This window comes from Klebsiella sp. RC2 (assembly GCF_014192815.1).
In the GTDB taxonomy this organism is placed as follows: domain Bacteria; phylum Pseudomonadota; class Gammaproteobacteria; order Enterobacterales; family Enterobacteriaceae; genus Klebsiella; species Klebsiella variicola.
Genome location: NZ_JACHYL010000002.1, coordinates 115,344 through 576,716 on the forward strand (window position 1 = coordinate 115,344; position 461,373 = coordinate 576,716).

Below are 461,373 nucleotides of genomic sequence, written 5' to 3' on the forward strand. Positions count from 1 at the left end.
CTGCGGCTATGAGCCTGGCTCTTAAGCGCGGTGACATGAATATAACGGCCCAGGCTGAGATACGGCTCCTGACGACAGTAGCGCGTTTCCAGCTCCAGCAGCGCCGCATAGCTGTCATGCTGTTGGCGTTTTTCACGCAGATAATCATGAAACACCCGCACGCCGGTTTTGCTGACAATCTGCCAGCCAATCTCTTCCAGCCAGTGATAAACCTGCTGCGGCTCACGCGGATAATCCGGCGACAGCGTGCGTTTTTTCTTTTTTGGCATGCCCAATTGTACGTAATCGAAATTACCAGCCACCATATTGTGCATCAGCAGGCCGTTAGCATTGTAGAACATCAACGACAGCCCACCGCCAGGACGCAGTGTCGACCACAGCGTACGCAGCACCTCCTGGGGCTCCGCCACCCACTCCAGCACCGCATGAAACAGTACCAGATCAACCGGGCTTTCCAAATGCTGCGCAATATCCTGAGCCGCGCATTGTACAAAATGCATGTTGTCGATCACACCTTTATCGACGGCCGCCTGGCGGGCGCGCGCCACCATTTCAGCGGAGAGATCGCACAGCGTCACGTGATGGCCCAGTTGCGCCACTTTAATGGCTGTTTGCCCTTCGCCGCCGCCGGCATCCAGCACCCTCAGCGGTCCCGGCCCCAGCTGCGCCAGCAGCGGTTCCAGATCCTGCCAGAGGATCGCCTGGCGCAGCTGACCTTTTGTGGTGCCGTAAATATTGCGCGAAAACTTTTCAGCAATGTCATCGAAATTGCGATCCTGCACGGGCGACTCCACAAGCCAACACAAAACCGCTATTTTGTCATACCCACGCCGAGAATGAAGCGATCTGTTATAAGATCCGAACATAACTTTGGTTATATGGTTAAAAAAGGAACCATCTGGCATGCTTTTCACGCTAAAAAAGATCGTCGGCGGTCTGCTGTTGCCGCTTCCCGCCCTGCTGTTGCTGATCGGGATCGGGATCGCGCTGTTATGGTTCAGCCGCTTTCAACGTACCGGCAAGCTATGCGTGAGCCTCGGCTGGCTGCTGCTGGCGCTGCTGAGCCTGCAACCGGTGGCCGACAGCCTGTTGAAACCGATTGAAGATAGCTACCCCACCTGGCGCGGCGAGCAGCCGGTGAGCTACGTGGTGGTGTTGGGCGGCGGCTATACCTGGAATCCGGAGTGGGCGCCAAGCTCTAATCTTATCAATAACAGCCTGCCGCGCCTGACGGAGGGCATTCGCCTGTGGCAGGCGAATCCCGGGTCGAAAATGATCTTCACCGGCGCGGCAGCGAAAACGAATCCCGTCAGCACGGCAGAAGCTGGGGCGAGAGTCGCGGAGAGCCTCGGCGTACCACGCAGCGATATCATCGTGCTCGATCGGCCGAAAGATACAGAAGAGGAAGCGCAGGCGGTGAAGCGCGCCATCGGCGATGCGCCCTTCCTGCTGGTCACTTCGGCGTCACACCTGCCACGGGCGATGATTTTCTTTCGTCATGCCGGTCTGGATCCCCTGCCCGCGCCGGCAAATCAGTTAGCGGTGACCTCGCCGCTTAATCCGTGGGAGCGAGCCATCCCCTCCCCGGTATGGCTGATGCACAGCGACCGGGTCGGCTATGAAACCCTCGGTCGCGTCTGGCAATGGCTGAAAGGTGGCTCAGGCGAGCCAGGGCAGGAGTGATTTTGTCGCGAGGTCGAAACGGGCGCGGTCAAAGCGCCCGGTATTGACCAGATTATCCACCTCATCCCACAGCAGATAGAGCCAGCGCCGCCAGACAAAGGCCTCGGAAACTGGCGCCTGCTGCAGGTAGCGCCACAGCAACTGTTCCGCCTGGCCGCCTTCTGCAAGGCGGAACAGTTCATACTCGCGTGGCGCCCACAGCATCATCCCCGGGCCCACCATCGCCAGCAGCTGATCGCTGCGTGGGTCTTTCAGCATACTGCGCAAGGTGAAATTACCGTGTACCAGCACGGCATTGTCATTGAAATCGCGAAACAGCTCCGGAAGGCACTCGCGGGAGCGGAACAAAATACGCTTATCCTGCATCGTCAGGCCGGTATCCTGATACAGGTTCAGGGTGCTCCACAGCATCTCTACCCGCTGGCGGTACCAGTTCGACCACAGATTGTCCTGGGTATTGTCGACCATTCCTACGCAGCCGCCGCTGTCCTGACGATGCCAGGCGAGCAGCGCCTCGACGATTTGCTCCTGCAGTTGCTCCCAGCGCGCTGGTGTGCGCGTGGGGGCCTCCACCGGAACGCCGCGCAAGCGCTCAAGCAGCAGCACATCCGGCCCGGGATGCTCTTCATGCGTCATCACGCCGTAAACCACCGGCATGCGCACTGTACCACTGCGCGCGAGGGTGGAGATCTTCCATGCCAGTTGCCGCGCCACACCGGGCGTGGTGAAACTGCGCGCCAGCAGCGGCATCGGGTTTCCCTGCGCGTCGTACAGGGACCACAGCGCCGTAGCGGGTTTTTCACTGACACACTCCACCCGGCTCAGCTTTTCGCCAAGCAGGTGACTGAGTTCGGTTCGCAACTGTTCCATTGTCGATTACCCCTATGAACACTACTGGTTTCATAATGAGCGCCCGCACCTGGGTTGTCATCGAATAAGATCAAAAAGGGACAAAAAAAGCGAAAAACCGGCGGGGATATCCCCCCCTGCAAGGAGGGGACAGGGGATTAACGCAGTTCAGCGCGGACGCGCTCCAGATCTTCCGGGGTATCCACACCGGTGCCGGGCACTTCTGCCGCCACGGCAACATGGATTTTCTCGCCATACCACAGCACCCGCAGCTGCTCGAGCATTTCAATCTGCTCCAGCGGGCTCGGCGCCCAGCTAACATAGCGGCGAATAAAGCCAGCGCGGTAGCCATAAATGCCGATGTGACGCAGCAGGGAATCACCGATGGTCTCGCGGGAGTGGGCAAAGCGATCGCGATCCCAGGGTATGGTGGCACGGGAGAAATAAAGCGCATAACCTTGCGCATCCATCACCACTTTCACCGCATTTGGATTAAACGCCTCTTCCGCATCGTGGATCGGTACCGCCAGCGTCGCCATTCCACTGCTGCTGGACGCCAGATTCTCCGCCACCTGGCGGACGATCGCCGGGGGGATCATCGGCTCATCGCCCTGAATATTGACGATGATAGTGTCATCGCTGAATGCGCACTTCTCCACCACTTCCGCCAGCCGTTCAGTGCCGGACTGGTGATCGGCGCGGGTCATGCACACTTCACCACCCGCCGCTTCAACGGCGCTGGCCACGTCCGGATGATCGGTGGCGACAATAATGCGATCCGCGCCGGATTCGCGCGCGCGCTCCAGCACGTGGACAATCATCGGTTTGCCGTTAATGTCCTGCAGTGGTTTTCCCGGCAGGCGCGTAGAGGCGAAACGCGCAGGAATAATAACCACGAAACTCATGAGTGACTCTCTTCAACCGTCAGCGCTCGGGCCTCTGTCTCCAGCAGCACAGGAATACCATCGCGCAGCGGAAACGCCAGACTATCAAGTTTGCAAATAAGTTCTTGCTTATCCTGACTGTAATACAGCTTACCGTTACAGACCGGGCAGGCGATGATTTCAAGTAAACGGTGATCCATGTTTCCTCCTGATGGACCGGATAGATTTCACAGCAGCATATCACAGGAAGGTCGGCGCCGGGATCAATCGGCGTTGATTTCCCACCCCTGCTCCTGGCCGACAAACAGCCCTTCCGGCAAGCCTCGGCACAGGATCCGCTCCGCCGATTGCCAGCGCGCGAAGTCGTTAATCGCCCGGCGCAGCCCCTGCTCAAGGCCACGGGTGATCTTCACCCCCTCCTCCAGCCACAGAGAGAAGATCTCCAGCTCCTGGCTTTTGCGATGTATTTTACTGTCCATCCGCCCAACCAGTTTTCCCTGGTGCAGCAGGGGCAGTACGAAGTAGCCATACTGCCGCTTCGGCGCTGGGGTATAGCACTCCAGGCGATAGCTGAAGTTGAAGAGTTGCTCCGCGCGTTTCCGATCCCAGACCACCGGGTCAAAAGGAGAGAGCACGGCGCTATGGCTGGCGATCAGCTTACCACCAGGCGCTGACTCAAGCTGCGCCAGCGCGTCGCGATGCAACCACATCTCGCCGAGTGCTTCCACGTTAACCGGCACCACCAGGCCCTCTTCCTGCCAGGCAGCCAGCAGACCCGGTAGCGACGGCTGGCGCAAGCGATAGTAATCGGCCAGCCACTGGGGACGAAAGATACCGAGGCTGCGGGCGCTGTTGCGCAGCATGATGGCCTCTGCGTCTTCGCGGGACAGCGCGTCGCGTTCGTCATCCCAGTCCGGCATCACCCGCTGGGTTAAATCATACACGCGGTGAAAATTGCGTCGTTCCACCACCATCACTTCGCCGGCGGTAAACAGCCCTTCCAGATGGCGCTTATGCGGTTTCCACTCCCACCAGCCGCTGGCGCCTTTGCGCGGGTGGATAAAATCCGCCGAGCGAACCGGGCCGTTTTGCCCGATATGCGCCAGCAGCTCTGCAATACTCCCGGCATGCTCCTCCATCCACGCGCGATGGTATTTCCAGCCCATATTGTCGGGATTCAACATGCGATGGCGCACCAGGGCGAAATCGCTGCGCGGTAGAAAGCAGGCTTCATGCGCCCAGTATTCCATTAGCTCGCCGCTGCGCAACGACTCATCCAGCCAGTGCTGCGGATAGCTGCCGAGGCGGCTGAACAGCACCAGATAGGGGCTGCGGGCCACCACGTTGATGGTATCGATTTGCAGCAGCGACATCTGCTGGATGGTGGAAAGAATGTCTTTCGGGCGAGCGCGACGTCGGGGCTTCTTTAACAACCCCTGCGCCGCGAGATGGAGGTGGCGCGCCTCGTTAAGCGATAATTGCAATACCGACATGCAGGTTCTCCGTCAGGAATTCCAGCACAGCGGCGAGCAAAGCCGGCGCGTCAGTTAACGTTGCGCCAACGTCGCTAAGTCCGCAAGCAACCGCTGTGCGCGTTCATCGGCCATTATGGCGTCGACCGGTAAATACCACCAGTTTGCGGCGGCGAAATCGCGACATTTCACCGCGTCTTTCTCGGTCATTAGCAGCGTCTGCCCGGTGGTTACCAGGGCGGCGACATCGGCCTGGCTCAGCGCCTGATGGTCTGCCAGCGCCACGGTTTTGACCGGCTGGACGCCACAGCTTTCAAGGGTGGCGAAAAAGCGCGGCGGATGGCCGATGCCGGCCATCGCCACTACGTTCGTGAAAGTCGAGACATCGCGACGTTCGCCGGTAAGCAGGTTAACCGCCATCCCTGGACGCAGTTGCATCGGGATCTCCCCCGGACGCGCCACGCCGCCGTTAACGATAACCGCATCAACGCTTTGCAAGCGCGACGCCCGCTCGCGCATCGGCCCGGCAGGCAGCCACCAGCCGTTGCCAAAGCGGCGCACGCCGTCGATAACGACAATTTCTCTGTCCCGCGCCAGCTTATAGTGCTGCAACCCGTCGTCGGTCACGATAATCTGCAGATCGTGCGCGCTGAGCAGCGCTTTCACCGCGTCGCTGCGCAGCGGAGAAACCGCCACCGGCGCGCCGGTACGCTGATGAATTAACACCGGCTCATCACCCGCCTGCGCCGTACTGGTCCGGTCAGTTAATACCAGTGGGTAGCGGTCGGCTTTACCGCCGTAGCCGCGAGAGACCACCCCCACGCGAATACCGCGCTGCTGCAGCTGCTCCACCAGCCAGATCACCACCGGCGTTTTACCATTGCCGCCGGCGGTCAGGTTACCGACCACCACCACCGGCACCGGCGCGCGCCAGGCTTTTTGCCACCCCAGCTGATAGCTGAGGCGAATCACCGCGCTCACCAGGCCATACAGCCAGGAGAGCGGCAGCAGCAGGCGCCACAGCGGCGATTCCCCGGACCAAATGCGCGCGATCATTCGCCGAATTGCATCTTATGCAGCTGGGCGTACACGCCCTTATGTTCCAGCAGATCGTGGTGCGTTCCGCGTTCCACGATCCGCCCATCTTCAACCACCACAATTTCATCAGCCTGCTCAATGGTCGACAGACGGTGGGCGATAACCAGCGAGGTGCGGTTTTTCTGCAGCTCATCCAGCGCTGCCTGAATGGCTCGCTCGGACTCGGTATCCAGCGCCGAGGTGGCTTCATCAAGGATCAGGATCGGGCTGTTACGCAGCAGCGCACGGGCGATAGCAATACGCTGGCGCTGGCCACCGGACAGCATCACGCCATTTTCGCCGATGATCGTATCCAGACCATTGTCCATCTTGTTGATGAAGTCCATGGCATAGGCCATCCGCGCGGCCTCTTCAATCTGCTCGCGGCTGTACTCTTCGGTACGGGCATAGGCGATGTTGTTGGCGACAGTATCGTTGAACAGATGCACGTTCTGTGAAACGAGTGCCACCTGGTCGCGCAGCGAGCTCAGCTTGTACTCGCGCAGGTCGTGACCATCCAGCAGGATCTGCCCGTCGTCAACATCGTAGAAGCGGGTGATCAGGCTGGCAATGGTCGATTTACCCGACCCTGAGCGCCCCACCAGCGCGACGGTTTTCCCTTCCGGGATATCGAGATTGATATTGCGCAGCGCGGCCACTTCGCGCCCCGGATAGGTGAACGTGACGTTCTCAAACTTGAGATTGCCTTTGGCCCGCTCAATGACCCGCGTACCTTCGTCTTTTTCCTGCTCGGAATCGAGGATCGCAAACAGCGTCTGGCACGCCGCCATCCCACGCTGGAACTGGGCATTGACGTTGGTCAGCGACTTCAGCGGGCGCATCAGCGCAATCATTGAGGAGAAGACCACGGTAATGGTCCCGGCGGTCAGGGTGTCCATTACGCTCGGGAAGCTGGCGGCATACAGGACAAAGGCCAGCGCCAGCGACGCGATAAGCTGAATGATCGGGTCGGAGATAGACGAGGCAGAAACCATCTTCATCCCCTGCAGACGCATTTTATTGCTGACCTTATCAAAACGTTTGGTTTCCACCTCCTGGCCACCAAACATCAGCACCTCTTTGTGCCCTTTCAGCATCTGCTCAGCGCTGGTGGTGACCTGCCCCATCGTGTTCTGCATATTCTTACTGATATTACGAAAACGCTTGGAGACCACGCGGATTGCTACCGACACGATCGGCGCCAGTACGATCAGGATCAGCGACAGCTGCCAGCTGTAATAGAACATCATCACGAACAGGCCGATAATCGATGCCCCTTCGCGGACCACGGTGATCAGCGCGCTGGAGGAAGATGAGGCGACCTGCTCAGAATCATAGGTAATGCGTGACAGCAGCGTCCCGGTAGACTGCTTGTCAAAGAAGGCCACCGGCATGCCCATCATGTGGCCGAACAGGCGACGACGCATGGTCATCACGACTTTGCCGGAAACCCAGGAGATACAATAGCTCGAGATGTAGCTGGTGATCCCACGCAGCACCATCAGCCCGATAACCACCAGCGGCATCCATAGCAGCACTGAGCGATCCGTTTTACCAAAACCATCATCCAATAACGGTTTAAGAAGCGATAACATGAAGGTGTCACTGCCCGCGTTAAGCACTAACGCCACCGCCGCGACGATTAGCCCGGCTTTAAACGGTGCAATAATCGGCCAAAGTCGGCGGAAGGTCTGCCACGTGGAGAGATCTTTATCGTTCTGCATTCAATAAACCAGCTTGTGTTGAAATAGCCGCATATTCTACCCGTTATCGGCGGGCGCGCCAAACCACTGATGATACCAACGTGGTAAAACTTGATCCCGTAAGCTATGGATTTGCCACCCTTCTGCGGAAAAAACCACCGTTATCTGTCCCTGCTGCGGCGTGGCGAACCAGCGATACCCCCGCTGGCGATAGCGCTGAACCACCTTGTACGAGGGCATCCGCCACGCATTGTAGCGCGAAGCGGATGCCAGCGCGGCCGCACCCTCTACCCGGCGGACCAGCAATTCGCTGGAGGAGGTGTTGCTACCGTGGTGGGGAACCTGGATAAGTGTAGACGTCAGATGCTGCCAGTAACGGCTGATCATCGCCTGCTCCGCCTGACGTTCTATATCGCCGGTGAGCAGGATGCTGGAGCGACCATCATCGATGCGCACCACGCAGGAGTGATTATTACCCTTTGCCGTGCTGCCCGGCAGCGGCCACAGGGCCTGGAAGTTGAGTCCCTGCCATTGCCAGCGCTCACCGCGATGGCACGGCAGATGACGCGTCCAGCCTAAAGGGCTGCGCACCCACGCCTGCGGCCATGCCTGCCGCACTGAATTAAGGCCGCCGCGATGATCCAGATGCTCGTGGCTTAGCACAATGCCCTGCAGCTGCAGATGATGCCAGCGCAGCCACGGGATAATCACCTGCTGACCGCTGTCGCCCTGCGGCCATGCTGGCCCGGTATCATAGAGGAGCGCCTTGCCGTGACGTTCGATAACCATCGCCAGCCCCTGCCCGACATCCAGCATCGTCACCCGCCATTCGTCCGCGGGAAACGGCCTCCAGAAGGGCCGCATCAGCAGGAGCAGTACGCTCAGACACAGGGCCGGGAAATGCCGCCAGCTCTGAAAACGCCAGCCCATCACCAGCAGCCACGGCAGGCTACTGATCCAGAGCCAGCGGGCGTCCAGCGGTAGCCAGCCGTCCGGTAAATGTCGTAATCCCCAGAACAGCAGCGCCAGCACGCGATCGGCCGCCAGCCAGAGCAGCGACTCTACCATCCCCGGTCCCGTGAGATGCAGCAGCATCGCGCCGAGAATAAGCGGCACCGCCAGCAGGGTCACCAGAGGTACCGCCAGCAAATTGGCGGCCATGGACGTCAGGCTGACGCCATGGAAGAGCAGGAGCTGGAGCGGCATCAGCAGCAGCGTCACGCCAGCCTGCAAATGAACGAGGGCGAACAGTGCCTTCCATGGCCAACGCCTGTGGCCAACAGGAAACGGTACCCACTGAAACCAGAAGATCAGCCCCGCCACGGCGAAAGCGGATAGCCACAGGCTTTGCGACAGCACCGCCAGCGGGTCGGTAACGAGTATCGCCCCCAGACAGCAGAGCCACACCTGCCACGCCGTCCAGCGCTGGCCCGACAAGCGTAAGGCACAGCACACGCCCAACCCTACGCAGGTGCGCAGCGCCGGCGGCTGCATGCCGGTCAGCCAGGCATAGCCGACGGCGCCGGCCAGCCCGGCCAGCAGCGGCAACCGCCAGCCGATCCAGCGGCCCGGTAGAATATACTGCACGCCGCGCAGCAGGAGCACGATAAGGGAAGCCGCGAGGGCGATATGGAGACCAGAGATGGCCATCAGATGGGAGGTGCCCGTGTTCTGCATCAGGACCTTAATCGCCGTCGGCAGGGTCAGTCGCTCCCCCATCCCTAATCCCAGCATCACCGCACGCCAGGGATAAGGCTCCAGACGCCGGGTCAACGACGCCAGGTAGCGGGCGCGCAGGCTGCAGCGGGGATCCAGCGCGGAAGCTGCAACAATCCCCCCGCTCAGCGGCCGGTGCTGCGCCAGCGCATAACGCTGGCTGTCGAAGCCCCCGTGGTTGAGCTGCCCGTGCACCGGGCGCAGGCGCAGCGTCATCAACCAGTGCTGACCCGCACAGGCGGGCGCAGGTGTAAGTTCCCCGTACAGCGTCACGCCCACCGGGGGAAACAGGTAGCGGCCCGCCAGGCGCACAATCTGACCACGGTGCAGGGCCTGGCCATCCGTCTCGCTGAGGATCACTTCCGCCTGCCGGATGGCGCCGGTAAGGTGCCGCGTCGGCCACAGCGCCTGATGCGCGCTCAATACTCCCCAGATCATCAGCAGAAGCGTCATCGCCACACAAGCCATGGCCGTTCCGCGCAGGCGGGTCAGCAACAGCGCCGCAAGGCACGCGCTCGCCAGAACGTGCGGGCCCGGCAAGACGGGTAGCCAGAGTAGCGGCAGCATCGCGATGCTGGCGCATCCGGCAAGCCATGGTAGACGCATAAACACCTCCCTGTGAGCAGGCAGTGTTACGCAAAGCGACGGTGGCGTCCCGCCGCTGAATTCAGGCGTGCGTAGCGCCTTCCAGACAATCGTATCTGTTGCAGTCAGGCACGGTTTTTTTGCGAAGCTGGAGGTAAATCGCGGACACAAAAAAAGCACCCGCAGGTGCTTTTTTTATCATCAGGCAGGTTGCACGTCGTGCAACTTACTCTTCATAAATATTGGCGCGGTCACGTAATTCTTTCCCGGGCTTAAAGTGCGGAACGTACTTACCTTCCAGTTCGACTTTATCACCAGTTTTCGGGTTACGTCCGGTGCGAGGTGCTCGATAGTGCAGAGAGAAGCTGCCGAAACCGCGGATTTCAATGCGCTCACCTTGAGCAAGCGTTGAGGCCATATGTTCCAGCATTTCTTTAACAGCATCTTCCACCGCTTTCGCCGGAATGTGAGATTGCTGGCTGGCAAGTCTTTCAATCAATTCTGACTTGGTCATTATTCCTCCGGTTTCCTTCAAGGCAAAAATTAGCTAACAGCTTAAACAAGGGCGGCCGTAGCCGCCCTTTGTGCTTGATTACAGGACGAATCCTGCAATCTGTCAAGTAAACTCGTCACTATTCAGGTTGTTATTACCTGAATGACAAAGATTACTCGCCTTTCGCTGCTTTGAACGCTTCAGCCATAGCGTTGTTGGAGAAGTTCGCGTCTTCCTGCTTGTTCACGGTAGCGATAGCGTCTTTTTCTTCCGCTTCGTCTTTCGCACGTACAGACAGGCTCACTACGCGGTTCTTACGATCCACGCCGGTGAATTTCGCTTCAACTTCGTCGCCAACGCTCAGAACCAGAGTTGCGTCTTCAACGCGGTCACGGGATGCTTCAGAAGCACGCAGGTAACCTTCTACGCCGTCAGCCAGTTCTACGGTTGCGCCTTTAGCGTCAACTGCAGTGACTTTACCAACAACGATAGCGCCTTTCTTGTTCAGAGCAACGTAGTTGTTGAACGGATCTTCCGCGAGCTGTTTAACGCCCAGGGAGATACGCTCACGCTCTGCGTCAACCTGCAGAACAACTGCTGCGATTTCGTCGCCTTTTTTGTATTCACGAACTGCTTCTTCGCCTGCAACGTTCCAGGAGATGTCAGACAGGTGAACCAGGCCGTCGATGCCGCCGTCCAGGCCGATGAAGATACCGAAGTCAGTGATAGACTTGATTTTACCTTCAACACGGTCGCCCTTGTTGTGGGTTTCCGCGAACTGCTGCCATGGGTTAGATTTGCACTGCTTCAGACCCAGGGAGATACGACGACGCTCTTCGTCGATATCCAGAACCATCACTTCCACGACGTCGCCAACGTTAACAACTTTGGACGGGTGGATGTTTTTGTTGGTCCAATCCATTTCGGAAACGTGAACCAGGCCTTCAACGCCTTCTTCGATTTCAACGAAGCAGCCGTAGTCGGTCAGGTTGGTCACGCGACCGGTCAGTTTGGTACCTTCCGGATAACGTTTAGCGATAGCTACCCACGGATCTTCGCCCAGCTGTTTCAGGCCCAGGGATACACGGGTACGCTCGCGGTCGAACTTCAGCACTTTAACAGTGATTTCGTCGCCAACGTTTACGATTTCGCTCGGATGCTTAACGCGTTTCCAGGCCATATCGGTGATGTGCAGCAGGCCGTCAACGCCGCCCAGATCAACGAATGCACCGTAGTCAGTGAGGTTCTTAACGATACCTTTGACTTCCATGCCTTCCTGCAGGTTTTCCAGCAGCTGATCGCGCTCTGCGCTGTTTTCGGATTCGATAACGGCACGACGAGAAACAACAACGTTGTTACGCTTCTGGTCCAGCTTGATGACTTTGAACTCAAGCTCTTTGCCTTCCAGGTGCAGCGTGTCGCGCACCGGACGAACGTCTACCAGGGAACCCGGCAGGAACGCACGAATACCGTTCAGCTCAACAGTGAAGCCACCTTTAACTTTGCCGTTGATAACACCGGTAACAGTTTCAGCGTCTTCGTAAGCTTTTTCCAGCGTGATCCAAGCTTCGTGACGTTTAGCTTTCTCACGGGACAGCAGAGTTTCACCGAAGCCGTCTTCTACTGCATCCAGAGCAACGTCAACTTCGTCACCAACCTGGATTTCCAGCTCGCCCTGGGCGTTTTTGAACTGCTCAGCCGGGATGGCGGACTCAGATTTCAGACCGGCGTCAACCAGTACTACGTCTTTGTCGATAGCAACAACAACACCACGAACGATGGAACCCGGGCGGGTTTCGATTTCTTTTAAGGATTCTTCAAACAGTTGAGCAAAAGATTCAGTCATGTTTAATCTTCAGGTTAATATTAACGTCCACCTGGCTCCGTGCCGGATGGGGTTGTTTCACATACCCGCTGACCATCCATTGCCGCGGGGTACTGCTATAATTCGGAGGCTTCGGCGCGCTACCGGTTAAGGCTCACGCAACGGCCAATTTTTCGCGCGCATATTGTAGCGCTTTTTCAATCACTTGCTCAATGTTTAGTTCTGTTGAATCGAGAACTAATGCATCGGCAGCCGGGACAAGCGGCGCCACGGCGCGATTTCGGTCGCGATCGTCACGCTCTTTTATCTCGGACAAAAGACGTTCAAAGTTAACATCAAAGCCCTTTTCCTGCAACTGCCGCATGCGGCGATGCGCCCGCTCATCGGCCGAGGCATCGAGGAAAATTTTCACCGGCGCGTCCGGGAAAACCACCGTGCCCATATCGCGCCCGTCGGCGATGAGCCCCGGCAGTTCACGGAAAGCACGCTGGCGGCGCAGCAGCGCTTCGCGAACGCGTGGGAAAGCGGCCACTTTCGAGGCGGCATTGGCGACCTCCTGAGTGCGAATTTCTCCGCTGACATCTTCCCCTTCCAGCACCACTTCCAGGGTGCCGTCAGTAGAAATAAAGCGCACGTCAAGATGGGCCGCCAGGGGCACCAGCGCCTCTTCGGACTCTACGTCAACATGATGATGCAGCGCCGCCAGCGCCAGAACGCGGTAGATCGCGCCTGAATCTAACAGATGCCAGCCCAGCGCTTCCGCCATTGCCTTGCACAACGTACCTTTACCCGCACCGCCAGGCCCATCAATGGTGATTACCGGAATATTCGCCGTCATCTTTTTCTCCTTCAGCAAGGCGCATGGAATATAAACGCCGCGCATTATACGCATCAATACGCCGGAAAGTGAGCATTGCTTGTAAATTACGGACTACAGGAAATGAAAAGCAGAAGTTTTGCGCAATTATAGCGGGCTGACAGGACATCAGCCCGCGGGATGACAAAGTTTTACTCAGGCGAGGGTACTGATCCGCGCCAGTTGCTCAAAATAGTCCGGGAACGTTTTGGCCGTACATTTGGGATCAAGGATGGTCACCGGCGTATCAGACAGCGCCACCAGCGAGAAGCACATCGCCATCCGGTGGTCGTTATAGGTGCCGATTTCAGCATATTTCAACTTTGCCGGCGGGGTGATGCGAATATAATCTTCACCCTCTTCCACCTCGGCGCCCACTTTACGCAACTCGGTCGCCATGGCGAACAGACGGTCCGTCTCTTTGACCCGCCAGTTGTAGATATTGCGCAGCGTAGTGGTCCCTTGCGCGAACAGCGCGGCGGTAGCGATGGTCATCGCCGCGTCCGGGATATGGTTCATATCCATATCGATAGCCTTGAGCTCGCCGCGGGTGCAGGCGATAAAATCGTCGCCCCAGGTCACGGTAGCGCCCATTTTCTCCAGGACGTCGGCGAAACGGATATCGCCCTGTACACTGCCGCGGCCGATACCGGTGACTTTTACCGTGCCGCCCTTAATGGCGCCAGCGGCGAGGAAATACGAGGCCGAGGAAGCATCGCCTTCCACCAGGTAATCCCCTGGCGACTGATACTGCTGCTTGCCGCGCACCACAAAACGCTGATAAGACTGATTGTCCACCTCAACGCCGAAGGTTTTCATCAGGTGCAGCGTAATGTCGATATAGGGTTTCGACACCAGATCGCCCTTAATGGCGATCACGGTATCCTGCGGCGCCAGCGGCGCGGTCATCAGCAGCGCGGTCAGGAACTGACTGGAGACGCTGCCGTCAACCTCGACGTTCCCGCCCTGAAAACCGCCGCGCAGGCGCAGCGGTGGATAATTTTCCTGCTCAAGATAGTCGATCTGAGCGCCGCCCTGACGCAGGGCATCCACCAGATGGCCGATCGGGCGCTCTTTCATCCGCGGTTCGCCGGTCAGCACAATATCGTTGCTGCCAAGGCACAGGGCCGCCGCCAGCGGACGCATCGCGGTTCCGGCGTTGCCGAGGAACAGCTCCAGCGCCGCAGCAGCGCGCAGCGGGCCGCCGTTGCCGGTCACTTCGCAGCGGGTGCGGTCGGCAGATAGGGTATATTGAACCCCCAGCGCACTCAGGGCATTCAGCATATGGCGCACATCGTCGCTGTCCAGCAGGTTGGTCAGCACCGTCGTGCCGCGGGCCAGAGCGGCCAGCAGCAGCGCGCGGTTGGAGACGCTTTTCGAACCTGGCAGGTTCACGGTGCCCTCTACGCGTGCGATGGGTTGTAACGTCAGGGATTCCATCAAACTTCACTCTCAAACAAACAGAATAAAAACCCCGCAGACAGGCCGCGGGGAGGAAGAAAGAAACAGGCGATTAACCGTGGCGGCGTTCGAAGTCCAGCATAAAGTCGGTTAACGCCTTCACGCCGTCCAGCGGCATCGCATTGTAGATGGAGGCGCGCATGCCGCCCACCACGCGGTGGCCCTTCAGCGCGTGCAGCCCGGCGGCAAACGACTCTTCGAGGAACAGTTTGTCCAGTGCGCTGTCCGCCAGCTGGAACGGCACGTTCATGCGTGAGCGGTTGGCTTGCGCCACATCGTTACGGTAGAACCCGCTGTTATCGATAACGCCATAAAGCAGTTCGGCTTTCTGCTGGTTGATTTTATCCATCGCAGCGACGCCGCCCTGCTGTTTCAGCCACTTAAACACCAGACCAGCCAGATACCAGGCGAACGTCGGCGGCGTGTTAAACATCGAGTCGTTCTCGCTTAACACGGTATAGTCGAGGATCGACGGACAGGCCACGCTGGCTTTGCCCAGCAGATCTTCACGCACGATGACCAGCGTCAGCCCTGCCGGGCCAATATTTTTCTGCGCGCCGGCGTAGATTACACCGAAGCGGTTGACGTCAATTTCGCGGGACAGAATGGTGGAGGAGAAATCAGCAGCGACGATGACGTCGTCGCCGAAATTCGGCGTATCATCAATCGCGATACCGTCAATGGTTTCGTTCGGGCAGTAATGCAGATAGGCCGCGCCCGGCGTCAGCTGCCACTCGCTCATCGGCGTAACAGCTCGCTTGCCATCGACAGTGATTTTCGCGTCGATGACGTTAGGCGCGCAGTATTTCTTCGCCTCTTTGACCGCGCTGGCGGCCCAGTAGCCGGCGTCCACATAGTCAGCGACGTTTTTATCGCCGAGGATGTTCAGCGGGATCCCCGCGAACTGGCCGCGGCCGCCGCCGTGGCAGAACAAAACTTTATAGTTGGAAGGGATATTCAGCAGAGAGCGGAAGTCCTGTTCTGCCTCTTCTGCCACCTGGATAAACTCCTTACCACGGTGACTGATCTCCATGACCGACGTACCCAGACCGTGCCAGTCGCACAGTTCTTGCTGAGCCAGTTTGAGTACTTCCGCCGGCAGCATTGCCGGGCCCGAACTGAAGTTATAGACCTGAGCCATTTCCCCTCACCACGTTGCTATGTTGTTTTGCCCGCGAACCGCCGCGGGCATAAGTTATTCCTGTGGCTATCGGTTTTATCATTCAGTGACACGGTCCGCAATGGCTAAAACTCGCCGACGGTAAAACGCGGCCACCGTCACACAACAGAATCTATCGGCTTGACGTAATAAAACCGACATATTTGCTGTCAGGTGAGTCGTTTCGCTCGGCTGGCCTTCGACCATTCTGCATTTGCGCAGCGGGAACATATTCGCTTTTCTCCCGCCTGCATCGCCATCACGATGCTGCAGCGTACGCAGGCATAGATCCCCTCCTGCGGAATCGTGGTGTAACGCGCAGTACAGTGGGTAGGCAGGATAGACAACCCCGCTCTGACCTCTTCATCCGGATAATAAAACACGCTGATCTGCCCGTTGGTTTCAAGGATCGCCAGCCGGACCTGGCCAAGCTGCTCGACGCTGTTGACCCGCAGCTCCATAAAGAATTCGAATTCGGTCATGTTTTCCGCATGCAGCTTCTCCCACGCCAACTGCCCCTCCTCGACCACCACGATAGGTTTACCTTCCAGGAGATCCTCCAGCTTTTCGCTGTGCCCCATCAGCCACATGATGCCGCGATACAGCAGCGCCAGCGTGATGAAGACCACCAGCACCGGCAGTAGCGGTACATCGTCATAAAACGCCACGTCCCCTGCCGCCGAACCGAGGGTCAGAATAATCAACACCTCGAACAGCGACATCTGCCGCACGCCGCGCCGTCCGGTAATCTTGAGGAAAATAAAGACCAGAACGAAGGTATAGAGGCTGCGCAACGCCACCTCGGCAAGAAACTCCACCGGCACTTTATCGAGCGCCATCCGCTGCCAGTCAAAGGCTTTCATCTATCATCTCCCTGTGGGTCATAAGTTGCCTCTAAGCATAGCCAGATGATGGAGATAGCACCTGTCAGATAAAAGCCGTATCATTGCGCGCTTTCCGTACGACAAAAGTGATCGCCATGACCCAAACGTTTATTCCCGGCAAAGATGCCGCCCTGGAAGATTCCATCGCTCGCTTCCAGCAGAAATTGCTCGACCTCGGATTTGATATCGAAGAGGCCTCGTGGCTGAACCCGGTGCCGCACGTGTGGTCCGTTCACATTCGCGATAAAGAATGCGCGCTGTGCTTTACCAATGGTAAAGGCGCCACCAAAAAGGCAGCCCTGGCCTCCGCGCTGGGCGAATATTTCGAGCGCCTGTCCACCAACTATTTCTTCGCCGACTTCTGGTTAGGCGACACTATCGCTAATGGCCCGTTTGTTCACTACCCGAACGAAAAGTGGTTCCCGCTGACCGAAAACGACGATGTCCCGGAAGGTCTGCTGGATGCCCGTCTGCTCGCGTTCTACGATCCGGACGATCAGCTGACCGCCAGCATGCTGGTGGATCTGCAGTCAGGGAACGATGAGCGCGGCGTATGCGGCCTGCCCTTTACCCGCCAGTCCGACGGCGAAACCGTCTATATTCCGATGAATATCGTTGGCAACTTGTACGTATCCAACGGTATGTCTGCAGGGAATACCCCGAATGAAGCACGCGTGCAGGGCCTGTCAGAGGTCTTTGAACGTCACATAAAAAACCGCATCATCGCAGAGAGCATCAGCCTGCCGGAGATCCCGGCGGAAGTCATGGCGCGCTATCCTGGCGTCGTGGAGTCGATCGCAAAACTTGAAGCCGAAGGCTTCCCGATTTTCGCCTACGATGGTTCGCTGGGCGGCAAATACCCGGTTATCTGCGTCGTGCTGTTTAACCCGACTAACGGCACCTGCTTCGCTTCCTTTGGCGCCCACCCGGACTTCGGCGTGGCGCTGGAGCGTACGGTCACAGAACTGCTGCAGGGTCGCAGCCTGAAAGACCTTGATGTCTTTACGCCGCCGACCTTTGATGACGAAGAAGTCGCCGAGCACGCGAACCTCGAAACCCACTTCATCGACTCCAGCGGCCTGATCTCCTGGGATATGTTCAAGCAGGATGCCGACTATCCGTTCGTTGACTGGAGTTTCTCCGGCACCACCGAAGAAGAGTTCGCCACCCTGATGGCCATCTTCAAGGCCGAAGATAAAGAAGTGTACATTGCCGACTACGAGCATCTGGGCGTTTACGCCTGCCGTATCATCGTTCCGGGCATGTCGGATATTTATCCGGCAGAAGACCTGTGGCTGGCAAACAACAGCATGGGCGCCCATCTGCGGGACACCATTCTGTCTCTGCCGGGCAGCGAGTGGGAAAAAGAAGATTATCTGGCGCTCATCGAACAAATGGATGACGAAGGCCTGGATGATTTCACCCGCGTTCGCGAACTGCTGGGCCTTGCCACCGGGAAAGACAACGGCTGGTATACCCTGCGCGTCGGCGAGCTGAAAGCGATGCTGGCCCTGGCTGGCGGCGATCTGGAACAGGCGCTGATCTGGACCGAATGGACCATGGAATTCAATGCCTCTGTCTTCAGCCCTGAGCGCGCAAACTACTATCGCTGCCTGCAGACCCTGCTGCTGCTGAGCCAGGAAGAGGAGCGTCAGCCGCTGCAGTATCTGAACGCCTTCATCCGTATGTATGGCGCCGATGCGGTCGAAGCCGCCAGCGCTGCGCTGAGCGGCGAAGCCCCGTTCTATGGCCTTCAGGCTGTCGACAGCGATCTGCAAGCCTTCCCGGCTCATCAGTCGCTGCTGAAAGCGTATGAAAAGCTGCAGCGGGCGAAAGCGGCGTTCTGGGCAAAATAAGCCCCCATTACGCCAACATGCTTGCCAACAACGGAGCCCGATGCGGCTCCGTTATTTTAACCTGGCGAGGGAGCCACTATAGTTTGTAGTTGTAAAGTTAATTAATAGTAAATATCGCACTTATATCATTTACCAATTGTTAATTTAAAATAAAATACTCCATTTTAATTAACTCAAATACTGGGGCAAAAACGAAAAAATTCAACATAACTTATAAATTTTAAAATTTATTTTCCATAAAAAATTCAAATAGTTAAGCATCAAACAAGCAAAAACCACACACTAAAAAGGCATATAGTCCCGGTGAGATATGATCTATATCAATTTCCCTTCTATAATGCTTTGTTAGTATCTCACCGCCAACTTATATAAAGAGAGAGTTAGTGTGAAAGCTGACAACCCTTTTGATCTTTTGCTCCCTGCCGCGATGGCGAAAGTCGCCGAAGAAGCAGGTGTCTATAAAGCAACGAAGCATCCGATGAAGACCTTTTATCTGGCGATCACCGCTGGCGTTTTCATCTCCATCGCTTTCGTATTCTATATCACCGCGACCACCGGCACTGCCGCGATGCCTTTTGGGATTGCCAAGCTTATCGGTGGGGTCTGTTTTTCCCTGGGTCTGATTCTGTGCGTTATCTGCGGCGCTGACCTCTTTACCTCTACTGTGCTGATCGTGGTGGCGAAAGCCAGCGGTCGAATCACCTGGGGGCAACTGGCAAAAAACTGGCTCAACGTCTATTTTGGTAACCTGGTGGGCGCACTGCTGTTTGTGCTGCTGATGTGGTTATCAGGCGAATATATGACTGCCAACGGCGGTTGGGGGCTAAACGTCCTGCAGACCGCTGACCACAAATTGCACCATACTTTTGTGGAGGCCGTGAGCCTGGGTATCCTCGCTAACCTGATGGTTTGTCTCGCCGTATGGATGAGCTATTCCGGTCGTAGCCTGATGGATAAAGCGATGATCATGGTCCTGCCGGTAGCGATGTTTGTTGCCAGCGGCTTTGAGCACAGCATCGCCAACATGTTTATGATCCCGATGGGTATCGTAATCCGCAATTTTGCGAGCCCGGAATTCTGGACCGCTATCGGTTCAACTCCGGAAAGTTTCTCACACTTGACCGTTATGAACTTCATCACTGATAACCTGATTCCGGTGACTATCGGGAACATTATCGGCGGAGGTTTGCTGGTCGGGTTGACATACTGGGTCATTTACCTGCGTGGCAACGACCATCACTAAGGGTTGTTTCAGGCAGTAAATAAAAAATCCACTTAAGAAGGTAGGTGTTACATGTCCGAGCTTAATGAAAAGTTAGCCACAGCCTGGGAAGGTTTTGCGAAAGGTGACTGGCAGAATGAAGTCAACGTCCGTGACTTTATTCAGAAAAACTACACCCCATATGAAGGCGACGAATCCTTCCTGGCTGGCGCAACTGAAGCGACCACCAAGCTGTGGGACACCGTAATGGAAGGTGTAAAACAGGAAAACCGCACTCACGCGCCTGTTGATTTTGACACTGCCCTGGCTTCCACCATCACCTCTCACGACGCTGGCTATATCGAGAAAGGTCTGGAAAAAATCGTTGGTCTGCAGACCGAAGCGCCGCTGAAACGTGCGATCATCCCGTTCGGTGGTATTAAAATGGTTGAAGGTTCCTGCAAAGCGTACAATCGCGAGCTGGATCCGATGCTGAAAAAAATCTTTACCGAGTACCGTAAAACCCACAACCAGGGCGTATTTGATGTTTACACCAAAGACATCCTGAACTGCCGTAAATCCGGCGTGCTGACCGGTCTGCCGGATGCTTACGGCCGTGGTCGTATCATCGGTGACTACCGTCGCGTTGCGCTGTACGGTATCGACTTCCTGATGAAAGACAAATACGCTCAGTTCCAGTCTCTGCAAGAAAAACTGGAAAGCGGCGAAGATCTGGAAGCGACCATCCGTCTGCGTGAAGAGATCTCTGAACAACACCGTGCACTGGGTCAGATCAAAGAGATGGCGGCTAAATATGGCTACGACATCTCCGGTCCGGCAACGACTGCTCAGGAAGCTATCCAGTGGACCTACTTCGGTTACCTGGCTGCCGTGAAATCTCAGAACGGCGCAGCAATGTCCTTCGGTCGTACCTCCAGCTTCCTGGATATCTACATCGAACGTGACCTGCAGGCCGGTAAAATCACCGAGCAAGACGCGCAGGAAATGGTTGACCACCTGGTCATGAAACTGCGTATGGTTCGCTTCCTGCGTACCCCGGAATATGATGAACTGTTCTCCGGCGACCCGATTTGGGCAACAGAATCCATCGGCGGTATGGGTGTTGACGGCCGTACTCTGGTCACCAAAAACAGCTTCCGCTTCCTGAACACCCTGTACACCATGGGGCCGTCTCCGGAGCCGAACATTACTATCCTGTGGTCTGAAAAACTGCCACTGAGCTTCAAGAAATTCGCGGCTAAAGTGTCCATCGATACCTCTTCTCTGCAGTATGAGAACGATGACCTGATGCGTCCGGACTTCAACAACGACGACTACGCTATCGCATGCTGCGTAAGCCCGATGGTTGTTGGTAAGCAAATGCAGTTCTTCGGTGCTCGTGCTAACCTCGCGAAAACCATGCTGTACGCTATCAACGGCGGCGTGGATGAAAAACTGAAAATGCAGGTAGGTCCGAAATCTGAACCGATCAAAGGCGACGTCCTGAACTTCGACGAAGTCATGGATCGCATGGATCACTTCATGGACTGGCTGGCGAAACAGTATGTCACCGCGCTGAACATCATCCACTACATGCACGACAAGTACAGCTACGAAGCCTCTCTGATGGCGCTGCACGACCGTGACGTTATCCGCACCATGGCGTGTGGTATCGCTGGTCTGTCCGTTGCTGCTGACTCCCTGTCTGCTATCAAATATGCGAAAGTTAAACCGATTCGTGACGAAGACGGTCTGGCTATCGACTTCGAAATCGAAGGCGAATACCCGCAGTTTGGTAACAACGATGCTCGCGTCGATGACATGGCCGTTGACCTGGTTGAACGTTTCATGAAGAAAATTCAGAAACTGCACACCTACCGCAACGCTATCCCGACTCAGTCTGTTCTGACCATCACCTCTAACGTGGTATATGGTAAGAAAACCGGTAACACCCCAGACGGTCGTCGCGCTGGCGCGCCGTTCGGACCAGGTGCTAACCCGATGCACGGTCGTGACCAGAAAGGTGCTGTTGCCTCACTGACTTCCGTTGCTAAACTGCCGTTTGCTTACGCGAAAGATGGTATCTCTTACACCTTCTCTATCGTGCCGAACGCGCTGGGTAAAGATGACGAAGTTCGTAAGACCAACCTGGCCGGTCTGATGGATGGTTACTTCCACCACGAAGCGTCCATCGAAGGTGGCCAGCACCTGAACGTGAACGTCATGAACCGCGAAATGCTGCTCGACGCGATGGAAAACCCGGAAAAATATCCGCAGCTGACCATCCGCGTATCTGGCTACGCCGTACGTTTTAACTCCCTGACCAAAGAACAGCAGCAGGACGTTATTACCCGTACCTTCACTCAGACCATGTAATTCCCAGTCTGACTGAAAAAGCGTACAATAAAGGCCCCACATCAGTGGGGCCTTTTTAACAAGTGATCCCCGCCCCAGCCTGCTTTGCCAGTTATCTATACTTTGGGTACCTGTCAAAACAGACTCGACGCAGCCGCTGAGCTGTGCACCAACACGGCCCCGGATGGGCCACATCTGGAGAAAACACCGCAATGTCAGTTATTGGTCGCATTCACTCCTTTGAATCCTGTGGCACCGTTGATGGCCCGGGCATCCGCTTTATTACCTTTTTCCAGGGCTGCCTGATGCGCTGCCTGTACTGCCATAACCGTGACACCTGGGATACCCACGGCGGCAAAGAAATCACCGTTGAAGAGTTAATGAAAGAGGTAGTGACCTATCGTCACTTTATGAATGCCTCCGGCGGCGGCGTCACGGCATCAGGCGGCGAAGCGATCCTGCAGGCGGAGTTTGTTCGCGACTGGTTCCGCGCCTGTAAAAAGGAAGGCATTCATACCTGTCTCGATACCAACGGCTTTGTCCGTCGCTACGATCCGGTTATCGACGAACTGCTGGAGGTGACTGACCTGGTCATGCTGGATCTTAAGCAGATGAACGATGAGATCCACCAGAACCTGGTCGGCGTTTCCAACCACCGCACCCTCGAGTTTGCCCAGTATCTGGCGAAAAAGAATATCAATGTCTGGATCCGCTACGTCGTGGTTCCGGGCTGGTCAGACGATGATGACTCCGCGCACCGCCTGGGCGAATTTACCCGCGATATGGGCAACGTCGAGAAAATTGAACTGCTGCCCTACCATGAGCTGGGCAAACACAAATGGGTAGCGATGGGCGAAGAGTACAAGCTGGACGGCGTTCATCCGCCGAAAAAAGAGACCATGGAGCGGGTGAAAGGCATTCTTGAGCAGTATGGTCACAAGGTGATGTACTAAGAGCCTCATCAGGGTCGGTGGTGCGCTTACGCCGGCCCGAAGCGACACTGGAAATCATTCCAGCCCCGCCGTTGATCCTCATGAAAAGCGCAATGCCGTCTCTCTGCAGTGGAAAACATGCGATAGAAACAGATGACGTGCAGCCTTCGCTGCACGTCAGAATGGTTATGCGTGCGCCACCGGCGTCGGATGATGCCCGGCTTTACGCAGCAGGGTCAGCAGATAGATAAACGACACGCTGGCGATCATGATAAACAGCAGATTGTCTGAGAAATTCTGCATCAGCATTGCTGTCAGGGTCGGGCCCAGCAGACTGCCGATGGTATAACTCATCAGCAGCGCCTGATTCATCGCCACCAGTTGGTGATGTTCGACTTTTTCGCAGGCCCAGGCCATCGCCACCGGATACAGCGTGAAACCGGATGCCCCAAGCACAAACAGCGCCGGGGCCATTGCCGCCTGACTCAGCATCGCCATACAGCCCAGAATGACCACAAAGACTTGCACCCGCAGCACCAGCAGACGGCCATAGCGGTCAGCCAGGCGCCCTACCGGCCACTGGCCGAGGATCCCCGCGCTCACCATCACCGCCATCCAGAAGCCAATGCCGGAGTCGCTCACACCCTGATGGTTCAGCCACAGCGGCATCAGGCCATACAGCGAACCGAGGACAATCCCCGAGATAATACAGCCATTGACCCCGTGGCGCGCCTGGCGCAGCTTCAGCATTGGCCAGATACGAACTGTTTCGTGCGGCTCTTCAGCCTGTCCCATAATACGGGTGAACAGCAGCGGCAGGATCGCCGCCAGCGCCAGGCCAGTCACCCACGGCAGGACGCTCATTAAATCGGTAGGTAACTTACTGACCATCAGCTGGCCCAGTACGGTACCGACATAATAGACCATCATGTACGCCGCCAGCAGACGGCCGCGGCTGCGGGAAGTCCCGCTACAGACCAGCGCGCTTTCCACCACCACCCAAATCATCGCGCAGCCTACGCCAGCGATAAACCGCCAGCTCAGCCACGTCCAGAAGCCAACGGTGATCCCCAGCCCTACGCAGCCGACGGCGAAAATTAACGACGCGAGATAATAGCTGCGGTTAAACCCAAGGCGCTTAATCACCCAACCAGCCAGCAACGTACCGGCCAGGTTGCCGGTAAAATAGGATGACCCCACCATGCCGACCTGCCAGGTTGGCATATTTTCATGGGCGAGCCAGAGCGGGACGAGCGTATTCAGCACCGCTATCGCCAGGGTCAATAAAAGCAGGCCACAGAGCAGCATTTGCACTGGCCGGGTGTAGATGGTCATGGGTAAAAAACCGTGAGGAATGTTCAGATCGCGAGCGCATCATGCCACCGCTAAAAACATTGTCAATCCACCTGAAATCAGGCGTGATGCGGTTTTGCAGGCTACGATAGAAGTTTTTTATCCACAGAATGGGTAAAGGTGAGGCAACAGATAATACACTGTTGTTTTTCTTAATTTATTAATAAATGTCGACGTTGATTTCAGTTGAAAAATTTCATCTATCGACAGCACGTTTTCATCATGCCGGCGTATGACCGCCGGCATGATGACGCCGATTAACTGGCGATAGCCATCCCCACGGTCATATGCAGACCATAGAATACGCCGCGGCCAATCATCTCTCCCGCCAGCACCAGAACAAACGCCAGGCTAAGCAGCGAGACCGCCGGCTTGCGGCCGCGGATCTGCGGCACGCACCAGCAGGCCAGGGCCAGCGCCAGCAGCACCATACGCCAGGCCATAAGCAACCCGTAATCCGGCACCAGAGCGGAGGCCTGCTGGATTGAACTGTGAATAGTAGCGAGTTCACTCCCCTGCATCAGGACCACGACAATACTCGCCAGCAGCGCCAACAAAGTGACCACCGGCAGCAAGCGCAGCGCCCAGCCGTCAACGCCTGCCACGCGCAGCAGCAGGTAGCCCAGCAGCGGACCGCCGATAAACAGCGTCAGGAAGAAGCTCAGCGGCGTCCAGACGGTGTACCAGGTCGGCACCGTGTCGATGGTGTTGTATACCCGCACCATCATCCAGACGAAGATCACGCCCAGCACCATGGTGACTATCAGCCACAGGCTACGCAGGCCGGCAGGCAGTTTTTTACACACGGCCAGTAGCCAGCCAATCCCGCCGACGGCGAAGAAGATCGCCCCGCTGGCTATCTCATTACTCAGCGACGAGGCTCCCACGCGATTCAGCGAGTTAAAGGCCCGTAGCGGCGAACCGAGGTGCATTGTCGAGGCGATAAACCCGATCCCCATCAATACCCACAGGCCAAACATACTCCCAACCACGCGCTGCTCCTGCTCGCGAGAAAGATTGCCCGTCATCAGCGCCAGGGCCATGACGATAAACCCGCCCGCGACGCACTGGCCGAAGACAGTAAAGATCATCAGCGGCCATTCATGCCATCCGTTTCCCATCTCACACCTCCTTCGGATTCGCCAGGTAACCGGTGGTATCGCCACACGACCGGGCATTGGCGTTAGGTTTAATAACGATACTCGGCCTGGTAAAGTGCGCCGACGGCAGCGGGGCTACCGCGGCCAGCTGGCCATGCTTAGCACGCAGCTCGGCAATCGGCCCGAAATCAAGCGCCCGCAGCGGGCAGGACTCGACGCAGATCGGCTTTTTCCCCTCGGCGACGCGCTCATGGCAACCGTCGCACTTGGTCATGTGGCCCTTGTCGGCGTTGTACTGCGGGGCGCCGTACGGGCAGGCCATATGGCAGTAACGGCAGCCAATGCACACCTCTTCGTTGACCACGACAAAACCATCTTCACGCTTGTGCATTGCCCCGCTCGGACAGACCTTGGTGCAGGCCGGATCTTCGCAGTGGTTACAGGCGATGGAGAGGTAATAAGCAAAAACGTTCTGATTCCAGACACCGTTATCCTCCTGCCAGTCGCCACCGGCATACTCATAGATGCGGCGGAAGCTGACCTCCGGGGTCAGGTTCTTGTAATCCTTACAGGCCAGTTCGCAGGTCTTGCAACCGGTGCAACGGGCGGAATCAATAAAAAATCCATACTGAGTTGTCATCGGTTACTCCTTACAGCTTCTCAACCTGGACGAGGTTGGTATGCGACGGGTTCCCCTTCGCCAGCGGCGACGGACGCTGGGTGGTCAGCACGTTAATGCTGCCCGCCTGATCCACCCGTGAAGCGTCCGGGTTATACCAGGCCCCTTCCCCCAGCGCGACAACGCCCGGCATCATGCGCGGCGTCACCTTCGCTTCAATATGCACTTCTCCGCGGTCGTTGAAGATGCGAATGCGATCGCCGTTGGCAATGCCGCGTTGCTTCGCGTCGATCGGGTTAATCCACATCTCCTGCCGACAGGCGGCCTTCAGTACATCGACGTTGCCGTAAGTTGAGTGAACGCGCGATTTATAGTGGAAGCCGGTCAGCTGTAGCGGGTATTTCGCCGTCAATGGATCGTTGTAGTTTTCGAAGCCCGGGGTGTAGATCGGCAGTGGATCGATAACATCCCCTTCCGGCAGCTCCCAGGTGGCCGCGATTTTCGCCAGCGCCTGCGAGTAGATTTCGATCTTGCCCGACGGCGTGGTCAGCGGATTGGCCTGCGGATCCTCGCGGAAGGCTTTGTAGGCCACATGGTGTCCTTGCGGATCGCGCTGCTTATAAATGCCCTGCTGGCGGAAGGTGTCGAAATCTGGTAGGTCAGGAATCGCTTTCTGCGACTGTTCATACAGATGGCGCATCCAGCCTTCCTGGGTACGGCCTTCGGTAAACTGCTGCTCCACACCGAGGCGTTTTGCCAGCTCGGTGGTCATCTCATAGATAGTTTTGCATTCGAAACGCGGCTTGATGGCCTGATCGGCAAAGATGATGTAGGACATGTTGCCGCAGGAGGCATCCAGCGCGAAATCCATCTGCTCGGAGGCGGTGCAGTCCGGCAGCAGAATATCGGCGTATTTCGCGGACGAGGTCATATGGCAATCGATGACTACGATCATCTCGCACTTCTTGTCGTCCTGCAGGATCTCGTGGGTACGGTTGATCTCTGAGTGCTGGTTAATCAGGCAATTGCCCGCATAGTTCCAGATCATTTTGATCGGCACATCGAGCTTATCTTTGCCACGAACGCCGTCGCGCAGCGCGGTCATTTCCGGACCACGCTCGATAGCGTCGGTCCACATAAACATCGAGATACTGGTCTGAACCGGATTCTCCAGCGTCGGCATGCGCTCAAAGGGCAGGCTGTAAGAGCCCTCGCGCGCGCCGCTGTTGCCGCCGTTGATCCCGACGTTACCCGTCAGGATAGCGAGCATCGAGATAGCCCGGGTGGCGATTTCGCCGTTGGCGTGACGCTGCGGCCCCCAACCCTGGCTGATATAGGCCGGTTTGGCGGTGGCAATTTCGCGCGCCAGTTTAACAATGCGTTCGCGCGGAATACCGGTAATCGTCGAGGCCCACTCCGGCGTTTTGGCGATACCGTCCGTGCCCTGGCCAAGAATGTAAGCTTTGTAGTGACCATTGGCTGGCGCACCGGCGGGCAGCGTTTTCTCGTCGTATCCCACGCAGTATTTATCGAGGAACGGCTGATCGACCAGATTCTCGGTGATCATCACCCACGCCAGACCCGATACCAGCGCCGCATCGGTGCCGGGGCGAATCGGGATCCATTCATCTTCGCGTCCGGCGCCGGTGTCGGTATAGCGCGGATCGATGATGATCATCCGGGCATTGGATTTCTGCCGCGCCTGTTCAAGGTAGTATGTCACCCCGCCGCCGCTCATCCGCGTTTCGCCGGGGTTATTGCCGAACAGCACCACCAGCTGGCTGTTTTCAATATCCGATGGACTATTGCCGTCGGCCCAGCCGCCGTAGGTATAATTGAGGCCCTCGGCAATCTGCGCCGAAGAGTAATCGCCATAGTGGTTCAGATAACCGCCGCAGCAGTTCATCAGACGGGCAATCAGCGTTTTTCCTGGCGGCCAGGAACTAGTCAGCGTGCCGCCGAGCGTACCGGTGCCGTAGTTCAGATAGATGGATTCGTTGCCGTATTCTTTAATCAGCCGCTGCATATTGCTGGCGATAGTATCGAACGCCTCTTCCCAGCTGATTTGCTCGAATTTCCCTTCCCCGCGTTTGCCAACGCGCTTCATCGGGTACTTCAGGCGATCCGGGTTATAGACGCGGCGGCGCATCGAACGCCCGCGCAGGCAGGCGCGGACCTGGTGCAAACCGTCATAGTTATCGTCACCGGTATTATCGGTTTCGACGTATTTAATCGCGCCGTCCACCACGTGCATGCGCAGCGGGCAGCGGCTGCCGCAGTTGACGGTACAGGCACTCCAGACCACCTTCTCGTTGGCGGGTGCCGGCGTATCGGCGGCATGCGCCAGTCGGGTAAAGGGTAATGTTAGTGCGTTGCTGGCCAGCGCCAGGCCGCCTATTGCCGTGGTTTTCATCAGACCACGGCGGCTTACCTCAGCAGCCAGTAAAGCATCGGGGGCTTTAATTTTCATGGATACTCGCTTTGGTTGCTCACAATAAACTGAAAAGCGCTATATAGTCATATATATATTGCTTTGAAATATTATTGGTTTTTTATGCTGATTTAATCCAAAGGGAGTATCACTGCATTCGTAGAATGGATTATTGCCCGGTATCAATAAGGGCGTAAAAAAAGCGCCCGCAGGCGCTTTTAAAAGAGAGGAAGAAAAAATTACCCGATATATTCGAGGCCACGCATATACGGGCGCAGAATTTCCGGGATCTCAATACGGCCATCGGCCTGCTGATAGTTTTCCATCAGCGCCACCAGGGTACGACCTACCGCCAGACCAGAACCATTCAGAGTATGAACGAGGCGAGTCTTCTTGTCGGACTTGCTGCGGCAGCGGGCCTGCATACGACGCGCCTGGAAATCCCAGACGTTAGAGCAGGAAGAGATTTCACGGTAGGTGTTCTGCGCCGGAACCCACACTTCCAGGTCGTAGGTTTTGCAGGCGCTGAAGCCCATATCGCCGGTGCACAGCGCGACCTTACGGTACGGCAGACCCAGCAGCTGCAGCACTTTCTCGGCGTGACCGGTCATCTCTTCCAGCGCGGCCATGGAGTCTTCCGGACGCACGATCTGCACCATTTCAACTTTGTCGAACTGGTGCATGCGGATCAGACCGCGGGTGTCGCGACCATAGGAACCGGCTTCAGAGCGGAAGCACGGCGTATGGGCGGTCATTTTGATCGGCAGGTCGTCTTCGTCGATGATTTCATCGCGTACCAGGTTGGTCAGCGGCACTTCCGCCGTCGGGATCAGCGCGTAGTTGCTGCTGTCGGCTTCTTCTTCCAGCGGACGAGTATGGAACAGGTCGCCAGCGAATTTCGGCAACTGGCCGGTGCCATACAGCGTGTCCTGGTTCACCAGGTACGGGACATAGTTTTCGCTATAGCCATGCTGTTCGGTGTGCAGATCCAGCATGAACTGCGCCAGGGCGCGGTGCAGACGGGCCAGCTGGCCTTTCATCACCACAAAACGCGAACCAGTCAGCTTAACGGCGGCGGCAAAATCCAGCCCCCCGTGCATTTCCCCCAGCGTCACGTGATCGCGCACTTCAAAATCGAACTGGCGCGGCGTGCCCCAGCGGCTGACTTCAACGTTGTCGTTTTCGTCACGGCCAACCGGCACATCATCATGAGGAATATTCGGGATCGCCAGCGCGATATCGCGAATTTCCGCCAGCAGCGTTTCCAGCTCGGACTTTGCAGCATCCAACTGTTCGCCGAGTTTGTTCACTTCCAGGCGTAATGGCTCGATGTCTTCCCCGCGCGCTTTCGCCTGGCCAATGGATTTCGATCGGGAGTTACGCTCCGCCTGCAGGTTTTCCGTTTGCACCTGCAGAACTTTACGACGCTCTTCAAGCGCGCGAAGTTTATCTACATCCAGCTTAAAGCCCCGGCGTGCCAGTTTTTCTGCGACTGCGTCTGGCTCGGTACGCAGCAGATTGGGATCGAGCATGCTTATCCTGTGCTTATCGAATTAAATAAAGAAAAGTGGCCGCAGACTACGACCACGGAAATAGAGTAATAACCTTACCGCAACGCCTCAATTAGCGGTAGCGTTTTATCGGGCTATTTTGATCCTGTTCAGCGAGCCAGGCGAGCTTTTCGCCAATTTTGCCCTCAAGCCCCCGGTTTGTCGGGTGATAATAGCGCGTTTGCGCCATTTCCTGCGGGAAGTACTGCTCGCCGGCGGCGTAGGCGTTGGGTTCGTCATGAGCGTAACGATACTCCTGTCCGTAACCCATCTCTTTCATCAGCTTCGTCGGCGCATTGCGCAGATGCACCGGAACGTCGTAGTCAGGACGCTCCCGCGCGTCGGACAGCGCCGCTTTAAAGGCGGTGTAGACGGCGTTGCTTTTCGGCGCGCAGGCCAGATAGACAATGGCCTGGGCAATCGCCCGTTCGCCTTCCGCCGGCCCGACGCGGGTAAAGCAATCCCACGCCGAAATGGCGACCTGCATCGCCCGTGGGTCGGCGTTGCCGACATCTTCCGAGGCTATCGCCAGACAGCGGCGGGCAACGTACAGCGGATCGCCGCCGGCGGTGATGATCCGCGCATACCAGTAAAGTGCCGCATCCGGCGCGCTACCGCGCACCGACTTATGCAGAGCAGAAATCAAATCGTAGAACCGGTCGCCTTTGTTATCAAAGCGCGCGCTGCGCTCGCCAGCGATCTCGGTCAGCAGTTCCGCCTTCAGCACCCGCTTGCCCGAGTCATCGCTCTCGGCCATATCAGCCATCATTTCCAGGGTATTCAGCGCCCGCCTCGCGTCGCCGTTCACCAGTTCGGCGATGGCCTTGCGGGTCTCTTCCGGCAGAATAATATCCTGCCCGCCGTAGCCGCGGGACTTATCGTTCATCGCCTGGTCAAGCACCCGCTCGATATCGTCGGTGGTCAGCGATTTCAGTAAGTAGACGCGGGCGCGGGAGAGCAGCGCCGAGTTAAGCTCAAAGGAGGGGTTTTCGGTGGTCGCGCCAATAAAAGTGATGGTGCCGTCTTCAATATGGGGCAGAAAGGCATCCTGCTGGCTTTTATTAAAGCGATGCACTTCGTCAACAAACAGGATGGTCCGCCGGCCGGCGTTGCGATTTTGCCTCGCGCGCTCAATAGCCTCGCGAATCTCTTTCACCCCTGAGGTCACCGCCGAGATCCGTTCGACATCGGCGCTGGCGTAGCGGGCAATCACTTCCGCGAGGGTGGTCTTGCCGGTGCCCGGCGGCCCCCAGAGGATCATTGAATGCAGATGCCCGGCTTCAATCGCCCGCGGCAGGGGTTTACCCGGCGCCAGCAGATGCTGCTGGCCAATATACTGCGCTAAATTTTCTGGCCGCATGCGAGCGGCCAGAGGTTGAAACGCGTTGTCGGAAAAATCGAGCGACAGATTGCTCACTTTCGCCTCTACTTACGTTGATCGTCCACCGTCACCCCTTTCGGCGGCGTAAAGGTGAACTTAGATGCGTCGACGGCGCCGTTCTGCTGCGACTTCAGCTGATAGCTGCTGCGCTGGTCATCCTGCTCGACGGCGCTGAACTGATGGATGGTGCCGTCCCGACCGACGTTGATCGTGAACTGCTTCAGGTTACCGCTGCCGCTTTTCGGCGTCAGCACAAAATCATCGCCGTTTTGTTTGATATTGTACTGCTGCCAGTCACTGGACTGGTTGCGGGCAATCAGCATAAACGGCGTGTTGCTGGTAGCATCTTTCAGCCAGGTCGCCGTAGCCTGCTCAACGAACGGGTTGTAGAACCACAGCGTTTTGCCATCCGAGACAAGAACGCTTTCATCTGGCTGGGTCATATGCCAGTTAAACAGGTTCGGACGTTTTACCCACAGGTCGCCCTGTCCGTCCTGGACGGCGTTACCGCTGCCGTCGGTGACTTTCTGCGTGAAGCTGGCATGGAAACTGCTCACTTTATCAAGACGGCTTTTTAAGTCACTGGCCGCATCTGCCCAGACCTGGCTGACGACCATACCAGACAGTAATGCACAGGTGATTGCGAGTTTTTTCATTGTTATTCCTTAATGTGCGTCACTCCCGACGCGGGAGCCTCTTCTGTCCCTAATGTAGGACCGCCGACGGCGGCGGAACAGAAGAATTGGCTGATTTTGCGCTTATTTACCCAACTTTGCACTCATTCAAAGGGCGGCGGCGCCAGCACTTCGCGGTTACCGTTATGGCCCTGTTCGCTGACGATCCCCTGCGCTTCCATCTGTTCGATAATGCGTGCTGCACGGTTATAGCCAATGCGGAACTGACGCTGGACCCCGGAAATCGACGCTTTGCGCTTCTCAGTCACAAAACTGACCGCTTGATCGAACAGCGGGTCCAGCTCTTCACCACCGTCGAAACCACCGCCGCCGCCTTCGCTTTCGCTGTCGGAGGTAATACCATCGACGTACTGCGGACGGCCGCGGGCTTTCCAGTCCTGAACCACAGCGTGGACTTCCTGGTCGCGTACAAATGCCCCGTGGACGCGCACCGGCGTGGTAGAGTTCGGTCCGGAGTAAAGCATATCCCCCATACCCAGCAGCGATTCCGCGCCGCCCTGATCGAGAATGGTACGCGAGTCAATTTTACTCGACACGGTAAAGGCGATGCGCGTCGGAATGTTGGCCTTAATCAGGCCGGTAATAACATCTACCGACGGACGCTGCGTCGCCAGCACCAGGTGGATCCCCGCCGCACGCGCTTTTTGCGCCAGACGGGCAATCAGCTCTTCCACCTTCTTGCCGACGGTCATCATCAGGTCGGCGAACTCGTCCACCAGCACCACGATATACGGCAGTTTTTCCAGCACCGGATGTACGGCATCCATGCTGTCGCCCGGCTTCCAGTACGGATCCGGAATCGGACGCCCCATGCGCGCGGCCTCGGCGATCTTCTCGTTATAGCCCGCCAGGTTACGCACGCCCAGCGCTGACATCAGCTTGTAGCGGCGCTCCATCTCGTTGACGCTCCAGCGCAGCGCATTGGCGGCGTCTTTCATGTCGGTGACCACTTCCGTCAGCAGATGCGGAATACCTTCGTAGACCGACAGCTCGAGCATTTTCGGGTCGATCATGATGAAACGCACATCTTCCGGCTGCGCTTTGTAGAGCATGCTGAGGATCATGGCGTTCACACCGACTGACTTACCGGAACCGGTAGTACCAGCAACCAGCAGGTGCGGCATTTTCGCCAGGTCAGCTACCACCGGGTCGCCAGCGATATCTTTACCCAGCACCACGGTCAGCGGCGATGGGTTATCGCGGAACTTGGCGTTGTCGAGCACTTCACGCAGATAGACGGTCTGACGCTTTTTATTCGGCAGCTCAAGACCGACATACGGTTTACCCGGGATCACTTCCACCACGCGCACGGCAACCGTCGACAGCGAACGCGCCAGATCGCGTGACAGGTTAGAGATTCGAGCCGCTTTGACGCCAGGCGCCAGATTCAGTTCGAAGCGGGTGATCACCGGCCCCGGCGAGTAGTTCACCACATCCGCTTTAATGCGGAAATCGGCCAGACGTGCTTCCACCAGTCGCGCCATCTGCTCGAGAGCAAAGGTATCCACCGGCTCGACTTCACTGGGTGGTGGGGTTAACAGATCCAGCGACGGCAACGGCGTGGTCGGTCTTTGCAGCGGACGGCTATCGCCATTGCGCATCAGCAGCGGGTGGATCAGGCTCTCCTGCGGCGCGGGCGCGGCAGGCTGATGCCCCTGCGGGACAACCGGCTGTTGCTGCTGCACGGGCTGCGGTGCAGTCTGGTAAGGCTGCGGCGGCACTGGCTGAGGGTGTACCGGCTGGTGCTGCGCAGGTTGATAACCCTGCTGCGGAGCGGCGGCCGGTTGTTGATAGTGCGGGGCCGGTTGTTGCGGCTGGACTTCCGGCGTCGGCGTAAACAGCGGCTCGCTCGGCCCCTCATTGACAAGCGTTTTCATCGGCGAGAATTCATAATCCGCCGGCGAGAACGGATTAGCGCCCGGCGGCTGCTCAGCGGAGTAGCGCTGCTGCTGGGTGGCGGCAAACTGGCGCGCCAGCTCCGCTTCCGCCGCAGTGTCGGCGTCATCGTCATCAGTCGCGTTATCGTCTTCCCAGCGATGGCCATAGCGCTGCTGCTGGGTGGCGGCGAACTGGCGAGCCAGTTCATCCTGCTCCATAGCATCCGCTTCCTCATCCGAGAGCAGCTCATCGTCATAATGGGGGTCGCGCTCCGCCTGCCGCGCACGCTGTTCCGCCTCCCGTTGCGACGGTAGCTTGATGCCGTAAGAGGCCAGCTCCCGACGCGTCGGGACACGAACGCGGTTTGGTCGCGGTAGTTTTGGACCAATACCTTCTTTCACCTGGACCCGCGGTCCGCTGGATGCCGGGCTGAACAATGGCGCAGCCGCAGCGGATGCGGCCGTCGCCGAGGTTGCCGCCGCCGCGCCGCCGCTGGCGGCCGTTGCCTGATGCACCCCTGCCGCGACCGCAGAGACCACGGTTGTCTCCACTGGCGGTTTGGACGAGGAGGCTGGCGGCGTCAGCGGTTTAGTGGCAATCGGACTTTCCGGCTCCGGAATTGGCTGATACCAGGAGGCCAGCAGCTCGCGTTCACGTGCCCGCTTCTCTTCGACTTCTTCGAAGTAATAGAGCGGTGGACGTTTCACCTCTTCCGGCGCAACCTCTGGTTCTGGCTCCGGTGACGGCACTGGCGCGCTTTGCGGCTGATACGCCTGCGGCGCAGGCTGAGCGGCATGCGGATCGTAAGTCGGCTGCTGATACGGCGCCGGCTCTGGCTGATACCCTTGCGGCGCAGGCTGAGCGGCATACGGATCGTAAGTCGGCTGCTGATACGGCGCCGGCTCTGGCTGATACGCCTGCGGCGCCGGCTGACCGGCATGCGGAGCATAAGCCGGCTGCTGATACGGCGCCGACTCTGGCTGGTACGCCTGCGGCGCAGGCTGAGCGGCATACGGATCGTAAGTCGGCTGCTGATACGGCGCCGGCTCTGGCTGATACGCCTGCGGCGCAGGCTGAGCAGCATGCGAAGCATAAGCCGGCTGCTGATACGGCGCCGGCTCTGGCTGGTACGCCTGCGGCGCCGGCTGACCAGCATGCGGATCGTAAACCGGCTGCTGATACGGCGCCGGCTCAGGCTGGTACGCCTGCGGCGGGTAACCCGCTTCCGGCTGATAAGCAGGCGCAGCGCCCTGATGGCCAGCCGCGGATTCAGCCCACGCCTGTGGCGCGGCAGTGGCCGCCGCCGCTGCGCCCACGGGCTCAGCAATACTATGACCATTCAGCAACGGATCGTAAGGGTCGAAATCTCCAGGGCGCGCGGCGCTGGCGCCGGAGAACAGCACATCATCCTCTGTGGGACGTGCCGCGCTGGCGCCGGAAAACAGGACATCGTCGGCGGCGACAGGCGCACCGCTGGCGCTGTATTGCACCGCCTCTTCACCGTCATCCATCCGTTTGCCGGAGAAAAGCGCCGCGTCGGTTTTACGCCCCATGGGGTTGGTAAACTTCTCGGCCAGACGCTTACGTCGCGCCAGCGCGCTGCGTAAAATACGGGCACGACGCGACTCCTGAGGGGTTGCCGCCTCTTCGTCGTCGTACTCTTCATCGTCATCTTCGTATTCGCCTTCATCGACCCAGGTATCATCGCGACGGGTACGGTTGCTGGCAAAGGTGAGTACCGACAGGATCCCGCCGCCCAATTTTTCCGCAATGCTGACCCACGACCAACCGGTGAACAGCGTCAGGCCGGCCGCCCAGATGCATAACAGGGCGATGGTGCCGCCGCTGCTGTGCAGCAGCGGTTGCAGCGTGGTGCTCAGCAGGCTGCCGATCACTCCGCCCGAGGCAAAGTACCAGATATCATCGGCGTTAATGGCTGCCAGACCACAGGAGGTCAGGATCAGGGCTAACGCGCCAATGAGGCGCAGGGAAACGGCGAAATAATCAATGTATTCGTCGTTTTCCTGATGCCGCCAGGCAAACCAGCATCCGCCAATAATGATGACCGGGATGGTGTAGGCCATGACGCCAAAAATGAAAAAGAGGGTATCGGCAAGCCAGGCTCCAGGGGCGCCGCCTAAATTATGAATAGGCTCATGCCACGCCGTCTGCGACCAGCTTGGATCCGAGGGGTTAAAGCTCAGTAGTGCCGCCATCAGCCAGATGGCGAAGAGGGAGCAAAGGATGAGCATCGCCTCAAGGAGTCGGCGCCCGCTGCTGAGTTTGGTTAGTTTGACTTCTTTGTCTTCGGTGTATTCCTGGCTCAAGAAAGGCTCTCCAGGTATCAGGCTGTTTCCTGCCTGCTGCTAAAACGGACAACAGCGCCGGGTCTCCCCGGCACTGTTGCTGTATGGATTAACAGGAGTGTAATCAAACTACGTCGATTTTGCACCTGTTCCGTGTTAGCGCGTCTTAATAACCAGACGATTACTTTGCTTGACTTCTTCCATCACCACGTAGGTACGGGTGTCGTTTACGCCCGGCAGGCGCAGCAAGGTCTCGCCCAGTAATTTACGATACGCTGACATATCCGGTACGCGGGTTTTCAACAGGTAGTCGAAATCACCGGAAACCAGATGACACTCTTGAATTTCTTCAAGTTTTTGCACTGCGGCGTTAAATTGCTCAAACACATCCGGTGCGCCACGATTCAGAGTAATCTCAACAAATACCAGAAGTGATGCATCCAGATAATGCGGGTTGAGCAGCGCCGTATAGCCCTGAATAAAACCCTGTCTTTCAAGACGACGCACGCGCTCAAGGCAAGGCGTCGGAGAAAGTCCCACCCGTTTAGAAAGCTCGACGTTAGAAATTCGCCCATCTTTTTGCAATTCATTCAGGATGTTACGATCAATGCGGTCGAGATCTTTGCCAGGGCGCTTCTTGCTATCTACCATTATTATTGTCTCTCTGTATTCCTTCCCTACTCCTGTTCCGGCTCTGTGCCTTCACTGCCAGAGCCCATCCTGTTATTACCCGTACGACAATGGGTAACCCAGGGGTACGTGAGAAGCCCGTTGCCTGACGGCAGTCACCGACATCACGCATGGCGTCTGTCCACACCATGCGTAGATTTCGTTAACCCGGATAAAAATGGCATTTGCGTGCATGAAAATTCGCCGCACGCTAAATACTGCTTTTCTTCTTCCATGAATGTTTTCGCAAAAGCACAGGGGATTGTCAAAGCAAAACATCGATTTTTAGTACAAGATGCCAGATATTCATCATCCCCCCTGGTTGATTCTCATTTTTTCGTCTTATAATTGTCCCGCTGACAGTAGAAATAGTTATATTCTTTGCCGGTAAAATCGCCAATTCATCGGTCGCTTCTATTGCACACATCGTTAACAAAATCGCTGCGCTCTTTTTTTACGACAACAAATTCCCTACAATCTCTGCCCAATGTATGCCAATTATTATGGGGATCTCATGGGCACAGCCAAACACAGTAAACTGCTTATCCTTGGTTCTGGACCTGCGGGATACACCGCGGCGGTCTATGCCGCACGCGCCAACCTGCAGCCGGTGCTGATCACCGGGATGGAAAAAGGCGGTCAGCTGACCACCACGACGGAAGTGGAAAACTGGCCGGGCGATCCTAACGATCTCACCGGCCCGCTGCTGATGGAGCGCATGCACGAACATGCCGCGAAATTTGAAACGGAAATTATTTTCGACCACATCAGCCGCGTCGATCTGCAAAACCGTCCGTTCCGTCTGACAGGCGATAGCGGTGAGTACACCTGTGATGCGCTGATCATTGCCACCGGCGCATCGGCGCGCTACCTCGGTCTGCCATCGGAAGAGGCGTTTAAAGGCCGTGGCGTTTCAGCTTGCGCCACCTGTGACGGATTCTTCTATCGCAATCAGAAAGTGGCGGTGATCGGCGGCGGTAACACCGCGGTTGAAGAGGCTCTGTATCTGTCCAATATTGCCTCTGAGGTGCATCTGATCCACCGCCGCGACGCCTTCCGCGCGGAAAAAATCCTCATCAAACGTCTGATGGATAAAGTGGCGAGCGGCAACATCGTGCTGCATACCGACCGCACCCTCGAAGAGGTGACCGGCGACCAGATGGGCGTCAGCGGCCTGCGCCTGCGCGATACCAAAAACAGCGACAACGTCGAGTCTCTGGAAGTGGCAGGCTTGTTCGTTGCCATTGGCCACAGCCCGAACACCGCCATCTTTGAAGGTCAGCTGGAACTGGAAAACGGCTATATCAAAGTGCAGTCCGGGATCCACGGCAACGCCACGCAAACCAGTATCCCGGGCGTATTTGCCGCTGGCGATGTCATGGACCATATCTATCGTCAGGCGATCACCTCCGCTGGCACCGGCTGCATGGCGGCGCTGGACGCCGAGCGTTACCTGGACGGTTTGGCCGACGCTTGCAAATAATCTTTACAAGTCAGTAACAAAGGTAAAGAAGGCGACGAAAAGTCGCCTTTATTTTTGCCGCGATGTAACATTGCCGTGCCCAATATTCCCATAACGATACCTGCAAATCGCGCAATGAATAAAACCCGTCAACAAGAGTTAACCCGCTGGTTAAAACAGCAAAGTATTATCTCCCGTCGCTGGTTGATGATTTCCCGCCTGCTTGGCGTGGCAAGCGGTCTGCTGATCGTCGCGCAGGCCTGGTTCCTGGCGCGGATCCTGCACCGGATGGTGATGGAAAATATTCCGGCAACCGCCCTGCTGCTGCCGCTGACGCTGCTGGTACTGGTCTTTGTGCTGCGCGCCTGGGTGGTCTGGCTGCGTGAGCGGGTTGGTTTTCAGGCCGGGCAGCATATCCGCTATGAAATTCGCCGTCAGGTTCTCGACCGCCTCCAGCAGGCGGGCCCCGCCTGGATCCAGGGCAAACCGGCCGGCAGTTGGGCAACGCTTATCCTTGAGCAGATCGATGATATGCACGATTATTATGCGCGCTACCTGCCCCAGATGACGCTGGCGGCCTGCGTGCCGCTGCTGATCGTTATCACTATTTTCCCGATTAACTGGGCCGCCGCATTGATCCTCCTCGGCACCGCCCCGCTGATCCCGCTTTTCATGGCGCTGGTCGGGATGGGTGCCGCCGATGCCAACCGGCGTAACTTCCAGGCGCTGGCCCGCCTGAGCGGCCATTTCCTCGATCGCCTGCGCGGCATGGAAACCCTGCGTATTTTTCACCGCGGTCAGGCAGAAATCGATAATATTCGCGACGCCTCGCAGGATTTTCGCCAACGCACCATGGAAGTCCTGCGTCTGGCCTTCCTCTCCTCCGGGGTGCTGGAGTTTTTCACCTCCCTCTCCATTGCGCTGGTGGCGGTCTATTTTGGCTTCTCTTACCTTGGCGAGCTGAACTTCGGCCACTATGGCGCGGGCGTCACGCTGATGGCAGGCTTCCTGACGCTGATCCTCGCGCCGGAATTTTTCCAGCCGTTACGTGACCTGGGCACTTTCTACCATGCCAAAGCCCAGGCCGTGGGCGCCGCAGACAGCCTGAAAACGTTTATGGAAACCCCATTGACCCAGCTGGAGCGCGGCGAAAAAACCTTAAATGATAACGATCTGATTGGCGTGGAAGCGCGCGATCTGGTGATCAAATCTCCGGAAGGTAAAGTCCTGGCCGGGCCGCTTAACTTTTCACTGCCTGCTGGCGCACGCGTTGTGCTGGTGGGTCAGAGCGGCTCCGGGAAAAGTTCGCTGCTGAACACACTGCTCGGCTTTTTGCCCTACGAGGGCTCGCTGAAGGTGAACGGCGCAGAGCTGCGCGAACTGGACGCCGATCGCTGGCGCCGCCTGTTAAGCTGGGTGGGACAGAATCCTCAACTACCTGCCGCCACGCTGCGGGAAAATGTGCTGCTGGCATGGCCCGAAGCCAGCGATGCCCAGCTTCGACTGGCGCTGGACAAGGCCTGGGTCAGTGAGTTTATCGCCCTGTTGCCGGACGGGATCCATACCGCCGTGGGCGATCAGGCGGGTCGTCTGTCGGTAGGTCAGGCGCAGCGTATCGCGGTTGCTCGCGCGCTGTTGGTGCCCTGCCGCCTGCTGTTGCTGGATGAACCCGCCGCCAGCCTCGACGCCCATAGCGAACAACGGGTGATGCAGGCCCTGACCCATGCCTCCACCGAGCAAACCACGCTGCTGGTCACCCACCAGCTCGAGGGACTGGCTGACTGGGATGCCGTCTGGGTCATGCAGGACGGACAGATTATCGAACAAGGCGACTACGCCACGCTGGCCCGTGCCGGTGGGGTCTTCTCGGCGCTGCTGGCCCATCGTCAGGAGGAGATTTAAATGCGCGCACTTTTACCCTATCTGGCGCTCTATAAACGCCATAAATGGATGCTGCTGCTCGGCGTCGTGCTGGCCATCGTGACTCTGCTGGCCAGCATCGGCCTGCTGACGCTCTCCGGCTGGTTCCTCTCCGCCTCAGCGGTGGTGGGTGTCGCCGGGATCTACAGTTTTAACTATATGCTGCCTGCCGCGGGCGTCCGCGGCGCGGCGATTATCCGTACCGCCGGGCGCTACTTCGAGCGTCTGGTCAGTCATGACGCGACCTTCCGCGTGCTGCAGCACCTGCGCGTCTTCACCTTCAGCAAACTACTCCCCCTCTCTCCCGCGGGGCTGGCGCGCTTTCGCCAGGGTGAACTGCTCAACCGGGTGGTGGCCGATGTCGATACCCTGGATCATCTCTACCTGCGGGTGATTTCACCGCTGGTCGGCGCGCTGGTGGTGATTGTAGTGGTCACCTGCGGATTAAGCCTGCTCGACGTTACCCTTGCGCTGACGCTCGGCGGCATCATGCTGGTCACCCTGTTGGTTATGCCGCCGCTGTTCTATCGCGCAGGTAAACCAGCCGGCGAAAGTATGACGCAGTTGCGCGGCCAGTATCGCCAACAGCTCACTGCCTGGCTGCAGGGCCAGGCAGAGCTGATGGTGTTTAACGCCAGCGACCGCTACCGCGCGCAAATGGAAAAGACCGAGCTCAGCTGGCAGGACGCACAGCGCCGTCAGGCCGAGCTGACCGCGCTTTCGCAGGCAGTAATGCTATTAATCGGCGGCATCGCCGTGGTGGCCATGCTCTGGCTGGCGTCCGCCGGCATCGGGGGTAACAGCCAGCCAGGGGCGCTGATCGCGCTGTTTGTTTTCTGCGCCCTGGCGGCCTTCGAAGCCCTGGCGCCAGTCACTGGCGCTTTCCAGCATTTAGGTCAGGTGATCGCCTCCGCACGGCGGATCTCGCAGATCACCGACCAGCAGCCGGAGGTCACTTTCGTCGAGGGTGAAGCCAGCGTGCCTGCGCAGGTGGCCTTAACCTTCACCCAGGTTACCTTCCGCTACCCGCACCAACCCTCCCCCGCCCTGGAGAATATCTCCCTGCAGATTGCCGCCGGAGAGCACATCGCCATTCTTGGCCGGACCGGCTGCGGAAAGTCGACGCTGTTGCAACTCCTCACCCGGGCCTGGGATCCAACGCAGGGAGAGATTTTGCTCAACGACCAGCCGCTGTCCCAGCCCAGCGAAGCCACCCTGCGTCAGGCGATGAGCGTGGTGCCGCAGCGCGTGCACCTGTTCAGCGCTACGCTGCGCGACAACCTGCTGCTGGCGGCGCCAGACGCTGACGATACCGCGCTCTGCGCGACCCTCGAGAAAGTGGGGCTGGAAAAACTGCTGGAAGATGGCGGACTGAACAGCTGGCTGGGGGAAGGCGGGCGCCAGCTATCCGGCGGCGAACTGCGCCGGCTGGCGATTGCCCGCGCACTGCTCCACGATGCGCCGCTGATGCTGCTCGATGAGCCGACAGAAGGCCTGGATGCGGCCACCGAAAGCCAGATCCTGCATCTTCTGGCGGAAGTGATGCGCGAGAAAACCGTGCTGATGGTGACTCACCGCCTGCGGGGCCTGGCGCGTTTTAATCAGATAATAGTCATGGACAACGGCCAGATAATTGAGCAAGGTAGTCACGCGGATCTGCTCGCTAAACAGGGCCGGTACTTCCAGTTTAAACAGCGTCTGTAGGCTATTATCTAATTTTTGCTGATGCGTATTGAGGTTAAAATGCGTCTGGTTCAGCTCTCCCGGCATTCTATCGCCTTCCCTTCCCCGGAAGGCGCCCTGCGTGAACCTAACGGCCTGCTGGCGCTCGGCGGCGATCTGAGCCCGGCACGTCTGCTGATGGCCTATCAGCGCGGTATCTTTCCATGGTTTTCTCCTGGCGACCCGATCCTCTGGTGGTCGCCCGATCCCCGGGCGGTGCTCTGGCCGGAACAGTTTCATCTCAGCCGCAGCATGAAGCGTTTTCATCAGCGTTCGCCTTATCGCGTCACGCTGAATCATGCCTTTGGTGAGGTCATTGAAGGCTGCGCCAGCGATCGTGACGAAGGCACCTGGATAACCAGCAGTATCGTTCGCGCCTATCACCAACTCCATGAGCTGGGCCATGCCCATTCCATTGAAGTCTGGCAAGAGAATACGCTGGTAGGTGGAATGTACGGCGTGGCGCAGGGGGCGCTGTTTTGCGGCGAATCGATGTTCAGCCGGGCAGAAAATGCCTCCAAAACCGCGCTGCTGGTATTCTGTCAGGCTTTTACGCAGAGTGGTGGTAAATTAATCGACTGCCAGGTACTGAACAACCATACCGCCTCATTAGGCGCGGTGGATATTCCCCGCCGCGATTATCTTGACTACCTGTCAGTATTACGCGGCTACCGCCTGCCCGAGCTATTTTGGGTGCCGCGGGTGCTATTTCCGGGCGCGCAATAAAAATGTTTTCAGCACATTTTGCGTCAGGATGGTATAATTGCGCGGTAGAGTAGCTTCTGCCTGTTGCCCCGCCGCCGTTTGGGAATAATAAGAGTCAGATAACGCCCATCGTTCTGTCACTCCCCTTTACGTTTGCGCCTGTCACGCGGCATAGCCGTGTGTGTTCCGGGCAATGCGCCAAAACTACTTCGGCGATTCATACCCGTCATATATCCGTTGCCGGTGTGCTGACTGCGCACCTTGCGGCAAGGCGAATGATTCAGGGTAGATACGTAAAACTTTACTTACATGATGAACTTCGGCATTATCTTGCCGGTTCAAAACTACGGTAGTGATACCCCAGAGGACTAGATGGCCAAAGAAGACAATATTGAAATGCAGGGCACCGTACTTGAAACGTTGCCTAACACTATGTTCCGCGTAGAACTGGAAAACGGTCACGTGGTAACTGCGCATATTTCCGGTAAAATGCGTAAAAACTACATCCGCATTCTGACGGGCGACAAAGTGACTGTTGAGCTGACCCCGTACGACCTGAGCAAAGGCCGCATTGTCTTCCGTAGTCGCTGATTGTTTTCGCCCTTAAGGCGTCAGATGCTGAAGGCCGGGATAATTCCCGGTCTTTTCATATCTGCCGCCGGCAAAAAAAAACCGGCCCAGGGCCGGTTTTTACGTTGAAGACATCGCTTTAGTGGGCGGCTTCCGGTTTGTGCTTCTGCGCGCTCTGGAAATCGTAGGTCAGCGCATTCTTCGCGCTGTCCAGAGACACTGTCACCTGGCCACCATCGACCAGCGAGCCGAACAGCAGCTCGTTCGCCAGCGGCTTTTTCAGGTTGTCCTGAATGACGCGTCCCATTGGACGTGCACCCATCGCCCGGTCGTAACCTTTCTCCGCCAGCCAGTCGCGCGCTTCCTGACTGACTTCCAGGGAGACGCCTTTCTGGTCCAGCTGGACCTGCAGCTCGACGATAAACTTGTCGACAACCTGATGGATCACCGTGGTAGAGAGATGATCGAACCAGATAATGTTGTCGAGGCGGTTACGGAACTCCGGCGTAAAGATCTTCTTGATCTCATCCATTGCATCCGGACTGTTGTCCTGCTGAATAAGGCCAATCGATTTACGCTCAGTTTCCCGCACCCCGGCGTTAGTGGTCATCACCAGCACCACGTTGCGGAAGTCCGCTTTACGCCCGTTGTTATCGGTCAGCGTACCGTTATCCATCACCTGCAGCAGCAGGTTAAACACATCCGGATGCGCTTTTTCGATCTCATCAAGCAGCAGCACTGCGTGCGGATGTTTAATCACCGCATCGGTCAGCAGCCCGCCCTGATCGAAGCCAACGTAGCCCGGAGGCGCCCCGATTAAACGGCTGACGGTATGACGTTCCATATATTCGGACATGTCAAAACGCAGCAGCTCAATACCCAGCGCCTTCGCCAGTTGCACGGTCACTTCGGTTTTCCCGACCCCGGTAGGCCCGGCGAACAGGAATGACCCAACCGGCTTGTGCTCATGGCCCAGCCCGGCGCGCGCCATTTTGATGGCTTCGGTCAGCGCCTCAATGGCTTTATCCTGACCGAAGACCAGCATTTTCAGACGGTCGCCAAGGTTTTTCAGCGTATCGCGATCGCTCTGGGAGACACTCTTCTCAGGGATCCGCGCAATGCGCGCCACCACTGACTCGATATCCGCCACATTGACCGTTTTCTTACGCTTGCTGACCGGCATTAAGCGCGCCCGCGCGCCCGCTTCGTCAATGACGTCAATTGCCTTATCCGGCAGATGACGATCGTTAATGTATTTTACCGCCAGCTCAACCGCCGCACGCACCGCCTTAGCGGTATAACGCACGTCATGGTGCGCTTCGTACTTCGGCTTCAGGCCGTTGATAATCTGCACCGTCTCTTCCACCGACGGTTCGGTGATATCGATCTTCTGGAAACGACGGGCCAGCGCACGATCTTTCTCAAAGATGTTGCTGAACTCCTGGTAGGTGGTAGAGCCGATCACCCGGATCTTGCCGCTGGAAAGCAGCGGTTTAATCAGGTTAGCCGCATCGACCTGGCCGCCAGAAGCCGCCCCCGCACCGATAATGGTGTGGATTTCATCAATAAACAGGATGCTGTTGGTATCCTGCTCCAGCTGTTTGAGCAATGCTTTGAAGCGTTTTTCAAAATCGCCACGATATTTGGTCCCTGCCAGCAAAGAGCCAATGTCGAGCGAGTAGATGGTGCAGTCGGCCATCACTTCCGGCACATCGCCCTGCACAATGCGCCAGGCAAGGCCTTCGGCGATCGCAGTTTTACCGACGCCGGATTCACCCACCAGCAATGGGTTATTTTTACGGCGACGGCACAGGACCTGAATCGCACGCTCCAGCTCTTTTTCACGGCCGATCAGGGGATCAATGCCGCCGACGCGAGCAAGCTGATTGAGGTTGGTGGTGAAGTTTTCCATACGTTCCTCCCCGCCGGCTTGCTCTTCATTGCCAGGCTGGCTTCCGCTGTTATCGGAAGACTGGCTCGGCTCGTCTTTGCGTGTACCATGAGAAATGAAGTTCACCACATCGAGTCGGCTGACTTCATGTTTACGCAGCAGGTAAGCGGCCTGCGACTCCTGCTCGCTGAAAATGGCCACCAGTACGTTGGCGCCGGTCACTTCGCTGCGGCCAGAAGATTGCACGTGGAAGACGGCGCGCTGCAGCACACGCTGGAAGCTCAGCGTCGGCTGGGTGTCGCGCTCTTCTTCCGTGGCTGGCAGGACGGGTGTGGTTTGTTCGATGAAGGCTTCAAGTTCCTGACGCAATGCCACCAGGTCCACTGAACACGCTTCCAGGGCCTCACGGGCCGAGGGGTTGCTTAGCAGAGCCAGCAGCAAGTGCTCGACGGTCATAAACTCATGACGGTGCTCGCGCGCTCTGGCGAAAGCCATATTTAAACTGAGTTCCAGTTCTTGATTGAGCATAGGCACCTCCCCCAATTTTCATGCCTGTATTCAGGCTTTTTCCAGCGTACACAGCAATGGATGCTCGTTCTCCCTCGCGTACTGATTCACCATAGCGACTTTGGTCTCCGCCACTTCCGCGGTAAACACGCCACAAATCGCCTTACCTTCATAGTGAACCGTGAGCATCAGTTGCGTTGCACGTTCAACATCATAAGAAAAGAATTTTTGTAACACGTCAATAACAAACTCCATTGGAGTGTAGTCATCATTGACCAATATCACTTTATACATAGATGGCGGTTTAATCGCATCACGAACTTCGTCGTCAACCAGGTGCTCGAAGTCCAGCCAATCTCTCTTACTCATCGTCAGTGTTCATCATCGGTTGCTGTTGCCAACAGGCGGAGGCCTGTCGATGACCAGAGGTTATGCTCATCACAAATCTACAACAGATCATAGATAACTATCATCTATCGCTTCTATCCGCGACGGCTGTCACATTCCCCGGCAATAGCGTTAACTGCTTCAAATTTTGACGCATTTTTCGCCGTTCCCCCTCCTCAATCGCTTGACGCGTTTTCGTATTTCTCTAAATTGTAGTGGCGAGAGTTGGCGAGCAATTGAACAACTCGTCACTCCACCACCGGTTCATTCCATCTTACTTATAAAGATTTACGAAGGATGTCGAAGTATGGAAATGGGTACTGTTAAGTGGTTCAACAATGCCAAAGGGTTCGGTTTTATCTGCCCTGAGGGCGGCGGCGAAGACATTTTCGCCCATTACTCCACCATCCAGATGGATGGTTACAGAACGCTAAAAGCCGGACAAGCCGTTCGGTTTGATGTTCACCAGGGGCCAAAAGGCAACCACGCCAGCGTGATCGTCCCTGTGGAAGCGGAAACGGCTGCATAACTCTTTTGCTTCATTGTGTACATCCTGCTAATAAAATGCCAGTCCTTCTGACTGGCATTTTTATTTCTATTCGCGTGCCAGCGCATCCACCGGATCGAGCCGTGCCGCGTTGCGCGCTGGCAGCCAACCAAACAGCACCCCGGTCAACGTCGAACAGAGAAAAGCCGTTAGCAGAGCCAGCGGGGAAAAACCGATCTCCCAGCCGGGCAGAAACAGCTGCAGAATAAATGCGATCATCAGCGATAACGTGACCCCCAGCGCGCCACCGACCAGGCAAACCAGCACCGCTTCGATGAGAAACTGCTGCAGTACATCGCTGGCCCGCGCGCCAACCGCCATGCGGATGCCGATTTCGCGCGTCCGTTCGGTCACCGACACCAGCATAATATTCATTACACCAATACCGCCAACCACCAGGGCAATCACCGCCACCAATGTCAGGAACAGCTGTAAGGTATGTGTGGTCCTTTCTGCGGTTTTCAAGATGCTGTCCATATTCCAGGTGAATACATCTTTTTTACCATGCCGCAGCTCCAGTAGACGCAGCAGCTGTTTCTCCGCGGTTTCACTGTCATAACCTTCATGAACGCGTACCGTAATGGAGTTCAGCCACGACTGGCCCATCACTCTTCCCGCCATGGTGGTGTAAGGCAACCAGACGCGGAGAATTTTACTGCTGCCAAACATTGACTGTTTTTCATCCGCGACGCCGATCACCGTGGCCGGCATATTGCCCACCAGAATCACCTCGCCCACCACTTTCGCTTTATTGGGAAACAGCTGGCGACGGGTATTGCTGTCGAGCACCACCACCTGCGCCCGACTGTTGAGCTGCAGTTCATTAAAGGTATTGCCTTCGCTGAAGGTCATGCCGTAAACATTAAAGTACTGCGGCCCGACCCCCTCCGCGCTGGCGGCAACGTCAATATTATTGGCGCGCAGGCGCAGGCTTTTCGATACCGCCGGCGTGACGGAACGCACCCATGGCTGTTTCTGGATCGCCAGCAAATCGTCATACTTCAGCGCCTGTTGATAACGCGGGTCGTCATCGCCAAAATCCTTTCCGGGATAGACATCGATGGTATTGGTGCCGATAGCGCGAATATCCGCCAGCACCATCTGCTTGGCGGCATCACCGACCACCACGATCGATACCACCGACGCAATACCGATAATAATGCCGAGCATAGTCAGCAGGGTACGCATTTTATTCGCCGCCATCGCCCGCCACGCCATCACCAGCGCTTCGCGAAAGCCACTGGTAAACTGACGCCACGCCGAGGGTTCCGCCTGCTGACGGGCGCGCAGCCCACCGCCCTGGCGGCTGCCGGGCGGATTGCGGACGATCTCGCCATCGCGGATCTCAATGATCCGTTCCGCCTGGGCCGCGACCTGCGGATCGTGGGTGACAATGATGACCGTATGGCCCTGAGCTTTGAGCTGATGCAGGATCGCCATCACCTCTTCGCCGGAATGGCTGTCCAGCGCGCCGGTCGGTTCATCCGCCAGAATCACTTCCCCGCCGTTCATCAGCGCACGGGCGATACTCACCCGCTGCTGCTGGCCGCCGGACAGTTGCGACGGCTGATAGTCAGCCCGATCGCCAAGCCCCAGACGCACCAGCAGATCATGGGCGCGCGCCAGGCGTGCCCGTCGCTCGCTGCCAGCATACACCGCAGGCACTTCAACGTTCTGCGCGGCGGTAAGATGTGACAGCAAGTGGTAGCGTTGAAAGATAAAACCAAAGTGTTCCCGCCGCAGCCGAGCCAGCGCATCGCCATTCAACTGCGCGATATCGGTTCCCGCCACCCGGTAGGTGCCGCTGGTCGGTTTGTCGAGACAGCCGAGAATATTCATCAGCGTCGATTTGCCCGAGCCGGAGGCACCCACGATCGCCACCATCTCCCCCGCATTGATGCTGAGGGTGATCCCCTTCAGTACCTCAACGCTGCCGTCGCCGGAAGGGTAGCTGCGACGAATATCACGCAGCTCAAGCAGCGCCGTCATTTTGCCGCCCCGCTCGCGCTCTCGCCGACGATCACTTCATCTCCCTCATCCAGCCCCTGCACCACCGCGACGTCGGTATCGTTGCGGGCGCCAATGGCAACCTCACGCTCTTTTACCTCGCCGGTGCGCAACAACCGGACGTGATAGCGGTTATCACCCACCGCGTCACCCAGGGCGCTCAGCGGGATGGTAATCACGTTTTTCACCTCGGCCAGCTGGATATGCACCTGCGCGGTCATGTCGAGACGCAGGATGCCCTGCGGATTCGGCACCTCGAAGCGGGCATAGTAGAAGATGGCGTCATTGACTTTTTCCGGCGTCGGCAAAATGTCTTTCAGCGTGCCTTCATAGCGAGTCAGCGGATCCCCCAGCACGGTAAACCACGCCTTTTGCCCCGGTCTGAGGTGGATGACATCCGCTTCAGAGACCTGCGCTTTGACCAGCATGGTGCTGAGATCCGCCAGCGTCAGAATGTTCGGCGCCTGCTGGGCGGCGATCACCGTCTGTCCCTGCAGGGTGGTAATTTGCGTCACTTCGCCAGCCATCGGCGCCAGGATCCGCGTGTAGTCGAGGTTGGTCTTCGCGGTGTCGAGCGTCGCCTGGTTACGCTTGATTTGCGCTTCAATAGTGCCGATCTGCGCTTGTTTCACCGCCAGATCGGTGGCCGCGGTATCAAGGTCCTGTCGCGAGACCAGCTGGTGCTGCGCCAGCTGCTGCTGACGGGCCAGAGTCACCTGCGCCAGTTTGCTCTCCGCGCGCGCCTGATTGAGCTGGGCACGCAGTTCCATCAGCGTCGCTTCAACCTCTTTAATTTGGTTTTGCGCCTGCTCCGGATCGATAACCCCCAGCAACTGGTCCTTTTTGACCTTATCGCCGATATTGACGTGCAGCGTTTTCAGCTGTCCGCTGACCTGGGCGCCGACGTCAACTTTCCGCAGGGCATCCAGCTTACCGGTGGCCAGCACGCTCTGCTGGAGGTCACCTTTGCGCACCACCAGCGTCTGGTAGTTCGGCAGCGGCGCATTCAGGATCCGCCATCCCCAGACGGCCAGACCCAGCACAACGATCGCTAACAACCACCAGATTGTCCTGCGTTTTCCCTTCACTTTCATTATCCGATTCCTGCTGTTTCCCTGCCGCTCCAGACGGTGATTCTATCCAAACCCGTCGACAACAGAACACCCATTTTTAACGTTGCTTACGTTTTGTTTAGCTACCGGAGAGCTTTGCGCCAGCCCTACGGCGCAGGTTAATCTGCACGACCACGAGCCAGCCACAGTACCCGCGAGAACATTTTCTTTAACAGCGTCGGCACCGCGTCCACCCCGCGTCGGCCGGCCTCCATCGCCACCTCAATCGCCAGGTCGGGCTTGGATGAACGATGGATGGCCTTGGTGATCACCCGCCGCATATTCATAGGGACATTATCCGGGATCTGCGCCACCCGGTGATAAACGTCATCAAATCCCTGGCGATACATAAAGTGCTCCATATCCATCGCTGGCAGGCTCGTCAAATGGTCACGCTCCAGCTCGCGATCGTTATTCAGCAGGCCGAGCACGGTGGCGGCATATTTTTTCCCCGCCTCATCGCCATCCACCAGCACGTGCCACTGGATCCCCATCCGGCGGGCAAATTTGATCAGGGGTTTAAGGCCTGACTGGGCGAACTCGATCACCTTCACGCCCTCGGCATCAAAATGATGGCCACACTGGCGGGCCAGTTCGTTGATAACCCAGGTCTCCGTCTCCCCTTCCACCAGCAGCCAACAGCGGGCGAAGAGCGATGAGGCGCGATTGAAGCGAATATGGAAGGCGATACGCCGGCTGTCTTCGGCATTCATTCCGCCGGGTCCCAGCCGCCATGCCGACACCCTCGACGACTCACGAACCAGTCGACAGACCTGCTCCACCGGCGTCAGGGACAACAGCTCCCCGGAGTTGGTGGTGGTCACGCGCTGCAGCGGCAATAAATTCAGCAGGTGCCAGGCGACAGAGAGCATAATCGGATGCAAACGCGTCTCCGGATCTTCAATCAGCAACAGCGGCCGCGCGTCGCGATCGAGGCGCACCGTCCCTTTTGCCTGCAGGAGGGTGGAAAACAGCCCCAGCAGAATCACCCGATGGCTGCGCCCGCCGGGTTTATCGATCATCCGGTTGATAATATCCAGATAGCGCCAGCTGCGCTGTTCATCATGGGAACGCCGCCGCATCAGACGATGCCGCGTCTGGGCGCTGCTTTGCTCGGCAAAGTAATGCTCCAGCAGCTGCACCATGGCCGACAACCCCTCGCGGATCTGACCGTCCGATAAATTTTGCGGATGGCTGACCAGCTCCCGGGAGAGAAAATCGAGCTGGCGGGCGGTGATCTCTATCTGCGGCGAATGCGGTACCGTCCCGTTATGGATACGCCGCATAAAGCGCGCGTCGCGCAGGCGCAGCACCGGCATCAGACGCACCAGGTGTCTGGCCAGATCATCAATATCCTCAACCGCCAGCGCTTCGCCTTCGCCATCGATAAAGCTCCGCAGGGTCATCACGCTGTCGTCATCGGCGAGCTCGCCTTCCAGACGATAGAACACCCGATGATAACCATCGTCACAAGGTACCCAGCAGCGCTGAAGCGGACGAAAACGCCGGACCCGATGGCGCCCCGGTTCGGTTTCACGGAAGGTCAGGATAATATGCAAATGGTGCTCGCGCCCCTGGATGTCGCCCGGGGGAAACCAGAAGTCATCGCGTACAAAGTGATAAAGATCGAACTCAGGGGACAAAAGCAGGGTCAGCGCATCAAGCAGACTGGACTTCCCCCACGCGTTCTCCCCGATCAGGACGTTATTTTGCTCCAGCATCAACGACAAACGATTGATACCGCGAAAACCGACGATTTCTACGCGCTCAAGAAGCATATCCCCTCCGCTAAACCACCACTCTCCTTCAGTAATCAACAGTATAGCGAGGGCGACGGCAAGATGACACTCTGCTTAATCGCATCCGTGGCTCATATTCAGCGGATTAAATATATTCATAAAATTACTCACTTATCGCCTATTACCGGCTGTTGATTATTCATCAAACAAAATAGTTTTATTTCAGGCGTTATGATCTACACTATTGATAATCTTCCACGGATAAAGGAAAGACTACACTGGCAAACGGAATCCCTTCACCTTGCCCTAAATCAAATAATATCAATATATTTAACTGGCTCTGGGATGGCGATTATCTCTAGAATAACGCCGCTTTATTTTTATCGTCATCCCTTATCACGATAAATAAAGACCGGCACGGTCCGCTCGTGCGCGTATACAATTTAATTGAGGTGGTTATGTTCAGAAAATTAGCAGCAGAATGCTTCGGCACTTTCTGGCTTGTATTTGGTGGCTGCGGTAGCGCTGTGCTTGCCGCAGCCTTCCCTGAGCTCGGTATTGGTTTTGCCGGCGTCGCGCTGGCATTTGGCTTAACGGTATTAACCATGGCATTTGCGGTCGGCCATATTTCCGGGGGGCATTTCAACCCGGCGGTGACCCTGGGCCTGTGGGCCGGCGGCCGTTTCCCGGCGAAAGAAGTCATTGGCTATATTATCGCTCAGGTGGTCGGCGGCATTATTGCCGCGGCGGTGCTTTACGTGGTGGCCAGCGGTAAAGCCGGCTTTGATGCCGCCGCCAGCGGATTTGCCTCCAATGGCTATGGCGAACACTCCCCGGGCGGCTTCTCCATGCTGTCGGCTATCGTCATTGAAATTGTCCTGACCTGTGGCTTCCTGCTGGTTATCCATGGCGCGACCGATAAACATGCCCCGGCGGGCTTTGCCCCCATCGCTATCGGCCTGGCGCTGACCCTCATCCATTTGATCAGCATTCCGGTTACCAACACCTCGGTCAACCCGGCGCGCAGCACCGCGGTAGCGATTTTCCAGGGCGGCTGGGCTCTGCAGCAGCTGTGGCTGTTCTGGGTCATGCCGATCGTCGGCGGGATCCTCGGCGGCGTGCTGTATCGCACCCTGCTGGAAAAACGTGATTAATCCTTTGTAAAGCCCGGGTTTCCGGGCTTTTTCTTTCTGGTGGCAGCTTTACTCGGCCCGGTGATTTGGGTAGTGTCATGGGCGCTATTCTCATTATGCAAGGGCTGCATCGTTCATGTTATCGGGACTCTTCATCATTCTGTTGCCGCTGGTTGTCGGCTATCTGGTGCCACTTCGTCAACCCTCCGCGCTAAAACTGATTAACCGGATGCTCAGCTGGATTGTCTATGTCATCCTTTTCTTTATGGGGATCAGCCTGGCATTCCTCGACAATCTGGCAAGCAACCTGCTGGCCATATTGCATTACGCTGCAGTGAGCGTGGTCATCATTTTACTGTGTAATATTGCCGCCCTGTTGTGGCTGGAAAGTAAAATGCCATGGCGCAGTCAGCATCGGCAGGAGAAATTACCTTCGCGCCTGGCCATGGCCCTGGAATCGCTGCAGCTGTGCGGCGTGGTCGTGCTCGGTTTTCTGCTCGGCCTGACCGGCCTGTCTTTTTTACAGCACGCGACCGAAGCCAGCGAATATACGCTGATCTTTCTCCTGTTCCTCGTCGGTATTCAATTACGCAATAATGGAATGAGTCTGCGACAAATAGTCCTTAACCGTCGGGGAATGATCGTCGCCATGGTGGTTATGGCCAGTTCATTACTTGGCGGGATACTTAACGCCTTTATTCTCGGTCTGCCGTTAAAGACCGGTCTGGCGATGGCGAGCGGTTTCGGCTGGTATTCGCTCTCCGGTATTTTACTCACTGAATCCTTTGGCCCGGTGATCGGCAGTGCGGCGTTCTTTAACGATCTGTGTCGCGAGCTGCTGGCTATCATGTTAATTCCGGGCCTTGTTCGCCGCAGCCGCTCCACAGCGCTGGGGCTGTGCGGCGCCACTTCGATGGACTTCACCTTACCGGTACTCCAGCGTTCCGGCGGCGTCGAGATTGTTCCTGCCGCCATCGTGCACGGTTTTCTGCTTAGCCTGCTGGTCCCGATCCTGATCGCCTTTTTTACCGCCTGAATACCCGCTGGCGGCAGACTCCCTGCCGCCAAATTTGCGCTAAATCAATCTCCCTTTAAGTTGTATCAGAAATGCCTTTTCACCTTGTGCCATGCGGCATAACCTTAAACATGTATATTAAATATAACTTTAAAGGTGTGACCATGTTTTGTGTGCAATGTGAACAAACCATTCGTACCCCAGCCGGCAACGGCTGCTCTTACGCGCAGGGGATGTGCGGTAAAACAGCGGAAACCTCCGATCTGCAGGATCTGCTGATTGCGTCACTGCAAGGCCTGTCCGCCTGGGCGCTCAAGGCCCGCGAATATGGCATTATCGATCATGAGGTCGACAGTTTCGCCCCCCGCGCCTTCTTCTCCACCCTGACCAACGTCAACTTCGATTCTCCGCGTATCGTCGGCTACGCCCGCCAGGCGATTGCCCTGCGTGAGGCGCTGAAAGCGCAGTGCCAGAACCTCGACGCCAGCGCCGCGGTTGATAACCCGGTAGCCGATTTACACCTGGTCAGCGACGATCTGGGTGACCTGCAGCGTCAGGCGGCAGACTATGCCCCAAATAAAGATAAAGCCGCCATCGGCGAGAATATTCTCGGTCTGCGTCTGCTGTGCCTGTACGGCCTGAAAGGCGCGGCGGCCTATATGGAGCACGCCCACGTACTCGGCCAGTACGACAACGCGATTTATGCCCAGTACCATAAAATCATGGCATGGCTGGGAACCTGGCCGGCGGATATGAACGCGCTGCTGGAATGTTCGATGGAAATCGGCCAGATGAACTTCCAGGTGATGAGTATCCTTGACGCCGGTGAAACCACTAAATATGGCCACCCGACGCCGACTCAGGTGAACGTTAAAGCCACCGAAGGGAAGTGCCTCCTGATCTCCGGCCATGATCTGAAAGATCTGTATAACCTGCTTGAGCAGACGGAAGGCACCGGTGTTAACGTCTATACCCACGGCGAAATGCTGCCGGCGCACGGCTATCCGGAGCTGCGTAAATTCAAACATCTGATCGGCAACTACGGCAGCGGCTGGCAAAACCAGCAAGTGGAATTCGCCCGCTTCCCGGGCCCTATCGTGATGACCTCGAACTGCATCATCGACCCCACCGTCGGCGCCTACGACGACCGCATCTGGACCCGCAGCATCGTCGGCTGGCCGGGCGTGAACCATCTGGAAGGTGAAGACTTCGCCCCGGTTATCACCCAGGCACAGCAGATGGCGGGCTTCCCGTACAGCGAAATCCCGCATCTGATCACCGTCGGCTTTGGCCGTCAGACCCTGCTTGGCGCGGCGGATACGCTGATCGATCTGGTCAGCCGTGAAAAACTGCGCCATATCTTCCTCGTCGGCGGCTGCGACGGCGCCCGCGGGGAGCGTAACTACTTCACCGATTTCGCCACCAGCGTGCCGGATGACTGCCTGATCCTGACCCTGGCCTGCGGTAAATACCGCTTTAACAAGCTGGACTTCGGCGATATCGAAGGTCTGCCGCGTCTGGTCGACGCCGGGCAGTGCAACGATGCCTACTCGGCAATTATTCTCGCGGTTACGCTGGCGGAAAAACTGGGCTGCGGTGTTAACGACCTACCGCTGTCGCTGGTGCTCTCCTGGTTCGAACAGAAAGCGATCGTCATCCTGCTGACGCTGCTGTCGCTGGGGGTGAAAAACATCGTCACCGGCCCGACGGCGCCTGGCTTCTTCACCCCGGATCTGCTGGCGATCCTCAATGAGAAGTTTGGACTGCGTTCCGTGACCACCGTGGAACAAGATATGCAGCAGTTGCTGAGCGCTTAAGGAGTCCCTGATGACCATGCCAACCTCCCAGTGCCCGTGGCGGATGCAGGTTCACCACATTCACCAGGAAACCCCGGACGTGTGGACCCTTTCGCTGCTGTGCCACGATTACTATCCGTACCGCGCCGGCCAGTATGCCCTGGTCAGCGTGTGTCACTCGGCGGAAACGCTGCGCGCCTATACCCTTTCCTCCACGCCGGGGGTCAGCGAGTACATTACGCTGACCGTTCGCCGTATTGACGAGGGCGCGGGTTCGCAGTGGTTGACCCGCGAGGTCAAACGCGGCGATTACCTTTGGCTGTCCGATGCGATGGGCGAGTTTACCTGCGACGATAAAGCGGAAGATAAATTCCTGCTGCTGGCCGCCGGCTGCGGCGTAACGCCGATAATGTCGATGCGTCGCTGGCTGGCGAAGTATCGACCGCAGGCCGACGTGCAGGTGATCTATTGCGTGCGTTCGCCGGAGGATGTGATCTTTGCCGAGGAGTGGCGCCAGTATCCGGTCACCCTGGTGGCAGAGCACCATGCCACTCATGGCTTTGTCGCCGGCCGTCTGACCCGGGAGCTGCTGCAGAGCGTGCCGGATTTAGCCAGCCGCACCGTGATGACCTGCGGCCCGGCGCCTTATATGGAGAAGGTCGAGCAGGATGTTGCCGCCCTGGGCGTCACCCGCTTCTTTAAGGAGAAGTTCTTCACCCCGGTGGCGGAAGCCGCGACCAGTGGACTGAAATTTACCAAACTGCAGCCGGCGCGCGAGTTTTACGCGCCGGTGGGCACCACACTGCTTGATGCGCTAGAGAGCAATAAAGTGCCGGTGACCGTCGCCTGCCGCGCCGGCGTCTGCGGCTGCTGTAAAACCAAAGTGGTTTCCGGGAAGTACAGCGTCACCAGCACCATGACGTTAACCGACGCCGAAATCGCCGACGGCTATGTGCTGGCCTGCTCCTGCCATCCGCAGAGCGATCTGGTTCTCGCCTGAGGTCAAAATCCCCGGTGGCGCTACCGCTTACCGGGGCTACAGCGCTGTGCGATTGGGTAGCCCGGAGAAGGCGCAATGCGCCGACTCCGGGAAAATCCCGGGCGACAATAAACGCTCAGGCGACATGAGATAAACATTTTCTCAGACTGAAAAAGTTGCAAACCGGCAACAGTATCGACTTTACGCCCCAGGACAAATGAGGCATTTTTACCGCCAGGCCGACTGGCCGGCCAGCGAATAACGCCCTGCGCCGAGTAGCGCAATCGCCAGCGCGCCAACAAAGAAATAGACCAGGTTCTCAATGGCCCACGCCCCCACTGCATCAAGCGCAAACGTCTTGCCGAGACCGACCATCAGCCACGCCACCACCATGGTGAACGCCAGCACCAGCGCCGCCGGACGTGTCAGGACGCCGAGAATTAACAAGCAGGGAGCGACCACTTCCCCCACCAGCACACCGTAGGCGATGAACCCCGGCAACCCCTTCGCCACCAGCATGCCGCTGATCCCGCCCACGCCGTCCAGCAGCTTGTGCAGACCGTGAAACAGCATTAACCCGCCGACGGCGAGTCGTAACAAGAGTTTACCGGCGTCGTCATGCGACAGCGTTTTATTTACTGCGTTTAACATTCCCTTAACCATCTGATGTGCTTCCTGTTTTACAACCTGTGAGGTCCCTGAGTATGCACAATTTTTCAGCAATAAAACCAGCAAAAAATAAGGGACAATCAGCAACGTAACCTGCAGTTTCATCTAAGCTTGAAGGCGTTATCACAAAAAGGAGATGGAGATCATGAAACAAACCGTGGCCGCATACATTGCCAAAACGCTGGAACAGGCCGGCGTGAAACGTATCTGGGGCGTCACCGGAGATTCCCTCAATGGATTGAGCGATAGTCTGAACCGCATGGGCACCATCGACTGGATGCCCACCCGGCACGAAGAGGTGGCTGCTTTCGCCGCTGGCGCCGAGGCGCAGCTGACCGGCGAACTGGCGGTCTGCGCCGGCTCCTGCGGGCCGGGCAACCTGCATCTGATTAACGGTCTGTTTGACTGTCATCGTAACCATGTGCCGGTGCTGGCCATTGCCGCCCACATCCCCTCCAGCGAAATCGGCAGCGGCTATTTTCAGGAGACCCATCCTCAGGAGCTGTTCCGCGAATGCAGCCACTACTGCGAGCTGGTCTCCACCCCGGAACAAATTCCGCAGGTGCTGGCCATCGCCATGCGTAAAGCGGTGATTAACCGCGGCGTCTCGGTGGTGGTGCTGCCCGGCGACGTGGCGCTGAAGGCCGCCCCGGAGAGCGCCAGCAGCCACTGGTATCATGCGCCGTTGCCGACGGTCACTCCGGCGGAAGAAGAACTGCGCAAGCTGGCGCAGCTTATTCGCTACTCCAGCAATATCGCGCTCATGTGCGGCAGCGGCTGCGCCGGCGCTCATCAGGAGCTGGTGGAGTTCGCGGCCAAAATTAAAGCCCCCATCGTCCACGCCCTGCGCGGCAAAGAGCACGTGGAGTACGACAATCCGTACGATGTCGGCATGACCGGGCTGATTGGCTTCTCTTCTGGCTTCCACACCATGATGAACGCCGATACCCTGATCCTGCTGGGCACCCAGTTCCCCTATCGCGCCTTCTATCCAACCGACGCCAAAATTATTCAGATCGACATTAACCCCGGCAGCATTGGCGCCCACAGTAAGGTCGATATGGCGCTGGTGGGCGATATTAAATCGACGCTAAAAGCGCTGCTGCCGCTGCTGGAAGAGAAAACCGATCGCCACTTCCTGGATAAAGCGCTGGAGCACTATCGCGACGCGCGAAAAGGACTCGACGACCTGGCGAAGCCCAGCGATAAAGCCATTCACCCGCAGTATCTGGCGCAGCAGATCAGTCATTTTGCCGATGAAGACGCCATTTTCACCTGCGATGTCGGCACCCCCACCGTCTGGGCGGCACGCTATCTCAAAATGAACGGCAAACGCCGCCTGCTGGGCTCGTTCAACCACGGCTCAATGGCCAACGCCATGCCGCAGGCCATCGGCGCCCAGGCCACCGCTCCGGAACGGCAGGTAGTGGCCATGTGCGGCGACGGCGGCTTCAGCATGCTGATGGGCGATTTTCTGTCGCTGGCGCAGATGAAGCTGCCGGTGAAAATTGTCATCTTTAACAACAGCGTGCTGGGCTTCGTGGCGATGGAGATGAAGGCCGGGGGCTATCTCACCGACGGTACGGAGCTCCACGATACCAACTTCGCCCGCATCGCCGAGGCCTGCGGTATCAAAGGTATACGCGTTGAAAAAGCCTCCGAGGTGGATGAAGCGCTGCAGACCGCCTTCCGCACCGACGGTCCGGTGCTGGTCGACGTCGTCGTCGCCAAAGAGGAGCTGGCTATCCCGCCGCAGATCAAGCTGGAGCAGGCCAAAGGCTTTAGCCTGTATATGCTGCGGGCGATCATCAGCGGGCGCGGCGATGAGGTCATCGAACTGGCGAAAACCAACTGGCTCAGGTAAAACAGAAGCAATACGTTGAACCAGACCAAGGAAAAGCCGTGATCGATTTACGCAGTGATACCGTTACCCGTCCCGGGCGCGCCATGCTGGAGGCCATGATGGCCGCCCCGGTCGGGGACGATGTGTATGGCGACGACCCTACCGTCAATGAACTGCAGCGCTATGCCGCCGACCTCGCCGGCAAAGAGGCGGCGCTTTTTCTGCCCACCGGCACCCAGGCCAACCTCGTTGGCCTGCTCAGCCACTGCCAGCGCGGCGAAGAGTATATCGTCGGCCAGGGGGCGCATAACTATCTGTACGAAGCCGGCGGTGCGGCAGTACTCGGCAGTATTCAGCCACAGCCGATTGACGCCGCAGCCGATGGTTCGCTGCCGCTGGATAAAGTGGCGGCGAAAATCAAACCCGACGATATCCATTTTGCCCCCACCCGCCTGCTGAGCCTGGAAAACACCCACAACGGTAAGGTGCTGCCGCGCGACTATCTGCAGGAAGCCTGGGCGTTTACCCGCCAGCGCGACCTGGCGCTGCACGTCGACGGCGCGCGTATCTTTAACGCCGTCGTGGCCTACGGCTGCGAACTGCGTGATATCGCTCAGTACTGCGACTCCTTCACCATCTGCCTGTCAAAGGGGCTTGGCACCCCGGTAGGCTCGCTATTGCTGGGCAGCGAGGCATACATTCGCCGTGCTATCCGCTGGCGGAAAATGGTTGGCGGCGGCATGCGCCAGGCGGGCATACTGGCCGCTGCCGGGCTGTACGCGCTGAAAAATAACGTACAGCGCCTGCAGGAGGATCATGACAACGCCGCGTGGATGGCGGAGCAGCTTCGCGCCATCGGCGCCGACGTCACCCGCCATGATACCAACATGCTGTTTGTGCGCGTTGGCGAAGCGCAGGCCCCGGCGCTCGGCGAGTTTATGCAGGCGCGCGGCGTGTTGATTAACGCCTCGCCTGTTGTCCGTCTGGTCACTCACCTGGATGTCAACCGTCAGCAGCTGAGCGAGGTGGTCGCTCACTGGCAGGCTTTTTTACAGCGCTAAGGAGTCAGGCGTGTCGCAATCGGTTCTGGTGCTCGGCGCCAGCGGCTATATTGGCCAGCATTTGGTGCGCGAGTTAAGCGCGCGGGGTTATCCAGTGCTGGCGGCGGCACGCCACATCGACCGACTGCAAAAACTCGATTTGCCCGGCGTCACCTGTCGGTCAGTCGATCTTAATCAGCCGCAGGCTCTGCCTGCACTGCTCGCCGGCATCGATACCCTTTATTATCTGGTACACGGTATGGGCGAAGGCGGCGATTTTATCGCCCATGAACGCCGGGTGGCCACGCATGTGCGCGATGCCCTGCGTCAGTCGTCAGTGCGCCAGGTGATATTTCTCAGTTCGCTGCAGGCCCCGGCGCAGGAACAATCTGACCATCTGCGCGCCCGCCAGGTGACCGGTGAGGTCCTGCGTGAGTCGGGCGTGCCGGTGACCGAACTGCGGGCCGGGATTATCGTCGGCGCCGGCTCTGCCGCCTTCGAGGTGATGCGCGATATGGTTTATAACCTGCCAGTGCTCACTCCCCCGCGCTGGGTACGCTCGCGTACCACCCCTGTCGCCCTGGAAAATCTGCTTGTTGACCTGGTTGAGCTGCTGAATCATCCGTCCAACGCGCATCGCGTCTTCGAAGCCGCCGGTCCGGAGGTGTTAAGCTATCAGCAGCAGTTTATCCACTTTATGGCCGTCAGCGGTAAACATCGCCCGCTCATTCCCATTCCCCTGCCGACGCGCTGGATCTCAGTGTGGTTTCTTAACGTTATCACCTCGGTGCCGCCTACCATCGCCAGGGCGCTGATTCAGGGGCTGAAGCACGATCTGATCGCCGACGACCGGACGCTGCGAGCGCTGATCCCGCAAACGCTGATCCCCTTCGATCAGGCGGTTCGCCGCACGCTGAAAGAAGAAGAGCAGCTGGTAAACTCCAGCGACTGGGGCTACGACGCCCAGGCTTTCGCCCGCTGGCGACCGGAGTACGGCTACTTTCCGAAACAGGCTGGCTGCACCGTCACCACCCAGGCGAGCCGCCAGGCCTTGTGGCAGGTCGTTAACCAAATCGGTGGTAAAGAGGGGTATTTTTTCGGCAATCTGCTGTGGAAAACCCGTGGTGCGATGGACCTGCTGGTCGGCCATCGGTTAGCCAAAGGACGGCCGCAGCGCGACTATCTGCAAACCGGCGATACGGTCGACAGCTGGAAGGTAATTATCGTGGAGGAAGAAAAACAGCTCACCCTGCTGTTCGGTATGAAAGCGCCGGGGCTGGGCCGGTTAAGCTTTACGATAAACGATAAAGGCGACCATCGCGAACTGGACGTGCGCGCCTGGTGGCACCCGCACGGTATGCCCGGACTGATCTACTGGCTGCTGATGATCCCGGCGCACCTGTTTATTTTCCGCGGTATGGCGCAACGCATCGCCCGGCTGGCCGAACAAATCTCAGGCAGAGACCAAGGATAAGCATTATTCTTTCATGATTCTCATTGCATAGTCGGGAGAATCACGGAAAAATGCGCACGAAATTCTTTTCTGGGACAGTAGAGTGATATGAAGGTACTGGTTACCGGTGCGACCAGCGGATTAGGCCGCAACGCAGTGGAATATCTGCGCAATAAGGGCATCAGCGTGAGAGCCACCGGGCGCAACGAAGCGATGGGTAAGCTTCTGAGCAAAATGGGGGCAGAATTCATCCCGGCCGATTTAACCGAGCTGGTCTCTTCGCAGGCTAAAGTGATGCTCGCCGGTATCGATACCCTGTGGCACTGCTCCAGCTTTACCTCGCCCTGGGGCACCCAGCAGGCTTTCGATCTCGCTAACGTCCGCGCCACCCGCCGTCTGGGCGAATGGTCTGTGGCATGGGGGGTGCGCAATTTCGTCCATATCTCTTCGCCATCGCTCTATTTCGATTATCACCACCATCGCGATATCCAGGAAGATTTCCGCCCGCATCGCTTCGCCAACGAGTTTGCCCGCAGCAAGGCGGCCAGCGAGGAGGTGATCAACCTGCTGGCGCAGGCCAACCCGCACACCCGTTTTACCATTCTGCGTCCGCAGAGCTTGTTCGGGCCGCACGATAAAGTCTTTATTCCCCGGCTGGCGCAAATGATGCAGCATTATGGCAGCGTCCTGTTGCCGCGGGGCGGCAGCGCGCTGGTCGACATGACCTATTATGAAAACGCCGTGCATGCGATGTGGCTGGCGAGCCAGTCGGCCTGCGATCATCTTCCTTCCGCCCGCGCGTGGAATATCAGCAACGGCGAACCGCGCACCTTGCGAAGCATCGTGCAGAAACTGATCGACGAGCTGGGCATCAAGTGCCGGATCCGCTCAGTTCCCTACCCGATGCTGGATATTATTGCCCGCAGCATGGAACGTTTTGGCGATAAAACAGCCAAAGAGCCCGCCTTTACCCACTACGGCGTTTCCAAACTTAACTTTGATTTTACGCTCGACATCACCCGCGCGCAGGATGAACTGGGCTATCAGCCGGTGGTGACGCTTGACGACGGCATTGTGCGTACCGCCGCCTGGCTACGCGACCACGGTAAACTTCACCGCTAACCCTGGCCATATTTTTCTAACAGCGCCTCGGCTATCGCTTCAGTTTGCGCATCCGCTACGCCATCCCAGCGCTGCGGACGGAAGTGCATCTGGAAGGCGATAATCACCCGCTTCTTCTGCGCGGGGGTCATCTCCGGCGTCACCTGATAGCCGTAGCGCGCCAGCAAATCCAGCACCACCTCTGGGTCAACGGGATCGCTGGCCGGCCGTCCGTTCAGATAAAAGGCCACTCGCTGCTCGTCTGGCCAGGCGCCGATCCCCTGCTGCGCCAGCTGCTGCCAGGGAAACAGCGGCCCCGGATCGTCTTTACGCTGCGGCGCGATATCGGCATGGGCCACCACGTTCTGCGGCGCGATGTGGTAGCGGGTGATAATATCGCGCGCCAGCGGGATCAGGGCCGCTATCTGTTCCGGGTGGAAGGGGGTAAAGCTTTTGACGCCCGCCGTCTTCTGCCAGCCACGGTTCTCCAGCTCAATGCCGATGGACGTATCATTGATACGCGTACTGCCGCGCCAGTAGCTCACCCCGGCATGCCAGGCTAAATCCTCTTCCGGCACCAGCTGCCAGATCCGCGGTTTATGCTGATAACGCGGCGGCTGCTCGGGGATTAAATAGTGGGAGCTGACCTCTTTATCGGTCAACGTCGCCAGAGAAACATCAAAATTGTCTGCCGTATAGTGGATCACCAGCACTTTTATTCGCGGATAGGCCGCCTGCGCCGGATGGCGAGTGTCCAGCTGGTATCCATCGCGATCGATAATTCCCTTTTCCCCGGCACAGCCGGTTAACAGCAGCGCCAGCAGGGCGACCTGCGCAATCCGTTTCATCCCCTTTCCCTCGCCCGGCAGTGGAGCCGGGTTAATAAGACCATTGATTACGTCCTTTATTTTTAGCCTGGTACAACGCACTGTCCGCCCGGGCGATCAGCGTCTCCATCGGGACCGTGCCGTCGGAAGCCACCACGCCCATGCTGACGGTCACTACCGCCGCCACTGCAGAGGCTTCATGCGGCAAGGCCGCGTCGTGGATTTTCTGCTGAATGCGCTCGGCAATGACGGTGGCGTGCGCTAAGGAAACCCCCGGCAGCGACACGACAAACTCCTCGCCGCCGTAGCGGGCCACCAAATCGTCCTCAGCCCGCACCGCCATTTTAAGCACCTGCGCGACAGACGATAAGCAGTCATCGCCGGCCTGATGGCCGTAATGGTCGTTATAACGCTTAAAGTAATCGACATCGATCATGATCAGCGCTAACGGCGCTTTTTGCTCCCAGAGCTGCGCCAGAAAAGCATTCAGTGCCCGGCGATTGGCCGTTCCGGTTAAGGCATCCCGGTTAGCGATACTTTCCAGCCGCTGGATAAGCTGCATATTTTCCTGATGCGTATCCCAGGCTTCATCATACCAGCGCTGCAGAATACGCCGTCCATAAAGCAAAATCGCGGTGAAAATAGCCCATAAGGTCAAAAAACGAAATTCACCGTCATAGTGAATCTGCACCCCTGCCAGCAAGGCGGTCACCCACATTGGGAGCATAAAGGCGATAATGCCGGGCCAGTGGTGATAGAGCGCGGTGAGGCCGGTGGTCATTAAAATCACCAGCAGCGGCCAGGCGAAGGGCAAGGTCCAGAAAAAGATAAAACAGTAATTACTCAGGGACCAGCACAGGCTGAGCGCCAGCAGCAGCCCGGTGATGATATTCAGCGTATATCGCCCCTGCGCCAGCCGCGGCGTGACGGCAATAATCACTAAAACGGCCGAAATAATAATAACCGCGATCAGCGCCACTTCGATATAAGGAATAACCGCCCGGTGCGTCAGTAACTTCTTATCAAAATAGGTAAAGATAAAATTGCGGAAGAAAATCATTAACGCAAAAGCGATATTGACAAAGGCCAGCCAGGGCATACTCATGGACAGCGCATGGCGCTGAACATTATCTTTGGTGGCCCACAACGCGGCTCGCTGCTGCCGGGCCTGCTCTCGCTTATTTGTTAACATCTTATCTCCCTGGTGACCTGCATGACCATGGGTGCAGCCCCTGCTGTTCTATATGATAAACCATGTTACCGGGAATGTCTGTCAGCGTCCCGGCCCCTTCTCCTGCGTGCGCCTCAGCTAATTTTCAGCTAACCACAGTAAAAAAAGGTCTTGCGTCGCCTCAATGTTCATTCCGCAAAAAAAAGCAAGCATTATCAATGAGAACCTCGTCATCTTTTCTTTAAAAAAGCGTTAACTAATCGTCATAAAATTGCAGTATTTTGCTTGAAAAAAAAGCGGCGTTAGTACAATCTGAAATCGCTCATTGGTGAGTTAAAACAAGAGCATGATGATAGCAAAATAAACAATGGAGTCTAAAAATATGAAATATGCAGCTTTAGTGGCAGGTGCAGCATTGTTTTTAACGGCGAACGCCTTCTCCGCTGAGATTTTAACGAAAGAAGCCTTTAATAAGGTCCATACGCAATATACCAAAATCGGCACCATTTCCTCTACCGGCCAGACTGCGCCGAGCGATGCCCGTGAAGAGCTGATTAAAAAGGCCGATGAAAAAGGCGCGGACGTTATCGTGCTCTCTTCCGGTAATACCGATAAAAAACTGCACGTCTCCGCTAACATCTATAAGAAGAAGTAATTAATCTTATATCTCAAGAAACATTATCCTATTGTCCGGGTAATGTTTCTTGTTTGCCCAAAAAGTCTGTTTATTTTTAAACGGCGCCTGGTTTTTCCTGCCTGAATATCATTCGGTGATGCGCATTGTCGACTTCCTGCCTTAAGGCCGTTGTCACATCAAGGTCTTAGCTCTTTGCGTCAAGTACAATCCGCACGCTATACGCTATGCTTTAACGGAAACTGAAAACGTAGTTCGCTTATAAGGAAATCATCATGCGCTACAAACTTCTTGCTGTACTTCTCCCTTGCGCGCTGGCGCTCAGCGCCTGTACGACCGTCACCCCGGCCTATAAAGATAATGGTACCCGCAGCGGCCCCTGTGTCGAAGGCGGCCCTGACGACGTAGCGCAAAAATTCTATGACACTCAGATCCAGAACCGCACTCAGGATCCGGCGGCGCTGCGCCCCTATCTGAGCGACGGACTGGCGCAGTTACTCAATGACGCCCGCCAGGATCCGGCCAACAGCAAACTGCTGCAGGCTAACCCGTTCTCCAGCAGCAGCACCCCAGCAGACAGCGCCGTGGTCGCCAGCGCCTCCACCATCCCGAACCGTGATGCGCGCAATATTCCGCTGCGCGTCGAACTAAAACAGGGCACCCAGAGCTGGAAAGATGAAGTGCTGATGATCCAGGAAGGCCAGTGCTGGGCTGTCGATGACGTCCGCTATCTCGGCAACAACAGCCATGCGCCAGCCGGGACGCTGCGACAGAGTCTGGAGAAACGCTGATTCCGGAGTTGAAGCCACCCCGCTGAAACGATAACCCCGGTAAAATGTCGGTATTCGCCCCAGGAATGCCGACATTTGCGCCCCCCTCACCCACCAGGCCATATTTTGTGCTAACTTTAAAGCTAAACGTGGTTTAGATTTAACTTTTAACGCATAAATATTGCATAACTATTCTGCCAAAGGTAGTATTTGCGGCCTCAATAGCTATTCGTATCAGACTGCCCAGATGAGTATTAAACTAAACGGCATTAATTGCTTCTACGGCGCACACCAGGCGCTGTTCGACATCACGCTGGATTGCCCGCAGGGGGAAACGCTGGTGCTGCTCGGCCCCAGCGGTGCCGGGAAGAGCTCGCTGCTGCGCGTACTCAACCTGCTGGAGATGCCGCGGTCCGGTTCGTTATCCATCGCCGGCAACCAATTCGACTTCACCAAAGCGCCATCCGATAAAGCGATTCGCGAGCTGCGTCAGAACGTCGGCATGGTCTTCCAGCAATACAACCTGTGGCCGCACCTGACGGTACAGCAGAACCTGATCGAAGCCCCCTGCCGCGTACTGGGGTTAAGCAAGGATCAGGCGCTGGCTCGCGCAGAGAAACTGCTGGAGCGTCTGCGTCTGAAGCCTTACAGCGATCGCTACCCGCTGCATTTATCCGGCGGCCAGCAGCAGCGTGTGGCTATCGCCCGCGCGCTAATGATGGAGCCCCAGGTCCTGCTGTTCGATGAGCCTACCGCGGCGCTTGACCCGGAAATCACGGCTCAGATCGTCAGCATCATTCGCGAGCTGGCTGAAACCGGCATCACCCAGGTTATCGTCACCCACGAAGTTGAAGTGGCGCGCAAGACGGCCAGCCGGGTGGTGTATATGGAAAATGGCCATATCGTCGAGCAAGGGGATGCCTCCTGCTTCACGCATCCGCAAACTGACGCGTTTAAAAACTATCTTTCACATTGATGTTTTTCGGGGAAATGACGATGAAAAAAGTACTGATTGCCGCCCTGCTCGCAGGCATGAGCCTCTCCGCTTCCGCCGCGCAGACCATTCGTTTCGCCACCGAGGCCTCCTACCCTCCGTTTGAGCTGGTGGACGCCAACAACCAGATCGTCGGTTTCGATGTCGATCTGGCGAACGCGCTGTGTAAAGAGATCGATGCCACTTGTACCTTTACCAACCAGGCCTTTGACAGCCTGATCCCGGGACTGAAATTCCGCCGTTTCGACGCGGTCATGGCCGGGATGGACATCACGCCGGAGCGTGAAAAGCAGGTGCTGTTCTCTACCCCGTATTATGACAACTCGGCGCTGTTCGTCGGTCAGCAGGGTAAGTTCACCAGCATTGACCAGCTGAAGGGCAAAAAAGTGGGCGTGCAGAACGGCACCACCCACCAGAAATTCATCACCGATAAACATCCGGAAATTACTACCGTTCCTTACGACAGCTACCAGAATGCGAAGCTGGACCTGCAGAACGGTCGTATTGACGCGGTCTTTGGCGATACCGCCGTGGTCACCGAATGGCTGAAGAGCAATCCGAAGCTGGCGGCCGTGGGCGACAAAGTGACCGACAAAGCCTATTTCGGCACCGGGCTGGGCATTGCCGTGCGTCAGGGCAACACCGACCTGCAGCAGAAATTTAACGCTGCGCTGGAAAAAGTGAAGAAAGACGGCACTTACCAGACCATCTATAACAAATGGTTCCAGAAGTAAGACTGAATGAACGAAATTTTTCCATTAGCAAGCGCCGCCGGGATGACCGTCGGCCTTGCCGTTTGCGCGCTCGTCATCGGCCTGGTCCTGGCGATGCTCTTTGCGGTACTGGAGTCAGTGAAATGGCGCCCGGTAGCCTGGCTTGCAACCGGCATTGTGACCATCCTGCGCGGACTACCGGAAATTCTGGTAGTGCTGTTTATCTATTTCGGCTCTTCCCAGCTGCTGCTGACGCTCTCTGACGGTTTCACCATCCCGCTCGGGTTCACGCAGATCCCGGTGCAGATGCAGATTGAGAACTTTGACGTCAGTCCGTTCCTCTGCGGGGCGATCGCCCTGTCGCTGCTGTATGCCGCCTACGCCTCGCAAACGCTGCGCGGCGCGCTGAAAGCCGTTCCGCAGGGTCAGTGGGAGTCCGGCCAGGCGCTGGGGCTGTCGAAAGCGGCTATATTCTTCCGTCTGGTGATGCCGCAGATGTGGCGCCATGCTCTGCCTGGCCTCGGTAACCAGTGGCTGGTGCTGCTGAAGGACACCGCGCTGGTGAGCCTGATCAGCGTCAACGATCTGATGCTGCAGACCAAAAGCATCGCCACCCGCACTCAGGAACCCTTTAACTGGTATATCATTGCGGCGGCAATCTATCTCGTCATCACCCTGTTGAGTCAATACATCCTTAAGCGGATTGACCAGCGTGCGACGCGCTTCGAACGGAGACCAGGCTGATGCTCGACTACTTACCCGAACTGCTGAAAGGGCTTCATACCAGCCTGACGCTGACCGTGGCGTCGATTATCGTGGCGCTGATCCTGTCGCTGATTTTCACCATTATCCTGACGCTGAAGACGCCGGGGCTGGTGTGGATAGTCCGCGGCTATATCACCCTGTTTACCGGTACGCCGCTGCTGGTGCAGATCTTCCTGATTTACTACGGCCCCGGACAGTTTCCTTCGCTGCAGGATTATCCGTGGCTGTGGCATCTTATCTCTGAACCGTGGCTGTGCGCTCTGATCGCCCTGTCGCTCAACAGCGCCGCCTACACCACTCAGTTGTTTTATGGCGCCATCCGGGCGATCCCCGACGGGCAATGGCAGTCGTGCAGCGCGCTGGGGATGAGTAAAAAGGATACCCTGGCGATCCTGCTGCCGTATGCCTTTAAGCGTGCGCTGTCGTCCTATTCCAACGAAGTGGTGCTGGTTTTCAAGAGTACCTCTCTGGCCTACACCATCACCCTGATGGAAGTAATGGGCCACGGCCAGCTGCTGTACGGACGCACCTACGACGTGATGGTGTTCGGCGCCGCCGGGATTATCTATCTCATCGTCAACGGACTGCTGACGCTGCTGATGCGCCTGGTGGAACGTAAAGCGCTGGCCTTCGAGCGACGTAACTAGCGCCTGAGCCTTATTGCATAAAAAGCAGACAACAAGACGGACAAGTCTAACACCTGTCCGTCTTTTTTTATGGCATTAAAAATATTTAATCATATTTATTGCATATAAATTCATTTAATGGCATTGTCACTCTATGCCGCAGACACGGCGAATAATCATAAGATTGACAGACGGGAGTTCCACGATGAAAAAGTTAGTTCTGGCTGCACTGCTCACCACGTTCACCTTCGGCGCTGCCGCCGCAGAGAAAATCAGCTTCGGCGTGTCCGCAACCTATCCGCCGTTTGAATCGATGGATGCCAATAATCAGATTGTTGGTTTCGATCTCGACCTGGCCAAAGCGCTGTGCAAACAAATGCAGGCAGAATGTACCTTTACCAACCACGCTTTTGACAGCCTGATCCCGGCACTGAAGTTCAAGAAATATGATGCGGTGATTTCCGGAATGGATATTACGCCGGAACGCAGCAAGCAGGTGGCCTTCACCGACCCGTACTACGCCAACTCGGCGCTGGTGATCGCCAAAAAAGACGCGTTCCATTCCTTCGATGACCTGAAAGGCAAACGGATCGGCATGGAAAACGGCACCACCCATCAGAAATATCTGCAGGATAAACATCCTGAGGTGAAGACCGTCGCCTATGACAGCTACCAGAATGCGATTATCGATCTGAAAAATGGCCGTATCGACGGCGTGTTCGGCGATACCGCAGTGGTCAACGAGTGGCTGAAAACCAACCCGCAGTTGGGCGCAGCCACGCCGAAAGTGACGGATCCGCAATACTTCGGCACCGGACTCGGCATTGCCGTGCGCCCGGATAACAAGGCGCTGCTGGAGAAACTGAACGCCGCGCTGAAAGCGATTAAGGCCGACGGTACCTACCAGAAAATCAGCAACCAATGGTTCCCGGAGTAAATTTTTTGCCGGGTGGCACTGCGCTTACCCGGCCTACTCTTCCCCCGTAGCCGGGTAAGGCGTATCCGCCATCCGGCAATGTCTTAAAGTGGCACGAAGAACCTGAACCGCGCCCCACTTACCGACTCCACCAGTCTGATACCGCCCCCGTGCAACTCCAGCATTCGTTTCACAATCAGTAGCCCTAACCCGCCGCGATCCTCCCGCGATGCCTGGGTAGACAACGCCGACGGCCGCTGGAACAGATCGTCGCGCAGCGCGGCATCGACGCCCGTTCCGTTGTCGGCCACTTCCACCTGGAGCTGTTGATCCTCCTGCCAGACCGCCAGACGGATCTCCCCGCCGACGGGCGTATGCCGCATCGCGTTATCGAGCAGGTTGGTCACCACCCTCTCAATCATCGACACATCGGCGTTAATCAGCGGCAGCGGTCCCGGCACATCAATACGCAGGTTCACCTCGCGCGTGCGGGCAGTTAATTCAAACTTCTGCGCGACATCGGAGATCAGCTCCCCCATCGCAAAACGCTCGCGCTGCGGCTTAATGCTCCCGTGCTCCAGTCGCGCCAGCTCAAACAGCTGCTGCGAGAGATGGCGCACTTTGTTGCCCTGACGCAGGGCGATGGTGAGATATTGCCTGCGCTCCTCGGCGGTCAGCCGTTCATCCTTCAGCGTCAGCGTTTCCAGATACCCCAGCAGCGAGGTGAGCGGCGTACGCAAATCATGGGAGATATTGGCCACAAATTCGCGGCGCTGGCGGTCGCTGTCGGCCAGCCGATCCCACTGGCCGGCTATCTGCTGCGCAAGGTCAATAAAGCGATTCTCGAGCACCGCCACCTCGTTACCAGGCAGGGGCTCCGGCGTGCGGGCCGCCAGAGTTTTGATGGCGCTGATGCTGTCCTGGCCGCTCGCCGCGACCTGGGCGGTGAGCTGGCGGACCGGCCGGGTGACCCAGAACCATGCCAGCCCCCCTGTCAGAAGGCCAAACAGGGCCACCAGCAGCAGCGTCCACAGAACAATGCTCCACAGCGTTTTTTGCCAGGCGTCGGCCGCCAGCTGATTAAAGGTCTCTCCCTGCAAAATGATATACAGGTAGCCGCGCAGCTGCCCGTCGACGCGCAGCGGAGCGGCGCTGAAGACTTTTCGTCCGTCGAGACTACGTGGATCGTCGCCATACACCGGCGACGCACTGCCGGTGAGAAAAGCCTGCACTGGCGCCATATCGATACGCTGGCGCTGGATATGTCCCGGCGGCGCCGCATCGGCCAGCAGGTCGCCATCCGGCGACAGCAGATAGAGCTCCACGCTGGGGTTAAAGGTCATCAGGCGGTCGAACAACGACTTCAGGGTTTGCCGGTTGACCCCGCCGTGGGCGTCCAGCAGCGGCTCGCGGGCGACAATCTGCTGAGCCAGCCCGGCGGAGAGGCGCTGCACCATGGCGTTGCCATACTGCGCGCTGCTGTGTAACTGAACGGCGCATACCGCCGCCGCGCACAGCATCAGCAGGGAGACCACCACCAGCGCCAACCGCTGGCTGAGGCTCAGGCGGCGGATCACGGGGCGACCTCTTGCGACATCGGGGCGAATTTATAGCCTTTACCCCAGACGGTAAGAATAATGTCCGGCTCCGCCGGGTCACGTTCGATTTTGCTGCGCAGGCGGTTGATATGGGTATTAACCGTGTGCTCATAGCCCTCGTGCTGATATCCCCAGACCTGCTCCAGCAGCGCCAGCCGCGAAAACACCTCACCGGGATGGCGGGCGAAGTAATAGAGCAGATCGAATTCGCGCGGCGTCAGGTCCACCACCTCGCCGCGCAGCTTCACTTCGCGCGACAGCGGATCGATGCTCAGGCCATGGCAGGACAGGCGCCCAGCGTCCATCAGCAGGTTCTGCCCCATCGCCTCCTGGCGACGAAACAGCGCTTTGACGCGGGCGATAAGCTCCAGCAGTGAAAAGGGCTTCGCCAGATAATCATCGGCGCCCATCTCCAGGCCCAGCACGCGGTGCATTTCGCTGGTGCGAGCGCTGATGATAATTACTGGCAGGTAACGGGTCATCTGACGGATACGCCGGCAGATCTCCAGGCCATCGACGCCAGGCAGCATCAAATCAAGGATCACCGCATCCCAGACCTGCTTTTCCAGCTGGACAAGGGCCTGGTCGCCGTCGGCTTCATGCACAATCTGATAGCCCTCATCCTGAAGATTGAGCCGCAGCAGCGTGGCAATATCCTCGTCATCTTCCACCAGCAGAATGGTTTTGGCCATTAGATTCCCCCCACCAATAACAAAACATGCAGCGCCAAGCTTACCTGATTTCAGCGGCGCAAAGCCTTCACATTTTGTTTAAACTTCGCGGACCAGCAGGGTCAGCACTTCGTAGTGCGCGGTGTGAGGGAACATATCAAACAGCTGGACCCGCTCGACGCGATAGCCGCGAAGACGGGCAATATCGGTCGCCATGGTGCGAGCGTTACAGCTGGAATAGATGATATAGGGCGGTGCCATGCGGCTTAAATAGTCGCACAGTTCGGCGCCAATGCCGCGGCGCGGCGGGTTGACCAACACCAGCTGCGGGATATCCGCTTCATGAGTGGCGAACTGCGTCGAGTCCAGCGCCTTAAAATGCAGATTGCTGAGCCCCAGCTGCGCGGCTGACTGTCTGGCGCAGGCGATCGCTTCCGGGGCAATCTCGATACCGGTCAGGCGCATCGCCGGCGTCGCGCAGTGCAGGCCAAATCCCCCGACGCCGCAAAACAGATCCCACATATGCTGGACCGGCAGCGCGCGCACCCAGTCGCGGGCGGTGGCATACAGCCGACTGGCTACCGCCGGGTTGGTCTGAAAGAAACTTTGCGGGCGGATCCACAGCGGCACCTCATTAAAGACCTCCCCCAGCGCCTGCTGTTCGGTGAAGAAGATCTCCTGCTCGCCTTCCATGATTGCCATATGCACCGGCTGGATATTCGCCGTGATCACCTTGAGCTGCGGGAGCTGCGCCTGCAGCCACGGCAGCGCGGCGCGCAGCTGAGCCAGCTTGGCCTCTGAGCGCAGTACGAAGCGCAGCATCATCTCCCCCTGCTGGCTGGCGGTTAGCAGCAGATATTTCAGCTCCCCGCGCTTGCGCGCGACGTTATAGGGGGTTAACCCGGCGCGGGCGATAAAGGGCTTCAGGACGGCAAACACCGGCGCAAACGATGAAGGATAGAGCGGGCAGTCGGTGAGATCCACCGGGGTGCCATCGCGATGCAGCATCCCCAGCAGCGGACGCTCAACGCTGCCGCTGACCACCATCTTGGCCTTGTTACGAAAGGCCGTCTCTGGCCCGCTGACCGGCTCGCCCCAGGCAGCGACCGGGATCGCCGCCAGCAGCGTGCGCAGATCGGCCATTTTATCGGCGAGCTGTTGCGGGACCGGCCGCTCCAGCCATTGACAGGAGCGGCAGCGGCCGGCGTCGTAGAGTGCGCAATGCATAATTGACCTTCAAAAATCCAGGGGCGGGGATTGTATCACCGTTATTGCAGGCGGAAAAACCGACGGCAGTTCGCCGGCACAAACAGCAGCGTCAGAACCAGCAGATCCGGCAGTTTTTGCATCACCAGCGAGTGGAAGATCTCCCGTTTGGATTCGCCGGGAATGCTGAACAGTTCCGGATACCCGTAGCCCAGCGACGCCGCCCACAGGTAGCCGGCGGCGATAATCTGCGTCAGCAGATAGACCCAGCGCGCCCAGTTGCGCCCTTTCACCAGCGAGAAGGCGCACCAGATTTCGACAAATACCAGCGCCAGGCTGCCGAGGAAGACCAGCGTCAGGTTCCAGGTCTGGACGCTGCGGTGTATGAATTCGTTCAGCCCCTGCAGACCCAACAGATTGAGGATCATCAGCAGGTCCAGAGCGCGGATCAAAATAATAGCAAAGGCCGCCACCTGCACCAGCGCAGGGACGTTAAGGCGGGCATGCGATGAGCGAGTTTTCGTAAACAATCCCAACGTAATGTCTTCCATGAAAACGGCGCCACAGGGTGGCGCCGACCGGAGGCTGCTGTACCGATTTTAGGTGGTTCAGCCTTGTCTTGCACGCTGGATATCGCGCACTCGCTGCTTTTCTGCGCGGGCCATCAAATACCAGGCGATAAAACCAACAATACCGACCACGCCAAGGATGAGCGTCGCCAGGGCGTTAATCTCCGGGTTGACCCCCATGCGCACGCTGGAGAAGACCAGCATCGGTAACGTCGTGGCCCCGGGACCGGAGACAAAGCTGGCGATCACCAGGTCATCCAGCGACAGCGTGAACGCCAGCAGCCAGCCGGAGATCACCGCTGGCATAATCATCGGCAGCGTGATGACGAAAAAGACCTTCAGCGGCGCGGCGCCCAGATCCATCGCCGCCTCTTCGATCGAGTGGTCCAGTTCACGCAGCCGCGAGGAGATCACCACCGCCACATAGGCGGTACAGAAGGTGACGTGCGCCAGCCAGATGGTCAACATCCCGCGATCCGACGGCCAGCCAATGGCATGTCCCAGCGCCACGAAAAGCAGCAGCAGCGAGAGACCGGTGATCACGTCCGGCATAACCAGCGGCGCGGTGATCATAAATGCGAAGCCATTAGACCCGCGAAAGCGTCCAAAGCGCACCATCACCACCGCGGCGATGGTACCGAGGATCGCCGCCGCCGTCGCCGCGCAGGCGGCGATGGTCAGGCTCAACCCTACCGCGCTCATCATCGCATCATCGTGGAACAGTTCGCTATACCAGCGCGTCGACCACCCGGCCCAGACCGTTACCAGCTTCGAGCTGTTGAACGAGTAGATCACCAGCATCAGCATCGGGGCATAGAGGAAGGTGAACCCAAGCACGAGGATCAGAATGCGCCACGGCGAGCGTACTACCGGCAAGTCGTTCATCCCTGCTCTCCCATCTGTTTTTGCTGGTGCTTGTGGAACCACATGATCGGCACGATCAGCAGCAGCAGCATGACAATCGCCACTGCCGAGGCGACCGGCCAGTCGCGGTTGTTAAAGAACTCCTGCCACAGCACGCGGCCAATCATGATGCTGTCCGGCCCGCCCAGCAGTTCCGGGATCACGAACTCCCCCACCGCCGGGATAAACACCAGCATCGAACCGGCAATAATGCCGCCTTTGGTGAGCGGGACGATCACCTGGAAGAAGGTCTTCAGCGGCCGGGCGCCGAGATCCAGCGAGGCCTCCACCAGCGAATAGTCGATGCGGGTCAGCGCGGTGTAGATCGGCAGCACCATAAACGGCAGATAGGCATACACAATACCGATATACACCGCCAGGTTGGTGTGCAGGATCTCCAGCGGTTGATCGATAACCCCTAACCACAGCAGGAAGTTATTCAACACGCCGTTGCTTTTCAGCAGCCCCATCCAGGCATAAACGCGGATTAAGAATGACGTCCACGACGGCAGGATCACCAGCAGCAGAAGAATATTGCGCGTCGACGGCTTGCTGTGCGCCACCGCCCAGGCCAGCGGATAGCCCAGCAGCAGGCAGCAGATCGTCGATATGCCCGCCACCTGCAGCGACTGGAGATAAGCTTCGAAATAGAGCGGATCGTCAGTCAACTGCAGGAAGTTGGCAAAGTTGAGGGTCAGCGTCAGCTGGCCATCCGCCCACTCCATCAGCTCGGTGTAGGGAGGGATCGCCCGCGCCATCTCGGCAAGACTTATCTTGAACACGATCAGGAACGGCAGCATGAACAACAGGATCAGCCACAGATAGGGCAGCGCAATCACCAGCTTGCGGCCATGCGCCATCTGCAGGCGCGCCGCCCACAGCCCGAAGCCGCCCGGTTTTTTCGCCCCTGACGGGGATTCAACGGTACTCATCGCCCTCTCCTTACACCGTCAGCACTACGCAGCTATCCGCATCCCAGCATAAACGCACCTCGTCACCCCAGGTGGGCGTTCCTTTCCGATGGCGGTGTTCATTCTGCAACTGGGCGCTGATCATCTGCCCGCTTTGCAGGCGCACATGATAGATAGAGAGATCCCCGAGATAGGCGATATGAATCACCTCGCCGACGGCAAAATTGTAGCCGTCCGCCGGTGGTTCATCGCACAGCATGATCTTCTCCGGGCGCAGCGCCACCCAGACCGGCACGTTGTCCACCACCGACGCGTCGGGGTCGACCTTCAGCGGGTGCACCAGTCCTGGCGAACTCAACACCAGGCCATCCTCCAGACGCTCCTTCACCAGCCCTTCAAAGACGTTCACCGAGCCGATGAACTCGGCGCTATAGCGGGTGGTCGGGTGCTCGTAAATCTCTTCCGGTTCGCCAATCTGCACAAACTTGCCGCGGTTCATGATGGCGATACGGCCCGCCATCGTCATCGCCTCTTCCTGGTCGTGAGTCACCATCACGCAGGTCACGCCAACGCGTTCGAGAATATCCACTACCTCCAGCTGCATGCGATCGCGCAGCTTTTTGTCCAGCGCGCCCATCGGCTCATCGAGTAGCAGCAGCTTCGGCCGTTTCGCCAGGCTACGCGCCAGCGCGACGCGCTGGCGCTGGCCGCCAGAGAGCTGGTGCGGCTTGCGTTTGGCATATTCCTGCATATGCACCAGAGCCAGCATCTCCTGCACCCGGGCGGTGATTTCCGCCTTAGGCAGACGATCCTGCTTCAGACCGAAGGCGATATTCTGCTCAACGGTCATATGGGGAAACAGGGCGTAGGACTGGAACATCATATTGATAGGCCGCTGATAGGGCGGCACGCGCGCCAGATCTACGCCGTCGAGCATAATCTGCCCGGCGGTCGGTTGTTCAAAGCCCGCCAGCATACGCAGCAGGGTCGATTTCCCGCAGCCTGATGCGCCCAGCAGAGCAAAAATTTCGCCTTTATAGATAGTGAGACTGACGTCGTCGACCGCGTGCTGGCCATCGAACGACTTGGTTAAGTTACGGATTTCCAGTAGCGGGGTCAGCGCTTTGGGGGCTTTCGCCTGTGGGCGGGGCATTACGTCGTTCAATCGGGTGCTCTCCGGCAAAAAAACGATCACCATATGGTCCGGTGCCATACTTCGTGCTTAACAGTGCAATTGCACCATCCTGGTGCTTCTGCTCGCCGGGCGCGCTGCCATTTCCCGGCGAGTGCAGATCTGATTCGGCCCGTGTTCGACGGGCCGTCAGAGATTATTTGCCGCTCTTCACTTTGGTCCACGCGCGAGTGCGCACGCGGTCAATCTTCGGATCCTGCACCTTCAGCGTGAACAGTTTGGCGAACACATCCGCTGGCGGATAAATCGCCGGGTTGTTACGGATCGTCTCGCTGACCAGCGGTGTGGAGGCCTTGTTGCCGTTGGCGTAGAACACCTGGTCGCTGATTTTAGCGATCACATCCGGGCGCATCAGATAGTTAAGGAACTGATAGGCTTCATCTTTATTCTTGGCGTCGGCCGGCATGGCAAAGACATCAAAGAACGCCAGCGCGCCTTCCTTCGGAATAAAGTAGGAGACGTTGACGCCATTTTTCGCCTCTTTCGCGCGGTTGGCCGCCTGCCAGACATCCCCTGCCCAGCCGATCGCCACGCAGATGTCGCCGTTGGCAAGGTCATTAATATATTGCGAAGAGTGGAAGTAGCGAATGTTCGGCCGCAGCTTCAGCAGCAGATCGGTCGCCGGGCCGGTATAATCATCCGCTTTGCTGCTGTTCGGATCCTTGCCGAGGTAGTTCAGCACGGTGGCGAAAATCTCTTCCGGCGCGTCGAGGAAGGAGACGCCGCAGCTTTTCAGTTTTTCAAGGTTCTCCGGCTTCAGCACCAGATCCCAGCTGTCCACCGGCGCATCTTTACCGAGGACGGCTTTCACCTTATCCACGTTGTAGCCAATGCCCGTCGTCGCCCACAGGTAAGGCATGGCGTATTTATTCTCAGGGTCATGCTTGGCGACCAGCTTCAACACTTCGGGATCAAGGTTCTTCCAGTTGGGCAGCTTGCTCTTGTCCAGCGGCTGGAACACGCCCGCCGCCAGCTGGCGCTCAAGGAAGCTTGCCGACGGTACCACCAGGTCGAAACCGGTGCTGCCGGCCATTAATTTGCCTTCCAGTACTTCGTTGGAATCAAAAACGTCATACACGACTTTAATCCCGGTCTCTTTTTCAAAATTCGCTACCGTGTCCGGCGCAATATAATCAGACCAGTTATAAACATGCAGGGTTTTTTGTTCGGCGGCGAGCGAACCGGCAGAGACGGCCATCAGCGCACCCGTAACCAGACCTGTTAACCATTTTTTACCAAAGGCGGTCATATCTCTTATCCTTCTCAACGCCCGTTAATTTACGGGCTCAAATATACGCATTTCAACGCATGCAAGAATCATGCATATTTTTTCATTGCCTGAGAAAAGGAGAGCGGATCTCTCCCGGAGTGGTTGCTCGCAACTGGAAGCATCGCCAGAATAACTGTAGCCAGAATAAGAGGCTATAGCCCAGGTAAAAAAACGCCTTTTATCAAATTTTTATGCAATAACGGTCTACGTGATAAGCCAAAACGGCCTGAATGGCGGTGAATAATGCTTTAAGAGAAGGGTAAACGCAGAATAAAAGCGGGTAATACGCAGCCGCTGCGGTAGTGGCTGCGCTAATTTTAGGCAGGTTTAGTGAAGAAAATGGTATTGCACGTTTTCCGCCGCGGGCTCTTCTTCTTCGCCTTTGTACAGCAGCTGGTTGGCGCCGGCTTCGAGGATCACCATTGAGATCTGCTCTTCGCTTTGGCGGAAGAACCAGGCGAACTGCTCCATGGTCACCCCCGGGCCGATAGACAACGACTGACAGACCACCAGCTTGGGCAAGTTATCGTCCTGAATATCGATAAACGCCTTCACAGTTAACGAACTGGCGTTGATAGCCGAGAGATCCGCCGACAGCGCCAGCAGAGCGGACGGCTTCACCTCCGCGAGGGCGGAAAAGAGCACCACGTTGTCTACCAGGTCAATTTTGGCATCAAAAATACCGTCGAAATTCTGCATATGCGGCAGATGCAATGCCTGGCAGGAATCGCACTCAAAAAAGCTGATGCCGATCTCATCCAGCCAGCGGCGTAGCGTATCCAGACCTGGAACGACCAGTGAATCCATAGTGCCTGTGACCCCTTACAATGAAAAAACGACGCCATAGCTTACGCAAAAAAAGCGCCGCATACCATGACAGACTTGCATCCAGCGGCTAGCCGCCTATTTTCAAACAGAATTCCGGCGTCGCCTGGCGCTCGATCCAGGCGATCATCCGGCTGGCGATGTCCACGCCGGTGGTGGTTTCCACCCCTTCCAGCCCCGGCGAGGCATTCACCTCCATCACCAGCGGCCCGCGGGTGGCGCGTAAAATATCGACACCGGCGACATCGAGCCCAAGGGTTTGCGTCGCCTTGATGGCAATCGCCCGCTCCTCGTCGCTAATCTGCGCCACCGTGGCCATGCCGCCGCGGTGCAGGTTAGAACGAAAGTCGCCCTCTTTAGCCCGCCGTTCGATCGCCGCCACCACCTCATTGCCGACCACCAGGCAGCGAATATCGCAGCCTTTCGCCTCGGCAATATATTCCTGCACCAGAATATGCGCATTCAGCCCGCGAAAGGCGTCGATCACGCTCTCCGCCGCCTGACGGGTCTCCGCCAGCACCACGCCGATCCCCTGGGTGCCTTCCACCAGCTTCACCACCAGCGGTGCCCCGCCCACCATGGCGATCAGGTCGCTGGTGTCATCGGGGGAGTGAGCGATGCCGGTCAGCGGCAAATCGATGCCCTGGCGCGCCAGCAGCTGCAGCGAGCGCAGCTTATCGCGAGCGCGGGTGATGGCGACCGACTCATTCAGCGGATAGCTTCCCAATAGTTCAAACTGACGCAAAGCCGCGGTGCCATAGTAGGTGATCGCCGAGCCAATCCGCGGGATCACCGCATCAAAATGCGGTAGCTGACGCCCTTTGTAGTGGATGGACGATGCCACCGGACTGACATTCATATAACAGGAAAGCGGATCGAGGATCTCGACCTGATGCCCGCGCTGTTGCGCCGCTTCGCGCAGGCGTCGACATGAATAAAGCGTTCCATCCCGGGATAATATGGCAATTTTCATCCTGCACCTCTGCAAAAAGACCCGCTCTGGCGGGCCTCAGCTATCGAACACACTTTCACCTTTCCTGCGGCCGGCGGCGGAGATCACCTGGCCGGAGCAGCAGTGTACACGTAATCAGCGTGTTGCCCACCCCTGCTTATGCAGATAGTCGAGAATAAACGGACGACTCTCTTTCACGATAGTGCGACGGATATGATCGCTCCAGGTATCGCGGCGGGCGTTGCTGCCGCGCGACAGATAATAGTGCGCCAGCTGGTCGTCATAGTCCGCCAGCAGCGCGTTATCCAGCGGCTGATAGTGGTTCTCATGCACCAGCATGGCGGCCGGCATCCGCGGCTTGATGTCCGGGTTATCCGCCGGCCAGCCAAGGCAAAGACCGAACAGCGGCAGGACGTGCTGCGGCAGCGCCAGCAGCTCGGTCACCGCCTCGATGCTATTACGCAACCCGCCGATATAGACGCCGCCCAGCCCGAGGGACTCGGCGGCAATCAGCGCGTTTTGCGCCAGCAGCGCCGTATCGACGACGCCGATCAGCAGCTGTTCAGCCAGCCCCAGCTGCGCCTGTGGGCAAATCTGCAGGTGGCGGTTAAAGTCGGCGCAGAAGACCCAAAACTCCGCCGCCTGGGCGACGTGCTGCTGGCCGCCGGTCAGCGGGACCAGTTGCTCACGCAGCGCCGGGTCGGTAATACGGATGATGGAGGTGCATTGTAAAAAACTCGAGGTAGATGCCGCTTGCGCGCTGGCGATAATTTCTGCGCGCTGTTCGTCGCTCACGGGGGCATCGGTGAAGTGGCGGATGGAACGGTGGCTGCGCAGCAGCTCAATGGTCGGCGTCATTACGTTTTTCTCTGTCAGACAAGGATTCAGGCTTTGGAGAGTGCGTTAACTGCGGGGCCACGATCTGCGCCATCCGCCACATAACGACGATGGCGGCGGGGATCATCAGCACGATCCCGGCAAAGAGCATCACCAGCGCCGCGGTCGGGCTGGCAATGGGCGCAGGCAGCTGGACATACTGGTTAAGCGAGAGCCAGGCGAGGGTTAACAGCCCCATCCCGAGGATCTCAACCAGCAGAATGCTTTTCGGCAACGGGGCAAATTTTCGCATCACACCTCTCCGGTTGATAAGCGCGGCGCATCAGACAATCTCACTACGCCGCCGGGTCAGTATACGGGTTTTGATAGTACGACATTTATCAAACATAGCCGTAAACCATCGAAGCAAAAGGCAGAACCTTCTTTCCCTCACCGGTCAATGCAGGCATCATAAGCGCCATTCGCCATCCGGCTGAGGTTTAAGGAGAGAAGCAATGTTTACCGTTATTTTTGGTCGTCCAGGCTGCCCTTACTGCGTTCGCGCCAAAGAGCTGGCAGAAAAACTGACCAACGAGCGTGATGACTTTAACTACCGTTACGTGGATATTCACGCCGAAGGCATCAGCAAAGCTGACCTGGAAAAGACCGTCGGCAAACCGGTTGAAACCGTGCCGCAGATCTTCGTCGACCAGAAACACATCGGCGGTTGCACCGATTTCGAAGCCTGGGCGAAAGAGAACCTTGGCCTGTTTGCCTGAGTCAATTTATTTGCTCGATGAGTGACTGCGCCAGGTATCAAGCCAGGCGCAGATAAACAAAAAGCACAACGCCCCGAGTGCGCACCAGAACACCGCGCTCAGTACCCACGCCATCTCCTGCCAGAACGTTCTGTGCGTCACGAAGAACAGCCGCATCGTCACCATACAGACCGGCGCCGCCAGCATCGCACCCAGCAAAGGACGCAGTACCCGCTGTCCGGGAGAGAGGCAGCTCGCCGCCGCCCCTGGCAGCAAAAAGAAGAGCAGGCCCAGCTCCGGGTTGCCGCTGGCGCGAAAGGCCCCTTTCATATGTAATAGCAGCGATAAGCACACCACAATGAACAGAACGAAGCCGCAGATAATACCGGCCCAACTACGCTCAGACTTCACCGTATCCTCCTGATGTTGCCTCTAACTCACGTCCACGTCGCCCAGTCAGATAAAGCATTTCGGCAATCCATGCCAATAACTCCCCTACCAGCCTAAAAACGATTGTCACTAGCCGCCGCATCCAGGAAGGATTAAACTAGCGGGTATATTTTTGCTGGTTATAACAGGGTGCCAGAATAGGTTCGCCACAACGCGAACGCCTGAGCAACCTTAGACCAAATAACCATTTCCTTCAACAACTTACTAGTAAATGAGAAGTTGGCTTTCGTGAATATAAACGTCGCAGATTTGTTAAACGGGAATTACATCCTGTTATTATTCGTTGTACTTGCATTAGGACTATGCTTGGGAAAACTGCGTCTCGGCTCAGTACAACTTGGTAATTCCATTGGCGTTTTAGTCGTTTCTCTCTTATTAGGTCAACAGCATTTCGCGATTAACACTGATGCCCTTAATCTCGGCTTTATGCTGTTTATTTTTTGCGTCGGCGTGGAAGCCGGGCCCAACTTTTTTTCCATTTTTTTCCGCGACGGCAAAAACTACCTGATGCTGGCGCTGGTGATGGTCGGCAGCGCGATGCTGATCGCCACCGTGCTGGGCAAAGTGTTCGGCTGGGATATTGGTCTTACCGCCGGTATGCTGGCGGGCGCCATGACCTCCACCCCGGTGCTGGTGGGCGCGGGCGACACCCTGCGCCATTTCGGCCTGCCCAGCGATCAGCTGGCGCAGTCGCTTGACCATCTGAGCCTCGGCTATGCCCTGACCTACCTGGTCGGCCTGGTGAGTCTGATCGTCGGCGCCCGCTATATGCCCAAGCTGCAGCATCAGGATCTGCAGACCAGCGCCCAACAAATCGCCCGCGAGCGCGGCCTCGATACCGATTCAAAACGTAAAGTGTACCTGCCGGTGATCCGCGCCTACCGCGTTGGCCCGGAGCTGGTGGCCTGGGCGGATGGCAAAAATCTGCGCGAACTGGGGATTTATCGCCAGACCGGCTGCTATATCGAACGCATCCGCCGCAACGGCATTCTGGCCAACCCGGACGGCGACGCGGTGCTGCAGATGGGCGACGATATTGCGCTGGTGGGCTATCCGGACGCGCACGCCCGCCTCGACCCGAGCTTCCGTAACGGCAAAGAGGTATTCGACCGCGATCTGCTCGACATGCGCATCGTCACCGAAGAGATTGTGGTCAAAAATCACAACGCCGTCGGCCGCCGCCTGGCGCAGCTGAAACTCACCGACCACGGCTGCTTCTTAAACCGGGTGATCCGCAGCCAGATTGAAATGCCTATCGACGATAACGTGGTGCTGAACAAAGGCGACGTGCTGCAGGTCAGCGGCGACGCCCGCCGCGTAAAAACCGTGGCCGACCGCATCGGCTTCATCTCCATTCACAGCCAGGTGACCGACCTGCTGGCCTTCTGCGCCTTCTTTATCGTCGGCCTGATGATCGGCATGATCACCTTCCAGTTCAGCTCTTTTAGCTTCGGCATCGGCAACGCCGCCGGCCTGCTGTTCGCCGGCATTATGCTTGGCTTCCTGCGCGCCAACCACCCAACCTTCGGCTATATCCCGCAGGGAGCGCTGAACATGGTGAAAGAGTTTGGCCTGATGGTGTTTATGGCCGGGGTCGGACTCAGCGCCGGGGCCGGGATCAATAACGGTCTGGGCGCCGTCGGCGGTCAGATGCTGGCGGCAGGGCTTATTGTCAGCCTGTTGCCGGTGGTGATCTGCTTCCTGTTCGGCGCCTATGTGCTGCGCATGAACCGGGCGATGCTGTTTGGCGCCATGATGGGCGCCCGCACCTGCGCCCCGGCAATGGAGATCATCAGCGATACCGCGCGCAGCAACATTCCGGCGCTCGGCTACGCAGGCACCTACGCCATCGCCAACGTGCTGCTTACCCTTGCCGGGACGCTCATCGTGATCATCTGGCCAGGGCTACAATAAATTTTTGAGAAAAAAGCCGTCACAGGCAGAACTTTTTCTCAGGGCATCAGTCATAAGTAATGCCACTGCTTTTCTTTGATGTCCCCATTTTGTGGAGCCCATCAACCCCGCCACTTCGGTTCAAGGTTGATGGGTTTTTTGTTGCCTGAATTTATCCCTCACGCATGTCTCGCACCGCCTCAGCGCCCCTCTTCCTGCGCCCTCTCCCCCGCCAGCTGCCCAACCAGCAGCCGGATTGCCGCCTTCGACAGCGGCGCGCGGTCGGTGACAAAGTGCAAAGTCATTCCTTCAATAAAGGCGTCGAGGCCGCGGGCGGTATCGGGGGCGAACCATTGCTCCAGCGTCTGCTGGCTGCGCCGCATCCAGTTCTGCATCACCCCCTTCAGCGCCGGCTGGCTGCTGCAGAACGCGTACAGCTGATACATCAGCTCCATATTGCGCGCCGTGGTCACCTGGGCGCTGAAGATCAGCTCCGCGATGGCATCGCAGGCTTGTTCCCGGTTCGTTACCCCGGCAAAGCATTGCTGATACTGCGCCGACATCTCGGCGGTAAACAGGCTGAACGCCTCCTCAACCAGCGCCTCGATACCGCTGAAATAATAGGTCAACGACCCCAGCGGCACATTCGCGCAGAGGGCGATTTTGCGGTGCGTCACCGCCTGGACGCCGTGCGCCGCGATGGTGTCCAGCGTCGCCTGCAGGATGCGCTCACGGCGCTGCGGATCGTTCGGTCTACGGGCCATAATTTTCCTCTTCCGGTTTATGTACAAATGTACACATGCTTGCTACTGTTGTCTTCACTCTTCTCCTTTAAGGCGTTTACGGATGACGACGCAAACCTCGCGCAGAGCGCTCCAGCTTCGGCTGTGGGCGCTGTTTATGTTCTTTTTCATCCCCGGCTTATTAATGGCCTCCTGGGCTACCCGCACGCCGGCGATCCGCGATCAGCTGATGCTTTCTACGGCAGAAATGGGCGTAGTGCTGTTTGGTCTGTCGGTGGGGTCGATGAGCGGTATTCTCTGCTCGGCGTGGCTGGTGAAGCGCTTTGGTACCCGCAAGGTCATCCGCGCCACCATGTCCTTCGCCGTACTCGGCATGCTGGTGCTCAGCCTGGCCCTGTGGGTCTCTTCCGCCCCGCTGTTCGCCTTCGGCCTGGCCATCTTTGGCGCCAGCTTTGGCTCCGCCGAAGTCGCTATTAACGTCGAAGGCGCGGCCATCGAGCGAGAGATGAATAAAACGGTGCTGCCGATGATGCATGGCTTCTACAGCTTTGGCACCCTGTTCGGCGCCGGGGTGGGCATGGCAGTGACCGGATTCGGCCTGCCTGCCGCCCCGCATATCCTGGCGGCCGCGCTGGTGGCTATTCTGCCCATCGCCATTGCCATCCGCGCCATTCCCGATGGCACCGGTAAAAACGCCGCCGAAGCCGCCCACGGTGAGGCGAAAGGTCTGCCGGTATGGCGCGACGCGCAGCTACTGCTGATCGGGGTCATCGTCCTGGCGATGGCCTTTGCCGAAGGCTCGGCCAACGACTGGCTGCCGCTGCTGATGGTGGACGGCCACGGCTTTAGCCCCACCTCCGGCTCGCTGATCTATGCCGGCTTCACCCTCGGCATGACGCTGGGCCGCTTCACCGGCGGCTGGTTTATCGATCGCTACAGCCGGGTGACGGTGGTCCGCGGCAGCGCGGTGATGGGCGCCCTGGGTATTGGCCTGATCATCTTCGTCGATAACCCCTGGGTGGCGGGCATCTCGGTACTGCTGTGGGGCATCGGCGCCTCGCTCGGCTTCCCGCTGACCATCTCCGCCGCCAGCGATACCGGGCCGGACGCGCCCAAGCGCGTCAGCGTGGTGGCGATCACCGGTTATCTTGCTTTCCTCGTCGGGCCGCCGCTGCTGGGCTTCCTCGGCGAACACTTCGGCCTGCGCAGCGCCATGATGGTGGTGCTGGGTCTGGTGATGGTGGCGGCACTGGTCGCCCGCGCGGTGGCTAAGCCACAATCTGAACCCGTTATGGAGAACAGCTAATGAGCATCAAACTGATTGCGGTGGATATGGACGGCACCTTTTTAAGCGATGCCAAAACTTACAACCGGCCGCGCTTCCTCGCCCAGTACCAGCGAATGCGTGAACAGAATATTCGCTTCGTGGTCGCCAGCGGCAACCAGTATTATCAGTTGATCTCCTTTTTCCCGGAGATCGCCCATCAGATCGCCTTTGTGGCGGAAAACGGCGGCTGGGTGGTGAGCGGCAATGAAGACGTCTTCAACTGCCAGCTGCCGGTCCACCATTTCAACGCCGTGGTCGATCATCTGCAGACCCTGCCGAATATCGAAATCATCGCCTGCGGGAAGCGCAGCGCCTACACTCTCAACCGCTATAACGACGCGCTGAAGACGGTGGCGGCGAAGTATTATCACCGCCTCGAACTGGTGGATGATTTTAACCACCTTGATGATGCGATCCTCAAATTTGGTCTCAACGTACCGGACAGCCTGATCCCGGAAATTCAGCCGAAGCTGCACGCGGCGCTGGGGGATATGGTCACCGCGGTGGCCACCGGCTACGGCAGTATTGACTTAATTATGCCTGGGGTGCACAAAGCCAACGGCTTGCGCATTTTGCAGCAGCGCTGGGGCATTGAGGATCATGAGGTGGTGGCGTTCGGCGATAGCGGCAATGATATCGAGATGCTGCAGCACGCCGGATTTGGCTTTGCCATGGCCAACGCCCGGGAAGACGTCAAAGCCGTCGCCAGCCATCACGCGCCGCACAACAACGAAGAAGGCGTGCTGCAGATTATTGATAAGGTGTTAAATCGCGAAGCGCCGTTCGCCTGATTAGCCCCCCGGATGCTTTTGTGCATCCGGGTTTGCCACCGGTTACGCCTGCTGCGAATTGCCGACGCTTTTATCTTTCAGGAAGTAGATCATCAGCCCCAGCCACAGTACTCCGCCCAGCAGGTTAAACAGGCTGAACAAGCCGTTGCCCCCCAGCTCATAAGCATGTTTGCTGAGCTCAATGCCGACGGTGAAGATCAGCATCTGCAGCATTCCCATCGCCGCCGAGACCGTGCCTTTGCTCATCTCGCTGGCGAACAGCGTTAAGCGCACGAGCCCGGCATTCGCGAGGCCAATTCCGAAGGCGTAAAAGCTCAGGCCGGCGGTCATCCACAGATAAGCGTGGGAAGAGACCACGGTCGCCGCCGCGGAGAGGATCAGACCAAACATGATCGGCCAGCCGCCCATGATAATCAGCGAGCGCACGGTACGGCGCGAAGTCAGGCGCGCCAGCACCAGGTTACCGGCAATCAGCGCGCCGAAAATCGGCACCTGCAGCATGCCATACTCATAGCTGGTGGCCTGTTCGCCGCTGATAATAATCACCGGCGACTGGGCAATCCACGCCAGCAACGGCAGGCTGACGAAGCCTGTCGCCAGCGCGCCGGCGACGAAGCGCAGGTTTTTCAGCACCAGGCGATAATCGCGGCCCAGCTCTTTAACCGACAGCTTTTCGCCCAACCGCGTCGCGGTTTCCGGCATCGCCCGCTGCAGCCCGACGAATGAGATGGCCGCCAGCACGGCGAACAGGACGAACATCATCTCCCATGGCAGCACGTGCACCCAGGCGGCGCCCACCAGCGGCCCCAGCAGCGGGGCAATCAGCGCCACGTTGGCCATCAGGGCGGTGATTTTGATACACACCGCCTCCTCAAAGGACTCCTGAATCGCCGCATAGCCTACCGCGCCGATAAAGCACAGGCTGATCCCCTGCAGGAAGCGCAGCAGGGTAAACTGCTCAATGGTCTGCGCCAGCAGCGTCGCCAGACAGGTGACGATAAACCACACCACCCCGGTCAACATCACCGGGCGGCGGCCAATACGGTCCGACAGCGGCCCCAGCAGCCACTGTAAAAACATGCCGCCAGCCAGATAGGCGGTCATCGAGGTAGGTACCCATTCGTTGCCCACCTGAAACTCCTGAACCACGGCCAGCATACCCGGCTGGATCATATCGTTGCCGATATAGGTGGAAAACTCGTACAGCACCAGACATAGCGGGAACAGCAACGCCTGCCTTCCGAGGCGGCGGCCTGAAAGCGAATAATTTTGCATGAAATCTCTTATCTATCAAAAATCGCGCAAAGTTTAATGAAACTCCCGGCGCGGAGATAGTGAATTGTGGGTGACACCGCACAATATTGCGAATTGCGCGCCGCCGTCCGGACTCTCCCCCTGCTATTCAGCCTGCGTATATATTCCGTTTATGTTTCAGCAATGTGACAAACGATATACTGGCGCTTTTCAGGCGGTTAGCATTGAAATCCATTTGCAAGATTTCTTAACAACCTGATCTTTAAGACAATGCTGCTTTATCTCCACACCGCTTTTTTTTAGGGTAGGCGGCTTATTTGCTATCGGACCAACGAGCCTGGAAGTCTATGCTGGAAAATATTAACTACGCGCTGTTCGCCCTGATTAACGCGACGCCGGCCTCGCCGCAGTGGGCCATTGAGGTGGCGATCCTGATCGCCAAAGATCTGATTCTGATCGTGCCCTTGCTGGTAGTGACATTATGGCTGTGGGGGCCTGCCCAGCGGCAGATGGTGTTTAAGCTGATGCTGGCGCTGATGATTAGCCTGACCGTGTCGTGGGCGATCGGCCACCTCTATCCGCACGATCGGCCGTTTGTCGCCGGCGTAGGCTATAACTTCCTGCATCACGCGGCGGACGACTCCTTCCCCAGCGATCATGGCACCGTCAGCTTTACCTTTGCCCTGGCTTTTCTGTTCTGGCACCGCCTGTGGTCCGGCGCGCTGCTGATGGCCATCGCCGCCGCCATCGCCTGGTCCCGCGTCTATCTCGGCGTGCACTGGCCTCTGGATATGGTCGGCGGTCTGCTGGCCGGAATGTGCGGCTGCCTCGGTGCGGCGCTGATCTGGCATACGTTCGGACCGGCGCTGTATCGCCAGCTGCAGCGACTGTATCGTCTCTGCTTCTCCCTGCCGATCCGCAAAGGCTGGGTACGCGGCTAAACGCCAGCCGTCGCTGCGGCCACCGCGTGACTAACCCGTAAGCGACAGGTAAAATCCCGCTAACGCCCTGCCCCCGCAGGGCGATTTTAGCGCAGAGGGAATATGGAAACTCGCCGTGACGAACGTATCAGTCAGCTCATTCAGGCACTCAAACGCAGCGATAAGCTACATCTGAAAGAAGCCGCCTCCCTGCTTGGGGTGTCGGAAATGACCATTCGTCGCGACCTCAATGGCCACAGCGGCCCGGTTGTGCTGCTCGGCGGATACATTGTGCTGGAGCCGCGCAGCGCCACCCATTACCTGCTAAGCGATCAAAAAACCCGGCTGGTCGAGGAAAAGCGCCGCGCCGCTCGCCATGCGGCCGCGCTGCTAGAGGCCCATCAGATGGCTTTCTTCGACTGCGGGACCACCACGCCGTGGATCATTGACGCCATCGATGATGCCCTGCCCTTCACCGGCGTCTGTTACTCCCTGAATACCTTCCTGGCCCTGCAGGAGAAACCGCAGTGTCGCGCGGTCCTGTGCGGTGGGGAATTTCACGCCAGCAACGCGATTTTTATGCCGCTGAGCCTTGAGGACACCCTCAGCCATCTGAGCCCTGACATCGCCTTTTACTCGGCGGCAGGCATTGACTGCGAGCAGGGGGCGACCTGCTATAACCTGGAGGAGCTGCCGGTCAAGCACTGGGCGATGCGTCACGCGCGCTACCACGTGCTGGTGGTCGACCACAGCAAGTTTGGCAAAGTGCGTCCGGCGCGCATGGGGGCGTTAGCGAAATTTGACGTGATCGCCAGCGATATCTGCCCGGATGATGAGCTGGTCGCGCTGGCGAAGGCGCAGCAGATCTCCCTGCTGTATTGAGGCGTCACTGACCGCGCCCCGCCGGGCGCGGTCATGGCATCAGGAGAACCAGCTGCCGAACCAGCCGTGGAGTTTCATCAGTACGAAGTCGATCATCCGGCTGAAGAAACCGCCCTCTTTCACCGGCTCCATGACGATCAGCGGGCGCTGCTCGATGGTTTTATCATTCAGCTTAAAGTCGATAGTCCCGACCACCTGCCCCTTCTCCAGCGGCGCGGTAAGCTGCGGCTGATTTAAGGTGTAGCTGGCTTTCAGGTTTTTCAGCTGGCCCTTCGGCAGGGTGATAGAGCCCGCCTCGCCGGCTCCCAGTTTCGCTTCGCTGCTGTCGCCAAACCATACGCGCTGGGTAACGAAGGTGGCATCCGGTTTAATCGGCGTCACGGTTTCATAGAAGCGGAAGCCCCAGGTCAGCAGTTTTTCTGACTCGTTAAAGCGAATGCGGTCAGTTTTGGTCCCCAGTACCACGGCGATCAGACGCATATCACCCTGGGTGGCTGAGGAGACCAGGTTATAGCCGGCCCCGGCGGTGGTCCCGGTTTTCACACCATCGGCGTTGAGGTTGGTGCTCCACAGCAGACGGTTGCGGTTCGGCTGGCGAATTTTATTGAAGGTGAACTCTTTCTCTTTATGTACCGCGTACTCTTCCGGCACATCGTGGATCATCGCTTTGGTCAGCAGCGCCATATCGCGGGCGGTACTGAACTGACCCGGCGCATCAAGGCCGTGGACGGTCATAAAGGTGGTGTTGGTCAGCCCCATTTTTTTGGCATAGCCGTTCATCAGGCTGACGAATGCGTCCTGGCTGCCCGCCACGTAGTCGGCAATGGCAATGCTGGCGTCGTTACCGGACTGAATAATGACCCCTTTATTCAGATCTTCCACCGAGACCTGCATGCCGGGCTTGAGGAACATCACCGATGAGCCGCGCAGCGCCGGGTTGCCGGTCGCCCAGGCATCACGTCCGACGGTCACCATATCGGTGAGCTTGATTTTTCCCGCTTTTATCGCCTGCCCCACCACGTAGCTGGTCATGATCTTCGTCAGACTGGCCGGGTCGAGTTTTTCATCGGCATTGCCTTCGCTGAGCACCTTCCCGCTGGCGTAGTCCATCAGGATCCAGGCGCGAGCGTCAATCGAAGGGGCGTCGGGGAGTTGTTCTGCAGCCTGCACCGCAGGTGCGACAAGAAATAACAGCGCGCAACCTGCAGCGAGGCCGCGAAGGGAAAAAGCGTCATGCATCATAAGAGCCACCCAAGTATCCTTTCCAAACAAAATATGCCGCACCACTCTGACCGCGCCGCAGCAACCGGTGAGTAAAGCGTACAAATGACCTTAAAGAAACAGCGAGTTGGTAAAGTTTTTAAAGTTTACGCAATAACGTGCCGCTGTGCTTTAATCAGAACAACTTTTTTGATCGTGATTGCCTAAATATTAACTTTATTATGGCAAGAAAAAATTTTCCTTTCAAAAATCAATTGTCTAACCACATTTCAATAGGTTACAAAAATTCCTAGCAAGACAAATGCGGACAAATGTGGACATTTGATTGCCCCAAATCGTGTCCAAAGAGCCATTTTGCCCCAAAATCTGCCCCAATTTTCGCCATCAAATCGGACAGTCGCCCCGACACAGTCCGTTAACGGTTTCAGTTCAAGAGAGGTTGCGCCTATCACTTTTGATGGCAGGCGCAGTGCTTTGATTAGACGAGATACTCTTGAGCTAAAGTTACCGCTTGGGCGATCAAATCAGTCGCAACAATTGTTTTCCCTGTGAGATTAACCAGCATAGGACGACCTACTGTCATCCCGCCCCACGGACTGTGAATGGTTGCCGGATAGCTACCGATGCGCGGTAAGTTGGTCGGCTGAGGCACCACACCATCCCATGCATTGTTTGTCGCAGTTGCTACCAAAATATTATCCACGTAAATTCTGGTGATCAGCGTGCCAGGCATTGTTTCACCGTCAGCGTAAACGGATACTACATGCACATTCCCATCTGTCAGTGTTGCAAGCTGGGCTGTGGCCGAAACCGGTACTGACCCCATTAATGCACCCTGTACAGATGTCAGAACTCCGGCAGTGGATACGATCCCCCAGATACCAACATTAATATTGGCAGCAGAAGTATTATTGAGGCGGCCAAAAAACAGAGGGTACCGGTTTGCAGCAGGTGCGCCATAACCTGATGCAGGGAGTTTTAATGCGACACTGGCGAGCGCCCGTTTACAGCCAGCAGGTAACGAAAACTCACCCGTTGGTAGCAACACATAATCATTGATATTGGGTTCAGTGCCGTCGAACTTCAGCATGCCTGATTGCAGCGTGCAGGCATTAGGTCCGTTGGTGGCATTGGTCCCACCATACACCAGATTCCTCAGGTTCGCGTAGGCCGGAATTGGTGTGCCGCCGGAGTAGCAAACATCATTGCTAAAATCGAGAAGTCCCAGCGTAGCGCCTCGAATAATGGCCAGGTCGTTTTCAAAATAGTTCCCGCCGCCAGCCAGGGGAGATTCATCTGATTGTAAAAATCTCGCCATTATTAATAGCCTCGTTTAGTTCTGAATTGATAGCCAAGGGCTGCATAAATGCCATAGCCTGCCGTATTTGGATGCCGGTTGTCGCTTCGAAGCGATGATGGCGTTATATCGTTACCGTAGTCAGTAACATCCTGGGCGATGCTGCTGTCATAGGCGGCAACCAGCGTTTCGCGAAGGTCCAGACCATTACTCCCCCGGACGTAATAGTCGGAATATTTCTGCGACCAGTACTGATTGAGTTCTAAAATGCGCGGATAGCGAATACCGCCATAATATTCGACGGCATAATTATCAGCAGTTAAACCAAACAGAAGGATGTTTCGGCCGGATTTCTCGGCAAACGTCACCATAGCATCAACATTAGATTTGATGATTGCCACATCATCATCGTAATCGGCAGAGGTCGTCGCTCCCGGGCGAAAATCGTTAATGCCTGCGTCAATCCACGCTTCAACGTCTGAATAATCTTGCATTGCATAATCTGGGATAAACAGTGATTCAGGAAGGCATCTAACTCCCGTTCCTTCCAGCGCAGTTAGCGTGTACGCCTCAGTTTTTGTATTGTCGTTAGCACCGCTGGCTGTACGGGTAATGCGGCATTTAACACCACAAATCCACCCGTCCAGGGTACGCGTTGTATTGTCCGAATTGGTGCTGAGGATTCGACAATCCCAGCTGGGGTAGACTGGTGCGGCCGTTGCGCTGGCGCCATTAAACTGAGTGATGGTGACAGAGCTGTTAGCCGCCGGTATCGCATTACCCTGGACTGTGATATACGTCGGTATAGCCCCCATTCGCATAGCAATTTGACCAGACCGCTGTCCACCGATTCCATAATTCACAGCAGTAAACCCATTTCCAATGAGTTCTGCTAACTGCGTTGGATACGGCGTACCTCCAGTTCCTGCCGTTTTGCTGTTTCCGTGTGCGTGAGCAATGACTGCATGCATCACGCCGCCTGAATTTTCCTCCAACCACTTAATTTTTTCGTCAATATTCCCGCTGAGATAGGTAACAAATGCCCCGTCTGATTTTCTGCTGCCATACAGCAACTCATCATTTTTCCCGGCGGCTCCGGCGATGTATCCTGAGCGCTGAAATTTATTCGTAATCTGATTTTCCGTGATAATGGAAAATACCGGAACAGGCGCATTATTGACGTTGGCGTAGAGCACAGGGTTATTATCAGCGTCAATATAGACGAAACACATATCAACAGCAGTTTTCGACATTGCCGTATTAATATCGGTGTAGACGCGCAGCGTCCCAATAACGTCCTCTAAAACAGTGCCGTCAGCAATTTCCGTTTTCCCGTCGGATTTTCGGCCGCCGATGCAAATCGTGCCGTCTGCGCCAAAAACCCCGGCATAAAGACGACTGCGGCTTGAGGATGGCAATCTGACGTCGATGTAAAGCTTTGACACCATAACGCGGCCAGTTGGCTCCAGCGTCCCACTTATATTCATGACTTCAATAGCCAGACGCAGATCATCCGGGCTGCGATAATACGTGGATGACCCTTCCGGAATATTAGCGATATCCGCCTGGGCCGCTGCCAGCGTCGCATACTGCTTACTGAGCGGGATCAGGTTCTGACGTGTGTATTCAATCGCATCAACATTTTGTTTTAACACACCTTTCCAGGTTAGGGTCATATTCCCAGTACGGCCCTCGACTTCCAACTCATTGCCATTTAGGATTTCATCCTGAACGAGGTTATTATCCCAAACGTCAGGCATAGCAGAGGACGGGACCGGGTTGCCCGTTTTATATAAAGCCATTATTGGTACTCCGGATTAATCAGGCAGAACGGTACCAGCCCATCAGTTTTACGTAGGCGTTGGTAATATTTACTGAGGAACCACTACCCATGTTTTCGGTATTACCGGAAATACTATGGCTGTGAGAACCTAGGACAACACTATGAGTATGTGCCCCGCTCGTTGATGTAGTGCCAAAATCAGAACCTCCATTGGAGCCTACGGCCTGATCTGAACCACCTTGTTTTTGCATTGAGCTACCCCAGCCGTGTGAGTGGTTACCCTGGCTGTCAGTAGTTTTTGTTCCCAAATCGACTGAAGCTGCAGTGCCGCTAATGCTCAGTGAGGATGCGGGCAAATTAGCTTTGGTCAAAGACACAGAATCCGCCCCCCCTGTAGTCAACACATCAGTTCCATCCTGAAGGCCCAGACGGATTGTTTTGTCTTCTCCGATATAATTCCAGGTTGTGCCTAGGAAAAGCGTATTGGGGTTTTTGTTCTGAGCAAAAAATAGAACTGCTCCAATCGGGTATACGGAATCAATTTGCAATGAGGTAAGTGCTGCTAGCAGCTGAGTTTTTAGTGTGCCCGTATCCCCGTTATCCAAAACGTCTTCGGCAGTTTGATCTGCAATTATCTGCCCCAGCACACTCGCCATAACTGTACCCTGTCGTAGCGCTTTATTTACCTGTTCAGATCGAGCTATGCCGGCGGTAAACCCGGTGGACAGAGCTACCAAATTTTCCCAGTCTGTTTGCGAGGACACGTTTGCACCTGCACCAACGGCAAACGGTTTAAAATTATTCTCAGCCATCAGAAGCTTTCTCCCCATGCGCCGGAATCAAATCCAGCCGTGTAGTTGTTTTCAACATCGAAACCAAAAAATTTATATCCATTGGATGGTGTAATTGTTTCCCTTATTCGCACCCCGGCAGCTTTAACTGTCAGCAGGCCGGCGCGAATCACAAAGACAAACTCAGAAGGTAGTTTGTCTATAGGGTTTATATCGTATCGAGATGGTTCATATCCTTCTGGTAGAGGAATAAACGGACCGTGGTTAATTGCAGAATCAAATATCAACCGGTCAATGCTCGGAATGATATACTCATCATCCACGACAATTAAAACCGATATCGACATATCCTGGTTATCCAGGATAATCATTTTTATGCCCGTGCCTTCAAGCGCCGTCTCCAGAATATCTGGCAATGTACCGTTCTGGCCGTTCCAGTTGTTTATACCTATGCGGGCTTTCAGCACCACACGATAGACATCATCGCTAAGATACGTCAGTGCATCAGTGGACTGATAGGGGCCCAGCCAGATTCCCTGATCCCAACCGACACGCTCTTTATCCCACTGCAAGAAAACACCAGTAATGGGCGCCGCTACCGCTCGGGATACGCCGATCCACTTGCCGAGGATATCCAGTTGGTTGCCGACTGCGGTATCAACATCAAAGGCGGTGATTAACCCTGAGGTAGCAGCAGAAACATCAATCAGCGGCCGCGTCGATAAATCAACCTGCCCGACGAACTTGGGCTTTCCGGTGTGGTAATTGGTGATCAAGTCGGTGTATTTGCTCATGGCGTCACCACCAGCGCGATGTTATCCACGCTGCAGGATGCCGACTCATCATAGGCAACCACCAGGTTAGCCGCAGCCACATACTCAGCAGTTCGCCCGATCAGCAGCTCCATGATGTCGTAATAACGTGCATTACCGCCGCTGACGACGCCCAAGTTAGCCGGGGAATAAACGCGGCTGAGCAGCACGCTGTCGCCGATGGCCAGCGAATTGATATAAGCAGCCACAGCCGCTTTGATTTCGTCGCCGACCTCAGAGCTATAACCTGTCAGCGCCTTGAGGGTTATCGATACATAAACCGGCACATTTACAGGGCGAGAAAAGCGAATTGAGTAGGGGTTTCCGTATTTGTCGGTAACTATCACCGCCGTCGTACCATACGTGGATACACCTTGCCCCTTGGTGCTTCGTATCGTGTTTGCAATTTCTGTTGTATCACCGCCCTCGACGATTGCCGAAATGGAGTGTGCCGGCAGTCCGTTAGCATCGGTAGTTTCGGTATCGTTCTCAAATAGCTTGTGACGGGTCACGCCCTCAACATTGGCAATCGCGCCATCGACCGCATCAAACGGCGTCAGAGAGGCCAGTGCGACGCTTTGCGACTGCCTTACTCGTAGCTCTGCGTCAGTTTCCGCCGCTACACCCACGGTGGCCGCCAAAGGGTTAGTCACTGAGGCCCACCCGCGCGTAGGTGTGTTGATGCCGTTAACTGCCCCTGCCACCGCCGCTACGGCTCCGGTACTGGCACAGGTAGCCGTAGCAACCACCATTCCGTCGGTTCCGATTACCACGGTCGCCGGCAGATTCCAGACCACACTGTTTGTGTCCCGTACCGAGCCGTTGGTGATGGTTGTACCGACCGTACCGGTCAGCAGCAGGTCTACGGTTGAGTTCGTCGCTGCGCGTCGGGTAATGCCGTTAATTTTGACGTTGCTCGTTAGTGCGTCACCCAGGGCCGTCGCCGGCGAGAATGACCGGTAAACCGAAATGGCAGTGTTATTGGCGTCATGGATAGCCAGTGCCACCAGCGCCACCATCTGGCCATCCTTACTATCTGGCTCCAGATAGGCATCACTGCCGTAAATCTGCTGAAAGTATCCCGTCACAGTAGACAGGATGGTTTGATAGTCAGGCGCACTTATCCCCTCAGCGGTTACCGTTGCCGATAAGCCGAGTGATTCAAGGTCCAGAGCCATTACGCCTCCGAGGTTACTGTCGTTGTCCCGTAGATGGTTTCCACCGTTGCTGTGAACGTTACACGCCGTGTGCGGCTGTCAACGGTAGTATTAAAGTTGGTGATGGATTTCACCCCGCGCGTTTCAAGAATGCGTTTTCGAATAGCGAGGTTATAAGTTTCTGGCTTGTACTTTCCCAGGACGGATTGTAACCAGGGTGTTCCTTCTGTCGTATCAAGGAACCATTCGCCGTACCAGAGCAGGAAGCGCGTTTTAATGGCCTGCGCGACGGCCTCCGGAGAGTTAACCAGCCAGGTATCATCACCCTGACCAAAAGTGTAATCCCCGTCATCATCTTCTCGACGGTAGCGCATGTTATCCCCCTAGTGGGTCTGTATCGCTGCCTCCAGGCTCGATACCGCCATGCGTATGTTTATCGACATAGGAACCACCCACCAGTTGCAGGCGACCATCCGGGTGGATTTTCAGACCGTTCAGGTTAAAACCGCCTGGTGCAGTACCGTCGATTTTCCCACTCGAAGGGCTAAGGCTCAGCTTTGTACCGCCATCATCGCTACGCAGTTCGACGGCGCTGGTACTGATACCACTGATTTTCTTTGCCTGTGACTGCGGGCCAACAATGCAGAACGCATCAGATAAGTCGTGCATCCTGTCGTCTACCGGCTCCTGAATACCGCCGCTTTGCCACCAGAAATCGATACAGCGGTCACCAAATATCACCAGGCATTCATCCCCCTCGTTGACTGGGAATGTCAGCGTACAGCCGCCCCCACGAGGGAAAATCACCGGAACATCGGTAATTAGTGGGTAATCCTGTGTTTCAGTAGCGCCATCGTTATCACGCACTACATAGCGGATCGCCGGCTGAACAACTGCGGTTATCGTATCGGGGTCAAATGACTGAATAATGCCGGGTAGCGCTACCCGGATTTGCTCCTTTAAAACTTTTCGTTCTGACTCGAAAGTTTCATCAAGGGAGCCGCTACGGGTTTGGTTAGAAGAAGGCATTCGCAAACTCCAGATATGAAAAAACCCGCCGAGGCGGGTTCGTCTTATTTGCTTTTTTTGCTTACTGGCGGTTGATAGCTTTCCGTCACTACTTTACTACCCGGAACAGGGATAGTGCTATCCCACTTGATTGGTTCTGAAGCGGGTGAAATATTATTAGTTTTTTGGTCCCTACCTGTCTGAGTAGGTATTTCTCTTTGCTGCTTATTTTGTCTTTTGTTTTCATCGCTCATAAAAACCTCGCTAATTAAGTTTGATTATCACCACAAAAATCAAAAAAAACACAAAAGACCATGCACCAAAAAGCATAGCCTCGAAACAGTGATTTATTACTTTAGCTTTATCCTTATGACTCTCATCCATTAATCCGGTCAACCTAGAATACTCTTTTGCATATGAGGAAAGTGCGTTGTAAATTTCATTCTCCAAATAAAACCGTTCCATATCTTTAGCATTTGAAGATGGACAATGCAGGTCTTGTAATTTCATTGCACTAAATGCAAACCCCCAAGAAATAAAACAAAACACTATAAACATAGAAAGAGACATCCAACACAGGACATTTAACGGAGTTGTTTTACTTGGGAAGATATCAGTCCACCAATACCTTACAATTAGGAGTGCGACAGTAATTACAACACTTAACGCCCCAAAAGTTTTAAGAGCCTTATCCTCTAGCCTTCGGATCCTATCCACTGACGATTCATATTGCTCTTTTTGGTGTTCGAACAATAATTCAGCCTTATCGATAAGTTCTTTTTCTTGCTCCTCAATGGTTTTTATATTGCCTCCACAATCATTCATGATTTAGCTTCCTGCAAGGAAACGATCCAATCAGCTTCGGCGCATCCATGCTGTTCTGCAGCAATTGGACGTTAAGGAAACGTTTTTCGCTACCAGGACGGTGAATGTACTCAAATCCGTAGTTATTCCTGTCTTTGGCTGGCATCAAACCCATCTCAATTTTGATGCCATCGGACCCCAATTTTTTGATTTTCTGGGAGGTCACACGCTCACCGTTGATGATACTCACACCCCCTTCTTTCGCTACTAAAGTGTACGGTCCACAATATGATGTAAAGCCGCTAGCTGTGGCTCCGAAAGAGGTTAATACAATAAACATGATGGCGAATACTTTCACTTTCTATCCCCGATTCAGTGCGCCTTGGGAGTAAAGATCTTGAGCACCACGCGCCTCACACATCATATCCATGTACCACGCCTGGCCCCTTGTGTCACCAGTGTACATAATGCCGCGCACAATATAAACGCCGTCTGTAGCAATGCTGGCTGGCTGTGAGGTAGTTCCGGTTATTGAGATGTTCCCGTTATTATCCTGATCGGTTATGCGGCCACCAGCCATAGCGATATCATTATTCGCCAGCGCAGTACGGTAGACAGACGCCTGGTCCAGCTCAATCAGGCCATTAACGCGAATGTTCGGGTTAATCAGAGCGCGTACGTTCACCCCGTTTCCGATCGTTTGCTGAGGCATGCCGATTAGCCCGGTGGCGCAGTTCAACACAATAGCTTCATGCACATACTCATTTTTTGCCACCATCTGGCGCTGACCATCAACGAATTGCCAGGTAGCTCCGCATTGTCTCGCGACGTTATCCATCAGGTCTCGCGTCATACCAAACAGCACACGCCCACGAGGGAAGACGGTAGCAGGCATTGGTGGTGTAACGCCCTCCGTAGCTCCTTTCGCCTCGAAGGCCTTCATCAAAGCACGGTTCATATCGGCAACGGTATAACCTGCAGCCAGCGTCTGCACTGTGATGGAAGAAGTGAAAGCCAGATCGGTATCTGCGGCCTGAATAAGTACGAACGAATCAACCGGGTTATCTTTGCCCGTGATGGTGTACCGAATATCACCTGTAAACAGCAATCCCCAGTTACGACCGTCAGACTGGCCCACCTGAGAAGCATCGACCTCACGAACACGCCCTACTTCGCTGGCGTCAACATCGGCGGCCATACCGTCATAACCTGCAATTACGCGAATAGTGGCAAATTCACTACCGGTGATCCGGTTTATTACATCAGCAGACAGGTTATAAATCTTAAACGTCCCGGTTCGTGTAGCGCTGCTAATGTTGAACCAGTCGATTGTGAAAGTAACCTTGAAGTCACCCAGGTCTATTCCCTTCCCGTTTTCATCCAGTAGCTGCAGTTCGAAATGACGCATCCAGTTTTGAGACATAATTACTCCGTTATTGCCAGTAAGTGGCTGGCGGTACCGAGATCGGTTTGGGTTGGGTAATCCTGGTTCGCATCGTCGCAAACCACGGCGAGTTTGAAACCGAACCCGAGATAGGAATACTGAGCCAGCAAGTCAGCGCCAGTCACAAGGGGGATACCTTTAACCACCTGGTTACCGCTACTATTAGCGATATCCAGAACCCAGCAAGGATCACGCCAAGTGATGCTTATCTGGTACGTAACACCCGCCAGAATGGTACTGAATTGCTGGTTATCAGCAGTGAGGGGGATTTCGTAAATCTGCATCAGCCGCCTCCAATAATTGATTTGAGCCCCTGCCAGCCAGAGCTAAGCAAGGATTCGTTCTGAGGCTTTGCCGCTTTTGTGCCGGAGTTGATAACAGCTGAAGTATTGGCCCCCTCTTTCATATCGGCTTTATCGGCTACCGCTATCTGCTGAGTCTGGGTGATGATCACTTCGCGAAGCGTTAAAACCGCCATCAGTACGTTTTCTAATGTACGGTCAGTTGTGACCTCAACCGCCCTTATCAGCATGTTGCTGTATAGCCTCTTCCCTGTGACAACATCGAAAGGGATCCGGCTGGTCTGCAGGTCGAGTATTTGCTGATAGGTTTCTTTAGGGCTCAGGCCAAGCGTTAAGCCCAGAGAGGACGTATCAATGAAATCCAGCAGCGAACCACCACCAGCAAACCCAACCTCCATAACGACCTCTGAGGGCCGCTTATAGGCATGGTCTGAAACTGGAGCCCCTGTTTCGACGGGGTGCTCAGTGATTTCCAGCGTGTCGCTATGCTTCTCAGAAACCACAACGCTGGGAACAATCAGACCAATACGCCGGGACTGCTGCTGAAACAGCGTAGAAAGGATATCCATCAACCTACCCCGCTCTGGTTTTTGCGCATTACTCTGGCATTTGCATCAATCTGTCGGCGTCCGACCTCCTGAGCAACTTCCATAGCGTTTCCACCGTGAATGTTATAAGTATTGTTTTGCTGAATTGATGTGCCTGCAGCCTGATACGCTAAAGGACTTTGCCAGTTGGCGTACCCCTCTTTACGGGCCATAGACTGCATCAGGGAAGTCATCGTATTAGGGTTATTCAGATTCAATACGGTATCAGGGGAAACGCCCATCCAACCAGCTACCTGTTTGGCATAAAGCTGCGGATCGTTGTTATCGCCAGCAGGAGCCCAGGTACTCACGATGTCTTGGACCGTTTGCAGCATGCGCCCCGTCGTTTTTCCGGTGAAATATCGCATCAGCTGGTTTTTCATCGCCTGCCATCCTTCCAGCGCGGAGCCAAAGGAACGGAAGCCGTTACCACCTACCGGGCGAATATTTCCAGGGTTGTTGTTGCGGTCTGCAAGCGTGTTACCTTCACCACGGAAAAATCGTCCGACGCTGCGAGGGTCAAAACCAAACTTATCCTTAATCCAGTCAGCCGCACCATTGGCGCTATCAGATACACCAGGAAGAGCATCCGGGTTATTGTTGCCTTGTCTCAGTAGTTGCTTTCCAATACTGGCAGCATCGGACCAGCGCCCATCCTTGATAGCGCTCAGCAGGTCACCTATCATGCTCAGCATCTTACTGAATTCGCCCATCTGGCTGATGAAGTTGCTGAAATCCCACTTCAGAGACCAGGATTTAGGGTCAATATTCAGTAGTTTTGCCAGTGCCTTACCCAAATCGACGACGGTCTGCCGGAGGTCTTTTACCATCTTCAGAGCAGCGTCTACTTCTGGCTTCCATTTCCCCCAGTCAATCAGGCTTTTGCCGCCTTCTTTCCAGGTTTTATAGTCTTCCCATAACAGAGCGATACTGGCAGCGAACGCAGTAACAAGCCCAATAGGAGACATCCAGAACGTGCTGTTAAGGATCCGCAGCGCTACCATTAATGCGCCAAAAAGCGTGATCAGATCCCGCGTCTGCTTATCCAGTGATTTCCACCAGTCCAGCAGATCAGAAGTCTCTTCCATCAGCCGGGAGAATAGTCGGGCAATAAGATCACCCAGCCACAATACCCCTTTGATAGCCGCCATCAGCGTCTGCTCAATTTTCGGGAAGTTATCGAGAATTTGACGGCGTAATTTATCCAGTGAACCAGCGAGGCCACCAGCCAGGTTAGCGCCAATTTTATCCCGCGCCATCCCTGCCATTTCGCCGAACGACCGGAGCGAGGTCATGAACCGGTTAGAACTTACTGCAGCCTGATCGGCATTAAAGCCGATCGCTTTCGCCATAGCGGAATATTCGCCGGAGAACCCGCCGACACCGCGCCGCATTGCCATAAGGGTGTTTTCATCAATACCCAGCATGCTGGCGTACTGGTTAGCCCTGTAATACGGCATGCTGCTGAGCTTCTGGCCTACCCCTATGAAGATGCTCGCCATATCGCGCATATTGCCGCTGGCGTCGCGTGTCTGCACACCCAGACGGTTAAGGAAGCCCTCCGCGCCGGGATTGGTTCTGATAAACCGTGAAAGGCTTTCCAGCGAACTCATCGCCGAGTCAGTGCTACCGCCAACCTGCGAAATGGCATAACTAACCTGTTTAAGCCCCTGCACCGTTGCGCCAGTGCGCTGGGAGGCCCAGTACAGCTTGTCAGATGCCTGGGCTATTTTTGCCGTAAAGGCGACAACAGAGAGTGCAGCTGCTTCAACGGCAAACCCGGTTTTAATGGCGTTAGAAGTCACTCCCGTCAGCACTGCATTAAATTTCCGCTCACCGCTTTCATCGACTTTGAAGCCGAGCGACACGAGAAAATCTTTAATCGTCTCAGCGTTCATTCGCCTCTCTCCATCTTGCGATCCGGTACTCGTTGTCAGCCTTCAGATCCAGCCAGTCGTTCATTCTGGCGATATCCGCGAGGTCCACCGAACCATCTTTGAGCGCAGAGTAAGGGATGTACCCGGCATCTACCGGGCGCATCAGAAAGTCTTCACCATCAGGCAAAGAATCCAGCGTCAGTCCGCTGTCGGGGTGGGAGTCCCGTTGTCGGGGAGTTCTGGTAAAAAATTTCCCAAGCTATCGGCGACCACCCGCGCCACCAGTTGCAACATGTCAAACAGATCGATGTCATCAAACATCAGTTCACCGCTTCGGAAGACTGGCGTCCATTGTTTGCCGTTTTCACGCACCACCATAGCGAGACAGGGATGGATAATAGCGTTCGTGTCTTCTTCGGTGAGTTTTGACAGTTCGTCAGCGATACGCGGTAGCAGCGTGTTAAAAACTGGCTCCAGCTTATCCAGATTGCTGCTGTCCAGTTTGGTGGTTGCGGGTACCATTGCTTTGATACTGGAAAAGTCAGCCATCAGGCCAGCGAGGATCGGTAATAATTTGCGGGATACCTTCAACTGATCAAATACGCCCAGCTTATTGGCGCGATAATTCACGTCGTTAATCGTGCATTCCATCGGTTAAAACTCCCCAAGCAGTTCATCAATTTTGATGCAGTCAAATACCCATGCGACCGTTCCGGCGACTTTAGGGTTGTTCCAGTCTGGTTGTTTCTGAAAGGCCACACCGCGTGCAGTGGCGATATCACCACTTACTTTGTTACGGACCACAATCACGTTATTCCCCCAGGTGGAAGAGGACTGGCTCTGCGCGTTGTACATCAGCGAAAGCTTTTTATTGACCGGGGAAGTTTTCAGCAACGTAACGGTAATCGTCCCACTCTTGCCGCCGTGAAGACTGTGCATACCCTCACCATCTGCGCCAATGGTCATGGTGTTTTTTGCCTCGGTCATCGCAACCACGATCCCCTCTTCAGAGTTCGCAGAACCAGCACCGAGTTCAATAGCTCCCGTAGGTCCAGCCAGGGAAGCCGAGATATCAAGAAACGAATAAGCAGACATCAGGACTCTCCTTAGCGAACCACCGTGATTGCCACGCTGCCGTAATGGACAGCACCAGCCAGTTTCCCGGCAACCTGAATCGGCACACCCTTACGCGCTTCGCGATCGACCTGTAACTGGTCATCAACGTTTTCCGCCCAGGTGTAATAGCCTTTAGTCAGCATGTCTCCAGTATTGAGTTTCCCCATCGGGCCACCCGTCCATTTGCCCGGCGCAAACAGGCCGTTCTGCACTGCTTTGTCGAGCACCAGCTCAATGTTCGCAATACGGGTAGTGGTTCCTGCGTCGGTCTGTGGGATTTTGGTTGTACTGGTATAGAGCGTGTTGAAGTCGGCAGTCTGTACCGCGTTCTGTAGCCAGTCGAGGCCGTGACGTTCGTCGAAGAAGTCACCATTGCTCATGACGCCCTGCTCAAGAATCGCTGTATCGTTCTCGTAGTAGACGTAGACGTTACAGTTTTTAGCTTCCAGGTTATTGGCTTGCGACGCCCCCAGCGTTTCGTAGGTGATGCCAGGCTCCTGTTTAAATTTCAGGGTGATCGCCGTGTTGCTGCCAGTGAAATCAACAGTGAACGCACGCGCATAGGCAGACAGGGCGGCATAGCGGCTACTGGTCGAATACTGAATAAACGTCCGGCTGTATTTCGCGGCTTTCAGTTTTGAGGCCAGATCTGTAGTTGTCGCCGCATCCAGGATAGCCGCTTCATCAGTGGTAATGCCAAAGATACGGGAAACGGTAGATGCTTCAATCGCGGCGGATACGGTTATGATAGAGGCGTCATCCGGATAATCCGCTTCAGGCACTGCCAGATGCAGGCCATACCAGGCGTTGTAGTCCATCAGCGCATTGACCGCTTCAAGAAGCGTTTCAACTTCACCAGCTTCGCCTGTTTCAAGCGTTTTCACCCAGCGTCCGACATATACCAGTGTGGGTTGTGGCTGCTGAGAGAACCAGATAACAGCGGCTTTATACTCTTCGCTGTCCACCCCAAAATCATCACCAATATCATCAGGCGATGAGTAAGCCCGGAGGCGTTCGGCGATCGGGATGACGGTTGAATCACCCAGGATAAGCATCGAGCCAAAATTGCGCCCCTGCGCGGCCCGTGCGGAAAGCGTCACCGTCACGTTAGTGATACGGTTAAGGGGAAGCCCTTTTTCCATTTTAGTCTCCGGTAACTATCGTGACGTTAGGGCCAACGATAGATTTAACGTTGTAAGTACGGGTGTTTTTGCGGGAAAGGGTCACGGTCACGTCGTACCGGCGCACCCACTGGTTATTGATTAATTCGGGGAGGTTTCGTATATCTCCGGCATCCACCAGCGACAAACCTGAGATTCGTCGAAACGTATCTGAGTTTTGCTCAATGAATATTCCGTCACGAAAGCGCGTAGCCATCGCAGAACCACCAGGGCCGTAGAAACAGAGCAGAACCTGAATCCCTTCCCACGACCATTGCTCGCTCTGCTCTTCGCTTACCTGGATGTTTGCTAGCATGCCAGGCCGTGAGAGCGTGGAGAAGTTAAAGCCGCACCACGTTTTGCCGTTCGGCGGTATCTTTTGCTGGGGATCCGTAAAGCGCGGGTAAACCATATTTGCAGGCATCCCAGTGATCCCCCTCACCCAGCGACTTAGCTGTCTTTCCAGCTCTTCGTCGTAATCCGGCTCGCTTCCAACAGGTGTAAGATATCCGGGCTCTATGCTGTCGTTACTCAACGGGAATACCTCCGTTAAACTCCAGCAGCTCGCAATGTGCCTGCACGAACCCTGCACCGTATCGGGTGTACGGATCGACAAAGGTCACTCGGTACCGTCTGCCGCTGTATAAAACGATATCAGCGTCGAGTTCTGGCGTTGAGTCACTGGCAGGCATCCCCTGAGTTAGCCTGAACTGGGTAACAATGAGGATGGCGCCATTGATGTTTTGTCCAGCGGCCATTCGCTTAGCCTCAAGCGATCGGTCGACGGTTACGACTCCAGAAAATGGAATAGCCTGCTCGGTATTGGTCGGAAAGTTATCTTCGTCCACTGCCTGCACCTGTCGATAACACACCAGAGACAGGTCGACAAAGTCCGGATCAAGCAGAACATCAGTCACATCGAGAAACGGCATTATTTTTTCCTCACGACATACTGAATCGCTCTGAAAAGGAATCCGCGGGCACGTAACGGCTTATCGCCTGGGATGGGCGGTTTCATTTCTCTGCGTTTCTTGATGGTCTTTTCAGATAGTGGGGTCAGCCGATCGCCTGCCTCAATGACAGCCTTTGAGGCATCACGCGCAATCTGGCCTGCAGCTTCAAGATGCATCGACGCCACATCTGCCTTACCTTCAAGCGCAAACTGAGCGGCCAGCTTTAAACGCTCGGTCGTTTTATCCCGCGAATCCTCAATACCCATATCCAGAAATGGCCTTGGCGGCAGAGTAACGGTCTCCCCGTCTATCTCTACGGTTGCCCCGGTGGACTGGAGATACCCCAGCTCAGCGTTGCTCAGCGGCGCATCATCGCGCGGAGGGCCAGCAGGGATACCAACCAGCACATCAGTGCCTGACAGCTGCTTCAGCGCATCCAGAACGCTGCTGTAATTGTCTTCCCGAATTGTGAGCCCGCTTTTCATTCCGGCGTCCCCAGTTGAACCGCTCCGGCACCAAACATCATCAGGTATTCCCAGAACTCCGATCCGTAACGGGAGTTGTTCCAGAAACCGGCATTAGGATCCAGGGTTGCGCTTGCGTCATAACTGGCTGAAACCTTATCCACTGATTTCGAAGTCTGTATGCCGCTATTTACGCCACCAGCAGTACCCACAGCCACACCACGCATATCGGCGCCGTAAAGGTACATATAGTGCGCAACATACAGCCCGACGATGTAGGGAAAGATATCCACGCCAAAGCGTGACTCACTCAGCATGGCATCAGCAAGATTCAGTCGAGCCTGGATCATTGGTGTGGGGTACTTTGTTTCGTCAGCGAACTGCGGAAAGGTTGCCCTGAACTGCTCAGGCGTCGGCAGACTTTGATTTCTTGCCATTATCGGTAGTCTCCGGCAATTGCGCTTCGAGTTCAGCAATACGCGCGTCTTTCTCGGCGATTTTTGCTTCCAGCTCAGCAATGCTCGGGTCTTCTGCGACCGCTGGCGCTTCGCCATCAGGCGAGCAGTGCGCTTTTACGAACCAGTGATCAGCAACCGTGTCATCGACGTCGTGGAAGCCAACCGGGAAATGCTTTTGCTCTTTGCCGTCGTTGAAGTTAAACGGGGAGAGTACGTAAATCTTTTTCATTGCAAGTCCTCATGAGCGGCCCTTTCGGGCCGCCGCAGGTTAGATGCCGTCGACGTAGGCCAGAGTTTCCGGATAAACAGGCTCTACTGCACCCAGCTTGCCGTAATAGGTTACGAGCTGATACAGGCCGCGATACTGGATCGGCACGCTCATCAGCGGAACCATCGGGAAGCGAACGTATTTCTTGTCGTTGGTGTAGAACATCATGCGATCAGAGTTCGACACGCCACGACCTTTCGCCCATTTCACCGGACGGATGTTCAGAGGACGCCCGTTCTGGTGGTATGCGATGGTGTTGGTTTCCAGATAGGTCAGCAGTGACTGGTTACCAGCGCTGGATACGATGGTGCTTGCCAGCAGAGAGAACTGCTCCGGCGGGATCAGCAGGTCCGTCGGTACCATGGAGTAAGCCGAGTTGGCCCACGCTGCACTCAGCCCGGCATTAATGCTCGCCCGGATTTCGTCCGCGGTGGAGGTCGCCCAGGTCTTCGCGGCGTTGGTCGGCGTTACCTGTGCCAGGTTCAGCAGGCCTTTTACCGCCAGACCGGAATCGCCGATATAAACCTGCTCGTCCGTGTCCATGTTCCACTTCAGCTGCATACCGTCGTACTTCTGCGTGTCGATCGGGCGACCAACCTGCGCAGCTGCCTGCAATTCTGGAACGGTCCAGCCCAGCTCCATACCCCACAGGGTAAGCGGGAAGCCAGTTTTTGCGATGTCGACGTTAAGTCCAGCCATCGCGGTCGCGGCTTTGCTAAGCCAGTTTTTGCCGTTGGCATTCGGCGTACCGGCAGCAGCAAAAGTGGTGTTAGTGAACGAGCTGATCTCATCAGCAATAGACACGTCTTCACGCAACTGGATATCGCGCGACCAGGTGAAATTCACCAGCGGCAGATTCAGTGTCTGATCGAGACGCTCCAGCTCATGGACAAGAAAGGCACCAGTGCCGTCGACTGTCGCCTGGTCAAATGTCATTGGCATTTGCGATTTCCTTAAATATTGAAGGCCAGCTCAATGTTGCCGCTGGTGTCGCCAGGGCCATTGAAGTAAGCGTTAGTGATCTGGACAGTATTCGAACCATCAGCGGCGGCAAGGAACGCGCCGATAGGGCTTGAGGCGGATGGTGTGGCCACCCGCATATAAACCGGGCCATGCAGCGCAACGCTGGATGCATCCGCGCCGATGTTTACCGTGACGTAACCACGTACCAGGCAATCGCCGGTGAAGTTTTTACCGCTGCCTACCTGCTGGACTTTATCCGGCTGGCTGGCGGTCGGATACGGACGAACGTAAATGCCCACCAGCACCGACGCTGTATCGCTCGCAGCGATTGGCACAAATTTCCCGGAGGAAATCTTGCCGCCAAGGCCGTAAGCGGGGAAAAGGTTGGAGGAGTCCAGCAGTTGAGGTTCAACCGTCAGATCCTGCGGACGAGAAATTGCCCCGGCGATGCCAGCAGGCATCCGGTAAAGAAATGTATTACCCATTGGTTAGCCTCGTTTAGACCAGAATTCCTGCGCGGCCTGATTCATACCGGCAATGGTTTTAACAGTGGTGGCAGTCTGCGTTTGCAGGCTGTCGACGGTTTTGGTATTGCGGTTTTTCGCCAGCTCAGAAACAGCCGTGAAAGCCATATCTACCGTGGCTTTTTTCAGCTTGCTGATATCGGCATCACCGACAATAGAGCGCACCAGAGATTGATCGGCAGAGGCGAGCACCTGGCGCTTGAATGCTGTCGGCTTCGCCTTTTCTGGCAACTGGATACCAGGCTGAATCAGATCGGCGCGGTAAGCGGCATCGCCGGTAAGCTTACCCTCTTCTTCCTTTTTCTCCTCTTCGCCCTCGGCATCACCGGTACCAGGAGCAGTTGCCGCAGGCGTAAGCTTGGCAACCGCCTCAATCAGCGCCTTACCCCATGCAGGAATCTCTTCCTCGCCATCGCCGGTACCAGGCAATGCCGGGCCGGGAAGCGGATTTTGCGGCGCAAGGTTAATGATCACTCCGCCGGGTGTCATAGAGGTCGATACATCGTTATCGCCCGTGACATCATCAGGCGGGTTATCAATGAGACTTGCCATTTCGGCAGCGTCCCCGGTTTTACGGGCCTTCAGGAGCCGGGTAAACCAGTTTTTAGTAGTGCTTGGCATAGAATCCCCTATTGCACAACGGAAACCGGCCCGCCCGTTAGGGACAAGGGCCAGATGGTTAGCGGTAATCGCAGATTGCTTTGCGAGACCTGGTGAAATCTGTTCATAATCGGCGTCATACCCGCAGCTGACCTCGTCATCACCATCATCAATGGCATGCATGGCTTCCGGGGTTTTGACGATGACATCAGCCAGCAGCAGATCGGTCTTATCGTCCGTGCCGCGCCGTACGTTCTGGATGTGGCCGTGAGCCAGCTGGCGCCAGTTATCAGGGGTAACAAAGATGATCTGCCCGTCAAAATCTCGCGGATGGCCGATAGTGACCGCCATTCCTTCGAATGACGCCATAGCTCGCTCGCTGAACACCTCTTCTGGCATCCGGCGTACGATGACCTTCCCTCTGTCATTTGGGACAAGCTCAGGCCGCTCTGTGGCGTCGTACTCCTGCTCACCAGTCCTTGCGATCGGGACGTCCTTAAACAGGACGGAACCGTCAGCAAGTTGATAGCGGGTGTTACCCAAGCGGGTTTTAAAGAAATATTTCATGGGCTACCTGTTGGATTGCAGGAAAGGGAGAGACCCGCTTATGCGGGCCTCTCTTAGACAGGGAATCCACGTCGCCTGAGCTCATCAAGAATTGAGTCGATGGCATCATGAATAATGTCGGTATTGTAATACTGCGATTTTCCTGACTGATAAATCTCATCAAGCAATTTACGGTTGTGCCTTAAGCTATTTAAAAGGCGTTCATTTGTTAGTGCCATATTTGGTCTCCTTCGATTTAATATGAGCGTTTTCGCTCACTCTTATTTATCAATCGCGGAGGCCGTGTTTAACGCAATTCGTCATTTTGGGCCTAAATTTTTTAGCATTTTGTGCTATTTACCAGGTTCAGGTATTTGTACTTCTGGCCAGCAATCGCAATTCGGCAGGTGTCCGGTCATACCGTCAAGCGTTGGCGGGTTATCCCAGCGCACAAATTTATCTTTCATTCCTCGGTGCGATGGCCTGGTTCCAGCCCCCTTGATGCGCCACCAGTACCCCTCAGAACCAACGGACAGCGCCCGAGCCTGAGTTAATGCGGTAGTGGCGCGGCCTATCTCAGTGCGTGCTATCATCCGCGCCCTGCTGGCCGCCACGTCACCGGATTGCATGATCATCTCGTAAAGCTGATCGGGGCGCTCACCATGGATGACAGCCTGTATTGCACGCCCCTGAATTTCCCTGACACGTCCGGCCGCCTCTAATGGCAGAGACTTCATGTAGCGAATCTGTCGGTAAACGATGTCTTGTGCCACCATGCCGACAGGAGTGTTACCAATCACGTCACGCAGACCAGCAGATATTTCTTCCGAAACAGAACACCACTGATTCCACTCTTCACGCTCCACCTGGGCAAACATCTTTCGACCGACCATTTCGGCCCAGTCGTCGATCACCCCGGAGTAGTCAACAAGCGATTTAGCAATGCTCTCAGCGCTTGCCTGTGAACCATCGTAGGAACCCGTGACGATTTGATTTATCTGGTCGACTATCGCCAGTAGGCTTTTCTGATACTGGACCTCCGATCGGCGGCGGAGGGCTGGTTTCAGATTCAGTCTCCTGCCACTGTTTCGCCGCATTCTGAATATCCTCATCGCTAATTGAAGCACCGATGCCGGTAACGTCAGACAGCTCGCGCAAATCGGTCAGCGCAGCAGCCGGCGACATTCCCAAATCACGCACAGCGGTTGCAAGAGCGGTAGTCGTGTTGGTCGCCACCGTGGAGCGATCGGTGTCGCTCATCTGCCACAGGGGGTTAAACTCAAAGGTGAAATCTTGCGGCAACGGGTCGCCAAACTCTGAGCGATGCAGTACATCGAATAACAGACGGATGTGAGGCCGTAAATCTCGCTCCTGAAGCGTTCCCACGTCGTCGTAGTAGTTAGCGAGGTCCGCGTCACCGGTTGAAAAACCCTTCGGTGACTGGCGGAACAAGCGGACAAGAGGAATGCCAACAGCACCCGCGATATCCTCTTTAAACTCACCCAGCAGGTCAGACAGCCCTGCGAAAGAATAAGCATGCGTTTCAAATTCGTCCTCCGAATCAAACAGGGATATGCCCTCATTTGTCTGGTACTGGCGGACCATTTCCATATTCTTAATAAGCGCTTCAAATGGCTTACCGCCCATGGCAATAATTTCACGCAGCTTTTTAATCTTTGCCGTACGCAGATGAGCCTTGTATGCAAGCTGGGCAGCGCCGACGCTTGTGCTATCGTAGGAAGTCAGGCGATCGAAGATGCGCTCGACAATGGACATCCCCCACTCGTTTTCGGTGATTTTCTGCTGGTACGGCAGTTTCACACCATCCATACGGATCAGGCGGCTGTGGTGAACAGTCCACGCAGGAAGCCCCTGCGCCGTTGTCACGATGTCATAGAATTCAGGCTTGCCGAGGTTAGGACCTAGAGCCTTAATGCGCCTGGTGAGCTGTGGGTTAATCATCCAGCGGTCAAGTACAGCCAGACCTTTAAAACTGCCCTTGCCAACCTTATCCAGCACCAGCGGCGTCAGAGGTGCCTGCCCTTCAATCAGAATCAGCGCCACCGCCCCGCCATACAGCCGGGACCATTTCAGCGTCTCGTTGATGCAATCCCAAAGCTGAAGCTCATCGAACCGTGATTCCAGAATGCCACGGCGTTTCGGGTCTATCTCACTGGTGATCCGCACGCCCTTTTTGGTCATATCGTCCGCTTTAGAATCGACTGCGGCGCCAATAATCCAGGAGGAACGATAAGCCCACTCGATGAGCAGGCGGTTGCGGCTGGTATAGTTCGCCCTGTAGGTCGATGCGGCATGCTGGTTAGGCTGCTGCATACCGACACGGGCAACAAAGTTATCGTACGAATCCGCCGTGGCGACTCGTCCTGTTTTCTTCGCCATGGTTATGCTCCGAGTTTTGCCCAGATATCCATCGCCGTATTCATAGGTGCATAGTTGATCATCACTGAGTCGGCGAGGTTAGGTGATTTCGTTCCATCCGGCTGTTTATCCACAAGGATTTTGCCGACGGCGTTCTTTGACCAGGTGGGCTGTGAAAGCTCCATTAGGAGACGGTCCTTGTTTTCTATCTTGCTACTGATGGAAATGATCTCATCAGGGTTATATTCCATACCCTGCAGTGCGCGGTAGGTATTGCGGAATAACTTACGAAGATGCCACCAGCTCTGGGCCTTTGCGTTAGCAAAGAAGTCCTTATTCAGGCGTGCAGGTTTCCCGTTGTCGCCGGGAACGGCTTCATCTTCCGGATCGAAAACACTACCGCTACCACGGAAAGGCGTTGCGGTGATTTGTGGCAGGCGTTCACCAGAACGAAGTTCGTTAATAACACGAGCATCGCCGCGAGCACCTGCCCCCAGACCATCCTCATCAAACCGGAATTCATCCAGTCCAAAATCATCACAATAGCCAAAGACCTTCACCACTGAATCGTAAATGTCGCTACCTTCACCTGACCATTCTTTGACGTCCTGCAGGAGGAAACCGTAACGAGCTGAGAATCCGTTTTTATCCTTACCCTCGTCCGCAATATCCATCGCGCCGAGGCGTTGACCGCTGGGCTCAATACCCAGCTTGATATGAGCATCTACAGCGGCCTGAACCCATTCAGAAGGGATCAGGATACCTTCGGCTGATGCCTGATAGTTGAGGTCCAGCTCCTGAGCAACGATGACCGGGTTATCAATTTTCTCGCACTCTTTCCGGTACCACTCATCATCCTTACGCGGATCGCTGCGCCAGTGGAATGTGAATACCGGGATTTTCCCGCTATGCCGTTTCTGCGCGAAAGGGTTGCTCATGCCATTGACAGAGGATAGATCGATACGGCAACGCGTGGTCTGCGAAAGCGCGGCATCAATCAGCAGCGGTCTCTGAAGAAATGCGGCCTCATCCACGAAATAAAGCGTCGTACGGTCACCGCGTCCGATGTTATCGCCTGCTTCCCCCTTGATTACCGCCCCTGTTTCCGGGAATTCAACACGCATATACGGCGCGTGCTTTTTCTCTGTCCAGGAGCCGCGGAACTCAACTGGAAGCATTTCAACAAACTTTCGAGCCTTCCAGAAAAGCGCCTTCGGGTCACCGGTGCTGTCCACGTACTCCTCTTTGCGGGAGCCGAAGCCAATCACCATTTCTTTGTTGAAAAGACATAACGAGCAAGCCAGCCCGATAGAGGTCCAACTCAGCCCCATTTCACGGCTTTTCTCCGTCAGCCCGTGTTCTAGTTGGCTGCGCCGCTCCATGATCCAGTTAATCCATTCCTCCTGGCGGGGGAACAGCAAAAACGGGATAGTAGCCGGAAGACCGTAATCGAGGTTGCGTGGGTCGGTAGTCATGCCCCAGTCAATGATGAACTGTGCCGGGTCGTCACGGTAAAACTGCCTCAGCGCAGGGATTACATCAGGGTTTTGCCTGATGCGCAGCAGGCGCTCCACCCTCCATTCAAAAACCATGTTGTAGTCAGGATTTTTGAAGTCGAATGTAAAGGGCAGCGGCATTTTGATCACTCCCATCAATGTTCTTTGCCAATACAAAAAACCAGTCTATCTTCAATTTGTAACCATTCATTTCGAATGGTTTAAGGAGAAAAAAATGGGTTACTTCGAGATACATAAAACTCAGAAAGACTACTCACAGCGTTATTACTTCGTCCTCAAAGCTGGAAATCATGAAGTTATTGCGACAAGTGAAATGTATTACACCAAAGGAGGGGCGGAAAACGGCATTCGCTCTGTTCAGATAAACGGCCCCTCGACAGATGTTCGTGATCATACCGGTGAATAAGGAACTGACTTAGGATTAATGTGGGAGGCGCCAACCTCCCATTTAACCACATTACAAATATGTTAAAAAACAGCCCTATTTAACATAATGACCGTTACCCGCACCACACGATCGACACTCATCACTAATTCAGCGTGAAGCCCCTGTTTAGGGGGGTTAGCCGGTTAAAAGTGGCAAAAATAGAGTGAATAAATCGTGCATAAAACAGGGTCAAAAATGCATAGGGTTTTTAACCTACATAAGGCTTATTTTTGCTGTTTTACCCCATTAGCTTTTTGTAAGCTTCAGCAGCTTCCTGTGGGGTCATTGCGACCGTTTCTGTTTTTATTGGACCACCGTCTTTTCCTGTGCTTTCAACCTTCAATTTGTTGCTGTAGGCATCCCCTACGTCTTTGGCGGCCTGTTCAAGTAGCTGCGCGGTCATGCCGTAGTTCTTCATACCTTCAGCGCTCACGGCCATGCGGTTTAGTACGCGGAGACGATAGGCTTTATTGGCAATCGGAATATCTGAAATCTCGGTCTGGAACCGCTCGCGGGTAGCATTGAAAAGGTTTACCCATTTCTTAGCCAATCCCTTACCGCTAACCTTCGTCGGATCGTGTGATTCAACCTGCTGAGGCGTTACTTTTATCCCAAAATTTTTATGGATGGCCTCGACCACAATCGACAGGGTGTCATAGCACGCAAGCATTTGAACGATGGCGGCTTTCACTTCTGGTTTTAGTGCAGCCATACATCACCATCCTTCCAAAACATTCCAAATTTACGCCAGCTTCAACATGCACGTCCCGCACGCCCTGGCAACATCGATATGAGCAACCTCCGCCGGCCTGTTCGCCGCATCAACTATTTCCTGCACGTCTTTGCTGGCACCGTAACGCCGGACCACTCCAACGAACTCTTCGACGTCGTGGCCGCGAAGTTTCAGCACCGGCATTCCGGTCTCTTTGTTGAACTTCGGAGCGCCGTAATCGTCGGTAGCCTGGGCAATGTGGTAAAGCTCATGTTCAAGCAGCGCGCAGAATTCGACGTTGCTGCATTGCTCGCAGTAGTCGGCAGCCAACGTGATGATGTACTTCGGTATGCGACCGAACCATTCATGCATCTGCTGCTCCATGCGGGACTTCTGCCAGCCGCCGGCGCGCATCATTACCTGCTCACACTGGCCCAGCACAATGCGGCCACTTTTGGTGAATGAGCCAGAGGCCCACATAAACGCCATATCAGCATCGAGCAAGTGCACATGGTCAGGGTTATGGATTCGGCCCTCTTCGGAGAGGATGTTCTGATTTACCCATTCTCCGATTTCGGCAGCAGGAATCAGCCGGGTATACGGCAGCCAGTTTTCGCCAGTGAAGTTGATGGGGGGGGTATGGTCTATTTTCTTTTAGCTTGGTCATGTTCCCCCCAAAGGTTAGAGCCATTAAAAAAGCCCCCCTGCAAGGGGGGGCTTTATTTTCATGTAATATTGAAGTTGGTTTAGGCTTTTACACAAGTACAATTCCAACCAGTTCCGAAATAATTAGCCTTGCAATAAGTACATCCTTCATTTGGATAACATTCTGCCGTTGGACCACCTCCGTAGCAACTTCTACTTAGGATTTTGTCCAAATCATTCCTCACTTCAGATATCGAAAGGCCATTTGTCTTAGAATATATTGCGATAAACTCATCTTCAGTATTAGGCGTGAGAAATATCCGCCCACCGACATTTATTTTTTTAAAACCATATTTTGAAACCACTATCGGATAATCATCTGCTCTTTCTACATCGGCAATAAAAGCTTCAAATTCTGAAGAGCGCTGGCTCATAGACCACCTCAGCGGCTTTGAAAACGCTTAATTCTACAGATCCCATCGAGAATGATGACTCGATATCAATACAAGTATTAATTGATAACGGTAATTGTCAATAAACGTTATTATCAATTTTTTGTAAACGTAACATATCCCCTTCTCATCTTTGCGAGCCCTCAAGATGTGGATCGCCTCTTTGGTTGACACAAGATCTATGCTTCTTCTCGGGTAAGCATTATCGAGCCATCTCGTAAGGTGGCTCTGTAATGCCCTACTGGCGTTTTATTTCCGCCTGCCTAATGTCAGCCTTGTCACGGTTGCACTGCCCGAGCGCTGAAAGCAGACTGACGTTTAAATCTAGGCTTTTACCCCACGTCAGATTGTCAGGGATTGCTGGTTGCGGGGTGTCAGCCGTCAGGCTGGCAGGTAAAGACACTACCGGCACCTTGACATAAACCGTTCTCGTATTGCTGTCCAATTAAAAAGCCACCGGTTAACGGTGGCCTTTGTAATAGCAATTCACACTATATTTAACTGATTCATTGCTTATCGATTTTTTTTAGTATCTCTTGCTTGTCGGCATTACATTGTTTGAGAGAAATCAGTGTATCGCCATACAGTTCAGCAAGCTGTCCCCAGGTGACCCCTTTGGGTATAGCTGGGGCTGCGTTTATTTTCCGTAATTCATCAGGTATGGAAACTATTTTTGCTGCTTGCCTGACATTTGCTGCAGAGATAAAAATTGTTCCTATATAACCCACTGAATTTAGAATAATTATTGCAATGACAAAATATCTCATTCCCTTACTGCGCAACTTCCGGCACAGCTTGTATGCATCAGAACCGACATAACACAGTGATATGATCGTCAGCACCGAGAACGAGATGGCAGAAATGAGATATGTTATTGAAGCCATTAGATTAACCCGCTCAGAAAAGTAAATTGCAGCCAAGTAATATGAGCCAGCAACTAGAACCAGTACCGAAGCAAGAAAAGCCACTGAGTCTTTGAAAAAGGTTTTTATTAAAGCTAATGGGGATGAATCAATCATTATGGTTCCTGTTATGAGTAGTTGTAATCCCAAAAAGATACACTACTTGATCACTTCAGGCACTGCGTGCGGATGTAGTCCTACTACTGACTGATTGCCCGGTAGTAAGCCTGCCAGCGGTATTTATCTAACCGCAGTTGACGCAGGCATTGAGCGTTTTCGACGTCCGACTGCAGGTCTTCGTCACTGTCTCTCCCTGCGTCACTTGCTTTGCACGGCGCCGTCATCAAATCCGGGGATGGCATTGGCAGCGTCGATGGCACGTTGGCGCAGCTGCACTGCATCATCGTCAAACCGGCAAACAGTACGATTCGGAGACTGGACATATTTCACCACGTCGCGGGTTATGGTTCGGTAGATGACCTTGCCCTCTTCTGTAGCGGCAGCGGCCTTTTGCTCAACAGGCTGGATAGCCTTTTCGGCTTTCTCTTTTTTCTTCACCGCCAGGGCATTGATATGGTCAGCGTGAGAATTCCAGCCAGAACGCCATGAGAAAACACAGCAAAGCAGCAGGATAACCACTGCGCTGATAATGGCGGTTAATCGGCTCATTGTTTTATCCGCCTGTCGAAATAGATTCCCACGTAGCCAGCGCCCCAGCGGGTGTACATCCACAGGCGCAGTCCATATGAGGGGCTGCAAACTGCGATCGGTACTAGCCCGAAGGAAACCCAGCGCCACCATGGCCATTTCTGGGGGCCATGCGTTGGCTTCAGGTCTTTTGCAAAATGAGCAATTGAACGCTCAAACTTTATCTTCATTTCTGCCCCCACAGACAAACTTCGCGCTCAATCTCGCGGCGAGTTACCAGGCCTTTCCACTGCTTGCCCTTGGCATAAGTCCAGCGGCGCAGTTGGTCACACGCCCCCTTCTGGTCGCCCTGGTTGATTTTGCGCAGCAGCGTGGAGGTCTGGAAATTGCCAGCGCCGACGTTATAGGCGAACGAGTACAGAGCCCCGCGCATTGTCTCGGGGATCGGCTTCTGGATGTATGGGTTAATCTGGCGTGCGACGGTGTTCAGGTCTTTACTGAGCAGCGCACGGCATTCAGCCTCGGTGTACTTCTTGCCGAGCATGATGTCTTTGCCAGTGTGTCCATAGCAGACAGTCCAGACGCCTACCACATCCTGATAGGGGTTGTACCGCACACCTTCAAGACCATCGTTACCGGTTGTGCCAGTGATGAGCGCAGAAGCAATGGCTATGGCGCCACCGCCGACGGCAGCGATAACGCTATTCCTCAGTTTTGGTGTCATAGCCATTGAGCCGATCCTCGCGTTCTTTCCGCCGGTAGTACCAGTTCACCCCGCAGGTGGTAATGGTGCAGGCGATACCGACAATAATTGCCCATTCACTCAGGGTCATCCCCGCTATTTTGTCGGCCAAAATCCATACCTCTGCCTTAACTGCCCCGGCATACGCCTTTGCTGAGACACCGCAGCCCGTCAGTGCGGTCCCGGTGCCGTATGAAAGTCTGCTGTAAATGGTGCTCATTTTTGTCATAACCTCACCTCCGTTGATGACGGATGGCGCTGTGCGTAAAGGGGAAAAAAGGCCCAGACCCTGCGGGCTGATTTATCAACAAAGTACGTCGGGGATGACTCCCGAGGGTCTGGGCATGCTCAATAAAAAACCCGCTCAAGGCGGGAAGAAATACCAAGGGTAAAAGCAACGGCGTGGTAGCCGTAATGTTCCCAAGGTAGAGGGATTGGAAGTGGTGGCCGGAGCTGATCTCCAGCTTGTTCGTGTTCAAATAACTACCCTCAGTTACTTGATCCATCCAGCGGCATTACCCGGTTGAGGTCCTTTCCAGAGACTATCTCGTGCATCAGCCTGTGCATTCACCACAAAAGTGACATTTCCCATTTGCCGAAATCCTAGCCTTATGCGACTTTGAATTGTCGAGATTCAGGTAACGCAATCAACAAGGAGCTCATGCAGTGGAAAATTTCATCAAGGCAATTCAAACGTCTATCGAGGGTAAAAATTGGTACTCGGTACTATTTATTTCACTAACCCTTCCAGACATCTGCGGAAAGATAGATACCCCTTCAAGTAATAGTTCTAAAACCAGAACCATAGAATGGTGTGATAAATATTTAACCCCGCTATACACTGTTCGCCTTGGCATTGCTCGAGAAGAACATATTCTCTTGGGTGGCGCTGATTTTTACGCGCTCCGTTGTGCATATTTACATGAGGGTAGTGACGACGTAACTACGCAAAAAGCAAGGCAACATATTGATAAGTTTCGGTTCATCCAGCCCCTAACTGACGGGTTATGTATCCATAACAACAAAAACCATAATACGCTGCAACTTCAGGTTGATGAGTTCGGCAAGGACATAATAAAAGCAGTGCATAACTGGCTTGACGATATTAAAGACGACCCAGCGAAAAAAGCAGAGGTAGACTCTCTGCTCAATATTGAAATGATTGATATCTCAAAAGGATTTTCTGTGTAGGCGCTTACCACCCACCAAACCTATACATGGGAAGCTACGCGACCATAAAGCTTCTGCTTTAAACGTCATCAGGCGTAGTGGGTATCCGCTTGGGTATCTACTTAGTAGGCGATGATGCCGTAAGACTTGTAATAAAATCCTCAGCGGTTACTGAGGCTTGTTGGTTTTCATTTTCTGCAATACGACGATGTGACAGGGGTACTGATGCAATGCATCTCGCGAATACCCCTGTCGTATCGCCGGAAAGCAAAAACCCCGCAAGGGCGGGGCTTTCGTCATGTTCAAATTGTCGCTTCTCATCGCTGCCATCGTGGCGGAGCTCTGCCAAGCATGAATGAATTATCTAAACTTCCGGGTGAAAATCAATGTTAATTTCAATCAAGAGCACAAAAAGCTAAAGCAGCTAACTTCTCAGGTTTTTGCGGGCGGCTAAAAATGCCTTCCCCTGAAATATCTTGAGGCACCATTTCACGCGCTCTCTCGACTGGTCCGCCGTCAGCCAGGGCGCCAGCTTTTGAAGCTCTCTGGTTATGTCTGATATTTTTTTTCGGGTTGTGTAGTAACTCATTCCGACGATGTAAATCGGGTCGGTAACCTCAAAGGCGTCCAGTACGCACTTCTCCATGAATTCGGCGTCGTCGTTGCTGATGGCGGTATCTATCACGCTGCTTTCCAGCTTCGGCCAGAGAATGACCTGTGCACGCTTCAGAGCATTGGGACCACGAAAGCCCTCAGCCCTTGCCTGCTCAATTGCCGCGGTAAAGCGCTCTAACGCTTTATCTGACCATCTCTCCCCCTTAACTGACCACCAGCAAGAGTGTGCTGTGGGCTTACGTGGGTATACCTCCCCTCGCTGGCTTTCCCCCCATACAGTAAGAAGTGACTTAATCCAGGCTGACTGGATGCCGGTCAATAACTCAGGGCGCCCAAGGTAACGTTTGTGCGTGGCGATCGCGACCTCTGACATAGCGGTGTTTTGTCTGCGGCGTTGTAGTGGTGTCATGCAATATCTCCCTTACCAGCAGCAAACTGCGCCCGTGACATAAATGCGCGGCCCTTATCTTCAAGCACCGCTCGATTGATGTAACTAAACCGCTCACCAGCCCATGACTTATCAAACATGACAATGGCGCCAGCGAAAAACGCACTGGTCGGCCTTTGTTTGTCATCGGCCGGCTTAAACCACTCAGGCAGATCGAAACCAATTCGCCCACGAGTAAAGCAGACGTGATCCGCATCTTCCGGCCACCATGTTTCGCTTGTGGCTGACTTCACCAGGAAAACATAACGACCGTCCTTCTCTCGTTGCGCAGCTGCATAGTTCATGATGTGCGTCATGCCAGTGATGGCTTGTTTTTCGTGGTACTGAGAGCGACTGTAAGGTGGGTTTCCATAGGCTGCACCACCGATTGAGGAAAGCATTTCCGGCCAGTCCTGTGTCAGTGCGTTATCTTCCGCGGTGTACCAGACAGGACATTTTGCGTTGCTGTCATCTGAGAACAGGTCCAGCATCAGCGGGCCAAACATCGCGTTAATGCCCCAGAACAGCAGATCAGGGGTCCGCCACTGGTCGCCGACTTCTTTTAATAAATGGGAAGGCGCATTGCGTAAGGATGAGAGGGATTCACAGTAAGAATTAGTCATGCGCAGGCCTCCCCTAACTCTTGGAGTACCTGACTCAGTAACTCAGCCTCAGTACCGAACTTTTCTTCCCATGACTTACGGCCAGCATGAATAGCAACGCCGTAGCCACCAGTACGGTGATGGGCATGGCATAGCGGAATGACATGGAAGTTATCTGCGCGGACAGACAAGCCAGTACCAGAGCTGCAGTGATGGATTTCAGCAGGCGATTCGCCGTAATTGAGGTTCCGGCATACGATGCAGCCCAATGCAGCTACGCGGCTCAGATGGAGCTTTTCAGCCTTGGTTTTAGATTTGCTCATATCGCACCACCCTGGTACGACAGACAAGCAAAAACACCGCGCGCAAAGGCACGGCGTTGAATGGAATTACTGCGTTTTTGCGTCATCACTTTTCTCCGGTGATGGCGCGATAGGTTCGGTGTTCAGCCGAAGTGATTAGTATAAATCAGCTTTTCTTCTTCCGGAAGAAGCTTTTGCATTGCTTGTGAGATTCCTCGGTATTTATGATTTCCCCATCCTCTAATGGGGTAAGAACAAAAATCCCCCCTGGCAGACTATCAACGACATAACGCCCCAGAATGCGAATTGCTTCAATAATCTCTTTCTCACTCATTAGTTAGCACCTTGTGATTATTCCATAAATATTGGTTTTTGCTTTTCCTGTACAGGGATGGCTAAAAATGAACTCGCGACGTTCTGGAATACAATGACATAATTAAATCGCCCATCAAGACCCTATTTTCACGGAAAGGGGAGAATGAAAATAAAAATATAAAAATTAATAAATTCAACACCTTAAATGAAGACAGCAAATATAAAAAAGTCATTCATATTTTTTCTCTGGCGCAACCCCCTATTTCACTCAGATAGAAGAATCTAGCCAATTTCAGGATTTAATTAATTACATGAAAAATTGAGCAGCAGAAAACACTACCGCGACAAAGAATGCACATTTTGTGTTGTGCGCAACCCCCTATTTAACCTAACTAAAGGTCTTCATCTAACTTCAGAGTTTAACGATTACAATTCTGTACTATGCAGCATAAAAAACTTTAAAAGAGGAAGGTGCATATTTTGTATAGTGTGCAAGCCCCTATTTACTCGCATAATGAATAGAAATGTTCGAGATTGTCAGATTAAACAAACCCGCCGAAGCGGGGTCTCATTGAGGGGGTTTTTCGGCGACCTTGTTGTGAACTTCCCACAGGCTAATGCCGCAACTCGCGCAGAAGTTAGCAAGATAGTCCAGACTCGGCAATTACCGAATATCGCCGCGTGTAGCCAAAAAAACGACAGTCTCTTTATCGCCCCCTCAAACAGGCCTACCACTTTCAGACCGGGCAGGAACTGACAACATGCCTTTGACCATGCACTCAGCAGCTTACGTGTCAGCTCAACTGTCCTCATGTCCAGCAGGTCCAGATCGTCAATCTCTACCTGCCGCCGCAACACATAGTTATCACCGATTTTGGTGCGATAGTTACCCTGATACATTAGTTCTGCAAAGCGTTTGGCTATGCTGATGTTCACCTGCAATTTGCTGGCATTCACCACAGCAGTTTTCGCAGAATACCCGGCAGCGACAATAGCCTATGCTGAATTTTCCGAATTCTTAATATGGTTCTAAAAAATTTTCCAATGCTGGGTTGATATCGCGGATAGGTTGCTGACGCGCCATGTAATCACTTGGTAAATGTTACTGTATTGATAAGAGAATCACGTAAAAGAAAACCGCCAAACGGCGGTTTGAATCAATTTCTATTTAGATTAAAAGTTCACCTTCCAAACACCGCCAGGTATGTGTCCAGGGTTAAGAGTGCTATTAACTTTCTGAGGGATAATATCCCATCGCTCAGTTTCCACTTTGTGTAGAACAAATTTTATCTTTAGCTTTTCACCATCTTTTTTTGATAAGCTAACTATCATAGGAATTTTAGTTGTTATACCTCTAGGCACGCTAACAAATTGGCTATCAACTACACTACCATTTGTGAGCTTAACTCCTTTATGAAAGCCAGCGGTATACATTGACTCTTTCATACTACAAATTACATCCCCTTCCTCTAAGTTACCCTCAAAACAAATTAAACAGTCAGAAATAGCCTCAAGGAAATATCCCGCGGAAATATACAGTATTATAGAGTTATCCTCATTGAACTTGTAATCATAGCTTAGATTAGAGAACTTAGTATTTTTTGGTTTAAACGTACTCTTATTGTCAATAATATCTTTCATTTGAGCTAAAAGAGATTCTACTCCATTTGACATCAAGTCAAGGTATAAACTCTGTGTAAGTAACGCAGGCACTATTGAATCATCACATTTAATAGGAATGAATTTCAAAGCACCCTGAGCGGATTTCATCAACGCATTTTGCCATTCCAGTGTGACCATTTTTGAGTTAAGGCTATTTTCAGTTATGAAGAAGAAAAATATTTTCGCGTCTCCCAGACCAGAGTTCATTCTATCAATGATCCCTTCCCCAGGCTGAATTGACCATGAATCATAAAATACTTTATCCTCCCCATAAATGTTCAATAGCTGACTTGCGATATGTTCAACAAACGGTTTGTCTTTGTAATTATGGCTTAAAAAAATCATAGTGAATCCTTTGAATTATTACATGTCATAATAGTTATATCACCAGTTTCATCGATTACAATCCATTAGTTACCCAGCACACAGTCTCACGGACACAAGAACTGCTTGTAACATGCGCTACGTCACCATACTCAAGATATTTACGCTCTTTGATTGACTGATCGCCTGCGCTCTCCAAAGAGGCAATGAGCTCGGCTTCATTTTACCGTTGCTATGTTCATACTGTCTCCCCAAGCACCCAACGGAGTGCGTTTGCATACTCACCCTCGGCTGATTCCAGGGCTTTTGTGATTTCTTTGCGGGTTTTCAGGCGCGGCTTTGCCTCGCCGAGGATCTGACGCTGACGCCGGGCTTTTTCATGGCCGGTTGTGCCAGCAGTTGCCTGCTCGATTTCTGCTACCTTTTCCCGCTGTTCTTCGGGTTTCAGTGACGCCAGCTGACGCGCCTGGGTAACAGTGACCGTTCCGGACTCCACGGCATCGCGAACAGCCTGGGTGGCATCCAGCAGTGACAGAGTTGCGCGTACGGTCTGGACACTCACGCCAAACATCAGCGCTAAATCGTCCTCGTCGTGCCCGCGTTCCAGCGCATCAGCCATTTTCTTTGCTCGGCCCAGTGGCGTATCTGCCTGGCGGATTTCGTTAGCACTTACCATCGCCTGCGCCATGCGAATGGCAGAGCCACGTTTAGGGACCCCGGGAACCAGTAACGGTTCTTTTCCTGCTTTTGACAGCCGCTTGTTAGCTTCGAGTGTATGGCGCACACGCTGGCGACCATCAACCACACAAGACAGCCCTGTCTCCGGGTCTTTCCAGACGATAATCGGCTCAAGAACACCCTGGTCCATGATGTTCAGCACCATTGCCTCGCTGATAGGCAGGTGGATACGTTCATCGTAAAGCGGGTGCGTTTTGTCGGTAACCAGGTGCAGTTTTTCAGGTTCAAACGCTAAAACATTCGTTTTGCCGCTGGCGCCGTATACAACCTTTGAGTCTTTAGCCATTTTTCACTTCACCTTTTTTCTGTTCGACCTGCTGAGACCATTTTTCAATCAGCCGGATTTTCGATTTGCTCTTGCCACCAGCCCAGTAGCTATCCTGTACGCGGAGATGTCCGTAAGGGCATCGCAGTGCCCCGGAACAGGCGCCAGCCTGGTAATCCCGAAAATAAAACTCAGTAGCGGAACCACAGACCGGGCAATCAGGTATCTCTCTCATCACCGGGTCACCTCGCGGATTTTCTGGAATTTAGTGCCGTGGTGCGGATTGCCAGGATTAGTAACCTTCGAATTCATAAACCCGGCGGCCACCAGACGTTCACAGCGGTAACGAGGGCGATCAACAAAACCAGCCAGGGACTGCCACTCAAACCAGACGCCAACCGGCACCGACTGGAGCAACTTGATATCCAGCGCGGTGAGTTTGCTGGTTACCGCTACGGGCTCGGTACTTCCACCCGGCATCCAGTAGCCATTCAGGTTTTGCGCTTTGCCTTCGCGCTCCAGCACCATCAGGCGGGCCAGCATTTCAGGTGCTGTCAGGTCGAAATAGACCGCCAGCTCACGGCAGGTGACTTTCTCCAGCTCTTTCAGCACGTCAGTAATTTTTTCCATCAGAGATATCCTCACGGTTAAATTTGTTAGCCCCGGAAACCTTTCGGGATGTCGGTATCCAGTTTGCTGCTCACACCGAACGAGCTGCCGGTTGCCAGGTTTGCCGGGCATAACTTCAGAGCCAGCTCCTGCCATTTGCTGCGTAGGGTTTTCACGGATTGAACTCGGGAGCACCAGAACTGATCGCGCTGAATGCGCTCAATCATGATGCGGATTTGGTCATGGCTGCAGCCGTGCTCCTGGCGCAGCAAACAAATTTCTTGCGCCCATGCTGCGAAGTTTGGCTCTCTCGGTTTTGCCAAAGTGCCGTCGAACTCTGCTGCGCGTTCGTAAAGCTCGATGATGGTCGACCAGAACCACGTAGCGAGATCGAAATCGTCATCGGTAGCGTCAGGAATAACTGCTGCCGGGATGACAGTTTTCTGAGTCGATTCAGAAAAGTTATCCACAGGAGAAAACTCTCCCGCGTGGTTTTTAAGATCTGTATGTAATGATCTGTTTTTAAGATCTGTATAGAGATAGGATTCGGCTTGAGAGCCGATTCCAGGATTCGGGTCATGAGCCGTTTCCATTCGGCTCTTGGGGCGAATGCATTCGGCTTGTGAGCCGATTCCATTACTTTCAACAACTTGCTTCGATTCGGCTTTTGCGCCGTTTCCATTCGGCTTATAAGCCGTTTCCATTACTTTCAGCGACTTATTCCCATTCGGCTCTTGAGCCGAATCCAGTATTTGCGGGAATATCCGGGAAATGAGCGCTTCCTGGTCAATTCGGTAATGCTTTTTGGGTGTTCCTCCCACCTGGCGAAGCTCTTCTTCGATTACGCCAGAAAGGTACTGACCCGTAATTTTGAACATCGCTTTTCGGACAACATCGCCATCTTTAGCGCGAACCTCTTTCGCAAGCGCCGCATGCTCCTTGTAAAACCAGCCATCATCCAGACTCGACTTACCCGACCAGAACACCAGCTGATTGAGAATCGCTGCCAGCAAATGCTGCTGCCTGTCTCCAGCAAATAAATCCAGATAGGGACCGGGAATCGTTATGCTGTTCCCCTGCCCTGACATGGCCTGAACAATTTCAAAGACCTGATTGCTCATACCAAAACCTCATTGTGTAGCCGTAAAAACTCACGTAACCCCATCCAGCCAACAGTTCCGCAGTCTCTCCGATAGGAAACGTCTTTCTCAGTTGCCGTGAGTACCGTCACCATGTGCCCCTTGTGTCTGTGCTGAAAGCGTGCTGCCGCCTTTGGGTATCCCGTTACTCTCGCAATCCCCTTCGGATGGCACATACGCCGGATAAGCCTTTTTAAGGCGTGCAATCAATTCAGCAGCAGACTGGTTACACATAGTCATCTCCGGAATCAGTGGTATTTCGGTACTTCAACAGCGCCAGGTTGATACGCCTTGCTGTATACGGCCTCGATCGCGTCATCGTGCGCATCAATAGCCGTTCCAATGGCGTACTGAGCTGCGAGCAATGCCCGGCGTTCAATGGTGTCGTAAATACTTAAGCGATGACGGATTTCACGCGGGAGAACGCGCAAGATTGCTGGGAGCAGCAAACGGATTTTCTCTCGCTGTAGTTCGGTCTCACCTTTCAGCCAGCGGTGGAAAATGTTTTGCTGGTTACTCCAGGTTTTCCCCGGCACCAGGCGCAGCTGAGTGCCGCCAATACGTACATATTCCTCAGCGATAGCATTTGCCGCGAACGCCTGACCAACTTCCGCAGCCCAGGCCAGCAGAACCATTTCAACATGCTCGTGTTTGATTTCCATCAATCAGACTCCTTCCGACGCTTGGTGATAATTTCTTCTGTAAGCCCACTAAGTGGAGTGGGGTGAAGATCTGGGCGAAGTTCATGAGGCGTGACTACCCAGCCCCCCATACGGCAGAGCGGGATAACACGATCGCTGGGGACACAATTACGGTTAATCCAATTTGCTACAGACTGACTCGACTTGAAGTTGAACATACGGGCGACGCAGGACACGTTACCAATCGCTTTAACGGCCTTTTCCGTAATGTTTTTGTATGATGTAGGCATTCTTACCTCCTGTTAGTTGGTAAGTAGAGAATGCTACACAAAGTAGAGAATTGCAACTACTTAAAATAGAAATGACTAAAAAGACGCTCTGCCGTAATCTTCTACCTATGGTAGAAAAAACGAATAAACACCAAGACTTCGCAGATCGACTTAACTTAGAGATGAGTAAAAAAAACTTGTCTGTTAAGCAGTTAAGTCTGGCGGGGCAAGTAACTTACGAAATGGCTAGGCGGTATACGCTCGGCACGGCCAAGCCACGCGATGAAAAACTGATAAGAATTGCGGAATGGTTAAACGTACCTCCTGCGTGGCTGGACTACGGAGCTACTGAGGCAGGCATTGAATCCGACACTGTTCCGGAAACCGGCACCGCTTCCCATTACGATAAGCATGATGAATCAGAGTTCGCCAACCTAAGTGATGAGGAAAAGCGCTTGCTCCGGGTATTTAGAAAATTCCCCGATGCAGAAGCTAACAACATGCTTCTAGCTTTTGAGATCCGCTATAAGAAGCTCCTAGAATTTTATAGCGAGTACGCAGATCCTGAAAAAAAATAGCTAATACCTACAACTAACAAAACCCAGTCCGGCTGGGTTTTTTTGTGCCCGCCATTCACAAAAGCAACTTAAAGTGGACACAAATCTCTACTTTGGGTATTGACCAATCTACTTTATGTTGTATTCTTCTACTTATCAACACAACGGTGCGATAGGTTAAACGTTCGGTTGGCCGCCAGAAGGCTAAAAGCTACAGACCTTGCAATGCAGTGAATGCGGCTATGCGCACGCGGTTCAGTTAAAGCAGCACCACTTGTTTCCCGAAGTGGGGTGGAAAGAAAGCTGCCGATACCAGTTGTTAACTGGCTGGTATCACCGGGAGGCACCCGGCACTGCATTCCAAGGTCTGTTAGGTACTCAATACGCATGAGGGTAAGGAGATGATTCGAGACGAAGACAAACCAGCATGGCGCCGGTTCTGGTTGAAGGTTGTTCCGTTTTTATTTGCGGTCGCATCGGTAAGCGTTCAGTGCTGGGGTGCGCTATGAGCAGAAACGGCATTCGTTCACTGGTTATCGTGCTAGCTATTAGTGTGCTTTTGTGGGTTGGGCTGGCTCTCGAAATTATGTATATCAAAGGGGTGCTCAATGGCTAATTCACTGCATGGTAACCCGGCTTTTAAAGCAGCACAAAGCAAGCTGGCTATTGCGCAATTTATTGGCAATGGTGAAATGTGGGCCGAAGCTTTTTCGTCTATGAAAGATATTTTTGAGAAAGCAAAGCACGCAGAAGATTTTATGTTTTGCGGTCGCGAAGAATCTCTCTCAACCCTGAATTTCAATGATGTCATTTTGAATTATGACATGTATGGCGATTTGGTTTCTGTTAACGCAAACTCTGGCAATGTACGTTATAAAATAAATACCAAAGTATCTTACTAATACCATCATCTTTTATTTAATGCCTTAACTGGCAGGTATGAACACACATTAAATTCAACCGGAGATATGTAAATGGAAGAATTAAAGTTGCACTGTCATGGTTGCGGCGGTTCTTTTGCTCGCGATGAGTTGCAATACCGCCCCTCTGGCAGAGGTGCTTATCGGAGAGACTTTTATTTCTGCCCGGTATGCAATGAGAAAGAAAAGCAGAAAATAGCCCTCTCCGCTGCTGCTTCCTCGTTTCGTAAGAACTTGCCGTCACGCCCTGGACACCTGGCCCACAAGCGCTGGTAGGTGACGGATGATAATCATATCCAACCGTATTCCATCGCATGTAAATGAAAAGGCATCGCATGTTCTGAGCTTGTACAGCAAGGGAGATTTAAAACCATGCCGAATCAAATGCGGGAATTTAAGTTTAAAGATTGGCAGAAAATGGCGTTTATTATCCCGCAATAACGGAACATGCTGGGAAGTTATGAGCCATGAAAAATACAATCAACTCAAAGACAGGAAATCACAATCATGAAAATAGAATTCTATGATGATGGATTCAATGCCATAGCCACGATTACCAGCACGGTGTTTGAATTCCGCCTTCATAACCGCGCCGTTGATACAGCACTATTTCTTGCTCCTTCCGTTCGCGCTAAGCGTAGCGGATTCTATATTTTAAAAACGGTTATTTCCGGCAAAACACCTCACGTACTACGCGCATACAGCGCACTTCGCGCGGAGGCTGCACGATGAGTAATATCACCAGACTGGTGCAGCGTATGCGCACGGCAGCAAAGAAAGCGACGCCGGGCCAATGGGTAGCGTTTACTGATACAGCGTCCGTGACTTTTTCAGTACATACGCCGGATGATACCCGCTGCGGAAATATCGTTAAGTGGACTGGTTTTGATGGTCAGCGCAGGGCAAAAGCGAATGCAGAGTTCATTGCCCTGGTTAACCCTGCCAACATCCTCGCGCTGGTAGAGGTGCTGGAGAAGGCACAGGGGATGGAAGCCTACTGGAAAACTCAATGCCGTGGGATAACGGACCACTGCGAGGAGTTGCAGGCGCGCATCGCCGACCTTGAGCTAAGACACCGGCAACGGGATCGAGACGACTTTATCAGGGGAATAACCCCCCCTGCCTCCATGTATACAGCTGATGAAGCTATGGAAGTAATTGCAGAATACGACCGCACGCACTGAGATGATTTCCAATAATCAACATTAAACCGGGGAACTGATTATAGTTTCCCGGCCATGAGGTTATTTATGGCCGATATTACTCAAGAAGATGAATGGGTGATGGAAAAGGGAATTGTAGCGAAGATGTATATGACTCCCCGGCAAATTAAATCTTACCGGGAGGGGAGATGGATTGAGGGGGTTCATTATAAGAAGCACTCACCTGACCCCGAAGCTTCAGAAGGAAGGGTAACACTTCTCTACAACTACACCAGGATTAATAGGCTTGTCGGGGAAACATAATGAATATGCCAGCTGGCGTAGAGCTGCATGGGAAGGGAATAAGAATTAGCTTTCTATATCGCGGCATACGGTGCCGCGAAGTTTTGCGGGGCTGGACTGTATCTAATAGTAATATACGAAAGGCTGGTAACCTCCGTACTTTAATAGTAAGTGAGATTCAGCAGGGGAAGTTTGACTATGCAGAGCACTTTCCTGAATCAAAAGCGATTAAAAAATTTACCACGACACAAAAAGTTAAAACCTTTGGTGAATTATGCAAAGTTTACCTTGATGCCAAAAAGCTTGAGGTTTCAGCTGCATCATACAGAGGCGCAGAATCACGAATAGCAACACTTAGCGCTATCGTCGGAAGTAATACGCATATTGCAGATATTCAGCATACCGATCTGTTGAATTACAGAAACGCGCTGTTAACGGGAAACACCTTTTGCGATCATGCGCCCTGGTTAAAAAGAAAAGGTCGTGCAGTATCCACGGTCAACGGCCTGATGAACAACCTGACTGCGTTGCTCAAACTGGCTAACCTGAGCGGTTTTATCGAGCATACCCCGCACGAAGGTATAAAGATGCTCAAACGCTCCAGGAGAGACCCGGATCCGCTTCTCCAGAGTGAGTTCGAAGGTTTTATAAAAGCGCTATCTCCTCGTTATGTTTTACTCTGGACTACAGCTATCTTTACCGGCCTTCGGCATGGAGAGCTTACAGCTTTAGCCTGGGAAGATGTGGACCTTGATAAGGGTGAGCTTCACGTCAGGCGTAATCAGACTAATGAGGGGCTGTTTGTGCCACCCAAAACCGAAGCGGGGATCAGAACTGTAACCCTGCTTGAGCCTGCGCTGAACGCTTTAAGGGAGCAATTCAAGCTAACTGGCGCATTAAGCAAAACCGAAATCACCTTCCATCACCGCGAACATGGTTTAACTGAACAACAAAAACTGCGGTTCGTGTTTATCCCGCCCAAAAACTGGCGCGGGGAAACGAAGTATTACGGATCTCAGTCTCTGGGGTATAGTTGGGAGGCTGGATTAAAGAAGGCAGGTATCAGGAACAGGCGCCCTTACCAGTCGCGCCACACTTTTGCGTGCTGGTTATTAACTGCCGGTGCTAACCCGTCGTTTATCGCCGGACAGATGGGTCACGAGAACGCGAAGATGGTTTATGAGATTTACTCGAAGTGGATCGGAGAGATGGACCGCAACCAGGTGGAAATGCTGAATAGCAGTTTTTCTGACGTTGTGTCCCAAGGATGCCCCAAGCGCAAGGTAGTGGGTATAAAAAACGTTTGATTTCAGCAAAATAAAAATGCTTGCCGGAATATTAACTTTATCCCAACATGATCGCCGATCGCGCTGCAACGGCAGTGAAACAAACTCAGGAGCGAAAATGATTACACTGTGGGGACGTAATAACTCGACCAACGTGAAGAAAGTACGCTGGGTGCTGGAGGAGTTGGATCTTCCTTATGAGCAGATCCTCGCCGGGCTGGAGTTTGGTCTCAATCATGACCCGGAATATCTGGCGATGAACCCGAACGGGCTGGTGCCGCTGTTAAAAGACGATGCTACCGGGGTGGTGTTGTGGGAATCAAATACCATTATTCGCTACCTTGCCGCCCAGTACGGCGTCGATCGCCTGTGGCTGGCCGCACCGGCGCAGCGCGCGCAAGGGGAAAAGTGGATGGACTGGTCCAACGGCACGCTCTCTCCCGCCCATCGCCCGGTGTTAATGGGCCTGGTCAGGACGCCGCCGGAGCAGCGCGATCCGGCGGTCATCGCCGCGGGGATCGGCGCCTGTGAATCGCTGTTTGCCATGCTTGATGACGAACTGGCGAAAACGCCATGGCTCTCTGGCAAGCACTTCGGCCTTGGCGATATTGCCGTTGCCCCCTTCGTCTACAATCTGCTGACGATCCTCGATACCTGGCAACCGCGACCCCATCTGCAGCGCTGGTATCAGCAGATTAGCCAGCGCCCCGCCTGGCACGCGGTCGTGAAGATCCCGGTCACCTGAGGTTAACCCTCCGGACTCAAGCGCAACAGTTCGCCGTTAGACTCGTCGGTTAATACGTACAGATAGCCGTCGGGTCCCACGCGGACGTCGCGGATACGCTTCCCGCGCGCCTCCAGTAACCTCCCCTCCTCGCGGACCTGATTACCGTCCACCGATAAGACGATAAGCGACGTCTCCTTCAGCGCGCCGATAAACAGCTTATGCTGCCACTGGGGAAAAGTCTGCGCCGCGTAAAAGGCCATCCCGCTCACCCCTGGGGAGACCGGCCAGACATACAGGGGAGGCTCGGTACCCGGGGCCGTCTTGCCCTTGGCCTCCGGGATCGGCAGGCCGCTGTAGTTAATGCCATGCGTCGCCAGCGGCCAGCCGTAGTTTTTCCCCGCCTGCGGGATGTTAATTTCATCCCCGCCGCGCGGGCCGTGCTCATTGAGCCACAGCGCGTCGCTCCATGGGTTCATCGCCATGCCCTGCGGATTGCGAATACCGTAGGCCCAGATCTCTGGCCTGGCGTCAGCCCGGCCGACAAAGGGATTATCCGGTGGAACGTCCCCGCTCTCCGTCAGGCGGACCACTTTCCCCTGCAGCTTGCTGAGCTCCTGGGCGGTGGCACGCTGATTGTTCTCTCCCAGACCGATAAACAGATACCCTTTGCCGTCGAACACCAGCCGGCCACCGAAATGATTGCCCACGGAGAGCTTCGGCTGCTGGCGAAACACCACGGTAAAGTTCGACAGCTGCGTGGCATCCTCACTTAACCGCCCGTAGCCTACCGCGGTGCCCGCTTTGCCGCTGGCGTCGCTTTCCGCATAGCTCAGCCATACCCGTCGCGACTGCGCAAAATCCGGCGCCAGCGCTACATCCAGTAAGCCGCCCTGGCCGTTGGCCCACACCTGCGGCACGCCGGATATCGGCGCCGACAGGCCTTTACCTGGCTGCCAGCGCTTGAGCTCGCCGCCGCGCAGGGTAATCAACATGCCCTGATCGTCGGGGAGAAACGCCAGACCCCACGGATGGGCCAGCCGGTTTTGCAATACCTCCACCCGCACCGCGGCCTGGCTCAGGGCTGGCAGCGCTAAGGCGCTCAATATCAACAGCAGCGGGATTGGACGCATGGCATTCTCCTTTAGTCAGCTCTGCGCTAAAGGGTAGCCAGCGGGGAAATTTGCGCGGGGATTTTTACATAACCTTTAACAGGGGAAGCGTCCACTTCCCCTGAGTTTCAGCCGATCAGGCATGAGTGATTGGCGACAATTTATTCAATTTATGAATATTTGAAGTCAATCCTGTCAGACAGCGTTCTAGCTTCTCTACGTTAACAGCGATGTACAGCGGACAATCATGATGCCCGCTCATCAGGCATACTGCAGCGGCGGCGAGGGACTCGCCCGCCAGGCGAAGGGCCTCCTTCTCCTCCGGTGAAACGACATTCTGCAGGCGCGGGGCCTGCGCACGCATTTCACGGCAAAGCTCAAACAAGTTATCACGCAGATGGTCATTTTCGCTGACTGACATGTAGCCTTTAGCCTTTCGCAACTGCAGATAGGCATCAATATCGATATTGGCATTGATGAGCTTCTGCAAAAGGTGGCGATATTGTCTGTCAACGGTCATCACAGTTCCTCCTCTGTCGTCCTTTACCCTTCTCATGATACGGTTATTTTTTGTGCAAAATGATGCGCCAGGTCAATTATTCCCAAGCCTGTAACACCCTTTACAATGTGACAACCTTACCGCTTTGTAGGATATATACCAAAGATAATGGTATTCGATCACAATTAATTTCAAAAAGAAATCAACTCGCGATTATTACCATTAAAAGGCGGAAATAGTGCTGATAAGATCACACTACACCACAAATGCTATTGCGCGATCGCCAGCCAGAATGCCATAACAAATCATTAATGTAATACGTATAACATTTCATAAAAACAGCGAACGCGGCCCGCGGATCGCTGATAATCTCTCTGCCCGTTTGCAAGGAACTGAAACATGACGCCCGGTAAAAGAAACTACCTCCTGTTGAGTCTTTTCGATTTCCTCTACCTGTTCGCCTGGTCGTCGACCATGGCTTTCTTCGTCATCTGGACCACCCAGCATCTTGGCATCAGCGCCACGAAGACTGGCCTGCTGTACTCGGTCAACGCTTTTATCGCCCTGCTGATGCAACCTTTCTTCGGCTTTATCTCCGACAAGTTCGGCCTGAAAAAACGGCTTATCTGGCTGCTGGTCGCCCTGCTCCTGCCGGTGGGCCCCTTCTTTATCTATGTTTACGCGCCGCTGCTGGTGCACAATTTCTGGTTCGGCGCGCTGCTGGGGGGGATCTATCTGGGGATCATCTTTAACTCCGGCTGCGGGGTGATCGACTCTTACATCGATAAGATTTCCCGTCGCTACCAGTTCGAATACGGTCGGGTGCGGATGTGGGGCTCGTTAGGCTGGGCAGCGGCGGCCTGGATTGTGGGTAAATATATCGACAGCAATCCTAATCTGGCTTTCTGGCTCGCCAGCCTCGCCATCGTCATCGCCGCCATCTGCTTTATGCTGACCAAAATTGAATTAACCGACGCTGATGTGGCGCGAAGCGAATCGCTGAAGGTCTCCCATGCCCTCGAGCTGGCGAAGAATGGTCAGTTCTGGATGCTGCTGCTCTTTACCCTGTTCGTCACGCAAATTTATGACACCTACGATCAGCAGTTTGCCCAGTATTTCTCGCTGCAGTTCCCGACGCCGGAGGAAGGCAACCGCTGGTATGGGATCCTCGCCTCCATTCAGGTGTGCGGCGAAACGCTGTTCTTATGCCTGATGCCGTGGTTTGTTAACCGGACCGGCGCCAAATGGGCGCTGATCATCGCCGGGTTGATCATGTCGGTACGTATTGTCGGGTCAGCCGTGCCCCTCGGTCCGGTGTGGATTGGCGCGGTGAAAATGATGCATGCCCTGGAGAAACCGTTAATTCTGGTATCGGTCTTTAAATTCATCGCTGCCAACTTCGACCACAAGCTCTCTTCGACGGTCTATTTGCTGGTGCTGTTTGTCGCCTCGATCGCCACCGCCATCTACTCTCCGCTGGCAGGCTATCTGTACGATACCATTGGCTTCGCCGATACCTATCTGATCCTCGGCGGTATCGCCGGGCTCTTTACGCTGATCTCCATTTTCACCCTGAAGGATAAGCGCGAGCCGAAAAAGCCCAGCGCCAGGCCTTCCGGGGCCGTTACGCCGGCGCAATAATCCTCTGCCCGGTAGCCACGCCGGGCGCTACACGTTGCGCGCGACTAACGGCTTTTGCAGGAGCGTTTCCAGCACCCGCAGCGGCGAGAGCTGCGGGTGACTCATCGCTTTCACCGGCAACAGAAAGGTCTGCTCAAGCAGATACTGGCCGCGCATCGCGGCGTGCGGGGTCTGATCGGAAAAGCAGATCCAGGTACTGCCGGCGGCAAAGTCGATCTCCTGCTGCACCCCCTGTCGCTGGTACTCAGGGGTGCTTTTCATCGCATCGTGCAGGGCCAGCATCAGATGATCGTAATGGCTACGCCGACTTTTGGTGATCCCCAGCGCTGCCAGCAGCCAGGCGCCTGACGGCGACCAGGGTTTCAGCCGCGGCAGAAAGCGTGCCGCGAGGGTATCGAAATGCTCCCCTGTCCGCCAGGTTCGCGGTTCGCCGCGGGGATGAATATTGCAAAAGATGCGCAGAATACGATCACCCTTGACCGGGCGCGACGGGAATGCGTCCACATGCAAGCGCGAATCGTCTTTGCGCCAGGAGGTCGTTTCACGCCAGGCGGTAATGGGATGCAGACGCAGACTGGTTTGCGGATGGTGCAGCGACTCGCCATAGCCTGGCAATAACGCGTCGATCAGCTGCAGCGTCATCTGGTGGTAACGCGCCATCAGCCGGGCGATGGCAGCCGTTTTCTGCTTATCCGCCACGCCTCTGAGTATGCGGGTGTCGGGTTGATAGCTGATATTCTTGCGCCGCGGCGCGACCAGCTCAGGGGTCAGCAATGCCTGCTCCGTGGCGGTTAATGAAAACGCCAGCTGCGGCAGATAGAGCACATTTCCCTGCTCAAGGGAGTGTTGGATCTGCGGCGGTTGCGGGGGGATCTCCAGATTACTGAATGGCAGGGTGGCTATCGCCACCGGGGAGCCTGTTGGTGTCATTTCCTTGCCTCTTCTCCTCGCGGTCATCGAGGTATTTAGTAAAGAAATTGTTATCATTTTGTAGATTACAACGTAAATGACGGGCGTTTTTATCAGGAATGGCGGTTTTGACCCGGTGCTGAAGCCCACGCGCTCCTCACCCGAGCGCTTTTTCACCATTAACCGCGACGGAGCTATACTCTTTTTCGCAAAGATCTGTAGAATTCCTGCCCTGACCATTCCAATAATTGAACACTTTTTAAGCTATGAGCAATGTCACGCACCAGCCGAAAATCGGCTTCGTCTCCCTGGGCTGCCCGAAAAATCTCGTGGACTCAGAGCGTATCCTGACCGAACTGCGCACCGAAGGTTATGACGTCGTCCCCACCTACGACAACGCCGATATGGTCATCGTTAACACCTGCGGCTTTATCGATAGCGCTGTGCAGGAATCGCTGGAAGCGATCGGCGAAGCGTTAAAAGAGAACGGCAAGGTGATCGTCACCGGCTGCCTCGGCGCGAAAGAGGATCAGATCCGCGAAGTTCACCCGAAGGTGCTGGAGATCACCGGCCCGCACAGCTATGAGCAGGTGCTGGAGCACGTCCACCACTACTCGCCGAAGCCGAAGCACAACCCGTTCCTCAGCCTGGTGCCGGAACAGGGCGTTAAGCTGACGCCGCGTCACTACGCCTACTTAAAAATTTCTGAAGGCTGCAACCATCGCTGCACCTTCTGCATCATCCCGTCCATGCGTGGCGATCTGGTGAGCCGTCCGATTGGCGAAGTGCTGGCGGAAGCCAAACGCCTCGCTGACGCCGGCGTGAAAGAGCTGCTGGTGATTTCTCAGGACACCTCCGCCTACGGCGTCGATGTCAAGCACCGTACCGGTTTCCACAACGGCATGCCGGTGAAGACCAGCATGGTCAGCCTGTGCGAAGAGCTGGCGAAGCTCGGCATCTGGGTGCGCCTGCATTATGTTTACCCGTATCCGCACGTCGACGATGTGATCCCGCTGATGGCGGAAGGCAAAATTCTGCCGTACCTCGATATTCCGCTGCAGCACGCCAGCCCGCGTATTCTGAAGCTGATGAAGCGTCCTGGCTCTGCAGACCGCCAGCTGGCGCGCATTAAGCAGTGGCGTGAAATTTGCCCGGATCTGACCCTGCGCTCTACCTTTATCGTGGGCTTCCCGGGCGAAACGGAAGAAGATTTCCAGATGCTGCTCGACTTCCTGAAAGAGGCGCGTCTCGACCGCGTCGGCTGCTTCAAGTACAGCCCGGTTGAAGGCGCCACCGCCAACGAACTGGCGGATCAGGTGCCGGAAGAGGTGAAAGAGGAGCGCTGGAACCGCTTTATGCAGCTGCAGCAGCAGATCTCTGCCGAGCGTCTGCAGGAGAAAGTGGGCCGCGAAATCCTGGTGCTGGTGGATGAAGTTGACGAAGAAGGCGCCATTGGCCGCAGCATGGCCGACGCCCCGGAAATCGACGGCGCGGTCTACCTGAACGGCGAAACCCGCGTTAAGCCGGGCGACGTGGTGCGGGTGAAAGTCGAGCATGCCGACGAATACGACCTGTGGGGTACCCGGGTCTAGTCCAGCTTCCCGGATAGCGGCTTATCGCATTCCCCAGCCTACGGGGTCCTCCCGTAGGCTCACCCCCCAGGTCCGCGCAAGCGCAGCGCCGCCGGGTAATTTATCAGTCATCAAGCCTTTATATTGCCGGGTGGCGGCTAACGCCTTACCCGGCCTACAGTTCGTGCGACCTGTCGCTAATTTATTCACCAGTCTTGCTGAAACTGCCGGTGCTGGCGGCCTCAACATCGCTGAGACGTTCCCGGAAGGCCGGGGCAGCCCGCATGGATGCGGGCTGAGGGCCGTGTTTTGCAGGGACGCTGCCTCGGCCCGACCCGAAGCCTGCAGGGATAAGTCGAAGGCACCACGCAGTGGCGATGTTGCTGGCCGGAGCCCGGGGGTACAGGGGGCGGCGGCGACTGGCCGCCCCCTGTGCGCTCCCTGCGCCATGCCAGGCATAACGCAGAAGATTAACCGGGAGCGCAATGTGCGCTGAAGCCGCAGCACCGCACGGCGGTGCTTTCCCTCACCCTACCCCTTTAACTTCGGATCCAGCGCATCGCGCAGGCCATCGCCCAGCAGATTAAACGCCAGCACGGTCACGAAAATCGCCACCGCCGGAAACAGCGCTACGTGCGGGGACATCACCATATCCGCCCGCGCCTCGTTGAGCATCGCGCCCCACTCCGGGGTGGGCGGCTGCGCGCCGAGGCCGAGAAACGACAGACTGGCCGCCGAAATAATCGACACCCCAATACGCATCGTGAAGTAAACCACGATCGATGACACCGTCCCCGGCAGGATGTGGTTGAACAGAATGGTGGCGTCGCTGGCGCCGATGCTGCGCGCCGATTCAATAAAGGTCTGCTGCTTTAACACCAGCGTATTGCCGCGCACCAGACGAGCAAACGCCGGGATCGAGAAGATCGCCACGGCGATGATCACGTTGGCCATCCCGCTGCCCATGACAGCGACCACCGCGATCGCCAGCAGGATCCCCGGAAAGGCGAACAGCACGTCGCAAAGTCGCATAATGAGCCGGTCCCACCAGCCCTCATAGTAGCCGGCCAGCAGCCCAAGCACCGTGCCGATAGCCGCGCCAATCAGCACCGCCAGTACCCCGGCAGCCAGCGAGATCTGCGCCCCGACCAGCACCCGGCTGAAAATATCGCGCCCCAGCGAGTCGACACCGAACCAGTGCACCAGCGAGGGCCCCTCGTTAAGCCGGTCATAATCGAAATAATTTTCCGCATCGTACGGCGCTATCCATGGCGCAACGATGGCTACCGCAATCAGCAACAGCACGAAAATACCAGCGCCCATCGCCACCGGCTGGCGACGAAAGCGCCGCCAGAACTCATGCCATGGGGTATGGATCTCGCCGGGTCTGATACCCGGCATGGCGTTCAGCGCCGCCTGCCTTCTCCAGTTGAGCAATCGCACCTTACTTATACCTGATAGCCGGGTTAATGGCCGCGTACAGCACATCCACCACTAAATTGATAAGAATAAACTCCAGCGAAAAGAGCAGGACTTCCGCCTGAATTACCGGGTAATCGCGCATTTCTACCGAATCGACCAACAGGCGCCCAAGTCCCGGCCAGTTAAACACCTTTTCCACGACGATCGACCCACCGAGCAGAAAGCCGAACTGTAGCCCCATCATGGTCACCACCGGGATCATCGCATTGCGCAGGCCATGCTTGAGCACCACCCACGTTTCGCTCACCCCTTTCGCCCGCGCGGTACGCATATAGTCTTCATGCAACACATCAACGAACGACGCGCGGGTAAAGCGCGCCATGACCGCCGCTACCGCCGCGCCAAGGGTCAACGACGGCAAAATATAGTGCCGCCAGCTGTCGGCCCCCACCGTCGGCAGCCAGCCCAGCTCAACCGAAAACACCTGCATCAGCAGCATGCCGAGAGCAAAAGCCGGAAACGAAATGCCGCTCACCGCCAGCGCCATTCCCAGACGGTCGGGCCAGCGATTGCGCCACACCGCGGCCGCGATCCCCGCCGCCATCCCGAACAGTACCGCCCAGCTCATGCTGGTCAGCGTCAGCCACAGCGTGGGCATAAAGCGGCTGGCTATTTCACTGGAAACGGGACGCCGCGAGGCCATGGAAATGCCAAAATCGCCGCGCAGCACGTTGGTGATGTAGTGCCAGAACTGGACATGCAGCGGCTGGTCAAGCCCCAGCTGCTGGCGCACCATCGCCACCACCTGGGCATCGGCCTCCGGTCCGGCAATCAGCCGCGCCGGGTCACCGGGCAGCATATGGACGAACAGAAACACCAGTACTGCGACGATAAGCAGGGTGGGGATCAGCCCCAGCAGGCGCTTAATCACATAGTTGAGCATCATACCTCCGCAACCCGCCCCGCGGAAAAACCGCCCCCCGCGCGCTGGCGCCGGAGAGCATCATCCCATCCTTCACGGTGTTAAATCTGCCTGTTCAAAACTAAAGCCAGTATCCGGCTGGATATAGAAACCGGTGAGGTTCTTGCTGTGGGCGGAGACCAGTTTCTCGACCACCAGCGGTACCCACGGCGACTCTTTCCAGATAATATCCTGCGCCTCTTTATAGAGTTTGGTTTTCTCTTGCGGGTCGGTGGTTTTCAGCGCCTCGCTCAGCGCGTTATCCACCTGCGGGTTGCTGTAAAACGCGGTATTAAACAGCGTCGGCGGCCAGTTTTGCGAGGCGAACAGCGGCGACAACGCCCAGTCGGCTTCACCGGTGGAGGCGGACCAGCCGGTATAGAACATCCGTACCCCGCTCTCTTTCTGCCCTTTACCTTCCACTTCCGCCGCCCGCTGACCAGCGTCCATCGCCGTCACCTGCGCCTTAATCCCCACCTGCGCCAGCTGCTGCTGGGTGAACTGCAGTACTTTCTGCGCGGTGCTGTGATTATGTGATGACCATAGCGTGGTGCTGAAACCGTTAGGGTAGCCAGCCTCTTTCAGCAACTGGCGAGCTTTCGCCGGATCGTAGGGCCAGGCGGTGTAAGTCTGGGCGTAGGCAATCGACGGCGGCACCACCCCGGTCGCCGGGGTGGCGTATCCGGCAAACGCCACCTTGACCAGCGCCTGACGGTTAATCGCATAGTTGATGGCTTCACGCACCTTCGGATTATCGAACGGCTTCTGCGTCACGTTCATGCTGATGTAGCGCTGCATGATCGACGGGCTGGCCACCAGCTCCAGTTTGCTGTTTTTTGCCAGCAGCGGCGCCTGTTCGTAAGGGATCGGGAAAGCAAACTGCGCTTCGCCGGTCTGCAGCATCGCCGCCCGGGTGTTGTTATCCACCACCGGACGCCAGGTGATGGAGTCCAGCTTCGGCAGGCCTGGCTGCCAGTAACCATCGAACTTGCTGACCTTCACGAAATCTGTCTGGTTCCAGGTGTCGAGCTTATACGGCCCGGTACCCACCGGATGGAAGCCAATATCCTTGCCATATTTTTTCAGCGCCGCCGGCGAAATCATCGCCGTCGCCGGATGGGCGAGAATGTTAATAAATGCCGAGAAGGGCTGCTTCAGGGTAATTTTGACCGTGGTCGGATCGACCGCCTCGGTGCTGGCGATATTTTTATACAGGTTATAGCGCTTGAGATGGTTATCCGGGTTACTCGCGCGGTCGAGGTTAGCCTTGACCGCCTCGGCGTTAAAGTCGGTGCCATCCTGGAATTTCACCCCGCTGTGCAGCTTGATGGTGTACACCAGGCCGTCCGGTGACACGGTATAGCTCTCGGCAAGAACATTTTGTAGCTTCATCTCTTTATCAAGGCCGAACAGGCCTTGATAAAAGGACTTCGCCACCGCCTGCGACAGGGTATCGTTGGCATCATAGGGATCGAGCGTCGTAAAGTTAGACCCGACCGCCACGACCACATCTTTGGCGGCAAAGGCAGGGGCGCTCGCCAGGGCCGCCGCGATACTCAGCGCCAGCCACCATTTGCGTGAAACAGGTTGTGTCATCGTATTCTCCTGAAAAGGTGCGTTATGTGTTGTTATGCTCTGCCCAGCACATCGGCGGATTCGCGGGCGACAAAGTGGTCCGGCCCAACCTGCTGCAATGGCACGCTGGCCATCTCCTCGCCCCGCTTATAGATATTGCCCGGGACGTCATCAGACAGCAGGACTCGCTGCGGATGACGGTAGGCCGGGTCGGCCACCGGTACGGCGGCCATTAGCTTACGGGTATAGGGGTGCTGCGGGTTTTCAAACACCGCACGGCGCGGGCCTATTTCGACAATGCGACCGCGATACATCACCGCCACGCGGTGGCTGATGCGCTCCACCACCGCCATATCATGGGAAATAAACAGAAACGCGATACCCATCTCGCGCTGCAGGTCGAGCATCAGATTGATAATCTGCGCCCGAATGGAGACATCCAGGGCCGACACCGACTCATCGGCTATCACCACCTTCGGATTCAGCGCCAGCGCGCGGGCAATGCAGATCCGCTGCCGCTGGCCGCCGGAAAAGGCATGGGGGTAACGCCAGGCATGCTCCGGCTGAAGCCCCACGCGCTTCAGCAGCCAGGAAACCCGCTCACGCGCGGCTTCACCATGCAGCAGGCCATGCACCCGCAGCGGCTCCATGATCGAGTCACCGACCGTCTGACGCGGGTCAAGCGAAGCGTAAGGATCCTGAAAAATAAACTGAATATTACGGCGCAGGGATTGCAGCTTGCTGCCGGAGAGCGTATCAATCCGTTGGCCGTCGAAGGTAATGGTGCCACCCTGGGTTTCGACCAGTCTCAGCAGCGCCCGGCCGGTGGTCGACTTGCCGCAGCCGGACTCTCCCACCAGCGACAGGGTCTCTCCCGGCCAGAGATCAAAACTGACCTTCTCCACCGCATGCACTTCGCGCGTCACGCGATTGAGCAGCCCGCCGCGCACCGGAAAACGGGCCACCAGGTCGCGCACCTGCAGGATAGGCTCCCCCGTCGCCACCGTGTCTGGCGTTTCGGTCTCCGCCTGCGGCTGACCGGGAAGCGAAAAACGGCGCGGCAGATCCTGACCCCGCATCTCCCCCAGCCGCGGAACCGCCGCCAGCAGCGACTGAGTATAAGGGTGCTGCGGCGAACGAAAGATCTCCTCAACGCTGCCAGTCTCTACCGCCTCACCGCGATACATCACCAGCACCCGATCGGCGATATCGGCCACGACGCCCATATCGTGGGTAATAAAGATCACCCCCATCGCCATCTCCTTTTGCAGGACGGCAATGAGTTGCAAAATTTGCGCCTGGATGGTGACATCCAGCGCTGTGGTCGGCTCATCGGCTATCAACACCGCCGGCCGACAGGAGAGCGCCATGGCGATCATCACCCGCTGGCGCATGCCGCCGGAGAGCTGGTGCGGATAGCGTGAGAGCATCTCTTCCGCCTGGGGAATACGCACCTGGTCGAGCATCTTTTTCGCCGCGCGCAGCGCCTCTTCGCGCCCCAGCCCCTGGTGCAGGCGCAGGGATTCGGCGATTTGTTCGCCGATGGTAAAAACCGGATTCAGCGAGGTCATCGGCTCCTGAAAAATCATGGCCAGATCCGCGCCGCGCACCCGGCGCATCTCGGCGTCCGTTTGCTCATTGAGCGCGATCACCTGCCGGTTACGCCGCCGCAGCCACAGCCCCTCGCTGCTCACTTCGCTGCTGGCGGCGTCAAGCAAACGCATCAGCGCCAGCGCGGTCACCGATTTTCCCGAACCGGACTCACCCACTATCGCCAGCGTCTCGCCGCGACGCAGGCTGAAGGATAGCTGACGCACGGCCTGCACCTCTGGCGCATCCTGTTGGCGAAAGGCCACGTTCAGGTTGCGCACTACCAGCACTTCGCAGGTATCGGTTTCGTGAGTTTGCGACACTCTCCCTCTCCCTTCTTCTATTCGCGATAAATGCCAATGGTCGGCGTATCGCCGGCATAGCACCAGGCGCGGTACATGCCTTCACTGTTAAACGGTAAAACGACGTTACCTTCGCGATCGACGGCAATCAGCCCGCCGCTACCGCCGAGAGCCGGCAGTTTCTCCATCACCACCCGCTCGCAGGCGGTGTAGAGACTCAACTGACCATACTCCATCAGGGCGGCGATATCGTAGGCCGCCAGGGTGCGCATAAAAACTTCGCCGGTGCCGGTGCAGGAGACCGCCACGCTGGCATTGTTGGCATAGCATCCCGCGCCCGGCAGCGGGCTGTCGCCGACGCGTCCGGGCAGTTTGTTGGTCATGCCGCCGGTGGAGGTTGCCGCCGCCAGATTGCCAGCCAGGTCGAGCGCCACCGCGCCGACGGTGCCCATTTTCTGGCGTTCATCGAGCGGGGCGGCGTGGTGGTCGAGGATAATCTCCCCGCCCGCTTTCGCCTCCTGCAGCTGCAGCAGGCGCTCGGGCGTGGAGAAGAGATCGTTTTCCACGCGTTCCATCCCCCGGGAGAAGGCGAAATTTTCCGCGCCCTCGCCAATCAGCAGCACGTGCGGACTCTCCTCCAGTACCAGACGCGCCGCCAGCACCGGATTACGCAAATGTTTGACCCCGGCCACCGCGCCCGCCTGCAGGCTGTAGCCATCCATTACGCAGGCGTCCAGCTCGTGGGTTTGATCGTGGGTAAATACCGCGCCCATCCCGGCATTAAACAGCGGGCACTCTTCCAGCAGCCGAACGGCCTCGGTCACGGTATCCAGCGCACTGGCGCCCGCAGCCAACATCTTCTGCCCGCTTTCGACGATAGTCGACAGCGCCGCCACATACTCTCGCTCCCGCTCCGGCGTCATCTGCGCGCGAGAAATCGCCCCTGCGCCGCCGTGAATTGCTATAACCGCCTTGCCCATTTCGCCAGTCCTTAACGATGAAGTGGATCGCCCCTGCCCCGTCGTAGCGCGGCGCGGCGCCGGTCACGTCAGGAATAAGGGTATTGATATCATTATATTGCTGAATGTCTTATACAATTTTTGAATATAGAAAGAGCGGCGGGCGATGTAAAGCCTCGTACCCAGGTGGCATACAGCCCGCGCCGCTTTTCTGCCATAATAGGCGTTTTCGCTGTTTTGCCCGCAGGAGTGACCCATGGATTTTACCGCCGGACTGATGCCGCTCGACACAGCCCTCGCCCAGATGCTCGATCGTATTACGCCGCTGAACGCGACGGAAACTGTACCGCTGTTGCAGGCCTTCTCGCGTGTGACCGCCCATGACATCGTCTCCCCGCTGGATGTGCCCGGCTTTGATAACGCCGCGATGGATGGCTATGCCGTCCGGCTGAACGACCTTCGCGACGGCGCGGCGCTGCCGGTCGCCGGTAAGGCCTTTGCCGGCCAGCCTTTCAACGACGCCTGGCCCACCGGCACCTGTATTCGCATCATGACCGGCGCGCCGGTGCCTGCGGGCTGCGACGCGGTGGTCATGCAGGAAGAGACCGAACAGACCGACGCCGGCGTGCACTTTACCGCGCCGGTGAAAGCCGGGCAGCACATTCGCCGTCGCGGAGAAGATATCGCCCACGGCGCGGTGGTCTTCCCGGCGGGGACGCCCCTGACGGTGGCCGAGCTGCCGATGCTGGCCTCGCTGGGCATTGCCGAGGTCGAGGTGGTGCGCAAGGTCCGCGTCGCGGTCTTCTCAACCGGCGATGAGCTGCAGCTGCCGGGTCAACAGCTCGGCGACGGCCAGATTTACGATACCAACCGCCTGGCGGTGCACCTGATGCTGCAGCAGCTGGGCTACGAGGTCATTAACCTCGGCATTATTCCTGACGACCCGGCGAAGCTGCGTGACGCGTTTATCGCCGCCGACCAGCAGGCCGACGTGGTCATCAGCTCCGGTGGCGTCTCGGTGGGCGAAGCCGACTACACCAAAACCATTCTTGAAGAGCTGGGGGAGATCGGCTTCTGGAAACTGGCGATCAAGCCGGGGAAACCCTTCGCCTTCGGCAAACTCAGTAGCAGCTGGTTCTGCGGCCTGCCGGGTAACCCGGTTTCCGCCACCGTCACCTTCTGTCAGTTGGTGCAGCCGCTGCTGGCGAAACTCTCGGGCAAGCACGGCCCGCTTCAGGCAACCCGCCTGCGGGTACGCGCCGCCACGCGACTGAAGAAGTCGCCGGGCCGTCTCGACTTCCAGCGCGGTATTCTGCAGCGCAACCCCGACGGCGAGCTGGTGGTGACCACCACCGGCCATCAGGGCTCGCACATTTTCAGCTCATTCAGCCTCGGTAACTGCTTTATCGTACTGGAGCGCGAACGCGGCCACGTCGAAGCGGGCGAATGGGTCGAAGTCGAGCCCTTTAATCATCTGTTTGGGGGGCTGTAATGGCCGTTGAGCTGAGCGACGAGGAGATGCTGCGCTATAACCGGCAGATCATCTTGCGCGGTTTTGATTTCGACGGTCAGGAGCGGCTAAAAGCCGCTCGCGTACTGGTGGTCGGCCTCGGCGGGCTCGGCTGCGCCGCCGCTCAATATCTGGCGGCGGCCGGCGTGGGTCAGCTCACCCTGCTCGATTTCGACACCGTCTCGCTGTCCAACCTCCAGCGCCAGACGCTGCACAGCGACGCGACCATCGGCCAACCGAAGGTGGATTCTGCCCGCGAGGCGCTGGCGCGCATTAACCCGCACGTCCGGCTGGTCCCGCTCAATGCCTTGCTGGATGAGACCGCGCTGGCGGGGCAGATTGCCGATCACGATCTGGTGCTGGACTGCACCGACAACGTCGCCATTCGTAACCAGCTCAACGCCGGCTGTTTCCAGCACACCACCCCGCTGGTCTCCGGGGCGGCGATCCGCATGGAGGGGCAAATCAGCGTCTTCACGTATCAGGATGGCGAACCCTGCTACCGCTGCCTGAGCCGTCTGTTCGGCGAAAATGCCCTCACCTGCGTCGAAGCCGGGGTAATGGCCCCGCTGGTGGGCACCATCGGTTCGCTGCAGGCGATGGAGGCCATTAAACTGCTGACCGGCTACGGCACCCCTGCCAGCGGAAAAATCGTGATGTACGACGCCATGACCTGCCAGTTTCGTGAAATGAAGCTGATGCGTCATCCGCAGTGCGAGGTATGCGGCTCGCACTAACCCCCACACCGGCGACGAGGGTCGTCGGTGGTTTTGTGACCTCTCTCGTTTTTTTATCCCCAGGAGCTTAGCCCCATCCCGCTTGTTGATTTGCGTCAATATAACTTTCATTCGAAAGTGTTTTTATATTCATACGCAAACAAGAGGATAAGCCATGATCTTCAACATCCAGCGCTACTCCACCCATGACGGCCCAGGGATCCGTACCGTCGTCTTCCTGAAAGGCTGCTCGCTGGGCTGCCGCTGGTGCCAGAACCCGGAAAGCCGCGCCCGCAGCGAAGATCTGCTGTATGACTCGCGGCTGTGCCTGGCCGGCTGCGATCTGTGCCAGCAGGCGGCGCCGGAGGTTATCACCCGTACCCTCGATGGTTTGATCATTGATCGGCAAAACGTTAACGACAAGCATATTACTGCGCTGCGTGACTGCTGCCCCACCACCGCGCTAACGGTCTGCGGCGAGGAGAAAAACGTCGAAGCGATCATGGCGACGGTGCTGCGTGATAAACCGTTCTACGATCGCAGCGGCGGCGGCATCACCCTTTCCGGCGGCGAACCCTTTATGAACCCGACGCTGGCGCAGGCGCTTTTCGAAGCCAGCCATCAGGCAGGTATTCACACCGCCGTGGAAACCTGCCTGCACGTGCCGTGGAAATACATTGAACCGGCTTTACCCTTTGTCGACCTGTTTCTCGCCGACCTGAAACACGTCGACGAGGCCGTTTTCCAGCAGTGGACCGACGGCAGCGCCCGCCGGGTGCTGGATAACCTGCAGCGACTGGCGCAGGCAGGGAAAAAAATGATTATTCGCGTGCCGCTGATCCAGGGATTCAACGCCAGTGAAGCCGACATTGCCGCGATCACCGATTTTGCCGCCGACCGCCTGCAGGTCAGCGAGATCCATTTCCTGCCGTACCACACGCTGGGAATGAACAAATACCAGTTACTCAGTCAGCCCTACACCGCACCGGACAAACCGCTGGATGCTCCTGAGCTGCTCGCCTTCGCGCAGGATTATGCGCGGAGCAAGGGGCTAACGGCGATCTTACGAGGATAACCTTATGACGACTCTCAAACTCAATACCCTCAGCGCCCGCATCCAGGCCCATAAAATGGCACTGGTGCATATTGTCAAACCGCCGGTCTGTACCGAACGCGCCCGCCACTACACCGAGATGTATCAGCAGCATCTTGATAAGCCAATCCCGGTGCGTCGCGCCCTGGCGCTGGCGCATCACCTTGCCGAGCGCACCATCTGGATCAAGCACGACGAACTGATCGTCGGCAACCAGGCCAGCGAAGTGCGCGCTGCGCCGATTTTCCCGGAATACACCGTCAGCTGGATTGAGAAAGAGATCGACGATCTTGCCGACCGCCCCGGCGCCGGCTTCTCGGTCAGCGAAGAGAACAAACGCGTGCTGCATGAAGTGTGCCCATGGTGGCGCGGGCAGACCGTACAGGACCGCTGCTACGGTATGTTTACCGATGAGCAGAAGGCGCTCCTCGCCACCGGTATTATCAAGGCGGAAGGCAACATGACTTCCGGTGACGCCCACCTGGCGGTCAACTTCCCGTTACTGCTGGAGAAAGGCCTCGACGGCATGCGCGCCAAGGTTGCTGAACGCCGGTCGCGCATTAACCTGACGGTACTGGAAGACCTGCACGGCGAGCAGTTCCTGAAAGCGATTGATATCGTTCTGGAAGCGGTCAGCGACCACAGCAAACGCTTCGCCGCGCTGGCGCGCGAGATGGCGACAGCAGAATCCCGTGAATCACGCCGCCACGAACTGCTGACGATAGCCGAAAACTGCGACATCATCGCCCATGAGCCGCCGAAAACCTTCTGGCAGGCGCTGCAGTTGTGCTACTTCATTCAGCTTATCCTGCAGATTGAATCCAATGGCCACTCGGTCTCCTTTGGCCGTATGGACCAGTACCTCTATCCGTACTACCGTCGCGACGTTGAACTGCAGCAGTCGCTGGATCGCGAACAGGCCATTGAGCTGCTGCACAGCTGCTGGCTGAAGCTGCTGGAGGTCAACAAAATTCGCTCCGGCTCGCACTCCAAGGCCTCTGCCGGCAGCCCGCTGTACCAGAACGTCACCATTGGCGGCCAGAACCTGGTCGACGGCCAGCCGCAGGACGCCGTCAACCCGCTGTCGTATGCCATCCTGGAATCCTGTGGTCGTCTGCGCTCTACCCAGCCGAACCTCAGCGTGCGTTACCATGCCGGGATGAGCAACGACTTCCTCGACGCCTGCGTCCAGGTGATCCGCTGCGGCTTCGGCATGCCGGCGTTTAATAACGACGAAATCGTCATCCCGGAATTTATCAAACTCGGCATCGAGCCGCAGGACGCCTACGATTACGCCGCCATCGGCTGCATCGAAACCGCGGTTGGCGGCAAATGGGGCTACCGCTGCACCGGCATGAGCTTTATCAACTTCGCGCGGGTGATGCTGGCGACGCTGGAAGGTGGCCGCGATGCCACCAGCGGTCAGGTATTCCTACCCCAGGAGCATGCCCTGTCGAAAGGCAACTTCGCTAATTTCGACCAGGTGCTGGCAGACTGGGATAACCAGATCCGCTACTACACCCGTAAATCCATTGAGATTGAGTACGTGGTCGATACCATGCTGGAGGAAAACGTCCACGATATTCTCTGTTCGGCGCTGGTGGATGACTGTATCGAACGGGCGAAAAGCATCAAGCAAGGCGGCGCGAAATATGACTGGGTTTCCGGCCTGCAGGTGGGTATCGCCAACCTCGGCAACAGCCTGGCGGCGGTGAAAAAACTGGTCTTCGATCAGGGCGCCATCGGCCAGCAGGAACTGGCGAAGGCGCTGGCGGAAGATTTCGACGGTCTGACCCACGAGCAACTGCGCCAGCGGTTGATCAACGGCGCGCCGAAGTACGGTAACGATGATGACAGCGTCGACGAGTTGCTGGCGCGGGCCTACCAGACCTATATCGACGAGCTGAAGCAGTATCACAACCCGCGCTATGGCCGCGGCCCAATCGGCGGCAACTATTACGCTGGCACGTCGTCTATCTCCGCCAACGTTCCGTTCGGCGCCCAGACGATGGCGACACCGGATGGCCGTAAAGCGCACACCCCGCTGGCGGAAGGGGCCAGCCCGGCCTCCGGTACCGACCATCTGGGGCCGACAGCGGTCATCAGTTCGGTGGGCAAACTCCCCACCGGCGCGATCCTCGGCGGCGTGCTGCTTAACCAGAAGCTGAATCCGTCCACCCTGGAGAATGAGTCCGACAAGCAGAAGCTGATGGTGCTGCTGCGCACCTTCTTCGAGGTGCACAAAGGCTGGCATATCCAGTACAACATCGTGTCCCGCGACACGCTGCTGGAGGCGAAGAAACACCCTGACCAGTACCGCGATTTAGTGGTCCGCGTCGCCGGATACTCGGCGTTCTTCACCGCCCTGTCGCCGGATACCCAGGACGATATCATCGCCCGAACCGAACATACGCTGTAACCCTTCGTGCCCGCTGGCGCTATGCTTAGCGGGCCTACCCTGTTCTGCAGGCCGGGTAAGGCAACGTTGCCACCCGGCATTTTCTGCGCTGAGTGAACTTTCATTCGAAATAAATTTGTGCTCCCCATCACATTGTAATTAGAATGTTACTGGTCGAAGTTAAGCCAGGAGCATCCCCTTATGACCGTTAAAGTTATCGTCACCGATATGGACGGAACTTTTCTCAATGACGCCAAAACCTACGATCGCTCACGGTTTCTGGCGCAATTCGCCCAGCTGCAGCAGCGCGGCATTGAATTTGTTGTCGCCAGCGGCAACCAGTACTATCAGTTGATCTCCTTCTTCCCGGAGATCCGCGAGCAGATTTCGTTCGTCGCCGAAAACGGCGCGCTGGTCTTTGAGCATGGCAAGCAGCTGTTCCACGGCGAACTGACCCGCCACGAATCACAGGTGGTGATTGGCGAATTGCTCAAAGATCCGCAGCTCAACTTTGTCGCCTGCGGCCTGCAGAGCGCGTATGTGAGCGATAAAGCTCCGGATGCCTTCGTCGACCTGATGTCAAAGCACTACCACCGTCTGCAGCGGGTAAGCGATTACCATCGCATCGACGACACGCTGTTCAAATTCTCCCTCAACCTGCCGGACAGCGAGATCCCACAGCTGATCGATAAACTGCACGTGTCGCTCGACGGGATCATGAAGCCGGTCACCAGCGGCTTTGGCTTTGTCGATTTGATTATCCCCGGCCTGCATAAAGCCAACGGCATCAGCCGCCTGCTCAAACGCTGGAACCTTTCGCCCCAGCAGTGCGTGGCCATCGGCGACAGCGGCAACGACGCCGAAATGCTGAAGCTGGTGAAATACGCTTTCGCCATGGGTAACGCCGCCGACACCATCAAGGCTATCGCCGGCTACGCCACTGACGATAATAACCATGACGGCGCGCTGAACGTCATTCAGGCCGTCCTCGATAATACCGCTCCCTTCAACGCGTGACCCTTCGCCGGGGCATCGCGCCCCGGTTTTTCCATTTTGTGCGCCGTAGCAAGATTTTAAACTTGCATTAACTCCATTTTAACTTAAATTAACGTTTGTAAGATTTAACACTTTCGAATGAAAGATACAGCGAGGTTATTATGGCTGCTCTCCCGACCCACGAAACATTACCTGCCGACCACAAAGCGGCAATTCGCCAGATGAAACAGGCCTTACGGGCACAAATTGGCGATGTCCAGGCAGTGTTCGATAAACTCTCGGCGCGTATCAGCGAGCGCCTGGACGAGATTAATGCCCTGAAAGCCACAGGCCAGGAGGTCTGGCCGACGATCCCGTTCAGCGATATCGCCGAAGGAAAAGTGAGCGATGAGCAGCGCGCGGCGATTAAGCGCCGGGGCTGCGCAGTGATCAAAGGACACTACCCGCGCGAACAGGCGCTGGCCTGGGACAACGCGATGCTGGAATACCTCGATCTGAACCACTTCGATGATGTTTACAAAGGACCTGGCGACAGCTTCTTCGGTTCGCTGGAGGCTTCGCGTCCGGAAATCTATCCGATCTACTGGTCCCCCTCGCAAATGCAGGCGCGACAGAGTGATGAAATGGCGGCGGTGCAATCCTTCCTCAATCGCCTGTGGCGCTTTGAACAGAATGGCAAGCGCTGGTTCGATCCGGATGTCAGCGTGATTTACCCTGACCGTATCCGCCGCCGCCCGCCGGGAACCACGTCAAAGGGGCTGGGGGCGCATACCGATTCCGGCGCGCTGGAGCGCTGGCTGCTTCCCGCCTATCAGCAGGTTTTCGCCAACGTTTTTAATGGCAATATCGACGCCTACGATCCGTGGGACGCCGCGCACCGTACCGAAGTGGAAGAGTACACCGTCGACAACACCACCAAATGCTCGGTGTTCCGCACCTTCCAGGGCTGGACCGCGCTGTCGGACATGATCCCGGGTCAGGGGCTGCTACACGTGGTGCCGATCCCGGAGGCGATGGCTTATGTGCTGCTGCGCCCCCTGCTCGACGATGTGCCGGAAGATGAGCTGTGCGGCGTCGCGCCGGGCAGAGTGCTGCCGATCTCTGAGCAGTGGCACCCACTCTTAATTAAAGCGTTAAGCTCGATTCCGGCGCTGAACGCTGGCGATTCCGTCTGGTGGCACTGCGATGTTATTCACTCAGTGGCGCCGGTGGAAAATCAACAGGGCTGGGGCAACGTGATGTACATCCCGGCCGCGCCGATGTGCGAAAAGAACCTCGCCTACGCGCAGAAAGTGAAAATTGCTCTGGAAAAAGGGGCCTCGCCGGGGGATTTCCCGCGCGAGGACTATGAGGCCAGCTGGCAGGGGCGCTTCACCCTGGAAGATCTGAATATTCACGGGAAACGGGCGCTGGGTATCCCGGTTTAATCGTCATACAGCCCCTGCGGCTCCACGGCGGTATGGCCTTTGCCCGGCCGGATCCGCCGTACCGAATCACGTACCACCAGCGTGCCGTGCAACAGTAGCGAGCCGTGCGGCGCCTCCGGGCGCAGCAGGCGCTGCTGCAGGAGATGCACCGCCTCGCTGCCCAGCTCATCTCGCGGCACATGCACCGCGGTCAGCGGCACCTCCTGAATCGCCGCCAGATTAAACCCGTCGATACTCATTACCGAAACATCCTGCGGCACCCGCAGGCCTCGTTTTTGCAGGGCGCTGACGGTGCCGGCGGCCATAAAATCACCGCCCACCAGGAAGGCGGTGGGCATCGGGCGCCCCTGTAAAGCGTCAAGCCAGGCCCCTACCTGCTCTTCCGTCTCTCTGGCGCTAAAGTTGGCGACGCTGATGAGATCCCGGCTGGCGGTAAAGCGCAGATTGCGCGCGCGCCATGCTTCCTGGATCCCGCCCAGCCGCAGCTCCATGGTATAGCGGCGCAGGCACATCACGTTCATCACCGCCCGATGGCCCATATCAAACAGATAGCGGGCGGCGCACTGGCCAATCAGACGATGGTCGGGGGCAATGGACGGCAGCCGCATCCCTTCATCCCGACAGTTGATCAATACGCAGGGTTTGCCCACATCCGCCGCCAGGCCATGAATATGCGGATCGTCGATCCCCAGCAGCACCGCGGCCTGGGTCTCCGCTTCGTTCATGCGGGCAAGAAACAGATTGGCGTCGCTGTCGTTCTCGTCCAGTGCGCAGTAGCGCAGGCGCACTTCATGCGCCGCCAGCGCGTTATTGATGCTCTGGATCACCCGGTAGTAGAAGATATCCGATCGCTCATCGAAGGCGCGCTGCGGAGCAAACACCAGCAGATTATTGAGCAGCAGACGCCCGGCGGCCAGTCCCTGCATGACCCCCAGCTCGCGGGCGCACTCCAGCACCGCCCGGCGCGCCTTATCGCTGGTATTCGCCTTTCCGGCCAGGACGCGCGAAACGGTGCTGGCCGACAGCCCGGTGCGGGCGGCGATTTCGGCGACGCGCAGCTTTTTATCCATTTTGTGATCCAGCTCCGATTGGAAAATGAAATAATTTTCATAATCGCCAAAGCGCTTCCTGTAAGCAAATGACAGAGCGAAATTTGAGATCTCGGTCATTTCATGAAAAAAGTTGCATAAATAGCACTTTGCCCGACGTTTTTTCTCCCTTAGCCTGAATTGGTCCAACATCTCCCATACTAGTTATACCAATGATGTTGAGATAAAAAATAGACTATTCAAATAGTTAAAAAAACTATGTGACCACTCAGGGAAAGAGGCCGTCACTTTCCCCCTACAACGTCTTGTGGAGTGTGCTATGAGTCAAGGCCTCAACAATGATATCGCGGTCAGTAAAACGCGCCGGGTGGTAAAAAACCTGCGCTGGTGGGTGCTGGTCCTGTTTTTACTCGGCGTCACCGTCAACTACATCACACGTAACTCGCTGGGGATTATCGCCCCGGAACTGAAAGCGACGCTCGGTATTACCACCGAACAATATTCCTGGATCGTCGGCGCGTTTCAGCTGGCTTACACGATTTTCCAGCCGCTCTGTGGCTGGCTTATCGACGTCATCGGCCTGAAGCTCGGGTTTATGATCTGCGCTACCCTGTGGGCGCTGGCCTGTATCGCCCACGCCGGGGCTGGCAGCTGGCTGCACCTGGCTATGTTGCGCTTCTTTATGGGCGGCGCCGAGGCGGCCGCCACGCCGGCGAACGCCAAAACCATCGGCGAGTGGTTCCCGAAATCTGAACGGCCAATCGCCGCCGGCTGGGCTGGCGTCGGCTTCTCTATCGGCGCAATGCTGGCCCCGCCGATTATCTACTTCGCCCACGCCTCCTTCGGCTGGCAGGGGGCGTTTATGTTTACCGGCGCGCTGGCGCTGCTGTGGGTGGTGCTGTGGTGGGCTTTCTATCAGAACCCGGAAAAGCACCCGAACCTCAGCAAAAGCGAGCTGGAGTACATCAAGCAGGATAACGAAGCCCCGCCGGTGAAACAGCCCTTCTTTACCGCGCTCAAAACCGTCTCGAAGAATAAACGTTTCTACGGTATCGCCATCCCCGCCTTTATGGCCGAGCCTGCCTGGGCGGTACTGAGCTTCTGGGTGCCGCTGTACCTGGCGAAAGAGCACGGCATGGATCTGAAGCAGATCGCGATGTTCGCCTGGCTGCCGTTCCTCGCCGCCGATCTTGGCAGCGTGGTCAGCGGCTATCTCACCCGCCTGTACGTTCGCTGGTTCGGCTGCACGCGAGTCAACTCGGTTATCGCCAGCTCGGTAACCGGCGCGTTTCTGATGATCTCGCTGGCCCTGGTCGCCATTACTCGCGATCCCTATATCACCATCATCCTGATCTCCATTGGTGGTTTCGGCCATCAGATCATCTCCTGCATGCTCAGCGCGCTGGTGGTGGAATCTTTCGACAAGGGACAAATGGCGACGGTCAACGGTATGCGCGGTTCCGCGGCGTGGATCGCCAGCTTCCTGTTCTCATTATTAATCGGGGTGACCGCCGACAAAATTGGCTTCAACCCGCTGTTTATCGCCATGGGTTTCTTTGACCTGATTGGCGCCGTTTTCCTGGTGGCATTTATTGCTGAACGTCGCGCCAAGCGCGCCTGAGAGTGGATGTAAAATATGAAGACGTTGAAACACTGGAGTTTGCACCAACAGCTGGAGCATCACGTTGAACTGACCGTTGATGGTCAGCACACTTTGTGTCTGTATGTGCTGGAAGAGAATTTATTCCGCGTCTTGCTGAAGCGCCAGGGCCAACTGGCGCTGGATCGCACCTGGAGTATCGCCCCGCAGCAGGATGTGCCGTGGGAAGGCCGCGCGCGGGATGACCTCAGCGGTTTTAGCCTCCCGGCCTGGCAGATGACCAAAGAAGATGACGCGCTGACCATCGCCACCCGCCAGCTGCGCGTCACCGTCCACCAGCCGCTATGGCTGGAGTGGAGCTATCGCGACGACGCCGGCGAGTGGCAGACGCTCGCCAGTGACCGCCCCACCAGCGCCTATCTGGCAAACGCTCACGGCGACGGCGTCGCCCATTATCTGAGCCGCCGCAAAGATGAGCGTTTCTACGGGCTGGGTGAAAAAGCCGGCGACCTGCAGCGTAACGGCAAACGCTATGAAATGCGTAACCTCGATGCCATGGGCTACAACGCCGTCAGCACCGACCCGCTGTATAAACATATTCCGTTTACCATCACCCAGCGCAGCGATATCAGCTACGGCCTGTTCTATGACAACCTGAGCAGCTGCTGGCTGGATCTGGGCAATGAAATCGACAACTACCACACCGCCTATCGCCGCTGGCAGGCGGAGGCCGGCGATATCGATTATTACCTGTTTACCGGTAAACAGGTGCTGGATGTGACCAAAGCCTTCGTCCGCCTGACCGGTAAAACCTTGTTCGGGCCAAAATGGAGCCTCGGCTACAGCGGCTCCACGATGCACTATACCGACGCGCCGGATGCGCAAAATCAGCTGATGAACTTCATCCGCCTGTGCGAGCAGCACGCGATCCCTTGCGACTCGTTCCAGCTCTCTTCCGGCTATACCTCGATCAACGGCAAGCGCTACGTCTTTAACTGGAACTACGACAAGGTGCCGCAGCCAAAAGTGATGAGCCAGTCGTTCCATGATGCCGGGCTGAAGCTGGCCGCCAATATCAAACCCTGCCTGCTGCAGGATCACCCGCGCTATGGCGAAGTGGCGGAACGCGGCCTGTTTATTCGCGATTCGCAAACCGACGCGCCGGAGCGGTCCAGCTTCTGGGACGATGAAGGGTCGCATCTCGACTTCACCAACCCGCACACCGTGGCCTGGTGGCAGGAAGGCGTGACCACCCAGCTACTGGAGATGGGTATCGATTCGACCTGGAACGATAATAACGAGTATGAGGTGTGGGACGGCGAGGCGCGCTGCTACGGCTTTGGCCGCGAAATCGCCATTAAACATATTCGCCCGGTGATGCCGTTGCTGATGATGCGCGCCTCCATGGAAGCCCAGCAGCGCTTTGCGCCGCAAAAGCGCCCGTATCTGATCTCCCGCTCCGGCTGCGCCGGGATGCAGCGCTACGTCCAGACCTGGAGCGGCGACAACCGCACCAACTGGGATACGCTGCGCTATAACACCCGTATGGGATTAGGGATGAGTCTTTCCGGCTTGTTTAACGTCGGCCATGACGTCGGCGGATTCTCCGGCGATAAACCCGAGCCGGAGCTGTTCGTGCGCTGGGTACAAAACGGCGTGATGCATCCGCGCTTTACTATTCACTCGTGGAATGACGACCAGACGGTCAATGAAGCCTGGATGTACCCGGAAATCACCCCGGCGATCCGCTCAGCCATCGAGCTGCGCTACCGTCTGCTGCCCTATTTGTACACCCTGTTATGGCAGGCGCATGCCGATGACGAACCGATGCTGCGCCCGACCTTCCTCGATCACCAGCACGATACCCAGACTTTCGCCGAGTGTGATGACTTCCTGCTGGGTCGCGATCTGCTGGTGGCCAGCGTGGTCGAGCCCGGCGCCCGTCAACGCCAGCTGTGGCTGCCCGATAATCAGGACGGCTGGTACGATTTTTACAGCCACCAGTGGTTCGCCGGCGGCCAGTGGGTGACGCTGGACGCGCCGCTGGAAAAACTGCCGCTGCTGGTCCGCGCCGGCGCCGGTCTGCCGCTTAGTGAACGTATCAGCCACGTCGATGCGCAAAAAGACGATCGTCGCGAACTGCAGTTGTTCCCGCTGAAAGGTACCGGCTCAACCCGCGGTCTGCTGTTTGAAGACGACGGCGAAAGCTGGGGCTATAAAGAGGGGGATGCGCTATGGCTGGAGTGGGAAATGATCTGCAGCGCCAACAGCATAAACCTGAATATCAACGCTCGCGGCAGCTACCGTCCGGCGTGGAAAGCGCTGAAGCTGTCATTACCGGCGGGAGAAAAGCGCAAGCTGCTGGTGAATGGCGTTGAAGGGACCGAGTGGAGGCGCTAAGCGATATGCCGGGCGGCGGCTTACGCCTTGCCCGGCCTGGATTTTATGATGTTCCCGGATTGCGCTACGCTAATCCGGGCTACAAACGGGTGGCCTCAAAATCCCCGGTGGCGCTACCGCTTACCGGGGCTACAGCACTGTGCGGTTTGGTAGCCCGGGTAACGGACAGTTTCAGTAACCATGGGTACAAGATAGAGCTCTTAAGCTCACAATGGCACGGACCGTAGGCCGGATAAGGCGCAGCCGCCATCCGGCGCGAAAGTGGCTCTTTACCCGCAGTTATTGCCCGGCGGCGCTACGCTTGCGCGGGCCTACAGATCACATGCCAGGCGTAGCCCGGGTAAGGCGTAGCCGCTACCCGGGTAACGGACAGGGATTACTCGATACCTTTGCTGCGCAGGTAGTCTTCGTAGTTACCGCTGAAATCGATCACGCGTTCTGGGGTGATCTCCAGGACGCGGGTCGCCAGCGAGCTGACGAACTCGCGGTCGTGAGAAACGAAGATCAGGGTGCCCTGATACATCTCCAGCGCCATGTTCAGCGATTCGATCGATTCCATATCCAGGTGGTTGGTCGGTTCGTCCATGATCAGGATGTTTGGCTTCTGCATCATCAGCTTACCGAACAGCATGCGCCCTTTCTCACCACCAGAAAGGACTTTCGCCGGCTTTTTGATATCGTCCTGGCTAAACAACAGACGGCCGAGGATACTGCGTACCGCCTGCTCGTCGTCGCTTTCCTGCTTCCACTGGCTCATCCACTCGAAGACCGTCAGGTCGTTTTCGAACTCGTACTCATGATCCTGCGCGTAGTAACCAATTTGCGCGTTTTCAGACCATTTCACGGTGCCGTTGTCCGGCTGCAGTTCGCCTACCAGAGTTTTCAGCATGGTGGATTTACCCACGCCATTGGCGCCCAGAATGGCAATCTTCTCGCCCACTTCCAGCAACAGGTTGACCTTTTTGAACAGCGGACCTTCATCAAAGCCTTTGGTAAGGGCTTCCACTTCCAGCGCGTTACGGAACAGTTTCTTGTCCTGTTCGAAGCGGATAAACGGGTTCTGACGGCTGGAGGCTTTAACCTCTTCCAGCTTGATTTTGTCAATCTGGCGCGCGCGCGAGGTGGCCTGACGTGATTTAGAAGCGTTGGCGCTAAAGCGGCTAACGAAGGACTGCAGGTCCGCAATCTGCGCTTTTTTCTTGGCGTTGTCCGCCAGCAGACGCTCACGCGCCTGGGTGGCCGCGGTCATGTATTCGTCGTAGTTGCCCGGATAGACGCGCAGCTCGCCGTAGTCGAGGTCCGCCATGTGGGTGCAGACCATGTTCAGGAAGTGACGGTCGTGCGAGATGATGATCATGGTGCTGTCGCGATCGTTCAGCGTCTGCTCCAGCCAGCGGATGGTGTCGATGTCCAGGTTGTTCGTCGGTTCGTCGAGCAGCAGGATATCCGGATTGGAGAACAGCGCCTGCGCCAGCAGGACGCGCAGTTTCCAGCCCGGCGCGACTTCGCTCATCGGGCCGTAATGCTGTTCAACCGGAATGCCGACGCCGAGCAGCAGTTCGCCGGCGCGCGCTTCGGCGGAGTAACCGTCCATCTCGCCGTATTTGACTTCCAGGTCGGCCACTTTATAGCCGTCTTCCTCGCTCATTTCGGGCAGCGCGTAGATGCGATCGCGCTCTTGCTTCACTTCCCACAGCTCGCCGTGGCCCATGATAACCGTATCCAGCACGGTGAATGCTTCGAAGGCGAACTGATCCTGGCGCAGCTTACCGATACGCTCGTTCGGGTCGAGAGAAACGTTGCCCAGCGTCGGCTCGAGATCGCCGCCGAGGATCTTCATAAAGGTCGATTTACCGCTGCCGTTGGCGCCGATCAGACCATAACGGTTGCCGCCGCCAAATTTAACGGAGATATTTTCGAACAGCGGCTTACTGCCAAACTGCATGGTAACGTTGCTGGATACTAGCACGGGGATATCCTGAAAAAAGAGAATGAGGGGTGTGACACAACAGACATTATGCCAGCAAATGACACACTTTTCACGGCCTGCGGTAAATTCCGCCGCGGCGCTTGTGCTAAGGTCTTTGTCAGATGAGCCGCAGACCAGGGCTCAAACGGTTATTCTGTACGTCATTATGAGGAACCCCATGACCACCAGCCTACCGCGACACCCGGCTTTTTTATCCCTGCAGGGCGGTATCAATTTTCGCGACCTCGGCGGCCAGCGCGCCGCCGACGGACGCACGGTACGCAGCGGCAAGCTGCTACGCTCCGGCGCGCTAAATCGGTTGACGGCGGACGATCTCAACCATCTGGCGACGCTGCCGCTCAGTCGGGTGCTCGACTATCGCGACCCCGGCGAAGTGCAGCGCACCCCTGACAAGCTTAGCCCGCTCACTCACTATTTAAACGCGCCCGCTAATCCGCCGCTCGGCGATGTGAATGCGAAAGTCACCGAGCTGAATGCTGCCACCCTTAACGCGCTGAACGGGGAGCAGTTTATGCTGCAACTGTATCGCCAGTTGCCCTTTAATAACCCGGCCTATCGCCAGCTCGCCGCCTGGCTGACCACGCCTTTTGAAGGCGCTTTACTGCAACACTGCGCCGTCGGCAAAGATCGCACCGGCGTCGGCTGCGCGTTAACCCTGTTTGCCGTCGGATGCGACAGCGAGACGGTCATGGAGGAGTATCTGCTCACCCACGGCATGCTGACACAAGTGGAAGCCTGGATGCTGGAGATGCTGGGCAACGACCTGACGCCCCAGGGACGCCAGAGTCTGGCGGATATCCTGACGGTGAAAGAGTCCTATCTCGCCGCCGCGCTGTCAGCCATCCACCAGCGCTATGGCACGGTCGACGCCTGGCTGGCAGAAGAGTACCAGCTCACCGCCCCGGCACGCGCTTCGTTACAGGACCGGTTACTGGAAGGATAACCTCCCTGTCACCCGCGTGAGAGGCGGCGATTGCATCATCCGCCAGCCCCGTCAGCCGAGGCGACAGGGAAAAAAATGTGATTTCGTACACATCTGATTTACCTGTTTAGCGGAATGCACATATAATGCGCTCCCATCTACTGTCTCAATCATTAACAAAGGCCTGTGTGGCGTTGATTTCGCACACGACATTAAAGACTATGAAATTATCTACACTCTTAGCGGCAGCCTTCGCCCTCGTAGGCTTTTGCAATACAGCGTCTGCTGTCACCTATCCTTTGCCGACCGACGGCAGCCGTTTGGTTGGTCAGAATCAGGTCATCACCATTCCGGATGATAACAAGCAGCCGCTGGAATACTTTGCGGCGAAATATCAGATGGGGCTGTCCAACATGCTGGAAGCCAACCCGGGGGTGGACACCTATCTGCCAAAAGGCGGTAGCGTCCTGAACATCCCGCAGCAGCTGATCCTGCCGGACACCGTCCACGAAGGCATCGTCATCAACAGCGCCGAGATGCGTCTGTATTACTATCCGAAAGGCACCAACACCGTGATCGTTCTGCCGATCGGTATCGGCCAGTTAGGTAAAGATACGCCGATTAACTGGACCACCAAAGTCGAACGCAAGAAGGCCGGCCCGACCTGGACGCCGACCGCCAAGATGCACGCTGAATACGCCGCTGCCGGCAACCCGCTGCCAGCCGTCGTACCGGCCGGTCCGGATAACCCGATGGGTCTGTACGCGTTATATATTGGCCGTCTGTACGCCATCCACGGCACCAACGCTAACTTTGGTATTGGCCTGCGCGTGAGCCACGGCTGCGTGCGTCTGCGCAACGATGACATCAAATTCCTGTTTGAGAATGTGCCGGTCGGCACCCGCGTGCAGTTTATCGATGAGCCGGTAAAAGCGACCACCGAGCCGGACGGCAGCCGTTACATTGAGGTTCACAACCCGCTGTCGACCACCGAAGCGCAGTTCCAGGGCGGCGAAATCGTGCCGATCACCCTGACTCAGCCGGTACAGGCGATCACCAGCCAGTCTGATGTCGATCAGAACGTGGTTGAGCAGGCTATCCAGAACCGCTCCGGTATGCCGGTGCGTCTGAACTAAGTTCTGCATGACAAGAAAAACGGCGGGCCTGATGCCCGCCGTTTTTTTATCTGCATTTCCCCGGGCTGCGGCTGACGCCTTGCCTGGGTTACCAAACCTGACAACACCCTGGGCCTGCTAAGCGCTGCGCAAACAGGGGTCCCCGGTCTAGCCGTTATTCACCAGAATAATCCCGCCGTGATCGTAGCGATAGTGACAGTGGGCATACTCCAGCGGCGTACCGTCTTCGAGGTAGATCACCTGTTCAACCTCCAGCACCGGGTCGGTGAGGTCGCAGTGAAGATGTAATTTATCCAGTTCATCCGGCTTCATCGCCCGCACCACGCGGTAAGATCCCATCAGCTTCAGCCCCAGCGTCTCCTGGATATAGCGAAACACCGAGCTTTCCAGATGGCTTTTATTGAGCCCCGGCACTAGCCCCACCGGCATGACCGTCAGATCCAGCGACACCGGTTCCCCGTTGAGCAACCGCAGGCGAACGAAGTCATACACCGGCGCATCGGCGTCAATCAGCAGCGAACTCTGCTCTTTGTCGCTGGGAAAACGCACCTCAAAGCGCACCACTTCGCTTTGTACCTCGCCAAGATGCTCCCAGGTTTTGGTGGCGCCAAAATAGTCGCTGCCGGGCAACTCCCACTGCGACAGCTGGAGAAAATTTTTCCGCACAAAGGTACCCAGTCCTTTGCGGGTATAGATAAGCCCTTCGACGATTAACTGACGCATCGCCTGCTGGATCGTCATCCGGCTGGTGTTGAACTCCGCCGCCAGCGCAAACTGGTCGGGTAGCGGCGCGCTGGCAGGATACTGCTGGCTGATGATGCGTTTTTTTATTTCCCGCGCGATTTGCAGATACTTCGCCGTCATTCCCGGTCCTTTTACATTCTGTGTGTGGCTGGCGGACAGCATACTTGACCTGACCGCCAGGACACTGTTACATCGCTTCGCCGTTGCTGTGGATCACCTGCTTTAGCCACGCATAGCTCTTCTTCGGCACCCGCCGCAGATCCTTGAGGTCATGGTTCTCACGATTGACGTACACCACGCCGTAGCGCTTACGCATATCGCCCTGAGAGCTGAGGATATCGATTAATCCCCAGCCGAGATAGCCAATCACCTGCGCGCCGTCCTCAAATATCGCCGCTTTCATGGCGTTAATATGGTCGCGATGGTAGGCGATGCGGTAATCATCGGCAATGGGATGTTCGCCATCCCAGGATTCGATCACCCCGATGCCATTTTCAATCGGGAACACCGGTAGCCGCCAGTCATTGTAATAGCGGGTGATGATCATGCGAAATCCCAGCGGATCGATCTGCCAGTTCCATTCCGTCGCTTTCAGGTACGGGTTATCCTGATTACCGAATAGCATGTAATTGTTGACCGCCGTTCCCGGCGGGATCGCGTCGCTATTGAGCGCACGGCTGGCGTAATAGCTGAACGCAAGATAATCGACCTTCACCGTCGCCATCAGCGCGATATCTTCAGGGCGATAAATATCGTCAAAGCCTTGGCGAGCGACAAAATGCATCACTTCCGGGCTATAACCCTCGCCGGCGTAGGCGCGCAGCAGGTTCTGGTTTAAAAACTCGTCCAGTTGCTGGGCGCAGAGAATATCGCGTGGTTTGCAGGTAGCCGGATAGACCAGCGCATGGGCCAGCATTCCGCCCATCAGGCACTGCGGCTTCGTCTGATGCAGATAGTGGGTCAGATGGACATGCGCCATCATCACGTGGTGCTGGATCTGGTAGAGTTCGCGCAGCGTTTTATCGCCACGCAAATAGCCGGTGATCAGGAAGGCTTCCGGCGAATGGTAGAGGTTCTGTTCATTGAAGGTCAGCCAGTACTTCACCTTATCGCCGTAACAGTCGATCATCTTCTGGCCATAGCGGATAAAGGCGTCCATGACCCGGCGGTCGGTAAAACCGTTGTAACGCTCCGCCAGCGACAGCGGCATATCAAAGTGATACAGGCAGATCATCGGTTCAATACCGCGGGCAATGAGTTCATCGATAAACTGATGGTAGAACGCGATCCCCTCTTCATTGAATTCGCCGTCCCCTTCCGGGCACACCCGGCTCCAGGCGATCTGGAAGCGGTAGCAGTTCATGCCCAGATCCTGCATCAGATCGAAATCTTCGCGAAAGCGATGATAGGAGTCGGTCGCGACCTTCCAGTCCGAGGCGAATTCCGCCGGTTGACGAATATCGTACACCGACATCCCCTTGCCCCCCTCGTTCCACGCCCCCTCCGTCTGCATGCTGGAGACGGAATTACCCCATAAAAAATCTGCCGGTAGTGTGTTCTTCATGCTGCGCCTCGGTATATGACTAGTCATTTAACTGTAATGACTAGTCATATACAAAAGATCCGCCACCGAAGCAAAAGTCGGATCGTTTTCTGTGAGCCAGGCAAACAAAAAAGATCGCCGCAAGCGGCGATCTTTATAGGCACGGAAAAAACGGCGTTACTGCGCGTCAAGCTGATGACGACGATATTCCCCCTGTCGCTCCAGCATCCAGCCCGGATATTCGCGCGGCAGGGCGCTGACCGCGTCAAGCTGGCGCAACTCATCATCGCTCAGGCGGATAGCGGTCGCAGCGATGTTATCCTGCAACTGCTCGGCCCGTTTGGCGCCAATAATGACGCTGGTCACCGCCGGCTGATGCAGCAGCCACGCCAGGGCAATCTGCGCCACCGATACCCCTTTTGCTTCAGCTATCACCCGCATGACGTCGATGCAATCAAATGCGCGCGCTTTATCCACGGGCGGAAAGTCGAACGCCAGGCGACGACCACCCGCTTCCGCCTCGCCGTCGCGGCGGTATTTCCCGCTCAGCAGGCCGCCCGCCAGCGGACTCCAGACCATCAGGCCGAGTCCTTCGCTTTGCAGCATCGGCACCAGCTCACGTTCCAGGTCACGCCCGGCAATCGTGTAGTAGGCCTGCAGAGAAGCAAAGCGCGAGAGTCCAAGGCGTTCCGCGATGCCCAGCGCTTTGGCGATTTGCCAGGCCGCCCAGTTTGAAACACCGATGTAGCGCACATGCCCCTGCTGTACCAGGGTATCCAGGGCCGATAGCGTCTCTTCGATCGGCGTCGCCGGATCGAAGCCGTGCAATTGATAGAGATCGATATGATCGAGCTGCAGGCGGCGCAGGCTCTCCTTCACGCTGCCCATGATGTGGTACCGTGAGCTGCCGCGCGAGTTCACGCCGGCGGTGCCGGTTTCGCCAAACACTTTGGTCGCCACCACCACGTTTTCACGCGGGATTTTCAGGTTTTTCAGCGCCTGGCCGGTAATCTCTTCAGAGCGCCCTTCCGAGTAGACGTTGGCGGTATCGATAAAGTTGATCCCGGCGTCCAGCGCGCTGCCGACCAGCTGTTCGGCTTCAGCCTGGCGCAGCTGGCCGATTTTGCCCCACATCCCTTCTTCGCCGCCGAAGGTCATGGTGCCCAGGCACAGCTCAGAGACAAACAGACCGGTATTGCCCAGTTTTTGATATCGCATAGCACTCTCCTCAACAGGATGGTTAACGTCAGCGGTATAGTTATACCGCTGTGTCGAGGCGTGCGAATGGGGTGTTTCTGTCAGTTTCTTGCCCAATTCTGCAGAAATCAGGCGCAGAGTTTAAAGAGCCAATAGCCGCTGATGGCCGCCCATAGCAGCATAGGAATGGAGTAAAGATGGAAGCGCCACCAGATCCGCCGATCGCTGGCCATGCGCAGGGCGATGATATTGGCCAGCGATCCTGGCAGCAGACCAAAGCCGCCCACGTTAACCGCCCAGGCAAGCAGTATCGACGGCGGGACATAGTTGAGCAGCAGAATGGTCGAGGGCACATTACTGATCACCTGAGACAGGCCGATGGCGGTCAGCCACAGTCCGCCGCCGGAAAGCGTCCCGACGCCGCTCAGCACATGATGCAGCGCCGGAAGCTGGGTCAGCAGGTGGACGTCGATAAACATCACCATAAACACCAGCAGCAGCGACCAGTCCACATGGACGATCACCGCCCGGGCCAGAATCAGGAAGCCCAGCAGCACCAGCGCCAGCCCCCACAGCGCCTGATTCATCTCCAGCGCGGTCAGGAACACCAGATACAATCCCAGACAGCTCCAGACCAGCTTAGGCTGCCACGATGGCGCCTTATCGCTACTCTGGTAGCTAAGCCGGTTTGCCGGGAAACAGAACCAGCACAGCACCAGCAGGGTCAACATCATTGCCGCCGCCAGGGGTAACATCTCGCCGATAAACCCGACGAAAGAGAGGCCGGACCGTCCCCACAGCAAAATGTTCTGCGGGTTGCCGATCGGCGTCAGCAGCGACCCGGCGTTAACCGCCAGCGCTTCGAAGATAATCAGACGGTTAACCGGGATCGCACACCACTTTTTCAGCGTCAGCGTCAGCGGCACCACAATAAACAGGGCCACATCGTTGGTCAGGAAGGTGGACAAAAGCGCTGCCGCCAGCACCATAAAGATGGCCAGCTGGCGCTCAGTCACGAAGCGGCGGGCCATTTTCCGCCCCAGCACGTCAAAGTAGCCGCTCAGTTCAATGCCCTTGGTCAACAGCATCAGGCCGCTGAGCGTGATGATGGTATGCCAGTCAATGGCCGCCGGCCAGCTTGCCGGGACAAACGGCACGATGGCGCTGAGCACGCAGGCGATAATCAGCAGCAGGTGTAAAAAACGGTCGCGCAGCAGCGACTGAACAAAGGGAAGAGTCATGCTTCCTGGGATCCCTGTTTCTGGGTAAATTTCAGGAACATCGCCAGCGTCTCTTCACTCACGTGATGCTCCATTCCCTCCGCATCGCGGCGGGCGATTTCCGGACTGACGCCAATGGCCAGCAGAAAGTTTTCCACAATCTTGTGGCGTTCGCGACTTTCCTGGGCCAGCTTTTCCCCTTCCGGGGTTAAGAAGATCCCGCGCCAGGGGATCTGTTCGATCAGACCCACGCTGGCCAGGCGTTTGAGCATTTTGGCGACCGTGGGCTGCGAAACGCCAAGACGCGCCGCCATATCCACCTGGCGCGCCTCCCCCACTTCGTTGATCAGATCGGAGATCAGCTCCACATAGTCATCGATCAGTTCGCGGCGATGCGCTTCCCGCACCTGACGGAACCCCTCAACGTGCTCTTCAACATTTACTAACTGCGTCACTTTTTTTGTTATTGGCTTACCTGCGCGACGGTTCATTGTGCTTCCTCATTCGTGTGACGCGTCAAGCATCATATAAAAAGATCCACATTGTAATGGATTGCGCCAAGAGCACAAAAAATTAACGTTTTAGCCATAGCTATAAAATATAGCCTGTGCTATATCTGTATGTAATGCAAACAGCCATCATGGATTGACGGCGTGAACAGGCAGGAGGAGAGCAGATGAACGAATTCAAGAGGTGCTTAAACGTGTTTAGCCATTCCCCCTTTAAAGTACGATTAATGCTGATCGGTATGCTGTGCGAGATGATCAACGGTAAACCACAGCAGGACAAACCCCATTCCTAAGGCGGCGTCGCGGTACGCCGCTTCATTTTTCTGTCATCTTCTGCCGGTAAAATGACCGGTTTCCCCCGTTTCCCTGACCTTTTTTCAAGTTTTGTAAGCGCCCTCGCAAAACAATCTGTTATGTCTGGTTGACCTTACCATTTACAAGCCCTATCTTTGCACAGCCCTGCCACATTCGCGGCTCGCAGAGACCCTCTTCACGCACTGTCCAGCAGGTTTTACCCCTTGTCGCCAGGGGATGCGCATGGCCTCTTTTTGATTGTTTACTATGAATGTCACCACCCTGAAAGATACGCTGGTCGCCCGCCGACTGGCACTGAACCCATGGACAGGATTCTACTTTTTACAATCGCTGTTGATTAACCTGGCGCTGGGCTATGAATTTAGCCTGCTCTATACCGTGGCATTTACCTGCGTGTTACATCTTCTGTGGCGCGCTTTTCCGCGCGTCCAGAAAGGGGTAGTCGGCGCCTATTCGCTGCTGGCGGCCCTGTATTACCCCTTTGGCCAGGCTTACGGCGCCCCCAATTTCAACACCTTGCTGGCGCTGCACGCGACCAACGTGGAAGAATCTACGGAAATTCTGACCATCTTCCCGTGGTACAACTATCTGCTGGCGGTCTTCATTTTCGCACTGGGGATCATTGCGGTCCGCCGCAGGATCGTTGAGCCCTCCCGCTGGGGAAAAATGGAGACCCTGGGCCTGCTGTTCAGCGTCGGGATCTTCTTTCTGCAGCCGGTGCAAAACCTCGCCTGGGGCGGCGTGTTCAAGGTGATTGACACCGGTTATCCGGCCTTTCGTTTTGTGAAAGACGTGGTGGTGAATAATAACGAGGTGCTGGACGAGCAGGCGCGAATGGCGCAGCTGGCCGGCATGAAAGACAGCTGGCACGTGCTGGCGGTGAAGCCAAAGTACCATCTCTATGTGGTGGTGATTGGCGAGAGCGCCCGTCGCGACGCCCTCGGCGCCTTCGGCGGCCACTGGGATAACACGCCGTTTGCCAGCTCAGTAAACGGTTATCTGTTTAACAACTATGTCGCCGCCAGCGGCTCGACGCAGAAATCGCTCGGCCTGACGCTTAACCGGGTGGTCGACGGCAAACCGCAGTTTCAGGATAACTTTGTCACCCTCGCCAACCGCGCGGGTTTCCAGACCTGGTGGTTCTCCAACCAGGGGCAGATTGGCGAGTACGACACCGCTATCGCCAGCATCGCCAAACGTGCGGATGAAGTCCAGTTCCTGAAAAACGGCGATTTCGAGGCCAATAAAAATACTCAGGACGAGCAGTTATTAAAGCTGACCGAGCAGGTACTCTCTACGCAGCGCACCCAGCCGCAGCTGATTGTCCTGCATCTGATGGGCTCTCACCCGCAGGCCTGCGATCGGACCAAAGGCAAGTACACGGTTTTCGTCCAGTCGAAAGAGACCTCCTGTTATCTCTACAGCATGACGCAGACCGATTCGCTGCTGGCTAAGCTATACAGTCAGTTGCAAAACTCCGGCGATACCTTTTCACTGACCTACTTTTCCGATCATGGTCTGGCGTTCAAGGAGCGGGGAAAAGAGGTGCAGTATCTGGCGCATGACGATAAGTTCCAGCAGAACTTCCAGGTGCCGTTTATGGTGCTGTCCAGCGATGACAAAGCGCATAAAGTGATTAAAGCGCAGCGCTCAGCGAATGATTTCCTCAGTTTCTTCTCCCAGTGGACCGGGATCAAGGCGGCGGAAATCGTCCCGCGCTATCGTTTTATCTCTGAGCAAAAGGCCGGTCCGGTGTACATCACCAACTTCCAGCTGCAGAAGGTGGACTACGCTCACCTCGGTACCGATGAGTTCACCGTCAATTAATCGTGCAGGCCCGGCCAGTCGCTCAGGCTGGCCGGCAACAGGCAAAAAAAATCCGCCCCGAAAGGCGGATTTTTTATATCACCGGAGTGATTAGAAGCGGTAACCCACGCCAGCAATCCAGGTACCGACGTCAACGTTACGAATACGAGACTGCTCGTAGGAGAAGTCCAGAGCAACGTTTTCGATCGGGTTGAACTGCAGACCAGCACCGTAGGAGAAACCGTAGTCGCTCATATCGGATTTCTGGTTCGGGAAGTTGTTGTTCTGGAATTTACCGTAACCAACACCCACTACACCGTAGATGCTTGCCCAGTCGTTCAGACGGTAAGCCGGACCTGCGGTGATGCCGTAGTACTGACCTTTGTTGTAAGTACCGTTGCTGGTGTTATCCTTTTCGGTGTAGGTGAAGGAACCGATAACGCCCAGCGGGTTGTTATCTTGCTCGTAACGGTATTTCAGGTTGAAACCGCCAGCTTTGTTCGCTTTACCCTGCATGTCGCTCTGCGCGTAACCGCCGGTTACGGTAGAAGTTGCAGCAAATGCAGTGGTACCTACGGATGCAGCCAGAACAACGGCCAGTGCTGAAAGACGTGCAATTTTATTCATAACCACCTCAAATGTGTTTCTAATAAGTCCTAAGCCTTAAATATATCAAAAACTTTTGGGAAACTCTTTGGAGTTTACATTGTCTAACATACTTTTTCATGTAACCAAAAGTTTCCATATTTCTATAACAATATGGAAAACAACAATTTTTGGCGTTAACGTACATCTTAACGCTCATTAAGAAATTCGCAAGCATCCAGATTAATCTTAATCACCTGGCGAATTTCTCAGCAATGTGCGCCATTCTACTGTTTTTGCCTCTGTTTTTTTCAACATTAGCTCAACCGTCAGCAGGTTATTCCAGTACACTGGCACTTTTACGACTTTTGACAAAACCTGACAGGAGAAAGGATGCCCGGTCCATCCCGAAAAGCGGCGGCATGGTTGCCGATTCTGGTGATTTTAATCGCCATGACCTCGATTCAGAGCGGCGCATCGCTCGCCAAATCGCTGTTCCCGTTGGTCGGCGCCCCGGGGGTCACCGCCCTGCGCCTGGCGCTCGGGACGCTGATTTTGGTGGTCGTGTTCAAGCCATGGCGGTTACGTTTCTCCCCGGCGCAGCGCGTGCCGCTGCTACTGTACGGCCTGGCGCTCGGCGCGATGAACTATCTCTTTTATTTATCCCTGCAGCGTATTCCGCTCGGCGTGGCGGTAGCCCTGGAGTTTACCGGCCCGCTGGCGGTGGCGCTGTTTGGTTCGCGCCGACCGCTGGATTTTGTCTGGGTGGCGCTGGCGATCCTCGGACTGTGGTATCTCCTGCCGCTGGGGCAGAATGTGGCGCAGGTCGATTTAACCGGCGCGCTCTTTGCCCTGGGCGCCGGCGCCTGCTGGGCGGTCTATATTCTGACCGGGCAGCGCGCCGGTGAAGAGCATGGGCCAGCCACGGTGGCGATGGGGTCGCTCATCGCCTCGCTGGTGTTTGTTCCGTTAGGCATGGCGCAGGCTACGGATACACTGTGGCAATGGTCGCTGCTGCCGATGGGGCTGGGGATTGCTATTCTCTCAACCGCGCTGCCCTACTCTCTCGAAATGATGGCCTTGACGCGCCTGCCGACGCGCACCTTCGGCACGCTGATGAGCCTTGAACCAGCATTAGCCGCCCTTTCCGGTATGGTCTTCCTCGGCGAAACGTTGAAGCTCTCCCAGACCCTGGCGCTGGGCGCGATCATTATCGCCTCGATGGGCGCCACGCTGACCATGCAGCGACAAAGTAAAATCGAGCAAGTCGATATCAATTAACATTCTGTTACGCCGCCGGCCCGTGAGAAATCCGGGCCGTTCAGCTAAATATAACCCTATGATATTTAGCGACTTTCAAAATAACCAACCACTTTGCGCTATCGAAGTGATATGGCCTGCCGATGCCTCACTCTTTGAAACCCTTGCTATACTTAGTCCCGAAGTTACCTGGGACAACGCTCCACATCATTCAGATTTGAAGTGTGACGAGCATCAATATCAAGAGGATATGAAACGATGAGTACCGCAAAACTGGTTAAATCAAAAGCATCTAATCTGGTCTATACCCGCAACGATGTCGCTGACAGCGAAAAGAAAGCGACCATTGAGCTGTTGAATCGCCAGGTGATCCAGTTCATTGACCTGTCACTTATCACCAAGCAGGCACACTGGAATATGCGCGGTGCGAACTTTATCGCCGTGCACGAAATGCTGGATGGCTTCCGTACCGCGCTAACCGAGCACCTGGACACCATGGCGGAGCGCGCCGTGCAGCTGGGCGGCGTCGCACTGGGCACCACTCAGGTCATTAACAGCAAAACGCCGCTGCAGAGCTACCCGCTCGATATCCATCACGTTCAGGATCACCTGAAAGCGCTGGCTGACCGCTATGCCGTCGTCGCTAACGATGTGCGCAAGGCGATCGATGAAGCCAAAGACGAGGATACTGCGGATATTTTCACCGCGGCCTCCCGCGATCTGGATAAATTCCTGTGGTTCATTGAAGCGAATATCGAGTAAGGCTTTGCCGCCGGCCGCAGCGCGGTCGGCGGCGCCTTTACTTTTCTCGCCCACCTTTCTGTTTTCCGTTCTATCCGTTTCCCCTTCTATGCTTTTCGCCCCCCTGCTGGCCATGCACTGTTTTAGGGCGCCAAATTGATGAAAATGCGCGCAAAAGTAAAACAATTGTAATAATCACCTCACACAATCGTTACGTTGAGATTGTTTTCCCATCAGGGTTTGCGCTAAAAATGTGCTCGTTATTCAGCAACTCTATAACGCACCAAAGTGACGCCCCATCATGGTGCAGTGAGTGCCTGTCATGATCGAAATTGTGCAACCGCTCGCGCTTCGTTTGTTGAAAAACAACAGCTTGTAAAAGTGGCACGATTTTTTCATTAGGCTAGTCGTTCTCGCAGGGGATCGTCCCGTGGATATAAAAGGAAATGCTATGAAGTCTGTATTTAAAGTTTCACTGGCTGCACTGACCCTGGCTTTTGCGGTTTCTTCCCATGCCGCCAATAAGACCCTGGTTGTCGCCACCGATACGGCGTTCGTCCCGTTCGAATTTAAGCAAGGCGATAAATATGTCGGGTTTGACGTTGACCTGTGGGCGGCTATCGCCAAAGAGCTGAAGCTCGACTACACCCTGAAGCCAATGGACTTCAGCGGCATTATCCCGGCGCTGCAAACTAAAAATATCGATCTGGCGCTGGCCGGGATCACCATCACCGACGAACGTAAAAAAGCGATCGACTTCTCCGACGGCTACTACAAAAGCGGCCTGCTGGTGATGGTCAACGCCAATAATAACGACATCAAAGATGTGAAAGATCTGAACGGTAAAGTGGTCGCGGTGAAGAGCGGTACCGGCTCCGTTGATTACGCGAAAGCCAATATCAAAACCAAAGATCTGCGTCAGTTCCCGAACATCGATAACGCCTATATGGAACTGGGTACCGGCCGCGCTGATGCCGTGCTGCACGATACGCCAAATATTCTGTACTTCATCAAAACCGCAGGCAACGGCAAGTTCAAAGCGGTAGGCGAATCACTGGAAGCGCAAAACTACGGTATCGCTTTCCCGAAAGGCAGCGACGAGCTGCGTGAGAAAGTGAACGGTGCGCTGAAAACGCTGCGCGAGAATGGTACCTACAACGAAATTTATAAAAAATGGTTCGGCACTGAACCAAAATAATAAGAACACACTTCGCCAGACGCAGCTCCGGCGACATCACAACGGTCTTCCGGCACAGACTCGGCGGGAGACCGTATTTTGGCGGAGGATTTCCTCTGCTCTCGACACGGTAACAGGAACGTATTATGCAGTTTGACTGGAGTGCCATCTGGCCTGCCATTCCGATTTTGCTGGAAGGCGCCAAAATGACGCTGTGGATTTCCGTCCTCGGCCTGGCCGGCGGCCTGATAATCGGTCTGGTGGCCGGTTTCGCCCGCTGCTTCGGCGGCTGGATCGCCAACCACATCGCACTGGTGTTTATTGAAATCATTCGCGGCACCCCGATTGTGGTGCAGGTCATGTTCATCTACTTTGCGCTGCCGATGGCCTTTAGCGACCTGCGCATCGACCCCTTCTCCGCAGCGGTAGTGACCATCATGATTAACTCGGGCGCCTATATCGCGGAAATTACCCGCGGCGCGGTGCTGTCCATTCATAAAGGCTTCCGCGAAGCGGGCCTGGCGCTGGGCCTGTCGCGTCGCGAAACCATTCGCCACGTGATCCTGCCGCTGGCGCTACGCCGCATGCTGCCGCCGCTGGGCAACCAGTGGATTATCAGCATCAAGGATACCTCGCTGTTCATCGTCATCGGCGTCGCCGAACTGACCCGTCAGGGACAGGAGATCATCGCGGGCAACTTCCGCGCCCTGGAAATCTGGAGCGCCGTTGCTGTTATCTACCTGATTATCACCCTGGTCCTGAGCTTTATTCTGCGTCGTCTTGAAAGAAGGATGAAAATCCTGTGATTGAATTTAAAAACGTCTCCAAGCACTTTGGCCCGACCCAGGTGCTGCACGATATCTCCCTGAAAATTAATCAGGGTGAAGTGGTGGTCATTATCGGCCCGTCCGGCTCCGGTAAATCGACGATGCTGCGCTGCATCAATAAACTGGAAGAGATCACCAGCGGCGATCTGATTGTCGATGGCTTAAAGGTCAACGATCCGAAGGTGGACGAACGTCTGATTCGTCAGGAAGCCGGGATGGTGTTCCAGCAGTTTTACCTGTTCCCGCACCTGACGGCGCTGGAAAACGTGATGTTTGGCCCGCTGCGGGTACGTGGCGCCAGCAAGCAGGCGGCAGAGAAGCAGGCGAAAGATCTGCTGGCGAAAGTCGGCCTGGCCGAGCGCGCGCATCACTATCCGTCTGAACTCTCCGGCGGCCAGCAGCAGCGTGTGGCCATTGCCCGCGCGCTGGCGGTGAAGCCAAAGATGATGCTGTTTGATGAACCGACCTCCGCGCTCGACCCGGAACTGCGCCATGAAGTGCTCAAGGTGATGCAGGATCTGGCTGAAGAGGGGATGACGATGGTGATCGTAACCCACGAAATCGGCTTTGCCGAAAAAGTGGCTTCGCGATTGATCTTTATCGACAAAGGACGCATTGCTGAAGACGGCAACCCGCAGGAGCTGGTGAAGAATCCGCCAAGCCCGCGCCTGCGCGAATTCCTGCAGCACGTCGCCTGACCCGCAACGGCTCTCTTCCTCCGCGGAGAGAGCCGCTTTTCCAGATTCCTCTTCCCTCCCCTTCCGCCATCGGCTTCTATACTTACCCGTTTACGTTGCAACGGAGGTGCCTATGCCGTGGATCCTGCTTTTGCTCGCTGCACTGTTTACTGCCCCGCTTTCCGCCGCCGCCCTGCCCAGCGTGCCGACAGCTAACGCCGATAAAACCAGCGCCAGCGAACCCGATGCGGAACAGAAAAGAGCGGCCTACGCCGCGCTGGCTGACGTGCTGGCTAACGACAGCGCCCGTCAGGAGCTCATTGACCAGCTGCGTAAAGCAGCCGCCACGCCGCCGCCAGACAGCACCCCGACGCTGACGCCGCCGGCGGTGAAAGAAGAGACCACGGTGCTGGAGAACGTCACGCAGATCAGCCGGGAATACGGCGAGCAGCTCTCGTCTCGCTTCTCTCAACTGTGGCGCAATATCACCGGCTCACCGCATAAACCTTTTAATTCGCAAACCTTCACCAGCGCGGCCTGGCATTTTTTACTGCTGGCCGGCCTGGTCTTTGCCTTCTGGTGGCTGGTGCGTCTTGCGGCGCTGCCGCTGTATCGCAAAATGGGTGAATGGGGGCGGCATAAAAACCGCGATCGCGGAAACTGGCTCCAGCTGCCCCTGACCATCGCCGGGGCGTTTGTTATCGACCTGCTGCTGCTGGCGCTGACCCTGTTTGTCGGCCAGTTGTTAAGCGATCGCCTGAATGGTAATAACCCCACCATCGCCTTCCAGCAGAGTCTTTTCCTCAACGCCTTCGCGTTGATCGAGTTTTTTAAAGCCATTCTGCGGCTCATTTTCTGCCCGCGCATCCCGGCGCTCCGGCCTTTTAACCTCAGCGACGAAGCCGCGTCATACTGGAGCCTGCGCCTGAGCGCGCTCAGCAGCCTGATTGGCTATGGCCTGATCGTCGCGGTGCCGATTATCTCCAATCAGGTGAATGTTCAGGTTGGCGCGCTGGCTAACGTCGTCATCATGCTGTGCATTACGCTGTGGGCGCTGTACCTGATTTTTCATAACAAGACCTTGATTACGCAGGGGCTAATCCATCTGGCCGACCGTTCGCTCTCCTTCTTTAGCCTGTTTATCCGCGCCTTCGCGCTGGTCTGGCACTGGCTGGCCTGCGCCTACTTTGTGGTGCTCTTTTTCTTCTCCCTGTTCGACCCGGGCAATAGCCTGAAATTCATGATGGGCGCCACCCTGCGCAGCCTGGCCATTATCGGCGGCGCGGCGCTGGTGTCCGGCATCCTGTCGCGCTGGATAGCCAAAACCATCACCCTGTCACCCGCCACCCAGCGCAATTATCCTGAGCTGCAAAAGCGGCTGAATGGCTGGATCTCCGCCTCGCTGAAGGCCGCGCGCATTCTCACCGTCTGCGTCGCCGTCATGCTGCTGCTGAGCGCCTGGGGCCTGTTTGACTTCCGCGAATGGCTGCATAACGATGCCGGGCAAAAAACGGTGGATGTGCTGATCCGCATCGCCCTCATCCTCTTCTTCTCTGCCATCGGCTGGACGGTGCTGGCCAGCCTGATCGAAAACCGGCTGGCCTCGGATATCCATGGTCGCCCGCTGCCCAGCGCGCGGGCCCGAACGCTGCTGACCCTGTTTCGCAACGCGCTGGCGGTGGTGATCAGCACCATCACGGTGATGATCCTGCTTTCGGAGATTGGGGTTAACATTGCGCCGCTGCTGGCGGGCGCCGGGGCGTTAGGGCTGGCGATTTCGTTTGGCGCGCAAACGCTGGTTAAAGATATTATCACCGGCATATTTATCCAGTTTGAGAACGGGATGAATACCGGCGACCTGGTCACCATCGGCCCTTTGACCGGCACCGTGGAACGAATGTCGATTCGCTCCGTGGGGGTACGGCAGGATACCGGCGCCTATCACATTATTCCCTGGTCCTCGATCACCACTTTTGCCAACTTCGTGCGCGGCATTGGCTCGGTAGTCGCCAACTATGATGTCGACCGTCATGAGGATCTGGATAAAGCCAGCCAGGCGCTGAAGGCGGCGGTGGACGATCTGCTGGCCCAGGAGGAGATCCGCGGCCTGATCATTGGCGAACCGTCGTTCGCCGGGCTGGTGGGGCTGAGCAATACCGCCTTTACGCTACGCGTCAGCTTCACCACCCTGCCGCTGAAGCAGTGGACGGTGCGCTTTGCCCTCGACACTCAGGTGAAAAAGCACTTCGATCGCGCCGGGGTTCGCGCCCCGGTACAGACCTGGCAACAGCTGCCGATGCCGGGCTCAGACAGCCCGGCCGCCGAGTAGTTAGAACGGACGGCGGCGTTTGGCGTCGTCCATAAAGCTCCAGGCGATAAAGCGGCTCTGCTTTTGACCCTGGGCCATCTCTTTTTTCACCACTTTCACGGCCCCAACCTCGGTCAGCAGGCGGTAGAGCGGCGGCAGATTGTCGCCGCGCGACACCAGCGAGGTAAACCATTTAACCTGGCGGGCGAAGGCCTGACTTTCGCGGATCATCTGCGAGATAAAGGCCACTTCGCCTCCTTCGCACCACAGCTCCTGCTGCTGACCGCCAAAGTTAAGCGCGCTGTCGGCGCCGAGTCCGAGATTGCGGCGCTTGCGCTCACCGCCCGCCCGGGCGCTCTCTGCGGAGTCATGGAACGGCGGATTACACAGCGTGGCGTCATAGGTCTCGTTTTTGTGGATCACGCCGTGGAAGATGGCCTGGCTCTCTTTTTGCCGACGCAGACGGATCTGCCGGGTCAATCCGGGGTTGCCATTGACAATCGCCTGCGCGCTGGCGAAGGCTTCCGGGCTGATTTCGCTGCCGGTAAAGCGCCAGCCGTACTCGTGAACGCCGATCAGGGGATAGATGAGGTTGGCACCCGTACCAATATCAAGGATCGTGGCTTGCTTCGGCACCTCGCCACTATCCTGCGCCAGCAGATCCGCCAGATGATGAATATAATCGGCACGCCCGGGCACCGGCGGACAGAGAAAACCGTCAGGAATGTCCCAGTGTTTGACCGCGTAGAAATGCGCCAGCAGCGCTTTATTCAACGCCTTTACTGCCTGCGGATTGGCAAAATCAATGGTCTGCTCACCCAGCGGATTGAGCGTAATGTATCCCTGCAGGTCAGGATGTGCCTGGCAGAGCGCAGGCAGGTCGTAGCGTTGATGGTGGCGGTTACGCGGGTGTAACCCCGGTTTCTGGGCTTTCATGACAATCTCCTTTGAACAGCCGCGTAAGATACCCGTTGACGGCGGCGCGGTAAATAAGGGAGTCTGGATATCTCCTTTATCCGTGACAGGTGCAGCATGTACTTTTATCAACCTTCGCAGGGCCACGGCCTGCCGCACGACCCGCTGAACGCGATAATCGGGCCTCGCCCGATAGGCTGGATCGCCTCGCAGGACGCCGAGGGCCAGCGAAATCTGGCGCCATACAGCTTTTTTAACTGCTTTAACTATCGCCCGCCGATCATTGGTTTCGCCAGCAGCGGCTGGAAAGACAGCGTGCGAAATATCGTCGAAACAAAGGAGTTCGTCTGGAACCTGGCGACGCGACCGCTGGCCGTGGCGATGAATGAAACGTCTGCCTCGATCCCGCACCATGAGGACGAGTTCGTGCGCGCCGGTCTCACCGCCGCCGCCAGCCGCCTGGTCAGCGCCCCCCGGGTCGCGGAGAGTCCGGTGAACTTTGAGTGCCGTCTGTCGCAATGTATTCAACTCACCACCGCCGACGGTAACCCTGTTGATACGTGGCTGGTGCTCGGCGAAGTGGTCGCCGTGCATATTGATGAATCACTGCTGGACAACGGCATCTATCAAACCGCCCGCGCCCAGCCGATCCTGCGCGCCGGAGGTCCGAGCGCCTATTACAGTATTGATGATAGTCTGCGTTTTGACATGATCCGCCCTGACGCCCGCTAAATAATCTACCGGCCAGAGTACCGCTGCCCTGCGCCGGTAGCCTACAAAACGCCTTGTTTTGCATTAAAAATCCCCTATCGCACGGTCTGGAAAGACCTACACTTAAGCTATGTCCCATGCTGTTTATGAGGATATGCTGATGAAAATCATCTCGCTGCTATTCGCCGCTGCGCTCACCGCTCATGCCGCCGCAGCCTCTCCCCTGCCACCGACACCCGTACTGCCCTATGCCGGGCCGCTCCGCCCTGTCGGCACCGTCTCCGCCTCCGGTGCCAGCACCCTTGATGATCTGGTGGCCGCCCTCGCGGATAAGGCCCACCGCCAGGGGGCGATAGCCTGGCGGGTCAATGCCGCCAGCAGCGGTAACCGACTGCACGGTTCAGCTATAATTTATCAATAACCTTTCACAGGAGGCAGACGATGGCATCAGGTTGGGCAGGCGATGGGGCCGTTCAGGATCAGATCGACAGCACCATTGACGATGCGGTGGCTCGCGCGCGCCGCGAGCTTCCGCGCGGCGAAAGCAACAAATTTTGTGATGAATGTGGGGAGCCGATTCCGGAGGCCCGTCGACAGGCCATCCCAGGGGTCAGATATTGCGTGAAGTGCCAGCAGGAGAAAGATTTACATAACAATACATTTTCAGGATATAATCGCCGCGGATCCAAGGATAGCCAGCTACGCTGACTTTCCTTTACCGTTCATGACAGCCTTTCGCATTATCTTTTCGCGCACATTTTTTGGCGGAAAAAGTCGCAATATGTGCCCTTAAACGCGTCGGTCTTCCTCGCTACGCTTCGTGACGAAAAGAATGAGAAATAATTTATTAATAATCAGTAAATTATTAATCATTCAAAAAATTCGATGAAGACTGTGAATTTCCTTCGATTTTATCTCCCGCAAAAAAGCGTGATACTTATCACATCGACGGAACATCGTCCCCTGAACAGAACAACCTGCGAGAGATTAACTATGAAAAACATCAAATATGCTGCCGCTGCCATCGCTCTGACCGCCCTTTCCTTCGGCGCCTTTGCCGCCGAACCGGTCACCCCCGCTCAGGCTGAAAGCATGAATAAAATCGGTGTGGTGTCTGCGCAAGGCGCAACCACTTTAGATGGTCTGGAAGCAAAACTGGCTGCTAAAGCCGAAGCCGCTGGCGCGACCGGCTACAGCATTACTTCCGCTAACACCAACAACAAACTGAGCGGTACTGCGGTTATCTATAAATAATCGCTGTTCCCTCTGTAAGCCACTGAATTAACCCTGAAAAGACCTTTAATACCCTTGCCTTGCCCGTCCGAGCCACCGGACGGGCTTTTTTTTATCCTGCAGATCCGATCACCAGCAGTCGTTGACGCGGCTGAGGCCCTGCTCCAGGGTGGTGACTTCCCCGCTGGCCAGCAGACAACAGGCAAGCTGAATTTTCAACGAGTGGGGCACCGGTTCGACGCCGGCGACGCAGCGCTCGATCCAGCGCGCCGTGACCTCGGGATCTTTCGAGGCCGGCAGGACCACCGCCTCCGCTGCCGTCTCAGTCTGGCGTTCGTACAGCACCCGCACGCCCTGCTCATCGATCAGGCTGATCTGCGGGCAGCGCTGCGGGTTGGCATACACTTCGCCCTCGGTACCGTGCATCAACAGCGCGCGGCCACCGGTCTCACGAAAGAAGTTCGCCACCCGCGGAACATATTCCGGATGCGACACGCTGGAGAGACGCAATGCCTCCGCTTCGCCAAACGGTGTAGCCAGCTTGGCCAGGGTATGGGCGCTGTTGCGCACGCCCATCCGCCAGCGCATCGCCAGCTGTTTCTCCAGCGGCGGACAGAAAGCCCCCACCGGGATATACACCGGTTCATGGCCCTCCAGCTGCGCCTGAGCCTGTCCGGCGTGCCGGGTGGCCGGAATATCCAGCAGGGTAAAAATGGTCTCGGTCAGCACCCGGGTGGGATCGTGACTGACGCCGTGAACCACCACCGGAAACCCCAGCTTGTGCAGAAGCATCGCCAGCAGCGGCGTCAGGTTCGCCTGCTTGCGCGCGCCGTTGTAGCTGGGGATGACAATCGGCATCGGCTTGCCGGCCGGCGGGGTCAGGCGCAGCGTATGCTGCTGCATCGCCGCGTAAAACCCTTTCATCTCCGCTTCGCCTTCGCCTTTGATGCGCAGGGCGATTAATATTCCCCCCAGCTCCAGCTCCGGCACCTCGCCGTCCAGCATCCGTGCATAGAGCGCACGGGCGGTCTCTTCATCGAGGTCGCGGGCATGATTCTTACCGCGACCCACCTCTTTTATAATTTTGCTGTACTCCATGGCTCCCCCTGGTGCATCACGCGCCGGCGTCAGCGACGTTTGCGGCCTGACTGTTTTGCTGTCTGTTTTGCTTTCCGTTTTACTATAACCTCCGGGACGCCCGGCTGCTCTATGGGAAAAACAGGTAACGCGTTCAGTAGACGCGCGCCATAGTTTTTGGTCAACAGACGCTTATCGTAAATCACCACCTCTCCCCAGCAGTGATGGCTGCGGATCAGACGCCCCACCTGCTGAATAAGATTAAAGGAGGCGCTGGGCAAACTCTGTACCTCGAAAGGGTAACGATTAAGGCTTTTCAGCCATTCGCCTTCGGTGATCACCACCGGGCTGTCGATGGGCGGAAAGGCGATTTTATGGATATGTACCTGGCTTAGCAGATCGCCCTTTAAATCCAGCCCTTCGGCAAAGGACTGCAGACCCACCAGCACGCTGCGCTCGCCGCTTTCCACCCGTTTGCGATGCAGCTCCACCAGCCGATAGCGCGGCTGGTCGCCCTGCACCAGCAGCATCAGGCGCAGATCGGTCACATGCTCCAGGAAGCGGTTCATCGCCCGCCCGCTGGCAAACAGCACCAGCATCCCGAGATGTTTCTTGCTCTCTACCTGCTGGCGAAAATAGGCCGCCATCTCGGCAATGTGCTGCTCTTCGTTATCCATCAGCGGTTCATAGCGCATTTGAGGAATAATAATTTTCCCCTGCTCCACGTGGTTGAACGGCGAATCCAGCGCCACGAAGCGGTCACCCGCTTTCTCCTTCAGACCACTCATCTCCTGCAGGCGCGAGAAGCTGTTTAGCGAGCGCAGCGTCGCTGACGTCACGACGATATGCGGTACGCTGCGCCACAGCAGCCGTTCCAGCTGATCGCTGACGCGGATGCCGACACAGTGGAACCAGACATGGATCTGGCCGTCGCGCACCACTCGCGTCGCCCATTTGGTTACCGGCGCGCCTGAGGATTGCGCCAGCGACGCCAGGCGCCATAGCTTGCTTTGGCTTTCAAACATGCCGAGCGCGCGGTTCATCTGCAGCAGCACCCGATGCAGGCGCACCACGTCATGGCTGCCGGTCTTTTCGCTGAGATCGTTAAGAAACAGCTCCGCCAGCCCGCGCAGCATCTCGGTGAGCTTCGCCAGCCGCTGGCAGATCTCCATCACCTCCTGCGGCAGTTCGCCCATCGGGAAGCGATGCTCCGCTTCCTGACCGGCGGGCATGTAGAGATTGAGAATATTATTCAACGACGCAATCAGCTCGAACAGCTCTTCGCAATGGCCGGTGAGCCGCTCCGGATTGGCCAGCGGCGGTGTGGTTTTCGGACGAAACTGCTCCATGCAGGTGGCGACCAGCTTGCAGAACAGATCCAGCTGCAGGCGAAACCAGGGGGCGGTGATCTCAGCGCTCATCTCCAGCGCGTCGCGGGCGACGTCCGGCAGATGATGGCCTTCATCGAGGACCAACAGCAGGTTTTTCGGCTCCGGCAGCACTGCCTCGCTCTCCATCGCCGCCATCACCAGCGCATGGTTGGCCACCACCACTTCCGCCTCCTGAATTTCCCGCCGTGCCACGAAGAACGGGCACTCGCGATAGTAGTGGCAGTTGCGGTTCAGGCAGCTGGCCTTATCGGTGCTCAGCCGGCTCCACAGCGCGTCATCGATGGCTTTATCGGTATGATCGCGCAGGCCGTCCCAGCGGTAGCTGTCGAGGTCCTGCTTCAGGGTCGCACACAGCTTCTGCTCGGCCTGGTTGTTCGGGGTGAGATCGTCATCGAGGAAGGCCAGCAGATCCTGCTGCGACGGCTCGGTGCTGGCCAGCGCCGTCAGGTTACGCGGACAGACGTAGCGCCCACGACCGAAGGCGGCGGTAAAGCGCAGGTCGGGAATAATTTTACGCAGCAGCGGCAGGTCTTTACTGTAGATTTGATCCTGCAGGGCGACGTTGGCGGTGCTGACCACCAGCGTTTTTTGTTCCTCCCGGGCGATGGCGATGCCCGGGATCAGGTATGACAGCGTTTTACCGACGCCGGTCGGCGCTTCGATAGCCAGATGCCTGCCCTCTTCCCCGGCGAGGGTTTTCGCCACATCGGCGATCATCTGCCGCTGCGGGGGGCGGGGAATAAAGTCCGGGATCTGTTCCTGAAGCGCCTTATACCAGGCGGCGATTTGCGCTTTCAGCGCAGCGGTCAAAGCCATGAGAAAACCTGAATACTGTATAAACAGCCACTATTGTGCCATTTTTGCCCGCCTGGAGGTATTGCTTTCTGCTGAGTGTGGAAGCGTGCTCGACAAATAGTGTAATGGAAAGAAAAAGGCCCGCCGCCGCGTAGCGGACAGACGGGCCTGAGCCGGGCCGCGTTATCGCGGCCGGGGCATCAGCGTGTTATTCGCCAGCCGGTTTACGCGGACGACGGCGGCGCGGCGGTTTGCCGTCCTGCGTACGCGCTTTCGGCGCCTCGCCGTCCTGACGGCGCGGGGCGCTGTTCTGGCTGCGCGGCTGTCCGCTGCGTCCCTGACCCTGGCCACCGCGTCCCTGACCTTGCCCACGACCGCCGCCGCGCTGCTGGCGACCGTTCTGGATAGGTTCGGCTTTAATGGACGGATCCGGCTCATAGCCGGCAATCGCGATGCGCGGGATCTCTTTTTTCAGCAGGCGCTCGATATCGCGCAGCAGCTTATGCTCATCCACACACACCAGCGACAAGGCTTCACCGGTGGCCGCCGCGCGACCGGTACGGCCGATACGGTGGACGTAATCTTCCGGTACGTTCGGCAGCTCGTAGTTCACCACGTGCGGCAGCTCTTCGATATCCAGACCACGGGCGGCGATATCGGTCGCCACCAGCACGCGAATGCCGCCGGATTTAAAGTCGGCCAGCGCGCGGGTACGCGCTCCCTGGCTCTTGTTGCCATGGATCGCCGCGCTGCGGATGCCGTCTTTATTAAGCTGCTCCGCGAGGTGGTTGGCGCCATGCTTGGTGCGGGTAAACACCAGCACCTGCTGCCAGTTGCCTTCGCCGATCAGCTGCGACAACAGTTCGCGCTTGCGGTTCTTATCAACGAAATGGACGTGCTGGGTGATCTGCTCGGACGCGGTGTTGCGACGCGCCACTTCCACTTCCAGCGGGTTGTGCAGCAGTTTCTCGGCCAGGCCCTTGATCTCGTCGGAGAAGGTCGCCGAGAACAGCAGGTTCTGTCGACGCGCCGGCAGTTTAGCCAGTACGCGACGGATGTCATGGATAAAGCCCATATCCAGCATGCGGTCCGCTTCGTCCAGCACAAGGATTTCCACGCTATCAAGGCTGACCGCGTTCTGATGTTCGAGGTCCAGCAGACGGCCCGGGGTGGCAACGAGGATGTCGACGCCACCGCGCAGCTTCATCATCTGCGGGTTGATGCTCACGCCGCCGAATACCACCAGCGAGCGAATATTCAGGTACTTGCTGTAATCGCGGACGTTCTCGCCCACCTGCGCCGCCAGCTCACGGGTCGGGGTCAGGATCAGCGCGCGTACCGGACGGCGACCCTTTGCGTGCGGCTCTTTGTCAATCAGGCGCTGCAGCAGCGGCAGGGTAAAGCCCGCCGTCTTACCGGTACCGGTCTGGGCGCTGGCCATCAGGTCGCGCCCCTGCATTACTGCCGGGATCGCCTGCTGTTGGATAGGGGTCGGCTCAACGTAGCCCTGCTCAGCGACAGCGCGCAGGATATCGGGATTCAGGCCAAGGGAATCAAAAGACATAACAACTCCGAACCGCCCCGGCCCGGTGAAGGGCGTAGTTTTCAGGGAGATTATTGCGATAAGAGATGGCAAAAACCACAATGCCATGAAGGGGCGCAGTCTAGCAGATTTTGTGACAGGCCGCATAAAATCTGCAAAAGAATACCGCGCCTGGCTGGCGGGCATGAGAAGGCCGCTGAGCGAGCTCAGCGGCCTGGTGCGTCATGGCAAAGCGATTAACGCAGACGATACTTAAGTTTTTCAACGATCTTCGCGGTGGAGATGCCGTAGCGATCGTGAAGGGTCGGCAGCGCGCCGGCTAACAGGAACGCGTCGGGCAGCCCCACAGTATCCAGCTCACAGCGCACACCCTTACGCATCAACAGCGCGGCCACCGCCTCCCCCAGGCCGCCGACCGCGGTGTGGTTTTCCGCAGTCACCACCAGACGACCTGGCTTCGACGCCTGTTCAATAATCGCTTTTTCATCCAGCGGTTTGATGGTCGGCACGTGCAGGACCGCCACGCTGATGTTATCGGCCCGCAGCTTTTCAACCGCCTCCAGCGCGCGCATGGTCATCAGCCCGGAGGAGATGATCAGCACATCGTTGCCGTCCTCCAGCAGCTTTGCTTTACCCAGTTCGAACTGATAGTCGTATTTATCCAGCACCAGCGGCACCTTACCGCGCAGCAGGCGCATATACACCGGCCCCTGGTGATCGGCAATGGCCGGCACCGCCTGCTCTATCTCCAGCGCATCGCAAGGATCGACGATGACCATGCCGGGGATACCGCGCATAATCGCCAGATCTTCAGTGGCCTGATGGCTGGGGCCATAACCGGTCGTCAGGCCCGGCAGCGCCGCGCAGATCTTCACGTTCAGATGCTCTTCGGCGATGACCTGATGAATAAAATCATAGGCGCGACGGGTTGCAAAGGCGGCATAGGTGGTGGCGAAAGGAATAAATCCCTCCTTCGCCATTCCCCCCGCCGCCGCCATCAGCAGCTGCTCGGCCATGCCCATCTGGAAGAAACGATCCGGGAAGGCCTGGGCGAAAATATGCAGATCGGTATATTTTGACAGGTCCGCGGTCATGCCGACGATTTCCGGACGCTGCGCCGCCAGTTTTGACAGCGCGACGCCGAAGGGCGCAGAGATGGTCGCCTGGCCTTCATCGGCAATCGAGGCGATCATCGCCGACGTTTTTAAACGGGGTTGACTCTGGCTCATTACAGCACTCCTTCTGGTTTGTTAGCGTCCAGCACCGCAATCGCTTTTTGCCATTCGTCGGCATCGACGCGAATAAAATGGTTTTTATCGCGGGTTTCGAGGAACGGCACCCCTTTGCCCATCAGCGTGTCGCATAAAATGACCCGCGGCTGGTTGCCGGAATAACTTTTCGCGTTGTCAAAAGCGGCCATCACCGCCGGCAGATCGTTACCGTCCACGCGCTGTACGTACCAGCCGAAGGCGGCCCATTTATCCTGCAGCGGCTCAAAGCCGAGGATTTTGCGCGAATCACCGTCCGCCTGCTGTTTGTTGACGTCGACCAGGTTAATCAGGTTGCTCAGGCCATAGTGAGCCGCCGACATCGCCGCTTCCCAGGTCGACCCTTCGTCCAGCTCCCCATCGGACATGGAGTTATAGACCCAGGCCGTGCTCTGTTTCTGCCGCAGCCCAAGCGCCATGCCGACGGCAATGGACAGCCCCTGTCCCAGCGAACCGCCGGACATCTCCATGCCTGGGGTGTAGGTCGCCATGCCGGACATCGGCAGGCGGCTGTCGTCGGAGCCGTAAGTTTCCAGCTCGACTTCCGGGATAATGCCCGCCTCCAGCAGCGCGGCATAATAAGCGATAGCGTAATGGCCATGAGAGAGCAGGAAGCGATCGCGCCCCTCCCACTCGGGATCTTCCGGACGATAGGTCATGGCGTGGCTGAAGGCGGTGGCCAGCACATCGGCATAGCCCAGCGCCTGGCCGATATAGCCCTGCCCCTGCACTTCCCCCATTTGCAGGGCGTAACGGCGAATACGCCATGCCGCCGCGGCGACTTTTTGTGATTCGGTCATCTTCATCTGTTTGCCTCGCTTAGTGAATTAACATGCCGCCGTTAACGTCCAGGGTGATACCGGTGGAGTAGGAAGAGAGGTCGCTGCCGAGGAACAGCGCGGCGCGCGCGATGTCTACCGCGTCGCCGAGGCGATTCATCGGGATCCCGGCAAGAATGTTGGCCGTCATGTCGTCGGTCAGCTTGCCGGCGGTAATGTCGGTCTGAATCAGCCCCGGGGTGATGCAGTTAACGCGGACGTTATCCGGGCCAAGCTCGCGCGCCATCGCCCGCGCCAGACCCAGCACCCCGGCTTTTGCCGCGCTGTAGTGCGGGCCGCCGAAGATACCGCCGCCGCGCTGGGCGGAAACGGACGAGATGCAGACGATGCTGCCGGATTTTTGCGCCCGCATGGTGGGAATAACCGCCTGCGACATCAGCAGCGTACCGCGCAGGCTGACATCAAGTACCGCGTCATAGTTGGCGCGCTTGATCTCCATCAGCTTCAGCGGCTGGGTAATCCCGGCGTTATTCACCAGCACATCAACCCGGCCATATTTCGCCAGAATTTGTTCGATGGCCGCCTGTACCTGCACTTCATCAGCGACGTTCGCCGCCAGGCCGAGATGGCCTTCGCCTAATGCCGCCGCCGCGGTTTTGCTGGCTTCACCATTGAGGTCGATAATGACCACTTTCGCGCCGTTGTCGGCGAATAATTTCGCGGTGGCGAAACCCAAACCGCGAGCGGAGGCCGCGCCAGTAATAATGGCGACTTTATCTTTTAATAACATAGTTTCACTCCATGACATTACGTCATATTAATTAACAGGATATATTTCCGTTATTGTGGTTCATCGAGGAAAAGAATCACCACCAAACCAATGGCGGCGCAGATACCAAAATAGGTAAATACAGAATTAAAACTCCCGGTTTTATCAAGTAAGAAACCGGCTGCCATCGGCGCGACAAATCCACCGAGGTTGCCGCCGCTATTAATTATGGAAGAGGCGATTGGATAGGTTTTGCTGTCCGAAACGGCCATACCGTAGGCGGTAAAAGCCGGCCAGCCGATATTCAAACAAAAACCGACAAAAAATAATCCAATACAGACCGCCAGGGTGCTTGCCGGGATATTCAGCATAATTAACATCATGACCACCGTTGACACGGCAGTAAACATCATGGTGGGTTTACGTCGGCGGCCCAGGACTTTATCTGAAATCCACCCGCCGCCAATCGCGCCAATAAAGCCGCCGATGCACGGCATACTGGCCACGAAACCCATACTCATTACATCAAAGCCACGCTCTTTGACTAAGTACAGCGGGATCCAGGTTAATAATCCGTACAGCACGCTAACCATCATAAAATACGCCAGGCAGTCACCGAGAATATTTTTTGAGGTGAATAAGCCTTTCGCCGTATCAATTGGCGCCATCTTCTTTACCCGAATGATTTTATCCAGCCAGGTGAATCGATCGGCAATTAATATATTTTCGCGTACGCTATTATTATGACTTTCACGCCCGGCATTAATCTCTGCCAGTTCACTTTGTGAAACAAATCCGCTTTCTGATGGCTTTGACTTCACCAATAGATACCAGGCTATCGCTGCCACAATCCCGGGTATCGCGAAGGAGAAAAAGACCCACCGCCAGCCCCAGGTCACCGCAATCCACACCGCCAGCGGCGGGACAATAATCGGCGCAAACATGGTCGCCGCGATGTAAACGCCGGTTGCTGTGGCTTTCTCTTTTGGTGGAAACCAGTTATTTATGGTGGAAGCCAGCCCCACCGGGCAAGGCCCTTCGCTTAGCCCCAGTCCCAGCCGCACCAGCTTCAGGCCAAACACGGAGCTCACCGTGCCCATCAGCCAGGTAAAGGCGGAGAAGCCGAAAATGGACAGCGAAACCAGCCCCCGGGTACCGCGTTTGGCGATGAAAAAACCGGCCGGGATCTGGCTTACCGCATAGCCGAGGAAAAACATACTGGCGATGGCCCCGGCTTCAAAATTATTGATATGAAACTCATCAATGATAAACGGCAGAACCGCGCCAATATTGGTTCTGTCGGCGTAATTGATGGCATACACCAGGAAAATCATCGTCAAAACCACGAAACGATATTTCGTTTTCCTGGCGTCAGTACAGACTAGTGTATCTATACGTGACATAGGGTTTCCTCATCTTATACCTCATCCACTTCGCTGCCCGTTGCCGCTTCGGATCACCGCGTTTTCACTTTCCATACAGCAGCAAAAGATAAATATCTTTTCGCTCAGCTAAACAGGTGGTTAGGTGTTTTATAATGGCGATCTCAACGCATCGCCGTTTGTGATCAGGCCTGTGAGAGGAATATAACAACCCCAAAATGAAACGGTATTCAAAAAACCTCAATTATGATTGAGAAAAATTGAGTTAGTGACTTCCCGCAAATTTTTAGTTTTTACTGACACGCGCGCTTTTAACGAGATAAATTGTTAAGCCCATCACAAATTAAAATCATTTTTTTCCTTTTCCCTATGCTGGCTATCACGACTGCGCCACGCTGTTCGCTATTTTCTTTTAGAAACGCCCAGCCCAGGATGCTGCCATGAGTCAACCGCTGCCCAATAAAAATTTGCCGATGCCCTCTTTACGCAATATCCAAGCCTTTATTGAAGTCGCCGCTACCGGCAGCCTCAACCTGGCCGCAGAGAATCTCAATATTACCGCCTCGGCGGTCAGCCATCAGATAGCCAGCCTGGAGCACTTTCTGGGGAAAAAACTGTTCTCCCGCAGCAGTAAAGGCGTCATGTTAACGGCGGTGGGAGAAAAATATCTCAAAGAGGTCTCCGGGGCGCTGAATATGATTGGCCAGGCCACCAGCCAGGTGATCAATGATATCCATCAGGATTATTTACGTATTCACTCGGCGCCGAGCTTCGGCCTGCTGTGGTTGATGCCTCGCCTGGATAAATTTCGCCAGGCGTGGCCGGAGTTAAAAATCAGCCTGACCTGTTCCTACGAAAGCATCCAGTTCTCCCGGGATAATATTGATATCGATATTCGTCACGGGCTATCACAGTGGCCAACGCTGTTGGTCAGAACCATTAAAAATGAGTGTGTCCTGCCCTACAGCGCAGCGTCTTATTTAGCCAGCCATCCTGTGCATGCGGTGGAAGATCTGCTGGCCTGCGATCTGATCCACTCCGACAGCACCTTAATTAACTGGAGCAGTTGGCTGTCGTGGCACAAGGTCCGCGGCTGGCATAAAAACTTCATTTTTAATTTCGACCGGTCGTACATGAGCATCGAGGCGGCCAGAATGGGGATGGGCGTGATCCTCGAAAGCAATCTGCTGGCCGGCGGGCACGTGCGTCAGGGGCAGCTGACGCCGGTATTTGACGACGAGCGGAGTATGCCGGTCGGCGCGCACCACTTCGTTCTTCCCCATGCCAATGAACAGAAGGAGAAGGTCCAGCGTTTCTTCGCCTGGGTCGCCGGGGAGCTGAAGGAGGAAGGGTTCCATATTTGATCCCGGCTGGTGGACAAACCGCCGATCGAGGCCTAAAGTTAATCAATCGATTGATTAACTTTTACCGAGCGCGATGACCAGTAAAGGCGAACAGGCAAAAAATCAGCTTATCGCGGCCGCTATCGCCCAGTTTGGCGAGTATGGTCAGCATGCCACCACCCGCGATATCGCCGCCCAGGCCGGGCAGAATATCGCCGCTATCACCTATTATTTTGGCTCGAAAGACGACTTATATCTCGCCTGTGCCCAATGGATCGCCGATTTTATCGGCGACAATTTTCGCCCACAGGCCGAAGCGGCGGAGGCCCTGCTCGCCGGGAAGTCGCCGGATCGCCAGGCAATACGCGCCCTCATTCTCAACGCCTGCCATAACATGATCCTGCTGCTGACCCAGGATGATACGGTCAACTTAAGCAAATTCATTTCCCGTGAGCAGCTGGCGCCGACCGCCGCCTACCATCTGATCCACCAGCAGGTGATCGCCCCCCTGCACCACTATCTCACCCGGCTGATTGCCGCCTGGACAGGCCGCGATGCCGGTGATACGCAAATGATCCTCCACACCCACGCCCTGCTGGGCGAGGTGCTGGCTTTCCGTCTTGGGCGTGAAACCATCCTGCTACGCACCGGCTGGACGCAGTTTGACGCGCAAAAGACCGAACAGATTTTCGAGGTCATTACCTGTCATATCGATTTCATTCTGCATGGGTTATCGCAAAGGAGTTTGGGCTGATGAAAAAACCCGTCGTCGTCATTCTGCTGATCGTGATTCTTCTCGCCGCGCTGGGCGGCGGCTGGTGGTGGTACCAGAGCAGCCGGCAGCAGCCGCTGACCCTGTATGGCAATGTCGATATCCGCACCGTCAACATGAGCTTCCGCGTCGGCGGCAGACTGGCTTCGCTGACCGTCGACGAAGGCGACAGCATCCGCGCCGGGCAAACTCTCGGCGAGCTTGATCGCGCGCCGTATGAAAATGCCCTGCTGCAGGCCCAGGCCAACGTCTCTACCGCCCAGGCACAGTATGACCTGATGATGGCCGGCTACCGCGCGGAAGAGATTGCCCAGGCCGCAGCGGCGGTGAAACAGGCGCAGGCCGCTTACGACTATGCGCAAAACTTTTATCAGCGCCAGCTCGGGCTGCGCGCCAGCAGCGCGATTTCCGCCAACGATCTGGAGAACGCCCGCTCCTCACGCGACCAGGCGCAGGCAACGCTCAAATCGGCGCAGGATAAGCTGCGTCAGTATCGCGCCGGTAACCGCCCGCAGGAGATTGCCCAGGCCAAAGCCAGTCTGGAACAGGCGCAGGCGGCGCTGGCCCAGGCTAAACTGGACCTGCACGATACCGTACTCACCGCCCCTTCCGACGGTACGCTGATGACCCGCGCCGTCGAGCCCGGCACCATGCTCAACGCCGGCGGCACCGTACTGACGCTTTCGTTAACCCATCCGGTATGGGTCCGCGCCTATGTTGACGAAAAAAACCTTGGTCAGGCGCAGCCGGGACGTGAAGTGCTGCTGTATACCGACAGCCGGCCGGATAAGCCCTATCACGGCAAAATCGGCTTTGTCTCGCCAAGCGCTGAATTCACGCCGAAGACCGTTGAAACGCCGGATCTGCGTACCGACCTCGTTTATCGTCTGCGTATTGTGGTGAACGATGCCGACGGCGCCCTGCGCCAGGGGATGCCGGTGACCGTCTCCTTTAACCACGGGAACGGACATGAGTGAGGCCATCATTGCCTTAAACGGTCTGAGCCGCCGTTTTCCCGGAATGGACAGGCCAGCGGTGGCGCCGCTCACCTGCACGATCCACGCCGGCTACGTCACCGGGCTGGTGGGGCCCGACGGCGCGGGGAAAACCACCCTGATGCGAATGCTGGCCGGTTTGCTCAAGCCTGATGAGGGCCGCGCCAGCGTGATCGGCTTCGACCCGCTAAAAGACGACAGCTCCCTGCACGCGGTGCTCGGCTATATGCCGCAGAAGTTCGGCCTGTATGAAGATCTGACGGTGATGGAAAACCTGACCCTGTACGCCGACCTGCGCAGCGTCACCGGCGAGGCGCGGAAGAAAATTTTCGACCGTCTGCTGGAGTTCACCTCCCTTGGCCCGTTCACCGAACGGCTGGCAGGCAAGCTTTCCGGCGGCATGAAGCAAAAGCTGGGGCTCGCCTGTACCCTGGTGGGCGATCCGAAAGTACTGCTGCTGGATGAGCCCGGCGTCGGCGTCGACCCTATCTCGCGCCGCGAGCTGTGGCAGATGGTGCACGAGCTGGCCGGCGACGGCATGCTGATCCTGTGGAGCACCTCCTATCTCGATGAAGCGGAACAATGCCGCGACGTGCTGCTGATGAACGAAGGCAAACTACTCTACCAGGGTGAGCCGACGGCGCTGACGCAAACCATGGCCGGGCGCAGTTTCCTCGTCTCCAGCCCACAGGAAAACAACCGCCGTCTGCTGCAGCGGGCGCTGAAACTGCCGCAGGTCAGCGATGGCGTGATCCAGGGCAAATCGGTGCGCCTGATCCTGAAAAAGGACGCCCGCATTGAGGAAGTCCAGCAGCATGGCGACATGCCGCCGCTGCAGGTGGCCGATACCGCGCCGCGCTTTGAAGATGCGTTTATCGATCTGCTCGGCGGAGCGGGAACCGCCGAATCGCCGTTGGGAGCGATTATCCATCGTGTTGACGGCAGCAAAGACGAAACGGTCATTGAAGCCCAGTCGTTAACGAAAAAGTTTGGTGATTTCGCCGCTACCGACCACGTCGATTTCCAGGTTAAGCGCGGTGAAATTTTCGGCCTGCTCGGCCCCAACGGCGCCGGGAAATCCACCACCTTCAAAATGATGTGCGGCCTGCTGGTGCCCACCTCCGGCAAAGCGCTGGTGCTGGGGATGGATCTTAAGGTCAGCTCTGGCAAGGCGCGCCAGCATCTGGGCTATATGGCGCAAAAATTTTCGCTGTACGGCAACCTCAGCGTCGAGCAGAACCTGCGCTTTTTCTCCGGCGTCTATGGCCTGCGCGGCCGGGCGCAAAATGAAAAAATCGCCCGAATGAGCGATGCCTTTGGCCTGAAAAGTATCGCCCGTCACGCCGCCGACGAGCTGCCGCTCGGCTACAAGCAGCGGCTGGCGCTGGCCTGCTCGCTGATGCATGAGCCCGATATTCTGTTTCTCGATGAACCAACCTCCGGCGTCGACCCCCTCACCCGCCGCGAGTTCTGGCTGCATATCAACAGCATGGTCGATAAAGGGGTGACGGTGATGGTGACCACCCACTTTATGGATGAGGCGGAATACTGCGACCGTATCGGGCTGGTTTACCACGGTAAACTTATCGCCAGCGGCACCCCGGACGCGCTGAAGGCCCAGGCGGCGGATGACAGCCAGACGGACCCGACCATGGAGCAGGCGTTCATTACCCTGATTAACCGCTGGGATAAGGAGAATAGCCATGAGCAATAGCATTCTCTCCTGGCGGCGGGTCCGCGCCCTGTGCGTCAAAGAGACCCGGCAGATCGTCCGCGATCCCAGCAGCTGGCTGATCGCGGTGGTGATCCCGCTACTCCTGCTGTTTATCTTCGGCTATGGCATTAACCTCGACTCCAGCAAACTGCGGGTCGGCGTATTGCTGGAGCAACAGAGCGAAGAGGCGCTGGATTTCGTCCATACCATGACCGGCTCGCCCTATATCGACGCCACGGTCAGCGATAATCGCCAGCAACTGATTCAAATGATGCAGGCCGGGCGCATCCGCGCCATGGTGGTCATTCCGGTGGACTTCGACCGCCAGATGGCCCGCGCCGGCGCCGACGCACCGCTGCAGCTCATCACCGACGGCAGCGAGCCCAATACCGCCAACTTCGCTCAGGGCTACGTGGAAGGTATCTGGCAGATCTGGCAGCAGCAGCGGGCGGAAGACCGCGGCGAAACCTTTGAACCGCTGATCGACGTGCAGATGCGCTACTGGTTTAACCCGGCGGCTATTAGCCAGCACTTTATTATCCCCGGCGCAATTACCATCATCATGACCGTGGTCGGCGCGATCCTGACCTCGCTGGTGGTGGCGCGCGAATGGGAGCGCGGCACCATGGAGGCGCTGCTGTCGACGGAGATCACCCGCGCCGAACTGCTGCTGTGCAAGCTCATTCCCTACTATTTCCTCGGCATGCTGGCGATGTTGCTCTGTATGCTGGTGTCGGTATTTATTCTCGGCGTGCCCTATCGCGGCTCGCTGCCGATCCTGTTTGTCATCACCAGTCTGTTTTTGCTCAGCACCCTGGGGATGGGGCTGCTGATCTCAACCATTACCCGCAACCAGTTTAACGCCGCGCAGGTGGCGCTGAATGCCGCGTTTTTACCGTCGATTATGCTGTCCGGGTTTATTTTCCAGATAGACAGTATGCCGGCGGTGATCCGCGCGGTGACCTACGTGATCCCGGCGCGCTATTTCGTCAACACCCTGCAAAGCCTGTTTCTGGCGGGCAATATTCCGGTGGTGCTGCTGGTGAATGTGCTGTTTTTGATTGCGTCGGCGGTGATGTTTATCGGCCTGACGTGGCTGAAAACCAAGCGGCGTCTGGATTAGGTTTTGCCCGGTGGCGCTGCGCTGACCGGGCCTACGGTTTAACCAACATCGATTATACGGTTCGCCGATCCCCCAGGCCGGGCAAACGCAGTGCCGCCCGGCGTGGTTGAATGGGCCAAAGGAGCAATTATGTTTCACCGTTTATGGACATTGATCCGCAAAGAGCTGCAGTCGCTGCTGCGCGAGCCGCAAACGCGGGCAATTTTAATCATGCCGGTGCTGATTCAGGTATTGTTGTTTCCCTTTGCCGCGACGCTGGAGGTGACCAACGCCACCATCGCCATCTACAACGAAGACAGCGGCCGCCACGCGGTGGAACTCACTCAGCGCTTCGCCCGCGCCAAAGCCTTTACCCACGTCCTGTTGCTGAAAAGCCCGCAAGCTATCCAGCCGACCATCGATGAACAAAAAGCCCTGCTGGTGGTACGCTTCCCGGCGGATTTCTCGCGTAATCTCGACAACTATCAAACCGCCCCGCTGCAGCTCCTGCTCGACGGGCGCAACTCCAACAGCGCGCAAATCGCCGCCAACTACCTGCAGCAGATCGTAAAAAACTATCAGCAGGAGCTGCTGGAGGGGAAAGCGAAGCCGAACAACAGCGAACTGGTGGTGCGCAACTGGTACAACCCGAATCTCGACTATAAGTGGTTCGTGGTGCCGTCGCTTATCGCCATGATCACCACCATCGGAGTGATGATCGTGACGTCGTTGTCGGTGGCCCGTGAGCGCGAACAGGGTACCCTCGATCAGCTGCTGGTCTCGCCCCTCGCCACCTGGCAAATCTTCGTTGGCAAAGCAGTGCCGGCGCTGATCGTCGCCACCCTGCAGGCGACTATCGTGCTGGCGATTGGTATCTGGGCCTATCAGATCCCGTTTGCCGGCTCGCTGCTGCTGTTCTATTTCACGATGGTGATTTATGGCTTATCGCTGGTGGGCTTCGGTTTATTGATTTCATCGCTGTGCGCCACCCAGCAGCAGGCGTTTATCGGCGTGTTCGTCTTTATGATGCCGGCGATCCTGCTTTCGGGCTACGTTTCACCGGTGGAAAATATGCCGCAGTGGCTGCAGGATCTGACCTGGATAAACCCGATCCGCCATTTTACCGATATCACCAAGCAAATTTATCTGAAGGATGCGAGTCTGAAGATTGTGTGGGGAAGTTTGTGGCCGCTACTGGTCATAGCGGCCACCACCGGCTCAGCGGCGTATGCGATGTTCCGAAGAAAGATTGCGTAGTTTTTTATCTTTCGCCAGCAGCGAGACCACCGCCGGGCCTGCCAGTATCACCAGCCCGGCGAGGGCCAGCAGCAGGTTGTTGTGCAGCACGCGCGACAGCAGCCACAGCGCTATCATGGCCGCGCCAAAGTACCAGGTGGTGGTGAGCTCCTCAAGGAAGTCTCCCACATCGCGCCAGCGCGCCTCGTGGTGACGCTGCAAAAACAGCATCGCCAGTAGCGTGACGCTATAGAGGACGCACAGCCCCAATCCGACGCGCACCAGCGCGCCGCTCATCCATCCCATCACCAGCACTGCCACGACCAGTAGATGCAACATAATCTGCCAGCAACTAAGACCTGTTGCGACGCGTACACGTTGTTGCCACTTCATGGCTTCTCTCCTGAAGGATTTTTCTCTGCTACTCAGAGTACCGCACTTTACGGAAAATTCCGTAACACCGCATCTTTTTGTGACGTCTACTACACTATTTTATTCAGGAAAGTGACATTTACTGGAGAATTATGGCTGAGCCAACGTCGGGATTTTCGTTGAACGTGCTGACAATTAACACCCATAAAGGCTTTACGGCGTTTAATCGGCGTTTTATTTTGCCCGAGTTGCGCGACGCCGTGCGCAGCGTCAGCGCGGATATTGTTTGCCTGCAGGAAGTGATGGGCGCTCACGAGGTTCACCCGCTGCACATCGAGAACTGGCCAGATACCACCCATTATGAATTTCTCGCCGACACCATGTGGAGCGATTACGCCTACGGGCGCAACGCAGTCTATCCGGAAGGCCACCACGGCAATGCCGTACTGTCGCGCTTTCCCATTGAATACTATGAAAATCGGGATATTTCAGTCGGCAACGGCGAGAAACGCGGTCTGCTTTACTGCCGCATCGTGCCGCCAGAGAGCGGCGTGACGATCCATGTGATCTGCGTTCACCTGGGTTTACGCGCCGACCAACGGCAGGCGCAGTTGACCATGCTGGCAGAATGGGTCAATACCCTCCCCGCCGGTGAGCCGGTGGTGGTGGCCGGGGATTTTAACGACTGGCGTCAGCAGGCGAATCAGCCGTTAAAAGCGCAAGCCGGGCTGGAAGAGATCTTTACCCGCGCCCGCGGACGGCCGGCGCGTACGTTTCCGGTCAGTTTTCCGCTGCTGCGCCTCGATCGTATTTATGTCAAAAACGCCCACGCCAGCCACCCGAAGGCGCTGGCCCTCAAACAATGGCGGCATCTGTCCGATCATGCGCCCCTTAGCGTGGAGATACACTTGTGAAATGTCGTTGGCAGGAAGGCAACCGCATTACGCTACTGGAGAACGGCGACCAGTACTATCCGGCGCTGTTTGCGGCTATTGGTCGCGCCAGCCGGCGGGTGATCCTCGAATCCTTTATCTGGTTTGAAGATGAGGTGGGCTGGCGGCTGCACGCGGTGCTGCTGAAAGCCGCCCGCCGCGGTATTCAGGTGGAGGTGCTGCTTGACGGCTACGGCTCGCCGGATCTCAGCGATGAGTTTGTCGGCGAACTGACCGCCGCCGGGGTGATTTTTCGCTACTACGATCCGCGCCCTAAGCTGATGGGGATGCGCACCAACCTGTTCCGTCGGATGCACCGTAAAATCGTGGTGATTGACGACACCACCGCCTTTGTCGGCGGCATCAACTACTCCGCCGAGCATATGAGCGACTACGGCCCGGAGGCGAAACAGGATTATGCGGTGCAGGTCGAGGGGCCGGTGGTGCTTGATATTCTCCAGTTCGAGCTGGAGAACCTGCCCAACAGCGAAACCGCCCGCCGCTGGTGGCGCCGCCGTCGCCACCAGCCAGAGATCAACCAGACTCCCGGCGAGGCGCAGGCGCTGTTCATCTGGCGCGACAACCAGGATCACCGCGACGATATCGAACGCCACTACCTGAAGATGCTCACCAGCGCCCGCCGGGAGGTGATCATTGCCAACGCCTATTTCTTTCCCGGCTACCGCCTGCTGCATGCGATGCGCAACGCTGCGCGACGCGGCGTGCGGGTCAAGCTGATCGTCCAGGGCGAGCCGGATATTCCGATTGTGAAGTTTGGCGCCCACCTGCTCTATCACTATCTCGTTAAGGGCGGGGTGCAGATCTACGAATATCGCCGCCGTCCGCTGCATGGCAAGGTCGCCCTGGCGGATGACCACTGGGCCACCGTCGGGTCGAGCAACCTGGATCCATTGAGCCTGTCGCTGAATCTGGAAGCCAATCTGATTATCCACGACCGGGTGTTTAACCAGACGCTGCGCGATAACCTTAACGGGCTTATCGCCAGGGATTGCCAGCGGATCGATAAAACGATGCTGCCGAAACGCAACTGGTGGCGGCTGGGCGTCAGCGTGATGGCCTTCCACTTTCTGCGCCACTTCCCGGCGTGGGTCGGCTGGCTACCAGCCCATACGCCGCGGCTGGCCAGGGTCAGCCCGCCGGTGCAGCCGGAGATTGAAACCCAGGATCGTGTCGACTCACAAACCAGGGATAATCCGCTATGAGCAAATCGCATCCCCGCTGGCGGATGGCGAAAAGAGTACTTACCGTGCTCTTTTTTATCGCGGTGATCGTCCTGCTGGTGATTTACGCGCAAAAAGTCGACTGGCAGGACGTGTGGAAGGTGATCCGCGGCTACGATCGGCTGGCCTTGTTTAGCGCCATTGCGCTGGTCATCGTCAGCTATCTGATCTACGGCTGCTACGATCTGCTTGGCCGGGCCTATTGTGGGCATAAGCTGGCGAAACGCCAGGTGATGCTGGTGTCGTTTATCTGCTATGCCTTTAACCTGACGCTCAGCACCTGGGTCGGCGGGATCGGCATGCGCTACCGGCTGTACTCGCGGCTGGGGCTCAACGGCGGCACCATCACCCGTATTTTTTCATTAAGCATTACCACCAACTGGCTGGGCTATATCCTGCTCGGTGGGGTGATATTTACGGCGGATCTGGTGAAGCTGCCGCCGCACTGGTACATCAGCCAGACCACTCTGCGCATTATCGGCGGGGTGATGCTGATCCTTACGCTTTGCTATCTGTTCGGTTGCGCGTTTGCCAAACGCCGTCACCTGACGATTAAAGGCCAGCGGCTGGTGCTGCCCTCCTGGCGCTTCGCGTTGCTGCAGATGGGGATTTCGGCGGCGAACTGGATGGCGATGGGGGCGATAATCTGGCTGCTGTTGGGCAGCGAAATTAACTATTTCCTGGTATTAGGGGTGCTGCTGGTGAGCAGTATCGCCGGGGTGATCGTTCATATTCCGGCCGGTATCGGCGTGCTGGAGGCGGTGTTTATCGCCATGCTCTCCGGAGAGGAGATTTCGAAGGGCGCGATTATCGCCGCCCTGCTCGCCTGGCGCGCGCTCTATTATTTCCTGCCGCTGCTGCTGGCGACGGTGGCTTATCTGCTGCTGGAGAGTCGGGCGAAAAAGCTGCGGCAAAAGAACCAGCGTAAGCTGGCCCGCGAATGACACGGCCAGGTCGCGCTGCGCTTGCCGGGCCTGCGGGGTGTGAGCCTGTGAGAGGATCTTGTAGGCCGGGTAAGGCGCCAGCCGCCACACGGCAACATCACGGGAACCGTGCCTGATATCTCGCCCGGCGGCGCTGCGCTTGGCAGGTCTAAACGCCAGCCGGACGGTTCCCTCTCCCTCCGGGAGAGGGACAGGGTGAGGGGAAGCACTGCGGTGTGGTTGTTTATATTATCTGTGGCTTCAGCGTAGTTTGCGCTCCCGGTTAGTCTTCTGCGTTATGTCTCTTATGGCGCAGGGAGCGCACAGGGGGCGGCCAGTCGCCGCCGCCCCCTGTACCCCCGGGCTCCGGCCAGCAAAATCGCCACTTCGTGGTGCCTTCGACTTATCCCTGCAGGCTTCGGGTCGGGCCGAGGCAGCGTCCCTGCAAAACACGGCCCTCAGCCCGCATCCATGCGGGCTGCCCCGGCCTTCCGGGAACGTCTCAGCGATTTTGAGGCCGTCAGCACCGGCAGTTTCAGCAAGAAAGGTGAATAAATTAACGACAGGTCGCACGCACCGTAGGCCGGATAAGCGTAGCGCCATCCGGCACAAGACGGGTATGGCGTCGGAGGTATCCTGCCCGGCGGCGCTGCGCATGCACGGGCCTAAACGCCAGCCGGATGATTCCCTCTCCCTCCGGGAGAGGGCCAGGGTGAGGGGAAGCACTGCAGTGTGGTTGTTTATGTTATCTGTGGCTTCAGCGTAGTTTGCGCTCCCGGTTAGTCTTCTGCGTTATGTCTCTTACGGCGCAGGGAGCGCACAGGGGCGGCCAGTCGCCGCCGCCCCCTGTACCCCCGGGCTCCGGCCAGCAACATCGCCGCTACGCGGTCCCTTCGACTTATCCCTGCAGGCTTCGGGTCGGGCCGAGGCAGCGTCCATGCAAAACACGGCCCTCAGCCCGCATCCATGCGGGCTGCCCCGGCCTTCCGGGAACGTCTCAGCGATGTTGAGGCCGTCAGCACCGGCAGTTTCAGCAAGAAAGGTGAATAAATTAACGGCAGACCGCACAAACCGTAGGCCGGATAAGCGTAGCGCCATCCGGCACAAGACGGGTATGGCGCCGGAGGTATCCTGCCCGGCGGCGCTGCGCATGCACGGGCCTAAACGCCAGCCGGACGGTTCCCTCTCCCTCCGGGAGAGGGACAGGGTGAGGGGAAGCACTGCGGTGTGGTTGTTTATATTATCTGTGGCTTCAGCGTAGTTTGCGCTCCCGGTTAGTCTTCTGCGTTATGTCATTCATGGCGCAGGGAGCGCACAGGGGGCGGCCAGTCGCCGCCGCCCCCTGTCCCCCCGGGCTCCGGCCAGCAAAATCGCCACTTCGTGGTGCCTTCGACTTATCCCTGCAGGCTTCGGGTCGGGCCGAGGCAGCGTCCCTGCAAAACACGGCCCTCAGCCCGCATCCATGCGGGCTGCCCCGGCCTTCCGGGAACGTCTCAGCGATTTTGAGGCCACCAGCACTGGTAGTTTCAGCCAGCGTGGTGAAGACATTAAAGGCAGGTCGCAAGGACCGTAGGTCGGGTAAGGCGTTAGCCGCCACCCGGCAGCACCACGGGTACCGTGCCTGATGCCATCGCCCGGCGGCGCTGCGCTTGCCGGGCATTAGGAGATGCAACTCTTTGATATTAAGAGGTTAGCGGCGGTTGCCCATAATACGCAGCAGCATCAGGAACAGGTTGATAAAGTCCAGGTACAGCGTTAAGGCCCCGAGGATCGAGTATTTACGCAGCGTAGCGCTGTCGCGGGTGTCAATCTGCTCGCCGATGTTTTTCAGCTTCTGGGTGTCATACGCCGTCAAACCGACAAACAGCACCACCCCAATGTAGGTCACCGCCCACATCAGCGCCTCGCTCTTCAGCCACAAGTTGACCAGCGATGCCAGCACGATGCCAATCAGCCCCATAAACAGCATGCTGCCGAAGCCGCTCAGATCGCGCTTCGTGGTGTAACCATACAAGCTCATCGCCCCGAACATCCCGCCGGTGACCACAAAGGTGCTGGCGATCGATGAGTAGGTATAGGCGATAAAAATGCTCGACAGCGTCAGCCCGGTCAGCGCCGAGTAGAGCATAAACAGCGTGGTGGCCATCCCGGCGCTCAGCCGCTGCACCATCCCCGACAGCACAAACACCAGCGCCAGCTGGGCAATAATCAGCCCGAAGAAAGTGATTTTGCTCGAAAAGACGAACATCATCACCGCCGGGGTATTCGCCGCAAACCACGCGATAAACGCCGTCAGCAGCAGGCCGACCGTCATCCAGCCGTATACCTGCGCCATGTAAGTCTGCAGGCCGGTACGGCCCTGCACGATTGAATCGGAACGCGGATATCTGTCCATGACTCTCTCCTGATTAACAAAGTTTCACCCTGTAAGCGTATCACACTACCAGCGCTCTGCCGCCTGACGATCGCTGTCGCGGGCGTCGACCCAGCGTTCGCCTTCCGGCGTCGCCTCACGCTTCCAGAACGGCGCGCGGGTTTTCAGGTAGTCCATAATAAACTCGCCGGCGGCGAAGGCGCTGCCGCGGTGGGCGCTGGTGACGCCGACAAACACAATCTCTTCCCCCGGCCACATTTCGCCGATGCGGTGGATAACCGTCACCCGGCCCAGCGGCCAGCGCTCGCGCGCCAGGTTGACAATTTCCGCCAGTGATTTCTCGGTCATCCCCGGATAGTGCTCGAGGGTCAGCGCTTTTACGCTGTCGCCAAGATTGTGATTGCGCACTTTACCGGTGAAGGTAACCACCGCACCGTCTTCATCGCGCTCGGCCAGCCACGGATACTCATCGCCGACGCTAAAGCGTGCCGGGCTAACCACGATACGAGTTTGCGTCATCTTAGCCTCCGGTCACCGGCGGGAAGAACGCCACTTCGTCGCCGCTGGCGACCGGATGGTCAAACGCGGTCAGCGTCTGGTTGACTGCCGCCAGCAGCTTGCCCTCTTCCAGGGCCAGCGCCCAGCGGTCGCCGCGAGCGGCAAGCTGCTGACGCACGGCTTCGACGGTTGCCAGGTCGCGGGCGTCGAGCGTCAGGGCATCGGTGCCGACCAGTTCGCGCACCTGGGCGAAAAACAGAACCTTAATCATGGCGTTCGTCCACCTTAAAATCGCCGGACTTGCCGCCGCTTTTCGCCAGCAGGCGCAGCGGGCCAATGACCATATCTTTTTGCACCGCCTTGCACATGTCGTAGATGGTCAGCGCGGCAACGGAGGCGGCGGTCAATGCTTCCATCTCAACGCCGGTTTTACCGGTCAGACGGCAAAGTGACTCAATGCGCACCCGGTTATGCTCCGGCTGCGCCTGCAGATTGACTTCCACTTTGCTCAGCATCAGCGGATGACACAGCGGGATCAGCTCCCAGGTACGTTTTGCCGCCTGGATCCCGGCGATACGCGCGGTGGCGAACACATCGCCTTTATGGTGGCTGCCGTCGATAATCATCGCCAGCGTCGCCGCCTGCATTTCGACATAAGCCTCGGCGCGCGCTTCGCGCACCGTTTCCGCTTTGCCGGAGACATCCACCATATGGGCTTCGCCCGCGGCGTTAATATGGGTCAGTTGTGACATAGATTATTTCTTCAGGTGAGGAATGAAGTTACACGGACGGGTGCGAGCATCCAGCTGCGGGGCAATGATGTTGTCCCACGCCGTGCGGCAGGCTTTGGTCGAGCCCGGCATGGCAAAAATCAGCGTGCGGTTGGCGACGCCGGCCACGGCCCGGGACTGCAGCGTCGAGGTGCCGATCTCTTCGAACGACAGCATGCGGAACACTTCGCCAAAGCCTTCGACCTCACGGTCAAACAGCGGCAGCAGCGCTTCCGGCGCCTGGTCACCCTCGGTGAACCCGGTCCCGCCGGTGATCAGCACCACCTGCACGTCATCGCTGGCGATCCACGCCGACACCTGGGCGCGGATGGCGTAGCGGTTTTCTTTCACAATCGCCTTATCGACGACATGGTGTCCCGCCTCCTGCGCCGCCTCGCGCAGCCAGTGGCCGGAGGTATCATCCTCTTCGCCACGGCGGCTGGAAACAGTAAGAATAGCAATACGGGTCGGAATAAACTCAGCGCTAGCCTGGCTCATCTGAATGCTCCTTTCGAAAACGATTAACCGCCAATATAGGACAGGTTATGCGTAATACCGGTGTTGCCCTGATGCAGGAAATGGGTCTGCTTTTTATGGGTCAAGGCTTCGGCTATCCGCGCTTCCAGCTCGGCCTGTTGCTCGTCCTCAGCCATCAGGTCGCGCAGGTCGACGCCGCCTTCGCCAAACAGACACAGGTGCAGTTTGCCAACGGATGAGACGCGCAGGCGGTTGCAGGTGGCGCAGAAATCTTTTTCATACGGCATGATGAGGCCGATTTCACCGGCGTAATCCGGGTGACAAAAGACCTGCGCCGGGCCATCGCTGCGCTGGCGGATCTGGTGGATCCAGCCGCGGCGCAGCAGCTCGTCGCGCAGCACCATGCCGGAAAGATGGTGACGGCGGAACAGATCGCTGCCCTCTCCGGTTTCCATCAGCTCAATAAAACGCAGCTGAATACGACGGGGTTGGATCCACGCGAGAAAGGTATCGAGCTGGTGATGATTAACATCACGCATCAGCACGGTATTGACCTTCACCTTGTCAAAGCCCGCGGCGAAAGCAGCATCAATGCCGTCCATCACCTGGTGGAACTTGTCCTGGCCGGTGATGGCCTGAAATTGACGGGCGTCGAGGCTATCAACGCTGACGTTAATCGCCGTCAGCCCGGCATCGCGCCAGCGTTCGACATCGCGCGCCAGGCGGTAACCGTTGGTGGTAACCGCAATCTGACGGATCGCCGGGTTTTCACGCACCGCGGCAATGATTTCGGTGAAGTCGCGACGCAGAGAGGGTTCCCCACCGGTGAGGCGAACTTTTTCGGTGCCCAGCGCGGAGAAAGCGCGCGTGACGCGGCGCACTTCGTCTACGCTGAGAAAGCCGTTGTTATTGACGGCGCCGGGTTTGTAGCCGTCCGGCAGGCAGTAGGTGCAACGGAAGTTGCACACATCGGTAATCGACAGACGCAGGTAAAAAAACTTACGCGCGAATGCATCGGTAAGCTGTGAGGCCATATACACCTTTCCAAATACGGGAGGCGCGGTCATTTCTTCCCACGCCCTGGCGACACCCGGAGGGGTCGCGGCCAAACCGCCATATCTTTTGACACAGGCGAAGAGGCTAGAGTGTTAACAGGTTATGCCGATAGTAGCGCGTTACGGACGGTTTCGCCATTTGCGATTTCGTTATATAACATTGTATATATCGCTACCTTCGTGCATTTTCGCTACAGAATAGCCATAAATCATTTTTTTGCCTTGATGTCGGTCAGTTTGTCGGGCTCCTCCCATCGTCTTTTAGGGGTAGATCGGGTAGTGTGTGGCCGTTTATGTGAAATAAGGAATTTCTATGCGCAATCGTACATTCGCTGACCTCGATCGGGTGGTCGCGCTCGGCGGCGGGCATGGTCTGGGCCGGGTGATGTCCTCCCTCTCCTCGCTCGGCTCGCGGCTGACCGGCATTGTCACCACCACCGACAACGGGGGCTCCACCGGGCGGATCCGCCGCTCGGAAGGCGGCATTGCCTGGGGCGATATGCGCAACTGCATCAATCAGTTAATTGCCGAGCCCAGCGTGGCGTCGGCGATGTTCGAGTATCGTTTTAGCGGTAATGGCGAACTTTCCGGGCATAACCTCGGAAATCTGATGTTAAAGGCGCTGGACCACCTGAGCGTGCGGCCTTTAGAAGCTATCAATTTAATCAGAAACCTGCTCAAAGTAGACGCGTTTCTTATCCCGATGTCGGAACAACCGGTGGATTTGATGGCGCTCGATCATGAAGGCCATGAAGTTTACGGCGAAGTGAATATCGATCAGCTCGACAACCTACCGCAGGAGCTGATGCTTACCCCACCGGTACCCGCCACCCGCGAGGCGGTGGAAGCGATCGCCGAAGCCGATCTGATCCTCATCGGCCCGGGCAGCTTTTACACCAGCCTGCTGCCGATCCTGCTGCTCGACGAGATGGCCCAGGCGCTGCGCCGCACCCCGGCGCCGATGGTGTTTATCGATAACCTCGGCAAAGAGCACAGCCCGGCGGCGAGGCTGTCGCTGGCGGAACGCATTGCGATTATGGAGCGCTATGTGGGTAAGCGGGTGGTGGATGCGGTGATCGCCGGGCCAAAAGCCGATATCCGCGGCATCAACGACCGGCTGGTGATCCAGACGCCGCTGGAGGCCAGTGACGTGCCCTATCGCCATGATCGGGCGCTGCTTCGCGGCGCGCTGGAAAAGGCGATTCAGCTTCCTGGCTGACGCTGCGCGCCGGAGGGCCAACCTTCGGTGCACCTTAAAATCTTAAGGTTGTCTTAAAATAGGGCTGGCACTATACGCTTATCTCTTTCTGTGGGTAGGTATTATGTCGTTATTGCCTCTGCGTCGACCGCTCTTCAGCCGCACGACTTATTTGATTCTCTTTGCTTGCTATATCGGTATCTTTCTCAACCTGGCTTTTTATCGCCAGGTTTTCCCGTTACTGCCGGTAAACAGCCTGCATAACTGGCTGGTATTCCTCAGTATGCCGATCGTGGCCATTAGCGTGATGAATATCATCACCACCCTCGCCTCGTTCCTGAAGCTCGATCGGGTGGTCATCAGCCTGTTTATTCTGCTCAGCGCGTCGGCGCAGTACTTTATCTGGAACTTCGGGGTAGTGATCGACCGCAGCATGATCACCAATATCCTCGACACCACTCCGGCGGAGAGCTTTGCTCTGCTCTCCGGCGAAATGATCGCCGTCCTCGGCCTCTCGGGGGTTTTAGCGGTATTCGTCGCCTGGTGGGTGAAAATCCGTAAGCCCGCCACACGGTGGCGCGGCGCGGCGATGCGCCTGCTCAATATCGCCGTTTCGGCGCTGCTGATTATTCTGGTGGCCTCGCTGTTCTACAAAGATTACGCCTCGGTGTTCCGTAACAACAAAGAACTGGTGAAATCCCTGAGTCCCTCCAACAGCATTGTGGCGCTGAACTCGTGGTATGCGCACAACCGCATGGACAATCTGCCGCTGGTGAAGATTGGCGAAGATGCCAGGCAGAAACCAGTGATGCATAGCGGCCCCCGCAAAAACCTGACGATTGTGGTGCTGGGCGAAACCTCGCGCGCCGGGAACTTCTCGCTGGGCGGCTACGATCGGGAGACTAACCCACGCCTGCAACAGGACGACGTGGTGTACTTCCCGAAAACCACCTCCTGCGGCACGGCAACTGCGGTTTCCGTCCCCTGTATGTTCTCCAATATGCCGCGCGCGCATTACGATGAAGAACTGGCGCACCATCAGGAAGGCGTCCTGGATATTCTGCAGCGCGCCGGTGTTCAGGTGCTGTGGAACGACAATGACGGTGGCTGTAAAGGCGCCTGTGACCGTGTACCGCACCAGAACGTCACCGACCTGCACCTCAGCGGTCAGTGCATCGACGGCGAGTGCTACGATGAGGTCCTGTTCCATAATCTGGACAGTTACATCGACAACCTGAAACAGGATGGCATTATCGTACTGCATACTATCGGCAGCCACGGCCCGACCTATTACAACCGCTATCCGGCTGAATTCAAAAAATTCACCCCGACCTGCGATACCAATGAAATCCAAAGTTGTACGCAACAACAGTTGAACAATACCTACGACAACACCATTCTGTATGTCGACTATGTTGTTGATAAAGCGATAAAATTACTGCAATCCAAACAGGATAAATTTACCACTAGTCTGGTTTATTTGTCAGACCACGGCGAATCGCTGGGTGAAGATGGCGTCTATTTGCATGGTCTGCCGTACTCAATTGCGCCGGATACGCAAAAACACGTGCCCATGCTGCTGTGGCTGTCGCCGGATTACCAGCAACGTTACGGTGTCTCCAGCCAGTGTTTGCAACAACAGGCTAAGACGAAGGATTATTCACAAGATAATCTGTTCTCCACCCTGCTCGGCCTGCTCGGCGTCAGCACCCACGAGTACCAGGCAGCAGATGATATTTTAACGCCATGTAGAGAGGCTGGTTGATGAAAATCTTAGTCATTGAAGACGATGCGCTGCTGTTGCAGGGGTTGATTCTGGCGATGCAAAGTGAAGGATACGTATGCGACGGCGTCTCCACAGCGCACGAAGCGGCGCTATCGTTGGCCAGCAATCACTACAGCCTGATCGTCCTCGACCTCGGCCTGCCGGATGAAGACGGTCTGCATTTTCTCACCCGCATGCGGCGGGAGAAGATGACCCAGCCGGTGCTGATCCTCACCGCCCGCGATACGCTTGAGGATCGCATTAGCGGTCTCGATACCGGCGCGGATGACTATCTGGTGAAACCCTTTGCCCTGGAAGAGCTGAATGCGCGCATTCGCGCCCTGCTCCGCCGGCATAATAACCGGGGCGATAACGAAATCAGCGTCGGCGATCTGCGCCTCAACGTCACCCGCCGCCTGGTGTGGCTGGGTGAGGCGGCGCTGGAATTGACGCCAAAAGAGTATGCCCTGCTGTCGCGGCTGATGATGAAAGCCGGTAGCCCGGTGCATCGTGAGATCCTCTACAACGACATCTACAGCTGGGACAACGAGCCGGCGACCAATACCCTTGAGGTGCATATTCATAACCTGCGCGAAAAGATTGGCAAATCGCGGATCCGCACCGTCAGGGGTTTTGGCTATATGCTGGCTAACCACATCGACACGGAATAGACCATGGCTCTGTTTGCAACCGAAACCTGGACCATGCGCCACCGGCTGCTGCTGACCATTGGCGCCATCCTGGTGGTCTGCCAGCTGATCAGCGTCTTCTGGCTATGGCATGAGAGCAAAGAGCAGATCCAGCTGCTGGTGGCCAGCGCCATCGAAGGCCACAATAACCAGAAACATGTGGAGCATGAGGTACGGGAAGCGGTCGCCAGCCTGCTGGTGCCGAGCCTGTTGATCGTTGGCCTGGCGCTGTATATCAGCATGCTGGCGGTGCGCAAGATCACCCGCCCGCTCTCCCGACTGCAAAGCGAGCTGGAGAGCCGCACGCCGGACAACCTCACCCCCATCGTGCTCAGCGAATCGGTGCCCGAAGTCACGGCGGTGACCACCGCCCTGAATCAGCTGGTTTCCCGCCTCAATCTGACCCTCGACCGTGAGCGGCTGTTTACCGCCGACGTGGCGCATGAGCTACGTACCCCGCTGGCCGGCCTGCGGTTGCACCTCGAACTACTGGCGAAAGTGCACGGCGTGGGCGTCGACCCACTGATCCAGCGCCTCGACCAGATGACCACCAGCATTTCGCAACTGCTGCAGCTGGCGCGCGTCGGACAGTCTTTTTCCGCCGGCAGCTATCAGCAGGTGCTGCTGCTGGATGACGTGGTCAAACCGCTGCAGGATGAGCTGGAGACCATGCTGGCGCAGCGTCAGCAGCGGCTGCTGCTGACGGATGTCGAAAGCGAGGCCATCGTCTCTGGCGACGCGACGTTAATCCGTGTGATCCTGCGCAATCTGGTGGAGAATGCTCACCGCTACAGCCCGGAAGGGTCAACTATCCGCGTGTCGGTGAAAGCGGGCCTGATGCCGGTGATGGCGGTGGAAGATGAAGGCCCAGGGATTGATGAGGCGAAAAGCGGCGAACTCAGTAAAGCGTTTGTGCGCATGGACAGTCGCTACGGCGGCATAGGCCTCGGACTGAGCATCGTCACGCGCATTGCTCAGCTGCATGACGCCCAGTTCTTCCTGCACAACCGCCAGCCGGGGCCCGGCGTCCGCGCGTGGGTGTTATTCCCGCGGCGCGCGGGTCAGAACGTCAGTACCCACTGATGGAAAAAGGCAACAATAATAACCAGGGCGGTGGCGACCGCCAGATATTCACGGAAGTTGATTTTTTGCATGGGCGCTATCCTCATCATGGGGAGGTTAGTGTCGCCTGGCGAGATTAAGCAAACATTAAGAAGGCCGCAATGCGGCCTTTTTTCTTCTCAAAGGTTTGCTATCTGGTAGCGGGACAATGAGAGAAGCGTCCCGCCTTCACTACGCCCCACACGCCCACTCCGGCAGTATGCGCCGGGACTCAGGAGGCGGCGATAAACAGCTCGCGCAGCTGATGCAACTGGTCGCGAATTTGCGCCGCCTCTTCGAACTCGAGGTTCTGGGCGTGCTGCATCATCTGCCCTTCCAGCTCGTGGATCTTCTGCTGCAGCGCTTTTGGCGTCATCTCCACGGCGCTAAGCCCGGCAGGCTCAACGGCCTTCGCTTTACCGCGCCCTTTGGCTTTAGTTTTCGCCAGGCCCTGGCCCAACTGCAGGATATCCACCACTTTCTTGTTGAGGCCCTGCGGTACGATGCCATGCTCTTCGTTATAACGCTGCTGTTTCTCCCGTCGACGCTCGGTCTCGCCAATGGCTTTGGCCATGGAAGGGGTGATCTTATCGCCGTAAAGGATGGCCTTGCCGTTGATGTTTCGCGCCGCGCGGCCGATGGTCTGGATAAGCGAGCGTTCGGAGCGCAGGAAGCCCTCTTTATCGGCATCCAGGATCGCCACCAGCGACACCTCCGGCATATCCAGCCCCTCACGCAGCAGGTTGATCCCTACCAGCACGTCAAACTCGCCAAGGCGCAGGTCGCGGATAATCTCCATGCGCTCGACGGTGTCGATATCCGAGTGCAGATAGCGCACCCGCTCGCCGTGCTCCTCAAGATACTCGGTTAAATCCTCCGCCATCCGCTTAGTGAGGGTGGTCACCAGCACGCGCTCGTTGATGGCCGTGCGCAGGCGGATCTCTGACAACAGATCGTCTACCTGGGTGGCTACCGGCCGCACTTCGATGATCGGGTCAAGCAGACCGGTCGGCCGCACCACCTGATCCACCACTTCGCCGCCGGATTTATCCAGCTCGTAGGCGCCGGGGGTTGCCGAGACGTAGATGGTTTGCGGGGCCAGCGCTTCAAATTCTTCAAACTTCATCGGCCGGTTATCCAGCGCCGACGGCAGGCGGAAACCGTACTCCACCAGCGTCTCTTTGCGCGCCCGGTCGCCCCGGTACATACCGCCGATCTGCGGCACCGTAACGTGGGATTCGTCTATCACCAGCAGACCGTCTGCCGGCAGATAGTCAAACAGAGTGGGCGGCGGCTCGCCGGGCCCGCGACCGGAAAGGAAGCGCGAGTAGTTTTCAATGCCCGAGCAGTAGCCCAGTTCGTTCATCATTTCGAGGTCGAACTGGGTACGCTGGGTTAAGCGCTGCTCTTCCAGAAGCTTGTTGTTGGCCAGCAGAACCTTGCGCCGCTCCGCCAGCTCCAGCTTGATCTCTTCCATCGCCTGGACGATGCGTTCCCGCGGCGTCACGTAGTGGGTCTTGGGATAAATGGTGTAGCGCGGCACCGTCGATTCCACGTGGCCGGTGAGCGGGTCGAACAGCGACAGGCGCTCGACCTCTTCATCAAACAGCTCAATGCGCAGCGCGATATCGTCGGATTCCGCCGGGAAGACGTCGATCACCTCGCCGCGCACGCGAAAGGTGCCGCGCTGGAAGGCCTGATCGTTGCGGGTATACTGCAGTTCGGCCAGACGGCGCAGGATAGCGCGCTGGTCAATCAGCATCCCGACCGTCAGGTGCAGCATCATCTTCAGGTACAGGTCCGGGTCGCCGAGGCCGTAGATAGCCGAGACTGACGCCACTACCACCACGTCGCGCCGCTCGAGCAGCGCTTTGGTCGCCGACAAGCGCATCTGCTCGATATGTTCGTTTACCGAGGCGTCCTTCTCAATGAAGGTATCTGAGCTGGGGACGTAGGCTTCCGGCTGATAGTAATCGTAGTAGGAGACGAAATACTCGACGGCATTCTCCGGGAAAAACTCTTTCATCTCGCCGTAGAGCTGGGCCGCCAGGGTTTTGTTTGGCGCCAGCACCATCGTCGGCCGCTGCAGGTCGGCAATTACGTTGGCGATGGTGAAGGTTTTACCGGAGCCGGTGACCCCCAGCAGCGTTTGATGCGCGAGCCCATCCTCCAGCCCCTCTTCCAGGCGGCGGATGGCTTCCGGTTGGTCTCCGGAGGGGCGAAAGGCGGAATGCAGAACAAACGATTTACTCATTGATCAAAACCTGAAGATGGATTTAGCGGCCGGTGTTTAATTCTACCCTCCGGGCCATTTTTTGCCAACAAATTATACTGGATATTTAAACAGTACATCACTATGATAGCGTCAGTAAACGGCTTATTTCGGCGCCATGGTGCGCATAAAACGCGCACCGGGTGGAATAATCCTCCGGCCGGCAGGGTTATCCCCAGAAATTTTTACCTTTTAACATTTGTCAAGCGGACGGGTGAAAGTTTTATGGCAGTAGATGACGCTTTTCTTACACCCATTGATTTTATCTAACAAGTTGATATTTAATGACTTTAAAGAAAAGACGCCTTTCGCGCCAATTCAGCCGCAGGCCGCGTACGCTCTAGCTTACCGCAGGTTTTCTAACTCTAATACACAAGGTTATCCACAGGAATAGTGGATAACTGTCTGCAGCCCAAGACCGCCGCCGCCCGGCGCAAATCGACTTTCGCTGTAAACCGTGCGGCGAAAAATTTTTATCGAACTATTTTTGATAACTATCCGTTTAAAGCCGCTCGATTTTTGCTGCTTTTTGCACCACCCTTTAGCGTCGGGCACCGGAAAAGTGCAGCGCCCGCGCTGACTATGCCCGATGGTGTCGGCGTTTCGCGGTTTTTTCCGAGCGTTCTTTTTCCTGGCAAGAGTTTTGCAGCATCTTTCTGTCGCCCTGACGCCAGGATAAGGAGAAAACGTCCATGTTGAATTTACAGGCAGTAAATCATTTTTACGGTAATCAGCACTCGCTGTGGAATGTCGATCTTGAACTACGCCCGGGAGAGTGCATTGGCGTACTGGGACGCGAGGGAATGGGAAAAACCACCCTGGTCAACTGCATTGCCGGCCATCTGCCGGTGGCCAGCGGTCGGATGACCTGGCATGACATTGGCGCCCCGCCGTGCGATCTCACCCCCCTGTCCGCTCAGTCGCGCAGCGCCATCGGCATCGGCTACGTGCCGCAGGATAAACGCATCTTTTCCCAGCTCAGCGTGGAAGAGAACCTGCATATTGCCCTGGCGGCCGGGAAACCCGGGGCTAACGCCAGCGGCGGCGAAATTTATGACCATTTTCCCGAACTCTATGCGCTACGGCAGCGCAAAGGCGCTTCGCTAAGCGCCGACGATCAGTACCAGCTGGCGCTGGCCAGGGCGCTGATCGTCCAGCCACGACTGCTGATCCTTGACGAACCCTCACGCGGCGCAGGGCCGCGCTGCCTGCAAAAGCTGGCGGAATTGCTGCTGCGGTTAAATCGCGATATCGGTCTGACGGTGCTGCTCGCCGAGCAGCACCTGCCCTTTATCCGCCGGGTGGCGGATCGGTTCTGTGTCCTTCACCGGGGGCGTAATGTCGCCGAGGGCGATATTATGGCGCTGGATGAACCGCTGCTGGCGCAGTGGATGACGCCAGATCCAGCGCGCTGAGATCCAGATACTGGCCGAGATCGTCGCGCTGCGCGATATCGACAAGCCACGGTATTTCACCAAGAAACGGCGCGGCCAACCGGTTTTTCAGCGTCGCCAGATATTCGCCATGGCGCTTGCCCGGCGGCTGCACGTCATTGGCGATCCAGCCCGCCAGCGGCAGCCCCGCCTGGCGCACCGCCTGGGCGGTAAGCATCGCATGGTTGATACAGCCGAGCTTGACCCCCACCACCAGAATCACCGGCAGCTGCTCCTGCTGCGCCCAGTCGGCGAAGGTCAGGGTGTCCGAGAGCGGCGTAAACCAGCCGCCGGCCCCTTCCACCAGTACCCAGTCTGCCAGGCGCTCCAGTTCGCGTAAGCCACTGGAAAGCGCCGCCGCGGCAATCGGTCGCCCTTCATCGGCGCTAATAATATGCGGCGAGGTCGGTTCGGCAAAAGTATAAGGGTTGACCTGTTCATAGCTCAGCGCCACCCGGCTATTACGCTGCAGGGCCAGCGCATCTTCATTGCGTAACCCTTGTGCGGTCAGGTCGCTACCGGAAGCCACCGGTTTATAGCCGGCGGTGTTAAAACCCAACTGGTTCGCCGCCTGCAGCAGTGCGCTGCTGGCGACCGTTTTCCCGACTTCAGTATCGGTTCCGGTGACGAAAAAACGTTTAGTCACGTTCAATGACTCCTGTAAAAAGATAATACGTCAGCGGGCAGATACCCTGCTGTTGCGGCCAGGCCAGCTGCAGTTCGCGCAGTTTGCCGCGGCCAAGCGGGGCGGATGCCCTCCCCTGGTGCAAATGGGTAGCGCCGATGCCCTTCAGGGAGCGCATAGCGCTCAGCGCATCGGCGAACGGCAGGCTAATCTGATGAACGATGCCTTCGGCGCGCAGGCCGCTCAGCGCCGCCCTTACCGCCGGTTCGCTGAGAAAACGGTTGGCATGCGGACGGTCGTCAATAGCCTGCCACGCCTGATTAAGCTCCGGCAGCGATCCGGCCAGCAGCGTGGTAAACGCCACCCGCCCGCCGGGTCGCACCACCCGGCACAGCTCGCCGATCGCCGCGCGCAGATCGTCGCACCACTGCACCGCCAGGTTGCTCCATGCCAGATCGACGCAGCCATCCGGCAGCGGCAGCGCTTCGATATCGCCCTGCAGATAATGCTGCGCGGCGTCGTGGCGCTGCGCCTGGGCCAGCATGCCGGCGGAGAGATCCAGCGCGGTTACCACGCTGCCCGCCTCACGCCAGTAGCGGCTCATGCTGCCGGGGCCGCAGCCGGCATCCAGCACCTGGGCAAAATCGCGGCGCGCCAGCTGGCGCAGCAGCAGATCGGCGCTGCGCCGCTGCAGTTCATCATGTTGCGTATAGACGCTGGCCGCCCGGCCAAACGCCGCGGCCACCGCCTGCTTATTCACCGTGACCATGCAGCGCCTCCAGTAAACGGTTAATGTCCTCAGCCTGATGAGCGGCGGTCAGGGTCAGACGCAGGCGAGCGCTGCCGACCGGCACCGTCGGTGGACGGATCGCCGTCGCCCAGCAGCCGGCCTCGCGCAGACGGCAGGCCAGGCTCAGCGCTCGCGCGTTATCGCCGACGATCAGCGGCTGGATCGCGCTGACGGAATCGGTCAGCCCCAGCGACACATCGCCCATCCCTGCACGGAACTGACGGATGCGGGCGGCCAGGGTTTCCCGCCGCTGCTGGCCCTCATCGCTACGAATAACCCGCAGCGCCGCGCTCAGCGCCACCGCCTGGGCGGGCGGCATGGCGGTGCTGTAGATCAGATGACGGGCAAACTGCAGCAGATAATCCGCCATCGATTCGCTACACAGTACCGCCGCGCCGCTCACCCCAAACGCCTTACCGAAGGTGACCACCAGCAGATCCGGGCGCACCCCCTGCGCGGCGCAGCTTCCACGCCCTTCCTCACCAACCACGCCGATGCCGTGGGCGTCATCCGCCAGCAATAACGCCCCGGCGGTCTGCGCTGCGGCGTGAATGGCCGCCAGCGGCGCGCTGTCGCCGTCCATACTGAAAATGCCTTCAGTCACCACTAACTGCAGACCGTCCAGCGGTTTCGCCAGCAGCTGCGCGAGCTGCTGCGGATCGTTGTGGGCAAAGCGCCGCAGCTGGGCCGGGCTGAGGCTCGCCGCTTCCAGCAGGGAGGCGTGGCTCAGGCGGTCGGCGACAATCCGATCCTCTTTTTCCGCCAGCGCGGCAACCAGTGCCTGATTGGCGGCAAAGCCGGAGATAAACAGTAGCGCGCGCGGGTAACCGAGCCAGTCGGCAAGTTCCTCTTCCAGCGCGCGGTGGGCCTCACTATAGCCGCTCACGTGGCCCGATCCGCCGGAGCCGACGCCATAACGTTCCGCCCCCTGCTGCCAGGCGGCGATAATGCCGGCATGCTGGCTCAGGCCCAGGTAATCATTGCTGGAGAAGTTGAGCCAGCGCTCCCCTTCGCGCTCCAGCCAGCGTCCGGCGCCGTGGCTTACCGGCAGGCGGCGGCGAAACGCATCCGTCTGCTGCCGCTCGTCCAGCGCCCGCTCGATTCGTTGCTGCCAGGTCATAGCGCCGCCGCGTTGTAATATTCCTCAGTGTCGGGGGTGAGTAGGGCCTGCTCCAGGCGCTGCTGCTGCTCATTATCGCCTTCCAGTACCGCCGTCTGCTGCGGGTTGATCCCCAGCTTGCGGAACAGCTGCAGGTCTTTGTCCTCTTCCGGGTTCGGCGTGGTGAGCAGCTTGCAGCCGTAAAAAATCGAGTTCGCCCCGGCCATAAAGCACATCGCCTGGGTCTGCTCGTTCATCTGTTCGCGGCCGGCGGAGAGACGCACGTAAGAGGTGGGCATCATGATGCGTGCGATGGCGATGGTGCGGATGAAATCGAAAGCGTCGACATCATCGTTATCCGCCAGCGGCGTGCCTTTAACTTTCACCAGCATGTTGATCGGCACACTCTCCGGCGGCGTCGGCAGATTAGCCAGCTGCAGCAGCAGCCCGGCGCGATCTTTTACGGTCTCTCCCAGCCCGACGATGCCGCCGGAGCAGACTTTGATCCCGGCATCGCGCACTTTATCCAGCGTATCCAGACGCTCCTGATAGGTACGGGTGGTGATGATGTTGCCGTAAAATTCCGGCGAGGTGTCGAGGTTATGGTTGTAGTAATCAAGCCCCGCACCGGCCAGGCGCTGCGCCTGGCTATCGGTAAGGGTACCGAGCGTCATACAGGACTCCAGACCCAGCGCCTTGACGCCTTTCACCATCTGCTCCAGATAGGGCATATCGCGGTCATTGGGGTTCTTCCACGCTGCGCCCATGCAGAAGCGGGTGGAGCCGGCGTTTTTCGCCTGACGTGCCGACTCCAGCACCTGCTCGACCTCCATCAGGCGCTCGGTTTCGAGGCCGGTTTTGTAGCGTGCGCTTTGCGGGCAATATTTACAGTCTTCCGGACAAGCGCCGGTTTTAATCGACAGCAACGTACTGACCTGCACCTGACGCGGGTCAAAATGCTGGCGGTGGATTTGCTGCGCTTCGAATAACAGATCGATGAGTGGTTTATTAAATAACTCAGTAACTTGCGACATTGTCCAGCGTGCGTGGTGAGCCATTAGCCTCTCCAAAAGGTTTTGTTAATTTGCGGTTCGGTTTATACTCGTAAACCTAAATGTTTTCAAAATGGTTTACAAGTCGCTTATGACACTGGACGATCTCGCCTTCGATCGGCGCCACATCTGGCACCCCTACACCTCTATGACTTCTCCCCTGCCGGTCTACCCGGTGGTTTCCGCCCACGGGTGCGAGCTGTCCCTCGCCGGCGGTGAACAACTGGTTGACGGCATGTCCTCCTGGTGGGCGGCGATCCACGGCTACAATCACCCGCGCCTCAATGCGGCGATGAAAGCGCAGATCGATCAGATGTCGCACGTGATGTTTGGCGGGATCACCCATCCGTCGGCGGTGGCGCTGTGCCGCCAACTGGTGGCGATGACCCCGGAATCGCTGGAGTGCGTTTTCCTCGCCGATTCCGGTTCGGTGGCGGTAGAGGTGGCGATGAAAATGGCGCTGCAGTACTGGCAGGCCAAAGGCCAGCCGCGTCGTCGTTTCCTGACCTTCCGCAACGGCTATCATGGCGACACGTTCGGCGCGATGTCGGTCTGCGATCCGCAGAATTCAATGCACAGCCTGTGGCAGGGCTATCTGCCGGATAACCTGTTTGCCCCCGCGCCGCAAAGCCGCTTCGACGGCGAGTGGGATGAGCTGGATATGGTGCCGTTTGCCCGCCTGATGGCCGCGCATCGCCACGACATCGCCGCGGTGATCCTCGAACCGATCGTCCAGGGCGCCGGCGGAATGCGGATGTACCATCCGGAGTGGCTGAGGCGGGTGCGTAAAATGTGCGACCGGGAAGGGATTTTGCTGATCGCCGATGAGATTGCTACCGGCTTTGGCCGCACCGGCAAACTGTTCGCCTGCGAACACGCTGGTATCGCCGCCGATATTCTGTGTCTGGGTAAAGCGCTGACCGGCGGCACCATGACTCTTTCCGCCGCACTGACCACCCGCGAGATCGCGGAAACCATCAGCAATGGCGAAGCCGGCTGCTTTATGCACGGCCCCACCTTTATGGGCAATCCGCTGGCCTGCGCGGTGGCAAGCGAAAGCCTGCGCCTGCTGGAGAGCGGCGAGTGGCAACAGCAGGTGGCGGCGATTGAAGCCCAACTACAGGCCGAGCTGGCTTCGGCGCGGGGATCTGCGCTGGTCGCCGATGTGCGCGTGCTGGGCGCGATTGGCGTGGTTGAAACCCGGCGTCCGGTAAATATGGCCGCCCTGCAGCGCTTTTTCGTCGAACAAGGGGTGTGGATCCGCCCGTTTGGCCGTCTGATTTATCTGATGCCCCCGTACATCATCACGCCCAAACAGCTGACCCGCCTGACCCGTGCGGTCAACCTGGCCGTGCAGGACGAAACATTTTTTAGCGAATAAACAGCGGATTTGCGCCGCCGGGAAGGCTACACTTCTTTGTTAATCTGCACATTATCAATGAGGATGAAGCATGAAATTGATCAGTCACGATCTCCAGGACGGCGGCAAGCTGCCTAACCGTCACGTCTTCAACGGCATGGGCTATGATGGCGACAATATTTCGCCGCACCTGATGTGGGATGATGTGCCCGCGGGCACCAAAAGCTTTGTCGTCACCTGCTACGACCCGGATGCACCGACCGGCTCCGGCTGGTGGCACTGGGTGATAGTCAACCTGCCTGCCGATACTCGGGTGCTACCGCAGGGTGCCGGCTCCGGTCAGGCGGAGCTACCGGAAGAGGCCGTTCAGACCCGCACCGATTTTGGTAAGGCAGGCTACGGCGGCGCGGCACCGCCGAAGGGTGAAACCCACCGCTACATTTTTACCGTCCACGCGCTGGATATCGATAAGATTGATGTCGATGCCGAGGCGAGCGGCGCGATGGTCGGCTTTAACGTCCATTTCCATTCGCTCGCCAGCGCTTCCATCACCGCCCTGTTCAGTTAATTATCCCCCCGGATAGCGGCTTGCGCCTTATCCGGGCAACCCACGGTGCCGGTATATTGTCGGGTGGCGCTGCGCTTACCCGACCTACGGTCCGTGCGGCCTGCCTTTAATTTATTCACCATGCTTGCTGAAACTGCCGATGCTGGCGGCCTCAACATCGCTGAGACGTTCCCGGAAGGCAGGGGCAGCCCGCATGGATGCGGGCTGAGGGCCGTGTTTTGCAAGGACGCTGCCTCGGCCCGACCCGAAGCCTGCAGGGATAAGTCGAAGGCACCACGAAGTGGCGATGTTGCTGGCCGGAGCCCGGGGGTACAGGGGGCGGCGGCGACTGGCCGCCCCCTGTGCGCTCCCTGCGCCATGAGGGACATAACGCAGAAGAAATATTGGGAGCGCAATGTGTCGGAATTAACACAAAGCACATGTTTTCCCCGACCAAAACCGTTGCAAACCGATAACAGTATCTACGGTCCAAACGTAGCCCCGGTAAGCGCAGCGCCACCGGGGAGATTGACCTTACTGTTCCGTGGCCACCTGCAGCGCGGTTTTACGCACGCGCGCGTACCACACCACCGTCAGCAGCCCCAACCAGACCAACCCGGCTAACAGCGCCACGCGCGTCTCTTCCACCATTCCCAGCACGGCGATCACCAGCCCCATAAACAGTAGCGTCAACAGCGGGCCAACCGGCCAGAAGGGGATCGGGAATTCGATCTTACTGCGCTCTTCGGCCGACAAACCGCGACGCATCGAGAAATGAGAGAGCAGGATCATCAGCCATACCCAGACGGTGGCGAACGCCGCCAGCGAGGCAATCAGGACAAAGACCTGTTCCGGCATCAGATAGTTAAGCACCACCGCCACCAGCAGCGCCACGCCCATCACCACCACCGTCATCCAGGGTACACCGTTGCTGGCGAGCCGCTGGAAGCACTTCGGCGCCAGCCCCTCTTTCGACATGCCGTACATCATGCGCCCGGCGCCAAAAATATCGCTGTTAATCGCCGAGATACTGGCGCTAATCACGATGATATTCAGCACGGTCGCCGCCGCCGGGATCCCCAGACCATCGAAGATCAGCACAAACGGACTGCCCTGCTCGCCAAAACTATTCCACGGGAAGATCGCCATCAGCACCGCCAGGGTGCAGACGTAAAACAGAATAATACGCAGCGGAATGGTGTTGATGGCCTGCGGGATGACCTTCTTCGGGTTCTGCGCTTCCGCCGCCGTGACGCCGATAATTTCCACGCCGCCGAAAGCGAACATCACGATGCCAAGCGAGGCGATGATCCCCTGCCAGCCATGTGGCGCAAAGCCGCCGTGGCTCCACAAATTTTCCAGCCCGGTGGCCGGGAAACTATGGCCAAAGCCAAAGAAGATGATCCCCGCGCCCGCCGCCATCATGGCGATAATCGCCACCACTTTAATCAGCGACAGCCAGAACTCCATCTCGCCAAACACCCGCACGTTGCACAGGTTCATCGCGCCAATAAAGAAAATGATGCTGAGGATCCAGATCCAGCGCGGCACATCGGGATACCACAACCCCATATAGATACCGAACGCGGTGACGTCGGCCAGCGCCACGATCACCATTTCAAAGGTATAGGTCCAGCCGGTGATAAACCCGGCGAGCGGCCCGAGATACTGGCGCGCATAGCTGCCAAAGGAGCCGGAAACCGGATTGCGCACCGCCATTTCACCCAGCGCGCGCATGACCATAAAGACCGCCGCGCCGCCAATCAGGTAGGCCAGCAGCACCGCCGGGCCCGCCGCCTTAATGGCGGAGGCCGAACCGTAGAACAGCCCGGTGCCGATAGCGGAACCGAGCGCAATAAAACGAATGTGTCGGGCATTCAGCCCGCGCAGCAGATGCGGTTTGTGTTGTTGTTGCATATACAGGTGTCCTGATTTTTTTATATGACGACAAATATGCGATGTAGGTCGGCCGGGGGAATGACTTCCCCCGACGCGGGTACAGAGAACAACGGTGATTAATGCAGTACGGCAGGCAGCAGACGCGTCAGGTGACGTGCAGCCAAAAGTGCAATGGCATTTTCAATATCAGGGGCGAAGAAACGATCCTGCGTATAGTGAGATACGCGTTCGCGCAGCAGATGGCGCGCCTCTTCCAGCAGCGGACTGGTGGTCAGCCCTTCGCGCATATCCAGGCCCTGCACCGCCGCCAGCCACTCAACGGCCAGTACGCCGCGGGTGTTTTCCGCCATCGCCCACAGCCGACGGCCGGCAGCCGGCGCCATCGAGACGTGGTCTTCCTGGTTGGCGGACGTCGGCAGGCTATCAACGCTATGCGGGTGTGACAGCGCTTTGTTTTCACTGGCCAAAGCCGCCGCTGTGACCTGGGCGATCATAAACCCGGAGTTGACGCCGCCATTTTTCACGAGGAACGGCGGCAGCTGCGACATATGGCTGTCCATCATCAGCGCGATACGACGCTCGGAGAGCGAGCCGATTTCGGCGATCGCCAGCGCGATATTATCCGCCGCCATCGCCACCGGTTCGGCGTGGAAGTTACCGCCGGAGATGACGTCATTTTCGGCGGCAAAGACCAGCGGGTTATCGGAGACCGCATTCGCTTCGGCTAACAGTACTTCCGCCGCCTGGCGGATCTGCGTCAGGCAGGCGCCCATCACTTGCGGCTGGCAGCGCAGTGAGTACGGATCCTGAACCTTGGTGCAATTATGATGCGACCGCGAGATCGCGCTGTCATCGGTCAACAGGTGGCGATACAGTGCCGCCGCATCAATCTGCCCGCGCTGGCCGCGCACCTCGTGAATACGCGTATCGAACGGACGACGCGAACCCAGCGCCGCTTCGGTGGTTAACGCCCCGCAGACGACCGCGGAGGCGAACAGATCTTCGGCTTCGAACAGACCGCGCAGCGCAAAAGCCGTCGAGGCCTGGGTGCCGTTCAGCAGCGCCAATCCCTCTTTCGCCGCCAGGGTAATCGGTTCCAGCCCCGCCTGACGCAGCGCGTCGGTGGCCGGTAGCCATTCGCCGCCGCGTACCCGCGCTTTGCCTTCGCCCAGCAGGGTCAGCGACATATGCGCCAGCGGTGCGAGGTCACCGGAGGCGCCGACGGAACCTTTCGCCGGGATCCACGGCGTCACGCCGGCATTCACCAGGCCAATCAGCGCCTGGATCACGCTCAGGCGGATCCCGGAGAAACCGCGAGACAGGCTGTTAATCTTCAGCACCATAATCAGCCGCGCCAGGTCGTCGTCCAGCGGCTCGCCAACGCCCGCCGCATGGGACAGCACCAGCGAACGCTGCAGGTTCTCCAGATCGTCCGTCGAGATACGGGTTTGCGCCAGCAGGCCAAAACCTGTGTTGATACCGTAGGCGGTACGCCCTTCGGCAAGGATGGCGTTGACGCAGGCCACGCTCTCATCAATGGCGGCAAACGCGCTGCTGTCGAGGGTAATGTTCAGCGGGTGGCTGTAAACCTCGCGGAGCTGCGACAGGCTCAGTTTCCCCGGAATGAGCGTTAACGATTTCATTTAGCGTTCCCCTGCGTTGCTGCCACCATCGGAAGATTCAGACCCTGTTCTGCTGCGCATTCAATAGCAATATCGTAACCCGCATCGGCATGACGCATCACGCCGGTCGCCGGGTCGTTGCGCAGGACGCGAGCGATACGCGCCGCCGCTTCATCGGTACCGTCACAGACGATAACCATCCCGGAGTGCTGCGAGAAGCCCATACCTACGCCGCCGCCGTGGTGCAGCGACACCCAGGTCGCGCCGCTGGCGGTGTTAAGCAAGGCGTTCAGTAGCGGCCAGTCGGATACCGCATCTGAGCCGTCGCGCATGGCTTCGGTTTCGCGGTTCGGGCTGGCGACGGAGCCGGAATCAAGGTGATCGCGGCCAATCACGATCGGCGCGGAGACTTCGCCGCTGCGCACCATTTCGTTAAACGCCAGACCGAGCTTCTGACGCCACTCCAGACCTACCCAGCAGATACGCGCCGGCAGTCCCTGGAAGCTGATGCGCTCGCGCGCCATATCCAGCCAGTGGTGCAGATGCTTATCATCTTTAATGATCTCTTTCACTTTCGCGTCGGTTTTGTAGATATCCTGCGGATCGCCGGACAGCGCTACCCAACGGAACGGGCCGATACCCCGGCAGAACAGCGGGCGGATATACGCCGGCACGAAACCCGGGAAATCGAAGGCATTGCTGACGCCCACTTCCTGCGCCATCTGGCGAATGTTGTTGCCGTAGTCGAAGGTCGGCACCCCCATCTCGTGGAAGGCCAGCATCGCCTGCACGTGGTCGGCCATTGAGCGTTTCGCCGCCAGAATGGTGCCCTGCGGATCGGATTCGGCTTTCTGCTGATACTCCTCCCAGCTCCAGCCTTTCGGCAGATAGCCATGCAGCGGATCGTGGGCGCTGGTCTGATCGGTAACCATATCCGGGCGCACGCCGCGTTTCACCAGCTCTGGCACGATATCCGCAGCGTTGCCGCACAGCGCGATGGAGATGGCGCGGCCTTCGGCGGTGTATTTTTTGATGCGCGCCAGGGCGTCATCCAGAGAAGTGGCCTGTTCATCCACGTAGCGGGTACGCAGACGGAAATCGATGCGGCTCTGCTGACATTCGATGTTCAGCGAGCAGGCGCCTGCCAGCGTCGCGGCCAGCGGCTGCGCGCCACCCATGCCGCCCAGACCGGCGGTTAATACCCAACGGCCTTTCAGGCTGCCCTGATAGTGCTGGCGACCGGCTTCGACGAAGGTTTCGTAGGTGCCCTGCACGATGCCCTGGCTACCGATGTAGATCCAGCTGCCGGCGGTCATCTGGCCGTACATCGCCAGCCCTTTGGCATCCAGTTCGTTGAAGTGTTCCCAGGTGGCCCAGTGCGGAACCAGGTTGGAGTTAGCGATCAGCACGCGCGGCGAGTTTTCATGCGTTTTAAAGACGCCGACCGGTTTGCCGGACTGCACCAGCAGAGTCTCGTCGCTTTCCAGGTTTTTCAGCGCCTTCACGATAGCGTCATAGCATTCCCAGTTGCGCGCAGCGCGACCAATACCGCCATAGACCACCAGCTCATGCGGGTTTTCAGCGACATCGGGATCGAGGTTGTTCATTAACATACGCAGCGGCGCTTCGGTCAACCAGCTCCTGGCGGTCAGCGTCGTGCCTCTCGGGGCACGGACGTCCAGCTGGCGATATTTGCTTTGCGACATCGGGGTTTCTCCTGACAATTAACGTTGTGTACGTAGATACATATACTTGTCTATACAACTCTGCGCAAGCCAGGATTTAACAGAAATGATACAATTTTGTTATATTGCGTCAGCAATCACGTTTTGCTGACGCCAGGGAAAATTACGAGCTGAAATGGCCCTGCAGACGGTAGCGCGCGCCGGGGAACAGCAGGCGAGCGTGAGAGACAATATGCGTCTTCGACCAGGTGCGACGGCGAATGAGCAGGCAGGGATCGTGCGGCAGAATGCGCAGCAGCGCGCACTCCTCTGACGTCGCCTGCACCGCCTCGACAATATGTTCGCCTTCGGTTAATGGCGCGATCAGCGACAGATAATCATGCGGCGTGGTAGTGGTGTAATCCTGTAACAAGTAATCCGGCACCACCGCAGCATTCACGCAGCGATCTTCGATTTGTACCGGAACCTCGTTTTCGAAATGCACCATCCGTGAATGAAAGATACGCGTGCCTTCGGCGACGGTGAGCGCCTCCGCCTGAATGAGATCGGCTTCGGTCTCCTCCAGCAGCAGCACTTCACAGCGGTGCTGATGGCGACGAGAGACAATTTCATCGGCAATGCTGCGCACTTCAAACAGCGCCGACTGCCCTTTCGGCTCGGCGACGAAGGTCCCGACCCCCTGCAGCCTGACCAGCAGGCCTTCATCCGTCAGCTCGCGCAGCGCGCGGTTGATGGTCATCCGGCTGAAGCCGAACTGGGCAACCAGTTCAGCCTCCGAGGGAATTCGGTCGTGCGGACGCCACTCGCCGCGGTAGATTTTTTCGCTAATCGCCTGCTTCACCTTTTCATAGAAAGGCGCGGGCGCGGAACGAGGTTGTTGTGCAAACATGGCCTGGCTTTCCTTATGCATAATAAGCGGAGCGGCGAAGCGAAAATAATAGCGCGGATCGCTAGCGCCACCAATGGGCGATTTGCCATGCCAGACGGGCCGCCGCGCGGGCACCCTGTCCGTCGATGTCAAATTGCGGATTAAACTCGACCAAATCCACCGCCTGCAGCTTTCCGCTGCGGCACAACGGCTCAACGATGCGCAGCAGGATTGCCAGCGGCACGCCCAGCGCCGCCGGCGCGGAAACCGCCGGCATTTCGCGCGCCGGCAGCACGTCGAGATCGATGGTCAGATACAGACGATCGTACTGCGCGATATTGCGCTCCAGCTCCGGCAACACGTGAGTGTCGAAGTCCGCCAGCACCGCCAGATCCTCAACGACAGCCACCTGGCGGCGCGCTGCTTCATCCCATAGCGCCTGGGTGTTCGCCGCCCGGCTGACGCCGATGCAGGTATAGTGAAAACCGCGCTGCTGGGCGTCACACTCCAGCGCCAGCTGGCGGAACGGCGTCCCGGAGCTGGCGCATTCGGCAAAGCGTAAATCCAGATGCGCATCGAGATTAATAATGCCCACTTTTTCGCCCGGGAAGGCATCCAGTACCCCAGCGCCGTGGCCGAAGGCCGTCTCGTGGCCGCCGCCCAGGACCAGCGTACGTTTACCGGCACGCTGGCAGGCGGCCACCGCCTCGCGCAGCGCCTGATGCGCGGCTTCTAACTGTTCGCCGTCGACGCTGATGGTGCCCATATCCACGCAGCGGTCGTGGCCCTGATGGCTGGCCATATTGGCCAGCGCCCGGCGCAGCGCTTCCGGACCATGCCCGGCGCCGGTACGCCCTTTGTTACGCCGGACGCCTTCGTCACAGGCGAAGCCGAGCAGCGCGATATCACCGGGCATCTCCTGCGGCGCGAAGCGTTCCGCGCGGGCGATAGTCTGGAACAGGCGCAGCGCATTAGGCGCTTCCGCGCTATCATCGCGTCCCTGCCAGAGACTGGCGGGCGTAGCTTGCCACAGCATCATTGCAGTTCTCCTCGTACCACGCGTCCCCAGAGCGGCGCGCGCCCCGGCTCATACACCATCTCGACCGGATGCTCGGCATCCCAGATGGCAAAGTTAGCCACAAAGCCCGCCGCCAGCTGACCGTGGCTGTCCTGCCGCCCCAGCGCCCGCGCGGCATGGCGCGTTACCCCGGCCCAGGCCTCTTCCGGCGTTAAACCAAACTTGACGCAGGCCATGTTCATCGCCAGATGCAGGCTGGCGAAGGGGCTGGTGCCGGGGTTGAAATCGGTCGCCACCGCCATCGGCACCTGGTATTTGCGCAGCAGTTCCACCGGCGGTTTGCGGGTTTCATTAAGGAAGTAGAACGCGCCGGGGAGCAGAGCTGCCACGGTGCCGCTTTCGCGCATCGCCGCCACGCCCTCTTCCGTCAGATACTCGATATGGTCGGCGGACAGTCCGTGATAGCGGCTCACCAGCTGCGCACCGCCCAGCGACGAGAGCTGCTCAACGTGGCCTTTTACCGGAATGCCCAGCGCCTGCGCCGCCTGAAATACGCGCTCGGTTTGCTGCGGGCTGAAGCCAACGTTTTCACAGAAGACGTCAACGCTTTCAAACAGTCCCTCCTGCCACAGCGTCGGCAGTATGGTCTCGCAGACCAGCGAGATATAGCCATCGGCGTCGCCATGATATTCCGGCGGCGTGGCGTGGGCGGAGAGCAACGTCGCCGACAGTTCCACGCCATTGTCGTCGGCCAGCTGGCGGGCGACCCGCAGCATTTTGCGTTCGTTTTGCAGATCGAGACCGTAGCCTGATTTAATCTCCAGGGTGGTCACCCCTTCACGCAGCAGGCGCGCCAGACGCGGCTGCGCCAGCGCCAGTAGTTCAGCTTCGCTGCTGTCGCGCGTGGCGCGCACGGTGGAATTAATCCCACCGCCGTTAGCGCTGATGGTTTGATAGGAGACGCCGTTCAGCCGCTGCTCCCACTCCTGCGCCCGGCTGCCGCCAAAGATCAGGTGGGTATGGCAGTCGATTAAACCCGGCGTAACCAGCCGGCCTTCGAGATCGATACTGCGCCCGCCGGGAGCGTCAGCGTCGGCGACAATTGCCTCAATGCGGCCATTGCGCACCAGCAGCGCATGGCGCTCCAGCAGACCGTAGGGTTGAGAGTAATCAGGGTTCAGGGTGGCGAGACGCGCGTTTCGCCAGATAACGCGTTCAGAGGTGGCTTGAGTCATAGCGCTTAACTTGTCATGGGTTGTATAGACATTTATTTTCATAACGCCGATAAAGTCAACAATAGCGCGGGGAAATGTTATTTTTTTGTGACTAAAGACCATCCAGCAGGACTGCACGTTGCGTAAAGACGGTAAGTTTTTCCGCCCATGTCTTCCCGTTTCGTTCAAGTTAGTATAAAACAGCAGGTTTTAAAGGACTTATACCCTGGCGTCTCAGCCGGGGTATTTCACTACGCTTAATTTTGCCCGGAGCAACATGAACACATATTCCGTTTCCCGTCTGGCGCTGGCGCTGGCCTTCGGCGTGACGCTGTCCGCCTGTAGCTCGACGCCTGCCGATCAACAGCCCTCTACGCAGACTGCACCGGGCACCACCGCGCGTCCCATTCTGAACGCCGATGAAGCGAAAAACTTTACCCCGGCGGCCTATTTCCAGTCGCTGACTCCCAATGCCGCGGCCTGGACGCCATCTGCCATCAGCCTGCCGGCGCAGCCTGACTTTATCGTTGGCCCGGCGGGAACCCAGGGCGTGACCCATACCACCGTCCAGGCGGCGGTCGATGCGGCGATTGCCCGTCATTCAAATCGCCGTCTGTTTATTGCCATCATGCCTGGCGAGTACCCGGGAACGGTTTACGTACCGGCGGCGCCTGGCGCCCTGACCCTGTATGGTACCGGCGATAAACCGATTGACGTGAAAATCAGCGAAGCCATTGATTCTGAAATGGATCGCAACACCTGGCGCCGTCTGGTCAATCCGGGCGGTAAATATATGCCGGGCAAACCGGCATGGTATATGTTCGATAGCTGCCAGAATAAATCCGCGGCCACCGTCGGCGTGATGTGCTCTGCGGTCTTCTGGTCGCAGAATAACGGCCTGCAGCTGCAGAACCTGACCATCGCCAACAACCTTGGCGACAGCGTCGACGCCGGTACTCACCAGGCCGTCGCCCTGCGCACCGATGGCGATCAGGTGCAGATCAACAAGGTCAATATTCTTGGCCGTCAGAACACCTTCTTTGTGACCAACAGCGGCGTGCAGAACCGTCTGCAGGATAACCGCCAGACCCGCACCCTGGTGACCAACAGCTACATTGAAGGCGATGTGGATATCGTGTCCGGTCGCGGCGCGGTGGTATTTGATAACACCGATTTCCGCGTGGTGAACTCGCGTACCCAGAAAGAAGCCTATGTTTTCGCGCCGGCTACCCTGAAGAGCGTGACCTACGGCTTCCTGGCGACCAACAGCCGCTTTACCGCGTCCGGCGATAACGTCGCGCAGCTGGGCCGCGCGCTGGACGTTGACGGCAACAGCAATGGCCAGGTCGTGATCCGCGACAGCGTCATCAATGAAGGCTTTAACATCGCCCAGCCGTGGGCGGCAGCGGTCGGTTCAAACCGTGCCTTTAGCGGTAACGTTGGCGCAGTAGATGCCAAAGGCAATCTGCAGCGCAACCTCAACGACAATAGCGTCAATCGCATGTGGGAATATAACAACCGCGGCGTGGGAAGCACTGTGGTCGCCGAGCCGAAACAGTAACGCGCAACAAGCGTGAACCATAATAAAAGAGAGGGCGATGCCCTCTCTCAGACTGCTGACAACGTGCAATCTTCAGGGATTGCCCGGCGGCGCTGCGCTTGCGCGGGCCTACAGCTAACTGCATAACGGTTTGATATTGAAGTCTTTCGTAGGCCGGGTAAGGCGAATGCCGCCACCCGGCAGAAATGCGAGCACAATGACGAAACAGGTTTGTCGTCAGCCAGAGAGGGGGCGATGCCCCCTCTTCTCTTTTGCGTGTTCTCTTTTGCGTACTGCACGTCACGCCGTCAGGCGGTTCGCCATTTGCGGGTCAGCGGTTTTTCCAGTTCAACGATCAGGAACATCGCGAAGCCGATGATGAAGGTGATCACCCAGTAGCGGAACGGCAGCCCGGTGGTACCGAACAGCATCTGCATAAACGGCGCATAGATAATCAGCAGCTGCAGCACCAGCAGCACGCCGCTGACAATCCAGATCCCTTTGTTAGCCAGCAGACTTTTCGTCAACGAGAAACCATCCGACACGCGGCAGTTCAGCATATAGAACCATTGGGCGGTGACCAGGGTCTGCAACAGCACGGTACGGATAAACTCCGGCGAATAGCCGCGCGGCTGCAGCCAGGCTTCGAGAATAAATGCGCTGACCGCAATCATCGACCCCACAAACGCCACGCGCCAGATGGCAAAGCCGTCCATGACGTGAATTTTCGGATCACGCGGCGGCCGCCGCATAATATTTTTCTCACCGGCTTCAAACGCCAGACCAAACGACAGCGTGGCGGAAGTGGCCATGTTCATCCACAGGATCAGCACCGGCGTCAGCGGCAGTACGTTGCCCGCCAGCAGCGCGATCACGATCAGTAACCCCTGCGCAAGGTTGGTCGGCATGACAAAGAGAATGGTTTTCTTCAGGTTGTCATACACCCGACGCCCCTCGCGGACCGCGCTGGCGATGGTGGCGAAGTTATCATCGGTCAGCACCATATCGGCGGCTTCCTTGGTCACCTCGGTCCCCTTGATCCCCATCGCCACGCCGACGTCAGCCTGCTTCAGCGCCGGAGCATCGTTCACCCCGTCGCCGGTCATCCCGACAATCTCTTTCTTGCTCTGCAGGGCCTGCACCAGGCGGAACTTATCTTCCGGGCTGGTTCGGGCAAAGATATCATACTGCTGCGCGGCCACGCTCAGCTGCGCGTCGTCCATCACCTCCAGTTCGCGCCCGGTAATGGCATTCCCCGCATTGCCAATCCCCAGCATCTTGCCGATACTCATCGCCGTTTGCGGGTGGTCGCCGGTGATCATCTTCACGCGGATCCCGGCCTGCAGGCAGTCGGCAATCGCCGTGATGGCCTCCGGACGCGGCGGATCCATCATCCCGGCAACCCCTAACAAAATCACCCCCTGCTGCAGATCCTGATGGGTTAGTTCCGTCTGGCCTGCGGAAGCCGGCTTCCAGGCCGCGGCCACCATCCGTAGCCCTTCCCGGGCGTACTCTTCAATTTTGCCTTCCCAGTACGGTAGATCCAGCGGCTGCAATCCGCTGTCGCTCTGTTGATATTGACACAAGCGGAACAGGACATCCGGCGCGCCAGTGACCAGCACCACCTCCTCTTCACCCAGCCGGTAGAGGGTCGACATGTATTTATATTGCGAATCAAAAGGAATTTTACTGCGCAGCTCGCTGGTCAGCGGCGGCAGAGTAACCTTCGCCGCCAGTACCTTCAGCGCCCCCTCGGTCGGGCCACCGGTGATTTTCCACAACCCGCTCTCATCTTTAATAAGCTGACTGTCGTTACACAGATCGATGGTACGCAGATAGCGTTCGAACAGCGTGCCAGGCGCGACCGCGACCGGCGTCGGGTCATCAATGGCGTGGATCTTACCGACCGGCTCATAGCTATCCCCTTCCACCCGATAGACGCTGTCCGCGGTGATCACCGCCTTCACCGTCATTTCGTTCATGGTGAGGGTCCCGGTTTTATCCGAACAGATAACCGTCATCGCGCCGAGGGTTTCCACCGTCGGCAGCTTGCGGATAATCGCTTTCTGGCGCGCCATCGCCTGCACACCGAGCGACAGAATAATCGAGATAATCGCCGGCAAGCCTTCCGGGACTGACGCCACCGCGAGGCTAATCAGCGACAGCATCAGTTCGGAGACCGGCATATCGCGGAACAGCAGGCTAAAGACGAACAGCGCCGCCATCATCACCAGAATGAGGATAAAGATGGCTTTGCCCAGCTTGTCCATTTGCACCAGCAGCGGCGTACGGTGTTTTTCAATGCCCGCCATCATCTGGTTGATGTGACCCAGCTCGGTATCGCCGCCGGTCGCCACCACGATCCCTTTGCCCGCCCCTGAGCTGACGGTGGTACCGGAAAACAACAGGTTGCTGCGATCGCCGAGCGGTAAATCGCCGCTCAGCGGCTCGGTGGTTTTTTCCACCACCGTTGACTCCCCGGTGAGGATGGCCTCTTCCACCCGCAGGTTGTGCGCCTCAATCACCCGTAAATCAGCGGGGATACGGTCGCCGGCGCGGATCACCACGATATCGCCGGGTACCAGCGAGGTGGTGGGGATGGTTTCATGGTTACCCTGGCGGATCACTACCGCTTCGCTGGACAGCATATTGCGGATACTCTGCAGCGATTTCTCCGCATTACTTTCCTGGATGAAGCCAATCAGCGCATTGACGACCGCCACCGCGAGGATCACCGCCATGTCGATCCAATGGCCCATCACCGCCTTCAGCAGCGCCGCCGCCAGCAGCACGTAGATTAGTACATCGTTAAAATGCACGATAAAACGCAGCCAGGCTGGCTTACCCGGCTTCTGCGGCAGGGCGTTTTCGCCATACTGCTGCAGGCGTGTGGTCGCTTCTGTCCCGCTAATGCCCTCCGGCGTACTTTGCACGCTGGCGAGCGTCTCCTCGACGGAACGCTGATAGAAGGGCGCCCCCGGTTTATCTGTATTCATACTCTCTCCCTCGATTTCTGAAGCGGAAGTCAGGACGACATCCCGCCGTCATCAGCGCACAACGAAAACCGGTACATGGGCGTAGCGCACGATGTTTGCCGCTTCAGAGCCCAGAAGATGGGTCTGGATCCCCGGATTGCGCGAACCGACAATCACCACGTCCGCTTTCAGCTCATCGGCCAGGTCAATCACTTGATCGCGAATATTGCCACTGCGCACATAAAGATGGCTGGTCTCTTCCGCCAGAGAATTTTTCTTTACCAGATCGCTGAGTTTTTCCTTAGCGGTAGAAATCAAATGCTCTTCCATCTTTCGCGCATCAGAGATAAATCCACGCGTTAATACCGGTGAAAATGCCGGAATAACATGCACAAGATGAATTTGCCCGGCAGAGTGCTGGGCGAGGAACTTCGCATGAGAGAGGGCTTTGTCGGCCAGGCCTGCATCAAACACGTCAACGGGAACAACGATATTTTTATACATGAGATAATCCTTTTATTACCAATACAATGCGTAGTGATGAATAGCCCCATACTTGGGGAGGAAGCAAATCTCAACAACAGAAGCGGCAAGCGGAATCGATGTTATTAAACGTAGCACAGGAAAATTAACATTAGAAAATGGGCCATTAATAGACTGAAAAATATTATAAAAGCCCGCGAAAGCCCGCAGATCTCCTGCCCTTAACCCCTTGACGCCAACAGCGACGCGGTATTCTCTTTTTTAACACTTCATGTTTTCTCCGACTATGCTGATTACAAGCAGGAGTGCCGCACCGAATGTCCGACGGTCACACATTGTGCCGGGCGAAATGACATTCGCGGTTCGGGTGGGAGTTAAGGGAGAAAATCATGTTTGGTTATAGCCTGTTACGTCTGGGATTGTTTGTCGCGCTGGCCATTGTCGCCTGTACACTGGTAGGACTATTCACCTATCTGGTTGTCGCCGCCCTCGCAGAATAAGCGTGCGCCGCCTAATAAAAACGTAAAATAAATCATGAGTCTGAGGGGAATACTGTGAACCGTTATTTTTCTCTCATCCCGGTTGTTATTTTATTAACAACCGCTTGCGATCAGAAAGCGCCGTCCGTCGAAGCCGCTCCCCGGATGGTCAAGGTGGCGCAAGTCACCGCCGTGGGTAACACCCAGCAGCGGACGTTTCCAGCCCGCATCGAGTCTGGCGACTCCACCGAGCTGTCGTTTAAACGGGGTGGTCAGGTGGAGTCACTGGATATTCGCCAGGGTGCAACCCTAACTCAGGGACAAACGCTGGCGCGTCTGAATGCCCGCGAAGCCCAGCAGCGGGTCAATGAGCGACAAACGGCGGCAACCCTCGCCCAGCGTCAGTTTGATCGTTTCCAGACCCTGGCAGGACGTCAGGCGATTTCCCAGGCGGAGATGGACGTGCAGCGCGCCAATCGCGATGCCGCCAACGCGGCCTTGAAAATTGCCCGTGAAGAGCTGGCGCAAATGAGTCTCACCGCCCCCTTCGGCGGGATTGCCGCCGGCGTGCATATCCGTAATCATCAGGTGGTCGCCGCTGGCCAGCCGGTGATTACCCTGACGCGTACCGACCTGCTCGATGTGGTCTTCAGCATTCCGGAAAATCTGTTCACCTCGCTCGATATCCGCAATACCGCCTACCGCCCCGTCGTCAGGATCAATACTCTGCCGGGCCGCGAGTTTACCGCGGAATACAAAGAGCATACCGGCAGCAGCGACAACAGCACCCTCACCTGGCAGATCATTTTAACCATGCCGCGACCAGATGATTTTCCCACCGTCGGCGGGGTTAGCGGCACCGTGACGGTCAATCTCGGCAATTTGCCGGCCAGCGCCGGACGGGAAACCCTCGTAGTGCCCGTGGAAGCAGTGTTTAACCCCGATAACCGACCGAAGAATGAACCGGTCGTCTGGGTGGTAAAAGGCGAAAACGCCCATCTGTATCTTGAAGAGCGCAGAGTCACGGTCGGGGAAGTGACCTCGCAGGGAGTGATGATCACCGAAGGGCTCCGTGCGGGCGAACAGGTGGTTGCAGCGGGGGTAAGCGAACTCCACGACCGGCAGCCGGTGCGGATCTGGACGCGTGAACGAGGATTATAAATGGACATTTCCCGTCAGTTTATTAACAACCCGACCCGCGTCTGGTTAGCCATTTTGCTGTTGGGGGTGGGTGGCCTGTTCGCCCTGCTCAATATTGGCCGCCTGGAAGATCCCGCCTTCACCATCAAAACGGCGGTGATCGTCACCCACTACCCTGGCGCGTCCGCTCAGCAGGTGGAGGAGGAGGTGACCCTGCCGCTGGAAAACGCGATTCAGCAGCTTCCCTCGCTGGATAACGTCAGCTCCATCTCCTCGAATGGCTTATCGCAAATTACAGTGAATATTGCTTCGCAGTACCATTCCAGCGAACTGCCGCAAATCTGGGATGAGCTGCGTCGCCGCGTCGGTGACGCCAGCCGGCTTTTTCCCCCGGGGGTAGTCCCCTCCTTCGTCAATGATGACTTTGGCGATGTGTTTGGCTTTTTCTTCGCCATTTCGGGCGACAGTTTTACCAATCCTGAGCTGGTGCGCTATGCCGAGCAGTTGCGCCGTGAGCTGGTGCTGGTGCCGGGCGTCGGCAAAGTCGCCATTGGCGGCGCGATTCCACAGCAGATCAATGTTGATATCTCGCTGGCGAAAATGGCGGCGCGCGGTATTACGCTTAACCAGCTTGCCGCTATCCTGACCCGGCTCAACGTGGTATCCAGCGCCGGGGAGATCCGCGCCGGCAGCGAATCGATCCGCCTTCACCCCACCGGGGAGTTTCAGAATATCGATGAACTGGGGGATCTTCTGGTCAGCCCTCATGGCGCCAGCGCCACCACCCGACTACGGGATATTGCCACGTTGTCGCGCGGGCTGACCGACTCTCCCTCCAGTATCTATCATGCCAACGGCCGCCAGGCGGTGACCATGGGGGTCTCCTTTATCCCTGGCGTTAACGTCATTGACGTGGGGCATGCCCTCGAAGCCCGACTTCAGCAGATGGCCGCCGATAAACCGGCGGGTATCGACATCGCCATTTTTTACGATCAGGCGGCAGAGGTCGCCCACTCGGTCAATGGTTTTATTACCAACTTCCTGATGGCCCTGGCGATCGTCGTCGGCGTGCTGCTGGTGTTCATGGGGGTGCGCAGCGGGATCATTATTGCTTTGTCGCTGGCGCTCAACGTTCTCGGCACCCTGCTTATTATGTATATCTGGGGGATCGAGTTACAACGGATCTCGCTCGGGGCGCTGATCATCGCCCTGAGTATGCTGGTGGACAATGCCATTGTCATTGTCGAAGGGGTGCTGATCGCCCGCCAGCAAGGCTCTCCGCTGCTGGGCGCAATTAACTATGTGATCCGCCGCTCCGCCCTGCCGCTGCTCGGCGCCACGGTCATCGCCATCCTCGCCTTCGCGCCAATTGGCCTCTCACAAGACTCCACCGGGGAATATTGCAAATCCCTGTTCCAGGTGCTGCTGATCTCCCTGATGCTCAGCTGGTTTTCCGCCCTGACCATCACGCCGGTACTCATCAAGTGGTGGTTGTTTAAAAACGCCCCGTCGGCCGAGGCGCCGAAGGAAAAAGCCGATCCCTACCGCGGCCGCTTTTATCGCGGCTATCAGCAGACGCTGCGAATACTGCTGCAGCAAAAGACCCTGACGCTGGTGCTGATGGGCGCGCTGTTAGCCGGGGCGATCTGGGGCTTCACCTTCGTCCGGCAGAATTTCTTTCCGTCATCGAATACGCCCATTTTCTTTGTCGACCTGTGGTTGCCCTACGGTACCGATATTAACGCCACCGAGCAGATGACCCGCGATATTGAGCGGTCGATCGCCAGCCAGCCGGGGGTGGCTACCACCGTCTCCACCATTGGCCAGGGCAGTATGCGATTTATTCTCACCTACAGCGGGCAGCGCCAGTACAGCAACTACGCGCAGATTATGGTGCGGATGGACGACCAGCGCAGTATCGCCCCCGTCACCCGCCACGTCGAGGCCTGGATTGCCAGAAACTACCCGCAGGTGAACGCCAGCACCAAACGCATTATGTTCGGCCCGTCCGGCGATAGCGCGATTGAAGTGCGCATTAAGGGCCCTGATCCGGATACCCTGCGCGCGCTGGCCAGTCAGGTGGGCGACATTCTCGCCGCGGATCCGGCGACCGACAGCGTACGTAACGACTGGCAGAACCGCAGCAAGGTGATCCGCCCGCAATACTCTCTGGCGTTGGGACGTGAGCTGGGGGTGGATAAACAGGATATTGATAGCGCGCTGGAGATGAATTTCTCCGGCAGTCGCGCCGGGTTATATCGCGAGGGCGCCGACCTGCTGCCGGTTATCGTCCGTCCGCCGGAAGCAGAGCGACAGGATGCCAATCACCTGAATAACGTGCTGGTCTGGAGCCAGAGCCGGCAGCAGTATATTCCGTTGAGTAACGTCATCCATGGCTTCTCGCTGGAGTGGGAAGATCCATTGATTCTCCGTCGCGATCGCACCCGCGTGCTTACCGTTCAGACCGACCCCAGCCCGCAAAGCGGCCAAACGTCGGGCGATATCCTTGCCAGAGTGAAACCGCGCATTGACGCGCTGACGCTGCCGCATGGCTACCGCATCGAATGGGGCGGCGATGCGGAAAACTCCAGTGAAGCGCAGCAAGGGCTGTTCACGACCCTACCGCTTGGCTATCTGGTGATGTTTATCATTACGGTGCTGATGTTCAGTTCGCTGAAAAACGCTGTTGCCATCTGGCTGACCGTCCCGCTGGCGCTGATCGGCGTCACGCCCGGTTTTTTGCTGACCGGCATCCCTTTCGGCTTTATGGCCTTAATCGGCCTGCTTAGCCTCAGCGGTATGCTGATCCGCAACGGCATTGTGCTGGTGGAAGAGATAGAGCAACAAAAACAGGAGAAAGATCAAAGACAAGCAATCATTGATGCGGCAACCTCTCGTCTGCGGCCGATCCTGCTGACCGCCTTTACTACTGTGCTTGGCCTTGCCCCGCTGCTGCGCGATGTCTTTTTCCAGAGTATGGCGGTGGTGATCATGTTCGGCCTCGCCTTTGCCACCGTACTGACGCTACTGGTTCTGCCGGTAATTTACGCTTGCTTCCACCATAAGGATATGACGCCTCAACGATGAACAGTACCGGTCTCAGCATTATCAAGACATTAGGCTGTATGACAGCGGTGACCTTTTTCACTATCTATAACACCTGGGATCACTATGATTATGACTATCACTGGATCCTCGGGCTGCTGACCTTTATCTCGACCATCGCGACGCCGTTGTTTTTTGTGGTGGCTGGTTATCTTGATGCACAGACGCGTCACGATGCCAACTGGCAAATCGGCAAAATTAAAAGCGTGGTCATCGTCTTTCTGTTCTGGGTAACGGTCTATTATGTCTGGGAGCCTTATCAGCGCGGCTACCTGATCCAGCCCTGGTTTATTTTCGCCCTGATCGTGATCTATACCTTCCATCCCTTTATCGCCTGGCTCAGCCAGCGGCGGGGCCTGTTTTTCACCGTGGTTCTGACGCTGCTGTGCTGCGCTTATGGTTACGACCTGCTCTCGGTGCTCTACCCGGACAAACATCTCTTCAGCCTGCCGCCGCAGTATCGTCTGTGGACATGGCTACTTTTTTATTTAACCGGGCAGTTGTTTAACGATCCGCGAGTCACGGAGTGGATACGCGACCCGCGGGTGATTAAAGCCTCCATTATCGCCCTGCCCTTTGTCTATTTATTTACCTGGTTTTATGAACGCCATTTTTTCTTCGCGCTGTTTAAAGCCGATCGCAATGCGTTCATTCTGACGGGATCGCAAATTTATATTCTGATCGTCCTGCTGGTGATCGCCGCTAACGCCGTGCAGTTTAAAAAGAACCGCGAACTGAAGGAGGCGGTGCTGGCGACGGTTAGCAAAGCGATGACCGGGGTCTATATTCTGCACTACTCCGTTTTCCACCTGCTGGTGATGCTGATCCCTATTCACTCGTTAGCCACCAAGCTGGGCGTGATTGCGCTAACGTTTATCCTGTCGGTGCTCATTTCTCTCGCTGTGCTCTCCAGCACGCTGCTCAAGAAGGTGATAACCCTGTGACAAACGACGCGGCAACTTAGCGGAAACTCCACTGGATGCTAATCACAAACACGCTGGGAATAATGATGCCGCTCTCAAGGGCGAAATAGTCGGTAAAGTTGTACTGAATGGCATGGTAGATATAGGGGGAAAAGCCGATCCCGGTGGCGTCCTTAAAATCTTTGTAGGAGCCATGATCGCCGCAATGCTCAAAGGCGTCGAAGAAGAATTCGCCGGTGTAGCCGTAGACCCCTTTAAAGGTCCATCCACTGCCGTTGTGGTACCAGTCTCTTCTCACCCCCAGCGCCAGGCAACGATCGTCGAAACTATTGTTCATCGTGCCAATCAGCAGACTATATTTCGAATCTTCCGAGAATTTCCGCTCTACCGAGAAAAAGTGGTTTTCAAAATTCTCAGTATATTGTCCGTGGTTATTGGTCAGATGGTAAACATAGGAACCAGTATTTACCGAATAGAGATTAATTTCTTTCGCCTGCGCGAAAGCGGCTAACCCGGCCAGGAGCATCACGCTTTTACCACGCATCATCCCTCCTCAGTCCTCTATGCCTGTCCATGAACAGAATGCTTTTGCCGTATTTACCGGTCGTTATGCTGGTGCGACACCCGACAGGAAAATGGGGGAAGATAACCGTGCCGAAATGAAAATGGAGTTCCAGAAAAGCGTAGCACACGCCTAATCCGCCAACAAACCGACCATGGCGATAGCGGAGTGGTTGATATTTCTCTCTTTACTATATTGTGCAAAAAACAGACAAAACCTCACCTGTTTTCCGCTATGCTGAGGGTCCGACGCGGAAGTTAGCCACCTGTCGACGACAGAGTTGCTGTGTACCCCTTCCTGCGTCGGCGCTCTTTCTGCTCAAGTGACGTAAACCGACAGAGCCCGTATTCCGATCGGGTCTGCGTCATTATCCCCTGTCTGATTGCCCTGTATCCGCATCCTGCACAGAACCGCTTTTTTGTACAAGTTAATAAAATCAAAAATACCTTTAAAATCAACAAATAAAATTAAAACGAAAAAATAAACCGTCTCGCTGTACATATCGTTATGAAAAAAGTTGTACATCCTGAGATCACCGACTATAGTTTTTGAGTGTTAACTGCTTGTTGCGCAACAAAGCGGGAACGCTAAACGGTTGCGTGGCGAGTCTGGCGGTGGTTCCTGGTTTTGCATTTCCTGTTAGTGACTTTTCGCGTACCACCGGTACGCTGCGACTTTTATGGTCAGTTTGCTTTATACGTGGGAGAGTTCGAGCTATGCATATTAAAAATACCATTCCAGCAGAATTTGTCTTCAATTCAGCCCTGATGAAGAATATTGAAAACACGCTCATGAAGCAGCACAGCACGATCAATAATGAGCGGATGATTACGGAAATCCAGCACCGCCTGCAAACGGAAAGTAATGAAATACTTTCCGACCTCTATCTGCAGGCGTTGGATATGCTGTACAGCAAAAAACATCATCATTAAGTGATCCCACCGCGCCGACAGCAGGGACAGCCCTGCTGTGCCGGCACGCCTGGGTTTTCATCTGCTAACTGGGGCTCAAAAAATGTCACACCATAATACTTGCTATCGTTCTGAGCATTACGATCTGTGGTTTGATAATCGTTTTCTTCTCTACGGGATGTCGCTGATCCTGAATACCTTGCCGGCATCTTATTTTCGTAAAAAACATGTTTTTTTTACCAGCGACAATTATTTCGCGGTGCTTGAGCATAACTATAATCGGCGGGATACGTTATTTATTCTGTTAACTGAGGGAAACGATCTTAATTTTCTCAGTGAACTGCCTATGTTGCGCTTACCGGCAAATTCGACGCCGGAAGAATTAAAAATCTTCCTGCATCAGCCCACCCGCTATTACAAAACGCACCCGGCGCCGGGCGCCTCGGTGCAGTTTACCGAACGGGAAAAGAAAGTTATTCAGCTTATCAGCAATGGCGAAGCGGTTGCCAGCATTGGTCGTTCGCTAAATCTGCACATCAAAACCATTTATCAGATCCGGCTGAATCTGATTAAAAAGCTCGGCTGTAGCGGTAGGACCGATTTTTTTAATATCAGTCGTAGTGAAACCTTTAAATCCTGGAGTCAGATTCACCTGTAGTCAGGTGCAATAGCCCCGGCCTGTCCCCCAGACGGGGCTATTGCGTACCGTGAAAATGAATGCTGAAGCCCTGCTCCTGCCAGTGGCTGAGCAGTTCCTCCTGCAGTGGCGTGGCGGCGCGTCCGGTCCAGACAAAGATATGCTGCCCGGGGAAGAGCTCGGGCCGCGGCGACTCCAGCGGTTCAGCGAGAACGTTGACATGCCAACCGCGCTGCGAAAGACGCCATGCCTCCAGCCACAGACGAGTCCGGTCTTCATTGCTCCAGCCCACCAGCAGTGTCTCTTTACCATTTTTTTTACGCGCTTCGGCGAGAAACAGCGCCACGCAGTCAATGAGCAAGCCATCCAGCAGGCTGCTAATCACCAACGAGGTATTCTGATCGAGCTTGAGACGCTGTCGTACCGGCACTAACAGGCTATCGATAAGGGTATCAACGGGGTGTTGATGGCTCAGCGCCATTAATTTGGCGCGGATTCTGGCGGGCTGCATATAACGCAGAATGGACATCATCTCTTCCTGAAGATGCGCGGATTCGTCGCGCGCCGCCGGCAGATTATCCTCCAGCAGCGCTTTGACTTTCCCTACGGATACACCGCGCTCTATCCAGCGCTTGATCTCTTCTATGCGCAGGATATCTTCTTCATCAAACTGTCGATGCCCGCCTTCGCTGCGCTGCGGTTTCAGTAGACCGTAACGCCGCTGCCAGGCGCGCAATGTAACCGGATTGATTCCGCAACGTTCGGCGACTTCACCGATACTGTAAAACGCCATAGCAGCCTCACATCAACCTGATACTTTTTACCTAAACTAACGAATTCAGGCATCCTGTACAACTCTATTTTCTTGTACAGATAAAGATATCAGGTTGTGGCTCACAGCGCGCGGGGAAAAAGATGAAAAAATAGTAAGCTGATTTCGCGGTGGATTATTTCTTCTCCGGCCAGGCAACGGCGGGCAGGCCCCCCAGGCGGGCACCCGCGAATAAATTGCCCTGAAACTGCGAAATCCCGGCTGATTCAAGCCACATCCACTCTTCAGCACGCTCAACGCCGACGGCTGAGACCGCAATCTCCAGAGAAGTACAGCATTTGATAATCGCCTGTACAATCGACTGGCGCGGCCCGTCCTGGTGGATATTGCGGATCAGCTCATGGTCGATTTTAATTCTGTCGGGTTGGTATTGCGCCAGCAGCGACAGCCCGGCAAACCCGGCGCCGAAGTGATCGATGGCAAGATTAATCCCCGCGCCCTTCAGTTTGCGCACCGCATCGGTAAAATCGGCCATCCGCGAAATCACTTCCCGCTCAGTGAACTCGACAATAATCTGCTCCGGGATCAGGTCATTGCGACTAATTTCGTCGAGCAGGAAAGCCACCGCATTCGGCGCTTTGACCAGCGTCATCGGCAGCAAATTAATGCTTAACGCCTTATTACGTAAACCTAATTTACCCGCCAGAGACAGCGCGACGCGCTTACTGTGCAGGTCGGCGAGATAAATATCATCCCCTGCCAGCCCGGCAAAATAGGCGCCAGGAGACTGGCCGTCCGGTGTACGCAGCAGCGCTTCCCACGAGATAATTTCGCAGGCGAAAGGATCGACGATCGGCTGAAAGGCAAAAGACCAGTTTTCCGTATTATCGATAATGGGGGTGTCCGGATAAAAAGTGTCCTTATCGGGAATAAAAACCCAACTGTCCGCCGAAGGGATCTCAAAATAGTTCGCTTTTTCCGTGGATTCGACAAAAGTACGGAAAAATTGCAGCGCCCGGTCGTCATAGGTGAGCTGATATTTTGTCGTGCCCCGGTCCATTACTGTCTGTAGTACTTCCTCACGATCATGTTCCCGTAAATCAAACAGTTCCATACCGACCTTACCAAATCGACGGGACGGTGCATAATCGCAAAACAACTCCACCAGATTATAATGACGAGGATCGAGGACAATTGTTTGATAAATATCCCTTACCTTTTCTTCCGGTCCTTCAATAAGTTGAAAAAAATGCGTCCCGTTAAACAGTAATATACCGGTGACATCCGCCTGCCCATTTCTCTCGTTTGCCCTGGCAACCATGGCCTCGATCGATTTGAATGAGACATTGTCGCAAATATGGCTGCGATAAATGATGGTGGTAAGCATAGTGATTCCAGATGGGAGGGATAAGCATTCACAGTAGCAGTTATCAGGCTAATCGTCTTGCAAAACTACGTTTTATCTTAACAAAAAAGATACACTAAAAATCCACTCTTTGTGCAAGGTTTTTTCTTTTTTTTCTTTTCTTGTACAACATGCAACGCTACCCCCTACCTTTACAAGCCAGGATCTCCGCAAACAAAAACAAATATTACATTATAAATCATCATGATAGCAACGATCGCTGCAATATTACGCAACTTTCTATGTACAACTTATTAATTATTGTATAAGTTTATTTGCAGTTAACAGATGAATGAAATGAAAGGAGCACATATGCAGCAGAATGGTTACATTCCAGATACAGCGAACGCAATTGCCCAGTATTTCAACAAAGCATCGTTACCTTCCCAGCAGGAAACGCTGGGTCAGATCGTGATGGATATTCTCAACGAAGGGCGCCATCTCAACCGCAAGGCCCTGTGCACCAAACTGTTGAGCCGCCTTGACAGCGCCCGTGCGCCTGAGGAAGAGAGCCACTATCAAACCTTAATTGGTTTGTTGTTTGCCGGTCAGGAATAACGTCATCGATCGTCGCCTGTTGCAACCGCAGTAGCAGATGAGGGGCGATCGCTTCCATAAACCTGCTGCTGACCTGAATGCCCGTTATCAGATTCAGGAAGAGTGTGGCATGCAGAGAGACGGTTATGAATAGCAGTGATACTGAGGAAATAACCGATGAGATCATCGGCGAGGCGGTGCTCGCGCTTCTGAAAACGAATCGCCCGATTACCACCCCGACCCTGCTGGTTCGGCTTCGGTTGATGCAGGCCACAGAGTCAGATCGCCAGCGAAGGAAAATCATCGCTGCCGTTATTGAAGAAATTTGCGCGAAGCTCGCCCTCCAGCGGAAGCACGCGCCTTTGCAGGTTAAGAAAATCAATGGCCGTTGGGAAAGCAGTGGAACGCTGGCGCAGAGCAGCATGGCGCCGGAAGCTAAAAAAATCCACTGATTGTCCCAACCATGGTGAATAAAACAGAGTGAGAATGTGATGAGACAGACTATGCATCAGCAACCCGATATTTACGCAGGACTGCAGGACACCGCGCTCTCAGATTATTTCCGTACCGCCGGTGATAAACTGGTTGATGAGTCCGCCGTCATGTCGCTCGCCATCAACAGTATTCTTCAGTCCGAGGGGCACCTGAACAATAAGGCCATTATATTATGGCTAATTCAGGCGCTGGAAAGCACCGATGACGTGGTCACTGCTGACGTGATCCGTAAAACGCTGGAGATTGTCGTCGGCTACACCATGGACGATATCTAAAGCCGTCACGCTTCAGGCCCGCCAGGGCAACAGCTTCTCTACAGAGCCTGTCCGCTCTGATCAAAAAACCTCGCTGACGCGAGGTTTTTCTTTTACCGCCTGACCCTTCAGTGGGCGTTGACCACCACCCACATCGGCCCCTGCCCAACCGCATAGCGGCCTTTCTCATGCAGCAGCCCCTGCTCACCCTCAATTTCATACACTGCGATATGGTGCGATTTCTGCCCTGCGGCAATCAGATACTTACCGCTGTGATCGAGGTTAAAGCCGCGTGGCTGAGTTTCCGTCGGCTGATAGCCTTCCACTGCCAGCACGCTGCCATCTTCCGAGACGCTGAACACCGTAATGATGCTGGCGGTACGATCGCAGGCGTACAGATGACGACCGTCAGGGGTGATGTGAATATCCGCCGCCCAGCGCACGCCGGTGAAATCCTGCGGCATCATATCCAGGGTTTGTACACATTCGATGTTGCCATTCGGGTCTTTCAGCTCCCAGACGTCAACGGAGCTGTTGAGTTCATTGACGCAATAACCATACTGCTGGTTCGGATGGAACACCATGTGGCGCGGACCGGCGCCCTCGACGGTGGTCACTTCCGCCGGCTCCTGAGCGGAGAGAAAACCATCCTCGCTAAGGGTAAACAGGCAAATACGATCCTGCTTCAGCGCCGGCACCCACAGGGTGCGGTTGTCCGGGGAGATATTGGCCGAGTGGCAACCTTCCAGCCCTTCCACCACGGTGACGGTTTCGCCCGGCAGGCCGTCCTGCAGCGGGGTCACGCTAACGCAGCCCTGATTGTAGGAAGCGCTGAAGACAAAGCGGCCATGATGATCGGTAGAAATGTGGGTCGGGCTGCCTGGCAGCGCCGCTTCCCCCGCGAAGGTCAACGCCCCGTTATCCGGCGTGATGCGATACGCTAACACGCGAAACTCCGGACGAACGCCAACGTACAGATACTCCTTGTTGGGACTGACCACCATCGGCTGTACCTGTCCCGGGGCATCAACCACCTGCACCAGCGTCAGTTTGCCGTCCGCTTCAAGACTCCAGACGTGGATTTGTTGGCTTTCCGGGCTGGCGGTATAAACGGTTTGTTTCATGACTACTCCTTCCCTCACTGCACGTGGAATTTTCATTTTCAGGATAACAGCACCCTGAAAATTATAAGACATCCGCCCATGATACTCGCAAAGTCCGCTGAATTTCCGACGGACGGCGGCACAAAGGGCATACAGGTATTCACGGCAGATGTGGAAAAATTGGTCCTGACGCCACGGCGGTGTACCATCATGGCCAGGTCACTTTTCAACATCAACCGGAAATAACACATGACAACACGCGTGATTGCCCTGGATTTAGACGGCACCCTGCTCACCAGCAAAAAAACCATCCTGCCTGCTTCGCTGGAGGCACTGGCCCGCGCCAGAGAGGCGGGCTACCAGGTTATCGTCGTTACCGGACGTCATCACGTCGCTATCCATCCTTTTTATCAGGCACTGGCTCTCGATACACCTGCAATTTGTTGTAATGGCACTTATTTGTATGATTATCACGCAAAAGAGGTTTTGACAGCCGATCCTATGCCGGTAGCGCAAGCGGTAAGCCTGACGGCCATGCTCGCCGAACAGCAGATCCATGGCCTGGCGTATGTGGATGATGCGATGCTTTATGAACAGCCCACCGGGCATGTGATCCGCACCCGCAACTGGGCGCAGGCGCTGCCGGAGGATCAGCGCCCGGTCTTCCGCCAGGTCGATTCGCTGGCGCAGGCGGTCCGCGAGGTCAACGCGGTATGGAAATTTGCCCTCACCGATGAAGACATTCCCCGCCTGCAGCGCTTTGCCCGCGAGGTCGGCGAGACGCTGGGCCTGGAGTGCGAATGGTCGTGGCACGATCAGGTGGATATCGCGCGCGCCGGCAACAGCAAAGGCAAACGCCTGGCGCAATGGGTGGCCAGCCAGGGGCTGTCGATGCAGGATGTGGTGGCCTTCGGCGATAACTACAACGATCTTAGCATGCTGGAAGCGGCGGGCACTGGGGTGGCGATGGGCAATGCGGTGGACGAGGTGAAAGCTCGCGCCAGGGTGGTCATCGGCGACAATGAGTCCACCAGCATCGCCGAGTTTATCTACCGCCAGCTGCTGTAATCAGGCGGCGATCGACACGCTTTTGATCTGAGCAAACACCTGCTGACCTGGCGCTATCGCCAGGTCGTCCCGCGCCCATGGGCTAATCCTGGCCCATAGCAGACGGCCACTCACTCTGAGCTGCACTTCAATCTGTCCGTTGACCTCCAGACACTGAGCCACCTCGGCGCGCAAGATATTGCGGATGCTGGTCCCGGACGGCTGGGCCAGTGTCAGCGAAACGTCCGACGCCTGAATGCGGATCCGTGCGGTGTCGCCTGCGGGACGTTCGAGCCGGTTGACCCACAGCAGCTGGTCACCCAGCGTCAGAGCCGTCATCGCGTACTTCGGATGCTGCGCGGCGACGGTGGCGCTGAGGATCGTACTCTGCTGTTCCGCCGGCAGCCAGGGGTGCATCACGCTGCTGCTCCAGACCTCCTCCAGCGGACCAAAAGCCTTCACCTTACCGGCCTCCAGCACCAGCACGCGATCGGCCAGATGCTGGATCTCATCCAGCGAGTGGCTGACGTAGAGCATCGGAATATGGATCTCCTGCGCCAGCCGCTGCAGGTAGGGCAACAGTTCGCGTTTGCGCGGAATATCCAGCGAGGCCAGCGGCTCATCCAGCAGCAGTAGCTCCGGTGCGGTCAGCAGGGCGCGGCCGATGGCCACTCGCTGCTTTTCGCCGCCGGATAACCGGCCCGGCAGGCGATCCAGCAAGGGCGCGATCCCCAGCAATTCCACCAGCTTATCGAACTGGCTGACCATGCATTTCGCCATCCCGTAGCGCAGATTACCGCGCACTTTATAGTGGGGAAACAGGCGCGCGTCCTGAAACACATAGCCGATACGGCGCTGTTCCGGCGCCAGACAGATACGCTGGGCGGTGTCGTTCAGCACCCGGCCGTTGAGCACGATGCGCCCCGTCTGCGGCCGGGTCAGGCCGCTAATGGCGTTAATCAACGAGGTTTTGCCAGCGCCGGAGACGCCAAAGATGGCGGTGATCCCGCTGGCGGGCAGGGTTTCACGGATCTGCAGGCAGTGACTGCCGAGGGTCTGGGTAAAGTCCAGCTCCAGCATCATTATCCTCCCATGCGCTGGCGGCTCACGCGGGCCAGCCATTCCGAAATCAGCAGCGAAACCAGCGCCAGTCCGATGGCGATGAGGCAGAGGCGAGCCGCCGCCCCCTCCCCGCCCGGGGTCTGGATCAAGGTGTACATCGCCGAAGGCAGGGTGCGCGTTTCGCCGGGAATATTGGAGACGAACGTGATGGTCGCGCCAAACTCCCCTAACGAGCGGGCGAAGGCCAGCACCGTGCCGACAATAATCCCCGGCAGAGTCAGCGGTAGCGTAATAGTCATAAACACTCGCCAGCGGCTGGCCCCGAGGGTTCTCGCCGCTTGCTCCAGTTTGACATCCACCCCTTCCAGCGCCAGGCGAATGGCGCGCACCATCAGCGGGAAAGACATCACCGCCGCCGCCAGCACCGCCCCGCGCCAACTGAAGGCAAAGCTGATGCCGAACCAGTCATACAGCCAACTGCCAATAAACCCGCGCCGCCCCATGGCCACCAGCAGCAGATACCCCACCACCACCGGCGGCAGCACCAGCGGTAAATGGAGAATACTGTCGAGCAGCGCCTTGCCGGGAAAGGTGCGCCGAACCAGCAGCCAGGAAAAAAAGATGCCAAAGGGCAGGCTCAAGGCCACCGCCAGGGAGGAGACTTTCAGGCTCAGCAGCACCGCCTGCCATTCGGGTTCGCTCAGAAACATCAGCGGGTGGTAAATCCGTAACGTTTAAAAATCGCGGACGCTTCCGGCCCTTTCAGGTAGTCATAGAAAGCGCTCACGGCCGCATTGCGATGACCATCGACAATCGCCAGCGGGTACTCGACTTTCTGATGCGAGGCCTCCGGGAAGGTGCCGACCACTTTAACCCCTTTGCTGGCCACGGCATCGGAGCCATAGACAATCCCCAGCGGCGCTTCGTTGCGCTCCACCAGGGCCAGCGCGCCGCGCACGTCTTCCGCCGGGGCAAGTTTCGGCGACAACGTCTCCCAGGCGCCGAGTTTCTGCAGCGCCTCTTTGGCGTAGATGCCTGCCGGAACGTGCTGCGGATCGCCCACCGCCAGACGGCCTCCTTTCAGCAGGCTGGTCCAGTCGGTTTTCTCATCAATGGTAATCGCCCCCTGCGCGCTGGCTTTCGGCGCGACCACCACCAGGCTGTTGCCAAGCAGGGTGGCTCGGGTTGCCGGGTCGATGGCCTTTTTGTCTGCGGCGTAATCCATCCATTTCTGATCGGCGGAGATAAACAGATCGGCTGGTGCGCCCGCTTCAATTTGCCGCGCCAGCGTCGACGACGAGGCAAACGACGACACGACATCGACGTTTTTCTCTTTCTTATACGCCTGGGCAATATCCTGCATCGCGTTGGTTAACGATGCGGCGGCGAAAACGGTCACTTTCCCCTCTGCCGCCAGCGCCTGACCCGCGACGCACAGCGTGAGTGATACCCCGATAACCCCGCGTAACCAAGAACCTGCCATCTGAATCTCCTGTCAATGCGTTATGTATTCGACAATATAACGATATGCAGAGCATTTTTATAGTGACACAGGACAATAAAACGAAGGGAAATGATACAGGAGGGAAATAGCACAGCGCCCGGTTAAACCGGGCGCCGGGAAATCAATGATTTTGCTGGCTGCGATCTTTGTGGCCTACGCCGGAGAAGAGGTTGAACACTTCGCCAAGACCGTAAATCAGTCCCAGGATGACCGCCATCACCACCGGTACCATGATGACCGCAAAAACCAGACTTTTCAAAAGCTCTAACATGGTTCACTCCAGATAGTATGATTTGCTGATTGTAACGGTTTCAGCCGAAAAAACACGCCCCATTTGTGCGGTGGGTAATGACAAAACCGCGCACAGAGGTTTTGCAAGCGGGTGACTATCGGTCACAATACCCTTTTTTGTCAGGAAACGATTATGCAGGCCGAAATTCTTCTTACCCTTAAGCTACAGCAGCGCCTGTTTGCCGATCCCCGGCGGATCGCCCTGCTCAAACAAATTGACCAGACCGGTTCGATAAGCCAGGGGGCCAAGCACGCGGGTATCAGCTACAAAAGCGCGTGGGATGCCATCAACGAGATGAACCAGCTCAGCGAACAACCGCTGGTGGATCGCGCCACCGGCGGTAAAGGCGGCGGCGGCGCAGTGCTGACCCGCTATGGGCAGCGGCTGATCCAGCTGTACGATCTGCTGGCGCAGATCCAGCAGAAAGCGTTTGATGTGCTCAGCGATGACGATGCCCTGCCGCTGGATAGCCTGCTGGCGGCCATCTCACGCTTTTCCCTGCAGACCAGCGCCCGCAACCAGTGGTTCGGCACCATTACCGGCCGCGATCGCCAGCAGGTGCAGCAGCACGTCGAGGTACTGCTGGCCGACGGGCAGACGCGCCTGACCGTCGCCATCACCGCACAAAGCGCTGAGAAACTGGGGCTCGATGAGGGCCAGGAGGTGCTGGTCCTGCTGAAGGCGCCCTGGGTCGGCATCACCCTCGACCCCGCCGTGGCCCGCCAGGCCGATAACCAGTTGTCGGGTCGTATCAGCCATATCGAATGCGGGTCCGGGCAGTGCGAAGTACTGATGACGTTGGCCGACGGTCAGACCCTGTGCGCCACTCTGCCACAGGCGCAGACGTCTGGCCTGGCGGAAGGGACGGAGGCGATCGCTTACTTCAATGCCGATCGCATCATTCTCGCGACGTTATGCTGACCCCATTGACATTACGCGCCCGAAGTCGTATCCCTGATGCACATCGCTGCAAAAAATGGGATACATCATGTCATCATTGCAAATTTCGCAAGGCACGTTTCGCCTGAGCGATACAAAAACCTTAAAAATAGACCAGCTGAACCTGAGAGCGGGTCAAAGCTGGGCGTTTGTCGGTAGCAACGGCAGCGGCAAATCCGCCCTCGCGCGGGCTCTGGCTGGCGACCTGACCCTGCTCAGCGGCCAGCACGAAAGCCACTTCTCCCGCGTAACCCGCCTCTCCTTCGAGCAGTTGCAGAAGCTGGTCAGCGACGAGTGGCAGCGCAATAACACCGACCTGCTCAGCCCCGGCGAAGAAGACACCGGCCGCACCACCGCAGAGATTATCCAGGATGAGGTAAAAGATCCTGCCCGCTGCGCGCGCCTGGCCGAACAGTTTGGCATCAGCGCCCTGCTGGACCGCCGGTTTAAGTACCTGTCGACCGGGGAAACGCGTAAGACCCTGCTGTGTCAGGCCCTGATGACCGATCCGCAACTGCTGATCCTCGACGAACCTTTCGACGGCCTCGACGTCAACTCCCGCCAGCAGCTGGCTGCCCTGCTGGCCGACCTGCACCGCGCCGGCATCACCCTGGTGCTGGTCCTCAACCGCTTCGATGAGATCCCGGAGTTTGTACAATTCGCCGGCGTGCTGGCTGACTGCACCCTCAGCGAGACCGGCGAGAAGTCTTCCCTGCTGCAGCAGGCGCTGGTCGCCCAGCTGGCGCACAGTGAAAAACTGGACGGCATCACCCTGCCGGAGCCGGATGTTCCACCAGCCCGTCATGCGCTGGCAGACTCGGCGCCGCGTATCGTGCTCAATGACGGTGTGGTCTCCTACAACGATCGCCCGGTCATCAATCACCTCTCATGGACCGTGAACCCGGGCGAACACTGGCAGATCGTCGGCCCCAACGGCGCCGGTAAATCCACGCTGCTGAGCCTTATCACCGGCGATCATCCACAGGGTTACAGCAACGATCTGACGCTGTTTGGCCGCCGTCGCGGCAGCGGTGAGACCATCTGGGATATTAAAAAGCATATCGGCTACGTCAGCAGCAGCCTGCATCTGGACTACCGGGTCAGCACCAACGTCCGCAACGTCATCCTGTCGGGCTATTTTGACTCTATCGGCATTTATCAGGCGGTCTCGGACAAGCAACACAAGCTGGTGCAACAGTGGCTGGATATTCTCGGCATTGATAAACGCACTGCCGACGCGCCGTTTCATAGCCTGTCGTGGGGCCAGCAGCGGCTGGCGCTTATCGTTCGCGCGCTGGTGAAGCATCCGACCCTGCTGATCCTCGATGAACCGCTGCAGGGGCTGGATCCCCTCAATCGCCAGCTGGTGCGTCGCTTTGTCGACGTGTTGATTGGCGAAGGGGCCACACAGCTGCTGTTTGTCTCGCACCATGCGGAAGATGCCCCGGACTGTATTACCCATCGCCTGGCGTTCATTCCCAGTGGAGACGGTTACACTTATCAGCTCGGTCCTGTGACCTGATGCCCCCTGCCAGGGGTCGAAAGATCCCTGGTATTTTTCAGAAAAATAGCGGCAAAACAACCTAACCATCTGTATTAAAGATAAAAAATTTTAATTTATGTCGTTTCACCATCAAGTGTAAACGATTCCACTAACTTGCCCTGTGTCACACTTTTCACTTCTTTGATATGCTATCTTCCTCATACACGATAAGCCGAATGGAGCGAATCATGAAAGTTCTGGTTACAGGTGGTAGCGGTTACATTGGAAGTCATACCTGCGTTCAACTGCTGCAGCAGGGACATGAGGTGGTGATCCTCGACAATCTCTGCAACAGCAAGCGCAGCGTACTGCCGGTGATTGAGCGTCTCGGCGGCAAAGAAGCCACCTTTATTGAAGGCGATATTCGTAACGAAGCGCTGATGACGGAGATCCTCCACGATCACGCCATTGAGGCGGTGATCCACTTCGCCGGGCTGAAAGCCGTCGGGGAGTCCGTCGCCAAGCCGCTGGAATATTACGATAATAACGTCACCGGCACACTGAAATTAGTTTCTGCCATGCGCGCCGCGGGCGTGAAGAACTTCATCTTTAGCTCCTCAGCTACCGTCTACGGCGACCAGCCGAAAATCCCATATGTCGAAAGCTTCCCGACCGGCACCCCGCAAAGCCCTTACGGCAAAAGCAAGCTGATGGTGGAGCAGATCCTGACCGACCTGCAGAAAGCCCAGCCGGAGTGGAGCATTGCCCTGCTGCGCTACTTCAACCCGGTCGGTGCCCACCCGTCGGGCGACATGGGGGAAGACCCGCAGGGGATCCCAAACAACCTGATGCCGTACATCGCCCAGGTCGCCGTTGGTCGTCGCGACTCGCTGGCCGTGTTTGGTAACGACTACCCGACCGAGGATGGCACCGGCGTGCGCGATTATATCCACGTGATGGATCTCGCCGATGGCCACGTCGCGGCCATGGAAAAACTGGCTGACAAAGCCGGGGTCCATATCTACAACCTTGGCGCCGGCGTCGGCAGCAGCGTGCTCGACGTGGTCAATGCTTTCAGCAAGGCCTGCGGCAAACCCATTAACTACCATTTCGCGCCGCGCCGCGATGGCGACCTCCCGGCCTACTGGGCGGATGCCGCCAAGGCCGACCGCGAGCTGAACTGGCGCGTGACGCGCAACCTGGACGAAATGGCGCAGGACACCTGGCACTGGCAGTCCCGCCATCCGCAGGGTTATCCAGACTAAGGAACCTTCATGAGCGTATTTAACCCCGTTGACCATCCACATCGTCGTTATAACCCGTTAACCGGGCAGTGGATTCTGGTTTCTCCGCATCGCGCCAAGCGCCCCTGGCAGGGGGCGCAGGAAACGCCGGCAAAACAGACCTTGCCAGCCCACGATCCGGACTGTTTCCTGTGCCCAGGTAATACCCGGGTCACCGGCGACACCAACCCGAATTACACCGGTACCTACGTGTTTACCAACGACTTTGCGGCCCTGATGACCGACACTCCGGACGCACCGGAGAGTGACGATCCGCTGATGCGCTGTCAGAGCGCGCGCGGCACCAGTCGGGTGATCTGCTTCTCGCCAGACCACAGCAAAACGCTGCCGGAACTGAGCCTTGAAGCGCTGGAAGGCGTGGTTAAAGCGTGGCAGGAACAGACCGCGGACCTCGGGAAACGCTACCCGTGGGTCCAGGTCTTTGAAAACAAAGGGGCAGCGATGGGCTGCTCCAACCCTCACCCGCATGGTCAGGTGTGGGCCAATAGCTTCCTGCCCAATGAAGCGGAACGGGAAGACCGTCTGCAGAAAGAGTATTACGCCGGACAAGGTCAGCCGATGCTGCTGGACTATGTTCAGCGCGAACTGGCCGACGGCAGCCGCACGGTGGTGGACACCGAGCACTGGCTGGCGGTCGTACCCTACTGGGCCGCCTGGCCATTCGAAACGCTGCTGTTGCCGAAAGCGCACGTGCAGCGTATTACCGATCTCACCGACGCCCAGCGCAGCGATCTGGCGCTGGCGTTGAAAAAGCTGACCAGCCGTTACGACAACCTGTTCCAGTGCTCATTCCCCTACTCCATGGGCTGGCACGGTGCGCCGTTTAACGACGAAGACCATCACCACTGGCAGCTTCATGCCCACTTTTATCCGCCGCTGCTGCGCTCCGCGACGGTCCGCAAGTTTATGGTTGGCTATGAAATGCTGGCCGAAACCCAGCGCGATCTGACCGCCGAGCAAGCTGCCGAACGACTGCGTGCCGTCAGCGACGTCCATTTTCGTGAATCCGGAGTGTAATGATGAGTCTGAAAGAGAAAACCCAAACCCTGTTTGCTGACGCCTTCGGTTATCCGGCCAGCCATGTCATTCAGGCGCCAGGCCGCGTCAACCTGATCGGCGAGCATACCGATTACAACGACGGTTTTGTGCTGCCCTGCGCCATCGACTACCAGACGGTGATCAGCTGTGCGCCGCGCGACGATCGTACGGTGCGGGTGATTGCCGCCGATTACGACAATCAGACCGATGAGTTCTCTCTCGACGCGCCGATTATCAGCCACGATACCCAGCAGTGGTCGAACTATGTCCGCGGCGTGGTAAAGCATCTGCAGCAGCGGAACAACCACTTTGGCGGCGCGGATCTGGTGATCAGCGGCAATGTACCGCAGGGTGCGGGGTTAAGCTCCTCAGCCTCGCTGGAAGTCGCCGTCGGCACCGTGTTCCAGCAGCTCTATCATCTGCCGCTGGATGGCGCGCAAATCGCCCTCAACGGCCAGGAGGCGGAAAACCAGTTCGTCGGCTGCAACTGCGGCATCATGGATCAGCTGATTTCGGCGCTGGGCAAAAAAGACCACGCGCTGCTGATCGACTGCCGTTCGCTGGGCACCAAAGCCGTCTCGATGCCGAAAGGCGTGGCGGTGGTGATCATCAACAGCAACTTTAAGCGCACCCTCGTCGGCAGCGAGTACAACACCCGTCGTGAACAGTGCGAAACCGGCGCGCGCTTCTTCCAGCAGCCCGCCCTGCGCGATGTTACCCTCGAGCAATTTAACGCCGTCGCCCATGAGCTGGATCCGGTCGTCGCGAAGCGCGTACGCCATGTGCTGACGGAGAATGCCCGCACCGTGGAAGCCGCCAGCGCCCTCGAAAAAGGCGACCTGAAGCGGATGGGTGAGCTGATGGCCGAATCCCATGCCTCGATGCGCGATGATTTCGAGATCACCGTCCCGCAGATCGACACTCTGGTGGAGATCGTTAAGGCCGCGATCGGTGATAAAGGCGGCGTACGCATGACCGGCGGCGGCTTTGGCGGCTGCGTGGTAGCGCTGGTCCCGGAAGATCTGGTCGATACCGTTCAGCAGGCCGTTGCTAAAACGTATGAAGCGAAAACCGGTATTAAAGAGACATTCTATGTCTGCAAACCGTCACAGGGGGCAGGCCAATGGTAACGCAAACCACCGCGCTGGCGCCGGACGGCCAGCCCTGGCAGCAGGTGACCCTGCGCAATAAGGCGGGGATGACCGTTACCGTGGCGGATTGGGGCGCGACGCTGCTCAGCGCCGAGGTGCCGCTGGCTGATGGCAGCCTGCGTCATCCGCTGCTGGGCTGTGCGAAGCTGGAGGACTATGCCCGCCAGGCCGCGTTTCTTGGCGCCTCGGTAGGCCGCTACGCCAACCGTATCGGCAATAGCCGCTTCCCGCTTGACGGCCAGCTCGTCAACGTCACGCCGTCAAACGACGCGGGCCACCAGCTCCACGGCGGCCCGGAAGGGTTTGATAAGCGCCGCTGGCGCATTGTCCGCGCCGACGAGCAGGAAGTGCTGTTCGCTCTGACCTCGCCCGATGGCGATCAAGGCTTCCCCGGCACTCTGCAGGCCACCGCGCACTATCGTCTGACCGACGATAACCGCATCGCGATTACCTATCGCGCCACCGTGGACCAACCCTGCCCGGTGAACATGACCAATCACGTCTATTTCAACCTCGACGGTGACCAGCGCGACGTGCGCCAGCACCAGTTGCAGATCCTCGCCCAGAGGTATCTGCCGGTGGAAAGCGACGGTATCCCGGGTGGTGAACTCAAAGATGTTGCTAACACCAGCTTTGATTTCCGCCAGCCGAAAACCATCGCCGCCGACTTCCTCGCCGACGCCGATCAGCAAAAGGTGAAGGGATACGATCATGCCTTCCTGCTGGATGCCAAAGGCGACGCCAGCCAGCCTGCGGCGCAGGTCTGGTCGCAGGACGGCAAGCTGCAGATGACGGTCTATACCTCCGCTCCGGCGCTGCAGTTTTACTCCGGCAACTATCTCGGCGGCACCCCGTCGCAGACGACGGAGCCCTACGCCGACTGGCAGGGGCTGGCGCTGGAGAGCGAATTCCTGCCGGATTCGCCGAATCATCCGGAATGGCCGCAGCCGGACTGTGTGTTACGTCCGGGCCAGGAGTACGTCAGCCTGACGGAATATCAGTTTATCGCCTGTTAATCGCCAGCGCCCTCCGCCGGGGGCGCTGTTTTTCGTCCCCGCCCTCCTCTCTGCCGCCTCTTTTTTCAGCAACCTGCTCTATTTTCCGTCACCAAAGGACAAAAAAATAACCTGTGTTTTACAAGCACCTTACACTGAGCCACTATTTTCGCTATGGTTAGGGATAAGCATTGCCGTGAGCCAAATCACGGCAATATAATGAGAATAGTTATCAATCAATAACACATACACCAACATATTCAGCGCACCGTTCGCGGCGCGAGGGATGGCGTGTAGAGAGGAGTAAGAGAATGGCTGTAACTAAGCTGGTACTGGTTCGTCATGGCGAAAGCCAGTGGAACAACGAAAACCGCTTCACCGGTTGGTACGACGTTGATCTGTCCGAGAAAGGCGTTAGCGAAGCGAAAGCGGCAGGTAAACTGCTGAAGGCTGAAGGCTTCAGCTTTGATTTTGCTTATACCTCCGTGCTGAAACGTGCCATCCACACCCTGTGGAACGTGCTGGACGAACTGGATCAGGCCTGGCTGCCGGTTGAGAAATCCTGGAAGCTGAACGAGCGTCATTACGGCGCGCTGCAGGGCCTGAACAAAGCGGAAACCGCTGAGAAATACGGTGACGAGCAGGTTAAACAGTGGCGTCGCGGCTTCGCTGTCACTCCGCCGGAGCTGACCAAAGACGACGAGCGCTACCCGGGCCACGATCCGCGCTATGCAAAACTGACCGACGCCGAACTGCCGACCACTGAAAGCCTGGCGCTGACCATCGACCGCGTCGTGCCTTACTGGAACGAAACCATTCTGCCGCGCCTGAAAAGCGGTGAGCGCGTGATCATCGCCGCTCACGGTAACTCCCTGCGCGCGCTGGTGAAATACCTCGACAACATGGGCGAAGACGAGATCCTCGAACTGAACATCCCGACCGGCGTACCGCTGGTGTATGAGTTCGATGAAAACTTCAAGCCGATCAAACATTACTATCTGGGCAATGCGGAAGAGATCGCGGCGAAAGCGGCTGCCGTCGCCAACCAGGGTAAAGCGAAGTAATTCCTCCCGGTAAAAACAAAAAAGCGTGGAAATCTCCACGCTTTTTTTATTGCCTTCGCCAGCGCAGATTCGCTTAGCCGCGGCGGGTTTTCACCGCTTCCGCCAGCTGACGCAGGATCGTTTCGGTATCCTCCCAGCCGATGCAGGCGTCGGTGACGCTCTTGCCGTAGGTCAGCGGTTCACCGCTCTCGAGGCTCTGGTTGCCTTCCACCAGATGGCTTTCAATCATCACGCCCATGATCGCCCGCTCACCGCCGGCAATCTGCTGGCATACGTCCGCGCCCACTTCCATCTGCTTCTTGAACTGCTTGCTGGAGTTGGCATGGCTGAAGTCGATCATCACCTGAGCCGGCAGGCCCGCTTTCGCCAGGCCGATCTTCACATCCGCCACGTGCTTCGCGCTGTAGTTCGGCTCTTTGCCGCCGCGCAGAATAATATGGCAGTCGCCGTTACCGCTGGTATTCACGATAGCGGAGTGGCCCCACTTAGTGACCGACAGGAAACAGTGCGGTGCGCCAGCGGCGTTAATCGCGTCGATAGCCACCTTGATGGTGCCATCGGTACCATTCTTAAAGCCCACCGGGCAGGAGAGTCCGGAGGCAAGTTCACGGTGAACCTGGGATTCGGTGGTACGCGCCCCAATGGCGCCCCAGCTCATCAGATCGGCGACATACTGCGGGGTGATCATATCGAGGAATTCCCCCGCCGCCGGCAGGCCGCTGTCGTTAATGTCCAGCAGCAGTTTGCGCGCGATGCGCAACCCGTCGTTGATGCGGAAGCTGTTATCCATATGGGGATCGTTGATAAGCCCTTTCCAGCCGACGGTGGTGCGCGGTTTTTCAAAATAGACCCGCATGACGATCTCGAGCTCGCCCTTCAATGCCTCGCGCAGGGGCAGCAGACGGGAAGCGTACTCTTTCGCCGCTGCCGGATCGTGAATCGAACAGGGCCCAATCACTACCAGCAGACGATCATCGTCGCCCTTGAGGATCTGATGGATCGCTTTGCGAGCATGCGCAACGGTATTTGCAGCATTTTCGGTAGCAGGGAATTTTTCCAGGAGCGCAACGGGAGGTAATAATTCGTTGATCTCTTTAATGCGTAAATCGTCGTTCTGATAATTCATCTTCTTTCCAGCGTTGCCATACTTATTCAATGAAATGCAATCCCTCCAATCTATCTCTTCGCCGAAAAAGTGTAAACGTGATTTTACAGTAGTGATGGAATAATCCTGGAAATAGGCAAAAATACGCCATAAAGTAGCGAAACCAGGCTCATGCACTACAATAATTAACTGTTAAAGCTAATTAAGTCTTACGTTTCAGGATTATATAGTGACACTGCGATCGTCTGCGGAGTCTTTAACCATAGCGAGTCAGATCCCTGGCACACTCACCGCGGGAAGCGCATTTCCCCTTCCCGGTTTAACAGGAGTATCCGATGAATATGAAAAAACTGACGACCCTTTTACTCACCGCCACCTTAGGTCTTGCCAGCGGCGCGGCCCTGGCGGCAGACACCGGCGCCCAGTCCAATAATGGCCAGGCCAACTCTTCCGCGGATGCCGGTCAGGTGGCGCCGGATGCCCGTGAGAACGTGGCGCCAAACAATGTGGACAATAACCAGATTAATTCTGGCTCTGGCGGCACCATGCTCCATCCTGATGGCTCGACGATGAGCCAGGACAATATGTCGAGCGATGAAGTGCATAAAAACTCGATGTGTAAAGACGGCCGCTGTCCGGACACCGGTAAGAAACTGGACAATGGCGGCAGCATGAACCACGATAACAGCAAAACCGACGGTACCACCCAGTAAGTGATACGCTGGGAACAAACGAAGAAAAGGCGAGCCAGGCTCGCCTTTTCTTCGTTTGTTATCGCTCTCTGTTTATGATGTCATAGCGTAATAATGATAACTATCAAGGGACGACACGATGGCCCACCCGCATTCGCACTCCCCTGCCCAGGCTCCGGACAGCAGTAACGCTCGCCGGCTGCGATGGGCGTTTATCGTCACCGCCGGTTTTATGTTGATTGAAGCCGTCGGCGGCGCGATCTCCGGCTCACTGGCCCTGCTGGCAGATGCCGGCCATATGCTCACCGACTCTGCCGCCCTGCTGTTTGCGCTGCTGGCGGTTCGCTTCGCCAGTCGCCCACCGAATACCCGCCATACCTTTGGCTGGTTGCGTTTGACCACCCTCGCGGCGTTTCTCAATGCCATTGCCCTGGTGGTGATTACCATTTTGATTGTCTGGGAGGCCATTCAGCGCTTCCAGCATCCGCAGCCGGTGGCCGGCGTGACGATGATGGTGATTGCGGTCGCCGGCCTGCTGGCCAACGTGCTGGCCTTCTGGATCCTGCATCGGGGGAGTGAAGAGCAGAATCTCAACGTGCGCGCTGCGGCGCTACACGTGCTGGGCGACCTGCTGGGCTCGGTCGGCGCGATCGTGGCGGCCGTGGTGATCCTCACCACCGGCTGGACGCCTGTCGATCCGATCCTTTCCGTACTGGTTTCCTGCCTGGTATTACGTAGCGCCTGGCGATTACTGAAGGAGAGTCTGAATGAACTGCTGGAAGGCGCGCCGCGTTCGCTGGATGTGGCGGCCCTGCAGCGGGATATCCGTCGCTCTATCCCGGAGGTACGCGATGTTCACCACGTCCACGTCTGGCTGGTGGGGGAAAAACCGGTGATGACGCTCCATGTTCAGGTGGTCCCGCCGTACGATCATGATGCGTTACTCAACCGTATCCTGCATTTCCTGGAACATAAATATGAAATTGAGCATGCCACGGTGCAGATGGAGTACCAGCCCTGCAGCGGCCCGGAGTGCCATCTCAACACGATGCACGCCGGGCACGATCATCACCACCACCATTAGCCAGAAAACGCGTGAGAACCTCGCTCACGCGCGCTGTTTATCCACATCCGGCTGCCGTTCAGCGCAATGAACGTCAGCAAGAGGTATTCCAGCGACATGGCATAGACGCCCTGGCGGGCAAAAATCACCACGCTTATCACGTTGACAATCACCCACAGCAGCCAGTTCTCGACATACTTGCGGGTCATTAAGATCATCGCCACCACCGACAGCACCGTCATGCAGGAGTCCCAGAACGGGAAGGCATCCGGCTGCAGCACCGGCATGGAGACCTGCAGACCCAGCGCTTGCATCAGGCTGACCGCGATCCGCGTCAGGAAAGCAAAAAACGGGTTGATAAACAGGGTCAGCAAGCCGATCGCCACCACGCAGGCCGCCAGCCAGCCCAGCGCTTTGCTGCGCGGCAGCCAGCGGATCTGCAGCTCAGCCTCATGGTTGCTGCTTTGTCGCGACCAGGCATACCAGCCGTAAACGTTAGCGGCAAAGAAGAACAGCTGCAGCAGCAGGCTGGCATACAGCTGGATCTGAAAGAAGATGATGGCGAACAGCGTGACGTTGACCAGCCCGAAAGCATAGTTACTGATCTTCTCCAGGCTCGCCAGCCAGATGCACAGCAGCCCGGCGATGGTCCCCACGGCCTCTATCCAGGAGAGATCATACCCCCCGGCGCCGATGGGTATATGTACTAAGATATTCTGCGTGCTAAAAAAATCCATTTCATCCCCTCAGCGTCTTGCGACGCGACAATACGTTATCCCCGTAGTGTAGCCGCAAAATCCAGCATCCGGTTAAGCGGAATCAATGCCCCGGTGCGCAGCGCTTCGTCGACGTGGATTTCGTGTTCAGCGCCGCCCTGTTCGAGTCCCTCGGCAATGGCTTTCAGGCCGTTCATCGCCATCCACGGGCAGTGCGCGCAGCTGCGGCAGGTCGCCCCTTCGCCGGCAGTGGGCGCTTCCAGCAGCGTTTTCTCCGGTACCGCCTGCTGCATTTTATAGAAGATACCGCGATCGGTGGCCACGATCAGCTGGCGCTGGGGCAAGCTTTTCGCCGCCGCAATCAGCTGGCTGGTGGATCCCACGGCATCCGCCATCTCGACGATCGCCTGCGGCGATTCAGGATGGACCAGTACAGCAGCTTCAGGATAGAGGGCCTTCATACGCGTCAGTGCCTGGGTTTTAAACTCATCGTGCACGATGCACGCCCCCTGCCAGCACAGCACGTCTGCGCCGGTCTGACGCTGGACATAGCGGCCAAGGTGGCGGTCCGGCGCCCAGAGGATCTTTTGACCCAGGCTGTCCAGATGATCAATGAGTTCCACGGCGATACTGGAGGTAACCACCCAGTCAGCGCGGGCCTTCACCGCGGCGGACGTATTGGCATAAACCACCACGGTGCGATCGGGATGGGCATCGCAGAAGGCGTTGAATTCCTCAATCGGACAGCCCAGATCCAGCGAACACTCCGCGTTCAGGGTCGGCATCAGAATGGTCTTTTCCGGGCTGAGGATTTTGGCGGTTTCCCCCATAAAACGCACCCCGGCGACCAGCAGCGTGGAGGCCGAATGACGGGCGCCAAAACGCGCCATCTCCAGCGAGTCGGCGATACAGCCGCCGGTTTCTTCCGCCAGTTGTTGAATTTCAGGATCGGTGTAGTAATGCGCCACCATCACGGCGTCGCGCTCGCGCAACAGGCGCTTGATTTTTTCGCGATAAAACTGCTTTTCGTCGACGGTCAGCGGTTGTGGTTTCGCTGGAAAAGGATAAATCGCCGTTTCAGGATCAAACATTACGCTCATCATGCAATCTCGTTTTACTGGCTTAACTCTAAGACCGTCACTATGGCCTGTCTGCGCCTTAACACGGTCATGGTGTTTTATATGCTAAACAAGATAGCGGATTACGAGCAAAAAGTCGTGATGAATTTTGTACATCAGCCCGTATGCCGCGGACGATGCTACACATCTGCCCAAACGACCGGTTCGTACCCTGTGTAGCCACGGTAAGCGCAGCGTGACCGTGGAGTCATGCTGAAGTCGAATTTTGGAGCATGGCGGATAGCAAAAAGGCGCCTTTAGGGCGCCTTTTTACATTGGTGGGTCGTGCAGGATTCGAACCTGCGACCAATTGATTAAAAGTCAACTGCTCTACCAACTGAGCTAACGACCCCTTGCGGGATTTTGCTACTGTAATCATTCAGGATGGTGGGTCGTGCAGGATTCGAACCTGCGACCAATTGATTAAAAGTCAACTGCTCTACCAACTGAGCTAACGACCCGCTCTGGTACTACCTGAATAATTTCACTCGACACCAATATTGAAATTGGTGGGTCGTGCAGGATTCGAACCTGCGACCAATTGATTAAAAGTCAACTGCTCTACCAACTGAGCTAACGACCCGAGTGGTGGGTGATGACGGGATCGAACCGCCGACCCCCTCCTTGTAAGGGAGGTGCTCTCCCAGCTGAGCTAATCACCCGAAACTGCGCTGGATACTACCGATACTGCGTCCACCGGTCCCATCATTAAAATGGTGGGTCGTGCAGGATGACTCGCTTCGCTCGCCCTGAGGCGCCGTTGCTGAAGCAACGTTATCCTTCACGTTTAACACCGACGTTCGATGTTAAAGATGGTGGGTCGTGCAGGATTCGAACCTGCGACCAATTGATTAAAAGTCAACTGCTCTACCAACTGAGCTAACGACCCGGTGGTGGGTGATGACGGGATCGAACCGCCGACCCCCTCCTTGTAAGGGAGGTGCTCTCCCAGCTGAGCTAATCACCCGATACTGCGCTGGATACTGCTAAGTGGTGGGTCGTGCAGGATGACTCGGCTTCGCCTCGCCCTATGGGCCGTTGCTGTCGCAACGTTATCCTTCACGTTTTACTATCGCGTTCCACCAGAACGATTGGTGGGTCGTGCAGGATTCGAACCTGCGACCAATTGATTAAAAGTCAACTGCTCTACCAACTGAGCTAACGACCCACTCTGGCATCGCTTTGGGCTTGTTTGATATCCCTTGGCAACGGCGGCATATATTACTGATTTCAGAATTCAGCGCAACTAAAATTTCGATAAAGATCACTTAACTGCTGGTGATTCAGGCGACAAGACCAGAAATAACGCGATTTCTGGTCATGCCGTAATCAACCAAGAGCATTAAGACGTTTTTGCGCTTGTTTCGCACCGTCGGTGCCGGGGAATTTACTGATCACCTGCTGGTAAACCGCTTTCGCTTTCGCGGTATCACCCTTGTCCTGCATGATCACGCCGACCTTAAACATGGCGTCAGGCGCTTTTGGCGATTTCGGGTAGTTCTTCACCACCGAGGCGAAGTAAAACGCCGCATCGTCTTTTTTCCCCTTATTGTAATTCAACTGTCCGAGCCAATAGTTGGCGTTCGGCTGATAAGTTGAATCCGGGTACTTTTTAACGAAGTTCTGAAACGCCACCATTGCGTCATCCTGGCGTGAAGCATCCTTCACCAGGGCAATGGCCGCATTGTAATCGGTGTTCGCATCGCCGGTCATCGCCGGGGCGCCTGACGAGGCCGCTGGCGCTGCGCTGGTAGCAGCCGCGCTCTGATCGCCGGAAGACGATGGAGCCTGCGTACCTGATGCTGCCGCTGCGCCGCCGCCACCGCTGCTCAGACTATCTATCTGCAGCAGAATCTGCTTCTGGCGCTCAACGATCTGATTCAGCTGATATTGGTTCTCCTGGATCTGGCCACGGAGAGAATCAATGTCAGTCTGGTTATCAGAGAGTTGTTGCTGGAGTTGGGTTAAAAGCTGGCTGTGAGCATTGGAAATACGCTCGAGTTGAGTGACGCGGTCTTCGACCGAGCCTGAGCCGACACTACTGATTGGCGCCTGAGCAAAAGCGGCCCAGGGGGCCGCTATGCCAACCAGTAACGACAGACTCAATAAATGATGTCTGAAGTTACTGCTCATGCAATTCTCTTAGTAAACCAGTACGGCGCGACGGTTTTTGGCATATGCCGCTTCGTCATGACCCAGTACTGCTGGTTTTTCTTTACCGTAAGAAACGATGGAGATCTGATCGGCAGAAACACCTTTGCCCTGCAGATACATCTTAACGGCGTTAGCACGACGCTCACCCAGAGCGATGTTGTATTCCGGCGTACCGCGCTCATCCGCGTGACCTTCTACAGTCACTTTGTAGGACGGGTTGCTGCGCAGGAAGTTCGCATGCGCGTCCAGCATGGCAGCGAAGTCAGAACGGATATCGTACTTGTCCAGATCGAAGTAAACGATGTTGTTCTGTTGCAGCTGCTGCATCTGCAGACGAGCTTGCTCTTCAGAAGACATGTTGCCGCCGTTACCGTTAGCGTCCATACCAGTGCCGGCACCCAGCATGCCTTCACCGCTCTGGTCGTTGCTGGCGTTCTTGTTAGAAGAACATGCCGCGATTGCCATAACCGGCAGAGCGATCATCAGCCCTTTCAGCACTTTGTTCAGTTGCATTTCTTTGATTCCTTTAATAATCAATTATTTATTATCACAGATACGGCGACCAGGCAGGCGATTTTACCTGTCCATCAGTTGCCGGAAGACGCGCTTTGAAACGCCCATCTGTAGAAACCAGATTCAGCACGGATCCCATCCCCTGAGAAGAGCTGTAGATTACCATAGTGCCGTTAGGTGCCAGACTTGGCGTTTCGTCTAAAAACGTTGATGACAGAACCTGTACACCACCCGCTTCCAGATCTTGTTTGGCAATGTGCTGCTGACCGCCGGCCGAGCTGACCATTACCATGGTTTTACCATCCGCGCTCACGTCGGCGTCCTGGTTCTGTGAACCTTCCCAGGTGATACGCTGCGGCGTGCCGCCATTGATGTTGACTTTATACACCTGCGGACGACCGGCCTGGTCAGAGGTGAAGGCCAGGTTCTGGCTGTCCGGGAACCAGCTTGGTTCGGTGTTGTTGCTGCGACCGTTAGTCACCTGACGAATCTGACCGGAGCCCAGATCCATCACGTACAGGTTCAGGCTACCGGTTTTCGACAGCGCGAAGGCCAACTTAGAGCCATCCGGAGAGAACGCCGGCGCGCCGTTGTGCTGCGGGAAGGAGGCGATCTGACGCACAGCGCCGTTCGCCAGGGTCTGAACCACCAGCGCAGAACGACCACTTTCAAAGGTCACGTAAGCCAGTTTAGAACCGTCCGGAGACCAGGCCGGGGACATCAGCGGCTGGGAGGAACGGTGAACAAGGAACTGGTTGTAACCATCGTAGTCGGACACGCGCAGTTCATAAGGGAACTGGCCGCCGTTTTTCTGCACCACGTAGGCGATACGGGTACGGAAGGCGCCCTTGATGCCGGTCAGCTTCTCAAATACCGCGTCGCTGGCAGCGTGCGCTGCGTAGCGCAGGTACTGTTTAGTGACTTTAAAAGAGCCTTGCGCCAGCGTTGTACCCGGCGCACCGCCGGTATCCACCAGCTGATATGCTACCTGATAAGAACCATCCGGGTTTGACGTGACCTGACCGACGACCACGGCGTCGATACCCAGCGCAGACCAGGCAGCAGGCTGCACTTCCTGGGCACTGGTCGGCTGCTGCGGCAGACGCGAGCGATCCAGCGGGTTGAATTTACCACTGTTGCGCAGGTCAGCTGCCACGATACCGCCAACATCTTCAGGCGCAGCGCCCTGGCCGGCCCACTGGAACGGTACCACGCCGATAGGGCGTGCCGAGTCCACCCCCTGGGTAATCTCGATACGTACTTCTGCGTGCAGCACCGCCGCCCACAGCATTAAAAAACCAAATGCTACTCGTAATGCCTGCTTCATCATATCTCCCTTATCCGGGCGGAAAGCCCACGATAATTTAGCAGAATGTTAACAAACTGAAATACACAAAACTACCAAAACCCCATGACCGCCCGATATTCTTTTCCCCCACTGACGCGGGGGAAAAAGCGCTTAAGGTTTGAAGTCCAATGGCGCATTTTTGAACGTTTCATAAACTGCCTGCGAAGGCGGTTTAGGGAATTTGCTCATCCGACTGGTTGCCGCCAGCATCTGCTGACAGAAAGCCGGATCGCCGCCTTCCGATTTCACACTCAACAACGTTCCATCCTGAGCCAGGTTTACGCGCAACGTACATACTTTACCCTTGTACGTATCCCAGTCATAGAGATGTCCTTTAATCGCGGCCTGCACTTGCGAAATATAGCTGGCAATCTCCGCCTGAGACGCACCGCCCTGCCCTGGTTTACTTCCTTTAGCAGGTGAAGAGCCGCCTGCGCTACCGCTGGTGCTACCTTTCGGCGCATTCTTACCCGAACTCAGATCGCCAAGCAGGTCGTCAACGCCGTCCGCTTCTTTCGCGGCAGCCGCTTTCTTCGCTGCCGCCGCTTTTGCTGCTGCCGCTTTGGCCGCTTTATCGGCCGCTGCCTTCTCAGCCGCAGCCGCTTTGGCTGCCGCCGCTTTTTCAGCTGCGGCGGCTTTTTCGGCGGCGGCCTTCTCTGCGGCCGCTTTTTGGGCGGCAGCTTTCTCAGCGGCTTTTTCGGCGGCTTTTTCTGCTGCCGCTTTTTCAGCCGCAGCTTGCTTAGCCGCCTCCTGCTGGGCCTTCTTCTCTGCTTCCTGCTGCGCTTTCTTCGCCGCTGCCGCTTCCGCTTTCTTCTGCGCTTCTGCTGCGGCTTTCGCCGCTTCGGCTTCCGCCTGTTTCTTCGCATCGGCTGCCGCTTTCGCGGCGGCGGCATCGGCCTGTTTCTTCGCGTCAGCGGCGGCTTTAGCCGCTGCCAGCTCAGCCGCTTTTGCCTGGGCATCCGCCTTCGCTTTTGCGTCGGCAGCCGCTTTGGCAGCCGCTTCCTGCGCTTCTTTAGCCTGCGCATCCGCTTTGGCTTTCGCCGCCGCGGCAGCCTTGGCAGCCGCTTCCTCAGCCTGCTTCTGCTGTTCCTTCGCTTCTTTCGCCGCTTCCTGCGCCTGCAGCCGTTCCTGTTCGAGCTGTTTCAGCCGTTCCTGTTCCGCTGCCTGTTTCTCACGTAACTCTTCCGCCTGCTGCTGCGCCTGTTTTTCACGCTGCTCAGCGGCGCGACGTGCGCTGGCCTGCTGCTGTTGCTGACGGTTATAGTTATTTACCACCGCCCCCGGATCGACCATGACGGCATCAATGGACGATCCCCCGCCGCCGCCGGCAGAGGCATCCAGATGCTCGTCAAACGAACTCCAGATCAGCAGCGCGATCAGAATGATGTGCAGCGCGACTGAAATGATGATCGCTCGTTTAAGCTTGTCGTTTTGTTCGGTTGCCTTTGACACTATCGGTTCCCAAAAACTGTTCGCCTGTACCCGCGATGCACGCCGACGGCGAGCGATACTCACCATCGAACGCCACGCGGACGCACATACCTGAAGCGATTAAATAGGTTTGGTCATCAAGCCGACCGATTTAACCCCTGCACTATGCAACAGGTTCAGCGCTTTAATAATTTCATCGTAAGGGACGTCTTTCGCACCGCCGATCAGGAATACCGTTTTCTCATTGGCTTCAAGACGACGCTTCGCTTCGGCAATCACCTGCTCCGGCGGCAGCTGGGACAGCGTCTCCTGCCCCACTTTCACGCTGTACTGCCCTACCCCGGAGACTTCCACAATCACCGGCGGATCGTCATTGCTTTTCACCGCTTGCGATTCCGTGGCGTCCGGCAGATCGACTTCCACGCTCTGCGTAATGATGGGCGCCGTTGCCATAAAGATCAGCAGCAGTACCAGCAGGACATCCAGCAGCGGAACGATGTTGATCTCGGACTTCAGTTCGCGACGTCCGCGTCCACGTGCTCTGGCCATGGCTTACCCCTTATTGCTTTCGCTGGTGGTAAAGGCCTGACGGTGCAGAATAGCGGTGAACTCTTCCATAAAGTTGTCGTAGTTCAGTTCAAGCTTGTTCACGCGCTGGTTCAGGCGGTTGTACGCCATGACCGCCGGGATCGCGGCGAACAGACCGATCGCGGTGGCGATCAGCGCTTCGGCGATACCTGGCGCCACCATCTGCAGGGTGGCCTGCTTCACCGCGCCAAGGGCGATAAAGGCATGCATAATCCCCCAGACAGTACCGAACAGACCGATATACGGGCTGATGGAGCCTACGGTGCCGAGGAACGGGATATGGGTTTCCAGCGTTTCCAGCTCGCGGTTCATCGAAATACGCATCGCGCGCGATGCCCCTTCGACAATCGCTTCCGGCGCATGGCTGTTGGCCCGATGCAGGCGTGCAAATTCTTTGAAACCGCTGTAGAAGATTTGTTCCGAACCGGTCAGGTTATCGCGACGCCCCTGGCTCTCCTGGTACAAACGGGACAGCTCGATCCCGGACCAGAATTTGTCCTCGAACGCTTCAGCTTCACGCGCGGCCGAGTTAAGGATACGCGTTCTCTGAATAATGATAGCCCAGGAAGCGATAGAAAAACCAATCAAAATCAACATGATAAGTTTAACCAGAAGGCTCGCCTTCAGGAACAAATCAAGGATATTCATGTCAGTCACTGCTTAAACTCCGCGACAATAGACTTGGGAAGCGCACGTGGCTTCATTAAGAGTGGATCAACGCACACAATGAGAACCTCAGCTTCGTTTAACACTGTATTCTCGGCGTTGACGATTCGCTGCGTGAAAACCAAAGAGGTGCCGCGCATCGAGGTAATTTCCGTCTGGACTTCGAGCATGTCGTCGAGTCTGGCGGGGGCAAAATACTCCAGCGTCATTTTGCGAACCACGAAGGCAACGCGTTCAGCCAACAGCACCTGTTGACTAAAGTGATGGTGGCGCAGCATCTCTGTGCGTGCTCTTTCATAAAAAGCGACGTAACTGGCGTGGTAAACCACACCACCGGCGTCGGTATCTTCGTAGTAGACCCGAACCGGCCATCGAAACAGCGTTGTATTCACTTTACATCCCGGTAATGCAAAAAAAGGTTAGAGCTTTCAAACTTCGCTACTATACGCGCGGGAAAGGTGGTTTGGAATGGGGGAAAGTAAACGGGGCGTAAATTTTTATGGGCTTATGCAAGCCCATACCATTAACAGAGATCTCTTATTCAAAAGAAGAAAAAGAAGAGACCCAAAGCGAGCACGATATCAGCGATAAGCGGACAAAAAATCCCCTGCCAGTGAACGGCACGCGGACGGAAGCCCACGCCGTGAATAACGCCGCTGCAAACCGCCCACATCAGCAAGAAACCATGCCAGATTTCCAGCTCGCTGGTCTTCGCCGCAAAGCGCGACGGATCCCAGAAGATGCAGCCTGCCAGCAGCAGCGCCATCAATAAGGAAAGCGCCCTTAACGGGCGCTTGTCCATTATCGCATACATATACTTTATCATTCACGTCGCCTCTTTGTTGGCTACGTCTGCTTACCCCAGTCACTTACTGGTGTAAGCTCCTGGGGATTCACAGACTTGCCGCCTCGATGCAATCCGAATGATTTCGTATATCGCATCACGATAATACTCATCAGTGTTCTTCTTTACCTGCTTTGGTGGCTTCCACGTGCTCAAGCGCCAGCGCGGTAATCACCCCAAAGGCACAGGCAAGAAGCGTTCCCAAAATCCATGCGAAGTACCACATATATAGCTCCTTACCTTAGTACAGCGAGTGGGTGTTCTTTTCGATGTCTTCGCGCGTAATGCGGCCGAACATCTTCCAGTAACACCAGCTGGTGTAGGCCAGAATGATCGGCACGAAGACAATCGCCACGTAGGTCATCAGGTTCAGCGTCCGCTGACTGGAGGTCGCGTCCCACATCGTCAGGCTGGCGTTCAGCATGGTGCTGGACGGCATGATGAACGGGAACATCGCAATACCGGCGGTCAGAATGATGCAGGCCAGGGTCAGCGAGGAGAACAGGAATGCCCACGCGCCTTTATCCGCTTTAGTCGAGACGACGGTCAGCAGCGGCAGCACCACGCCCAGGGCAGGAACGGCCCACAGCGCTGGCATGTTATTAAAGTTCACCATCCATGCACCGGCCTCACGCACGACTTCTTTAGTCAGCGGGTTAGACGGGCCGCTATGATCCATTACTGATTTCACCACATAGCCGTCGATGCCGTAGTAGACCCACACACCGGCCAGCGCGAAGCAGACCAGCGTCACCAGCGCCGCCACCGTGGAAACGGTGCGGGTACGCAGGTGCAGTTCGCCTACGGTACGCATCTGCAGGTAGGTGGCACCCTGAGTCAGGATCATCGCCACGCTGACGATACCGGCCAGCAGACCAAACGGGTTCAGCAGCTTGAAGAAGTTTCCGGTATAGAACAGACGCAGGTATTCATCGACGTGGAACGGCACGCCCTGCAACAGGTTGCCGAAGGCCACACCAATCACCAGCGGCGGCACGAAGCTACCGATGAAGATGCCCCAGTCCCACATGTTGCGCCAGCGGGTGTCCTCGATCTTGGAACGGTAGTCAAAACCGACCGGACGGAAGAACAGCGAAGCCAGCACCAGAATCATCGCCACATAGAAGCCAGAGAACGCTGCGGCGTAAACCATCGGCCAGGCCGCGAACAGCGCGCCGCCGGCGGTGATCAGCCACACCTGGTTACCGTCCCAGTGCGGAGCGATGGCGTTGATCATAATCCGACGCTCGGTGTCGTTACGGCCGAGGAAACGGGTGAGCATGCCCACCCCCATGTCGAACCCGTCGGCGACAGCGAAGCCAATCAGCAGAATGCCAATCAGCAGCCACCAGATAAAACGCAATACTTCATAATCGATCATTTGACGACTCCTGTCTTAGCGTGCCGACTGAATAGCCGCAGAGGACTGTTCAAAGTGATAGCGGCCGGTTTTCAGGCTGCTAGGTCCTTTGCGGGCAAACTTGAACATCAGGAACAGTTCAGCCACCAGGAACAGCGTGTACAGACCGCAGATCAGCAACATTGAGAAGATCAGATCGCCTGCGGTCAGCGACGAGTTGGCCACCGCGGTCGGCAGGACCTCACCAATCGCCCACGGCTGACGGCCATACTCGGCAACAAACCAGCCTGACTCCACGGCAATCCACGGCAGCGGCAGGCCAAAGAACGCGGCGCGCAGCAGCCATTTTTTCTCGCCAATGCGGTTACGAATCACGCTCCAGAAGGAGGCGCCGATAATCAACAGCATCAGGATGCCGCACGCCACCATGATACGGAAGGCGAAGTACAGCGGGGCGACGCTTGGAATAGAGTCTTTGGTCGCTTTGGCGATCTGCTCTTCCGTGGCGTCAGCGACGTTCGGGGTATAGCGCTTCAGCAACAGGCCATAGCCGAGGTCTTTCTTCACGCTATTGAACTGGTCACGCACGGCCTGGTCGGTCGAACCGGCGCGCAGCTGCTCCAGTAGCGCGTACGCTTTCATCCCGTTACGGATACGCTCTTCGTGCTGAACCATCAGATCTTTCAGGCCGATAACCGGCTTATCCACCGAGCGGGTGGCGATGATGCCCAGCGCGTAAGGGATCTGGATCGCGAAGTGGTTGGTCTGCGCATTCTGATCGGGAATACCAAACAGAGTAAAGGCAGCCGGCGCCGGCTGGGTTTCCCACTCAGCTTCGATAGCCGCCAGTTTGGTTTTCTGCACGTCACCCATTTCGTAACCGGATTCGTCACCCAGCACAATAACGGAGAGGATCGCCGCCATACCGAAGCTGGCTGCGATGGCAAAGGAGCGCTTAGCAAAGGCAAAGTCGCGGCCTTTCAGCATATACCAGGAGCTGATAGCCAGGATGAACATCGCGCCGGTGACATAGCCAGACGCCACGGTGTGAACGAACTTCACCTGGGCGACCGGGTTGAGCACCAGTTCAGAGAAGCTGACCATCTCCATACGCATGGTTTCGAAGTTGAAGTCCGATGCGATAGGGTTCTGCATCCAGCCGTTGGCGACGAGGATCCACAGCGCGGAGAGGTTGGAGCCCAGCGCAACCAGCCAGGTGACCGCCATGTGCTGAACTTTACCCAGACGATCCCAACCGAAGAAGAACAGACCTACAAAGGTGGATTCGAGGAAGAAGGCCATCAGACCTTCAATGGCCAGCGGCGCACCGAAGATATCGCCCACGTAGTGTGAGTAATACGACCAGTTAGTCCCGAACTGGAACTCCATGGTCAGACCGGTCGCCACACCCAGCGCGAAGTTGATACCAAACAACTTGCCCCAGAATTTGGTCATATCTTTATAAATCTGTTTGCCGGAAAGGACGTAAACCGTTTCCATGATGGCCAGCAGGAACGCCATACCGAGCGTTAGCGGCACAAAAAGGAAGTGGTACATCGCGGTCAAGGCAAACTGTAAGCGCGACAGTTCGACTATATCTAACATCATGACTCCTTGCTCATCGCATGAAGACTCCGAAAATGAACCGAGAAGCTCTGGCTCATACGCATGCCCCAATACAAAAGTTATTTGTTGGCCCGTCCGCAGCGCGTTTCACCTGAAAGTGAAGCCACGCCACGTCAAGGTTACAAATACGTTAACGAAAACCCAATTGATTCCCCAATATATTACGCCGCAATAACCTTACAATAAATATGTTTTTATTGTTCCAGTTTTACATTTTTCGACGGTGATCAATATATAGCGAAGATAGCCTGTTTAGGCCAATTTGACTTGCGACAATTTAACGTTTTTTGAAGAATTTTTCCAAGCATTAAGCATTGATATAAATCAATTTTTACTCTACGTGTTAATTATGTAGCTCAATAAAGAATATTGGTGAACTTAATGTTAATATTGTGTTTAAAGTATGGCTTGCTTGGTTACTGAAAAGAGAGATATGAGAATCATAGGTAATATTATTTAACGCCGCGGGGAAAAATGAAAAAAAATGCGCCGATCCTAATAATGCTAGACTGCTCACAGTATTTTTCCTGTTTTCTTATGCCCTTCTCTTCTGTTTTTTCACTATCTAAAACCCTTGCCTGTCGCGAATTGCGGAAATATTTCCTTCAGCAACCACGCTGCCGGGATTATATTCATGAAATAATTCATAAAATCAATATGATAGGTAAGGTTTTTCGCGGAGCAGGCATTCCGCCGGTTCAGCGGATGTTCTGGCGAGATGGATAACGCCCATAAAAAAGGCCACCTGACGGTGGCCAACCATGTCGAAATCGGACAGATTTCTGCTTCGGAGAAGCAGAGAGGGTTTACTTGATGATAGCTTTCAGCGCTTCGCCGATATCGGCCAGGCTGCGAACGGTTTTCACACCAGCGGCTTCCAGGGCGGCGAATTTCTCATCAGCAGTACCTTTACCGCCAGCGATGATCGCGCCCGCGTGGCCCATACGCTTGCCTTTCGGCGCGGTCACGCCCGCGATGTAGCCGACAACCGGCTTGGTCACGTGCTCTTTGATGTAGGCTGCCGCTTCTTCTTCCGCGCTGCCGCCGATCTCACCGATCATCACGATCGCTTCGGTCTGCGGATCTTCCTGGAACAGCTTCAGGATATCGATGAAGTTGGAGCCCGGGATCGGGTCGCCGCCGATACCGACGCAGGTAGACTGGCCGAAGCCGTAGTCGGTGGTCTGCTTAACCGCTTCATAGGTCAGGGTACCGGAACGGGAAACGATGCCCACTTTACCCGGCTTGTGAATGTGACCCGGCATGATGCCGATTTTGCATTCGCCCGGGGTGATAACGCCTGGGCAGTTCGGGCCAATCATGCGCACGCCCGCTTCGTCCAGCTTCACTTTCACAGTCAGCATATCCAGCGTCGGGATACCTTCGGTGATGGTGATAATCAGCTTAATGCCCGCGTCGATTGCTTCCAGAATGGAGTCTTTGCAGAACGGCGCCGGAACGTAGATAACGGTCGCGGTCGCGCCGGTCGCTTCAACAGCTTCGCGCACGGTATTAAATACCGGCAGGCCCAGGTGGGTGGTGCCGCCTTTGCCTGGCGTCACGCCGCCAACCATTTGCGTACCGTAAGCGATCGCTTGTTCAGAGTGGAAGGTCCCCTGGCTACCGGTGAAGCCCTGGCAGATAACCTTGGTATCTTTATTAATTAAAACTGACATTATTTCCCCTCCACTGCGGCAACAACCTGCTGTGCTGCGTCCGTCAGACTTTTCGCTGCAATAATATTCAGGCCGCTGTCAGCCAGTTTTTTCGCGCCCAGTTCGGCGTTGTTACCTTCCAGACGAACCACGACCGGAACGTTAACCCCAACTTCCGCTACCGCGCCGATGATGCCGTCAGCGATCAGGTCGCAACGTACGATACCGCCGAAGATGTTAACCAGAACCGCTTTAACGTTGTCGTCAGAGAGGATGATTTTGAACGCTTCGGTCACGCGCTCTTTGGTGGCGCCGCCGCCAACGTCGAGGAAGTTAGCCGGTTCGCCGCCGTGCAGCTTAACGATGTCCATGGTGCCCATCGCCAGGCCTGCGCCGTTAACCATGCAACCGATGTTGCCGTCGAGCGCAACGTAGTTCAGTTCCCACTGCGCCGCCTGCGCTTCGCGCGGATCTTCCTGAGACTGGTCGCGCATTTCGCGCAGATCCGGCTGGCGGAACAGCGCGTTGCCGTCAGCGCCCAGTTTGCCGTCGAGGCAGATCAGGTCGCCCTGCTTAGTGATAACCAACGGGTTGATTTCGATCAGCGCCAGGTCGCGCTCAAGGAAAATGGTCGCCAGACCCATGAAAATCTTGGTGAACTGCTGAACCTGCTTACCTTCCAGACCCAGTTTGAACGCCAGTTCACGCCCCTGATAAGGCATCGGGCCCGCCAGCGGATCGATGGCGATCTTGTGGATCAGGTGCGGGGTTTCTTCCGCGACTTTTTCGATTTCCACGCCGCCTTCAGTCGACGCCATGAACACCACGCGACGGGAGCTACGATCAACGACCGCGCCCAGATACAGCTCTTTATCGATATCGGTCGCTGCTTCCACCAGAATCTGGTTGACCGGCTGGCCGTTAGCATCGGTTTGGTAAGTCACCAGGCGTTTGCCCAGCCAATGCTCAGCAAAAGCGCGGATCTCTTCTTTGCTCTTAACTACTTTCACACCGCCCGCTTTACCGCGGCCACCAGCGTGAACCTGACATTTCACTACCCACGGACCCGCGCCGATTTTTGAAGCGGCTTCTTCTGCTTCACGCGGAGTAGTACAGGCATAACCCACCGGCGCCGGTAAGCCATAGCGGGCAAAAAGTTGTTTTGCCTGATATTCATGTAAGTTCATGTGTTCAGTCCATCCTTCAGGGTGTAATTATCTTTAAACCTGTAGGCCTGATAAGACGCGCTAGCGTCGCCATCAGGCATCTCATCAACGCCGGATGGCGGCATAAATGCCTTATCCGGCCTACGGTAAGTCATACTCTTACTGACTACACGTCCAGCAGCAGACGAGTCGGATCTTCCAGCAGCTCTTTAATCGCCACCAGGAAGCCAACCGATTCACGCCCATCGATCAGACGGTGGTCATAGGAGAGCGCCAGGTACATCATCGGCAGGATCTCTACCTTGCCATTCACCGCCATCGGACGGTCTTTAATGGCATGCATACCCAGAATGGCGCTCTGCGGTGGGTTGATGATCGGCGTGGACATCAGGGAACCGAAAACGCCGCCGTTGGTAATGGTGAAGTTACCGCCGGTCAGGTCATCTACGGTCAGCTTGCCGTCACGGCCTTTCACCGCCAGCTCTTTGATATTCTTTTCGATGTCCGCCATGCCCAGCAGGTCAACGTCACGCAGAACCGGGGTTACCAGGCCGCGCGGAGTGGACACTGCCATGCTGACGTCAAAGTAGTTGTGGTAAACCACGTCGTCGCCATCGATGGAAGCGTTCACTTCCGGGTAGCGTTTCAGCGCTTCAACCACCGCTTTCACGTAGAAGGACATGAAGCCCAGACGGATACCGTGACGTTTTTCGAAGGCATCGCCGTACTGCTTACGCAGATCCATAATCGGCTTCATGTTGACTTCGTTAAAGGTCGTCAGCATGGCGGTGGAATTTTTCGCTTCCAGCAGACGCTCGGCCACGCGTTTACGCAGACGGGTCATCGGTACGCGTTTTTCTGAACGGTGACCCAGCTGCGGCGCTGGTGTCGCTGCCGCGGTAGCCGCTGGCGCTTTGGCTTCAGCCGCCGCCGGGGCTTTCGCCAGATGTTTCTCGACGTCTTCACGAGTCAGACGGCCACCCACGCCGGTACCTTTGATGGCAGCGGCGTCGAGGTTGTGCTCCGCCAGCAGACGACGGATCGCCGGGCTGAGCGCATCGTTGTTCTGCTCTTCCAGAGAAGCCTGCTGGCGCTGCGCCGGGGTGGACGCTTTCGCATCCGCTTTTTCGCTGGTTTCTTTACCTGCGCTGTTGCCCTCACGCAGGCGGCCAAGGATCTGGCGAGACAGGACGGTAGCGCCCTCGTCTTCCAGCACTGCATCCAGAATGCCGTCCGCTGATGCCGGTACTTCCAGTACCACTTTGTCAGTTTCGATTTCGACCAGAACTTCGTCACGGACGACCGCGTCGCCCGGTTTTTTATGCCAGGTGGCGACGGTTGCGTCAGCTACGGACTCAGGCAGGTCGGGAACCAGAATATCTACGCTACTCATTGTGTATCCTTTAATTAATCGACGTTCAGCGCGTCATTGACCAGATCTTGTTGCTGTTTCTGGTGAACGGACATGTACCCTACCGCCGGAGAGGCGGAGGCCGGGCGGCCTGCATAACGCAGAGAGGCCCCAAATGGAACTACTTCACGAAGGTGGTGCTGGCTGCAGTACCATGCGCCCTGGTTGAGCGGCTCTTCCTGGCACCAGACAAAATCATGTACGTGCGAGTAAGCTTTCAGCGCTTCCTGCACCGCCTGATGCGGGAACGGGTAGAGCTGTTCGATACGCACGATGGCGACATCTTTTTGCTCGTTTTTGCGGCGCTGTTCCAGCAGGTCGTAGTAAACCTTACCAGAGCACAGTACGACGCGCTTCACGGCTTGCGGATCGAGTTCGTCGATTTCGCCGATGGCCGGCATAAAGGTGCCGTTCGCCAGTTCGTCCATGCTGGAGACCGCCAGCGGGTGGCGCAGCAGAGACTTCGGCGACATCACCACCAGCGGACGGCGCATACCGCGCAGCGCCTGACGACGCAGCATATGGTAAACCTGTGCCGGGGTGGACGGTACGCAAACCTGCATGTTCTGCTCAGCGCACAGCTGCAGATAGCGTTCCAGACGCGCGGAGGAGTGCTCCGGGCCCTGCCCTTCGTAGCCGTGCGGCAGCAACATCACCAGACCGCACATCCGGCCCCATTTCTGTTCGCCAGAGGAGATGAACTGATCAATCACCACCTGCGCGCCGTTGGCGAAGTCGCCGAACTGCGCTTCCCAGATGGTCAGCGTACGCGGCTCTGCGGTGGCGTAACCGTATTCGAACGCCAGCACGGCTTCTTCAGACAGCACCGAGTCCCAGACGCGGAACTGGCCCTGGCCGTTGTGCACATGCTGCAGCGGGGTATAGGTAGAACCGTTGCTCTGGTTATGGATAACCGCGTGACGGTGGAAGAAGGTGCCGCGACCGGAGTCTTCACCGGACAGGCGCACCGGAATGCCTTCGTCAACCAGGGTGGCATAAGCCAGGTTTTCAGCGCCGCCCCAATCGAACAGCTTCTCGCCGGCGGCCATCAGTTGGCGATCGCCGTAGATTTTCGCTACACGGGACTGCATTTCGATACCTTCCGGCACCGTACTGATGCGTTTAGCCAGCTCTTGCAGACGTTTCGGATCCACTTTATCCGGATAGCTCTCGTCCCACTCGTGGTTGAGGTAGGGAGACCAGGTAAAGGAGTGCATATTCATCGGACGCCACTCCTCTACCACGCATTCGCCGGCATCCAGCGCATCGCGGTAAAGGTTAACCTGCTCAGTCGCGTCTTCCAGCGTCGCAACTTTCTCCTGCTCCAGCTTGTCAGCATAGATTTTGCGCGGGGTCGGATGCTTTTTGATTTTCTGGTACATCAGCGGCTGGGTTGCGCTCGGCTCGTCGGCTTCGTTATGGCCGTGACGGCGGTAGCACACCAGGTCGATAAAGACATCGCGTTTGAAGGTATTACGGAAATCCAGCGCCAGACGGGTAACGAAAGCAACGGCTTCCGGGTCATCCGCGTTAACGTGGAAAATCGGCGCCTGAACCATCTTACCGATATCGGTACAGTATGGCGTAGAACGCGCATCCAGCGGGTTGGAGGTGGTAAAGCCAACCTGGTTGTTGATAACGATACGCACGGTACCGCCGACTTCGTAACCGCGGGCTTTCGACATGTTCAGGGTTTCCTGAACCACGCCCTGGCCGGTAACGGCGGCGTCGCCGTGGATGGTAATAGGCAGAACTTTGTTGCTGCTTGGCTCGTCCAGACGATCCAGACGGGCGCGTACGGAACCGATAACCACCGGGCTGACGATCTCCAGGTGCGACGGGTTAAACGCCAGCGCCAGGTGGACCAGACCGCCTTCGGTTTCCATATCGGAAGAGAAGCCCATGTGGTACTTCACGTCGCCGGTGCCGAGGTGTTCTTTATGTTTGCCCGCGAACTCGTCGAACAGGTCCTGCGGTTTTTTACCCAGCACGTTGACCAGCACGTTCAGACGGCCACGGTGCGCCATGCCCAGCACCACTTCGCGGGTGCCGCTTTTGCCTGCATGGCGGATCATCTCTTTGAGCATCGGGATCAGGGCATCACCCCCTTCCAGCGAGAAGCGTTTCGCCCCCGGGAATTTGGCGCCGAGGTAGCGTTCCAGCCCTTCTGCAGCGGTCAGTTCACTGAGGAAGCGCTTTTTCTCTGCCGCGGTGAAGCTCGCTTTACCGGCTACCGATTCAATACGCTGCTGGATCCAGCGTTTTTCCTCAGTAGAGGTGATATGCATGTATTCCGCGCCGATGGAGCCGCAGTAGGTTTGCTTGAGGGCGGCAATCAGGTCGCCCAGCTTCATCGTGTCTTTACCGATGGCGAATGAACCTACGTTATAGCTATCCTGGAAATCGGCCTCGGTCAGATCGTGGTAGGCCGGATCAAGATCCGCCACTCTCTCTTGCTTCCACAGTCCCAGCGGATCGAGATTCGCATGCTGGTGGCCACGGAAACGGTATGCGTTGATGAGCTGCAGGACTTTAACCTGCTTCACATTGGTGTCAGGGTCGGAAATCGAAGAAGTGTAACGTGAGGCATCCTTCGCCAGTCGACGGAAATAATCACGTGTTTTGGAATGGAATTGATCCGGTTTAACTCCGGTGCCAGGTAACTGCTGGAACATCGAACGCCAGTTGGCGTCAACAGAGTCAGGATCGGTTAAGAAGTCTTCATAGAGCTGTTCTATCCAGCTCTGGTTCGAACCAGAGAGGAAAGAAGAGTCCAGCCAGGCTTTCATTGCGCCGTTCTGCATCGTGATCCCTTAAGCACTTTTATGCTTATTTCGCCGTAGAAACTACCACGCACACCGAGTGCACGTGCCGGGGTTCACTTGTTGCGGACGAGTTGTGGTTTCTATCCGCTAAGGAACCTTTAAAAACTGCCATTAATCTTCAGCGTTCAGGCTGCGGTTGCGTTGGCTGCCTTCGCTTACCCCGGTCACATAGTTCACTATGCTCCCGGGGATGCGCTCAGTTGCCGCCTTACCTCGCACTGAACGCCTCGATTACTGGTACATCTTGTGGCGGTTTTTAAAGATTTCCTGCTATCTGTCCCCCGGCAGCGCTAACGCTTGCCGGGGCTACTGCTTTGGTAGCCCGGATAAGCGCAAGCGCCATCCGGGACAGACCGTGTTGCTTACGCGCTGCGCTGCAGCAGCATCGACTTAATATGGCCGATGGCGCGCGTCGGGTTAAGCCCTTTAGGACACACACTGACGCAGTTCATAATGCTGTGACAGCGGAATACGCTGAAAGCATCGCTCAGGCCTTCCAGGCGCTCGCTGGTTTCGGTATCGCGACTGTCGATCAGGAAGCGATACGCGGCCAGCAGGCCAGCCGGGCCGATGAACTTGTCCGGGTTCCACCAGAACGACGGGCACGAGGTTGAACAACATGCGCACAGAATACACTCGTACAGACCATCGAGTTTCTCACGCTGCTCAGGCATCTGCAGATGCTCGCGAGCCGGAGGATTTTGCCCATTATTCAACAAGTAAGGCTTAATCTTCTCATATTGTGCATAGAATTGCCCCATGTCCACCACCAAATCACGGATAACCGGTAATCCTGGCAGCGGACGGATAACAATCTTCTTGCCCGGCTGATTCAGCGCGGAGATTGGCGTGATGCACGCCAGACCGTTTTTCCCGTTCATGTTCAGACCATCGGAACCGCAAACCCCTTCACGGCAGGAGCGGCGGAACGACAGCGACGGATCTTTTTCTTTCAGCTGGATCAGCGCATCCAGCAGCATCATGTCACGACCTTCTTCCGCTTCGAGGGTGTAATCCTGCATATGCGGAGCGTCGTCAACATCCGGGTTATAGCGATAAATTGAAAACTCGAGTTTCATTTTCCTGTCTCCGCATTAGTAAGTACGAATCTTCGGCGGGAATGCCGGACGCAGTTTCGGTTCCATGTTGACGCTACGACGCGTCATGGATTCCGACTCTGGCAGATACAGGGAATGGCACAGCCAGTTTTCATCATCACGATCCGGGAAGTCGAAGCGGCTATGGGCGCCACGGCTTTCAGTACGGAAGTTAGCGGACACGGCGGTCGCAAACGCGGTCTCCATCAGGTTGTCCAACTCCAGGCACTCGACGCGCTGGGTGTTGAACTCGCTGGAAGTATCGTCGAGACGCGCGTTTTTCAGGCGCTCGCGGATCACTTTCAGTTGCTCCAGACCTTTGTGCATCGCATCGCCTTCGCGGAACACCGAGAAGTTGTGCTGCATACATTCCTGCAGTGCTTTGCGGATTTCCACCGGGTCTTCGCCGGAGCGGGTATTGTTCCAGCGATTGAGGCGGTCCAGCGAGCCTTCGACATCCGATTCGCTGGCGTCGCGCAGCGTGCCCTGCTCGGCGATGGACTCCTGCAGATGCAGGCCCGCCGCGCGGCCGAAGACCACCAGGTCGAGCAGCGAGTTGCCGCCCAGACGGTTGGCGCCGTGGACCGATACGCAGGCAATTTCGCCTACCGCGAACAGGCCCGGGATCACCACGTCTTCGCCCTTCTCATTCACGGTCAGCGCCTGACCGGTGACTTTGGTCGGGATACCGCCCATCATGTAGTGGCAGGTTGGGATAACCGGGATTGGCTCTTTCACCGGATCGACGTGAGCAAAGGTACGGGACAGCTCAAGGATACCTGGCAGACGAGATTCCAGAACCTCTTTACCCAGGTGATCCAGTTTCAGTTTCGCATGCGGGCCCCACGGACCATCGCAGCCGCGGCCTTCGCGAATTTCGATCATGATGGAACGCGCCACCACGTCACGACCCGCCAGGTCTTTGGCGTTCGGGGCATAACGCTCCATAAAGCGCTCGCCGTGTTTGTTCAGCAGGTAACCGCCTTCGCCGCGGCAACCTTCGGTGACCAGCACCCCTGCCCCGGCGATGCCGGTCGGGTGGAACTGCCACATTTCCATATCCTGCACCGGAACGCCGGCGCGGATGGCCATCCCGACGCCGTCACCGGTGTTGATGTGGGCGTTGGTGGTGGACTGATAAATACGGCCTGCGCCGCCGGTCGCCAGCACGGTGGCGCGGGCTTTAAAGTAGACCACTTCGCCGGTCTCGATGCACAGGGCGGTACAACCGACCACCGCGCCGTCCTGGTTTTTCACCAGATCGAGGGCATACCATTCGGAGAAGATAGTGGTGTGGTTTTTCAGGTTCTGTTGATACAGGGTGTGCAACAGCGCGTGGCCGGTACGGTCAGCCGCCGCTGCGGTGCGTGCCGCTTGCTCGCCGCCGAAGTTTTTCGACTGGCCGCCGAACGGGCGCTGATAAATACGGCCGTCGTCAAGACGGGAGAACGGCAGGCCCATATGTTCCAGCTCAAGAATCGCTTCCGGGCCGGTCTTACACATATATTCGATGGCGTCCTGGTCGCCAATATAGTCCGACCCTTTTACGGTGTCGTACATATGCCATTCCCAGTTATCTTCATGGGAGTTACCGAGCGCGACGGTGATACCACCCTGCGCGGATACGGTATGGGAACGGGTAGGGAACACTTTGGAGAGCAGTGCACAGGTCTGTCCGCTCTGGGAAATTTGCAGCGCCGCGCGCATACCTGCGCCGCCGGCACCGATAACAACAGCATCAAACTCTCTGACTGGCAATTTCATTACACACCCCACACCACAACAAATCCATAAAGAACGTAAGCCACCAGCGCCACAACGATAGCCAGTTGCAGAACCAGGCGCAGAGCCAGTGGTTTAACGTAGTCCGTTAACACCTGCCACATCCCGATCCAGGCATGGATGAGAATGGAGACGAGAGCCAGCAGAGTGAAGACTTTAGTGAAGCCGGAGGCAAAGAATCCGGTCCACACTTCCCATGAGATTTCACCGGTGGTGGCGAAGAAGCCAACCATGTAGATGATGTAGAGGGTCAGAACGATGGCGGTAGCACGGACCAGAATAAAGTCATGTACGCCGTTGCGTCCCAGTGCTGAGGCGTTGCTTACCATACGAGGACTCCTGCGAGAAGTGAAAGCACGACAGTAATAACAAAAGAGATTTTGGCGGAACGTTTCCCTGCTTCGAGGGTTTCGTCCAGGTAGCCAAAGTCCATCATCAGATGGCGGATACCGACAACGACATGATAGGCCAGTGCGGTGAGAATGCCCCACATGATGAACTTCACAAAGAAGCTATCCATGATCGAGGCCGCCGTCAGAAAACCTTCAGGGGAGGAAAGGCTGGTGCCCAGCAACCAAAGCAGAATTCCGACCGCCACGAAGGTGATGACACCGGAAACGCGATGGAGAATGGACGCTATCGCCGTGATTGGGAACCGTATCGTTTGTAGATCCAGATTGACAGGTCTTTGTTTTTTCACATTTCTTACCATGAATAACGCCCACATGCTGTTCTTATTGTTTCCTTCCTCCGGTCTGCTTGCGGGTCAGACAGCGTCCTTTCTATAACCAGAAGTCATGTTAAAACGTCTTTTCAGGCATTAAAACATCACTAAACAACGCTGGGTGGCTCGGGATTGCAGGGTGTTCCGGAGACCTGGCCGCAGTATAGGCCGTTCACAAAATCATTACAATTAACCTACATATAGTTTGTTGGGTTTTCTCCGGAACAGTGATCAAGGTCACGATAACAACATTTTTTTAATTTTTAATCACCTGATTTGACAAATATTAAACATTCTTGTTACAACCATTACCAGTTAAATGCAATAATGCTCAAAAGTTATGGGGTCACTCTTTCACCTGAGAATAAGTTATGTAACAGTGTGTCAGTATTGACCGATGTAATCAGGACAGTTATTAGTGGTATACAGGTTTTAATATTCGGACTGCTAAAACGCTGATTTGCTGTTGTTTCACCGCAGCCCTGAAGGACGTACCATCAAGCGCCGTTGCTCTGTACCCTGCCCTTTTCGCTGACGCAGAGCTGTGTGCAACATAACAAACTGGTAACGTATGCAGGCGCGGGCCGAAAGCAAATCCACCACCCGGCAGTCTTAAGCAATAAAGGCGCTAAGGAGACCATAAATGTCTGATGCTAAAGCAAAAATCACCCTGGGTGGTGACACTGCTATTGAACTGGATGTGCTAAAAGGCACGCTCGGTCAGGATGTTATTGATATTCGTAGTCTTGGTTCAAAAGGCGTATTTACTTTTGACCCAGGTTTCACATCCACCGCTTCTTGTGAATCTAAAATTACGTTTATCGATGGTGACGAGGGGATCCTGCTGCACCGCGGCTTCCCGATCGACCAGTTAGCGACCGAATCTAACTATCTCGAAGTATGTTATATTCTGCTGTACGGTGAAAAACCGACTCAGGCCGAATATGACGAATTCAAAACCACCGTCACCCGCCACACCATGATTCATGAGCAGATCACGCGTCTGTTCCATGCATTCCGTCGCGATTCCCACCCGATGGCCGTGATGTGCGGGATCACCGGCGCCCTGGCGGCGTTCTATCATGACTCCCTCGACGTGAATAACCCACGTCACCGCGAGATTGCTGCCTACCGTCTGCTGTCCAAAATGCCAACCATGGCAGCCATGTGTTACAAGTATTCTATCGGCCAGCCGTTTGTTTATCCGCGCAACGACCTCTCCTACGCCGGCAACTTCCTGCGCATGATGTTCGCGACACCGTGCGAAGAGTATGAAGTCAATCCGGTGCTTGAACGCGCGATGGATCGTATTCTGATCCTGCACGCCGATCACGAGCAGAACGCGTCGACCTCGACGGTACGTACCGCCGGCTCCTCCGGCGCTAACCCGTTCGCCTGTATCGCTGCTGGCATCGCCTCCCTGTGGGGACCGGCGCACGGCGGCGCCAACGAAGCGGCGCTGAAGATGCTGGAAGAGATCAGCTCCGTTGAGCACATTCCGGAATTTGTTCGTCGTGCGAAAGACAAGAATGACTCTTTCCGCCTGATGGGCTTCGGCCATCGTGTTTACAAAAACTACGACCCGCGCGCCACCGTGATGCGTGAAACCTGCCATGAAGTGCTGAAAGAGCTGGGCACCAAAGACGATCTGCTGCAGGTAGCCATGGAGCTGGAGCATATCGCGCTGAACGACCCGTACTTCATCGAGAAGAAACTCTACCCGAACGTCGACTTCTACTCCGGTATCATCCTGAAAGCGATGGGTATTCCGTCCTCCATGTTTACCGTTATCTTCGCCATGGCGCGTACCGTGGGCTGGATTGCGCACTGGAACGAAATGCACAGCGATGGCATGAAGATCGCCCGTCCGCGTCAGCTGTACACTGGCTACACCAAACGCGATTACCAGTCCGACATTAAGCGCTAATCTTGCCGTCCGGATGAAAAAAAACGCGCCACCTGGCGCGTTTTTTTATCTGCCTGACTGCCGGGCTTAATGCTGGCATCCGGGACACCAGTAAAACGGCCGCGAGGAGAGTGTCGTCTTCTCAATCACGCCCCCACAGCGCTCGCACCTTTCCCCGTCGCGATGGAAGACCTTAAAGCGAAACAGCGCGCCGTGATGCTTGTTGTCATCGGCCTGGCCGCGGGTGTGATACGACAACCGCGGAATAGCCAGCAGCGCGTGCGCCAGCGCATCCAGCTGACTATCGCTCAGTTCAGCGGCTTTACGCTTTCCGCTTAATCCCACCTGCCAGAGGATCTCCACCCGCAGATAGTTACCGAGCCCGGCCAGAAAAGCCTGATCCAGCAGCAGGCCGGAAAACTGACGATGGCGGAATTTGGCCGACAGCAGCCGCGCTTTCACCTCCTCCACGGTTAACGTCATATCCAGCACATCTGGCCCCACGCGCAGTAAAAACGGGTGATGGGCAACCTGCTCCGCCGTGAGCATCTCGATGTCCGAGGCGCTGTAAAGCAGAATCGCCTTGCGGGCGGTCTGCAGCCTGACGCGCAGCACCCGGTTAGAGGCGGGCTGTTCCCCGGCATCGACCACGCGCCAGACACCGTACAGCTGATTATGGCTGTACAGGGTCAGCCCGCCGGAGAAGTGTGTTAACAGGGCCTTGCCGCGGGTGGCGATATGGGTCACCCGCTGGCCAATCAACAGGCTTTGATAGGGTTGCAACTGCGGAAAGGCGAACCAGGCATCGGTTAAGGGTTCGCCTTTGATTGCCGCCTCCAGTTTATCCGCCGCGCGGCGGATCTCCGGACCTTCCGGCATACTGTCATCCTTCTGTTAATGGGTGGCGCCGCCGCCCAGTTTACTATCCACCGACTGGCGCAGCGCCACGGCAATGGCCGTTTCCAGCGCTTCCCGCACGGTGGCGGTCGCCATACTCGGCTCGCCGGGATGGGCCGCCGCCTGCGCCGGTAGCCATGGAATATGGATAAAGCCGCCCCTGACGCCAGCCTGCTCCTGCAGCTTATGTAGCAAACCATACATCACGTGATTGCAGACGAAGGTGCCGGCGGTTTGGGAGACCGAAGCCGGGATCCCGCGATCGCGCAACGCGCTGACGATCGCTTTGATCGGTAAGGTACTGAACCACGCCGCCGGCCCCCCGTCGACGATCGGCGTGTCGACAGGCTGCTGGCCTTTGTTATCGGGAATGCGCGCATCATCGACGTTGATAGCCACACGTTCAACGCTGATATCGACGCGACCGCCGGCCTGCCCCACGGCAATGACCAGCCTCGGCTGCAGGTCTTCTATCGCCGCGTAAAGCACCGACAGCGCCTCGCCAAACACACAGGGGAGCTGGCGGGCGATCACCGGCTGCCCGGCAATCATCGTCCCGTCCAGCTGCTTCACCACTTCCCATGAAGGGTTAACCGTTTCGCCATCAAAGGGTTCAAAACCGGTGAGCAATACTCCCGCCATCATCCTCTCCTTCGCGGTCATTCAGGTTGTCACGCTTCAGCGTCCAGTTGCGCGCTGACCAGAATATGGCGCCCGGCAAAGGCCGCCCGCAGACGGCGGGCAAAATCCAGCGCGTGCGGGCCATCGCCGTGCAGACACACCGTCTGCGCCACCACGTTCGCCCACTCACCGCTGATGCTGCGCACCCGGTGGTGCTGCACCATCTCGAGGGTTTGCGCCAGAGCCTGCTCTTCGCTGTCGATCAGCGCGCCGGGCTGGCTGCGCGGCACCAGGCTACCGTCGGCCAGGTAGCCGCGGTCGGCAAACACCTCCTGGCGCGTCGTCAGACCATAGTGCTGCCCGGCGCGGATCAGTTCGCTGCCCGCCAGCCCCACCAGCACCAGCTTCGGGTTAACATCACGGATAGCGCGGGCGATCGCGTCCGCCAGCGGCGGCGACTTGGCCGCCTGGTTATAAAGCATGCCGTGCGGCTTCACATGCTGTAGCTCGCCGCCCTGCGCCTGAACGATCGCCGCCAGGGCGCCAATCTGATACAGCATCTGGGCATAGACCGTTTCCGGCGGCAGATCCATCGCCGTACGGCCAAAATTTTCCCGGTCGGGATATCCCGGATGGGCGCCCACCGCCACGCCGTACTTCAGCGCCTCGCGTACGCTCTGCACCATCAGTCCGGCGTCGCCGGCATGAAAGCCGCAGGCGATATTCGCCGACGAGACCAGCTGGAGCAGCGCGCTATCGTTCGCGCCCCCTTCCCCGAGATCGGCATTGAGATCAATCATCATCGTGGAGTCTCCAGGCCAGTTGTTCAAGATAACGCTGGCGATCGGCCCGTGCTTTTAAGGCCTCCTCCAGCGAGCAGGCGACAAAGTGGATCGGCTGCCCCAGCGGGATCTGCGCCAGCTGGTACATATCAGCCTCAATAATGCAGGCGATGCGCGGATAGCCGCCGGTGGTTTGCGCATCGTTCATCAGGACGATGGGCTGGCCGTTATGCGGCACCTGCACTACGCCCGGCAGCAGACCGTGCGACAGCATCTCGCGATCGGTGATCCGTTTCAACGGCTGCCCCTGCAGGCGGTAGCCCATGCGATTGCTCTGCGGACTGAGCTGCCAGGGGGAGCGCCAGAACGACGCCTGCGAGGCCGCATCAAACTCATGATACTCCGGGCCCGGCAGCGCGCGAATGCGGTTGCCCAGCGGCAGCTGCTTGACACCGCGCGAGGTGGTAAAGCGCCGAGCGGCTTTCCCGAGCTTCAGCTGATCGCCATCCTGCAGGCGGCGTCCTTCCAGACCGCCAATCCCCGCCTTAAGATCCGTGCTGCGCGAGCCAAGCACCACCGGGACCGCGACCCCGCCCGCCACCGCCAGATAGCTGCGGATGCCATGCTGCGGCGTTTTCAGCACCAACCGTTGCCCGGCCCGGTAGGCGGTGCGCCAGCCCACCCAGACCGCTTTGCCGTCCAGCGTCGCTTCGCAGGCGGCGCCGGTCAGCGCGAACCAGCCGCTGCGGGCAAATTCGATCTCCACCTGACCGAGGGTAATCTCCAGCCCGGCGGCGTTCGCCTCGTTGCCAACCAGCAGATTGGCAATCACCAGCGAGGGATAATCCAGAGCGCCGCAGCGGCTGATGCCAGACTGGCGCAGGCCTTCTCGTCCACCGTCCTGTACCGAGGTGTACAGACCGGCGCGGATCAGGGTTAACATACCCCCTCCTTTTGCGGCACAAAGCGAATTTTATCGCCCACGCGCAACAGCGCAGGCTCCTTACGCGCCGGGTCAAACAGCGTCAACGCGGTCCGCCCCAGCAGCTGCCAGCCGCCGGGCGTCGCCAGCGGATAGATGCCGGTTTGCGCGCCGCCAATGCCCACCGATCCGGCCGGGACCCGCACGCGCGGTTCGGCGCGACGCGGGGTCGCCAGCGCCGGCGGCAGCCCGCCCAGGTAGGGGAATCCCGGCTGAAAACCAATAAACCAGACCAGGTATTCCACCGAGGCATGCAGCTCCACAACCTGTTTTTCACTCAGGCCGCTGTGTTGCGCCACCACCCCGAGATCCGGCCCGGCCTCGCCGCCGTACACGACCGGGATGGTTAATGACCTCGACTCCGGCTCCAGCGCAAGACTCTCCTCCCACCAGCGCTGCAGACGGTCTATCGCCTCCCACGCCATCTCCTGCGGGCGGCGGAGCACCACGGTGATATTGTTCATGCCGGGAATGGCGTCAACCACCTCTTCATGGTGAGACAGACGCTGGGCCAATCCCCAGATCCGTTGCTGGCTCTCGAGCGTGACCGGCGGCTCCAGCTCCAGCACGACGGCCGTTTCTCCTAACAGATAACAACGCGCTCGCTGCACTTTTCTCTCTCCCGTCAGGCAGGGTTAGGAATATCAATAAAGGTGACATCCAGGTCGGTCGTTTCCGTCAGCCATTCACTGAGGGCGCGAATGCCGCCCCGCTCGGTGGCGTGGTGGCCGGCGGCATAAAAATGCAGCCCCTGTTCGCGGGCAGAGTGAATAGTTTGTTCCGACACCTCGCCGGTAATAAACGCATCCACCCCAAAGCGCGCCGCGGCGTCGATAAAGCTCTGGCCGCCGCCGGTACACCAGGCGACGCGGCTGACGGTGTCCGGCCCGGTATCGCCGCACCATAACGGCTTGCGCCCCAGCCGCGCTTCGATCCACGAGGCCAGTTCGAGGCCGGAAACCGGCATCGACAGTTCGCCCCAAGGCACCAGCGGTTCGATTTCACCCAGCACGTTAATCCCCAGCAGATGCGCCAGTTGCGCGTTGTTGCCCAGCTCCGGGTGGGCATCCAGCGGCAGGTGCCAGCCGTAGAGATTGATATCGTTGGCCAGCAGAGTCTTCAGGCGGCGGCGCTTCATGCCGCGGATCACTGGCGACTCGTTTTTCCAGAAATAGCCATGATGGACGATCACCGCATCCGCCTGCAGCCGAACGGCTTCATCCAGCAGCGCCTGGCTGGCCGTCACCCCGGTGACGATCGTTTGCACCGTATCACGTCCTTCCACCTGCAGACCGTTAGGGGCGAAATCACTGATGGCCGCACTATTGAGCTTGTCGTTTATCAGTTGTTCCAGTTCGCTATTTTTCATCGCCACTCCAGCAGATAATCAGGGTATACAAAGGCATAACATAACCAGATCCATTCGGGCCGTCGATAGTCCACAACCGGCACCGACCATGACTTTTTTGTTAATCCCGCATTTTGTCTACCCACCCCATCGCGCATTCGTGTATATTTATGCATTAATAAAGCATATTAAATAAACAGAAAGCCCCTCAAGCCATGAATATGACTAATAAAGCGCTATTCATGCAGAACGATCGACTTTCGCTTTACGCCAGGAAACCACACTTCTCATGAAGACAACATCATCGCAACCGCGGGCGATTTACTACGTCGTGGCGCTGCAAATCTGGGAATATTTTAGCTTCTACGGCATGCGCGCCCTGCTGATCCTCTATCTCACCAATCAGCTCAAATATGACGATAACCACGCCTATGCCCTGTTCAGCGCCTACTGTTCGCTGGTCTATGTCACGCCGATCCTCGGCGGCTATCTGGCCGATAAGCTGTTAGGCAACCGGATGGCGGTCATGCTCGGCGCGCTGCTGATGGCCATTGGCCATCTGGTGCTCGGAGCCAGCGAAACCGCCCCAGTCTTCCTCTACCTGTCGCTGGCGATCATCGTCTGCGGCTACGGGTTGTTTAAATCCAACGTCAGCTGTCTGCTGGGCGAACTCTACGAACCTGCCGATCCGCGTCGCGACGGCGGCTTCTCGCTGATGTATGCCGCGGGCAATATCGGCTCGATTATCGCGCCGATCGCCTGCGGCTACGTACAGGAGGAGTATAGCTGGGCGATGGGCTTTGCCCTGGCGGCCATCGGCATGGTGGCGGGACTGGTGATTTTTCTCTGCGGCAACCGTCACTTCCAGCATACTGCCGGCGTCAACCGCCAGGCGCTGTGCGCGCGCCGCTTCCTGCTGCCGAACTGGGGCTGGCTGCTGGTGCTGCTGGTTACCGCCCCGTTGCTGATCGCCGTGCTGTTCTGGCAGGAGTGGTCAGTGTATGCCCTGATCGTGGCCACCGTTATCGGCCTGGCGGTGCTGGCGCGGATCTACCTGCGCGCTGAAACCGATAAACAGCGTAAGGATCTGCGCCTGATCGTCGTCCTCACCGCGTTTAGCCTGCTGTTCTGGGCCTTCGCCCAGCAGGGCGGGAGCTCCATCAGCCTGTATATTGACCGCTTCGTTAATCGCCATATCATGAGCTACGAAGTCCCTACCGCCATGTTCCAGTCGGTCAACGCCTTCGCGGTGATGCTCTGCGGGATGGTGCTGGCGTGGCTGGTGAAAGAGAGCGTCGGTGGCAATCGCACCGTGCGCATCTGGGGGAAATTTGCCCTCGGTCTGGGCCTGATGAGCGCCGGGTTCTGCATCCTGACCCTCAGCGCCCGCTGGTCCGCGGCCTATGGCCAGTCGTCCATGCCGCTGATGGTGCTGGGGCTGGCGGTGATGGGTTTTGCCGAACTGTTTATCGACCCGGTCGCCATGTCGCAAATCACCCGCATTGAGATCCCGGGGGTCACCGGGGTGCTGACCGGTATCTATATGCTGCTCTCCGGGGCCATCGCCAACTATCTGGCCGGCGTCATCGCCGACCAGACCTCGCAGGCGTCCTTCGACGCCGCCGGGGCAGTGAACTACTCCATTGACGCCTACATCAAGGTCTTCAGCCAGATCACCTGGGGCGCGCTGGCCTGTGTCGGCGTGGTGCTGGTCATCTGGCTGTATCACTCGCTGAAGGTCAGGACCGGCCGTCTGGCGGTGGAGTAATTCCTTTTCTGGCGGCCTCCCAGGCCGCCAGCGTCTCCTGCCGCGCCTGTTTGTGATCGACTATCGGGCGCGGATAATCCAGTTTGATCCCCTGTTTATCCGCCCACGCCCACGGCTGATGCAGCGCCTTCTCCGGCACCTTTGCCAGCTCAGGCAGCCAGCGACGCATAAACACCCCCTGCTTATCAAACTTCTCGCCCTGGGTGGTGGGGTTAAATATGCGGAAATAGGGCGCGGCGTCGGTGCCTGTCGAGGCCGCCCACTGCCAGCCGCCGTTGTTCGCCGCCAGGTCGCCATCAATCAGTTGACTCATGAAGTAGCGCTCCCCTGCCCGCCAGTCGAGGCGCAGATCTTTCGTCAGGAAGCTGGCGACAATCATGCGCAACCGGTTATGCATCCAGCCGGTGGCGTTAAGCTGGCGCATCGCGGCATCGACTATCGGAAAGCCGGTCTCCCCGCGCTGCCAGGCCTGCAGGGCGGCGTCATCTTCACGCCAGGCGACCTTATCAGTCCATGCGATAAACGGGCGTCCTTTACAGAGTTTCGGATAGTAGACCATCAGATGGCGGTAAAACTCGCGCCAGATCAGCTCATTAAGCCAGGTTGCGCCTGCCCCGCCGTCCAGCGCGGCGGGGTGTTCCGTCAGCAGACGATGCAGGCACTGGCGCGGTGACAACACCCCGGTAGCCAGGCAGGGCGACAGGCGACTGGTCCCTTCCACGGCGGGGAAGTCACGCTGCCCCTCATACTCCGCCGCCGGTTGCTGACAAAACGCGCGCAGCCGCGCCAGCGCCGTTTTTTCATCCGCGGCAAACAGCAGCCCATCGAACGGCGTTTGCGGGTAGTTGAGCTCAGGCAGCGGCGGCGCCTGGCGGGCAGGCGCCTGGCGCGGCTTCGGCGCCGCCACGCACGCCGGGAGCCCGTCCCGCAGACGGCGAATAAACGCATTCTTAAACGGCGTGAAAACTTTATACATTTCGCCGCTGCCGGTCATGACGCTGCCGGGCGGCAACAGGACGCTGTCGTCAAAGCCCTGGCAAATGACATCGCGCAAGGTGTTCTCAACGGCGGCATCGCGCTGACGTTCATTGAATTCGTACTGATAGTTGTAGAACAGGTGACTGACCTGGTGCTGCTGGCAGAAATGGGCCAGCCGTTCGACGCTGGCGGTAAAATCATCCGCCTCTTCGACCCACAGCGGTATGCCCCGTTCCGCCAGCGCGGTGTGCAGACTGTGCAAATGGCTGACGATAAACGCGGCCTGCCGCGGCGCCAGGTGATGCTCACGCCACTGCCCCGGGGTGGCGATATACAGCGCCAGCACCTGCGCCTGCGGATCCCGGCAGGCGGCGGCCAGCGCCAGGTTATCGTGAATGCGTAAATCCGTGCGTAACCAGACCAGATGGGTGGCCATATAACTCCTCGATATCCGTCAGCAAAACTCATCTCATGATATAAGCCGGAAAAAATAGCGCGCTCCGGCAAAATAAGCACCTGCCAATTCCACTGCGGTGCATGAAAACGAGTGTAGACAAGCGACGAAAAAAAACCGCCGGGGGCAACCGGCGGTTTTCTTGTCTTCGTCGCAGCAGGACGGATTAATAGAAATCGTGAGCGGCTTTTTCCGCCTGCGCCATCCACACCGGCTGCTCGCTGGTTTTCGACCACACCCGGTGCAGCCAGCTGTAATAGCGGGCGCGATCTTTCCAGAACAGCATCACCGGCAGCGCCGCGACGCCAGCCACGACGGCGAAAGCACGACGCAGCAAAATAATATGAGCAGGATAAGCTTTGTACAACGCCATCATTTCTCTCCCCTTTGTCAGGCCGGCAAGCAGCGCCGGTAAAATTAATCATGTTTGTCTGAGCAAAATAATACCGCTCTGGTTGTAATTTTACTACTCATCCGACCACTAAAAAGCACGTATTTATACTTAATTTACATTCACCACGTAAATTAGTTACAAAAAAGTTAAATTAATACTAACCATCAGTTAAATTGTGCCTTTGTCATTTTTATACTTTTTTTACACCGCGCCCGCCGATTTTTGCGAAATCTTTGCGCCGTAATTTCTATTCTCCCGGTAAATCAAAAAAGACACCCGGAGGTGGATTGTGACTGCAGGCGTACTCACTGGCGTTGGGCTGGTGTTCCTGTTACTGGCTTATCTGGTTTATGCCTTGATACACGCGGAGGCATTCTGATGGCTGCCCAGGGATTTTTATTATTAGCCAGCTACCTGCTGGTGTTGCTGGTGCTGGCGCGCCCGCTGGGGACGTGTCTGGCGAGGATGGTGAACGATATCCCGCTTCCCGGCCTGGCCGGCGTCGAGCGCGTCCTGTGGCGCGTGGCCGGGATCCGCGCCGAGGAGATGGGCTGGCTGCAGTATTTGCTGGCGATCCTGCTGTTTAACGCCCTCGGCGGCCTGGCCCTGTTTGCCCTGCTGATGCTCCAGGGCGTGTTGCCGTTTAACCCGCAGCATCTGCCGGGATTGTCATGGGATCTGGCGCTCAACACGGCGGTCAGCTTTGTCAGTAATACCAACTGGCAGGCTTACGCCGGCGAAAGCACCATGAGCTATCTCAGCCAGATGGTCGGCCTGACGGTGCAGAATTTCCTCTCTGCCGCCACCGGGATCGCCGTGGTATTCGCCCTGACCCGCGCCTTCGCCCGGCAGAAAATGTCCGCCCTTGGCAATGCCTGGGTCGACCTGACGCGCATTACCCTGTGGCTGCTGCTGCCGCTCTCCCTGCTGGTGGCCCTGTTCTTTATTCAGCAGGGTGTGCCGCAGAATCTGCTGGCCTACCAGCCCTTTACCACCCTCGAAGGGGCGCACCAGCTGTTGCCGATGGGGCCTGTCGCCTCGCAGGAAGCGATTAAGCTGCTGGGCACCAACGGCGGCGGTTTCTTTAACGCCAACTCCGCTCACCCGTTTGAAAACCCGACCGCGCTGACCAATCTCGTGCAGATGCTGGCAATCTTCCTGATCCCGGCAGCACTGTGCTTCGCCTTCGGCGAGGTAGTGAGCGATCGCCGCCAGGGGCGCGCCATCCTGTGGGCAATGACGCTGATCTTTATCCTCTGCGTCGCCGTGGTGATGTGGGCGGAAACTCGCGGCAACCCCCACCTGCTGACGCTGGGCGCTGACAGTAGCCTGAATATGGAAGGTAAAGAGAGTCGCTTCGGTATTCTCGCCAGCAGTCTGTTCGCGGTGATCACCACTGCCGCCTCCTGCGGCGCGGTCAATGCCATGCATGACTCCTTCACCGCGCTGGGCGGCATGGTGCCGATGTGGCTGATGCAGATTGGCGAAGTGGTGTTCGGCGGCGTCGGTTCGGGCCTGTACGGCATGCTGCTGTTCGTTATGCTGGCGGTATTTATCGCCGGGCTGATGGTCGGCCGCACTCCGGAGTATCTCGGGAAGAAAATCGATGTCCGGGAAATGAAAATGATCGCCCTCGCCATTCTGGTCACCCCGACGCTGGTGCTGCTTGGCACGGCGCTGGCGATGATGACCGACGCCGGCCGCGCCGGGATGTTCAACCCTGGACCGCACGGCTTTAGCGAAGTGCTGTACGCCGTCACCTCGGCGGCCAATAACAACGGCAGCGCCTTCGCTGGCCTGGGTGCGGCGACGCCGTTCTGGAACCTGCTGCTGGCGTTCTGCATGCTGGTCGGCCGCTTCGCCGTCATCATTCCGGTGATGGCCATCGCCGGCTCGCTGGTGGCGAAGAAAATTCAACCGGCCAGCCCCGGCACCCTGGCCACCCACGACGCCCTGTTTATCGGTTTACTGATCGGCACCGTGCTGCTGGTGGGCGCCCTGACCTTTATTCCTGCGCTGGCGCTTGGCCCGCTGGCTGAACACTTTTCCTTACTTTGAGCGATGCGGAGCACCCTGTTATGAGTCGCAAACAATTAGCCCTGCTGGAGCCGACGCTGGTGCGCCAAGCGCTGCTGGATGCCGTGAAAAAACTCAGCCCGATGGTGCAATGGCGCAATCCGGTGATGTTTATCGTCTGGGTGGGCAGTCTGTTAACCACCCTGCTGGCGATCGCCATGGCTGGCGGCGCCCTGACCGGTAGCGCCACATTTACCGCCGCCGTCAGCATCTGGCTGTGGTTTACCGTGCTGTTCGCTAACTTTGCCGAAGCGATGGCGGAAGGCCGCAGCAAAGCCCAGGCCAACAGCCTGAAAGGGGTGAAAAAAACGGCCTTCGCCCGCAAACTGCGCGCCCCGCAGCATGACGCGACGGTCGACCACGTGCCGGCGGAAGACCTGCGCAAAGGCGACGTGGTGCTGGTGGAAGCCGGGGATATTATCCCCTGCGATGGCGAAGTCATCGAAGGCGGCGCCTCGGTGGACGAAAGCGCCATTACCGGCGAGTCTGCCCCGGTGATCCGTGAATCCGGTGGCGATTTTGCCTCGGTGACCGGCGGGACACGCATTCTCTCCGACTGGCTGGTGATCCGCTGCAGCGTGAACCCGGGAGAAACCTTCCTCGACCGGATGATCGCCATGGTGGAAGGCGCCCAGCGCCGTAAAACGCCGAACGAGATCGCCCTGACGATCCTGCTGATCGCCCTGACGCTGGTGTTCCTGCTGGCCACCGCCACCATCTGGCCCTTCTCGGCGTGGAGCGGCAATGCGGTCAGCGTTACCGTGCTGGTCGCCCTGCTGGTGTGCCTGATCCCGACCACCATCGGCGGGCTGCTGTCGGCCATCGGCGTCGCCGGGATGAGTCGTATGCTCGGCGCCAACGTCATCGCCACCAGTGGCCGCGCGGTGGAGGCCGCTGGCGACGTCGATGTCCTGCTGCTGGATAAAACCGGGACCATTACCCTCGGCAACCGTCAGGCTTCCGCCTTCCTGCCGGCGCGCGGCGTGGAAGAGCGAACCCTCGCCGACGCCGCCCAGCTCTCCTCGCTGGCGGATGAAACCCCTGAGGGGCGCAGCATCGTGGTGCTGGCGAAACAGCGCTTTAACCTGCGCGAACGCGATCTGCAGTCGCTGCACGCCACCTTTGTCCCTTTTACCGCGCAAACGCGGATGAGCGGCATCAATATCGATCAACGCATGATCCGCAAAGGGTCGGTGGACGCCATTCGCCGCCACGTGGAGGCCAATGGAGGCCACTTCCCTGCCGATGTCGATAAGCAGGTGGAAGAGGTCGCCCGCCAGGGGGCCACGCCGCTGGTGGTCGCCGAAGGGGAAAAGGTGCTGGGGATTATTTCGCTCAAAGATATCGTTAAAGGCGGTATCAAAGAACGTTTCGCCCAGCTGCGCAAAATGGGCATTAAAACGGTGATGATCACCGGCGATAACCGCCTGACCGCCGCGGCGATCGCCGCCGAGGCCGGGGTCGATGATTTCCTCGCCGAAGCGACGCCGGAAGCCAAGCTGGCGTTGATCCGCCAGTATCAGTCGGAAGGTCGGCTGGTGGCGATGACCGGCGACGGCACCAACGATGCGCCCGCGCTGGCTCAGGCCGACGTGGCGGTGGCCATGAACTCCGGCACCCAGGCGGCGAAGGAAGCAGGCAACATGGTCGACCTGGATTCCAACCCCACCAAGCTGATTGAGGTGGTCCATATCGGCAAACAGATGTTAATGACGCGCGGCTCGCTGACTACCTTCAGTATTGCCAACGACGTGGCGAAATATTTCGCCATTATTCCGGCGGCATTTGCCGCGGTCTATCCCCAGCTGGCCATGCTGAACGTGATGGGCCTGCATTCACCGTCGTCAGCGATCCTCAGCGCCGTTATCTTTAACGCGCTGATCATCGTCTTCCTGATCCCGCTGGCCCTGAAAGGCGTGAGCTATCGCCCACTCTCCGCCTCGGCGATGCTGCGCCGCAACCTGTGGATCTACGGCCTCGGCGGTCTGCTGGTGCCCTTTATCGGTATTAAAGCCATCGACCTGCTGCTGACCCTGAGCGGTCTGGTGTGAGGAAAAAACTATGTCATTGATTCGTCCAGCACTTGTGCTATTTATTCTGTTAACGCTGCTTACCGGCGGCGTCTATCCTCTGCTGACCACCAGCCTGGGACAATGGTGGTTTAACTCACAGGCCAACGGCTCGCTGATCCGCCTGAACGGTGAGGTGCGCGGCTCCGGACTGATTGGCCAGAACTATACTGCCGCAGGCTATTTCCAGGGCCGCCCGTCGGCCACCGCTGAGACGGCGGATAATCCCATGGCGTCAGGCGGCAGCAACCTTGCCGCCAGCAACCCGGCGCTGGATAAAGCGGTGAGCGAGCGCGTACAGGCCCTGCGCGCCGCGAACCCGGACGCCGACCCGCGGGTGCCGGTCGAGCTGGTCACCACCTCGGCGAGCGGTCTCGATAACAACCTGACCCCGGCCGCCGCGCTGTGGCAGGTCCCCCGGGTGGCTAAAGCGCGCCAGCTGAGCGTTGAGCAGGTAAGCCAGCTGGTGAACCAGGCCACACAAACCCCGCTGCTGAGCTTCCTTGGTCAGCCGGTGGTCAATATACTGCAACTCAATATGGCGCTGGATGCCCTGAAGGATAAGTAAATGAGTGACGAGCCGCTGCGCCCGGACCCTGACCGCCTGCTGCAGCACACCGCCGCCCCGCATCGCGGCAAACTGAAAGTGTTCTTCGGCGCCTGCGCCGGGGTGGGGAAAACCTGGGCGATGCTGGCGGAAGCGCAGCGGCTGCGCGCCCAGGGGCTGGATATTCTGATTGGCGTGGCGGAGACCCACGGCCGAAAAGAGACCGCTGCGATGCTGGAGGGCCTGAGCACCCTGCCGCCGCGGCGGCTCGCTCATCGCGGGCGGTACGTGTATGAGTTCGATCTCGACGCCGCCCTCGCCCGCCGTCCGGCGCTGATTCTGGTGGATGAGCTGGCGCACAGCAATGCGCCCGGCTCCCGCCATCCGAAGCGCTGGCAGGATGTGGATGAACTGCTGGAGGCCGGAATTGATGTCTTTACCACCGTCAACGTCCAGCATCTGGAAAGCCTGAACGACGTCGTCAGCGGGATCACCGGCGTGCAGGTGCGGGAGACCGTTCCCGACCCCTTCTTTGACGCCGCGGACGACGTGGTGCTGGTGGACCTCCCCCCTGACGATCTGCGCCAGCGGCTCAATGAGGGCAAAGTCTATATCGGCGGCCAGGCCGAGCGCGCCATCGAAAACTTTTTCCGCAAGGGCAATCTGATTGCGCTGCGCGAGCTGGCTCTGCGCCGCACCGCCGACCGCGTCGATGAACAGATGCGCGCCTGGCGCGACCGCCAGGGCCAGGAGAAAGTCTGGCACACCCGCGATGCGATCCTGCTCTGTATCGGGCACAACACCGGCAGCGAAAAGCTGGTGCGCGCCGCCGCCCGGCTCGCCGCCCGCCTGGGCAGCGTCTGGCATGCAGTGTATGTCGAGACCCCTTCCCTGCACCGCCTGCCGGAAGCCCGGCGGCGGGCTATTCTCGCCGCGCTGCGTCTGGCCCAGGAGCTGGGCGCCGAAACCGCCACCCTCTCCGACCCGTCGGAAGAGAAAGCGGTCCTCCATTACGCCCGCGAGCATAACCTCGGCAAAATCGTCATCGGCCGCCAGCGCAAACGCCGCTGGTGGGATCGCAGCGGCTTCGCCGACCGTCTGGCTCGCCATGCGCCGGACCTCGATCTGGTGGTGATCGCCCTCGATGAAAAACCGTCCCCTCTCCCTGCCCGGGCCAACGACAGCCGTACGGCGCTGGAAAAGTGGCGCCTGCAGCTGCAGGGCTGCGCGGTGGCGGTGGCGCTATGCGCCATCATTACCCTGGTGGCCATGCAGTGGTTGATGGCCTTCGAAGCCGCCAACCTGGTGATGCTCTATCTGCTGGGGGTGGTGATCATCGCCCTGGTCTATGGCCGCTGGCCGTCGGTGCTGGCGACGGTGATCAACGTTATCAGCTTCGATCTGTTTTTTGTCGCCCCGCGCGGGACGCTGGCGGTGTCAGATGTCCAGTATCTGCTCACCTTCGGCGTGATGCTCACTGTGGGCCTGCTTATCGGTAACCTCACCGCTGGCGTACGCTACCAGGCGCGGGTGGCGCGCTACCGTGAACGCCGTACCCGCCACCTGTATGAGATGTCTAAAGCACTGGCGGTGGGTCGTAGCCAGCAGGATATCGCCACCACCAGCGAGCGCTTCATCGCCTCCACCTTTCAGGCCCGCAGCCAGTTGCTGCTGCCGGACGCCCAGGGAAAACTGCTGCCCTTAACCCACCAGCCAGGGCTGACCCCATGGGATGACGCCATCGCCCGCTGGAGCTTTGATAAGGGGCAGCCTGCCGGCGCCGGCACCGATACCCTGCCCGGCGTGCCGTACCAAATTTTACCGCTGAAGAGCGCCGCCCGCACCTGGGGGCTATTGGTGGTGGAGCCGGAGAATCTGCGCCAGCTGATGATCCCGGAGCAGCAGCGGTTGCTGGAGACCTTTACCCTGCTGGTGGCCAGCGCCCTGGAGCGCCTCACCCTGACCGCCAGCGAAGAGCAGGCCCGGCTGACCAGCGAGCGGGAAAGCCTGCGTAACTCGCTGCTCGCCGCCCTGTCGCACGATCTGCGTACTCCGCTGACCGTGCTGTTTGGCCAGGCGGAAATTCTGACCCTCGATCTGGCCAGCGAAGGTTCAAAGCATGCTCCGCAGGCCAATGAAATTCGCCAGCATGTGCTCAACACCACCCGTCTGGTGAACAATCTGCTGGATATGGCGCGGATCCAGTCCGGCGGCTTTAATCTGCATAAGGAGTGGCTGACGCTGGAGGAAGTGCTCGGCAGCGCGCTACGCATGCTCGAACCGAGCCTCGGCGGCCAGCACATTCAGTTGGATCTCCCCGATCCCCTCCAGCTGGTGCATGTCGACGGGCCGCTGTTCGAGCGGGTGCTGATCAACCTGCTGGAAAATGCCCATAAGTATGCCGGCGCCCGGGCGAACATCGGCATCCGCGCCGAAGCGGACGCCCGGCAGCTGTCGCTGGAGGTATGGGATAACGGTCCGGGGATCCCGGCAGGCCAGGAACAGGCTATCTTTGATAAATTCGCCCGCGGCAACAAAGAGTCGGCGATCCCTGGCGTCGGGCTGGGCCTTGCCATCTGTCAGGCCATCGTCGACGTTCACGGCGGGACCATCTCCGCCAGCAACCGGCCCGAGGGCGGTGCCTCATTCCGTGTTACACTGCCGGGAGAAACGCCCCCTGAACTGGAAGAGCTACCTGAGGAATTGTGATTAACGTTCTGATTATCGAAGACGAACACGCTATCCGACGCTTTCTGCGCACCGCGCTGGAAGCCGACGGCATGCGCGTATTTGAAGCGGAAACCCTGCAGCGTGGGCTGATTGAAGCCGCTACCCGTAAGCCCGACCTCGCGATCCTCGATCTGGGCCTGCCGGATGGTGACGGCATTGATTTTATTCGCGACCTGCGTCAGTGGAGCCAGATGCCGATTATCGTCCTGTCAGCGCGTAGCGAAGAGCATGACAAAATTGCCGCCCTGGATGCCGGCGCCGATGACTACTTAAGTAAACCCTTTGGCATCGGCGAGCTGCAGGCTCGCCTGCGCGTCGCGCTGCGTCGCCACGGCGCGGCGCAGGCCGATGAGCCAGTGGTGCGCTTCGCTGACCTGGAGGTCAATATCCCCGCCCGCCGCATCCTGCGCGGCAGCGAAGAGATCCACCTGACGCCCATCGAGTTTCGCCTGCTGGCGGCGCTGTTGAATAATCCCGGCAAAGTGCTTACCCAGCGCCAGTTGCTGAATCAGGTGTGGGGGCCTAACGCCGTGGAGCACAGCCACTATCTGCGGATCTATATGGGTCATTTGCGACAAAAGCTGGAGGCCGATCCGGCACGGCCGCAGCATTTGCTGACTGAAACCGGCATTGGCTATCGCTTTATGCCCTGAGCCCCGCCTCTGCAGTACCAGAGGCTGGCGATTTTCAGCCCTTCAGAGAGCAGCAGAAAACCGGCCAGGATCGCTACATGCATGACGCCGGCAGCCTGAATCAGCCACAGACCCAGCGACAGCGAAGGCTGCATAAACACCAGTCTGAGCGGCGCCTGCTCCCAGGCCAGCCACAGCGCATAGCGGCTCTGACGGAAAAAAAGGATCATCGACAGCGGGATGCTGATAATCAGCAGAACATTCAGCGGATACAGCCAGACCGCCCCAGAGCCGTAAGTATGCAGCAGCTGGAGATAAGCCAGCAGGTCGTCGTAAAAAGGGAGGCGGCGGTGGGCAATATTCCACCATAAGAATTGCAGGACGAAAAAGAGATCCATCCACGCCCAGAATAAAAACAGGGACTTCCGTTGTATTTTCATCGCTATCCTTGCGAAAAAAATCAGGCCCACAAGGGGCCTGATGTTTGGCTGCGGTTACGCGTTCTTCAGCACTTCACTGACAATCTCTACCGCTTCTTTTTCAATCAGCTTGCGATGCTCTTCGCCGAGGAAGCTTTCGCAGTAGATCTTGTAGGCGTCTTCGGTGCCTGACGGACGCGCCGCGAACCAGCCGTTGTCGGTCATCACCTTCAGGCCGCCAATCGCCGCCCCGTTGCCCGGCGCCGCGGTCAGACGAGCAGTGATCGGATCGCCCGCCAGGGTGTCAGCGCTGACCATTTCCGGAGAGAGCTTGGACAGCGCCGCTTTCTGCGCGGAAGTTGCGGAAGCCTGCAGACGGTTGTAGCTCGGCGCACCGAAGCGTTCGGCCAGTTCGTTATAATGCTCCTGCGGGTTTTTCCCGGTCACCGCGGTGATTTCCGCCGCCAGCAGGCACATGATGATGCCGTCTTTATCGGTGGACCATGGCGTGCCGTCAAAGCGCAGGAAGGAGGCCCCGGCGCTCTCTTCGCCGCCGAAGCCGAAGCTGCCGTCGAACAGGCCGTCGACAAACCATTTAAAGCCCACCGGCACTTCCACCAGCTTGCGGCCCAGATCGTTCACCACGCGGTCAATCATCGCGGAGGAGACCAGCGTTTTCCCCACCGCCACCTCTTTGCCCCACTGCGGACGATGCTGGAACAGGTAGTTGATCGCTACCGCCAGGTAGTGGTTCGGGTTCATCAACCCGGCTGGGGTGACAATCCCGTGGCGGTCGTAATCCGGATCGTTAGCAAACGCCAGATCGAACTTATCGCGCAGCGCCAGCAGGCCCGCCATCGCACACTCTGAGGAGCAGTCCATACGGATGGCGCCGTCTTTATCGAGGTGCATAAAGCGGAAGGTCTGGTCAACCTGATCGTTCACAATGGTCAGATTGAGCTTGTAGTGTTCGCCAATGCGTTTCCAGTATTCGATACCGGACCCGCCCAGCGGATCGACGCCCAGCGTCAGGCCCGCTTTCTGGATCGCCGCCATGTCGACGATGTCCGCCAGCCCTTCAATGAACGGCTGCACCAGATCCTGTTCTTTAACGTGACCAGAAGCCAGCGCCGCGTCCAGAGAAATGCGTTTCACGCCCTGCAGGCCGGCGGCCAGCAGTTCGTTGGCGCGGTTTTCCACCACTTTGGTGACGTTGGTATCAGCCGGGCCGCCGTTTGGCGGGTTGTACTTGATACCACCATCTTCCGGCGGGTTGTGTGACGGGGTGATCACAATGCCGTCTGCCAGCGGACCGCCTTTTTTGTTATGCACCAGAATCGCATTGGAGACCGCCGGCGTCGGAGTGAAGCCGTTGTTTTCCTGCACGATCACGTCAACGCCGTTGGCGGTTAACACTTCCAGCACCGAAATAAACGCCGGCTCGGAAAGGGCGTGGGTATCTTTGCCGACATAGCACGGACCGGTGATCCCGTTCTTCGCACGATCTTCCGCAATGGCCTGGGCGATGGCCAGGATATGCGGTTCGTTGAAGTTGTGGCGCGCCGCGCTACCGCGATGGCCAGAGGTGCCGAATTTTACCGCATGCTCCGCATTACCGACTTTAGGCTTCAGCACGTAGTACTGAGCAGTCAGTTGGGCGACGTTAATCAAATCACTCTGTTGCGCAGGCTGCCCCGCACGTTTATCGATTGCCATTGCCTGATCCTTCTGGTGCAAATGTTAAAAAGCTAGATCGTGCCGCAAACCTTTTCAATCAGCTCCGCAGGGAACTGCATCGACTGCATGATGTGCTCAATCATGCTGCATTTACGGCCGGTATTGGTATTAGTGATAACCCACCACGGTGTACCAGGAACCTGTTTTGGTTTGGTCTGATTACCGCTTTTCAGCAGCGTACGCGCATCTTCTGCGAAGTAGACGCGCGTGCGGCCATGCAGAGACTCAGTCGCCTCGGCAAATGCTTTATTGTCCAGAGAATAGAGGGTCGTCAACACCAGCATGAAACGGTTCACCGCGCGCTTCTGCTCGGCGTATTCATCAGATAACAGCAGCTCGCGCATGGCGCGGACTTTATCTTTCGCCGGGTTAGCGGGTTTCACCTCCACGGCAGGCGCTGGCGCCAGTGCCGGCGCGGCTTTGCTGACCGGTGTAGCCGGTTGGGAAACGGCGGAAAATTTCAGCATGCGCCGTAAAATGTCGGATGCGCTCTCGCCGATATGCAGAGTGTGGCTGGCAATATAGCGATAGAGTTCATCATCAACTTCAATTGTTTTCATCTTAATCCAGTGCGATATCTTTTCTGAATACAAATCGTTGGGATTATAAGTACAAATCCCAACCGCGGATAGCGTCAAACCAGGATGGCGGTAAAACTCAGAAAACTTCTGGGTCTTGCAGCCGGATGGCAGAATGTCCAACATAATACCCTAACCCGACGGAGCGAAAAAAAGAACTTTGCCATGAAATTAAATAGCCGAGCGCAATCTGCACAGAATCCGCACAACCACTCCCCGATCGTGCTGGTCCACGGTCTGTTTGGCAGCCTGGACAACCTGGGCATCCTCGCCCGCAACCTGATCGCCGACCACGATATTGTGCAGGTCGATATGCGCAACCACGGTTTGTCGCCGCGATCGCCAGAGATGACCTACCCCGCCATGGCGCAGGATCTGCTTGATACGCTCGACGCGCACCAGATCGAGCGCGCCACCTTTATCGGCCATTCGATGGGCGGGAAAGCGGTGATGGCGTTGACCGCCCTGGCGCCGGAACGCATCAGCGGACTGGTGGCGATCGATATCGCGCCGGTGGATTATCATGTGCGCCGCCATGATGAGATCTTCGCCGCTATCCGCGCCGTCAGCGAATCCTCCGCCAGCAGCCGCCAGCAGGCGGCGCAGGTGATGCGTGAGCATCTGCGGGAAGAGGGCGTGATTCAGTTCCTGCTGAAATCTTTTGTCGACGGCGAATGGCGCTTTAACGTGCCGGTGCTGTGGGACCAGTACCCGCATATCGTCGGCTGGGAAACCATTCCGGCCTGGCCGCACCCGACGCAGTTTATTCCCGGCGGCAACTCGCCCTATGTGACCGACGCCTACCGCGACGCGCTGCTGGCGCAGTTCCCGCAGGCCCGGGCGCACGTCATCGCTGGCGCCGGACACTGGGTGCATGCCGAGAAACCCGAGGCGGTGTTACGCGCCATCCGCCGCTATCTGACGAGCATCGCCGCCTGATTGGCTAAAATATGCCCGACCGCGCCGCAGAATGCCCGCGGTCGTTGGCGCAGCCGTTCGCCTGATGTATGATGGCGCGCTATCTGCGCCGGCTAGAGCCCGGCAGCTTGTTTCCCCGAAGTCACTCAGAATCATGGCAAAAGAACAAACGGACCGTACGACATTAGATTTGTTCGCAAACGAGCGTCGCCCGGGAAGACCGAAAACCAATCCGCTGTCGCGCGATGAACAACTGCGCATCAACAAACGTAACCAGCTGAAACGCGATAAGGTTCGCGGGCTGAAGCGCGTCGAGTTAAAACTCAACGCCGACGCGGTCGATGCGCTCAATGAACTGGCGGAAGCGCGTAATATGAGCCGCAGCGATCTCATTGAAGAGATGCTGATGACCCAATTGCGCGCCCTGCACAGCCAGGGAAAAGTCTAACTTTCCGCGAAAAATCCGCATTCGTGTAGCAGAGTGTGCAGTCGGGCGTGATTGCTGTTTCCGCGCCCTTGCCTGTTCTGCTATGATTGCCGTTATCTATGGGCATCGCGTCCCTACCACATCATTTAAGTTTCAAGAGGTTATTTTACTCATGGCAATCATCGGCATCTTTTTTGGCAGCGACACCGGCAACACCGAAAATATTGCAAAAATGATTCAAAAGCAGCTTGGTAAAGATGTTGCTGATGTTCACGACATTGCCAAAAGCAGCAAAGAAGACCTGGAAGCCCACGACATTCTGCTGCTCGGTATCCCGACCTGGTACTACGGCGAAGCGCAGTGTGACTGGGACGACTTCTTCCCGACGCTGGAAGAGATCGACTTCAATGGTAAACTGGTGGCGCTGTTCGGCTGTGGCGACCAGGAAGACTACGCAGAATACTTCTGTGACGCGCTGGGCACCATCCGCGACATCATTGAGCCGCGCGGCGCGACCATCGTCGGTCACTGGCCGACAGCCGGGTATCATTTTGAGGCCTCCAAAGGCCTGGCGGATGACGACCACTTCGTCGGCCTCGCCATTGATGAAGACCGCCAGCCGGAGCTGACCAACGAGCGCGTTGAGAAATGGGTGAAGCAGGTTGCCGAAGAGCTGCACCTCGAAGAAATCAAAAACGCCTGATGATTAAGCGGCGCAATCATTGAGTTGCGTCGCATTAATAGACAAAAGCAATCAAACTAATAGCTACAAGTTTTTAACTTTTAATCACATATCTGTACAATGTCCTCTGATTCTACGAGGCACGTGACGCAGTTTGTAGCTGGTGCCTCGTTTTTGACAGCAAACCAGGCCTGATGCTTGCAGTTTTCATTTACCAGTGGCAGTTCTATAATGAGACGCATTACGTCGGGTTAATTTCTGTATGACTTCCGTTGAAGGAAGTAGATCGTTTAGCAACAGGACAGATTCCGCATGACTGACAACAATACCGCATTAAAGAAGGCTGGCCTGAAAGTCACACTTCCTCGACTGAAAATCCTTGAAGTGCTGCAGGAACCGGATAACCATCATGTCAGTGCGGAAGACTTATATAAACGCCTGATCGACATGGGCGAAGAGATCGGTCTGGCGACCGTTTACCGCGTACTCAACCAGTTTGATGATGCCGGTATCGTGACTCGTCATAATTTTGAAGGCGGTAAATCCGTTTTCGAACTGACCCAGCAGCATCACCACGATCACCTGATTTGCCTCGACTGCGGCAAAGTGATCGAATTCAGCGATGACTCGATCGAATTACGCCAGCGTGAAATTGCCTCCCGCCACGGCATCCGCCTGACCAACCACAGTCTGTATCTGTACGGTCATTGTGCGGAAGGTGATTGCCGCGAGGACGAACACGCCCACGACGCGGTGGAAAAATAATTCCCCGCTTCGCTGAGACTGAAAAGCCAACCTGCCGGTTGGCTTTTTTATGGGCGCCTCTGCTGCCCTTACCGCTCTCGTCCCACAGGTGACCTTCCCGCGTCCCCGTTTTGTCCGGAGAGTTGATATGGAACTTCGCCAGCTACGCTATTTTGTGCGCATTGTTGAAACCGGCAGCATGGGGCGCGCCGCGCTTGATCTTAATATCGGCGTCTCGGCGCTCAGCCAGCAGATCGCACGCCTGGAAAACGAACTGGCCATTCGCCTGCTGCAGCGGACCTCCCGCGGGGTCACGCCCACCAGCGCGGGTCTCGCTTTCTACTCGCAGGCACAGCTGGCGCTGCGCCATGCCGATGATGCCATCCTCGCCGCCCGCGAGGCGCGCCTGTCAGGCCACGTTAGCGTCGGCATGGCCCCCAGCACCGCCTCCGTTCTCGGCGTCCCGTTCATCAATGCGATGCGCGAAAGCTATCCCGACGTGCGCCTGCATTTGGTGGAAAGCCTCTCCGGTAATCTGGAGCGGATGATCAACACCCGCCAGCTCGATTTAGCTATCGTTTTCCAGCAGGAAAAGATCCTGCGCTGGAGCGCCAGACCGGTGCTGGAAGAACGCCTGTTCCTGATTGGCACCCATGCGCTGTTGGCCCCCCTGCAGGAGGACCACATCTCCCCTGACCAGCTCACCTCCCTGCCGTTGATTATGCCAAGCCAGGGCCATGGCCTGCGCGGCAGGCTGGAGGCAGTTTGCCAGCAGCATCATCTCAGCGTTGAGGTGGTGGCGGACATTGACGGTCTGGCCCTGCTGATGCAGGCCGTGCGCAGCGGACTGGGGGCCACCCTGCAGCCCGGGGCCGCCATCTCCCACCTCGACCATCAGGCGCTGAGGGTGATCGACGTCGTCAACCCGATACTCAGTCGCCCCAACTTTCTGGTCAGTCTGTCTGATGATGAACTCACTCCGGCAGGCCTTGCGGCTCGAGTGATACTCAGCAAAGTCATGCGCCAGCTGGTGGAGTCTGACCGCTGGCCGGGTGCTACCCTTTACGCTCACTAAACCCCTCTTTAGCATTACACCATAGCGCCTCACCGCTGTTACCACCTACATTCCCATTACAAATTTAACAATTAATTAAATTGTAAGGGAGCCGATAATGGTGGATGTACTGGTGATTGGCGGCGGCAATGCCGCGCTATGCGCCGCCTTAACCGCCCGGGAAGCTGGCGCCTCGGTGCTGCTGCTGGAGGCGGCGCCGCGGGAGTGGCGCGGCGGCAACTCGCAGCACACGCGTAACCTGCGCTGTATGCACGATGCGCCGCAGGACGTGCTGGTCGACAGCTACCCGGAAGAAGAGTACTGGCAGGATCTGCTGCGCGTCACCGAGGGGAATACCAACGAAGCGCTGGCCCGACTGGTGATCCGCACCTCGTCACAATGCCGGGACTGGATGCGCCAGCACGGAGTTAACTTTCAGCCGCCGCTCTCCGGCGCCCTGCACGTAGCCCGCACCAACGCCTTTTTTATGGGCGGCGGCAAAGCGCTGGTCAATGCCTATTACCGCAGCGCGGAGCAGATGGGGGTGCAGATCCGCTACAACACGCCGGTGCAGGCTCTCGAGCTGCGCAACGGCGAATTTGTCGCCGCGCTGGCGGGCGAGGAACGGATTGTTGCGAAAAGCTGCGTCCTCGCCGCCGGCGGATTTGAATCCAACCGCGAATGGCTGCGCGAGGCCTGGGGGCAAAATGACCGCGGTGAATGGCCCGCCGATAACTTTCTCATCCGCGGCACCCGCTTCAACCAGGGAGTGCTGCTCAAGTTTATGATCGACGCCGGGGCCGATATTATCGGCGATCCCTCGCAGTCCCACTGCGTCGCCATTGACGCCCGGGCGCCGCTCTACGATGGCGGGATCTGTACCCGCGTCGACTGCGTGTCGCTGGGGATAGTGGTCAACCGCGATGCCGACCGTTTTTACGATGAAGGAGAAGATTTCTGGCCCAAACGCTATGCCATCTGGGGCCGGCTGGTCGCCCACCAGCCCGGGCAAATCGGTTACTCGATCATCGACAGCAAAGCCATCGGCCACTTTATGCCGCCCGTCTTTCCCGGCGCTCAGGCCAACACCCTTCCCGAGCTGGCCCGCCAGCTCGGCCTGGACAGCGAACGCTTTACGCAAACCATCGCCGACTATAATGCCGCCTGCGCGCCAGGCCAGTTCGATCATACCCGCCTGGATAACTGCGCCACCGCCGGCCTGACGCCGCCAAAGACCCACTGGGCGCGGCCTATCGATACGCCGCCTTACTACGGCTATGCCTTACGTCCGGGGATCACCTTCACCTACCTCGGGCTCTACGTCGACGACACCGCCGCCGTCCACTTCGCCGGTAAACCCAGCCGCAACCTGTTTGTCGCCGGGGAAATGATGGCTGGCAACGTGCTGGGCAAAGGCTATACCGCCGGCGTCGGGATGTCGATCGGCACCACCTTCGGCCGCATTGCCGGCCAGCAAGCCGCCCGGGCGGCACAGCAGGAGAAACACCATGAAGTCGCTTGAGAAGCTGATCATTGAGGCGCAGATCATCACCGAGCCGGAGGCGGAAGTGGAAAGGGTGATGCAGGTATGTAACGCCTGCCGCTACTGCGAAGGGTTTTGCGCCGTATTCCCGGCGATGACCCAGCGCCTGGCCTTTGGCAAAGCAGATATTAACTATCTGGCTAACCTGTGTCATAACTGCGGCGCCTGCCTGCACGCCTGTCAGTACGCGCCGCCGCACGAATTCGCGATTAACGTGCCGAAGGCGATGGCCGAAGTTCGGCTGGAAACTTATCAGCATTACGCCCAGCCCGCCGCCTTTGGCAGCCTGTACCGCCGGGCTGGTGTGACCACCGTACTGGCGCTGGTCGGCGGACTGATTTTCTTTCTGCTGCTGGCGATGGGGCTTAAAGGCTCGCTGCTTCACTCTCCTCTGGCCGGCGATTTCTATCAGATATTCCCGCATAACCTGCTGGCGTGGATGTTTGGCTCGGTCTTCGTGCTGGCCTTTGGCTTGCTGATGACCGGGGTGATCCGCTTCTGGCGCGAGATCTCCCCGGGCCAGCCGCACGCGGTTGATATCGCCAAGGCCTCACAGGATGCGTTGACGCTGAAATATCTCGATGGCGGGCATGGCAAAGGCTGCAACGAAGCCGATGACGCCTTCACGCTGATGCGCCGCCGTTTCCACCACTTCACCTTCTACGGCTTTATGCTCTGCTTCGCCGCCACCGTGGTGGCCACGGGCTATCACTATTTCGCCGGCCAGGAAGCCCCCTACCCGTTCTTCAGCGTCCCCGTGATCCTCGGGACCCTTGGCGGCATCGGCCTGCTGGTGGGGCCGGCTGGCCTGCTGTGGCTAAACCTGCGCCGGTCGCCGTTGCACGGCGATACACGACAAAAACCGATGGACCGCGGCTTTATCCTGCTACTGCTGCTGACCAGCTTCACCGGCCTGGCGCTGCTGGCGGGACGGGATACCTCATGGATGGGTATTTTGCTCGCTGTTCACCTCGGGGTGGTAATGGCCCTGTTCTTAACCCTTCCCTACGGAAAATTTGCCCACGGATTTTATCGCTGTGCGGCGCTACTCAAGTGGGCAATTGAGAAGCGGCGCGGAAAACAGGCGGCAGTCGCAGGCGACTAACCCGCTCCCTCTTACCTCTATAAAAACAAGATAAAGACAATGGAGAGCACACCCTATGACGCAACAATCCACGCGCGCCGGCACCGTCGGCGCTATCCTCCGCGTGACCAGCGGTAATTTTCTCGAACAGTTCGACTTTTTCCTGTTTGGCTTTTATGCCACCTATATCGCCCGCACCTTCTTTCCGGCGGAGAGCGAGTTCGCAGCGCTGATGCTGACCTTTGCGGTGTTTGGTTCGGGCTTCCTGATGCGCCCCATCGGCGCGGTGGTCCTCGGCGCCTATATCGACAGAATCGGGCGCCGCAAAGGGCTGATGGTCACCCTGGCGATCATGGGCTGCGGGACGCTACTCATCGCCCTGGTACCTGGCTATCAGACCATCGGCGTGCTGGCGCCGATCCTCGTGTTAGTGGGCCGCTTGCTGCAGGGGTTTTCCGCGGGCGTCGAGCTTGGCGGGGTGTCGGTTTATCTGTCGGAAATCGCCACGCCGGGCAATAAAGGCTTCTATACCAGCTGGCAGTCCGCCAGCCAGCAGGTGGCTATCGTCATGGCGGCGCTGATTGGCTACGCGCTGAACGCCACGCTGGAGCATGAGGAGATCGCCGACTGGGGCTGGCGCATTCCCTTCTTCATTGGCTGTCTGATTATTCCGCTGATTTTCGTGCTGCGCCGCTCGCTGCAGGAGACTGAGGAGTTCCTGCAGCGTAAACATCGCCCGGATACTAAAGAGATCCTGACCACTATCGCCAGGAACTGGCGCATTATTACCGCCGGGACGTTGCTGGTGGCGATGACCACCACCACCTTTTATTTTATCACCGTCTATACGCCGACCTACGGCAGAGCGGTGCTGCACCTCAGCGCTCGCGACAGCCTGCTGGTGACCATGCTGGTGGGCATCTCTAACTTTATCTGGTTACCGATTGGCGGGGCGATCTCTGACCGGATCGGTCGTCGCCCGGTGCTGATGGGCATTACCGTGCTGGCGCTGCTCACCACCTGGCCGGTGATGCACTGGCTCACCGCCGCGCCCGATTTTACGCGTATGACGCTGGTCCTGCTGTGGTTCTCGTTCTTTTTTGGCATGTATAACGGCGCGATGGTGGCGGCGCTCACCGAAGTGATGCCGGTGTACGTCCGCACTGTGGGATTCTCTCTGGCCTTTAGTCTCGCTACTGCCATTTTCGGCGGCCTGACGCCGGCTATCTCTACCGCCCTGGTCGAGCTCACCGGCGATAAAAGCGCGCCGGGCTGGTGGCTAATGTGCGCCGCGCTGTGCGGGTTCATTGCCACCGCGCTGCTGTTCGTGCGGCTGAGCCGAGGCTATCAGCCGGCGGAGAGTCAGCGCTAAAAAACAAACGGGCGGAGGTATGCTCCGCCCGTTTGCCGCTAACGTCTGATTTAATGGGTCGTATTATTGCTGCGGATCTCCTTCCAGATCTGGTCGCAGCGCGCTTTCACCGCCTGATCGTTGCCGGTGCGGGTGGCCTGAATACACTGTTGGTAATCCAGGACGCGAACGCTCTCCTGATTGGCAAATTGCTGGTGCTGTTTATCCTCTTTCAGTACATTCAGTACGCTCTGACAGGCTTCAATCTTGTCCGGATTCCCCTCCGCCGTATTAATACAGGCGCTATAGGCATCTTTCAGTTTGGTGTCTTCTTTCGGTGCCGGCGACGTGGCGCAGGCCACCAGACCCGAGGCCATCATGGCAATAAGCAGCATTTTTTTCATTGTCGTTCTCCCAGAGGTGCGGCAGGCTCACGCCCGCCGCGCAGGCATCAGAAAATAGTGAACGGGGCGATAACCATGAACTTCACGTCGCGCTCATCCTGGAAGATGTTGCCGTAGCCGCCGCTCCAGCTCGGAATATCGGAATGGTTGTCGTACTGGGTAAAGTGCAGTTTGAACAGGGTGCCCTTCGCCCGACCTTCCTGCACGGTATACAACGCATCCAGGCTGTAAGCCGATTCTTTCAGGCGATAGTCAGGGTCATAGTACGCATCCGGAGAGGACATTCTTCCCGGCTTCGCATCCCAGGCGTAGACATAAGACGCGCCAAACGCCCAGCCAGGCATATCCCAGTTTTTCATGTCATACATCGCGCCGAAGAAGACCGCTTTTTCGCCGTTGGCGTTAAAGTCGGAGCGGTTATCCCACCAGATATCGAGACGACCGTTGGAAGAGGCATAGGTCGGCGTCATACGCTGCAGGAAGTAGCCCTGCTGGCCATCGGCCTTCACCCAGGTGCCTTCCAGACGCAGGTCCAGCACATCCGCCACTTTATAGCCGAAGGTTAACGCCTGCAGCCATGCGGTGCCGTCATAGATGTCATTGACCCCGCCGTTGCTGACCTTATCGCGGGTGCCGTAGAACTGGTAGCTGGTGCTCAGCGGCGCGCCGGCGACGTCAAACTTGTAGCTGGCTTTAGCAAAGTACTGATCGATATAGCCCTGAGCCTGACCAAATGCCGCCTCCAGCACCAGGTCGTTTTTGAAATCATATTTGGCGCCGACGGAGTGGAGATAATCAACTTTGGTTTTCTTGTCGTTCTGATAGAAATCGTCCATCTCGATATGCCATGGCGCTTTATACTCGTTCGTCCACATATAGGAGAAACTTAACGCGCCCGCCGTGCCATAGTCGAAGTTAGCCCCGGCCTCCGCCCCCTGATAGGTACCTGGCATAAAGCTCCAGTGCGGGGCCAGCAGAGTCTGGCCGGTTGGCTGGATATAGCCCGCACGTGCCCACGCCGGACCATATTTGAATTTCGCGGCGGCTTTATACAGGCTGATACCGCTCTTATCGCCGGAGTAGTCTTCGTCATAAGCTTTGTTGCGCGATGAGAAGGCAATTTCGTTCGGGTGGCCGCTATCGCCGTTCTCGGCCATTTCAATCGCGGTAAATGCAGCAATATCAAGGCCAAACATATCGGCAGCATAGCCGGACTGGAAGTCCAGGTTAGCGTTCCAGGTGGAGTGGGAAAGGTTGGTTTTATATTTGTCGCCGTCGGTGACATCTTTACGGTCACGCTCACGCTGCCAGTAATAGATACCGCCGGTTAAGGTTGAATCATCGATAAAGCCTGCTGCGCTGGCCTGCGGAACCACAACCCAGCCCGACATCGCGGTGACGGCGGCAATAGCCAGCGCCAGCGTACTACGTTTGCCACTAAACGTACGCATGTGCATATCCTCTTTGACGTTTTAAAAGGCGAAGACCAACGGTCATTCGCTAAAAAAATAAATAAAACTGCAAAATGTGGGGCGGTGAAAAAGGCCGCGAAACCACTGTAGATAGACTATTTTTCGTGACGCGAATTATCAATGTTTTTCGTGAGGCAAAGCTTAAGATTATGACAAAGCGCACATAATTTATGTCTTTTTGTTACAGTCTTATCCCTGATAATTTTGTCATGGAAGTCATTGCAAAATCAGGGAAAAATAGAAGAACTGAAAGCGATTACATTGGTTTTTTGTATATGACAGGAAACATCAGAAGCGCTATTTATTACCGCGCAGTAACAGGATTAATTCGCATCGCGAAAATGAAAAGTTTAATTGGCTGATTCTGAAACAAAAAAAAGCGCCGCAAGGTGCGACGCTTTTACGGGAGGGAAATTTATTCGCCGACTTTCGCCCAGGTATCACGCAGCCCGACGGTGCGGTTGAACACCAGACTGGAGGCGTTTGCATAGCGACTGTCGAGGCAGAAGTAACCTTCACGCTCAAACTGGTAAGCTTTGCCTGCTTCGGCCTGCGCCAGGCTCGGCTCCGCATATCCCTGCTTAATCACCAGCGAATCCGGGTTGATTACCGCGAGGAAATCTTCCTCCGCCCCCGGGTTTGGTACGCTGAACAGGCGATCGTAGAGACGGATCTCCACCGGCAGCGCATGCGCCGCACTCACCCAGTGGATCACGCCTTTGACCTTGCGACCGTCGGCCGGATCTTTACTCAGGGTATCGGCATCGTAGGTGCAGAAAATAGTGGTGATATTGCCTTCGGCATCTTTCTCCACGCGTTCCGCTTTGATCACGTAGGCGTTGCGCAGACGCACTTCTTTACCCAGCACCAGACGCTTGTACTGTTTGTTGGCTTCTTCACGGAAGTCCGCGCGATCGATCCAGATTTCGGCGCTGAACGGCACTTCACGACTGCCCATTTCCGGCTTGTTCGGATGGTTCGGCATCGCCACCATTTCGCTTTCGCCCTGCGGATAGTTCTCGATAACCAGTTTCACCGGATCGATCACCGCCATCGCGCGCGGGGCGTTTTCATTCAGATCTTCACGAATGCAGGACTCCAGCGATGCCATCTCGATGGTGTTGTCCTGCTTGGTCACGCCGATGCGCTTGCAGAACTCGCGGATGGATTCAGCGGTGTAGCCACGGCGACGCAGACCGGAGATGGTCGGCATACGCGGATCGTCCCAGCCTTCCACGTGCTTCTCGGTCACCAGCTGGTTCAGCTTACGCTTGGACATCACGGTGTATTCGAGATTCAGGCGCGAGAATTCGTACTGACGTGGATGCACCAGAATGCTGATGTTGTCCAGCACCCAGTCGTACAGGCGGCGGTTGTCCTGGAACTCCAGGGTACACAGCGAGTGGGTGATGCCTTCCAGCGCATCGCTGATGCAGTGGGTGAAGTCATACATCGGGTAGATGCACCACTTGTTGCCGGTCTGATGATGCTCAGCGAACTTAATGCGGTACAGCACCGGATCGCGCATCACGATGAACGGCGATGCCATATCGATCTTCGCGCGCAGGCAGGCTTTACCCTCTTCGAAGCCGCCGCTGCGCATTTTTTCAAACAGCGCCAGGTTTTCTTCCACGCTGCGGTCGCGATACGGGCTGTTTTTACCCGGAGCTTTCAGGGTGCCGCGGTATTCGCGAATTTCATCAGGAGAGAGTTCATCAACATAGGCCAGACCTTTGTTGATCAGCTCAACCGCATACTGATGCAGCTGATCAAAGTAATCAGACGAGTAGCAAACGTCCCCGGACCAGTGGAAACCTAACCACTGCACGTCGTTTTTAATCGACTCCACGTATTCGATATCTTCTTTCACCGGGTTGGTGTCATCGAAACGCAGGTTGCATTGACCCTGATAATCCTGCGCGATGCCGAAGTTCAGGCAGATGGATTTCGCATGGCCAATGTGCAGATAACCGTTCGGCTCCGGCGGGAAGCGAGTGTGAACGGTGGTATGTTTACCGGTAGCCAGATCTTCATCAATGATCTGACGGATAAAGTTAGTCGGGCGGGCTTCTGCCTCACTCATCACGGGTTCCTCAAAGCGTAAACAACGTATAACGGCACATGATCTTACAAGCAGGACGTAGTGACAACTATTAGTTACGTAAAATAGGTATCAGAAGAGGATTATGGGGCCGATTGCTGGAAAAAAAAGCGGCGAAGGTTTCCCTTCGCCGCTGAGGCATAAACTCGACTCAGGAGCCTTACTTGCCTTTAATCTCATACAGCGGCGTCTGGCCGGCAACGACCTTACCGCTCGCCAGTATCACCAGCGCGCTGTAGTCATCGCTGTTGCTGCAGACGACCGGACTGATCATTGAGCGCGCGTTGGCGTTGAGGAAGTCCAGATCCATTTCCAGGATCGGCTCACCGGCCTTCACGTCCGTGCCCTCTTCAACCAAACGTTTGAAGCCCTTGCCTTCCAGCGCCACGGTGTCGATACCCATGTGGACGACGATTTCCGCGCCGTTGTTGGTTTCGAGGCAGAACGCGTGGTTAGTGTTGAAAATTTTCACCACAGTACCCGCCGCTGGCGCGACAACGATGTTGCTGGTCGGTTTCACCGCGATACCGTCGCCGACGGCTTTGCTGGCGAAGGCTTCGTCCGGCACCTGTTCGAGCGCCACCACGTCACCGGTAATCGGCGAAACCAGCGACTCAACGGTCTTCGCATTCGCTACCGCCTGCGGTTTAGCCGCTGGCGCTGCGGTGGCGACATTGCCAGCCGGTGCGGCTGCTGCTGCCGCTACCGGGCCGCGGGTAACCACTTTTTTCATCTCATCGCCGATAGATTCTGCTTTCGCACCGACGATAACCTGGATGGTTTGCTTATTCAGTTTCACCACCCCGGACGCGCCGAGACGTTTACAGGCCGCGTCGTTCACTTTCGCCGAATCGCCCACAGTCAGACGCAGACGGGTGATACAGGCGTCAATGGCTTTCAGGTTGTCCGTTCCGCCCACCGCGGCGATATAGCTGGTCGCCAGCTGGGTCAGGCCCTCTTCAGTGTTGCTGTTGGCTTCTTCCGTTACCACGTCAGCGGCTTTGTCTTCACGACCCGGCGTTTTCAGGTTGAACATGCGGATCACCGCGCTGAACAGCAGGAAGTAGACGAAGAAGAACACCACGCCCATCACCAGCAGCATCCAGACGTTTTTGCTGGCCGCTGGCAGGCTGTACATCAGCACATAGTCAATTGCACCTGCGGAGAAGGAGAAGCCCGCATGGATACCCAGCGCCGTTGCGATGAACAGGCTGATACCGGTCAGCACCGCATGCAGGAGGTACAGCAGCGGAGCCAGGAACATGAACAGGAATTCCAGCGGCTCGGTTACCCCGGTCAGGAACGCGGTGATGGCTACGGACAGCAGCATACCGCCGACCATCGGACGACGCGCTTTCGGCGCCGCCAGATACATCGCCAGCGCCGCACCCGGCAGACCAAACATCATGATCGGGAAGAAGCCGGACATGAACATCCCCGCGGTGCCGTCGCCGGCGTAGAAGCGGTTGATGTCGCCGTGGAACACAGCGCCAGCAGCGTTAGTGAACTCACCAATCTGGAACCAGGCGATGGTGTTCAGCACCTGATGCAGACCGGTTGGGATCAGCAGACGGTTGATGAAACCAAAGATACCGGAACCGAGCGCCCCTGCGGAGACGATCCATTCGCCACCAGAGTGGATAGCGTGCTGCACCGGCGGCCAGACGTAGCCGAAGATCGCGGCGAGGATCAGACAGAAAAAGCCGGTGGCGATCGGCACGAAGCGTTTGCCGCCGAAGAAGCTCAGGAAGTCCGGCAGCTTGATGCCGGCCCAGCGGTTGTACACCGCCCCTGCCACCAGACCGGTAATGATACCGGCCAGCACGCCCATGTTAATTTCCGGGTTGATGGTGACCATCGCTTTGGTCATCACGAAATACCCTACTGCGCCGGCCAGCGCCGCAGAACCCGCGTTATCCTTGGACCAGCTTGATGCCACACCAATTGCGAAGATCAGCGCCAGATTATCGAAGATCGCCCCACCCGCTTGCGCGATGAAGGGTACATTCAACAGGTCTGGTTGCCCGAAACGCAGCAGCAATGCCGCGACCGGCAGCACTGCGATAGGGAGCTGCAACGCCCTACCCAGTCGCTGAAAGAAACCTAAAATATTCATCTTATTCCCCCTATGAGACCCCGATGAGGCTCATTTTCAAAGCCACTTTTTTATTGTGTAACAAGGTCGGTTTTATCACTTACCGGCAAAGTGTGTGAAAAATTAATTCGTATCGCAAATTAAACGGGTATTTTTTGTGATAATTATCACCAAATATCGTATTCCCCCCTCCCTTTCACTGGCTAACATCGAAAACTTATTTTATCATTCAAAAAATCAACACGGATTGACCCCGGTCGGCGCAGTTGCTGCAATACTCTCCTCAGAGTGCTGGCGCCAATCCGCCAGAATCTACTTTAACTATAGAGGTGAAGAATGAGACTGATCCCCCTGGTAACCGCTGAGCAGGTCGGTAAATGGGCTGCCCGCCACATCGTTAACCGTATTAATGCATTCAAACCGACCGCGGACCGCCCGTTCGTGCTGGGTCTGCCTACCGGTGGCACTCCGCTGACCGCCTACAAAGCGCTGGTTGAAATGCATAAAGCAGGCCAGGTTAGCTTCAAACACGTCGTCACCTTTAATATGGATGAATATGTCGGCCTGCCAAAAGAGCATCCGGAAAGCTATCATAGCTTCATGCACCGTAATTTCTTTGACCACGTTGATATTCCGGCAGAAAATATCAATCTGCTGAATGGTAACGCGCCGGACATCGATGCGGAATGCCGTCGCTATGAAGAAAAAATTCGTTCCTACGGTAAAATCCACCTGTTCATGGGCGGCGTAGGCAACGATGGTCACATCGCGTTCAACGAACCGGCCTCTTCTCTGGCGTCCCGCACCCGTATTAAGACCCTGACCCATGACACCCGTGTGGCGAACTCCCGCTTCTTCGATGGTGATGTGGATCTGGTGCCGAAATACGCGTTGACCGTGGGCGTAGGCACCCTGCTGGATGCAGAAGAAGTGATGATTCTGGTGCTGGGTCATCAGAAAGCGCTAGCGCTGCAGGCGGCGGTAGAAGGTAACGTCAACCATATGTGGACCATTACCTGCCTGCAGCTGCATCCGAAGGCGGTGATTGTCTGCGACGAGCCGTCCACCATGGAGCTGAAAGTGAAAACCCTGAAATATTTCAACGAATTAGAAGCTGAAAATATTAAAGGTCTGTAATGTAGTCGTGTCCCGCCACTTGCGCGGGACCCTCTTTTTCTTTGTATGCATCATCATGCCGGCGGCAAACGAACGATCGCTGACCTGATGGGGCGTATATACCGGGGGTCGTAATGTATGCATTAACCCAGGGCCGGGTTTATACCGGTCATGAAATTCTCGATGACCATGCGGTTGTTATCGCCGATGGCCTAATCGAACGTCTCTGTCCGCTGGCGGATTTGCCGTCTGACATGGAGCAGCGCTCGGTCAACGGCGCAATAATTGCCCCCGGTTTTATCGACGTTCAGCTCAATGGCTGCGGCGGCGTGCAGTTTAACGACAGCCCAGAGGCGGTCACCGTTGAAACGCTGGAGATCATGCAGAAGGCGAACGAACGTTCAGGCTGCACCAGCTTCCTGCCGACGCTGATTACCTCCAGTGACGATCTGATGAAGCAAGGTATCCGCGTCATGCGCGAATACCTGCAAAAACACCCGAATCAGGCGCTGGGTCTGCATCTTGAAGGACCGTGGCTGAATATCGTCAAGAAAGGCACCCACAACCCGGACTACGTGCGTAAACCGGACGCCGCGCTGGTCGATTTCCTCTGCGATAACGCCGATGTGATCACCAAGGTGACCCTCGCCCCTGAGCGCGTTGAGCCGGAAGTGATCCGCAAGCTGGTTGCCGCCGGGATCGTCGTCTCCGCCGGCCACTCCAACGCCACGCTGAAAGAGGCGAAAGTCGGCTTCCGCGCCGGCATTACCTTCGCCACTCACCTGTATAACGCGATGCCGTATATTACCGGACGCGAACCGGGTCTGGCCGGGGCGATTTTTGACGAGCCGGATGTCTACTGCGGTATTATTGTCGACGGGATGCATGTCGATTATGCCAACGTACGTAACGCCAAGCGCCTGAAAGGCGACAAACTGTGCCTGGTCACCGACGCCACCGCGCCGGCGGGGGCGAATATTGACCAGTTCATTTTTGCCGGGAAAACAATATACTACCGCAATGGACTGTGCGTAGATGAAAACGGCACGCTCAGCGGCTCCTCTCTGACCATGATTGAAGGGGTGCGTAATCTGGTGGAGCATTGCGGCGTGGCACTGGACGAAGTATTGCGGATGGCGACGCTCTATCCCGCGCGCGCTATCGGTGTGGATAAGCAGCTCGGCAGCATTGCGCCGGGCATGGTCGCTAACCTGACCGCCTTTACACGCGATTATAAAATCACCAAGACCATCGTTAATGGTAACGAGGTCGTCACTGAGTAAGTAAAAGTATGACAGCAGGCGGACAAGCTCAAATTGGTAACGTTGACCTCGTAAAACAACTGAACAGCGCGGCCGTGTACCGCCTGATTGACCAGCATGGGCCTATCTCGCGCATTCAGATAGCCGAACAAAGCCAGCTTGCCCCTGCCAGCGTGACCAAAATCACGCGTCAGCTTATTGAGCGCGGCCTGATCAAAGAAGTCGATCAGCAGGCCTCCACCGGAGGCCGCCGCGCTATCTCTATCATCGCTGAAACCCGCAACTTCAACGCCATCGGCGTGCGGCTTGGCCGCTATGACGCCACTCTGACCCTGTATGATTTAAGCAGCAAGACCCTGGAAGAGGAACATTTTCCCCTGCCCGAGCGCACCCAGGAAACGCTGGAACACGCCCTGCTGAATATCATCGCCACCTTTATCGAAAACTGTCAGCGCAAAATTCGCGAGCTGATCGCCATCTCGGTGATCCTGCCAGGCCTCGTCGACCCGGAAAGCGGCGTGATCCGCTATATGCCGCATATTGCGGTGGAAAACTGGGGCCTGGTCGGGGCGCTGGAAAAACGCTTCAACGTCACCTGCTATGTCGGGCACGACATCCGCAGCCTGGCGCTGGCCGAGCACTATTTCGGTGCAAGTCAGGACTGCGAAGACTCCATCCTGGTGCGCGTGCACCGCGGTACCGGCGCGGGCATCATCTCTAACGGGCGCATTTTTATTGGCCGGAACGGCAACGTCGGCGAAATTGGCCACATTCAGGTCGATCCGCTGGGCGAGCGCTGCCACTGCGGCAACTTCGGCTGTCTGGAGACCGTCGCGGCCAATGCCGCCATCGAACAGCGGGTTCGCCACCTGCTTGAGCAGGGCTACCAGAGCCGTCTGACGCCGGATGACTGCACGATCAAAACTATCTGCAAAGCGGCCAACAAGGGCGATGCCCTGGCCTGCGAGGTGATTGAGTACGTGGGGCGTCACCTCGGGAAAACGATCGCCATCGCGATTAACCTGTTCAACCCACAAAAAATCGTTGTCGCCGGCGAAATAGTAGAAGCTGAAAAGGTCCTTCTTCCGGCCATCGAAGGCTGCATTAACGCCCAGGCGCTCAAAGCGTTTCGCAAGAACCTGCCGGTGGTGCGTTCTACCCTCGACCATCGCTCAGCGATTGGCGCCTTCGCGCTGGTCAAACGCGCTATGCTCAATGGCACGCTGCTGCAGCGCTTGCTTGAGAGCTAATCGCCTCTTTATTGATAGCGCGAAACGATCCGCATCACCCTGTCGCTGGTGGGTATGGTCCACCAGCGATGTGAAACCTCATCGATGACGAGTATAGTTTCGTCTTTGTTAATGATTCTGGACCCACCATGACCATTCAAAACATAATTTGTGATATTGACGGCGTGCTGATGCACGATAACGTCGCCGTTCCCGGCGCTGCCGAGTTTATCAAACGCATCCTCGATAAAGGCATGCCGCTGGTAATGCTGACCAACTACCCGTCGCAAACCGGCCAGGATTTGGCCAACCGTTTCGCCACCGCCGGCATCGACGTGCCGGATACCGCGTTTTACACCTCGGCGATGGCCACCGCCGATTTCCTGCGCCGCCAGGAAGGCAAGAAAGCCTATGTGGTGGGTGAAGGGGCGCTGATCCACGAACTGTACAAAGCCGGCTTTACCATCACCGATGTGAACCCGGATTTTGTCATCGTCGGGGAAACCCGTTCATTCAACTGGGAGATGATGCATAAGGCCGCCTTCTTCGTTGCCAACGGCGCCCGCTTCATTGCTACCAACCCGGATACGCACGGTCGCGGCTTCTACCCGGCCTGTGGCGCGCTGTGCGCCGGGATCGAGAAGATCTCCGGCCGTAAGCCGTTTTACGTAGGTAAACCCAGCCCGTGGATCATCCGTTCAGCGCTGAACAAAATGCAGGCTCACTCCGAGCAGACAGTGATCGTCGGCGATAACCTGCGCACTGACATTCTGGCCGGCTTCCAGGCGGGGCTGGAGACTATTCTGGTGCTCTCCGGCGTCTCCACCCTCGATGACATCGACAGCATGCCGTTTCGCCCGTCGTGGATTTACCCTTCCGTCGCGGAAATCGATATTTTCTGATGCCAACCACGTCGCAGGACGTGGTTTTTCATTTATAGCGCCTGCCAAAAGTCATCCATCTAATAAAAACGGCCTATAAATGCGTATTCCTCAATAAAGTCGCTCAAAAGATACTCTTTTTTTACTGTTCAATAATCACAGTTGCGTTTTTTCTTTTTCAGGCCGCAAAACCCTTGCGCCAGCGCCCCCTTTACGGCATTTTCTTAAGCACGCACTCAGGCTTCGCCACGAGACGAAGCCAGCACAACATCAAACACGACAGGGTAATGGAGAAGGCTATGTGTTCTATTTTTGGCGTACTGGATATTAAAACTGACGCAGGCGAGCTGCGTAAAAAGGCGCTGGAGCTTTCCCGCCTGATGCGCCATCGCGGTCCGGACTGGTCTGGCGTGTATGCCAGCGACAAAGCGATTCTGGCGCACGAGCGCCTGTCTATTGTCGACGTCAACGCCGGTGCCCAGCCGCTGTACAACGCCGAAAAAACCCATGCGCTGGCCGTTAACGGCGAGATCTACAACCATCAGGCGCTGCGCGCGGAGTATGGCGATCGCTATCAGTTCCAGACCGGCTCTGACTGCGAAGTGATCCTCGCGCTGTATCAGGAAAAAGGCCCTGAGTTCCTCGACGACCTGCAGGGGATGTTCGCCTTCGCCCTGTACGACAGCGAGAAAGACGCGTACTTAATTGGTCGCGACCATATCGGTATTATTCCGCTGTATATGGGCCATGACGAACACGGCAACTTCTATGTCGCCTCCGAAATGAAAGCGCTGGTGCCGGTATGCCGCACCATTAAAGAGTTCCCGGCGGGCAGCTACCTGTGGAGCAAAGACGGCGAAATTCGCCAGTACTATCAGCGTGACTGGTTCGATTACGACGCGGTGAAAGACAACGTTACCGATAAGAACGAGCTGCGCCAGGCGCTGGAAGAGTCGGTGAAAAGCCACCTGATGTCCGACGTGCCTTACGGCGTGCTGCTCTCCGGCGGTCTTGATTCATCGGTCATCTCGGCTATCACCAAGAAATTCGCCGCCCGTCGCGTCGAAGATCAGGAGCGTAGCGAAGCCTGGTGGCCGCAGTTGCACTCTTTCGCGGTCGGTCTGGAAGGCTCTCCTGACCTGAAAGCGGCGCAGGAAGTGGCCAACCACCTCGGCACCGTACACCACGAAATTCACTTTACGGTCCAGGAAGGGCTGGATGCGATCCGCGACGTTATCTATCACATCGAAACGTATGACGTGACCACCATTCGCGCCTCGACGCCGATGTACCTGATGTCGCGTAAAATTAAAGCCATGGGCATCAAAATGGTGCTTTCCGGCGAAGGTTCGGACGAAGTGTTCGGCGGCTACCTCTATTTCCATAAGGCGCCGAACGCCAAAGAACTGCACGAAGAGACGGTGCGCAAGCTGCAGGCGCTGCATATGTTTGACTGCGCCCGCGCCAACAAAGCGATGTCCGCCTGGGGCGTGGAAGCCCGCGTGCCGTTCCTCGACAAGAAGTTCCTCGACGTGGCGATGCGCATCAACCCGCAGGATAAGATGTGCGGCAACGGCAAAATGGAAAAACACGTGCTGCGTGAATGCTTTGAATCCTACCTGCCGGCCAGCGTTGCCTGGCGGCAGAAAGAGCAGTTCTCTGACGGCGTCGGCTACAGCTGGATCGATACGCTGAAAGAAGTGGCCGCGAAGCAGATCAGCGATCAGCAGCTGGAAACGGCGAGCTTCCGTTTCCCGTACAACACGCCGACCTCCAAAGAAGGCTATCTGTACCGCGAGATCTTCGAAGAGCTGTTCCCGCTGCCGAGCGCGGCGGAGTGTGTCCCTGGCGGTCCGTCGGTGGCCTGCTCTTCAGCGAAAGCCATTGAGTGGGATGAAGCGTTCAAGACCATGAACGATCCATCAGGCCGTGCGGTGGGCGTCCACCAGTCTGCCTACAAATAAGCCCTGACGGGCGGTGAAACGCGAAACGGACCCTCCGGGGTCCGTTTTCTTTTTGCAGGATTTATGCCGCTGAAAAACGATAAATAACCAATAATTGCCGAATATTGCAGCGAGCTGTTCGCAACCTAACCAAACAGTCACATTACAACGATTTTCCTTGAAAAAGAGGTTGACGCTCGCAGGCCCAATACGCATAATGCGCCCCGCAACGCCGATAAGGTTACGCGAAAAAAAGATGGCTACGTAGCTCAGCTGGTTAGAGCACATCACTCATAATGATGGGGTCACAGGTTCGAATCCCGTCGTAGCCACCATCTTTTTTGCGGGAGTGGCGAAATTGGTAGACGCACCAGATTTAGGTTCTGGCGCCGCAAGGTGTGCGAGTTCAAGTCTCGCCTCCCGCACCATTCACCAGTTAGCGTTGTACGGATGGGGTATCGCCAAGCGGTAAGGCACCGGTTTTTGATACCGGCATTCCCTGGTTCGAATCCAGGTACCCCAGCCATATTTCTTCGATATTTGCGGTTCACCGCGACGGTATTGGGGTATCGCCAAGCGGTAAGGCACCGGTTTTTGATACCGGCATTCCCTGGTTCGAATCCAGGTACCCCAGCCATCGAAGAAACAGTAAGACAATTTGGCTACGTAGCTCAGCTGGTTAGAGCACATCACTCATAATGATGGGGTCACAGGTTCGAATCCCGTCGTAGCCACCATATTCAGGACGTATCGATACGCATCGATAATTCCGAAACAATTTGTTGGGGTATCGCCAAGCGGTAAGGCACCGGATTCTGATTCCGGCATTCCGAGGTTCGAATCCTCGTACCCCAGCCAAATTAAAAAGTCGTTCAGCAGTGAACGCACTGTTGCCCTCAACCGGGGTAGTTACGGTAAAGCGCAACAGACAATTGGGGTATCGCCAAGCGGTAAGGCACCGGATTCTGATTCCGGCATTCCGAGGTTCGAATCCTCGTACCCCAGCCACTTAAATGCAAAAAAGCTCACTTCGGTGAGCTTTTTTGCTATTGGCGTCCTGACACGCTTACGCAGTACTGACTGCCGGGCAGGCGCTCTCCACTACGCCCCTGCCCGGGAAGCCGGTTTTACAAGCCTAAGGCATACTTCAGCGCCTGACGCTTCAACACCCCGGCGCGTTCAGCCGCCATCAGGCCAATATTACGCAGCATCCGCACCGGCGCCAGGTCATTGCTGAAACCGGCATAAAACAGATCCATCCCCGACTGCATGATAAAATTATCCGCTCGCCGCCGCGCCTGGTAGCGCTTCAGCACCGGCAGGCTGGCCCAGTCTTCGCCCCGGCCGCGCGCTTGCGCCAGGATCTCCAGCAGGGCATCCACATCGCGGTAGCCAAGGTTAACCCCCTGCCCCGCCAGCGGATGAATGGTATGCGCCGCATCGCCCACCAGCGCCAGGCCGGGCTGGACATACTGCAGTGCATGACGCCGGGTGAGCGGAAAAGCGCCGGCCGCCTGCGGCGTCACACGACCCAGCCGCGCCGGAAAGTGACTGGCGATCTCCTGCTGGAGTTGCGCCATAGTCATGCCCTGCAGCTGACGGATCCGCGCCGGCGTGTCGTACCAGACCAGCGAGGCCCAGTGGTCGAACAGCGGCAGGAAGGCGCGCGGCCCGCTGGGGGTAAACTGCTGCCAGGTGCTGTCGCCGGGATCGTCGACGCATTCGACGCTGATCAGCATACAGGACTGCTGATATTGCCAGGCGTGTACGCCGATGCCGGCCATCTCCCGCACCTGAGAATTGGCGCCGTCGGCGCCGATCACCAGCCGGGCGTGGATCGCCTCTCCCTCGCGTAAATGCAGCGCGGTATGCGCCTCGCCGCGCTGCATCGCCTCCAGTTCGCTACCAACGCGCAGGGTGACCCCTTCATGCGCCGCCAGCGCTTGCCAGAGGCCCCATTGCAGGACCTTGTTCTCGACCATGTAGCCCAGCTCCGGCAGTTTGAGCTCTGCGGCGTCAAAGGCGACGTGCGCGCTCTCCCACTCCCAGGTCTCCAGACGACGATAAGCGTGGACGCGCATCGCCCGTACGGCATCCCAGACGCCGAGACTCTTCAGCAGGCCGACCGAAGCCGCGCTGATAGCCGAGATTCGCACATCCGGGGCGGATGCCGGTTCGAAAGCCGGAGGCGCCGTTTTCTCAAGCACCGTCACGGTAAATCCCTGTTGCGCCAGCCCCAACGCCAGGGCGCCGCCGACCATGCCGCCGCCCACGATGGCGACATCTGTTGCGTGAATTGTCATGGCTATTATCCTTAAAGCAGAATCCGTTAAGTTTACCGGATTTTTTGTTCCCTTGCGGTGATAACGCTCGCACTGGTCAGGGGGCGACCAAAGCATTACAATACGCGCCCTGGAAAGCGAAATTCACCCTGTATATATCCCCGCGTTTTGGATATCTATTACTGAGCATGAGCAAGTCAATGACAAAAAAACTCCATATTAAAACCTGGGGCTGTCAGATGAACGAGTATGATTCATCAAAGATGGCCGATCTGCTGGATGCGACACATGGGTATCAACTGACCGAAGTGGCGGAAGAAGCAGATGTGCTGTTGCTCAATACCTGCTCAATTCGTGAGAAGGCCCAGGAAAAAGTTTTCCATCAGCTCGGACGCTGGAAGCTGCTGAAAGAGAAAAACCCGGACCTGATTATTGGCGTTGGCGGCTGCGTGGCCTCCCAGGAAGGCGACCATATTCGTCAGCGCGCACACTATGTCGATATTATTTTCGGGCCGCAAACCCTGCACCGCCTGCCGGAGATGATTAACGCCGTGCGCGGCAACCGCAGCCCGGTGGTGGATATCAGCTTCCCGGAAATTGAAAAGTTCGATCGCCTGCCAGAGCCGCGCGCCGACGGCCCGACCGCCTTTGTTTCGATTATGGAAGGCTGCAACAAATACTGTACCTACTGCGTGGTGCCGTACACCCGCGGAGAAGAGGTCAGCCGTCCGTGCGACGATATCCTGTTTGAAATCGCCCAGCTGGCGGCGCAGGGCGTGCGTGAGGTTAATCTGCTGGGCCAGAACGTTAACGCCTGGCGCGGTGAGAATTACGACGGCACCACCGGCAGCTTTGCCGATCTGCTGCGTCTGGTCGCCGCCATCGACGGCATCGATCGCATTCGCTTCACCACCAGCCACCCGATCGAATTTACCGACGATATCATCGAGGTCTATCGCGATACGCCGGAACTAGTGAGCTTCCTGCACCTGCCGGTGCAGAGTGGTTCTGACCGGGTTCTGAATCTGATGGGACGCACCCATACCGCACTGGAGTACAAAGCGATTATTCGCAAGCTGCGTGAGGCGCGTCCGGATATTCAGATAAGCTCTGACTTTATTGTCGGCTTCCCCGGCGAAACCACAGACGATTTCGAAAAGACGATGAAGCTTATCGCCGACGTCAATTTCGATATGAGCTACAGCTTTATCTTCTCCGCTCGTCCGGGCACCCCGGCGGCCGATATGGTCGATGACGTGCCGGAGGAGGATAAAAAGCAGCGTCTGTATATTCTGCAGGAGCGAATCAACCAGCAGGCGATGGCCTGGAGTCGTCGCATGCTCGGCACGGTACAGCGCATTCTGGTGGAAGGCACGTCGCGTAAGAGCCTGATGGAGCTTTCCGGGCGCACCGAGAACAACCGCGTGGTCAACTTCGAAGGTACGCCGGATATGGTCGGTAAATTCGTCGATGTTGAAATCGTCGATGTTTACACCAACTCGCTGCGCGGCAAAATCGTGCGTACCGAGGCGGAGATGGGTCTGCGTATCGCTGAATCACCTGAATCAGTGATTGCCCGCACCCGTAAAGAGAACGATCTTGGCGTGGGTATCTATCAGCCGTGATCCCTTCAGGCCTGTCGGTTCCGGCAGGCCTTGTAATTCCTCTCTCCGTCCCTATATCTACAGCAATGCTTGCGCCATTTTCCTGTGACGTAAATAATTTCCTGATTAGCCGGCCACGCGCCGCGTCCGGCCACCTGCGTAAAGAGGAACAGTTTGAACATAGACACTCGTGAAATTACCCTGGAGCCAGCGGATAACGCACGCCTGTTAGCCTTGTGCGGCCCGTTTGACGACAATATCAAACAGCTGGAGCGTCGGTTAGGCATTGAGATCAACCGCCGTGACAATCACTTTAAACTGACCGGACGCGCTATTTGCGTACACGCCGCCGCCGATATTCTGCGCAGCCTGTATGTCGATACGGCGCCGATGCGCGGTCAGATTCAGGATATTGAGCCGGAGCAGATCCATCTGGCGATCAAAGAGGCGCGCGTGCTGGAGCAGAGCGCCGAGAGCGTGCCGGAGTACGGGAAAGCCGTCAATATCAAGACCAAGCGCGGGGTGATCAAACCGCGTACGCCGAACCAGGCGCAGTACATCGCCAATATCCTCGATCATGACATCACTTTCGGCGTGGGTCCGGCGGGGACGGGTAAAACCTATCTGGCGGTGGCGGCGGCGGTCGATGCGCTGGAGCGTCAGGAGATCCGCCGTATTCTGCTGACCCGTCCGGCCGTCGAGGCTGGCGAAAAGCTCGGCTTCCTGCCCGGCGATCTGAGCCAGAAAGTCGACCCATATCTGCGCCCGCTGTATGACGCGCTGTTTGAGATGCTCGGCTTTGAGAAAGTGGAGAAGCTGATTGAGCGTAACGTCATCGAAGTGGCCCCGCTGGCCTATATGCGCGGACGAACGCTGAATGACGCCTTTATCATTCTTGATGAAAGCCAGAACACCACCATTGAACAGATGAAGATGTTCCTGACCCGCATCGGCTTTAACTCCAAGGCGGTGATCACCGGCGATATCACGCAGATTGACCTGCCGCGCAGCACCAAATCCGGTCTGCGCCACGCCATCGAAGTGCTGGCCGAAGTCGATGAGATCAGCTTCAACTTCTTCCATAGCGAAGACGTGGTGCGCCATCCGGTGGTTGCCCGTATCGTTAACGCCTATGAGGCGTGGGAAGCCGCAGACCAGAAACGTAAAGCAGAACTGGCCGCCGAGCGCAAACGCGAAGCCCAGGAACAGGAGCAAAAATGAGTCAGGTGATCCTCGATTTACAGCTGGCCTGCGAAGAGACCAGCGGCCTGCCGGACGAAGCCCTTTTTCAGCGCTGGGTCGATGCCGTCATTCCGCCATTTCAGGAGGAGTCAGAGTTAACGATTCGTCTGGTCGATGTTGCAGAAAGCCACGAGCTGAACCTGACCTACCGCGGCAAGGATAAGCCGACCAACGTCCTCTCCTTCCCGTTTGAAGCGCCGCCGGGGATTGAAATGCCGCTGCTCGGCGATCTGATCATCTGCCGTCAGGTGGTGGAGCAGGAAGCCAGCGAGCAAGGTAAGCCGCTGGAGGCGCACTGGGCGCATATGGTGGTGCACGGCAGCCTGCATCTGCTGGGCTACGATCATATCGAAGACGACGAAGCGGAAGAGATGGAAGGCCTTGAAACAGAGATAATGCTTGCTCTGGGCTATGAGGACCCGTACATTTCCGAGAAGATTGCTGAATAGCCCCCTGCCGGATGGCGGCGCTTGCGCCGCATCCGGCCGCTGTTCCTGCATTTTGCCAGCCTGAACGTCAGGCAACCCATGCCGTCCGGCGCTGAGTTTACGCGCGACGAGCGACAGTTAAATCAACATGAGAACCCAAACGACGCCATGAGCGACGACAATTCACACAGTAGTGACACAGTAAACAGCAAAAAGGGATTTTTCTCCCTGTTACTCAGCCAGCTTTTTCACGGGGAACCGAAAAACCGTGATGAACTGCTGGCGCTGATCCGTGATTCCGGGCAGAACGATCTTATCGATGAAGATACGCGTGACATGCTCGAAGGGGTAATGGATATCGCCGACCAGCGGGTCCGCGACATTATGATCCCCCGTTCACAAATGATAACCCTGAAACGTAACCAGACGCTGGACGAGTGCCTGGATGTCATTATCGAATCCGCCCACTCGCGTTTCCCGGTCATCAGTGAAGATAAAGATCACATCGAAGGGATTCTGATGGCCAAGGATCTGCTGCCGTTTATGCGCAGCGACGCCGAAGCCTTCAGCATGGAAAAAGTGTTACGGCCGGCGGTTGTCGTCCCGGAAAGCAAGCGGGTCGACCGCATGCTGAAAGAGTTTCGCTCACAGCGCTACCATATGGCGATCGTTATTGACGAATTCGGCGGCGTCTCCGGCCTGGTGACCATCGAGGATATCCTTGAGCTCATCGTCGGGGAAATTGAAGACGAATACGACGAAGAAGAAGATATCGATTTCCGCCAGCTGAGCCGCCACACCTGGACGGTGCGCGCTCTGGCCTCCATCGAAGACTTCAACGACGCCTTCGACACGCACTTCAGCGATGAAGAAGTGGATACCATTGGCGGGCTGGTGATGCAGGCCTTCGGCCATCTGCCGGCCCGCGGCGAATCTATCGACATTGATGGTTACCAATTCAAGGTGGCAATGGCAGATAGCCGTCGTATCATTCAGGTGCATGTAAAGCTGCCCGATGACGCTCCCCAGCCGAAGCTGGAAGAGTAAGCCGCGGCGCTGAAGGTCACGGCCAGCCGGGAGACAGACCATGGGCGATCCCCGGCTGTCCCCTCCCCCTGCTGGCAAACAGCATAGCCTGTGGCAACAGGCGTTAATTTACGGGACGATTAGCCTAAATGGTATTTGCCTCTCTTCTTGAACGCCAGCGCGTACGTCTGCTGCTGGCGCTGCTATTCGGAGCCAGCGGAACGCTGGCTTTTTCACCTTATGACTTCTGGCCGGCAGCTATCGTTTCGCTGATCGGTCTGCAGGCATTAACCCTCAACCGACGCCCGCTGCAAAGCGCCGGGATCGGCTATTTCTGGGGATTCGGGCTGTTTGGCACCGGTATCAACTGGGTCTATGTCAGCATCGCGCAATTCGGCGGTATGCCAGGTCCGGTTAACGTCTTTCTCGTCGTTCTGCTGGCGGCCTATCTCTCGCTCTATACCGGCCTGTTTGCCGGCCTGCTCTCCCGGCTGTGGCCCAAAACCAGCTGGCTGCGGGTGGCTATCGCCGCCCCCGTCGTCTGGCAAATCACCGAGTTCCTGCGCGGCTGGGTGCTGACCGGCTTCCCATGGCTGCAGTTCGGCTATAGCCAGATCGACGGCCCGCTGAAAGGTCTCGCGCCGGTGATGGGCGTCGAGGCGATCAACTTCCTGCTGATGATGGTTAGCGGCCTGCTGGCCCTGGCCCTCGTCCAGCGTAACTGGAAGCCGCTGGCTATTGCCGCGCTGCTGTTCGCCCTGCCGTTTCCGCTGCGCTATATCCAGTGGTATCAGCTGCTGCCGGAGCGCGCGACCCAGGTCTCGCTGGTGCAAGGCGATATCCCACAGGCCATGAAGTGGGACGAGAAGCAGCTGGTCAACACCCTGAAAACCTACCTGGCGCTGACCCAGCCGCATATCGGCCACTCGCAGCTGATTATCTGGCCCGAGTCGGCGATCCCGGATCTGGAGATCAACCAGCAGCAGTTCCTCAGCATGATGGACGATCTGCTGCGCGCAAAAGACAGTTCGCTGATCACCGGCATTGTCGATGCGCGTCTCAATAAGCAGAACCGCTACGATACCTACAACACCATCATTACCCTCGGTAAAGATAACCCGTACCGCTACGACTCGACCAACCGTTACAACAAGAACCATCTGGTGCCGTTCGGTGAGTTTGTGCCGCTGGAATCGATTCTGCGTCCGCTGGCGCCGTTCTTTGACCTGCCGATGTCCTCCTTCAGCCGCGGCCCCTACGTGCAGCCGCAGCTGATGGCGCATAACCTGAAGCTGACCGCCGCCATCTGCTACGAGATCATCCTCGGGGAACAGGTACGCGATAACTTCCGGCCGGATACCGACTTCCTGCTGACCATCTCCAACGACGCCTGGTTCGGTAAGTCCATCGGTCCGTGGCAACACTTCCAGATGGCGCGGATGCGCGCCCTGGAGCTGGCCCGCCCACTCCTGCGCAGCACCAACAACGGCATTACTGCGGTGATCGGCCCGCGCGGCGAGATCCAGAAGATGATCCCGCAGTTTACCCGCGAGGTGTTGACCACCACCGTGACGCCCACCAGCGGCTTAACCCCTTACGCCCGCACCGGCAACTGGCCGCTATGGGCGCTGACGGCGCTGTTAGGCTTCGCTGCGCTACTGATGAGCCTGCGTCAGCGTCGCCGATAAGTTTCTCCGCCGGCGACGCCCGTCGCCGGCATTTTTTCTCCCCGCGCCAGCCATCCTGGCACAGTCATTGCTTTATTCTCCCTGGTAGCGCCATCGTCCGACCCAGTGCAACCGGGTTGCACCATAAACGTTCGGCGGTCGCACTATTTTGGTGCAATGGAAGATCTTTGCCTCCCATTGGTGCGGAGCACTTCGCAAAAATAAACAATAAAACAGCAAAATCTTTACATTAAGCCAAACTAAATGCTAACAAACACATACAAATGCGGCACGTGGACGCGTGCCTCGAATAACAACACACACAATCACAATGGGTATCAATAGCGCCGCTGACGCTACGGATAAGGAGTTGGATATGCAATTACGTAAACTGGCCGCCGCAATGCTGGTCATGGGTGTGACCGCCGGTCTGGCACACGCAGAAGATGCCGCCCCGGCGGCAGGCCAGAGCACCCTGGATAAGATCGCCAAAAATGGGGTTATCGTTGTCGGCCATCGTGAATCTTCAGTCCCGTTCTCTTACTACGATAACCAGCAGAAGGTTGTGGGCTACTCTCAGGACTACTCCAACGCCATCGTTGATGCCATCAAGAAAAAGCTGAACAAGCCGGACCTGCAGGTCAAACTGATCCCGGTCACCTCGCAGAACCGTATCCCGCTGCTGCAGAATGGCACCTTTGATTTCGAGTGCGGCTCAACCACCAACAACCTTGAGCGCCAGAAACAGGCGGCCTTCTCCGATACCATCTTCGTAGTCGGCACCCGTCTGCTGGTGAAGAAAGGCGGTCCGATCAAAGATTTCCCGGACCTGAAGGATAAAGCGGTCGTTGTCACCTCCGGAACCACCTCAGAGATCCTGCTGCATAAGCTGAACGATGAGAAAAAAATGAATATGCGCATTATCAGCGCCAAAGATCATGGCGACTCTTTCCGCACCCTGGAAAGCGGACGCGCCGTGGCCTTTATGATGGATGACGCTCTGCTGGCCGGCGAACGCGCCAAGGCGAAGAAACCGGATAACTGGGAAATCGTCGGCACCGCACAGTCGAAAGAAGCCTATGGCTGCATGCTGCGTAAAGACGATCCGTCGTTCAAAGCGCTGGTCGATGAAACCGTTGCTCAGGCCCAGACCTCTGGTGAAGCGGCGAAATGGTTTGATAAATGGTTCAAAAATCCAATTCCGCCGAAAAACCTTAACCTGAACTTCGAACTGTCTGACGACATGAAAGCGCTGTTCAAATCACCTAATGACAAAGCACTGAACTAATTATAACAACCAGGGGCGGGATATCCTGCCCTCCCGATGATTGTCACAGCACGGACAGACTATACGGTGGCTGGTCGTTCCCCAGCCGCCGCGAATACCGAAACAAGCTGGACAACCGTCTTCGAGGGTAGCAATGGCTACCCTTTTTTTTCCAGGAGTCATGTATGTCAATAGACTGGAACTGGGGGATATTCCTGCAACAGGCCCCCTTCGGCAACACTACCTACCTGGGCTGGCTGTGGAGCGGTTTTCAGATAACCGTCGCCCTCTCCATCTCGGCCTGGATCATCGCTTTTCTCGTCGGCTCACTGTTTGGCATTTTACGCACGGTCCCCAATCGCTTCCTCTCGGGCATTGGCACCTGCTATGTCGAACTGTTTCGCAACGTGCCGCTGATCGTGCAGTTCTTTACCTGGTACCTGGTGGTGCCGGAATTCCTGCCGGAAAATATCGGCATGTGGTTTAAATCGGAGCTGGACCCAAACATTCAGTTCTTTGTCTCCTCCATGCTGTGCCTGGGGCTGTTTACCGCCGCCCGCGTCTGCGAGCAGGTACGCGCCGCCATTCAGTCGCTGCCGCGCGGGCAGAAGAACGCCGGTCTGGCGATGGGCCTGACCCTGCCGCAAACCTACCGCTACGTGCTGCTGCCGAACGCCTACCGCGTTATCGTGCCGCCGATGACCTCGGAAATGATGAACCTGGTGAAAAACTCGGCCATCGCCTCCACCATCGGTCTTGCCGATATGGCCGCGCAGGCGGGCAAACTGCTGGACTACTCCGCTCATGCCTGGGAGTCTTTTACGGCCATCACCCTGGCCTACGTCTTCATCAACGCGGTGATTATGCTGATTATGTATGTGGTCGAGCGTAAGGTTCGCCTGCCTGGCAATATGGGAGGCAAATAATGTACGATTTTGACTGGAGTTCGATCGTTCCGTCTATGCCCTATCTGCTGGCAGGGCTGGTGATCACCCTGAAGATTACGGTGATTGCCATCGTGGTCGGTATCGTCTGGGGCACCCTGCTGGCGGTGATGCGCCTGTCCAGCTTTCTGCCGCTGGCCTGGTTTGCTAAAACCTACGTTAACGTATTCCGTTCTATCCCGCTGGTGATGGTCCTGCTGTGGTTCTATCTGATTGTCCCGGGCTTCCTGCAGAACGTGCTGGGGCTGTCGCCGAAAACGGATATTCGCCTGATCTCGGCGATGGTGGCCTTTTCGATGTTCGAAGCCGCCTACTACTCAGAGATTATCCGCGCCGGCATCCAGAGCATCTCCCGCGGCCAGTCCGGCGCCGCGTTGGCGCTGGGGATGACCCACTGGCAGTCAATGCGGCTGGTGATCCTGCCGCAGGCCTTCCGCGCCATGGTGCCGCTGCTGCTTACCCAGGGGATCGTCCTGTTCCAGGATACCTCGCTGGTGTATGTATTGAGCCTCGCCGACTTCTTCCGTACCGCCTCCACCATTGGTGAGCGCGACGGAACCCAGGTCGAAATGATCCTGTTCGCGGGCGGCGTCTATTTTGTGATTAGCCTCAGCGCCTCGCTGTTGGTCAGCTGGTTGAAGAAAAGGACTGTGTAATGATTACCCTGAAAAACGTTTCAAAATGGTATGGTCACTTTCAGGTGCTGACCGATTGCTCCACGGAAGTGAAAAAAGGTGAAGTCGTGGTGGTCTGCGGGCCGTCAGGCTCCGGTAAATCCACGCTGATTAAAACCGTAAACGGCCTTGAGCCTGTGCAACAGGGGCAGATTATCGTCGACGGCACCGTGGTTAACGATAAAAAGACCAACCTGGCTAAACTGCGCTCGCACGTCGGAATGGTCTTTCAGCATTTTGAACTGTTCCCTCATCTGTCGATTATCGACAACCTGACGCTGGCGCAGGTCAAAGTGCTTAACCGCGATAAAGCATCAGCGCGCAAGAAAGGCCTCAAATTGCTGGAGCGCGTTGGCCTGGCGGCGCATGCGGAAAAATATCCGGCGCAGCTCTCCGGTGGTCAGCAGCAGCGCGTGGCCATTGCCCGTGCCCTGTGTATGGACCCGATCGCTATGCTGTTTGATGAGCCCACCTCAGCGCTTGACCCGGAGATGATTAACGAGGTGCTGGACGTCATGGTCGAACTGGCCAACGAGGGGATGACCATGATGGTCGTGACCCATGAAATGGGTTTTGCCCGCAAGGTGGCGAACCGGGTGATCTTTATGGATGAAGGAAAGATTGTCGAAGATGCCGATAAAGAAGCCTTCTTTGCCAATCCGCAATCCGATCGCGCCAAAGATTTCCTCGCCAAAATTCTGCATTAATCGTTATTCGCTGCGCATACCGCCCGGTATGCGCAGCTTATCTTTCCCGCCATATTATTCTTCAATATTATTTATGCGGCCGGTTATCGCTACTATCATTTACGTACCAAATAAACCTTAGCGATAAAAGCTGAACTTATTTATTAAATCGATCAATTCATAAAGAATTCACTAATGAATTCGTGGATCTGCTTCACTACCGCCGCTAGCATATAACGCCTCGTAACAGGTTCGTCGCACGATTATTTTATTAATTGAATATAATATTCTTGCCTGACCTCGCCTGCGCGAAATAAAGGCCATCAATATTCTCTGCCGCACGCAGAATAACGGATGCGCCACCGAACCAATGAAACAAATGGATATTGCTTCATGTTAATTCGATCTCGCACGCTCACCGGGCTACTGTTTATCACGCTGGCGGGCACCTCAGCCGCCGGGGCCGCACAGTTGACCACCTCGGCTCACCAGACGGAACAGGATAAAGCCCGCCAGGAGGCGCTGGCGCCACAGCAACAGGACTTTCAGTCTTCACAACAGCGCGTGGCGCCGCAGGGTATCCCTTTCCCTGAGGAAACGCATTGTAAATTGATCAACCGGGTCGATATCGACTCCGATAACCAGGCGCTCACCCGGAAATTACTGGCGAAAACCGCGCAGCAGGCGCAGGGCCGCTGCCTCGGCAGCGAAGGTATTCGCCTGCTGGCCTATACCTTGCAAAACGAGCTGATTGCGCAAGGCTACATCACCTCCCTGATTGATGTGCCCTCCCAGTCGCTGGAGCAGGGCATGCTCAGGTTGACGCTGCACTATGGCAAAGTGGGCGCTATCGGCTATGCCGACGGCTCGGACACCACCCGCCTGTGGAATTCACTGCCAACCTCTTCCGGCACAATCCTGCGCTTAAGCGATCTTGAGCAGGGGATGGCCAATATGCAGCGTCTGCCCGGCGCTACGGCGCACATGAAACTGCTGCCAGGCCAGCACGAGGGAGAAAGCGATATCCAGATTGCCCGCAGCCTGGCGAAAAAATGGCAGCTTGGCGCCTGGCTTGACGACGCCGGCAGCAAAGCCAGCGGCCGCTACCAGGCCGGCGGCGCCCTCTATCTCTATGACCTGACCACCCTCAACGATATCCTGTACCTTTCCGGCGGGGGCGATATTGAATTCAATCAGCATAACGACGGCAACCACAACGGCAGCCTGTATTACTCCATCCCCTTCGGCTACTGGACACTAAGCGCCTACGGGGCATACAGCCAGTATCGCCAGCAGTTTAACGGCAACTGGTCGACGATGGATTATAAGAGTAAAAATCGCTACTACAGCGCCACGCTGAGTCGTCTGCTCTCCCACACCCGGCAGCAAAAAACCACCGCCGACCTGCGGATCGCCAAGAGTACCTCGCATTATTACTTTGGCGGCAGTGAGCTACTGGTGATGCGCAAGCAGAACCCCTCATGGGAATTCACCCTCAACCACCAGCACTACTTTAACAAAAAGATTGTTGATGCCAGCATCGGCATCCAGCGCAGCCTGCCGTGGCTCAGCTCAACGCCAACGCCGGAGGAAAAGGCCGGGTTATACAGCCCGCTGTCACGGATCGTGCATGGTAATCTGCAGGCGCTAATGAAATTTGACGCCACCGGCGACAAATTTACCTGGGCTCCCCGCTTGAGCGCCCAGTTCAGCCCGGACAAACTCGCTTCCGATAATAAATTCAATATTGGTAGTCGCTGGAGCGTGCGCGGTTTTGACGGTGAAAACAGCCTGTCCGGCAATCAGGGATGGTACTGGCGCAACGATTTTATCTGGGATCTACCCACCCACGAGCGGCAATTCTATCTGGGCGCGGATGTGGGTCGCCTTATTGGTGCCGATCTGTATCAAAAAGGCAAAGTCCTTTCCGGCGCCGTCAGCGGCCTGCGCGGACAATTATGGTCAACGCAATACGATCTGTTTATTAGCACCCCGCTCAGTAAACCGGATACGTTTCATAGCGACGCCCTGAATATGGGCTTTTCATTACAGTGGAGGTATTAATTCAATCATTATCGACCCTTTCAGCTACGTTGTTTATTAATCTTAATTTAAAGGAATAAATAAAATGTTTAAGTTTAAAGCTTCTTATGTTGCGCTGGCGGCAGTATTAACCTCGTCGGTGGTTTATGCCGACCCGACCAGCTATACGCATTCGTCCGGCGCCACGGTTATTGATATTGAAAAGCCGAACGCCGCCGGCGTCTCCCATAACCTGTACCGCGACTTCAACGTCGGTACTAATGGCACCGTCCTTAATAACAGCGGCGAGGATGTCAGCCACGGTACGTTGGGCAATATTGCCCGCAACAACAACCTGACCGCCGGCAGCGCCTCGGTGATTTTGAACGAGGTGACCTCCAAAAACGCCAGTAGCCTGAAGGGCTTTATCGAAGTTAACGGTCAGAAAGCGGACGTGGTGATCGCCAACCCGAACGGCATCACCTGCTCCGGCTGTAGCTTTGTCAATACCAACAAGGCCATCCTGACCACCGGTAAAGTCAACATGACCAGCGACGGCGCCATCGGCAGCTATACCGTAACGGGCGGCACCCTCACCATCGGCGAAAATGGCATGAACGCCGCTAACGGCTACGCGGTTCTGCTCGCCGACGCGATTAAGATTAACGGTAAAGTACAGGCCAATAATGCCCTGGTCAGCGCAGGTCGCTTCACCATGGATAACAGCTCTGGCGCGATAACCTCTGCAGGTAAACAAGCGACGCTTATCGAAATGACGATCAACCCGCAGTACAGCATCGACGTCAGCAGCCTTGGCGGCATCACCGCCAACAGCATCAGCATGGTCGGCAATAACATCGGCTTTGGCGTACGTAACCAGGGCTCCATTGTCGCCAATAGCACGCTGCAGCTCACCAGCAACGGTAACCTGCTAAATAAAGGGACGATAAAAGGCAACGGTCTGCTGAGCCAGGTTTCCACCGCCACGGGTATCACCAATAACGGCAGCATCGCTGGCGCCTATTATTTAATGCTTTCCAGCGGCGACTATATCGTCAACGTCGGCTCCCTCACCGGCGGCCAGCTGATTGCCTCCGCCAACGGCAATATCACTAACGGCGACTCAGGCACAATGACCGGCACCAGCGGACTTAGCCTGACCAGCGGCGGGAAAATCCGCAATGAGGCCAAAGCGTCCCTGCTGTCGAATAACCAGATTGCCGCCACGGCAATCGGTGATTTCCTCAATGAAGGCAAAATCAGCGCCAAAAACACCAGCCTGACGTTTGTTGGCAGCAGCTTTAAGAATACCGGCAACATTAATTCTACCGGCCAAACCACCGTTCAGTCCCTTAAGCAGGATGGCAGCACCAATACGGGCGAGATCTATAACCTCGGCAATATCACCGGCGAAAATATCAATCTGCAGACCAACGGCACGCTGGCGCAAAGCACCAGCGGTCGCATGGAGGCCACCAATGCCATTACCGCTCACAGCTACTGGCTGAATCAAAATGGTTATATGAAAGCGGCCGATATCACCACCCATCATGCTGTGGTGAATAACACCGGTACTATCACAGCGGGTAATATTGCCCTGACTTCCACTGGAAACATCGTTAATGAGGGCACCTTCTCCAGCACAGGCGACATGCTGCTGGATGCCCGAAATAATAGCACTATCAGCAATTACTCGTTGATTAAAGCGGGTGGTACGCTGACGATGAACGCGAAAAAGGTCATCAACAGCGGTCGTGGCTGCGGCTGGTTAGGGTTTAACACTTGTGACGTCGGCACCTTGAGCGCGAACAAGTTGATTCTCAACTCCTCGCACAGCTATGCCAGCAACATGGGTGGCTATCAGTATTTCAAGAGTACCGAAATCAACACCGTGAAATAAGACAAACCACGATGCGCGCAGCCTCGCGCATCGTTTTTCGCACCGCTTAGGGTTCGAAGGGCCGACGCTGGAACTGATCGTGGCCACACTTCGGACAGCGCGGCAGCACGTCCGGGGTATACACTGCCAGGTGATAGTGGCACTTCTCGCAGACCAGATTGCCCAGGCCGACCACCTCACCGCTGTGGTACACGCCGTGGTGATTCAGATCCTGAAAGACTTCGCGCCACTCGAGCTGCGTTTTGTCGGTGATATCAGCCAGTTCCTGCCACAGGCTCTCTTTGATCACCCGCATAAACACGCTGTCGCTCTCGTCTTCATGACTCTCTTCGTAGCTGCGGGCAAACTCCTCGAGATCGCGTTTTACTGCCGCAATCACCGACTCGATCTCGCTCTGCGTGAGATCGCCGGCGCGGGCGATTTTTTCCCGCGCCTGTGTCACCAGCGCGTCGATATCGCGCTCTCCATGGCGGAGCCGTTCGCTGAGCGAGGAGACCAGTTCACGGTAATATTGAGCAACCTTGTTCATCATTTCGCCTCCGGTGTGGTTAACGTCTTCTGATAATAGACCTTATTCCTCTCCCGCTGTGTCTGACAAGCCACAGAGTCGCGAAATAATCAGCGCGGCTTTTGCCGATGTTAATGTGCGAAAGGCTGTTTTGACGGGGGCGTTTGGGCTATGCTATGCCGATCTGAAATAACACATCCATTGGCTACATTTTGTAGCTGTATTGAAAACAGGACCACTGGCTGCCATGCAAGAGCAATACCGCCCGGAAGAGATAGAATCGAAAGTCCAGCTTCACTGGGACGAAAATCGTACATTTGAAGTAACTGAAGACGAGAGCAAAGAGAAGTATTACTGCCTGTCGATGCTTCCTTATCCTTCTGGTCGACTACACATGGGTCACGTGCGTAACTACACCATCGGCGACGTGATTGCCCGCTACCAGCGTATGCTGGGCAAAAACGTCCTGCAGCCGATTGGCTGGGATGCGTTTGGTCTGCCGGCGGAAGGCGCGGCAGTGAAAAACAACACCGCGCCAGCACCGTGGACCTACGACAACATCGCCTACATGAAAAACCAGCTCAAAATGCTGGGTTTTGGCTATGACTGGAGCCGCGAGCTGGCGACCTGCACCCCGGAATACTACCGCTGGGAGCAGAAGTTCTTCACCGAGCTGTACAAAAAAGGGCTGGTATACAAGAAAACCTCCGCGGTGAACTGGTGCCCGAACGACCAGACCGTACTGGCCAACGAACAGGTTATCGACGGCTGCTGCTGGCGCTGCGATACCAAAGTCGAGCGTAAAGAGATCCCGCAGTGGTTTATTAAAATCACCGCCTACGCCGATGAACTGCTGAACGATCTGGATAAACTGGATCACTGGCCAGACACCGTGAAGACCATGCAGCGCAACTGGATCGGCCGTTCAGAAGGGGTGGAAATCTCCTTTGACGTCAATAACTACGCCGATAAGCTGACCGTCTACACCACCCGTCCGGACACCTTTATGGGCTGTACCTACCTGGCTGTCGCGGCGGGTCACCCGCTGGCGCAGCAGGCTGCAGCGAACAATCCGGCGCTGGCTGCCTTTATCGACGAATGCCGTAATACCAAAGTGGCCGAAGCCGACATGGCGACGATGGAGAAAAAAGGCGTCGATACCGGGTTTAAAGCCATTCACCCGCTGACCGGCGAAGAAATTCCTGTCTGGGCGGCAAACTTCGTGCTGATGGAATATGGCACCGGCGCGGTCATGGCCGTTCCGGGTCACGACCAGCGTGACTATGAGTTCGCCAGCAAGTACGGTCTGAACATCAAGCCGGTTATCCTCGCCGCTGACGGCAGCGAGCCGGATCTCTCCGCGCAGGCGCTGACCGAGAAAGGCGTCCTGTTTAACTCCGGCGAGTTCAGCGGCCTCGATTATGAAGCCGGCTTCAACGCCATTGCCGACAAACTGGCAGCCATGGGCGTAGGCGAGCGTAAAATTAACTACCGTCTGCGTGACTGGGGTGTGTCCCGTCAACGCTACTGGGGTGCGCCGATCCCGATGGTGACCCTGGAAGATGGCACCGTGCTGCCGACCCCGGAAGATCAACTGCCGGTGATCCTGCCGGAAGATGTGGTCATGGACGGCATCACCAGCCCGATCAAAGCCGATCCTGAATGGGCGAAGACCACCGTTAACGGTCAGCCGGCGCTGCGTGAAACCGACACCTTTGACACCTTTATGGAATCCTCCTGGTACTATGCGCGCTACACCTGCCCGCAGTATCAGGAAGGGATGCTGGATTCGAAAGCGGCCAACTACTGGCTGCCGGTAGATATCTACATCGGCGGTATCGAACACGCCATCATGCACCTGCTCTACTTCCGCTTCTTCCACAAGCTGATGCGCGACGCGGGCATGGTCAACTCCGATGAGCCGGCGAAGCAGCTGCTGTGCCAGGGCATGGTGCTGGCTGACGCCTTCTACTATGTAGGCGAAAACGGCGAACGTAACTGGGTTTCCCCGGTTGACGCCATCGTTGAGCGCGACGAAAAAGGCCGCATCGTGAAAGCGAAAGACGCGGCAGGCCATGAGCTGGTGTACACCGGCATGAGCAAGATGTCCAAGTCGAAAAACAACGGCATCGACCCGCAGGTGATGGTTGAGCGTTATGGCGCGGATACCGTGCGTCTGTTCATGATGTTTGCGTCCCCGGCGGATATGACCCTCGAGTGGCAGGAATCTGGCGTTGAAGGGGCTAACCGCTTCCTGAAACGCGTCTGGAAACTGGTCTACGAGCACACCACCAAAGGGGACGTTGCGGCACTGAACGTGGCGGCGCTGAGTGAAGATCAGAAAGCGCTGCGTCGCGATATTCACAAAACGATCGCCAAAGTGACCGATGACATCGGCCGTCGTCAGACCTTCAACACCGCCATCGCGGCGATCATGGAGCTGATGAACAAGCTGGCGAAAGCGCCGCAGGAAGACGAACAGGATCGTGCCCTGATGCAGGAAGCGCTGCTGGCGGTGGTGCGTATGCTGAACCCGTTCACCCCGCACGCCAGCTTCACACTGTGGCGCGAGCTGAACGGCGAAGGCGATATCGACAACGCACCGTGGCCGGTGGCGGATGAAAGCGCGATGGTGGAAGACAGCACCCTCGTCGTCGTCCAGGTCAATGGCAAAGTTCGTGGTAAAATTACCGTTGCGGTAGATGCAACTGAAGAGCAGGTCCGCGAGCGTGCCGGCCAGGAGCATCTGGTCGCGAAATATCTCGACGGTAAAACCGTGCGTAAAGTGATTTACGTTCCGGGTAAACTGCTCAATCTGGTCGTTGGCTAAGCGCGGGAGGAAGCGTGCGATATCTGGTAACAATGTTGTTATCCCTGGCGGTGCTTGTCACCGCCGGCTGTGGCTGGCATCTGCGTAGCACTACGAAGGTGCCCACCACCATGAAAACCATGATTCTTCAGTCGAGCGATCCGAACGGACCGTTAAGTCGCGCGGTACGTAATCAGCTGCGTCTTAATGGCGTGGACCTGATCGACGCCAGCACGCTGCGTAAAGATGTTCCTTCTCTGCGCCTCGATGGTTCGTCGATTCAGAAAGATACCGCCTCGGTGTTCCAGGATGGTCGTACCGCGGAATATCAGATGGTCATGACCGTTCATGCCAGCGTCCTGATCCCGGGTCACGATATCTATCCGATTACCACCAAGGTCTATCGTTCGTTCTTCGATAACCCGCAGGCGGCGTTAGCGAAAGACGCCGAGCAGGATATGATTATCCAGGAAATGTACGACAAAGCGGCGGAACAGCTGATTCGTAAGCTGCCGAGCGTGCAGGTTGCAGATGTTGAAGCAACCCAGCAGGAAGAGAAACCGGTCGCCGGCAGCACGGCACCGGCTTCCTCGGGTAACCGCGTCTCCACCACTCTGGGTCAATGATGATTCGGTTGTACCCGGAACAACTCCGCGCGCAGCTCACTGAAGGGCTGCGCGCGGCCTATCTGCTGCTTGGCAACGATCCCCTGCTGTTGCAGGAAAGCCAGGACGCCATTCGCGAAGCCGCTGCCGCCCAGGGCTTTACCGAGCACCACACCTTCACCATCGATAACAGTACCGACTGGCAGGCGATTTTCGCGTTAAGCCAGGCGTTGAGTCTGTTCTCCAGCCGGCAAACGCTGCTGCTAATCCTGCCGGAAAACGGCCCTAACGCGGCGATCAACGAACAGCTGGCGACCCTGATCGGCCTGCTGCACGACGACCTGCTGCTGATAGTTCGCGGGAATAAGCTGACCAAAGCCCAGGAGAATGCCGCGTGGCTTACCGCCCTGGCGCAGCGGGCCGTCCAGGTCAGTTGCCAGACGCCGGAATACGCGCAGCTGCCGCGCTGGCTGGCCGCCCGGGCCAAACAGCATCAGCTGCAGCTCGACGACGCGGCCAGTCAGCTGCTGTGCTACTGTTACGAAGGTAATCTGCTGGCGCTGGCGCAGGCGCTGGAGCGTCTGGCGCTGCTCTGGCCGGACGGTAAGCTGACCCTGCCCCGGGTTGAGCAGGCGGTAAACGATGCCGCCCACTTTACCCCTTACCATTGGGTCGATGCGCTACTGGCAGGCAAAAGCAAGCGCGTGCTGCATGTTCTGCAACAGCTCCGCCTTGAAGGCTGCGAGCCGGCGATCCTGCTGCGTACGCTACAGCGGGAGCTGCTGCTGCTGGTCACGCTCAAACGCCAGTCGACGCACACGCCGCTGCGCTCGCTGTTTGATAAACATCGGGTCTGGCAAAACCGCCGTCAGCTGCTCAGCGATGCCCTCGCCCGACTGAGCGGGGAACAGTTGCGCCAGGCGGTGACCCTCCTGACCCGCGCGGAACTGACCTTTAAACAGGATTACGGGCACGACGTCTGGCCCGAACTGGAAAGTCTTTCGTTGTTGCTCTGCCACAAAGCCCTGGCGGACGTTTTTATTGATGGTTGATATGACTCAGTTACAGGCAATCTATGGCGGCACCTTCGATCCGGTGCATTATGGTCACCTCAAGCCGGTCGAGATCCTGGCGAATCAGATTGGCCTGAGCAAGGTCATCATCATGCCTAACAACGTCCCGCCGCACCGTCCCCAGCCGGAAGCCACCAGCGCCCAGCGCGTGCATATGCTGAAGCTGGCGATTGCCGATAAGCCGCTGTTCACGCTCGACGAACGCGAACTGCAGCGTGACACCCCCTCCTGGACAGCAGACACGCTGCAGGCATGGCGCCAGGAGCAGGGGGCAGAAAAACCGCTGGCGTTTATCATCGGCCAGGATTCGCTGCTCACCTTCCCCACCTGGCACCGCTATGAAACCATCCTTGATAACGTTCATCTGATCGTCTGCCGCCGCCCGGGTTACCCGCTGACCATGGCGCACGACGCTGATCAGCAGTGGCTGGACCGTCACTTAACCCACGACGTAGAGCGCCTGCATAACCGCCCCGCCGGGGCCATCTACCTGGCGGAAACGCCGTGGTTCGATATCTCGGCGACGATTATCCGCCAGCGCCTCGAGCGCGGGGAATCCTGCGCCGAGATGCTGCCGGCCACCGTGCTGGACTACATCCGCGAGCAGGGACTCTATTGCTGACCCCGGACTGGGCCTAATGCTAAAAAAGCGCTATCGTAGCGCCACGTCTCCACCGCCTGTCTGAGCATCATCATGAAATTATGGTTAGTTCGCCACGGCGAAACCGAAGCCAACGTTGCCGGGTTATACAGCGGCCACGCCCCCACTCCTCTGACGCCGCGCGGCGTCGCCCAGGCGCGAGCGCTCGGCGAACGGCTGCGGGCAGTACCTTTCGACAAAGTCATCTGTAGCGAGCTGGCGAGAACCGGGACAACGGCCGATCTGCTGCTTGGCGATCGCCATATCCCGCGTGAGTGCCATGCCACGCTCAATGAAATGTTTTTCGGCGACTGGGAGATGCGTCATCATCGCGACCTTCAGCGAGAGGATGCGGAAAACTATGCCGCGTGGTGTGCTGACTGGCAGCACGCGGCCCCCACCAATGGCGAAAGCTTTCAGAATTTTGCCCGCCGCGTCAGCGAATTCACCACAACGCTGGCCGACTGCCGCCATCTTGACCACCTGCTGATTGTCGGCCATCAGGGCGTCCTGAGCCTGCTGACGGCCCTGCTGTTGCAGATGCCCGCGGCGGCGATGTGGCATTTCCCGATTGCCCATGGCGCCTGGAGCCTCCTCGATATGCGCGACGATTTCACCACCCTGCGCGTATTAAATAGCCAGGCCGTCTGGCAGCCGCAAGAAGAATTCCCGCCAGACCATTGACAGGCCACAGCAGGCTGCTATTCTCCGCTGCCGGGCAGCATCCGCCACAGCATGTTTGCAGAAATTGTTTTACAAAAATGGCGATGCAATCCGCGGCGAGGGATGGGATGATACCCCGCCACGAACGCCTGCCGACAGACATTTCACCCGACTTTTTCATCAGTTCAGGTATACTGTCAGGCTCTTTATCATTATCAATCTTCATGCACCCAGGGGGAACACTTGCAGGGTAAAGCACTCCAGGATTTTGTTATCGACAAAATTGATGACCTGAAAGGTCAGGACATCGTCGCCATTGATGTACATGGCAAATCCAGCATCACCGATTGCATGATTATCTGCACCGGCACCTCTACCCGTCACGTGATGTCCATCGCCGACCACGTGGTTCAGGAATCCCGCGCCGCCGGCATGCTGCCGCTGGGCGTTGAAGGGGAAGCCGCCGCCGACTGGATCGTCGTCGACCTCGGCGACGTGATGGTTCACGTCATGCAGGAAGAGAGCCGTCGTCTGTACGAGCTGGAAAAACTCTGGAGTTAATGCGTGAAGTTGCAGCTGGTGGCCGTTGGCACCAAAATGCCGGACTGGGTACAGACCGGCTTTAGCGAGTATCTGCGCCGTTTTCCCAAAGATATGCCGTTTGAACTGGTGGAAATCCCCGCCGGTAAACGCGGCAAGAACGCCGATATCAAGCGCATCCTCGAAAAAGAGGGCGAGATGATGTTGGCCGCTGCCGGTAAGAACCGTATCGTGACCCTGGATATTCCGGGAAAACCATGGGATACGCCGCAGCTGGCACGCGAACTGGAACGCTGGAAACAGGACGGGCGCGACGTCAGTTTGCTGGTAGGCGGCCCGGAAGGCCTCTCTCCAGCCTGTAAAGCAGCGGCGGAACAGAGTTGGTCGCTCTCCACCCTCACCTTACCTCACCCGCTGGTGCGCGTACTGGTGGCCGAGAGTCTGTATCGGGCGTGGAGCATAACCACCAACCACCCGTACCACCGTGAGTAATGATGATCAGGGTAGACTAAGCAGCGAATGAAATTACAGAATTCTTTCCGCGACTATACGGCTGAATCCTCGCTGTTCGTGCGCCGGGCGCTGGTCGCTTTTTTGGGGATTTTGCTGCTTACCGGCGTTCTGGTCGCCAACCTGTACAATGTGCAAATCGTTCGCTTCAATGACTATCAGACGCGTTCGAACGAAAACCGCATCAAGCTGGTACCGATCCCGCCGAGCCGCGGCATTATTTACGATCGCAACGGCACCCCGCTGGCGCTTAACCGCACCATTTATCAGCTGGAGATGATGCCGGAGAAAGTCGATAACGTGCAGCAGACGCTGGATGCGCTGCGTGACGTCGTCGATTTAACCGACGATGATATCGCCGGCTTCAAAAAGGAGCGCGCACGCTCCCATCGCTTTACCTCGATTCCGGTAAAGGTCAACCTCAGTGAAGTGCAGGTTGCCCGCTTTGCCGTCAACCAGTACCGCTTTCCCGGCGTGGAAGTCAAAGGCTACAAGCGTCGTTATTATCCCTATAACTCGGCGCTGACGCACGTCATTGGCTACGTCTCAAAAATTAACGATAAAGACGTCGACCGCCTCGACAAAGAAGGCAAGCTGGCTAACTACGCCTCAACCCACGACATCGGTAAGCTGGGTATTGAGCGTTATTATGAGGATGTCCTGCACGGTCAGACCGGCTACGAAGAGGTTGAAGTGAACAACCGCGGCCGCGTCATTCGACAACTGAAAGAGGTGCCGCCGCAGGCCGGACGCGATATCTACCTCACTCTCGATCTCAAGCTGCAGCAGTATATCGAAACCCTGCTGGCCGGTAGCCGTGCCGCCGTGGTGGTCACCGATCCGCGTACCGGCGCCGTTCTGGCGCTGGTATCTACGCCAAGCTATGACCCGAACCTGTTCGTCGACGGCATCTCCAGTAAAGATTACTCCGGTCTGCTCAACGATCCGAACACGCCGCTGGTCAACCGCGCGACGCAGGGGGTCTACCCGCCGGCGTCAACGGTAAAACCGTACGTCGCCGTCTCGGCGCTGAGCGCCGGGGTGATCACCCGCAATACCAGCCTGTTCGACCCAGGCTGGTGGCAGCTGCCTGGCTCCGATAAACGCTATCGTGACTGGAAAAAATGGGGCCACGGCCACCTGAACGTCACCAAAGCGCTGGAGGAGTCTGCGGATACCTATTTCTATCAGGTCGCCTATGACATGGGCATCGATCGCCTCTCTGAGTGGATGAGCAAGTTTGGCTACGGCCACTACACCGGTATCGACCTTTCTGAAGAGCGCTCGGGCAACATGCCAACCCGCGAATGGAAGCTCAAGCGCTTCAAGAAACCCTGGTACCAGGGGGACACCATTCCGGTGGGCATCGGTCAGGGGTACTGGACTGCCACCCCCATCCAGATGAACAAGGCGCTGATGATCCTGATTAACGACGGGGTGGTGAAAGTGCCGCACCTGCTGCAAAGCACCGTGGAAGACGGCAAGCCCGTTCCGTGGGTTCAGCCGCATGAGCCGCCGGTGGGCGACATCCATTCCGGCTACTGGGAAATCGCCAAAGACGGCATGTTCGGCGTGGCCAACCGCGGCAACGGCACCGCGCACAAATATTTCGCCAGCGCGCCGTATAAGATCGCGGCCAAGTCCGGTACCGCCCAGGTGTTCGGCCTGAAGGCCAACGAAACCTATAACGCGCACCGCATCTCTGAACGTCTGCGCGACCATAAACTGATGACGGCGTTTGCGCCTTATAACAACCCTCAGGTTGCCGTGGCGATGATCCTGGAAAACGGCGGCGCCGGCCCGGCGGTCGGCACCATTATGCGCCAAATCCTCGATCACATTATGCTGGGCGATAACAACACCACGCTGCCAAGCGAAAACCCGGCGGTCACCGCAGGGGAGGATCAATAATGACGGATAATCCGAACAAAAAATCGCTGTGGGATAAAATCCATCTTGACCCCACCATGCTGCTGATCCTGCTGGCGCTACTGACCTATAGTGCGCTGGTTATCTGGAGCGCCAGCGGTCAGGACGTCGGCATGATGGAACGTAAAATCGGCCAGATCGCCATGGGCGTGGTGATCATGATCGTCATGGCGCAGATCCCACCGCGGGTCTATGAAGGCTGGGCGCCCTATCTTTATATTTTCTGTATTATTCTGCTGGTGGCCGTTGATGCTTTCGGCGCTATCTCCAAAGGGGCGCAGCGCTGGCTGGATCTCGGTATCGTCCGCTTTCAGCCGTCGGAGATAGCGAAAATCGCCGTGCCGCTGATGGTCGCGCGCTTTATTAACCGCGACGTCTGTCCGCCGTCGCTGAAGAACACCGCGATTGCGCTGGTGCTGATCTTCCTGCCGACCCTGCTGGTGGCAGCGCAGCCCGACCTCGGCACCTCGATTCTGATCGCCCTCTCCGGGCTGTTTGTGCTGTTCCTTTCCGGTCTAAGCTGGCGTCTTATCGGGATCGCCGTGGTGCTGGTCGCCGCCTTTATTCCGATCCTGTGGTTCTTCCTGATGCATGACTATCAGCGCCAGCGCGTGATGATGCTCCTCGACCCGGAAACTGACCCGCTGGGCGCCGGCTATCACATTATTCAGTCTAAAATTGCCATTGGCTCCGGCGGTCTGCGCGGCAAAGGCTGGCTGCACGGCACGCAGTCGCAGCTGGAGTTCCTGCCGGAACGCCACACCGACTTTATCTTCGCCGTGCTGGCCGAAGAGCTGGGGCTGATTGGTGTGCTGATCCTGCTGGCGCTCTATATTCTACTGATCATGCGCGGGCTGTGGATCGCCGCCCAGGCGCAAACCACCTTTGGCCGGGTCATGGCCGGTGGTTTAATGTTGATTTTATTCGTTTATGTCTTCGTAAATATTGGTATGGTGAGTGGTATTTTACCGGTGGTGGGCGTACCGTTGCCGCTGGTGAGCTACGGGGGCTCCGCCCTGATCGTATTGATGGCCGGGTTTGGTATCGTGATGTCGATCCATACCCACAGAAAAATGTTGTCGAAAAGCGTTTAAAGGGGTTTGCAATGCGTAAGCAATGGCTGGGGATCTGCATAGCAGCGGGGCTGCTGGCGGCATGTTCGAGTGATGACGTGCAACAAAAAACGGTCAGTACTCCACAGCCGGCCGTCTGTAATGGCCCGACGGTTGAGATCAGCGGCGCCGATCCGCAGTATGAAACGCCGAACGCCACGGCGAATCAGGATTATGAGCGCGACGGTAAAAGCTATAAAATCGTTCAGGATCCGGCCAACTTTACGCAGGCTGGTTTTGCGGCGATCTATGACGCGGAACCTAACAGTAACCTGACCGCCAGCGGCGAAACCTTCGATCCGACCCAGTTGACCGCGGCGCACCCCACGCTGCCAATCCCGAGCTATGCGCGGATCACCAACCTCGCTAACGGCCGCATGATCGTCGTGCGGATTAACGATCGCGGCCCGTATGGTAACGATCGCGTTATCTCGCTCTCCCGTGCGTCTGCTGACCGTCTGAACACCTCGAACAACACCAAGGTGCGTATCGACCCCATCATCGTTGCGCCTGACGGTTCGCTTTCCGGTCCGGGAATGGCCTGCACCACCGTCGCCAAACAGACGTACGCCCTGCCCGCCCGACCGAATCTGGACGGCGGTGACGCCACAGGTATGAACCAGCCTGCGCCTGCCGACGTTCGCCCGATCAGCAACAGCACGCTGAAGCCGGAAGACAGCGTCGGCGCGCCGGTGAACAGCGGCGGTTTCCTCGGCGCCCCGACGCCGCTGAACAGCGGCGTGCTGGAGAGTAGCGAGCCGGCAGCCACGACCGCCGCCACTGCGGCCCCTGCTGCTGCCGTCGCGACGCAAACGGCTCCCGTCACCGCGCCAGGCTCCATCCAGGGTAGCGTAGCGGCGACAGCGGCCACTGCCGCGACCGCCAGCGCCGTTGCCGCCTCCTCTACCGCCACCTCCAGCGCCAGCGGTAATTTTGTCGTCCAGGTTGGCGCAGTGAGCGACCAGGCGCGGGCGCAGCAGTATCAGCAGCGCCTGAGCCAGCAGTTCTCGGTGCCAGGCCGGGTCACGCAAAACGGCGCGGTATGGCGTATTCAGCTGGGCCCGTTTGCTGATAAGGCGCAGGCCAGCGCCGTTCAGCAGCGCCTGCAAAGCGAAGCGCAGCTGCAGTCCTTTATTACTCGCGCCAACTAAACGCCGCGGGCAGCCCGTTCACCTTGCGCATGTAAAAGTCATTAACAAACTCATGCGCAATGTCGGATGCTGGCCCGCAGAGCATTTGCTATAGTAAGGCACTTTTTTTAACTCCATCACGGATGCCGTTGTTCTGACCATGAAGACCTCTTTCACCGCTCGTTTACTCATCACGGCGCTCTCCGTTGCAGCGCTCTCCTCCGCTGCCCGCGCCGATGACCTGAATATCAAAACGATGATCCCAGGCGCCCCGCAGATTGACGCCGAATCCTGGGTGCTTATTGATTACAACTCCGGCAAAGTGCTGGCGGAAAATAACGCCGACTCCCGTCGCGACCCGGCCAGTCTGACCAAAATGATGACCAGCTATGTCATCGGTCAGGCGATGAAAGCGGGTAAATTCAAAGAGTCCGATCTGGTCACTGTCGGCAACGATGCCTGGGCCACCGGCAACCCGGTTTTCAAAGGCTCTTCTCTGATGTTCCTCAAGCCGGGGATGCAGGTTCCGGTTTCGCAGCTGATCCGGGGTATCAACCTGCAGTCGGGTAACGATGCCTGCGTGGCCATGGCCGACTATGTTGCCGGTAGCCAGGACGCCTTCGTCAGCCTGATGAACAACTATGTTAACGCCCTGGGCCTGAAAAACACCCATTTCCAGACCGTTCACGGCCTCGATGCTGACGGACAGTACAGTTCCGCGCGCGACATGGCGCTGATTGGCCAGGCGCTGATCCGCGATGTGCCGAACGAGTACTCTATCTATCGTGAGAAAGAGTTCACTTTCAACGGCATCCGCCAGCTGAACCGTAACGGCCTGCTGTGGGATAACAGCCTGAACGTCGACGGCATCAAAACGGGTCATACCGACAAAGCGGGCTACAACCTCGTCGCCTCTGCCACCGAAGGCCAGATGCGTCTTATCTCGGCGGTGATGGGCGGACGTACTTTCAAAGGTCGTGAGTCGGAAAGCAAAAAACTGCTGACCTGGGGCTTCCGCTTCTTTGAAACCGTCAACCCGATCAAAGCCGGCAAAGAGTTTGCTTCCGAACCGGCCTGGTTCGGTGACAGCGATCGCGCCTCGCTGGGGGTGGATAAAGATGTCTACCTGACCATCCCGCGTGGCCGGATGAAAGATCTGAAAGCCAGCTATGTGCTGAATAACACTGAACTGCACGCCCCGCTGCAGAAAAACCAGGTGGTCGGCACCATCAACTTCCAGTTGGATGGTAAAACTATCGATCAGCGCCCGCTGGTGGTGCTGCAGGAAATCCCGGAAGGGAATTTCTTTGGCAAAATTATTGATTACATTAAGTTAATGTTCCACCACTGGTTTGGTTAAAAATCGAACACTTGAAAGTGTGATTTCCATCCCCATATACTATTTATCCAAGTAACCTGATAACTCCCGCCCTTGGTGGGAGTTATTATTTTGTCGTAACACCGGAGCTGACATGAAAACCAAACTTAACGAACTGCTGGAATTCCCTACCCCCTTTACTTACAAAGTAATGGGACAGGCGTTGCCGGAGCTGGTTGATCAGGTGGTGGAAGTGGTACAGCGCCATGCGCCTGGTGATTACTCGCCGTCAGTAAAACCGAGCAGCAAAGGTAACTACCACTCGGTCTCCATCACCATCAACGCCACCCACATTGAGCAGGTGGAAACGCTGTACGAAGAGTTAGGCAATATCGATATCGTACGGATGGTGCTGTAACCTTTTCCCCGACCCGGCCGCCGTGCCGGGTCCTTTCATCCCCTTCCGCCCTGCTGTGATATACTCCCCGCCTTGAGTCCTCTCTTCCCGGCGGAGATGTTGTTTTGCAGCACAATAAAATTCTTATCCGGCAGCTTGGCCTGCAACCATACGAACCCATCTCGCAGGCGATGCATGAATTCACCGACGCCCGCGATGAAGACACCCTCGACGAGATCTGGCTGGTGGAACATCACCCGGTCTTCACTCAGGGCCAGGCAGGCAAAGCGGAACACGTGCTGGTGCCCGGCGATATTCCGGTGATCCAGAGCGATCGCGGCGGCCAGGTGACCTATCACGGTCCAGGACAGCAGGTAATGTATGTTCTGTTGAACCTTAAACGCCGCAAGCTGGGTGTGCGCGAGCTGGTGACGCTGCTGGAGCAAACGGTCGTTAATACCCTGGCCGAGTATGGCATCGAATCGCATCCCCGCGCCGATGCCCCAGGGGTCTACGTCGGCGATCGCAAAATCTGCTCACTGGGACTGCGGATCCGCAAAGGGTGCTCTTTCCACGGTCTGGCGCTCAATATCGCGATGGATCTCGCGCCATTTCTGCGCATCAATCCCTGCGGCTATGCCGGCATGGAGATGACGCAAATGCGCCAGTGGCAGCCAGAGGTGACTCCAGAGACGGTCGCCCCGCGGCTGGTCGCCAATCTGCTGGCGCTGCTGAACCATCCCCCGCACGAATATCTCCCCCAGCAGTAAACGGTAGATCAGCGCCCCGCAGGCAGCGGGGCGCTAAATGATTAACACATTATTTTTGCAATCAATTGTCACGTACGGGAGGCGGTGGGCCGCTATACTTGCCCTATCATTCCCAACCGGACTCATCGCGTGCCAGAGAATACGTCTCCGTCAGAATCCCCTGAACGACAGGATGAACGTTATGACCGCCAGATGTTTCGCATCCTGCGCAATATTGACCTCAACCTGTTAACCATCTTCGAAGCCGTTTACGTCCATAAAGGCATCGTCAACGCCGCTAAGATACTGAATATCACGCCATCGGCTATTAGCCAGTCGATTAACAAACTGCGGGCGCTTTTTCCTGACCCGCTGTTTATCCGCAAGGGGCAAGGTGTGATGCCCACCGCGTATGCTACCCATCTTCATCAGTACATCAGCCGGGGTATGGAGGCTTTCCTCAGTGCGCTGGATATCGCTGGTAGCCCCCACCAGCAGCGGGTGATCACTATCGCCACCACGCCAGGCATGGGGGCGCTACTGATACCCATCGTGGCCAGTGCGCTAAAACCGGCCTTTCCGCAAATCCTGTTGCACAACATCGCCATCACCGACGCCGCGCGGCAGCTCGACCAGCGCCAGGTGGATCTGTTAATTGACACTCATCTGCACAGCGGCCAGGCGATAAGCCATCATGTGCTGTACCAGGATCGGGTACGGATGTACTGCCGTGCTGAGCACCCCGCGCTGCACGGCCCACAGGATGAAGCCCATCTCGCTCAGTATGAATTTGCGCTACTGCTTCCGGAAGGCCAGCGCTACCCCACCCTTCACCGCCGCCTGCAGGAAGAGATGGGCGAACGACGCTGCGGATTCAGCACCTTTAACCTGCTGACCCAGGCAGCCATGATCGCCGAGAGCGACATGCTGGGGCTGACCACCGAGCGCCTGTTCGCCATGGTATCCCGGCTCTGGCCACTGCAAACCCTGGATTTTCACTCCCTGCAGGACGAAAAAATTAATGTTGCGCTGCACTACAATAAGCAAAGCGGGAAGGAGCCATTGCTGAAAGAAATTATCGAGACGGTAATCCAGGCGTTTAAGGCGTAGCGCACGGAAAGGAAAAGGATAAAACAACAACTATTTTACAATTTGCGAGGCAGGCAGGCTGCTTTCTGCCCCTTTTCAATGGTATACTGCCTGCTCTTGATTCAAAAATAGTTGATAATTGCAACATTTCATTGAATTAATTCGCTTTCCTTCGTGACTCGCAACTGGAACACGCACGCTATGAGTAAACCCATTGTGATGGAACGCGGTGTTAAGTACCGCGACGCCGATAAAATGGCCCTTATCCCGGTGAAAAACGTGGCAACTGAGCGTGAAGCTCTGCTCAGAAAACCGGAATGGATGAAAATCAAACTTCCGGCAGATTCGTCCCGTATCCAGGGTATCAAAGCAGCGATGCGTAAGAACGGCCTGCACTCCGTGTGTGAAGAAGCCTCCTGCCCGAACCTTGCAGAATGCTTCAACCACGGTACCGCGACCTTTATGATCCTCGGCGCGATCTGTACTCGTCGCTGCCCGTTCTGCGATGTCGCGCACGGGCGCCCGGTTGCACCAGATGCGAACGAACCACAGAAGCTGGCGCAAACCATCGCTGATATGGGTCTGCGCTACGTCGTGGTCACTTCAGTGGACCGTGACGACCTGCGTGATGGCGGCGCACAGCATTTTGCCGACTGCATCAGCGCCATTCGCGAGAAAAACCCGTCGATTAAGATCGAAACGCTGGTTCCGGATTTCCGCGGCCGCATGGATCGCGCGCTTGATATTCTGACGGTAACCCCGCCGGATGTCTTCAACCATAACCTCGAAAACGTACCTCGTCTCTATCGTCAGGTGCGTCCGGGCGCGGATTACAACTGGTCGCTGAAGCTGCTGGAGCGTTTTAAAGAAGCGCATCCGGAGATCCCGACGAAATCTGGCCTGATGGTCGGTCTGGGCGAAACCAACGACGAGATCATTGAAGTGATGCGCGACCTGCGTCGCCATGGCGTCACCATGCTGACGTTAGGCCAGTATCTGCAGCCGAGCCGTCACCACCTGCCAGTACAGCGCTACGTCAGCCCGGAAGAGTTCGAAGAGATGAAAGCGGAAGCGATGGCGATGGGCTTCACCCACGCCGCCTGCGGTCCCTTCGTTCGCTCTTCCTATCATGCCGACCTGCAGGCTAAAGGAATGGAAGTGAAGTAACTGCCGCTTTTGCCGCTGCGCGCCTTTTCGCCGCAGCGGCCCCTCTCCGCTTCCTCTGCTTCCTCTGCTTCGCGTTTTCGTAACAGTTCGTTGCATCTTTTCTGCGCGGCATCGCCAAAAACGACAAAGGCCGCAACGATATTCGTCGCGGCCTCTTCGCCGTTCCGCCAGCATCCCTCCGGGGGGACGCATCGGATCAATTACTCTTTATGAGAGATCTTCTGCGCCGGCGCTTCTTCTTCCACGGTGGCTTTCTTCGCGCTATCGTCATCCTCGTTCATGGCCTTTTTAAAGCCCTTGATAGCCGAACCCAGGTCGCCGCCCAGCGTACGTAATTTCTTGGTACCAAACACTAAGATAATCAGTGCTGCGACTACCAGCAGTTTGGTAATACTAATCTCACCCATAGCTAACCTTCTTCTCTATACAAGCTGCGAATACGCCATCATACACGCATTTATCCGTCATATTGTAATCCACCTGTGCGTGGGCTGCGTGATTCGGCCCAGAGCCTTCCCCCTGAAGGAGTTAGCGCAGGGGTGTCCGTCCTGACGTGCACAGCGAATTATTAGGATAAACAATACGGGTATTTGACGCGCGGACACAATAGCAATCTGTAACAAGGTGAATCAAGCCCTGTTTAAAAAAACATCACAATAATTGCGGTGGCGCAAATCGTCGGTTCTGCAGTACCGGCAAACGCTCGCGAACCCGCGCAAGGTGCTCTGCGGAGACATCGGCAAAGATCAGTTGCGGTTCGCTCCCGGCCCCCGCCAGCGTCGTTCCCAGCGGGTCAACAATGCGGCTCTGACCAATATTCCGCGTCCCGCATTCGCCTGCCGCCACGATATAGCAGGTCGTATCGAGCGCGCGCGCCGCCAACAGCGTCGCCCAGTGGTGCTCTTTCTGTGGCCCTCTCACCCATGCGGTGGGCAGTACCAGCAGCTCAGCTCCGTTCAGCGCCAGCGATAGGGCCAGTTCCGGGAAGCGAAGATCGTAGCAGGTCATCAGGCCAACGCGTAACCCCGCCACTTCAATTACCGGCGGGATCTGCTGGCCAGGATCCACCCGCCGCGACTCCTGCATTGCGAAGGCGTCGTATAAATGCAGTTTGTGATAATGGGCTATTACTTCGCCATCCCGCAAGACCACCAGCGTATTGGTCGCACGGCCTTCTGCCGACGGCACATGCAGCGTCAGGACGGTGGTCAAACGGTTACGCCCGCTCTCAGCCAGCAGCAACTGCAAAAACGCCCCATCCAGCGGCTGAGCCGATTTCACTGACATATCCGGGTCGTTGTCATCTCGCGCCAGTAACGCCTCTGGCAGCACCAGCAGCGCCGCCCCTTCACGCGCAGCCTGTTGCATCATCGCCACACAGGTCTGCGCATTCGTCCGCCATACTGGCGTGACGGCAAATTGTCCTGCCGCTACCCGCATGTTTTTCTCCGGTCAGGTTATGAATAGCCAATCGCGCCCGTCGCGCGCTACACTTGAGGTTCTCTTATATCAAATAGCAGGAAACAACCGTGTTTCAACTTCTTTGCGCCGTTTTTATTGGCGGTGGCACCGGCAGCGTATTGCGCTGGTGGCTCGGCATGAAGCTCAATCCTGTGCATCATGCTATCCCGATTGGGACATTGACGGCCAACCTGGTAGGCGCCTTTGTGATTGGTGCCGGGCTGGCGTGGTTTAACCGTCTGACGGATATTGACCCGATGTGGAAGCTCCTGATCACCACCGGGTTCTGCGGCGGGTTGACCACCTTCTCCACCTTCTCGGCGGAAGTGGTCTTTCTCCTGCAGCAGGGGCGGGTGAGCTGGGCACTCCTCAACGTGATGGTGAATTTGCTGGGTTCGTTTGCCATGACGGCCGTCGCCTTCTGGCTTTTCTCGCAGGCCGCCAGCCGTTAACGATCTGAAAAACAGGCAAAAAAAAACCCGCGTTAAGCGGGTTTTTATATTCTACTGACGTGTTGGTTAGATAGCCATTACGTTTGCAGCAGAAGGGCCTTTGGCACCGTTAGTGATTTCGAACTCTACACGCTGACCTTCAGCCAGAGTTTTGAAACCGTTGGACTGGATTGCAGAGAAGTGTACGAATACATCTTTGCTGCCATCTTCCGGAGTAATGAAACCGAATCCTTTGGACTCATTAAACCACTTAACGTTACCTTTAATCTTAGACATCAAAATTACCTTTATATGAAAAATCGACACTAATGCTGTGTCGAGTATCAGTACACCAATTGTGGTACCTTTTGTCCAGTGCAACTTTGCTAAAAAGTGATAAAAGTCGCTATCTTTTTTAGTGGGTAACGCTTTAGTCCTTGTTTTTCCACAAGACACACCGCTTATCTCATTTATTGCTAAGACTTAGCGAATTAAAACTGTATACGAGCCCAGGCGAAGTAAACGTTACCGTTATTGTAGGTGCCGGGAATATAGGTCATCTGGAAAGTCGCCGGACCGTAACCTATTGACGCCAATGGTAAGATCACCGGAATGGGGATGTAGTCCCAGTTATCGCGCGCCGTCACGCCAAGGGTATAGCCGAGTCCAAGGTGGAAGTTCTGGTCGGTCAGCGGGCGCCAGGTTTTCTCCCAGCCGTAGCCGCCGATAGGCTCCCATTTATTGAAAGAATCTTTAAACGCCATCAGGTACAGACCGTGCCAGTTTCCTTTCTCATCCCAGCGCGAGACGCCAAAGCCCGCGCCCCAGGGGCGTTCGTTATACTTATCCGTCTTTTCCTTATCATAGGCAAACCGCGCGTGCCAGGTAATGGCTGGAACGTACAAGTCATAGTGCTCCGGCTCATTCCAGGTCTGCGCGACGTTATTACTTAAGGTATGGTAACCTTCGCTGAGGGTCGATGAAAACGACGCGCTGGCGTTTACGGATACCAACAACCATCCAAAAAAACCAAGAGAAAACAGAGAAAAACGACGTAATATCAACACTTTTCCATTACCACTTTCATTTAAAAGCCGCCTAAAATAGCAAAGATAGTCTCAATACAGGTTGAACGAAATAAGGCAAACTCCTGATTTTTGCCCGGTGACCATCAGAACCTTTTAACTATCCATCTGGTGATTATATCCAGGCGAGACGGGTGACGCGTAGTTCTTATCGCTTTATTGATTTGCATCAGCGAGTTTTGTCCGTTTTTTCGGCACATTCGCACATTAAAATTTGGCATGACGCTTTTTATCTACATATTCTTTGGGCTTAGGGGTAATAAATGCTGACGTTTGTTGAGATCCTGATCGGGATTGTGGTCATTGTGGGCGTCGCCCGCTATATCATTAAGGGCTACTCGGCCACCGGGGTGCTGTTCGTCGGGGGCTTAATCTTATTGATCGTCAGCGCCCTGCTGGGGCATAAAGTCTTGCCGGGCAATACCGACAGCACCGGTTATTCTGCCACCGATATTATTGAATACATTAAGATTCTACTCATGAGCCGCGGTGGCGATCTGGGTATGATGATTATGATGCTGTGCGGCTTCGCCACCTACATGACCCATATTGGCGCCAATGATATGGTGGTGAAATTAGCATCAAAGCCGCTGCGCTATATTAATTCGCCCTATCTGCTGATGATTGCCGCCTACTTTGTCGCCTGCCTGATGTCGCTGGCGGTCTCCTCTGCGACCGGCCTTGGCGTGCTGCTGATGGCGACGCTGTTCCCGGTGATGGTGAACGTCGGTATCAGTCGCGGGGCGGCGGCAGCCATCTGCGCTTCACCGGCGGCCATTATCCTCTCGCCTACCTCTGGCGATGTTGTACTGGCGGCTAAAGCCGCAGAAATGCCGCTGATCGACTTTGCCTTCAAGACCACGCTGCCCATCTCCATCGCGGCCATTATCTGCATGGCAATCGCCCATTTCTTCTGGCAGCGTTACCTGGATAAAAAAGAGAACATTTCCCACGAAATGCTGGATGTCAACGACATCACCACCACCGCCCCGGCGCTGTACGCCATTCTGCCGTTTACCCCGATCATCGGCGTGCTGATCTTTGATGGTAAATGGGGACCGGAACTGCACATTATCACCATCCTCGTCGGCTGCATGCTGCTGGCGGCGATCCTTGAGTTCCTGCGCGGGTTTAACACCAAAAACGTCTTCAGCGGGCTGGAAGTCGCCTACCGCGGGATGGCTGACGCCTTCGCCGGCGTAGTGATGCTGCTGGTCGCCGCCGGCGTCTTCGCCCAGGGGCTAAGCACCATCGGCTTTATCAATGGGCTGATCTCCATCGCCACCTCCTTCGGCTCGGCCAGTATTATTCTGATGCTGGTGCTGGTGATCCTGACCATGCTGGCGGCAATGACCACCGGCTCCGGTAATGCCCCGTTCTACGCTTTTGTTGAGATGATCCCCAAGCTGGCGCACTCTTCCGGCATCAATCCGGCTTATCTGTCGATTCCGATGCTGCAGGCCTCTAACCTCGGCCGCACGATATCGCCGGTCTCCGGGGTGGTGGTCGCCGTTGCCGGGATGGCAAAAATTTCGCCGTTCGAAGTGGTCAAACGTACCTCCGTGCCGGTGATGGTTGGCCTGCTGGTGGTGATTATCGCCACTGAGATTCTGGTGCCCGGCAGCGCAGTCCACTAATGGTCTAACCACGCGAAAAGGCGCCAGCGGGCGCCTTTTTTATGCTTTAATAACTCCCCGTTATCTTTTGCCATCCACAATCAGGAATAAACATGTTCAGGAAGGATTTCGCCGCGCTTGCCCTTGTGCTCACCGCCACTCAGGCCGGCGCTGAACCGCTCACCGCGACGCGATACGCTGATTTTGACCGCTACGTTCTTGCCCTCTCCTGGCAAACCGGATTCTGTCAGAGCATGCTTGACCGCAACCGTAGCGAACCGGAAGAGTGTCGCCTGCAGCAGGACACGGCGAACAAAGCCGACTTTCTGACCGTGCACGGCCTGTGGCCCGGGCTGCCAAAGTCGATTGCCGCGCGCGGGGTGGATGAACGACGCTGGATGCGCTACGGCTGCGCCACGCGCCCGGTGCCCAACATGCCGGAAGTGAAAGCGAACCGCAAATGCCAGGCGGCGGAAACCGGGCTGTCGCTGGAGATGGCCAATAAGCTCAATAACGTGATGCCGGGTTCGGGCGGCACCTCCTGCCTGGAGCGCTACGAATACGCCAAACATGGCGTCTGCTTCGGCTTTGATCCCGATAGCTATTTTGGCACCATGGTGCGCCTGAATGGGGAAATTAAGCATAGCCCGGTAGGCGATTTCCTCGCGAAGCATTATGGTCAAACCGTCAGCCGCGCCGACTTCGATGCCGCGGTGGCCCGCGCCTGGGGTCCGCAAAGCGTGAAGGCGTTTAAATTAACCTGTAACGGTAATCCGGCCTATCTGACCGAGATGCAAATCTCCCTCAACGCCGCCACCATCAACGCCCCGCTGGCCACGTCCGCCTTTCTGCCGCAACCCCATCCGGGCAACTGTGGAACCCAGTTTATCCTGGACAAGGTCGGTCAGTAGCGCAAAGCGACGTGCTGAGCAGAAAACGCCGCCCGCCGGGGGGCGTTGCACGCTGAATGTGCGTTTCATCACTTCAAACTACCGGCAACTCTCAGTATGATGGTAGGACCTTAACCCTTGCCCTTTTCGGCGAGGGTTTTCTTTTACGGACAGGTTCCTGGATAACATGGAGTATGCAATGACCAGACCCGCAATCATCATTAACGAACTGGATGCCGAACGTATCGACAGGCTGCTGGAGCAGCCGGCTTTCGCCAACTTACCGGTTGCCGATGCCCTGAATGACGAGCTCGACCGCGCGCAAATGCTGGCGCCGGAAGCGATGCCGCATGACGTCGTCACCATGAACAGTAAGGTAAAATTCCGCGATTTAACCAGCGGCGAAGAGCGCGTGCGGACGCTGGTGTTTCCGTCTCAGGTGACTGACAGCGCCAGCCAGCTCTCCGTCCTCGCGCCGGTGGGCGCCGCGCTGCTGGGTCTGAAAGTCGGCAGCACCATTCACTGGGAGCTGCCGGGCGGTGCATCGACACACCTGGAAGTGCTGGAGCTCTTGTACCAGCCGGAAGCCGCTGGCGAATTCCACCGCTAATCCCTGCTGCCTGAGGCGTTTCGCGCTTTATTCAGAGGATGTCCATACATCCTCTTTCTGCTGTTCCTTCCTCGCTAACCTTTTTTTACGCTTTGCACCTGCCTGACTGACAGTTTTGCGACCTGAATGACACTATATCCTCATATAATATGTTGATATAGACGCAAATGAACAAGGAGGATTGCATATGTATAAGACTATCATTATGCCCGTTGATGTCTTTGAGATGGCGCTGAGCGATAAAGCCGTCCGGCATGCGGAGTTTCTGGCCCAGCAGGACGGGGTGATCCATCTGCTCCACGTATTACCCGGCTCTGCGAGCTTCACCATGAGCCGCTTTACCGCCGATCTGCGGCGGTTTGAAGAACACCTGCAGCATGAGGCGGAAACTCGTCTGCAGACGATGGTCAGCCATTTCAGCATTGACCCCTCACGTATCAAGCTGCATGTCCGTTTCGGCAGCGTGCGCGATATGGTCAACGAGCTGGCCAGCGAAATTAACGCCGATGTCGTGGTGATTGGCTCGCGCAACCCGTCCATCAGTACCCACCTGCTCGGATCCAATGCCTCAAGCGTGATCCGCCATGCCCATATCCCGGTGATGGTCGTCAGGTAAATATGACGAAATAGAAAAAAAGAGGCTACCCCAGGGTAGCCTCTTTGTTATGCAGGTTTATTGTCTGACTTGTTATGCGGTTTTCGTGCGGATCAGGTAGTCGAAGGCGCTCAGCGACGCTTTTGCCCCTTCCCCTGCCGCGATAATAATCTGCTTGTACGGCACGGTGGTGCAGTCGCCAGCGGCGAATACGCCTTTGACATTGGTTTCGCACTTCGCATCGATGATGATCTCACCCATGCGGTTGCGCTCAACGGCGCCTTCCAGCCAGGTGGTGTTAGGCAGCAGGCCAATCTGGACGAAGATCCCCGCCAGCGCGACATGATGCTCATCACCGCTCACCCGGTCACGATATTGCAGGCCGGTGACTTTGCTGCCATCGCCTTTCACTTCCGTGGTCTGCGCATTAAGAATGATGTCGACATTCTTCAGGCTGCGGACTTTATCCTGCAACACCTGGTCGGCTTTCATCTCTGGAGCAAACTCCAGCAGGGTCACATGCTCTACGACGCCCGCCAGGTCGATAGCGGCTTCTACCCCGGAGTTCCCGCCGCCAATTACCGCTACGCGTTTGCCCTTAAACAGCGGACCGTCGCAGTGCGGGCAGTAGGTCACGCCTTTGGTGCGATACTGATCTTCGCCCGGTACGTTCATATTGCGCCATTTCGCCCCGGTGGCAATGATGACGCTACGCGCCTTCAGCACCGCGCCAGAGGCGGTTTCAATCTGATGCAGGCCGCCCTCTGTCGCCGCTGGCGTCAGTTTGGTCGCGCTCTGGGAGTCGATCACATCGACGTTATAGTCGCTGACGTGCGCTTTCAGCGCGCCGGCCAGTTTCTGGCCTTCGGTTTTCGGCACCGAAATATAGTTTTCGATATCCACGGTATCCAGCACCTGACCGCCGAAGCGCTCGCCCATCAGGCCGGTACGAATACCTTTACGCGCAGAGTAGACCGCCGCGGCCGCACCGGACGGGCCGGAGCCGACAATCAGCACATCGTAAGCATCACGTTGGTTCAGCTCTTCCGCTGCGCGTTTTTCCGCACCGGTATCCACTTTGGCGACAATTTCCGTCAGCGTCATTCGCCCCTGACCAAACTCCTGACCATTCAGATACACCGCAGGAACGCCCATGACGTTGCGATCGGTAATTTCATTCTGGAAGGTCCCACCGTCAATCGCCGTGTGCTTGATGCGCGGGTTGAGCACCGACATCAGGTTCAGGGCCTGCACCACATCCGGGCAGTTATGACAGGAGAGTGAATAATAAGTCTCGAACTCGAAATCGCCATCAATATCGCGGATCTGCTCCAGCAGCGACTGGGCCTCTTTCGACGGATGACCGCCGGTCCACAGCAGCGCCAGCACCAGCGAGGTAAACTCGTGGCCCAGCGGAGAGCCTGCAAAGCGTGGGCCCTGGTCGGAACCTGGGTTAGTAATCAGGAATGATGGCTTACGTACCGCGAGCGTGTTGTCTTCTTTAAAGGTGACTTTGTCTGACAGTTCAGCGATTTCAGCCAACAGTTCCTTGATTTCTGCCGATTTAGCGCTGTCATCCAGCGTGGCAATCAGCTCAACAGGCTTGGTCAGCTTCTCAAGGTAGGCCTTGAGCTGGGTTTTCATGTTGGTGTCGAGCATTGTTATCTCCTGGGCTTAAAACATCATCATGCAAGCGGCCTCGTCCAGGCGGCCTGAATGCGCTTGCATCATGGTGTTGGAATAAAATGGGCGCGAAAGCGCCCATTGATTGCCGGGTGGCACGCCGTTTACCCGGCCTACAATCTTGTAGGCCCGTGCAAGCGTAGCGCCGCCGGGCACAAACAGACTTAAATCTTACCGACCAGGTCCAGAGACGGAGCCAGTGTCGCTTCGCCTTCTTTCCATTTAGCCGGGCAGACTTCGCCTGGGTGAGAAGCAACGTACTGCGCCGCTTTGATTTTACGCAGCAGGTCAGACGCATCACGGCCGATACCTTCAGCGGTAACTTCGATCGCCTGGATGATACCCTGCGGGTCAACTACGAAGGTGGCACGGTCAGCCAAACCTTCATCTTCACGCATGTTGTCGAAGTTACGGGTCAGGGCGCCAGTCGGGTCGCCGATCATCGCGTATTTGATTTTCGCGATGGTTTCAGAGCTGCTGTGCCACGCTTTGTGGGTGAAGTGGGTATCGGTAGACACAGAGTAAACGTCTACGCCCAGCTTCTGCAGTTCTTCGTAATGGTCAGCCACGTCGCCCAGTTCGGTCGGGCAGACGAAAGTGAAGTCAGCCGGATAGAAGAAGAAGACGCTCCAGCGGCCTTCGGTGTCTTTCTCGGTGACTTCGATGAATTCACCATTTTTGAATGCCTGGTTTTTGAACGGTTTGATTTTGGTGTTAATTAAGGACATCTATACTTCCTCCGTGTTTTCGTTGAGGTCTAAGTTAACGAATTTTTCCTGACCCGACCAATGCGTTTACATTATCGAATCAATAAGCGTTATCTAACAACCGGAACAAGACAACTCTGTGAACCTGTCGACGCGTTCAGCGCTGATCGCTGTTTTTCGCATCATTTGCCGCGACAAAAGTAAAAAGGCCACCCTTTCAGGCGGCCCCGTTACCTGAAATACCCGAAGGTAGGTTCAGCGCCAGTCAGACTGGCTATGTGTTGCGCTCTACATTACCTTAATGTAACAGCATCCAGGATTACATCACCCACGCCAGCAAAGGGCAATCCGTCATTCTGCTGATCTTGCCTATGACTGTGATAGGTTCGACAATCGTTTTGCCCTTTCCTGCTGATTTTACAAGGAATATTCATGTTAAAGCGTCTTCTCTTGCTCAGCCTTTTTCCGTTATGCAGCCAGGCGGAGGAGCTCCCCGCTCCGGTAAAAGCGATTGAAAAACAGGGCATTACTATTATAAAACCCTTTGAGGCGCCGGGGGGAATGAAAGGCTGGCTGGGCAAATACCAGGACATGGGGGTCACCATCTACCTCACGCCGGACGGCAAACATGCCATTTCCGGCTATATGTATGACGAGAACGGCAACAACCTCAGCGAGCAGTTGTTTCAAAAAGAGCTCTACACGCCGGCAGGACAGGAGATGTGGAAGAAGATGGCCAGCGCCCACTGGCTGCAGGATGGCAATAAGGACGCCCCCATCGTGTTGTATGTCTTTGCCGATCCCTTCTGCCCCTACTGTAAACAGTTCTGGCAGCAGTCCCGCCCCTGGGTGGAAGCCGGTAAAGTGCAGATCCGCACCCTGCTGGTGGGGGTGATCAAGCCCGAAAGCCCGGCCACCGCCGCCGCGATTCTGGCCACCAAGGATCCGGCGAAGACCTGGCATGATTATGAGCAATCGAATGGAAAAATGGCCCTGACGATCCCGCAGGCTATTCCGCCGGAGAAAATGAAAGTGCTCAACGTTAATCAGCAACTGATGGACGAACTGGGGGCCAACGTCACGCCAGCCATTTACTATATGAATAAGGATAATATGCTGCAGCAGGTGGTCGGCCTGCCGGATAAAGAAAAACTGCAGATCATGATGGGCGAACAAGAATAATCCCATTGCATAATGGCGCCAGATAACAACGACCGCTGGCGCCCCTGACGACGATAAGATATATTAAGCAGAACTTAACGTTATAGTCCGGTAATTAAATTCACACCGCAAATATTAAGCCAATCAACATTCTCACTAAGAATATTTCCACCCGCGCTGATAATACACAGGACTGCATTAATGGCAAATCTTTACGATCTGAAAAAGTTCGATTTGAATTTATTGGTTATTTTTGAATGTATCTATCAACATTTGAGCATTAGCAAAGCAGCCGCCATGTTATTTATCACCCCGTCAGCGGTGAGCCAGTCGTTGCAGCGTTTGCGCCAGCAGTTAAACGATCCGTTATTTGTTCGCGTTGGGAAAGGGATGACGCCCACTACCGCCTGTGTCAATCTTCATTATCATTTGCAACAAAATCTCGAACAGCTGGAAAAAACCATCAATCTCAATAATCGCTCCGAACTGCGTAAACGTATCGTGATATATGGCCCTCCGCTGTTCTGTTCAGTGAATAGCCATTTTATGATTAATGAGCTCTGTCATCAGGCCAATTTGCAGATTGAACACCATAACCTGACCACCACGGAATCGGCTGAGGAGCTGCTGGCGTATCGCCAGGCGGACCTGGTGTTCACCCGAATGCCTATTACCAACCGCGCCACGATCTGTCAGCCCTATCAGACGGTGCAGACGCTGGCGGTTTGCCGGGCGGACCATCCGCGGCGAGATCAACTCACGTCGATTGAAGCGCTGGCGCAGGAATTTTTCACCCACTATATCACCAACGATCCTGTCATTCAGCGCGTCCAGCAAAGCAGCACGCCATGGTTAAATCCGGGTAATATTGCCTTTCGCAGCGACTCTTTTATGACCATTCTTAACATGATCAATAAAACCGACTTAATTGGCTTCATCCCCTCCTATTTATATGATTTTATTTCCCCGGCCATGCCACTTCACGCTCTCGATATAGAGGCACTTTTTCCAGAGATCACGATATACATTAACTACCATCAATCATCTACACAAAATCATTTTCTATCTGAATTAATCTCCATTCTAATGAATGACAGAGATATATCACGCCCACAACTTAATAATAGTGAGTAACTGCCCACCTGTTTTCACACTCTGTTTGAATGCAGATCGACCATTAATTTCGCAGCGCTCATCGTTTATACTGAACAAACGGGAAGCTCTACTATTAAAGGATTAATGGTCATGTCGTTTATTAAATATCCCTTACCGGAATCGGTGCTGCAGGCAACTGAGCAGCGCATCCAGTGGGTGCTGGATAATTTTTCACGCGTTTGCGTCTCTTTCTCGGGTGGAAAAGACTCCACCGTCATGCTGCATTTAACCGCCCAGGCGGCGCGGTTACAGGGTAAAAAAATCAGTGTGTTGTTTATTGACTGGGAAGCGCAGTTCTCCTGCACCATCGCCCACTGCGAAAAACTGCGTGCGCTGTATGCGGATGTTGTCGAAACCTTTTACTGGGTCGCCCTGCCGCTCACCACCCAAAACGCGCTGACGCAGTATAAACCGCAATGGCAATGCTGGGAGCCCGGGGCCGACTGGGTCCGTCAGCCGCCGCCCTGGGCGATTACCCACCCGGGCTATTTTTCATTTTATCAACCGGGGATGAGCTTTGAGTCCTTTGTCAGCCACTTCGCCGAGTGGTTTTCACAGCGGCGCCCCGCCGCCGTGCTGGTGGGCATTCGCGCCGACGAGTCACTGAATCGCTTTATGGCCATCTCTTCGCAGCGTAAACAACGCTTCGCCGATGATAAACCCTGGACCACCTCGGCGCCGGGCGGCCACGCCTGGTACATCTACCCGCTCTATGACTGGAAAACGGCCGACATCTGGACCTGGTTTGCCAAAAGCCGGCAGTCTTATAACCCTCTGTACGATCTGATGTATCAGGCCGGGGTGCCGCTGCGCTATATGCGCATCTGCGAACCGTTCGGTCCGGAGCAGCGCCAGGGGCTGTGGCTCTACCATGTGCTGGAGCCTGAGCGCTGGGCCGCAATGTGTCAGCGGGTGAGCGGCGCACACAGCGGCGGGGTCTATGCCGGGCATGATAATCAATTTTACGGCCACCGAAAAATCGACAAGCCCGACCACCTGACATGGAAAAGCTATGCGCTGTTCCTGCTCGACAGCATGCCGGAAACCACTGCCGAGCACTACCGCAACAAAATCGCCGTCTACCTGCGTTGGTATCAGAAAAAAGGCATGGAAGATATTCCGGACACCCAGCCTGCGGACATTGGCACCAAAGATATCCCGTCCTGGCGGCGGGTCTGCAAAGTGCTGCTCAATAACGACTACTGGTGCCGTCAGCTTTCGTTTAGCCCGACCAAAAGCAGCCACTATCAGCGCTACCGTAAACGCATGGAAAAACATCGCCAACAATGGGGGATATTATGCAACAACAACTGACGCAGGCGCTGGACGCTTATCTGCAAACGCTGGATGACGAGGCGCGCATCGAGGCAATCAATGCGTTTCGTCAGGTGCTCCACCAGCGCAGTCCCTTCCGCTCCCAGCCCGTTGACTGCGTGCTGTGGGTAAAACAGGAGCAGGTCATCCCCAACGACTACAATCCGAATAACGTGGCGCCACCGGAAAAACGCCTGCTGCAAACGTCGCTGGAAGCCGACGGCTTTACCCAGCCGGTCGTCGTCATCCAGCAAAGCCCGCAGTCGTATACGATTGTCGACGGTTTTCACCGTCATGAGCTGGCCTGCAGCAAAGCGGTGCTGAAAAAAACGCTGAAAGGTTATCTGCCAGTGACCTGCCTGACGAGTGAAGCCGCCTCGCGTGACGGGCTGATGGCAGCGACCATACGCCATAACCGGGCGCGCGGGCGCCACCAAATCCACGCCATGTCAGAGATTGTCCGCGAGCTGACCCAGCTTGGCTGGACGCCACAGAAAATCGGCAAAGAGCTGGGGATGGATGCCGATGAGGTATTGCGCCTGAAGCAAATTAGCGGCCTCACGGAGATGTTCGCTGGTCGCCAGTTCTCCCAGGCGTGGACGATTAAGTGACTACAGCTGGCACAAACGCGTCGCCGCAGCCAACAGAGTCGCCGGCTGTTTGGCAAAGCATAAGCGGATCAGCTTGTGCGGGAACGGATCGGCGCAGAAGACGGAGAGCGGGATCGCCGCCACCCCGACTTCGGTCGTCAGCCAGCGGCAGAAGCTGACGTCGTCAAGATCGGAAATGGCGCTGTAGTCCGCCAGCAGGAAATAGGTCCCTTCACAGGGCAGAAGTTCCAGCCGGCTTGGGCGCAGCGCTTCAATAAACAGATCGCGACGTTCCCGATAAAACGCCGGCAGCTCACGATAGTGCTCAGGCGCTTCGCGCAGCATGTCGGCGATCGCCAGCTGCGCCGGGGTATTCACCGAGAAGGTCAGATACTGATGCACCTTGCGCAGTTCGGCGCTGATGGCCGCCGGGGCTACGCAGTAGCCGACCTTCCAGCCGGTCATATGAAACGTTTTGCCAAACGAGGAGACCGCCACCGCCCGCTCGCGAAGCTGGGGATGCGCCAGCACGCTGGCGTGGCCGCCCTCGGCAAAGCAGATGTGCTCATAGACCTCATCGCTGAGGACATAGATCTCGCGTTCGGCAATCGCCTGCCACAGGGCAGCAAAATCTTCGCGCTGCCAGACGGTGGCTGATGGATTGTGCGGGGTATTGAGGATCACCAGACGGGTTTTATCGCTCAGCGCCGCAGCAAACTGCTGCCAGTCGACGCGAAAATGCGGCGGCTGCAGCGCAATACGGCGTAATTCGCCGCCGGCCAGCGCCACCGCGGGAGCATAGCTGTCATAGCTGGGATCGAAACAGATCACTTCGTCGCCGCGGCGCACCAGAGCGGTGATCGCCGCGTACAGGGCCTCCGTCGCGCCGGCGGTGACCGTGATATCGCTATTGACGTCGGGCAGGTAATCATACAGCTCCGCTGTCTTCCCGGCGATCGCCTCGCGCAGCGCCGGCACGCCGGTCATCGGGGCGTACTGATTCGCCCCCTGCGCCACATGGTAGGCCAGACGCTCCTGAAGATAGCGCGGGCCGTCGAAATCGGGAAAGCCCTGTGACAGGTTGATGGCCTGATGCTGCTGGGCCAGGGCACTCATCTGGGTAAAAATCGTGGTGCCGAGCGCAGGAAGTTTACTCTCTGGAATCAAAGGGTTATTGCTCATTCTTTTTATACCGATTGTAATGCTGTTGTTGAAGCCACTATAACACGATGTTAATATTTGGCAATCAAGACGCTTAGACGTCTAAATGCTAATGTTATTCCGCGCCACGCCACTCTGGAGAAACCATGATCCGCGCCATCGTGACCGACATAGAAGGCACCACCAGCGATATCCGCTTCGTGCATAACGTGCTGTTCCCCTACGCCCGCGAACGACTGGCCGGCTTTGTGACCGCTCAGCAGTACGCTGAGCCCGTCAAAACCATTCTCGACAACCTGCGCCGCGAGACAGACGCCCCGGCCGCCAGCACCGCCGACCTTATCACTACCCTCTTCGCCTTTATGGACGAAGACCGTAAATCCACGGCGCTAAAGGCGCTGCAGGGGATCATCTGGCGTGACGGCTATCTCAACGGCGACTTTACCGGCCATCTCTATCCGGACGTACTGCCGGCGCTGGAGAAATGGAAAGCGCAGGGCATTGATCTGTATGTATATTCCTCAGGCTCCGTCGCCGCGCAGAAATTGTTATTTGGCTACAGCGATGAAGGTGATATTACTCATCTGTTCACGGGCTATTTCGATACCCTGGTAGGCGCCAAACGCGAGGTGCAGTCCTACCGTAACATTGCTGAACACCTGGGCCATGCCCCTGGCACCATCCTGTTCCTGTCGGATATCCATCAGGAGCTCGACGCCGCCGAGGCTGCAGGTTTGCGAACGATCCAACTGGTACGCGGCGACCGCGACCCGGCGAGCCACCATCCTCAGGTTCAGCGTTTTGACGACATTCATCCGGAGCAGATCCCAGCATGAGCGCATTAACTCTTTTTTCCGTGACCGATCCGCAAACACCGCTCTGGCACAGCACCGACGCCAAAGCGATTCAGGATCAACTGAACGCCAAAGGCGTCCGCTTCGAGCGCTGGCAGGCCGACCGCGACCTCGGCGCAAATCCCAGCCCGGAAACGGTGATTGCCGCCTATCAGCATGCGATTGATAAACTGGTCGCCGAAAAGGGCTACCAGAGCTGGGACGTCATCAGCCTGCGCGCCGATAACCCGCAAAAAGAGGCGCTGCGGGAAAAATTCCTCAACGAGCACACCCATGGCGAAGACGAGGTGCGGTTTTTTGTCGAGGGCGCCGGCCTGTTCTGCCTGCATATTGGCGACGAGGTGTTCCAGGTACTGTGCGAAAAGAACGATCTGATTTCGGTTCCCGCCCACACCCCGCACTGGTTTGATATGGGTTCAGAACCGAACTTCACCGCCATTCGCATTTTTGATAACCCGGAAGGCTGGATCGCCCAGTTTACCGGTGACGATATCGCCAGCGCCTACCCGCGGCTGGCGTAACGTCAAACTGTCGTCAGTCTTAAACCGCCAGGCGCGGGCTTTGCCGGAGGCGGCGCATACCGCGCCTCCTCCGGACTACCCGCCCCGCCGCCGGCGAGCGCCAACACCTAAACCTCAATAAACCTCGGCGGATCAAAGGCGGTGATCGGCGGCAGTGCCTCACGCCACGGGGCGATCTCCACCCAACAGCTCTGGGCGCTACAGCCCTGCCCCAGGCGCGAACTGCCGCGATCCTCGGTTAACACGTTGGGATTACCGTGCTTATCGAGCGTTCCTTTTTCATTGGGATCCAGCGGGTCATACCAGGCGCCGGTGGACATCTGTACCACGCCGGGCAAAATCTGCTCGCTCAGGTGCACGCCCGCCAGAATCGCCCCGCGGTCGTTATAGACCTTCACCACGCTGCCTTCGCGGATGTCTCTTGCCTGCGCATCGCTCGGATGCATCCACAGCGGCTCGCGTCCCTGAATTTTCGTCGCTCGGCTGACGCTGCCGTGGTCGTACTGACTGTGCAGGCGGGCACGCGGCTGGCTGGAGAGCAGATGAAGCGGCCACCGCGCCGCCTCCTGCCGCTGCCGGGCGGCCTCCTGTTCATCCCACCACGGATGGCCAGGGCATTCACGATAGCCAAACCCGGCGACGGTGGCGGAAAAGAGTTCAATCTTGCCGGAGGGCGTGGAGAGCGGATAGCGCTGCGGATCGGCGCGAAAATCGGCGAGAAAGATCTGCGGCCGCTCCGGCGCGCTGTACTCCAGCACCCCTTGCTGCCAGAAGTCCTCGAACGAAGGCAGCGCAATACCCTCCTCCTGCGCCCGCGGTCTTGACTCCTCATAGAGATGACGCAGCCACTGCCCGGCGTCCCGCCCCTCGCTGAACTGTTCTCCGAAGCCCAGCCGATCGGCCAGATCCTGGAAAATGGCGTAATCGTCACGCGCTTCGCCCACCGGCGGGATCTGCGCGCTCATGGCGATCATAAACCCGTCGTGACCGCCGCTGCCGATATCCTCTCGCTCCAGCGAGGTGGTGGCTGGCAGGACGATATCGGAGAATTTAGCCTGCGCGGTCCAGTACTGCTCATGCACCACCACCGTCTCCGGACGGCGCCAGGCCTCGCACAGTCGGTTGATATCCTGATGATGATGAAACGCATTGCCTCCCGCCCAGTAAACCAGACGGATGTCGGGATAGCGCAGCTGCTGACCGTCGAACTCATAGGCTTCTCCCGGGTGCAGCAGCATATCGGACAGCCGCGCCACCGGGATAACGCTATCCACCGCATTCTCCCCGGCGGGTAAGCGTGGGCCGGAAAACGCTTTTCGCACCGCGCCCGCCAGGTTAGTGCAGGCGTAGCCAAACCCGAGGCCGCCGCCCGGCGTGCCGATCTGTCCCAGCAGCGCGGTCAGGGCCACCGTCGCCCAGTAGGCTTGCTCCCCCTGACGGGCGCGCTGGATAGACCAGGAGATATTCACCATCGTCCGGTGGCGGGCCATCTCCCGCGCCAGGTCGGCGATGCGCTGGGCATCCAGGCCGGTAATCGCCGCCGCCCACGCCGGGGTTTTCGCTACGCCGTCGTGCTCGCCCAACAGATAAGCGCGATAGGGGGCAAACCCGACGGTATGGCTGGCAACAAACGCCTGGTCGTAGAGAGACTCAGCGATCAGTACATAGCTCAGCGCCAGCAGCAGTGCGGTATCGGTGCCCGGCCGAATGGCCAGCCACTCGGCGTCGGGCACCGCGCTGAGGTCATTGCGTACCGGGCTGATATTCATAAACCGGGTGCCGTTGGCCTGCATCTTATCCAGCCAGTACGGCAGCATATGGTCATTGGCGCCGCCGCCGTTGACCTGGGCATTGCGCAGCGGCAGTCCGCCGATGGCGACAAACAGCTGACACTCCCGCGCCAGCTCGGAAAAATGGGTATGCTGACGGTGCAGCGGGCTCAACGGCCCGAGAATATGCGGCAGAATGCGCTCGCCCGCGGCGCTGCTATAGGTATTGGTGCTGGCGGTGTACCCGCCAAAGCCCTTGAGAAACCGGTGCAGCTGGCTCTGCGCATGGTGAAAGCGTCCAGCGCTGGCCCAGCCGTAGGAGCCGCCGTAAATCGCCTCATTGCCGCAGCGCGCCTTGACCGATCGCAGCTTGCGAGCCAGCAGGTCCAGCGCCACCTCCCAACTGACTTCGACAAAGGGCTCCTTGCCTCGCCCTTCTCGTGACGCTGGGCCCTGCTGAAGATAGCCGGCGCGCACCGCCGGACGGCGAATACGCGTTTGGCTGGTCACCGCGTCGGGGAGCGACTGACCAATGCGTGACGGATTTTTATCCCAGGGCACCGGATTAACCGCCACGATATCGCCCTCGCGGCTCTCCACCTGCCACGTTCCCCAGTGCATCACCGTATAATTATGCTGTTTCTTCATAGCACTCGCGTTCTTCTCAGCCAAAAAACTCGTTAAAATAAATCGAGGAAATGACGGAAATATCCCCGTCCCAGCCAGACATTACTCTGCTAAAAAAAGTATTAGCCCGCGCAATCACCTGCATTTCCCTGCAAGGGCCGTATTTCTCCACGCCATCACAATAAACAGAAAGCCGTCTTTATCCGTTAAATAAACACGGAAAAAGTCAAAAATAAAACCACAAAATAAAAAGGTATATTTTGCATCATGAAATATTTTCAGGTTCCCGATGGCAAAATAACATTTTTCTCTGGCGTTTCTGCGATATAACATTCCCGGCATAACTTAGACTTATTTTGTATTTGAGGTGGCGAGGTGCTTCTTGTCATGCTACCGGTCCGCAACCACCTTCATCACAGGATCATAATAACAATGTCGCAGAAGAGAAAATTATTGCCTGCCGCGCTGGGACTGCTTTCCCTTGCCTCGCTGAGCGTCACTGCCGCAGACGCCCTCTCCTTACAGGGAAAAACCATTGGCGTTGCCGTTGTCGGCACTCAGCATTTCTGGGATCGCGAGGCCTTTAAGGGTGCGACAGAGGAAGTGGAGAAACTGGGGGGCAAAGTCATTGGCGTTGATGGCGGTCGCGATAATCAGGTGCATGCCAATAATCACGATATTTTACTGTCACGCAAGGTGGACGCGGTAATTAGTATTCTCGGCGACAGCGCCGTCGAACCAAAATTTAAAGCATTGCGTGATGCTGGTATCCCGGTATTTACCGTGGATCATGTTTCTCAATATTCGGTCAACAATACCACCTCCGATAACTACACCTTAGGCTCGACCATCGGCCGCTACATGGCGGATGAATTAGGCGGCAAAGGCAACGTCGCCGTATTTAACGCGTTCTCCAGCGCGCTGCGTATTTGCGGAATTCGCTACGATCAGTGGAAATATGTCCTTAAGGATTATCCGGATATTCATATTATCCAGCCTGAGCTCGCGGAACAGTTCGCCAACTCGCCGGAAGACGCGCGGAAGAAAACCCTCGAATTACTCAGCCAGTATCCGAAAGGCAAACTGGACGCCATCCATGTCGCCTGCTGGGATCAACCGGCCATCGGTATCGTCCAGGCACTGGAAGAGACCGGCCGTGATAAGGACGTGAAAGTGACGGCCATCGACGCCGGTCCGGAGACGCTGGAGATCATGGCAGAGCCCGGCAGTCCGTTTGTGGCTAACGTCGCGCAGCAGCCGCATCTGATTGGCCAGACCTCCGCCGACAACGTGGCCCGCTACTTTGCCGGTCAGAAACTGCCGGTGCAAACCTTTATCCCGGTGATACCGGTGAAAGGTCCGCAGGAGGCGAAAGCGGTGTATAAACAGTTGGGATACGGCGAACTGCAGTGATAAATCAACACCCTGGCGGGGAGCGCCCCGCCGCGGGTCTGGTCATGGACCAGATCGGCAAACGTTTTGCCAGCGTTACGGCGCTTAATTCAGTCACCCTGCGCCTCAATCCGGGGGAAATTCATGGCCTGATTGGCGAGAACGGCGCCGGTAAATCGACGCTGATTAAAATCCTCGCCGGCGTCTATCAGGCTGACAGCGGCAGCGCGACCCTCGACGGTCACCCGCTGCCCCTCGGCAATCCGGCAGCCATTGAAGCCGCCGGCATTCGCGTCATTCACCAGGAGCTTAACCTGATCCCGCACTTTACCGTCGCGGAATCGGTGTTTCTCGGCCAGGAGTATCGCACCCGCTGGGGGGCGCTGGATCGCCGACGGATGAAGGCCGCCACGGCGCAATTTTTCCAGCAAAACTGGCAACTGGCGATCGACCCCGAACGGCTGGTGCGCGACCTGAGCCTGGCCGAGCGCAAGCTGGTGCAGATTGCCCGCGCGCTGATCGACGGCGCGGCGCGGCTGGTGGTGTTCGACGAGCCCACCGCCCCCCTGGAGGCGCAGGAGGCCAGTCTGGTCTCCTCCGCCATCCTTCGCCTGCGCGACCAGGGCATTGCCATTCTGTATATTTCCCACTACCTCAATGAGATAGCTACCCTCTGCGACCGCGGCACCGTGCTGCGTAACGGGGAAGTGGTCGGTTACCCGGACCGCGACCTGCTGCAGAATACCGAGGCGCTGATCGCCATGATGGTCGGCCGGGAAATCGACCAGCTGTATACCCCGCGCCAGCACCCGGCGGCAGACACCGGGGCGGCCCCGCTGCTCTCGGTGCGCCAGCTGAGCGACGGGCGGCAGCTGCAGGATCTCTCTTTTGATATTCAGCCGGGCGAAATCGTCGGCGTCGCCGGCCTGCTGGGCGCCGGACGCGATGTGCTGGTCGACTTACTCTACGGCTTACGCCCGGCAGAACGCGGTACGATCCACCTCGACGGCCAGCCGCGGCGCATTCGTACGCCGAAGCAGGCGATCCGCGCCGGCATGGCGCTGGTGCCACGCGACCGCCGCCATCAGGGGCTGATCCTGCCCTTCACCACCGCCGACAATATTAATCTCGCCTCACTGCCGGAGACCGCTACCTTTGGCTGGGAGCGGCGGGGTATCGCCGAGCAGAAAGCGCGCGACTGGATAGAACAGCTGGCGATCCGCCCGGGACGCCCGGCGCTGCCGGTACGCTACATGAGCGGCGGCAACCAGCAAAAAGCGATCCTCGCCCGCTGGCTCGGCACCGATGCCCGGCTGTTTATTCTCGATGAACCCACCCTTGGGGTCGATATCGGCGCCCGTCGCGATATTTATCAACGGACGCGCCAGCTGGCCGATAAAGGACGGGCGGTGCTGGTCTCCTCCAGCGACGCCCCCGAACTGCTCGGACTATGCGACCGGATCCTGGTCCTCTGGCGCGGCACGCTGGCGGCCAATCTGCCCACCCGCGGGCTAACGCTGGACGCCCTGCTGGTGGCGATCAACGGCGGACAGGAGCCTTCACTATGAGTACCGCTATCCAGCGTCGCGGCCGTCCGGGCCTGGCGACGCTGATTGAAAAATTTCCCCTGATCCTGTTTCTGGCGCTGCTGGTATGGCTGAGCGTACAGTCTCCCTACTTTCTCAGCTGGCAAAATATCAGCCTGATGCTGGTCCAGAGCGTTCCGCTGGCGATCCTCTGTTTCGGCCTGGTCTGCGTTATCGCCGTGGGCGGGGATGACGTGGTCTCCGGCGGCATCGACCTCTCCCTGCCGGCGACGGCGGTGCTCGGCGTCGCGCTGCTCAGTCTCGGGCTGGCCGAATGGCACACGCCGTATCTCCTGCTGCTGGCGCTGCTGGCGGCGGTTTGCCTGCTCTGCGGGGCGATCAACGGCTTCCTGGTGCTGGCGGCCGGCCTGCCGCCGCTGCTGGCCACCCTCTCGACCTCCGTGGCGTTTACCGGCCTGACAGATCTGTTGACCGGCCAGCGACGCATCGCGGTCAGCGATCCGCTGATGGTCGCTTTTCGCGATAACAGCGTGCTGGGCCTGCCCTGGCCGCTGATTTATTTGCTGGGGGTGTTTATCCTGTTCCAGTTCCTGCTCCACCACTCCCGCTTCGGCCAGCATGTGCAGGCGGTGGGCGGCAACCGCGATATGGCGCAGATGAGCGGCCTGAACGTGCGCCGCTTGACCCTGCTGGTCTGGCTGTTAGCGGGCATTGCCGCCGGGCTGGCTATTCTGCCGCTGCTCAGCCAGGGCTCCGGCAGCTCCAGCGGGACGGCCACGCCGCTGCTGCTGGAAACCGTGCTGGCGACCTTTATCGGCGCCGCCTTCTCGCGCCGTCGGGTGGTCACCATCTGGGGGGCGCTGCTGGGGGCAATTCTGGTCAACGCCCTCTCTAACGGGCTCGGCCTGCTGGGAGTCAATATCTTCTGGATGGGCGCCATTAAAGGCGGCCTGATCCTGGTGGTGCTGGCGGCATCGGCGGTCAGACACAAAGGAGGCGAGGCATGAGCCAAATCACCCTGAAAACCCCTGCCCCGACAGAACAGACGGCCAGCAGCCCGCTGGCCTGGCTATCGCGGGCCGGATTTGGCGTCATCACCCTGCTGGCCATCGCCCTGTTTGGCTGGGCGAATCCGGTATTTTTAACCGTGGATAACTGGGCCAACCTGCTGCAGGGCAGCGCGATCCTGCTGATTGTGGCGATGGCGATGACCCTGATCGTCAGCGCCGGGGCGATTGATCTGTCGGTGGGCGTTGCGCTCGATTTCGGCGCCGCCTTCGCCCTCGTCGCCCTGAAAACCTGGCATCTGCCGTGGCAGGCCGCGGTGGGCTGCGCCCTGCTTGGCGGCGTGCTGATTGGCCTGCTCAATGCCTTTCTGATCCTCATCTGCCGGATCCGGCCCTTCCTCGCCACGCTCGGCACCTGGTTTATCGCCAGCAGCGCCGAGCGCATCTATACCGACGGCGGCGGCGCGATAGCTTATCGGCGGATGGCCCCGGAATATCACGACCTGGCGGTGGGCAACCTTGGCGGGATCCCCACGCCGGTGGTGATTGTGCTGGCGCTGTGGCTGGTGGCATGGCTGGTCACCGAGCGCACGCTGTGGGGCAAATATGTCCGCGCCATCGGCCAGAACAGCGAAGCGGCGCGTATCGCCGGGATCCGCGATCGCCTGACCATGCTCGGCGTGCTGGTGGCCGCCTCGGCGCTCTGCGCCATCGGCGGGGTGATCCTCTCCGCCAACCTGCGGCAGTTTACTCCCCTGGCCGGGCAGTCTTACCTGATGGACGCCATTGCGGCGGTATTTATCGGCACCGCCTTTAACCGTCTGGGCCGGGTCAGCATCCTCGGCACCCTCGGCGGCGTGCTGTTCCTTGCCATTATTGATAATGGCCTGAACCTGATGGGGCTCAATTATCTGGTGAAGGACGCGCTGGTCGGCGTGATTCTGGTGGTGGCCCTCGCCCTTTCTTTCTGGCAGGCGCGCCTGCGCCAAACGCATCGCTAAACGGGAGAACGATGGCAACCTTTGACGCCGTGTTTGTCGGCCTGACTATTCTGGATATCGCCGGGCGCCCGGTGGTGGCGATCCCGCCGCGCGGCGGCGTCGCCTTTATTGAGCAAATTCGCCTCAACCCCGCCGGCACCGCCGCCGGGGCCAATATTAACGCCGCGAAGCTGGGGATCCGCACCGCAGCGGTGGCCTGCCTGGGTGAAGATGAAAAGGCCGACTTTATCCTCGCCAGCTATGCCCGGCTGGGCATCGACTGCTCGCTTATCCAGCGCACCGCGCTGAAAGAGACCTCGGCGACGATCCTGCCGATTCGCCCCAACGGCGAGCGTCCGGCCCTGCATTGCCGGGGCGCATCCGACGCCCTGTTCGTCAGTGAAACGGAATTTGACGCCGTCCTCGACTGTCGTTTCCTGCATCACGGCGGGACCGGACTGCTGGCGGCAATGGACCAGGGACAGAGCGCGCGGCTGTTGCAGGCGGCTAAAGCACGCGGAGTCACCACCAGCTTTGACCTTATCGCCCCGAATGAAGACACCCTCGAACTACTGCGGCCCCTGTTGCCGTCGGTGGATTATTTCATGCCTTCGCTGGAGGAAGCCGCCTTTCTCTCCGGCGAGACGCAGCCGGAGGCCATCGGCCGCTTCTTCCTGGCACTCGGTGTGGGCACCTGCATTCTGAAAGACGGCGAGAACGGTTCCTGGCTTATCCGTCGAGATGGCGCGCTGGAGCATATTGCGCCGTGGCCGGTCGAGGCAGTGGATACCACCGGCTGCGGCGACAGCTACTGCGGCGGGTTTATTGCCGCGCTGGCGCGCGGACTCAGCGTGAAAGCAGCGTGTGACGTCGCCTCGGCGGTGGCCGCGCTGGTGGCGACCGGGATGGGATCGGATGCCGGGGTAGTGGACTGGGAACAGACCCAGGCTTTTATGGCGGCCCATCGCCCCTGACGATGGACCCGCGCCGCCGCAGCGGCGCAAGCGGCTTAACGCCACTGGTACAGCAGCGGCTCCCCGGCGACATAGCGCTGAAGATCGGCGGCAATCATCGCCGTGTGTTTGGCGATACTCTCCCGGGTGGCTCCGGCGATATGCGGCGTGATAATCACGTTATCGAACTCGATAACAAAAGGATGATCTCGCCACAGCGGTTCGCGGTGATAGACATCCAGCGCCGCGCCGCCCAGCGGGCCGTGGCGCAGGGCATCAATTAGTGCCGCCTCGTCGACCACCGCCGCGCGAGAGGTATTGATCAGCAGCGCGCCGGGCTTCATGCTGTTTAACAGCGCCGCATTCACCAGCCCGTCACTGTGCGGCCCGCTGCTCAGGTGCAGGCTGACGATATCCGCCTCGCGGAACAACGCCTCCAGGGTCGTTTTCTGTAGCCCTGGCTCATTGATATCCTCTGCGGCGACGAACGGATCCACCACCAACACCGCCATGCCGAACGCCCGGGCGATACGCGCCACCCGGCGGCCAATGTTGCCATACCCCACCAGCCCCAGCGTTTTATTGCGCAGTTCACTGCCTTTAAACACTTCATAGGGGCTTTCCGGGCTCACGTCCCAGACCACATCCCGCCGCAGACCCTGCTGGGTGGCGGCGGCGGCATTGTCAGCCTGCGTGAATTCCCCCCGCTTCAGCGCCGCATGGGATTGCGGAATATGGCGCGCCAGGCTGAGCATCAGCCCAAGCGTCAGCTCCGCGGCGGCATCGGCATTGCGCCCCGGGGTGTAGAGCACCCGGATGCCGCGCGCCTGCGCAGCCTGGGTATCAATATTCACCGGATTCGCGCGGGTGCAGGCGATCACCTGCAGGCGCGGACAGGCGGCCATTACCGCGTCCGTCACCTCATCATAGCTGGTTACCAGCACCTCGGCGTCATGGGCCAGCTCAATCAGCTGACCGGCGCTGAGTTTCGGTTTGCCCAGCGCCCATCCCTCCACCAGCAGCTCGCCCAGCTGGTGGAAGGCGCTAAGGTCGCCAGCATGCTCGGCGGTAAAAACGATTTTCATGGTTGTCGGTCCTGAGAAAAAGATTGAAGGGCGGCCTGTCTGGCCTGCCATACCGGCAGCATCTGCTCACGCAGCAGGCGGTAAACGGGATACAGCGCCGCGTAGCGGGCATGCGCCTGAGGGCGCGGCTGATAGCGGGTCTGCGCCAGCGGAGGCGTCTCGGCCAGCGCCGCGACGCTGCGGGCCGCCAGAATCGCCGCGCCGCGCGCGCTCAGTTCGTTAAATGCGCTGGAGACCACCGTACGCCCGGTACAGTCGGCGATAATCTGCAGCCAGGTCGCCGAGGCTGCGCCGCCGCCGGTCAGATACAGCTCGCCGCCCTGCGGATAACCCTGTAGCGCATCGACAATGGCGAAGGCCAGGCCTTCAAACACCGCGCGCTGCAGTTCGGCGCGGGTGGTGTGCGGGCTAATGCCGAAAAAGCCGGCCCGCGCGTCCGGGCTGTAAAACGGCGCACGTTCGCCATTGAGGTACGGCTGCCAGAAGACGCCGCCGCTGCCTGGCTCCACCTCCGCGATCGCCTGCTCCAGCCGATCCAGATCGGCGTCCAGCGAAATATGCTGCTGCAGCCAGTCAATGTTTGGCGTACCGGCCTGCATCGGAAACAGCGAGATCACCTGCCCGGCTTCGGTATGGGTGACAAAGCGCGTCGCCTCGTTCACCGTCTGCGGGCCGCGGCAGACGATCCCGGTGCAGCAGGTAGTGCCGAGGATCGTGTAGATATCCCCTTCGTTGACCGCGCCGCAGCCCAGCGCGGCGCTACAGACATCCAGCGCCCCGGCGGCCACCGGCGTCGCGGCGGGCAGCCCGGTCAGCGCCGCCACCGCATCGCTCAGCGTGCCGGCCGGAGCATCCGGGGCCAGCAGCGGGGGAAACAGCGGCAGCAGTTCGTTCAGCCCCATCTCGTTCATCACCACCGAGGACCAGCTGCCGGTCTGCTGATTGAGTAACGAGCTGCTGGCGTCCGTCAACTCCAGCGCCGCCACGCCGGTCAGGCGAAAGCGGATCCAGTCCTTGGCGAAAAACAGATAGCGCGCGGCCGCCAGCCGCGCCGGCTGATAGTGTTTCAGCCAGTACAGCTGCAGGCTGGTATTGCAGGGCTGCAGGTGGGTGCCGGTATCGGCGAAATAGCGGCGGTCGAAGCCGGGTCGGCGCAGCAGGTCGCTCATCAGCTCGTGGCTGCGGGTATCGCTCCACAGGATCCCCGGGCCCACCGGTTCGCCCTGCTCATCGCTGAGCCAGACCCCCTCCCCTTGCCCGGCGAGGCCGATGGCCCGCAGCCGCCCCGCCTGTAGCGCCGGGTGGCGGGCAATCTGGCGCAGAATAGCCAGCACCGAATGCCACAGCTGGGTCATATCCTGTTCCGCGTAGCCATTGGCCGACAGGCGGGGTGAGGTGTTTTCCGCGGCGCTGGCGCAGGCGGTGAAATGCTGATCAAACAGCACCGCTTTCACCCGCGAGGTGCCGATATCGATCCCAAGATAAAAATCCATACCTGCTCCGGCTCAGGGCTCGTAGCGGCGGCGCATCAGCTCGCACTCGAACAGGAACTCCAGCCCCTCCAGTTGACGGCGGGCCTCCTGAATATCTTTCCCCCAGCAGGTCAGGCCGTGGCCGCGCAGCAGAAAGCCGTAGCGCAGCGGGCGCGTTTGCGCATAATCGGCAATCCGCGCCGCCAGGGCGTCAATATCCTGGTCATTATCAAAGATGGCGACCGGAACAGTATCGAGATGGCTGTGCTGCCCGCTAAGGGTTTTCTGCATTTCATACCCCTGCAGCGCCAGCGTGTCGCTTTTTTCGATGCGCGACAGCACGGTGGCGTTGACGGTATGCACATGCAGCACCACGTTGGATTCCGGGAACAGGCGATACACCAGGGTGTGCAGGCCGGTCTCGGCCGACGGCTTCCGTCCGGAAGGCGCCTGGTTGGTGGCGATCTCAACCTGTAGAAAATCCTCGGTCGTCAGGCTGCCTTTGTCGCGGCCCGACTCGCTTAGCCAGCACCAGGTGTCATCCTGACGCACCGACATATTGCCGCCGGTCGCCGGCGCCCAGCCTTTCGCGCCGATCCAATGACAGGTGGTGACCAGTTGCGCGAGTCTTTCTTGCCACATAGCAGTTCCTTAGGTTAGCGATGATTTATTTAGCCGTCTAAATGGCTATTTATCCGATACTAACACCGCTAACCGGAGGGGACAATATTTCAGGAAACACACACAAGACAAATGGTTATATCATAAATGCATATTAAATAACCCTTATTCACAGTGATTTAACCAACCGTTTTCAGTACACCGCTATTCTCCACTACTCTCTGGCCAAAAACTGGCGGATCGCCCTGGCTGAAATTCTCCTCCTGCGCCAGGGATGCGCTCACCGCCCTCCTCTGCCCTGGACTGGTGCAAAACATGGCAGGATGCCCACTAAAATGGCATCTCCTCCTCTTTACCCCATCATTACTGTGCACTGTGCACACCCTGTGATATTCCCCGTGCCCGGTTTTTCCTGGCACATCTCTTGCTACTTCCGGCTATCACCGCCCATCTACCAGCCAGAGGTTCCAGGATGTCAAACAGCAATGATTTTCCCCTCGTCGAAGCGCCCGCCGCCGGACGCAAAGGCGTATTTTCCATCGCCATGGTGTTGTTCAGCTTTACCTTTTTCACCGGCACGATGTTTGCCGGCGGCAAACTCGGCGTCTCCTTTTCCATCGTCAATCTGCTGTGGATAGCCGTCATCGGCAACGCCTTGCTGGCCCTCTATGCCGCGTCGCTGGGCTGGATCGCCGCGCGCAGCGGCCTGAATACGGTGCTGATGGGCCGGTTCTGCTTCGGGGAGATCGGCAGCAAGCTGGCCGACTTTATTCTTGGCTTTGCCGAACTGGGCTGGTACGCCTGGGGGACCGCCACGGTCGCTATCTCGCTGGTGAAGATCCTCGCCCTGCCCGAGGCGCTGACCCAGCCGTTGATGGTGCTGTTTGGTATTTTGTTCTGCGTCACCGCGCTGGTGGGCTACAAGGGACTGGACGCGCTGTCGCGCCTGTCGGTGCCATTGATGTTTGTGCTGCTGATGGTCTCCATGTATCTGGCGCTGCACCACGCCGGCGGCTGGCAGGCGATGACCCATATTGCCCCGAGCGACACCATGACCTGGTCGGCGGCCATCACCATGGTCTTCGGCACTTTCGCCAGCGGCGCCACCCAGGCGACAAACTGGACCCGGCTGGCTAACTCCAGCCGGACCGCCATTCTCGCCAGCATGGGCAGCTTCCTCATCGGCAACGGGCTGATGATCGTCGCCGGCGCCTGGTGCGCCATCGTTTATCAACAGGCCGATATTATGGAAGTTCTGATCCTGCAGGGGCTGTCGGTCGCCGCGGTGATCATGCTGTGTCTCAACCTGCTGACCATTCAGGGGCCCACCATCTATAACGTCTCCGCCGCCGCCTGCCATCTGCTGCGCAGCGAACGTCGCCGGACGCTAACCATCGCCGCCGCCGGGGTGGGCATTGTGCTCGCTATTGGCGGTATGTATGAAATGCTGATCCCGTTCCTCGTGCTGCTGGGCAGTATTATTCCGCCCATTGGCGGGGTGATCCTCGCCGACTACTGGTTCGCCCGCGGCGGGCGCTATCCCCTGCTGCAGAACGCCCGCCTGCCGCGTTTTAACTGGCTGGGACTCGGCGCCTACGCCGCCGGCGCGGTGGTGGCCTATCTGTCACCGTGGATCGCGCCGCTGGTGGGGATCACCGTCTCCGCGCTGGTCTATATCGTCCTGTGCCTGCTAAGCAAACGCCAGCCTGCCGCCGTCGCGGAGCAGGAGCCATGAGCCTGACGGTCAGCGAACTGCTGGCCCTTGAGGGACTCTCCGCCCTGCGTCTGCGGGCGGGAAAGCAAGGGCTGCAGCGGGCCGTACGCTGGTACTACGTGGCGGAAAATGAACATATCGCCGAGTGGATCATGGGCGGCGAGCTGGTCTTTATTACCGGCATCAACCATCCCCGTGATGAAGCCAACCTGATCCAGTTGCTGATGGAGGGAAAACAGCGCGGCATCGCCGGGATGGTGATCCTCACCGGCGAGGCCTATATCCACGCCATTCCCGCCACGCTGATCGCCCTTGCCGACGAGCTGGGCATTCCGCTGATTGAGCAGCCCTACCTGCTGAAGATGGTAATTGTCACCGAGCGCATCGGCACCGCGCTGGTCCGCAGTGAAAACGCCCTGCAGTCACAGCGCGACATTCTGATGCAGCTGGTCACCGGCGACTATCCGGATCTGCAGATGCTCCATCAGCGCGCCCTCCATCAGCAGCTCGATTTTACCCGTCCGCTGCGGCTGGCGGCGCTGCGTCTGGAGGGGCTGTCCCGCCTGTTTCGCCAGTTCCCGCCCGAGCAGGCCGAAGCCTGGCTGCTGCAGGCCCACCGCAGCGTGCGTCAGCAGCTGCAGCAGCAGCTCAACCAGCAGGGCAACCCCTTCCCGCTGCTGGAGCGCAGCAACATGTTCCTTTTCCTGCTGCCGGATGAGGAGGGGGAAGGCTTTCAGCAGAAAAAATGGCTGCAGCAGTGGCTGCAGGCGCTGGCGGACGGAGAGGAGGGTTTGTCGCTGCTCTGCGGCCTCTCCGCGCCGGTCAGGCAGCTGCAGGGTTACCCGCGGGCGCTGTCGCAGGCGCGCCAGGCGCTGGATCTGTGCGATACCCTGCGGCCGACCCAGCGTATCAGCGACTATCAGCAGTTGGGGTTTATCAAATTGCTGTCCGCGGTCAGCGACCCGGCGCTGCTCAACGATTTTATGCACGACACCCTGGGCTGCCTGATCGAGCCGGGCCGCAAAGCGCCATGGCTGCTGCTGGAGACCCTCGAGACGCTGCTGCAGGAGAACGGCAACGTGGTGCGGGCCGCCGACCGGCTGGGCCTGCATCGCAACACATTGCATCAGCGCATCCAGCGTATTGAAAAACTGACCGGCTACCCGGTCAGCCACCCCCAGTTTCATCTCAACGCCTCGGTCGCGCTGGTGATCTGGCGTTTATCGCAAAACCATTTACAGGACCCACCATGAAAATTATTAACGCTCGCCTGCGCCGCCAGGAGGCGCTGTTTACTCTTGACCTGCAGGACGGGATGATTCACCGCATCTCCGCCCAGGCCGCGATGCAGAGTGCCGACGCCGGGGATATCGACGCCCAGGGCCGGCTGGCGATCCCGCCCTTCGTCGAGCCGCATATCCATCTTGACGCCACCCTCACCGCGGGCGAGCCGGAGTGGAACCGCAGCGGCACCCTGTTTGAAGGCATCACCCGTTGGAGCCAGCGCAAAGCGAGTATTACCCCGGAGGACACCCGCCAGCGGGCGCTGAAAACCATCGGCATGCTGCGCGACTTCGGCGTCCAGCACGTCCGGACCCATGTGGATGTCACCGATCCGTCGCTGGCGGCCCTGAAGGCGCTGCTGGCGGTGAAACAAGAGGCCGCCGATCTTATCGATCTGCAGATTGTCGCCTTCCCGCAGGAGGGAATCGAATCGTACCCCGACGGCCGCGGACTCATGACCCGCGCCATCGAGATGGGCGCCGACGTGGTGGGCGGCATTCCGCACTATGAGAACACCCGCGACAAAGGGGTCAGCTCGGTGATGTTTTTGATGGACCTCGCCCAGCGTTACGGCCGCCTGGTGGATGTCCACTGCGATGAAATCGACGATCCGCAATCGCGTTTCCTTGAAGTACTGGCGGAGGAGGCGCGGGTGCGCGGCATGGGGGCGCAGGTCACCGCCAGCCACACCTGCGCGATGGGCTCTTATGATAACGCCTACTGCTCAAAGCTGTTTCGTCTGCTGAAAGCCTCGGGCATCAACTTCATCTCCTGCCCGACCGAAAGCATTCATCTGCAGGGCCGGTTTGACAGCTGGCCGAAACGGCGCGGCGTCACCCGGGTGGCGGAGCTGGATCGCGCCGGCATCAACGTCTGCTTTGCCCAGGACTCGATTCAGGATCCGTGGTACCCGCTGGGGAACGGCAATATCCTGCGCATTCTGGATGCCGGGCTGCACATCTGCCATATGCTCGGCTATGACGATCTGCAGCGCTGCCTCGACTTCGTCACCGACAACAGCGCCCGGGCGCTGTGTCTGGGCGATAACTACGGCCTCGCCGAAGGCCGCCCGGCGAACCTGCTGATCCTCGATGCGGAAAACGACTACGAGGCCGTCCGTCGTCAGGCACGGGTGCTGACCTCCATTCGCCACGGCAAGGTGATTTTGCAGCGTGAGGTGGAGCACATCCGATACCCGGCATAGGGCGCAAGGCGCTGCGCGACGACGCCTTTCTGTGATACCTTTTCAGGCAGTGTGCGTGACCGACGCCCGCCCGGGCGTCGGCTTCCTGGAAAACAGACGGCGCGAAACGACGATGAGCGATAAAAAATGGATTAAGGCCGAGGACGTGGCCAGACTGGCCGGCGTCTCGCGCTCGGCGGTCTCCCGCACCTTCACCCCCGGCGCCTCGGTGTCGGAGAAGACCCGGCAGAAGGTGCTGAGCGCCGCGGAAGCCCTGGGCTATCAGGTGAATATCATCGCCCGGACGATGATCACTGGCAGCAGTAATTTTATCGGCATCGTCACCGCCGGTTTCGACAACCCGTTTCGCAGCAAACTGTTGGCGCCGCTGGTCCATCAGCTGGCGCTCAATGGCTTTATGCCGCTGCTGATGAACGCTGACGATCCGCAGCAGCTCGCCCCCTCGCTTAAACAACTGCTGAGCTATCACGTCGCCGGGGTGATCATCACCTCCGGCGCGCCGCCGCTGTCGCTGGCGGAAGAGTATCTGGCGCGCAAGATCCCCGTCACCCTGATCAACCGCCATGCGGACCTCGCCGGCTGCGACCGGGTGTGCAGCGATAATGCCCAAGGGGCGAAGCTGGTGGCGGATCTATTCAGTCGTCGAGGCTGGCAGCAGGTTGGCTTTATTGGCGAAAATCGCGAGAACTTCAGCACCCGCCAGCGCTATGAGGCTTTCATCGCCCGGACGTCGGGTATGGCGGTGAGCAGCCGCTTCTGCGACGGCGGCGGCTATCAGGCCGGCTACCAGGCCGCCAGAGAATTGGTTGCTGAAAACCCCGGAGTGCAGGCGCTGTTCTGCGCCACCGATATGCTGGCGTTGGGCGCCCTGGATGGCCTGCGGGACGCCCCCGCCCCGCTGCCGGCCATCGTCGGTTTTGACGATATCCCGCAGGCGGACTGGCAGCCCTATCAGCTCACCACCGTCCAGCAGAATACCGCCCTGCTGGCGCACCACGCGGTGGATCTGTTGATGACGCGGATCGCCCGCTTCAGCCTGCCCTCACGCCATCGCGAAGTGCCGGTGAAACTAATTATTCGTCATAGTGCGAAATGAAAAAATCATTTTATGCTGGAGCGATCACAGAATCTTCTGCGAAACCCGGCCACACTCATTCGGCCCTTCGGGGCTGTTTTTTTCACGCAAAATGCACACGTGTGCAAAATAGGGAGTCACTATGCAATCTCAGGAATCAGAAGCGCTACAGGCCCGCTACCGTCTGGCCTGCGAGCTGGCGAAAGCGGGGGCTGAGCTGGCGTTTGAATACTATCAACAGCGCGAGGCGCTGACCGTCGACCATAAAGGCGATGACCTGCAGGATGTGGTCAGCGTGGCCGACAAACGGGTGGAGGCCTTTGTCAAACAGCGCATTCAGAGCGCGTTTCCGCAAGATGGCTTTCTCGGCGAAGAGAGCGGCGCTCGCCTGCCCGACGCGCGAGTGCTGTGGGTGGTCGACCCCATCGATGGCACCAGCTGTTTCCTCAACGGCCTGCACACCTGGTGCCTGTCGCTGGCGATCGTCGCCGACGGCGAACCGGTCATCGGCGTGGTCTACGACCCCAACCATCGCGAGCTGTTTCACGCCCTGCGGGGCCATGGCGCCTGGCTCAACGACGCCCCGATCCGTCCACACCCCGCGACGACGGTCAAAGAGGGCGTGATGGGCGTCGGCACCTCGCATCGCGTCACCCCGGCGGACTTTCTGCCGTTTCTGCAGGCGCTGCTCAGCGACGGCGGCATGTTTATCCGCAACGGTTCCGGGGCGTTGATGAGCGCCTGGGCGGCGGCGGGCCGGTTGATTGGCTACTACGAGCCGCACATGAACCCGTGGGACGCTCTGCCGGGGCTGGTGCTGATGCGCGAAGCGGGCGGCGCCAGCAACGATTTTCTGGCGCAGGAGGGGATCCAGCGCGGCAACCCGCTACTGCTGGCCAGCCAGACGCTCTACCCGCAGCTGAAAAAGATGATCCCACAACCCTTACATTAACCCTTACGGGTCAGGCTATTTCTGATTATGTACTCTACACAGTAACGATAACTTCATTCACGGACGAACCACATCAATCAGTCAGGCCTCCGACCTGCGGAGAACCACCTATGTCTGGAATTATCGCTTTTTTCCGGGCGTCGCCGCCGAAAGCGGGCGCCGCGTTTGATGAACAGCGTTTTCGCCGGGTGCGCTGGCAAACCTTTATCGCCATGACCCTGGCCTACGTCACCTTTTACGTCTGCCGGTTATCCTTCACCGTCGCCAAAAGCGCGCTGGTGGATCTGGGGATCACCCCGACGGAGCTGGGCATGATCGGCTCAACCCTGTTCTTCAGCTACGCCATCGGCAAGCTGGTCAACGGCTTTATCGCCGATCACGCCAACGTGGTGCGCTATATGAGCCTCGGTTTATTGCTCAGCGCCGGGATGAACCTGATGATGGGGATGACCACCAACGCCCTGCTGCTGGCCATCTTCTGGGGGATCAACGGCTGGGCCCAGTCGATGGGCGTCGGCCCCTGCGCGGTCTCGCTGGCGCGCTGGTACGGCGTTAAGGAGCGCGGCACCTTCTATGGCATCTGGTCGACGGCGCATAATATCGGCGAGGCGGTGACCTATATGGTGATCGCCGCAGTGATCGCCGGATTTGGCTGGCAGATGGGCTACCTGTCCACCGCCGCGCTCGGCGCCGCCGGGGTGGTGCTGCTGGTGCTGTTCATGCACGATTCGCCGCAGAGCAGTGGCTTCCCGTCCATCAACGTCATCCGCGATGAACCGCAGGAGGAGGCCGAAGCCCGCGGCTCAGTGTTTAAAAACCAGCTGCTGGCGCTGCGCAACCCGGCGCTGTGGACCCTCGCCCTCGCCTCCGCCTTTATGTACATCGACCGCTACGCCGTCAACTCGTGGGGGATCTTCTTTCTCGAGCAGGATAAAGCCTATTCCACGCTGGAGGCGTCCGGGATTATCGGCGTCAACGCCATCGCCGGCATCGCCGGGACCATCATCGCCGGCATGCTCTCCGACCGCTTTTTCCCACGCAACCGCAGCGTGATGGCCGGGTTTATCAGCCTGTTGAACACCGCCGGCTTCGCCCTGATGCTCTGGTCGCCGCACAATTATTACACTGATATTCTGGCGATGATTATCTTCGGGGCCACCATTGGCGCCCTGACCTGCTTCCTCGGCGGGCTGATCGCCGTCGATATCTCCTCGCGCAAAGCCGCCGGGGCCGCGCTCGGCACCATCGGCATCGCCAGCTACGCCGGCGCCGGCCTGGGCGAGTTTCTCACCGGGATCATTATTGATAAAACGGCTATCCTTGAGAACGGCAAAACGCTGTATGATTTCAGCACATTGGCGCTGTTCTGGGTGGGTACCGGTCTGGGTTCCGCGCTACTCTGTTTTACCACTGCCGCCATCGTCGCCCGGCGCCATGCCGTCGAACGGCAGACCTCGTTCTCCTCATAACCGATTAACGCATAAGGAAGAAGATATGATGCCTGCAAGACATCAGGGGCTGTTACGCCTGTTTATCGCCTGCGCGCTGCCGCTGCTGGCGCTGCAATCTGCCGCCGCCGCGGACTGGCAGCTGGAGAAAGTGGTCGAGCTCAGCCGCCACGGTATCCGCCCGCCGACGGCCGGCAACCGGGAAGCCATCGAGGCCGCCACCGGCCGACCGTGGACCGAGTGGACCACCCATGACGGCGAGCTCACCGGCCATGGCTATGCCGCCGTGGTTAACAAAGGACGTGAGGAAGGCCAGCACTATCGCCAGCTCGGCCTGCTGCAGGCGGGATGCCCGACGGCGGAGTCGATTTACGTGCGCGCCAGCCCGCTGCAGCGGACGCGGGCGACCGCCCAGGCGCTGGTGGATGGCGCCTTCCCCGGCTGCGGCGTCGCTATCCATTATGTCAGCGGGGATGCCGATCCCCTGTTTCAGACCGACAAGTTCGCCGCCACGCAAACCGACCCCGCCCGCCAGCTGGCGGCGGTGAAAGAGAAGGCCGGGGATCTGGCGCAGCGTCGGCAGGCGCTGGCGCCGGCCATCCAGCTATTGCAACAGGCGGTTTGTCAGGCCGATAAACCCTGCCCGATCTTCGACACCCCCTGGCAGGTGGAGCAGAGCAAAAGCGGGAAAACCACTATTAGCGGACTGAGCGTGATGGCCAATATGGTGGAGACGCTGCGTCTCGGCTGGAGTGAAAACCTGCCTCTCAGCCAGCTGGCGTGGGGCAAGATCACCCAGGCCAGGCAGATCACCGCCCTGCTGCCGCTGTTAACAGAAAACTACGATCTGAGTAACGACGTGCTGTATACCGCGCAAAAACGCGGGTCGGTGCTGCTCAACGCCATGCTCGACGGCGTCAAACCGGAGGCGAATCCGAACGTACGCTGGCTGCTGCTGGTGGCCCATGACACCAATATCGCCATGGTGCGCACGCTGATGAACTTTAGCTGGCAGCTGCCGGGCTACAGCCGGGGAAATATCCCGCCGGGCAGTAGCCTGGTGCTGGAGCGCTGGCGCAACGCGAAGAGCGGGGAACGCTATCTGCGGGTCTATTTCCAGGCGCAAGGCCTCGACGACCTGCGTCGTCTGCAGACGCCGGACGCGCAGCACCCGATGCTGCGTCAGGAGTGGCGTCAGCCGGGCTGCCGTCAGACCGACGTCGGTACGCTGTGTCCCTTCCAGGCGGCTATTACCGCCCTCGGTCAGCGTATCGACCGGTCATCCGCCCCGGCGGTAGCCATGGTCCTGCCGTAGCAATGCAGCGCTTGCCCGGGCCCGGGAAAGCCATTTTTTCCAGGCCCGGCACGGTGTCGGCTATCCATTGTCCGGCGCAAACGCCCCGGCGGCGACCTGCGCCGGGGTGACCACCCCGCTGTCCAGCACCCAGCCGCTCACCAGCCCAGCAGGCGTGACGTCGAACGCCGGATTGTAAACGGCAGCCCCCGTCGGCGCCCACTGTACCGCGCCGAAGCTGCCCGCCACCCCGGTCACTTCCGCCGCCGCGCGCTGCTCAATGGGGATCGCCGCGCCGTTCGGGCAATGGCGGTCGAGGGTGGTCTGCGGGGCAGCGACGTAAAACGGGATCTGGTGATAATGGGCCAAAACCGCCAGGGAATAGGTGCCGATTTTATTCGCCACGTCGCCGTTGGCAGCGATACGGTCGGCGCCGACCCACACCGCATCCACCTGCCCCTGCGCCATCAGGCTGGCGGCCATTGAATCGGTGATCAACTGATACGGCACGCCCAGTTCGCCCAGCTCCCAGGCGGTTAAACGTCCGCCCTGCAGCAGTGGCCGGGTTTCATCGACCCACACGCTGGCCACCTTTCCCTGCCGGTGCGCCAGCGCGATAACCCCCAGGGCGGTCCCCACCCCGGCAGTCGCCAGGCCACCGGTGTTGCAGTGGGTCAGCAGTCGACTGCCGGGCTTCACCAGCGCACTGCCCGCCTCAGCGATGCGGTCGCACAGCTGTTTATCTTCTTCGACCAGACGCAAAGCTTCCGCTTCCAGCGCCTGCGGGTAATCCTCCCGGGCCAGCGCCTGCTTCATGCGATCCAGATTATTCATCAGGTTGACCGCCGTCGGCCGCGCCGCGCGCAGCGTCTCCAGCGCCTGCTGGAGTGCATCCCGGTTCAGGCCGCGCTGGGCCAGCAGAGCCAGCAGCAGGCTGGCGGACAGGCCAATCAGCGGCGCGCCGCGCACCCGCAGGGCATGAATATGGTCCACCAGCAGCGCAACGTTATCCGCCGCCAGCCAGCGTTTCTCCTGCGGCAAGGCCTGCTGGTCGAGAATAAAAAGCTGATTTTCACTCACCCGCAGGCTGGTGGTCTGTAATGTCTGCATGTCGTTAAATCCCTGTTGCGTTGTTGTATCACATTGTGTCAGGATGGAATACAGAAGTATAGACGTCTGAACGGCTTAATCAGAATTCGAGGATCGAGGCAATGTCGCAATACCATACCTTCACCGCCCACGATGCCGTGGCTTACGCGCAGCAGTTCGCCGGCATCGACAACCCATCTGAGCTGGTCAGCGCGCAGGAAGTGGGCGATGGCAACCTCAATCTGGTGTTTAAAGTGTTCGATCACCAGGGCGTCAGCCGAGCGATCGTCAAACAGGCCCTGCCCTACGTGCGCTGTGTCGGCGAATCCTGGCCCCTGACCCTCGACCGCGCCCGTCTGGAAGCGCAGACCCTGGTCGCCCACTATCAGCACAGCCCGCAGCACACGGTAAAAATCCATCACTTTGATCCCGAGCTGGCGGTGATGGTGATGGAAGATCTTTCCGACCACCGCATCTGGCGCGGGGAGCTTATCGCTAACGTCTACTACCCGCAGGCGGCCCGCCAGCTTGGCGACTATCTGGCGCAGGTGCTGTTCCACACCAGCGATTTCTATCTCCATCCCCACGAGAAAAAAGCGCAGGTGGCGCAGTTTAGTAACCCGGCGATGTGCGAGATCACCGAGGATCTGTTCTTTAACGACCCGTATCAGATCCACGAGCGCAATAACTACCCGGCGGAGCTGGAGGCCGATGTTGCCGCCCTGCGCGACGACGCCCAGCTAAAGCTGGCGGTGGCGGCGCTGAAGCATCGTTTCTTTGCCCATGCGGAAGCGCTGCTGCACGGGGATATCCACAGCGGGTCGATCTTCGTTGCCGAAGGCAGCCTGAAGGCCATCGACGCCGAGTTCGGCTATTTCGGCCCCATTGGTTTCGATATCGGCACCGCCATCGGCAACTTGCTGCTTAACTACTGCGGCCTGCCGGGCCAGCTCGGCATTCGCGACGCCGCCGCCGCACGCGAGCAGCGACTGAACGATATCCACCAGCTGTGGACCACCTTCGCCGAACGCTTCCAGGCGCTGGCGGCGGAGAAAACCCGCGACGCGGCCCTGGCTTACCCCGGCTACGCTTCCGCCTTTCTGAAGAAAGTCTGGGCCGACGCGGTTGGCTTCTGCGGCAGCGAACTGATCCGCCGCAGCGTCGGACTGTCGCACGTCGCGGATATCGACACTATCCAGGACGACGCCATGCGCCATGAATGCCTGCGCCACGCCATTACCCTCGGCAAAGCGCTGATTGTGCTGGCCGAGCGTATCGACAGCGTCGACGAGCTGCTGGCGCGGGTACGCCAGTACAGCTGAGTGCGCCTGTTTTCCCTCACCCCGGCCCTCTCCCATAGGGAGAGGGAGCACACCCTAAAAAAGGCCATTGTCATTGCCTTTTTGCGTTTACCTTGCCCTCACCCCAACCCTCTCCCACAGGGAGAGGGAGCAAACCCTAAAAAAGTGCAATCATCAGGGATTGCCCGGCGGCGCTGCGCTTGCGCGGGCCTACAGATAACCGCATGACGGTTTGATCTTGCAGTCTTTTGTAGGCCGGGTAAGGCGAAAGCCGCCACCCGGCAGACATGCGAGCACAATTTTGCGTTTACCTTGTCCTCATCCCAGATACTCAATCACCGACAGCCCGCCGTTGTAATCGGTGCTGTAGATAATGCCCTGCGCATCGACAAACACATCGCAGGACTGGATCACCTGCGGACGGCCGGGACGGGTATCCATCATCGTCTTCGGCGCCGCCGGCACCAGCGCCCCGGTCTCCAGCGGACGATACGGGTTAGATATATCGTAAGCCCGCACGCCGGCATTCTGATAAGTGGCAAAAATCAGCGTTGAGCTGACAAAGCTGCCGGGACGATTCTCATGCAGGTTGTGCGGACCGAAATGCGCCCCTTTCGCCACATAATCCGCTTCGTCCGGCGGCGGGAACGTGGCGATGCTCACCGGATTTGACGGCTCGCGGATATCAAACAGCCAGATCAGCTTCTCACCGTCCTCCTGATTGTCGAGCACCGCTTCGTCAAGCACCACCAGCAGGTCACGATCCGGTAGCGGCAGCGCGGTATGCGTCCCGCCGCCGAACGGCGGGCTCCAGTTGCGATGGCTAATCAGCGTCGGCTGGGTACGGTCTTTGACATCCAGCAGCGTCAGGCCGCCGTCGCGCCAGCTGCCGTAGGCGGTATCCCCGGCAATAATGGCGTGATGCAGCGCATAGCGTTTGCCCTGCGGCCAGTCCGGTGTTTCACCGCCCGCCTGGTGCATCCCCGGCAGCCACCAGCGCCCGGCCACTTCGGGCTTACGCGGATCGGCCAGATCGATGGTCAGGAAGATGTAGTCAGTAAAACCGTCGATCAACGCGGACACATACGCCCAGCGGCCGCCGACGTACCAGATGCGGTGAATACCGATGCCGTTAAGCGACAGGAAACTGATTTCCCGCGGCTGCGCGGGAGTGGAAATATCAAAGATACGCAGCCCGGCGCTCCAGCCCTTGTCCTGCACATCGCTGACTGTGTCGCCCACCGAGCGGGTGTAGTAGACCTTCTCATCAGCAAAACGGGCGTCGGCAAACAGATCCCGGGCGTTGATCACCAGCAGCAGATCGTCATGCGCCTGCAGATGCACGTTCCAGGTGCCCGGCGGCGCGGCAATATAGTTGACGGTGGTGGGCCGGGTCGGATCGCGAACATCGACCACGGAAAAGCCCTGCGACACCATATGGCCGATATAGGCGAATCCGCGGTGCACCATCAGCTGCACGCCGTCCGGACGACCGCCCTGATCGCTATGGCCAATCAGCCGCATATTGCGGCTGTATTCGGGGGAAGGTAATACTGACATAGGGGATCCCTCTCGCCCGGTGGCATGGTTTTCCCCCTCTCCCTGCGGAAGAGGGCCGGGGTGAGGGCACCAGGCCGCCGCCCACCGCCACCCGGCTTGATATTATTTGTTTTTCGCTTCCAGCGTCGCGAACCACGGCGCGATAAAGTCTTCGGTCTGGCCCCAGCCAGGGATAATTTTCCCCAGCGACGCCACGTTCACCGCCCCCGGCTGGGCCGCCAGCAGCGCCTGCGGGATCGCCGCCGCCTTGAAGTCGTAGGTGGCTGGCGTCGGCTCGCCGGCGATCTTATTGGCGATCAGCCGCACGTTGGTCGCGCCGATAAGCTTCGGATCCACCGCCACACTCACTTTCCATGGGCTGCCGGCTTCGCGCATCAGCTGCAGATCCTGGTTGGAAATATCAATGCTGTAGAGTTTGATCTCAGTGCGGCCATTCTCTTTCAGCGCTTTATAGGCCCCCTGGCTAAAGGCATCCCAGGTGCCCCAGATCGCGTCGATTTTCCCTTTCGGATACTTGGCGAGGATCGCCCCCACCTTGTTGGCAGTGTCGCCCTGCACATCGGATGACACGGCGCCGATCGACTCCAGCTCTTTAATCCCCGGATTTTGCTTCAGCAGCGTCTGGTAAGCCGCCTGACGGCGCTCCATCGGCGGGAAGCCCGCCACCCACAACTTGACGATGTTGGCCTTGCCGTTGAAGTCTTTCACCAGCTGGCCAAAAGAGAGCTCGGTCAGCGACGCGTCATCCTGCTGGCTGACCGTCACCCCGGGGATCTCACCGCTCACCGCGGTATCGAACACCGCCACTTTGATCCCGGCATCCACCGCCTTCTTCACCAGGGCGGTGGAATACGGGTCACGCCCCTGGGAGAGAATAATGCCATCGTATTTCTGGCTGATGGCCTGGTTGACGAAGTCCTGGAATTTGGCGTCATCGCCGTTGCTCAGGAAGGTGCTGATTTTGAAACCGAGCTTTTTGCCCTCCTGCAGCGCCCCGGAGACAAACTGGGTGGTGTTATCGTCAGACCCCAGGTTGCGGATCACCGCAATACGGATCGGGCCGCTGTGCTCGGCAATCGCCGCCGGCACCGGCGTCGGGGCAGTGGCCAGCGCCGCCGTCGACTGCAGCAGACCCAGCGTCATCAGAGAGAGTGCGATCTTTTTCATGCTGTTTACCCTGTAAAATGTTAAGTACGGCGCTGAAAATAGGTCAGTGCCAGCGCGCCAGCCAGGACCAACCCTTTAATAATGTCCATCGCGTAATACGGCACCGAGAGCATCACCAGCCCGTTGGAGAGCACGCCGAGGATCACCGCCCCCACCAGCGTCCCCAGGGCGTTCGGTTTACCGGAGCCCGCCAGCGAAAAGCCGATCCAGGCCGCCGCCACCGCGTCCATCAGATAGCCGCCGCCGGCGTTGACCTGTGAGGATCCGATACGCGAGGCCAGCAGAATGCCGCCCAGCCCGGCCAGCAGCGAGGCAATCACGTATGCTGCGACTTTGTAACGAGTGATCCGCAGGCCGGAGAGCCGCGCGGCCTCCGGGTTGCCGCCGATGGCGTACATCCGCCGTCCGTGGGTGGTGAACGACAGTGCCAGCTGGGCGACCAGCGTCACCACCAGCATGATGATGACGATGGTCGGCACCTGCCCCAGCGCGCCAAAGGCCGCCGGGATAGTGCCTTCCGCCATCTCGCCGCTCGGCAGCACCATGTTTTCAGTAATCGAACCGCCGTAGCTGTAGGTCATCGCCACGCCCTGAATCACAAACAGGCTGGCCAGGGTGGCGAGCATGTCAGGAATGCGCAGCACCACGATCAGAAAGGCGTTAAACAGCCCCACCAGGGTGCAGAGCGCGAGGGTGATCAGAATCGCTTCGGTGGTCCCCAGGCCATGCCAGACAAACAGGGAAATCACCAGCGCGTTAGCCAGCGATGCCGTCGATCCCACTGACAGATCAAAGCCGCCAATGGTGAGAGAAATCGACACCCCGATGGCAATCACCGTGACAATCGCGATCGAGCGCAGAATGTTGATGATGTTGAACGGATCAAGGAAGTTGTCCGAGGCGAGGCCAAAGACCGCCACCAGCAGCACCACGGTCAGCAACATGCCCCACTTATAGAGAAAATCAAAAAATCGCTGACGGCCCGATACCGTCGCGTTTACTGCCAGGGCCTTGCTCACGCTGCCGCTCCTCCGGTTGAATAATAAAGCAACGTCTCTTCCCGGGCTTCCGCGCCGGGGATCTCCGCCACAATCCGTCCGTCCCATAGCACGCAGATGCGGTCGCATAAACCGACCAGCTCGGCGAATTCACCCGAGGCATAAATCACCCCTTTGCCTTCCCGCGCCAGACCATCGATCAGCATGAACAGATCGGTTTTCGCTTTCACATCGACCCCTTTGGTCGGTTCGTCAAAAATCAAAACATTGGCATGACTGCGCAGCCATTTGCCAATGGCCACCTTCTGCTGGTTGCCGCCGGAAAGACGGCGCAGCATCTGCCCCGGGCCAGTGGCGCGCACGCCGAGGCGGGCAATCACCTCCTCCGCCCAGCGCCAGGCCTGCCGATGGCCAAACAGGCTCCAGCGCGAAAAGCTGTTATCGGCGCTGACCGCCAGGTTCATCGCGATCGGCTCTTCGATGAAAATGCCCTCTTTGCGCCGCTCCTCCGGGACCAGCGCCAGGCCGCGCCCCACCGAGTCGGCAGGATCGCGCGGTCGCCACGGCTGGCCGTTCAGCTCGCCACGCTGCACCCGGCTTTTGCTGGCGCCGAACAGCGCTTTGCACAGCTCGGTTTTGCCCGCGCCGGCCAGCCCGGCGATACCAAGAATTTCCCCCTTCCGCAGGCGCAGCGAAATATCCTGTAGCAACGCCTCATCATGCAGACCGTCAATCTGCAGCAGCACCTCTTCGCCGTGCGGCGGGCGCGGCGGTGGGAAGATATCGCTCAGCTCGTGGCCCAGCATCTTTTCGACGATCTGTTCGCCGCTCAGCGGCGCCATCGGGCCGCTCTCAATCAGCCGCCCGTCGCGCAGCACCGTCAGGGTGTCGCAGATTGCCTTCAGTTCATGGATACGATGCGAAATAAACACCACCCCGATCCCCTGCTGCTGCAGACGGCGTACTACCGCAAACAGTCGCTCACTTTCATGCTGATCCAGCGGCGCGGTGGGCTCATCGAGGATCAAAAAGCGGCAATGGTGCGACAGAGCGCGAGCCAGCAGGATTTGCTGTTTTTCGGCGAGCGTGCAGCTGTCAATGGAGCGCCTGACGTCCAGCGCCACGTCCAGCTGCGCCAGCGCCTCGCGCGCCAGCTGCCGAACCCGCGACCAGCGAAACGCCATGCCCGGCTCTGCCAGCCTGTCCAGCATGATGTTTTCCGCAATGCTCAGGCCAGGTACCAGCGCCACATCCACCTCCTGCTGCACCAGGTGGATCCCCAACTGTTTAGCATCCCGCGGCGAACGAATGGTGACCGGCTGATCGTTGATCGTCACCTCGCCCTGATAGTGAGCATGCGTCCCGCACAGCACGGCCATCAGCGTCGACTTACCCGCGCCGTTGGCCCCGGTCAGGGCATGCACCGACCCGCCATGAAGGGTAAAGTCCACCTTGTTCAGTGCCTGAAAGCCGGAAAAGGCCAGGCTAATGTTATGCATCTCAAGGCGGTTCGCGCTCATCACTGTTCCCGTGCGGTAATTAATCTTCTGATTTAACGAATTTTTCATAGCCGCCGCTGGCTGACAACTGCGTAAAAAGCATAAGATACAACGAAATAATATTAGCCATCTGGATGTCCAGACATAACATCAGTTTAGCCCAACACCTATAAGGACAGCTTCCATGAGCAACAGCGATATCCGCGTCGTACCCGGCCCGGCCAACTATTTCTCCCACCCTGGCAGCCTTGAGCGGCTGAGCGATTTTTTCAGCGCCGACCAGCTCTCGCGGGCGGTGTGGGTCTATGGCGAGCGCGCCCTGGCCGGCGCCGAACCTTTTCTGCCGGCGGCCTTCCACCTGCCGGAGGCAAAAAAGATCCGCTTTACCGGCCACTGCAGCGAACGCGACGTGGCGGAGCTGGTGCAGGCCTCCGGTGACGATCGGGCGGTAGTGATTGGCGTGGGCGGCGGCGCGCTGCTCGACAGCGCGAAAGTGTTGGCCCGCCGCCTGGGGGTTCCGCTGGTGGCCATCCCGACCATCGCCGCCACCTGCGCGGCGTGGACGCCGCTGTCGGTGTGGTATAGCGACGCCGGACAGGCCCTGAATTTTGAGATCTTCGATGACGCCAACTTCCTGGTGCTGGTCGAGCCGCGCATCATTCTCAACGCCCCGGCGGAGTACCTGCTGGCGGGCATTGGCGACACCTTAGCCAAATGGTATGAGGCCGTAGTGCTGGCGCCGCAGCCGGAGGCGCTGCCGCTCACCGTGCGGCTGGGGATTAACGGCGCGCTGGCGATCCGCGACGTGCTGCTGGCCAGCAGCGAAACGGCGCTGGCGGACCAGAGCCGCGGCGATCTGACCCAGGCGTTTCGCGATGTGGTGGAGGCGATTATCGCCGGCGGCGGGATGGTTGGCGGGCTGGGGGAACGTTACACCCGGGTCGCCGCCGCCCATGCGGTGCACAACGGACTGACGGTGCTGCCGCAGACGGATAAATTCCTCCACGGTACCAAAGTCGCCTACGGCATTCTGGTACAGAGCGCCCTGCTTGCTCAGGACGATGTGCTGGCGCAGTTAGTGCAGGCGTATCAGCGCTTTAACCTGCCGACCACCCTGGCGGCACTGGAGGTCGATATCAATAACCGCACAGAACTGGACCGGGTCATTGCCCATACCCTGCGCCCGGGCGAGTCGATTCACTATTTACCAGTGACGTTAACCCCTGAGGTTCTGCGCGCGGCGTTTGAGAAGGTGGAATACTTCAGCCGTTAATCACCCCGACCGTCTATACCTAATGATGATGCTCACCACTCTCGCAACGAGGTCATCATGCAGATCGATTTAACAGGTAAGAAGGCGCTGGTTACCGGCGCCAGCCGTGGGTTGGGTCGCGCAATCGCGCTGTCGCTGGCACGCGCCGGTGCCGATGTGGTTATTACGTATGAAAAATCGGCCGATAAAGCCCAGGCGGTCGCCGATGAAATAAAGGCCCTGGGTCGGCACGGCGAGGCGGTGCAGGCCGACAGCGCCAGCGCGCAGGCTATTCAGGATGCCGTCACCCATGCGGCCCGGTCCCTCGGCGGGCTGGATATTCTGGTCAACAACGCCGGGATCGCCCGCGGCGGTCCACTGGAATCCATGACGCTGGCGGACATTGACGCGCTTATCAACGTCAATATTCGTGGGGTGGTCATCGCCACCCAGGAAGCGCTGGTGCATATGGCCGATGGCGGACGGATCATCAACATCGGCAGCTGTCTGGCTAATCGCGTGGCCATGCCGGGCATCGCGGTTTACGCCATGACCAAGTCCGCCCTCAACGCCCTGACCCGTGGCCTGGCGCGTGATTTAGGCCCTCGCGGGATCACCGTTAACCTTGTCCATCCAGGGCCGACCAACAGCGATATGAACCCGGAAGACGGAGAACAGGCGGAAGCCCAGCGCCAGATGATTGCGGTCGGTCACTACGGCCAGCCGGAAGACATCGCCGCGGCGGTCACCTTCCTCGCCAGCCCGGCCGCCGGGCAGATCTCCGGTACGGGGCTGGACGTGGATGGCGGATTGAACGCCTGATCGCACATTTTCTGCAAGCCTCTGTCGCCCGACAGAGGCCTTCCCGCGCCGCCTCGACGGGTTGCGTTTTGCCTCTTACCTGCGTTTTTTCTCCGCTCTACAGTACCCCATAAGAAATTCGGAATTTATCTAATAGTCTTATTATTTCCTTATATTTTGTGTGGGCGTACAGTGGAGGTACGGATGAAGATTGTCTGGTCAAAAACGGCAGATAAGCCATTTTCTAAAATCGATAATCGGTATAAGAGCCGCATTAAATCCAGGCTGGAAAAGATGGATGATAAAGCTTCATCTATCTCGGATATCAAAAAATTGTCCTCTCCCGAAAACCACTACCGGCTGCGATTAGGTGATTACAGAGTCATCTACACCTTTGGGGATCCGCCGGGCGATACCTGCTACGTCGTGGCGGTTAAACGCCGAACCACCACCACCTACCTTCATGAGGAAGATACCGAATATGACTATTCAGTACATCAAGGATGAAGAAGGAAAAGACCAGTATGTCGTCATTCCTTACAGCGATTACTTTCGTATGCGCCTGGCTCTGCTGGAGTACGACGACGAGGATGAAAGCGACTGGGAAGATATTCCTTATGAATCAGACATCTATGATAATGTCATGCTACCAGGCGAAGTATGCGACGTGATGCATAAAGAAAACGTCAGTCTGCAGGCCGCGTGGCGCATCCTGCGCGGGCTATCCCAGCAGGAGGTCGCGGCTAAACTCGGCATCAGCCAGTCCGCCGTGTCGCAGCTGGAAGCGCTGGACTCCCGTCCGCAGAAGCGCACCCGCGAGAAGCTGGCGGCGATTTACGGCTGTACCCAGGAGCAGATCAGCCTCTATCTGCCGAAAGAGGGTTAACAACACTTCGCCCCGCCCTTGCCGCCGTAGCGCGCGTCCTGGCGCTCGCGAAAGAATTCTTCATAGGTCATCGGCGTCTGATCCGGGTGGGTTATTCGCATGTGCTCGACGTAGTTATCGTAATCCGGCACGCCGATCATCATCTTCGCCGCCTGGCCTAAATATTTTCCCGCTTTGGAGAGGGTGTCGAACATAAGTCATTTCTCTTTTGTTTCCCTCTCCCAAAGGGAGAAGGAGGATCGGAAATGTAGGCCGGGTAAGGCGAAGCCGCCACCCGGCACACCGGTTAATGCGCCCCTTTCGCCTGGGTATCAATCGCATCCAGGTTTTCAGGCATAGGCTCATACGGCGTCTCTTTCGCCGTCGGTTTATCCTCTTTCAGCGCCGCCAGCGCGGTTTTAATCGAGAACAGCGCCAGCACCACCACCACAATCATAAAGAAGATGGTCAGCCCGGCATCGAGACGGTTGTTAAACACCAGCTGCGCCAGCTGTGATTCGGTATATTGCGGCGGAATGTTGCCGCTGTCGATCATCGCCTGGAATTTATTGGCGATGGCCAGGAAACCGACTTTGGTATCCGGGCTAAACGACTTCTGCCAGCCGGCGGTCAGGGTACAAATCAGCAGCCAGCTTGTCGGCAGCAGCGCCACCCACGCGTAGCGCTGGCGTTTCATCTTGAACAGGACCACCGCGCAGAGCATCAGCGCCATCCCCGCCAGCATCTGGTTGGCGATACCGAACAGCGGCCACAGGGTGTTAATCCCGCCCAGCGGATCCACTACCCCCTGATGCAGGAAGTAGCCCCACGCCAGGACGCACAGCGCGGTCGCCAGCAGGTTGGCCGGCAGCGAACTGGTTTTTTTCAGCCCCGGGCTAATCACGCCCAGCAGATCCTGCAGCATAAAGCGCGCCGCACGGGTGCCGGCATCAACCGCCGTCAGGATAAACAGCGCCTCAAACAGAATGGCGAAGTGGTACCAGAACGAGACATCCATCAGCCCGCCCAGCGAGCCGTGCAGGATGTAGGCCATCCCCACCGCCAGGGTTGGCGCGCCGCCGGCGCGGGAGATAATCGACTGTTCACCCACCTCGCTGGCGATTTGATGCAGCGTATCCGGGGTAATGCTAAAGCCCCAGCCGCTCACCACCTGCGCCGCCGAGGCGACCACATCGGTGGTTCCCGCCGGCGCCAGCACCGCCATCGGGCTGTTCATCGCGAAGTAGACGCCCGGGTCGATAATACAGGCCGCCACCAGCGCCATAATGGCGACGAAGGATTCCATCAACATACCACCGTAGCCGATAAAGCAGGCCTGGCCTTCGTTGGCCAACATTTTCGGCGTGGTGCCGGAGGAGATCAGCGCGTGGAAGCCGGAGACCGCGCCGCAGGCGATGGTGATAAACAGGAACGGGAACAGGTTGCCGCTCCACACCGGGCCGGTACCGTCGACGAATTTGGTCAGCGCCGGCATGGTCAGGGTCGGGCGCATAATCAGAATGCCAATCGCCAGCCCCACGATGGTGCCGATTTTCAGGAAGGTGGAGAGGTAGTCGCGCGGGGCCAGCAGCAGCCAGACCGGCAGTACCGCGGCGACAAAGCCGTAGCCCACCAGGATCCAGGTCAGCTGTACGCCGGTGTAATCAAACCACGGCGCCCAGGTCGGGCTTTCCGCCACCCAACCGCCGGAGATGATGGCGAACACCAGCATCACCAGGCCGATCACCGACACCTCGCCGATGCGCCCCGGGCGCAGGTAGCGAATATAGATACCCATAAAGATCGCCAGCGGGATGGTAAAGGCGACGGTGTATGTCCCCCACGGACTGTGGGTCAACGCTTTCACCACGATCATCGCCAGGACCGCGAGGATGATGACCATGATCATAAAGCAGGCCACCAGCGCCAGGACGCCAGCGGTTGGCCCCATCTCCTCTTTAACCAGTTCGCCAAGCGAGCGGCCATCGCGACGGGTCGAAACAAACAGCACCATAAAGTCCTGTACGGCGCCGGCCAGCACCACGCCGGCGAGGATCCAGATCATCCCCGGCAGGTAGCCCATCTGCGCGGCAAGCACCGGGCCCACCAGCGGCCCCGCGCCGGCAATGGCGGCAAAATGGTGACCGAACAGCACTTTTTTGTCGGTCGGAACATAATCGAGGCCGTCATTATGTCGTACCGCCGGCGTCATCCGCGTCGGGTCAACGCCGAGAACGGTTTTGGCGATATACAGACCGTAGAAACGATATGCGATCAGATAAACGCAGACCGCCGCGACGACAATCCACAGCGCATTTATCTGCTCACCCCGGTTTAAGGCGATATAGCCGAGGGCAAAGGCTCCGATCACGGAGAGCAGTGTCCAGATAAGGTATTTCCCTGAATTATTCATTGTTGTGGTCCACCGGTAGGGTAATCAGGATGTTACATTTTGTTTCTAGATCACAACGCAGAATTTAACAACATCGAAACAGCGCAGATGCCGTACACCCACAGAGATTTGTCTCACATTGCTAGCGAGATCACTTAAGGCAGGAAAATGAATGAAAGGATTACCGTGAACGGTGCCGTTTGTTTGTCGGGTGGCGGCTAACGCCTTACCCGACCTACAGATCCGTAGCCCGGCCAAGCGCAGCGCAAGCCGGGGAAATAGCGGCTCCTCAGCCCAGAAACCGTAGCCCTGCTAAGTACAGCGCGAGCAGGGAAATTCCCGGATGGCGGCGCGCTGCGCCTTATCCGGGCTACCCATTGCGCCGATACGTAGCCCGGCCAAGCGTAGCGCAAGCCGGGGAAATAGCGGCTCCTCAGCCCAGAAACCGTAGCCCTGCTAAGTACAGCGCGAGCAGGGAAATTCCCGGATGGCGGCGCGCTGCGCCTTATCCGGGCTACCCATTGCGCCGATACGTAGCCCGGCTAAGCGTCGCGCAAGCCGGGGAAACAGCAGCTTCCTGGCCCAGAAACCGTAGCCCTGCTAAGCGCAGCGCGAGCAGGGAAATTCCCGGATGGCGGCGCGCTGCGCCTTATCCCGGCTACCCATTGCGCCGATACGTAGCCCGGCTAAGCGTAGCGCAAGCCGGGGAAATAGCGGCTTCTTAGCCCAGCACCGCGGTGCCCAGATACGTAGCCCGGCTAAGCGTAGCGCAAGCTGGGGAAATAGCAGCTTCCTGGTCCAGAAACCGTAGCCCTGCTAAGCGCAGCGCGAGCAGGGAAATTCCCGGATGGCGGCGCGCTGCGCCTTATCCGGGCTACCCATTGCGCCGATACGTAGCCCGGCTAAGCGTCGCGCAAGCCGGGGAAACAGCGGCTTCCTGGCCCAGAAACCGTAGCCCTGCTAAGCGCAGCGCGAGCAGGGAAATTCCCGGATGGCGGCGCGCTGCGCCTTATCCGGGCTACCCATTGCGCCGATACGTAGCCCGGCTAAGCGTAGCGCAAGCCGGGGAAATAGCGGCTTCTTAGCCCAGCACCGCGGTGCCCAGACGACAGGTGCAGCAGCGCCGCCCCTTCTCGTCATACACCACTATCTCCCAGCTCTGGCTCTGGCGGCCAAGATGCAGCGGTCGGCATTCGCCGCGCACTTTCCCGCTGGAGACCGGACGATGGTGGGTAGCGTTAAGCTCGGTGCCCACCACGCACTGCCCTTCTTCGGTCATCAGCCAACCGGCCATCGAGCCCAGCGTCTCCGCCAGCGCCGCGGAGGCGCCGCCGTGCAGCAGACCAAACGGCTGATGGGTGCGCGCATCCACCGGCATCTCCGCCTCCAGCAGCCCCGCTTCCAGTCGGGTGTAGATGATGCCAAGATGCGCCACCATGGTGTTTTCGCTGCTGGCGTTCAGCGCCGCCAGCGTGAGCTCTCGCTTCCAGGCCATTTACGCCCCCAGCGTCGAGCCGCCATCGACCACAATATCCTGCAGCGTAATATGGCTGGCGTGAGAAGAGGCGAGGAACAGAATGGTATTGGCGATCTCCTGCGGGCGGGCGATTTTGCCCAGCGGGATGCCGAGCTTAAACTGCTCGCCGAAGCCGCGGATCCGCTGCTGCTCGGCATCGTCGCTGACCCACAGGGTGCGCTGCATATCGGTGTCGGTGGAGCCCGGCGACACGAGGTTGCAGCGCACGCCGCTGCCTGCCAGCTCAAGGCCAACGGTTAACGCCAGGCTTTTCAGCGCCGCTTTCGAGGCGCCATAGGCGCTCATGCCGATACGCGGCGTATGCGCGGCATCGGAGGCGACGGTGACGATCGCCCCGCCCCGCTGACGGCGGAACTGGGCCATCGTCTGCTGAAACAGATTAAACGCGCCGCCAACGTTGACCGCGAAGGTTTGCTGCCAGTCTTCCGCGCTCAGCTGGTCGGTGGCGCCCATGCGCAGGATCCCGGCGGCGTTCACCAGCACGTCCAGTCGTTCGATGTTGTTGAGCAGCCGCGCGCACACGTCGCGTACCTGACCGGCATCGGCGACGTCCAGCGTTTCGGTGGCAAACGGATAACCTTCGCCGTCAAAGGCAAGGTCGAAACCGGTAACGTTGGCCCCGGCCTCGACGAAAGCCAGCGCGGTGGCATAGCCAATCCCTTTACCTGCGCCGGTCACCCACACGGTCTGACCGTGGAAATCCAGCGCCGCCATTATTTCACCTCACGGGAGAGCAGCGCCCACCAGGCGTCGATGGTCGGGTTCTTCGCCAGCATCACGAAGTCGATATCGCCGTGCACTTTGCGCCAGCGGGCGGCCAGGGCCATCATCCGCACCGAATCCAGACCGTAGTCGATCAGATTTTCATCATCCAGCGGTTCGTCGGATTCGTCGAGCAGCGGCAGGATCAGCGCGCGCAGCGCCGCTTTGGAGGCCGGCAGCGGCAGCAGCTCTTCGGTCATCACCACGCGGCCGGAGCGGCCGGCGACGTATTTCAGCGCCATCAGGTGCTCTTCACGGCTGAAGTCCGCCAGGGCGTCGGCGACAAAGAACGGTTTGATATCGCGCATGAAAGCATCGGTGGCGGTGGTCATGCAGCCGATATGAGCATAAACGCCGGTGATGATCAGCTGGTCGCGGCCGGCCTCTTTCAACATCTCCTCCAGCGGCGAGCGATGAAATGCGCTGTAACGCCATTTCACCAGCACGGTATCGTCTTCATCCGGCGCCAGCGCGGCAATCACCTGCTGCTGCTCCGGCGAGCGGGTCAGGCCCGGCCCCCACATATCATTCAGCAACGCCCGATCTTCATCACTCTGCTCTTTCGGCTGGGCGGTGTAGTACACCGGAATGCCGTTCTGTTTGCAGAAGTCGCGCAGGGCGGCGATATTGGCCACCACTTTCTCCATCATCGCGCTGTTTTCGCCCCAGAAGTTGAGGAAATACTCCTGCATATCGTGGATCAGCAGCGCGGCGCGCGACGGCTCAAAGGCCCAGTTGACTTTGTTCGCCGGGATATCGCTGGCTTCCGGCAGCGCATATGCCTGTAATTTAGGGATTGCCATTCTCTGTTCTCCTTCAGCCCAGCTTGCCTTCGGCCAGCCACTGACGTAATTGTTTTTTATCGACTTTGCCCACCGGCGTCAGCGGCAGCGCGGCAACGCACTCCACGCGATCCGGCAGTTTAAATTCAGCCACCCCCTGCTCGCGCAGGAAGCGGCGCACCGCGACGGCGCGCAGCGGCGAGGTCACCACCAGATAAGCGCAGCTTTTCTCGCCCAGCAGGTTGTCTTCGATGCTGACCAGCGCGGCGTGGATCACCGCCTCATGGCGCAGCAGCAGGTTTTCGATCTCTTCGGCGGCGATCTTCTCGCCGCCGCGGTTGATCTGATCTTTTTCCCGGCCCTGGACGGTGATATACCCGTCTTCATCGATCGAAATCAGATCGCCGGAGCAGTAAAACCCCTCGGCGTCAAAGGCTTCCGCGTTATGCTGCGGGCTGTTGTAGTAGCCGCGGAAGGTATACGGCCCGCGGGTCATCAGGCGGCCCACTTCGCCGCGCGGCAGCGGGTTGCCATCGGCATCCGCTACCCACACTTCATCGTCCGGGCACATCGGGCAGCCCTGGGTATGGATGATCCGCTCCGGGCTGTCGTTAAGGCGGGTGTAATTCACCAGCCCCTCCGCCATGCCGAACACCTGCTGCAGCTGGCAGCCGATTTCCGCCGGAATGCGCGCGGCGAGGGTCGCCGACAGGCGCGCGCCGCCGACCTGCAGCAGCTCCAGCGATTGCAGTTGCGCATTGCTGCCCCATTCATGGATCGCCTGCAGCCACAGGCTGACCGCCGGCGGCACCAGCGAGGCAACGTTGATCTGATGTTGTTCAATCAGCGGGAAACAGAGGGTGGCGCTCGGGTCGGCGGCGAGGATCACCCGCCCGCCGGCGAGGAAGACGCCGAGCGAACCCGGGGAACTCATCGCATAGTTATGCGCCGCCGGCAGCGCGTTGAGGTAGCGCGTCTCCGCGTTGATCCCGCAGATCTCGTTGCTGCGGCGGATGCTGTAGTCGTAATCGTTATGGGTGCGCGGGATCAGCTTCGGCGTCCCGGTGCTGCCGCCGGAGAGCTGGAAAAAGGCCACTTCGTCGGCAGGGGTTGGATTGGCGACAAAGTTATCCGCCGGGCGGTTAATCTCCGTCGCCAGATCGCGCTCGCCGCCGTCGTTACGCAACAGTGCGACGCGCAGGGAAGGATGCTCAGCGATAAACGCATGGAGGAAGCTATCGTCAGCAAACAGCGCGTGCTCGCGATCGGCAATCAGCAGCGCCGGTTTAATCTGCGCGGCGTAGGCGTTAAGCTCGCTGCGCTGATGGCTGAACAGCGCGTTCACTGGCGCGACGCCGATACGCAGCAGCGCAAAGAAGGTGATGTAAAACTCGGCGACGTTGCCCAACTGCACCAGCGCGGTTTCCCCGCGCTTCAGTCCCTGGCGCTGCAGCGAGCAGGCAAGGTTGTCCACCAGCTGATTAAACTGGCGGTAGCTAATCTGCCGTTCGCCATCGATAATCGCCACGGCGTCGTTTTCCGCGTGACGGGTGATCAGATTGGTTAACGGCAGATCCTGCCAGTAGCCTTTTTGACGATAGCGGGCCGCAAACTCTTCCGGCCAACGGGTAAATGCAATCATCCTTGCCTCTTAATTCAAGCCAAATACGTTAAGCATGGTGGTCAGTTTGACGCCGGTTTCGCGCCATTCGCCCAGCGGCGAGGAGGCCGGAACGATTCCCGCGCCGGCAAACAGGCGCAGCGTACGCTGCTGCAGACGCGCGCAGCGGATGGTCACCACCCATTCGCCGTTGCCTTCATCGTCACACCAGCCGACGATGCCGCCGAACAGCTGACGGTCGAAGGGTTCCAGTTCGGCAATCAGGCGCTTCGCCACCTGGTGTGGGAAGCCGCTCAGCGCCGGGGTCGGGTGCAGCAGACAGGCCAGCGACATGGCGTTTTCTTGCGCCAGCGCGGTGCCTTCGATTGGCGTTGCCAGGTGCCAGAGCGTTGGGGTGGTAATCAACTGCGGCGATGCCGGCAGCGACAGCTGGCTGCTGCGCGGGCCCAGCACGCTCTTCATCGCCTGGGTCACCAGCTCGTGCTCGTGGCGATCTTTGCCGGATGCCAGCAGCCTGTTGCCCGCTTCCCGGTCCAGCACATCGTCCGGTTGACGACGGGCGGAGCCAGCCAGCGGCAATGAGCTAAAGCGCGGCCCGTCTTTACGCAGCAGCAGCTCCGGGCTGGCGCCCAGCAGCACGCCACCGTCGGAGAGCGGCACGTGGAAGTTAAAGCTCGCCGGGTTCTGGGCGATCAGTCGCTCCATCAGCGCGCCGCTATCGACGCGGTCGCGGGTGGTAATATCGATAAGCCTTGAGAGCACCACCTTGTCCACTTCCGGGGTGGCGGTCAGCGCGGCAGCGCGTTCCACCATGGCTAAAAACGCGTCCTGCTCCGGGATCTCCCGGCGCTCCACCACTTCCATTGTCTCCAGCGGCGCGGCGTAGCGGGCGGAACGCTGTTTTTCCGGGCGAGAGAACGCTTCCCAGCGCTCGGGGATATAGAGCTCGGAAGGCTGACAGGTGTCGAACGGGATAGCCCCCACCATCACCGGCTTGCGGATCCCCGCCGCGCGGGCCTCGGCAAAAGCGGCGGCCATCTGCTGCTGGAACTCGCCGTTCAGCGCATCGCCGCCGACAGCGGGCTGTGAGAAGCGGCGGAAGCAGCCGGAGGTGCTAAAACTGCGGTACGGCGACATAAAGAAGAAGCTGTCCGGAGACAGGGTCTGGGTGTGTTTCTGTACATCCTCAGCCAGTGACGTTTCCATATCATCCTCCAAAAACGATAAATATATTACGAATAATTATCATTTGTATTTTGGTTGGCTAACCTAAAAGGTATTGCCCGCCATGTCAACCGCGTTACGTCATTGCGCGCCACTTTGGCTTGCATCCTGCTGACGCAAAGTTGAAAATGAGACGCATTTATTACCTTTCGAATCAGGATGCGATGACGTGAACTTCTTTTCTTTCTGCCGCCGCGGTGCGCTGACCGGCATGCTGTTGCTTTTAGGAATTACCTCAGCCCAGGCGGCGGACTGGCCGCGCCAGGTCACCGACAGCTACGGGACACACACCCTGCCAAGCCAGCCGCTGCGCATTGTCTCCACCAGCGTGACCCTCACCGGCTCGCTGTTGGCGATTGACGCCCCGGTGGTCGCCAGCGGCGCCACCACGCCGAACAACCGCGTCGCCGATAGTCAGGGCTTTCTGCGCCAGTGGAGCGAGGTCGCCAAAGCCCGCAAGCTGGCGCGGCTGTACATCGGCGAACCAAGCGCGGAAGCGGTGGCCGCCCAGATGCCGGATCTGATCCTGGTGAGCGCCACCGGCGGCGACTCTGCCCTGCCGCTGTACGATCAGCTCAAAACGATCGCTCCGACGCTGGTCATCAACTATGACGATAAAAGCTGGCAAACCTTGCTCACCCAACTGGGGCAGATCACCGGCCATGAGCAGCAGGCCAGCGCGCGCATAGCCGACTTCAATAAACAGCTCGTTTCGTTAAAAGAAAAAATGAAACTGCCGCCGCAGCCGGTGACCGCCCTGGTCTATACCGCCGCCGCGCACAGCGCCAATATCTGGACGCCGGCATCGGCCCAGGGGCAGATGCTCGAACAGCTGGGCTTTAGCCTGGCGACGCTGCCGGGCGGCCTGCCCGCCAGCCATAGCCAGGGTAAACGCCACGATATCGTGCAGCTGGGCGGGGAGAACCTCGCGGCCGGTCTGAACGGCCAGAGCCTGTTCCTGTTCGCCGGCGACCAGAAAGATGCGGATGCCATCTACGCCAACCCGCTGCTGGCGCATCTCCCGGCGGTCGCAGGCAAACGCGTCTACCCGCTGGGCACCGAGACCTTCCGTCTTGACTACTACAGCGCCCTGCTGGTGCTCCAGCGTCTCTCCAGCCTGTTCGGCTAACGCGGGCCGTGCCATCAGGACGGGTACGTAACCTGAACTCTTTGCCGGGCGGCGCTCCGCTTGCCCGGCCTACAATACCCGAGACCGTAGGCCCGGTAAGGCGCAGCCGCCACCGGGCATCAGGACGGGTACGCAACCTGAACTCTTTGCCGGGCGGCGCGGCGCTTGCACCGGCCTACAATGCCCGAGACTGTAGGCCCGGTAAGGCGTAGCCGCCACCGGGCAATCGCACCCTACTTAACTTTCGTTGACGATTTCCGGGCGCTGGAAACGGCGCAGCTCGCGTAGCAGCCCCACCAACAGCACGCCGACGAGCGCCAGCGCCCAGCCGCTGGCGCTGGCGGATGCCGCCGGGGTCATCACCGCCCCTAATCCGCCGAGCAGCGCCGCGCCGATGGCGTCGCCGGTGACGTTTTGCGCGGTCCACAGACCATTAATCCGCCCAAGCATATTTTCCGGCGTCTGGGTCTGGATCAGGGTGTACTGCAGCAGCGAGCTAATAGCGCTCAGCCAGCCAAACAGCGCCAGGCACAGCGCGCCCAACGCCCAGTGCGGCATCAGGCTGAACAGCGCAATGGCGACAAACGATCCCACCGTGGTCGCCAGCATCAGCGCACCCGGCCGCACCGTCTGGGCCAGCTGACCGCTGGTCAACGCCCCCAGCGCCGCACCGAGCGGAATAGCGGCGTACAGCAGGCCAATCTGTCCGGCCGACATCTGCCAGCTCCCGGCCAGCGCCGGATAGAGCACCCGCACCGCGCTGGCCATGGTCAGCAGACCGCCAAGCAGCGCAATCCCGCCGATAAGCGGGCTCTGACAGAGGAAGGTCAGCCCCGCCAGCAGAGATCGCAGCGGATGCTCGCGCGGCTGCGGAGGCGGCGGCAGCTGCGGCAGACGCAGCAGGGTTAAGGTGGTGATAAAGGTCCCCGCCGCCGCCAGGCCGAAGTTCCAGGCCACGCCGCCGGTGGCCAGCAGCAGGCCACCGATCATCGGCGAAATCACCGAGCCAAGGCGCACCGTCAACATGGTGATGGCCCCGGCCTGCATCAGGTTTTCCCGCCCCACCAGCGCCGGGGTCGCCGCCAGCAGCGCGGTCACCCCCAACGAGGCGAAGAACCCGTCCCAGATCCCCAGCAGGTAGATCGCCGCCAGCGACGGCTCCGGCAGCAGGGCGTTCAGACACAGACCGACAAAGCCCACGCCGCAGGTGCCGCGCGCCAGCAGGATCAGGCGTTTACGTTCATAGCGGTCAGCCAGCACGCCCCCCACCATCAGACCAACAAACATCGACGCACCGGTCAGCGTCACCGACAGCCCGACCTGCCAGGTCGAATGGGTCATCATCTGGATCTGGACCGGAATGGCCACGCCCAGCAGGCCAAGCGATAGAATAGAGATAAAGCGAGCGATAAAAACGGCGCGAAACGCCGGGTGAGTTTTCAGCAGGCTGAGATTGAGCAGCCAGGATTGTCGGTTCATTACAGCGCCTTGTCGTTATTTTTAATACCCTTTTTACTGTGGGTCATGCTACCATAGCTGAATAAAATCGATAACGATAATTACTATCATTATCATATCAGGGATGTCAGTTATGTCGTTTTCTACGACCGCGGTACGCTCTATCGCCGTGCCCGGATTGTTGCTATTACTCGCCTTAGCCGCCGCGCTTAGCCTGACCATCGGCGCCAAATCGTTGCCGATCGGCACGGTATTCACCGCCTTCAGCGGAACCTGTCAAAGCGCCGACTGCACCATCGTGCTGGACGCGCGCCTGCCGCGTACCCTGGCCGGTCTGCTGGCCGGCGTCGCCCTCGGTCTCGCCGGCGCGCTGATGCAGACGCTCACCCGCAACCCGCTGGCCGACCCCGGCCTGCTGGGGGTCAATTCCGGCGCCAGCTTCGCCATCGTCCTCGGCGCGGCGCTGTTCGGGATCACCTCCCCGCAGGAGCAACTGCTGCTGGCGTTTTGCGGCGCGCTCTGCGCCTCGCTGCTGGTGGCCTTTACCGGCAGTCAGGGCGGCGGCCAGCTGAGCCCGGTGCGCCTCACCCTCGCCGGGGTCGCCCTTGCGGCGGTGCTGGAGGGGCTTTCCAACGGCATCGCCCTGCTCAACCCGGACGTCTACGATCAGCTGCGCTTCTGGCAGGCCGGTTCGCTGGATATCCGCACCCTGCAGACGCTGAAAATTGTCCTGCTGCCGGTGGTGATGGCGGGGATCGCCGCCCTGCTGCTGAGCCGGGCGCTTAACAGCCTGAGCCTCGGCAACGATACCGCCACCGCCCTCGGCAGCCGCGTCGCCCGCACCCAGCTGATCGGCCTGATCGTCATCACCGTCCTGTGCGGCAGCGCCACCGCCGTCGTCGGCCCCATCGCCTTTATCGGCCTGATGATGCCGCATATGGCGCGCTGGCTGGTGGGGGCCGATCATCGCTGGTCGCTGCCGGTCACCCTGCTCGCCACCCCGGCCCTGCTGCTGTTTGCCGACGTGATTGGCCGCCTGCTGGTGCCCGGCGAACTGCGGGTATCGGTGGTGAGCGCCTTTCTCGGCGCGCCGGTGCTGATCTGGCTGGTGCGCCGCCAGCCGCGGGGAGGTGGCCTGTGATTGCCCCGTCCCGCCGCCTGATAGCCAGTTGCCTGCTGCTGATGGCCGCCAGCCTGCTGATTTCTCTGCTCGGGCTGGCGCAAGGCCCGGTGCCCCTGACGATTGACCAGGTGTTCTCCGCGCTGTTCGGCGATGCGCCGCGCAACGTCGCGATGGTGGTGAACGAATGGCGGCTGCCGCGGGTGTTAATGGCGCTGCTCATCGGCGCCGCGCTCGGCGTCAGCGGCGCCATTTTCCAGTCGCTGACCCGCAACCCGCTCGGCAGCCCGGACGTGATGGGCTTTAACACCGGCGCCTGGAGCGGCGTGCTGGTGGCGATGGTCCTCTTCGGCCAGAACCTGACGGCGATTGCCCTGGCGGCGATGGCCGGCGGGGTGTTGACCTCGCTGGTGGTCTGGCTGCTGGCCTGGCGCAACGGGATCGAGACCTTCCGCCTGATCATTATCGGCATCGGCGTGCGCGCCATGCTGGTGGCATTCAACACCTGGCTGCTGCTGCGCGCCTCGCTGGAGACCGCCCTTTCTGCGGGCCTGTGGAACGCCGGATCGCTTAACGGCCTGACCTGGGGTAAAACCTGGCCGTCGGCGCCGCTGATCCTGTTGATGCTGGTGGGCAGCGCCCTGCTGGTTCGCCGGATGCGACTGCTGGAGATGGGCGACGATACCGCCTGCGCGCTGGGTGTGCAGGTCGAGCGTTCGCGCCTGCTGCTGATGCTGGTGGCGGTGGTGCTCACCGCCGCCTCGACGGCGCTGGCCGGGCCGATCTCATTTATTGCGCTGGTGGCGCCGCATATCGCCCGCCGCCTGAGCGGCACGGCCCGCTGGGGACTGACCCAATCGGCCCTGTGCGGCGCGCTGCTGCTGGCGCTGGCCGATTACGGCGCCCAGCGGCTGTTTATGCCGTGGCAGCTGCCGGTTGGCGTGTTAACCGTCAGCCTCGGCGGTATTTACCTTATTGCATTGTTGATTCAGGAGTCCCGCAAAAAATGAGTGCTGTCCCCTCCCGTTTGCGCGGCGAGCAGTTAACCCTGGCCTACGGTAACAAGACCATCGCCGAGTCGCTGAACGTGACCATCCCTGACGGTCACTTCACCGCCATTATCGGCCCCAACGGCTGCGGCAAGTCGACGCTATTGCGCACCCTCAGTCGCCTGATGACGCCGGCCAGCGGCCACGTCTGGCTCGACGGCGCGCAGATCCAGCAGTACGCCAGTAAAGAGGTTGCCCGCCGCATCGGGCTGCTGGCGCAGAATGCCACCACTCCTGGCGATATCACGGTGCAGGAGCTGGTGGCCCGCGGGCGCTATCCGCACCAGCCGCTGTTTACCCGCTGGCGCAAAGAAGATGAAGAGGCGGTGAACAAGGCGATGCGGGCGACCGGGATCAGCGATCTGGCGCTGCAGAGCGTCGACACGCTTTCCGGCGGCCAGCGGCAGCGGGCGTGGATTGCGATGGTGCTGGCCCAGGAGACGGCGATTATGCTGCTGGATGAGCCAACCACCTGGCTGGACATCAGCCATCAGATCGACCTGCTGGAGCTATTGAGTGAGCTGAATCGCGAGAAGGGCTATACCCTGGCGGCGGTGCTGCACGATCTTAATCAGGCCTGCCGCTACGCCACCCACCTGATCGCCCTGCGCGACGGCAAGATCGTCGCCGAGGGGGCGCCGAAGGAGATCGTCACCGCCGATCTGATTGAACGGATTTACGGCCTGCGCTGCACGATCATTGAGGATCCGGTGGCGCATACGCCGCTGGTGGTCCCGCTGGGCCGCCGGTAATCTCCTCTTTCGCCGGCTTGCGCTACGCTGAGCCGGGCTACCTGCTGTAGCCCGAACTCAACCGTTACCCCAGAATCTCCCTGACCACCGGGCCGATGGCTTCAAAGGCCTGCGGGGAGATAATGTCGACGTGGGCGCAGTTCTGGCTGAACACCTCCAGTTCCGCCACCCACGGGCCCCATACGACCTGCGGATCCATCCCCGCCTGCCGCGTCTTCTCCGCCACGAAAAGCGTCGCCTTGCCGTCAAACTTCGCGCTGTGGGCGGTGGTTAACAGCCGCACCGCATCGGCATAGTTACCTTCGATAGCGCTGAACAGCTCGCCGGAGGCTTGCCCCTGCTGGGCAGCGAGGAACGCTTCGCGCTCGCGGTCGATCTCCGCCAGTACCTCGGGATCCAGCCCGTTGGCCTCTTTCTCCGCCCAGTTTTGCGTCTCCGGCGGCCAGGTATCCAGCAGGCCGAGGAAGGCCACCGCTTCGCCGCGCTGGCGCAAGCGGGCGGCAATCCCCTGGGCTAAGGTGCCGCCCAGCGAATACCCAAACAGGTAATAAGGGCCGTGCGGCTGCTGCGCCAGCAGCGTGCGCAGATGGTGCTCGCACACCTCGTCGAGGCTGGCGGCGCTGGCCATCGGCCCCTGCGGGCGCGGCGACTGAATACCGGTTATTGACCAGCGCGGGCTGAGATAGCGCGCCAGCACGCTGAACTGCCAGGCGAAGCCGGAGGCCGGATGGAAGCAGAACAGCGTCGGGCCGTCGCTCTCGCGCAGCGGCAGAAGCGTATCCAGCCCCAGGCGCCGGGCCTGCTCATCGCTGAGATCGGCAGCCAGCAGCGCGCTCAGTTTGCCCACCGTCGAGGCCACCATCACCTGCCCCGGGGTCACCTGCCGCGCCAGCTGGCGGCTGAGCTGTGCCGCCAGACGCATCGCCAGCAGAGAATGACCGCCGAGGGCGAAGAAATCGGCGTCGATATCGTTCACCTCGCAGCCCAGCAGCTGGCTGAAGGCCGTGGCGACAAGGGTTTCCATCCCGGGCTCCGGCGGCCGACCGCTGCGCTCCCCGCCGAGGGTCGGCAGCGGCAGCGCTTTGCGGTCCAGTTTGCCGTTGGCGCTGAGCGGCAGCTCAGCGAGCTGCATCAGCACCACCGGCACCATATGCGGCGGCAGCTGTTCCGCCAGCCGCGCTTTCAGCGCCGCGGTATCCAGCGGCAGGCCGGAGTCAGAGACCAGATAGCCCACCAGCTGTCGGGCATCGCCGCCGGTCGCCGCCGCCTGGTTGAAGACGCAGGCGTGACTCACCGCCTGCGCCACGTCCGGCAGGCCCGACATCACCCGGTCAATCTCGCCAAGCTCGATGCGCTGCCCGCGGATCTTCAGCTGGTCGTCGCTGCGGCCAAGATACTCCACCGCGCCGTTCGTCAGCCAGCGCGCCACGTCGCCGGTGCGATACATCCGCTCACCGGGGGCAAACGGGTCGGCGATAAAGCGGCTGGCGGTGAGGTCCGGACGTCCCAGATAGCCCTGCGCCAGCTGGATGCCGGTGAGATAAAGATCTCCCGCCACCCCCGGCGGCACCGGGCGCATCGCGGCATCGAGAATGCGCAGCCCGGTGTTCCACACCGGCCAGCCAATCGGCACGCTGCTGCCGGTCACCGCCGCCAGCTCAGATCCGCAGGCCGGGTACCAGCTGACGTCCACCGCCGCCTCCGTCGGGCCGTACAGGTTATGCAGCGGCGCGCCGGTTAAGCGCTCCCATTCACGACACAATTCCGTCGGCAGCGCTTCGCCGCTGCAGAATACCCGCCGCAGCGTGCGGCAGGCAGCGACGCTGTCGGCATCCAGCGAGGCGACAAACGCCGCCAGCATCGACGGCACAAAGTGGGTGGTGGTCACGCCGTAGCGGGCGAAGAACTGCTGCATCGCCTGCGGGTCGCGGTGCGCCTCCGGCTCGGCCATCACCAGCTGCGCGCCGGCGATAAACGGCCACCAGAACTCCCACACCGACACGTCGAAACTGCACGGCGTTTTCTGCGCCACCACGTCGTCGGCAGATAACGGATAGCGATCCTGCATCCACAGCAGGCGGTTGACGATGGCGGTCTGGCCGACCATCACCCCTTTCGGCCGTCCGGTGGAGCCGGAGGTAAAGATGATGTAGGCGGTATGCTCCGGTTTTGACAGCGCCAGCGGCGCGTCATCCCCGGCGGCCAGCGGCTGCTGATAGCAGAGGCTTTCCAGCCCCGGAATATCGCTGAAGCGGGCCAGTTGATCCGCCGAGGTGATCAGCAGCGACGGCCGGGCGTCTTCCAGCATCATCCGCAGGCGGTCGTCCGGGTAGCCGGTGTCCAGCGGCAGCCAGGCGGCCCCCGCTTCGACAATACCGTGCAGCGCCAGGGTCAGGAACACCGAGCGCGGCAGGGCCACCGCCACGCTGTCGCCCGGCTTCACGCCGCGCTGACGCAGCAGCTGCGCGAGCGCCACCACCTGCTGACGCATCTCGCGATAGCTGAACTGCCAGTGGGCGTCCGCCAGCGCCGGGGCATCCGGGGTCTTCCGCGCCTGGTCGGCCACCAGCGCGCTGAGGGTGGTGGCAGGCAGCGGCACAGCGGTATCGTTGACCGCCGCCAGCCGGGCCAGCTCATCGGCGGAGAGCATTTCTGCTTCGCCGCAGCGCAGCGCCGGATCGGCGGCGAACTGCGCCAGCAGCGCGGTCAGTCTCGCCACATGGCGACGGAGCTCGGCTTCATCGTACCGGGCCTTGTTGGCGAGGATCTCCAGCGACAGCCCGCCGGTTTCATCCGGGAACAGCGCCAGCTCGAGATCGTTGACCGGGCCGGTGGCGAGGGTGTGGGTCAGTGCCTGCACACCATCGATATCCAGCTGGTAATCAAAGACTTTGACGTTCAGCACCGGGCCGAACAGCGGTTCGTCCCCTGCCGCTTTACCGCTGTCGCGAACGATCTGTTCGGCGTCATAGCGCTGATGGCGGCGCATCTTTTTCAACTGAGCGGCGAGGCGCATCGCCAGGTCTGCCAGCGTCTCCTGGGCGTCAATATGCACCGCCAGAGGCAGGACATTGAGCACCGGCCCCGTCGAGGTCAGCGCGGCTGAACCCATCCGGCGCATAAAGATAAAGCCCGCCGCGTAGTCCATCCGGTTGCACAGGCGGCCCAGCCACAGCGTGGTGAGCGCCAGCGCCAGGTCAGCGGGCTGACACTGCGGCGCATGGCCAGCCAGACGGCGGAAGGCGTCGGCGTTCATCTCCAGCTTCATCCGCCAGATATCGCTCCCGGCGGCGCGTCCGCCCAGCGGCGCGGCAGAGAGTGAGGCAGGCGACGGTAACGCCTGGCGCTGAGCCTGCCAGAAGGCTTTATCCCGCTGCCAGGCCTCGCTGCCGGCGTAGCGCTGGTACTCGTCCACCACCTCGGCGAAGGGGGTGAAAGGCGACTCAGGAGTGGCTTCCCCCCGCTGCCAGGCGCGGTAAATGGCGGCGATCTGCCGGGTTATCGCCGGGAAGCTGAAGCCATCCACCAGCAAGTGGTGATAACGCTGATACCAGTACCAGCGGTCGTCGCCGACGCGCAGCAGCTGATGGCACACCAGCGGGTTGCCGCCGTCGACACGCAGATCCTGCGCCAGGTCCGCCTGCATCCGCTCCGTGGCGGCGCGATGCGGATCCGGCGCCGTACGCAGGTCAATGATCGACGGTTCGCCAAAGGTGCGGTCGGCCGCCACCCACTGCCAGACTTCCCCCTCCTCTTCCTCAAAGCGCAGGCTGAGGGTGTCCGCCTGCTGCAGACCGGCGACAATCGCTTTTCCCAGCAGCGTCGGGTCGAGCGCGCCGCGCAGTTCAACATAGTGGGCCACGCTCCAGGCGCCTGGCAGAGTGGAGAGGCGCTCGGCCATCCAGATCCCCGGCTGCGCGGCAACCAGCGGTAAACGAGTGGTCATTGTCAGCTCCTTATGACGCATGATGGGCGGGGGTCAGGGTTGACCAGTTGGCCGCCAGCCAGGCGTTGCAGGCCTCGGCCGACTGCGGGGGGCACACCACCGCCCAGCCGGCAGGCAGGTCGCAGTGCGCCGGCCACAGGCTGTACTGCTGCTGATCATTGCGCAGAATGTAAAACTGCCCTTGCGGATTGTCGAAGGGGTTACTGAATTGCATATCAAACTCCTGTCGTAAAGCGCGGTGCTAAGGGTGCGACAGCAGAGGCTGCCAGAGCTGGATAAGCCCTGCCGTCAGCCCGCCGCGCCAGCAAAGCGCATCATGCCCGCCGTCAACCTGACGCCAGAAAATCGTCTGCTGTGTCGTAGTGAGTTGCGCCAACAGCGCCTGGTTGGCGCGAAAAATAATCGGTTCACGCTGGCCCGCTTCCAGCCAGATGCGCAGCCCGGCCGCGGACACCTCACCCTGGCGAAGCTGTTCGCCGATAAAGCCCGTCCCGCGGCCATCGCGATGCGGCCACCAGTAGGAGCCTGACTGGCTGAGTACGCAGCCAAAGCGCTGCGGCCAGTTGAGGGCGGCGAACATCGCCGCCAGGCCGCCGAAGCTTTGCCCGGCCACCACTGTCCGCTCCGGGCGGTCGCTGAACGGGGCATGGCCGCGGATCAGCGGCAGGAGTTCCTCCTGCACCGCCAGCCAGAAATCGCGGTGACAGGGCAGCTCAACCCCGCGGCGCTGGTTGTCGATCGCGTCGATCAGCAGGTAGACCGCCGGCGGCAGTCTCTCTTCGCGGGTCAGTGCGGCCAGCGGCGACCACACCGGCATGCTCTCGGCCCAGAACTGGCCGTCGAGCAGGATCGCCAGGGGCCGCGTTTGCGGGTCGACGGCCTCGCCGGTGGTGTAGATCCAGACCCGGCGATGGTTGCCCAGACGCGCGCTGCGCCACTCAAGGCATCGGGCGGGAGGATGCGCCTCATTAAACTGGTCCCAGCCGGGCTGCGCGGGCGCCTGCGGCATCTCCAGGGCCGACACGCCATGGCCGCGTCCGCCCTGCCAGCTGTGCGGGTTCAGCGGATCGGCTATCGCCCGCGGCAGCAGTTTGCGCCAGCCTTCGCGCAGCAGCGCGCGGTCGGGCGCGTCAGCGCTGAACACCTCAGGGGAAAAATCATCGTCACGGTCGGAGGGAATAAAACAGTAGCTACCGCGCCAGGTCGGCGACAGGGTGGTTCGCCAGGACCAGGCGTCGGTCCCGGGCAGACGCGTCAGCGATTGCGGCCGCGCATTCTGATGGTGGTCGGTCACCCCGGTGATATAGAGCCATACCCGACGGCGCGGAGAGTGCGTTTCATCCCCCGCCGGATCCCGCCACCAGAACGTCACCTCGATGGCGTCATCCACTGCGCGGCACTGCGGCCCCTGCAGGGTTTGCCACCACTCCTCGCTTCCTGTCCTTAACATTCTGTCATTAACCCTATGTATAGCGTGACTTTTTTAATTAATTGTAATTCTTTATTGATAATATTATTGATAACTATTTGCATTTGCAATAGCGTATTAGCGCGCCGTGGGAAGCGCGTCTTTCACAAAACATGTCGAAGAGAGCTTATTCAGTTAGCGACGGAGTGCCTTTGCCCTCTTCCGGCAACATTTATGCCGCCTCCCCTCCCGGTGGGAAGGGGCGTTTGGGGAACGTGGCGACTAAAGAGCAGGAATAACAATGAATAACAGGATCAAATCCCTGGCCTTGCTGGTCAATCTGGGAATTTACGGGGTTGCTTTTCCGTTAAGCGCAGCGGAAACCGCCACCGACGATAAAAACAGCGCTGCTGAAGAGACCATGGTGGTCACCGCCGCCGAGCAGAATCTGCAGGCGCCGGGCGTCTCCACCATCACCGCCGATGAGATCCGCAAACGCCCGCCAGCGCGCGACGTCTCGGAGATCATTCGCACCATGCCGGGGGTCAACCTGACCGGCAACTCCACCAGCGGCCAGCGCGGCAATAACCGCCAGATTGATATCCGCGGCATGGGTCCGGAAAACACCCTGATCCTGATCGATGGCAAGCCGGTCACCAGCCGCAATTCCGTGCGCCTTGGCTGGCGCGGCGAGCGCGACACCCGCGGCGACACCAGCTGGGTGCCGCCGGAGATGATCGAACGCATCGAAGTGATCCGCGGCCCGGCCGCCGCCCGCTACGGCAACGGCGCCGCCGGCGGGGTGGTGAATATCATCACCAAAAAAACCGGCGATGAGTGGCACGGCTCATGGAACACCTATATGAACGCCCCGGAGCACAAGGATGAAGGCTCCACCAAACGCACTAACTTCAGCCTCAGCGGCCCGCTGGGCGGCGATTTCAGCTTCCGTCTGTTCGGTAACCTCGACAAAACGCAGGCCGACGCCTGGGATATCAACCAGGGCCATCAGTCCGAACGTACCGGGATCTATGCCGACACCCTGCCTGCCGGGCGCGAAGGGGTACAAAATAAAAACATCGATGGTCTGGTGCGCTGGGAATTCGCCCCGATGCAGTCGCTGGAGTTTGAGGCGGGCTACAGCCGCCAGGGCAACCTCTACGCCGGCGACACCCAGAACACCAACTCCAACGACCTGGTGAAAGAGAACTACGGTAAAGAGACCAACCGTCTGTACCGTAACACCTACTCGGTCACCTGGAACGGCGCCTGGGACAACGGGGTGACCACCAGCAACTGGGCGCAGTACGAGCGCACCCGCAACTCGCGCAAAGGCGAAGGCCTGGCCGGGGGCACCGAGGGGATCTTTAACAGCAACCAGTTCACGGATATCGATCTGGCGGATGTGATGCTGCACAGCGAAGTCAGCATCCCGTTCGACTATCTGGTTAATCAGAACCTGACGCTGGGCAGCGAGTGGAACCAGCAGCGGATGAAGGATAACGCCTCCAACACCCAGGCGCTGTCGGGCGGCACCATCCCGGGCTACGACAGCACTGGCCGCAGCCCGTACTCGCAGGCGGAAATCTTCTCGCTGTTCGCTGAGAACAACATGGAGCTGACCGACACCACCATGCTGACCCCGGCGCTGCGTTTCGATCACCACAGCATCGTCGGCAATAACTGGAGCCCGTCCCTCAACCTGTCGCAGGGCCTGTGGGACGACTTCACACTGAAGATGGGCATCGCCCGCGCCTATAAAGCGCCGAGCCTGTATCAGACCAACCCGAACTACATTCTCTACAGTAAAGGCCAGGGCTGCTACGCCAGTAAAGACGGCTGCTATCTGCAGGGGAATGAAGATTTAAAAGCCGAGACCAGCATCAACAAAGAGATTGGCCTCGAGTTTAAACGCGACGGCTGGCTGGCGGGCGTCACCTGGTTCCGCAACGACTACCGCAACAAAATTGAAGCGGGCTATGCCCCGGTCTATCAAAACAATAAAGGTACCGATCTCTACCAGTGGGAAAACGTGCCGAAAGCGGTGGTGGAAGGCCTGGAGGGGACATTGAACGTGCCGGTGAGCGAGACCGTGAACTGGACCAACAACATCACCTATATGCTGCAGAGTAAGAACAAAGAGACCGGCGATCGTCTGTCGATTATCCCGGAATACACGCTGAACTCCACCCTGAGCTGGCAGGTTCGCGATGACGTTTCGCTGCAGTCGACCTTCACCTGGTACGGCAAGCAGGAGCCGAAGAAGTACAACTACAAGGGTCAACCGGTTACCGGCAGCGAGAAGAACGAGGTCAGCCCTTACAGCATCCTCGGCCTGAGCGCGACCTGGGACGTCACCAAATATGTCAGTCTGACCGGCGGCGTGGATAACGTCTTCGACAAGCGCCACTGGCGCGCGGGCAACGCCCAGACCACCGGGGGCGCCACCGGTACGATGTACGGTGCCGGCGCCGAGACCTATAACGAATCGGGCCGCACCTGGTATATGAGCGTCAACACCCACTTCTGATAGCGGCTTCTCCCTCCCCCGCCCTTGCTGGACAAAGGGCGGGGCCAACCGCGGTAACCTTACCCTATGCGCCACCATCACACCGCTTTGCCGCTGGCCGGCTATACCATCCAGCAGGTCGAATTCGACCCGGCGACTTTCCAGCCTGAAGATCTGTTCTGGCTGCCCTATCACGCCAGCCTGACCGGCTGGGGCCGCAAGCGGCAGGCGGAGCACCTGGCAGGACGCATCGCCGCGGTATACGCCCTGCGCGAGGTGGGGGAGAAACAGCCTCCCGCCATCAGCGACCAGCGCCAGCCGCTGTGGCCCACGCCCTGGTTCGGTAGCATCAGCCACTGCGCCCAGCGCGCGCTGGCGGTGATCGCCGATCGGCCGGTGGGCGTCGATATTGAGCGCCGGTTTACCCCCCAGATGGCGGCGGAGCTGGAGGACAGCATTATCAGTCCGACGGAAAAAACAGCGCTGCTGCGCAGCGGCCTGCCCTTCCCGCTGGCGCTGACGCTGGCGTTTTCGGCAAAAGAGAGTGGGTTTAAGGCGACGCCTGCGGCAAATCAGCGCGCGCTGGGGTTCGCCGATTTTCAGATCGTGGACATAACGGCAAGCACCTTAGCGCTTGAGTTTGCGGAGCAACGCTATCCCTTGCACTGGATAGCGTCGGAGGAGCAGGTCATCACGCTTTGCGCATTGCAGCAGTAAACGCCCGCGCTTCACGCGACGGGCGTTCAGTCCATCAGCCCCGTTTTTGCACCAGGGCAACGATGGCGGCGGCATCAAACCCGTGGTACTGGCGCATCCAGCCGCGATCGGCGGCGGCGGCGTACTCCCCGTCCGGGATCCCCAACCGCTGCAGGGCAATGCCCACCCCCGCTTCCGCCAGCACCTCCGCCACCAAGCTACCCAACCCACCGTTGACGTTATGCTCTTCGACGGTGATCACTGAGCCACACGGCCGGAGCGCCGCCAGCAGCGCCGCGGTATCGCAGGGGCGGATCGACGGCACGCTGACCACTTTCGCCTGGATACCGAGGTCGGCAAGCTGCTGCGCCGCCTCCACCACTTCATGCACCGTCGAACCGGTGGCCACCAGCGCGACGTCCTCGCCTTCGCGCAGGGTCAACACGGCGCCGGGAACAAAGCGATACGACTCGTCAAGCAGCTCCGGCAGCGCCTTGCCATCGAGACGAATATAGACCGGGCCCTGATAAGCAAGAGCATAGTCGATGATCTGCCGACATTCGCGCGGCGTGGAGGGGGCGAAGATCTGGATATTGCCAAAGCCGCGCATCACCGCCAGATCGTCAATGGCATGGTGGGTGCTGGCCAGCGGGCCGTAGCTGGCTCCGGCGTTAAGGCCGAACAGCTTGACGTTGGTGTTGTTGTAGCAGACATCCACTTTGATTTGCTCATTGGCCCGCGAGATAAGAAACGGCGCGGCGTTACAGGTCACCGCCACTTTGCCGCCCAGCGCCAGACCGGCGGCGGTGCCGACCATGCTCTGCTCAGCGATGCCGACGTTCACCAGCCGGCCGGGAAACTGCTTAATAAAGGGGGCGATTTTAGCCGTCGACGTGGAGTCGGCCACCACCGGCACCAGATCGACACCACTTTCCACGGCGGCGATAAAGGCCTCGACCATGACGTTAGCCAGGTGTTCTGTATTACTCATCTTTCAGTTCCTCCAGCGCCAGAGCGATCTCTTCGCCTTTCGGCACCCGGTGGTGCCACTCCGGGCGCCCCTGAATAAAGGAGATCCCCGCGCCTTTCGTGGTGTTGGCAATAATAACGTTCGGTTTACCGTTCTGCTGTAGCCCCTCGATGGCCGCGACCACCGAGGCCATGTCGTTACCCTGGCACTCGCTGACTTCCATACCGAAGGCGCGCCATTTATCGGCCAGCGGATCGGTATTCATGATTTCGCGCGTCGGCCCGGCCAGCTGGAGGTTGTTCTTATCATTAATAATGACCAGGTTATCCAGACCGTAGTGCGCCGCCGCCAGGGCGGCTTCCCAGTTACTGCCTTCCGCCAGTTCGCCGTCGCCGGTGATCAAAAAAATGCGGCGGGTGCTGTTGCTTTTCTTCGCGGCCAGCGCCAGCCCCACCGCAACAGGCAAACCGTGACCCAGCGCGCCGGTGTTGAGCTCGATGCCCGGCGTTTTCTGCCGCACCGGGTGGCCGGGGAGATGGGAGTTGGCATGCTGGTAGGTCTCCAGCCACTCGACCGGGAAGAATCCCGCTTCCGCCAGGACGCAGTAGTAGCAGCCCACCGCATGGCCTTTCGACTGGATGTAGATATCGCGCTGCGGGTCGTCGAGCCGGTCCGGCGCGACGTTAAGGACGCGGAAATAGAGCGCGGTTAACAGTTCGACCTGCGAAAGGTCAGCCCCGGTGTGGCCGCCGGCCGGACTATTGGCGTTTAAGCGCACAATATGGCGCCGCACCGCGCGGGCTTTACGCTCCAGCGTCTGAATATCATATCTGTAGGGATTCATTTCACACCTCTGAATTTATTTTCAGCATGGAATATTTATTCCAGCAAGGACTAAAAAAACCAGATATCCCCATGCCGGGTGGTAAGCCTTCTGCCACAGCGCCCTACTCAGGAACATTCTGCCTCCCGCTCCAGGCGAAGCCCGGATAAACACATTGACTCGAAATCGCCTTGAATATATATTCAATAATGATTCTTTATTCGATTATGGCCTGGCTGTTTTGTTTTTGTCCATAGTCGATTTTGAGGATTGGCAAAAGTTAGACGCCTGTCACACTTAAGTCTGATTTTTTTTCGCGTATGATAAAAGTCACTACGATAATGGCTGCAGCTAACCGCCTGAAGAAAGGCGATAAATGATTTTCGAGGATTAATATGGCTAAGCAGGATGAACAACGGCTATTGGTTAAGATTGCCACGCTTTACTATCTGGAAGGACGAAAGCAGTCTGATATCGCCCAACTTCTCTCGCTGTCTCAGTCATTTGTCTCCCGCGCCATTACCCGCTGCCAGAAAGAAGGCGTCGTCAAGATCAGCGTCGTTCAGCCGTCCAACATCTTTCTGAAGCTCGAAAAAGGGCTTGAGGATCGCTACGGCCTTAAGCAGGCGGTGGTGGTGGATACCGAGGAAGAGGCCAGCGATCATACCATCAAGCGGGCGATTGGCTCCGCTGCCGCCCACTATCTGGAAACCCGGCTGCGGCCAAAAGATCTGATTGGCGTCTCCTCGTGGAGCTCAACCATTCGCGCGATGGTCGATGAAGTTCATGCGCAAAACCTGAAAGCCAGCGGCGTGATCCAGCTGCTGGGCGGCGTCGGGCCAAACGGTAACGTGCAGGCGACGATTCTTACCCAGACCCTCGCCCAGCGCCTGAATTGCGACGCCTGGCTGCTGCCTTCACAGAGCATCGAGGGATCCATGGAGGAGCGCAACCGGCTGCTGGCCAGCAAAGATGTCGCTGACGTGGTGTCGCGCTTTGATGAAGTGGATATCGCCATCGTCGGCATCGGCATTCTCGAACCCTCCCAACTGCTGAAAACCTCCGGTAACTACTATCACGAAGATATGCTGCAGGTGCTGGCGGCGCGCGGCGCGGTGGGTGATATCTGCCTGCACTACTACGACAAAAACGGCCATCCGGTGTTACGCGATGATGAAGATCCGGTGATCGGTATGGCGCTGGAGAAGGTCAAAAAATGCCCGAACGTGGTCGCGCTGGCCGGCGGTACCGATAAAGTCGCGGCCATCAAAGGCGCCCTCACCGGCGGCTACATTGATGTTTTAATCACCGATTATCCTACCGCTCGCATGCTGGTTAGCGACTAACCTGCCGCGCTGCTTTTCCTCACTGCCGCCCTGACGTGCTTTTTTAGCTTCAGGGCTGGCTCTGTTAATGCATTTAAATTCAATCAGTTAATCAACCACTCCAGCCGCCAACTGCCGCTTTCGCCGATCGGCGAAATGTGATTGCCAGCACAATTGATGATTTTTCCGGTAGCCCGTCACCGGGTTTGTGGCTTAAGGTATCAAATAAATAATCACTATCGAATATATATTCAGTGATTAAAAAGATGATAACGAAATGTCACAACATGGCCTGCACAGACGCAGGAGACGGTGGGAGATATTCCTCGTCTTCGCGGTTCCAGGACACCGAGTGACCGAGGAGAGCACGATGCAGGCGACAGCAAAAGAGTTCATCATTGCCCTGGATGAAGGCACCACCAACGCCAAAGCGGTGGTGCTGGATAGCCGGGGCAAAGTTATCGTCAAATTCTCGCAGCCGCTGGCGATCCAAACGCCGCGCGACGGCTGGGTGGAGCAATCGGGCGAAGTGCTGGTTACCGCCTCGCTGGCGGTGATCGCCAGCGCGGTGGCCCACGTTGGCGCGGAAAACGTCGCCGCGCTGGCCATCAGCAACCAGCGGGAAACCGCCATCGGCTGGTATCGCGACAGCGGTGAACCGATTAACGCGGCGATCACCTGGCAATGCACCCGCAGCGCCGCGTTCTGCGACACACTGCGTCACGATCGCCAGGAACAGCACATTAAGCGTGCCACCGGCCTGCCAATCGCCCCGCTGTTCTCGGCCTCCAAAATGCGCTGGCTGCTGGATGCGACTGTCGATGGCCACCTGCGCGCCGAACGCGGTGAGATTTGCCTCGGCACCATCGACAGCTGGCTGCTGTGGAATCTGACCGCTGGAGAAGCCTTCTGCTGCGACTACTCCAATGCCGCCCGCACCCAGCTGCTGAACCTGCACCGCGGCGAGTGGGACGACGAGATGCTGGCGCTGTTCGGCATTCCGCGCGCGGCGTTGCCGGACATTAAACCGTCGAGCGGCCTCTTCGGCCATACCAGAGGACTGGCCGCCATTCCGGACGGTATTCCGATCATGGCGATGATCGGCGACTCCCACGCGGCACTGTTCGGCCACGCGCTCGGCGAGGCAGGCTGCGTCAAAGCCACCTACGGCACCGGCTCTTCGGTCATGGCCCCGGTCAAATCGGCGAAGTGCGATATCGACGCGCTGGCGACCACAGTCGCCTGGCACGATGGCGACCAGCTGGTGTGGGGCCTGGAAGGGAATATTCCTCACACCGGCGATGCCGTCGCCTGGATGGCGGACAGCACCGGCCTGAGCGAACTCTCTGCCGCCGAGCTGGCCCATGAGCTGAATACCCTCCCCGCCTCCGTCGACTCAACCCTCGGGGTCTACTTCGTGCCGGCGCTGACCGGTCTTGGCGCCCCCTGGTGGGACGACAGCGCCCGCGGCGTGATTTGCGGCCTGAGTCGCGGGGTGAAACGCGCGCATCTGATCCGTGCGGCGCTGGAGTCCATCACCTATCAGATAGCCGACGTGGTGGTGGCGATGCGTCAGCATGAGGAGTTCACCCTGACGGCGTTGATGGTGGACGGCGGGCCGACCAACAATGACTGGCTGATGCAATACCAGGCCGATCTGCTCGGCTGCCCGGTGATGCGCAGCGACGTGCCGGAGCTGTCCGCCATCGGCGCGGCGTTGCTGGCGCGCAAAGCGATCCATCCGGGGTCGACCGCCGATCTGCAGGCCTTCTTAACCGAACACAGCACCTTTCAGCCCGACATGGCCCGCCACCAGCGTTTACAAACGCGCTGGCAGGAGTGGCGCCATGCGGTCGACCGAACATTATGGAAACCGGACTCGCCAGCCTGACCGCCAGACTGCGCGACGACACGCATTCACTTATCACAGGAGAAACCCGGCCCATAACGATATCGCTATCCCCGAATACATCAGGGGAAATTTCAGACCGTAAAAGCCTGCCCGCTCAGGGGCTCATTTGTTCGAATATAAAAATACAGGAACAGAGTCATGAAATTACGTATAACCCTTTTAACCGCTGCTACCCTGACCGCCTTCTCCTTTGCCGCGCACGCCGCGGAGAAAGGCACCATTATGATCATGGTCAACTCGCTGGATAACCCGTATTACGCCTCGGAAGCCAAAGGCGCCAGCGAAAAAGCCCAGGCGCTCGGCTATAAAACTACCGTGCTGTCCCATGGCGAAGATGTCAAAAAGCAGAATGAGCTTATCGACACCGCGATTGGTAAAAAAGTGCAGGGCATTATTCTCGATAACGCTGATTCCACCGCCAGCGTCGCCGCCATTGAAAAAGCCAAAAAAGCCGGCATTCCGGTGGTCTTAATTAACCGCGAAATTCCGGTTGATGATGTGGCGCTGGAACAAATTACCCACAATAACTTCCAGGCCGGCTCTGAGGTCGCCAACGTCTTCGTGGAAAAAATGGCGGAGAAAGGCAAATACGCCGAGCTGACCTGCAACCTCGCCGATAATAACTGCGTCACCCGTTCTAAATCTTTCCATCAGGTCATTGACCAGTATCCGGATATGGTCAGCGTGGCGAAACAGGATGCCAAAGGCACCCTGATCGACGGCAAACGCATCATGGACAGCATCCTGCAGGCTCACCCCGACGTGAAAGGCGTCATCTGTGGCAACGGGCCGGTAGCCCTCGGCGCGATTGCGGCGCTGAAAGCAGCCAACCGTAGCGATGTGATCGTCGTCGGCATCGACGGCAGCAACGATGAGCGCGACGCCGTGAAAGCCGGCACCCTGCAGGCAACCGTGATGCTGCAGGCGCAGGCCATCGCCGCTCAGGGCGTCACCGATCTGGATAACTACCTGCAAAAAGGCGAGAAGCCGGCGAAGCAGCGCGTGATGTTCCGCGGCATTCTGATTACCCAGGATAACGCCGATAAAGTCCAGGATTTCAACATTAAGTCCTGAGTTCGGGTGGTTGCGCCCCTGCGGGGGCGCAGAGGAGAGCATTATGTTTAAGAAAACCTGTCTGACGCTGGCCGTACTGGCGCTAGGGGGCTGTCGCATCGTCTCGCAGCAGGAGCTGGCAGACCTGAAATCCCCGCCCAACCCGCATATGGCGAATATGGATAAAACCTGGCAGCAGAGCATCGTACCGCAGGTGGTGACGAAAGCGCGTCCGGCGGCGGAACTGATGAGCGCGCTCAAGGCGGCAAAAGACATTGATAGCGCCTGTAAAACCCTCGGCTACCGTGCGCAGGATGAAAACCCCTGCATCTTCTACGTCAAGGTTTCAGGCACCGTCAGCAAACTCGATACCGCCTCGCGCAGCGGCAAAATGACCCTGTCCGACGCCAGCGTCGGCAAGGTGACGGTGCAGATTGGCCCTACCCTGCGCGGCACCCAGCTGCGCGACGGCTACAGCGGCGCCAGCTATCAGGACTTTAATGACCAGGTGCTGTTCGGCGAGTACAGCAAGAATATCAACAGTCAGGCGGTCAAAATGATTCAGACAGCCAACGTCAAAACCGGCGACAGCGTGGAGGTGTACGGCGTCTTCTCGGCCTGGGATATTCCGCAAACTCTCCCGGAAATTACCCCGGCGAAAATCATTCATGCGGGGGGACAATAATATGGCGCCGCACGATCTCGTCGCTCCCCAGCCCGTTGAGTCCGAAGTGATTATCGAAACCCGCGGCCTGTCGCGCGTCTATCCCGGCGTGACCGCCCTGGATAATGTCAATTACCGGGTCTATCGAAATAAGGTCAACGTGCTGATCGGAGAAAATGGTGCGGGTAAATCCACCATGATGAAAATGCTTGCCGGTGTGGAAACGCCCTCTTCCGGGCAAATTATTCTTGATGGCGAAGCGGTTTCATTACAGTCGACGCATCAGGCAGAAAAACTGGGCATCAGTATTATTTTTCAGGAACTGAATTTATTCCCCAATATGAATGTGATGGACAACATCTTCATGGCGAATGAATTCTTTCAGAAAGGACGCATTAACGAAAAATACCAGTACGCGCTGGCCAAATCGCTGCTGGAACGGCTGGAGCTGGATGTCGATCCTTATGCTCCGCTGGGTGAACTCGGTATCGGCCACCAGCAGTTAGTCGAGATTGCCCGCGCCCTGTCGAAAGACACCCGGGTGCTGATCATGGACGAACCCACCTCGGCGCTGAGCCAGTCTGAGGTCAAAGTGCTGTTCAAGGTGATCGCGCAGCTTAAACGCCGCGGCGTGACCATCATCTATATCTCGCATCGCCTCGAAGAGCTGATGGAGATTGGAGACAACATCACCATTTTCCGCGACGGTCGTTTTATCAGCGAGCGTCACGTCAGCGACGCCAGCGTTCCGTGGATCATCGAGCAGATGGTCGGTGATAAGAAAAAACACTTTGATTATCAACCGGCGCCGAAAGGCGACGCAGTGCTTGACGTCAAAGGGCTGACCGCGCTGCATCCGAGCGGCGGCTACAAACTTAATGACGTCACCTTCACCCTCAGCAAAGGCGAAGTGATCGGTATTTACGGCCTGCTGGGCGCCGGGCGCACCGAGCTGTTTAAAGGTCTGGTCGGCTTGATGCCCTGCCAGCGCGGCGAGGTGCATCTTAAGGGCGAAAGCATCGGCAAATCTCGCTTTCAACAGCGCCTGAAAAAGGGGCTGGCGCTGGTGCCGGAGGACCGTCAGGGCGAAGGCGTGGTGCAGATGATGTCGATTCAGGCCAACATGACGCTCTCTGATTTCAGCCTGCAGGGGTTCCGCCGCGCCTGGCGCTGGTTGAATCCGCAGAAAGAAGAGTCCTGCGTGAAAGAGATGATCCAGCAGCTGGCGATCAAGGTCAGCGACGCCACATTGCCCATCACCTCGCTGAGCGGCGGCAATCAACAAAAAGTGGTGCTGGGTAAAGCGCTGATGACCCAGCCGCAGGTGGTGTTCCTCGACGAACCGACGCGCGGCATCGACGTCGGCGCGAAAACCGACGTCTATCACCTGATCGGCAAAATGGCCCAGCAGGGGCTGGCGGTGATGTTCTCATCTTCGGAACTGGATGAGGTGATGGCCCTTGCCGACCGCATCCTGGTGATGGCCGATGGCCGCATTACCGCCGATCTACCGCGTCACGCGGTGACCCGCGAACAGTTAATCGCGGCTTCAACACCTCAAGATTAATCAGGCTGGAATCCATCATGAACCAGAAATATATGATTTATATGTACCTGCTGAAGGCCCGCACCTTTATCGCCCTCCTGCTGGTGATCGCGTTCTTCAGCGTGATGGTACCCAACTTCCTGACCGCCTCTAACCTGCTGATCATGACCCAGCACGTGGCGATCACCGGCCTGCTGGCCATCGGCATGACGCTGGTCATTCTCACCGGCGGCATTGACCTGTCCGTCGGCGCGGTGGCGGGGATCTGCGGCATGGTGGCGGGTGCGCTGCTGACCAACGGCCTGCCGCTGTGGAACGGCGATATCCTCTTCTTTAATGTCCCGGAGGTGATCCTCTGCGTGGCGATCTTCGGTGTGCTGGTCGGTCTGGTCAACGGCGCGGTGATCACCCGCTTCGGCGTGGCGCCGTTTATCTGCACCTTAGGCATGATGTACGTCGCCCGCGGCTCCGCGCTGCTGTTTAACGACGGGAGCACCTACCCGAATCTCAACGGCATGGAAGCGCTGGGCAACACCGGTTTCGCCACCCTCGGCTCCGGCACCCTGCTCGGCGTCTATCTGCCGATCTGGCTGATGATCGGCTTCCTCGTGCTGGGCTACTGGCTGACCACCAAAACGCCGCTTGGCCGCTACATCTACGCCATCGGCGGCAATGAGTCTGCCGCCCGCCTCGCCGGCGTGCCGATCGTGAAAGCGAAAATATTCGTCTATGCCTTCTCCGGCCTGTGCGCGGCGTTTGTCGGCCTGATCGTCGCATCACAGCTGCAAACCGCGCACCCGATGACCGGCAACATGTTTGAGATGGACGCCATCGGCGCCACCGTGCTCGGCGGCACTGCGCTGGCCGGCGGCCGCGGCCGGGTAACCGGGTCCATTATCGGCGCCTTCGTCATCGTCTTCCTTGCCGACGGCATGGTGATGATGGGCGTTAGCGACTTCTGGCAGATGGTGATTAAAGGCGTGGTGATCGTCACCGCTGTGGTCGTCGACCAGTTCCAGCAGAAGCTGCAGAGCAAGGTCATCCTGATGCGCCGCCACGAGGAGAAACTGGCCGCCATCCCCCCCAACGGCGCCACCTCCAGCTAACCGGCAACGATTCACATCTTCCGCCGGGCCTGGTGCCCGGCTCAGCGAAAGGGAAAAAATATGCAACGAGATTTCCAGAACAAAACGGTGGTGATCACCGGCGCCTGCCGCGGCATCGGCGCAGGTATTGCGGAGCGCTTTGCCCGCGACGGCGCGAATCTGGTGATGGTCTCCAACGCCGAGCGCGTTCACGAGACCGCCGAAACCCTGCGTCAGCGCTATCAGGCGGATATTTTATCGCTGCAGGTCGATGTCACCGATGAAGCCCAGGTTCAGGGGCTATATGAGCAGGCCGCCGCGCGCTTCGGCACCATTGACGTCTCCATTCAGAACGCCGGGGTGATCACCATCGATTACTACGACCGGATGCCAAAAGCCGATTTCGAAAAAGTGCTGGCGGTCAACACCACCGGCGTGTGGCTGTGCTGCCGCGAGGCGGCCAAATATATGGTGAAACAGAATCACGGCAGCCTGATCAATACCTCTTCCGGCCAGGGGCGACAGGGCTTTATCTACACGCCGCATTATGCCGCCAGCAAAATGGGCGTGATCGGCATTACCCAAAGCCTGGCTCACGAGCTGGCGCCGTGGAATATCACCGTCAACGCCTTCTGCCCGGGCATTATTGAAAGCGAAATGTGGGATTACAACGATCGCGTGTGGGGCGAAATTCTCAGCACCGAGCAGAAGCGCTACGGCAAGGGCGAACTGATGGCCGAGTGGGTCGAGGGCATTCCGATGAAACGCGCCGGTAAACCGGAAGACGTGGCCGGGCTGGTGGCCTTCCTCGCCTCCGACGACGCGCGCTATCTCACCGGGCAGACCATCAATATCGATGGCGGTTTGATTATGTCGTAATCCCCCGCGGGTTAGCGGGCCCCATCGCCCGAATAAGGCGTCCCGCATTGGCGCCACCACGCCGGGACGGCCCCCCGGTGGCGCTTCGCTTACCGGGGCTACGTAACACCGCCGAAAGGTTGCCCGGATAAGGCGCGGCGCGCCGCCATTCGGGAAACAGGGCTCCCGACGTTCGACACTATATTGAAGAGAGTAAACATTATGATCGGTAAAGATTTTGCACAGCAGCTGTTTAACCTGCAGGGGCGCGTCGCCTTCGTCACCGGCGCCGGCAGCGGTATCGGCCAGACCATCGCCTGCAGCCTCGCCAGCGCGGGTGCGCGGGTAGTCTGTTTTGATCTTCGCGACGACGGCGGGCTGGCGGAAACGGTCAGCCATATTGAATCCATCGGCGGTCAGGCTTGTTCTTATACCGGCGATGTCCGCCAGATTGCCGACCTGCGCGCCGCCGTCGCGCTGGCCAAAAACCGCTTTGGCCGCCTCGACATCGCCGTCAACGCCGCCGGGATCGCCAACGCCAATCCGGCGCTGGAGATGAAGAGCGAGCAATGGCAGCGGGTGATCGATATCAATCTCACCGGCGTATGGAACTCCTGCAAAGCGGAAGCGGAACTGATGCTGGAGTCCGGCGGCGGGTCGATTATCAATATCGCCTCGATGTCGGGGATTATCGTTAACCGCGGCCTCGACCAGGCACATTACAACTGCTCCAAAGCCGGCGTGATCCATCTGTCGAAAAGCCTGGCGATGGAGTGGGTGGGCAAAGGGATCCGCGTCAATTCCATCAGCCCGGGATATACCGCCACGCCGATGAATACCCGTCCGGAGATGGTGCACCAGACCCGCGAGTTTGAAAGCCAGACGCCGATGCAGCGAATGGCGAAGGTGGAAGAGATGGCCGGCCCGGCGCTGTTCCTCGCCAGCGACGCCGCCTCGTTCTGCACCGGCGTAGACCTGGTGGTCGACGGCGGGTTTGTCTGCTGGTAATCCTCTCCTGCTTCAGGGCGCCACGCTGCGGCGCCCCTCTCCATCCCTGCCGTTAAACCAGCGGATACTGTTGAAATACCGGCAGCGCCTCTCCCTTCTCCGCCAGCGCGCGGATATGAGGAAACGCCGCTGCCGACACCACCGCCGGGATCATCAACTGGATAAAGGACCAGACCACCGTGCTGGTGACCAGCACCTGATCCGGCTGCGCGGCGGCGGCGCGGTCTGCCAGCCGGGCGTCCCATTCCCGACAGGCGGCGAGCAGTTGGCCGGTCACCCGGGCTATCCACGGCTGATGCTGCTTCTCTTCCGGCCGCAAACGGTGCTCATAAACATGCTGGACCGCTTTTTCACTGGCGGCGAGGATCACCCCCAGCAGGTGCAGATCGCGGGCCAGCGCCTCGGGATGCGCGGGAAGCAGCCGGCGCCCGGTGGGATTGGTCGTTTCGAAATAGTGGAGGATCAGGGTGGAGTCCATCAGTTGCGTCCCGTTATCGAGCACCACCGTCGGCGCCTTGACCACCGGATTAATACGGGAAAATTCGTCAAAGCCGCTAAAGACCGAGAGCGGCAGACTCTCGAATTCCACGCCATAGAGCGCCAGAGAAACCGCCACGCGTCTTACATAAGGTGAATCCATCATACCAATGAGTTTCATCGTCACTCCTGCCTGCGATAAAGGGGTTGCGGCTTTACCTTACTGGAAAACCGAGGCCGCGAATATCACGGGATACTTACCGAAATGGTTAGTCAAACTAACAGATTGGCGATTCGCGGTAGCCCTCCAGTTCCCCTTGTGCTATACCGACTGAGGCAGCATTTGGCTCCTTTTCAGCCTGTTTGCAGCGGCTTTAAAAGCCGCTAACCCGGTAGTAACGTTAACGTATCGACTCACTGACAGAGAAACCACCATGGCAGATTTTCCCCCTGTCGCCAGCCTGCGCAGCTTTGAGGCGGTGGCGCGCCTCGGCAGCGTGACGCAGGCCGCCCACGAGTTGAGCGTGACCCATTCGGCGGTCAGCCAGCACATCAAACAGCTGGAAGCCCTGGTCGGCGTCACGCTCTTTATCCGCCACGGCCGCGGGGTGCGCATCACGGAAGAAGGACGGCTCTATGCCCTGCAAATCCGCGAGGCGTTACAGCACATCGCCGACGCCACGCGCATGGTGCAGATCAAACCCCGCACCCTGGAAGTGACCCTGGCGACGCTCCCCTCCTTTGGCTGCCACTGGCTGCTGCCGCGGCTGGCGCGCTTTCAGGCGCGGCATCCGCAGATCGCGGTGCGCCTGCTGACCAGCCTGGCGGTGGTTAACCTGCAACAGGAGGGTATTGATCTGGCCATTCGCATGGGGCAAGGCGACTGGGAGGGGATGGAAAGCCGGCATCTGTTTGCCGATGAACAACTGGTGGTGGCCGCGCCGCACTATCGCAGCGGCGACCTGCCGACCACCCCGCAGGCGATCGCCGCCAGCGATATTATTTTTTCCATGGAGTCCTGGCATGCCTGGTGCAGCCAGGCGGGACTGGAAAAGCCGATCGTCCCCGCGGGCCTGCGTCTGAACGACTCCAATCTGGTGCTGGAGGCGGTCCGCCTGGGGGCCGGCGTAGCGCTGGAGCGGCGCTCGCTGGTGGCGGGGGCGATAGCCCGCGGCGAGCTTGTGCAGCTCACCGCCGTCACCGTCCCCTACCCCTGGCACTACTGGCTAACCGTCTCCCCGCAGGCGGAGAACCGGCCGGAAGTCGCCCGGTTCATCGCCTGGCTGGGGGAGGAGATCGCCCTCTGGCGCCAGCAAATCAGCGCTTAGCCTTCGGCCGAAGGCGGCAGGCCCGTCCGGGCGGCGTGCTCCTGGGAGAGACGCCAGAAATCGTGCCCGGCGGGATACTGATAAAGTCGCAGGGAAAACTGTCCGGCCACCGCGGTAATGTACTCAAATATCGCCGACTGGGTGTTTTCGTAGTCTTTCCACAGCGTCGAGGAGGTGAAGCAGTAAATCTCCAGCGGGATGCCCGACGGCGACGGTTTCAGCGTTCTCGCCACAATGTACATCTCCTTAATAATATCCGGTCGCTCGGCGAGATAGTGCATCAGATAGTGGCGAAACAGGGTCAGGTTGGTCAGCCCGTTATCGACAAACCAGCGGTCGGCCACGCCGCCGGGATCCCGGCCATCAAGTAGCGTGCCCAAAGGCTCACTCACCCCGCGGATGGTCAGCATCGAGGAGAGCATCTCCTGGTCGAGAAAACGCACCGAGTGCTGATCGATGGCGATACTGCGCATGATCCGCCGCGCCCCGGAGGAGAACATCGCCTGCCAGTTGGTATAGGTCTCGGTGAGGAAATTCTTCGTCGGGATGCGGGAGATCGTATTGTCCCAGTTGCGGATGGTAATGGTGTGCAGCGCGATGTCCGTCACTTCACCGCTGAGGTTCTTGTCAGGCATTTCAATCCAGTCCCCCAGCTGGAGAACGTCGTTAGACGACAACTGAACGTTCGCCACCAGCGACAGCAGGGTATGCTGGAACACGATCATCAGCACCGCCGCCACGGCCCCCAGACTGGAGATAATAATGATCGGCGATTTGTTCGACATCACGGCGAGGATCATAATCGCCGCCAGGATGTGAACTAAGATTTTGCCTATCTGGATATAGCCCTTAATGGAATGATTTTTACGTTTGGTCTTTCGCAGATAAGAGCTGTTGACAATATCCAGCATCTCGTTGAAAAACACCGACATAAAAATAAAAAACAAGATCCCGCAGATGGTATTAATCGCCGTCACCAGCGATGCCGGCATCGCCGGCATAAACTGCAGGACGTAATAGACGATAATAACCGGAATGAAATTGGACAGTTTTTCGGCGATGCGTCGATCCTTCTCCAGCGGCACATCCTGTTTGTGGCTACTAAAGAAGACCTTACGCACCACTTTAATCAGCAAGAACTTGCATAAAAGATGGGCAAATATGCCGGAGACCAGCAGCAGAATAAGATTAAACCCCACCGCCAGCGCCGGATTACTCTCAATAAACGTCAGTAGATGATTCACATACGCCATGCTTTATCGCCTGAATAACTATGCCATTTCGCTGACTGCTTTATCACAAGGGCATATATTTGGAAAATAAATCAATCCGCATCATGGCATATCGCTTAGCGTAACGTCCATGCGCGCACCGCTTCTAATCATTCACAGAAAATATGTCAGAGTTTGCATTAATCATTCCCTACGCTCACTATAAAGAGGCTTGTTATGAGGACGGAATAAGTCCAGGAGGAAACATGTTTAAAGCGCTTACCGCTATTATCACCTTAGCCGCCTCCGCCAGCGTCATGGCGCAAGGCGATGTCACGTTGAACAGTCTGGCCCACGATGCCGCCACCCGGGCGTCGTTTAACCAGATGGTCAAAGGCCATCAGCTGCCCGCCTGGGTAACCACCGGCGGCACCGGTTCACCGGCGCAGACGGTGAAACTGGGTAGCGAATCCTGGCAGGTGTTAAGCGCCTGCAAACCCCACGACTGCGGCCATGAACGTATCGCGGTGATCTGGTCGGAGAAAAGCCAACAGATGTCCGGCGTTTACTCGGTGGTCGATGAAAAAACCGACCAGGAGAAGCTGACCTGGCTTAACGTCAGCGATGCCCTGTCCATCGATGGCAAAACCGTGCTGTTTGCCGCCCTCAGCGGTAGCCTCGACAACCATCCGGACGCCTTTAACTACCCGTAACCGCCCGTCGCCCCCGTCAGCCTTTTCCCGACGGGGGCTTCCCTGATTAGCCATCCGGGAACATCACGCTGTTCCCCGGCGCTTCCCGATGCAGATGGATAAAGTTCAGGTGCCGTTCGTACTGGTCGAGAATATCGGTGATCACCTGCTCTTTGCTGTAGTCCATCAGGTCGTTACCCTGACTGCCCTCCAGCAGGAAGGTCTCCAGCCGGTAATAGGTGGATTTCCCGCTGCGCGCCCGATAGGTAAAGCCCGGCACCGAGTACTGCTGCGGCCAGATCTTGTAGATAAAGTTCTGCTCGTCGCCCATGTGCACCAGCAGATCGAGGTGGCCCAGGTTCTCGCCCTCTTCCGGCGGCAGGCTCTTCAGTTCCACTGCGGCGCCGCGCAGCCGCAGCTCCTGGGCTACCTCTTCCATCGCCGGGTAGCACACCGTCTCCATCATCTGTTTGGTATAGCGCGTGCCCGGGTAATTCATCAGCCGCGACAGGCGCTTCTTCCAGCTCAGACGATCCTGGAGGCCCATCGGACGCGGGGCGGTGTCGCGACTGGCGCTGACCCGGCGGTAATCTTCCACTTTCAGGGATTTATACAGTCCGGCCATCACGAAGAAAATCACAAAGCTGAACGGCAGACCCATGATCACCGTGGTGTTCTGCAGCGCCGAGATGCCGTTGGTCATCAGCATCCCGAGGGTCAACAGACCGATGGCCACCGACCAGAAGATGCGCAGCCAGTTCGGGGCGTCGCTGTTGATGTCCTTCAGCTTCGAGGTGAAGTTCCCCAGCACCAGCGCGCCGGAGTCGGCGGAGGTGACGTAGAACAGCAGACCGGTAATGGTCGCCACCGACGCGCTAAAGGTAAACGCCGGGTACTGCGCCAGCAGGCTGTAGAATCCGCGTTCCGGGTGGACCATCGCCTCCTCGGCAAAGGCCGCGTCGCCGTGAATAATCTCATACAGCGCGCTGTTGCCGAACACCGATAGCCACAGCAGGGTAAAGGTGAACGGAATAATCAGGGTGCCCATCACAAACTGGCGGATGGTGCGTCCGCGCGAAATGCGCGCCAGGAACAGGCCCACAAACGGCGACCAGGCCACCCACCACGCCCAGAAAAAGAGCGTCCAGTTATTCATCCATTCCACCGGCCGGTCGAAGGCGAAGCTGTTCAGCGTCATGCCCATAAAGCGGTTGACGTAGTCGCCGACGTTCAACACTAACGCATTGAGCAGGAAGGAGGTATCGCCCATGAACAGCACGAACAGGATCAACCCCAGCGCGAGGGCGACGTTCAGCTCGGAGAGCACGCGGATGCCCTTGTCCACCCCGGAGGTGACCGAGATGGTGGCGATGATCACCGACAGCGCAATCAGCGCCGCTTTTGCCGCCAGCGAGTCCGGAATATCGAACAGCACGCTCAGACCGTAGTTGAGCTGCACGACGCCGATACCGAGGGTGGTGGCGATGCCGAAAATGGTGCCGATCACCGCCGCAATATCGACGCTGTGGCCGATGGGCCCATTGATCCGTTTGCCAAAAATCGGGTACAGCGCCGAGCGGATGGTGAGCGGCAAATTATAACGATAGCTAAAGTATCCCAGCGCCATGCCCATCAGGGCATACATTGACCAACCGGTTAAGCCATAGTGAAACAGCGTCCAGACCATCGCCTGGCGCGCCGCCTCGATGGTCTGCCCCGCCCCTTCCGGCGGCTGCATATATTGCGTCACCGGCTCGGCGACCGAGAAGAACATCAGGTCGATACCGATCCCGGCGGCGAACAGCATCGCCGCCCAGCTCAGCAGGCTGAACTCGGGCTTTGACTGCTCCGGCCCGAGCTTCACCGAGCCGAAGCGCGAGCAGGCAATGCAGACGACGAAGACGATATACAGCGTCGCCGCCAGCAGATAGTACCAGCCGAAGGTTTTCGACACCCAGTCGAGGGTGCGCCCAATCCACTCGGCAGAAAAATCGCGAAAAAAGATCGTCATCAGGGAAAACAACAAAATCAGTCCGGCCGAAGTATAAAAAACCACCGGATTGATTTTGTCCTTTTCTCTGTTTTGCGAAAGATCTGTCATCCAGTATCCCCACTGTTTTCGTAACTATTAAAATTCAATAACGTAACAATTAAGACACATTTTATATTGAACGTCCAATCAAAAACCGCTTTAATAGTTAACCAACGCTGATGAATGGAGTGGCAAAAATGCCCAAACTGGGGATGCAGCCAATCCGGCGCAGGCAACTGATCGACGCCACGCTGGACGCAATAAATGAAGTCGGAATGCACGACGCGACCATCGCGCAGATCGCCCGACGGGCGGGCGTATCGACGGGGATCATCAGTCACTATTTCAAAGATAAAAATGGTCTGCTGGAGGCGACCATGCGCGACATCACCAGCCAGCTGCGCGACGCGGTGCTCAACCGTCTGCACGCCCTGCCGGACGGCAGCGCCAGCCAGCGCCTGCAGGCGATTGTCGGCGGCAACTTTGATGAGACGCAGATCAGCAGCGCGGCGATGAAGGCCTGGCTGGCCTTCTGGGCCAGCAGCATGCACCAGCCGATGCTTTATCGGTTACAGCAGGTCAGCAGCCGTCGGCTGCTGTCGAACCTGGTGTACGAATTCCGCCGCGAGCTGCCGCGCGAGCAGGCGCAGGAGGCCGGCTACGGGCTGGCGGCGCTGATAGACGGCCTGTGGCTGCGGGCGGCGCTCAGCGGCAAACCGCTGGATAAGACGCTGGCGCAGTCGCTGACCAGCCACTTTATTCGTCAGCATTTACCGAACCCATAACCGAGGAGGCGTTATGTCCCGAATGGCAGAACAGCAGCTTTATATTAATGGTGGTTATACATCGGCCACCAGCGGTCGCACCTTCGAGACCATCAACCCTGCCACTGGCGAGGTGCTGGCGACCGTTCAGGCTGCCGGACGCGAGGATGTCGACCGCGCCGTTGAAAGCGCGCAGCGTGGGCAAAAAATCTGGGCGGCGATGACCGCCATGGAACGCTCGCGCATCCTGCGTCGCGCCGTCGACCTTCTGCGCCAGCGCAACGATGAGCTGGCGCGGCTGGAGACGCTGGATACCGGTAAACCCCTCAGCGAAACCGCCGCCGTCGATATCGTCACCGGCGCCGACGTGCTGGAGTATTACGCTGGCTTGATCCCGGCGCTGGAAGGCAGCCAGATCCCGCTGCGCGACAGTTCCTTCGTCTATACCCGTCGCGAACCGCTGGGGGTGGTAGCCGGGATCGGCGCGTGGAACTACCCGATCCAGATCGCCCTGTGGAAATCGGCGCCGGCGCTGGCCGCTGGCAATGCGATGATTTTCAAACCGAGCGAAGTCACCCCGCTGACCGCCCTCAAGCTGGCGGAAATTTACAGCGAAGCGGGCCTGCCGGACGGGGTGTTTAACGTCCTGCCGGGGATCGGCGCGGAAACCGGCCAGTATCTGACCGAACATCCGGGCATCGCCAAAATCTCCTTCACCGGCGGCGTCGCCAGCGGCAAAAAAGTGATGGCCAACTCCGCGGCATCGTCGCTGAAAGAGGTCACCATGGAGCTGGGCGGTAAATCGCCGCTGATTATCGCAGACGATGCCGACCTCGACCTCGCCGCCGATATCGCCATGATGGCCAACTTCTACAGCTCCGGTCAGGTGTGCACCAACGGCACCCGGGTGTTTGTCCCGGCGAAACAGAAGGCGGAATTCGAGCACAAGATCCTCGAACGCGTGGGCCGCATCCGCCCCGGCGATCTGTTTGCCGATGACACCAACTTCGGCCCGCTGGTCAGCTTCCCCCATCGCGACAACGTTCTGCGCTATATCGAGAGCGGCAAACGCGAAGGCGCGCGCCTGCTGTGCGGCGGCGAGGCGCTGAAAGGCGACGGTTTCGATAACGGCGCGTGGGTCGCCCCGACGGTGTTTACCGACTGTAGCGACGAGATGACTATCGTGCGCGAAGAGATCTTCGGCCCGGTGATGTCGATCCTCAGCTATGCCGACGAAGCGGAGGTCATTCGCCGCGCCAACGCCACCGAATACGGCCTCGCCGCCGGCGTGGTGACGCCCAACCTCAACCGTGCCCACCGTCTTATCCACCAGCTGGAAGCCGGCATCTGCTGGATCAACAGCTGGGGTGAATCCCCGGCGGAGATGCCGGTTGGCGGCTATAAGCACTCCGGCATTGGCCGCGAGAATGGCGTCATGACGCTGCAGAGTTACACCCAGGTGAAGTCCATCCAGGTTGAGATGGGTAAATTCCAGTCCATATTTTAACCGGGAGGTTTTTTTGCAATTTGACTACATCATTATTGGCGCCGGCTCCGCCGGCAACGTTCTGGCAACACGACTGACTGAAGATCCAAACACCTCCGTCCTGCTGCTGGAAGCCGGCGGCCCGGACTACCGGTTCGACTTCCGCACCCAGATGCCCGCCGCGCTGGCTTACCCGCTGCAGGGCAAACGCTACAACTGGGCCTACGAAACCGAACCTGAGCCGTACATGAACCATCGCCGCATGGAGTGCGGACGCGGCAAAGGACTCGGCGGCTCGTCGCTGATCAACGGCATGTGCTACATCCGCGGCAACGCGATGGATCTGGACAACTGGGCCAAAGAGCCGGGTCTGGAGCACTGGAGCTATCTCAACTGCCTGCCCTACTACCGGAAAGCGGAAACCCGCGATATCGGGCCTAACGACTATCACGGCGGCGATGGCCCGGTGAGCGTGACGACGCCGAAGCCGGGTAATAATCCCCTCTTCGAGGCGATGGTCACCGCCGGGGTGCAGGCGGGTTATCCGCGTACCGACGATCTCAACGGCTACCAGCAGGAAGGCTTTGGCCCGATGGACCGCACCGTGACGCCGCAGGGCCGTCGCGCCAGCACCGCCCGCGGCTATCTCGACCAGGCGCGCGGTCGCCCGAACCTGACCATCCGCACCCATGCGCTGACCGATCACATTATTTTTGCCGGCAAGCGCGCGGTGGGCGTCGAGTGGCTGGAGGGAGAAAGCACGATCCCGTCAAAAGCGACGGCCAACAAAGAGGTGCTGCTGTGCGCCGGGGCGATTGCCTCGCCGCAGATCCTGCAGCGCTCCGGCGTGGGTAACCCGGAGCTGCTCAGGCAGTTCGATATCCCGGTGGTGCACGATCTCCCCGGCGTGGGTGAGAACCTGCAGGACCATCTGGAGATGTATCTGCAATATGAATGCAAAGAGCCGGTGTCGCTCTACCCGGCGCTACAGTGGTGGAACCAGCCGAAGATCGGCGCCGAGTGGCTGTTCGGCGGCACCGGCATCGGCGCCAGCAACCAGTTCGAAGCGGGCGGTTTTATCCGCAGCCGCGCAGAGTTCGCCTGGCCGAACATTCAGTACCACTTCCTGCCGGTGGCGATTAACTACAATGGCTCCAACGCGGTGAAAGAGCACGGCTTCCAGTGCCACGTCGGTTCAATGCGTTCGCCCAGCCGCGGCCACGTGCGCCTGAAGTCGCGCGACCCGCACGCCCATCCGGCGATCCTGTTTAACTATATGTCCCATGAGCAGGACTGGCAGGAGTTCCGCGACGCCATCCGCATTACCCGCGAAATCATGAACCAGCCGGCGCTGGATAAGTATCGCGGCCGCGAAATCAGTCCGGGAACAGAATGCCAGAGCGATGCCGAGCTGGATGAGTTTGTGCGCAACCACGCCGAGACCGCGTTCCACCCGTGCGGGACCTGTAAGATGGGTTACGACGAGATGGCGGTGGTCGATGGCGAGGGCCGCGTCCACGGTCTGGAAGGCGTGCGGGTGGTCGATGCCTCGATTATGCCGCAGATCATCACCGGCAACCTCAACGCCACCACCATTATGATCGGCGAGAAGATGGCCGACGCCATTCGCGGCCGCCAGCCGCTGCCGCGCAGCACCGCGGCGTATTATGTCGCAGGCGACGCGCCGGTTCGCCGCTAATCGTCTATGCCGCACTTGTCCTTTCCCGTGCGGAAAGGACACTCCTCACCTTTCCAGCATCCCTTAGCGCTCAAGGCACGGCTGAATAATGCTATCAACAGCAGCATTCACCTGTTTTGCACCGGATATCAGGGTGATACTTATCGTCCTCGCCCCAGCCACCTGGTACATATCGATCTGGGCGACTCGTGTGCCGTACTGCGAAATATCAAAGAAGTTTGGCGCATTCTGCTCAGGGAAGATGCGCTCAACCTCATAGCCTTGCGGCTTCAGGGCGCTGCGTATGCAGTCATAGCGCCACTGCAGCCCCGGCCGATCGGATACTGAATAGGACTGATAGACGGTTTTGTCGCCGAAGGGGTGAATGACTCCGCAGGCCACCAGCAGAACGGCAATGGCCATCACGCCGTAAATTCTCATTATATTTCCATAACATAAAGACGCACCCGACATGAGCGCTGACGCTTTCTGCAGCAAAAGGTACGCTGTCCAAACTATAAATTCAACTTTTTGTTGATAATTAAACATTATGCGTATAATTTAATCCTGTCAGCGTATCTCCCATGGTAAAATGGCGCTCCGGGATCGCTTCCTGATCACGATGCAAGCAAAGGATCATCCATGACATCAGAGTACACACAGCAGGTTGCACAGATTGCCGGGCCGCTTGAAGCAGCCATGGACGCTATGGCGGGGACATTATCAGCGAATCAGGAGGTGGTGTTGCATAATCTCACTACCCCTGAACATTCCATTATCAAAATCATTAACGGACATGTTAGCGGTAGGGGTAATGGCGATCATTTGTTAGCCGGTCCGGAAAAAGATACCGGTTTTGCGCTGCTGCTGCAGAAGACGAATAACAACAAGCCGAGAACCATAAGCGATTATAAAACCGTCACCGCTTCGGGGAAAACGCTCAATAGCGCATCGACAATTTATTACAGCGAAGAGGGATATCCGCTTATCGCCTTCTGTATTAATGTCGACCCCTCGCCTTATGAGCAAATACGCAAAAGCCTTGACGCGCTGCTGCCATCGCCGTCAGAGGCCGCTGAGGCGGTCGATCTTAATTTGGGTGGGCTGATCGATCAGTCAATTCAGGAAATCATTGATAAATATTCAGTGCCGGGTAAAAAAATACAAAAAGCGCAGCGTTTAAAAATTGTCGCTGAAATGCATACGAAAGGTATTTTCAAGATGCGCGGGGGCGTGCAGCAGGCGGCTCAGGCCCTGGGGGTAACACGATATACGGTTTATAATGACCTTGAGGTGATGAATGAAAAATAATTCACAGCAGCGCATTCGCTTTTATCAGGTCGATGCTTTTTCGAAAGGCCCCTTTACCGGCAATCCCGCCGCGGTTTGTTTGCTGGAGACGTGGCCTGAAGATAGCGTGCTGCAGCACATTGCGACGGAAAACAACCTGTCGGAAACGGCCTTTGTTGTCAGGCAGCCTGACGGTTTCGGGTTACGCTGGTTTACCCCGGCCGTCGAGGTGGATCTCTGCGGTCATGCCACGCTGGCTGCGGCCAGCGTGCTGCTCAATCAACAAGCGCGCGAGCGGGTGCGTTTTTTCACTCGCAGCGGCGCGCTGGACGTCACGCTGCATGACGGAAAATATACCCTGGATTTTCCGCTGGTTGTTCCGTCCCCCATCGCCGCGCCGCAAGGGTTGTTCAAGGCCCTGGGGCTGGCTGAAGACGCAGGTGAAACCTGGCAAGCCTCCGATATTATTGTCGTCATTGATGATGAAGCGCTGCTGGACGCGCTTAAACCCGACTTTAACGCCTTGAATGCCTTCAACACTCGTGGCGTGGTGGTCACGGCCGCATCCCGGACCTTCGATTTTCGTTCTCGCTGGTTCGGTCCGCAGGTGGGAGTCAACGAAGATCCGGTCACCGGTTCGGCACATACTTTTCTGGCGCCGCTGTGGAGTGAAAAACTGGCGAAAAAAACCCTTCATGCCCAGCAAGGTGGCAACCGTAAGGGAGAACTCTTCTGCCACATAAAAGATAACGGACGTGTTGAACTATCAGGCGAAGCCTGTCTGGTTATTGAAGGTACCTTTATTCTGTAAATCGACGAACCTATAGCATCATATTAACTTAGCGGCGAACGCCTGTTCTCATCATATTAAATACGTCTGTTTAATATTTTGGTGAGGATCATGCAATAACGTCATCCGGGGTTTGCCGTTTCCAGCCCCGGAGCATTGATAATATCAGGTATTTTTATCCGTTACAGGCGAAAAAAATAATAAGCGTGCTGCCTGCGCAACAGAGTCTGCGGCAGGCATAGCCAGCTTCAGCCATAAAATGAGATTTTTAATGTTGTGTTAGCCAAAATGCCTGAACGGGTCTTTTAATGGTTATCACTGGAATCGTTACTTTAACTCTGGGTATTAAATAACAACTAGCAAGTCGTTCATCCCGACAATATTGCCGAGAACTCACCTCTGCCGGTGTCGGAATCGGGAGCACTGACAGGGCTAACAGAGAGAATATCATGTTAACAAAACCAGATGATGAATCTAAGAAAAAGGCCACGCCCCTTGAACGTCGTATTGTGGTTATTACGTTAGTCGCCATGTTAATACTTTATTCGGTGTTAATTATGACCCACTTTCGATAACTGGTTAGTCTGTCATATTCTGCGGCCCACCGTGGCTTTCTTACAACAGGTAGCACAATGAAAAAGTTCGTTGCAGTATTCGGTTTGGCATTATTAACGTTCACCGTTGCGGGGTGTTCCAGCAATTATGTATTAGAGAAAAAAAATGGTGAGATGATTATCACCCACGGTAAACCGGAGGTCGATAACGATAATGGGTTAATCACCTATGAGGACATCGCGGGAAATGAACATGCTATTAACCGGGATCAAATTATTCAGATGAACGAGAAATAGCCTTTTTATGGGCAGAGCTGGCGTAATGCACTCTGCCCATTCACCATACAGGCCTAACGAAATGCCTCAAGGCGTTTGATCTGCTGCCCGTCGGCAGTAAAGTTCTCCGCCGCCAGCCATGCCCGCAGCGCCGCATCGCGCGCAGGCCACTCGCCGTCGATGATAGACAGCATATCGCTGTCGCGCGTCCGCCCTTTACGCACCAGCCTCTGCCGCAGACGTCCTTCCCAGCTAAAGCCCAGCCGCTCGGCGGCCCGGCGCGAGGCGACATTCATCGAATCGCATTTCCACTCCAGCCGACGATAGCCGTGGTCAAAGCCGTTCTTCAGCAACAGCCAGACCGCTTCGGTACCCAGCGGGGTGTTTTTCATCCGTCGCGACCAAGTGACATGGCCGATCTCAACCGTGCCCATTTCCCGCTCGATCGCCATATAGCTGACGATGCCCACCGCATGCTCGCTACGCAGGTCAACCACCGCATACGGCACCAGAGCATCATCATTCACCTTGCCCGCGATCCAGTGGGCGGTCGCCGCCACGCTCTCCGGTCGCGTAGACGCCAGCCACGTCCAGTCGCTGTTGTCGCCGAGCGCATAGGCGGCAAACAGATCCGCCGCATGACGGTCAACGTCCAGCGGCTCCAGTCGACAAAAACGGCCATTTAACGCCGTCCGCCGCAGGACTTGCGCCCCCTGCCAGCCAGGAACAAGGTCGTTCACCTGCTGGCCAAACTCATTGATTTCCGGCACACCCACCTCCTTGCAATAGACGATTTGTTATAGCAAGAAGCCAGAAGCGGAGAAAGACGCTTCTGCGCGGCCGGCAATAACCTGTCGTTCTTGAATATGCGTTTTTAGCATAAGGATATCCTTATTTTGACTTTACGCCTTTTGGCAAGCGGCCTAACGTAGCGAGGCATAAAAAATTAAAACAACCATTTTTCAGGGATTGCACATGACCAAAAAACTGTTGCCTTTACTGGTACTGACGGCGCTCACCGCCGCCGCGCATGCCGCTACACCGCCCAACACGCTGGTGGTCGCCCAAGGTCTCGACGATATCGTCAGCCTCGACCCGGCGGAAGCGAACGAACTCTCCAGCATTCAGACGGTCCCCAGCCTCTATCAGCGTCTGGTGCAGCCGGACCGCAACAACCCTGAAAAAATCGTACCGATCCTCGCCGAAAGCTGGCAGGCCGATCCGGCGGCGAAAACCCTGACCATCAAACTGAAGCCGGATGCCAAATTCGCCTCCGGTAATCCGCTGCGCCCGGAAGATGTTATTTTCTCTTACACCCGTGCGGTGACGCTGAATAAATCGCCGGCGTTTATTCTCAACGTGCTCGGCTGGCAGCCGGACAACATCGCCAGCCAGCTGAAAAAGATTGATGACCATACCCTGACGCTGCACTGGACCGCCGACGTCAGCCCGGCGGTGGCGCTGAATATTCTCTCCACCCCTATCGCCTCCATCGTTGATGAAAAACAGGTAGCGCCGAACGCGAAAAATAATGACTTCGGCAACGACTGGCTGAAGATGCACTCAGCGGGCAGCGGGGCCTATAAAATGCGCGTCTACCAGCCGCATCAGGCCATCGTGCTGGAAGCCAACGCCAGCTCCCCCACCGGCGCGCCGAAGATCAAGAGCATCATTATTAAAAACGTCCCCGACCCGGCTTCCCGCCGCCTGCTGATCCAGCAGGGGGATGCCGACGTGGCCCGCGATCTCGGCGCTGACCAGATTGCCGCCCTGCAGGATAAACCCGGCGTGAAGGTGCTGAGCATCCCGTCCGCCGAGCAGAACTATCTGGTGTTTAATACCGCCAACAGCGCCAACCCGCTGCTGAATAATCCGGCCTTCTGGGAGGCGGCGCGCTGGCTGGTCGATTATGAGGGCATCACCAAAAACCTGCTGAAAGGCCAGTACTTTATTCACCAAAGCTTCCTGCCGGCCGGCCTGCCGGGGGCGCTGGAAACCAATCCGTTCACCTTCGACCCGCAAAAAGCTAAGGCTATCCTCGATAAAGCGGGCATTAAGGATGCCCACTTCACCCTCGACGTGGAGAACAAACCGCCGTTTATCACCATCGCCCAGTCGCTGCAGGCCAGCTTTGCCCAGGGCGGGGTGAAAGTGGATCTGCTGCCGGCCGCCGGCAGCCAGGTTTATGCCCGGGTACGCGCGAAGCAGCATCAGGCGGCGATCCGCCTGTGGATCCCGGACTACTTTGATGCGCATTCCAACGCCAGCGCCTTTGCCTGGAACGATGGTAAGTCCAGCACCGTGGCCGGGCTCAACGGCTGGCAGATCCCTGAGCTGAATAAAGCCACCCTCGCCGCGGTGGCGGAGCCGGACCCGGCGAAACGCCTCGATCTGTACAAAACGATGCAGGAATCCCTGCTGCAGCATTCGCCATACGTCTTTATTGACCAGGGGAAAACCCAGATCGTGGTACGCGATAACGTGAAGGGCTATCAGCAGGGGCTGAACGCCGATATGGTCTGGTACGATAACGTCACCAAGTAAGCGGGTTTTGGTCACCGGGTCCGGCGGCCTCGCCTGCCCGGATGACCGTTTCGCCACCCGGGCCCGGCGGGCGTCGCGCCGCCGGGAATCATGCTGATATACCAGGAATTTCCATTTTCCATGCCATCGTTTTCCACTCACCTTACCCGCCTGCTGCAGGGGCTGTTGACGCTGCTGCTCACGCTGTTCGGGCTGCTGCTGGTCACCTTCTCGCTCTCCGCGCTGTCGCCCGTCGACCGCGTACTGCAGATCGTCGGCGACCATGCCAGCCAGTCGACCTATGACCAGGTTCGCCATCAGCTGGGTCTCGACCAGCCGCTGCCGGTGCAGTTCTGGCACTACCTGGTCAACCTGGCCCATGGCGATCTCGGTATCGCCAGCGCCACCGGCCAGCCGGTGCTCCACGATCTGCTGGCGGTCTTCCCGGCGACCCTTGAGCTGGCGACCCTGGCGCTGATCGTCGGCGCGGTACTGGGCATCGTCGCCGGGGTGCTGTGCGCGCGTTACGCCGGTTCGCCGTGGGATCTTGCGGTGCGCACCTTTACCCTGTTGGGCAACTCGGTGCCCATTTTCTGGCTCGGCCTGCTGATGCTGGCCCTGTTTTACGCCCGGCTGCAGTGGGCGCCGGGCCCGGGTCGACTCGACGATATTTATCAGTATACCGTCGAGCCGCGCAGCGGTTTTGCGCTGATCGACACCTGGCTCTCCGGCGATACCGCCGCATTTAAAAATGCCATCGGCCATCTGGCGCTGCCGGTGCTGGTGCTGGCCTATTACTCGCTGGCGAGCATCACCCGCCTGACCCGCTCCGCCTGCCTGAGCGAGATGAACAAAGAGTACATTCTGCTGGCGCGGGCCAAAGGGGCCGGAGAGATGACGATTTTGCTGCGCCACGTCCTGCCCAATATCCGCGGCACTCTGCTGACGGTGACCGCCCTCGCCTGGACCTCCATGCTCGAAGGGGCGGTGCTCACCGAAACCGTCTTCTCGTGGCCGGGGATCGGCCGCTATCTCACCACCGCGCTGTTCGCCGGAGATACCACGGCGATCATGGGCGGCACGCTGCTGATTGGCGTGAGTTTTGTGCTGATCAATAACCTGACCGACCTGCTGGTGCGGTTAACCGATCCGAGGGTGCGCTGATGCCGACTTATCTGTTTTTACGCCGTCTGCGCCGCTCACCCGCCGCCTTCAGTGGCCTGACCCTGGTGATCCTGCTGGTGCTGACGGCGCTGTTCGCCCCGTGGCTGGCGCCCCACGATCCCAACTGGCAGGATGCCGCCGCCCGCCTGCAGGGACCGGGGGCAGGGCACTGGCTCGGCACCGACAGCTACGGCCGCGACCTGCTGTCGCGCCTGCTCTACGGCGCCCGCCCGGCGCTGGGTCTGGTGGCGCTGGTGACCGCCATTACCCTGCCCGTCGGGCTGCTGGTAGGTATCCTCTCCGGCTACTATGGCGGGTGGCTGGAGCGGATACTGATGCGCTTTACCGACGTGGTGATGTCGATGCCGCGCCTGATCCTCGCCTTCGCGTTCGTGGCGATGCTCGGCCCGGGGCTGGTCAACGGCGCGCTGGCGTTAGCCCTGACCACCTGGCCGGCCTATGCCCGTCAGGCGCGCAGCGAAATTCAGCGCCTGCGCCATAGCGATTACCTCGCCGCGGCGGAGATGCTGGGCATTCGCGGCTGGCGGCTGCTGATCGGCCATATTCTGCCGCTGTGTCTGCCGTCGGCGATTGTCCGGCTGGCGCTCGATCTGGCGGGCATTATCCTCGCCGCCGCCGGGCTCGGCTTTCTCGGCCTGGGCGCCCGCCCGCCGATGGCGGAGTGGGGAGCGATGATTGCCGACGGGATGCAGGTGATTTTCGACCAGTGGTGGATCGCTGCCATCCCCGGCGCGGCGATCCTGCTCGCCAGCCTGGCGTTTAACCTGCTGGGCGATGGCCTGCGCGATATTCTGGAGCCGCAACATGACTGACATCCGACTGACCGTCCAGCGACTCGCCGTCGACTACCCCACCGCCCGGGTGGTGGACAACGTCAGCTTCACCCTCGGCAACGAGCGGCTGGCGCTGGTGGGCGAATCCGGCTCCGGCAAATCGATGACCGCCCGGGCGCTGATGGGCCTGGTGCGCAAGCCCGGGGTGGTGAGCGCCGAACGGCTGGAGGTGCTGGGGCGCGATGTGCTAACCCTCAGCGCCCGCGGCTGGCGCGCGCTGCGCGGCAACGATATCGCTATGGTGCTGCAGGATCCGCGCTATGCGCTGAATCCGGTGCAGTCCATTCAGACGCAGCTGGAAGAGGCGTTAACCCTGCATCAGCGTCTCAGCCGCCGTGGGCGCGCCGAGGCGGTTAAAGACGCCATCGCCGCCGTCGGTCTGGATCTGCCGGTCCTCAGCCGCTATCCCGGGGAGCTCTCCGGCGGGATGGGCCAGCGGGTGATGATCGCCCTCGCGCTGCTTAATAACCCGAAGGTGCTGATAGCCGACGAGCCAACTTCGGCCCTCGACGCCCGCCTGCGCAACCAGATCCTCGAGCTGCTGGTGGAGCAGTGCGCGCAGCGGCAGATGGCCATGCTACTGATCAGCCACGATCTGCCGCTGGTGGCCGCGCATTGCGATCGCGTGCTGGTGATGTACCAGGGGAGACAGGTCGATGAGATGCCGGCGTCGGCGCTGCCGAGCGCGACGCACCCTTATACGCGCACCCTGTGGACCTGCCGGCCGAATGCGCACACCTACGGCCAGATGCTGCCGACCCTCGACAGAACCCAGGACTTTACGGAGACGGCCCATGGCGATCGTTAATCTTCAGGATTTGCAGGTAACATTCGGCGCGAAGACGGCGGTCTCTGCCGCCAGTTTCTGTGTCGACGCCGGGGAAACCTTCAGTCTGATCGGCGCCTCCGGCTGCGGTAAATCGACGATTTTGCGCGTGCTCGCCGGATTACAGCGCGAATGGCGCGGCAGCGTGGAACTGCTGGGCCAGGGCATCGCGCCGGGCGCCCGCTTTCAGGGCGCGCTGCGGCGCAACGTGCAGATGGTGTTTCAGGATCCGTACGCCTCGCTGCATCCCAACCATACTCTGTGGCGCACCCTGGCGGAGCCGCTGCAGATCCACGGCATCCGCGACGTTGCCCCCCGAGTGACCACCGCCCTTGAGCAGGTGGGTCTGGCCGCCGACGCCGTCCGCCGCTATCCACACCAGCTCTCCGGCGGGCAACGGCAGCGCGTAGCCATTGCCCGCGCCCTGCTGCTGCGCCCGCAGATCCTGCTGCTGGATGAGCCGACCTCGGCGCTGGATATGTCAGTGCAGGCGGAAATTCTCAATCTGCTTAACCGCCTGAAACAGGAGCACGGCATGACCTATCTGCTGGTGAGCCACGATGCCGACGTCATCGCCCATATGTCCGATCGGGCGGCGTTTATGGCGGAGGGTGTGATCCAGCGCTTTTTCGATCGCGAAGCGCTGGTCAACGGAGAACACCGGATGAGGTGAGGTCAGCGGATGCGCCGCTGTTTTGTCGGGTGGCGCTTCGCTTACCCGACCTGGGGTCCGTGCGACCTGTCGTTAATTTACCCACTTGCGGCGACTGAAACTGCCGGTTTCCCCCCTCTCCCTGTGTATGAAGAGCCGGAGTGAGGCTCGGTTTTCCCCCTCTCCCTGTGGGAGAGGGCCGGGGTGAGGGCAACAGAGCGCACCCTATCCCCGCTGCCGGCGCCTTAGCCCGATGCGCCGTTGTTTTGTCGGGTGGCGCTCCGCTTACCCGACCTGGGATTCGTGCGACCTGTCGTTAATTTATTCACCATTGTTGCTGAAACTGCCGGTGCTGGCGGCCTCAACATCGCTGAGACGTTCCCGGAAGGCCGGGGGTACAGGGGGCGGCGGCGACTGGCCGCCCCCTGTGCGCTCCCTGCGCCATGAGTGACATAACGCAGACGATTAACCGGGAGCGCAAACTACGCTGAAGCCACCGATAACATAAACAACCACACTACAGTGCTTCCCCTCACCCTGGCCCTCTCCCGGAGGGAGAGGGCACCGTCCGGCTGGCGTTTAGGCCCGGCAAGCGTACTGCCAGGTAACGTTATCCGATGCCACTCCCCTACTTCGCCAGGCTGGCAAAGCGAGCAAAGACCGCATCAAAAATCGCCAGCCCTTGCGCCACCTGCTCAGCAGTAATGGTGCACGGCGGCACCACGTGAATGCGGTTCTCCACCACAAAGGCCAACAGCCCGGCCTCGGTTAAGGCCCCTTTGATCGCGGCCATGTCGGCGGCAGTCAGCGGCGTTTTTTGTTCACGGCTGCTCACCAGCTCCAGCGCCTGGAACAGGCCGCGACCACGCACCTCGCCGATAATGGCGTGCTTCTCCGCCAGCGCCTCGAGACCGGGGCGCAGCACCTCGTTGCCGATATAGGCCGCGTTCTCAACCACCTTCTCCTCTTTCATCGCGTCGATGGTGGCGACAATCGCCGCCATCGCCAGCGGATGGCCGGAGTAGGTCAGCCCGCCGGCAAAAAAGTGGTCGTCAAAATAGCGGGCAATCGGCTCGCTAATCAGCACCCCGCCCGCCGGCACGTAGCCCGCGTTAACCCCTTTGGCAAAGGTCACCAGATCCGGCACCACGCCATCCTGTTCGAAGGCGAACCAGCTGCCGGTACGGCCAAAGCCGGCCATCACCTCATCGAGGATCAGCACGATGCCAAACTCGTCGGCCAGGGCGCGCACACCCTGCATATAGCCTGCCGGCGGCACGAGGATCCCGGCGGTGCCGGGGATGGACTCCAGCAGGATCGCCGCGATGGCGGTCGGCCCCTCGCATTCGATGATCCGCCGCAGATGCGCCAGCGCGCGCTGGCACTCCTCTTCTTCAGTCGCGGCGTTGAACTCGCTGCGGTAAAGGTAGGGGTTGAAGAAGTGAACATGGCCGCGGGAGAACTCATTCGGCACCCGGCGCCAGTCGCCGGTGGCGGCGATCGCGCTGCCGGTGTTGCCATGATAGGAACGATAGGCCGACAGCACCTTGTCGCGCCCGGTATAGAGCCGCGCCATGCGAATCGCGTTCTCATTGGCATCCGCCCCGGCGTTGGTGAAGAACACCTTGCTGAAGCCCGCCGGCGCCAGGTCGACGATGCGCTTCGCCGCTTCGCCGCGGGCAAGGTTGGCGGTGGCGGGCGCGATGGTGACCAGGGTCTCCAGCTGCGCCTTCATGGCCGCCAGTACCCGGGGGTGCTGATAGCCAATGTTGACGTTCACCAGCTGGCTGCTGAAATCGAGCCAGGTATTCCCCTCGTAATCCCATAGCTCGCAGCCTTGCGCCCCGGCAATCACCAGCGGATGGAGATTGCCCTGCATCGACCATGAATGAAACACATAAGCGCGATCCAGCTGCCGAACTTCATCATTGCTTACCGCGACCTCGTTCTGTAGTGCCAGCTTCATACCCTGCCCTCTCTCATGTCGTTGTGGTTGGCTTCATCATTGGCCGCGGCAACGCAAAACGGATAGAGCCAGTGCGCGAAAAACGATGTGACACGGTGTCACATCCGCGTCCGCCGTCTGGCCCTGTGCCTTGCCGTCCGGCGTTTTTATAGTGGAGGGACAACCGCACAGGAGAATGACATGGCAACGAGCAACGTAGTGTTTATCACCGGGGCGACCTCGGGTTTTGGCGAAGCGGCAGCACAGGTGTTTGCCGACGCGGGCTGGTCGCTGGTGCTGAGCGGGCGCCGCTATCCGCGACTGAAGGCCTTGCAGGACAGACTCGCCGCCCAGGTGCCGGTGCATATTATTGAGCTTGACGTTCGTGACAGCGAGGCGGTGGCTGCCGCCGTGGCGTCGCTCCCCGCCCCCTTCGCCGATGTCACCACCCTGATCAACAACGCCGGGCTGGCGCTGTCGCCACTGCCGGCGCAGGAGGTGGCGCTGGAGGACTGGAAAACGATGATCGACACCAACGTCACCGGTCTGGTGACGATGACCCACGCCCTGCTGCCGACGCTGATACGCCATGGCGCCGGGGCGAGTATTATCAATATCGGCTCGATCGCCGGGCAGTGGCCCTATCCCGGCAGCCATGTGTATGGCGCCAGCAAGGCGTTTGTGAAGCAGTTCAGCTATAACCTGCGCTGCGATCTGCTTGGCACCGGCGTGCGGGTCACCGATCTGGCGCCGGGGATTGCCGAGACCGAATTTACCCTGGTGCGTACCAAAGGCGACCAGGCGGCATCGGATAAGCTCTATCGCGGCACCACGCCGCTGAGCGCGCGCGATATCGCCGAGCAGATGTTTTATATCGCCACGTTGCCGGCGCATATGAACATTAACCGGGTGGAGGTGATGCCGGTGCGCCAGGCGTGGCAGCCGTTCGCCATCGATCGGGATTAAGCGAAACCCGACGCATCCCTTGCCGGCGCTGCCGGCAGGGGATGCAAGCCGGACTAACGGCTGCTTTGCAGAAACTGCCTGACGCGTTCAGAGTCAGGCTGAGTGAAGAACTTCTCCGGCGGCGCCTTCTCAATCAGCAGCCCCTTCTCCAGAAACACCACCTCGTTGGACACCTGGCGGGCAAAATCCATCTCGTGCGTCACCACCACCATGGTGTAACCCTCGGCGGCGAGGGCTTTCATTACCCCCAACACCTCATTAACCAGCTCCGGATCCAGCGCCGACGTCGGTTCATCGAAGAGAATAACTTCGGGCGACATCGCCAGCGAACGGGCGATCGCCACCCGCTGCTTCTGCCCGCCGGAGAGGGTGATCGGGTAAACATCGGCTTTGTGCGCCATGCCCACTTTCTCCAGTTGCTGCATGGCAATGGCCTTCGCCTCGTCTCGTTTCATGCCCTTAACGTGCAACAGCGCCTCGCTGACGTTTTGCTGAACGGTCAGATGCGGCCACAGGTTAAAACTCTGAAAGACCATCCCCACCCGCTCGCGAATTTTGGCCAGCTGGCGGTGCGACATCGCCCGGCCGCGCTGTTCATCAATCCCCAGTCGCTGACCGCCGATATGAATTTCACCGCGGTCCGGCTGTTCCAGCCAGTTCATACAGCGCAGCAGTGTGGATTTTCCCGACCCGGACGAGCCGAGAATACTCACCACGGTCCCCTTCTCCACCGTCAGGTTAATATCCCGCAGGACTTCCACATTATCGAACTGTTTGGAGACGTTTTTGACGCTTACGGCAATAGACTCAGGCATGGCTCATTCCTCTTTTGGCTCCCCAGGCGGTCAGGCGCTTAATCAGCAGCTCCAGCAGAATGCTGATCGCCCAGTAAAGCCCAATGGCGACGATAAAGGCGTTAAACGGAATAAAATAGGTCGCCTGGACGCTGTTGGCGGCGGCGGTGATCTCCTGAACGGTAATAATGCTCAGGAAAGCGGTGTCCTTCAGGCAAATAATCAGCTGATTGCCGATCAGCGGTAAGGCGGAAGAGATGATATTGGGTAAAATAATCCGCCGAAAAATGGCATAGCGCGAAAAGCCCTGAGCAATCGCCGCCTCAATATATCCGCCGGAAAATACCCGCCGCTGGCTGCGCAATATTTCAAAAAAATAGGCGCCATGATAAATAATTAGGGCCAGTAAACCGGCGGTCCACGGCTCCATGCTAATACCGAGCTGCGGCAGCCCGTAATACAGAAGATAAGCGAGGATCAAAAAAGGGATCGCACGCATCAGGCTGACGAAACCAATAATAATCCGGTTAATCACTTTCTTTTGATATTCGCTAAAATAACACAGCGCAATACCGATAATCAGCGCCGCCAGGGCGGCGGTAATAAACAGTTCGAGGGTCGCGAATAACCCGGCAATAAAGCTATCGCGAACCGACCAGATAACGCCCCACTGATTCATAATGCCTCCCGTTCCTAGCGCGCCAGACGCCTGGCTTTACGTTCCGCGATACCCTGCAGCTTCAACAAACAGCCGATGATCACCACATACAGCAGGCCGGCGGCGAGGATCGGCGACAGCGGCTCGTAGGTGACCGAGGAGATACGGTTGGTGACCCGGGTGAGATCCACCACGCCAATCACGGCGATGGCCGGGCTACCTTTGATCAAAAAGGACATCTCATTGACCAGCGCCGGCAGGCTCTCGATCCACATCTGCGGCAGCATGATGTAGCGGAAGTAGGTCCAGCGGCGCATTCCCACCGACTCCGCCGCCTCCCGCTGTTCGCGCGGAAAGGTGCGGAAGGCGTTGCGCCAGATCTCAGCGTTAAACGCCGACGTGTTTAGCGTCAGCGCCACGATGGCGGCCACGTTCTTGTCGAGGTTAATGCCCATCGTCGGCAGGGAAAGGAACAGAAACAGCACCAGCGTCACCAGCGGCGTTGCGCGGGCCAGACTGATATAGACCACCAGCAGTTGGTCGATCACCGGCAGGCGCAGCATCCGTACCAGGGCGATCAGCAGGCCCGCCACCACCCCGAAGGCGATAGCGATGGCCGAAATCCAGAGGGTCGTCCATGCGCCTTCGATTAATAACTGCCAGGAAATTGCATCCATGAGGCCCTCCTTCTCAGCAACAGGCGGCGGTCGCCCGCCGCGGAATATTACAGTCCGGCGAGTTTGTGAAACTGTTCCGGGCTGGTGATCGCCTCGGTCGGCAGGTTGTCATAGGTTTCGCCAAACCATTTTTTCTGCAGCTCGGCGAGCTTGCCGGTCTCCTTCATGTGGTTCATAAACTTGGTCATATAGGCCAGCAGCTGCGGCGAGTTTTTCGGGATCGGCCACGCCATATACCCCGGTCCGGAGACAGCCAGCCCTTTGGCGAAGACCTTCGGTTTGGCTTTCGCCAGGTCGTTTACCGAGATCACCACGTTAATCACGTAATCCAGTCGCTTATTCGCCAGGTCGGCGTAAGCTTCCGGATAGGAGGGATACTCCACCACCGGTCCCAGCTTGCCGCCGGTCTTCTCCAGCATCGCCTTCAGCTCCGGCAAACGCGCCAGCAGCGCGCTCCCGGCCTGTAACCCCACTTTTTTGCCGCTGAGATCGGCAATGGTATTTAACGAAGTATCGCCAGCGCGTTTGACGAAATAGTGCTGCGCGGAGGCCCACGGTGGGGTGAAATCAAAAACCTTCAGCCGCTCATCGGTAATAACCGCCCCGGTTAAGGCCATATCGTATTGCCCGGTGGAGACGGCCGCTAATAATCCGGTCCACGGTAATATGCTCTGGTCGACATGGAATTTGGCATATTTACGTAATTCCTCAAGCATATCTTTGTTAAAGCCATCGGCCTGGCCATTATTCATAAAGTTAAACGGCGCATAATCATCTTCCGTCGCCACTTTCAAGGTGCCGGATTTTTCTATTTCCGGAAGATCGGCCGCGACGGCGTGATAAGAAAAAGCGACCGTTAATACAGCGCTCAGACACATTGATGCCAATGATTTTTTCATTATTTCACCCCTGATGGATTGGCCAGACGGGTTCATTCCAGAACGCGAAAAGGTTTCTGCAAAATAGTGGCCGGGGACGTTCCGGTCCACGGCGGCTGAATACGTTTTTAATGTGGGAGCGTTTTTCGATTCCGTATAGAGCCAGATGGGCCGCATCGCTGTGTCAGATGGCGGCAGGGTGGTATGGAATTTGCTGAGTGTAACGGGTGGTCGCAATGCGTTATTGCCAGAGGAGCCCCGTATGATCCGTCACCTGTTACACGTTGATTTTCAGCCTGGCCGCGGTTTGCAGGAACAGGTGCGAGAGACGCTGGTGAATGCCATTCTCAGCGGGATCTTCGCCGCCGACACCCCGCTGCCCTCCTGTCGCCAGTTGGCCAGCCAGCTTCGCGTCTCGCGCAACACCACCGCGCTGGTGTTTGAAAGTCTGGTCAACGAGGGCTACCTGATTAGCCGCCCACGAAGCGGTTACTACCTGCATCCCGACTATCATGAAGCTTCGCCTGCCGCCGTCGAGAGTGCACCGCAGCGCGAAGCCGCTGCACCACGCTGGGGCGACCGGCTGCAGATGACCCCCAGCCAGCAGGAGTCGATCCTCAAACCGGCGGGCTGGATGCACTACCGCTACCCGTTTATCTACGGCCAGCCCGATACCCGGCAGTTCCCGCTGGCCACCTGGCGCTCGGCGGCGAACTGGCTGCACGGCGGGGTGCGCGACCCGGCGTGGGTCATCGACCATATTGACCAGGATGTGCCGATGCTGATCGAGCAGATCCGCACCCGGGTGCTGCCCAAGCGCGGCATTGTCGCCGCGCCGGATGAAATTCTCATCACCCTTGGCTCGCAAAATGCGCTCTACCTGCTGACCCGACTGCTGCTCTCTTCCACCACCCGCATTGGCGTCGAAAACCCCTGCTTTCGCGAAGCCATCAACACCTTTCTGCTCGCCGACGCCGAGGTGGTGCCGCACCCGGTGGATGAAGAGGGGATCGTGCTTAATGAGCGTCCCTGCGATTACTACTATGTCACCCCCGGCCATCAGGTGCCCACC

General features: G+C 57.7%; 429 protein-coding genes, 14 tRNA genes, 5 pseudogenes and 1 riboswitch (2 of these 449 running past the window's edge). Of the genes and pseudogenes, 214 read left to right on the forward strand and 234 right to left on the reverse strand.

What is annotated here, in order from left to right:
* On the reverse strand, nt 1-782 hold the 5' portion of the coding sequence (cmoM, locus tag FHW76_RS05395; protein ID WP_016160569.1) for a tRNA uridine 5-oxyacetic acid(34) methyltransferase CmoM. The gene continues 19 nt to the left of window position 1, outside the view; 782 of the gene's 801 nt are visible here — the first part of the coding sequence; its start codon is at nt 780-782; its stop codon lies beyond the left edge, outside the window.
* 121 nt (nt 783-903) lie between these two features.
* On the opposite strand from cmoM, the gene elyC reads away from it, so the two are divergent.
* Nucleotides 904-1,683 carry an envelope biogenesis factor ElyC gene (gene elyC / locus FHW76_RS05400; RefSeq protein WP_008805864.1) on the forward strand — a complete coding sequence of 260 codons (780 nt, stop codon included), beginning with the start codon at nt 904-906 and terminating at the stop codon, nt 1,681-1,683.
* Here elyC and FHW76_RS05405 read toward each other — a convergent pair.
* The 13 genes from FHW76_RS05405 to FHW76_RS05465 form a co-directional block, all read right to left on the reverse strand.
* Complete coding sequence (locus FHW76_RS05405; protein WP_008805863.1) at nt 1,660-2,553, reverse strand: YcbJ family phosphotransferase; 894 nt, start codon at nt 2,551-2,553, stop codon at nt 1,660-1,662. The genes elyC and FHW76_RS05405 overlap by 24 nt on opposite strands.
* A gap of 137 nt (nt 2,554-2,690) precedes the next feature.
* A complete protein-coding gene (gene kdsB / locus FHW76_RS05410; protein WP_012542315.1) occupies nt 2,691-3,437 on the reverse strand; it encodes a 3-deoxy-manno-octulosonate cytidylyltransferase in 747 nt (248 codons plus the stop codon).
* Entirely contained in the window at nt 3,434-3,616 is a 183-nt protein-coding gene (gene ycaR, locus FHW76_RS05415) for a protein YcaR (RefSeq protein WP_012542316.1), read from the reverse strand. The genes kdsB and ycaR overlap by 4 nt, the downstream gene beginning before the upstream one ends.
* 63 nt (nt 3,617-3,679) lie before the next feature.
* A complete protein-coding gene (locus tag FHW76_RS05420; RefSeq protein ID WP_012968617.1) occupies nt 3,680-4,909 on the reverse strand; it encodes a winged helix-turn-helix domain-containing protein in 1,230 nt (409 codons plus the stop codon).
* A 54-nt stretch (nt 4,910-4,963) separates the two neighbouring features.
* Nucleotides 4,964-5,944 (reverse strand): tetraacyldisaccharide 4'-kinase, encoded by a 981-nt coding sequence (lpxK, locus tag FHW76_RS05425; RefSeq protein WP_016160566.1) that lies wholly within the window; start codon nt 5,942-5,944, stop codon nt 4,964-4,966.
* Nucleotides 5,941-7,689: a lipid A ABC transporter ATP-binding protein/permease MsbA gene (gene msbA / locus FHW76_RS05430; protein WP_004201387.1), complete on the reverse strand. Its 1,749-nt coding sequence runs from the start codon at nt 7,687-7,689 to the stop codon at nt 5,941-5,943. Before msbA ends, lpxK begins: the two co-directional genes overlap by 4 nt.
* A gap of 36 nt (nt 7,690-7,725) precedes the next feature.
* Nucleotides 7,726-9,990 carry a ComEC family protein gene (locus tag FHW76_RS05435; RefSeq protein WP_183476359.1) on the reverse strand — a complete coding sequence of 755 codons (2,265 nt, stop codon included), beginning with the start codon at nt 9,988-9,990 and terminating at the stop codon, nt 7,726-7,728.
* Nucleotides 9,991-10,195: 205 nt separating this feature from the next.
* Nucleotides 10,196-10,483, reverse strand: coding sequence for an integration host factor subunit beta (ihfB, locus tag FHW76_RS05440; RefSeq protein WP_004100704.1), 288 nt, complete (start codon nt 10,481-10,483; stop codon nt 10,196-10,198).
* Between the two features lie 151 nt (nt 10,484-10,634).
* Entirely contained in the window at nt 10,635-12,308 is a 1,674-nt protein-coding gene (gene rpsA, locus FHW76_RS05445; protein ID WP_002898162.1) for a 30S ribosomal protein S1, read from the reverse strand.
* A 133-nt stretch (nt 12,309-12,441) separates the two neighbouring features.
* On the reverse strand, nt 12,442-13,125 hold the full coding sequence (cmk, locus tag FHW76_RS05450; protein ID WP_012542319.1) for a (d)CMP kinase: 684 nt from the start codon (nt 13,123-13,125) through the stop codon (nt 12,442-12,444).
* A gap of 174 nt (nt 13,126-13,299) precedes the next feature.
* Nucleotides 13,300-14,583 (reverse strand): 3-phosphoshikimate 1-carboxyvinyltransferase, encoded by a 1,284-nt coding sequence (aroA, locus tag FHW76_RS05455; RefSeq protein ID WP_008805857.1) that lies wholly within the window; start codon nt 14,581-14,583, stop codon nt 13,300-13,302.
* Nucleotides 14,584-14,656: 73 nt separating this feature from the next.
* A complete protein-coding gene (gene serC, locus FHW76_RS05460) occupies nt 14,657-15,745 on the reverse strand; it encodes a 3-phosphoserine/phosphohydroxythreonine transaminase (RefSeq protein ID WP_012542320.1) in 1,089 nt (362 codons plus the stop codon).
* Nucleotides 15,746-15,933: 188 nt separating this feature from the next.
* Nucleotides 15,934-16,626, reverse strand: coding sequence for a DUF421 domain-containing protein (locus FHW76_RS05465; protein WP_012542321.1), 693 nt, complete (start codon nt 16,624-16,626; stop codon nt 15,934-15,936).
* Between the two features lie 116 nt (nt 16,627-16,742).
* On the opposite strand from FHW76_RS05465, the gene ycaO reads away from it, so the two are divergent.
* From ycaO to pflA, 4 genes are all read left to right on the forward strand, one after another.
* Nucleotides 16,743-18,503 carry a 30S ribosomal protein S12 methylthiotransferase accessory factor YcaO gene (gene ycaO, locus FHW76_RS05470; RefSeq protein WP_012968619.1) on the forward strand — a complete coding sequence of 587 codons (1,761 nt, stop codon included), beginning with the start codon at nt 16,743-16,745 and terminating at the stop codon, nt 18,501-18,503.
* Nucleotides 18,504-18,888: 385 nt separating this feature from the next.
* Nucleotides 18,889-19,746: a formate transporter FocA gene (gene focA, locus FHW76_RS05475; RefSeq protein WP_008805853.1), complete on the forward strand. Its 858-nt coding sequence runs from the start codon at nt 18,889-18,891 to the stop codon at nt 19,744-19,746.
* A gap of 51 nt (nt 19,747-19,797) precedes the next feature.
* A complete protein-coding gene (pflB, locus tag FHW76_RS05480) occupies nt 19,798-22,080 on the forward strand; it encodes a formate C-acetyltransferase (RefSeq protein WP_008805852.1) in 2,283 nt (760 codons plus the stop codon).
* Nucleotides 22,081-22,271: 191 nt separating this feature from the next.
* A complete protein-coding gene (pflA, locus tag FHW76_RS05485) occupies nt 22,272-23,012 on the forward strand; it encodes a pyruvate formate lyase 1-activating protein (RefSeq protein ID WP_002898145.1) in 741 nt (246 codons plus the stop codon).
* 165 nt (nt 23,013-23,177) lie between these two features.
* Here the strand turns inward: pflA and FHW76_RS05490 are convergent, their stop codons facing one another.
* The 9 genes from FHW76_RS05490 to lrp all read right to left on the reverse strand — a co-directional run bounded on the left by FHW76_RS05490 (nt 23,178) and on the right by lrp (nt 36,955).
* Nucleotides 23,178-24,326 (reverse strand): MFS transporter, encoded by a 1,149-nt coding sequence (locus FHW76_RS05490; protein WP_023322277.1) that lies wholly within the window; start codon nt 24,324-24,326, stop codon nt 23,178-23,180.
* A 275-nt stretch (nt 24,327-24,601) separates the two neighbouring features.
* Nucleotides 24,602-25,465: a dimethyl sulfoxide reductase anchor subunit family protein gene (locus tag FHW76_RS05495; protein ID WP_012968620.1), complete on the reverse strand. Its 864-nt coding sequence runs from the start codon at nt 25,463-25,465 to the stop codon at nt 24,602-24,604.
* Between the two features lies 1 nt (nt 25,466).
* The gene (locus FHW76_RS05500) at nt 25,467-26,084 is read right to left on the reverse strand and encodes a DMSO/selenate family reductase complex B subunit (RefSeq protein WP_110221032.1); all 618 of its coding nucleotides are present in this window, start codon (nt 26,082-26,084) and stop codon (nt 25,467-25,469) included.
* Between the two features lie 10 nt (nt 26,085-26,094).
* Entirely contained in the window at nt 26,095-28,533 is a 2,439-nt protein-coding gene (gene dmsA / locus FHW76_RS05505; protein WP_183476362.1) for a dimethylsulfoxide reductase subunit A, read from the reverse strand.
* Nucleotides 28,534-28,733: 200 nt separating this feature from the next.
* A complete protein-coding gene (gene serS / locus FHW76_RS05510) occupies nt 28,734-30,026 on the reverse strand; it encodes a serine--tRNA ligase (RefSeq protein WP_008805848.1) in 1,293 nt (430 codons plus the stop codon).
* A gap of 91 nt (nt 30,027-30,117) precedes the next feature.
* Complete coding sequence (gene rarA / locus FHW76_RS05515) at nt 30,118-31,461, reverse strand: replication-associated recombination protein RarA (RefSeq protein ID WP_183476365.1); 1,344 nt, start codon at nt 31,459-31,461, stop codon at nt 30,118-30,120.
* Between the two features lie 8 nt (nt 31,462-31,469).
* On the reverse strand, nt 31,470-32,081 hold the full coding sequence (gene lolA, locus FHW76_RS05520) for an outer membrane lipoprotein chaperone LolA (RefSeq protein ID WP_004201368.1): 612 nt from the start codon (nt 32,079-32,081) through the stop codon (nt 31,470-31,472).
* 122 nt (nt 32,082-32,203) lie between these two features.
* On the reverse strand, nt 32,204-36,325 hold the full coding sequence (gene ftsK / locus FHW76_RS05525; protein WP_183476368.1) for a DNA translocase FtsK: 4,122 nt from the start codon (nt 36,323-36,325) through the stop codon (nt 32,204-32,206).
* 135 nt (nt 36,326-36,460) lie between these two features.
* Entirely contained in the window at nt 36,461-36,955 is a 495-nt protein-coding gene (gene lrp, locus FHW76_RS05530; RefSeq protein WP_000228469.1) for a leucine-responsive transcriptional regulator Lrp, read from the reverse strand.
* Nucleotides 36,956-37,487: 532 nt separating this feature from the next.
* Between lrp and trxB the strand changes: the two genes are divergently transcribed.
* The 5 genes from trxB (at nt 37,488) to infA (ending at nt 43,373) form a co-directional block, all read left to right on the forward strand.
* Complete coding sequence (gene trxB / locus FHW76_RS05535) at nt 37,488-38,456, forward strand: thioredoxin-disulfide reductase (RefSeq protein ID WP_012542328.1); 969 nt, start codon at nt 37,488-37,490, stop codon at nt 38,454-38,456.
* 114 nt (nt 38,457-38,570) lie between these two features.
* Nucleotides 38,571-40,337, forward strand: a complete 1,767-nt coding sequence (cydD, locus tag FHW76_RS05540; RefSeq protein WP_022065907.1) for a heme ABC transporter permease/ATP-binding protein CydD — start codon at nt 38,571-38,573, stop codon at nt 40,335-40,337.
* Entirely contained in the window at nt 40,338-42,059 is a 1,722-nt protein-coding gene (gene cydC, locus FHW76_RS05545) for a heme ABC transporter ATP-binding protein/permease CydC (protein WP_183476371.1), read from the forward strand.
* A gap of 39 nt (nt 42,060-42,098) precedes the next feature.
* The gene (aat, locus tag FHW76_RS05550) at nt 42,099-42,803 is read left to right on the forward strand and encodes a leucyl/phenylalanyl-tRNA--protein transferase (protein WP_008805841.1); all 705 of its coding nucleotides are present in this window, start codon (nt 42,099-42,101) and stop codon (nt 42,801-42,803) included.
* A 351-nt stretch (nt 42,804-43,154) separates the two neighbouring features.
* Nucleotides 43,155-43,373, forward strand: a complete 219-nt coding sequence (gene infA, locus FHW76_RS05555; protein WP_001040187.1) for a translation initiation factor IF-1 — start codon at nt 43,155-43,157, stop codon at nt 43,371-43,373.
* 118 nt (nt 43,374-43,491) lie between these two features.
* Here infA and clpA read toward each other — a convergent pair whose 3' ends face one another.
* Entirely contained in the window at nt 43,492-45,771 is a 2,280-nt protein-coding gene (gene clpA / locus FHW76_RS05560; RefSeq protein WP_012542332.1) for an ATP-dependent Clp protease ATP-binding subunit ClpA, read from the reverse strand.
* Nucleotides 45,772-45,801: 30 nt separating this feature from the next.
* Nucleotides 45,802-46,119, reverse strand: coding sequence for an ATP-dependent Clp protease adapter ClpS (gene clpS, locus FHW76_RS05565; protein ID WP_002896520.1), 318 nt, complete (start codon nt 46,117-46,119; stop codon nt 45,802-45,804).
* A 325-nt stretch (nt 46,120-46,444) separates the two neighbouring features.
* Here clpS and cspD point away from each other — a divergent pair, with 325 nt between their 5' ends.
* Entirely contained in the window at nt 46,445-46,666 is a 222-nt protein-coding gene (cspD, locus tag FHW76_RS05570; RefSeq protein ID WP_002896516.1) for a cold shock-like protein CspD, read from the forward strand.
* A gap of 66 nt (nt 46,667-46,732) precedes the next feature.
* Here the strand turns inward: cspD and macB are convergent, their stop codons facing one another.
* The 3 genes from macB to FHW76_RS05585 form a co-directional block, all read right to left on the reverse strand.
* Nucleotides 46,733-48,673 (reverse strand): macrolide ABC transporter ATP-binding protein/permease MacB, encoded by a 1,941-nt coding sequence (macB, locus tag FHW76_RS05575; protein ID WP_117144893.1) that lies wholly within the window; start codon nt 48,671-48,673, stop codon nt 46,733-46,735.
* Nucleotides 48,670-49,785, reverse strand: a complete 1,116-nt coding sequence (macA, locus tag FHW76_RS05580; protein WP_183476374.1) for a macrolide transporter subunit MacA — start codon at nt 49,783-49,785, stop codon at nt 48,670-48,672. The genes macB and macA overlap by 4 nt, the downstream gene beginning before the upstream one ends.
* Nucleotides 49,786-49,922: 137 nt before the next feature.
* Entirely contained in the window at nt 49,923-51,581 is a 1,659-nt protein-coding gene (locus FHW76_RS05585) for an ATP-dependent endonuclease (protein ID WP_008805837.1), read from the reverse strand.
* A 419-nt stretch (nt 51,582-52,000) separates the two neighbouring features.
* Between FHW76_RS05585 and aqpZ the strand changes: the two genes are divergently transcribed.
* From aqpZ to hcr, 4 genes are all read left to right on the forward strand, one after another.
* Entirely contained in the window at nt 52,001-52,696 is a 696-nt protein-coding gene (aqpZ, locus tag FHW76_RS05590; RefSeq protein ID WP_002896434.1) for an aquaporin Z, read from the forward strand.
* A 115-nt stretch (nt 52,697-52,811) separates the two neighbouring features.
* Nucleotides 52,812-53,711, forward strand: coding sequence for a lysine exporter LysO family protein (locus FHW76_RS05595; RefSeq protein ID WP_008805835.1), 900 nt, complete (start codon nt 52,812-52,814; stop codon nt 53,709-53,711).
* 143 nt (nt 53,712-53,854) lie between these two features.
* Nucleotides 53,855-55,507 carry a hydroxylamine reductase gene (hcp, locus tag FHW76_RS05600; protein WP_044649737.1) on the forward strand — a complete coding sequence of 551 codons (1,653 nt, stop codon included), beginning with the start codon at nt 53,855-53,857 and terminating at the stop codon, nt 55,505-55,507.
* Nucleotides 55,508-55,517: 10 nt separating this feature from the next.
* A complete protein-coding gene (gene hcr, locus FHW76_RS05605; protein ID WP_008805833.1) occupies nt 55,518-56,486 on the forward strand; it encodes an NADH oxidoreductase in 969 nt (322 codons plus the stop codon).
* Between the two features lie 207 nt (nt 56,487-56,693).
* On the opposite strand, the gene FHW76_RS05610 is transcribed toward hcr, so the two are convergent.
* Nucleotides 56,694-57,128, reverse strand: coding sequence for a DoxX family protein (locus tag FHW76_RS05610; protein WP_016160554.1), 435 nt, complete (start codon nt 57,126-57,128; stop codon nt 56,694-56,696).
* Between the two features lie 151 nt (nt 57,129-57,279).
* On the opposite strand from FHW76_RS05610, the gene poxB reads away from it, so the two are divergent.
* From poxB to FHW76_RS05630, 4 genes are all read left to right on the forward strand, one after another.
* Nucleotides 57,280-58,998, forward strand: a complete 1,719-nt coding sequence (poxB, locus tag FHW76_RS05615) for a ubiquinone-dependent pyruvate dehydrogenase (RefSeq protein ID WP_008805831.1) — start codon at nt 57,280-57,282, stop codon at nt 58,996-58,998.
* 38 nt (nt 58,999-59,036) lie between these two features.
* Nucleotides 59,037-60,038 (forward strand): low-specificity L-threonine aldolase, encoded by a 1,002-nt coding sequence (gene ltaE / locus FHW76_RS05620; RefSeq protein WP_023297312.1) that lies wholly within the window; start codon nt 59,037-59,039, stop codon nt 60,036-60,038.
* Nucleotides 60,039-60,048: 10 nt separating this feature from the next.
* The gene (locus FHW76_RS05625) at nt 60,049-61,491 is read left to right on the forward strand and encodes an SDR family oxidoreductase (RefSeq protein WP_047666196.1); all 1,443 of its coding nucleotides are present in this window, start codon (nt 60,049-60,051) and stop codon (nt 61,489-61,491) included.
* An 87-nt stretch (nt 61,492-61,578) separates the two neighbouring features.
* On the forward strand, nt 61,579-62,592 hold the full coding sequence (locus tag FHW76_RS05630; protein WP_008805828.1) for an NAD(P)-dependent oxidoreductase: 1,014 nt from the start codon (nt 61,579-61,581) through the stop codon (nt 62,590-62,592).
* Here the strand turns inward: FHW76_RS05630 and FHW76_RS05635 are convergent.
* Both FHW76_RS05635 and FHW76_RS05640 read right to left on the reverse strand, forming a co-directional pair.
* The gene (locus tag FHW76_RS05635) at nt 62,589-63,419 is read right to left on the reverse strand and encodes an N-acetylmuramoyl-L-alanine amidase (RefSeq protein WP_008805827.1); all 831 of its coding nucleotides are present in this window, start codon (nt 63,417-63,419) and stop codon (nt 62,589-62,591) included. The two genes, FHW76_RS05630 and FHW76_RS05635, sit on opposite strands and share 4 nt — an antisense overlap.
* A gap of 31 nt (nt 63,420-63,450) precedes the next feature.
* On the reverse strand, nt 63,451-64,590 hold the full coding sequence (locus tag FHW76_RS05640; RefSeq protein WP_183476377.1) for a GGDEF domain-containing protein: 1,140 nt from the start codon (nt 64,588-64,590) through the stop codon (nt 63,451-63,453).
* A gap of 361 nt (nt 64,591-64,951) precedes the next feature.
* Here FHW76_RS05640 and yahO point away from each other — a divergent pair, with 361 nt between their 5' ends.
* The 7 genes from yahO (at nt 64,952) to artJ (ending at nt 70,008) form a co-directional block, all read left to right on the forward strand.
* The gene (yahO, locus tag FHW76_RS05645; protein ID WP_008805825.1) at nt 64,952-65,224 is read left to right on the forward strand and encodes a DUF1471 family periplasmic protein YahO; all 273 of its coding nucleotides are present in this window, start codon (nt 64,952-64,954) and stop codon (nt 65,222-65,224) included.
* Nucleotides 65,225-65,478: 254 nt separating this feature from the next.
* Nucleotides 65,479-65,994 (forward strand): lipoprotein, encoded by a 516-nt coding sequence (locus FHW76_RS05650; RefSeq protein WP_012968629.1) that lies wholly within the window; start codon nt 65,479-65,481, stop codon nt 65,992-65,994.
* Nucleotides 65,995-66,220: 226 nt separating this feature from the next.
* Nucleotides 66,221-66,949, forward strand: a complete 729-nt coding sequence (gene artP, locus FHW76_RS05655) for an arginine ABC transporter ATP-binding protein ArtP (RefSeq protein ID WP_012968630.1) — start codon at nt 66,221-66,223, stop codon at nt 66,947-66,949.
* A 20-nt stretch (nt 66,950-66,969) separates the two neighbouring features.
* Nucleotides 66,970-67,701: an arginine ABC transporter substrate-binding protein ArtI gene (gene artI, locus FHW76_RS05660; RefSeq protein WP_002896390.1), complete on the forward strand. Its 732-nt coding sequence runs from the start codon at nt 66,970-66,972 to the stop codon at nt 67,699-67,701.
* A gap of 6 nt (nt 67,702-67,707) precedes the next feature.
* On the forward strand, nt 67,708-68,424 hold the full coding sequence (artQ, locus tag FHW76_RS05665; protein WP_002896386.1) for an arginine ABC transporter permease ArtQ: 717 nt from the start codon (nt 67,708-67,710) through the stop codon (nt 68,422-68,424).
* A complete protein-coding gene (gene artM / locus FHW76_RS05670; protein ID WP_008805822.1) occupies nt 68,424-69,092 on the forward strand; it encodes an arginine ABC transporter permease ArtM in 669 nt (222 codons plus the stop codon). Before artQ ends, artM begins: the two co-directional genes overlap by 1 nt.
* 184 nt (nt 69,093-69,276) lie before the next feature.
* On the forward strand, nt 69,277-70,008 hold the full coding sequence (gene artJ, locus FHW76_RS05675) for an arginine ABC transporter substrate-binding protein ArtJ (protein ID WP_008805821.1): 732 nt from the start codon (nt 69,277-69,279) through the stop codon (nt 70,006-70,008).
* A gap of 83 nt (nt 70,009-70,091) precedes the next feature.
* Here artJ and FHW76_RS05680 read toward each other — a convergent pair whose 3' ends face one another.
* From FHW76_RS05680 to FHW76_RS05735, 12 genes are all read right to left on the reverse strand, one after another.
* Entirely contained in the window at nt 70,092-71,564 is a 1,473-nt protein-coding gene (locus FHW76_RS05680; protein WP_012542344.1) for an ATP-binding protein, read from the reverse strand.
* Nucleotides 71,561-72,277, reverse strand: coding sequence for a response regulator transcription factor (locus tag FHW76_RS05685; protein ID WP_012542345.1), 717 nt, complete (start codon nt 72,275-72,277; stop codon nt 71,561-71,563). The genes FHW76_RS05680 and FHW76_RS05685 overlap by 4 nt, the downstream gene beginning before the upstream one ends.
* Before the next feature lie 78 nt (nt 72,278-72,355).
* On the reverse strand, nt 72,356-73,483 hold the full coding sequence (gene rlmC / locus FHW76_RS05690) for a 23S rRNA (uracil(747)-C(5))-methyltransferase RlmC (RefSeq protein ID WP_050887551.1): 1,128 nt from the start codon (nt 73,481-73,483) through the stop codon (nt 72,356-72,358).
* A gap of 41 nt (nt 73,484-73,524) precedes the next feature.
* Nucleotides 73,525-74,013 (reverse strand): YbjO family protein, encoded by a 489-nt coding sequence (locus FHW76_RS05695; protein WP_008805817.1) that lies wholly within the window; start codon nt 74,011-74,013, stop codon nt 73,525-73,527.
* Nucleotides 74,014-74,070: 57 nt separating this feature from the next.
* Nucleotides 74,071-74,916 carry a putrescine ABC transporter permease PotI gene (gene potI, locus FHW76_RS05700; RefSeq protein ID WP_002896372.1) on the reverse strand — a complete coding sequence of 282 codons (846 nt, stop codon included), beginning with the start codon at nt 74,914-74,916 and terminating at the stop codon, nt 74,071-74,073.
* Nucleotides 74,913-75,866, reverse strand: a complete 954-nt coding sequence (gene potH, locus FHW76_RS05705; protein ID WP_008805816.1) for a putrescine ABC transporter permease PotH — start codon at nt 75,864-75,866, stop codon at nt 74,913-74,915. Before potH ends, potI begins: the two co-directional genes overlap by 4 nt.
* 10 nt (nt 75,867-75,876) lie before the next feature.
* Nucleotides 75,877-77,010: a putrescine ABC transporter ATP-binding subunit PotG gene (potG, locus tag FHW76_RS05710; protein ID WP_012542348.1), complete on the reverse strand. Its 1,134-nt coding sequence runs from the start codon at nt 77,008-77,010 to the stop codon at nt 75,877-75,879.
* 163 nt (nt 77,011-77,173) lie between these two features.
* Nucleotides 77,174-78,286 carry a spermidine/putrescine ABC transporter substrate-binding protein PotF gene (potF, locus tag FHW76_RS05715; protein ID WP_002896368.1) on the reverse strand — a complete coding sequence of 371 codons (1,113 nt, stop codon included), beginning with the start codon at nt 78,284-78,286 and terminating at the stop codon, nt 77,174-77,176.
* 348 nt (nt 78,287-78,634) lie between these two features.
* Nucleotides 78,635-79,114, reverse strand: coding sequence for a YbjN domain-containing protein (locus tag FHW76_RS05720; RefSeq protein WP_002896365.1), 480 nt, complete (start codon nt 79,112-79,114; stop codon nt 78,635-78,637).
* A gap of 88 nt (nt 79,115-79,202) precedes the next feature.
* Nucleotides 79,203-80,105, reverse strand: coding sequence for a 30S ribosomal protein S6--L-glutamate ligase (gene rimK, locus FHW76_RS05725; RefSeq protein ID WP_012542349.1), 903 nt, complete (start codon nt 80,103-80,105; stop codon nt 79,203-79,205).
* 114 nt (nt 80,106-80,219) lie between these two features.
* Nucleotides 80,220-80,942, reverse strand: coding sequence for a nitroreductase NfsA (nfsA, locus tag FHW76_RS05730; protein ID WP_012542350.1), 723 nt, complete (start codon nt 80,940-80,942; stop codon nt 80,220-80,222).
* Nucleotides 80,926-81,213: a YbjC family protein gene (locus tag FHW76_RS05735; protein ID WP_008805812.1), complete on the reverse strand. Its 288-nt coding sequence runs from the start codon at nt 81,211-81,213 to the stop codon at nt 80,926-80,928. The genes nfsA and FHW76_RS05735 overlap by 17 nt, the downstream gene beginning before the upstream one ends.
* 202 nt (nt 81,214-81,415) lie before the next feature.
* Here FHW76_RS05735 and FHW76_RS05740 point away from each other — a divergent pair, with 202 nt between their 5' ends.
* Nucleotides 81,416-81,679, forward strand: a complete 264-nt coding sequence (locus FHW76_RS05740) for a GrxA family glutaredoxin (RefSeq protein WP_002896352.1) — start codon at nt 81,416-81,418, stop codon at nt 81,677-81,679.
* Between the two features lie 6 nt (nt 81,680-81,685).
* Here the strand turns inward: FHW76_RS05740 and ybjM are convergent, their stop codons facing one another.
* A complete protein-coding gene (gene ybjM, locus FHW76_RS05745; RefSeq protein WP_008805811.1) occupies nt 81,686-82,069 on the reverse strand; it encodes an inner membrane protein YbjM in 384 nt (127 codons plus the stop codon).
* 267 nt (nt 82,070-82,336) lie between these two features.
* Between ybjM and FHW76_RS05750 the strand changes: the two genes are divergently transcribed.
* Entirely contained in the window at nt 82,337-84,022 is a 1,686-nt protein-coding gene (locus tag FHW76_RS05750; protein WP_008805810.1) for an aspartate:alanine antiporter, read from the forward strand.
* A gap of 179 nt (nt 84,023-84,201) precedes the next feature.
* Here the strand turns inward: FHW76_RS05750 and FHW76_RS05755 are convergent, their stop codons facing one another.
* Nucleotides 84,202-84,765 carry a TetR/AcrR family transcriptional regulator gene (locus tag FHW76_RS05755; protein WP_012542353.1) on the reverse strand — a complete coding sequence of 188 codons (564 nt, stop codon included), beginning with the start codon at nt 84,763-84,765 and terminating at the stop codon, nt 84,202-84,204.
* An 82-nt stretch (nt 84,766-84,847) separates the two neighbouring features.
* Here FHW76_RS05755 and FHW76_RS05760 point away from each other — a divergent pair, with 82 nt between their 5' ends.
* The gene (locus tag FHW76_RS05760; RefSeq protein WP_012968636.1) at nt 84,848-86,050 is read left to right on the forward strand and encodes an MFS transporter; all 1,203 of its coding nucleotides are present in this window, start codon (nt 84,848-84,850) and stop codon (nt 86,048-86,050) included.
* Nucleotides 86,050-86,862: a Cof-type HAD-IIB family hydrolase gene (locus FHW76_RS05765; protein WP_025713828.1), complete on the forward strand. Its 813-nt coding sequence runs from the start codon at nt 86,050-86,052 to the stop codon at nt 86,860-86,862. Before FHW76_RS05760 ends, FHW76_RS05765 begins: the two co-directional genes overlap by 1 nt.
* Before the next feature lie 42 nt (nt 86,863-86,904).
* On the opposite strand, the gene kdeA is transcribed toward FHW76_RS05765, so the two are convergent.
* On the reverse strand, nt 86,905-88,137 hold the full coding sequence (kdeA, locus tag FHW76_RS05770; RefSeq protein WP_008805806.1) for a multidrug efflux MFS transporter KdeA: 1,233 nt from the start codon (nt 88,135-88,137) through the stop codon (nt 86,905-86,907).
* A gap of 326 nt (nt 88,138-88,463) precedes the next feature.
* Here kdeA and ybjG point away from each other — a divergent pair, with 326 nt between their 5' ends.
* Nucleotides 88,464-89,057 carry an undecaprenyl-diphosphate phosphatase gene (gene ybjG / locus FHW76_RS05775; protein ID WP_012542354.1) on the forward strand — a complete coding sequence of 198 codons (594 nt, stop codon included), beginning with the start codon at nt 88,464-88,466 and terminating at the stop codon, nt 89,055-89,057.
* A 102-nt stretch (nt 89,058-89,159) separates the two neighbouring features.
* The gene (gene deoR / locus FHW76_RS05780) at nt 89,160-89,918 is read left to right on the forward strand and encodes a DNA-binding transcriptional repressor DeoR (RefSeq protein WP_004151717.1); all 759 of its coding nucleotides are present in this window, start codon (nt 89,160-89,162) and stop codon (nt 89,916-89,918) included.
* Between the two features lie 39 nt (nt 89,919-89,957).
* Here deoR and dacC read toward each other — a convergent pair whose 3' ends face one another.
* The 31 genes from dacC to FHW76_RS05935 form a co-directional block, all read right to left on the reverse strand.
* On the reverse strand, nt 89,958-91,160 hold the full coding sequence (gene dacC, locus FHW76_RS05785) for a serine-type D-Ala-D-Ala carboxypeptidase (protein WP_004201290.1): 1,203 nt from the start codon (nt 91,158-91,160) through the stop codon (nt 89,958-89,960).
* Between the two features lie 457 nt (nt 91,161-91,617).
* A complete protein-coding gene (locus FHW76_RS05790) occupies nt 91,618-92,457 on the reverse strand; it encodes a hypothetical protein (RefSeq protein WP_183476380.1) in 840 nt (279 codons plus the stop codon).
* A gap of 2 nt (nt 92,458-92,459) precedes the next feature.
* Nucleotides 92,460-94,238 carry a hypothetical protein gene (locus FHW76_RS26375; RefSeq protein WP_259656060.1) on the reverse strand — a complete coding sequence of 593 codons (1,779 nt, stop codon included), beginning with the start codon at nt 94,236-94,238 and terminating at the stop codon, nt 92,460-92,462.
* 19 nt (nt 94,239-94,257) lie between these two features.
* Nucleotides 94,258-95,031: a phage baseplate protein gene (locus FHW76_RS05800; protein ID WP_183476383.1), complete on the reverse strand. Its 774-nt coding sequence runs from the start codon at nt 95,029-95,031 to the stop codon at nt 94,258-94,260.
* Nucleotides 95,031-95,804 (reverse strand): DUF2612 domain-containing protein, encoded by a 774-nt coding sequence (locus tag FHW76_RS05805; protein ID WP_183476386.1) that lies wholly within the window; start codon nt 95,802-95,804, stop codon nt 95,031-95,033. Before FHW76_RS05805 ends, FHW76_RS05800 begins: the two co-directional genes overlap by 1 nt.
* Nucleotides 95,801-97,000, reverse strand: a complete 1,200-nt coding sequence (locus FHW76_RS05810) for a baseplate J/gp47 family protein (protein WP_183476389.1) — start codon at nt 96,998-97,000, stop codon at nt 95,801-95,803. Before FHW76_RS05810 ends, FHW76_RS05805 begins: the two co-directional genes overlap by 4 nt.
* A complete protein-coding gene (locus FHW76_RS05815) occupies nt 97,000-97,353 on the reverse strand; it encodes a hypothetical protein (protein WP_183476392.1) in 354 nt (117 codons plus the stop codon). Before FHW76_RS05815 ends, FHW76_RS05810 begins: the two co-directional genes overlap by 1 nt.
* A 1-nt stretch (nt 97,354) precedes the next feature.
* Nucleotides 97,355-98,008: a Gp138 family membrane-puncturing spike protein gene (locus FHW76_RS05820; RefSeq protein ID WP_183476395.1), complete on the reverse strand. Its 654-nt coding sequence runs from the start codon at nt 98,006-98,008 to the stop codon at nt 97,355-97,357.
* Nucleotides 98,009-98,052: 44 nt separating this feature from the next.
* The gene (locus tag FHW76_RS05825) at nt 98,053-98,241 is read right to left on the reverse strand and encodes a hypothetical protein (RefSeq protein WP_183476398.1); all 189 of its coding nucleotides are present in this window, start codon (nt 98,239-98,241) and stop codon (nt 98,053-98,055) included.
* 10 nt (nt 98,242-98,251) lie between these two features.
* A complete protein-coding gene (locus FHW76_RS05830) occupies nt 98,252-98,812 on the reverse strand; it encodes a hypothetical protein (RefSeq protein ID WP_183476400.1) in 561 nt (186 codons plus the stop codon).
* Nucleotides 98,805-99,131, reverse strand: coding sequence for a hypothetical protein (locus FHW76_RS05835; protein WP_183476572.1), 327 nt, complete (start codon nt 99,129-99,131; stop codon nt 98,805-98,807). The genes FHW76_RS05830 and FHW76_RS05835 overlap by 8 nt, the downstream gene beginning before the upstream one ends.
* A gap of 21 nt (nt 99,132-99,152) precedes the next feature.
* Entirely contained in the window at nt 99,153-100,214 is a 1,062-nt protein-coding gene (locus FHW76_RS05840) for a hypothetical protein (protein ID WP_183476403.1), read from the reverse strand.
* Between the two features lie 2 nt (nt 100,215-100,216).
* Nucleotides 100,217-100,519 carry a phage baseplate plug protein gene (locus FHW76_RS05845; protein WP_126028192.1) on the reverse strand — a complete coding sequence of 101 codons (303 nt, stop codon included), beginning with the start codon at nt 100,517-100,519 and terminating at the stop codon, nt 100,217-100,219.
* On the reverse strand, nt 100,519-101,106 hold the full coding sequence (locus FHW76_RS05850; RefSeq protein ID WP_183476406.1) for a phage baseplate protein: 588 nt from the start codon (nt 101,104-101,106) through the stop codon (nt 100,519-100,521). The genes FHW76_RS05845 and FHW76_RS05850 overlap by 1 nt, the downstream gene beginning before the upstream one ends.
* Nucleotides 101,106-103,022, reverse strand: coding sequence for a hypothetical protein (locus FHW76_RS05855; protein ID WP_183476409.1), 1,917 nt, complete (start codon nt 103,020-103,022; stop codon nt 101,106-101,108). Before FHW76_RS05855 ends, FHW76_RS05850 begins: the two co-directional genes overlap by 1 nt.
* Nucleotides 103,012-103,164: a DUF6889 family protein gene (locus FHW76_RS05860; protein WP_032710259.1), complete on the reverse strand. Its 153-nt coding sequence runs from the start codon at nt 103,162-103,164 to the stop codon at nt 103,012-103,014. The genes FHW76_RS05855 and FHW76_RS05860 overlap by 11 nt, the downstream gene beginning before the upstream one ends.
* Before the next feature lie 35 nt (nt 103,165-103,199).
* Nucleotides 103,200-103,652 carry a phage tail assembly chaperone gene (locus FHW76_RS05865; protein ID WP_183476412.1) on the reverse strand — a complete coding sequence of 151 codons (453 nt, stop codon included), beginning with the start codon at nt 103,650-103,652 and terminating at the stop codon, nt 103,200-103,202.
* Between the two features lie 3 nt (nt 103,653-103,655).
* A complete protein-coding gene (locus FHW76_RS05870; protein WP_183476415.1) occupies nt 103,656-104,096 on the reverse strand; it encodes a phage structural protein in 441 nt (146 codons plus the stop codon).
* Between the two features lie 11 nt (nt 104,097-104,107).
* The gene (locus FHW76_RS05875) at nt 104,108-105,259 is read right to left on the reverse strand and encodes a DUF3383 family protein (protein ID WP_183476418.1); all 1,152 of its coding nucleotides are present in this window, start codon (nt 105,257-105,259) and stop codon (nt 104,108-104,110) included.
* Between the two features lies 1 nt (nt 105,260).
* Nucleotides 105,261-105,812 (reverse strand): LIC_12616 family protein, encoded by a 552-nt coding sequence (locus FHW76_RS05880; RefSeq protein ID WP_183476421.1) that lies wholly within the window; start codon nt 105,810-105,812, stop codon nt 105,261-105,263.
* Complete coding sequence (locus FHW76_RS05885; protein ID WP_183476424.1) at nt 105,805-106,209, reverse strand: head-tail adaptor; 405 nt, start codon at nt 106,207-106,209, stop codon at nt 105,805-105,807. Before FHW76_RS05885 ends, FHW76_RS05880 begins: the two co-directional genes overlap by 8 nt.
* Entirely contained in the window at nt 106,209-106,715 is a 507-nt protein-coding gene (locus tag FHW76_RS05890; RefSeq protein ID WP_183476427.1) for a hypothetical protein, read from the reverse strand. The genes FHW76_RS05885 and FHW76_RS05890 overlap by 1 nt, the downstream gene beginning before the upstream one ends.
* Nucleotides 106,712-107,131, reverse strand: a complete 420-nt coding sequence (locus tag FHW76_RS05895; protein WP_183476430.1) for a DUF4054 domain-containing protein — start codon at nt 107,129-107,131, stop codon at nt 106,712-106,714. The genes FHW76_RS05890 and FHW76_RS05895 overlap by 4 nt, the downstream gene beginning before the upstream one ends.
* Nucleotides 107,100-107,381, reverse strand: a complete 282-nt coding sequence (locus FHW76_RS05900; protein ID WP_183476433.1) for a hypothetical protein — start codon at nt 107,379-107,381, stop codon at nt 107,100-107,102. The genes FHW76_RS05895 and FHW76_RS05900 overlap by 32 nt, the downstream gene beginning before the upstream one ends.
* Nucleotides 107,382-107,420: 39 nt before the next feature.
* Nucleotides 107,421-108,362 (reverse strand): DUF2184 domain-containing protein, encoded by a 942-nt coding sequence (locus FHW76_RS05905; RefSeq protein WP_183476434.1) that lies wholly within the window; start codon nt 108,360-108,362, stop codon nt 107,421-107,423.
* 11 nt (nt 108,363-108,373) lie between these two features.
* Nucleotides 108,374-108,868 (reverse strand): hypothetical protein, encoded by a 495-nt coding sequence (locus FHW76_RS05910; protein WP_021312710.1) that lies wholly within the window; start codon nt 108,866-108,868, stop codon nt 108,374-108,376.
* Between the two features lie 3 nt (nt 108,869-108,871).
* Entirely contained in the window at nt 108,872-110,074 is a 1,203-nt protein-coding gene (locus tag FHW76_RS05915; protein WP_183476437.1) for a DUF2213 domain-containing protein, read from the reverse strand.
* Between the two features lie 53 nt (nt 110,075-110,127).
* Nucleotides 110,128-110,292, reverse strand: coding sequence for a hypothetical protein (locus tag FHW76_RS05920; protein WP_165457552.1), 165 nt, complete (start codon nt 110,290-110,292; stop codon nt 110,128-110,130).
* A 114-nt stretch (nt 110,293-110,406) separates the two neighbouring features.
* On the reverse strand, nt 110,407-110,946 hold the full coding sequence (locus FHW76_RS05925; protein WP_183476574.1) for a phage minor head protein: 540 nt from the start codon (nt 110,944-110,946) through the stop codon (nt 110,407-110,409).
* A 55-nt stretch (nt 110,947-111,001) separates the two neighbouring features.
* Nucleotides 111,002-112,453 carry a DUF1073 domain-containing protein gene (locus tag FHW76_RS05930; RefSeq protein ID WP_183476440.1) on the reverse strand — a complete coding sequence of 484 codons (1,452 nt, stop codon included), beginning with the start codon at nt 112,451-112,453 and terminating at the stop codon, nt 111,002-111,004.
* 2 nt (nt 112,454-112,455) lie between these two features.
* The gene (locus FHW76_RS05935) at nt 112,456-114,069 is read right to left on the reverse strand and encodes a TerL protein (RefSeq protein WP_183476576.1); all 1,614 of its coding nucleotides are present in this window, start codon (nt 114,067-114,069) and stop codon (nt 112,456-112,458) included.
* Between the two features lie 94 nt (nt 114,070-114,163).
* Between FHW76_RS05935 and FHW76_RS05940 the strand changes: the two genes are divergently transcribed.
* On the forward strand, nt 114,164-114,355 hold the full coding sequence (locus FHW76_RS05940; protein WP_029498730.1) for a YegP family protein: 192 nt from the start codon (nt 114,164-114,166) through the stop codon (nt 114,353-114,355).
* A gap of 259 nt (nt 114,356-114,614) precedes the next feature.
* On the opposite strand, the gene FHW76_RS05945 is transcribed toward FHW76_RS05940, so the two are convergent.
* From FHW76_RS05945 to FHW76_RS05975, 8 genes and pseudogenes are all read right to left on the reverse strand, one after another.
* The gene (locus FHW76_RS05945; protein WP_183476443.1) at nt 114,615-115,088 is read right to left on the reverse strand and encodes a DUF2280 domain-containing protein; all 474 of its coding nucleotides are present in this window, start codon (nt 115,086-115,088) and stop codon (nt 114,615-114,617) included.
* 30 nt (nt 115,089-115,118) lie between these two features.
* Nucleotides 115,119-115,755, reverse strand: a pseudogene (locus FHW76_RS05950) (putative metallopeptidase).
* A 79-nt stretch (nt 115,756-115,834) separates the two neighbouring features.
* Entirely contained in the window at nt 115,835-116,167 is a 333-nt protein-coding gene (locus tag FHW76_RS05955) for a hypothetical protein (protein ID WP_183476446.1), read from the reverse strand.
* Between the two features lie 256 nt (nt 116,168-116,423).
* Nucleotides 116,424-116,630: an Rz1 lytic protein gene (locus FHW76_RS26380; RefSeq protein ID WP_260182242.1), complete on the reverse strand. Its 207-nt coding sequence runs from the start codon at nt 116,628-116,630 to the stop codon at nt 116,424-116,426.
* A gap of 61 nt (nt 116,631-116,691) precedes the next feature.
* Nucleotides 116,692-117,204 (reverse strand): hypothetical protein, encoded by a 513-nt coding sequence (locus FHW76_RS05960; protein WP_183476449.1) that lies wholly within the window; start codon nt 117,202-117,204, stop codon nt 116,692-116,694.
* A gap of 201 nt (nt 117,205-117,405) precedes the next feature.
* Entirely contained in the window at nt 117,406-117,756 is a 351-nt protein-coding gene (locus FHW76_RS05965; protein ID WP_183476579.1) for a hypothetical protein, read from the reverse strand.
* Nucleotides 117,757-117,961: 205 nt separating this feature from the next.
* Entirely contained in the window at nt 117,962-118,459 is a 498-nt protein-coding gene (locus FHW76_RS05970) for a lysozyme (RefSeq protein WP_183476581.1), read from the reverse strand.
* The gene (locus tag FHW76_RS05975) at nt 118,437-118,706 is read right to left on the reverse strand and encodes an HP1 family phage holin (protein ID WP_183476452.1); all 270 of its coding nucleotides are present in this window, start codon (nt 118,704-118,706) and stop codon (nt 118,437-118,439) included. The genes FHW76_RS05970 and FHW76_RS05975 overlap by 23 nt, the downstream gene beginning before the upstream one ends.
* Nucleotides 118,707-119,143: 437 nt before the next feature.
* Between FHW76_RS05975 and FHW76_RS05980 the strand changes: the two genes are divergently transcribed.
* Entirely contained in the window at nt 119,144-119,668 is a 525-nt protein-coding gene (locus FHW76_RS05980; RefSeq protein WP_183476454.1) for a hypothetical protein, read from the forward strand.
* 403 nt (nt 119,669-120,071) lie between these two features.
* On the opposite strand, the gene FHW76_RS05985 is transcribed toward FHW76_RS05980, so the two are convergent.
* The 12 genes from FHW76_RS05985 to FHW76_RS06040 all read right to left on the reverse strand — a co-directional run bounded on the left by FHW76_RS05985 (nt 120,072) and on the right by FHW76_RS06040 (nt 127,576).
* Nucleotides 120,072-120,671, reverse strand: coding sequence for a hypothetical protein (locus FHW76_RS05985; RefSeq protein WP_183476457.1), 600 nt, complete (start codon nt 120,669-120,671; stop codon nt 120,072-120,074).
* Complete coding sequence (locus FHW76_RS05990) at nt 120,668-121,312, reverse strand: phage N-6-adenine-methyltransferase (RefSeq protein WP_183476460.1); 645 nt, start codon at nt 121,310-121,312, stop codon at nt 120,668-120,670. Before FHW76_RS05990 ends, FHW76_RS05985 begins: the two co-directional genes overlap by 4 nt.
* Nucleotides 121,309-121,614 carry a Ref family recombination enhancement nuclease gene (locus tag FHW76_RS05995; protein ID WP_023158891.1) on the reverse strand — a complete coding sequence of 102 codons (306 nt, stop codon included), beginning with the start codon at nt 121,612-121,614 and terminating at the stop codon, nt 121,309-121,311. The genes FHW76_RS05990 and FHW76_RS05995 overlap by 4 nt, the downstream gene beginning before the upstream one ends.
* 145 nt (nt 121,615-121,759) lie before the next feature.
* Complete coding sequence (locus tag FHW76_RS06000) at nt 121,760-121,927, reverse strand: hypothetical protein (RefSeq protein ID WP_162921945.1); 168 nt, start codon at nt 121,925-121,927, stop codon at nt 121,760-121,762.
* A 518-nt stretch (nt 121,928-122,445) separates the two neighbouring features.
* Nucleotides 122,446-122,901, reverse strand: coding sequence for a terminase small subunit (locus FHW76_RS26640; protein WP_409338952.1), 456 nt, complete (start codon nt 122,899-122,901; stop codon nt 122,446-122,448).
* 180 nt (nt 122,902-123,081) lie between these two features.
* Nucleotides 123,082-123,915, reverse strand: coding sequence for a toll/interleukin-1 receptor domain-containing protein (locus tag FHW76_RS06010; RefSeq protein ID WP_183476465.1), 834 nt, complete (start codon nt 123,913-123,915; stop codon nt 123,082-123,084).
* Between the two features lie 217 nt (nt 123,916-124,132).
* Complete coding sequence (locus FHW76_RS06015; RefSeq protein ID WP_183476467.1) at nt 124,133-124,918, reverse strand: hypothetical protein; 786 nt, start codon at nt 124,916-124,918, stop codon at nt 124,133-124,135.
* Nucleotides 124,911-125,132: a hypothetical protein gene (locus FHW76_RS06020; protein ID WP_183476469.1), complete on the reverse strand. Its 222-nt coding sequence runs from the start codon at nt 125,130-125,132 to the stop codon at nt 124,911-124,913. Before FHW76_RS06020 ends, FHW76_RS06015 begins: the two co-directional genes overlap by 8 nt.
* Nucleotides 125,132-125,527 (reverse strand): hypothetical protein, encoded by a 396-nt coding sequence (locus tag FHW76_RS06025; RefSeq protein ID WP_032729773.1) that lies wholly within the window; start codon nt 125,525-125,527, stop codon nt 125,132-125,134. Before FHW76_RS06025 ends, FHW76_RS06020 begins: the two co-directional genes overlap by 1 nt.
* 26 nt (nt 125,528-125,553) lie before the next feature.
* Nucleotides 125,554-126,627, reverse strand: coding sequence for a hypothetical protein (locus FHW76_RS06030; protein ID WP_183476471.1), 1,074 nt, complete (start codon nt 126,625-126,627; stop codon nt 125,554-125,556).
* A gap of 266 nt (nt 126,628-126,893) precedes the next feature.
* Complete coding sequence (locus FHW76_RS06035; RefSeq protein ID WP_183476473.1) at nt 126,894-127,307, reverse strand: toxin YdaT family protein; 414 nt, start codon at nt 127,305-127,307, stop codon at nt 126,894-126,896.
* On the reverse strand, nt 127,307-127,576 hold the full coding sequence (locus FHW76_RS06040; protein WP_183476475.1) for a YdaS family helix-turn-helix protein: 270 nt from the start codon (nt 127,574-127,576) through the stop codon (nt 127,307-127,309). Before FHW76_RS06040 ends, FHW76_RS06035 begins: the two co-directional genes overlap by 1 nt.
* A gap of 71 nt (nt 127,577-127,647) precedes the next feature.
* On the opposite strand from FHW76_RS06040, the gene FHW76_RS06045 reads away from it, so the two are divergent.
* The 7 genes from FHW76_RS06045 to FHW76_RS06075 all read left to right on the forward strand — a co-directional run bounded on the left by FHW76_RS06045 (nt 127,648) and on the right by FHW76_RS06075 (nt 132,508).
* On the forward strand, nt 127,648-128,133 hold the full coding sequence (locus FHW76_RS06045; RefSeq protein WP_183476477.1) for a helix-turn-helix domain-containing protein: 486 nt from the start codon (nt 127,648-127,650) through the stop codon (nt 128,131-128,133).
* Between the two features lie 587 nt (nt 128,134-128,720).
* On the forward strand, nt 128,721-129,014 hold the full coding sequence (locus tag FHW76_RS06050; RefSeq protein WP_183476479.1) for a host cell division inhibitory peptide Kil: 294 nt from the start codon (nt 128,721-128,723) through the stop codon (nt 129,012-129,014).
* A 525-nt stretch (nt 129,015-129,539) separates the two neighbouring features.
* Nucleotides 129,540-129,764 (forward strand): hypothetical protein, encoded by a 225-nt coding sequence (locus FHW76_RS06055; RefSeq protein WP_183476481.1) that lies wholly within the window; start codon nt 129,540-129,542, stop codon nt 129,762-129,764.
* A complete protein-coding gene (locus FHW76_RS06060) occupies nt 129,761-130,216 on the forward strand; it encodes an ead/Ea22-like family protein (RefSeq protein ID WP_183476483.1) in 456 nt (151 codons plus the stop codon). The genes FHW76_RS06055 and FHW76_RS06060 overlap by 4 nt, the downstream gene beginning before the upstream one ends.
* 66 nt (nt 130,217-130,282) lie before the next feature.
* Nucleotides 130,283-130,498, forward strand: coding sequence for an excisionase family protein (xisR, locus tag FHW76_RS06065; protein WP_023297262.1), 216 nt, complete (start codon nt 130,283-130,285; stop codon nt 130,496-130,498).
* On the forward strand, nt 130,498-131,784 hold the full coding sequence (locus FHW76_RS06070; RefSeq protein WP_165813227.1) for a site-specific integrase: 1,287 nt from the start codon (nt 130,498-130,500) through the stop codon (nt 131,782-131,784). Before xisR ends, FHW76_RS06070 begins: the two co-directional genes overlap by 1 nt.
* 97 nt (nt 131,785-131,881) lie before the next feature.
* Complete coding sequence (locus FHW76_RS06075; protein WP_046622758.1) at nt 131,882-132,508, forward strand: glutathione S-transferase family protein; 627 nt, start codon at nt 131,882-131,884, stop codon at nt 132,506-132,508.
* 2 nt (nt 132,509-132,510) lie between these two features.
* Here the strand turns inward: FHW76_RS06075 and FHW76_RS06080 are convergent, their stop codons facing one another.
* Both FHW76_RS06080 and bssR read right to left on the reverse strand, forming a co-directional pair.
* On the reverse strand, nt 132,511-133,620 hold the full coding sequence (locus FHW76_RS06080) for a PQQ-dependent sugar dehydrogenase (RefSeq protein ID WP_012542355.1): 1,110 nt from the start codon (nt 133,618-133,620) through the stop codon (nt 132,511-132,513).
* Between the two features lie 115 nt (nt 133,621-133,735).
* Entirely contained in the window at nt 133,736-134,119 is a 384-nt protein-coding gene (bssR, locus tag FHW76_RS06085; RefSeq protein ID WP_012968643.1) for a biofilm formation regulator BssR, read from the reverse strand.
* Nucleotides 134,120-134,497: 378 nt separating this feature from the next.
* Between bssR and FHW76_RS06090 the strand changes: the two genes are divergently transcribed.
* Complete coding sequence (locus FHW76_RS06090) at nt 134,498-135,739, forward strand: oligosaccharide MFS transporter (RefSeq protein WP_012968644.1); 1,242 nt, start codon at nt 134,498-134,500, stop codon at nt 135,737-135,739.
* 27 nt (nt 135,740-135,766) lie between these two features.
* Here FHW76_RS06090 and FHW76_RS06095 read toward each other — a convergent pair whose 3' ends face one another.
* Complete coding sequence (locus FHW76_RS06095; RefSeq protein ID WP_032729750.1) at nt 135,767-136,669, reverse strand: Kdo hydroxylase family protein; 903 nt, start codon at nt 136,667-136,669, stop codon at nt 135,767-135,769.
* A 245-nt stretch (nt 136,670-136,914) separates the two neighbouring features.
* Here FHW76_RS06095 and rimO point away from each other — a divergent pair, with 245 nt between their 5' ends.
* A complete protein-coding gene (gene rimO / locus FHW76_RS06100; protein WP_008805799.1) occupies nt 136,915-138,240 on the forward strand; it encodes a 30S ribosomal protein S12 methylthiotransferase RimO in 1,326 nt (441 codons plus the stop codon).
* Nucleotides 138,241-138,750: 510 nt separating this feature from the next.
* Here rimO and gsiD read toward each other — a convergent pair.
* The 5 genes from gsiD to iaaA all read right to left on the reverse strand — a co-directional run bounded on the left by gsiD (nt 138,751) and on the right by iaaA (nt 145,049).
* The gene (gene gsiD / locus FHW76_RS06105; protein ID WP_004147729.1) at nt 138,751-139,662 is read right to left on the reverse strand and encodes a glutathione ABC transporter permease GsiD; all 912 of its coding nucleotides are present in this window, start codon (nt 139,660-139,662) and stop codon (nt 138,751-138,753) included.
* A 1-nt stretch (nt 139,663) separates the two neighbouring features.
* Nucleotides 139,664-140,584 carry a glutathione ABC transporter permease GsiC gene (gsiC, locus tag FHW76_RS06110; protein ID WP_183476583.1) on the reverse strand — a complete coding sequence of 307 codons (921 nt, stop codon included), beginning with the start codon at nt 140,582-140,584 and terminating at the stop codon, nt 139,664-139,666.
* 72 nt (nt 140,585-140,656) lie between these two features.
* Nucleotides 140,657-142,198, reverse strand: coding sequence for a glutathione ABC transporter substrate-binding protein GsiB (gsiB, locus tag FHW76_RS06115; RefSeq protein WP_004176731.1), 1,542 nt, complete (start codon nt 142,196-142,198; stop codon nt 140,657-140,659).
* Between the two features lie 32 nt (nt 142,199-142,230).
* The gene (gsiA, locus tag FHW76_RS06120; protein WP_060876125.1) at nt 142,231-144,090 is read right to left on the reverse strand and encodes a glutathione ABC transporter ATP-binding protein GsiA; all 1,860 of its coding nucleotides are present in this window, start codon (nt 144,088-144,090) and stop codon (nt 142,231-142,233) included.
* 17 nt (nt 144,091-144,107) lie between these two features.
* The gene (iaaA, locus tag FHW76_RS06125) at nt 144,108-145,049 is read right to left on the reverse strand and encodes a beta-aspartyl-peptidase (protein WP_008805796.1); all 942 of its coding nucleotides are present in this window, start codon (nt 145,047-145,049) and stop codon (nt 144,108-144,110) included.
* A 235-nt stretch (nt 145,050-145,284) separates the two neighbouring features.
* Here iaaA and moeA point away from each other — a divergent pair, with 235 nt between their 5' ends.
* The 6 genes from moeA (at nt 145,285) to FHW76_RS06155 (ending at nt 153,168) form a co-directional block, all read left to right on the forward strand.
* Nucleotides 145,285-146,520, forward strand: a complete 1,236-nt coding sequence (moeA, locus tag FHW76_RS06130) for a molybdopterin molybdotransferase MoeA (protein ID WP_183476485.1) — start codon at nt 145,285-145,287, stop codon at nt 146,518-146,520.
* Nucleotides 146,520-147,275 carry a molybdopterin-synthase adenylyltransferase MoeB gene (gene moeB / locus FHW76_RS06135; protein ID WP_012968648.1) on the forward strand — a complete coding sequence of 252 codons (756 nt, stop codon included), beginning with the start codon at nt 146,520-146,522 and terminating at the stop codon, nt 147,273-147,275. The genes moeA and moeB overlap by 1 nt, the downstream gene beginning before the upstream one ends.
* A 154-nt stretch (nt 147,276-147,429) precedes the next feature.
* Nucleotides 147,430-148,329 carry a glycyl-radical enzyme activating protein gene (locus tag FHW76_RS06140; protein ID WP_008805793.1) on the forward strand — a complete coding sequence of 300 codons (900 nt, stop codon included), beginning with the start codon at nt 147,430-147,432 and terminating at the stop codon, nt 148,327-148,329.
* 4 nt (nt 148,330-148,333) lie between these two features.
* Entirely contained in the window at nt 148,334-150,766 is a 2,433-nt protein-coding gene (locus FHW76_RS06145) for a formate C-acetyltransferase/glycerol dehydratase family glycyl radical enzyme (RefSeq protein ID WP_008805792.1), read from the forward strand.
* Nucleotides 150,767-150,946: 180 nt separating this feature from the next.
* A complete protein-coding gene (locus FHW76_RS06150) occupies nt 150,947-151,762 on the forward strand; it encodes a Cof-type HAD-IIB family hydrolase (RefSeq protein WP_008805791.1) in 816 nt (271 codons plus the stop codon).
* A gap of 140 nt (nt 151,763-151,902) precedes the next feature.
* Nucleotides 151,903-153,168 (forward strand): DUF1479 domain-containing protein, encoded by a 1,266-nt coding sequence (locus FHW76_RS06155; RefSeq protein WP_008805790.1) that lies wholly within the window; start codon nt 151,903-151,905, stop codon nt 153,166-153,168.
* Here FHW76_RS06155 and FHW76_RS06160 read toward each other — a convergent pair.
* Nucleotides 153,165-154,238, reverse strand: a complete 1,074-nt coding sequence (locus FHW76_RS06160) for a LacI family DNA-binding transcriptional regulator (RefSeq protein WP_008805789.1) — start codon at nt 154,236-154,238, stop codon at nt 153,165-153,167. The genes FHW76_RS06155 and FHW76_RS06160 overlap by 4 nt on opposite strands.
* Before the next feature lie 298 nt (nt 154,239-154,536).
* Here FHW76_RS06160 and FHW76_RS06165 point away from each other — a divergent pair, with 298 nt between their 5' ends.
* On the forward strand, nt 154,537-155,838 hold the full coding sequence (locus tag FHW76_RS06165) for an MFS transporter (protein WP_012968650.1): 1,302 nt from the start codon (nt 154,537-154,539) through the stop codon (nt 155,836-155,838).
* 15 nt (nt 155,839-155,853) lie between these two features.
* Nucleotides 155,854-158,217 (forward strand): glycoside hydrolase family 31 protein, encoded by a 2,364-nt coding sequence (locus FHW76_RS06170; protein ID WP_023322261.1) that lies wholly within the window; start codon nt 155,854-155,856, stop codon nt 158,215-158,217.
* A 376-nt stretch (nt 158,218-158,593) separates the two neighbouring features.
* Here the strand turns inward: FHW76_RS06170 and FHW76_RS06175 are convergent, their stop codons facing one another.
* A complete protein-coding gene (locus tag FHW76_RS06175; RefSeq protein WP_008805786.1) occupies nt 158,594-160,186 on the reverse strand; it encodes an ABC-F family ATPase in 1,593 nt (530 codons plus the stop codon).
* Between the two features lie 48 nt (nt 160,187-160,234).
* Here FHW76_RS06175 and FHW76_RS06180 point away from each other — a divergent pair.
* Both FHW76_RS06180 and ldtB read left to right on the forward strand, forming a co-directional pair.
* Nucleotides 160,235-161,150 (forward strand): annotated as a pseudogene (locus tag FHW76_RS06180) (tyrosine-protein phosphatase).
* Between the two features lie 200 nt (nt 161,151-161,350).
* A complete protein-coding gene (gene ldtB, locus FHW76_RS06185) occupies nt 161,351-162,265 on the forward strand; it encodes a L,D-transpeptidase (protein WP_008805784.1) in 915 nt (304 codons plus the stop codon).
* A gap of 147 nt (nt 162,266-162,412) precedes the next feature.
* Here the strand turns inward: ldtB and FHW76_RS06190 are convergent, their stop codons facing one another.
* From FHW76_RS06190 to mntR, 5 genes are all read right to left on the reverse strand, one after another.
* Nucleotides 162,413-163,129, reverse strand: a complete 717-nt coding sequence (locus FHW76_RS06190; protein WP_016160535.1) for a GntR family transcriptional regulator — start codon at nt 163,127-163,129, stop codon at nt 162,413-162,415.
* 67 nt (nt 163,130-163,196) lie between these two features.
* Nucleotides 163,197-164,573: a glycoside hydrolase family 1 protein gene (locus tag FHW76_RS06195; RefSeq protein ID WP_012542372.1), complete on the reverse strand. Its 1,377-nt coding sequence runs from the start codon at nt 164,571-164,573 to the stop codon at nt 163,197-163,199.
* Nucleotides 164,574-164,729: 156 nt separating this feature from the next.
* Nucleotides 164,730-165,770: an aldo/keto reductase gene (locus FHW76_RS06200; protein WP_008805781.1), complete on the reverse strand. Its 1,041-nt coding sequence runs from the start codon at nt 165,768-165,770 to the stop codon at nt 164,730-164,732.
* Between the two features lie 107 nt (nt 165,771-165,877).
* Entirely contained in the window at nt 165,878-166,990 is a 1,113-nt protein-coding gene (locus FHW76_RS06205; RefSeq protein WP_012542373.1) for an anion transporter, read from the reverse strand.
* Nucleotides 166,987-167,460 carry a manganese-binding transcriptional regulator MntR gene (gene mntR / locus FHW76_RS06210; RefSeq protein ID WP_032729738.1) on the reverse strand — a complete coding sequence of 158 codons (474 nt, stop codon included), beginning with the start codon at nt 167,458-167,460 and terminating at the stop codon, nt 166,987-166,989. The genes FHW76_RS06205 and mntR overlap by 4 nt, the downstream gene beginning before the upstream one ends.
* Nucleotides 167,461-167,645: 185 nt before the next feature.
* On the opposite strand from mntR, the gene mntS reads away from it, so the two are divergent.
* Nucleotides 167,646-167,771 (forward strand): manganase accumulation protein MntS, encoded by a 126-nt coding sequence (gene mntS, locus FHW76_RS06215; RefSeq protein ID WP_012968653.1) that lies wholly within the window; start codon nt 167,646-167,648, stop codon nt 167,769-167,771.
* A gap of 268 nt (nt 167,772-168,039) precedes the next feature.
* Nucleotides 168,040-169,620: a phosphoethanolamine transferase gene (locus tag FHW76_RS06220; protein WP_012968654.1), complete on the forward strand. Its 1,581-nt coding sequence runs from the start codon at nt 168,040-168,042 to the stop codon at nt 169,618-169,620.
* A gap of 90 nt (nt 169,621-169,710) precedes the next feature.
* Here FHW76_RS06220 and ompX read toward each other — a convergent pair whose 3' ends face one another.
* Nucleotides 169,711-170,226 carry an outer membrane protein OmpX gene (gene ompX / locus FHW76_RS06225; RefSeq protein ID WP_008805777.1) on the reverse strand — a complete coding sequence of 172 codons (516 nt, stop codon included), beginning with the start codon at nt 170,224-170,226 and terminating at the stop codon, nt 169,711-169,713.
* A 351-nt stretch (nt 170,227-170,577) separates the two neighbouring features.
* Here ompX and rhtA point away from each other — a divergent pair, with 351 nt between their 5' ends.
* The 6 genes from rhtA (at nt 170,578) to ybiO (ending at nt 177,195) form a co-directional block, all read left to right on the forward strand.
* Complete coding sequence (gene rhtA, locus FHW76_RS06230; protein WP_008805776.1) at nt 170,578-171,465, forward strand: threonine/homoserine exporter RhtA; 888 nt, start codon at nt 170,578-170,580, stop codon at nt 171,463-171,465.
* Nucleotides 171,466-171,702: 237 nt separating this feature from the next.
* Nucleotides 171,703-172,206 (forward strand): DNA starvation/stationary phase protection protein Dps, encoded by a 504-nt coding sequence (gene dps, locus FHW76_RS06235; protein ID WP_002895841.1) that lies wholly within the window; start codon nt 171,703-171,705, stop codon nt 172,204-172,206.
* Nucleotides 172,207-172,636: 430 nt separating this feature from the next.
* On the forward strand, nt 172,637-173,383 hold the full coding sequence (gene glnH, locus FHW76_RS06240; RefSeq protein ID WP_004886198.1) for a glutamine ABC transporter substrate-binding protein GlnH: 747 nt from the start codon (nt 172,637-172,639) through the stop codon (nt 173,381-173,383).
* A gap of 125 nt (nt 173,384-173,508) precedes the next feature.
* Nucleotides 173,509-174,168 (forward strand): glutamine ABC transporter permease GlnP, encoded by a 660-nt coding sequence (gene glnP / locus FHW76_RS06245; RefSeq protein ID WP_002895837.1) that lies wholly within the window; start codon nt 173,509-173,511, stop codon nt 174,166-174,168.
* On the forward strand, nt 174,165-174,887 hold the full coding sequence (gene glnQ / locus FHW76_RS06250) for a glutamine ABC transporter ATP-binding protein GlnQ (protein WP_008805775.1): 723 nt from the start codon (nt 174,165-174,167) through the stop codon (nt 174,885-174,887). The genes glnP and glnQ overlap by 4 nt, the downstream gene beginning before the upstream one ends.
* Before the next feature lie 112 nt (nt 174,888-174,999).
* Nucleotides 175,000-177,195 carry a mechanosensitive channel protein gene (gene ybiO, locus FHW76_RS06255; RefSeq protein WP_050887912.1) on the forward strand — a complete coding sequence of 732 codons (2,196 nt, stop codon included), beginning with the start codon at nt 175,000-175,002 and terminating at the stop codon, nt 177,193-177,195.
* Here the strand turns inward: ybiO and rlmF are convergent, their stop codons facing one another.
* Nucleotides 177,196-178,110, reverse strand: a complete 915-nt coding sequence (gene rlmF, locus FHW76_RS06260) for a 23S rRNA (adenine(1618)-N(6))-methyltransferase RlmF (protein WP_008805773.1) — start codon at nt 178,108-178,110, stop codon at nt 177,196-177,198.
* 96 nt (nt 178,111-178,206) lie between these two features.
* Here rlmF and FHW76_RS06265 point away from each other — a divergent pair, with 96 nt between their 5' ends.
* The 4 genes from FHW76_RS06265 to ybiJ all read left to right on the forward strand — a co-directional run bounded on the left by FHW76_RS06265 (nt 178,207) and on the right by ybiJ (nt 180,054).
* A complete protein-coding gene (locus FHW76_RS06265) occupies nt 178,207-178,821 on the forward strand; it encodes a flavin reductase family protein (protein ID WP_012968656.1) in 615 nt (204 codons plus the stop codon).
* 139 nt (nt 178,822-178,960) lie between these two features.
* Nucleotides 178,961-179,221, forward strand: a complete 261-nt coding sequence (locus FHW76_RS06270; protein ID WP_012968657.1) for a DUF1471 domain-containing protein — start codon at nt 178,961-178,963, stop codon at nt 179,219-179,221.
* A 20-nt stretch (nt 179,222-179,241) separates the two neighbouring features.
* On the forward strand, nt 179,242-179,508 hold the full coding sequence (locus tag FHW76_RS06275) for a DksA/TraR family C4-type zinc finger protein (protein ID WP_002895824.1): 267 nt from the start codon (nt 179,242-179,244) through the stop codon (nt 179,506-179,508).
* Between the two features lie 285 nt (nt 179,509-179,793).
* Entirely contained in the window at nt 179,794-180,054 is a 261-nt protein-coding gene (gene ybiJ, locus FHW76_RS06280) for a DUF1471 family protein YbiJ (RefSeq protein ID WP_004176772.1), read from the forward strand.
* A gap of 108 nt (nt 180,055-180,162) precedes the next feature.
* Here ybiJ and ybiB read toward each other — a convergent pair whose 3' ends face one another.
* The 7 genes from ybiB to FHW76_RS06315 form a co-directional block, all read right to left on the reverse strand.
* On the reverse strand, nt 180,163-181,131 hold the full coding sequence (ybiB, locus tag FHW76_RS06285) for a DNA-binding protein YbiB (RefSeq protein ID WP_008805768.1): 969 nt from the start codon (nt 181,129-181,131) through the stop codon (nt 180,163-180,165).
* A gap of 29 nt (nt 181,132-181,160) precedes the next feature.
* Nucleotides 181,161-183,317 carry an ATP-dependent DNA helicase DinG gene (gene dinG, locus FHW76_RS06290; protein WP_008805767.1) on the reverse strand — a complete coding sequence of 719 codons (2,157 nt, stop codon included), beginning with the start codon at nt 183,315-183,317 and terminating at the stop codon, nt 181,161-181,163.
* Between the two features lie 187 nt (nt 183,318-183,504).
* On the reverse strand, nt 183,505-184,860 hold the full coding sequence (gene rhlE / locus FHW76_RS06295) for an ATP-dependent RNA helicase RhlE (RefSeq protein ID WP_008805766.1): 1,356 nt from the start codon (nt 184,858-184,860) through the stop codon (nt 183,505-183,507).
* Between the two features lie 215 nt (nt 184,861-185,075).
* Nucleotides 185,076-186,068: a transketolase family protein gene (locus FHW76_RS06300; RefSeq protein WP_008805765.1), complete on the reverse strand. Its 993-nt coding sequence runs from the start codon at nt 186,066-186,068 to the stop codon at nt 185,076-185,078.
* Nucleotides 186,068-186,913 (reverse strand): transketolase, encoded by an 846-nt coding sequence (locus tag FHW76_RS06305; protein ID WP_008805764.1) that lies wholly within the window; start codon nt 186,911-186,913, stop codon nt 186,068-186,070. The genes FHW76_RS06300 and FHW76_RS06305 overlap by 1 nt, the downstream gene beginning before the upstream one ends.
* Nucleotides 186,914-186,926: 13 nt before the next feature.
* Nucleotides 186,927-187,676, reverse strand: coding sequence for an SDR family NAD(P)-dependent oxidoreductase (locus FHW76_RS06310; RefSeq protein WP_008805763.1), 750 nt, complete (start codon nt 187,674-187,676; stop codon nt 186,927-186,929).
* A gap of 50 nt (nt 187,677-187,726) precedes the next feature.
* Nucleotides 187,727-189,058 carry an MFS transporter gene (locus FHW76_RS06315; RefSeq protein ID WP_012542385.1) on the reverse strand — a complete coding sequence of 444 codons (1,332 nt, stop codon included), beginning with the start codon at nt 189,056-189,058 and terminating at the stop codon, nt 187,727-187,729.
* Between the two features lie 419 nt (nt 189,059-189,477).
* Between FHW76_RS06315 and FHW76_RS06320 the strand changes: the two genes are divergently transcribed.
* From FHW76_RS06320 to FHW76_RS06345, 6 genes are all read left to right on the forward strand, one after another.
* Nucleotides 189,478-190,401 carry a LysR substrate-binding domain-containing protein gene (locus FHW76_RS06320; protein WP_012542386.1) on the forward strand — a complete coding sequence of 308 codons (924 nt, stop codon included), beginning with the start codon at nt 189,478-189,480 and terminating at the stop codon, nt 190,399-190,401.
* A 73-nt stretch (nt 190,402-190,474) separates the two neighbouring features.
* The gene (gene cecR / locus FHW76_RS06325) at nt 190,475-191,134 is read left to right on the forward strand and encodes a transcriptional regulator CecR (RefSeq protein WP_008805760.1); all 660 of its coding nucleotides are present in this window, start codon (nt 190,475-190,477) and stop codon (nt 191,132-191,134) included.
* Complete coding sequence (gene hlyD, locus FHW76_RS06330) at nt 191,134-192,129, forward strand: secretion protein HlyD (RefSeq protein WP_008805759.1); 996 nt, start codon at nt 191,134-191,136, stop codon at nt 192,127-192,129. The genes cecR and hlyD overlap by 1 nt, the downstream gene beginning before the upstream one ends.
* A complete protein-coding gene (locus FHW76_RS06335) occupies nt 192,122-193,861 on the forward strand; it encodes an ATP-binding cassette domain-containing protein (RefSeq protein ID WP_046882362.1) in 1,740 nt (579 codons plus the stop codon). Before hlyD ends, FHW76_RS06335 begins: the two co-directional genes overlap by 8 nt.
* On the forward strand, nt 193,851-194,984 hold the full coding sequence (locus tag FHW76_RS06340) for an ABC transporter permease (protein WP_008805757.1): 1,134 nt from the start codon (nt 193,851-193,853) through the stop codon (nt 194,982-194,984). The genes FHW76_RS06335 and FHW76_RS06340 overlap by 11 nt, the downstream gene beginning before the upstream one ends.
* Nucleotides 194,985-195,113: 129 nt before the next feature.
* Complete coding sequence (locus FHW76_RS06345; protein ID WP_012542389.1) at nt 195,114-196,220, forward strand: ABC transporter permease; 1,107 nt, start codon at nt 195,114-195,116, stop codon at nt 196,218-196,220.
* Here FHW76_RS06345 and FHW76_RS06350 read toward each other — a convergent pair.
* Nucleotides 196,182-196,592, reverse strand: a complete 411-nt coding sequence (locus FHW76_RS06350) for a YbhQ family protein (protein ID WP_012542390.1) — start codon at nt 196,590-196,592, stop codon at nt 196,182-196,184. The two genes, FHW76_RS06345 and FHW76_RS06350, sit on opposite strands and share 39 nt — an antisense overlap.
* Before the next feature lie 131 nt (nt 196,593-196,723).
* Between FHW76_RS06350 and FHW76_RS06355 the strand changes: the two genes are divergently transcribed.
* The 3 genes from FHW76_RS06355 to FHW76_RS06365 are packed head-to-tail and all read left to right on the forward strand — an operon-like array spanning nt 196,724 to nt 199,688.
* A complete protein-coding gene (locus FHW76_RS06355) occupies nt 196,724-197,485 on the forward strand; it encodes an endonuclease/exonuclease/phosphatase family protein (protein ID WP_008805754.1) in 762 nt (253 codons plus the stop codon).
* Nucleotides 197,482-198,726 (forward strand): cardiolipin synthase ClsB, encoded by a 1,245-nt coding sequence (clsB, locus tag FHW76_RS06360; RefSeq protein ID WP_008805753.1) that lies wholly within the window; start codon nt 197,482-197,484, stop codon nt 198,724-198,726. Before FHW76_RS06355 ends, clsB begins: the two co-directional genes overlap by 4 nt.
* Nucleotides 198,723-199,688 carry a YbhN family protein gene (locus FHW76_RS06365; protein ID WP_023322254.1) on the forward strand — a complete coding sequence of 322 codons (966 nt, stop codon included), beginning with the start codon at nt 198,723-198,725 and terminating at the stop codon, nt 199,686-199,688. Before clsB ends, FHW76_RS06365 begins: the two co-directional genes overlap by 4 nt.
* A 1,669-nt stretch (nt 199,689-201,357) precedes the next feature.
* Here the strand turns inward: FHW76_RS06365 and FHW76_RS06370 are convergent.
* The 6 genes from FHW76_RS06370 to moaA form a co-directional block, all read right to left on the reverse strand.
* A complete protein-coding gene (locus tag FHW76_RS06370) occupies nt 201,358-202,062 on the reverse strand; it encodes a Bax inhibitor-1/YccA family protein (protein WP_004142079.1) in 705 nt (234 codons plus the stop codon).
* A gap of 45 nt (nt 202,063-202,107) precedes the next feature.
* On the reverse strand, nt 202,108-202,560 hold the full coding sequence (gene moaE / locus FHW76_RS06375; protein ID WP_008805750.1) for a molybdopterin synthase catalytic subunit MoaE: 453 nt from the start codon (nt 202,558-202,560) through the stop codon (nt 202,108-202,110).
* A 1-nt stretch (nt 202,561) separates the two neighbouring features.
* The gene (gene moaD, locus FHW76_RS06380) at nt 202,562-202,810 is read right to left on the reverse strand and encodes a molybdopterin synthase sulfur carrier subunit (RefSeq protein ID WP_012968665.1); all 249 of its coding nucleotides are present in this window, start codon (nt 202,808-202,810) and stop codon (nt 202,562-202,564) included.
* Nucleotides 202,803-203,291, reverse strand: a complete 489-nt coding sequence (gene moaC, locus FHW76_RS06385) for a cyclic pyranopterin monophosphate synthase MoaC (RefSeq protein WP_008805748.1) — start codon at nt 203,289-203,291, stop codon at nt 202,803-202,805. The genes moaD and moaC overlap by 8 nt, the downstream gene beginning before the upstream one ends.
* Nucleotides 203,292-203,294: 3 nt before the next feature.
* Nucleotides 203,295-203,807 (reverse strand): molybdenum cofactor biosynthesis protein B, encoded by a 513-nt coding sequence (gene moaB / locus FHW76_RS06390; protein WP_008805747.1) that lies wholly within the window; start codon nt 203,805-203,807, stop codon nt 203,295-203,297.
* 23 nt (nt 203,808-203,830) lie between these two features.
* Complete coding sequence (gene moaA, locus FHW76_RS06395) at nt 203,831-204,820, reverse strand: GTP 3',8-cyclase MoaA (RefSeq protein WP_183476487.1); 990 nt, start codon at nt 204,818-204,820, stop codon at nt 203,831-203,833.
* A riboswitch (molybdenum cofactor riboswitch) is annotated at nt 204,808-204,946 on the reverse strand. (Overlaps the previous gene by 13 nt.)
* Nucleotides 204,947-205,154: 208 nt before the next feature.
* Between moaA and yvcK the strand changes: the two genes are divergently transcribed.
* The 4 genes from yvcK to pmrB all read left to right on the forward strand — a co-directional run bounded on the left by yvcK (nt 205,155) and on the right by pmrB (nt 209,576).
* Nucleotides 205,155-206,060, forward strand: a complete 906-nt coding sequence (gene yvcK, locus FHW76_RS06400; RefSeq protein ID WP_008805745.1) for a uridine diphosphate-N-acetylglucosamine-binding protein YvcK — start codon at nt 205,155-205,157, stop codon at nt 206,058-206,060.
* 103 nt (nt 206,061-206,163) lie between these two features.
* Nucleotides 206,164-207,804: a phosphoethanolamine transferase EptA gene (gene eptA / locus FHW76_RS06405; RefSeq protein WP_183476488.1), complete on the forward strand. Its 1,641-nt coding sequence runs from the start codon at nt 206,164-206,166 to the stop codon at nt 207,802-207,804.
* Entirely contained in the window at nt 207,804-208,475 is a 672-nt protein-coding gene (gene pmrA, locus FHW76_RS06410; RefSeq protein ID WP_048964683.1) for a two-component system response regulator PmrA, read from the forward strand. The genes eptA and pmrA overlap by 1 nt, the downstream gene beginning before the upstream one ends.
* A 3-nt stretch (nt 208,476-208,478) precedes the next feature.
* The gene (gene pmrB / locus FHW76_RS06415; RefSeq protein WP_012968668.1) at nt 208,479-209,576 is read left to right on the forward strand and encodes a two-component system sensor histidine kinase PmrB; all 1,098 of its coding nucleotides are present in this window, start codon (nt 208,479-208,481) and stop codon (nt 209,574-209,576) included.
* Nucleotides 209,577-209,826: 250 nt separating this feature from the next.
* On the opposite strand, the gene uvrB is transcribed toward pmrB, so the two are convergent.
* Complete coding sequence (gene uvrB / locus FHW76_RS06420; protein WP_008805740.1) at nt 209,827-211,848, reverse strand: excinuclease ABC subunit UvrB; 2,022 nt, start codon at nt 211,846-211,848, stop codon at nt 209,827-209,829.
* A gap of 411 nt (nt 211,849-212,259) precedes the next feature.
* Here uvrB and FHW76_RS06425 point away from each other — a divergent pair.
* A pseudogene (locus FHW76_RS06425) lies at nt 212,260-212,469 on the forward strand (hypothetical protein); the annotation flags it as partial.
* Between the two features lie 89 nt (nt 212,470-212,558).
* Nucleotides 212,559-213,281 (forward strand): ABC transporter ATP-binding protein, encoded by a 723-nt coding sequence (locus tag FHW76_RS06430; RefSeq protein ID WP_008805739.1) that lies wholly within the window; start codon nt 212,559-212,561, stop codon nt 213,279-213,281.
* On the opposite strand, the gene bioD is transcribed toward FHW76_RS06430, so the two are convergent.
* From bioD to bioB, 4 genes are read right to left on the reverse strand one after another with little or no spacing between them, the layout of a single operon-like run.
* A complete protein-coding gene (gene bioD, locus FHW76_RS06435) occupies nt 213,223-213,945 on the reverse strand; it encodes a dethiobiotin synthase (protein ID WP_012542397.1) in 723 nt (240 codons plus the stop codon). The genes FHW76_RS06430 and bioD overlap by 59 nt on opposite strands.
* A complete protein-coding gene (bioC, locus tag FHW76_RS06440) occupies nt 213,938-214,693 on the reverse strand; it encodes a malonyl-ACP O-methyltransferase BioC (RefSeq protein WP_110192836.1) in 756 nt (251 codons plus the stop codon). The genes bioD and bioC overlap by 8 nt, the downstream gene beginning before the upstream one ends.
* Nucleotides 214,677-215,834 (reverse strand): 8-amino-7-oxononanoate synthase, encoded by a 1,158-nt coding sequence (bioF, locus tag FHW76_RS06445; protein WP_183476490.1) that lies wholly within the window; start codon nt 215,832-215,834, stop codon nt 214,677-214,679. The genes bioC and bioF overlap by 17 nt, the downstream gene beginning before the upstream one ends.
* Nucleotides 215,831-216,871, reverse strand: a complete 1,041-nt coding sequence (gene bioB, locus FHW76_RS06450) for a biotin synthase BioB (protein WP_135713903.1) — start codon at nt 216,869-216,871, stop codon at nt 215,831-215,833. Before bioB ends, bioF begins: the two co-directional genes overlap by 4 nt.
* Before the next feature lie 85 nt (nt 216,872-216,956).
* On the opposite strand from bioB, the gene bioA reads away from it, so the two are divergent.
* Together bioA and FHW76_RS06460 are read left to right on the forward strand one after the other, a co-directional pair.
* Complete coding sequence (gene bioA, locus FHW76_RS06455; protein ID WP_012542401.1) at nt 216,957-218,246, forward strand: adenosylmethionine--8-amino-7-oxononanoate transaminase; 1,290 nt, start codon at nt 216,957-216,959, stop codon at nt 218,244-218,246.
* A 70-nt stretch (nt 218,247-218,316) separates the two neighbouring features.
* Nucleotides 218,317-218,793: a kinase inhibitor gene (locus FHW76_RS06460; protein ID WP_183476492.1), complete on the forward strand. Its 477-nt coding sequence runs from the start codon at nt 218,317-218,319 to the stop codon at nt 218,791-218,793.
* Nucleotides 218,794-219,306: 513 nt separating this feature from the next.
* Here FHW76_RS06460 and FHW76_RS06465 read toward each other — a convergent pair.
* From FHW76_RS06465 to hutI, 6 genes are all read right to left on the reverse strand, one after another.
* The gene (locus FHW76_RS06465; protein WP_012968669.1) at nt 219,307-220,689 is read right to left on the reverse strand and encodes an amino acid permease; all 1,383 of its coding nucleotides are present in this window, start codon (nt 220,687-220,689) and stop codon (nt 219,307-219,309) included.
* Between the two features lie 98 nt (nt 220,690-220,787).
* Nucleotides 220,788-222,314: a histidine ammonia-lyase gene (gene hutH, locus FHW76_RS06470; protein ID WP_183476494.1), complete on the reverse strand. Its 1,527-nt coding sequence runs from the start codon at nt 222,312-222,314 to the stop codon at nt 220,788-220,790.
* The gene (hutU, locus tag FHW76_RS26385; protein ID WP_008805729.1) at nt 222,311-223,999 is read right to left on the reverse strand and encodes a urocanate hydratase; all 1,689 of its coding nucleotides are present in this window, start codon (nt 223,997-223,999) and stop codon (nt 222,311-222,313) included. The genes hutH and hutU overlap by 4 nt, the downstream gene beginning before the upstream one ends.
* Nucleotides 224,000-224,141: 142 nt before the next feature.
* On the reverse strand, nt 224,142-224,867 hold the full coding sequence (locus FHW76_RS06485) for a histidine utilization repressor (protein WP_008805728.1): 726 nt from the start codon (nt 224,865-224,867) through the stop codon (nt 224,142-224,144).
* Nucleotides 224,868-224,928: 61 nt separating this feature from the next.
* Complete coding sequence (gene hutG / locus FHW76_RS06490) at nt 224,929-225,885, reverse strand: formimidoylglutamase (RefSeq protein ID WP_008805727.1); 957 nt, start codon at nt 225,883-225,885, stop codon at nt 224,929-224,931.
* Nucleotides 225,882-227,201, reverse strand: a complete 1,320-nt coding sequence (gene hutI / locus FHW76_RS06495) for an imidazolonepropionase (RefSeq protein WP_177330872.1) — start codon at nt 227,199-227,201, stop codon at nt 225,882-225,884. The genes hutG and hutI overlap by 4 nt, the downstream gene beginning before the upstream one ends.
* Before the next feature lie 154 nt (nt 227,202-227,355).
* Here hutI and FHW76_RS06500 point away from each other — a divergent pair, with 154 nt between their 5' ends.
* On the forward strand, nt 227,356-228,639 hold the full coding sequence (locus FHW76_RS06500; RefSeq protein ID WP_008805725.1) for a putative acyl-CoA thioester hydrolase: 1,284 nt from the start codon (nt 227,356-227,358) through the stop codon (nt 228,637-228,639).
* A gap of 287 nt (nt 228,640-228,926) precedes the next feature.
* Here the strand turns inward: FHW76_RS06500 and FHW76_RS06505 are convergent, their stop codons facing one another.
* Both FHW76_RS06505 and FHW76_RS06510 read right to left on the reverse strand, forming a co-directional pair.
* Nucleotides 228,927-231,614: a cation-transporting P-type ATPase gene (locus FHW76_RS06505; protein ID WP_016160519.1), complete on the reverse strand. Its 2,688-nt coding sequence runs from the start codon at nt 231,612-231,614 to the stop codon at nt 228,927-228,929.
* 51 nt (nt 231,615-231,665) lie between these two features.
* Nucleotides 231,666-232,097 carry a universal stress protein gene (locus FHW76_RS06510; protein ID WP_008805723.1) on the reverse strand — a complete coding sequence of 144 codons (432 nt, stop codon included), beginning with the start codon at nt 232,095-232,097 and terminating at the stop codon, nt 231,666-231,668.
* A gap of 533 nt (nt 232,098-232,630) precedes the next feature.
* Here FHW76_RS06510 and FHW76_RS06515 point away from each other — a divergent pair.
* The 3 genes from FHW76_RS06515 to FHW76_RS06525 are packed head-to-tail and all read left to right on the forward strand — an operon-like array spanning nt 232,631 to nt 237,744.
* Nucleotides 232,631-233,716: an efflux RND transporter periplasmic adaptor subunit gene (locus FHW76_RS06515; protein WP_012542406.1), complete on the forward strand. Its 1,086-nt coding sequence runs from the start codon at nt 232,631-232,633 to the stop codon at nt 233,714-233,716.
* The gene (locus FHW76_RS06520; RefSeq protein ID WP_012542407.1) at nt 233,717-236,782 is read left to right on the forward strand and encodes an efflux RND transporter permease subunit; all 3,066 of its coding nucleotides are present in this window, start codon (nt 233,717-233,719) and stop codon (nt 236,780-236,782) included.
* 38 nt (nt 236,783-236,820) lie between these two features.
* Nucleotides 236,821-237,744: an acyltransferase gene (locus FHW76_RS06525; protein ID WP_162493330.1), complete on the forward strand. Its 924-nt coding sequence runs from the start codon at nt 236,821-236,823 to the stop codon at nt 237,742-237,744.
* A 16-nt stretch (nt 237,745-237,760) separates the two neighbouring features.
* Here the strand turns inward: FHW76_RS06525 and FHW76_RS06530 are convergent, their stop codons facing one another.
* A complete protein-coding gene (locus tag FHW76_RS06530; RefSeq protein ID WP_012542408.1) occupies nt 237,761-238,267 on the reverse strand; it encodes a hypothetical protein in 507 nt (168 codons plus the stop codon).
* A 734-nt stretch (nt 238,268-239,001) separates the two neighbouring features.
* Between FHW76_RS06530 and FHW76_RS06535 the strand changes: the two genes are divergently transcribed.
* On the forward strand, nt 239,002-239,217 hold the full coding sequence (locus FHW76_RS06535; RefSeq protein ID WP_012968674.1) for a biofilm development regulator YmgB/AriR family protein: 216 nt from the start codon (nt 239,002-239,004) through the stop codon (nt 239,215-239,217).
* An 82-nt stretch (nt 239,218-239,299) separates the two neighbouring features.
* The gene (locus FHW76_RS06540) at nt 239,300-239,854 is read left to right on the forward strand and encodes a helix-turn-helix transcriptional regulator (RefSeq protein WP_008805716.1); all 555 of its coding nucleotides are present in this window, start codon (nt 239,300-239,302) and stop codon (nt 239,852-239,854) included.
* A gap of 37 nt (nt 239,855-239,891) precedes the next feature.
* Here FHW76_RS06540 and FHW76_RS06545 read toward each other — a convergent pair whose 3' ends face one another.
* Together FHW76_RS06545 and FHW76_RS06550 are read right to left on the reverse strand one after the other, a co-directional pair.
* A complete protein-coding gene (locus tag FHW76_RS06545; RefSeq protein ID WP_008805715.1) occupies nt 239,892-240,626 on the reverse strand; it encodes a MerR family transcriptional regulator in 735 nt (244 codons plus the stop codon).
* 154 nt (nt 240,627-240,780) lie between these two features.
* On the reverse strand, nt 240,781-241,992 hold the full coding sequence (locus FHW76_RS06550; RefSeq protein WP_023297241.1) for a diguanylate phosphodiesterase: 1,212 nt from the start codon (nt 241,990-241,992) through the stop codon (nt 240,781-240,783).
* A gap of 330 nt (nt 241,993-242,322) precedes the next feature.
* Here FHW76_RS06550 and ycgZ point away from each other — a divergent pair, with 330 nt between their 5' ends.
* The 3 genes from ycgZ (at nt 242,323) to FHW76_RS06565 (ending at nt 243,317) form a co-directional block, all read left to right on the forward strand.
* Nucleotides 242,323-242,568 (forward strand): regulatory protein YcgZ, encoded by a 246-nt coding sequence (ycgZ, locus tag FHW76_RS06555; protein ID WP_012542413.1) that lies wholly within the window; start codon nt 242,323-242,325, stop codon nt 242,566-242,568.
* Nucleotides 242,569-242,693: 125 nt separating this feature from the next.
* Nucleotides 242,694-242,999, forward strand: coding sequence for a hypothetical protein (locus FHW76_RS06560; RefSeq protein ID WP_064160473.1), 306 nt, complete (start codon nt 242,694-242,696; stop codon nt 242,997-242,999).
* Nucleotides 243,000-243,050: 51 nt separating this feature from the next.
* Nucleotides 243,051-243,317 (forward strand): biofilm development regulator YmgB/AriR family protein, encoded by a 267-nt coding sequence (locus FHW76_RS06565; RefSeq protein ID WP_012542414.1) that lies wholly within the window; start codon nt 243,051-243,053, stop codon nt 243,315-243,317.
* A gap of 107 nt (nt 243,318-243,424) precedes the next feature.
* Here the strand turns inward: FHW76_RS06565 and pgl are convergent, their stop codons facing one another.
* Nucleotides 243,425-244,420, reverse strand: coding sequence for a 6-phosphogluconolactonase (gene pgl, locus FHW76_RS06570; protein WP_016160516.1), 996 nt, complete (start codon nt 244,418-244,420; stop codon nt 243,425-243,427).
* A gap of 228 nt (nt 244,421-244,648) precedes the next feature.
* Here pgl and FHW76_RS06575 point away from each other — a divergent pair, with 228 nt between their 5' ends.
* Complete coding sequence (locus FHW76_RS06575) at nt 244,649-245,467, forward strand: pyridoxal phosphatase (protein ID WP_032753892.1); 819 nt, start codon at nt 244,649-244,651, stop codon at nt 245,465-245,467.
* On the opposite strand, the gene modC is transcribed toward FHW76_RS06575, so the two are convergent.
* The 4 genes from modC to FHW76_RS06595 all read right to left on the reverse strand — a co-directional run bounded on the left by modC (nt 245,468) and on the right by FHW76_RS06595 (nt 248,283).
* On the reverse strand, nt 245,468-246,526 hold the full coding sequence (gene modC, locus FHW76_RS06580) for a molybdenum ABC transporter ATP-binding protein ModC (protein ID WP_064160503.1): 1,059 nt from the start codon (nt 246,524-246,526) through the stop codon (nt 245,468-245,470).
* A 2-nt stretch (nt 246,527-246,528) separates the two neighbouring features.
* Nucleotides 246,529-247,218 (reverse strand): molybdate ABC transporter permease subunit, encoded by a 690-nt coding sequence (modB, locus tag FHW76_RS06585; RefSeq protein WP_008805707.1) that lies wholly within the window; start codon nt 247,216-247,218, stop codon nt 246,529-246,531.
* Nucleotides 247,218-247,991, reverse strand: coding sequence for a molybdate ABC transporter substrate-binding protein (modA, locus tag FHW76_RS06590; RefSeq protein WP_012542417.1), 774 nt, complete (start codon nt 247,989-247,991; stop codon nt 247,218-247,220). The genes modB and modA overlap by 1 nt, the downstream gene beginning before the upstream one ends.
* Nucleotides 247,992-248,133: 142 nt before the next feature.
* A complete protein-coding gene (locus tag FHW76_RS06595) occupies nt 248,134-248,283 on the reverse strand; it encodes an AcrZ family multidrug efflux pump-associated protein (RefSeq protein ID WP_002895156.1) in 150 nt (49 codons plus the stop codon).
* A 153-nt stretch (nt 248,284-248,436) separates the two neighbouring features.
* Here FHW76_RS06595 and modE point away from each other — a divergent pair, with 153 nt between their 5' ends.
* The 7 genes from modE (at nt 248,437) to gpmA (ending at nt 256,278) form a co-directional block, all read left to right on the forward strand.
* On the forward strand, nt 248,437-249,225 hold the full coding sequence (gene modE / locus FHW76_RS06600) for a molybdenum-dependent transcriptional regulator (protein ID WP_008805705.1): 789 nt from the start codon (nt 248,437-248,439) through the stop codon (nt 249,223-249,225).
* A 67-nt stretch (nt 249,226-249,292) separates the two neighbouring features.
* Nucleotides 249,293-250,765, forward strand: coding sequence for a molybdate ABC transporter ATP-binding protein ModF (gene modF, locus FHW76_RS06605; protein ID WP_183476496.1), 1,473 nt, complete (start codon nt 249,293-249,295; stop codon nt 250,763-250,765).
* A gap of 209 nt (nt 250,766-250,974) precedes the next feature.
* Nucleotides 250,975-251,991 carry a UDP-glucose 4-epimerase GalE gene (gene galE / locus FHW76_RS06610; protein WP_012542419.1) on the forward strand — a complete coding sequence of 339 codons (1,017 nt, stop codon included), beginning with the start codon at nt 250,975-250,977 and terminating at the stop codon, nt 251,989-251,991.
* A gap of 9 nt (nt 251,992-252,000) precedes the next feature.
* On the forward strand, nt 252,001-253,047 hold the full coding sequence (galT, locus tag FHW76_RS06615; protein WP_012542420.1) for a galactose-1-phosphate uridylyltransferase: 1,047 nt from the start codon (nt 252,001-252,003) through the stop codon (nt 253,045-253,047).
* A gap of 2 nt (nt 253,048-253,049) precedes the next feature.
* Nucleotides 253,050-254,198, forward strand: a complete 1,149-nt coding sequence (gene galK, locus FHW76_RS06620) for a galactokinase (RefSeq protein WP_032701039.1) — start codon at nt 253,050-253,052, stop codon at nt 254,196-254,198.
* Nucleotides 254,192-255,235 carry a galactose-1-epimerase gene (gene galM, locus FHW76_RS06625; RefSeq protein WP_008805700.1) on the forward strand — a complete coding sequence of 348 codons (1,044 nt, stop codon included), beginning with the start codon at nt 254,192-254,194 and terminating at the stop codon, nt 255,233-255,235. The genes galK and galM overlap by 7 nt, the downstream gene beginning before the upstream one ends.
* A 290-nt stretch (nt 255,236-255,525) precedes the next feature.
* Nucleotides 255,526-256,278, forward strand: coding sequence for a 2,3-diphosphoglycerate-dependent phosphoglycerate mutase (gpmA, locus tag FHW76_RS06630; RefSeq protein ID WP_002895089.1), 753 nt, complete (start codon nt 255,526-255,528; stop codon nt 256,276-256,278).
* A 73-nt stretch (nt 256,279-256,351) separates the two neighbouring features.
* On the opposite strand, the gene aroG is transcribed toward gpmA, so the two are convergent.
* Complete coding sequence (gene aroG, locus FHW76_RS06635) at nt 256,352-257,404, reverse strand: 3-deoxy-7-phosphoheptulonate synthase AroG (RefSeq protein ID WP_012542422.1); 1,053 nt, start codon at nt 257,402-257,404, stop codon at nt 256,352-256,354.
* Nucleotides 257,405-257,718: 314 nt separating this feature from the next.
* Between aroG and FHW76_RS06640 the strand changes: the two genes are divergently transcribed.
* Together FHW76_RS06640 and zitB are read left to right on the forward strand one after the other, a co-directional pair.
* A complete protein-coding gene (locus FHW76_RS06640; protein ID WP_012542423.1) occupies nt 257,719-258,096 on the forward strand; it encodes a YbgS-like family protein in 378 nt (125 codons plus the stop codon).
* 118 nt (nt 258,097-258,214) lie between these two features.
* The gene (gene zitB / locus FHW76_RS06645; protein ID WP_032729693.1) at nt 258,215-259,159 is read left to right on the forward strand and encodes a CDF family zinc transporter ZitB; all 945 of its coding nucleotides are present in this window, start codon (nt 258,215-258,217) and stop codon (nt 259,157-259,159) included.
* Here the strand turns inward: zitB and pnuC are convergent.
* On the reverse strand, nt 259,156-259,875 hold the full coding sequence (gene pnuC / locus FHW76_RS06650) for a nicotinamide riboside transporter PnuC (RefSeq protein WP_008805696.1): 720 nt from the start codon (nt 259,873-259,875) through the stop codon (nt 259,156-259,158). The genes zitB and pnuC overlap by 4 nt on opposite strands.
* 35 nt (nt 259,876-259,910) lie before the next feature.
* The gene (nadA, locus tag FHW76_RS06655) at nt 259,911-260,954 is read right to left on the reverse strand and encodes a quinolinate synthase NadA (RefSeq protein ID WP_012968682.1); all 1,044 of its coding nucleotides are present in this window, start codon (nt 260,952-260,954) and stop codon (nt 259,911-259,913) included.
* A 69-nt stretch (nt 260,955-261,023) separates the two neighbouring features.
* Between nadA and FHW76_RS06660 the strand changes: the two are divergent.
* A pseudogene (locus tag FHW76_RS06660) lies at nt 261,024-261,172 on the forward strand (hypothetical protein).
* Between the two features lie 76 nt (nt 261,173-261,248).
* On the opposite strand, the gene FHW76_RS06665 reads toward FHW76_RS06660, so the two are convergent.
* From FHW76_RS06665 to sdhC, 26 genes are all read right to left on the reverse strand, one after another.
* Nucleotides 261,249-261,324: transfer RNA gene (locus tag FHW76_RS06665), tRNA-Lys, on the reverse strand.
* A gap of 33 nt (nt 261,325-261,357) precedes the next feature.
* Nucleotides 261,358-261,433, reverse strand: a tRNA-Lys gene (locus tag FHW76_RS06670).
* Between the two features lie 46 nt (nt 261,434-261,479).
* Nucleotides 261,480-261,555 (reverse strand) — tRNA-Lys (locus tag FHW76_RS06675).
* Between the two features lie 3 nt (nt 261,556-261,558).
* A tRNA-Val gene (locus FHW76_RS06680) sits at nt 261,559-261,634 on the reverse strand.
* A gap of 151 nt (nt 261,635-261,785) precedes the next feature.
* Nucleotides 261,786-261,861: transfer RNA gene (locus FHW76_RS06685), tRNA-Lys, on the reverse strand.
* 2 nt (nt 261,862-261,863) lie between these two features.
* Nucleotides 261,864-261,939: transfer RNA gene (locus FHW76_RS06690), tRNA-Val, on the reverse strand.
* Nucleotides 261,940-262,064: 125 nt separating this feature from the next.
* Nucleotides 262,065-262,140, reverse strand: a tRNA-Lys gene (locus FHW76_RS06695).
* Nucleotides 262,141-262,301: 161 nt separating this feature from the next.
* A complete protein-coding gene (cpoB, locus tag FHW76_RS06700; RefSeq protein ID WP_023297237.1) occupies nt 262,302-263,105 on the reverse strand; it encodes a cell division protein CpoB in 804 nt (267 codons plus the stop codon).
* Nucleotides 263,106-263,114: 9 nt separating this feature from the next.
* Nucleotides 263,115-263,639, reverse strand: coding sequence for a peptidoglycan-associated lipoprotein Pal (pal, locus tag FHW76_RS06705; RefSeq protein WP_002895068.1), 525 nt, complete (start codon nt 263,637-263,639; stop codon nt 263,115-263,117).
* Between the two features lie 34 nt (nt 263,640-263,673).
* A complete protein-coding gene (gene tolB, locus FHW76_RS06710; RefSeq protein ID WP_008805693.1) occupies nt 263,674-264,966 on the reverse strand; it encodes a Tol-Pal system beta propeller repeat protein TolB in 1,293 nt (430 codons plus the stop codon).
* Between the two features lie 132 nt (nt 264,967-265,098).
* Nucleotides 265,099-266,439, reverse strand: a complete 1,341-nt coding sequence (gene tolA / locus FHW76_RS06715) for a cell envelope integrity protein TolA (protein ID WP_032734991.1) — start codon at nt 266,437-266,439, stop codon at nt 265,099-265,101.
* A gap of 99 nt (nt 266,440-266,538) precedes the next feature.
* On the reverse strand, nt 266,539-266,967 hold the full coding sequence (gene tolR, locus FHW76_RS06720) for a colicin uptake protein TolR (RefSeq protein ID WP_002895061.1): 429 nt from the start codon (nt 266,965-266,967) through the stop codon (nt 266,539-266,541).
* 3 nt (nt 266,968-266,970) lie between these two features.
* Entirely contained in the window at nt 266,971-267,663 is a 693-nt protein-coding gene (gene tolQ / locus FHW76_RS06725) for a Tol-Pal system protein TolQ (RefSeq protein WP_004152221.1), read from the reverse strand.
* Complete coding sequence (gene ybgC, locus FHW76_RS06730) at nt 267,660-268,064, reverse strand: tol-pal system-associated acyl-CoA thioesterase (protein WP_002895056.1); 405 nt, start codon at nt 268,062-268,064, stop codon at nt 267,660-267,662. Before ybgC ends, tolQ begins: the two co-directional genes overlap by 4 nt.
* Before the next feature lie 149 nt (nt 268,065-268,213).
* Nucleotides 268,214-268,498 carry a cyd operon protein YbgE gene (gene ybgE, locus FHW76_RS06735; protein ID WP_008805691.1) on the reverse strand — a complete coding sequence of 95 codons (285 nt, stop codon included), beginning with the start codon at nt 268,496-268,498 and terminating at the stop codon, nt 268,214-268,216.
* 130 nt (nt 268,499-268,628) lie between these two features.
* Nucleotides 268,629-268,742 carry a cytochrome bd-I oxidase subunit CydX gene (cydX, locus tag FHW76_RS06740; RefSeq protein ID WP_004100325.1) on the reverse strand — a complete coding sequence of 38 codons (114 nt, stop codon included), beginning with the start codon at nt 268,740-268,742 and terminating at the stop codon, nt 268,629-268,631.
* 15 nt (nt 268,743-268,757) lie between these two features.
* Nucleotides 268,758-269,897 carry a cytochrome d ubiquinol oxidase subunit II gene (gene cydB, locus FHW76_RS06745; protein WP_183476498.1) on the reverse strand — a complete coding sequence of 380 codons (1,140 nt, stop codon included), beginning with the start codon at nt 269,895-269,897 and terminating at the stop codon, nt 268,758-268,760.
* Nucleotides 269,898-269,912: 15 nt separating this feature from the next.
* The gene (gene cydA / locus FHW76_RS06750; protein WP_012542427.1) at nt 269,913-271,481 is read right to left on the reverse strand and encodes a cytochrome ubiquinol oxidase subunit I; all 1,569 of its coding nucleotides are present in this window, start codon (nt 271,479-271,481) and stop codon (nt 269,913-269,915) included.
* An 827-nt stretch (nt 271,482-272,308) separates the two neighbouring features.
* Nucleotides 272,309-273,178 carry a succinate--CoA ligase subunit alpha gene (gene sucD, locus FHW76_RS06755; protein ID WP_004885990.1) on the reverse strand — a complete coding sequence of 290 codons (870 nt, stop codon included), beginning with the start codon at nt 273,176-273,178 and terminating at the stop codon, nt 272,309-272,311.
* On the reverse strand, nt 273,178-274,344 hold the full coding sequence (sucC, locus tag FHW76_RS06760; RefSeq protein ID WP_002895039.1) for an ADP-forming succinate--CoA ligase subunit beta: 1,167 nt from the start codon (nt 274,342-274,344) through the stop codon (nt 273,178-273,180). Before sucC ends, sucD begins: the two co-directional genes overlap by 1 nt.
* A gap of 145 nt (nt 274,345-274,489) precedes the next feature.
* Nucleotides 274,490-275,716, reverse strand: coding sequence for a 2-oxoglutarate dehydrogenase complex dihydrolipoyllysine-residue succinyltransferase (odhB, locus tag FHW76_RS06765; protein ID WP_012542428.1), 1,227 nt, complete (start codon nt 275,714-275,716; stop codon nt 274,490-274,492).
* Between the two features lie 14 nt (nt 275,717-275,730).
* Nucleotides 275,731-278,538 (reverse strand): 2-oxoglutarate dehydrogenase E1 component, encoded by a 2,808-nt coding sequence (gene sucA, locus FHW76_RS06770; RefSeq protein ID WP_008805687.1) that lies wholly within the window; start codon nt 278,536-278,538, stop codon nt 275,731-275,733.
* Between the two features lie 383 nt (nt 278,539-278,921).
* Complete coding sequence (sdhB, locus tag FHW76_RS06775; RefSeq protein WP_008805686.1) at nt 278,922-279,638, reverse strand: succinate dehydrogenase iron-sulfur subunit SdhB; 717 nt, start codon at nt 279,636-279,638, stop codon at nt 278,922-278,924.
* A gap of 15 nt (nt 279,639-279,653) precedes the next feature.
* On the reverse strand, nt 279,654-281,420 hold the full coding sequence (gene sdhA, locus FHW76_RS06780) for a succinate dehydrogenase flavoprotein subunit (RefSeq protein WP_008805685.1): 1,767 nt from the start codon (nt 281,418-281,420) through the stop codon (nt 279,654-279,656).
* Nucleotides 281,420-281,767, reverse strand: a complete 348-nt coding sequence (gene sdhD, locus FHW76_RS06785; protein ID WP_002894949.1) for a succinate dehydrogenase membrane anchor subunit — start codon at nt 281,765-281,767, stop codon at nt 281,420-281,422. The genes sdhA and sdhD overlap by 1 nt, the downstream gene beginning before the upstream one ends.
* Nucleotides 281,761-282,165, reverse strand: coding sequence for a succinate dehydrogenase cytochrome b556 subunit (gene sdhC, locus FHW76_RS06790; protein WP_004142216.1), 405 nt, complete (start codon nt 282,163-282,165; stop codon nt 281,761-281,763). The genes sdhD and sdhC overlap by 7 nt, the downstream gene beginning before the upstream one ends.
* Nucleotides 282,166-282,805: 640 nt before the next feature.
* On the opposite strand from sdhC, the gene gltA reads away from it, so the two are divergent.
* On the forward strand, nt 282,806-284,089 hold the full coding sequence (gene gltA, locus FHW76_RS06795) for a citrate synthase (RefSeq protein ID WP_008805683.1): 1,284 nt from the start codon (nt 282,806-282,808) through the stop codon (nt 284,087-284,089).
* Nucleotides 284,090-284,155: 66 nt separating this feature from the next.
* Here the strand turns inward: gltA and nei are convergent, their stop codons facing one another.
* The 6 genes from nei to FHW76_RS06825 are packed head-to-tail and all read right to left on the reverse strand — an operon-like array spanning nt 284,156 to nt 288,719.
* Complete coding sequence (nei, locus tag FHW76_RS06800) at nt 284,156-284,947, reverse strand: endonuclease VIII (RefSeq protein ID WP_008805682.1); 792 nt, start codon at nt 284,945-284,947, stop codon at nt 284,156-284,158.
* Nucleotides 284,948-284,962: 15 nt separating this feature from the next.
* Nucleotides 284,963-285,607: a pyroglutamyl-peptidase I gene (pcp, locus tag FHW76_RS06805; RefSeq protein ID WP_012542429.1), complete on the reverse strand. Its 645-nt coding sequence runs from the start codon at nt 285,605-285,607 to the stop codon at nt 284,963-284,965.
* 29 nt (nt 285,608-285,636) lie between these two features.
* Nucleotides 285,637-286,389 (reverse strand): 5-oxoprolinase subunit PxpA, encoded by a 753-nt coding sequence (pxpA, locus tag FHW76_RS06810; RefSeq protein ID WP_012542430.1) that lies wholly within the window; start codon nt 286,387-286,389, stop codon nt 285,637-285,639.
* Entirely contained in the window at nt 286,379-287,311 is a 933-nt protein-coding gene (gene pxpC, locus FHW76_RS06815; protein ID WP_012542431.1) for a 5-oxoprolinase subunit PxpC, read from the reverse strand. The genes pxpA and pxpC overlap by 11 nt, the downstream gene beginning before the upstream one ends.
* Nucleotides 287,305-287,961 (reverse strand): 5-oxoprolinase subunit PxpB, encoded by a 657-nt coding sequence (gene pxpB / locus FHW76_RS06820; protein ID WP_012542432.1) that lies wholly within the window; start codon nt 287,959-287,961, stop codon nt 287,305-287,307. The genes pxpC and pxpB overlap by 7 nt, the downstream gene beginning before the upstream one ends.
* 14 nt (nt 287,962-287,975) lie before the next feature.
* Nucleotides 287,976-288,719: a type 2 GTP cyclohydrolase I gene (locus FHW76_RS06825; RefSeq protein ID WP_008805677.1), complete on the reverse strand. Its 744-nt coding sequence runs from the start codon at nt 288,717-288,719 to the stop codon at nt 287,976-287,978.
* 268 nt (nt 288,720-288,987) lie between these two features.
* Between FHW76_RS06825 and FHW76_RS06830 the strand changes: the two genes are divergently transcribed.
* The gene (locus tag FHW76_RS06830) at nt 288,988-290,466 is read left to right on the forward strand and encodes an MFS transporter (RefSeq protein WP_032729679.1); all 1,479 of its coding nucleotides are present in this window, start codon (nt 288,988-288,990) and stop codon (nt 290,464-290,466) included.
* On the opposite strand, the gene phrB is transcribed toward FHW76_RS06830, so the two are convergent.
* Entirely contained in the window at nt 290,438-291,880 is a 1,443-nt protein-coding gene (gene phrB / locus FHW76_RS06835; RefSeq protein WP_032729677.1) for a deoxyribodipyrimidine photo-lyase, read from the reverse strand. The two genes, FHW76_RS06830 and phrB, sit on opposite strands and share 29 nt — an antisense overlap.
* A 184-nt stretch (nt 291,881-292,064) precedes the next feature.
* On the reverse strand, nt 292,065-292,274 hold the full coding sequence (locus FHW76_RS06840; RefSeq protein ID WP_004142243.1) for a DUF2517 family protein: 210 nt from the start codon (nt 292,272-292,274) through the stop codon (nt 292,065-292,067).
* 307 nt (nt 292,275-292,581) lie between these two features.
* Between FHW76_RS06840 and kdpF the strand changes: the two genes are divergently transcribed.
* Genes kdpF through kdpE form a run of 6 tightly spaced genes read left to right on the forward strand, consistent with a single transcriptional unit; the run spans nt 292,582 to nt 300,367 of the window.
* Nucleotides 292,582-292,671 carry a K(+)-transporting ATPase subunit F gene (gene kdpF, locus FHW76_RS26565; protein WP_020323459.1) on the forward strand — a complete coding sequence of 30 codons (90 nt, stop codon included), beginning with the start codon at nt 292,582-292,584 and terminating at the stop codon, nt 292,669-292,671.
* Nucleotides 292,671-294,350: a potassium-transporting ATPase subunit KdpA gene (gene kdpA / locus FHW76_RS06850; protein WP_008805673.1), complete on the forward strand. Its 1,680-nt coding sequence runs from the start codon at nt 292,671-292,673 to the stop codon at nt 294,348-294,350. Before kdpF ends, kdpA begins: the two co-directional genes overlap by 1 nt.
* 20 nt (nt 294,351-294,370) lie before the next feature.
* Nucleotides 294,371-296,419, forward strand: a complete 2,049-nt coding sequence (kdpB, locus tag FHW76_RS06855; RefSeq protein ID WP_008805672.1) for a potassium-transporting ATPase subunit KdpB — start codon at nt 294,371-294,373, stop codon at nt 296,417-296,419.
* 10 nt (nt 296,420-296,429) lie between these two features.
* Entirely contained in the window at nt 296,430-297,005 is a 576-nt protein-coding gene (gene kdpC / locus FHW76_RS06860) for a potassium-transporting ATPase subunit KdpC (RefSeq protein WP_012542436.1), read from the forward strand.
* Nucleotides 297,006-299,693 carry a two-component system sensor histidine kinase KdpD gene (gene kdpD, locus FHW76_RS06865; RefSeq protein WP_183476500.1) on the forward strand — a complete coding sequence of 896 codons (2,688 nt, stop codon included), beginning with the start codon at nt 297,006-297,008 and terminating at the stop codon, nt 299,691-299,693.
* Nucleotides 299,690-300,367 carry a two-component system response regulator KdpE gene (gene kdpE, locus FHW76_RS06870; RefSeq protein ID WP_002894776.1) on the forward strand — a complete coding sequence of 226 codons (678 nt, stop codon included), beginning with the start codon at nt 299,690-299,692 and terminating at the stop codon, nt 300,365-300,367. The genes kdpD and kdpE overlap by 4 nt, the downstream gene beginning before the upstream one ends.
* Here the strand turns inward: kdpE and FHW76_RS06875 are convergent.
* The 3 genes from FHW76_RS06875 to seqA are packed head-to-tail and all read right to left on the reverse strand — an operon-like array spanning nt 300,349 to nt 303,062.
* Entirely contained in the window at nt 300,349-300,786 is a 438-nt protein-coding gene (locus tag FHW76_RS06875) for an arginine:ornithine antiporter (RefSeq protein ID WP_183476502.1), read from the reverse strand. The genes kdpE and FHW76_RS06875 overlap by 19 nt on opposite strands.
* A 54-nt stretch (nt 300,787-300,840) precedes the next feature.
* The gene (gene pgm / locus FHW76_RS06880; protein WP_183476504.1) at nt 300,841-302,481 is read right to left on the reverse strand and encodes a phosphoglucomutase (alpha-D-glucose-1,6-bisphosphate-dependent); all 1,641 of its coding nucleotides are present in this window, start codon (nt 302,479-302,481) and stop codon (nt 300,841-300,843) included.
* A 32-nt stretch (nt 302,482-302,513) separates the two neighbouring features.
* Nucleotides 302,514-303,062: a replication initiation negative regulator SeqA gene (gene seqA, locus FHW76_RS06885; RefSeq protein WP_012542439.1), complete on the reverse strand. Its 549-nt coding sequence runs from the start codon at nt 303,060-303,062 to the stop codon at nt 302,514-302,516.
* A gap of 183 nt (nt 303,063-303,245) precedes the next feature.
* Between seqA and ybfF the strand changes: the two genes are divergently transcribed.
* From ybfF to FHW76_RS06925, 8 genes are all read left to right on the forward strand, one after another.
* On the forward strand, nt 303,246-304,019 hold the full coding sequence (gene ybfF, locus FHW76_RS06890) for an esterase (protein WP_064142642.1): 774 nt from the start codon (nt 303,246-303,248) through the stop codon (nt 304,017-304,019).
* 133 nt (nt 304,020-304,152) lie between these two features.
* Nucleotides 304,153-304,446 carry a LexA regulated protein gene (ybfE, locus tag FHW76_RS06895; RefSeq protein WP_012542441.1) on the forward strand — a complete coding sequence of 98 codons (294 nt, stop codon included), beginning with the start codon at nt 304,153-304,155 and terminating at the stop codon, nt 304,444-304,446.
* Nucleotides 304,447-304,597: 151 nt separating this feature from the next.
* A complete protein-coding gene (gene fldA / locus FHW76_RS06900) occupies nt 304,598-305,128 on the forward strand; it encodes a flavodoxin FldA (RefSeq protein ID WP_002894765.1) in 531 nt (176 codons plus the stop codon).
* Between the two features lie 291 nt (nt 305,129-305,419).
* Complete coding sequence (fur, locus tag FHW76_RS06905) at nt 305,420-305,872, forward strand: ferric iron uptake transcriptional regulator (RefSeq protein ID WP_002894761.1); 453 nt, start codon at nt 305,420-305,422, stop codon at nt 305,870-305,872.
* A 127-nt stretch (nt 305,873-305,999) separates the two neighbouring features.
* Nucleotides 306,000-306,926 carry a tricarballylate utilization LysR family transcriptional regulator TcuR gene (tcuR, locus tag FHW76_RS06910; RefSeq protein ID WP_008805663.1) on the forward strand — a complete coding sequence of 309 codons (927 nt, stop codon included), beginning with the start codon at nt 306,000-306,002 and terminating at the stop codon, nt 306,924-306,926.
* A gap of 97 nt (nt 306,927-307,023) precedes the next feature.
* Nucleotides 307,024-308,427 (forward strand): FAD-dependent tricarballylate dehydrogenase TcuA, encoded by a 1,404-nt coding sequence (gene tcuA / locus FHW76_RS06915; protein ID WP_023297229.1) that lies wholly within the window; start codon nt 307,024-307,026, stop codon nt 308,425-308,427.
* Entirely contained in the window at nt 308,414-309,553 is a 1,140-nt protein-coding gene (tcuB, locus tag FHW76_RS06920) for a tricarballylate utilization 4Fe-4S protein TcuB (RefSeq protein WP_117146565.1), read from the forward strand. Before tcuA ends, tcuB begins: the two co-directional genes overlap by 14 nt.
* Before the next feature lie 55 nt (nt 309,554-309,608).
* Entirely contained in the window at nt 309,609-310,904 is a 1,296-nt protein-coding gene (locus tag FHW76_RS06925) for an MFS transporter (protein WP_008805660.1), read from the forward strand.
* A gap of 50 nt (nt 310,905-310,954) precedes the next feature.
* Here the strand turns inward: FHW76_RS06925 and chiQ are convergent, their stop codons facing one another.
* Together chiQ and chiP are read right to left on the reverse strand one after the other, a co-directional pair.
* Nucleotides 310,955-311,287: a ChiQ/YbfN family lipoprotein gene (gene chiQ, locus FHW76_RS06930; protein ID WP_008805659.1), complete on the reverse strand. Its 333-nt coding sequence runs from the start codon at nt 311,285-311,287 to the stop codon at nt 310,955-310,957.
* 47 nt (nt 311,288-311,334) lie between these two features.
* Nucleotides 311,335-312,738 carry a chitoporin ChiP gene (gene chiP / locus FHW76_RS06935; RefSeq protein ID WP_008805658.1) on the reverse strand — a complete coding sequence of 468 codons (1,404 nt, stop codon included), beginning with the start codon at nt 312,736-312,738 and terminating at the stop codon, nt 311,335-311,337.
* 74 nt (nt 312,739-312,812) lie between these two features.
* On the opposite strand from chiP, the pseudogene FHW76_RS06940 reads away from it, so the two are divergent.
* Nucleotides 312,813-313,121, forward strand: a pseudogene (locus FHW76_RS06940) (methionine synthase).
* A 53-nt stretch (nt 313,122-313,174) separates the two neighbouring features.
* Here FHW76_RS06940 and glnS read toward each other — a convergent pair.
* A complete protein-coding gene (gene glnS / locus FHW76_RS06945) occupies nt 313,175-314,842 on the reverse strand; it encodes a glutamine--tRNA ligase (protein ID WP_183476506.1) in 1,668 nt (555 codons plus the stop codon).
* Between the two features lie 178 nt (nt 314,843-315,020).
* The gene (gene nagE, locus FHW76_RS06950; RefSeq protein ID WP_004147599.1) at nt 315,021-316,976 is read right to left on the reverse strand and encodes a PTS N-acetyl glucosamine transporter subunit IIABC; all 1,956 of its coding nucleotides are present in this window, start codon (nt 316,974-316,976) and stop codon (nt 315,021-315,023) included.
* 315 nt (nt 316,977-317,291) lie between these two features.
* Here nagE and nagB point away from each other — a divergent pair, with 315 nt between their 5' ends.
* The 12 genes from nagB to FHW76_RS07010 all read left to right on the forward strand — a co-directional run bounded on the left by nagB (nt 317,292) and on the right by FHW76_RS07010 (nt 324,394).
* On the forward strand, nt 317,292-318,092 hold the full coding sequence (gene nagB, locus FHW76_RS06955) for a glucosamine-6-phosphate deaminase (protein ID WP_012542446.1): 801 nt from the start codon (nt 317,292-317,294) through the stop codon (nt 318,090-318,092).
* Between the two features lie 113 nt (nt 318,093-318,205).
* The gene (gene nagA, locus FHW76_RS06960) at nt 318,206-319,354 is read left to right on the forward strand and encodes an N-acetylglucosamine-6-phosphate deacetylase (RefSeq protein ID WP_012542447.1); all 1,149 of its coding nucleotides are present in this window, start codon (nt 318,206-318,208) and stop codon (nt 319,352-319,354) included.
* Between the two features lie 8 nt (nt 319,355-319,362).
* Entirely contained in the window at nt 319,363-320,583 is a 1,221-nt protein-coding gene (locus tag FHW76_RS06965; protein WP_008805654.1) for an N-acetylglucosamine repressor, read from the forward strand.
* 128 nt (nt 320,584-320,711) lie between these two features.
* On the forward strand, nt 320,712-321,464 hold the full coding sequence (locus FHW76_RS06970) for an HAD-IIA family hydrolase (RefSeq protein WP_022065694.1): 753 nt from the start codon (nt 320,712-320,714) through the stop codon (nt 321,462-321,464).
* A 278-nt stretch (nt 321,465-321,742) separates the two neighbouring features.
* Nucleotides 321,743-323,407, forward strand: a complete 1,665-nt coding sequence (gene asnB, locus FHW76_RS06975) for an asparagine synthase B (RefSeq protein WP_008805652.1) — start codon at nt 321,743-321,745, stop codon at nt 323,405-323,407.
* Nucleotides 323,408-323,644: 237 nt separating this feature from the next.
* Nucleotides 323,645-323,721: transfer RNA gene (locus FHW76_RS06980), tRNA-Met, on the forward strand.
* Between the two features lie 8 nt (nt 323,722-323,729).
* A tRNA-Leu gene (locus tag FHW76_RS06985) sits at nt 323,730-323,814 on the forward strand.
* 23 nt (nt 323,815-323,837) lie between these two features.
* A tRNA-Gln gene (locus tag FHW76_RS06990) sits at nt 323,838-323,912 on the forward strand.
* Nucleotides 323,913-323,948: 36 nt separating this feature from the next.
* Nucleotides 323,949-324,023 (forward strand) — tRNA-Gln (locus FHW76_RS06995).
* A gap of 23 nt (nt 324,024-324,046) precedes the next feature.
* Nucleotides 324,047-324,123, forward strand: a tRNA-Met gene (locus FHW76_RS07000).
* Between the two features lie 46 nt (nt 324,124-324,169).
* A tRNA-Gln gene (locus FHW76_RS07005) sits at nt 324,170-324,244 on the forward strand.
* Nucleotides 324,245-324,319: 75 nt separating this feature from the next.
* Nucleotides 324,320-324,394 (forward strand) — tRNA-Gln (locus FHW76_RS07010).
* Between the two features lie 119 nt (nt 324,395-324,513).
* Here the strand turns inward: FHW76_RS07010 and ubiF are convergent.
* A complete protein-coding gene (gene ubiF, locus FHW76_RS07015) occupies nt 324,514-325,689 on the reverse strand; it encodes a 3-demethoxyubiquinol 3-hydroxylase (RefSeq protein WP_012968696.1) in 1,176 nt (391 codons plus the stop codon).
* Between the two features lie 179 nt (nt 325,690-325,868).
* On the opposite strand from ubiF, the gene miaB reads away from it, so the two are divergent.
* From miaB to FHW76_RS07070, 11 genes are all read left to right on the forward strand, one after another.
* Nucleotides 325,869-327,293, forward strand: a complete 1,425-nt coding sequence (miaB, locus tag FHW76_RS07020; protein ID WP_012542448.1) for a tRNA (N6-isopentenyl adenosine(37)-C2)-methylthiotransferase MiaB — start codon at nt 325,869-325,871, stop codon at nt 327,291-327,293.
* Nucleotides 327,294-327,446: 153 nt separating this feature from the next.
* On the forward strand, nt 327,447-328,493 hold the full coding sequence (locus FHW76_RS07025; protein WP_008805649.1) for a PhoH family protein: 1,047 nt from the start codon (nt 327,447-327,449) through the stop codon (nt 328,491-328,493).
* A complete protein-coding gene (ybeY, locus tag FHW76_RS07030) occupies nt 328,490-328,963 on the forward strand; it encodes an rRNA maturation RNase YbeY (protein WP_002894722.1) in 474 nt (157 codons plus the stop codon). The genes FHW76_RS07025 and ybeY overlap by 4 nt, the downstream gene beginning before the upstream one ends.
* Nucleotides 328,964-329,110: 147 nt before the next feature.
* Nucleotides 329,111-329,989: a CNNM family magnesium/cobalt transport protein CorC gene (gene corC, locus FHW76_RS07035; protein ID WP_004197606.1), complete on the forward strand. Its 879-nt coding sequence runs from the start codon at nt 329,111-329,113 to the stop codon at nt 329,987-329,989.
* A 128-nt stretch (nt 329,990-330,117) separates the two neighbouring features.
* Nucleotides 330,118-331,656 carry an apolipoprotein N-acyltransferase gene (gene lnt, locus FHW76_RS07040; protein WP_022065697.1) on the forward strand — a complete coding sequence of 513 codons (1,539 nt, stop codon included), beginning with the start codon at nt 330,118-330,120 and terminating at the stop codon, nt 331,654-331,656.
* 355 nt (nt 331,657-332,011) lie between these two features.
* Nucleotides 332,012-332,923 carry an amino acid ABC transporter substrate-binding protein gene (locus FHW76_RS07045; protein WP_012542450.1) on the forward strand — a complete coding sequence of 304 codons (912 nt, stop codon included), beginning with the start codon at nt 332,012-332,014 and terminating at the stop codon, nt 332,921-332,923.
* A 164-nt stretch (nt 332,924-333,087) separates the two neighbouring features.
* Complete coding sequence (locus FHW76_RS07050) at nt 333,088-333,828, forward strand: amino acid ABC transporter permease (RefSeq protein WP_002894709.1); 741 nt, start codon at nt 333,088-333,090, stop codon at nt 333,826-333,828.
* Nucleotides 333,828-334,502 carry a glutamate/aspartate ABC transporter permease GltK gene (gene gltK, locus FHW76_RS07055; RefSeq protein WP_012542451.1) on the forward strand — a complete coding sequence of 225 codons (675 nt, stop codon included), beginning with the start codon at nt 333,828-333,830 and terminating at the stop codon, nt 334,500-334,502. Before FHW76_RS07050 ends, gltK begins: the two co-directional genes overlap by 1 nt.
* On the forward strand, nt 334,502-335,227 hold the full coding sequence (locus tag FHW76_RS07060; protein WP_008805645.1) for an amino acid ABC transporter ATP-binding protein: 726 nt from the start codon (nt 334,502-334,504) through the stop codon (nt 335,225-335,227). Before gltK ends, FHW76_RS07060 begins: the two co-directional genes overlap by 1 nt.
* A gap of 372 nt (nt 335,228-335,599) precedes the next feature.
* Nucleotides 335,600-337,270 carry a ShlB/FhaC/HecB family hemolysin secretion/activation protein gene (locus FHW76_RS07065; protein ID WP_048271516.1) on the forward strand — a complete coding sequence of 557 codons (1,671 nt, stop codon included), beginning with the start codon at nt 335,600-335,602 and terminating at the stop codon, nt 337,268-337,270.
* Between the two features lie 64 nt (nt 337,271-337,334).
* Nucleotides 337,335-339,128 carry a filamentous hemagglutinin N-terminal domain-containing protein gene (locus tag FHW76_RS07070; protein ID WP_023297222.1) on the forward strand — a complete coding sequence of 598 codons (1,794 nt, stop codon included), beginning with the start codon at nt 337,335-337,337 and terminating at the stop codon, nt 339,126-339,128.
* Between the two features lie 46 nt (nt 339,129-339,174).
* On the opposite strand, the gene FHW76_RS07075 is transcribed toward FHW76_RS07070, so the two are convergent.
* Nucleotides 339,175-339,657 carry a zinc ribbon-containing protein gene (locus tag FHW76_RS07075; protein WP_032691348.1) on the reverse strand — a complete coding sequence of 161 codons (483 nt, stop codon included), beginning with the start codon at nt 339,655-339,657 and terminating at the stop codon, nt 339,175-339,177.
* A gap of 226 nt (nt 339,658-339,883) precedes the next feature.
* Between FHW76_RS07075 and leuS the strand changes: the two genes are divergently transcribed.
* The 15 genes from leuS to lipA all read left to right on the forward strand — a co-directional run bounded on the left by leuS (nt 339,884) and on the right by lipA (nt 355,367).
* Nucleotides 339,884-342,466, forward strand: a complete 2,583-nt coding sequence (gene leuS / locus FHW76_RS07080; RefSeq protein WP_012542455.1) for a leucine--tRNA ligase — start codon at nt 339,884-339,886, stop codon at nt 342,464-342,466.
* 14 nt (nt 342,467-342,480) lie between these two features.
* Entirely contained in the window at nt 342,481-343,071 is a 591-nt protein-coding gene (gene lptE / locus FHW76_RS07085; protein ID WP_008805640.1) for an LPS assembly lipoprotein LptE, read from the forward strand.
* Nucleotides 343,071-344,102, forward strand: a complete 1,032-nt coding sequence (gene holA / locus FHW76_RS07090) for a DNA polymerase III subunit delta (protein WP_032691138.1) — start codon at nt 343,071-343,073, stop codon at nt 344,100-344,102. The genes lptE and holA overlap by 1 nt, the downstream gene beginning before the upstream one ends.
* The gene (gene nadD, locus FHW76_RS07095; RefSeq protein ID WP_012542457.1) at nt 344,095-344,745 is read left to right on the forward strand and encodes a nicotinate-nucleotide adenylyltransferase; all 651 of its coding nucleotides are present in this window, start codon (nt 344,095-344,097) and stop codon (nt 344,743-344,745) included. The genes holA and nadD overlap by 8 nt, the downstream gene beginning before the upstream one ends.
* A 72-nt stretch (nt 344,746-344,817) precedes the next feature.
* On the forward strand, nt 344,818-345,447 hold the full coding sequence (locus FHW76_RS07100; protein WP_032734973.1) for an adenosylcobalamin/alpha-ribazole phosphatase: 630 nt from the start codon (nt 344,818-344,820) through the stop codon (nt 345,445-345,447).
* Nucleotides 345,448-345,669: 222 nt separating this feature from the next.
* Nucleotides 345,670-345,987: a ribosome silencing factor gene (gene rsfS, locus FHW76_RS07105; protein ID WP_002894623.1), complete on the forward strand. Its 318-nt coding sequence runs from the start codon at nt 345,670-345,672 to the stop codon at nt 345,985-345,987.
* A 3-nt stretch (nt 345,988-345,990) separates the two neighbouring features.
* On the forward strand, nt 345,991-346,458 hold the full coding sequence (rlmH, locus tag FHW76_RS07110; RefSeq protein WP_002894620.1) for a 23S rRNA (pseudouridine(1915)-N(3))-methyltransferase RlmH: 468 nt from the start codon (nt 345,991-345,993) through the stop codon (nt 346,456-346,458).
* Between the two features lie 27 nt (nt 346,459-346,485).
* Complete coding sequence (gene mrdA / locus FHW76_RS07115) at nt 346,486-348,387, forward strand: peptidoglycan DD-transpeptidase MrdA (protein ID WP_008805636.1); 1,902 nt, start codon at nt 346,486-346,488, stop codon at nt 348,385-348,387.
* Complete coding sequence (gene mrdB / locus FHW76_RS07120; RefSeq protein ID WP_008805635.1) at nt 348,387-349,499, forward strand: peptidoglycan glycosyltransferase MrdB; 1,113 nt, start codon at nt 348,387-348,389, stop codon at nt 349,497-349,499. Before mrdA ends, mrdB begins: the two co-directional genes overlap by 1 nt.
* Nucleotides 349,500-349,510: 11 nt before the next feature.
* The gene (gene rlpA / locus FHW76_RS07125) at nt 349,511-350,668 is read left to right on the forward strand and encodes an endolytic peptidoglycan transglycosylase RlpA (RefSeq protein ID WP_008805634.1); all 1,158 of its coding nucleotides are present in this window, start codon (nt 349,511-349,513) and stop codon (nt 350,666-350,668) included.
* Nucleotides 350,669-350,807: 139 nt separating this feature from the next.
* Nucleotides 350,808-352,007 (forward strand): D-alanyl-D-alanine carboxypeptidase DacA, encoded by a 1,200-nt coding sequence (dacA, locus tag FHW76_RS07130; RefSeq protein WP_008805633.1) that lies wholly within the window; start codon nt 350,808-350,810, stop codon nt 352,005-352,007.
* A gap of 112 nt (nt 352,008-352,119) precedes the next feature.
* Nucleotides 352,120-352,383: a DUF493 family protein YbeD gene (gene ybeD, locus FHW76_RS07135; RefSeq protein ID WP_002894474.1), complete on the forward strand. Its 264-nt coding sequence runs from the start codon at nt 352,120-352,122 to the stop codon at nt 352,381-352,383.
* Nucleotides 352,384-352,487: 104 nt separating this feature from the next.
* Complete coding sequence (lipB, locus tag FHW76_RS07140) at nt 352,488-353,132, forward strand: lipoyl(octanoyl) transferase LipB (protein ID WP_012542459.1); 645 nt, start codon at nt 352,488-352,490, stop codon at nt 353,130-353,132.
* A 129-nt stretch (nt 353,133-353,261) separates the two neighbouring features.
* Entirely contained in the window at nt 353,262-354,221 is a 960-nt protein-coding gene (locus FHW76_RS07145) for a YbeF family transcriptional regulator (protein ID WP_012968702.1), read from the forward strand.
* 180 nt (nt 354,222-354,401) lie between these two features.
* Entirely contained in the window at nt 354,402-355,367 is a 966-nt protein-coding gene (lipA, locus tag FHW76_RS07150; RefSeq protein ID WP_002894467.1) for a lipoyl synthase, read from the forward strand.
* A 200-nt stretch (nt 355,368-355,567) separates the two neighbouring features.
* On the opposite strand, the gene tatE is transcribed toward lipA, so the two are convergent.
* Nucleotides 355,568-355,774, reverse strand: a complete 207-nt coding sequence (gene tatE, locus FHW76_RS07155) for a twin-arginine translocase subunit TatE (RefSeq protein WP_008805630.1) — start codon at nt 355,772-355,774, stop codon at nt 355,568-355,570.
* A 244-nt stretch (nt 355,775-356,018) separates the two neighbouring features.
* Complete coding sequence (locus FHW76_RS07160) at nt 356,019-356,807, reverse strand: deaminated glutathione amidase (RefSeq protein WP_042947534.1); 789 nt, start codon at nt 356,805-356,807, stop codon at nt 356,019-356,021.
* An 89-nt stretch (nt 356,808-356,896) separates the two neighbouring features.
* Between FHW76_RS07160 and crcB the strand changes: the two genes are divergently transcribed.
* Nucleotides 356,897-357,280, forward strand: a complete 384-nt coding sequence (gene crcB / locus FHW76_RS07165) for a fluoride efflux transporter CrcB (protein ID WP_008805628.1) — start codon at nt 356,897-356,899, stop codon at nt 357,278-357,280.
* A 66-nt stretch (nt 357,281-357,346) separates the two neighbouring features.
* On the opposite strand, the gene cspE is transcribed toward crcB, so the two are convergent.
* Both cspE and pagP read right to left on the reverse strand, forming a co-directional pair.
* Nucleotides 357,347-357,556 carry a transcription antiterminator/RNA stability regulator CspE gene (cspE, locus tag FHW76_RS07170; RefSeq protein ID WP_012542460.1) on the reverse strand — a complete coding sequence of 70 codons (210 nt, stop codon included), beginning with the start codon at nt 357,554-357,556 and terminating at the stop codon, nt 357,347-357,349.
* Between the two features lie 194 nt (nt 357,557-357,750).
* Entirely contained in the window at nt 357,751-358,326 is a 576-nt protein-coding gene (gene pagP / locus FHW76_RS07175) for a lipid IV(A) palmitoyltransferase PagP (protein WP_167879811.1), read from the reverse strand.
* Between the two features lie 281 nt (nt 358,327-358,607).
* Between pagP and dcuC the strand changes: the two genes are divergently transcribed.
* The 4 genes from dcuC to uspG all read left to right on the forward strand — a co-directional run bounded on the left by dcuC (nt 358,608) and on the right by uspG (nt 362,076).
* Nucleotides 358,608-359,981 (forward strand): anaerobic C4-dicarboxylate transporter DcuC, encoded by a 1,374-nt coding sequence (gene dcuC / locus FHW76_RS07180; protein ID WP_008805625.1) that lies wholly within the window; start codon nt 358,608-358,610, stop codon nt 359,979-359,981.
* A 92-nt stretch (nt 359,982-360,073) separates the two neighbouring features.
* A complete protein-coding gene (rna, locus tag FHW76_RS07185) occupies nt 360,074-360,871 on the forward strand; it encodes a ribonuclease I (RefSeq protein WP_008805624.1) in 798 nt (265 codons plus the stop codon).
* A 178-nt stretch (nt 360,872-361,049) separates the two neighbouring features.
* Nucleotides 361,050-361,460: a nucleoside diphosphate kinase regulator gene (rnk, locus tag FHW76_RS07190; protein ID WP_008805623.1), complete on the forward strand. Its 411-nt coding sequence runs from the start codon at nt 361,050-361,052 to the stop codon at nt 361,458-361,460.
* Between the two features lie 187 nt (nt 361,461-361,647).
* Nucleotides 361,648-362,076 (forward strand): universal stress protein UspG, encoded by a 429-nt coding sequence (gene uspG, locus FHW76_RS07195; protein ID WP_002894401.1) that lies wholly within the window; start codon nt 361,648-361,650, stop codon nt 362,074-362,076.
* A gap of 72 nt (nt 362,077-362,148) precedes the next feature.
* On the opposite strand, the gene ahpF is transcribed toward uspG, so the two are convergent.
* Entirely contained in the window at nt 362,149-363,714 is a 1,566-nt protein-coding gene (gene ahpF / locus FHW76_RS07200; protein ID WP_008805622.1) for an alkyl hydroperoxide reductase subunit F, read from the reverse strand.
* 188 nt (nt 363,715-363,902) lie between these two features.
* Nucleotides 363,903-364,466: an alkyl hydroperoxide reductase subunit C gene (gene ahpC / locus FHW76_RS07205; RefSeq protein ID WP_002894394.1), complete on the reverse strand. Its 564-nt coding sequence runs from the start codon at nt 364,464-364,466 to the stop codon at nt 363,903-363,905.
* 411 nt (nt 364,467-364,877) lie between these two features.
* Here ahpC and dsbG point away from each other — a divergent pair, with 411 nt between their 5' ends.
* The 4 genes from dsbG to FHW76_RS07225 all read left to right on the forward strand — a co-directional run bounded on the left by dsbG (nt 364,878) and on the right by FHW76_RS07225 (nt 368,686).
* Complete coding sequence (dsbG, locus tag FHW76_RS07210; protein WP_022065704.1) at nt 364,878-365,627, forward strand: thiol:disulfide interchange protein DsbG; 750 nt, start codon at nt 364,878-364,880, stop codon at nt 365,625-365,627.
* Nucleotides 365,628-365,807: 180 nt separating this feature from the next.
* Nucleotides 365,808-366,740, forward strand: coding sequence for a DNA-binding transcriptional repressor CitR (gene citR / locus FHW76_RS07215; RefSeq protein ID WP_008805620.1), 933 nt, complete (start codon nt 365,808-365,810; stop codon nt 366,738-366,740).
* Between the two features lie 111 nt (nt 366,741-366,851).
* On the forward strand, nt 366,852-368,075 hold the full coding sequence (locus tag FHW76_RS07220; RefSeq protein WP_012968704.1) for a phosphoadenosine phosphosulfate reductase: 1,224 nt from the start codon (nt 366,852-366,854) through the stop codon (nt 368,073-368,075).
* Complete coding sequence (locus FHW76_RS07225; RefSeq protein ID WP_023297217.1) at nt 368,060-368,686, forward strand: ParB/RepB/Spo0J family partition protein; 627 nt, start codon at nt 368,060-368,062, stop codon at nt 368,684-368,686. The genes FHW76_RS07220 and FHW76_RS07225 overlap by 16 nt, the downstream gene beginning before the upstream one ends.
* On the opposite strand, the gene FHW76_RS07230 is transcribed toward FHW76_RS07225, so the two are convergent.
* The gene (locus tag FHW76_RS07230; RefSeq protein ID WP_162494477.1) at nt 368,687-369,832 is read right to left on the reverse strand and encodes a pyridoxal phosphate-dependent aminotransferase; all 1,146 of its coding nucleotides are present in this window, start codon (nt 369,830-369,832) and stop codon (nt 368,687-368,689) included.
* Nucleotides 369,833-369,972: 140 nt separating this feature from the next.
* Between FHW76_RS07230 and mtnC the strand changes: the two genes are divergently transcribed.
* Nucleotides 369,973-370,662, forward strand: a complete 690-nt coding sequence (mtnC, locus tag FHW76_RS07235; RefSeq protein WP_008805616.1) for an acireductone synthase — start codon at nt 369,973-369,975, stop codon at nt 370,660-370,662.
* On the forward strand, nt 370,659-371,201 hold the full coding sequence (locus FHW76_RS07240) for an acireductone dioxygenase (RefSeq protein WP_008805615.1): 543 nt from the start codon (nt 370,659-370,661) through the stop codon (nt 371,199-371,201). Before mtnC ends, FHW76_RS07240 begins: the two co-directional genes overlap by 4 nt.
* 107 nt (nt 371,202-371,308) lie before the next feature.
* Here the strand turns inward: FHW76_RS07240 and FHW76_RS07245 are convergent, their stop codons facing one another.
* A complete protein-coding gene (locus FHW76_RS07245) occupies nt 371,309-373,618 on the reverse strand; it encodes a molybdopterin-dependent oxidoreductase (protein ID WP_183476508.1) in 2,310 nt (769 codons plus the stop codon).
* A 411-nt stretch (nt 373,619-374,029) separates the two neighbouring features.
* Between FHW76_RS07245 and FHW76_RS07250 the strand changes: the two genes are divergently transcribed.
* Genes FHW76_RS07250 through FHW76_RS07270 form a run of 5 tightly spaced genes read left to right on the forward strand, consistent with a single transcriptional unit; the run spans nt 374,030 to nt 379,497 of the window.
* Nucleotides 374,030-375,010, forward strand: coding sequence for a sugar ABC transporter substrate-binding protein (locus FHW76_RS07250; RefSeq protein ID WP_008805613.1), 981 nt, complete (start codon nt 374,030-374,032; stop codon nt 375,008-375,010).
* Between the two features lie 44 nt (nt 375,011-375,054).
* Nucleotides 375,055-376,557: a sugar ABC transporter ATP-binding protein gene (locus FHW76_RS07255; protein WP_072125391.1), complete on the forward strand. Its 1,503-nt coding sequence runs from the start codon at nt 375,055-375,057 to the stop codon at nt 376,555-376,557.
* Entirely contained in the window at nt 376,554-377,543 is a 990-nt protein-coding gene (locus FHW76_RS07260; RefSeq protein ID WP_008805611.1) for an ABC transporter permease, read from the forward strand. The genes FHW76_RS07255 and FHW76_RS07260 overlap by 4 nt, the downstream gene beginning before the upstream one ends.
* Nucleotides 377,540-378,544, forward strand: coding sequence for an ABC transporter permease (locus tag FHW76_RS07265; RefSeq protein WP_064166090.1), 1,005 nt, complete (start codon nt 377,540-377,542; stop codon nt 378,542-378,544). The genes FHW76_RS07260 and FHW76_RS07265 overlap by 4 nt, the downstream gene beginning before the upstream one ends.
* An 11-nt stretch (nt 378,545-378,555) precedes the next feature.
* Complete coding sequence (locus FHW76_RS07270) at nt 378,556-379,497, forward strand: carbohydrate kinase family protein (RefSeq protein WP_008805609.1); 942 nt, start codon at nt 378,556-378,558, stop codon at nt 379,495-379,497.
* Between the two features lie 35 nt (nt 379,498-379,532).
* On the opposite strand, the gene FHW76_RS07275 is transcribed toward FHW76_RS07270, so the two are convergent.
* The 3 genes from FHW76_RS07275 to FHW76_RS07285 are packed head-to-tail and all read right to left on the reverse strand — an operon-like array spanning nt 379,533 to nt 382,675.
* Nucleotides 379,533-380,561 carry a 2-hydroxyacid dehydrogenase gene (locus FHW76_RS07275; RefSeq protein WP_002894255.1) on the reverse strand — a complete coding sequence of 343 codons (1,029 nt, stop codon included), beginning with the start codon at nt 380,559-380,561 and terminating at the stop codon, nt 379,533-379,535.
* A complete protein-coding gene (locus tag FHW76_RS07280) occupies nt 380,558-382,054 on the reverse strand; it encodes an FGGY-family carbohydrate kinase (protein WP_023339779.1) in 1,497 nt (498 codons plus the stop codon). Before FHW76_RS07280 ends, FHW76_RS07275 begins: the two co-directional genes overlap by 4 nt.
* A gap of 12 nt (nt 382,055-382,066) precedes the next feature.
* Nucleotides 382,067-382,675, reverse strand: coding sequence for a methylthioribulose 1-phosphate dehydratase (locus tag FHW76_RS07285; protein WP_050887523.1), 609 nt, complete (start codon nt 382,673-382,675; stop codon nt 382,067-382,069).
* A gap of 451 nt (nt 382,676-383,126) precedes the next feature.
* Here FHW76_RS07285 and codB point away from each other — a divergent pair, with 451 nt between their 5' ends.
* From codB to FHW76_RS07320, 7 genes are all read left to right on the forward strand, one after another.
* Nucleotides 383,127-384,389, forward strand: a complete 1,263-nt coding sequence (gene codB, locus FHW76_RS07290) for a cytosine permease (protein WP_183476510.1) — start codon at nt 383,127-383,129, stop codon at nt 384,387-384,389.
* Nucleotides 384,386-385,621 carry a PucR family transcriptional regulator ligand-binding domain-containing protein gene (locus FHW76_RS07295; RefSeq protein WP_012542475.1) on the forward strand — a complete coding sequence of 412 codons (1,236 nt, stop codon included), beginning with the start codon at nt 384,386-384,388 and terminating at the stop codon, nt 385,619-385,621. The genes codB and FHW76_RS07295 overlap by 4 nt, the downstream gene beginning before the upstream one ends.
* Entirely contained in the window at nt 385,618-386,856 is a 1,239-nt protein-coding gene (codA, locus tag FHW76_RS07300) for a cytosine deaminase (protein ID WP_008805604.1), read from the forward strand. The genes FHW76_RS07295 and codA overlap by 4 nt, the downstream gene beginning before the upstream one ends.
* Nucleotides 386,857-387,001: 145 nt before the next feature.
* Entirely contained in the window at nt 387,002-387,952 is a 951-nt protein-coding gene (locus FHW76_RS07305; RefSeq protein WP_162494476.1) for a LacI family DNA-binding transcriptional regulator, read from the forward strand.
* Between the two features lie 121 nt (nt 387,953-388,073).
* Nucleotides 388,074-388,883, forward strand: coding sequence for an inositol monophosphatase (locus FHW76_RS07310; protein ID WP_032732682.1), 810 nt, complete (start codon nt 388,074-388,076; stop codon nt 388,881-388,883).
* Nucleotides 388,884-388,993: 110 nt separating this feature from the next.
* Nucleotides 388,994-390,352 carry an MFS transporter gene (locus FHW76_RS07315; RefSeq protein ID WP_008805601.1) on the forward strand — a complete coding sequence of 453 codons (1,359 nt, stop codon included), beginning with the start codon at nt 388,994-388,996 and terminating at the stop codon, nt 390,350-390,352.
* A gap of 25 nt (nt 390,353-390,377) precedes the next feature.
* Complete coding sequence (locus tag FHW76_RS07320; protein ID WP_008805600.1) at nt 390,378-391,646, forward strand: histidine phosphatase family protein; 1,269 nt, start codon at nt 390,378-390,380, stop codon at nt 391,644-391,646.
* Between the two features lie 60 nt (nt 391,647-391,706).
* Here FHW76_RS07320 and mtnA read toward each other — a convergent pair whose 3' ends face one another.
* On the reverse strand, nt 391,707-392,735 hold the full coding sequence (mtnA, locus tag FHW76_RS07325; RefSeq protein ID WP_023322216.1) for an S-methyl-5-thioribose-1-phosphate isomerase: 1,029 nt from the start codon (nt 392,733-392,735) through the stop codon (nt 391,707-391,709).
* 101 nt (nt 392,736-392,836) lie between these two features.
* On the opposite strand from mtnA, the gene mtnK reads away from it, so the two are divergent.
* Complete coding sequence (gene mtnK, locus FHW76_RS07330) at nt 392,837-394,036, forward strand: S-methyl-5-thioribose kinase (RefSeq protein ID WP_022065142.1); 1,200 nt, start codon at nt 392,837-392,839, stop codon at nt 394,034-394,036.
* Between the two features lie 297 nt (nt 394,037-394,333).
* On the opposite strand, the gene FHW76_RS07335 is transcribed toward mtnK, so the two are convergent.
* From FHW76_RS07335 to FHW76_RS07350, 4 genes are all read right to left on the reverse strand, one after another.
* Nucleotides 394,334-395,575, reverse strand: coding sequence for an LVIVD repeat-containing protein (locus tag FHW76_RS07335; protein ID WP_060619266.1), 1,242 nt, complete (start codon nt 395,573-395,575; stop codon nt 394,334-394,336).
* 102 nt (nt 395,576-395,677) lie between these two features.
* Complete coding sequence (locus FHW76_RS07340) at nt 395,678-396,742, reverse strand: sugar ABC transporter substrate-binding protein (RefSeq protein ID WP_008805596.1); 1,065 nt, start codon at nt 396,740-396,742, stop codon at nt 395,678-395,680.
* Between the two features lie 20 nt (nt 396,743-396,762).
* Complete coding sequence (locus tag FHW76_RS07345; RefSeq protein WP_002894035.1) at nt 396,763-397,761, reverse strand: ABC transporter permease; 999 nt, start codon at nt 397,759-397,761, stop codon at nt 396,763-396,765.
* A complete protein-coding gene (locus FHW76_RS07350; RefSeq protein WP_012542480.1) occupies nt 397,758-399,260 on the reverse strand; it encodes a sugar ABC transporter ATP-binding protein in 1,503 nt (500 codons plus the stop codon). The genes FHW76_RS07345 and FHW76_RS07350 overlap by 4 nt, the downstream gene beginning before the upstream one ends.
* Before the next feature lie 163 nt (nt 399,261-399,423).
* Between FHW76_RS07350 and FHW76_RS07355 the strand changes: the two genes are divergently transcribed.
* The 4 genes from FHW76_RS07355 (at nt 399,424) to FHW76_RS07370 (ending at nt 402,178) form a co-directional block, all read left to right on the forward strand.
* Entirely contained in the window at nt 399,424-400,512 is a 1,089-nt protein-coding gene (locus tag FHW76_RS07355) for an oxidoreductase (protein ID WP_100697758.1), read from the forward strand.
* 57 nt (nt 400,513-400,569) lie between these two features.
* On the forward strand, nt 400,570-401,313 hold the full coding sequence (locus FHW76_RS07360; protein WP_012968723.1) for an SDR family NAD(P)-dependent oxidoreductase: 744 nt from the start codon (nt 400,570-400,572) through the stop codon (nt 401,311-401,313).
* Between the two features lie 183 nt (nt 401,314-401,496).
* Nucleotides 401,497-401,799: a type II toxin-antitoxin system RelE/ParE family toxin gene (locus tag FHW76_RS07365; protein WP_012068431.1), complete on the forward strand. Its 303-nt coding sequence runs from the start codon at nt 401,497-401,499 to the stop codon at nt 401,797-401,799.
* On the forward strand, nt 401,774-402,178 hold the full coding sequence (locus tag FHW76_RS07370; RefSeq protein ID WP_008805591.1) for a helix-turn-helix transcriptional regulator: 405 nt from the start codon (nt 401,774-401,776) through the stop codon (nt 402,176-402,178). The genes FHW76_RS07365 and FHW76_RS07370 overlap by 26 nt, the downstream gene beginning before the upstream one ends.
* Here the strand turns inward: FHW76_RS07370 and FHW76_RS07375 are convergent.
* The 7 genes from FHW76_RS07375 to entC form a co-directional block, all read right to left on the reverse strand.
* Nucleotides 402,175-402,372: a YbdD/YjiX family protein gene (locus FHW76_RS07375; protein ID WP_002893903.1), complete on the reverse strand. Its 198-nt coding sequence runs from the start codon at nt 402,370-402,372 to the stop codon at nt 402,175-402,177. The genes FHW76_RS07370 and FHW76_RS07375 overlap by 4 nt on opposite strands.
* A 92-nt stretch (nt 402,373-402,464) precedes the next feature.
* Nucleotides 402,465-404,570, reverse strand: a complete 2,106-nt coding sequence (gene cstA / locus FHW76_RS07380; protein WP_012068429.1) for a pyruvate/proton symporter CstA — start codon at nt 404,568-404,570, stop codon at nt 402,465-402,467.
* A gap of 1,060 nt (nt 404,571-405,630) precedes the next feature.
* Nucleotides 405,631-406,044, reverse strand: a complete 414-nt coding sequence (gene entH / locus FHW76_RS07385; RefSeq protein ID WP_008805589.1) for a proofreading thioesterase EntH — start codon at nt 406,042-406,044, stop codon at nt 405,631-405,633.
* Nucleotides 406,045-406,800, reverse strand: coding sequence for a 2,3-dihydro-2,3-dihydroxybenzoate dehydrogenase EntA (gene entA, locus FHW76_RS07390; protein WP_012068428.1), 756 nt, complete (start codon nt 406,798-406,800; stop codon nt 406,045-406,047). It abuts the gene before it with no gap.
* Nucleotides 406,800-407,651, reverse strand: coding sequence for an enterobactin biosynthesis bifunctional isochorismatase/aryl carrier protein EntB (gene entB, locus FHW76_RS07395; RefSeq protein ID WP_012968725.1), 852 nt, complete (start codon nt 407,649-407,651; stop codon nt 406,800-406,802). Before entB ends, entA begins: the two co-directional genes overlap by 1 nt.
* A gap of 13 nt (nt 407,652-407,664) precedes the next feature.
* On the reverse strand, nt 407,665-409,272 hold the full coding sequence (entE, locus tag FHW76_RS07400; protein WP_022065778.1) for a (2,3-dihydroxybenzoyl)adenylate synthase EntE: 1,608 nt from the start codon (nt 409,270-409,272) through the stop codon (nt 407,665-407,667).
* A gap of 9 nt (nt 409,273-409,281) precedes the next feature.
* Nucleotides 409,282-410,457, reverse strand: coding sequence for an isochorismate synthase EntC (gene entC / locus FHW76_RS07405; RefSeq protein ID WP_012542487.1), 1,176 nt, complete (start codon nt 410,455-410,457; stop codon nt 409,282-409,284).
* Between the two features lie 187 nt (nt 410,458-410,644).
* Here entC and fepB point away from each other — a divergent pair, with 187 nt between their 5' ends.
* Nucleotides 410,645-411,604, forward strand: a complete 960-nt coding sequence (gene fepB, locus FHW76_RS07410) for a Fe2+-enterobactin ABC transporter substrate-binding protein (protein ID WP_012542488.1) — start codon at nt 410,645-410,647, stop codon at nt 411,602-411,604.
* Between the two features lie 237 nt (nt 411,605-411,841).
* Here the strand turns inward: fepB and entS are convergent, their stop codons facing one another.
* Nucleotides 411,842-413,083 carry an enterobactin transporter EntS gene (gene entS / locus FHW76_RS07415; protein WP_008805583.1) on the reverse strand — a complete coding sequence of 414 codons (1,242 nt, stop codon included), beginning with the start codon at nt 413,081-413,083 and terminating at the stop codon, nt 411,842-411,844.
* 112 nt (nt 413,084-413,195) lie between these two features.
* On the opposite strand from entS, the gene fepD reads away from it, so the two are divergent.
* Genes fepD through fepC form a run of 3 tightly spaced genes read left to right on the forward strand, consistent with a single transcriptional unit; the run spans nt 413,196 to nt 415,983 of the window.
* Entirely contained in the window at nt 413,196-414,203 is a 1,008-nt protein-coding gene (fepD, locus tag FHW76_RS07420) for a Fe(3+)-siderophore ABC transporter permease (RefSeq protein ID WP_032729598.1), read from the forward strand.
* Nucleotides 414,200-415,192: an iron-enterobactin ABC transporter permease gene (gene fepG / locus FHW76_RS07425; RefSeq protein ID WP_004147521.1), complete on the forward strand. Its 993-nt coding sequence runs from the start codon at nt 414,200-414,202 to the stop codon at nt 415,190-415,192. Before fepD ends, fepG begins: the two co-directional genes overlap by 4 nt.
* Nucleotides 415,189-415,983, forward strand: coding sequence for an iron-enterobactin ABC transporter ATP-binding protein (fepC, locus tag FHW76_RS07430; protein ID WP_012542491.1), 795 nt, complete (start codon nt 415,189-415,191; stop codon nt 415,981-415,983). Before fepG ends, fepC begins: the two co-directional genes overlap by 4 nt.
* Before the next feature lie 64 nt (nt 415,984-416,047).
* Here the strand turns inward: fepC and entF are convergent, their stop codons facing one another.
* The 3 genes from entF to fes are packed head-to-tail and all read right to left on the reverse strand — an operon-like array spanning nt 416,048 to nt 421,379.
* Nucleotides 416,048-419,929: an enterobactin non-ribosomal peptide synthetase EntF gene (gene entF / locus FHW76_RS07435; protein WP_039102952.1), complete on the reverse strand. Its 3,882-nt coding sequence runs from the start codon at nt 419,927-419,929 to the stop codon at nt 416,048-416,050.
* Between the two features lie 10 nt (nt 419,930-419,939).
* Entirely contained in the window at nt 419,940-420,143 is a 204-nt protein-coding gene (locus FHW76_RS07440; protein WP_004178967.1) for an MbtH family NRPS accessory protein, read from the reverse strand.
* Between the two features lie 27 nt (nt 420,144-420,170).
* Nucleotides 420,171-421,379 carry an enterochelin esterase gene (fes, locus tag FHW76_RS07445; RefSeq protein ID WP_023322211.1) on the reverse strand — a complete coding sequence of 403 codons (1,209 nt, stop codon included), beginning with the start codon at nt 421,377-421,379 and terminating at the stop codon, nt 420,171-420,173.
* A gap of 259 nt (nt 421,380-421,638) precedes the next feature.
* Here fes and fepA point away from each other — a divergent pair, with 259 nt between their 5' ends.
* Both fepA and entD read left to right on the forward strand, forming a co-directional pair.
* On the forward strand, nt 421,639-423,867 hold the full coding sequence (fepA, locus tag FHW76_RS07450) for a siderophore enterobactin receptor FepA (RefSeq protein ID WP_022065110.1): 2,229 nt from the start codon (nt 421,639-421,641) through the stop codon (nt 423,865-423,867).
* 66 nt (nt 423,868-423,933) lie between these two features.
* A complete protein-coding gene (gene entD, locus FHW76_RS07455) occupies nt 423,934-424,563 on the forward strand; it encodes an enterobactin synthase subunit EntD (RefSeq protein WP_110200098.1) in 630 nt (209 codons plus the stop codon).
* 34 nt (nt 424,564-424,597) lie between these two features.
* On the opposite strand, the gene FHW76_RS07460 is transcribed toward entD, so the two are convergent.
* Together FHW76_RS07460 and FHW76_RS07465 are read right to left on the reverse strand one after the other, a co-directional pair.
* Nucleotides 424,598-425,533 carry a transketolase family protein gene (locus tag FHW76_RS07460; RefSeq protein WP_012968733.1) on the reverse strand — a complete coding sequence of 312 codons (936 nt, stop codon included), beginning with the start codon at nt 425,531-425,533 and terminating at the stop codon, nt 424,598-424,600.
* Nucleotides 425,526-426,356: a transketolase gene (locus tag FHW76_RS07465; protein WP_008805574.1), complete on the reverse strand. Its 831-nt coding sequence runs from the start codon at nt 426,354-426,356 to the stop codon at nt 425,526-425,528. The genes FHW76_RS07460 and FHW76_RS07465 overlap by 8 nt, the downstream gene beginning before the upstream one ends.
* A gap of 374 nt (nt 426,357-426,730) precedes the next feature.
* Here FHW76_RS07465 and FHW76_RS07470 point away from each other — a divergent pair, with 374 nt between their 5' ends.
* The 8 genes from FHW76_RS07470 to FHW76_RS07505 all read left to right on the forward strand — a co-directional run bounded on the left by FHW76_RS07470 (nt 426,731) and on the right by FHW76_RS07505 (nt 435,786).
* On the forward strand, nt 426,731-427,681 hold the full coding sequence (locus tag FHW76_RS07470) for a sugar-binding transcriptional regulator (RefSeq protein ID WP_002893602.1): 951 nt from the start codon (nt 426,731-426,733) through the stop codon (nt 427,679-427,681).
* Nucleotides 427,682-428,030: 349 nt separating this feature from the next.
* Complete coding sequence (locus FHW76_RS07475; protein WP_032732669.1) at nt 428,031-429,551, forward strand: FGGY family carbohydrate kinase; 1,521 nt, start codon at nt 428,031-428,033, stop codon at nt 429,549-429,551.
* 159 nt (nt 429,552-429,710) lie between these two features.
* Nucleotides 429,711-430,646: a D-ribose ABC transporter substrate-binding protein gene (locus tag FHW76_RS07480; protein WP_004176926.1), complete on the forward strand. Its 936-nt coding sequence runs from the start codon at nt 429,711-429,713 to the stop codon at nt 430,644-430,646.
* A 43-nt stretch (nt 430,647-430,689) separates the two neighbouring features.
* On the forward strand, nt 430,690-431,310 hold the full coding sequence (locus FHW76_RS07485) for a DUF2291 family protein (RefSeq protein ID WP_004176927.1): 621 nt from the start codon (nt 430,690-430,692) through the stop codon (nt 431,308-431,310).
* A 1-nt stretch (nt 431,311) separates the two neighbouring features.
* Complete coding sequence (locus FHW76_RS07490; RefSeq protein WP_183476512.1) at nt 431,312-432,856, forward strand: sugar ABC transporter ATP-binding protein; 1,545 nt, start codon at nt 431,312-431,314, stop codon at nt 432,854-432,856.
* Nucleotides 432,857-432,873: 17 nt separating this feature from the next.
* Nucleotides 432,874-433,941 carry an ABC transporter permease gene (locus tag FHW76_RS07495; protein WP_002893591.1) on the forward strand — a complete coding sequence of 356 codons (1,068 nt, stop codon included), beginning with the start codon at nt 432,874-432,876 and terminating at the stop codon, nt 433,939-433,941.
* A 60-nt stretch (nt 433,942-434,001) separates the two neighbouring features.
* On the forward strand, nt 434,002-434,799 hold the full coding sequence (locus FHW76_RS07500; RefSeq protein ID WP_002893589.1) for an SDR family oxidoreductase: 798 nt from the start codon (nt 434,002-434,004) through the stop codon (nt 434,797-434,799).
* Nucleotides 434,800-435,000: 201 nt separating this feature from the next.
* Nucleotides 435,001-435,786 carry an SDR family oxidoreductase gene (locus tag FHW76_RS07505; RefSeq protein ID WP_012968735.1) on the forward strand — a complete coding sequence of 262 codons (786 nt, stop codon included), beginning with the start codon at nt 435,001-435,003 and terminating at the stop codon, nt 435,784-435,786.
* A gap of 52 nt (nt 435,787-435,838) precedes the next feature.
* Here the strand turns inward: FHW76_RS07505 and FHW76_RS07510 are convergent, their stop codons facing one another.
* Nucleotides 435,839-436,444, reverse strand: coding sequence for a glutathione S-transferase (locus FHW76_RS07510; RefSeq protein ID WP_023287352.1), 606 nt, complete (start codon nt 436,442-436,444; stop codon nt 435,839-435,841).
* A gap of 253 nt (nt 436,445-436,697) precedes the next feature.
* Here FHW76_RS07510 and FHW76_RS07515 point away from each other — a divergent pair, with 253 nt between their 5' ends.
* On the forward strand, nt 436,698-437,591 hold the full coding sequence (locus tag FHW76_RS07515) for a LysR substrate-binding domain-containing protein (protein ID WP_023322206.1): 894 nt from the start codon (nt 436,698-436,700) through the stop codon (nt 437,589-437,591).
* Here FHW76_RS07515 and FHW76_RS26390 read toward each other — a convergent pair.
* Nucleotides 437,588-438,844 carry a mechanosensitive ion channel family protein gene (locus FHW76_RS26390; RefSeq protein WP_008805566.1) on the reverse strand — a complete coding sequence of 419 codons (1,257 nt, stop codon included), beginning with the start codon at nt 438,842-438,844 and terminating at the stop codon, nt 437,588-437,590. The two genes, FHW76_RS07515 and FHW76_RS26390, sit on opposite strands and share 4 nt — an antisense overlap.
* A gap of 224 nt (nt 438,845-439,068) precedes the next feature.
* On the opposite strand from FHW76_RS26390, the gene ivy reads away from it, so the two are divergent.
* The gene (gene ivy / locus FHW76_RS07525) at nt 439,069-439,515 is read left to right on the forward strand and encodes an Ivy family C-type lysozyme inhibitor (RefSeq protein ID WP_008805565.1); all 447 of its coding nucleotides are present in this window, start codon (nt 439,069-439,071) and stop codon (nt 439,513-439,515) included.
* Nucleotides 439,516-439,561: 46 nt separating this feature from the next.
* Here the strand turns inward: ivy and betT are convergent, their stop codons facing one another.
* Nucleotides 439,562-441,595, reverse strand: coding sequence for a choline BCCT transporter BetT (betT, locus tag FHW76_RS07530; protein WP_016160452.1), 2,034 nt, complete (start codon nt 441,593-441,595; stop codon nt 439,562-439,564).
* Nucleotides 441,596-441,723: 128 nt separating this feature from the next.
* Here betT and betI point away from each other — a divergent pair, with 128 nt between their 5' ends.
* Genes betI through betA form a run of 3 tightly spaced genes read left to right on the forward strand, consistent with a single transcriptional unit; the run spans nt 441,724 to nt 445,475 of the window.
* Nucleotides 441,724-442,311: a transcriptional regulator BetI gene (gene betI / locus FHW76_RS07535; RefSeq protein WP_004151671.1), complete on the forward strand. Its 588-nt coding sequence runs from the start codon at nt 441,724-441,726 to the stop codon at nt 442,309-442,311.
* 13 nt (nt 442,312-442,324) lie between these two features.
* The gene (betB, locus tag FHW76_RS07540) at nt 442,325-443,797 is read left to right on the forward strand and encodes a betaine-aldehyde dehydrogenase (RefSeq protein ID WP_023297195.1); all 1,473 of its coding nucleotides are present in this window, start codon (nt 442,325-442,327) and stop codon (nt 443,795-443,797) included.
* Nucleotides 443,798-443,810: 13 nt separating this feature from the next.
* Nucleotides 443,811-445,475, forward strand: coding sequence for a choline dehydrogenase (betA, locus tag FHW76_RS07545; RefSeq protein WP_032753849.1), 1,665 nt, complete (start codon nt 443,811-443,813; stop codon nt 445,473-445,475).
* A gap of 63 nt (nt 445,476-445,538) precedes the next feature.
* On the opposite strand, the gene FHW76_RS07550 is transcribed toward betA, so the two are convergent.
* Nucleotides 445,539-445,895, reverse strand: coding sequence for a hypothetical protein (locus FHW76_RS07550; protein ID WP_012542503.1), 357 nt, complete (start codon nt 445,893-445,895; stop codon nt 445,539-445,541).
* Nucleotides 445,896-446,096: 201 nt separating this feature from the next.
* On the opposite strand from FHW76_RS07550, the gene FHW76_RS07555 reads away from it, so the two are divergent.
* The 3 genes from FHW76_RS07555 (at nt 446,097) to FHW76_RS07565 (ending at nt 448,385) form a co-directional block, all read left to right on the forward strand.
* Nucleotides 446,097-446,765: a transcriptional regulator gene (locus tag FHW76_RS07555; RefSeq protein WP_012542504.1), complete on the forward strand. Its 669-nt coding sequence runs from the start codon at nt 446,097-446,099 to the stop codon at nt 446,763-446,765.
* Nucleotides 446,755-447,555, forward strand: coding sequence for a PhzF family phenazine biosynthesis protein (locus FHW76_RS07560; protein WP_012542505.1), 801 nt, complete (start codon nt 446,755-446,757; stop codon nt 447,553-447,555). Before FHW76_RS07555 ends, FHW76_RS07560 begins: the two co-directional genes overlap by 11 nt.
* Before the next feature lie 611 nt (nt 447,556-448,166).
* Entirely contained in the window at nt 448,167-448,385 is a 219-nt protein-coding gene (locus tag FHW76_RS07565) for a YgdI/YgdR family lipoprotein (protein WP_183476514.1), read from the forward strand.
* Nucleotides 448,386-448,438: 53 nt separating this feature from the next.
* Here FHW76_RS07565 and FHW76_RS07570 read toward each other — a convergent pair whose 3' ends face one another.
* On the reverse strand, nt 448,439-449,134 hold the full coding sequence (locus FHW76_RS07570; RefSeq protein WP_064170481.1) for a GNAT family N-acetyltransferase: 696 nt from the start codon (nt 449,132-449,134) through the stop codon (nt 448,439-448,441).
* Between the two features lie 205 nt (nt 449,135-449,339).
* Between FHW76_RS07570 and FHW76_RS07575 the strand changes: the two genes are divergently transcribed.
* The 5 genes from FHW76_RS07575 to FHW76_RS07595 all read left to right on the forward strand — a co-directional run bounded on the left by FHW76_RS07575 (nt 449,340) and on the right by FHW76_RS07595 (nt 454,404).
* Nucleotides 449,340-450,908: an ABC transporter substrate-binding protein gene (locus FHW76_RS07575; RefSeq protein WP_008805560.1), complete on the forward strand. Its 1,569-nt coding sequence runs from the start codon at nt 449,340-449,342 to the stop codon at nt 450,906-450,908.
* Between the two features lie 120 nt (nt 450,909-451,028).
* On the forward strand, nt 451,029-452,051 hold the full coding sequence (locus FHW76_RS07580) for an ABC transporter permease (RefSeq protein WP_008805559.1): 1,023 nt from the start codon (nt 451,029-451,031) through the stop codon (nt 452,049-452,051).
* Nucleotides 452,051-452,884 carry an ABC transporter permease gene (locus tag FHW76_RS07585; RefSeq protein WP_023282269.1) on the forward strand — a complete coding sequence of 278 codons (834 nt, stop codon included), beginning with the start codon at nt 452,051-452,053 and terminating at the stop codon, nt 452,882-452,884. The genes FHW76_RS07580 and FHW76_RS07585 overlap by 1 nt, the downstream gene beginning before the upstream one ends.
* The gene (locus FHW76_RS07590) at nt 452,877-453,713 is read left to right on the forward strand and encodes an ABC transporter ATP-binding protein (protein ID WP_064170482.1); all 837 of its coding nucleotides are present in this window, start codon (nt 452,877-452,879) and stop codon (nt 453,711-453,713) included. Before FHW76_RS07585 ends, FHW76_RS07590 begins: the two co-directional genes overlap by 8 nt.
* On the forward strand, nt 453,700-454,404 hold the full coding sequence (locus tag FHW76_RS07595) for an ABC transporter ATP-binding protein (RefSeq protein WP_008805556.1): 705 nt from the start codon (nt 453,700-453,702) through the stop codon (nt 454,402-454,404). Before FHW76_RS07590 ends, FHW76_RS07595 begins: the two co-directional genes overlap by 14 nt.
* Nucleotides 454,405-455,011: 607 nt before the next feature.
* Here the strand turns inward: FHW76_RS07595 and FHW76_RS07600 are convergent.
* Nucleotides 455,012-456,349, reverse strand: coding sequence for an aspartate aminotransferase family protein (locus FHW76_RS07600; RefSeq protein ID WP_008805555.1), 1,338 nt, complete (start codon nt 456,347-456,349; stop codon nt 455,012-455,014).
* Nucleotides 456,350-456,529: 180 nt separating this feature from the next.
* Here FHW76_RS07600 and FHW76_RS07605 point away from each other — a divergent pair, with 180 nt between their 5' ends.
* A complete protein-coding gene (locus FHW76_RS07605; RefSeq protein ID WP_008805554.1) occupies nt 456,530-457,294 on the forward strand; it encodes an SDR family NAD(P)-dependent oxidoreductase in 765 nt (254 codons plus the stop codon).
* Between the two features lie 53 nt (nt 457,295-457,347).
* Here FHW76_RS07605 and FHW76_RS07610 read toward each other — a convergent pair whose 3' ends face one another.
* Genes FHW76_RS07610 through FHW76_RS07625 form a run of 4 tightly spaced genes read right to left on the reverse strand, consistent with a single transcriptional unit; the run spans nt 457,348 to nt 460,322 of the window.
* Nucleotides 457,348-458,109, reverse strand: coding sequence for an amino acid ABC transporter ATP-binding protein (locus FHW76_RS07610; protein ID WP_008805553.1), 762 nt, complete (start codon nt 458,107-458,109; stop codon nt 457,348-457,350).
* Entirely contained in the window at nt 458,102-458,767 is a 666-nt protein-coding gene (locus FHW76_RS07615; protein WP_012968744.1) for an amino acid ABC transporter permease, read from the reverse strand. Before FHW76_RS07615 ends, FHW76_RS07610 begins: the two co-directional genes overlap by 8 nt.
* A 14-nt stretch (nt 458,768-458,781) precedes the next feature.
* Nucleotides 458,782-459,423, reverse strand: coding sequence for an amino acid ABC transporter permease (locus tag FHW76_RS07620; protein WP_004142522.1), 642 nt, complete (start codon nt 459,421-459,423; stop codon nt 458,782-458,784).
* 47 nt (nt 459,424-459,470) lie between these two features.
* Nucleotides 459,471-460,322, reverse strand: a complete 852-nt coding sequence (locus FHW76_RS07625; RefSeq protein ID WP_002893184.1) for a transporter substrate-binding domain-containing protein — start codon at nt 460,320-460,322, stop codon at nt 459,471-459,473.
* A 241-nt stretch (nt 460,323-460,563) separates the two neighbouring features.
* Between FHW76_RS07625 and FHW76_RS07630 the strand changes: the two genes are divergently transcribed.
* Nucleotides 460,564-461,373, forward strand: the 5' portion of a protein-coding gene (locus FHW76_RS07630; protein WP_004176948.1) for a PLP-dependent aminotransferase family protein. The gene runs 654 nt beyond the window's last position; 810 of the gene's 1,464 nt are visible here — the first part of the coding sequence; it begins with the start codon at nt 460,564-460,566; its stop codon lies beyond the right edge, outside the window.

Coding starts and splice junctions, on each gene's coding strand:
- elyC (WP_008805864.1), top strand. CDS start 904: ATGCTTTTCACGCTAAAAAAGATCGTCGGCGGTCTGCTGTTGCCGCTT.
- FHW76_RS05405 (WP_008805863.1), bottom strand. CDS start 2,553: ATGGAACAGTTGCGAACCGAACTCAGTCACCTGCTTGGCGAAAAGCTG.
- kdsB (WP_012542315.1), bottom strand. CDS start 3,437: ATGAGTTTCGTGGTTATTATTCCTGCGCGTTTCGCCTCTACGCGCCTG.
- ycaR (WP_012542316.1), bottom strand. CDS start 3,616: ATGGATCACCGTTTACTTGAAATCATCGCCTGCCCGGTCTGTAACGGT.
- FHW76_RS05420 (WP_012968617.1), bottom strand. CDS start 4,909: ATGTCGGTATTGCAATTATCGCTTAACGAGGCGCGCCACCTCCATCTC.
- lpxK (WP_016160566.1), bottom strand. CDS start 5,944: ATGATCGCGCGCATTTGGTCCGGGGAATCGCCGCTGTGGCGCCTGCTG.
- msbA (WP_004201387.1), bottom strand. CDS start 7,689: ATGCAGAACGATAAAGATCTCTCCACGTGGCAGACCTTCCGCCGACTT.
- FHW76_RS05435 (WP_183476359.1), bottom strand. CDS start 9,990: ATGCGTCTACCATGGCTTGCCGGATGCGCCAGCATCGCGATGCTGCCG.
- ihfB (WP_004100704.1), bottom strand. CDS start 10,483: ATGACCAAGTCAGAATTGATTGAAAGACTTGCCAGCCAGCAATCTCAC.
- rpsA (WP_002898162.1), bottom strand. CDS start 12,308: ATGACTGAATCTTTTGCTCAACTGTTTGAAGAATCCTTAAAAGAAATC.
- cmk (WP_012542319.1), bottom strand. CDS start 13,125: ATGACGGCGAATATTCCGGTAATCACCATTGATGGGCCTGGCGGTGCG.
- aroA (WP_008805857.1), bottom strand. CDS start 14,583: ATGGAATCCCTGACGTTACAACCCATCGCACGCGTAGAGGGCACCGTG.
- serC (WP_012542320.1), bottom strand. CDS start 15,745: ATGGCTCAGGTCTATAACTTCAGTTCGGGCCCGGCAATGCTGCCGGCG.
- FHW76_RS05465 (WP_012542321.1), bottom strand. CDS start 16,626: ATGAAAGCCTTTGACTGGCAGCGGATGGCGCTCGATAAAGTGCCGGTG.
- ycaO (WP_012968619.1), top strand. CDS start 16,743: ATGACCCAAACGTTTATTCCCGGCAAAGATGCCGCCCTGGAAGATTCC.
- pflB (WP_008805852.1), top strand. CDS start 19,798: ATGTCCGAGCTTAATGAAAAGTTAGCCACAGCCTGGGAAGGTTTTGCG.
- pflA (WP_002898145.1), top strand. CDS start 22,272: ATGTCAGTTATTGGTCGCATTCACTCCTTTGAATCCTGTGGCACCGTT.
- FHW76_RS05490 (WP_023322277.1), bottom strand. CDS start 24,326: ATGACCATCTACACCCGGCCAGTGCAAATGCTGCTCTGTGGCCTGCTT.
- FHW76_RS05495 (WP_012968620.1), bottom strand. CDS start 25,465: ATGGGAAACGGATGGCATGAATGGCCGCTGATGATCTTTACTGTCTTC.
- FHW76_RS05500 (WP_110221032.1), bottom strand. CDS start 26,084: ATGACAACTCAGTATGGATTTTTTATTGATTCCGCCCGTTGCACCGGT.
- dmsA (WP_183476362.1), bottom strand. CDS start 28,533: ATGAAAATTAAAGCCCCCGATGCTTTACTGGCTGCTGAGGTAAGCCGC.
- serS (WP_008805848.1), bottom strand. CDS start 30,026: ATGCTCGATCCCAATCTGCTGCGTACCGAGCCAGACGCAGTCGCAGAA.
- lolA (WP_004201368.1), bottom strand. CDS start 32,081: ATGAAAAAACTCGCAATCACCTGTGCATTACTGTCTGGTATGGTCGTC.
- lrp (WP_000228469.1), bottom strand. CDS start 36,955: ATGGTAGATAGCAAGAAGCGCCCTGGCAAAGATCTCGACCGCATTGAT.
- trxB (WP_012542328.1), top strand. CDS start 37,488: ATGGGCACAGCCAAACACAGTAAACTGCTTATCCTTGGTTCTGGACCT.
- cydD (WP_022065907.1), top strand. CDS start 38,571: ATGAATAAAACCCGTCAACAAGAGTTAACCCGCTGGTTAAAACAGCAA.
- cydC (WP_183476371.1), top strand. CDS start 40,338: ATGCGCGCACTTTTACCCTATCTGGCGCTCTATAAACGCCATAAATGG.
- aat (WP_008805841.1), top strand. CDS start 42,099: ATGCGTCTGGTTCAGCTCTCCCGGCATTCTATCGCCTTCCCTTCCCCG.
- infA (WP_001040187.1), top strand. CDS start 43,155: ATGGCCAAAGAAGACAATATTGAAATGCAGGGCACCGTACTTGAAACG.
- clpA (WP_012542332.1), bottom strand. CDS start 45,771: ATGCTCAATCAAGAACTGGAACTCAGTTTAAATATGGCTTTCGCCAGA.
- clpS (WP_002896520.1), bottom strand. CDS start 46,119: ATGAGTAAGAGAGATTGGCTGGACTTCGAGCACCTGGTTGACGACGAA.
- cspD (WP_002896516.1), top strand. CDS start 46,445: ATGGAAATGGGTACTGTTAAGTGGTTCAACAATGCCAAAGGGTTCGGT.
- macB (WP_117144893.1), bottom strand. CDS start 48,673: ATGACGGCGCTGCTTGAGCTGCGTGATATTCGTCGCAGCTACCCTTCC.
- macA (WP_183476374.1), bottom strand. CDS start 49,785: ATGAAAGTGAAGGGAAAACGCAGGACAATCTGGTGGTTGTTAGCGATC.
- FHW76_RS05585 (WP_008805837.1), bottom strand. CDS start 51,581: ATGCTTCTTGAGCGCGTAGAAATCGTCGGTTTTCGCGGTATCAATCGT.
- aqpZ (WP_002896434.1), top strand. CDS start 52,001: ATGTTCAGAAAATTAGCAGCAGAATGCTTCGGCACTTTCTGGCTTGTA.
- FHW76_RS05595 (WP_008805835.1), top strand. CDS start 52,812: ATGTTATCGGGACTCTTCATCATTCTGTTGCCGCTGGTTGTCGGCTAT.
- hcp (WP_044649737.1), top strand. CDS start 53,855: ATGTTTTGTGTGCAATGTGAACAAACCATTCGTACCCCAGCCGGCAAC.
- hcr (WP_008805833.1), top strand. CDS start 55,518: ATGACCATGCCAACCTCCCAGTGCCCGTGGCGGATGCAGGTTCACCAC.
- FHW76_RS05610 (WP_016160554.1), bottom strand. CDS start 57,128: ATGGTTAAGGGAATGTTAAACGCAGTAAATAAAACGCTGTCGCATGAC.
- poxB (WP_008805831.1), top strand. CDS start 57,280: ATGAAACAAACCGTGGCCGCATACATTGCCAAAACGCTGGAACAGGCC.
- FHW76_RS05630 (WP_008805828.1), top strand. CDS start 61,579: ATGAAGGTACTGGTTACCGGTGCGACCAGCGGATTAGGCCGCAACGCA.
- FHW76_RS05635 (WP_008805827.1), bottom strand. CDS start 63,419: ATGAAACGGATTGCGCAGGTCGCCCTGCTGGCGCTGCTGTTAACCGGC.
- FHW76_RS05640 (WP_183476377.1), bottom strand. CDS start 64,590: ATGTTAACAAATAAGCGAGAGCAGGCCCGGCAGCAGCGAGCCGCGTTG.
- yahO (WP_008805825.1), top strand. CDS start 64,952: ATGAAATATGCAGCTTTAGTGGCAGGTGCAGCATTGTTTTTAACGGCG.
- FHW76_RS05650 (WP_012968629.1), top strand. CDS start 65,479: ATGCGCTACAAACTTCTTGCTGTACTTCTCCCTTGCGCGCTGGCGCTC.
- artP (WP_012968630.1), top strand. CDS start 66,221: ATGAGTATTAAACTAAACGGCATTAATTGCTTCTACGGCGCACACCAG.
- artI (WP_002896390.1), top strand. CDS start 66,970: ATGAAAAAAGTACTGATTGCCGCCCTGCTCGCAGGCATGAGCCTCTCC.
- artQ (WP_002896386.1), top strand. CDS start 67,708: ATGAACGAAATTTTTCCATTAGCAAGCGCCGCCGGGATGACCGTCGGC.
- artM (WP_008805822.1), top strand. CDS start 68,424: ATGCTCGACTACTTACCCGAACTGCTGAAAGGGCTTCATACCAGCCTG.
- artJ (WP_008805821.1), top strand. CDS start 69,277: ATGAAAAAGTTAGTTCTGGCTGCACTGCTCACCACGTTCACCTTCGGC.
- FHW76_RS05685 (WP_012542345.1), bottom strand. CDS start 72,277: ATGGCCAAAACCATTCTGCTGGTGGAAGATGACGAGGATATTGCCACG.
- rlmC (WP_050887551.1), bottom strand. CDS start 73,483: ATGCATTGCGCACTCTACGACGCCGGCCGCTGCCGCTCCTGTCAATGG.
- FHW76_RS05695 (WP_008805817.1), bottom strand. CDS start 74,013: ATGGAAGACATTACGTTGGGATTGTTTACGAAAACTCGCTCATCGCAT.
- potI (WP_002896372.1), bottom strand. CDS start 74,916: ATGAACGACTTGCCGGTAGTACGCTCGCCGTGGCGCATTCTGATCCTC.
- potH (WP_008805816.1), bottom strand. CDS start 75,866: ATGAGTACCGTTGAATCCCCGTCAGGGGCGAAAAAACCGGGCGGCTTC.
- potF (WP_002896368.1), bottom strand. CDS start 78,286: ATGACCGCCTTTGGTAAAAAATGGTTAACAGGTCTGGTTACGGGTGCG.
- FHW76_RS05720 (WP_002896365.1), bottom strand. CDS start 79,114: ATGGATTCACTGGTCGTTCCAGGTCTGGATACGCTACGCCGCTGGCTG.
- rimK (WP_012542349.1), bottom strand. CDS start 80,105: ATGAAAATTGCCATATTATCCCGGGATGGAACGCTTTATTCATGTCGA.
- nfsA (WP_012542350.1), bottom strand. CDS start 80,942: ATGACGCCGACCATTGAGCTGCTGCGCAGCCACCGTTCCATCCGCCAC.
- FHW76_RS05735 (WP_008805812.1), bottom strand. CDS start 81,213: ATGCGAAAATTTGCCCCGTTGCCGAAAAGCATTCTGCTGGTTGAGATC.
- FHW76_RS05740 (WP_002896352.1), top strand. CDS start 81,416: ATGTTTACCGTTATTTTTGGTCGTCCAGGCTGCCCTTACTGCGTTCGC.
- FHW76_RS05755 (WP_012542353.1), bottom strand. CDS start 84,765: ATGGCCCGTAGACCGAACGATCCGCAGCGCCGTGAGCGCATCCTGCAG.
- FHW76_RS05760 (WP_012968636.1), top strand. CDS start 84,848: ATGACGACGCAAACCTCGCGCAGAGCGCTCCAGCTTCGGCTGTGGGCG.
- FHW76_RS05765 (WP_025713828.1), top strand. CDS start 86,050: ATGAGCATCAAACTGATTGCGGTGGATATGGACGGCACCTTTTTAAGC.
- kdeA (WP_008805806.1), bottom strand. CDS start 88,137: ATGCAAAATTATTCGCTTTCAGGCCGCCGCCTCGGAAGGCAGGCGTTG.
- ybjG (WP_012542354.1), top strand. CDS start 88,464: ATGCTGGAAAATATTAACTACGCGCTGTTCGCCCTGATTAACGCGACG.
- deoR (WP_004151717.1), top strand. CDS start 89,160: ATGGAAACTCGCCGTGACGAACGTATCAGTCAGCTCATTCAGGCACTC.
- dacC (WP_004201290.1), bottom strand. CDS start 91,160: ATGATGCATGACGCTTTTTCCCTTCGCGGCCTCGCTGCAGGTTGCGCG.
- FHW76_RS05790 (WP_183476380.1), bottom strand. CDS start 92,457: ATGGCGAGATTTTTACAATCAGATGAATCTCCCCTGGCTGGCGGCGGG.
- FHW76_RS26375 (WP_259656060.1), bottom strand. CDS start 94,238: ATGGCTTTATATAAAACGGGCAACCCGGTCCCGTCCTCTGCTATGCCT.
- FHW76_RS05800 (WP_183476383.1), bottom strand. CDS start 95,031: ATGGCTGAGAATAATTTTAAACCGTTTGCCGTTGGTGCAGGTGCAAAC.
- FHW76_RS05805 (WP_183476386.1), bottom strand. CDS start 95,804: ATGAGCAAATACACCGACTTGATCACCAATTACCACACCGGAAAGCCC.
- FHW76_RS05810 (WP_183476389.1), bottom strand. CDS start 97,000: ATGGCTCTGGACCTTGAATCACTCGGCTTATCGGCAACGGTAACCGCT.
- FHW76_RS05815 (WP_183476392.1), bottom strand. CDS start 97,353: ATGCGCTACCGTCGAGAAGATGATGACGGGGATTACACTTTTGGTCAG.
- FHW76_RS05820 (WP_183476395.1), bottom strand. CDS start 98,008: ATGCCTTCTTCTAACCAAACCCGTAGCGGCTCCCTTGATGAAACTTTC.
- FHW76_RS05825 (WP_183476398.1), bottom strand. CDS start 98,241: ATGAGCGATGAAAACAAAAGACAAAATAAGCAGCAAAGAGAAATACCT.
- FHW76_RS05830 (WP_183476400.1), bottom strand. CDS start 98,812: ATGAATGATTGTGGAGGCAATATAAAAACCATTGAGGAGCAAGAAAAA.
- FHW76_RS05835 (WP_183476572.1), bottom strand. CDS start 99,131: ATGTTTATTGTATTAACCTCTTTCGGAGCCACAGCTAGCGGCTTTACA.
- FHW76_RS05840 (WP_183476403.1), bottom strand. CDS start 100,214: ATGTCTCAAAACTGGATGCGTCATTTCGAACTGCAGCTACTGGATGAA.
- FHW76_RS05845 (WP_126028192.1), bottom strand. CDS start 100,519: ATGCAGATTTACGAAATCCCCCTCACTGCTGATAACCAGCAATTCAGT.
- FHW76_RS05850 (WP_183476406.1), bottom strand. CDS start 101,106: ATGGATATCCTTTCTACGCTGTTTCAGCAGCAGTCCCGGCGTATTGGT.
- FHW76_RS05855 (WP_183476409.1), bottom strand. CDS start 103,022: ATGAACGCTGAGACGATTAAAGATTTTCTCGTGTCGCTCGGCTTCAAA.
- FHW76_RS05860 (WP_032710259.1), bottom strand. CDS start 103,164: ATGCGCCCGGTAGATGCCGGGTACATCCCTTACTCTGCGCTCAAAGAT.
- FHW76_RS05865 (WP_183476412.1), bottom strand. CDS start 103,652: ATGGAATGCACGATTAACGACGTGAATTATCGCGCCAATAAGCTGGGC.
- FHW76_RS05870 (WP_183476415.1), bottom strand. CDS start 104,096: ATGTCTGCTTATTCGTTTCTTGATATCTCGGCTTCCCTGGCTGGACCT.
- FHW76_RS05875 (WP_183476418.1), bottom strand. CDS start 105,259: ATGGAAAAAGGGCTTCCCCTTAACCGTATCACTAACGTGACGGTGACG.
- FHW76_RS05885 (WP_183476424.1), bottom strand. CDS start 106,209: ATGCCGTTTCTCGATGTGACTGATGTTCTGCTTGATCCGGACTTTGTC.
- FHW76_RS05890 (WP_183476427.1), bottom strand. CDS start 106,715: ATGAAAAGCGGGCTCACAATTCGGGAAGACAATTACAGCAGCGTTCTG.
- FHW76_RS05895 (WP_183476430.1), bottom strand. CDS start 107,131: ATGGCAAGAAATCAAAGTCTGCCGACGCCTGAGCAGTTCAGGGCAACC.
- FHW76_RS05900 (WP_183476433.1), bottom strand. CDS start 107,381: ATGAAAAAGATTTACGTACTCTCCCCGTTTAACTTCAACGACGGCAAA.
- FHW76_RS05905 (WP_183476434.1), bottom strand. CDS start 108,362: ATGCCAATGACATTTGACCAGGCGACAGTCGACGGCACTGGTGCCTTT.
- FHW76_RS05910 (WP_021312710.1), bottom strand. CDS start 108,868: ATGGGTAATACATTTCTTTACCGGATGCCTGCTGGCATCGCCGGGGCA.
- FHW76_RS05915 (WP_183476437.1), bottom strand. CDS start 110,074: ATGAAATATTTCTTTAAAACCCGCTTGGGTAACACCCGCTATCAACTT.
- FHW76_RS05920 (WP_165457552.1), bottom strand. CDS start 110,292: ATGGCACTAACAAATGAACGCCTTTTAAATAGCTTAAGGCACAACCGT.
- FHW76_RS05925 (WP_183476574.1), bottom strand. CDS start 110,946: ATGGTCGGTCGAAAGATGTTTGCCCAGGTGGAGCGTGAAGAGTGGAAT.
- FHW76_RS05930 (WP_183476440.1), bottom strand. CDS start 112,453: ATGGCGAAGAAAACAGGACGAGTCGCCACGGCGGATTCGTACGATAAC.
- FHW76_RS05935 (WP_183476576.1), bottom strand. CDS start 114,069: ATGCCGCTGCCCTTTACATTCGACTTCAAAAATCCTGACTACAACATG.
- FHW76_RS05940 (WP_029498730.1), top strand. CDS start 114,164: ATGGGTTACTTCGAGATACATAAAACTCAGAAAGACTACTCACAGCGT.
- FHW76_RS05945 (WP_183476443.1), bottom strand. CDS start 115,088: ATGGCTGCACTAAAACCAGAAGTGAAAGCCGCCATCGTTCAAATGCTT.
- FHW76_RS05955 (WP_183476446.1), bottom strand. CDS start 116,167: ATGAGCCAGCGCTCTTCAGAATTTGAAGCTTTTATTGCCGATGTAGAA.
- FHW76_RS05960 (WP_183476449.1), bottom strand. CDS start 117,204: ATGATTGATTCATCCCCATTAGCTTTAATAAAAACCTTTTTCAAAGAC.
- FHW76_RS05965 (WP_183476579.1), bottom strand. CDS start 117,756: ATGAGCCGATTAACCGCCATTATCAGCGCAGTGGTTATCCTGCTGCTT.
- FHW76_RS05970 (WP_183476581.1), bottom strand. CDS start 118,459: ATGACACCAAAACTGAGGAATAGCGTTATCGCTGCCGTCGGCGGTGGC.
- FHW76_RS05975 (WP_183476452.1), bottom strand. CDS start 118,706: ATGACAAAAATGAGCACCATTTACAGCAGACTTTCATACGGCACCGGG.
- FHW76_RS05985 (WP_183476457.1), bottom strand. CDS start 120,671: ATGACACCACTACAACGCCGCAGACAAAACACCGCTATGTCAGAGGTC.
- FHW76_RS05990 (WP_183476460.1), bottom strand. CDS start 121,312: ATGACTAATTCTTACTGTGAATCCCTCTCATCCTTACGCAATGCGCCT.
- FHW76_RS05995 (WP_023158891.1), bottom strand. CDS start 121,614: ATGAGCAAATCTAAAACCAAGGCTGAAAAGCTCCATCTGAGCCGCGTA.
- FHW76_RS06000 (WP_162921945.1), bottom strand. CDS start 121,927: ATGAGTGAGAAAGAGATTATTGAAGCAATTCGCATTCTGGGGCGTTAT.
- FHW76_RS06010 (WP_183476465.1), bottom strand. CDS start 123,915: ATGATTTTTTTAAGCCATAATTACAAAGACAAACCGTTTGTTGAACAT.
- FHW76_RS06015 (WP_183476467.1), bottom strand. CDS start 124,918: ATGGCTAAAGACTCAAAGGTTGTATACGGCGCCAGCGGCAAAACGAAT.
- FHW76_RS06020 (WP_183476469.1), bottom strand. CDS start 125,132: ATGAGAGAGATACCTGATTGCCCGGTCTGTGGTTCCGCTACTGAGTTT.
- FHW76_RS06025 (WP_032729773.1), bottom strand. CDS start 125,527: ATGGAAAAAATTACTGACGTGCTGAAAGAGCTGGAGAAAGTCACCTGC.
- FHW76_RS06030 (WP_183476471.1), bottom strand. CDS start 126,627: ATGAGCAATCAGGTCTTTGAAATTGTTCAGGCCATGTCAGGGCAGGGG.
- FHW76_RS06035 (WP_183476473.1), bottom strand. CDS start 127,307: ATGGAAATCAAACACGAGCATGTTGAAATGGTTCTGCTGGCCTGGGCT.
- FHW76_RS06040 (WP_183476475.1), bottom strand. CDS start 127,576: ATGCCTACATCATACAAAAACATTACGGAAAAGGCCGTTAAAGCGATT.
- FHW76_RS06045 (WP_183476477.1), top strand. CDS start 127,648: ATGACTAAAAAGACGCTCTGCCGTAATCTTCTACCTATGGTAGAAAAA.
- FHW76_RS06050 (WP_183476479.1), top strand. CDS start 128,721: ATGGCTAATTCACTGCATGGTAACCCGGCTTTTAAAGCAGCACAAAGC.
- FHW76_RS06055 (WP_183476481.1), top strand. CDS start 129,540: ATGAAAATAGAATTCTATGATGATGGATTCAATGCCATAGCCACGATT.
- FHW76_RS06060 (WP_183476483.1), top strand. CDS start 129,761: ATGAGTAATATCACCAGACTGGTGCAGCGTATGCGCACGGCAGCAAAG.
- xisR (WP_023297262.1), top strand. CDS start 130,283: ATGGCCGATATTACTCAAGAAGATGAATGGGTGATGGAAAAGGGAATT.
- FHW76_RS06070 (WP_165813227.1), top strand. CDS start 130,498: ATGAATATGCCAGCTGGCGTAGAGCTGCATGGGAAGGGAATAAGAATT.
- FHW76_RS06075 (WP_046622758.1), top strand. CDS start 131,882: ATGATTACACTGTGGGGACGTAATAACTCGACCAACGTGAAGAAAGTA.
- FHW76_RS06080 (WP_012542355.1), bottom strand. CDS start 133,620: ATGCGTCCAATCCCGCTGCTGTTGATATTGAGCGCCTTAGCGCTGCCA.
- bssR (WP_012968643.1), bottom strand. CDS start 134,119: ATGACCGTTGACAGACAATATCGCCACCTTTTGCAGAAGCTCATCAAT.
- FHW76_RS06090 (WP_012968644.1), top strand. CDS start 134,498: ATGACGCCCGGTAAAAGAAACTACCTCCTGTTGAGTCTTTTCGATTTC.
- FHW76_RS06095 (WP_032729750.1), bottom strand. CDS start 136,669: ATGACACCAACAGGCTCCCCGGTGGCGATAGCCACCCTGCCATTCAGT.
- rimO (WP_008805799.1), top strand. CDS start 136,915: ATGAGCAATGTCACGCACCAGCCGAAAATCGGCTTCGTCTCCCTGGGC.
- gsiC (WP_183476583.1), bottom strand. CDS start 140,584: ATGCTCAACTATGTGATTAAGCGCCTGCTGGGGCTGATCCCCACCCTG.
- gsiB (WP_004176731.1), bottom strand. CDS start 142,198: ATGACACAACCTGTTTCACGCAAATGGTGGCTGGCGCTGAGTATCGCG.
- iaaA (WP_008805796.1), bottom strand. CDS start 145,049: ATGGGCAAGGCGGTTATAGCAATTCACGGCGGCGCAGGGGCGATTTCT.
- moeA (WP_183476485.1), top strand. CDS start 145,285: ATGGATTTTACCGCCGGACTGATGCCGCTCGACACAGCCCTCGCCCAG.
- moeB (WP_012968648.1), top strand. CDS start 146,520: ATGGCCGTTGAGCTGAGCGACGAGGAGATGCTGCGCTATAACCGGCAG.
- FHW76_RS06140 (WP_008805793.1), top strand. CDS start 147,430: ATGATCTTCAACATCCAGCGCTACTCCACCCATGACGGCCCAGGGATC.
- FHW76_RS06145 (WP_008805792.1), top strand. CDS start 148,334: ATGACGACTCTCAAACTCAATACCCTCAGCGCCCGCATCCAGGCCCAT.
- FHW76_RS06150 (WP_008805791.1), top strand. CDS start 150,947: ATGACCGTTAAAGTTATCGTCACCGATATGGACGGAACTTTTCTCAAT.
- FHW76_RS06155 (WP_008805790.1), top strand. CDS start 151,903: ATGGCTGCTCTCCCGACCCACGAAACATTACCTGCCGACCACAAAGCG.
- FHW76_RS06160 (WP_008805789.1), bottom strand. CDS start 154,238: ATGGATAAAAAGCTGCGCGTCGCCGAAATCGCCGCCCGCACCGGGCTG.
- FHW76_RS06165 (WP_012968650.1), top strand. CDS start 154,537: ATGAGTCAAGGCCTCAACAATGATATCGCGGTCAGTAAAACGCGCCGG.
- FHW76_RS06170 (WP_023322261.1), top strand. CDS start 155,854: ATGAAGACGTTGAAACACTGGAGTTTGCACCAACAGCTGGAGCATCAC.
- ldtB (WP_008805784.1), top strand. CDS start 161,351: ATGAAATTATCTACACTCTTAGCGGCAGCCTTCGCCCTCGTAGGCTTT.
- FHW76_RS06190 (WP_016160535.1), bottom strand. CDS start 163,129: ATGACGGCGAAGTATCTGCAAATCGCGCGGGAAATAAAAAAACGCATC.
- FHW76_RS06195 (WP_012542372.1), bottom strand. CDS start 164,573: ATGAAGAACACACTACCGGCAGATTTTTTATGGGGTAATTCCGTCTCC.
- FHW76_RS06200 (WP_008805781.1), bottom strand. CDS start 165,770: ATGCGATATCAAAAACTGGGCAATACCGGTCTGTTTGTCTCTGAGCTG.
- FHW76_RS06205 (WP_012542373.1), bottom strand. CDS start 166,990: ATGACTCTTCCCTTTGTTCAGTCGCTGCTGCGCGACCGTTTTTTACAC.
- mntR (WP_032729738.1), bottom strand. CDS start 167,460: ATGAACCGTCGCGCAGGTAAGCCAATAACAAAAAAAGTGACGCAGTTA.
- mntS (WP_012968653.1), top strand. CDS start 167,646: ATGAACGAATTCAAGAGGTGCTTAAACGTGTTTAGCCATTCCCCCTTT.
- FHW76_RS06220 (WP_012968654.1), top strand. CDS start 168,040: ATGAATGTCACCACCCTGAAAGATACGCTGGTCGCCCGCCGACTGGCA.
- ompX (WP_008805777.1), bottom strand. CDS start 170,226: ATGAATAAAATTGCACGTCTTTCAGCACTGGCCGTTGTTCTGGCTGCA.
- rhtA (WP_008805776.1), top strand. CDS start 170,578: ATGCCCGGTCCATCCCGAAAAGCGGCGGCATGGTTGCCGATTCTGGTG.
- dps (WP_002895841.1), top strand. CDS start 171,703: ATGAGTACCGCAAAACTGGTTAAATCAAAAGCATCTAATCTGGTCTAT.
- glnH (WP_004886198.1), top strand. CDS start 172,637: ATGAAGTCTGTATTTAAAGTTTCACTGGCTGCACTGACCCTGGCTTTT.
- glnP (WP_002895837.1), top strand. CDS start 173,509: ATGCAGTTTGACTGGAGTGCCATCTGGCCTGCCATTCCGATTTTGCTG.
- ybiO (WP_050887912.1), top strand. CDS start 175,000: ATGCCGTGGATCCTGCTTTTGCTCGCTGCACTGTTTACTGCCCCGCTT.
- rlmF (WP_008805773.1), bottom strand. CDS start 178,110: ATGAAAGCCCAGAAACCGGGGTTACACCCGCGTAACCGCCACCATCAA.
- FHW76_RS06265 (WP_012968656.1), top strand. CDS start 178,207: ATGTACTTTTATCAACCTTCGCAGGGCCACGGCCTGCCGCACGACCCG.
- FHW76_RS06270 (WP_012968657.1), top strand. CDS start 178,961: ATGAAAATCATCTCGCTGCTATTCGCCGCTGCGCTCACCGCTCATGCC.
- FHW76_RS06275 (WP_002895824.1), top strand. CDS start 179,242: ATGGCATCAGGTTGGGCAGGCGATGGGGCCGTTCAGGATCAGATCGAC.
- ybiJ (WP_004176772.1), top strand. CDS start 179,794: ATGAAAAACATCAAATATGCTGCCGCTGCCATCGCTCTGACCGCCCTT.
- ybiB (WP_008805768.1), bottom strand. CDS start 181,131: ATGGAGTACAGCAAAATTATAAAAGAGGTGGGTCGCGGTAAGAATCAT.
- dinG (WP_008805767.1), bottom strand. CDS start 183,317: ATGGCTTTGACCGCTGCGCTGAAAGCGCAAATCGCCGCCTGGTATAAG.
- rhlE (WP_008805766.1), bottom strand. CDS start 184,860: ATGTCTTTTGATTCCCTTGGCCTGAATCCCGATATCCTGCGCGCTGTC.
- FHW76_RS06300 (WP_008805765.1), bottom strand. CDS start 186,068: ATGAGCCAGAGTCAACCCCGTTTAAAAACGTCGGCGATGATCGCCTCG.
- FHW76_RS06305 (WP_008805764.1), bottom strand. CDS start 186,913: ATGAAGATGACCGAATCACAAAAAGTCGCCGCGGCGGCATGGCGTATT.
- FHW76_RS06310 (WP_008805763.1), bottom strand. CDS start 187,676: ATGTTATTAAAAGATAAAGTCGCCATTATTACTGGCGCGGCCTCCGCT.
- FHW76_RS06315 (WP_012542385.1), bottom strand. CDS start 189,058: ATGTCACGTATAGATACACTAGTCTGTACTGACGCCAGGAAAACGAAA.
- FHW76_RS06320 (WP_012542386.1), top strand. CDS start 189,478: ATGAGTCAACCGCTGCCCAATAAAAATTTGCCGATGCCCTCTTTACGC.
- cecR (WP_008805760.1), top strand. CDS start 190,475: ATGACCAGTAAAGGCGAACAGGCAAAAAATCAGCTTATCGCGGCCGCT.
- hlyD (WP_008805759.1), top strand. CDS start 191,134: ATGAAAAAACCCGTCGTCGTCATTCTGCTGATCGTGATTCTTCTCGCC.
- FHW76_RS06335 (WP_046882362.1), top strand. CDS start 192,122: ATGAGTGAGGCCATCATTGCCTTAAACGGTCTGAGCCGCCGTTTTCCC.
- FHW76_RS06340 (WP_008805757.1), top strand. CDS start 193,851: ATGAGCAATAGCATTCTCTCCTGGCGGCGGGTCCGCGCCCTGTGCGTC.
- FHW76_RS06345 (WP_012542389.1), top strand. CDS start 195,114: ATGTTTCACCGTTTATGGACATTGATCCGCAAAGAGCTGCAGTCGCTG.
- FHW76_RS06350 (WP_012542390.1), bottom strand. CDS start 196,592: ATGAAGTGGCAACAACGTGTACGCGTCGCAACAGGTCTTAGTTGCTGG.
- FHW76_RS06355 (WP_008805754.1), top strand. CDS start 196,724: ATGGCTGAGCCAACGTCGGGATTTTCGTTGAACGTGCTGACAATTAAC.
- FHW76_RS06365 (WP_023322254.1), top strand. CDS start 198,723: ATGAGCAAATCGCATCCCCGCTGGCGGATGGCGAAAAGAGTACTTACC.
- FHW76_RS06370 (WP_004142079.1), bottom strand. CDS start 202,062: ATGGACAGATATCCGCGTTCCGATTCAATCGTGCAGGGCCGTACCGGC.
- moaE (WP_008805750.1), bottom strand. CDS start 202,560: ATGACGCAAACTCGTATCGTGGTTAGCCCGGCACGCTTTAGCGTCGGC.
- moaD (WP_012968665.1), bottom strand. CDS start 202,810: ATGATTAAGGTTCTGTTTTTCGCCCAGGTGCGCGAACTGGTCGGCACC.
- moaC (WP_008805748.1), bottom strand. CDS start 203,291: ATGTCACAACTGACCCATATTAACGCCGCGGGCGAAGCCCATATGGTG.
- moaB (WP_008805747.1), bottom strand. CDS start 203,807: ATGAGCCAGGCTAGCGCTGAGTTTATTCCGACCCGTATTGCTATTCTT.
- moaA (WP_183476487.1), bottom strand. CDS start 204,820: ATGGCCTCACAGCTTACCGATGCATTCGCGCGTAAGTTTTTTTACCTG.
- yvcK (WP_008805745.1), top strand. CDS start 205,155: ATGCGCAATCGTACATTCGCTGACCTCGATCGGGTGGTCGCGCTCGGC.
- eptA (WP_183476488.1), top strand. CDS start 206,164: ATGTCGTTATTGCCTCTGCGTCGACCGCTCTTCAGCCGCACGACTTAT.
- pmrA (WP_048964683.1), top strand. CDS start 207,804: ATGAAAATCTTAGTCATTGAAGACGATGCGCTGCTGTTGCAGGGGTTG.
- pmrB (WP_012968668.1), top strand. CDS start 208,479: ATGGCTCTGTTTGCAACCGAAACCTGGACCATGCGCCACCGGCTGCTG.
- uvrB (WP_008805740.1), bottom strand. CDS start 211,848: ATGAGTAAATCGTTTGTTCTGCATTCCGCCTTTCGCCCCTCCGGAGAC.
- FHW76_RS06430 (WP_008805739.1), top strand. CDS start 212,559: ATGTTGAATTTACAGGCAGTAAATCATTTTTACGGTAATCAGCACTCG.
- bioC (WP_110192836.1), bottom strand. CDS start 214,693: ATGGTCACGGTGAATAAGCAGGCGGTGGCCGCGGCGTTTGGCCGGGCG.
- bioF (WP_183476490.1), bottom strand. CDS start 215,834: ATGACCTGGCAGCAACGAATCGAGCGGGCGCTGGACGAGCGGCAGCAG.
- bioB (WP_135713903.1), bottom strand. CDS start 216,871: ATGGCTCACCACGCACGCTGGACAATGTCGCAAGTTACTGAGTTATTT.
- bioA (WP_012542401.1), top strand. CDS start 216,957: ATGACACTGGACGATCTCGCCTTCGATCGGCGCCACATCTGGCACCCC.
- FHW76_RS06460 (WP_183476492.1), top strand. CDS start 218,317: ATGAAATTGATCAGTCACGATCTCCAGGACGGCGGCAAGCTGCCTAAC.
- FHW76_RS06465 (WP_012968669.1), bottom strand. CDS start 220,689: ATGCAACAACAACACAAACCGCATCTGCTGCGCGGGCTGAATGCCCGA.
- hutH (WP_183476494.1), bottom strand. CDS start 222,314: ATGAAATCGTTAACGCTCATTCCGGGGAAACTGAGCCTGTCGCAGCTC.
- hutU (WP_008805729.1), bottom strand. CDS start 223,999: ATGTCGCAAAGCAAATATCGCCAGCTGGACGTCCGTGCCCCGAGAGGC.
- FHW76_RS06485 (WP_008805728.1), bottom strand. CDS start 224,867: ATGTTTGCACAACAACCTCGTTCCGCGCCCGCGCCTTTCTATGAAAAG.
- hutG (WP_008805727.1), bottom strand. CDS start 225,885: ATGATGCTGTGGCAAGCTACGCCCGCCAGTCTCTGGCAGGGACGCGAT.
- hutI (WP_177330872.1), bottom strand. CDS start 227,201: ATGGTCTTTAGTCACAAAAAAATAACATTTCCCCGCGCTATTGTTGAC.
- FHW76_RS06500 (WP_008805725.1), top strand. CDS start 227,356: ATGAACACATATTCCGTTTCCCGTCTGGCGCTGGCGCTGGCCTTCGGC.
- FHW76_RS06505 (WP_016160519.1), bottom strand. CDS start 231,614: ATGAATACAGATAAACCGGGGGCGCCCTTCTATCAGCGTTCCGTCGAG.
- FHW76_RS06510 (WP_008805723.1), bottom strand. CDS start 232,097: ATGTATAAAAATATCGTTGTTCCCGTTGACGTGTTTGATGCAGGCCTG.
- FHW76_RS06520 (WP_012542407.1), top strand. CDS start 233,717: ATGGACATTTCCCGTCAGTTTATTAACAACCCGACCCGCGTCTGGTTA.
- FHW76_RS06525 (WP_162493330.1), top strand. CDS start 236,821: ATGACAGCGGTGACCTTTTTCACTATCTATAACACCTGGGATCACTAT.
- FHW76_RS06530 (WP_012542408.1), bottom strand. CDS start 238,267: ATGCGTGGTAAAAGCGTGATGCTCCTGGCCGGGTTAGCCGCTTTCGCG.
- FHW76_RS06535 (WP_012968674.1), top strand. CDS start 239,002: ATGCATATTAAAAATACCATTCCAGCAGAATTTGTCTTCAATTCAGCC.
- FHW76_RS06540 (WP_008805716.1), top strand. CDS start 239,300: ATGTCACACCATAATACTTGCTATCGTTCTGAGCATTACGATCTGTGG.
- FHW76_RS06545 (WP_008805715.1), bottom strand. CDS start 240,626: ATGGCGTTTTACAGTATCGGTGAAGTCGCCGAACGTTGCGGAATCAAT.
- FHW76_RS06550 (WP_023297241.1), bottom strand. CDS start 241,992: ATGCTTACCACCATCATTTATCGCAGCCATATTTGCGACAATGTCTCA.
- ycgZ (WP_012542413.1), top strand. CDS start 242,323: ATGCAGCAGAATGGTTACATTCCAGATACAGCGAACGCAATTGCCCAG.
- FHW76_RS06560 (WP_064160473.1), top strand. CDS start 242,694: ATGAATAGCAGTGATACTGAGGAAATAACCGATGAGATCATCGGCGAG.
- FHW76_RS06565 (WP_012542414.1), top strand. CDS start 243,051: ATGCATCAGCAACCCGATATTTACGCAGGACTGCAGGACACCGCGCTC.
- pgl (WP_016160516.1), bottom strand. CDS start 244,420: ATGAAACAAACCGTTTATACCGCCAGCCCGGAAAGCCAACAAATCCAC.
- FHW76_RS06575 (WP_032753892.1), top strand. CDS start 244,649: ATGACAACACGCGTGATTGCCCTGGATTTAGACGGCACCCTGCTCACC.
- modC (WP_064160503.1), bottom strand. CDS start 246,526: ATGCTGGAGCTGGACTTTACCCAGACCCTCGGCAGTCACTGCCTGCAG.
- modB (WP_008805707.1), bottom strand. CDS start 247,218: ATGTTTCTGAGCGAACCCGAATGGCAGGCGGTGCTGCTGAGCCTGAAA.
- modA (WP_012542417.1), bottom strand. CDS start 247,991: ATGGCAGGTTCTTGGTTACGCGGGGTTATCGGGGTATCACTCACGCTG.
- FHW76_RS06595 (WP_002895156.1), bottom strand. CDS start 248,283: ATGTTAGAGCTTTTGAAAAGTCTGGTTTTTGCGGTCATCATGGTACCG.
- modE (WP_008805705.1), top strand. CDS start 248,437: ATGCAGGCCGAAATTCTTCTTACCCTTAAGCTACAGCAGCGCCTGTTT.
- modF (WP_183476496.1), top strand. CDS start 249,293: ATGTCATCATTGCAAATTTCGCAAGGCACGTTTCGCCTGAGCGATACA.
- galE (WP_012542419.1), top strand. CDS start 250,975: ATGAAAGTTCTGGTTACAGGTGGTAGCGGTTACATTGGAAGTCATACC.
- galT (WP_012542420.1), top strand. CDS start 252,001: ATGAGCGTATTTAACCCCGTTGACCATCCACATCGTCGTTATAACCCG.
- galK (WP_032701039.1), top strand. CDS start 253,050: ATGAGTCTGAAAGAGAAAACCCAAACCCTGTTTGCTGACGCCTTCGGT.
- galM (WP_008805700.1), top strand. CDS start 254,192: ATGGTAACGCAAACCACCGCGCTGGCGCCGGACGGCCAGCCCTGGCAG.
- gpmA (WP_002895089.1), top strand. CDS start 255,526: ATGGCTGTAACTAAGCTGGTACTGGTTCGTCATGGCGAAAGCCAGTGG.
- aroG (WP_012542422.1), bottom strand. CDS start 257,404: ATGAATTATCAGAACGACGATTTACGCATTAAAGAGATCAACGAATTA.
- FHW76_RS06640 (WP_012542423.1), top strand. CDS start 257,719: ATGAATATGAAAAAACTGACGACCCTTTTACTCACCGCCACCTTAGGT.
- zitB (WP_032729693.1), top strand. CDS start 258,215: ATGGCCCACCCGCATTCGCACTCCCCTGCCCAGGCTCCGGACAGCAGT.
- pnuC (WP_008805696.1), bottom strand. CDS start 259,875: ATGGATTTTTTTAGCACGCAGAATATCTTAGTACATATACCCATCGGC.
- nadA (WP_012968682.1), bottom strand. CDS start 260,954: ATGAGCGTAATGTTTGATCCTGAAACGGCGATTTATCCTTTTCCAGCG.
- cpoB (WP_023297237.1), bottom strand. CDS start 263,105: ATGAGCAGTAACTTCAGACATCATTTATTGAGTCTGTCGTTACTGGTT.
- pal (WP_002895068.1), bottom strand. CDS start 263,639: ATGCAACTGAACAAAGTGCTGAAAGGGCTGATGATCGCTCTGCCGGTT.
- tolB (WP_008805693.1), bottom strand. CDS start 264,966: ATGAAGCAGGCATTACGAGTAGCATTTGGTTTTTTAATGCTGTGGGCG.
- tolR (WP_002895061.1), bottom strand. CDS start 266,967: ATGGCCAGAGCACGTGGACGCGGACGTCGCGAACTGAAGTCCGAGATC.
- ybgE (WP_008805691.1), bottom strand. CDS start 268,498: ATGATAAAGTATATGTATGCGATAATGGACAAGCGCCCGTTAAGGGCG.
- cydX (WP_004100325.1), bottom strand. CDS start 268,742: ATGTGGTACTTCGCATGGATTTTGGGAACGCTTCTTGCCTGTGCCTTT.
- cydB (WP_183476498.1), bottom strand. CDS start 269,897: ATGATCGATTATGAAGTATTGCGTTTTATCTGGTGGCTGCTGATTGGC.
- cydA (WP_012542427.1), bottom strand. CDS start 271,481: ATGTTAGATATAGTCGAACTGTCGCGCTTACAGTTTGCCTTGACCGCG.
- sucD (WP_004885990.1), bottom strand. CDS start 273,178: ATGTCAGTTTTAATTAATAAAGATACCAAGGTTATCTGCCAGGGCTTC.
- sucC (WP_002895039.1), bottom strand. CDS start 274,344: ATGAACTTACATGAATATCAGGCAAAACAACTTTTTGCCCGCTATGGC.
- odhB (WP_012542428.1), bottom strand. CDS start 275,716: ATGAGTAGCGTAGATATTCTGGTTCCCGACCTGCCTGAGTCCGTAGCT.
- sucA (WP_008805687.1), bottom strand. CDS start 278,538: ATGCAGAACGGCGCAATGAAAGCCTGGCTGGACTCTTCTTTCCTCTCT.
- sdhB (WP_008805686.1), bottom strand. CDS start 279,638: ATGAAACTCGAGTTTTCAATTTATCGCTATAACCCGGATGTTGACGAC.
- sdhA (WP_008805685.1), bottom strand. CDS start 281,420: ATGAAATTGCCAGTCAGAGAGTTTGATGCTGTTGTTATCGGTGCCGGC.
- sdhD (WP_002894949.1), bottom strand. CDS start 281,767: ATGGTAAGCAACGCCTCAGCACTGGGACGCAACGGCGTACATGACTTT.
- sdhC (WP_004142216.1), bottom strand. CDS start 282,165: ATGTGGGCGTTATTCATGGTAAGAAATGTGAAAAAACAAAGACCTGTC.
- gltA (WP_008805683.1), top strand. CDS start 282,806: ATGTCTGATGCTAAAGCAAAAATCACCCTGGGTGGTGACACTGCTATT.
- nei (WP_008805682.1), bottom strand. CDS start 284,947: ATGCCGGAAGGTCCGGAGATCCGCCGCGCGGCGGATAAACTGGAGGCG.
- pcp (WP_012542429.1), bottom strand. CDS start 285,607: ATGGCGGGAGTATTGCTCACCGGTTTTGAACCCTTTGATGGCGAAACG.
- pxpA (WP_012542430.1), bottom strand. CDS start 286,389: ATGATGATTGATCTCAATGCCGATCTCGGGGAAGGGGGCGCGAACGAT.
- pxpC (WP_012542431.1), bottom strand. CDS start 287,311: ATGTTAACCCTGATCCGCGCCGGTCTGTACACCTCGGTACAGGACGGT.
- FHW76_RS06825 (WP_008805677.1), bottom strand. CDS start 288,719: ATGAAAAATAGCGAACTGGAACAACTGATAAACGACAAGCTCAATAGT.
- FHW76_RS06830 (WP_032729679.1), top strand. CDS start 288,988: ATGAAGACAACATCATCGCAACCGCGGGCGATTTACTACGTCGTGGCG.
- phrB (WP_032729677.1), bottom strand. CDS start 291,880: ATGGCCACCCATCTGGTCTGGTTACGCACGGATTTACGCATTCACGAT.
- FHW76_RS06840 (WP_004142243.1), bottom strand. CDS start 292,274: ATGATGGCGTTGTACAAAGCTTATCCTGCTCATATTATTTTGCTGCGT.
- kdpA (WP_008805673.1), top strand. CDS start 292,671: ATGGCTGCCCAGGGATTTTTATTATTAGCCAGCTACCTGCTGGTGTTG.
- kdpB (WP_008805672.1), top strand. CDS start 294,371: ATGAGTCGCAAACAATTAGCCCTGCTGGAGCCGACGCTGGTGCGCCAA.
- kdpC (WP_012542436.1), top strand. CDS start 296,430: ATGTCATTGATTCGTCCAGCACTTGTGCTATTTATTCTGTTAACGCTG.
- kdpD (WP_183476500.1), top strand. CDS start 297,006: ATGAGTGACGAGCCGCTGCGCCCGGACCCTGACCGCCTGCTGCAGCAC.
- FHW76_RS06875 (WP_183476502.1), bottom strand. CDS start 300,786: ATGAAAATACAACGGAAGTCCCTGTTTTTATTCTGGGCGTGGATGGAT.
- pgm (WP_183476504.1), bottom strand. CDS start 302,481: ATGGCAATCGATAAACGTGCGGGGCAGCCTGCGCAACAGAGTGATTTG.
- seqA (WP_012542439.1), bottom strand. CDS start 303,062: ATGAAAACAATTGAAGTTGATGATGAACTCTATCGCTATATTGCCAGC.
- ybfF (WP_064142642.1), top strand. CDS start 303,246: ATGAAATTAAATAGCCGAGCGCAATCTGCACAGAATCCGCACAACCAC.
- ybfE (WP_012542441.1), top strand. CDS start 304,153: ATGGCAAAAGAACAAACGGACCGTACGACATTAGATTTGTTCGCAAAC.
- fldA (WP_002894765.1), top strand. CDS start 304,598: ATGGCAATCATCGGCATCTTTTTTGGCAGCGACACCGGCAACACCGAA.
- fur (WP_002894761.1), top strand. CDS start 305,420: ATGACTGACAACAATACCGCATTAAAGAAGGCTGGCCTGAAAGTCACA.
- tcuR (WP_008805663.1), top strand. CDS start 306,000: ATGGAACTTCGCCAGCTACGCTATTTTGTGCGCATTGTTGAAACCGGC.
- tcuA (WP_023297229.1), top strand. CDS start 307,024: ATGGTGGATGTACTGGTGATTGGCGGCGGCAATGCCGCGCTATGCGCC.
- tcuB (WP_117146565.1), top strand. CDS start 308,414: ATGAAGTCGCTTGAGAAGCTGATCATTGAGGCGCAGATCATCACCGAG.
- FHW76_RS06925 (WP_008805660.1), top strand. CDS start 309,609: ATGACGCAACAATCCACGCGCGCCGGCACCGTCGGCGCTATCCTCCGC.
- chiQ (WP_008805659.1), bottom strand. CDS start 311,287: ATGAAAAAAATGCTGCTTATTGCCATGATGGCCTCGGGTCTGGTGGCC.
- chiP (WP_008805658.1), bottom strand. CDS start 312,738: ATGCGTACGTTTAGTGGCAAACGTAGTACGCTGGCGCTGGCTATTGCC.
- glnS (WP_183476506.1), bottom strand. CDS start 314,842: ATGAGTGAGGCAGAAGCCCGCCCGACTAACTTTATCCGTCAGATCATT.
- nagE (WP_004147599.1), bottom strand. CDS start 316,976: ATGAATATTTTAGGTTTCTTTCAGCGACTGGGTAGGGCGTTGCAGCTC.
- nagB (WP_012542446.1), top strand. CDS start 317,292: ATGAGACTGATCCCCCTGGTAACCGCTGAGCAGGTCGGTAAATGGGCT.
- nagA (WP_012542447.1), top strand. CDS start 318,206: ATGTATGCATTAACCCAGGGCCGGGTTTATACCGGTCATGAAATTCTC.
- FHW76_RS06965 (WP_008805654.1), top strand. CDS start 319,363: ATGACAGCAGGCGGACAAGCTCAAATTGGTAACGTTGACCTCGTAAAA.
- FHW76_RS06970 (WP_022065694.1), top strand. CDS start 320,712: ATGACCATTCAAAACATAATTTGTGATATTGACGGCGTGCTGATGCAC.
- asnB (WP_008805652.1), top strand. CDS start 321,743: ATGTGTTCTATTTTTGGCGTACTGGATATTAAAACTGACGCAGGCGAG.
- ubiF (WP_012968696.1), bottom strand. CDS start 325,689: ATGACAATTCACGCAACAGATGTCGCCATCGTGGGCGGCGGCATGGTC.
- miaB (WP_012542448.1), top strand. CDS start 325,869: ATGACAAAAAAACTCCATATTAAAACCTGGGGCTGTCAGATGAACGAG.
- ybeY (WP_002894722.1), top strand. CDS start 328,490: ATGAGTCAGGTGATCCTCGATTTACAGCTGGCCTGCGAAGAGACCAGC.
- corC (WP_004197606.1), top strand. CDS start 329,111: ATGAGCGACGACAATTCACACAGTAGTGACACAGTAAACAGCAAAAAG.
- lnt (WP_022065697.1), top strand. CDS start 330,118: ATGGTATTTGCCTCTCTTCTTGAACGCCAGCGCGTACGTCTGCTGCTG.
- FHW76_RS07045 (WP_012542450.1), top strand. CDS start 332,012: ATGCAATTACGTAAACTGGCCGCCGCAATGCTGGTCATGGGTGTGACC.
- FHW76_RS07050 (WP_002894709.1), top strand. CDS start 333,088: ATGTCAATAGACTGGAACTGGGGGATATTCCTGCAACAGGCCCCCTTC.
- gltK (WP_012542451.1), top strand. CDS start 333,828: ATGTACGATTTTGACTGGAGTTCGATCGTTCCGTCTATGCCCTATCTG.
- FHW76_RS07060 (WP_008805645.1), top strand. CDS start 334,502: ATGATTACCCTGAAAAACGTTTCAAAATGGTATGGTCACTTTCAGGTG.
- FHW76_RS07065 (WP_048271516.1), top strand. CDS start 335,600: ATGTTAATTCGATCTCGCACGCTCACCGGGCTACTGTTTATCACGCTG.
- FHW76_RS07070 (WP_023297222.1), top strand. CDS start 337,335: ATGTTTAAGTTTAAAGCTTCTTATGTTGCGCTGGCGGCAGTATTAACC.
- FHW76_RS07075 (WP_032691348.1), bottom strand. CDS start 339,657: ATGAACAAGGTTGCTCAATATTACCGTGAACTGGTCTCCTCGCTCAGC.
- leuS (WP_012542455.1), top strand. CDS start 339,884: ATGCAAGAGCAATACCGCCCGGAAGAGATAGAATCGAAAGTCCAGCTT.
- holA (WP_032691138.1), top strand. CDS start 343,071: ATGATTCGGTTGTACCCGGAACAACTCCGCGCGCAGCTCACTGAAGGG.
- nadD (WP_012542457.1), top strand. CDS start 344,095: ATGGTTGATATGACTCAGTTACAGGCAATCTATGGCGGCACCTTCGAT.
- FHW76_RS07100 (WP_032734973.1), top strand. CDS start 344,818: ATGAAATTATGGTTAGTTCGCCACGGCGAAACCGAAGCCAACGTTGCC.
- mrdA (WP_008805636.1), top strand. CDS start 346,486: ATGAAATTACAGAATTCTTTCCGCGACTATACGGCTGAATCCTCGCTG.
- mrdB (WP_008805635.1), top strand. CDS start 348,387: ATGACGGATAATCCGAACAAAAAATCGCTGTGGGATAAAATCCATCTT.
- rlpA (WP_008805634.1), top strand. CDS start 349,511: ATGCGTAAGCAATGGCTGGGGATCTGCATAGCAGCGGGGCTGCTGGCG.
- dacA (WP_008805633.1), top strand. CDS start 350,808: ATGAAGACCTCTTTCACCGCTCGTTTACTCATCACGGCGCTCTCCGTT.
- ybeD (WP_002894474.1), top strand. CDS start 352,120: ATGAAAACCAAACTTAACGAACTGCTGGAATTCCCTACCCCCTTTACT.
- lipA (WP_002894467.1), top strand. CDS start 354,402: ATGAGTAAACCCATTGTGATGGAACGCGGTGTTAAGTACCGCGACGCC.
- tatE (WP_008805630.1), bottom strand. CDS start 355,774: ATGGGTGAGATTAGTATTACCAAACTGCTGGTAGTCGCAGCACTGATT.
- FHW76_RS07160 (WP_042947534.1), bottom strand. CDS start 356,807: ATGCGGGTAGCGGCAGGACAATTTGCCGTCACGCCAGTATGGCGGACG.
- cspE (WP_012542460.1), bottom strand. CDS start 357,556: ATGTCTAAGATTAAAGGTAACGTTAAGTGGTTTAATGAGTCCAAAGGA.
- dcuC (WP_008805625.1), top strand. CDS start 358,608: ATGCTGACGTTTGTTGAGATCCTGATCGGGATTGTGGTCATTGTGGGC.
- rna (WP_008805624.1), top strand. CDS start 360,074: ATGTTCAGGAAGGATTTCGCCGCGCTTGCCCTTGTGCTCACCGCCACT.
- rnk (WP_008805623.1), top strand. CDS start 361,050: ATGACCAGACCCGCAATCATCATTAACGAACTGGATGCCGAACGTATC.
- uspG (WP_002894401.1), top strand. CDS start 361,648: ATGTATAAGACTATCATTATGCCCGTTGATGTCTTTGAGATGGCGCTG.
- ahpF (WP_008805622.1), bottom strand. CDS start 363,714: ATGCTCGACACCAACATGAAAACCCAGCTCAAGGCCTACCTTGAGAAG.
- ahpC (WP_002894394.1), bottom strand. CDS start 364,466: ATGTCCTTAATTAACACCAAAATCAAACCGTTCAAAAACCAGGCATTC.
- dsbG (WP_022065704.1), top strand. CDS start 364,878: ATGTTAAAGCGTCTTCTCTTGCTCAGCCTTTTTCCGTTATGCAGCCAG.
- citR (WP_008805620.1), top strand. CDS start 365,808: ATGGCAAATCTTTACGATCTGAAAAAGTTCGATTTGAATTTATTGGTT.
- FHW76_RS07220 (WP_012968704.1), top strand. CDS start 366,852: ATGTCGTTTATTAAATATCCCTTACCGGAATCGGTGCTGCAGGCAACT.
- FHW76_RS07225 (WP_023297217.1), top strand. CDS start 368,060: ATGCAACAACAACTGACGCAGGCGCTGGACGCTTATCTGCAAACGCTG.
- mtnC (WP_008805616.1), top strand. CDS start 369,973: ATGATCCGCGCCATCGTGACCGACATAGAAGGCACCACCAGCGATATC.
- FHW76_RS07240 (WP_008805615.1), top strand. CDS start 370,659: ATGAGCGCATTAACTCTTTTTTCCGTGACCGATCCGCAAACACCGCTC.
- FHW76_RS07245 (WP_183476508.1), bottom strand. CDS start 373,618: ATGAAGAAACAGCATAATTATACGGTGATGCACTGGGGAACGTGGCAG.
- FHW76_RS07250 (WP_008805613.1), top strand. CDS start 374,030: ATGTCGCAGAAGAGAAAATTATTGCCTGCCGCGCTGGGACTGCTTTCC.
- FHW76_RS07255 (WP_072125391.1), top strand. CDS start 375,055: ATGGACCAGATCGGCAAACGTTTTGCCAGCGTTACGGCGCTTAATTCA.
- FHW76_RS07260 (WP_008805611.1), top strand. CDS start 376,554: ATGAGTACCGCTATCCAGCGTCGCGGCCGTCCGGGCCTGGCGACGCTG.
- FHW76_RS07265 (WP_064166090.1), top strand. CDS start 377,540: ATGAGCCAAATCACCCTGAAAACCCCTGCCCCGACAGAACAGACGGCC.
- FHW76_RS07270 (WP_008805609.1), top strand. CDS start 378,556: ATGGCAACCTTTGACGCCGTGTTTGTCGGCCTGACTATTCTGGATATC.
- FHW76_RS07275 (WP_002894255.1), bottom strand. CDS start 380,561: ATGAAAATCGTTTTTACCGCCGAGCATGCTGGCGACCTTAGCGCCTTC.
- FHW76_RS07280 (WP_023339779.1), bottom strand. CDS start 382,054: ATGGATTTTTATCTTGGGATCGATATCGGCACCTCGCGGGTGAAAGCG.
- FHW76_RS07285 (WP_050887523.1), bottom strand. CDS start 382,675: ATGTGGCAAGAAAGACTCGCGCAACTGGTCACCACCTGTCATTGGATC.
- codB (WP_183476510.1), top strand. CDS start 383,127: ATGTCAAACAGCAATGATTTTCCCCTCGTCGAAGCGCCCGCCGCCGGA.
- FHW76_RS07295 (WP_012542475.1), top strand. CDS start 384,386: ATGAGCCTGACGGTCAGCGAACTGCTGGCCCTTGAGGGACTCTCCGCC.
- codA (WP_008805604.1), top strand. CDS start 385,618: ATGAAAATTATTAACGCTCGCCTGCGCCGCCAGGAGGCGCTGTTTACT.
- FHW76_RS07310 (WP_032732682.1), top strand. CDS start 388,074: ATGCAATCTCAGGAATCAGAAGCGCTACAGGCCCGCTACCGTCTGGCC.
- FHW76_RS07315 (WP_008805601.1), top strand. CDS start 388,994: ATGTCTGGAATTATCGCTTTTTTCCGGGCGTCGCCGCCGAAAGCGGGC.
- FHW76_RS07320 (WP_008805600.1), top strand. CDS start 390,378: ATGATGCCTGCAAGACATCAGGGGCTGTTACGCCTGTTTATCGCCTGC.
- mtnA (WP_023322216.1), bottom strand. CDS start 392,735: ATGCAGACATTACAGACCACCAGCCTGCGGGTGAGTGAAAATCAGCTT.
- mtnK (WP_022065142.1), top strand. CDS start 392,837: ATGTCGCAATACCATACCTTCACCGCCCACGATGCCGTGGCTTACGCG.
- FHW76_RS07335 (WP_060619266.1), bottom strand. CDS start 395,575: ATGTCAGTATTACCTTCCCCCGAATACAGCCGCAATATGCGGCTGATT.
- FHW76_RS07340 (WP_008805596.1), bottom strand. CDS start 396,742: ATGAAAAAGATCGCACTCTCTCTGATGACGCTGGGTCTGCTGCAGTCG.
- FHW76_RS07350 (WP_012542480.1), bottom strand. CDS start 399,260: ATGAGCGCGAACCGCCTTGAGATGCATAACATTAGCCTGGCCTTTTCC.
- FHW76_RS07355 (WP_100697758.1), top strand. CDS start 399,424: ATGAGCAACAGCGATATCCGCGTCGTACCCGGCCCGGCCAACTATTTC.
- FHW76_RS07360 (WP_012968723.1), top strand. CDS start 400,570: ATGCAGATCGATTTAACAGGTAAGAAGGCGCTGGTTACCGGCGCCAGC.
- FHW76_RS07365 (WP_012068431.1), top strand. CDS start 401,497: ATGAAGATTGTCTGGTCAAAAACGGCAGATAAGCCATTTTCTAAAATC.
- FHW76_RS07370 (WP_008805591.1), top strand. CDS start 401,774: ATGACTATTCAGTACATCAAGGATGAAGAAGGAAAAGACCAGTATGTC.
- FHW76_RS07375 (WP_002893903.1), bottom strand. CDS start 402,372: ATGTTCGACACCCTCTCCAAAGCGGGAAAATATTTAGGCCAGGCGGCG.
- cstA (WP_012068429.1), bottom strand. CDS start 404,570: ATGAATAATTCAGGGAAATACCTTATCTGGACACTGCTCTCCGTGATC.
- entH (WP_008805589.1), bottom strand. CDS start 406,044: ATGGCCTGGAAGCGAGAGCTCACGCTGGCGGCGCTGAACGCCAGCAGC.
- entA (WP_012068428.1), bottom strand. CDS start 406,800: ATGGCGGCGCTGGATTTCCACGGTCAGACCGTGTGGGTGACCGGCGCA.
- entB (WP_012968725.1), bottom strand. CDS start 407,651: ATGGCAATCCCTAAATTACAGGCATATGCGCTGCCGGAAGCCAGCGAT.
- entE (WP_022065778.1), bottom strand. CDS start 409,272: ATGATTGCATTTACCCGTTGGCCGGAAGAGTTTGCGGCCCGCTATCGT.
- entC (WP_012542487.1), bottom strand. CDS start 410,457: ATGGAAACGTCACTGGCTGAGGATGTACAGAAACACACCCAGACCCTG.
- entS (WP_008805583.1), bottom strand. CDS start 413,083: ATGAACCGACAATCCTGGCTGCTCAATCTCAGCCTGCTGAAAACTCAC.
- fepD (WP_032729598.1), top strand. CDS start 413,196: ATGTCGTTTTCTACGACCGCGGTACGCTCTATCGCCGTGCCCGGATTG.
- fepC (WP_012542491.1), top strand. CDS start 415,189: ATGAGTGCTGTCCCCTCCCGTTTGCGCGGCGAGCAGTTAACCCTGGCC.
- entF (WP_039102952.1), bottom strand. CDS start 419,929: ATGACCACTCGTTTACCGCTGGTTGCCGCGCAGCCGGGGATCTGGATG.
- FHW76_RS07440 (WP_004178967.1), bottom strand. CDS start 420,143: ATGCAATTCAGTAACCCCTTCGACAATCCGCAAGGGCAGTTTTACATT.
- fes (WP_023322211.1), bottom strand. CDS start 421,379: ATGTTAAGGACAGGAAGCGAGGAGTGGTGGCAAACCCTGCAGGGGCCG.
- fepA (WP_022065110.1), top strand. CDS start 421,639: ATGAATAACAGGATCAAATCCCTGGCCTTGCTGGTCAATCTGGGAATT.
- entD (WP_110200098.1), top strand. CDS start 423,934: ATGCGCCACCATCACACCGCTTTGCCGCTGGCCGGCTATACCATCCAG.
- FHW76_RS07460 (WP_012968733.1), bottom strand. CDS start 425,533: ATGAGTAATACAGAACACCTGGCTAACGTCATGGTCGAGGCCTTTATC.
- FHW76_RS07465 (WP_008805574.1), bottom strand. CDS start 426,356: ATGAATCCCTACAGATATGATATTCAGACGCTGGAGCGTAAAGCCCGC.
- FHW76_RS07470 (WP_002893602.1), top strand. CDS start 426,731: ATGGCTAAGCAGGATGAACAACGGCTATTGGTTAAGATTGCCACGCTT.
- FHW76_RS07475 (WP_032732669.1), top strand. CDS start 428,031: ATGCAGGCGACAGCAAAAGAGTTCATCATTGCCCTGGATGAAGGCACC.
- FHW76_RS07480 (WP_004176926.1), top strand. CDS start 429,711: ATGAAATTACGTATAACCCTTTTAACCGCTGCTACCCTGACCGCCTTC.
- FHW76_RS07485 (WP_004176927.1), top strand. CDS start 430,690: ATGTTTAAGAAAACCTGTCTGACGCTGGCCGTACTGGCGCTAGGGGGC.
- FHW76_RS07490 (WP_183476512.1), top strand. CDS start 431,312: ATGGCGCCGCACGATCTCGTCGCTCCCCAGCCCGTTGAGTCCGAAGTG.
- FHW76_RS07495 (WP_002893591.1), top strand. CDS start 432,874: ATGAACCAGAAATATATGATTTATATGTACCTGCTGAAGGCCCGCACC.
- FHW76_RS07500 (WP_002893589.1), top strand. CDS start 434,002: ATGCAACGAGATTTCCAGAACAAAACGGTGGTGATCACCGGCGCCTGC.
- FHW76_RS07505 (WP_012968735.1), top strand. CDS start 435,001: ATGATCGGTAAAGATTTTGCACAGCAGCTGTTTAACCTGCAGGGGCGC.
- FHW76_RS07510 (WP_023287352.1), bottom strand. CDS start 436,444: ATGAAACTCATTGGTATGATGGATTCACCTTATGTAAGACGCGTGGCG.
- FHW76_RS07515 (WP_023322206.1), top strand. CDS start 436,698: ATGGCAGATTTTCCCCCTGTCGCCAGCCTGCGCAGCTTTGAGGCGGTG.
- FHW76_RS26390 (WP_008805566.1), bottom strand. CDS start 438,844: ATGGCGTATGTGAATCATCTACTGACGTTTATTGAGAGTAATCCGGCG.
- ivy (WP_008805565.1), top strand. CDS start 439,069: ATGTTTAAAGCGCTTACCGCTATTATCACCTTAGCCGCCTCCGCCAGC.
- betT (WP_016160452.1), bottom strand. CDS start 441,595: ATGACAGATCTTTCGCAAAACAGAGAAAAGGACAAAATCAATCCGGTG.
- betI (WP_004151671.1), top strand. CDS start 441,724: ATGCCCAAACTGGGGATGCAGCCAATCCGGCGCAGGCAACTGATCGAC.
- betB (WP_023297195.1), top strand. CDS start 442,325: ATGTCCCGAATGGCAGAACAGCAGCTTTATATTAATGGTGGTTATACA.
- FHW76_RS07550 (WP_012542503.1), bottom strand. CDS start 445,895: ATGAGAATTTACGGCGTGATGGCCATTGCCGTTCTGCTGGTGGCCTGC.
- FHW76_RS07555 (WP_012542504.1), top strand. CDS start 446,097: ATGACATCAGAGTACACACAGCAGGTTGCACAGATTGCCGGGCCGCTT.
- FHW76_RS07560 (WP_012542505.1), top strand. CDS start 446,755: ATGAAAAATAATTCACAGCAGCGCATTCGCTTTTATCAGGTCGATGCT.
- FHW76_RS07565 (WP_183476514.1), top strand. CDS start 448,167: ATGAAAAAGTTCGTTGCAGTATTCGGTTTGGCATTATTAACGTTCACC.
- FHW76_RS07575 (WP_008805560.1), top strand. CDS start 449,340: ATGACCAAAAAACTGTTGCCTTTACTGGTACTGACGGCGCTCACCGCC.
- FHW76_RS07580 (WP_008805559.1), top strand. CDS start 451,029: ATGCCATCGTTTTCCACTCACCTTACCCGCCTGCTGCAGGGGCTGTTG.
- FHW76_RS07585 (WP_023282269.1), top strand. CDS start 452,051: ATGCCGACTTATCTGTTTTTACGCCGTCTGCGCCGCTCACCCGCCGCC.
- FHW76_RS07590 (WP_064170482.1), top strand. CDS start 452,877: ATGACTGACATCCGACTGACCGTCCAGCGACTCGCCGTCGACTACCCC.
- FHW76_RS07595 (WP_008805556.1), top strand. CDS start 453,700: ATGGCGATCGTTAATCTTCAGGATTTGCAGGTAACATTCGGCGCGAAG.
- FHW76_RS07600 (WP_008805555.1), bottom strand. CDS start 456,349: ATGAAGCTGGCACTACAGAACGAGGTCGCGGTAAGCAATGATGAAGTT.
- FHW76_RS07605 (WP_008805554.1), top strand. CDS start 456,530: ATGGCAACGAGCAACGTAGTGTTTATCACCGGGGCGACCTCGGGTTTT.
- FHW76_RS07610 (WP_008805553.1), bottom strand. CDS start 458,109: ATGCCTGAGTCTATTGCCGTAAGCGTCAAAAACGTCTCCAAACAGTTC.
- FHW76_RS07615 (WP_012968744.1), bottom strand. CDS start 458,767: ATGAATCAGTGGGGCGTTATCTGGTCGGTTCGCGATAGCTTTATTGCC.
- FHW76_RS07620 (WP_004142522.1), bottom strand. CDS start 459,423: ATGGATGCAATTTCCTGGCAGTTATTAATCGAAGGCGCATGGACGACC.
- FHW76_RS07625 (WP_002893184.1), bottom strand. CDS start 460,322: ATGAAAAAATCATTGGCATCAATGTGTCTGAGCGCTGTATTAACGGTC.